This window comes from Vibrio mediterranei, assembly GCF_013364395.1.
Taxonomy (GTDB): Bacteria; Pseudomonadota; Gammaproteobacteria; order Enterobacterales; family Vibrionaceae; genus Vibrio; species Vibrio mediterranei.
In genome coordinates this window covers 749,728-1,211,100 of the sequence record NZ_JABXGK010000008.1, presented here as the reverse complement: position 1 = coordinate 1,211,100, position 461,373 = coordinate 749,728, and the positions used below count along the sequence as shown (strand labels likewise).

At 43.0% G+C, this 461,373-nt stretch carries 419 protein-coding genes, 5 tRNA genes and 5 pseudogenes (2 of these 429 cut by a window edge); 211 read left to right on the top strand and 218 right to left on the bottom strand.

Features of this window, described 5'->3' with window-relative positions; all coding sequences use genetic code 11:
* The 4 genes in view from xylF to xylB are tightly spaced (at most 57 nt apart) and all read left to right on the top strand, a layout consistent with a single transcriptional unit that may run on beyond the window.
* On the top strand, window positions 1-512 hold the 3' portion of the coding sequence (xylF, locus tag HOP38_RS22510) for a D-xylose ABC transporter substrate-binding protein (RefSeq protein ID WP_198559041.1). It extends 481 nt beyond the left edge of the window; the window shows 512 of its 993 coding nt (coding positions 482-993); its start codon lies beyond the left edge, outside the window; its stop codon occupies window positions 510-512.
* 57 nt (window positions 513-569) lie between these two features.
* The gene (locus HOP38_RS22505) at window positions 570-2,093 is read left to right on the top strand and encodes a xylose ABC transporter ATP-binding protein (protein WP_198559040.1); all 1,524 of its coding nucleotides are present in this window, start codon (window positions 570-572) and stop codon (window positions 2,091-2,093) included.
* Window positions 2,093-3,265 carry a sugar ABC transporter permease gene (locus HOP38_RS22500; protein ID WP_423250104.1) on the top strand — a complete coding sequence of 391 codons (1,173 nt, stop codon included), beginning with the start codon at window positions 2,093-2,095 and terminating at the stop codon, window positions 3,263-3,265. Before HOP38_RS22505 ends, HOP38_RS22500 begins: the two co-directional genes overlap by 1 nt.
* A 15-nt stretch (window positions 3,266-3,280) precedes the next feature.
* Entirely contained in the window at window positions 3,281-4,732 is a 1,452-nt protein-coding gene (gene xylB / locus HOP38_RS22495) for a xylulokinase (RefSeq protein ID WP_198559038.1), read from the top strand.
* A 223-nt stretch (window positions 4,733-4,955) separates the two neighbouring features.
* On the opposite strand, the pseudogene HOP38_RS26265 reads toward xylB, so the two are convergent.
* The 6 genes and pseudogenes from HOP38_RS26265 to HOP38_RS22475 form a co-directional block, all read right to left on the bottom strand.
* Window positions 4,956-5,039: pseudogene (locus HOP38_RS26265) on the bottom strand (IS200/IS605 family transposase); the annotation flags it as partial.
* A gap of 18 nt (window positions 5,040-5,057) precedes the next feature.
* Window positions 5,058-5,198, bottom strand: a complete 141-nt coding sequence (locus HOP38_RS26120; protein ID WP_242456590.1) for an SMI1/KNR4 family protein — start codon at window positions 5,196-5,198, stop codon at window positions 5,058-5,060.
* The gene (locus HOP38_RS22490; RefSeq protein ID WP_242456572.1) at window positions 5,165-5,416 is read right to left on the bottom strand and encodes an SMI1/KNR4 family protein; all 252 of its coding nucleotides are present in this window, start codon (window positions 5,414-5,416) and stop codon (window positions 5,165-5,167) included. The genes HOP38_RS26120 and HOP38_RS22490 overlap by 34 nt, the downstream gene beginning before the upstream one ends.
* Before the next feature lie 126 nt (window positions 5,417-5,542).
* A complete protein-coding gene (locus HOP38_RS22485) occupies window positions 5,543-5,986 on the bottom strand; it encodes a hypothetical protein (protein ID WP_198559037.1) in 444 nt (147 codons plus the stop codon).
* Window positions 5,983-6,834 (bottom strand): hypothetical protein, encoded by an 852-nt coding sequence (locus HOP38_RS22480; protein ID WP_198559036.1) that lies wholly within the window; start codon window positions 6,832-6,834, stop codon window positions 5,983-5,985. Before HOP38_RS22480 ends, HOP38_RS22485 begins: the two co-directional genes overlap by 4 nt.
* A gap of 627 nt (window positions 6,835-7,461) precedes the next feature.
* Window positions 7,462-7,941 (bottom strand): YehS family protein, encoded by a 480-nt coding sequence (locus HOP38_RS22475; protein ID WP_198559035.1) that lies wholly within the window; start codon window positions 7,939-7,941, stop codon window positions 7,462-7,464.
* Between the two features lie 562 nt (window positions 7,942-8,503).
* On the opposite strand from HOP38_RS22475, the gene HOP38_RS22470 reads away from it, so the two are divergent.
* A complete protein-coding gene (locus HOP38_RS22470) occupies window positions 8,504-8,773 on the top strand; it encodes a hypothetical protein (protein WP_006069509.1) in 270 nt (89 codons plus the stop codon).
* A gap of 84 nt (window positions 8,774-8,857) precedes the next feature.
* Here HOP38_RS22470 and HOP38_RS22465 read toward each other — a convergent pair whose 3' ends face one another.
* Window positions 8,858-10,639, bottom strand: coding sequence for an ABC transporter ATP-binding protein/permease (locus HOP38_RS22465; RefSeq protein ID WP_198559034.1), 1,782 nt, complete (start codon window positions 10,637-10,639; stop codon window positions 8,858-8,860).
* A 355-nt stretch (window positions 10,640-10,994) separates the two neighbouring features.
* Between HOP38_RS22465 and HOP38_RS22460 the strand changes: the two genes are divergently transcribed.
* The 6 genes from HOP38_RS22460 to HOP38_RS22435 all read left to right on the top strand — a co-directional run bounded on the left by HOP38_RS22460 (window position 10,995) and on the right by HOP38_RS22435 (window position 19,328).
* Entirely contained in the window at window positions 10,995-12,650 is a 1,656-nt protein-coding gene (locus HOP38_RS22460) for an ABC transporter substrate-binding protein (RefSeq protein ID WP_062461093.1), read from the top strand.
* A 116-nt stretch (window positions 12,651-12,766) separates the two neighbouring features.
* Window positions 12,767-13,756: an ABC transporter permease gene (locus HOP38_RS22455; RefSeq protein ID WP_063606824.1), complete on the top strand. Its 990-nt coding sequence runs from the start codon at window positions 12,767-12,769 to the stop codon at window positions 13,754-13,756.
* 13 nt (window positions 13,757-13,769) lie between these two features.
* Window positions 13,770-14,708, top strand: a complete 939-nt coding sequence (locus tag HOP38_RS22450) for an ABC transporter permease (RefSeq protein WP_198559033.1) — start codon at window positions 13,770-13,772, stop codon at window positions 14,706-14,708.
* Complete coding sequence (locus HOP38_RS22445; RefSeq protein ID WP_198559032.1) at window positions 14,701-15,708, top strand: ABC transporter ATP-binding protein; 1,008 nt, start codon at window positions 14,701-14,703, stop codon at window positions 15,706-15,708. Before HOP38_RS22450 ends, HOP38_RS22445 begins: the two co-directional genes overlap by 8 nt.
* A gap of 2 nt (window positions 15,709-15,710) precedes the next feature.
* Complete coding sequence (locus HOP38_RS22440; RefSeq protein ID WP_198559031.1) at window positions 15,711-16,739, top strand: ABC transporter ATP-binding protein; 1,029 nt, start codon at window positions 15,711-15,713, stop codon at window positions 16,737-16,739.
* 21 nt (window positions 16,740-16,760) lie between these two features.
* Window positions 16,761-19,328: a glycoside hydrolase family 3 protein gene (locus HOP38_RS22435; protein ID WP_198559030.1), complete on the top strand. Its 2,568-nt coding sequence runs from the start codon at window positions 16,761-16,763 to the stop codon at window positions 19,326-19,328.
* 65 nt (window positions 19,329-19,393) lie between these two features.
* Here the strand turns inward: HOP38_RS22435 and HOP38_RS22430 are convergent, their stop codons facing one another.
* Complete coding sequence (locus HOP38_RS22430) at window positions 19,394-20,293, bottom strand: LysR family transcriptional regulator (protein WP_198559029.1); 900 nt, start codon at window positions 20,291-20,293, stop codon at window positions 19,394-19,396.
* 142 nt (window positions 20,294-20,435) lie between these two features.
* On the opposite strand from HOP38_RS22430, the gene HOP38_RS22425 reads away from it, so the two are divergent.
* A complete protein-coding gene (locus HOP38_RS22425) occupies window positions 20,436-21,074 on the top strand; it encodes an NAD(P)-dependent oxidoreductase (protein WP_198559028.1) in 639 nt (212 codons plus the stop codon).
* A gap of 68 nt (window positions 21,075-21,142) precedes the next feature.
* Here HOP38_RS22425 and HOP38_RS22420 read toward each other — a convergent pair whose 3' ends face one another.
* A complete protein-coding gene (locus HOP38_RS22420; protein WP_006069520.1) occupies window positions 21,143-22,039 on the bottom strand; it encodes a LysR family transcriptional regulator in 897 nt (298 codons plus the stop codon).
* 135 nt (window positions 22,040-22,174) lie between these two features.
* Here HOP38_RS22420 and HOP38_RS22415 point away from each other — a divergent pair, with 135 nt between their 5' ends.
* The 6 genes from HOP38_RS22415 (at window position 22,175) to HOP38_RS22390 (ending at window position 29,523) form a co-directional block, all read left to right on the top strand.
* Entirely contained in the window at window positions 22,175-22,603 is a 429-nt protein-coding gene (locus HOP38_RS22415; protein ID WP_006069521.1) for a PACE efflux transporter, read from the top strand.
* A gap of 233 nt (window positions 22,604-22,836) precedes the next feature.
* Window positions 22,837-23,793 (top strand): sensor domain-containing diguanylate cyclase, encoded by a 957-nt coding sequence (locus HOP38_RS22410; protein WP_198559027.1) that lies wholly within the window; start codon window positions 22,837-22,839, stop codon window positions 23,791-23,793.
* A 197-nt stretch (window positions 23,794-23,990) separates the two neighbouring features.
* A complete protein-coding gene (locus HOP38_RS22405) occupies window positions 23,991-25,787 on the top strand; it encodes an extracellular solute-binding protein (RefSeq protein WP_231892912.1) in 1,797 nt (598 codons plus the stop codon).
* A 9-nt stretch (window positions 25,788-25,796) separates the two neighbouring features.
* Window positions 25,797-26,885 (top strand): microcin C ABC transporter permease YejB, encoded by a 1,089-nt coding sequence (locus HOP38_RS22400; RefSeq protein WP_006069524.1) that lies wholly within the window; start codon window positions 25,797-25,799, stop codon window positions 26,883-26,885.
* The gene (locus HOP38_RS22395; protein WP_006069525.1) at window positions 26,886-27,908 is read left to right on the top strand and encodes an ABC transporter permease; all 1,023 of its coding nucleotides are present in this window, start codon (window positions 26,886-26,888) and stop codon (window positions 27,906-27,908) included.
* 10 nt (window positions 27,909-27,918) lie between these two features.
* A complete protein-coding gene (locus tag HOP38_RS22390) occupies window positions 27,919-29,523 on the top strand; it encodes an ABC transporter ATP-binding protein (protein ID WP_198559026.1) in 1,605 nt (534 codons plus the stop codon).
* Window positions 29,524-29,595: 72 nt separating this feature from the next.
* Here HOP38_RS22390 and HOP38_RS22385 read toward each other — a convergent pair whose 3' ends face one another.
* Together HOP38_RS22385 and HOP38_RS22380 are read right to left on the bottom strand one after the other, a co-directional pair.
* Complete coding sequence (locus tag HOP38_RS22385; RefSeq protein ID WP_198559025.1) at window positions 29,596-30,135, bottom strand: hypothetical protein; 540 nt, start codon at window positions 30,133-30,135, stop codon at window positions 29,596-29,598.
* 363 nt (window positions 30,136-30,498) lie between these two features.
* The gene (locus HOP38_RS22380) at window positions 30,499-31,416 is read right to left on the bottom strand and encodes a LysR family transcriptional regulator (RefSeq protein ID WP_006069528.1); all 918 of its coding nucleotides are present in this window, start codon (window positions 31,414-31,416) and stop codon (window positions 30,499-30,501) included.
* Between the two features lie 157 nt (window positions 31,417-31,573).
* On the opposite strand from HOP38_RS22380, the gene HOP38_RS22375 reads away from it, so the two are divergent.
* Window positions 31,574-33,571, top strand: a complete 1,998-nt coding sequence (locus HOP38_RS22375) for a methyl-accepting chemotaxis protein (RefSeq protein WP_198559024.1) — start codon at window positions 31,574-31,576, stop codon at window positions 33,569-33,571.
* Between the two features lie 61 nt (window positions 33,572-33,632).
* Here HOP38_RS22375 and HOP38_RS22370 read toward each other — a convergent pair whose 3' ends face one another.
* Window positions 33,633-34,100 (bottom strand): YjiG family protein, encoded by a 468-nt coding sequence (locus tag HOP38_RS22370; RefSeq protein ID WP_006069530.1) that lies wholly within the window; start codon window positions 34,098-34,100, stop codon window positions 33,633-33,635.
* Entirely contained in the window at window positions 34,097-34,834 is a 738-nt protein-coding gene (locus HOP38_RS22365; protein WP_006069531.1) for a nucleoside recognition domain-containing protein, read from the bottom strand. Before HOP38_RS22365 ends, HOP38_RS22370 begins: the two co-directional genes overlap by 4 nt.
* 325 nt (window positions 34,835-35,159) lie before the next feature.
* Here HOP38_RS22365 and HOP38_RS22360 point away from each other — a divergent pair, with 325 nt between their 5' ends.
* Window positions 35,160-36,335: an MFS transporter gene (locus HOP38_RS22360; RefSeq protein WP_198559023.1), complete on the top strand. Its 1,176-nt coding sequence runs from the start codon at window positions 35,160-35,162 to the stop codon at window positions 36,333-36,335.
* A 49-nt stretch (window positions 36,336-36,384) separates the two neighbouring features.
* Here HOP38_RS22360 and HOP38_RS22355 read toward each other — a convergent pair whose 3' ends face one another.
* Window positions 36,385-37,530, bottom strand: coding sequence for a ribosomal protein uL16 3-hydroxylase (locus HOP38_RS22355; protein WP_198559022.1), 1,146 nt, complete (start codon window positions 37,528-37,530; stop codon window positions 36,385-36,387).
* A 158-nt stretch (window positions 37,531-37,688) separates the two neighbouring features.
* On the opposite strand from HOP38_RS22355, the gene HOP38_RS22350 reads away from it, so the two are divergent.
* Window positions 37,689-38,348 (top strand): DUF3313 family protein, encoded by a 660-nt coding sequence (locus HOP38_RS22350; protein WP_198559021.1) that lies wholly within the window; start codon window positions 37,689-37,691, stop codon window positions 38,346-38,348.
* A 49-nt stretch (window positions 38,349-38,397) separates the two neighbouring features.
* Here the strand turns inward: HOP38_RS22350 and pstB are convergent, their stop codons facing one another.
* From pstB to pstS, 4 genes are all read right to left on the bottom strand, one after another.
* A complete protein-coding gene (pstB, locus tag HOP38_RS22345; protein WP_327196417.1) occupies window positions 38,398-39,144 on the bottom strand; it encodes a phosphate ABC transporter ATP-binding protein PstB in 747 nt (248 codons plus the stop codon).
* A 116-nt stretch (window positions 39,145-39,260) separates the two neighbouring features.
* Window positions 39,261-40,097 (bottom strand): phosphate ABC transporter permease PstA, encoded by an 837-nt coding sequence (gene pstA / locus HOP38_RS22340; protein ID WP_198559020.1) that lies wholly within the window; start codon window positions 40,095-40,097, stop codon window positions 39,261-39,263.
* A complete protein-coding gene (pstC, locus tag HOP38_RS22335) occupies window positions 40,094-41,023 on the bottom strand; it encodes a phosphate ABC transporter permease subunit PstC (protein WP_198559019.1) in 930 nt (309 codons plus the stop codon). The genes pstA and pstC overlap by 4 nt, the downstream gene beginning before the upstream one ends.
* 53 nt (window positions 41,024-41,076) lie before the next feature.
* Complete coding sequence (gene pstS, locus HOP38_RS22330) at window positions 41,077-42,120, bottom strand: phosphate ABC transporter substrate-binding protein PstS (protein ID WP_198559018.1); 1,044 nt, start codon at window positions 42,118-42,120, stop codon at window positions 41,077-41,079.
* Between the two features lie 332 nt (window positions 42,121-42,452).
* Here pstS and HOP38_RS22325 point away from each other — a divergent pair, with 332 nt between their 5' ends.
* Complete coding sequence (locus HOP38_RS22325; protein ID WP_198559017.1) at window positions 42,453-43,832, top strand: sensor histidine kinase; 1,380 nt, start codon at window positions 42,453-42,455, stop codon at window positions 43,830-43,832.
* Window positions 43,829-44,461, top strand: coding sequence for a response regulator (locus HOP38_RS22320; protein ID WP_031496042.1), 633 nt, complete (start codon window positions 43,829-43,831; stop codon window positions 44,459-44,461). Before HOP38_RS22325 ends, HOP38_RS22320 begins: the two co-directional genes overlap by 4 nt.
* A 159-nt stretch (window positions 44,462-44,620) precedes the next feature.
* Here HOP38_RS22320 and HOP38_RS22315 read toward each other — a convergent pair whose 3' ends face one another.
* Both HOP38_RS22315 and HOP38_RS22310 read right to left on the bottom strand, forming a co-directional pair.
* Window positions 44,621-45,898: an NAD(P)/FAD-dependent oxidoreductase gene (locus HOP38_RS22315; protein WP_198559016.1), complete on the bottom strand. Its 1,278-nt coding sequence runs from the start codon at window positions 45,896-45,898 to the stop codon at window positions 44,621-44,623.
* A gap of 13 nt (window positions 45,899-45,911) precedes the next feature.
* The gene (locus tag HOP38_RS22310; RefSeq protein WP_031496044.1) at window positions 45,912-47,324 is read right to left on the bottom strand and encodes a glutamine synthetase family protein; all 1,413 of its coding nucleotides are present in this window, start codon (window positions 47,322-47,324) and stop codon (window positions 45,912-45,914) included.
* A gap of 236 nt (window positions 47,325-47,560) precedes the next feature.
* Here HOP38_RS22310 and HOP38_RS22305 point away from each other — a divergent pair, with 236 nt between their 5' ends.
* The 7 genes from HOP38_RS22305 to HOP38_RS22275 are packed head-to-tail and all read left to right on the top strand — an operon-like array spanning window position 47,561 to window position 55,029.
* Window positions 47,561-48,892: a glutamine synthetase family protein gene (locus tag HOP38_RS22305; RefSeq protein ID WP_006069543.1), complete on the top strand. Its 1,332-nt coding sequence runs from the start codon at window positions 47,561-47,563 to the stop codon at window positions 48,890-48,892.
* 60 nt (window positions 48,893-48,952) lie between these two features.
* A complete protein-coding gene (locus HOP38_RS22300) occupies window positions 48,953-50,317 on the top strand; it encodes an aspartate aminotransferase family protein (protein ID WP_198559015.1) in 1,365 nt (454 codons plus the stop codon).
* Between the two features lie 58 nt (window positions 50,318-50,375).
* Window positions 50,376-51,485: a polyamine ABC transporter substrate-binding protein gene (locus HOP38_RS22295; RefSeq protein WP_006069545.1), complete on the top strand. Its 1,110-nt coding sequence runs from the start codon at window positions 50,376-50,378 to the stop codon at window positions 51,483-51,485.
* A gap of 55 nt (window positions 51,486-51,540) precedes the next feature.
* Window positions 51,541-52,683 (top strand): putrescine ABC transporter ATP-binding subunit PotG, encoded by a 1,143-nt coding sequence (gene potG, locus HOP38_RS22290; RefSeq protein ID WP_031494535.1) that lies wholly within the window; start codon window positions 51,541-51,543, stop codon window positions 52,681-52,683.
* Complete coding sequence (gene potH / locus HOP38_RS22285; RefSeq protein ID WP_006069547.1) at window positions 52,680-53,597, top strand: putrescine ABC transporter permease PotH; 918 nt, start codon at window positions 52,680-52,682, stop codon at window positions 53,595-53,597. The genes potG and potH overlap by 4 nt, the downstream gene beginning before the upstream one ends.
* The gene (locus HOP38_RS22280) at window positions 53,594-54,436 is read left to right on the top strand and encodes an ABC transporter permease subunit (RefSeq protein ID WP_006069548.1); all 843 of its coding nucleotides are present in this window, start codon (window positions 53,594-53,596) and stop codon (window positions 54,434-54,436) included. Before potH ends, HOP38_RS22280 begins: the two co-directional genes overlap by 4 nt.
* A gap of 50 nt (window positions 54,437-54,486) precedes the next feature.
* The gene (locus HOP38_RS22275; protein WP_006069549.1) at window positions 54,487-55,029 is read left to right on the top strand and encodes a cupin domain-containing protein; all 543 of its coding nucleotides are present in this window, start codon (window positions 54,487-54,489) and stop codon (window positions 55,027-55,029) included.
* Between the two features lie 64 nt (window positions 55,030-55,093).
* On the opposite strand, the gene HOP38_RS22270 is transcribed toward HOP38_RS22275, so the two are convergent.
* Together HOP38_RS22270 and HOP38_RS22265 are read right to left on the bottom strand one after the other, a co-directional pair.
* The gene (locus tag HOP38_RS22270; RefSeq protein ID WP_198559014.1) at window positions 55,094-56,581 is read right to left on the bottom strand and encodes an aldehyde dehydrogenase; all 1,488 of its coding nucleotides are present in this window, start codon (window positions 56,579-56,581) and stop codon (window positions 55,094-55,096) included.
* A gap of 17 nt (window positions 56,582-56,598) precedes the next feature.
* Window positions 56,599-57,147 (bottom strand): cupin domain-containing protein, encoded by a 549-nt coding sequence (locus tag HOP38_RS22265; RefSeq protein WP_198559013.1) that lies wholly within the window; start codon window positions 57,145-57,147, stop codon window positions 56,599-56,601.
* A 237-nt stretch (window positions 57,148-57,384) separates the two neighbouring features.
* On the opposite strand from HOP38_RS22265, the gene aptA reads away from it, so the two are divergent.
* From aptA to HOP38_RS22250, 3 genes are read left to right on the top strand one after another with little or no spacing between them, the layout of a single operon-like run.
* Complete coding sequence (gene aptA / locus HOP38_RS22260; protein ID WP_006069552.1) at window positions 57,385-58,731, top strand: omega-aminotransferase AptA; 1,347 nt, start codon at window positions 57,385-57,387, stop codon at window positions 58,729-58,731.
* Between the two features lie 4 nt (window positions 58,732-58,735).
* Window positions 58,736-60,232 (top strand): CoA-acylating methylmalonate-semialdehyde dehydrogenase, encoded by a 1,497-nt coding sequence (locus HOP38_RS22255; protein WP_124942192.1) that lies wholly within the window; start codon window positions 58,736-58,738, stop codon window positions 60,230-60,232.
* 7 nt (window positions 60,233-60,239) lie between these two features.
* On the top strand, window positions 60,240-60,980 hold the full coding sequence (locus tag HOP38_RS22250; protein ID WP_038227038.1) for a type 1 glutamine amidotransferase: 741 nt from the start codon (window positions 60,240-60,242) through the stop codon (window positions 60,978-60,980).
* 194 nt (window positions 60,981-61,174) lie between these two features.
* Here the strand turns inward: HOP38_RS22250 and HOP38_RS22245 are convergent, their stop codons facing one another.
* Both HOP38_RS22245 and norR read right to left on the bottom strand, forming a co-directional pair.
* Window positions 61,175-61,534 (bottom strand): glutaredoxin family protein, encoded by a 360-nt coding sequence (locus HOP38_RS22245; RefSeq protein WP_088878657.1) that lies wholly within the window; start codon window positions 61,532-61,534, stop codon window positions 61,175-61,177.
* A 107-nt stretch (window positions 61,535-61,641) separates the two neighbouring features.
* Window positions 61,642-63,225, bottom strand: a complete 1,584-nt coding sequence (gene norR / locus HOP38_RS22240) for a nitric oxide reductase transcriptional regulator NorR (protein WP_006069556.1) — start codon at window positions 63,223-63,225, stop codon at window positions 61,642-61,644.
* A gap of 302 nt (window positions 63,226-63,527) precedes the next feature.
* Here norR and hmpA point away from each other — a divergent pair, with 302 nt between their 5' ends.
* Entirely contained in the window at window positions 63,528-64,727 is a 1,200-nt protein-coding gene (gene hmpA, locus HOP38_RS22235) for an NO-inducible flavohemoprotein (RefSeq protein ID WP_198559012.1), read from the top strand.
* Between the two features lie 27 nt (window positions 64,728-64,754).
* On the opposite strand, the gene HOP38_RS22230 is transcribed toward hmpA, so the two are convergent.
* From HOP38_RS22230 to HOP38_RS22215, 4 genes are all read right to left on the bottom strand, one after another.
* Entirely contained in the window at window positions 64,755-65,294 is a 540-nt protein-coding gene (locus HOP38_RS22230; protein WP_198559011.1) for a hypothetical protein, read from the bottom strand.
* Entirely contained in the window at window positions 65,291-65,827 is a 537-nt protein-coding gene (locus tag HOP38_RS22225; protein WP_006069559.1) for a YaeQ family protein, read from the bottom strand. Before HOP38_RS22225 ends, HOP38_RS22230 begins: the two co-directional genes overlap by 4 nt.
* A 144-nt stretch (window positions 65,828-65,971) precedes the next feature.
* The gene (locus HOP38_RS22220; protein ID WP_006069560.1) at window positions 65,972-66,181 is read right to left on the bottom strand and encodes a cold-shock protein; all 210 of its coding nucleotides are present in this window, start codon (window positions 66,179-66,181) and stop codon (window positions 65,972-65,974) included.
* A gap of 436 nt (window positions 66,182-66,617) precedes the next feature.
* Entirely contained in the window at window positions 66,618-67,781 is a 1,164-nt protein-coding gene (locus HOP38_RS22215) for a threonine/serine exporter family protein (RefSeq protein WP_198559010.1), read from the bottom strand.
* A 251-nt stretch (window positions 67,782-68,032) separates the two neighbouring features.
* Here HOP38_RS22215 and hpaC point away from each other — a divergent pair, with 251 nt between their 5' ends.
* Window positions 68,033-68,539: a 4-hydroxyphenylacetate 3-monooxygenase, reductase component gene (gene hpaC / locus HOP38_RS22210; protein ID WP_006069562.1), complete on the top strand. Its 507-nt coding sequence runs from the start codon at window positions 68,033-68,035 to the stop codon at window positions 68,537-68,539.
* A gap of 50 nt (window positions 68,540-68,589) precedes the next feature.
* Here hpaC and hpaR read toward each other — a convergent pair whose 3' ends face one another.
* The 4 genes from hpaR to HOP38_RS22190 all read right to left on the bottom strand — a co-directional run bounded on the left by hpaR (window position 68,590) and on the right by HOP38_RS22190 (window position 72,030).
* The gene (gene hpaR, locus HOP38_RS22205) at window positions 68,590-69,027 is read right to left on the bottom strand and encodes a homoprotocatechuate degradation operon regulator HpaR (protein WP_006069563.1); all 438 of its coding nucleotides are present in this window, start codon (window positions 69,025-69,027) and stop codon (window positions 68,590-68,592) included.
* 145 nt (window positions 69,028-69,172) lie between these two features.
* On the bottom strand, window positions 69,173-70,471 hold the full coding sequence (locus HOP38_RS22200) for a TRAP transporter large permease (protein ID WP_124942190.1): 1,299 nt from the start codon (window positions 70,469-70,471) through the stop codon (window positions 69,173-69,175).
* Window positions 70,472-70,999 carry a TRAP transporter small permease gene (locus HOP38_RS22195; protein ID WP_006069565.1) on the bottom strand — a complete coding sequence of 176 codons (528 nt, stop codon included), beginning with the start codon at window positions 70,997-70,999 and terminating at the stop codon, window positions 70,472-70,474. It abuts the gene before it with no gap.
* A 5-nt stretch (window positions 71,000-71,004) separates the two neighbouring features.
* Window positions 71,005-72,030 (bottom strand): TRAP transporter substrate-binding protein, encoded by a 1,026-nt coding sequence (locus tag HOP38_RS22190; RefSeq protein ID WP_006069566.1) that lies wholly within the window; start codon window positions 72,028-72,030, stop codon window positions 71,005-71,007.
* A gap of 500 nt (window positions 72,031-72,530) precedes the next feature.
* Here HOP38_RS22190 and hpaH point away from each other — a divergent pair, with 500 nt between their 5' ends.
* The 9 genes from hpaH to HOP38_RS22145 all read left to right on the top strand — a co-directional run bounded on the left by hpaH (window position 72,531) and on the right by HOP38_RS22145 (window position 80,997).
* Window positions 72,531-73,334 (top strand): 2-oxo-hept-4-ene-1,7-dioate hydratase, encoded by an 804-nt coding sequence (gene hpaH / locus HOP38_RS22185; protein ID WP_006069567.1) that lies wholly within the window; start codon window positions 72,531-72,533, stop codon window positions 73,332-73,334.
* Between the two features lie 11 nt (window positions 73,335-73,345).
* The gene (gene hpaI, locus HOP38_RS22180; protein ID WP_198559009.1) at window positions 73,346-74,146 is read left to right on the top strand and encodes a 4-hydroxy-2-oxoheptanedioate aldolase; all 801 of its coding nucleotides are present in this window, start codon (window positions 73,346-73,348) and stop codon (window positions 74,144-74,146) included.
* 12 nt (window positions 74,147-74,158) lie between these two features.
* The gene (locus HOP38_RS22175) at window positions 74,159-74,806 is read left to right on the top strand and encodes a fumarylacetoacetate hydrolase family protein (protein WP_198559008.1); all 648 of its coding nucleotides are present in this window, start codon (window positions 74,159-74,161) and stop codon (window positions 74,804-74,806) included.
* Entirely contained in the window at window positions 74,807-75,574 is a 768-nt protein-coding gene (locus tag HOP38_RS22170) for a fumarylacetoacetate hydrolase family protein (RefSeq protein ID WP_171390963.1), read from the top strand. It begins immediately after the preceding gene.
* Between the two features lie 26 nt (window positions 75,575-75,600).
* The gene (gene hpaE / locus HOP38_RS22165; protein WP_006069571.1) at window positions 75,601-77,124 is read left to right on the top strand and encodes a 5-carboxymethyl-2-hydroxymuconate semialdehyde dehydrogenase; all 1,524 of its coding nucleotides are present in this window, start codon (window positions 75,601-75,603) and stop codon (window positions 77,122-77,124) included.
* 91 nt (window positions 77,125-77,215) lie between these two features.
* On the top strand, window positions 77,216-77,611 hold the full coding sequence (locus HOP38_RS22160; RefSeq protein WP_198559007.1) for a 5-carboxymethyl-2-hydroxymuconate Delta-isomerase: 396 nt from the start codon (window positions 77,216-77,218) through the stop codon (window positions 77,609-77,611).
* 19 nt (window positions 77,612-77,630) lie between these two features.
* Window positions 77,631-78,599: an AEC family transporter gene (locus HOP38_RS22155; protein WP_006069573.1), complete on the top strand. Its 969-nt coding sequence runs from the start codon at window positions 77,631-77,633 to the stop codon at window positions 78,597-78,599.
* A 77-nt stretch (window positions 78,600-78,676) separates the two neighbouring features.
* Complete coding sequence (hpaD, locus tag HOP38_RS22150) at window positions 78,677-79,534, top strand: 3,4-dihydroxyphenylacetate 2,3-dioxygenase (protein WP_198559006.1); 858 nt, start codon at window positions 78,677-78,679, stop codon at window positions 79,532-79,534.
* Window positions 79,535-79,542: 8 nt separating this feature from the next.
* The gene (locus HOP38_RS22145) at window positions 79,543-80,997 is read left to right on the top strand and encodes an NAD-dependent succinate-semialdehyde dehydrogenase (RefSeq protein WP_198559005.1); all 1,455 of its coding nucleotides are present in this window, start codon (window positions 79,543-79,545) and stop codon (window positions 80,995-80,997) included.
* Between the two features lie 70 nt (window positions 80,998-81,067).
* Here HOP38_RS22145 and hpaA read toward each other — a convergent pair whose 3' ends face one another.
* The gene (gene hpaA / locus HOP38_RS22140; protein ID WP_198559004.1) at window positions 81,068-81,943 is read right to left on the bottom strand and encodes a 4-hydroxyphenylacetate catabolism regulatory protein HpaA; all 876 of its coding nucleotides are present in this window, start codon (window positions 81,941-81,943) and stop codon (window positions 81,068-81,070) included.
* 167 nt (window positions 81,944-82,110) lie between these two features.
* Here hpaA and HOP38_RS22135 point away from each other — a divergent pair, with 167 nt between their 5' ends.
* On the top strand, window positions 82,111-83,283 hold the full coding sequence (locus HOP38_RS22135; protein WP_198559003.1) for a p-hydroxyphenylacetate 3-hydroxylase oxygenase component: 1,173 nt from the start codon (window positions 82,111-82,113) through the stop codon (window positions 83,281-83,283).
* Window positions 83,284-83,485: 202 nt separating this feature from the next.
* Window positions 83,486-83,560, top strand: a tRNA-Gly gene (locus HOP38_RS22130).
* Window positions 83,561-83,774: 214 nt separating this feature from the next.
* On the opposite strand, the gene HOP38_RS22125 is transcribed toward HOP38_RS22130, so the two are convergent.
* Entirely contained in the window at window positions 83,775-84,206 is a 432-nt protein-coding gene (locus HOP38_RS22125) for a hypothetical protein (protein ID WP_006069578.1), read from the bottom strand.
* A 610-nt stretch (window positions 84,207-84,816) separates the two neighbouring features.
* Between HOP38_RS22125 and HOP38_RS22120 the strand changes: the two genes are divergently transcribed.
* Entirely contained in the window at window positions 84,817-85,284 is a 468-nt protein-coding gene (locus HOP38_RS22120) for an ATPase P (RefSeq protein ID WP_198559002.1), read from the top strand.
* A gap of 104 nt (window positions 85,285-85,388) precedes the next feature.
* Complete coding sequence (locus HOP38_RS22115; RefSeq protein ID WP_124942187.1) at window positions 85,389-85,610, top strand: hypothetical protein; 222 nt, start codon at window positions 85,389-85,391, stop codon at window positions 85,608-85,610.
* 43 nt (window positions 85,611-85,653) lie between these two features.
* Here the strand turns inward: HOP38_RS22115 and HOP38_RS22110 are convergent, their stop codons facing one another.
* The 3 genes from HOP38_RS22110 to HOP38_RS22100 form a co-directional block, all read right to left on the bottom strand.
* Entirely contained in the window at window positions 85,654-86,841 is a 1,188-nt protein-coding gene (locus HOP38_RS22110; protein WP_062461205.1) for a multidrug effflux MFS transporter, read from the bottom strand.
* Between the two features lie 157 nt (window positions 86,842-86,998).
* On the bottom strand, window positions 86,999-88,987 hold the full coding sequence (locus tag HOP38_RS22105) for a peptidase U32 family protein (RefSeq protein ID WP_198559001.1): 1,989 nt from the start codon (window positions 88,985-88,987) through the stop codon (window positions 86,999-87,001).
* 91 nt (window positions 88,988-89,078) lie between these two features.
* The gene (locus HOP38_RS22100) at window positions 89,079-89,237 is read right to left on the bottom strand and encodes a hypothetical protein (protein ID WP_156020610.1); all 159 of its coding nucleotides are present in this window, start codon (window positions 89,235-89,237) and stop codon (window positions 89,079-89,081) included.
* Between the two features lie 397 nt (window positions 89,238-89,634).
* On the opposite strand from HOP38_RS22100, the gene HOP38_RS22095 reads away from it, so the two are divergent.
* Window positions 89,635-90,279 carry a TetR/AcrR family transcriptional regulator gene (locus tag HOP38_RS22095; protein WP_198559000.1) on the top strand — a complete coding sequence of 215 codons (645 nt, stop codon included), beginning with the start codon at window positions 89,635-89,637 and terminating at the stop codon, window positions 90,277-90,279.
* Complete coding sequence (locus HOP38_RS22090) at window positions 90,280-90,594, top strand: DnaJ family domain-containing protein (RefSeq protein WP_198558999.1); 315 nt, start codon at window positions 90,280-90,282, stop codon at window positions 90,592-90,594.
* A 301-nt stretch (window positions 90,595-90,895) separates the two neighbouring features.
* On the opposite strand, the gene HOP38_RS22085 is transcribed toward HOP38_RS22090, so the two are convergent.
* A complete protein-coding gene (locus tag HOP38_RS22085; protein ID WP_198558998.1) occupies window positions 90,896-92,089 on the bottom strand; it encodes a C45 family autoproteolytic acyltransferase/hydrolase in 1,194 nt (397 codons plus the stop codon).
* Between the two features lie 131 nt (window positions 92,090-92,220).
* Between HOP38_RS22085 and HOP38_RS22080 the strand changes: the two genes are divergently transcribed.
* The 3 genes from HOP38_RS22080 (at window position 92,221) to HOP38_RS22070 (ending at window position 93,734) form a co-directional block, all read left to right on the top strand.
* Entirely contained in the window at window positions 92,221-92,631 is a 411-nt protein-coding gene (locus HOP38_RS22080; protein WP_006069607.1) for a helix-turn-helix domain-containing protein, read from the top strand.
* A gap of 153 nt (window positions 92,632-92,784) precedes the next feature.
* Entirely contained in the window at window positions 92,785-93,150 is a 366-nt protein-coding gene (locus tag HOP38_RS22075; protein ID WP_006069608.1) for a hypothetical protein, read from the top strand.
* Window positions 93,151-93,167: 17 nt separating this feature from the next.
* Window positions 93,168-93,734, top strand: coding sequence for a hypothetical protein (locus HOP38_RS22070; RefSeq protein WP_198558997.1), 567 nt, complete (start codon window positions 93,168-93,170; stop codon window positions 93,732-93,734).
* 39 nt (window positions 93,735-93,773) lie between these two features.
* Here HOP38_RS22070 and HOP38_RS22065 read toward each other — a convergent pair whose 3' ends face one another.
* Window positions 93,774-94,532 (bottom strand): DeoR/GlpR family DNA-binding transcription regulator, encoded by a 759-nt coding sequence (locus tag HOP38_RS22065; RefSeq protein ID WP_124942181.1) that lies wholly within the window; start codon window positions 94,530-94,532, stop codon window positions 93,774-93,776.
* Window positions 94,533-94,559: 27 nt separating this feature from the next.
* A complete protein-coding gene (locus HOP38_RS22060) occupies window positions 94,560-95,441 on the bottom strand; it encodes a sugar kinase (RefSeq protein ID WP_006069611.1) in 882 nt (293 codons plus the stop codon).
* 266 nt (window positions 95,442-95,707) lie between these two features.
* On the opposite strand from HOP38_RS22060, the gene yihU reads away from it, so the two are divergent.
* The 10 genes from yihU to dhaR all read left to right on the top strand — a co-directional run bounded on the left by yihU (window position 95,708) and on the right by dhaR (window position 107,959).
* Complete coding sequence (yihU, locus tag HOP38_RS22055) at window positions 95,708-96,601, top strand: sulfolactaldehyde 3-reductase (protein WP_006069612.1); 894 nt, start codon at window positions 95,708-95,710, stop codon at window positions 96,599-96,601.
* 17 nt (window positions 96,602-96,618) lie between these two features.
* On the top strand, window positions 96,619-97,659 hold the full coding sequence (locus tag HOP38_RS22050; RefSeq protein WP_198558996.1) for an aldose epimerase family protein: 1,041 nt from the start codon (window positions 96,619-96,621) through the stop codon (window positions 97,657-97,659).
* Between the two features lie 114 nt (window positions 97,660-97,773).
* Entirely contained in the window at window positions 97,774-99,024 is a 1,251-nt protein-coding gene (locus HOP38_RS22045) for an AGE family epimerase/isomerase (RefSeq protein ID WP_198558995.1), read from the top strand.
* A 246-nt stretch (window positions 99,025-99,270) separates the two neighbouring features.
* The gene (locus HOP38_RS22040) at window positions 99,271-100,131 is read left to right on the top strand and encodes a class II fructose-bisphosphate aldolase (RefSeq protein WP_006069615.1); all 861 of its coding nucleotides are present in this window, start codon (window positions 99,271-99,273) and stop codon (window positions 100,129-100,131) included.
* Between the two features lie 166 nt (window positions 100,132-100,297).
* Window positions 100,298-100,837: a TRAP transporter small permease gene (locus tag HOP38_RS22035; protein ID WP_006069616.1), complete on the top strand. Its 540-nt coding sequence runs from the start codon at window positions 100,298-100,300 to the stop codon at window positions 100,835-100,837.
* A gap of 10 nt (window positions 100,838-100,847) precedes the next feature.
* The gene (locus HOP38_RS22030) at window positions 100,848-102,137 is read left to right on the top strand and encodes a TRAP transporter large permease (protein ID WP_038221714.1); all 1,290 of its coding nucleotides are present in this window, start codon (window positions 100,848-100,850) and stop codon (window positions 102,135-102,137) included.
* A 56-nt stretch (window positions 102,138-102,193) separates the two neighbouring features.
* Window positions 102,194-103,243: a TRAP transporter substrate-binding protein gene (locus HOP38_RS22025; RefSeq protein WP_062461282.1), complete on the top strand. Its 1,050-nt coding sequence runs from the start codon at window positions 102,194-102,196 to the stop codon at window positions 103,241-103,243.
* A gap of 106 nt (window positions 103,244-103,349) precedes the next feature.
* Complete coding sequence (locus tag HOP38_RS22020; RefSeq protein WP_198558994.1) at window positions 103,350-105,368, top strand: alpha-glucosidase; 2,019 nt, start codon at window positions 103,350-103,352, stop codon at window positions 105,366-105,368.
* 186 nt (window positions 105,369-105,554) lie between these two features.
* Window positions 105,555-105,704, top strand: a complete 150-nt coding sequence (locus HOP38_RS22015; protein ID WP_038227019.1) for a hypothetical protein — start codon at window positions 105,555-105,557, stop codon at window positions 105,702-105,704.
* Between the two features lie 320 nt (window positions 105,705-106,024).
* Window positions 106,025-107,959 carry a dihydroxyacetone kinase operon transcriptional regulator DhaR gene (dhaR, locus tag HOP38_RS22010; protein ID WP_088878623.1) on the top strand — a complete coding sequence of 645 codons (1,935 nt, stop codon included), beginning with the start codon at window positions 106,025-106,027 and terminating at the stop codon, window positions 107,957-107,959.
* On the opposite strand, the gene HOP38_RS22005 is transcribed toward dhaR, so the two are convergent.
* Window positions 107,951-108,964: a GlxA family transcriptional regulator gene (locus HOP38_RS22005; protein WP_198558993.1), complete on the bottom strand. Its 1,014-nt coding sequence runs from the start codon at window positions 108,962-108,964 to the stop codon at window positions 107,951-107,953. The genes dhaR and HOP38_RS22005 overlap by 9 nt on opposite strands.
* Window positions 108,965-109,083: 119 nt before the next feature.
* Here HOP38_RS22005 and HOP38_RS22000 point away from each other — a divergent pair, with 119 nt between their 5' ends.
* Entirely contained in the window at window positions 109,084-109,692 is a 609-nt protein-coding gene (locus HOP38_RS22000; protein ID WP_198558992.1) for a LysE family translocator, read from the top strand.
* A gap of 8 nt (window positions 109,693-109,700) precedes the next feature.
* Here HOP38_RS22000 and HOP38_RS21995 read toward each other — a convergent pair whose 3' ends face one another.
* A complete protein-coding gene (locus HOP38_RS21995) occupies window positions 109,701-111,371 on the bottom strand; it encodes an amidohydrolase (RefSeq protein WP_198558991.1) in 1,671 nt (556 codons plus the stop codon).
* Window positions 111,372-111,507: 136 nt separating this feature from the next.
* Window positions 111,508-112,530 carry a Mal regulon transcriptional regulator MalI gene (malI, locus tag HOP38_RS21990; protein WP_006069625.1) on the bottom strand — a complete coding sequence of 341 codons (1,023 nt, stop codon included), beginning with the start codon at window positions 112,528-112,530 and terminating at the stop codon, window positions 111,508-111,510.
* A gap of 236 nt (window positions 112,531-112,766) precedes the next feature.
* Between malI and malX the strand changes: the two genes are divergently transcribed.
* Both malX and HOP38_RS21980 read left to right on the top strand, forming a co-directional pair.
* Complete coding sequence (gene malX / locus HOP38_RS21985) at window positions 112,767-114,341, top strand: maltose/glucose-specific PTS transporter subunit IIBC (protein WP_062461303.1); 1,575 nt, start codon at window positions 112,767-112,769, stop codon at window positions 114,339-114,341.
* Between the two features lie 68 nt (window positions 114,342-114,409).
* Window positions 114,410-115,594 (top strand): MalY/PatB family protein, encoded by a 1,185-nt coding sequence (locus HOP38_RS21980; RefSeq protein ID WP_198558990.1) that lies wholly within the window; start codon window positions 114,410-114,412, stop codon window positions 115,592-115,594.
* Window positions 115,595-115,689: 95 nt separating this feature from the next.
* On the opposite strand, the gene HOP38_RS21975 is transcribed toward HOP38_RS21980, so the two are convergent.
* The 5 genes from HOP38_RS21975 to HOP38_RS21955 all read right to left on the bottom strand — a co-directional run bounded on the left by HOP38_RS21975 (window position 115,690) and on the right by HOP38_RS21955 (window position 121,243).
* On the bottom strand, window positions 115,690-116,061 hold the full coding sequence (locus HOP38_RS21975; protein ID WP_006069628.1) for a hypothetical protein: 372 nt from the start codon (window positions 116,059-116,061) through the stop codon (window positions 115,690-115,692).
* Between the two features lie 327 nt (window positions 116,062-116,388).
* The gene (locus HOP38_RS21970; RefSeq protein ID WP_198558989.1) at window positions 116,389-117,018 is read right to left on the bottom strand and encodes a heme-binding beta-barrel domain-containing protein; all 630 of its coding nucleotides are present in this window, start codon (window positions 117,016-117,018) and stop codon (window positions 116,389-116,391) included.
* 254 nt (window positions 117,019-117,272) lie between these two features.
* Entirely contained in the window at window positions 117,273-119,237 is a 1,965-nt protein-coding gene (locus HOP38_RS21965) for an NHL repeat-containing protein (protein WP_242456570.1), read from the bottom strand.
* A gap of 233 nt (window positions 119,238-119,470) precedes the next feature.
* Complete coding sequence (locus HOP38_RS21960) at window positions 119,471-120,034, bottom strand: TetR/AcrR family transcriptional regulator (protein WP_198558987.1); 564 nt, start codon at window positions 120,032-120,034, stop codon at window positions 119,471-119,473.
* Between the two features lie 123 nt (window positions 120,035-120,157).
* Window positions 120,158-121,243 carry a glycerol dehydrogenase gene (locus HOP38_RS21955; RefSeq protein ID WP_063606919.1) on the bottom strand — a complete coding sequence of 362 codons (1,086 nt, stop codon included), beginning with the start codon at window positions 121,241-121,243 and terminating at the stop codon, window positions 120,158-120,160.
* A gap of 349 nt (window positions 121,244-121,592) precedes the next feature.
* Between HOP38_RS21955 and dhaK the strand changes: the two genes are divergently transcribed.
* The 3 genes from dhaK to ptsP are packed head-to-tail and all read left to right on the top strand — an operon-like array spanning window position 121,593 to window position 125,701.
* The gene (gene dhaK, locus HOP38_RS21950) at window positions 121,593-122,651 is read left to right on the top strand and encodes a dihydroxyacetone kinase subunit DhaK (protein ID WP_006069633.1); all 1,059 of its coding nucleotides are present in this window, start codon (window positions 121,593-121,595) and stop codon (window positions 122,649-122,651) included.
* A gap of 15 nt (window positions 122,652-122,666) precedes the next feature.
* Window positions 122,667-123,302, top strand: a complete 636-nt coding sequence (gene dhaL / locus HOP38_RS21945) for a dihydroxyacetone kinase subunit DhaL (RefSeq protein ID WP_006069634.1) — start codon at window positions 122,667-122,669, stop codon at window positions 123,300-123,302.
* Between the two features lie 2 nt (window positions 123,303-123,304).
* Complete coding sequence (gene ptsP, locus HOP38_RS21940; RefSeq protein ID WP_198558986.1) at window positions 123,305-125,701, top strand: phosphoenolpyruvate--protein phosphotransferase; 2,397 nt, start codon at window positions 123,305-123,307, stop codon at window positions 125,699-125,701.
* Window positions 125,702-125,772: 71 nt separating this feature from the next.
* On the opposite strand, the gene HOP38_RS21935 is transcribed toward ptsP, so the two are convergent.
* A complete protein-coding gene (locus tag HOP38_RS21935) occupies window positions 125,773-126,498 on the bottom strand; it encodes an HAD-IIB family hydrolase (RefSeq protein ID WP_062461329.1) in 726 nt (241 codons plus the stop codon).
* A 171-nt stretch (window positions 126,499-126,669) separates the two neighbouring features.
* Here HOP38_RS21935 and HOP38_RS21930 point away from each other — a divergent pair, with 171 nt between their 5' ends.
* From HOP38_RS21930 to HOP38_RS21915, 4 genes are all read left to right on the top strand, one after another.
* The gene (locus HOP38_RS21930) at window positions 126,670-127,239 is read left to right on the top strand and encodes a dioxygenase family protein (protein WP_198558985.1); all 570 of its coding nucleotides are present in this window, start codon (window positions 126,670-126,672) and stop codon (window positions 127,237-127,239) included.
* A gap of 332 nt (window positions 127,240-127,571) precedes the next feature.
* A complete protein-coding gene (locus tag HOP38_RS21925; RefSeq protein WP_198558984.1) occupies window positions 127,572-128,681 on the top strand; it encodes a TackOD1 domain-containing metal-binding protein in 1,110 nt (369 codons plus the stop codon).
* Window positions 128,674-129,990: a glycosyltransferase family 2 protein gene (locus HOP38_RS21920; RefSeq protein ID WP_198558983.1), complete on the top strand. Its 1,317-nt coding sequence runs from the start codon at window positions 128,674-128,676 to the stop codon at window positions 129,988-129,990. Before HOP38_RS21925 ends, HOP38_RS21920 begins: the two co-directional genes overlap by 8 nt.
* A 14-nt stretch (window positions 129,991-130,004) precedes the next feature.
* Complete coding sequence (locus tag HOP38_RS21915; RefSeq protein WP_198558982.1) at window positions 130,005-131,039, top strand: HlyD family secretion protein; 1,035 nt, start codon at window positions 130,005-130,007, stop codon at window positions 131,037-131,039.
* Here HOP38_RS21915 and HOP38_RS21910 read toward each other — a convergent pair.
* Window positions 131,036-131,644 carry a DUF6198 family protein gene (locus HOP38_RS21910; protein WP_198558981.1) on the bottom strand — a complete coding sequence of 203 codons (609 nt, stop codon included), beginning with the start codon at window positions 131,642-131,644 and terminating at the stop codon, window positions 131,036-131,038. The two genes, HOP38_RS21915 and HOP38_RS21910, sit on opposite strands and share 4 nt — an antisense overlap.
* A gap of 250 nt (window positions 131,645-131,894) precedes the next feature.
* Here HOP38_RS21910 and HOP38_RS21905 point away from each other — a divergent pair, with 250 nt between their 5' ends.
* Both HOP38_RS21905 and HOP38_RS21900 read left to right on the top strand, forming a co-directional pair.
* On the top strand, window positions 131,895-132,479 hold the full coding sequence (locus HOP38_RS21905; RefSeq protein ID WP_198558980.1) for an acyl carrier protein phosphodiesterase: 585 nt from the start codon (window positions 131,895-131,897) through the stop codon (window positions 132,477-132,479).
* A 94-nt stretch (window positions 132,480-132,573) separates the two neighbouring features.
* On the top strand, window positions 132,574-132,789 hold the full coding sequence (locus HOP38_RS21900) for a TIGR02450 family Trp-rich protein (protein ID WP_006069640.1): 216 nt from the start codon (window positions 132,574-132,576) through the stop codon (window positions 132,787-132,789).
* A 22-nt stretch (window positions 132,790-132,811) separates the two neighbouring features.
* On the opposite strand, the gene pncB is transcribed toward HOP38_RS21900, so the two are convergent.
* Window positions 132,812-134,047 carry a nicotinate phosphoribosyltransferase gene (pncB, locus tag HOP38_RS21895; RefSeq protein ID WP_198558979.1) on the bottom strand — a complete coding sequence of 412 codons (1,236 nt, stop codon included), beginning with the start codon at window positions 134,045-134,047 and terminating at the stop codon, window positions 132,812-132,814.
* 183 nt (window positions 134,048-134,230) lie between these two features.
* Here pncB and HOP38_RS21890 point away from each other — a divergent pair, with 183 nt between their 5' ends.
* The 4 genes from HOP38_RS21890 to HOP38_RS21875 all read left to right on the top strand — a co-directional run bounded on the left by HOP38_RS21890 (window position 134,231) and on the right by HOP38_RS21875 (window position 137,141).
* A complete protein-coding gene (locus tag HOP38_RS21890) occupies window positions 134,231-134,899 on the top strand; it encodes an isochorismatase family protein (RefSeq protein WP_198558978.1) in 669 nt (222 codons plus the stop codon).
* Entirely contained in the window at window positions 134,892-135,224 is a 333-nt protein-coding gene (locus HOP38_RS21885; RefSeq protein ID WP_038227010.1) for a YnfA family protein, read from the top strand. Before HOP38_RS21890 ends, HOP38_RS21885 begins: the two co-directional genes overlap by 8 nt.
* A 162-nt stretch (window positions 135,225-135,386) precedes the next feature.
* Window positions 135,387-136,679: a DEAD/DEAH box helicase gene (locus HOP38_RS21880; protein WP_242456569.1), complete on the top strand. Its 1,293-nt coding sequence runs from the start codon at window positions 135,387-135,389 to the stop codon at window positions 136,677-136,679.
* Window positions 136,680-136,793: 114 nt separating this feature from the next.
* Window positions 136,794-137,141, top strand: a complete 348-nt coding sequence (locus tag HOP38_RS21875) for a DOPA 4,5-dioxygenase family protein (protein WP_198558977.1) — start codon at window positions 136,794-136,796, stop codon at window positions 137,139-137,141.
* On the opposite strand, the gene hpfH is transcribed toward HOP38_RS21875, so the two are convergent.
* Both hpfH and hpfG read right to left on the bottom strand, forming a co-directional pair.
* Window positions 137,138-138,103, bottom strand: coding sequence for a (2S)-3-sulfopropanediol dehydratase activating enzyme (gene hpfH / locus HOP38_RS21870; RefSeq protein WP_124942160.1), 966 nt, complete (start codon window positions 138,101-138,103; stop codon window positions 137,138-137,140). The two genes, HOP38_RS21875 and hpfH, sit on opposite strands and share 4 nt — an antisense overlap.
* A 71-nt stretch (window positions 138,104-138,174) precedes the next feature.
* Window positions 138,175-140,706 carry a (2S)-3-sulfopropanediol dehydratase gene (gene hpfG, locus HOP38_RS21865; protein WP_198558976.1) on the bottom strand — a complete coding sequence of 844 codons (2,532 nt, stop codon included), beginning with the start codon at window positions 140,704-140,706 and terminating at the stop codon, window positions 138,175-138,177.
* A 381-nt stretch (window positions 140,707-141,087) separates the two neighbouring features.
* On the opposite strand from hpfG, the gene HOP38_RS21860 reads away from it, so the two are divergent.
* The gene (locus HOP38_RS21860; protein WP_006069648.1) at window positions 141,088-141,828 is read left to right on the top strand and encodes a sulfite exporter TauE/SafE family protein; all 741 of its coding nucleotides are present in this window, start codon (window positions 141,088-141,090) and stop codon (window positions 141,826-141,828) included.
* A gap of 75 nt (window positions 141,829-141,903) precedes the next feature.
* Here HOP38_RS21860 and HOP38_RS21855 read toward each other — a convergent pair whose 3' ends face one another.
* Together HOP38_RS21855 and HOP38_RS21850 are read right to left on the bottom strand one after the other, a co-directional pair.
* Window positions 141,904-142,335, bottom strand: coding sequence for a hypothetical protein (locus HOP38_RS21855; protein ID WP_124942158.1), 432 nt, complete (start codon window positions 142,333-142,335; stop codon window positions 141,904-141,906).
* Window positions 142,336-142,473: 138 nt separating this feature from the next.
* Complete coding sequence (locus HOP38_RS21850; RefSeq protein WP_006069649.1) at window positions 142,474-142,845, bottom strand: YybH family protein; 372 nt, start codon at window positions 142,843-142,845, stop codon at window positions 142,474-142,476.
* 118 nt (window positions 142,846-142,963) lie between these two features.
* Here HOP38_RS21850 and HOP38_RS21845 point away from each other — a divergent pair, with 118 nt between their 5' ends.
* Complete coding sequence (locus tag HOP38_RS21845; protein ID WP_198558975.1) at window positions 142,964-143,821, top strand: LysR family transcriptional regulator; 858 nt, start codon at window positions 142,964-142,966, stop codon at window positions 143,819-143,821.
* Here HOP38_RS21845 and HOP38_RS21840 read toward each other — a convergent pair.
* The 3 genes from HOP38_RS21840 to HOP38_RS21830 all read right to left on the bottom strand — a co-directional run bounded on the left by HOP38_RS21840 (window position 143,807) and on the right by HOP38_RS21830 (window position 145,806).
* The gene (locus tag HOP38_RS21840) at window positions 143,807-144,124 is read right to left on the bottom strand and encodes a c-type cytochrome (RefSeq protein WP_198558974.1); all 318 of its coding nucleotides are present in this window, start codon (window positions 144,122-144,124) and stop codon (window positions 143,807-143,809) included. The two genes, HOP38_RS21845 and HOP38_RS21840, sit on opposite strands and share 15 nt — an antisense overlap.
* Before the next feature lie 145 nt (window positions 144,125-144,269).
* Complete coding sequence (ltaE, locus tag HOP38_RS21835) at window positions 144,270-145,277, bottom strand: low-specificity L-threonine aldolase (RefSeq protein ID WP_198558973.1); 1,008 nt, start codon at window positions 145,275-145,277, stop codon at window positions 144,270-144,272.
* 10 nt (window positions 145,278-145,287) lie between these two features.
* Window positions 145,288-145,806, bottom strand: coding sequence for an NUDIX hydrolase (locus tag HOP38_RS21830; RefSeq protein WP_198558972.1), 519 nt, complete (start codon window positions 145,804-145,806; stop codon window positions 145,288-145,290).
* Window positions 145,807-146,028: 222 nt separating this feature from the next.
* On the opposite strand from HOP38_RS21830, the gene HOP38_RS21825 reads away from it, so the two are divergent.
* The 9 genes from HOP38_RS21825 (at window position 146,029) to pulA (ending at window position 156,815) form a co-directional block, all read left to right on the top strand.
* Window positions 146,029-147,522 (top strand): VWA domain-containing protein, encoded by a 1,494-nt coding sequence (locus HOP38_RS21825; protein WP_198558971.1) that lies wholly within the window; start codon window positions 146,029-146,031, stop codon window positions 147,520-147,522.
* 175 nt (window positions 147,523-147,697) lie between these two features.
* Complete coding sequence (locus HOP38_RS21820) at window positions 147,698-149,359, top strand: ATPase RavA domain-containing protein (protein WP_198558970.1); 1,662 nt, start codon at window positions 147,698-147,700, stop codon at window positions 149,357-149,359.
* Window positions 149,360-149,460: 101 nt separating this feature from the next.
* Window positions 149,461-150,906 (top strand): ATPase RavA stimulator ViaA, encoded by a 1,446-nt coding sequence (gene viaA / locus HOP38_RS21815; protein ID WP_198558969.1) that lies wholly within the window; start codon window positions 149,461-149,463, stop codon window positions 150,904-150,906.
* Between the two features lie 181 nt (window positions 150,907-151,087).
* Window positions 151,088-151,161 (top strand) — tRNA-Cys (locus tag HOP38_RS21810).
* Between the two features lie 204 nt (window positions 151,162-151,365).
* On the top strand, window positions 151,366-151,611 hold the full coding sequence (locus HOP38_RS21805; protein WP_006069657.1) for a hypothetical protein: 246 nt from the start codon (window positions 151,366-151,368) through the stop codon (window positions 151,609-151,611).
* Window positions 151,612-151,932: 321 nt separating this feature from the next.
* Window positions 151,933-152,019: transfer RNA gene (locus HOP38_RS21800), tRNA-Leu, on the top strand.
* Window positions 152,020-152,050: 31 nt separating this feature from the next.
* A tRNA-Cys gene (locus tag HOP38_RS21795) sits at window positions 152,051-152,124 on the top strand.
* Window positions 152,125-152,313: 189 nt separating this feature from the next.
* Window positions 152,314-152,757: a CopD family protein gene (locus tag HOP38_RS21790; RefSeq protein ID WP_031496996.1), complete on the top strand. Its 444-nt coding sequence runs from the start codon at window positions 152,314-152,316 to the stop codon at window positions 152,755-152,757.
* A gap of 425 nt (window positions 152,758-153,182) precedes the next feature.
* Window positions 153,183-156,815, top strand: a complete 3,633-nt coding sequence (pulA, locus tag HOP38_RS21785; protein ID WP_198559372.1) for a pullulanase-type alpha-1,6-glucosidase — start codon at window positions 153,183-153,185, stop codon at window positions 156,813-156,815.
* A 53-nt stretch (window positions 156,816-156,868) separates the two neighbouring features.
* Here pulA and HOP38_RS21780 read toward each other — a convergent pair whose 3' ends face one another.
* Together HOP38_RS21780 and HOP38_RS21775 are read right to left on the bottom strand one after the other, a co-directional pair.
* Window positions 156,869-157,189, bottom strand: a complete 321-nt coding sequence (locus HOP38_RS21780; RefSeq protein ID WP_006069660.1) for a heavy metal-binding domain-containing protein — start codon at window positions 157,187-157,189, stop codon at window positions 156,869-156,871.
* 164 nt (window positions 157,190-157,353) lie between these two features.
* Window positions 157,354-158,169 carry a phosphate ABC transporter substrate-binding protein gene (locus HOP38_RS21775; protein ID WP_198558968.1) on the bottom strand — a complete coding sequence of 272 codons (816 nt, stop codon included), beginning with the start codon at window positions 158,167-158,169 and terminating at the stop codon, window positions 157,354-157,356.
* A 184-nt stretch (window positions 158,170-158,353) separates the two neighbouring features.
* Here HOP38_RS21775 and HOP38_RS21770 point away from each other — a divergent pair, with 184 nt between their 5' ends.
* Complete coding sequence (locus HOP38_RS21770; protein WP_006069662.1) at window positions 158,354-158,701, top strand: DUF3024 domain-containing protein; 348 nt, start codon at window positions 158,354-158,356, stop codon at window positions 158,699-158,701.
* Between the two features lie 82 nt (window positions 158,702-158,783).
* Here the strand turns inward: HOP38_RS21770 and rnb are convergent, their stop codons facing one another.
* On the bottom strand, window positions 158,784-160,799 hold the full coding sequence (rnb, locus tag HOP38_RS21765; protein WP_198558967.1) for an exoribonuclease II: 2,016 nt from the start codon (window positions 160,797-160,799) through the stop codon (window positions 158,784-158,786).
* Window positions 160,800-161,162: 363 nt separating this feature from the next.
* On the opposite strand from rnb, the gene HOP38_RS21760 reads away from it, so the two are divergent.
* Window positions 161,163-163,067: a DEAD/DEAH box helicase gene (locus HOP38_RS21760; protein WP_006071603.1), complete on the top strand. Its 1,905-nt coding sequence runs from the start codon at window positions 161,163-161,165 to the stop codon at window positions 163,065-163,067.
* Window positions 163,068-163,342: 275 nt separating this feature from the next.
* A complete protein-coding gene (locus tag HOP38_RS21755; protein WP_198558966.1) occupies window positions 163,343-164,536 on the top strand; it encodes an acetate/propionate family kinase in 1,194 nt (397 codons plus the stop codon).
* Window positions 164,537-164,629: 93 nt separating this feature from the next.
* Here HOP38_RS21755 and HOP38_RS21750 read toward each other — a convergent pair whose 3' ends face one another.
* Window positions 164,630-165,472: a patatin-like phospholipase family protein gene (locus HOP38_RS21750; RefSeq protein ID WP_198558965.1), complete on the bottom strand. Its 843-nt coding sequence runs from the start codon at window positions 165,470-165,472 to the stop codon at window positions 164,630-164,632.
* Between the two features lie 272 nt (window positions 165,473-165,744).
* Between HOP38_RS21750 and HOP38_RS21745 the strand changes: the two genes are divergently transcribed.
* The gene (locus tag HOP38_RS21745; protein ID WP_006071694.1) at window positions 165,745-166,797 is read left to right on the top strand and encodes a cysteine synthase A; all 1,053 of its coding nucleotides are present in this window, start codon (window positions 165,745-165,747) and stop codon (window positions 166,795-166,797) included.
* 56 nt (window positions 166,798-166,853) lie between these two features.
* Here the strand turns inward: HOP38_RS21745 and HOP38_RS21740 are convergent, their stop codons facing one another.
* Together HOP38_RS21740 and HOP38_RS21735 are read right to left on the bottom strand one after the other, a co-directional pair.
* A complete protein-coding gene (locus tag HOP38_RS21740) occupies window positions 166,854-169,247 on the bottom strand; it encodes a VolA/Pla-1 family phospholipase (RefSeq protein WP_198558964.1) in 2,394 nt (797 codons plus the stop codon).
* 16 nt (window positions 169,248-169,263) lie between these two features.
* Complete coding sequence (locus HOP38_RS21735) at window positions 169,264-170,511, bottom strand: outer membrane protein transport protein (RefSeq protein ID WP_198558963.1); 1,248 nt, start codon at window positions 170,509-170,511, stop codon at window positions 169,264-169,266.
* A gap of 454 nt (window positions 170,512-170,965) precedes the next feature.
* On the opposite strand from HOP38_RS21735, the gene HOP38_RS21730 reads away from it, so the two are divergent.
* Both HOP38_RS21730 and HOP38_RS21725 read left to right on the top strand, forming a co-directional pair.
* Window positions 170,966-171,913 carry a hypothetical protein gene (locus tag HOP38_RS21730; protein ID WP_006071700.1) on the top strand — a complete coding sequence of 316 codons (948 nt, stop codon included), beginning with the start codon at window positions 170,966-170,968 and terminating at the stop codon, window positions 171,911-171,913.
* 496 nt (window positions 171,914-172,409) lie between these two features.
* Entirely contained in the window at window positions 172,410-172,625 is a 216-nt protein-coding gene (locus HOP38_RS21725; protein WP_198558962.1) for a hypothetical protein, read from the top strand.
* A 47-nt stretch (window positions 172,626-172,672) separates the two neighbouring features.
* Here HOP38_RS21725 and HOP38_RS21720 read toward each other — a convergent pair whose 3' ends face one another.
* Window positions 172,673-173,455 (bottom strand): M48 family metallopeptidase, encoded by a 783-nt coding sequence (locus HOP38_RS21720; protein ID WP_198558961.1) that lies wholly within the window; start codon window positions 173,453-173,455, stop codon window positions 172,673-172,675.
* 139 nt (window positions 173,456-173,594) lie between these two features.
* Between HOP38_RS21720 and HOP38_RS21715 the strand changes: the two genes are divergently transcribed.
* The 5 genes from HOP38_RS21715 to cutA all read left to right on the top strand — a co-directional run bounded on the left by HOP38_RS21715 (window position 173,595) and on the right by cutA (window position 176,632).
* Complete coding sequence (locus tag HOP38_RS21715) at window positions 173,595-174,029, top strand: hotdog fold thioesterase (RefSeq protein ID WP_006071705.1); 435 nt, start codon at window positions 173,595-173,597, stop codon at window positions 174,027-174,029.
* Window positions 174,026-174,259, top strand: a complete 234-nt coding sequence (locus HOP38_RS21710) for a DUF3389 domain-containing protein (RefSeq protein WP_198558960.1) — start codon at window positions 174,026-174,028, stop codon at window positions 174,257-174,259. The genes HOP38_RS21715 and HOP38_RS21710 overlap by 4 nt, the downstream gene beginning before the upstream one ends.
* Window positions 174,260-174,322: 63 nt before the next feature.
* A complete protein-coding gene (locus tag HOP38_RS21705) occupies window positions 174,323-176,044 on the top strand; it encodes an SgrR family transcriptional regulator (protein ID WP_124942145.1) in 1,722 nt (573 codons plus the stop codon).
* 4 nt (window positions 176,045-176,048) lie between these two features.
* The gene (locus HOP38_RS21700; protein WP_006071709.1) at window positions 176,049-176,300 is read left to right on the top strand and encodes a hypothetical protein; all 252 of its coding nucleotides are present in this window, start codon (window positions 176,049-176,051) and stop codon (window positions 176,298-176,300) included.
* A gap of 11 nt (window positions 176,301-176,311) precedes the next feature.
* Window positions 176,312-176,632 carry a divalent-cation tolerance protein CutA gene (gene cutA / locus HOP38_RS21695; protein WP_006071711.1) on the top strand — a complete coding sequence of 107 codons (321 nt, stop codon included), beginning with the start codon at window positions 176,312-176,314 and terminating at the stop codon, window positions 176,630-176,632.
* Here the strand turns inward: cutA and HOP38_RS21690 are convergent.
* Window positions 176,622-177,230 carry a DUF2238 domain-containing protein gene (locus HOP38_RS21690; RefSeq protein ID WP_038222427.1) on the bottom strand — a complete coding sequence of 203 codons (609 nt, stop codon included), beginning with the start codon at window positions 177,228-177,230 and terminating at the stop codon, window positions 176,622-176,624. The two genes, cutA and HOP38_RS21690, sit on opposite strands and share 11 nt — an antisense overlap.
* 199 nt (window positions 177,231-177,429) lie before the next feature.
* Here HOP38_RS21690 and HOP38_RS21685 point away from each other — a divergent pair, with 199 nt between their 5' ends.
* Entirely contained in the window at window positions 177,430-178,269 is an 840-nt protein-coding gene (locus HOP38_RS21685) for an isopenicillin N synthase family dioxygenase (RefSeq protein ID WP_006071715.1), read from the top strand.
* Window positions 178,270-178,371: 102 nt separating this feature from the next.
* Window positions 178,372-178,983: a DNA-J related domain-containing protein gene (locus HOP38_RS21680; protein WP_124942142.1), complete on the top strand. Its 612-nt coding sequence runs from the start codon at window positions 178,372-178,374 to the stop codon at window positions 178,981-178,983.
* Window positions 178,984-179,019: 36 nt separating this feature from the next.
* Here the strand turns inward: HOP38_RS21680 and HOP38_RS21675 are convergent, their stop codons facing one another.
* The 4 genes from HOP38_RS21675 to tesA all read right to left on the bottom strand — a co-directional run bounded on the left by HOP38_RS21675 (window position 179,020) and on the right by tesA (window position 184,779).
* Window positions 179,020-180,675 (bottom strand): ABC-ATPase domain-containing protein, encoded by a 1,656-nt coding sequence (locus tag HOP38_RS21675; RefSeq protein ID WP_006071719.1) that lies wholly within the window; start codon window positions 180,673-180,675, stop codon window positions 179,020-179,022.
* 87 nt (window positions 180,676-180,762) lie between these two features.
* Window positions 180,763-182,652, bottom strand: coding sequence for a putative bifunctional diguanylate cyclase/phosphodiesterase (locus HOP38_RS21670; RefSeq protein WP_006071721.1), 1,890 nt, complete (start codon window positions 182,650-182,652; stop codon window positions 180,763-180,765).
* 184 nt (window positions 182,653-182,836) lie between these two features.
* On the bottom strand, window positions 182,837-184,033 hold the full coding sequence (gene fabV, locus HOP38_RS21665; RefSeq protein WP_198558959.1) for an enoyl-ACP reductase FabV: 1,197 nt from the start codon (window positions 184,031-184,033) through the stop codon (window positions 182,837-182,839).
* Window positions 184,034-184,170: 137 nt separating this feature from the next.
* A complete protein-coding gene (gene tesA / locus HOP38_RS21660; RefSeq protein WP_006071723.1) occupies window positions 184,171-184,779 on the bottom strand; it encodes a multifunctional acyl-CoA thioesterase I/protease I/lysophospholipase L1 in 609 nt (202 codons plus the stop codon).
* On the opposite strand from tesA, the gene HOP38_RS21655 reads away from it, so the two are divergent.
* The 7 genes from HOP38_RS21655 to HOP38_RS21625 all read left to right on the top strand — a co-directional run bounded on the left by HOP38_RS21655 (window position 184,778) and on the right by HOP38_RS21625 (window position 193,532).
* Complete coding sequence (locus HOP38_RS21655; RefSeq protein WP_006071725.1) at window positions 184,778-185,452, top strand: ABC transporter ATP-binding protein; 675 nt, start codon at window positions 184,778-184,780, stop codon at window positions 185,450-185,452. The two genes, tesA and HOP38_RS21655, sit on opposite strands and share 2 nt — an antisense overlap.
* A gap of 3 nt (window positions 185,453-185,455) precedes the next feature.
* Complete coding sequence (locus tag HOP38_RS21650) at window positions 185,456-187,888, top strand: ABC transporter permease (protein ID WP_198558958.1); 2,433 nt, start codon at window positions 185,456-185,458, stop codon at window positions 187,886-187,888.
* A gap of 253 nt (window positions 187,889-188,141) precedes the next feature.
* Window positions 188,142-189,557, top strand: coding sequence for an FAD-dependent oxidoreductase (locus HOP38_RS21645; RefSeq protein ID WP_198558957.1), 1,416 nt, complete (start codon window positions 188,142-188,144; stop codon window positions 189,555-189,557).
* 101 nt (window positions 189,558-189,658) lie between these two features.
* A complete protein-coding gene (galE, locus tag HOP38_RS21640) occupies window positions 189,659-190,672 on the top strand; it encodes a UDP-glucose 4-epimerase GalE (protein ID WP_198558956.1) in 1,014 nt (337 codons plus the stop codon).
* 492 nt (window positions 190,673-191,164) lie between these two features.
* Window positions 191,165-192,070 (top strand): 30S ribosomal protein S6--L-glutamate ligase, encoded by a 906-nt coding sequence (rimK, locus tag HOP38_RS21635; protein ID WP_038226968.1) that lies wholly within the window; start codon window positions 191,165-191,167, stop codon window positions 192,068-192,070.
* Window positions 192,071-193,090: a succinylglutamate desuccinylase/aspartoacylase family protein gene (locus HOP38_RS21630; RefSeq protein ID WP_038226967.1), complete on the top strand. Its 1,020-nt coding sequence runs from the start codon at window positions 192,071-192,073 to the stop codon at window positions 193,088-193,090.
* A gap of 4 nt (window positions 193,091-193,094) precedes the next feature.
* The gene (locus HOP38_RS21625; RefSeq protein ID WP_031495458.1) at window positions 193,095-193,532 is read left to right on the top strand and encodes an ATP-dependent zinc protease family protein; all 438 of its coding nucleotides are present in this window, start codon (window positions 193,095-193,097) and stop codon (window positions 193,530-193,532) included.
* A gap of 120 nt (window positions 193,533-193,652) precedes the next feature.
* On the opposite strand, the gene HOP38_RS21620 is transcribed toward HOP38_RS21625, so the two are convergent.
* Window positions 193,653-194,021 (bottom strand): MaoP family protein, encoded by a 369-nt coding sequence (locus HOP38_RS21620; RefSeq protein ID WP_031495460.1) that lies wholly within the window; start codon window positions 194,019-194,021, stop codon window positions 193,653-193,655.
* 258 nt (window positions 194,022-194,279) lie between these two features.
* Between HOP38_RS21620 and HOP38_RS21615 the strand changes: the two genes are divergently transcribed.
* A complete protein-coding gene (locus HOP38_RS21615) occupies window positions 194,280-195,167 on the top strand; it encodes a LysR family transcriptional regulator (protein WP_124942137.1) in 888 nt (295 codons plus the stop codon).
* Window positions 195,168-195,247: 80 nt separating this feature from the next.
* Here the strand turns inward: HOP38_RS21615 and HOP38_RS21610 are convergent, their stop codons facing one another.
* Window positions 195,248-196,630 carry an MATE family efflux transporter gene (locus tag HOP38_RS21610; RefSeq protein ID WP_198558955.1) on the bottom strand — a complete coding sequence of 461 codons (1,383 nt, stop codon included), beginning with the start codon at window positions 196,628-196,630 and terminating at the stop codon, window positions 195,248-195,250.
* A gap of 72 nt (window positions 196,631-196,702) precedes the next feature.
* Between HOP38_RS21610 and HOP38_RS21605 the strand changes: the two genes are divergently transcribed.
* On the top strand, window positions 196,703-197,605 hold the full coding sequence (locus HOP38_RS21605) for a helix-turn-helix transcriptional regulator (RefSeq protein ID WP_198558954.1): 903 nt from the start codon (window positions 196,703-196,705) through the stop codon (window positions 197,603-197,605).
* A gap of 23 nt (window positions 197,606-197,628) precedes the next feature.
* On the opposite strand, the gene trxC is transcribed toward HOP38_RS21605, so the two are convergent.
* Entirely contained in the window at window positions 197,629-198,063 is a 435-nt protein-coding gene (gene trxC / locus HOP38_RS21600; protein ID WP_198558953.1) for a thioredoxin TrxC, read from the bottom strand.
* Window positions 198,064-198,243: 180 nt separating this feature from the next.
* Between trxC and HOP38_RS21595 the strand changes: the two genes are divergently transcribed.
* Window positions 198,244-199,332 carry a ketoacyl-ACP synthase III gene (locus HOP38_RS21595; RefSeq protein WP_198558952.1) on the top strand — a complete coding sequence of 363 codons (1,089 nt, stop codon included), beginning with the start codon at window positions 198,244-198,246 and terminating at the stop codon, window positions 199,330-199,332.
* An 87-nt stretch (window positions 199,333-199,419) separates the two neighbouring features.
* On the opposite strand, the gene HOP38_RS21590 is transcribed toward HOP38_RS21595, so the two are convergent.
* Complete coding sequence (locus HOP38_RS21590) at window positions 199,420-200,622, bottom strand: potassium/proton antiporter (protein ID WP_006073575.1); 1,203 nt, start codon at window positions 200,620-200,622, stop codon at window positions 199,420-199,422.
* A gap of 184 nt (window positions 200,623-200,806) precedes the next feature.
* Here HOP38_RS21590 and HOP38_RS21585 point away from each other — a divergent pair, with 184 nt between their 5' ends.
* Together HOP38_RS21585 and HOP38_RS21580 are read left to right on the top strand one after the other, a co-directional pair.
* The gene (locus HOP38_RS21585; protein ID WP_198558951.1) at window positions 200,807-201,148 is read left to right on the top strand and encodes a cupin domain-containing protein; all 342 of its coding nucleotides are present in this window, start codon (window positions 200,807-200,809) and stop codon (window positions 201,146-201,148) included.
* Between the two features lie 162 nt (window positions 201,149-201,310).
* The gene (locus tag HOP38_RS21580; protein WP_063603643.1) at window positions 201,311-201,526 is read left to right on the top strand and encodes a DUF3820 family protein; all 216 of its coding nucleotides are present in this window, start codon (window positions 201,311-201,313) and stop codon (window positions 201,524-201,526) included.
* A 38-nt stretch (window positions 201,527-201,564) separates the two neighbouring features.
* On the opposite strand, the gene HOP38_RS21575 is transcribed toward HOP38_RS21580, so the two are convergent.
* The gene (locus HOP38_RS21575) at window positions 201,565-202,212 is read right to left on the bottom strand and encodes a hypothetical protein (RefSeq protein ID WP_198558950.1); all 648 of its coding nucleotides are present in this window, start codon (window positions 202,210-202,212) and stop codon (window positions 201,565-201,567) included.
* Between the two features lie 262 nt (window positions 202,213-202,474).
* On the opposite strand from HOP38_RS21575, the gene HOP38_RS21570 reads away from it, so the two are divergent.
* Genes HOP38_RS21570 through HOP38_RS21545 form a run of 6 tightly spaced genes read left to right on the top strand, consistent with a single transcriptional unit; the run spans window position 202,475 to window position 218,098 of the window.
* A complete protein-coding gene (locus tag HOP38_RS21570) occupies window positions 202,475-211,750 on the top strand; it encodes a T1SS-143 repeat domain-containing protein (RefSeq protein ID WP_198558949.1) in 9,276 nt (3,091 codons plus the stop codon).
* A gap of 26 nt (window positions 211,751-211,776) precedes the next feature.
* Window positions 211,777-213,921, top strand: a complete 2,145-nt coding sequence (locus tag HOP38_RS21565; RefSeq protein WP_198558948.1) for a type I secretion system permease/ATPase — start codon at window positions 211,777-211,779, stop codon at window positions 213,919-213,921.
* Entirely contained in the window at window positions 213,911-215,239 is a 1,329-nt protein-coding gene (locus HOP38_RS21560) for an HlyD family type I secretion periplasmic adaptor subunit (protein ID WP_198558947.1), read from the top strand. Before HOP38_RS21565 ends, HOP38_RS21560 begins: the two co-directional genes overlap by 11 nt.
* 18 nt (window positions 215,240-215,257) lie before the next feature.
* The gene (locus tag HOP38_RS21555; protein ID WP_006073589.1) at window positions 215,258-216,577 is read left to right on the top strand and encodes a TolC family outer membrane protein; all 1,320 of its coding nucleotides are present in this window, start codon (window positions 215,258-215,260) and stop codon (window positions 216,575-216,577) included.
* Window positions 216,574-217,191, top strand: a complete 618-nt coding sequence (locus HOP38_RS21550; protein WP_198558946.1) for an OmpA family protein — start codon at window positions 216,574-216,576, stop codon at window positions 217,189-217,191. The genes HOP38_RS21555 and HOP38_RS21550 overlap by 4 nt, the downstream gene beginning before the upstream one ends.
* A complete protein-coding gene (locus HOP38_RS21545; RefSeq protein ID WP_198558945.1) occupies window positions 217,184-218,098 on the top strand; it encodes a PstS family phosphate ABC transporter substrate-binding protein in 915 nt (304 codons plus the stop codon). Before HOP38_RS21550 ends, HOP38_RS21545 begins: the two co-directional genes overlap by 8 nt.
* Window positions 218,099-218,147: 49 nt before the next feature.
* Here the strand turns inward: HOP38_RS21545 and HOP38_RS21540 are convergent, their stop codons facing one another.
* Window positions 218,148-220,202 (bottom strand): alpha-amylase, encoded by a 2,055-nt coding sequence (locus HOP38_RS21540; RefSeq protein WP_198558944.1) that lies wholly within the window; start codon window positions 220,200-220,202, stop codon window positions 218,148-218,150.
* A 170-nt stretch (window positions 220,203-220,372) separates the two neighbouring features.
* Here HOP38_RS21540 and HOP38_RS21535 point away from each other — a divergent pair, with 170 nt between their 5' ends.
* The 9 genes from HOP38_RS21535 (at window position 220,373) to HOP38_RS21495 (ending at window position 232,161) form a co-directional block, all read left to right on the top strand.
* Window positions 220,373-220,948 carry a hypothetical protein gene (locus HOP38_RS21535; RefSeq protein ID WP_031494935.1) on the top strand — a complete coding sequence of 192 codons (576 nt, stop codon included), beginning with the start codon at window positions 220,373-220,375 and terminating at the stop codon, window positions 220,946-220,948.
* A gap of 468 nt (window positions 220,949-221,416) precedes the next feature.
* On the top strand, window positions 221,417-222,370 hold the full coding sequence (locus HOP38_RS21530) for a TerC/Alx family metal homeostasis membrane protein (RefSeq protein ID WP_006073600.1): 954 nt from the start codon (window positions 221,417-221,419) through the stop codon (window positions 222,368-222,370).
* Between the two features lie 286 nt (window positions 222,371-222,656).
* Window positions 222,657-222,845, top strand: a complete 189-nt coding sequence (locus HOP38_RS21525) for a hypothetical protein (protein WP_198558943.1) — start codon at window positions 222,657-222,659, stop codon at window positions 222,843-222,845.
* Window positions 222,846-223,293: 448 nt separating this feature from the next.
* Complete coding sequence (gene pepT / locus HOP38_RS21520) at window positions 223,294-224,523, top strand: peptidase T (protein WP_198558942.1); 1,230 nt, start codon at window positions 223,294-223,296, stop codon at window positions 224,521-224,523.
* Window positions 224,524-224,551: 28 nt separating this feature from the next.
* Window positions 224,552-225,406 (top strand): mechanosensitive ion channel family protein, encoded by an 855-nt coding sequence (locus HOP38_RS21515; protein WP_006073609.1) that lies wholly within the window; start codon window positions 224,552-224,554, stop codon window positions 225,404-225,406.
* A gap of 124 nt (window positions 225,407-225,530) precedes the next feature.
* Entirely contained in the window at window positions 225,531-226,664 is a 1,134-nt protein-coding gene (locus tag HOP38_RS21510; protein ID WP_198558941.1) for an efflux RND transporter periplasmic adaptor subunit, read from the top strand.
* 3 nt (window positions 226,665-226,667) lie between these two features.
* On the top strand, window positions 226,668-229,823 hold the full coding sequence (locus HOP38_RS21505; protein WP_006073612.1) for an efflux RND transporter permease subunit: 3,156 nt from the start codon (window positions 226,668-226,670) through the stop codon (window positions 229,821-229,823).
* Between the two features lie 326 nt (window positions 229,824-230,149).
* The gene (locus tag HOP38_RS21500) at window positions 230,150-230,857 is read left to right on the top strand and encodes a response regulator (RefSeq protein WP_038222812.1); all 708 of its coding nucleotides are present in this window, start codon (window positions 230,150-230,152) and stop codon (window positions 230,855-230,857) included.
* Window positions 230,858-230,868: 11 nt separating this feature from the next.
* Entirely contained in the window at window positions 230,869-232,161 is a 1,293-nt protein-coding gene (locus tag HOP38_RS21495; RefSeq protein WP_198558940.1) for an ATP-binding protein, read from the top strand.
* Window positions 232,162-232,191: 30 nt separating this feature from the next.
* Here HOP38_RS21495 and HOP38_RS21490 read toward each other — a convergent pair whose 3' ends face one another.
* Entirely contained in the window at window positions 232,192-232,488 is a 297-nt protein-coding gene (locus tag HOP38_RS21490; RefSeq protein WP_006073617.1) for a hypothetical protein, read from the bottom strand.
* A gap of 442 nt (window positions 232,489-232,930) precedes the next feature.
* On the opposite strand from HOP38_RS21490, the gene HOP38_RS21485 reads away from it, so the two are divergent.
* The 4 genes and pseudogenes from HOP38_RS21485 to yqfB all read left to right on the top strand — a co-directional run bounded on the left by HOP38_RS21485 (window position 232,931) and on the right by yqfB (window position 237,445).
* Window positions 232,931-234,076, top strand: a complete 1,146-nt coding sequence (locus HOP38_RS21485; protein ID WP_198558939.1) for an exonuclease SbcCD subunit D — start codon at window positions 232,931-232,933, stop codon at window positions 234,074-234,076.
* 6 nt (window positions 234,077-234,082) lie between these two features.
* Window positions 234,083-234,752, top strand: a pseudogene (locus HOP38_RS26260) (AAA family ATPase); the annotation flags it as partial.
* Between the two features lie 779 nt (window positions 234,753-235,531).
* A pseudogene (locus HOP38_RS26275) lies at window positions 235,532-237,127 on the top strand (SbcC/MukB-like Walker B domain-containing protein); the annotation flags it as partial.
* Window positions 237,128-237,136: 9 nt separating this feature from the next.
* Window positions 237,137-237,445: a N(4)-acetylcytidine aminohydrolase gene (gene yqfB, locus HOP38_RS21475; RefSeq protein WP_038226938.1), complete on the top strand. Its 309-nt coding sequence runs from the start codon at window positions 237,137-237,139 to the stop codon at window positions 237,443-237,445.
* 34 nt (window positions 237,446-237,479) lie between these two features.
* Here the strand turns inward: yqfB and HOP38_RS21470 are convergent, their stop codons facing one another.
* Window positions 237,480-238,349: a patatin-like phospholipase family protein gene (locus tag HOP38_RS21470; protein WP_006073625.1), complete on the bottom strand. Its 870-nt coding sequence runs from the start codon at window positions 238,347-238,349 to the stop codon at window positions 237,480-237,482.
* A 234-nt stretch (window positions 238,350-238,583) separates the two neighbouring features.
* On the opposite strand from HOP38_RS21470, the gene HOP38_RS21465 reads away from it, so the two are divergent.
* Complete coding sequence (locus tag HOP38_RS21465) at window positions 238,584-239,852, top strand: O-acetylhomoserine aminocarboxypropyltransferase/cysteine synthase family protein (RefSeq protein WP_006073626.1); 1,269 nt, start codon at window positions 238,584-238,586, stop codon at window positions 239,850-239,852.
* Window positions 239,853-239,899: 47 nt separating this feature from the next.
* On the opposite strand, the gene HOP38_RS21460 is transcribed toward HOP38_RS21465, so the two are convergent.
* The 3 genes from HOP38_RS21460 to HOP38_RS21450 all read right to left on the bottom strand — a co-directional run bounded on the left by HOP38_RS21460 (window position 239,900) and on the right by HOP38_RS21450 (window position 242,370).
* The gene (locus HOP38_RS21460) at window positions 239,900-240,916 is read right to left on the bottom strand and encodes an OmpA family protein (protein WP_124942119.1); all 1,017 of its coding nucleotides are present in this window, start codon (window positions 240,914-240,916) and stop codon (window positions 239,900-239,902) included.
* A gap of 176 nt (window positions 240,917-241,092) precedes the next feature.
* Complete coding sequence (locus HOP38_RS21455; protein ID WP_198558937.1) at window positions 241,093-241,911, bottom strand: LysR family transcriptional regulator; 819 nt, start codon at window positions 241,909-241,911, stop codon at window positions 241,093-241,095.
* 66 nt (window positions 241,912-241,977) lie between these two features.
* Window positions 241,978-242,370: a glycine zipper family protein gene (locus tag HOP38_RS21450; protein WP_198558936.1), complete on the bottom strand. Its 393-nt coding sequence runs from the start codon at window positions 242,368-242,370 to the stop codon at window positions 241,978-241,980.
* A 494-nt stretch (window positions 242,371-242,864) separates the two neighbouring features.
* Between HOP38_RS21450 and HOP38_RS21445 the strand changes: the two genes are divergently transcribed.
* The 6 genes from HOP38_RS21445 (at window position 242,865) to HOP38_RS21420 (ending at window position 249,378) form a co-directional block, all read left to right on the top strand.
* Entirely contained in the window at window positions 242,865-243,851 is a 987-nt protein-coding gene (locus tag HOP38_RS21445; protein WP_198558935.1) for a cytochrome-c peroxidase, read from the top strand.
* Window positions 243,852-243,959: 108 nt separating this feature from the next.
* Window positions 243,960-244,856, top strand: a complete 897-nt coding sequence (locus HOP38_RS21440) for a DUF6279 family lipoprotein (protein ID WP_124942116.1) — start codon at window positions 243,960-243,962, stop codon at window positions 244,854-244,856.
* A 36-nt stretch (window positions 244,857-244,892) separates the two neighbouring features.
* Window positions 244,893-245,135 (top strand): hypothetical protein, encoded by a 243-nt coding sequence (locus HOP38_RS21435; protein ID WP_006073638.1) that lies wholly within the window; start codon window positions 244,893-244,895, stop codon window positions 245,133-245,135.
* A 138-nt stretch (window positions 245,136-245,273) separates the two neighbouring features.
* Window positions 245,274-246,806: an NAD(P)H-hydrate dehydratase gene (locus HOP38_RS21430; protein ID WP_198558934.1), complete on the top strand. Its 1,533-nt coding sequence runs from the start codon at window positions 245,274-245,276 to the stop codon at window positions 246,804-246,806.
* 525 nt (window positions 246,807-247,331) lie between these two features.
* Window positions 247,332-248,378, top strand: coding sequence for a GMP reductase (locus HOP38_RS21425; protein ID WP_006073644.1), 1,047 nt, complete (start codon window positions 247,332-247,334; stop codon window positions 248,376-248,378).
* A 208-nt stretch (window positions 248,379-248,586) separates the two neighbouring features.
* Complete coding sequence (locus HOP38_RS21420; protein ID WP_198558933.1) at window positions 248,587-249,378, top strand: EAL domain-containing protein; 792 nt, start codon at window positions 248,587-248,589, stop codon at window positions 249,376-249,378.
* Window positions 249,379-249,418: 40 nt separating this feature from the next.
* Here HOP38_RS21420 and HOP38_RS21415 read toward each other — a convergent pair whose 3' ends face one another.
* Window positions 249,419-251,026: a hypothetical protein gene (locus HOP38_RS21415; protein WP_242456568.1), complete on the bottom strand. Its 1,608-nt coding sequence runs from the start codon at window positions 251,024-251,026 to the stop codon at window positions 249,419-249,421.
* Window positions 251,027-251,470: 444 nt separating this feature from the next.
* On the opposite strand from HOP38_RS21415, the gene HOP38_RS21410 reads away from it, so the two are divergent.
* Window positions 251,471-252,163, top strand: coding sequence for a response regulator transcription factor (locus HOP38_RS21410; protein ID WP_198558932.1), 693 nt, complete (start codon window positions 251,471-251,473; stop codon window positions 252,161-252,163).
* An 11-nt stretch (window positions 252,164-252,174) separates the two neighbouring features.
* On the top strand, window positions 252,175-253,509 hold the full coding sequence (locus HOP38_RS21405) for a sensor histidine kinase (RefSeq protein ID WP_198558931.1): 1,335 nt from the start codon (window positions 252,175-252,177) through the stop codon (window positions 253,507-253,509).
* Window positions 253,510-253,573: 64 nt separating this feature from the next.
* On the opposite strand, the gene nfsA is transcribed toward HOP38_RS21405, so the two are convergent.
* The gene (gene nfsA, locus HOP38_RS21400) at window positions 253,574-254,296 is read right to left on the bottom strand and encodes an oxygen-insensitive NADPH nitroreductase (protein WP_198558930.1); all 723 of its coding nucleotides are present in this window, start codon (window positions 254,294-254,296) and stop codon (window positions 253,574-253,576) included.
* Window positions 254,297-254,428: 132 nt separating this feature from the next.
* A tRNA-Ser gene (locus tag HOP38_RS21395) sits at window positions 254,429-254,519 on the bottom strand.
* A gap of 332 nt (window positions 254,520-254,851) precedes the next feature.
* Between HOP38_RS21395 and HOP38_RS21390 the strand changes: the two genes are divergently transcribed.
* Window positions 254,852-255,532, top strand: coding sequence for a MaoC family dehydratase (locus tag HOP38_RS21390; protein WP_006075750.1), 681 nt, complete (start codon window positions 254,852-254,854; stop codon window positions 255,530-255,532).
* A 55-nt stretch (window positions 255,533-255,587) separates the two neighbouring features.
* Here the strand turns inward: HOP38_RS21390 and HOP38_RS21385 are convergent, their stop codons facing one another.
* Window positions 255,588-257,204: a VRR-NUC domain-containing protein gene (locus tag HOP38_RS21385; protein ID WP_198558929.1), complete on the bottom strand. Its 1,617-nt coding sequence runs from the start codon at window positions 257,202-257,204 to the stop codon at window positions 255,588-255,590.
* A 381-nt stretch (window positions 257,205-257,585) separates the two neighbouring features.
* Between HOP38_RS21385 and aroG the strand changes: the two genes are divergently transcribed.
* Entirely contained in the window at window positions 257,586-258,638 is a 1,053-nt protein-coding gene (gene aroG / locus HOP38_RS21380) for a 3-deoxy-7-phosphoheptulonate synthase AroG (protein ID WP_124942093.1), read from the top strand.
* Window positions 258,639-258,748: 110 nt separating this feature from the next.
* Complete coding sequence (locus tag HOP38_RS21375) at window positions 258,749-259,150, top strand: hypothetical protein (RefSeq protein ID WP_242456567.1); 402 nt, start codon at window positions 258,749-258,751, stop codon at window positions 259,148-259,150.
* 46 nt (window positions 259,151-259,196) lie between these two features.
* Here HOP38_RS21375 and HOP38_RS21370 read toward each other — a convergent pair whose 3' ends face one another.
* A complete protein-coding gene (locus HOP38_RS21370; RefSeq protein ID WP_420883084.1) occupies window positions 259,197-260,291 on the bottom strand; it encodes a mechanosensitive ion channel family protein in 1,095 nt (364 codons plus the stop codon).
* Window positions 260,292-260,550: 259 nt separating this feature from the next.
* Window positions 260,551-261,687: a peptide-methionine (R)-S-oxide reductase MsrB gene (gene msrB, locus HOP38_RS21365; RefSeq protein WP_198558928.1), complete on the bottom strand. Its 1,137-nt coding sequence runs from the start codon at window positions 261,685-261,687 to the stop codon at window positions 260,551-260,553.
* 126 nt (window positions 261,688-261,813) lie between these two features.
* Between msrB and HOP38_RS21360 the strand changes: the two genes are divergently transcribed.
* The 4 genes from HOP38_RS21360 (at window position 261,814) to HOP38_RS21345 (ending at window position 267,446) form a co-directional block, all read left to right on the top strand.
* On the top strand, window positions 261,814-262,212 hold the full coding sequence (locus HOP38_RS21360; protein ID WP_198558927.1) for an OsmC family protein: 399 nt from the start codon (window positions 261,814-261,816) through the stop codon (window positions 262,210-262,212).
* Between the two features lie 12 nt (window positions 262,213-262,224).
* Window positions 262,225-263,094, top strand: coding sequence for a YdcF family protein (locus HOP38_RS21355; protein WP_198558926.1), 870 nt, complete (start codon window positions 262,225-262,227; stop codon window positions 263,092-263,094).
* A gap of 100 nt (window positions 263,095-263,194) precedes the next feature.
* On the top strand, window positions 263,195-266,359 hold the full coding sequence (locus HOP38_RS21350) for a response regulator (protein WP_242456566.1): 3,165 nt from the start codon (window positions 263,195-263,197) through the stop codon (window positions 266,357-266,359).
* A gap of 172 nt (window positions 266,360-266,531) precedes the next feature.
* Window positions 266,532-267,446 (top strand): alpha/beta fold hydrolase, encoded by a 915-nt coding sequence (locus tag HOP38_RS21345; RefSeq protein ID WP_198558925.1) that lies wholly within the window; start codon window positions 266,532-266,534, stop codon window positions 267,444-267,446.
* 49 nt (window positions 267,447-267,495) lie between these two features.
* Here the strand turns inward: HOP38_RS21345 and HOP38_RS21340 are convergent, their stop codons facing one another.
* The gene (locus HOP38_RS21340; RefSeq protein WP_006074898.1) at window positions 267,496-267,951 is read right to left on the bottom strand and encodes a methylglyoxal synthase; all 456 of its coding nucleotides are present in this window, start codon (window positions 267,949-267,951) and stop codon (window positions 267,496-267,498) included.
* 145 nt (window positions 267,952-268,096) lie between these two features.
* Window positions 268,097-269,089, bottom strand: coding sequence for a TMAO reductase system periplasmic protein TorT (gene torT, locus HOP38_RS21335; RefSeq protein WP_198558924.1), 993 nt, complete (start codon window positions 269,087-269,089; stop codon window positions 268,097-268,099).
* Window positions 269,090-269,181: 92 nt separating this feature from the next.
* On the opposite strand from torT, the gene torS reads away from it, so the two are divergent.
* The 3 genes from torS (at window position 269,182) to HOP38_RS21320 (ending at window position 273,073) form a co-directional block, all read left to right on the top strand.
* A complete protein-coding gene (gene torS, locus HOP38_RS21330) occupies window positions 269,182-272,103 on the top strand; it encodes a TMAO reductase system sensor histidine kinase/response regulator TorS (protein WP_198558923.1) in 2,922 nt (973 codons plus the stop codon).
* 74 nt (window positions 272,104-272,177) lie between these two features.
* On the top strand, window positions 272,178-272,531 hold the full coding sequence (locus tag HOP38_RS21325) for a hypothetical protein (protein WP_062461522.1): 354 nt from the start codon (window positions 272,178-272,180) through the stop codon (window positions 272,529-272,531).
* 77 nt (window positions 272,532-272,608) lie between these two features.
* Window positions 272,609-273,073, top strand: a complete 465-nt coding sequence (locus tag HOP38_RS21320; protein WP_006074902.1) for an RES family NAD+ phosphorylase — start codon at window positions 272,609-272,611, stop codon at window positions 273,071-273,073.
* A gap of 51 nt (window positions 273,074-273,124) precedes the next feature.
* Here the strand turns inward: HOP38_RS21320 and HOP38_RS21315 are convergent, their stop codons facing one another.
* The 3 genes from HOP38_RS21315 to HOP38_RS21305 all read right to left on the bottom strand — a co-directional run bounded on the left by HOP38_RS21315 (window position 273,125) and on the right by HOP38_RS21305 (window position 277,079).
* A complete protein-coding gene (locus tag HOP38_RS21315) occupies window positions 273,125-273,310 on the bottom strand; it encodes a hypothetical protein (protein ID WP_006074903.1) in 186 nt (61 codons plus the stop codon).
* Window positions 273,311-273,340: 30 nt separating this feature from the next.
* On the bottom strand, window positions 273,341-275,695 hold the full coding sequence (locus HOP38_RS21310) for a fatty acid cis/trans isomerase (protein WP_198559368.1): 2,355 nt from the start codon (window positions 275,693-275,695) through the stop codon (window positions 273,341-273,343).
* A gap of 151 nt (window positions 275,696-275,846) precedes the next feature.
* Window positions 275,847-277,079 carry an L-lactate MFS transporter gene (locus HOP38_RS21305; protein WP_198558922.1) on the bottom strand — a complete coding sequence of 411 codons (1,233 nt, stop codon included), beginning with the start codon at window positions 277,077-277,079 and terminating at the stop codon, window positions 275,847-275,849.
* A 508-nt stretch (window positions 277,080-277,587) separates the two neighbouring features.
* Between HOP38_RS21305 and HOP38_RS21300 the strand changes: the two genes are divergently transcribed.
* The 3 genes from HOP38_RS21300 to HOP38_RS21290 all read left to right on the top strand — a co-directional run bounded on the left by HOP38_RS21300 (window position 277,588) and on the right by HOP38_RS21290 (window position 281,203).
* Entirely contained in the window at window positions 277,588-277,953 is a 366-nt protein-coding gene (locus tag HOP38_RS21300) for a hypothetical protein (RefSeq protein WP_006074906.1), read from the top strand.
* A gap of 212 nt (window positions 277,954-278,165) precedes the next feature.
* Window positions 278,166-280,199 (top strand): TonB-dependent hemoglobin/transferrin/lactoferrin family receptor, encoded by a 2,034-nt coding sequence (locus HOP38_RS21295; RefSeq protein ID WP_006074907.1) that lies wholly within the window; start codon window positions 278,166-278,168, stop codon window positions 280,197-280,199.
* A gap of 116 nt (window positions 280,200-280,315) precedes the next feature.
* Entirely contained in the window at window positions 280,316-281,203 is an 888-nt protein-coding gene (locus HOP38_RS21290; RefSeq protein ID WP_006074908.1) for a LysR family transcriptional regulator, read from the top strand.
* 9 nt (window positions 281,204-281,212) lie between these two features.
* On the opposite strand, the gene HOP38_RS21285 is transcribed toward HOP38_RS21290, so the two are convergent.
* The gene (locus HOP38_RS21285) at window positions 281,213-283,897 is read right to left on the bottom strand and encodes a bifunctional acetate--CoA ligase family protein/GNAT family N-acetyltransferase (RefSeq protein WP_198558921.1); all 2,685 of its coding nucleotides are present in this window, start codon (window positions 283,895-283,897) and stop codon (window positions 281,213-281,215) included.
* A gap of 244 nt (window positions 283,898-284,141) precedes the next feature.
* Here HOP38_RS21285 and HOP38_RS21280 point away from each other — a divergent pair, with 244 nt between their 5' ends.
* A complete protein-coding gene (locus HOP38_RS21280; RefSeq protein WP_031493192.1) occupies window positions 284,142-284,732 on the top strand; it encodes an SPOR domain-containing protein in 591 nt (196 codons plus the stop codon).
* A gap of 164 nt (window positions 284,733-284,896) precedes the next feature.
* Entirely contained in the window at window positions 284,897-285,892 is a 996-nt protein-coding gene (locus tag HOP38_RS21275) for a D-alanine--D-alanine ligase (RefSeq protein ID WP_124942084.1), read from the top strand.
* On the opposite strand, the gene HOP38_RS21270 is transcribed toward HOP38_RS21275, so the two are convergent.
* Window positions 285,889-286,848, bottom strand: coding sequence for a tyrosine-type recombinase/integrase (locus HOP38_RS21270; protein ID WP_198558920.1), 960 nt, complete (start codon window positions 286,846-286,848; stop codon window positions 285,889-285,891). The two genes, HOP38_RS21275 and HOP38_RS21270, sit on opposite strands and share 4 nt — an antisense overlap.
* 97 nt (window positions 286,849-286,945) lie before the next feature.
* On the opposite strand from HOP38_RS21270, the gene HOP38_RS21265 reads away from it, so the two are divergent.
* The 3 genes and pseudogenes from HOP38_RS21265 to HOP38_RS21255 all read left to right on the top strand — a co-directional run bounded on the left by HOP38_RS21265 (window position 286,946) and on the right by HOP38_RS21255 (window position 289,324).
* Window positions 286,946-287,320 carry a DUF3319 domain-containing protein gene (locus HOP38_RS21265; protein ID WP_124942082.1) on the top strand — a complete coding sequence of 125 codons (375 nt, stop codon included), beginning with the start codon at window positions 286,946-286,948 and terminating at the stop codon, window positions 287,318-287,320.
* A 1-nt stretch (window position 287,321) separates the two neighbouring features.
* The gene (yciH, locus tag HOP38_RS21260; RefSeq protein WP_038226864.1) at window positions 287,322-287,633 is read left to right on the top strand and encodes a stress response translation initiation inhibitor YciH; all 312 of its coding nucleotides are present in this window, start codon (window positions 287,322-287,324) and stop codon (window positions 287,631-287,633) included.
* Between the two features lie 337 nt (window positions 287,634-287,970).
* Window positions 287,971-289,324, top strand: a pseudogene (locus HOP38_RS21255) (ISNCY family transposase).
* A 1,141-nt stretch (window positions 289,325-290,465) separates the two neighbouring features.
* Here the strand turns inward: HOP38_RS21255 and HOP38_RS21250 are convergent.
* From HOP38_RS21250 to HOP38_RS21215, 8 genes are all read right to left on the bottom strand, one after another.
* Entirely contained in the window at window positions 290,466-290,627 is a 162-nt protein-coding gene (locus HOP38_RS21250; protein ID WP_006075648.1) for a YoaH family protein, read from the bottom strand.
* A gap of 78 nt (window positions 290,628-290,705) precedes the next feature.
* Window positions 290,706-291,824, bottom strand: a complete 1,119-nt coding sequence (locus HOP38_RS21245) for a conjugal transfer protein TraF (protein WP_198558919.1) — start codon at window positions 291,822-291,824, stop codon at window positions 290,706-290,708.
* Window positions 291,825-291,915: 91 nt separating this feature from the next.
* A complete protein-coding gene (locus HOP38_RS21240; RefSeq protein ID WP_198558918.1) occupies window positions 291,916-292,794 on the bottom strand; it encodes a DUF2861 family protein in 879 nt (292 codons plus the stop codon).
* On the bottom strand, window positions 292,794-293,453 hold the full coding sequence (gene vxrB / locus HOP38_RS21235) for a response regulator transcription factor VxrB (protein WP_198558917.1): 660 nt from the start codon (window positions 293,451-293,453) through the stop codon (window positions 292,794-292,796). The genes HOP38_RS21240 and vxrB overlap by 1 nt, the downstream gene beginning before the upstream one ends.
* Window positions 293,428-294,882 (bottom strand): sensor histidine kinase VxrA, encoded by a 1,455-nt coding sequence (gene vxrA / locus HOP38_RS21230; protein ID WP_006072731.1) that lies wholly within the window; start codon window positions 294,880-294,882, stop codon window positions 293,428-293,430. Before vxrA ends, vxrB begins: the two co-directional genes overlap by 26 nt.
* 620 nt (window positions 294,883-295,502) lie before the next feature.
* The gene (pntB, locus tag HOP38_RS21225; RefSeq protein ID WP_198558916.1) at window positions 295,503-296,906 is read right to left on the bottom strand and encodes a Re/Si-specific NAD(P)(+) transhydrogenase subunit beta; all 1,404 of its coding nucleotides are present in this window, start codon (window positions 296,904-296,906) and stop codon (window positions 295,503-295,505) included.
* Between the two features lie 8 nt (window positions 296,907-296,914).
* Complete coding sequence (pntA, locus tag HOP38_RS21220) at window positions 296,915-298,453, bottom strand: Re/Si-specific NAD(P)(+) transhydrogenase subunit alpha (protein ID WP_006072738.1); 1,539 nt, start codon at window positions 298,451-298,453, stop codon at window positions 296,915-296,917.
* A 344-nt stretch (window positions 298,454-298,797) separates the two neighbouring features.
* Complete coding sequence (locus tag HOP38_RS21215; RefSeq protein WP_006072740.1) at window positions 298,798-299,073, bottom strand: HlyU family transcriptional regulator; 276 nt, start codon at window positions 299,071-299,073, stop codon at window positions 298,798-298,800.
* A gap of 292 nt (window positions 299,074-299,365) precedes the next feature.
* On the opposite strand from HOP38_RS21215, the gene HOP38_RS21210 reads away from it, so the two are divergent.
* Window positions 299,366-300,604, top strand: coding sequence for a GGDEF domain-containing protein (locus HOP38_RS21210; protein ID WP_198558915.1), 1,239 nt, complete (start codon window positions 299,366-299,368; stop codon window positions 300,602-300,604).
* Window positions 300,605-300,620: 16 nt separating this feature from the next.
* Here the strand turns inward: HOP38_RS21210 and HOP38_RS21205 are convergent, their stop codons facing one another.
* Both HOP38_RS21205 and HOP38_RS21200 read right to left on the bottom strand, forming a co-directional pair.
* Entirely contained in the window at window positions 300,621-301,577 is a 957-nt protein-coding gene (locus tag HOP38_RS21205) for a Solitary outer membrane autotransporter beta-barrel domain (RefSeq protein ID WP_242456565.1), read from the bottom strand.
* A gap of 151 nt (window positions 301,578-301,728) precedes the next feature.
* Window positions 301,729-302,712 carry a GGDEF domain-containing protein gene (locus HOP38_RS21200; RefSeq protein WP_081411563.1) on the bottom strand — a complete coding sequence of 328 codons (984 nt, stop codon included), beginning with the start codon at window positions 302,710-302,712 and terminating at the stop codon, window positions 301,729-301,731.
* A gap of 213 nt (window positions 302,713-302,925) precedes the next feature.
* Between HOP38_RS21200 and HOP38_RS21195 the strand changes: the two genes are divergently transcribed.
* A complete protein-coding gene (locus HOP38_RS21195; protein WP_006072747.1) occupies window positions 302,926-303,363 on the top strand; it encodes a DUF3069 domain-containing protein in 438 nt (145 codons plus the stop codon).
* A gap of 44 nt (window positions 303,364-303,407) precedes the next feature.
* On the opposite strand, the gene modC is transcribed toward HOP38_RS21195, so the two are convergent.
* Genes modC through HOP38_RS21175 form a run of 4 tightly spaced genes read right to left on the bottom strand, consistent with a single transcriptional unit; the run spans window position 303,408 to window position 307,439 of the window.
* Complete coding sequence (gene modC, locus HOP38_RS21190) at window positions 303,408-304,520, bottom strand: molybdenum ABC transporter ATP-binding protein ModC (protein WP_198558914.1); 1,113 nt, start codon at window positions 304,518-304,520, stop codon at window positions 303,408-303,410.
* On the bottom strand, window positions 304,517-305,209 hold the full coding sequence (gene modB / locus HOP38_RS21185; RefSeq protein ID WP_124942076.1) for a molybdate ABC transporter permease subunit: 693 nt from the start codon (window positions 305,207-305,209) through the stop codon (window positions 304,517-304,519). The genes modC and modB overlap by 4 nt, the downstream gene beginning before the upstream one ends.
* A gap of 2 nt (window positions 305,210-305,211) precedes the next feature.
* On the bottom strand, window positions 305,212-305,970 hold the full coding sequence (gene modA, locus HOP38_RS21180) for a molybdate ABC transporter substrate-binding protein (RefSeq protein WP_198558913.1): 759 nt from the start codon (window positions 305,968-305,970) through the stop codon (window positions 305,212-305,214).
* Window positions 305,970-307,439 (bottom strand): cobyric acid synthase, encoded by a 1,470-nt coding sequence (locus HOP38_RS21175; protein WP_198558912.1) that lies wholly within the window; start codon window positions 307,437-307,439, stop codon window positions 305,970-305,972. The genes modA and HOP38_RS21175 overlap by 1 nt, the downstream gene beginning before the upstream one ends.
* A 179-nt stretch (window positions 307,440-307,618) precedes the next feature.
* On the opposite strand from HOP38_RS21175, the gene HOP38_RS21170 reads away from it, so the two are divergent.
* Together HOP38_RS21170 and HOP38_RS21165 are read left to right on the top strand one after the other, a co-directional pair.
* Window positions 307,619-307,996, top strand: coding sequence for a YgiW/YdeI family stress tolerance OB fold protein (locus tag HOP38_RS21170; RefSeq protein WP_198558911.1), 378 nt, complete (start codon window positions 307,619-307,621; stop codon window positions 307,994-307,996).
* 112 nt (window positions 307,997-308,108) lie between these two features.
* On the top strand, window positions 308,109-308,645 hold the full coding sequence (locus HOP38_RS21165) for a hypothetical protein (protein ID WP_006072758.1): 537 nt from the start codon (window positions 308,109-308,111) through the stop codon (window positions 308,643-308,645).
* Window positions 308,646-308,707: 62 nt separating this feature from the next.
* On the opposite strand, the gene HOP38_RS21160 is transcribed toward HOP38_RS21165, so the two are convergent.
* The 4 genes from HOP38_RS21160 to nrdD form a co-directional block, all read right to left on the bottom strand.
* A complete protein-coding gene (locus HOP38_RS21160) occupies window positions 308,708-309,424 on the bottom strand; it encodes an ATP-dependent zinc protease family protein (protein WP_124942073.1) in 717 nt (238 codons plus the stop codon).
* Between the two features lie 51 nt (window positions 309,425-309,475).
* Window positions 309,476-310,660: an amino acid aminotransferase gene (locus tag HOP38_RS21155; protein WP_171393370.1), complete on the bottom strand. Its 1,185-nt coding sequence runs from the start codon at window positions 310,658-310,660 to the stop codon at window positions 309,476-309,478.
* Between the two features lie 136 nt (window positions 310,661-310,796).
* The gene (gene nrdG, locus HOP38_RS21150) at window positions 310,797-311,267 is read right to left on the bottom strand and encodes an anaerobic ribonucleoside-triphosphate reductase-activating protein (RefSeq protein ID WP_198558910.1); all 471 of its coding nucleotides are present in this window, start codon (window positions 311,265-311,267) and stop codon (window positions 310,797-310,799) included.
* Between the two features lie 32 nt (window positions 311,268-311,299).
* Window positions 311,300-313,420 (bottom strand): anaerobic ribonucleoside-triphosphate reductase, encoded by a 2,121-nt coding sequence (gene nrdD / locus HOP38_RS21145; protein ID WP_038226824.1) that lies wholly within the window; start codon window positions 313,418-313,420, stop codon window positions 311,300-311,302.
* A gap of 296 nt (window positions 313,421-313,716) precedes the next feature.
* Between nrdD and HOP38_RS21140 the strand changes: the two genes are divergently transcribed.
* The gene (locus HOP38_RS21140) at window positions 313,717-314,610 is read left to right on the top strand and encodes an endonuclease/exonuclease/phosphatase family protein (RefSeq protein ID WP_242456564.1); all 894 of its coding nucleotides are present in this window, start codon (window positions 313,717-313,719) and stop codon (window positions 314,608-314,610) included.
* 140 nt (window positions 314,611-314,750) lie between these two features.
* On the opposite strand, the gene HOP38_RS21135 is transcribed toward HOP38_RS21140, so the two are convergent.
* The 3 genes from HOP38_RS21135 to HOP38_RS21125 form a co-directional block, all read right to left on the bottom strand.
* Entirely contained in the window at window positions 314,751-315,185 is a 435-nt protein-coding gene (locus HOP38_RS21135) for a YeeE/YedE family protein (RefSeq protein WP_006072768.1), read from the bottom strand.
* An 11-nt stretch (window positions 315,186-315,196) separates the two neighbouring features.
* Window positions 315,197-315,613 carry a YeeE/YedE family protein gene (locus HOP38_RS21130; protein WP_088878468.1) on the bottom strand — a complete coding sequence of 139 codons (417 nt, stop codon included), beginning with the start codon at window positions 315,611-315,613 and terminating at the stop codon, window positions 315,197-315,199.
* A gap of 91 nt (window positions 315,614-315,704) precedes the next feature.
* Window positions 315,705-316,040: an ArsR/SmtB family transcription factor gene (locus HOP38_RS21125; protein ID WP_006072772.1), complete on the bottom strand. Its 336-nt coding sequence runs from the start codon at window positions 316,038-316,040 to the stop codon at window positions 315,705-315,707.
* Between the two features lie 161 nt (window positions 316,041-316,201).
* Between HOP38_RS21125 and HOP38_RS21120 the strand changes: the two genes are divergently transcribed.
* Window positions 316,202-317,905 (top strand): FAD-dependent oxidoreductase, encoded by a 1,704-nt coding sequence (locus HOP38_RS21120; RefSeq protein WP_198558908.1) that lies wholly within the window; start codon window positions 316,202-316,204, stop codon window positions 317,903-317,905.
* A 73-nt stretch (window positions 317,906-317,978) separates the two neighbouring features.
* On the opposite strand, the gene HOP38_RS21115 is transcribed toward HOP38_RS21120, so the two are convergent.
* The 6 genes from HOP38_RS21115 to HOP38_RS21090 all read right to left on the bottom strand — a co-directional run bounded on the left by HOP38_RS21115 (window position 317,979) and on the right by HOP38_RS21090 (window position 323,621).
* Window positions 317,979-318,374 carry a cytochrome b562 gene (locus HOP38_RS21115; RefSeq protein WP_198558907.1) on the bottom strand — a complete coding sequence of 132 codons (396 nt, stop codon included), beginning with the start codon at window positions 318,372-318,374 and terminating at the stop codon, window positions 317,979-317,981.
* A gap of 118 nt (window positions 318,375-318,492) precedes the next feature.
* Entirely contained in the window at window positions 318,493-319,236 is a 744-nt protein-coding gene (locus HOP38_RS21110) for a phosphatase (RefSeq protein WP_006072778.1), read from the bottom strand.
* Between the two features lie 97 nt (window positions 319,237-319,333).
* Entirely contained in the window at window positions 319,334-319,810 is a 477-nt protein-coding gene (locus HOP38_RS21105; protein WP_006072779.1) for an RNA-binding S4 domain-containing protein, read from the bottom strand.
* Between the two features lie 104 nt (window positions 319,811-319,914).
* Entirely contained in the window at window positions 319,915-320,400 is a 486-nt protein-coding gene (locus HOP38_RS21100; protein WP_006072781.1) for a hypothetical protein, read from the bottom strand.
* A gap of 9 nt (window positions 320,401-320,409) precedes the next feature.
* Entirely contained in the window at window positions 320,410-322,560 is a 2,151-nt protein-coding gene (locus HOP38_RS21095) for an LruC domain-containing protein (RefSeq protein WP_240205349.1), read from the bottom strand.
* Window positions 322,561-322,685: 125 nt separating this feature from the next.
* Window positions 322,686-323,621, bottom strand: coding sequence for a DMT family transporter (locus HOP38_RS21090; protein WP_198558906.1), 936 nt, complete (start codon window positions 323,619-323,621; stop codon window positions 322,686-322,688).
* Window positions 323,622-323,733: 112 nt separating this feature from the next.
* Here HOP38_RS21090 and HOP38_RS21085 point away from each other — a divergent pair, with 112 nt between their 5' ends.
* From HOP38_RS21085 to HOP38_RS21065, 5 genes are all read left to right on the top strand, one after another.
* Window positions 323,734-324,633, top strand: coding sequence for a LysR substrate-binding domain-containing protein (locus tag HOP38_RS21085; protein ID WP_198558905.1), 900 nt, complete (start codon window positions 323,734-323,736; stop codon window positions 324,631-324,633).
* A 136-nt stretch (window positions 324,634-324,769) separates the two neighbouring features.
* Entirely contained in the window at window positions 324,770-325,708 is a 939-nt protein-coding gene (ylqF, locus tag HOP38_RS21080) for a ribosome biogenesis GTPase YlqF (RefSeq protein WP_006072791.1), read from the top strand.
* 119 nt (window positions 325,709-325,827) lie between these two features.
* Window positions 325,828-327,999 carry a YccS family putative transporter gene (yccS, locus tag HOP38_RS21075; protein WP_198558904.1) on the top strand — a complete coding sequence of 724 codons (2,172 nt, stop codon included), beginning with the start codon at window positions 325,828-325,830 and terminating at the stop codon, window positions 327,997-327,999.
* Window positions 328,000-328,208: 209 nt separating this feature from the next.
* The gene (locus tag HOP38_RS21070) at window positions 328,209-328,370 is read left to right on the top strand and encodes a hypothetical protein (protein ID WP_006072794.1); all 162 of its coding nucleotides are present in this window, start codon (window positions 328,209-328,211) and stop codon (window positions 328,368-328,370) included.
* 161 nt (window positions 328,371-328,531) lie between these two features.
* A complete protein-coding gene (locus HOP38_RS21065; protein WP_198558903.1) occupies window positions 328,532-329,791 on the top strand; it encodes a hydroxymethylglutaryl-CoA reductase in 1,260 nt (419 codons plus the stop codon).
* Window positions 329,792-329,842: 51 nt separating this feature from the next.
* Here the strand turns inward: HOP38_RS21065 and luxQ are convergent, their stop codons facing one another.
* From luxQ to HOP38_RS21040, 5 genes are all read right to left on the bottom strand, one after another.
* Window positions 329,843-332,437 (bottom strand): quorum-sensing autoinducer 2 sensor kinase/phosphatase LuxQ, encoded by a 2,595-nt coding sequence (gene luxQ / locus HOP38_RS21060; RefSeq protein WP_124942062.1) that lies wholly within the window; start codon window positions 332,435-332,437, stop codon window positions 329,843-329,845.
* The gene (locus HOP38_RS21055; protein WP_006072798.1) at window positions 332,437-333,540 is read right to left on the bottom strand and encodes an autoinducer 2-binding periplasmic protein LuxP; all 1,104 of its coding nucleotides are present in this window, start codon (window positions 333,538-333,540) and stop codon (window positions 332,437-332,439) included. Before HOP38_RS21055 ends, luxQ begins: the two co-directional genes overlap by 1 nt.
* A gap of 75 nt (window positions 333,541-333,615) precedes the next feature.
* Complete coding sequence (locus tag HOP38_RS21050) at window positions 333,616-333,900, bottom strand: GIY-YIG nuclease family protein (protein WP_031494328.1); 285 nt, start codon at window positions 333,898-333,900, stop codon at window positions 333,616-333,618.
* Between the two features lie 61 nt (window positions 333,901-333,961).
* Window positions 333,962-334,621 (bottom strand): YceH family protein, encoded by a 660-nt coding sequence (locus HOP38_RS21045; RefSeq protein ID WP_198558902.1) that lies wholly within the window; start codon window positions 334,619-334,621, stop codon window positions 333,962-333,964.
* Between the two features lie 50 nt (window positions 334,622-334,671).
* Complete coding sequence (locus tag HOP38_RS21040; protein ID WP_050798634.1) at window positions 334,672-334,887, bottom strand: hypothetical protein; 216 nt, start codon at window positions 334,885-334,887, stop codon at window positions 334,672-334,674.
* Between the two features lie 190 nt (window positions 334,888-335,077).
* Here HOP38_RS21040 and HOP38_RS21035 point away from each other — a divergent pair, with 190 nt between their 5' ends.
* Window positions 335,078-335,395 carry a DUF496 family protein gene (locus HOP38_RS21035; RefSeq protein ID WP_006072802.1) on the top strand — a complete coding sequence of 106 codons (318 nt, stop codon included), beginning with the start codon at window positions 335,078-335,080 and terminating at the stop codon, window positions 335,393-335,395.
* A 275-nt stretch (window positions 335,396-335,670) separates the two neighbouring features.
* A complete protein-coding gene (locus HOP38_RS21030; RefSeq protein WP_006072803.1) occupies window positions 335,671-335,916 on the top strand; it encodes a YgjV family protein in 246 nt (81 codons plus the stop codon).
* Window positions 335,917-336,186: 270 nt separating this feature from the next.
* Here the strand turns inward: HOP38_RS21030 and HOP38_RS21025 are convergent, their stop codons facing one another.
* Together HOP38_RS21025 and HOP38_RS21020 are read right to left on the bottom strand one after the other, a co-directional pair.
* A complete protein-coding gene (locus HOP38_RS21025; protein ID WP_006072805.1) occupies window positions 336,187-336,765 on the bottom strand; it encodes an SOS response-associated peptidase in 579 nt (192 codons plus the stop codon).
* 407 nt (window positions 336,766-337,172) lie between these two features.
* Window positions 337,173-338,882 (bottom strand): bifunctional metallophosphatase/5'-nucleotidase, encoded by a 1,710-nt coding sequence (locus HOP38_RS21020; RefSeq protein WP_198558901.1) that lies wholly within the window; start codon window positions 338,880-338,882, stop codon window positions 337,173-337,175.
* A 241-nt stretch (window positions 338,883-339,123) separates the two neighbouring features.
* Between HOP38_RS21020 and HOP38_RS21015 the strand changes: the two genes are divergently transcribed.
* Window positions 339,124-340,758 (top strand): ATP-dependent endonuclease, encoded by a 1,635-nt coding sequence (locus tag HOP38_RS21015; RefSeq protein WP_006072807.1) that lies wholly within the window; start codon window positions 339,124-339,126, stop codon window positions 340,756-340,758.
* 49 nt (window positions 340,759-340,807) lie between these two features.
* Here the strand turns inward: HOP38_RS21015 and HOP38_RS21010 are convergent, their stop codons facing one another.
* Both HOP38_RS21010 and HOP38_RS21005 read right to left on the bottom strand, forming a co-directional pair.
* Window positions 340,808-341,287, bottom strand: coding sequence for a DUF1097 domain-containing protein (locus HOP38_RS21010; protein ID WP_006072808.1), 480 nt, complete (start codon window positions 341,285-341,287; stop codon window positions 340,808-340,810).
* Window positions 341,288-341,413: 126 nt separating this feature from the next.
* A complete protein-coding gene (locus tag HOP38_RS21005; protein WP_006072809.1) occupies window positions 341,414-342,319 on the bottom strand; it encodes a LysR substrate-binding domain-containing protein in 906 nt (301 codons plus the stop codon).
* Window positions 342,320-342,693: 374 nt separating this feature from the next.
* Here HOP38_RS21005 and focA point away from each other — a divergent pair, with 374 nt between their 5' ends.
* Entirely contained in the window at window positions 342,694-344,142 is a 1,449-nt protein-coding gene (focA, locus tag HOP38_RS21000) for a formate transporter FocA (protein WP_198558900.1), read from the top strand.
* 99 nt (window positions 344,143-344,241) lie between these two features.
* Here the strand turns inward: focA and HOP38_RS20995 are convergent, their stop codons facing one another.
* The 4 genes from HOP38_RS20995 to HOP38_RS20980 all read right to left on the bottom strand — a co-directional run bounded on the left by HOP38_RS20995 (window position 344,242) and on the right by HOP38_RS20980 (window position 347,172).
* The gene (locus HOP38_RS20995) at window positions 344,242-345,297 is read right to left on the bottom strand and encodes a YadA C-terminal domain-containing protein (protein WP_198558899.1); all 1,056 of its coding nucleotides are present in this window, start codon (window positions 345,295-345,297) and stop codon (window positions 344,242-344,244) included.
* A gap of 369 nt (window positions 345,298-345,666) precedes the next feature.
* Complete coding sequence (locus HOP38_RS20990; protein WP_006072812.1) at window positions 345,667-346,236, bottom strand: YceI family protein; 570 nt, start codon at window positions 346,234-346,236, stop codon at window positions 345,667-345,669.
* Window positions 346,233-346,775 (bottom strand): cytochrome b, encoded by a 543-nt coding sequence (locus HOP38_RS20985; RefSeq protein ID WP_198558898.1) that lies wholly within the window; start codon window positions 346,773-346,775, stop codon window positions 346,233-346,235. Before HOP38_RS20985 ends, HOP38_RS20990 begins: the two co-directional genes overlap by 4 nt.
* Window positions 346,776-346,935: 160 nt before the next feature.
* Entirely contained in the window at window positions 346,936-347,172 is a 237-nt protein-coding gene (locus HOP38_RS20980) for a DUF2164 domain-containing protein (RefSeq protein ID WP_006072814.1), read from the bottom strand.
* Between the two features lie 193 nt (window positions 347,173-347,365).
* Between HOP38_RS20980 and HOP38_RS20975 the strand changes: the two genes are divergently transcribed.
* The 4 genes from HOP38_RS20975 to HOP38_RS20960 all read left to right on the top strand — a co-directional run bounded on the left by HOP38_RS20975 (window position 347,366) and on the right by HOP38_RS20960 (window position 350,657).
* Window positions 347,366-348,010: a helix-turn-helix domain-containing protein gene (locus tag HOP38_RS20975; protein ID WP_006072815.1), complete on the top strand. Its 645-nt coding sequence runs from the start codon at window positions 347,366-347,368 to the stop codon at window positions 348,008-348,010.
* A 34-nt stretch (window positions 348,011-348,044) separates the two neighbouring features.
* Entirely contained in the window at window positions 348,045-348,677 is a 633-nt protein-coding gene (locus HOP38_RS20970; protein WP_006072816.1) for a hypothetical protein, read from the top strand.
* Window positions 348,678-348,763: 86 nt separating this feature from the next.
* Window positions 348,764-349,552, top strand: coding sequence for a lipase family protein (locus tag HOP38_RS20965; protein ID WP_198558897.1), 789 nt, complete (start codon window positions 348,764-348,766; stop codon window positions 349,550-349,552).
* Window positions 349,553-349,865: 313 nt separating this feature from the next.
* A complete protein-coding gene (locus tag HOP38_RS20960) occupies window positions 349,866-350,657 on the top strand; it encodes an EAL domain-containing protein (protein WP_038222630.1) in 792 nt (263 codons plus the stop codon).
* Here the strand turns inward: HOP38_RS20960 and HOP38_RS20955 are convergent.
* Entirely contained in the window at window positions 350,654-351,436 is a 783-nt protein-coding gene (locus tag HOP38_RS20955; RefSeq protein WP_006072819.1) for a hypothetical protein, read from the bottom strand. The two genes, HOP38_RS20960 and HOP38_RS20955, sit on opposite strands and share 4 nt — an antisense overlap.
* Before the next feature lie 182 nt (window positions 351,437-351,618).
* Here HOP38_RS20955 and HOP38_RS20950 point away from each other — a divergent pair, with 182 nt between their 5' ends.
* Genes HOP38_RS20950 through HOP38_RS20940 form a run of 3 tightly spaced genes read left to right on the top strand, consistent with a single transcriptional unit; the run spans window position 351,619 to window position 353,105 of the window.
* Window positions 351,619-352,311: an AzlC family ABC transporter permease gene (locus HOP38_RS20950; protein WP_198558896.1), complete on the top strand. Its 693-nt coding sequence runs from the start codon at window positions 351,619-351,621 to the stop codon at window positions 352,309-352,311.
* Window positions 352,308-352,625: an AzlD domain-containing protein gene (locus HOP38_RS20945; RefSeq protein ID WP_006072821.1), complete on the top strand. Its 318-nt coding sequence runs from the start codon at window positions 352,308-352,310 to the stop codon at window positions 352,623-352,625. The genes HOP38_RS20950 and HOP38_RS20945 overlap by 4 nt, the downstream gene beginning before the upstream one ends.
* Window positions 352,626-352,640: 15 nt before the next feature.
* On the top strand, window positions 352,641-353,105 hold the full coding sequence (locus HOP38_RS20940; protein ID WP_198558895.1) for a DUF3429 domain-containing protein: 465 nt from the start codon (window positions 352,641-352,643) through the stop codon (window positions 353,103-353,105).
* Between the two features lie 22 nt (window positions 353,106-353,127).
* Here HOP38_RS20940 and HOP38_RS20935 read toward each other — a convergent pair whose 3' ends face one another.
* Window positions 353,128-353,502, bottom strand: a complete 375-nt coding sequence (locus HOP38_RS20935) for a nitrous oxide-stimulated promoter family protein (protein ID WP_198558894.1) — start codon at window positions 353,500-353,502, stop codon at window positions 353,128-353,130.
* Window position 353,503: 1 nt separating this feature from the next.
* Entirely contained in the window at window positions 353,504-353,983 is a 480-nt protein-coding gene (locus HOP38_RS20930) for a LabA-like NYN domain-containing protein (protein WP_031496709.1), read from the bottom strand.
* A 123-nt stretch (window positions 353,984-354,106) separates the two neighbouring features.
* Between HOP38_RS20930 and HOP38_RS20925 the strand changes: the two genes are divergently transcribed.
* Entirely contained in the window at window positions 354,107-354,568 is a 462-nt protein-coding gene (locus HOP38_RS20925) for a DUF4174 domain-containing protein (protein WP_124942051.1), read from the top strand.
* A gap of 3 nt (window positions 354,569-354,571) precedes the next feature.
* Here HOP38_RS20925 and HOP38_RS20920 read toward each other — a convergent pair whose 3' ends face one another.
* On the bottom strand, window positions 354,572-355,231 hold the full coding sequence (locus HOP38_RS20920) for a potassium channel family protein (RefSeq protein ID WP_006072826.1): 660 nt from the start codon (window positions 355,229-355,231) through the stop codon (window positions 354,572-354,574).
* 18 nt (window positions 355,232-355,249) lie between these two features.
* Complete coding sequence (locus HOP38_RS20915) at window positions 355,250-355,768, bottom strand: NUDIX hydrolase (protein ID WP_006072827.1); 519 nt, start codon at window positions 355,766-355,768, stop codon at window positions 355,250-355,252.
* A 188-nt stretch (window positions 355,769-355,956) separates the two neighbouring features.
* Between HOP38_RS20915 and HOP38_RS20910 the strand changes: the two genes are divergently transcribed.
* Window positions 355,957-357,441 (top strand): DUF3943 domain-containing protein, encoded by a 1,485-nt coding sequence (locus HOP38_RS20910; RefSeq protein WP_124942050.1) that lies wholly within the window; start codon window positions 355,957-355,959, stop codon window positions 357,439-357,441.
* A gap of 209 nt (window positions 357,442-357,650) precedes the next feature.
* A complete protein-coding gene (locus tag HOP38_RS20905) occupies window positions 357,651-357,908 on the top strand; it encodes a putative hemolysin (protein WP_006072829.1) in 258 nt (85 codons plus the stop codon).
* Between the two features lie 69 nt (window positions 357,909-357,977).
* Here the strand turns inward: HOP38_RS20905 and tdh are convergent, their stop codons facing one another.
* Window positions 357,978-359,009, bottom strand: a complete 1,032-nt coding sequence (gene tdh / locus HOP38_RS20900) for an L-threonine 3-dehydrogenase (RefSeq protein ID WP_006072830.1) — start codon at window positions 359,007-359,009, stop codon at window positions 357,978-357,980.
* A gap of 52 nt (window positions 359,010-359,061) precedes the next feature.
* Window positions 359,062-360,255 carry a glycine C-acetyltransferase gene (locus HOP38_RS20895; RefSeq protein WP_006072831.1) on the bottom strand — a complete coding sequence of 398 codons (1,194 nt, stop codon included), beginning with the start codon at window positions 360,253-360,255 and terminating at the stop codon, window positions 359,062-359,064.
* Window positions 360,256-360,420: 165 nt separating this feature from the next.
* Between HOP38_RS20895 and HOP38_RS20890 the strand changes: the two genes are divergently transcribed.
* From HOP38_RS20890 to HOP38_RS20870, 5 genes are all read left to right on the top strand, one after another.
* Window positions 360,421-361,344, top strand: coding sequence for a LysR family transcriptional regulator (locus tag HOP38_RS20890; RefSeq protein WP_198558893.1), 924 nt, complete (start codon window positions 360,421-360,423; stop codon window positions 361,342-361,344).
* A 22-nt stretch (window positions 361,345-361,366) separates the two neighbouring features.
* Window positions 361,367-361,753: an SMU1112c/YaeR family gloxylase I-like metalloprotein gene (gloA2, locus tag HOP38_RS20885; protein ID WP_198558892.1), complete on the top strand. Its 387-nt coding sequence runs from the start codon at window positions 361,367-361,369 to the stop codon at window positions 361,751-361,753.
* Window positions 361,754-362,116: 363 nt separating this feature from the next.
* Window positions 362,117-363,208 (top strand): pyruvate dehydrogenase (acetyl-transferring) E1 component subunit alpha, encoded by a 1,092-nt coding sequence (gene pdhA / locus HOP38_RS20880; protein WP_198558891.1) that lies wholly within the window; start codon window positions 362,117-362,119, stop codon window positions 363,206-363,208.
* Window positions 363,201-364,199, top strand: a complete 999-nt coding sequence (locus HOP38_RS20875) for an alpha-ketoacid dehydrogenase subunit beta (RefSeq protein ID WP_198558890.1) — start codon at window positions 363,201-363,203, stop codon at window positions 364,197-364,199. The genes pdhA and HOP38_RS20875 overlap by 8 nt, the downstream gene beginning before the upstream one ends.
* Window positions 364,196-365,344 carry a dihydrolipoamide acetyltransferase family protein gene (locus HOP38_RS20870; RefSeq protein ID WP_031493776.1) on the top strand — a complete coding sequence of 383 codons (1,149 nt, stop codon included), beginning with the start codon at window positions 364,196-364,198 and terminating at the stop codon, window positions 365,342-365,344. The genes HOP38_RS20875 and HOP38_RS20870 overlap by 4 nt, the downstream gene beginning before the upstream one ends.
* A gap of 17 nt (window positions 365,345-365,361) precedes the next feature.
* Here HOP38_RS20870 and HOP38_RS20865 read toward each other — a convergent pair whose 3' ends face one another.
* The 8 genes from HOP38_RS20865 to HOP38_RS20830 form a co-directional block, all read right to left on the bottom strand.
* Complete coding sequence (locus HOP38_RS20865) at window positions 365,362-365,730, bottom strand: MmcQ/YjbR family DNA-binding protein (RefSeq protein WP_031493777.1); 369 nt, start codon at window positions 365,728-365,730, stop codon at window positions 365,362-365,364.
* An 84-nt stretch (window positions 365,731-365,814) separates the two neighbouring features.
* Window positions 365,815-366,858 (bottom strand): NAD(P)H-dependent flavin oxidoreductase, encoded by a 1,044-nt coding sequence (locus HOP38_RS20860; protein WP_198558889.1) that lies wholly within the window; start codon window positions 366,856-366,858, stop codon window positions 365,815-365,817.
* Between the two features lie 34 nt (window positions 366,859-366,892).
* Window positions 366,893-367,546 carry a glutathione S-transferase family protein gene (locus tag HOP38_RS20855; protein ID WP_198559365.1) on the bottom strand — a complete coding sequence of 218 codons (654 nt, stop codon included), beginning with the start codon at window positions 367,544-367,546 and terminating at the stop codon, window positions 366,893-366,895.
* Window positions 367,547-367,573: 27 nt separating this feature from the next.
* Window positions 367,574-368,005 (bottom strand): NUDIX hydrolase, encoded by a 432-nt coding sequence (locus HOP38_RS20850; protein ID WP_031493779.1) that lies wholly within the window; start codon window positions 368,003-368,005, stop codon window positions 367,574-367,576.
* On the bottom strand, window positions 367,989-368,426 hold the full coding sequence (locus HOP38_RS20845; protein ID WP_198558888.1) for an ACT domain-containing protein: 438 nt from the start codon (window positions 368,424-368,426) through the stop codon (window positions 367,989-367,991). Before HOP38_RS20845 ends, HOP38_RS20850 begins: the two co-directional genes overlap by 17 nt.
* Before the next feature lie 149 nt (window positions 368,427-368,575).
* Window positions 368,576-369,319, bottom strand: coding sequence for a class I SAM-dependent DNA methyltransferase (locus HOP38_RS20840; RefSeq protein ID WP_198558887.1), 744 nt, complete (start codon window positions 369,317-369,319; stop codon window positions 368,576-368,578).
* Between the two features lie 238 nt (window positions 369,320-369,557).
* Entirely contained in the window at window positions 369,558-370,502 is a 945-nt protein-coding gene (locus tag HOP38_RS20835; RefSeq protein WP_198558886.1) for an electron transfer flavoprotein subunit alpha/FixB family protein, read from the bottom strand.
* A 27-nt stretch (window positions 370,503-370,529) separates the two neighbouring features.
* On the bottom strand, window positions 370,530-371,279 hold the full coding sequence (locus HOP38_RS20830; protein ID WP_198558885.1) for an electron transfer flavoprotein subunit beta/FixA family protein: 750 nt from the start codon (window positions 371,277-371,279) through the stop codon (window positions 370,530-370,532).
* A 135-nt stretch (window positions 371,280-371,414) separates the two neighbouring features.
* Between HOP38_RS20830 and HOP38_RS20825 the strand changes: the two genes are divergently transcribed.
* The gene (locus HOP38_RS20825) at window positions 371,415-373,082 is read left to right on the top strand and encodes an electron transfer flavoprotein-ubiquinone oxidoreductase (protein WP_198558884.1); all 1,668 of its coding nucleotides are present in this window, start codon (window positions 371,415-371,417) and stop codon (window positions 373,080-373,082) included.
* Between the two features lie 22 nt (window positions 373,083-373,104).
* On the opposite strand, the gene HOP38_RS20820 is transcribed toward HOP38_RS20825, so the two are convergent.
* The 7 genes from HOP38_RS20820 to HOP38_RS20790 are packed head-to-tail and all read right to left on the bottom strand — an operon-like array spanning window position 373,105 to window position 380,669.
* Window positions 373,105-373,863 carry an SDR family oxidoreductase gene (locus HOP38_RS20820; RefSeq protein WP_031493739.1) on the bottom strand — a complete coding sequence of 253 codons (759 nt, stop codon included), beginning with the start codon at window positions 373,861-373,863 and terminating at the stop codon, window positions 373,105-373,107.
* Complete coding sequence (gene mmsB, locus HOP38_RS20815) at window positions 373,864-374,787, bottom strand: 3-hydroxyisobutyrate dehydrogenase (RefSeq protein WP_198558883.1); 924 nt, start codon at window positions 374,785-374,787, stop codon at window positions 373,864-373,866.
* A gap of 11 nt (window positions 374,788-374,798) precedes the next feature.
* Window positions 374,799-375,929 carry an enoyl-CoA hydratase/isomerase family protein gene (locus HOP38_RS20810; RefSeq protein WP_198558882.1) on the bottom strand — a complete coding sequence of 377 codons (1,131 nt, stop codon included), beginning with the start codon at window positions 375,927-375,929 and terminating at the stop codon, window positions 374,799-374,801.
* 9 nt (window positions 375,930-375,938) lie between these two features.
* Window positions 375,939-376,721 (bottom strand): enoyl-CoA hydratase, encoded by a 783-nt coding sequence (locus tag HOP38_RS20805; RefSeq protein ID WP_198558881.1) that lies wholly within the window; start codon window positions 376,719-376,721, stop codon window positions 375,939-375,941.
* Between the two features lie 24 nt (window positions 376,722-376,745).
* Window positions 376,746-377,900, bottom strand: a complete 1,155-nt coding sequence (locus tag HOP38_RS20800) for an acyl-CoA dehydrogenase family protein (RefSeq protein WP_198558880.1) — start codon at window positions 377,898-377,900, stop codon at window positions 376,746-376,748.
* A 59-nt stretch (window positions 377,901-377,959) separates the two neighbouring features.
* On the bottom strand, window positions 377,960-379,453 hold the full coding sequence (locus tag HOP38_RS20795) for a CoA-acylating methylmalonate-semialdehyde dehydrogenase (RefSeq protein ID WP_198558879.1): 1,494 nt from the start codon (window positions 379,451-379,453) through the stop codon (window positions 377,960-377,962).
* Window positions 379,454-379,469: 16 nt separating this feature from the next.
* Window positions 379,470-380,669 (bottom strand): thiolase family protein, encoded by a 1,200-nt coding sequence (locus HOP38_RS20790; RefSeq protein WP_198558878.1) that lies wholly within the window; start codon window positions 380,667-380,669, stop codon window positions 379,470-379,472.
* 244 nt (window positions 380,670-380,913) lie between these two features.
* On the opposite strand from HOP38_RS20790, the gene HOP38_RS20785 reads away from it, so the two are divergent.
* The 5 genes from HOP38_RS20785 to HOP38_RS20765 all read left to right on the top strand — a co-directional run bounded on the left by HOP38_RS20785 (window position 380,914) and on the right by HOP38_RS20765 (window position 385,900).
* Complete coding sequence (locus HOP38_RS20785) at window positions 380,914-381,291, top strand: MerR family transcriptional regulator (RefSeq protein ID WP_198558877.1); 378 nt, start codon at window positions 380,914-380,916, stop codon at window positions 381,289-381,291.
* A gap of 71 nt (window positions 381,292-381,362) precedes the next feature.
* On the top strand, window positions 381,363-382,532 hold the full coding sequence (locus HOP38_RS20780) for an isovaleryl-CoA dehydrogenase (RefSeq protein ID WP_198558876.1): 1,170 nt from the start codon (window positions 381,363-381,365) through the stop codon (window positions 382,530-382,532).
* Between the two features lie 11 nt (window positions 382,533-382,543).
* Window positions 382,544-384,157, top strand: a complete 1,614-nt coding sequence (locus HOP38_RS20775; protein ID WP_198558875.1) for a carboxyl transferase domain-containing protein — start codon at window positions 382,544-382,546, stop codon at window positions 384,155-384,157.
* 12 nt (window positions 384,158-384,169) lie between these two features.
* The gene (locus HOP38_RS20770; RefSeq protein WP_031493625.1) at window positions 384,170-384,967 is read left to right on the top strand and encodes an enoyl-CoA hydratase-related protein; all 798 of its coding nucleotides are present in this window, start codon (window positions 384,170-384,172) and stop codon (window positions 384,965-384,967) included.
* A gap of 6 nt (window positions 384,968-384,973) precedes the next feature.
* Window positions 384,974-385,900, top strand: a complete 927-nt coding sequence (locus tag HOP38_RS20765) for a hydroxymethylglutaryl-CoA lyase (RefSeq protein ID WP_198558874.1) — start codon at window positions 384,974-384,976, stop codon at window positions 385,898-385,900.
* Here the strand turns inward: HOP38_RS20765 and HOP38_RS20760 are convergent, their stop codons facing one another.
* On the bottom strand, window positions 385,901-388,315 hold the full coding sequence (locus HOP38_RS20760; RefSeq protein WP_198558873.1) for a beta-mannosidase: 2,415 nt from the start codon (window positions 388,313-388,315) through the stop codon (window positions 385,901-385,903).
* A gap of 351 nt (window positions 388,316-388,666) precedes the next feature.
* Between HOP38_RS20760 and HOP38_RS20755 the strand changes: the two genes are divergently transcribed.
* Window positions 388,667-389,233 (top strand): PhnA domain-containing protein, encoded by a 567-nt coding sequence (locus tag HOP38_RS20755; protein ID WP_006074368.1) that lies wholly within the window; start codon window positions 388,667-388,669, stop codon window positions 389,231-389,233.
* A gap of 62 nt (window positions 389,234-389,295) precedes the next feature.
* Here the strand turns inward: HOP38_RS20755 and HOP38_RS20750 are convergent, their stop codons facing one another.
* Entirely contained in the window at window positions 389,296-390,237 is a 942-nt protein-coding gene (locus tag HOP38_RS20750; protein WP_198558872.1) for an endonuclease/exonuclease/phosphatase family protein, read from the bottom strand.
* 577 nt (window positions 390,238-390,814) lie between these two features.
* Here HOP38_RS20750 and HOP38_RS20745 point away from each other — a divergent pair.
* The 3 genes from HOP38_RS20745 (at window position 390,815) to HOP38_RS20735 (ending at window position 394,147) form a co-directional block, all read left to right on the top strand.
* Window positions 390,815-392,053, top strand: coding sequence for an aromatic amino acid transport family protein (locus HOP38_RS20745; RefSeq protein WP_124942029.1), 1,239 nt, complete (start codon window positions 390,815-390,817; stop codon window positions 392,051-392,053).
* A 144-nt stretch (window positions 392,054-392,197) separates the two neighbouring features.
* Window positions 392,198-393,634 carry a methyl-accepting chemotaxis protein gene (locus HOP38_RS20740; RefSeq protein ID WP_198558871.1) on the top strand — a complete coding sequence of 479 codons (1,437 nt, stop codon included), beginning with the start codon at window positions 392,198-392,200 and terminating at the stop codon, window positions 393,632-393,634.
* A gap of 300 nt (window positions 393,635-393,934) precedes the next feature.
* Window positions 393,935-394,147: a hypothetical protein gene (locus HOP38_RS20735; RefSeq protein ID WP_006074373.1), complete on the top strand. Its 213-nt coding sequence runs from the start codon at window positions 393,935-393,937 to the stop codon at window positions 394,145-394,147.
* On the opposite strand, the gene HOP38_RS20730 is transcribed toward HOP38_RS20735, so the two are convergent.
* Both HOP38_RS20730 and HOP38_RS20725 read right to left on the bottom strand, forming a co-directional pair.
* Window positions 394,122-394,781, bottom strand: coding sequence for an HAD-IA family hydrolase (locus tag HOP38_RS20730; protein ID WP_006074374.1), 660 nt, complete (start codon window positions 394,779-394,781; stop codon window positions 394,122-394,124). The two genes, HOP38_RS20735 and HOP38_RS20730, sit on opposite strands and share 26 nt — an antisense overlap.
* 124 nt (window positions 394,782-394,905) lie before the next feature.
* Window positions 394,906-395,406: a flavodoxin gene (locus HOP38_RS20725; protein ID WP_198558870.1), complete on the bottom strand. Its 501-nt coding sequence runs from the start codon at window positions 395,404-395,406 to the stop codon at window positions 394,906-394,908.
* 73 nt (window positions 395,407-395,479) lie between these two features.
* Here HOP38_RS20725 and HOP38_RS20720 point away from each other — a divergent pair, with 73 nt between their 5' ends.
* Window positions 395,480-395,956, top strand: a complete 477-nt coding sequence (locus HOP38_RS20720; RefSeq protein WP_006074376.1) for a CreA family protein — start codon at window positions 395,480-395,482, stop codon at window positions 395,954-395,956.
* A 52-nt stretch (window positions 395,957-396,008) separates the two neighbouring features.
* On the opposite strand, the gene HOP38_RS20715 is transcribed toward HOP38_RS20720, so the two are convergent.
* Window positions 396,009-396,956: a sensor domain-containing diguanylate cyclase gene (locus tag HOP38_RS20715; protein ID WP_198558869.1), complete on the bottom strand. Its 948-nt coding sequence runs from the start codon at window positions 396,954-396,956 to the stop codon at window positions 396,009-396,011.
* Window positions 396,957-397,169: 213 nt separating this feature from the next.
* Between HOP38_RS20715 and HOP38_RS20710 the strand changes: the two genes are divergently transcribed.
* Entirely contained in the window at window positions 397,170-398,474 is a 1,305-nt protein-coding gene (locus HOP38_RS20710) for an inosine/guanosine kinase (RefSeq protein WP_124942025.1), read from the top strand.
* Window positions 398,475-398,639: 165 nt separating this feature from the next.
* Window positions 398,640-400,388, top strand: a complete 1,749-nt coding sequence (locus HOP38_RS20705; protein ID WP_198558868.1) for a formate--tetrahydrofolate ligase — start codon at window positions 398,640-398,642, stop codon at window positions 400,386-400,388.
* Window positions 400,389-400,455: 67 nt separating this feature from the next.
* Here HOP38_RS20705 and HOP38_RS20700 read toward each other — a convergent pair whose 3' ends face one another.
* The gene (locus HOP38_RS20700; RefSeq protein WP_081836463.1) at window positions 400,456-401,082 is read right to left on the bottom strand and encodes an OmpA family protein; all 627 of its coding nucleotides are present in this window, start codon (window positions 401,080-401,082) and stop codon (window positions 400,456-400,458) included.
* 189 nt (window positions 401,083-401,271) lie between these two features.
* On the opposite strand from HOP38_RS20700, the gene HOP38_RS20695 reads away from it, so the two are divergent.
* Both HOP38_RS20695 and HOP38_RS20690 read left to right on the top strand, forming a co-directional pair.
* Window positions 401,272-401,898 carry a thioredoxin domain-containing protein gene (locus tag HOP38_RS20695; protein WP_006074752.1) on the top strand — a complete coding sequence of 209 codons (627 nt, stop codon included), beginning with the start codon at window positions 401,272-401,274 and terminating at the stop codon, window positions 401,896-401,898.
* Between the two features lie 15 nt (window positions 401,899-401,913).
* A complete protein-coding gene (locus tag HOP38_RS20690) occupies window positions 401,914-402,387 on the top strand; it encodes a BamJ family beta-barrel-assembly machinery protein (protein ID WP_006074753.1) in 474 nt (157 codons plus the stop codon).
* Window positions 402,388-402,452: 65 nt separating this feature from the next.
* Here the strand turns inward: HOP38_RS20690 and HOP38_RS20685 are convergent, their stop codons facing one another.
* Entirely contained in the window at window positions 402,453-403,049 is a 597-nt protein-coding gene (locus tag HOP38_RS20685) for a beta-phosphoglucomutase family hydrolase (RefSeq protein WP_256200716.1), read from the bottom strand.
* A gap of 269 nt (window positions 403,050-403,318) precedes the next feature.
* Between HOP38_RS20685 and HOP38_RS20680 the strand changes: the two genes are divergently transcribed.
* Complete coding sequence (locus HOP38_RS20680) at window positions 403,319-405,064, top strand: methyl-accepting chemotaxis protein (RefSeq protein ID WP_198558867.1); 1,746 nt, start codon at window positions 403,319-403,321, stop codon at window positions 405,062-405,064.
* A gap of 53 nt (window positions 405,065-405,117) precedes the next feature.
* On the opposite strand, the gene helD is transcribed toward HOP38_RS20680, so the two are convergent.
* Both helD and HOP38_RS20670 read right to left on the bottom strand, forming a co-directional pair.
* Window positions 405,118-407,187, bottom strand: a complete 2,070-nt coding sequence (gene helD, locus HOP38_RS20675) for a DNA helicase IV (RefSeq protein WP_198558866.1) — start codon at window positions 407,185-407,187, stop codon at window positions 405,118-405,120.
* A 207-nt stretch (window positions 407,188-407,394) separates the two neighbouring features.
* Window positions 407,395-408,969: an arylsulfatase gene (locus HOP38_RS20670; RefSeq protein WP_423250101.1), complete on the bottom strand. Its 1,575-nt coding sequence runs from the start codon at window positions 408,967-408,969 to the stop codon at window positions 407,395-407,397.
* 307 nt (window positions 408,970-409,276) lie between these two features.
* Between HOP38_RS20670 and HOP38_RS20665 the strand changes: the two genes are divergently transcribed.
* Entirely contained in the window at window positions 409,277-410,842 is a 1,566-nt protein-coding gene (locus HOP38_RS20665; RefSeq protein ID WP_006074758.1) for an arylsulfatase, read from the top strand.
* A 74-nt stretch (window positions 410,843-410,916) separates the two neighbouring features.
* Here HOP38_RS20665 and ssnA read toward each other — a convergent pair whose 3' ends face one another.
* The 8 genes and pseudogenes from ssnA to HOP38_RS20625 all read right to left on the bottom strand — a co-directional run bounded on the left by ssnA (window position 410,917) and on the right by HOP38_RS20625 (window position 423,839).
* Complete coding sequence (gene ssnA, locus HOP38_RS20660; RefSeq protein WP_198558864.1) at window positions 410,917-412,245, bottom strand: putative aminohydrolase SsnA; 1,329 nt, start codon at window positions 412,243-412,245, stop codon at window positions 410,917-410,919.
* A gap of 15 nt (window positions 412,246-412,260) precedes the next feature.
* Window positions 412,261-415,377 carry a putative selenate reductase subunit YgfK gene (gene ygfK / locus HOP38_RS20655; protein ID WP_198558863.1) on the bottom strand — a complete coding sequence of 1,039 codons (3,117 nt, stop codon included), beginning with the start codon at window positions 415,375-415,377 and terminating at the stop codon, window positions 412,261-412,263.
* Window positions 415,378-415,788: 411 nt separating this feature from the next.
* A pseudogene (locus HOP38_RS20650) lies at window positions 415,789-416,268 on the bottom strand (MarR family winged helix-turn-helix transcriptional regulator); the annotation flags it as partial.
* A 105-nt stretch (window positions 416,269-416,373) separates the two neighbouring features.
* Window positions 416,374-417,732, bottom strand: a complete 1,359-nt coding sequence (locus tag HOP38_RS20645; protein ID WP_038227720.1) for an NCS2 family permease — start codon at window positions 417,730-417,732, stop codon at window positions 416,374-416,376.
* Window positions 417,733-417,848: 116 nt separating this feature from the next.
* A complete protein-coding gene (gene guaD / locus HOP38_RS20640) occupies window positions 417,849-419,165 on the bottom strand; it encodes a guanine deaminase (protein ID WP_038223055.1) in 1,317 nt (438 codons plus the stop codon).
* Window positions 419,166-419,283: 118 nt separating this feature from the next.
* Window positions 419,284-422,154 (bottom strand): molybdopterin-dependent oxidoreductase Mo/Fe-S-binding subunit, encoded by a 2,871-nt coding sequence (locus HOP38_RS20635; protein ID WP_198558861.1) that lies wholly within the window; start codon window positions 422,152-422,154, stop codon window positions 419,284-419,286.
* Window positions 422,154-422,951: a molybdopterin-dependent oxidoreductase FAD-binding subunit gene (gene ygfM / locus HOP38_RS20630; RefSeq protein WP_198558860.1), complete on the bottom strand. Its 798-nt coding sequence runs from the start codon at window positions 422,949-422,951 to the stop codon at window positions 422,154-422,156. The genes HOP38_RS20635 and ygfM overlap by 1 nt, the downstream gene beginning before the upstream one ends.
* 294 nt (window positions 422,952-423,245) lie before the next feature.
* Window positions 423,246-423,839 (bottom strand): NTP transferase domain-containing protein, encoded by a 594-nt coding sequence (locus tag HOP38_RS20625; protein WP_062458980.1) that lies wholly within the window; start codon window positions 423,837-423,839, stop codon window positions 423,246-423,248.
* 57 nt (window positions 423,840-423,896) lie between these two features.
* Here HOP38_RS20625 and yqeC point away from each other — a divergent pair, with 57 nt between their 5' ends.
* Both yqeC and yqeB read left to right on the top strand, forming a co-directional pair.
* Window positions 423,897-424,700 (top strand): selenium cofactor biosynthesis protein YqeC, encoded by an 804-nt coding sequence (gene yqeC, locus HOP38_RS20620; RefSeq protein ID WP_198558859.1) that lies wholly within the window; start codon window positions 423,897-423,899, stop codon window positions 424,698-424,700.
* Between the two features lie 22 nt (window positions 424,701-424,722).
* Window positions 424,723-426,312 (top strand): selenium-dependent molybdenum cofactor biosynthesis protein YqeB, encoded by a 1,590-nt coding sequence (yqeB, locus tag HOP38_RS20615; protein ID WP_198558858.1) that lies wholly within the window; start codon window positions 424,723-424,725, stop codon window positions 426,310-426,312.
* 261 nt (window positions 426,313-426,573) lie between these two features.
* Here the strand turns inward: yqeB and ygjK are convergent, their stop codons facing one another.
* From ygjK to HOP38_RS20595, 4 genes are all read right to left on the bottom strand, one after another.
* Window positions 426,574-429,375, bottom strand: coding sequence for an alpha-glucosidase (gene ygjK, locus HOP38_RS20610; protein WP_198558857.1), 2,802 nt, complete (start codon window positions 429,373-429,375; stop codon window positions 426,574-426,576).
* Between the two features lie 416 nt (window positions 429,376-429,791).
* Window positions 429,792-430,274 carry a tetratricopeptide repeat protein gene (locus tag HOP38_RS20605; RefSeq protein ID WP_198558856.1) on the bottom strand — a complete coding sequence of 161 codons (483 nt, stop codon included), beginning with the start codon at window positions 430,272-430,274 and terminating at the stop codon, window positions 429,792-429,794.
* A 17-nt stretch (window positions 430,275-430,291) separates the two neighbouring features.
* Window positions 430,292-430,552 carry a hypothetical protein gene (locus tag HOP38_RS20600; RefSeq protein ID WP_006074772.1) on the bottom strand — a complete coding sequence of 87 codons (261 nt, stop codon included), beginning with the start codon at window positions 430,550-430,552 and terminating at the stop codon, window positions 430,292-430,294.
* A gap of 249 nt (window positions 430,553-430,801) precedes the next feature.
* On the bottom strand, window positions 430,802-431,050 hold the full coding sequence (locus tag HOP38_RS20595; RefSeq protein WP_006074773.1) for a DUF3297 family protein: 249 nt from the start codon (window positions 431,048-431,050) through the stop codon (window positions 430,802-430,804).
* Window positions 431,051-431,345: 295 nt separating this feature from the next.
* On the opposite strand from HOP38_RS20595, the gene HOP38_RS20590 reads away from it, so the two are divergent.
* A complete protein-coding gene (locus tag HOP38_RS20590) occupies window positions 431,346-431,576 on the top strand; it encodes a PAS factor family protein (protein ID WP_063603473.1) in 231 nt (76 codons plus the stop codon).
* A 77-nt stretch (window positions 431,577-431,653) separates the two neighbouring features.
* Here HOP38_RS20590 and HOP38_RS20585 read toward each other — a convergent pair whose 3' ends face one another.
* From HOP38_RS20585 to HOP38_RS20380, 41 genes are all read right to left on the bottom strand, one after another.
* Window positions 431,654-431,872: a DUF7661 family protein gene (locus HOP38_RS20585; protein WP_062458998.1), complete on the bottom strand. Its 219-nt coding sequence runs from the start codon at window positions 431,870-431,872 to the stop codon at window positions 431,654-431,656.
* 28 nt (window positions 431,873-431,900) lie between these two features.
* A complete protein-coding gene (locus tag HOP38_RS20580) occupies window positions 431,901-432,365 on the bottom strand; it encodes a GNAT family N-acetyltransferase (protein WP_198558855.1) in 465 nt (154 codons plus the stop codon).
* 47 nt (window positions 432,366-432,412) lie between these two features.
* Window positions 432,413-433,246 carry a DUF3626 domain-containing protein gene (locus HOP38_RS20575; protein ID WP_198559364.1) on the bottom strand — a complete coding sequence of 278 codons (834 nt, stop codon included), beginning with the start codon at window positions 433,244-433,246 and terminating at the stop codon, window positions 432,413-432,415.
* Window positions 433,239-433,754, bottom strand: a complete 516-nt coding sequence (locus HOP38_RS20570; protein WP_198558854.1) for a 2-thiouracil desulfurase family protein — start codon at window positions 433,752-433,754, stop codon at window positions 433,239-433,241. The genes HOP38_RS20575 and HOP38_RS20570 overlap by 8 nt, the downstream gene beginning before the upstream one ends.
* A gap of 245 nt (window positions 433,755-433,999) precedes the next feature.
* Entirely contained in the window at window positions 434,000-435,256 is a 1,257-nt protein-coding gene (locus HOP38_RS20565; RefSeq protein ID WP_277950908.1) for an Nramp family divalent metal transporter, read from the bottom strand.
* Between the two features lie 164 nt (window positions 435,257-435,420).
* A complete protein-coding gene (locus HOP38_RS20560; protein ID WP_198558853.1) occupies window positions 435,421-435,873 on the bottom strand; it encodes a GNAT family N-acetyltransferase in 453 nt (150 codons plus the stop codon).
* A 162-nt stretch (window positions 435,874-436,035) separates the two neighbouring features.
* Complete coding sequence (locus HOP38_RS20555; protein ID WP_198558852.1) at window positions 436,036-436,500, bottom strand: GNAT family N-acetyltransferase; 465 nt, start codon at window positions 436,498-436,500, stop codon at window positions 436,036-436,038.
* A 166-nt stretch (window positions 436,501-436,666) separates the two neighbouring features.
* A complete protein-coding gene (locus HOP38_RS20550; RefSeq protein ID WP_198558851.1) occupies window positions 436,667-437,176 on the bottom strand; it encodes a hypothetical protein in 510 nt (169 codons plus the stop codon).
* A gap of 61 nt (window positions 437,177-437,237) precedes the next feature.
* A complete protein-coding gene (locus HOP38_RS20545) occupies window positions 437,238-437,816 on the bottom strand; it encodes an O-methyltransferase (protein WP_198558850.1) in 579 nt (192 codons plus the stop codon).
* 77 nt (window positions 437,817-437,893) lie between these two features.
* A complete protein-coding gene (locus tag HOP38_RS20540; protein ID WP_006073470.1) occupies window positions 437,894-438,271 on the bottom strand; it encodes a DUF805 domain-containing protein in 378 nt (125 codons plus the stop codon).
* 43 nt (window positions 438,272-438,314) lie between these two features.
* Window positions 438,315-439,097, bottom strand: coding sequence for a carbon-nitrogen hydrolase family protein (locus HOP38_RS20535; protein ID WP_198558849.1), 783 nt, complete (start codon window positions 439,095-439,097; stop codon window positions 438,315-438,317).
* A gap of 112 nt (window positions 439,098-439,209) precedes the next feature.
* Complete coding sequence (locus HOP38_RS20530) at window positions 439,210-439,674, bottom strand: OsmC family protein (protein ID WP_198558848.1); 465 nt, start codon at window positions 439,672-439,674, stop codon at window positions 439,210-439,212.
* A gap of 33 nt (window positions 439,675-439,707) precedes the next feature.
* Entirely contained in the window at window positions 439,708-440,232 is a 525-nt protein-coding gene (locus HOP38_RS20525; RefSeq protein ID WP_198558847.1) for a GNAT family N-acetyltransferase, read from the bottom strand.
* Between the two features lie 92 nt (window positions 440,233-440,324).
* Window positions 440,325-441,011, bottom strand: a complete 687-nt coding sequence (locus tag HOP38_RS20520; protein WP_198558846.1) for a hypothetical protein — start codon at window positions 441,009-441,011, stop codon at window positions 440,325-440,327.
* Window positions 441,012-441,168: 157 nt separating this feature from the next.
* Window positions 441,169-441,765: a DJ-1/PfpI family protein gene (locus tag HOP38_RS20515; RefSeq protein ID WP_198558845.1), complete on the bottom strand. Its 597-nt coding sequence runs from the start codon at window positions 441,763-441,765 to the stop codon at window positions 441,169-441,171.
* A 30-nt stretch (window positions 441,766-441,795) separates the two neighbouring features.
* Window positions 441,796-442,326: a GNAT family N-acetyltransferase gene (locus HOP38_RS20510; RefSeq protein ID WP_198558844.1), complete on the bottom strand. Its 531-nt coding sequence runs from the start codon at window positions 442,324-442,326 to the stop codon at window positions 441,796-441,798.
* A gap of 38 nt (window positions 442,327-442,364) precedes the next feature.
* Window positions 442,365-442,601 (bottom strand): hypothetical protein, encoded by a 237-nt coding sequence (locus tag HOP38_RS20505; RefSeq protein WP_198558843.1) that lies wholly within the window; start codon window positions 442,599-442,601, stop codon window positions 442,365-442,367.
* Between the two features lie 8 nt (window positions 442,602-442,609).
* Window positions 442,610-443,110, bottom strand: coding sequence for an opioid growth factor receptor-related protein (locus HOP38_RS20500; RefSeq protein WP_198558842.1), 501 nt, complete (start codon window positions 443,108-443,110; stop codon window positions 442,610-442,612).
* A gap of 37 nt (window positions 443,111-443,147) precedes the next feature.
* On the bottom strand, window positions 443,148-443,924 hold the full coding sequence (locus HOP38_RS20495) for a carbon-nitrogen hydrolase family protein (RefSeq protein ID WP_198558841.1): 777 nt from the start codon (window positions 443,922-443,924) through the stop codon (window positions 443,148-443,150).
* A gap of 104 nt (window positions 443,925-444,028) precedes the next feature.
* Window positions 444,029-444,466 (bottom strand): GNAT family N-acetyltransferase, encoded by a 438-nt coding sequence (locus tag HOP38_RS20490; protein WP_006073486.1) that lies wholly within the window; start codon window positions 444,464-444,466, stop codon window positions 444,029-444,031.
* Window positions 444,467-444,612: 146 nt separating this feature from the next.
* Window positions 444,613-445,077, bottom strand: a complete 465-nt coding sequence (locus HOP38_RS20485) for an acyltransferase (RefSeq protein WP_198558840.1) — start codon at window positions 445,075-445,077, stop codon at window positions 444,613-444,615.
* 113 nt (window positions 445,078-445,190) lie between these two features.
* Window positions 445,191-445,676 carry a P-loop nucleotide/nucleoside kinase family protein gene (locus HOP38_RS20480; protein WP_198558839.1) on the bottom strand — a complete coding sequence of 162 codons (486 nt, stop codon included), beginning with the start codon at window positions 445,674-445,676 and terminating at the stop codon, window positions 445,191-445,193.
* 50 nt (window positions 445,677-445,726) lie between these two features.
* The gene (locus tag HOP38_RS20475) at window positions 445,727-445,993 is read right to left on the bottom strand and encodes a hypothetical protein (RefSeq protein WP_088878328.1); all 267 of its coding nucleotides are present in this window, start codon (window positions 445,991-445,993) and stop codon (window positions 445,727-445,729) included.
* Between the two features lie 145 nt (window positions 445,994-446,138).
* The gene (locus HOP38_RS20470; protein WP_198558838.1) at window positions 446,139-446,549 is read right to left on the bottom strand and encodes a GNAT family N-acetyltransferase; all 411 of its coding nucleotides are present in this window, start codon (window positions 446,547-446,549) and stop codon (window positions 446,139-446,141) included.
* A 142-nt stretch (window positions 446,550-446,691) separates the two neighbouring features.
* Complete coding sequence (locus HOP38_RS20465) at window positions 446,692-447,429, bottom strand: SDR family NAD(P)-dependent oxidoreductase (protein WP_198558837.1); 738 nt, start codon at window positions 447,427-447,429, stop codon at window positions 446,692-446,694.
* 86 nt (window positions 447,430-447,515) lie between these two features.
* Window positions 447,516-447,836 (bottom strand): DUF4144 family protein, encoded by a 321-nt coding sequence (locus HOP38_RS20460; RefSeq protein ID WP_124942000.1) that lies wholly within the window; start codon window positions 447,834-447,836, stop codon window positions 447,516-447,518.
* Window positions 447,837-447,916: 80 nt separating this feature from the next.
* Entirely contained in the window at window positions 447,917-448,333 is a 417-nt protein-coding gene (locus tag HOP38_RS20455) for a GFA family protein (RefSeq protein ID WP_063603453.1), read from the bottom strand.
* A gap of 126 nt (window positions 448,334-448,459) precedes the next feature.
* Window positions 448,460-448,864 (bottom strand): bleomycin resistance protein, encoded by a 405-nt coding sequence (locus HOP38_RS20450; RefSeq protein WP_198558836.1) that lies wholly within the window; start codon window positions 448,862-448,864, stop codon window positions 448,460-448,462.
* Window positions 448,865-448,949: 85 nt separating this feature from the next.
* Window positions 448,950-449,567, bottom strand: coding sequence for a nucleotidyltransferase domain-containing protein (locus HOP38_RS20445; protein ID WP_198558835.1), 618 nt, complete (start codon window positions 449,565-449,567; stop codon window positions 448,950-448,952).
* 137 nt (window positions 449,568-449,704) lie between these two features.
* Entirely contained in the window at window positions 449,705-450,886 is a 1,182-nt protein-coding gene (locus HOP38_RS20440) for a hypothetical protein (RefSeq protein ID WP_198558834.1), read from the bottom strand.
* Between the two features lie 143 nt (window positions 450,887-451,029).
* On the bottom strand, window positions 451,030-452,427 hold the full coding sequence (locus tag HOP38_RS20435) for a KAP family P-loop NTPase fold protein (RefSeq protein ID WP_198558833.1): 1,398 nt from the start codon (window positions 452,425-452,427) through the stop codon (window positions 451,030-451,032).
* Between the two features lie 139 nt (window positions 452,428-452,566).
* On the bottom strand, window positions 452,567-453,040 hold the full coding sequence (locus HOP38_RS20430) for a DUF2971 domain-containing protein (RefSeq protein WP_198558832.1): 474 nt from the start codon (window positions 453,038-453,040) through the stop codon (window positions 452,567-452,569).
* Window positions 452,997-453,239 carry a hypothetical protein gene (locus HOP38_RS20425; protein ID WP_198558831.1) on the bottom strand — a complete coding sequence of 81 codons (243 nt, stop codon included), beginning with the start codon at window positions 453,237-453,239 and terminating at the stop codon, window positions 452,997-452,999. Before HOP38_RS20425 ends, HOP38_RS20430 begins: the two co-directional genes overlap by 44 nt.
* A 132-nt stretch (window positions 453,240-453,371) precedes the next feature.
* Entirely contained in the window at window positions 453,372-454,073 is a 702-nt protein-coding gene (locus HOP38_RS20415) for a hypothetical protein (RefSeq protein WP_176679857.1), read from the bottom strand.
* Window positions 454,074-454,290: 217 nt separating this feature from the next.
* Window positions 454,291-454,521 (bottom strand): hypothetical protein, encoded by a 231-nt coding sequence (locus HOP38_RS20410; RefSeq protein ID WP_006073518.1) that lies wholly within the window; start codon window positions 454,519-454,521, stop codon window positions 454,291-454,293.
* Between the two features lie 169 nt (window positions 454,522-454,690).
* Window positions 454,691-454,954, bottom strand: coding sequence for a hypothetical protein (locus HOP38_RS20405; protein WP_006073519.1), 264 nt, complete (start codon window positions 454,952-454,954; stop codon window positions 454,691-454,693).
* A gap of 179 nt (window positions 454,955-455,133) precedes the next feature.
* Window positions 455,134-455,976: a histidinol-phosphatase gene (locus HOP38_RS20400; protein WP_198558830.1), complete on the bottom strand. Its 843-nt coding sequence runs from the start codon at window positions 455,974-455,976 to the stop codon at window positions 455,134-455,136.
* A gap of 188 nt (window positions 455,977-456,164) precedes the next feature.
* Window positions 456,165-456,809, bottom strand: coding sequence for a M91 family zinc metallopeptidase (locus HOP38_RS20395; protein ID WP_006073522.1), 645 nt, complete (start codon window positions 456,807-456,809; stop codon window positions 456,165-456,167).
* Between the two features lie 261 nt (window positions 456,810-457,070).
* Window positions 457,071-458,183, bottom strand: a complete 1,113-nt coding sequence (locus HOP38_RS20390; protein WP_198558829.1) for an NADH:flavin oxidoreductase — start codon at window positions 458,181-458,183, stop codon at window positions 457,071-457,073.
* Between the two features lie 210 nt (window positions 458,184-458,393).
* The gene (locus tag HOP38_RS20385) at window positions 458,394-460,892 is read right to left on the bottom strand and encodes a hybrid sensor histidine kinase/response regulator (RefSeq protein ID WP_198558828.1); all 2,499 of its coding nucleotides are present in this window, start codon (window positions 460,890-460,892) and stop codon (window positions 458,394-458,396) included.
* A 154-nt stretch (window positions 460,893-461,046) separates the two neighbouring features.
* Window positions 461,047-461,373, bottom strand: the 3' portion of a protein-coding gene (locus HOP38_RS20380) for an ASCH domain-containing protein (RefSeq protein ID WP_198558827.1). The gene runs 69 nt beyond the window's last position; 327 of the gene's 396 nt are visible here — the last part of the coding sequence; its start codon lies beyond the right edge, outside the window; its stop codon occupies window positions 461,047-461,049.

Below are 461,373 nucleotides of genomic sequence, written 5' to 3'. Positions count from 1 at the left end.
TATTCCGTCAGGGACAGATGAACATTCTTCAACCAAAAATTGACTCTGGTGCCGTAGAAGTTGTGGGTGACCAGTGGGTAGATTCATGGCTAGCTGAAAACGCACTAAAAATTATGGAAAACGCATTGACTGCTAACCACAATGACATTGACGTAGTAGTCGCATCAAATGATGCTACCGCAGGCGGTGCAATTCAAGCGTTAGATGCTCAAGGTCTAGCTGGTAAAGTTCTTATCTCTGGTCAAGATGCTGATTTAGCAGCTGTTCGCCGAATTGTTGATGGTACTCAGACAATGACGGTCTACAAGCCAATTACCGCGTTAGCAACACGGGCCGCAGAAATTGCAGTCGAACTAGGACAACAGAAAACACCTGCGAGTAATGCCAGCCTTAACAACGGTGTGAAAGATGTTCCTTCTTGGCTACTAGAGCCAGTTGCAGTGACTAGAACCAATCTGAAAACCACGGTTATTGCTGACAAATTCCATTCTGAACAAGAAGTTTACCGTTAATTTGAACAGGTGCTGGCGAGGCGGTCTTGCCAGTGCCAGCTCAACTGAGGAGTGACTATGTCCATACTACTGGAAATGCGCAGCATCGTTAAGAGATTCGGTGCAGTGAAGGCGTTGGACGGTGTGAGTATTCATCTAGAAGAGGGCGAAGTGCTGTCTCTTTGTGGAGAAAATGGTTCCGGAAAATCGACGCTGATGAAGGTTCTTTGCGGTATTTATCCTCATGGTGATTACGAAGGTGAAATCATCTATAAAGGTCAATCAATCAAGCCGACCAAAATCTCTGATACAGAGTCGCTAGGTATTGCGATTATTCACCAAGAGCTCACGCTGGTTAAAGAGCTCAGTATATTAGAGAACCTCTTTTTAGGCTCTGAGTTATGTACCCACGGCATCATGGACTATGAATTGATGCATTTGGAAGCGAAGAAACTACTTAAAAAAGTACGATTAGATGTTTCACCAGAAACGATCGTTGGTGATCTCGGCGTTGGTCAACAGCAGTTGGTAGAGATAGCGAAGGCGTTGTCCAAAGATGCACAACTACTTGTATTGGATGAACCAACGGCCCCGCTAACGGAATCAGAAACAGAGATTCTTCTCTCGCTGGTCAAAGAGCTTAGATCTAGTGGTGTGGCCTGTATTTATATCTCTCATAAATTGGGGGAAGTTAAGGAGATCTCTGATCATATCTGTGTGATTCGTGATGGACAGCATATTGGCACTCGTCTTGCGTCAGAAATGTCCACGGATGACATCATAACTATGATGGTTGGTCGAGAAATGAAACAACTTTTTCCTAGAGAAGAGCATGATATTGGTGAAGTTGTTCTGGAGGTTAAAAAGGTAAACGCATGGGATAAATCTAACTCATCTATCCCTAAAGTTAGAGACGCCAGCTTTAAATTGCGCAAAGGCGAGATACTAGGTGTTTCTGGACTGGTTGGCGCAGGCCGTACAGAGTTGATGGAATGCCTGTATGGGTGCTATCAGGGCAAATATCAAGGTGAGTATTTTCTGCATGGCGAACAACTACTTATTTCAAATAGCAGAGATGCCTTGAGCTGTGGTATCGCAATGGTACCTGAAGATAGGAAACGTAACGGTATTGTGCCAATCATGGGCGTGGGAGCCAATATATCTCTATCAGCGATCGATACCTTCACTCGTCAAGGCGTGATCAATGACACGCTAGAAGCGAATGCAATTGAGGATTCGATTAAACGCCTTACTGTTAAAACGCCGAATGCTGAATTAGCAATTAAAAACCTTTCTGGAGGAAATCAGCAAAAAGCAATTCTTGCACGTTTTCTCATGGTTAAACCGACAGTACTTATTCTTGACGAGCCAACACGTGGCATTGACGTCGGTGCCAAGTATGAAATCTACAAGTTGATGTTTAGCCTAGTAAAACAAGGCATCAGCATCATTATGGTTTCCTCTGAGCTTCCTGAAGTGCTTGGCATCAGTGATCGCGTATTAGTGATGCATGAAGGGGAAATCAAAGGCGACTTAGTTAACGAGAATCTTACACAAGAAATTATTTTGGACTGCGCTTTATCTGAAGGAGAGGTAGCATGATGGAACATTCAACATTACTCAATAAAAAACCAGAGGGTGGGTTAGTTCATCAACTCAAGCAGATGAACGTGCAGTTGCTGGTTATGGCTGCGGCAATACTGATTATTATGCTTTTTTTCAGTGTGATGACTGATTGGAGTTACCTCACTCCACGAAATATCTCCAACCTTTTCCGTCAAACTGCCATCACGGGTATTCTTGCTATCGGTATGGTTTTTGTCATCATCAGCGGTGAAATTGATCTCTCCGTTGGCTCTATGATGGGTTTACTTGGAGGTGTTGCGGCGATTCTCGATGTTTGGCTAGGGTTGCCCTTGGTCGTGACAATCATCTTTACCCTTGCTGCTGGCTTGCTGCTTGGCACATGGAGTGGTTGGTGGGTTGCCTATCGTAAAGTTCCTTCGTTTATCGTAACGCTCGCCGGTATGTTGGCTTTTAGAGGAATCTTAATAGGTATTACTGATGGTACTACGGTTGCACCAACTTCTGATGCGATGTCGATTATTGGTCAAAGCTATTTACCTAATATGGTTAGCTTGGCGATGGGTGTCGGCTGTTTGGCGATATACTTTGGTTGGCAGAAAAAACGCAACACTCAGCGAGTCAAGTACGATTTACCAGTTCCTGCCACACAAATTTCTTTAATGAAGAATACCATTTTGGGTATTGCAGTATTGAGCATCATTCTGCTGCTAAACGATTATCGTGGCGTGCCTACACCTGTTTTATTACTGACTGCTTTCCTTGTTGTAGGGTCGTTCATTGGTTTGAAAACCCGTTTTGGACGCCGTATCTATGCGATTGGTGGTAACATTGATGCATCACGCTTATCTGGTATTGATGTAGAGAAAACTAAACTAGCTGTCTTTGCAATGAACGGATTCTTGGTCGCGGTAGCTGCTCTAATCCTCAGTTCACGTTTAGGTGCAGGCTCTCCTTCGGCGGGTAATATCGCTGAACTAGATGCGATTGCTGCGTGTGTTATTGGCGGTGCGAGCTTGGCCGGTGGCGTTGGTACTGTTATTGGCGCAGTGATTGGTGCATTCATTATGGCATCGTTAGATAACGGTATGAGTATGATGGATGTACCCACGTTCTGGCAGTACATAGTGAAGGGTTCGATTCTATTGCTTGCGGTGTGGATGGATAGCGCTACTAAGCAGAAACGTTAGAGAGGTAGAGAACGTATGTACATTGGTATTGATTTAGGGACGTCTGGAGTAAAGGTCATCCTCCTAGACTGCCACGATAAAATCCTTGCATCTCAAACTCAACCCTTGACGGTTTCACGCCCTTATGAGTTGTGGTCTGAACAAGAGCCGAATCGCTGGTGGGATGCAACATGTGATGCGATGGATAAGCTGAGTGAACAAGTTGATTTATCCAAAGTTGAGGCCATCGGTTTATCAGGGCAAATGCATGGTGCCACTCTGCTTGATGGTCAAGGCGAAGTGCTTCGCCCAGCAATTTTATGGAATGACGGCCGCTGTTTTGCGGAGTGCGAACAACTTGAAAAACTTGTTCCAAATTCGCGCGAGATAACAGGCAATATCATGATGCCCGGATTCACTGCGCCAAAGGTGAAGTGGGTACAGAATCATGAACCTGATGTGTTCGCCAAAATTGCCAAGGTTCTGTTGCCTAAAGATTATTTGCGCTACAAGTTGTCTGGTGATTTCGCGTCGGATATGTCGGACTCGGCAGGTACTTTGTGGCTAGATGTCGCAACTCGAAGCTGGAATGATGAACTGTTGCACGCCACAGGTTTAAATCGAGAGCAGATGCCAACACTTTATGAAGGCAGTGAAGTGACGGGTAACCTGATAGCTGAATTTGCAAAACGATGGGGTATGAAATGTGTTCCTATAGTAGCAGGTGCGGGTGATAATGCGGCAGGTGCTGTTGGGGTGGGGATCACTGAACCAAAACAGGCGATGTTGTCTCTTGGCACTTCTGGCGTCTACTTTGCGGTGAGTGATGGCTTCTTAGCTAACCCTGACTCTGCATTGCATAGCTTCTGTCATGCTTTGCCGAAAACTTGGCACACTATGTCGGTAATCTTAAGTGCTGCATCGTGCTTAGATTGGGTAGCAAAACTGACAGGACAACCCGATGTAGGGACCATGCTCAATGACGTAGAAGTTAATGCGAATCCAGAGTCAAAAGTTATCTTCTTGCCTCATCTTTCTGGTGAACGCACGCCACATAACGACCCTAAAGCGAAAGGTGTCTTTTTTGGAATGACGCACGAAACCTCAAAGGCTGATATTGCCCAAGCGGTGCTGGAAGGCGTAGGTTTTGCGCTTGCCGATGGCTTAGATGCACTACATCAAACCGGATTAACTCCAGAAGAAGTTTCACTAATTGGCGGGGGCGCTCGAAGTGCATATTGGCGTCAGATGCTGACGGATATTTTTGACATGAAGCTTGTTTATCGCTCTGGCGGAGAAGTCGGCCCTGCATTGGGTGCTGCTAGACTGGCACGCCTTGGAACTGAACATGGCGCGACGATTTCGGACGTTTGTCCAGTACCTGAATTAGTGGCGGTGCATCAGCCTCAAGCGGAAAGAACCAAAGCGTTGTCGGTCAAACGCGATACTTATCGTCAACTCTATGAGAGGTTGAAAGATCTGTTCTAACTGGAATGTTTTGCTCTTGTTGTGCTGACGCCCCCCGTTTTAAGCACGAGGTATATTACGAGTTTATGGCGGCTTTCGAGTAAAGTCGCTTTTTTTGTTTAGAGATGACGAACGTGACAAGTTAAATGACCAACGGCAGAGCTGGATATTACTAGGTAACGTCTTCAAATAGCTTCATTGAGCGTTCAAGGCGATAGGTTTCAAGTTTTAATTGGTCACAGCGCTCACCTATAAAATTTCGCTGCCTACATCGGAACTTCTTAGCTATCGAGGTAGCGATTTTTCCTTTCAGATAGCCACCAACATTAGGCCTTTAGTTTTACGTTTACTCCTCAGACTCCGCGGTCACTTGCGCTCGCCAATCTGCTACATTTGCCCATTTCTCACCTGTTACTCCGTTGTGTGACCAAAACACTACTTCACCGCTGAGGTTTAAACAGTAATAGTCAGAGTTATCTTCGCATATGGGTAATAGTTCCTCTGGTAAATCGTAATACTCGCGAGCATTTTTAATGTCTCGAAAATGTTAGCAAAGCTGGGAGGATCCAATATGTCTAACGCTTCAATAGGCGCATCGCCTGGGTCATAACCAGATTTAATGAACTCTGTGTATTCATCTGGAAATTCAAAACCTAGGATTTCTTGAGCTTCATCTAGCTGGGCATCTGTAATTGTTTTAAACATAAACCTATCCGTTTTCACAACGCAAACAAGTACAACTAACGCCGTCTTAAGCTGTGAGTGAACGTGTGCCATGTTTGAGCTTCATCTAGTTCGGCACGCGTTTGCGAATCAGAATTAAAGGCTTTGTTAACCGTCAAAGTCGATGATGATAAGAACACTCTTTGCTGTGTCGTAAAGAACCATAAGTGAATATACAAAAACACCAATAATGGCAACATTTAGAAGTAGTTCAGCATTATCTATAGCAATAATGTGCTCTGAGCCTTTAATACTAAGTATGCTGATTGCTGTGACGACCAGTGCTATTTGTTCTTTTATTGAAAGTAACATTTGGTCGCGTGTACGTTTGAAACAACCAGCACTACCTTTAGAATCAACCATTTCACGCACTTTAGTCAAAACAATGCCCATCGTAGTAGCGTTAATTGCTAGCAAAGCAATGAGTATCGTAACTAGGTTTTGTGCTAAAAACGCATGTAAAAACTCAGACCCAAGCCATGAATTTGTCAGCTCAGTAATGAAGCCAACTCCCAAGGCAATGAATGTGGTTTTTACAACGTGTCCTATCATTTGAGCAACTCTTTTAAAACTTGGGCGATTTGTTCTGCATTACCCGTTAATTCCATTTCGCCTAACGTTATTTCCTTGACTGTGCGGGAAGTCTGATGATGTTTCTTAATGCCATCAATTTTAAGTGAAATATTACCTCCCCCCTCACTACTATAGTCAACCAAACCTCTCAACGCAGAGTTATCCTCTTCAAGATGCAGTGCTGAGTCAGGCTCAGATTCAATTTTTAAATTATTTCTTGTCGAGTTTGTACATTTGGCAAACAACTTAAGATCATCGGGTAATGTCCCAGAGATATTTGCCATATTTGGAGTTATTATTTCAAAATCAACTGACTTTACTTTGCCACGATATTTTCGCAATAAAGTCCAAAATTGTTGCTTTTCAAATAATGGTTCGTATATCGCTCGAAGTTGAAAATGAGTTAACTGCGGCTCTATTTTTTCTAGTATGAGTTTCGCTACGGTTTCACATTTTGCAAATGCGGTTGTTCTTTTTTGAACAGCTATGTACTGCTTATCAGGATGGTTCCAGATCGCGACGAGAATAGACGGCCAACTATCAATGGTTTCATCTTTGAAGTCACGGGTTTCTCTATGAAGAGTCTTATTGTGGGCAATTCGATACAAGTAAAAATCACCGTGATGAAGTAGCTGCTTGACCACAGTCTTATGCCGTTTATTTGAAAAGTCCGATTGACCTTGCAAAGCTTCAGCAAAAAACTTGTTTTTATGTTTGATTAATTCTTCAACATTATGAACTCCGTTAAAGAAGTCACCTTGAAAGTATCGGTCTACTGGAAGAATTTGATACCTAAACAACTCGAATGTGTTCGTTTTACTACTCATAATACACCGAAATTATCCCTTGACGGTTAACGCTTTATAAACGGACTTTTTCCGTCTTTGCATTCCGTCTATGTTGCTGCCATTTATTATGAAACTCAACTAGTATCAACCTGTTATGTGAATCGGCATCTAGTTGTGGGATTGAAATACGGAAAAATTCCGTACGAGAGATAAAAGTACGGATTAGATTAACTTGGTCTATTGGTGTACTGATCAGGTGTTCCGTTTGCAGGTTCTGAGAAGGTTTGGGGCAAATTCGTGTTACCAATGTCGTCAGTCGTGACCCATGCTCGCATGACCAAAAGTATGGAAAAACTCTATATACTTGGCCAGTTTTAGTGAATCACTACAAGGTGTCTGGAATAGCTTGATCAGAATATAGGCCCCTAACTGGCTTAAGGTTTTAGCTTGGGTTTAGCTTGGTAAGTTCATAGGGTGCTGTGTGTGTCTTGATTCTAAAAGCTGACCAGATTTCAGCGTGGTTTGATAGGTATCTACTGAAGAAAGACAAGGAGTAGACGTTATTGTGAAGCTCTAGTATTGGTCCTTAACATGATAAAAGCGAGTAGCCAAAATGAAATGGCTCTCGCTTTTTAATCAATTACCACGTTCGATTCGAGATAAAAATTATCCAGTAAACTCTTCAGAATCGGGACGATTGGTAAACTGCACACCATTTAAGAAGTCGCACAGCAATTGGTCTTCACACTGTTTGTAGTTTTTGTTGTTTGGCTTGCGGAAATACGCACCAATTTCGTATTTACTTAAACTAATACCAACCACTTCTAACACGTCCAACACATCTTCTGCTTTCATGTCTAGCGCAATGCGCAGCTTCATGAGAATCATGTTGTTGGTCAACGCGACTTCTGGCTTAGGTTGCTCGCCGTCTTTTTTTCCTCGCTTGAGGTTAATAAAGCCATTTAAGAATACCGCCAACTCTTGATCCTTCATCTTAACGCAAGATTTGTCGCTTTCATCTCTTAACCAGTTTGCCACTTTATCGTGAGCCACAGTGACTTCGGCCTGCCCGAAAGCTTTCATTATCTGTGCGTTTTTAAGGTTTAACGCGTGTTGGATACGACGTAAAATTTCGTTGTTAGTCACTAGGGATTCCTAAAATGAGTTCTAAGGGTGAATAAAAATCCATCAATTACATGCGATCTGTGGGTGTCTTTATTCAATAGCGTAGTTGACGGTGACTCTAACAGAGAACACGTTTCTTCGGTAGGTTAAAAAAGGGAAATAAGACGGCCTATTAGAACTAGTTGGCTAAGTTGGTAAGAGCCCATTTTCATAGACACTATGCTGATTAGAAGAAGTTGGTCAAACCACCTCACAGTGATTTGTGAGGTTGATGTTACTGGCAAGGAATAGGGTAATAATAAGCTAGCCTCGTCACTCAGTTTGCGAAGTGGACCATACGATTCAGTGGCGCTGTCAGTAGATTCCTGCCTTCGCAGGAATGACAGGGTTTGAGTTTGGGTATTTTTCTTTGGAAATTTGCCCATCCTGAAATGCGCAGGGGAGTCGAAGAGTTACAGTGACGGGTGTTGTAAATGTCAGCGTATTAATGAGTGATCACTCAAGATTTGACAGTTTGTGTTGGCGAAATGACCAGACTTGGCTAGCTTCATAGAGTGACTACACTAACGACAAGGAGAATGCGATGGATTGTAGCTCGCTTGCGGTTTGCATGAATATTAACGGAACGGATTTGACGTTAGCATGGGGACCTAACAAAACTAAACAGCAGTGTCTTGACGAATACCACAGTATAACGGCCGACCTTAATGCTAAAACCTATACGCTCAACCTGAAAGATCATGCTGGCTCAACGCTGGTTAAACCGATTTCACACCGAAAAGCCTCTGAGTTAATGGACGAGTGGGGTGATATACAAAACAACTTAAACCAAGATCTAGATATTCACTGGTAGCGGTTCGAATAGAAACTTCTATGCCCTTGTTTGGATTTGACCAAACAAGGGCTTTTACATTAATGATTTGTACAACTGCCGCTATTATCTCACGACGGGCTGTTTAAACTGTAGCTCCACCAAACGCTTATATAGTTCGCAATTTTCTAGCAACGAATGATGATCGCCAATATCGACCAAACGACCATGGTCTAACACCGCAATTTGGTCTGCGTGCTGAATGGTTGAAAGACGGTGCGCGATGATGATAGTGGTTCTTCCGACCATTAACTCTTCTAATGCTTGTTGTACATGATGTTCACTCTCGCTATCGAGGGCGCTTGTGGCTTCATCAAGCAGAAGGATTTTTGGATCTTTGAGGATAGCGCGCGCAATAGCGATGCGTTGGCGTTGCCCTCCAGAAAGTCGCACGCCCCTTTCTCCTAAGAAGCTGTGGTAGCCATCTGGCAACTGCATTATGAACTCATGGGCATGGGCTTTTTTCGCTGCTTCAATTACTTGCTCATCGGTCGCTTCTGGATTGCCGTAACGGATATTGTGAAAGACGTCGTGACTAAACAAAGCGGGTTGTTGTGGAACTAGGGCCATTTGCTTGCGAAGTTCGTGAGGGTCAAACTCTCGAATATCGACGTTACCTAACTTCACTTGTCCGGCTTGAGGATCGTAGAAACGCTGCAAAAGCTCAAATACCGTTGTTTTACCTGCTCCAGACGGCCCAACGAGTGCAAGTACTTTACCTTCGTCTGCTTTGAGGGTTAACCGTTCAGTGGCAGATTGAGAAGGTCGGGAAGGGTAATGGAAGGTTACATCGTCAAACGTAACTTCAGATCGCAGCGTATTGGTAGCATTGAAGATGCTATCAGGCGCCTTGATATGGCTGTCAACTTGCAGGATTTCTACCAAGCGCTCGGTTGCGCCAGCAGCGCGTTGCAGCTCACCTAAGACTTCTGAAATGGTCGCTAAAGAAGAAGCCACCATAATTGCGTAGAATACAAAAGCACCAAGGTCACCGGCTGACATGGTGCCGTGGATCACGTCGCTGCCCCCAACCCAAAGCATGCCAGCAATGGCAGTAAAAACAATGACGATAACGCCAGAAATCAAGATAGCGCGCTGCTTAACGCGCCTACGTCCAATGTCATAAGCTCGTTCTACTTCCTCAGCAAAAGCCGCACGCTCTTGCGCCTCAAAACTGTAACTTTGGACCGTTTTGATATGTTCAATCGCTTCGCCTGCGTAGCTGCCTACGTCCGCCATAGAGTCTTGGCTTTGACGTGAGAGTGCTCTTACACGACGCCCGTAGAACAAGATGGGAATCAAAATAAACGGAACTGATGCTAACACAATGAGCGTCAACTTAATGTTGGTGGCAAACAGCATGATAATCGCACCAATACACATAAGCGCACTGCGCATTGCCATAGAAAAAGAAGAACCAATGATACTTTGCAATAGCGTCGTATCCGTGGTGATTCGAGACATGATATCGCCGCTGCCGTTGGTCTCAAAATAACTCGGATGCAGGGTAATGATGTGATTGAATACCGCGAGGCGAATATCTGCGCTGACGCGTTCACCAACAGAAGAAACTAAATAGAATCTAAAAAAGGTGCCAATGGAAATGCACATGGTGACCAACATGATAAATTGAATCGCATTACCCAAGTCTTGCAGTGATTGCTGAGCAAAGCCTTGGTCAATTAAGATTCGAACCCCATGACCAACAGACAGAGTGAGGCCTGCGGTGAAGATGAGTGCTACCAGAGCGGCAAATACTTTGGCTTGGTAAGGGCGAATGAAGTTAACCAGTTCTAATAGAATACCTAAGTTTTTGCTCTTAGCTCTGGATTGATCTTGTTGTTGCATTGATGTGCCTAATCGTTCGCTTTATTACTTAAGGTTATGGGGGTGGATTAACAAATAGCAACACTATTGCCTATTTCTGATCCCAAAAGCGTGAGCTAGAATAGCCAGAGAATGAATTTTCATGAAATATTTCAACCTAATTCAATGATTAATATAAATTAAATTATGCAAATTATAGAAAAGTTTCATGAGTGAGAAGGTTTCTGTGCAACGCTTTTTAGTTTTAACAAATAGGCAACCCATTGCCGATCCAATGTGGTTTTAGTCACGTTTATAAACCGAATTCCTCGCTAGTATCCTTGAAAAACAACGATAACGAACTTCGCCTACACAGTTCATAAACAAGGATAGATAGATGAAAAAAACGCTGCTTCTTACTTCTGCAATTGCTGCATCAATGGTTATCCCCGCTCACGCTGAAGAATCGTCTTCCATGCCAAACTTGAAGATTCTCAATGAATTCTCAACTGGCTGGGTGCGTAACTTTAACCCTTGGTTTGGTGGTCGTTCAGACTTTGCTTATGAGTCGCTATACATCTTCGATATCTTAGACTCGAAAAACGTCCATCCTTGGCTAGCAACAGGCTATGAACTGAGCGATGATTTGACGGTACTGACTGTCGACCTTCGTGAGGGTGTTCTTTGGTCTGATGGGAAACCGTTCACGGCTGATGATGTTGTGTTTACTTACGAGTATCCGAAAGCACATCCAGAGATCGATACCGGCGGTGTCAGCGGTAAAGTCGACAAAGTCGAGAAGGTTAATGACCTGCAAGTTAAAATCTATCTAAAAGAACCGAATGCGTTTGCAGCGCGCGATGTTCTTGGTGAAACGGTTCGTATCGTCCCTAAACATATTTGGGAAGGTAATGATTCGCCAGCCCAAAGCACGAATGATAACCCAGTGGGCACGGGCCCATTCACAGAAATCCAGCGTTTTACACCACAAGTTTATGTTCAGTGTCGTAACCCAAATTACTGGAATAAAGACCTCAAAATCGACTGTTTAGAGTTCCCGCAATTCTCAAGTAACGATGCAGCGCTAGAGATGCTTTCAAAAGGAATCGTGGACTGGGCAGGTATCTTTATTCCTGATATCGAGCGTACGTTTGTTTCTAAACATCCAAATAACAAGTACTGGTTCCCATCAAACGATGGTGTTCGAATCACATTCAACTACAAAACAGAGAATGAAGGCGCAAATAAAGCCTTCCATGATGTGAACTTCCGTAAAGCGGTAAGCCTATCAATGGACCGTGAAGCCATGATGATGATTGGTTCTTATGGTTACGTTGTCGGTGGAAACCCAGCAACAAACTTACCAAAAGGTATGTGGAATTGGCGTGACGAACAAGCCGACAAAACTTGGGCTGAAGTGAACCAGTACGACATTAACAAAGCTAAGCAGTTATTAGCAGACGGCGGTTACAAAGATACTAATGGAGACGGCTTTGTTGAGAACCCAGATGGCAGCAAGTTAACCTTTAAGATCCAGGTACCAAGTGGTTGGAGTGATTGGGTAAACAACACTTCTATTGCGGTAGAAGGTCTGCGCATGGCAGGTATCGATGCAACGGTAATTACTCCAGAAGCTAATGCGTATGCGAAAAACTGGGAAACAGCGAACTTCGATGCCACATTCGGTGCTGGTTCGATGCAATCTTCAGTATGGAAGTTCTACGATTTCACTATGGGTTCTGAATACGTACAAAGTCCAGTGTGGTGGTCTACTACCGTTAGTAACTATGTTGACCCACAACTTGACCAGTGGATCTCAGAGCTAGGTTTGACTAAAGACGAAGATCAACAGAAGAAAATTGCGGCTAACGTAGAACGTTACTTTGCCGAAAATGTGATTCAAATTCCTCTTTACTACAACGGTATCTGGTACGCATATAACGACTCTCGCTTCGAAGGTTGGGCTAATGAAGATAATCAAATTGGTCACCCTGCACCTTGGAATGGCATGAGCCGTCTTGTTCACCTAATGAACCTAAAACCGAAAGGTTAATCCAGTTTAGCGTGGTCTCTTGAGCGAGGGAGGCTGCGCTTTTTTCTCTCACTTCTCTTACTTGTCGGCTCCCCATAAGGGGGAGCTGAGGGGAAAGTCTAATTGGAATTTAGGTTATGAGATATTTATTAAGCCGATTTGGCTTCTATTTGCTGGCCTTTGTCGCCGCAGTAACCATTAACTTTTTCTTGCCAAGATTGATGCCTGGTGACCCAATTCAATCATTTTTGGGGCGTCTTGCACAAAATGGTGGGCAAATTACACCAGAGACCATCGCTTCTCTTGAAGCTCTTTATGGTTATTCCACCAATACTCCACTGTTTCAACAGTTTTTAACTTACCTACAAAGCATCATGACGGGTGAGTGGGGAACATCGACACGTTTCTTCCAACCTGTATTTGATGTTCTTGGCCGTGGCATGTTGTGGACGTTGTTGTTGGTTGGTTCTTACCTTGTCGTGTCTTATACCATCACAACGTTGCTCGGTATTTGGGTGGCTTGGAAGCGAGGCACGTGGGTCGATTCTGTCATCACTGTGGGTTCGGTAGTGATATCGTCGATTCCTGCCGTAGTAATGGCTCTACTTATGTACTTTATCTTTGCATCAGATCTCGGCTGGTTTCCGACGAGTTATGCGTACGACCCATCGCTCGATCCGGCAATGAGTTTTGAATTTGTCAGCAGTGTGGCTTATCACTTAGCACTGCCATTGCTCAGCATGGTACTGCTTGGAATGGGCAACGTTATGGGCATGCGTTCCAACATGATCAACCAGCTTGGTGAAGACTTTATTGTCATGGGCTGGGCTAAAGGTGTGAAAGACAAAAAGGTGATGCTGCAATACGGTGCGCGCAACGCAGTGCTGCCAATGATCACTACATTTGCTATGTCGGTTGGCGCCATCTTCGCGGGCTCGCTGATTATCGAAATCATATTCAATTACCCGGGATTAGGACAGGTCATGTTCCAAGCCATGCTTGCGCGTGATTACCCGTTGATTCAAGGCTACCTGCTTATCATGACCATCATGGTATTGGGCGCTAACTTTATCGCAGATTTACTGCTGTTCGTGCTTGACCCACGTCTTCGCACTGAGTTGGGTTAAAGGAGTTAAGAGCATGAAATACTTTAAAATGGCTAAACAATTTTTCTTGGATAACCCCAAAGCTGCGGTTGGGATCTTCTTAGTCGCAACAGTGGTGTTGATGTGTGTTTTTGCACCGCTGCTTACCGATGTATTGCCGGGAGCTCGCGTTGGTCGACCACACCAAGCACCAAACCCAGACAATATTCTAGGTACGACGCGTATGGGGCGTGATGTCTGGTCTCAGCTTCTTTATGGTGGTCGCGTTTCGCTTATGGTTGGCTTCGTCGCTGGCACGTTTGTGATTGTAATGGCGATGGTGATAGGTATCGCTTCTGGTTACTTCGGCGGTGTGATTGATAACGTATTGTCATTCTTTACTAACTTAGTGATGGTTATTCCAAGCCTACCGTTAATGCTGGTATTGGCTGCGTTCTTGGACCAAGTGTCGCCTCTGGTTATCGCGATAATAATTGGTGCAACGTCATGGCCGTGGGGAGCTCGCGTACTACGTGCTCAGACCTTAGCGATTCGAAATAAGGACTTTGTCCACGCCGCTGAAGTGATGGGTGAAACCAAACCGAGAATGCTGTTTGCTGAAATTATGCCAAATATGATGTCGATTCTGGCGAGTAGTTTTATTGGTACGGTCATCTACGCCATTATGACGCAAGCGACCTTAGAGTTTATTGGGTTGGGTGACCCCCTTGCAGTGACGTGGGGCGGTATGTTGTACAACGCCGACCAAACTTCTGCGATACGTATTGGTGCGTGGTGGGAAATTATGGCCCCTTCTGTTGCGTTAGCGTCGGTCGCCATTGGTCTAGCGCTTATCAACTTCTCGATTGATGAAATATCAAACCCGAAACTGAAAGCTCAACGAATCATGGCCCGTTATCGTCGTGAAGAGAAGAAAGCAGCGAAACAAACTGCGAAGCAACAGCGCTTAGAAATGGAGAGTGCCAATGGTTAATTTCACACATACAGAAACGTCTAAGTTGGTGGATGTCCGAAATCTCTGCGTCGACTACGTGACTTTTGATGGCAAAGTTCGTGCAGTGAATAACGTCAGCTTTCACATTAACCGTGGCGAGATTTTAGGGCTAGCGGGCGAGTCAGGTTGCGGTAAGTCAACTATTGCTTACTCGCTAATGCGTTTGCACAGACCGCCTGCATTGATCTCTGAAGGTGAAATCCTATTCGAAGGTCAAGATGTACTGAAAATGGGCGACGATGAGTTAAGAAACTTCCGCTGGAAGGATACGTCGATGGTTTTCCAAAGCGCAATGAACTGTTTAAACCCAGTGAAAACCATTGAATATCAGTTCTTTGATATTTTCGATGCTCATGGTTTGGTATCTAGCCGAGAGGAATCCATTGAGAAAGCGAAAGAGTTGCTCCGTATTGTAGATATTCCAACAGAGCGTCTGTTTGACTACCCACACCAGTTTTCTGGTGGTATGCGACAACGTGTTGTCATTGCTATGGCGCTAGCTCTAAATCCAAAGCTACTTATTATGGATGAACCTACTACTGCACTTGATGTGGTGGTACAACGCGAAATCCTGCAAAAAGTGTATGAGCTTAAAGAGCGTTTTGGTTTCTCTATTTTGTTTATTACCCATGACCTCAGTTTGATGGTGGAGCTATGTGACCGTATTGGCATCATGTACTCAGGTCAACTGGTGGAGCTCGCACCATCGAAGATCATTTTGCAGCAACCAAACCATCCTTATGCACATGGCTTGGGTGACTCATTCCCGACGTTAAAAGGTGAGTTACAAGAGATGAAAGGAATTCCAGGTTCGCCTCTCGATCTAAAAAATGTGCCTTCAGGCTGTCGTTTTGCGCCTCGTTGTTTTAAAGCCACTGCACAGTGCCGAACACAAGAACCCAATTTGGTCAGCTTAGGAGAGTCGCGTTGGGTGGCTTGTCATACTCCACTACAACTTGAAGCCGAAGGAGTGGCGTAATTATGAATGCAAGAAGTCCTCATATTGACCAAGCGGCATTGGATGCAAAGCATCCGGTTATTTTGGAAGCCAAAGACCTTTGCATCGACTTTCGCAAAAAAGGTGACTCTATTTTTTCACCAAAGCAGTACTTACGTGCTGTTAATGGACTCAATTTCCAACTACGTGAAGCGCGTTGTGTAGCAGTGGTTGGGGAGTCTGGGTGTGGCAAAAGTACCAGTGCAAAAATAGCGACTAAGATTCACAAGGCCACAGAAGGTGGTATCTATTATCACGGCACCAACATCGATGAATTTACCTCTGGAGAAGAGCTAGATGCATATCGACGCGATGTACAGATGGTATTCCAAGACCCGTTCAGTTCGTTAAATCCGCTGCATACGATTCGCTATCACCTGATGCGTCCAATGCAGATTTACCACGGATTAAAACCGGGTAAAGAAATGGAATATCGCCTAATAAAAATCCTAACCCAAGTGGGTTTAATACCGCCGCAAGAAGTGTTGGATAAGTTTCCACATCAGTTGTCAGGCGGTCAACGTCAGCGTGTTTTCTTGGCAAAAACATTGGCTATAGGTGCGAAAGTGATTCTGGCGGATGAGCCAACGTCAATGTTGGATGTCTCGATTCGAATTGGTGTGCTTAACTTAATGAATCGCATGAAGCATGAGATGGGCAAGTCATTTATGTATATCACCCATGATATTGCTACGGCACGCTATTTTGCAGAAGACACCATAGTGTTGTACTGCGGTCATATGGTCGAGTGGGGAGACACAGAGCAAATCACGCAAAATCCACAACACCCGTATACCCAGTTATTGCTTGCGGCGGTGCCGGATCCGAGCCGCAGCATTCACGAGAAACTACCAACGCACCGCTCGATGGAAACACCAATGTGGTCACCTGAAAAGAAAGGTTGCCCGTACGCAGGGCGTTGCCCACAGGCGAAAGCGGAATGTTCGCAGTATTTGCCTGAACCGGTAGAAATTTCAGCTAATCACTTTACTCGTTGTCATTTATTCACATAGTTTTGTATTTAGGAATTCAAGATGTCTTATCAAACACCTTACTTTAAAGAATGGCCACAAATTAAATCTGCAATCGCTAAAGACGCTGCAATAGAAAACGAAGTCGCAAGCATTGTGGCTCAGATGACTACCGAAGAGAAACTGGGTCAGATGATTCAGCCGGATCTTCGCGGTGTAAGCCCAGAAGAGGCTAAGCAATACAAGCTAGGCTCAATATTGAATGGCGGCGGAGCATGGCCAAACGAGAATAAGCACTCTAGCGCTCAAGATTGGAGCGATAAAGCGGATGAGTTCTGGCATGCGATTGAAGAAGCCTATGCAGATAGGCCATTCCGTATTCCATTTATGTGGGCGACTGATGCAGTGCATGGTCACAACAATGTATTTAGCGCGACAGTCTTCCCGCACAACATTGGTTTAGGCGCAGCACGCGACCCTGAGTTGATTCAACGAATTGGCAAAATTACGGCGGTTGAAGTTGCAGCAACAGGATTAGACTGGACCTTTGCTCCAACAGTAGCAACGCCACGTGATTTACGTTGGGGACGTGTTTACGAGGGTTACTCTGAAGATCCTGAAATCACCTTCGCTTATGCCGCTAAAATGGTCACGGGCCTTCAAGGTACGGCGGATGATCTGAAAGGTGAGCATCATGTGATTTCTAACGTGAAACACTGGGTTGGAGATGGCGGTACGCTCACTGGGGTAGACAGAGGTAAAAATGGCTACTCAGAAGATCTACTCAGAAATATCCATGCAATGGGCTATTTCAGCGGTCTAGAGGCCGGTGCTCAAGTAGTCATGTCTTCATTTAATACATGGGAAAATGAAGCGAATTATGACCACAACCCCGAAGTGGGTGAGCGCTATAACTATAAGATTCATGGTAGTAAATATCTTCTAAATGATGTGCTCAAAGGCAAAATGGGCTTCGATGGTCTTATTGTCACGGATTGGCATGGGCATGCGGAAGTTAGCAAATGTACCGACGGCGATGCAACGTATGCGATTAATGCAGGCAACGATGTGTTAATGGTTCCGGTGCATGAGCACTGGATAGCGGTGTACCACAAAGCGCTAGAAGACATTAAGTCAGGTGTAATCCCAATGGAGCGTATCGACGATGCGGTTACTCGTATTCTCCGCGTCAAAATGCGTGCTGGTTTATGGGATAAGCCTTCACCGAAAAAGAGAGCGCTAGCAGGCAAGCAATCTTTATTGGGTGCGCCAGAGCATCGAGAAGTAGCACGAGAAGCGGTACGCAAATCTTTGGTGTTATTAAAAAACAAAGATCAGTTATTACCTCTGAATCCAAATCAAAAAGTATTGCTTACGGGTAGTGCTGCAGACGACCTACAAAAGCAGTCTGGTGGTTGGAACTTAACGTGGCAGGGTGATGAGAATACACTTGATGATTTCCCGGGAGCAACGACGTTCAAAATGGCTCTTGTCAATGAACTGGGTTGTGACAATGTCACTTACGATCCGCAACTAGAGTCGACTATTCAAGCAGGCGATGTTGCAATTGTAGTCATTGGTGAAGATCCTTACGCTGAAATGATGGGTGATATCAAGGCCTGGCAAACACTTGAGTTTGGCAAGCTTAAACGCAGCTACAAGGCTGATGTAGAGAAAATTCACAAGTTACACAAACTGGGTGCTAAAGTGATTACCGTATTCTACAGCGGTCGTCCTTTGTACTTGAATGAAGAGATAGCTAAGTCGAATGCCTTTGTCGCTGCTTGGCTTCCAGGAAGTGAAGGTGAGGGCATCACAGATGTGTTGATTGCTGACGCTCAAGGTAACGCTCGTTATGACTTCCAAGGTAAGCTGTCATACAGTTGGCCAAATAAAAAACGAAGTGCAACGGTCAGCCGTATTCCGCCACATATTCCAGATTATCAGGTGCCTGAGTTGGAGCAATCTCCATTGGGTGAGCACGCTCCGTTATTTGAATACGGCTACGGACTCAACTATTCAGATACGCTTCAACAGGCCGACCTTGACCAGATCGAGTTGGATGAGGCTGGTACTCAGGGCGAAGGTGTCGCCGATAGTGCGACAGAGATATACGGTATCAAATCGACAATTGGTGATTTCCAACTGAAAGTCGCCGATTTTGTTCATTGGATCGGCAGCGATGTATCGCGCAACAATCCTATGTCTCTGAGAACGATAGATACCAAACCGTATAACTATCAGCAGCAGCAAGATGCGGTAGAGTTGACGTTCAAAGGTGGGTTTGCGGCTGCGTACATCCAAACTGGTGATGGTGGTATTGAGAACTTGTCAGGTTATAACTCTGCCAAGGGAATGCTGAGTTTTGAGGTCAAGGTTTCTAAAGCACCTAAGCAGCCAGTTTATTTGTCTCTGCAAAAGTGGACGGAGAATAAGCTGCCGGATGACGTGGCAAAAATTGATATTGCCGATAAGCTGCAGTCCATTGACGAGTTTGTGACTATTGATATTCCGGTCTCACTTTTTGTTGCTCAAGATGTGGACCTCGCATTTTTGGATACGCCGTTCATGCTATTTAGTGAAGGACAGTTCAAAACGGTACTTGCTAATATCCGTTGGCATAATGACTAACAAGTGACGTTCAAATTGTTTAATCAAAGGCTCCTAAATAAGGAGCCTTTTTTGTTTTAAAAGCACTAGCGAGAGGTATCCGCTTTAATATCATTACTCCAAAAATCGGCAAGAAAATCTATAAACTGTCGAACGATAGGTAATTGGTAACTCCTTGAGAGATATACTGCCCAAAGTGTACTGGTTGGAATAGCGTAGTCTTTTAGAATTGGGGTAAGTGAACCCGATTCGATTAGCGGATTTGCCAAGTCACAAGGCAGTAAGACGATTCCCTTATCTCTTTGCGCTGCTTTTACTAATACGCCTAGATCATTTGCCTTTATGTTTCCACTAACGTTAACTGACACTGTCTCACCACCTTTGACTCCCTCCCAAGAAGTACGCTCCAAATGGAGAAAGCAGTTGTGATTGCTAAGATCATCAAACCGCGTTGGCTCGCCATGTTTTTCGATATAGTTTTTTGAGGCACATATCAGTGAGTCGATAGACATGAGTTTACGAGCAATAAGATTGTCTGCTGGTTTGTTGGTATAACGAAGTGCGATGTCGATACGCTCGTCAACTAATTCAGCAAAACTGTCCGAGGCAAAAAGCTGAATAACAACGTTGGGGTGCTGTTCTGTGAACTGCTCAACAGCATCCAGTAAGATGTTTTGTGTTAAGCCAATAGGCGCCGCAACACGAACCGTACCGGAGAGATAAGGGGTTTGTGGCTGAGATGAGAGTTCTAACTGTGACGTTTCGTGCAAAATGCTTTCACATCGCGTCAGTGCTTGTTTACCGGCTGTCGTTAGACTGACTTTGCGTGTGGTCCGGTGAAGCAACCGCTGCTCCAACCACTGTTCTACTTCGTTAACGTGACGAGAAACTTGTAAGCGACTTAAACCAAGGCGTTCGGCTGCCTTAGTGAAACTGGCGCAGTGAGCTACCTCGACAAAACTGCGCATCGCTGTAAGTCTATCCATCATCGGCTCCTGTTAGATATGAAGCTTATTAGTAACTCAACTAGATACAAACTGCATCAATTTTGTGAATTTATCTCGAAAAAAGGTTCTATTAGACTGTCAACGTCATCAAGAAAACACCAAACAAGACGGAGAGATAATTATGAAAGTAGCAGTAGTAGGCGCAACAGGTTGGATTGGTAGCCATATTTTAAACGAAGCTAAACAGCGTGGTCATGAAGTTGTAGCACTGGTTAGAGAAGTGAATCGAGTTGAAGATCCAGATATTGAAGCTAGAGCGTTTGACCTCACAGCGCCTATCGGCGAGATGGTCGACTCAATATCCGGTGTCGATGCCGTGATTGCTTCCATAGGCGGACGCGCGAAAGGTAACCACGACATTGTGAAACAGGCAGCTAAAAAGCTACTCACGTCGGTCTCGGAAGCGAAAATAGGGCTTTTGCTGTGGGTAGGTGGTGCTGGCTCTCTGGAAGTTGCACCGGGAGTGACTTTGATTTCAACTCCAGAGTTCCCTGAAGAATATAAAGCTGAAGCCATCGCACAAGGGGAAGCGCTTGATGTGTTCAAACAAGCTGCCAACGGCGTGAATTGGACATATGTATCTCCAGCTGCGGAGATTTTTCCGGGAGAAACGTTATCAAAATACCGTACTGGTAGTGAACAACTATTGCTTGATGAACAAGGCAACAGCCGAATTTCAGTAAGCGACTACGCTAAGGCTATGATTGATGAGTTAGAGTCTAATCAACACCCAAACCAGCGAATTGGTGTGGCTTATTAGTAATCTGATATTTATTAACAGGTGATTTGGCCAAAGATGACAAACCATCTTTGGCCCTGTTTTCAGTGCTACTGCCATTGATTATCAGCAAATTGATGTTGTTGTAATAGTTCAATAAGAGCGTTTAGTACCGGGCCATTAGTACGACTTCGTGACACAAGACAACCAACCGTCGTCACCCAGCCACTTTTTTCATGAGCCACAGGTAATGCAACCATTCTCCCTTCAGCCATAGGCTTCTTAACTAACATTTCAGGCAAGTTAGACCATCCCAATCCTTCTGAGACCATATCAACGAGCGTTTTGTGGTCGTTTGCGTACCAAATATTAGAGCTAATGCCGTAGGTAAACCATAGCTCCTGTTTTTCAACACTTCGGTGGACACATTGCCGAAAATACTTTAAGTCGGAGTCCTTGACCACTGGCAATCGTGTGAGTTCGTGGTTTGGAGCGACAACGGTTAAGAAACGAGCTTGACCGAGGATGAAAATATCCATGTCTACTTTTAACTCACCGTCGGCATAAACAATACCTATCTGTGCTTTGTCTTGCCGAATGAGTTCTTCGATATCAAACGTTGAAGCGCAAATAAGCTCGAAGTTAGTAATAGGGAACTGAGCTGCCAAAGGGGACAACAGCTTAATAAACTCTTGGTTCATCAAGCTATCGTCGACAGCGATGGTCAGTTCGTGTTCTGAGTCATTGGAAAGAGCTTCGATCTTTTGGTCGAAGTATTTTTGCTGATGCAATATAGAGCGAGCAATAGGAAGAAGTGCTTTGCCATTTTCGGTGAGCTCGGGTGTGTTTTTTTCTCGACTAAATAAGGTTTGATCAATGGCGATCTCCAAATTAGAAATGGCTTGGCTTACCCCTGATTGGGCTCTTTTAAGCTTACGCGCTGCGGCGGAAAATGAACCGTGCTCGCAAACCGCTACAAACACTTTAAGCTGCTCAAAACTGTACATTGTGATACCCCAAAAAGTCGAAATGCCAATTTAAGCTATCACGATGTGTGATGGTTGTTAACTTTCTATATTGCTGAGAATACCGATAATCACCGCATACGATGTCCCCAAACAAAAAATAGTGAGGAATTTATAATGGGAATAGTAGAGCGTGTCTTTCACTCAGTGCTTTTTGAAGCGTTGGCAGTGACGTTTTCAGTTATCGGATTAGCGTTGTTTACCAACCATGATGTTGCTGCATTATCAGGAACTATGATAGTTATTGCCACCATGGCGATGTGTTGGAATTATCTATTTAACATGATGTTTGACTCTTTTGTTCAAGGGGAAAAGACACTGCGTTCTTTGAAGACGAGGATAGTTCATGTTGTTCTTTTTGAAGCAGGTCTATTGCTGGTTACTATTCCTGCAATGGCTTACTTACTTAACGTTTCTTTACTAGAGGCGTTTGTGATGGATATTGGTGTCACGATTTTTATTACCATCTACGCTTTCTTGTTCAACCTGATCTATGACTATGCTCGTGTTTGGATAGTTACCAGCCGTATAGAAATGGCGAAATAACCTATGAAGACAAGACAGAGTGAACTTTAAAAACGCTCTGTCTGAAAACACGGATAGTCTGCACGAAAGTTGACCTGTGTAGCTCTAATCATGTGATGTTGGTTCAAAAATGTGGAGCGTCTACCAAATTTAAACTTTTGGCTTAAAAAAAGGGATATCGTCGAAGCAATATCGCTAACTAGGGTTTAGACTCTATTATTCGATATTCAACGTTATGCACTTTTTTACGATTTATGCTTGAACTTATATTGTCAGCACATCAAGGTTCCTCCGAAGAATTACTAGGCTTATCCGAAGTCTTTGATGCGGTGGATGCTTATATTTTCATTAAAGACAATAAAGGGAAGTACCAGTATGTTAATCGTAAAGTACTCGACAACTTTGATGTCACAATAAAAGGGATAAAAGGCAAAACGGATTGGCACCTGTTCAACTTCAGTGTTGCTAAAAAAATGCGTATCAATGACAAAAAGGTGATTGCAACTAAGAAGCCGACGCAGCAAAAAATCCCTTTCAATATCGATAATCAGGAGTTGTACCACTTAACGGTTTCGTCACCCATTATCAAGAACGGCAAAGTGCTTGGAGTTATTGGGTTTGCTGTTGATGTCTCAAAGGATATGGAAGAACGTCAGACCTTGCTAGAAGAAGCTAACACTGATGGCCTTACCGGATGTTTCAATCGACGTTACCTGCATTTAGCCTTAGAACAGCAAAAACAAAACTTCGCTCAGAGCCAAACGCCAAGTTCACTGCTTATTATTGATGTAGATCGCTTTAAACCAATTAATGATAAATATGGGCACTCTATAGGAGATAGAGTATTAATTGATGTCGTTAAGGTTATTAAACGCTTTACGCGTGAAGAAGATATGCTGTGCCGATATGGCGGTGATGAGTTTGTACTTTTGTTACCGGGCAGCAATATCGATCAAGCCTATGCATTAGCGGGACGTTTGTCCGAAAAAATAGACAAGCTAACCTTTAAGAGCAGTGGGGGTAAGTCGTTCAATGTTTCTTGCTCCATCGGGGTAGCGACTCATACGGTCGAAGACGCGAACATCATTGAGCTGGCTGATAAAGCTTTGTATGTCTCGAAGAAAGGCTGTTCAGAAAAAGTACATATGCATTGTCCTAAAACTCAACAAATCCTTCATTGTCACTATTGTGATGCAGAAGTGAGCGCCTAGCTCCAACTGTTGCAAAGATTAACCCTTTATTAGCACGCTAGAGCCTTCCTCCCCTTGAAAACCCCGTGAAATACAGCTATTTATATCAGTATAAATACGTTTAAGCATCACGATGATGATAAGAAGAGAAAGGACGTTTCAACTCGGCCTTTCTCTATTTTGGGGAGAAAGGAATGGCGCTATTGAAGAGAGCAGCAATGGCTGTGGGAGTTGGTTTATTCACGAGTAGCGTATGGGCTGCCAATGTAATAGAGACGACAACCTTGGTGGGTTTTGGAACCGCAAAATACCCCGCAGACTTTAAACACTTCGATTATGTCAATCCTGACGCACCCAAATACGGAAAAGTAACCTACGGCCAAAACGGCACGTTTGATAACTTCAACCGATACGCCTCTCGCGGACAACCTGCTGCCGCTACTGGTAACCTCTACGATACGCTTATGTTCTCTCCAAGCGATGAGATCGATGCATTTTATCCTCTGATTGCTGAGAAAGTGCGTTACTCAGACGATTACTCGTGGCTTGAAGTCGATATCAATCCCAAAGCGAAATTTAATGATGGTGTTCCTATTACCGCCAAAGACGTTGAGTTTACTTATGCCAAGTTTGTAAAAGAGGGGGTACCGCAATTTCGTGCGTACTATAAAGACGTTAAAAGCGTAAAAGCAATTTCTGATCTCACTGTGCGTATAGAAATGTCGGTTCCAAATAAGGAAAAGTTATTCAGTTTAGCGCAAAGTACTCGTGTACTGCCTGAACACTACTGGAAAGATAAGAACTTTTCTGAGCCGCTAAATGAACCGCCTGTTGGCAGTGGTGCTTATAAGATCGTCGATTATAAGATGGGACAATCTCTAACTTACCAACTCGATGAAAACTATTGGGCAAAAGATCTTCCGGTGAATGTCGGACGCAATAACTTCAAAACGATTCAGTACGATTACTATCGTGATGACACGGTTATGTTAGAAGCATTCAAAGCAGGGGAGTTTGATTTTAGAGAAGAGTCCAGTGCTAAGTTTTGGGCTAGTTCCTATAACGGTGTGAATTTTGATAAAGGATATATCAAGAAAGAAGAGATTGAGCACCACAAACCAATGGCTACTCAGGCATTTGTGTTTAACACGGAGCGTCCTGTATTTAGCGACCCCAAAGTACGCGAAGCTCTAAACTACGCCATGGATTTTGAGTGGATGAACAAAAATATGTTCTATAACCAGTACACTCGAACTCGTAGTTATTTCCAAAACACCGACTATGAAGCAAAGGGTCTACCATCTGAAGCAGAACTTGAGGTCTTAAATAAATATAAAGGTAAGATCCCAGAGCGCGTCTTCACCGATGAATATAATCCACCGGTCACAGACGGATCAGGTCGCATCAGACCACAAATGCGCAAGGCCTTTGCACTGCTAAAAGAAGCCGGCTGGCAGTTAAAGAATAAAGTCATGACTAACATGGAAACGGGTGAGCCGCTGAGCTTTGAACTATTGATTTATAGCCCAACTTCCGAACGATTCGCGATTCCGGTGCAAAAGAACATGCGTGCGATGGGTATCGATATGCGCATTCGTACTGTCGACACTACACAATACTTGAAACGTTGGCGTGATCGAGACTTTGACATGGTCTCATCTCGTTACACAGCACATCCATATCCAAGCTCTGACTTGAAGATTGTTTGGAACTCTAATTTCATCGATTCGACCTATAACCAAGCGGGCGTTAAGGATCCTGTTATTGATGATCTGACTGACTTGATTGAACAAAATCAGCAAAACCCTGAAAACTTATTAGCGTTGGGAAGGTCTTTAGATAGAGTACTTCAGTGGAACTTTTACATTATCCCTCAGTGGTATATCAAAAAATACCGTGTAGCCACTTGGGATAAATTTGAGCGCCCTGATGTCTTACCTACTTACGACTTAGGTGTCGATACTTGGTGGGTGTCTAAAGAGAAAGCTGAAAAGCTTCCTGCAAAACGTCGATAAGAGGGATAGATGGCGGCTTATATATTCCGGCGCTTGTTGCTGGTGATTCCAACACTTTGGGCAATTATAACCATTAACTTCTTCATTATTCAGATTGCACCTGGAGGGCCTGTAGAACAGGCTCTTGCTCAAATGCAAGGTCTGGAATCTGGAGTCATGGAGCGCTTTAGTGGCGGCGGGAGCGAGGTTGATCTTGATTCAGGCCCTAGTGATGAAGCAACGGGATACAAAGGTTCCCGTGGGCTAGATCCTGAAGTTGTAGAGGCAATTAAAAAGCAGTTTGGTTTCGATAAACCAATGCATGAACGCTATTTTGACATGCTCAAAAACTACGCGATGTTCAACTTTGGAGACAGTTTGTTTCGTGGTGGTAATGTCATAGACCTCATTAAAGAGCGGCTGCCAGTATCGATATCATTGGGGTTATGGAGTACCCTAATTATCTACTTGATATCGATACCATTAGGCATTCTTAAAGCGATACATCATGGATCTCGCTTCGATATTTGGTCGAGCGCAGTTGTTATTGTCGGTTATGCTATCCCAGGGTTTTTGTTCGCTATTATCCTCATCATCTTTTTTGCCAGCGGCAACTATTTCAGTTGGTTCCCATTAAGAGGATTGGTGTCGAGCAACTTTGATCAATTGACTTGGTATCAGCAAATCGTCGACTATTTTTGGCATTTAACCTTGCCGATTCTTGCTATGGTTATTGGCGGTTTTGCTACGCTCAGTATGCTGACCAAAAACTCTTTCCTAGATGAAATTAACAAGCAATATGTGGTGACAGCTAGAGCGAAAGGGCTTGATGAAAGCAGTATTCTCTACAAGCATGTATTCCGAAATGCAATGCTGATCATCATTGCCGGTTTCCCTAGTGCTTTTATCAGCATTTTCTTCACCGGTTCTATGTTGATAGAGGTAATGTTCTCGCTTGAGGGGATAGGGTTACTCGGTTTTGAATCTACTATTCAACGTGATTACCCCGTGGTATTCAGTTCTCTCTACATTATGACGTTACTAGGTCTGATCTTGAGTATTATTTCTGACTTAACTTATACGTGGGTTGACCCTCGTATCGACTTCGAGGCGCGATAAATGGCAATGAATCCTCTTACAAGAGCTCGTTGGCAGCGCTTTAAAGCCAATAAACGTGGGTACTGGTCAACATGGGTATTCTTCGTTCTTTTTTTCTTGAGTCTGTTTGCTGAGTTTATCGCCAACGATAAGCCGCTACTGGTGGAATACGACAACCAATGGTATTACCCAATTTTCACACAGTATGCAGAAACCAAGTTTGGTGGGGAGTTTGAAACAGAAGCTGATTATACTGACCCATATGTTATTGACCTTATTGAGGAAAAGGGCTTTATCATTTGGCCGTTAATCCGCTTTAGCTACGATACCATCAATTACGATATAGTGGCGTCAGTTCCGTCTGCACCGGATAACGTCAATTGGCTGGGTACAGATGATAAAGGTCGAGATGTGTTAGCTCGGATTATTTATGGCTTTCGAATATCTGTATTGTTCGGTTTTATCCTAACCATAGTATCCAGTGTGATTGGTGTTGCAGTGGGTGCGACACAAGGTTATTACGGCGGTTGGATAGATTTATTCGGTCAACGCTTTATTGAAGTGTGGTCTGGCATGCCGACTCTTTTCTTATTGATTATCTTATCGAGTTTTGTTGAACCAAACTTCTGGTGGCTACTGGGTATTATGGTGCTATTCAGTTGGATGAGTTTGGTTGGTGTCGTTCGGGCTGAATTTCTAAGATGCCGAAATTTCGATTACGTGAAAGCGGCTCACGCCATGGGTGTAGACGACAAGCGAATCATGCTCAGGCATATGTTACCCAACGCGATGGTGGCGTCACTGACGATGATGCCATTCATCCTCTCTGGCTCAGTGACCACGTTAACGTCGCTAGACTTCTTAGGATTTGGTTTACCCGCAGGCTCGCCGTCGCTAGGTGAATTGCTTGCGCAAGGTAAAGCTAATCTACAAGCGCCTTGGCTTGGTTTGTCGGCGTTTGCCGTTCTATCGATAATGTTAACGCTACTTGTATTTGCTGGTGAAGCGGTACGAGACGCATTTGACCCTCACCAGCAAGGTTAATAGGCAACGTATGACGAAAGATGATCCAAAACACGTACTTGCTATTGAGGACCTTTCCGTTGGGTTTGGTAGAGGTAAGCAAGTAGAACAAGTGACCTATGATGTTTCCCTAAAAATCCGCAAAGGGGAAACTTTAGCATTAGTAGGAGAGAGTGGTTCAGGTAAATCGGTAACAGCCAACGCGATCCTTAAGCTGCTGCCGAAAGGCTCTAGCCACTATCTAAACGGTCACATTACGTTTGATGATATTGATATGCTTAATTGCTCCGAGCGGCAACTTCGAGGTATTCGAGGTGGTCGCATCGGAATGATTTTCCAAGAGCCGATGGTGTCATTGAACCCGTTGCATAAAATAGGCAAACAGCTGGTAGAAACTTTAGCTATTCACCGAGGTATGAGAACCAGTAAAGCAGAGTCGCTGGCGATTTCATGGCTGAAGAAAGTTGGCATTCGATATCCAGAACAGAAGATCTTAGCCTATCCACATGAGCTTTCCGGTGGAGAGCGTCAACGTGTCATGATTGCCATGGCGCTGATTAACGAGCCTGAACTCCTAATCGCTGATGAACCTACCACAGCACTAGATGTGTCGGTCCAAGCACAGATTTTAGACCTTCTGAAAGATCTACAACAAGAACTCGGTATGGCGATGCTGTTTATTACTCATGATCTGAGTATTGTACGGCGTATTGCCGATAGAGTGGCGGTCATGCAACAAGGGCGTTTGGTTGAGGTTGGCGAGTGTCATCAAGTGTTTAATGCACCTGAACATCCTTATACACAAAAACTGATCAACTCCGACCCTAGAGGCTTACCCGTTGAGGTCTCTGCCTCCGCGAAACCACTGCTTGCTGTTGATGATTTGAAAGTTTGGTTTCCTATCACGGGTGGTTTGTTCAAACGCGTTGTCAGTCATGTCAAAGCAGTAACCAATATGCAGTTTGAACTTAAGCAGGGTTACTCGATTGGCCTAGTTGGAGAGAGCGGTTCAGGCAAATCAACGACGGGCATGGCGATTCTTAAGTTAGTTCAAAGTGAAGGTATCATTGAGTTTGATGGCCAAGACGTTCAGACGTTGGACCGCAAAGGTATGTTGCCTTTTAGAAGCCGAATGCAGGTTGTGTTTCAAGATCCTTTCTCAGCACTAAACCCAAGAATGTCTGTGGCACAGGTCATTGGAGAAGGATTAAGAGTTCATTTTGAGCACGACGAGGCGACTCTAGACAAGATGATTTGTGATGTGATGCAAGAGGTGGACTTAGACCCTGAAACAAGACACCGATATCCAAATGAGTTCTCTGGAGGACAAAGGCAGCGTATTGCGATTGCAAGGGCATTGATTCTCAAACCAGAATTTATCTTGCTAGATGAGCCTACGTCTTCTTTAGATAGAACGGTGCAAGCACAAGTTCTTGATTTGCTCAAAGAGCTACAAATAAAACATGGGCTGACTTATCTATTTATCAGCCACGATTTGAATGTTGTAAAGTCACTTTGCCATTACACCATCGTCATGAAAGATGGCGAAATTGTAGAGCAGGGCGATACACAAACGCTGTTCGCAACACCTCAAAAAGACTACACCAAAACCTTGGTTTCTTTATCGGCATTCTAGAATTGCTGCAAAAAATCCCCCTACCAAAACAGAGTGATAGGGGGTGAGCTACCGATGAAATTTGGTAAAAATCTAAAAGCTCCAGCCGATTCGTGTAATTAAGTGAGTGAGCTGCCCATTGTGAGAGTCCACCAAGCTGGTTTCAAAACCTCCTGACAGAGTTAAACCAAAATCGAAACTAGCAAGTACTCCGGTGCCGAGTGCAAGAGCTTTGTTGTCCTCATCTTTATAACGATAATCACCCACACCGCCTGAGAAATAGAACGCGACGTTATCAGTAAATCCGTAAGAAGCACCGAGCATATAGGTTTGAAGTGACGGCTTTTCTCCACGTATCTCAGAGTATTTTAAGTGTTGGTAACTCAATAGCGGCGCCCAGCCGTCCTTACTAGGCATTTTTCCAGTCATTGCACCGATATTGTGTTGTAGAGAGTTGCTCCACGTGTCACTCCAGGCAAAGCCAACGGACACGAAGAGTTTGTTTTTGTCGTCACTGTTAATAGTGTCTTCTTGCTTCGCTTCCGCAAATGAAAGCCCACCTAAGAAAAGGAATATCGTCGCAACTAATTTGGATACCCAAGACGGCTTAGCTTGCTCTAATTGCATATTCATATTGTCACTTCTATTGAAAGTTGAGGTTGAAACCAAGTTCGTAAGTACCTTCTATGATTTGAGACTCACTAAGACGAACACGGTGTTGCCCGTATCGATACTTCGCAAGTGTTCAAAGTATTTAGGTTCAAAAGTAAGAGTTAAGTCGACGTGATAGCTGCTAGGTTACAGTGAGGCATCCAACATAATTCGCTCGTTGCTTCATACATTCGAAGTTGACTCTGTTTAAGCCCACAATAGACCTCTCTTACAAGGAGGCGAGTTTACGCTGGATGCTAAGGTATTCTAATGAAAGGGGGGAATAAGGCTGATTACCCATAGTTATTAATAATCAAAGGTAGTGGAACTAATAGTTAAATGGAATTACTCCAGTAATATGTCGAGGAGTTTGTTGTGCAGCCAGCGAGTCGTGGCATTATTGCGGTTTTTATAATGATAGAAGGCATTAATGTCAGTATTGACGGTCTCACTAGCAAACAATATTTCTAGTGAACGAAGTCCGGGGTGGGCGTCAAGGTTTAGGTATCTTGAGCCAGGGAAAAGCACGTCACTATTTTTCACGATATCAATTATTGCTGATGGGAGCTCAGATCTAAAAACGATGTTGGCTTCAATTCCTCGTAGCTTCATCATTTTTTCAGAATTAGAAATATTTGAGTTCCAATCCGCCGCTATTAAAGTCGCGATTTCAAAATTACCACCCTCAAGCAGATCTACTTGGTTTCTATCAAACGGGTGCTCATTCCTTACGTAGGCACGAAAATCATCAGAAACCATAAATTTCTGAATGAGTTCTTTTGGTGCGTGCGAAATACTGTAGTTAAGTCCGATATGAATGTCATCATTAACAATATCTTGCAGAGTAGTCTTACTCCAGTTCAAAAACTGTATTTGTACTGATGGTGCCTCTCGACGCAATGAATGAAACAGCTTGGTAGCAATACCTGAAAGGAAAAATGGGGAAATAGCGATCTTAATTGTTCCTTCAAGTTTAGCCGGGTCAAACTTTGAGGAGTGGTTTAAGGCGTTCGCCAGTTCATCCATTAGAGGAGAAATAGATTCAGCCAACTGTGAAGCTTTTTCAGTAGCTCTAAGGCCATGATGCGTTTTCACAAATAGTTCATCATCGAAATGGTCACGAAGCCTTTGAAGTGCTTTACTAATGGCGGGTTGCGACACAAATAATCTTTCAGATGCCTTACGCATATTTCGTTCTTGATTAAGAATGATAAAGGTTCTTAAAAGATTTAAGTCGAGGTTGGCGAACAAGTCTTTTGCCATTAAAGGTCCCCACATACTGCCTAGCTTTTATTCAATACTAAGTACAAACACTTACCTTCGCAAAGAGTTGGTAACAAATCGTAAAACAAAACATTGAATTTTTGAGATAGATGCCGATATAGTGATGAATTAATCAGGATTTTATAGAGGTTTAAGGATGAAGCTCTCGATATCGGGTAAGCTCAGAACAAGTTTTCTGGCGCTTGGCGTACTTTTTATCGTCTCATCACTTTTTGTGTATCGCAGTGTAGAAAGCGTGCAAGCAGACACCCAGTCTTTGTTATTACATGACCTTCCAACGGTCGATGCCAGTCGGCAACTTGGTCAGTCTATTCAAGAAACGGTTTCAGAATTGCGAGGCTTTCTGCTCTTAGTGGGCTCTGAAGAGCAAGTCGAAAGCTATCGTGGAGAGGTTCTCTCAAAAATAGATCTAGTTGATATCCAGTTGATTAGCTTGGAATCATTGATTTCTTCTCAGCAATACCAAGTCATCAATGATGAATGGAGCACTATTAAAGCAACTTCAGCTGATATTTTAGCAATAAGCCATACCGATGAAAATTTACCGGCGCACTCTCTATTTATTAATGAAGCCGCTCCTATTGCCGAAGTGGCTCTCGATCAGTTGCAAGGACTGATCAATGATGAAGCCGGAAAAACGGAAGGTGGAGAGAGAAAGCGACTCTTTAAGCTTTATGCCGATGGTTATAATTCTCTCGCAAATGCATTAGCGGCGCTACGTGACTACTTGCAATATGGCGCGCAAGATTATCTAGATAAGTATGCGGACTTGATGAAATTCCACGACCAAGTCGTGACCCAAATTGGTTACAAGCAATCGTTCATGAGTGATAGTGACCAGAGCTTATGGTCTCTATTTAACGAAATGAAAGCGTTGTATGTTCCGCTAGCAAAGCAAGTTATTGAGATACGACAATCGGATGGTTGGAATCGCTCGAATAGTCTGATGTCTGACACTTTGCTGCCTGCGATTAAAGTGGTTCAAAATGAACTGAATGGTATCGTTAGTGCACAACAACAAAAAGCGTCATCGACAGAACAAAGTATCAGTAGTAGCGTGACCGCACTTATTACCGTGCTAGGCATCAGCTGTATTGCAGTACTTGTCGCAGCGTTTGTCATTTCTCATATTATGGGACGCCAAATAGGAGGGCGTATTTCCCTTATTGTCAAACGAGCTCAAATTATCGCGGAAGGTAACGTCTCCAGTGAACCACTGGCGGTGTCTGGCAGTGATGAGCTTGCTGATTTGACCAAATCTATTAACGCTATGAACCACGCGCTGGCAACATTAGTTGGTCAAGTTACCAATAGTGTAGAAGCTGTTGAACTGAGGATGGGCGATTTAACTCAAAACAGCCGTGAAAGTTTGACTAAAGTTGAACAGCAGTCACAACATGTCGATGAAATAGGTCACTCTTTGTCTGAGGTTGCGGTAGGGTCTGAACAAACGGCCAGTCAAGTACAGTTGTCGTCCTCGGCATTGGTTGATGCGAAACAAGAACTGATTTCTGGTGAGGATGTGTTGACCGAAAACCATACCAACATGACTTCGTTAGTCACGACCATTGAAACAACTCAGCAGTTAGTTGAACAATTAAGTAACGAGAGTCAAGCGATCGGTAAAGTGACTGAGGTCATCGAAGGGCTAGCAGAGCAAACCAACTTACTGGCACTGAACGCAGCGATAGAAGCAGCGAGGGCTGGAGAACAAGGGCGAGGCTTTGCCGTTGTTGCTGACGAGGTGCGAATGCTGGCTAGTAGAACGACGGAATCGACAACGGAAATCAACACTATCATTCAAGCTATTCGAACTTCCACAAGTAAAGTTGTAGAGCAAATCAATGTCGGCACCACCATAGCATCCGAAGCTATGGAACAAACTAGTGGCGCATTGAGTCGAATTCAATCATCCGGTGAACAGGTAGAGCTCGTAAATGACCAGATGGCAAGCTTGGCGGCAACCGCGGAGCAGCAGGCGGTGGCTACTCAGTCTATTTCGAAGCTTGTTAACGAGATTAATGAATCGCTTAAATTAGTAGCGGAACAATCTCGCACAACAAACCATGTGACGGAGCAAGTCACCAGCAACGTAGGGGAGTTGCACGCTCAAGTCGCTAAATTCAAGGTCTAGCAAACAAAAAATGCCCTTCATATGAAGGGCATTTTCTTTACATATTTTAAGCGCTGGCGAGTTAAACCAAAATGTTCATTAGGAACATAGCGCCAAACGCGTTCAAGACAGAAATTGCAATCATTACTGGGATATAACGACCCTCTGTACCGATTGGTCCCATGATACGTCCCATATATTGAATTTGAGAACCCATCAAATAGATAGCTGGAGCTAGGATGGCAATATGAGTGCCGTTTAGAATGCCTTGGTCGAATAAAGTGATTACCACACCTACGGCACCGCCCATAGACATCCAAGCACCGATAAGTACAGCGGCAGCTTCACCCGGTAGGCCAAATACAGCCATCACAGGAGAGAATAAAGCGCCCATTGCATCCAATGCACCCGTTATCTGTAGCGCTTTAATAATGACAAACGCCATTAGAACGTTAGGGACTGTAGATGTGGTTGCAATAACCCAACCTTTCTTAGCACCTTCAACAAAGATGTCCGTCACCATAGGTTTTTTCGCTTTTACTTCACTCATGATGTCGCCTCTTGTTTAGTCATAGTTTCGTCGTCTTTATTTGACTTGTCTTCTTTACCTTCAGTGATATTTAGGTAAACACGGAATAGATTGGCACCAACAAACTTAAATAAGAACATAACGGCTACCGCTAAACCGATTGAGGAAGAAACAGCTAGTGAGCCGTCCATCATCGTTAACGTAAACAGCACTGCGCCAGAAGAGAAGAAGTTAACAATTGCTGCGCCAGCAGTGAACTGGAACATAGTGAAGACATCCGTTTCGCGTTTGGTCAAATGACCTTCGTCTTTCAACTGTCGAGTCATCGCAGCACCCGCATCAGTACTTTGAAGTGAAGCGATAAGTGCCAAGCCAGAGTTTCCTGGGATACCCATTAAAGGACGGAGAAGAGGAGAAAGAAGTTTGCGAGCCGCATCAAGTGCTCCGTAGTGCTCTAAAACATTGATCATGCCCAGTGCAAACATAACGGTTGGAATTAGTGTTAGTGCAAAAATGAATCCGTCACGAGCACCGCTACCACCAACACCTCGAAACGAAGTGGTAGCAGCTTGTACGCCAGCTTCCGTTTCAGTTACGTTGTGGGCAACTTGTCCAAATGCGCCGTTGAGTGTTGTAAAGTCAAATACCCCATACCATTCGTTGGATTGGAGTAACCCAGAGAAAAACACAATAGCAAAAGCTAGCGCAATGTAGCTTCCTATCGTTACCTTACGTTCTTTAGTTGAATCAGTCATATGACAGCCTTGAGATAGTGGAACAGTGTGCATATTTTGAGGAGTTTGATGTGCTAGAGAGATGATCGCGGTCAATTAGAATATGTATTTATAAGAAGCGACTGTAACAAAATATATATCTGTGAATTAGCTTTGAAATTAGATATAGCTCTGCTAATCCCAAGGTTAAATTTTCTAATGAGAGGGCGGAATATGTATTCAATTTGGCTAAGGAACAGAGTGGGCACTAGTCATAGTATGTTACTTAACTATCCCGTGTTTTACTTATTTCGCAGCAGCATAATTGGGACACTTTGGGATACTTTTAGACATTAGGTTCCTAATTATGATGGAAAAACATGGTATTTCGTATTGGTACGCAGCAGCGTTTATGTTTGGTGCGGTGCAGTTGGTGGCGTTACCGATTTTGATTCCAAGTCATATATTTGAAGTAACAGGGTCGATGGCACATACTGGCGCGGCTCTAGCCTTTGTGGGGCTGAGTGGTTTTGTTGCGCCAATCATAGGCAGTGTGATAGATCGTTTGCGAGCTCATGCCTTAGCGCAGAAGCTCGCTTTGTTGAGTCACATTGTTGCGATGGTTATTTTTGCGTTTGTCCCTCAAACATTGGCAATGTATTTGGCGACGTTTCTTGTCGGCTTGGGCTCAATCACTTTAATGACGGTTAATCCTACATTTATCGTGGCTGCGGGTTACAACGACGAACAGCAAGCTCTGCGTCTTACTCGAATGAACCAAAGTATTTTTGTTGGTGCAGTGATGATGGGGGCAATACTCCCCCTGAGTATAAACCTGAGCTCTCAAGTAGCATTTCTTGTCGTCGCTATTACCGCGGCACTCTCATTAATGATCAGTGGAATTGACAGCAAGAAAGCGGCATCACGTTTGGTACTAGAAGAGACGACTGAGTCAGAAACAACGGAAAAAGGTCATTGGTATGCCACGTTCGTGACGTTTTTATTAGCGGTGTTCATCGCTATGATTGCGAGTTCCAATCAGGTGGCGCAAGGTCCTAATCTATTTGAAAGCTTATTCTCAATCGATAAGTCAGCAACTTCATTATTACTGGCATTCTCCTCTGTAATTAGTTTACTAACGTTGGATATCGCAGGTCGAGCGTTAACCAAATTTGGTGCAGGGAAGGTATGGATAGTCGGTTTAATCGGTTATGTTGTCGTCGGTTTGGTATTGTCTTTACTGGCGACAGGGCACGCGCGATTTTTCTACTTGCCGTTAGTCATGCATTTGTTGTTTATGCAATGCTTATCTATGGTCGACATGGTTAAACCGGCTATTGTCGCCAAAGTAACCACTCTGCCTCCGGCTTCTACACAAGGCTTGCTACTGTTTGCTATCGCGGGCGGTTATGCTGCTGGTACAACGATGGGTGGAATCACCGCAGAATGGTTTGGATTAGCGAGTATCTTTAGTTTAGTTACAGGCGCTTCAGCGATTGCTGGGCTGTTTGCTGTACTTACGTTATCAAGAATCAAATCTTAGAAGGAAAATTGGCGTGTTAACGGTAAACGCAGCCACGCCATTATGCTAGTTATTCAGCAAACCAATAGCCTTTATTGACTAGTTCAGTGATTAACGAAATCGCAGCGGAGTTTTGTGTTAACGATTCTCCGCTGTTTTCAAGACAAATAGTATCTTGGTTAGAGAGCAATTCTGCGAAGCTAGTTAACTCTTCAGGGATCTTGAACATTTCACCGTTTACATAAATCATGTTCGGCTCGGCTTCGTGTGAAAGTGTTCTTAATCCAGCGACTTTGAATATAGCGCCACCACTTTCTAGGTGCTGATACACATCCTCGCAACTCCACTTTGAACTAGGCTCAATAATATTAAGTTGGTGTCGAGATTGGCTCAGCATGCATCCCATGAAATCTTTGATAGTGTCTTCGTCATCCAGTTTCGCTTTTAGCATGCTGACAAGGGAATCTAAGTCGCTTGTTGAAATCTTACCAAAGTTATCTTGTGTGCGAAGATCGGGCTTGTGGAGATGCTCATCACCATAATCGTGAGCCAAAATGTAATCTGCGAAGTTACTAATAAGTTCTTGTTCTTTTGGAGAGCGGAATCCAACAGAATAGCTCATTGAAGGTTCAAGGGCGTATCCATCGTGTGGGAAACCAGGTGGAATGTAAAGAATGTCACCGGGTTCCAAAATGTCATCAATTTCTGCTTCGAAAGATTCGATTTGGCGTAGCGCTTCATGGCGCTGAGTCTCTTTATACTGTCCAACATCTTTTGCGCCAACTCGCCAATGACGTTTACCCATACCCTGAATAATGAATACATCATATTGGTCGATATGAGGACCAACACCACCACCCTCGACAGAGTAGCTAATCATTAGATCATCAAATAGCCATTGCGGCATAGTTTGAAAAGGTTTAACAAGTTGCGCTGCGCCGTCATGCCAATGGTTCGCCGCCTGAACGATAAAAGACCAATTACTCTCAGGCAGAGAGGCGAACTTATCTTCACCGAAAGGACCGTGTTCGGCTTGCCAATTATTATCAAGATTAGATACAAAACGTGAGTCGACCACTTCTTCCATCGTTAATCCTGCAAGTTCTTCGGGAGTGAGAGGATCTTGGAATTCAGCGAATCCCCCCTTGATGATTGTTGGCTGTTTTTGCCAATAATTGCGTAAGAACTCGTCGAGAGAGATGGTCAATTTATACATGGTTTTACCTAGTCTTCGTTTGATTGCGCAGGGATTCTAACAAAAACAGCTAGCAACACCCACGATAATCACGATGGCTCACGTTTTTCACTCTCGACACTGTTTATTAAGTGAGTGGCGCCTATGCTTGAAAGGTGACAATTGAGGAGGTCCGGAGCTTGAAAGTAAAAATCTTGGTGTTATCGATGATGTTAGCTGTGACGGGATGTACAAATACGCTTCCAACACAGTCAGACTATAAGCCGCAAGACAGTTATCGACACTTTGCGGTGGAAACCATAGGTACGTATGAAGGCGTTTCTTGGTATGAACAAGGCTTTAGTCTCAATAACTACGCTGCTCTAGAATTAGGAACCGTCACCGCGGAGCGTAAAGCAAACCAAGCGTATGTGTCACAGAGTGTCGTTGATACATTGCGCTCTGAACTTGAGCAATCGCTACGAAAGCGAATAGAAAATCACTCTGTGAAATCATCGATGAATAGCAAACAAACTCTGGAGGTGGCTGTTGATGTACAGAACATTGAAGGAGTTTCCGGTGCAGTGAAGCCAACGGATTTCATTCCTATTGGTGCGGTTATCGATTTAGCTAAGGTTGTTTCAGGCACACGTGATCGTAACCTGCGATTGATTGTGTCCGTCGAACTTGTTGAGAGCGAGAGCAAACAAGTAGTAGGAAAGAGATTATTCGTTATCACTGATAAAGGGGTATTGGAGAATCGAAACTCAGAAATAACAGTAAAGTTACTTGAGCCAGATGTTAAAGAAATCTCTGATAACGTTTCTGCTTTCATCGAATATTTGAGTCAGAGAAGTTAGCCCACTCGATAAGAGCGGGCCATGAAGATGAGTCGTTGGTTGCGTAATACTAACCAAAGTCCCCTGAAATATAGCGCCTTGTGCGCTCGTTTGCCGGGTTATGGAAGATGGTCTCAGTAAGGGAAAACTCTTCGAGTTCTCCCAAATACATAAAGCCTGTGTAGTCAGAGATACGCATTGCTTGTTGCATATTATGTGTGACGATAACGATCGTGTATTTCTCTCGTAACTCTGTGATTAAGGTTTCTATTGCGGCAGTCGCAATAGGATCAAGCGCCGAAGTCGGTTCATCCATCAAAATAACTTCAGGCTCAAGGGCAATCGTACGTGCAATACATAGCCGTTGCTGCTGCCCACCCGAAAGGCCATTCGCATCGTGATGCAACTTATCTTTTACTTCTTCCCATAGGTGCGCTCGTTTAAGTGCCGATTGAATACGAGCGTCAATCTCGGCTTTTGATAGCTCGCCTTGTATCTTTAACCCAAACGCCATGTTGTCGTAAATAGACATTGGGAATGGTGTGGGTTTTTGAAATACCATCCCGACTTTAGAACGTAGTTCATTTACATCTGTATTAGAAAATATGGATTCGCCATCAAGAAGAATCTCACCTTCTGCGTACTGGTTACCATAAAGATCATAAATGCGATTTAAGGTGCGCAGTAGCGTGGATTTTCCACAGCCCGACGGTCCAATTAGTGCCGTTACTCGGTTTTTATATATCGGCATCGACACATTCTTCAATGCAGGATTTAGCCCTTTAGCATAGAAAAAGTTAAGATTTTGAATATCCATACGGTGTGTCAGATTAGACACGTCGTTGGCGTTGTTTGTCTCACAATCAAGAGTAGAAATGCAGCTTCCAAGAATGGATTGTTCGCTATTTTGAATTATGTTTGCAGTAGCCATACTTATGCCTTTCTCGCTTTTAGAAGTTTCGGCAAAGCTGTTGCCGTGATATTTACAATCAAAATAAAGGTGGTAACGATGAGAGCGCCCGCCCATGCCAGTTCTTGCCAAGAGGCGAAAGGACTCATAGCAAATTGATATATGGTGACAGGCAAGTTAGCCATTGGTTTGCTCAAATCAGTCGTTAAGAAACTGCTGTTCAATGAAGTGAAAAGCAGAGGAGCCGTTTCGCCAGAAATACGTGCGACAGACAGTAATACGGCAGTCATAATTCCGGGTCCAGCGGCTCGATATCCAAGCTGGGTGATGACTCGCCACTTCGGAGCGCCTAGGCCACTTCCTGCTTCTTTCAATGTTGGTGGGACCAAGCGCAGCATCTCTTCTGTCGACGCTACGATCACAGGCAACGCCAATATTGCTAATGCAATTGCACCTGCCCAGCCTGAATAACCTCCGGTTGGAACCACGACAACCGCATAAACAAACAAGCCAACTAGGATTGAAGGCGCACTCATAAGCATACCGTTTAGGAAGCGAATTGATTCGGCAACTTTATTGCCAGGCTGAGCCTCTGCTAACCATGTTCCAGCAAGTACCCCGATAGGTGTAGCTATGAGGATACCGATAGTGGTGAGCATTAAGCTCCCTAATAGAGCATTTTTGAGTCCACCATGACTGCCAGGACCTGGAGTAATCTCAGTAAAGACTGCCCATGTGATGCCTTTGATTCCTTCACCCACTAAGGTATACAGTACGCAAGCCAATACAAACACACCACATGCTGCAGAGAAGGTACAGAATGCGAGAAACAGCTGATTCTTTAGCTTTCTTATTTTCATGATGCTCTCCCTACTAGACGACGAGCAAATCCCATCACGAAGAACGTAATAAAGAAAAGTACAACGCCAAGCGCAATCAGTGATGCAATATGCGTTGGGTCGGTGGCTTCATTAAACTGCTGAGCGATTGTCGATGAGATTGATGCAGCAGGCATAAAGAAAGAAGTTTCAATACGGTTTGCACCCCCAATCACAAATGCGACCGCCATGGTTTCGCCTAGTGCGCGACCCAAACCCAAGATACCAGCGCTCACGGTTGCATTTTTCACTTTAGGAATCAGTACCTTGATAATCACCTCAAAAGGTGTCGCTCCGGTACCATAAGCTGCTTCTCTCAACACATTGGGGATAGACTTTAGTGCATCTCGTGTAAGTGACGTCATGATTGGTAAAATCATGAAGGACAGAATAATGCCCGCAGTAAGAAGTCCGATGCCAATAGGCGGACCATTAAACCAAGGTCCGATGATGGGGATTTCAATAAGGTGTTGACCAGCCCAGGTTTGGAAGCCATTTGAGAACCAAGGAGAAAAGACAAAAAGACCCCACATACCATAAATAATGCTTGGAATAGCCGCTAGCAATTCGATCGCTTTACTTACCGGTACGCTGACCCATTTAGGCGCTAACTCGGCGAGAAATATTGCTGTACCTAAGGCAATAGGGACGGCAATAATAATGGCAATTAGTGATGTCACTAGAGTACCGTAGATGGCTGAAGCAGCGCCGAACTGACCTCGAATTGGATCCCATACGTTATGGAATACAAAGCCCGGTCCGAATTCTTTAAATGCGGGCCATCCTCCATCAATGAGTGACAGTAAGATTCCAGAAAGAGTAACAAGAATAAGTAGGGCACTAGTAAAGCTCAATCGTTCGAAAATTGAGTCGCCATTTACTTTGTTGGATAAAGTTAAAGTAGTCATAATACTGGGAATACGAGCCTGAACCTCGAGAGGCTAGGCTCGTTAATAGTGAATTATTTAATAATGGCTTGATTGTTGGTTTTTAGACTTTGTTTCCAAGTGTCATTAACCATGCTAACGACTTTCTTCGGCATTGGAATATAGTCGAGTTCTTCAGCAGCTTTGCCTTGGGTATAGCTCCATTCAAAGAACTTAATAATCTCTTGTGCTTTCTTGGCGTCAGGTTGGTCCTTATGCATTAAGATGAAAGTTGCGGCGGTCATCGGCCACGAATCAGCTCCCGGTTGGTTGTTAAGAAGTAAATGATATCCTGGAGCGTCTTCCCAATCGGCGTTTGCGGCAGCGGCTTGGAAGGTTTTCATGGTTGGCATTAGATATGCACCATCGCGAGCCTGCATTTGTGTGTACGCCAAATCATTTTGTTTAGCGAATGCATATTCTACGTAGCCGATAGCACCACGAGTGCGCGTAACGAAGTTGGCGACACCAGCGTTACCGTTTCCACCAATTGCCGTCGTTGCCGAGGGCAATGCGATGTCTTTGCTTGCACCGATTTTTTCGTGCCATTCTGGGCTAACTTGATCAAGATATTCAGTGAAATTGAATGTAGTACCTGACCCATCAGAGCGGTGGACAACATAAATAGGTTGGTTCGGGAGCGCTATATCTGGGTTAAGTCCCGTAATAGCTTTATCGTTCCAGTTCTTGATATTTCCTAAGTAGATATCAGCTAATACTTTGCCTGTCAGTTTTAATTGACCTGCCTTGATACCTGGGAGGTTGATTACAGGGACAATCGCGCCCATGACCATAGGAAATTGAATCATGTCTTCTTTGTTCAACTCTTCGATGGTAAGCGGTGCATCTGTCGCGCCAAAGTCTACCGTTTTTGCTGTGATCTGACGAATGCCACCACCAGAACCGATAGCTTGATAGTTGATCTGGATACCCGTTTCCTTTTGGTATTGCTCAGCCCACTTTGCATAAATTGGATGAGGGAAAGTCGCGCCCGCACCGTTAATAGTGGTCTTTGCTGCCAAGCCGAATGATGCAGTGACTAACAAAGAAGACAAGAGAGCTGATCTGATAAATTTCACAATATATCTCCGATATAATTCGTTTAGTGTGGGCCATTAAAAAGGAGTAATACTTTTTAATGGCCCGGTTTAGTTTTGTGTTCAAATAAAACTAAGGTGATTGAAACTACTCAATCCATTAATCGGTATGTACCAATCAACAAAGCGGAGATTAAGAACCAAATATTACAGTTATATTAATCGAGTACGTGACAGTGCTATTTAACGCAAAGGTTTATATAAAGTGACGCCTATCTGATAATAAAACTTCACAACATTTTACTTGGTTGTTTTAGCATGTAATACTTCTATTAATAGGTAACTTAACGATGTGAATTAAAATATTACAAAGTATGGATGAATTACTTACTTTTTCGGTTTATTTGGTTTATGGACTCGCTTTCTTTGCGATCTTTTTCGCTATATTGTTCCGAGACCTGAGTCAAAGTCGTATTTCAATGGCATCGGCACTACCGACGCTTGCTGCGTTCGGTTTATTACATGGTCTGCATGAGTGGTCTGAGCTTTATCTTGTTATTTACGCTGACGACCTAGAAAGTGTCACGGGCTTAGCAACCTTCAAGGTCGCCAAGTTGTGGCTGTCGTATATTGCATTGGGTGCTTTTGCGTGGCAGTTGCTTTCAGTAACCACTTGGCGGCAGATAAGATGGATAAAAGCATTAGGTTGCGCTGCGTTTATCTATTTCATGTTCAGTGTGGTTATCCAGTACTGGGCGTTAAGCTATAGCGAATACCTGCAACTGATTGCCAATCAAGTTCGCTTGATTTTTGGCTTTGGTGCTGCTTGTTCAGCAGGGTTAGTGATGTATGTTTACGCGAATGAGCTTGAACACGAAGGGCATGGTGCTTCAAAACCGTTTAAATTAACTGGACTCGCATTAGTTTTATATGGCATATCAGCAGGACTACTTACTGCCGAGTTTGGTATCTGGGTGATAATACTGCGAACGGTTAGCGCAATACTCATACTCATCTTCATTTGGAGAGCTTTGCGAGTCTTTGATCGTGAACGAGATATACAGTTAGAAACTCGGCTTCAGCAGTTACTGCATGACGTGAAACTTCGTGAATTGGGAGAGCTATCGTCAGCCGTTGCCCACGAAATCAAGACACCACTCTCAAGTGCAACGATGGGCTGTGATATTCTTGAGCGTCAGCTACCTGAAAACGATGTATATCAACGCCAGTTGACGCGAATTCGTACTGGGCTTGAACGAGCTGCAGATATCAGTCAAGAAGTCCTAAATTACGCACATAAAAAGCCCGTATTACGAGAACGAGTGAACGTACAAGACGTGATTTACAATACATTTGAGCTTAATCGATTTCGACTTGATGGCACTGACTGGCAAGTAGATTGTCAACATGATTTAGAGGTAGTTGGTGATGCTCAAGCTTTGCAAGATGTAATTTCTAACCTGATATCGAATGCTTGTGATGCTAGAAAAGATGGGTTAATTATAACCTTTAAGGCCTATCAAGAGCAGTTGAACGCAGTCCTAGTGTTTAAAGATAATGCTGGTGGTATGAGTAAAGAGATCATTGCGAATGCTTGTAAGCCATTTTTCACAACGAAACCAAAAGGTGAAGGGACAGGGATGGGGCTTGCTATAGTGAATCAATTGGTAATGCAGCACAATGGGTCGATGAACCTCTACAACGAAGGTTGTGGTTTGACCGTAGAAATAAAACTTCCGAGATATTTGAAATGACACTGAGATTGTTACTAGCAGAAGATGACAAAGAACTGCAAGAAGCACTGATTGAAGCACTTAGCCTCGAGTCATTTGATGTCGTTGCATTTGATAATGCCGAAGATGCCATTGAGGCTGCATTGGTACAACACTTTGATGTTGCGTTACTCGATGTGGTGATGCCTGGTATAACGGGCATAGAAGCGTTATCAAGTCTTCGTCGAATTCACCCGAACATTGGCATAGTGATTTCTACGGCATTTGCGACGGTAGATGTTGCTGTGGATGCGATGAAAAAGGGAGCGGATGAGTTTCTTACTAAACCTTTTAACCTCACTACGGTTTCGACAACCTTGAAACGAATTCATGCTCAGCGATCTCCTAAGTCCCCTAAGCTAGAGCGGGATGATGATTTAGTGTTTAGCGCTCTGTCGAATCCTATTCGACGACAAGTGCTTAAACAATTACGACTGCATCGTAAAATGAAGTTCATGGATCTATGTCGAGTAGTGGGGGTAGAAGATCACACCAAATTCAATTTTCATTTGCGTCAATTAGTTAAAGCCGGGCTGGTGTTTAAGGGTGAAGGGAAAATTTATTCTTTGACCCAAATGGGGCTGCAAGTCCATTCAGGGTTATTAAAATAATGATGGGGGATTTAATTGATATAACAATTAAATCCCTAAGAAAAGCGTTATACATTATCTATCAAACTATGACGTTAATATAACTCAATAGGTTGTTGGTTAATTTAATATTCAAAAATCTAAAAAAAGGAGCTACTATCAGCTCCTTTTTTATCTACTTTATAAAAGGTCTCGAACTCTAAAATAAGACATGGCTAGAACCAACGCTGGGGTTCTAAACATTCGACCACCCGGGAAGGGCATGTGTTTGATTTTATCAAATATAGAGAATCGCTCTGCATTGGTCGCAATACACTCCGCCATTAATGTACCCGCCATACCTGTCGCGGCGATACCATGGCCTGAAAAACCTTGCGCAAAATAGACGTTTGGTTTTAGCCGGCCAAAGTGGGGGGCTCGATTCATAGTGATGGCGACGTTTCCTCCCCAAGCGTATTCGATTTTTGTGTCTTTAAGCTGTGGGAATATATCAAGCATCCGCGCGCGCATGGCTTTTTCTAAGTTAAATGGTGCGACGCCTGAATAACTCACCCTTCCACCAAATAGCATACGGTGGTCACCGGAACATCGGTAGTAATCAAGAACGAAGTTGATATCGCAAGCTGAGATATGATCTTGCATCAGCGATCCTGTTACTTCCTCGCCTAATGGCTCGGTCGCGCAAATATAAGTACCAACCGGCATTACTTTATTTTCGAGTTTCGATTCCAACCCTTCCATATAGGCATTACAAGCAAGAATGACGTGATTTGCTTTTACTTTTCCATCTCTAGTAAACAGCGTTGCCGGATCACCATGTTCAATCTTGTTTACTGCGCTATCTTCATAAAATTCCGCCCCAGCGAGTTTGGCTGCATTAACCAAACCTAAGGTATAGTTGAGCGGGTGTAAGTGGCCACTGTTACTATCAAACATTCCAGAGGTATACTTGGTACTTGCGATACGACTGGCAACTTCATCTTTGTCCCACATTTCTAATGATTCATAACCATAGTTTTCAGTTAAATCGTCATACCATGATTTTAACTCTTTATCGTGGCGTGGTTTCATACCCACATGAACCATGCCATCACGCCAGTCGCAATCAATGTTGTATTTTTTGATGTTCGATTTCGTTAACGCCAGCGCTTCGACAGAGATGTCCCAAAGCTTTTTGGCATCGGATTTACCGACTAATTTCTCAAGTGTGTCCTGCTCTGATGCCCAACCGAAAATGGCTTGGCCTCCACTGCGACCTGATGCCCCCCAGCCCACGCGGTTAGCTTCTAACACAATGACTTTAAAGCCTTTGTTAGCCAGCTCTAATGCAGCGGTGGCTCCGGTGATTCCGGAGCCTATCACACAGACGTCGGCAACATGTTCTCCCATAAGTTTGGGGAAATCGAAATGCTGATTTCTTGATGCTGCATAGTAAGAGTCTGTGTGTTTGACTTTCATTTTGTATCCTTACTTATTTGTACCACTGGTATTCTAATGGAGAGACTTGTGCTGAAAAGCGCGCCTGTTCATGTTTTTTATTGGCAAGATAGACTTTACAAAACTCTTCACCAAAACTGCTTTTCATAAACTGACTGTTTTCAAACTCATGGAGAGACATATCCCATGAAATAGGAAGCATAGGCAGTTCTAGTAGGGTCGCATCCCCTTCAATTGGTGCTGGTGGAGTCAGTTTGTTCTCTATTCCGTCGATTATTGATGCTAGCAATACTGCTACGGTGAGGTAAGGGTTTACGTCCGCGCCGGAGAGTCGATGTTCAATTCTTTTGTCTTCGGTACCGCTCGCTGGAATTCTTACCGCTACAGTACGATTGTCCCACCCCCATGTAGCGTGAAGTGGTACAAACATATTGGGTTGAAGTCGACGATAGGAGTTTGCATTGGGCGCAAATATTGCCATGCTATCCTCTAAATGAGCGAGAACACCCGCGATGGCATTGAGTAGTAGTTCTTCATTTTCACCAAATACGTTGTTGCCGACGTCGTCTTGCAGGCTAATGTGGACATGGCAGCCGTTACCAGCATACTCGGTGTAGGGTTTGGCCATAAAGTTGGCGTAGAAGCCGTGTTTCTTTGCCACCGCTCGCACTACACGTTTTAGCAGCATAGCTTGGTCACAAGCCAGAAGTACGTCGCTCGTATGTTTGAGGTTGACCTCGAACTGTCCAGGTGCGTATTCGGCGGTGATATTGTCGGCAGGGATATTTTGAGCGTTGCAGGTCTCAATCACTTCATCTAGAAACGCTTTAAACTCATCGAGCTCTTCGAGTGAGTAGACTTGCGTTTGTGTCATCCTTTCACCGCTTATCGGCATCAATGGTGGTTGCGGGTTACCCGCTTCATCGGGCTCAAGGTCTTGTAAGTAAAACTCGAGCTCAACGGCTATACAAGGCTTAAAGCCTTTCGTAGCTAATTTGTCTAGCTGTACTTCTAGTACGTGGCGAGGGTCGGCAAAAAACGGTTGATTGGATGTGGGTTCAAACATAGTCACAATGGCTTGAGCACTGTTTTCCTGCCATGGTGTAGTAACCAAAGAACTTGTGACCATACGACAAATTCTGTCACCATCGCCTTTTTCGAAACCTAAACCAGTTTCTTCTACGGTTTCTCCACAAATATCTAAGGCAAATACAGAAGCCGGAAGACAGATACCTTGCTCTAGTACCTTATTTAGTTGTGATAAAGGAACGCGCTTACCTCTCACTACGCCGTTCATATCGAACAATATGAGATCCAACGTTGTCACGTCAGGGTGGTGTTCAATAAATCGTTCAATTGTTAGCTTATCGTGACTAACCTGTATTGGTTCTATGTTGTCAGCACTGTTTGAAAGTTGACTTGTTCCCACTGTGGCTCCTCCACTTATCTCCAACCTATCCATGTATAGCAAGCCTTTGTTTTGAATCTTGCGCCACTGGTTGCTTTTTAACCATAGACATAATGTTCAGTAAAAGACAACACAAATGTATATAAAATGTTAATCGGTATCTCAAAAGTTACAAAATAATTAACATATTTGTTTGACAATTGTACAGCTTGCTGCCAATCCTAAATGGAGCTTATTGATAAATTCGTTGAGCAATTTTTGAAAAAGAAGGATTTATGGAAACGATTAGGAAATGGATAGAAGAGAACCGTATTACTGAAGTTGAGTGCCTGATCCCCGATATTACAGGCAACGCGCGAGGCAAGATTATGCCTGCGAAAAAATTCCTTCGAGAAGGGGGCATGCGTCTTCCCGAAGTGGTTTTTTTCCAGACTGTAACCGGAGACTGGCCAGACGATGAAAGTATGATCGACCTGACAGAGAAGGATATGACTCTGGAGCCTGACCAAAATACCATTCGTTTTGTTCCATGGACAAAAGAGCCTACCGCTCAGGTTATCCATGATTGTTTTACCGTCGATGGAGACCCGGTAGATATCTCACCGAGAGCCGTGCTACGTCGAGTGCTAAACCTCTATGCAAAAGAGGGGTGGCAACCTGTTGTTGCCCCTGAACTTGAGTTCTTTCTGGTACAGAAGAATCTAGATTGGGACTATCCATTAGAGCCGCCAATTGGTCGAAATGGACGCCCTGAAACAGCTCGTCAGTCTTTTAGTATTGATGCAGTGAATGAGTTCGACCCTATTTTTGAAGACATGTACGACTACTGTGAAGCTCAAGAATTGGACGTCGATACTTTGGTGCATGAATCTGGCGCTGCACAAATGGAGCTGAACTTTGACCACGGTGAGCCTCTCGATAGAGCAGACCAAGTGTTCTTATTTAAACGCACTGTACGTGAAGCAGCTTTAAGACATGATGTGTATGCCACCTTTATGGCAAAGCCAATGGAAGATGAGCCTGGTAGTGCAATGCATATTCACCAGAGTTTGGTGGACAAAAACGGAAAAAACCTGTTTGCCAATGAAGATGGTACTAACAGTGACCTTTTCTTGAATTATATCGGCGGTATGCAGAAATACACGCCAGCGGCTATTGCGTTCTTCGCGCCTAACGTGAACTCCTATCGCCGTTTAGTATTTGGTGACTCTGCACCAACGAATGTGGCTTGGGGTGAAGATAATCGTACTGTTGGATTACGTGTGCCTATCTCTGATAAAGAGTCTCGCCGTCTTGAAAACCGCTACGCCGGCGCGGATGCAAACCCTTATCTCGCCATGGCATTGACGTTGGCATGTGGCTACTTAGGTATGAAAGAGAAGCTTACACCAACGGAAAAAAGCACAGGTGATATGACCACTGAGCCATACTCACTTCCTCATAACCTAGAAGACGCTTTGGTGTTGTTAGAAAACAGTGACGAGCTGAGAGAAATTTTAGGTGACCGATTCGTATCTGCTTACGTAGCCATCAAACGTAAGGAGTACAGAACGTATTTCCAAGTCATCAGTTCTTGGGAAAGAGAGTTCTTATTATTGAACGTTTAATACAGGCAACGCTATAGAGAAAAGCAAACCCGTTAATACAGCGAGAAATGGAATTAAGTTATGTCAAAACAAACTGGGTCTAAATGGATTGAACAAGATAGTGCACACTGCTTGCACCCATTTACCAACTTTAAAGCACTCAACGATAAAGGCTCACGCGTTATTACCCGAGCGGAAGGCATTTATATTTACGACGAAGATGACAACAAAATCCTAGATGGAATGGCTGGATTATGGTGCGTCAATATGGGCTATAACTGCCAGCCACTTATCGAGGCTGCGACGAATCAACTTCAAGAGTTGCCTTACTACAATTTGTTTTTCCAAACCACTCATCCGCCAGCTGTAGAGCTTTCAACTTTGCTTGCCGAAGTAGCGCCTGAAGGCATGAACCACGTGTTCTTTACCGGTTCAGGTTCAGAGTGCAACGACACCGTGGTTAGAATGGTGCGCCATTACTGGGCAAGCTTAGATAAGCCAAATAAACAAACCATTATTAGTCGTAAGAATGCATATCACGGCAGTACGATGGCAGGGGCAAGTCTAGGTGGTATGGCATTTATGCATGCCCAAGGTGGTCTACCACTACCGAATATCGTTCATATTGATCAACCTTATCATTTTGGTGAAGGACAAGGGATCGACGCGAATGAATTTGGTCTAGAACGTGCGCAGCAGCTTGAAGCCAAAATCCTAGAACTGGGTGAAGACAATGTCGCTGCGTTTATTGCGGAACCTATTCAAGGTGCAGGTGGCGTTATTATTCCGCCTGACAGTTACTGGCCTGAAATTCAACGTATCTGTGACAAGTATGAAGTCTTACTTATTGCTGATGAAGTCATTTGTGGCTTTGGGCGCACCGGTGAGTGGTTCGCAAGCCAAACATTCAACATCAAACCTGATCTGATGTGTATGGCGAAAGGCATTACTTCAGGGTATTTGCCACTTGGTGGTGTAATGGTTCGAGACCATGTCGCACAAGTGTTGACAGACGCAGATACTGAATTCGCTCATGGCTTTACCTATTCGGGTCACCCAGCGGCATGTGCAGTTGCTATCGCCAACATTAAAGAGATGCAAAAACACAATATTGTTAATCGTGTGCGTGAAGATATTGCTCCGTATTTTGCTTCTCGTTGGAATGAACTTCTTGAACACCCAATGGTGGCAGAAGCTAGAACGAAAGGACTGGTCGGGGCTATTGAATTAGTGAAAGACAAGACCACCAATGAGCGTTTTGACAAAGAACTCGATGTCGGTACTCGATGTCGCGAACACTGCTTCGCCGCGGGTGTCGTGTTGCGAGCCGTTGGCGACACCATGATCTGTTCACCACCGCTTATCATTACGCGTGCAGAAATTGATGAGTTTATCGAAAAGGCAAAAATCGCCTTAGACAACACACTCGCCGACGTTTCGCAGTAGCCGACGAGATTTATACCCAAAGGTATTAACCAAAGAGCAAACAGGAACGGAGATCCAAATGGAGAAAACAAAAGCATGCTTCGGTATCGCGTTAGGGATGACGATAGGACTTAGCTCAATGACATCCTATGCGGCTGAGGAAAAAGTGCTCAATATCTACAACTGGTCAGACTATATCGCGGAAGATACGATTAAAAAGTTTGAGGAAGAGACAGGCATCAAGGTGGTTTACGATGTGTTCGACTCAAATGAGGTATTAGAGGCGAAGATATTATCTGGTAATACAGGCTTTGATTTAGTCGTGCCAAGTAATGACTTTCTGGGCCGTCAAGCCAAAGCTGGCGCGTTCCAAAAGCTGGATAAGTCAAAGCTAACTAACTACAGCAACCTAGACCCTAAATTAATGGGAATTCTGGCGGACACTGTCGACCCCGACAACGCTTACTCTGTGCCATATCTTTGGGGCACAACGGGCATCGGTTACAACGTTGCTAAAGTGAAAGAGGTCTTGGGTGAAGACGCGCCAGTTGATAGCTGGGATTTAGTATTCAAACCAGAAAACATGGAGAAACTTTCTAAGTGTGGTGTTGGTTTCCTGAATGCACCGACAGAGATCATGGCAGCGGCGCTGAACTATATAGGCAAAGATCCAAACAGTACTGATCCTAACGCTTATAAAAAAGATGCGCTTGCACTGCTTAAGCAAGTTCGTCCTTATGTAACCTATTTCCATTCATCACAATACATCAATGACCTAGCTAACGGCGATGTATGTGTAGCAATTGGTTGGTCAGGCGATGTGCTGCAAGCGGCAGATCGTGCAGCTGAAGCAGATAATGGCGTAGAAGTGGCGTACTCGATTCCAAAAGAGGGAGCGCTTGCCTGGTTTGATTTAATGGCGATTCCAAAAGAAGCGAAGCACCCAGAAAACGCTCACTTGTTTATCAACTATCTACTTCGTCCAGAAGTGATTGCTGAAATCAGTAACTATGTTTGGTATGCGAATCCAAACCCACCATCACGAGAGTTTATTGACGCAGAAATCTTGGAAGATCCAGGAATCTACCCAACAGAAGAAGCGCAAGCGAAGTTATATAGCTCAAAGATGTTACCGCATAAGACATCACGTGCTATGACTCGCGCTTGGACGGATTTCATTAAGAACTGATCAAACCCTAATTTGGCGACTCGTTTTGAGTCGCCAATTTTGCTTGGAGACTACCATGACAGTGATGTCACTTGATACAGAACTCAATCACCAACATGTTTCGCCGGTGCCACCAAAACCATTATTAGAAATCCGAGGACTGACGAAGGACTTCGGCGGCCATCTTGCGGTAGATAACATCGATCTTACGATCAACCAAGGTGAACTGTTTGCGCTATTAGGCGCGTCGGGGTGCGGAAAATCAACCCTGCTACGAATGCTCGCTGGATTTGAACAACCAAGCGCAGGACAGATTATTCTTGATGGTGAAGATCTTGCCGATATCCCTCCATACAAACGACCTGTCAATATGATGTTTCAGTCCTATGCACTGTTTCCTCACATGACCGTAGAAAAGAACATTGCGTTTGGGTTAAAGCAAGACGGTATGCCAAGCCAAGAAATTGCTAGTACCGTTAAGCATATGCTTGAGCTGGTCAGAATGACAGATTTCGCGAAGCGTAAACCGCACCAATTATCTGGCGGTCAAAAACAACGTGTTGCACTCGCCAGAAGCCTAGCTAAAAAACCAAAGCTACTTTTGCTAGACGAGCCAATGGGTGCACTGGATAAAAACTTACGCGAAAAAATGCAGCTTGAGGTGGTCGACATACTGGAAAGTGTGGGTGTTACCTGTGTGATGGTCACGCATGACCAAGAAGAAGCGATGACCATGGCAACACGTATCGCCATTATGAACAAAGGCCAGTTTGTGCAAATTGGTTCTCCAGAAGCTATTTACGAGCATCCGAACTCGAAGTTTGCCGCGAAATTCATCGGCTCGGTCAATATTTTTGAGGGTGTTCTAGAAACCAATCTTAGCGATAAATCGACGGTTCGAACCCCAGACCTATCGAATGTGATTACTATTAATCATGGTATTTCAGGTGCTCCGGGTATCCCTTTGATGATAGCTGTTCGACCAGAAAAAATGACGCTATGTGACCATACCCATCACTCTAGTAATTCTTGTAGTGGGGTGGTGGAAGATATCGCCTATATGGGCAACCAATCCATTTACCATGTTCGTTTGGATTCCGGCAAGTTGGTCACTGCAACGCTACAAAACACGAGCCGTGTGAGAAAAGGTATGCCAACGTGGGAGCAAAGAGTCAATCTTTGCTGGGACATGGAAAGCTGCGTGGTACTGAAACTATGAAGAAACAAGCCAAACTCAATATTTGGCGTATTGTTCCCACGCCAAAGTGCTTATTGCTTGCTGTTCCCTACGGATGGTTACTGCTGTTCTTTCTATTGCCGTTTCTAATCGTATTCAAAATCAGTTTTGCTGAAGCTCAAATATCGATTCCACCTTATTCTGAATTGCTTAGTTATGCTGAGCAGCAGTTGCAGCTATTACTCAACGTCGGCAACTATCAATATCTGATAGAAGATGACTTATACGCGTCGTCGTATTTACAGTCGATTCGTATTGCACTTATCTCTACATTACTTTGCTTAGTGATTGGTTTTCCGATTGCCTGGGCTATTGTTCATTCGAAGCCGTCAACTCGAAATGTATTATTAATGCTGATCATATTGCCATCGTGGACCAGCTTTTTGATTCGTGTTTATGCTTGGATAGGAATACTTAAGAATAACGGCCTTCTGAACAATATGTTGATGACCTTTGGTGTTATTGAGGAACCGCTAAAGATATTGCACACAGATACTGCAGTTTATATTGGTATTATCTATACCTACTTACCCTTTATGGTTTTGCCTCTTTATACCGCATTGATGCGAGTGGATTACTCCTTACTGGAAGCGGCAAGTGATCTCGGGGCGAAACCAGTAACGACACTATTCACGGTTCTCGTACCATTGACACGTGCCGGTATTATCGCAGGGTCGATGTTAGTGTTCATCCCTGCTGTGGGTGAGTTTGTTATTCCGGAACTACTTGGCGGGCCTGATACAGTATTGATTGGTAAAGTCTTGTGGCAAGAGTTCTTTAACAACCGAGATTGGCCAGTCGCTTCGGCGGTAGCTATCGTAATGTTGCTTATTTTGATGTTGCCTATCTTATGGTTCCATCGTTATCAAAAACGTGAACTGGAGGCGCAAGCATGAACGACATTCCGGTCTATAACAGTAAACTGAAGTGGTGCATTTTGGCGGCGGGTTTTACCTTTCTTTATCTGCCAATTTTGATTCTGATTGTTTATTCATTTAACGAAAACCGATTGGTTACGGTATGGTCCGGTTTTTCGTTTAAATGGTATTTTGAGCTACTAGAAGATGATTTGCTCATGGGCGGTGTGAAGCTGAGTCTGATGATAGGCTTTTTATCAGCCAGCGCGGCTGTTGTTCTAGGTACTATTGCTGCATTTGTATTGAACCGCTTTGGGAAATTTAAAGGGGAAACTGGGTTTGCCTTTATGATCACGGCACCCTTGGTTATGCCAGAGGTTATTACAGGTCTTTCTCTACTATTGTTATTCATTGCGATGGGACAAGTGTTTGACCTGTTTAGCCAGCGAGGCATGATGACCATTTGGATTGCCCATGTAACTTTCTGTACGGCTTATGTCACGGTAGTAGTGAGTTCTCGACTTCAAGAAGTCGATCGCTCTATCGAAGAAGCTGCTATGGACTTGGGCGCACCACCTTGGAAAGTGTTCTTACAGATAACGCTGCCTTCGATTGCACCCGCTATTTTGGCGGGATGGTTATTAGCGTTTACCTTGTCATTAGATGACTTAGTGATTGCGAGCTTCGTATCTGGTCCAAGTGCGACAACATTACCTATGGTGGTATTCTCAAGTGTCCGTTTAGGTGTTAGCCCTAAAATCAATGCATTAGCAACACTGACCATATTAGCAGTGTCTTGTGCCACGTTTATTGCGTGGTGGTTGATGGCGAAGGCGGAAAAGCGTAGGCTGCTTGAAATGAAAATGAGTCAACAATAGTTCAGCAAGTGGTTGATGCTAAGTAATCGGTTCTAATTTGGGAGAAAGACATGGATGTAGGTAAGCAACTAAAAACAATTCGTACCATGCGTGGGATGTCACAGCGTGAACTTGCTAAACGAAGTGGTGTAACCAACTCCATGATCTCTCAAATAGAACAGAACTTAGTAAACCCGTCCGTTGGCTCTTTGAAAAAGATCCTCGATGCTATACCAATCTCAATGGGAGAGTTCTTCACCCTCGACGTTGAGCCTAAAGATGACATCTTCTTTAGTGCAGAACAGATGGCGGATTTAGGGGATGGACAGATAAAAATGTTGCTAGTTGGTGCAAAGCGAGAAGGTCGCCAATTAGCAGTCTTAAGAGAAATCTATCCGCCAGGCTCAGATACGGGGACTGACTTCATCGAGCATGATGGAGAAGAGGGCGGTGTCATTATTCGAGGAGAAATTGAGATTACGGTTGGCAGCCATACTAGAGTATTAAAGGCAGGTGACTCGTATTACTTTGAAACTCGCAAACCACATCGCTTTCGTAATAAAGGAAAGGTCGAATGTGAGCTTATTAGTGCGGCGACACCTCCAACTTTCTAAAGTCTTTGAATAAAAAAATAGCGAAGCATGAGCTTCGCTATTTTTCTTGTGTTGAAAGAGAACTCTAGTCTAATTCAATCCACGTCGATTTCACTTCAGTGTATTTATGCAGAGCATGCAGCGACTTATCACGACCGTTACCACTTTGCTTGTATCCACCAAACGGCATGGTCATGTCACCGCCATCCCAGTTGTTCACGAATACCGTTCCCGCTCTTAATGCACGAGAGCATTTAATGGCTGTTGACATGTCAGATGTCCAAATACCTGCCGCCAACCCGTATTCGCTATCGTTAGCAAGTTGGATCGCTTCATCAATCGAGTCAAAACTGGTAACACATAGAACGGGCCCAAAAATCTCTTCTTTATAGATGCGCATATTGGGTGTGACATCAGTAAACAAAGCGGGTTGAATAAAGAAACCATCGGTGTTGCTCATTGCGGGCTTACCACCGTAAGCTAGTGTTGCTCCTTCTGTCTGACCAATGTCGATGTAACTTAATACACGCTCATACTGTGCAGCATCAACTATCGCACCGACCCGTGTATCATTCTCAAGAGGATCGGCAGGCTGCCAATTCGCCATGTATTTCTTAACCAGTTCAATAAACTCATCTTTAATAGAGGAATGAACCAGAAGTCGTGAACCTGCTGTACACACTTCCCCTTGGTTGTAACAGATAGCAGAGGCGGCTGTTGCAGCAGCTTTTTCTATATCTTTAACGTCGTGATGTACAATGTGGGGGCTCTTGCCGCCACATTCCATAAATGCACGTTTTAGGTTGGATTCACCCGCGAAAGATAACAGCTTTTTACCTACGGCGGTTGAACCAGTAAAAGTGATACAATCGACATCGTTGTGAAGCGCTAATGCTTGTCCTGCCTCATGGCCAAAGCCAGGGAGCACTTGAAACACTCCGTCTGGAATACCTGCTTGTTTGGCCAAGTCGGCGAGCAAAATGGCGGTGAGAGGTGATTTCTCAGAAGGCTTCACAATAACTGAATTACCGGTTGCTAATGCGGGCCCAATCTTCCAAGCCGCCATAACAGTAGGGAAGTTCCAAGGTACGATTGCCGCAACGACACCTAGTGCTTCGTGAGTCACAAGTGCTAATGCTCCTTCTGTTACTGGGGCAACTTCATCATAGACTTTGTCTATGGCTTCTGCGTTCCATTGAATGCAGCGCGCGGTAGCCGGCGCGTCATATCCCATTGCATCTGATATCGGCTTACCCATATCGAGTGATTCGAGAAGGGCAAACTCTTCTTTATGTTCGTCAATGAGCTTAGCGTAGTTAAGTAGGATCGCTTTACGCTCTGCCGGTGGTAGACCACACCAGACACGGCTCTCAAACGCTTGACGAGCAGCATTTACTGCAAGCTCGACATCTTTATCTGTGCAGCGGGCGACATGCGCCAATAGGTGACCTGTTGCTGGGTTGATGATTTCAAACGTATCGCCGGAGACTGAATCAACAAAGTGTCCGTTGATAAAGGCCTGAGTACGAAAACTCAACGCTTCGGCTTTATCATGCCAAGTCATAGTGTCCATATTGTTTACCTTCTTCCTTAAAAACTGGCTGGTGAGTTTGCACTGACAATGATGCAATCAATATCAGAAGTATTTCTAAATCGGTGAGTACGTGTACTGTCGAAATAATAGCTGTCGCCTTCATGTAGAACGACGACTTCACTGTCGACCGTGAGCTCCAACTCGCCTTGGACAATAACACCGCACTCTTGTCCTTCGTGAACGAGCATCTCATCTCCAGTGTCTGCACCTGGAGCGAGTGTTTCTCTCAACATGCCAATTTGCCTGTCGTCGTGATAGTGACCTATCTGGCGATAGCTGATCTTTCCTCGGCCTATTTCTGGTTGTTGCTGTTTGCGTGAAAAAAACTGATCAGGCTTTGGTTCATCAACCGCAAAAAACTCCGCCATAGATGAAGGGATCTTGCTAAGTAGTTTACTCAGCGACGCGACAGACGGGCTTACGGCGTTACTTTCAATCTGAGAAATGAATCCATTGGTCACGCCGGCTCTTTTGGCTAACTCACGCTGTGATAAGCCTGCACGTTCTCTTAGTGCTTTAAACCTTGGTCCTATTTCTGTTTCCATTGGGCGAAATCTCCAACTCTTCCCTTTGTGATTAGTAAACTAAACACAATCCTAGCTCACTAAATAGAAAAAACCAGCAAATGTTTATAATTTAATCATTGAATAGGCAAATAAAACGTTCTATAGTCAATTTTGTTCATTATTTAATAACATTGCATTTACATACTGTGGTTCAAGTGTTTAGCGGTGTTTAGTAAAAGAAACAATGCTGTTCAGTATTTTTAGTTGGAGTGCACGATGCAAGGTATAAACAAGCAAGGTACAACTAGTTCAGGAAATATGGATGCTTTTTGGATGCCATTTACTGCTAACTCGCAGTTTAAATCAGCGCCACGCATGTTAGTTTCAGCTGAAGGGATGTACTACACGTCAGAAGATAAACGCAAGATACTCGACGGTACAGCAGGTCTATGGTGCTGTAATGCAGGACACGGGCGTCATGAAATCAGTGAAGCGGTGGCGAGTCAGATTCACAATCTGGACTTTGCGCCAACATTTCAAATGGGTCATCCATTGCCATTTGAATTTGCTGAGTCACTCTCAGAAATCGCTCCATCAGGTTTGAATCGCGTATTTTTCACTAACTCAGGTTCTGAATCTGTTGATACCGCACTAAAAATTGCGTTGGCTTATCAGAGATGCATCGGACAAGGGACTCGTACACGCCTAATTGGTCGAGAGCGTGGTTATCACGGTGTCGGGTTTGGTGGTATTTCGGTAGGCGGAATTGTTAATAACCGCAAGACATTTGGCAGTCTGTTAACTGGTGTCGACCACCTTCCGCATACATTGAGCATTGAAAATAGCGGCTTTAGCAAAGGGCTACCTGATTACGATCCCGGCTGGGCGGAAAGCCTAAACAATATCGTTACTCTGCATGATGCGAGCAACATTGCTGCGGTTATTGTTGAGCCGATTGCGGGATCTACAGGGGTAATTCTTCCTCCTAAAGGTTACCTGAAACGTCTTCGTGAAATCTGTACCCAACATGGCATTCTATTGATATTCGATGAGGTTATTACAGGATTTGGTCGCATCGGCAGTCCTTTTGCAGCGCAAGAATTCGACGTCAAGCCTGACATTATTACTACCGCTAAAGGCTTAACTAATGGTGCTATTCCTATGGGAGCCGTTTTTGTCAGCGACGAAATTTACCAAGCGATGGTGGCTCCAGATAGTCAAGCTATCGAGTTGTTCCATGGCTACACCTATTCCGGCCATCCAGTAGCCGCAGCGGCTGGTTTAGCGACACTAGATATTTATCGCAATGAGAATCTCTATACACGAGCGGCTGAGCTCTCAGATTATTGGGAGCAAGCGGTCCATAGCTTGAAAGGGCTACCTCACGTAAAAGACCTTCGCAATTATGGTTTGATTGCTGGTATTGAGTTAGAAGGAATTGCGGGTAAGCCAGGATCTAGAGCGTTCCAAGTCTTTACCAAATGTTTCGAGAAGGGCGCTCTGATTCGTGTCACTGGGGACATCATCGCGCTTTCTCCGCCGCTGATTATTGAGAAGCAGCATATCGACGATTTATTTACTCTGATTGCAGACGTTTTGCAGAATATTGATTACAAGGAATAAGACTATGTCAGTTTTGGTATCTAATTTTATCAACGGCCGAATGGTAGAGAGCCACAGCGGAAGAAACGCAGACTTGTTTAACCCAGCAAATGGTGAGTTGCGAGGGCAAGTTCAGCTATCAAGTGCTAGTGAAGCGCTAGAAGCTGTGGCTGTAGCGAAACAGGCGCAAGAAGCTTGGCAAGCAACACCACCACTGCAACGTGCTCGAGTCATGTTCAGATTCAAAGCTTTGCTTGAAGAGAACGCGGATGAGCTCGCTACGTTAATTTCTACCGAGCATGGCAAAGTACACAGTGATGCATTAGGAGAATTGACACGTGGATTAGAAGTGGTTGAGTTTTCTTGTGGTATCCCACATCTGCTAAAAGGTGAACATTCACTTAATGTTGGACGCGAGATAGACAGCTATTCTTTAATGCAGCCAGTTGGTGTCTGCGTTGGTATTACACCATTTAACTTCCCTGTGATGGTACCGCTATGGATGATCCCAGTAGCGCTTGCCTGCGGAAACAGCTTTATCCTTAAACCATCTGAAAAAGATCCGAGTGCATCTTTGAAGCTGGCTGAGTTATTGAAACAAGCAGGTCTTCCTGATGGCGTTTTTAATGTTGTCCAAGGTGATAAAGAAGTGGTTGATGCGCTTCTTGAGTCACCAGACGTTGCAGCCGTGAGTTTCGTAGGTTCAACGCCGATCGCCGAAGCTATCTACAGCAAAGGAAGTGCAAATGGCAAACGAGTTCAAGCGTTAGGCGGAGCTAAGAACCACTTAGTTGTTATGCCTGATGCAGACCTTGAAGGGGCGACAAATGCTATTATGGGAGCGGCATATGGTGCGGCGGGAGAGCGTTGTATGGCTATCTCCGTGGCGGTTGCTGTCGGTGATGAAACTGCCGATCGATTAGTGGCACAGCTGAAACAAAAAGTGGAAGCACTGCGCGTAGGCCCAGGGCTGGGAGTATCGCCTGAAAACGAAATGGGTCCATTGGTGAGCGAGCCTCACATGAACAAGGTAACGGAATACATTCAAAGTGGTGTTGATCAAGGCGCAACGCTTGTAGTGGACGGGCGTGGCATCAATACCTCTGCTCCTGGTTACTTTGTCGGCGGGACGTTATTTGACAATGTTACTCCAGACATGACCATTTATAACGAAGAGATTTTTGGTCCCGTTTTGTCGGTAGTACGTGCCAAAGATTATCAAGAAGCACTGCAACTTATTAATGAGCACGAATTCGGTAATGGTACTGCAATTTTCACTCGTGATGGTGATACCGCGCGCGACTTCTCAGAAAAAGTAGAAATCGGTATGGTAGGGGTGAACGTGCCAATTCCAGTGCCAATGGCATTTCATAGCTTTGGTGGTTGGAAGCGCTCAATCTTTGGACCTCTCAATGTTCATGGCAATGATGGCGTGCGCTTCTATACTCGTATGAAGACGGTTACTGCTCGCTGGCCTAAAGGGCAAAGAGAAAGTGAATTTGTAATGCCAACAATGAAGTAGGTGATAAATGAAGATAGGGATATTAACGTGCGGCCATGTGGACTCGCCACTATCAGATGACCATGGTCAATACGCAGACATGATTGAGGCCTCTCTCTATGAGGTCAACAATGAGTTCACTTTTCAGAACTACGATGCGACAAAAGGAGAGTTACCTCATCATGATGAATGCCATGGGTTTATAATCACAGGTAGTGTACACAATGCTTACGATAATCATCCCTGGATTCTCAAACTCATAGACTGGATAACGCGCTGTGAAGCTCGTCGACGTCCACTAGTAGGCATCTGTTTTGGACATCAGATTATTGCGAGAGCTCTCGGCGGCAAGGTGCAAAAATCGGAAAAAGGGTGGGGACTTGGCAGCTATGAAGTTCAAATTACCGCTCAGAAGAAATGGATGAATCTGTCTGTAGACTCTGCGCGACTATTAGTGAGTCATCAAGACCAAGTGATTATTGTTCCTGGCGGCGTGAAAGTTATTGCTACTAATGATTTTTGTCCTAACTTTATGCTTGTGAAAGATAATCATATATTCACAGTCCAAGGACATCCTGAGTTTAGCTCCAGCTTCACAGAAAAATTGGTGGAGAAGCGTAAGCATCTCCTAACGCCTCAGCATTATGACCAAGCGTTTATTGAAATAAACAAAGCACAAGACTCTGCGTTAATACTGCATTGGATTGATAATTTCTTTGTAATGGCGCAGCAAGGTAAATATGCTGAAAACTTGCAACAAGCCGTGTAGCGGCAATTAGGAAACAAAAAAAGAGCTCATAATGAGCTCTTTTTTAGGTAAGTTATAAAAAATAGTTTTAGACTCTGCCGCTGAAGCAACCGTCACCCCTTCGCAGGCGAGGAGCTACTTACCACTCGCTTCAAGTCCTGAACATTCTTACCTTAACTACTAAACGTACTGTGAAATAACGGTTTCCATAACGCCTAAGCAAACTCTTTTTGCAGATAAGAAACTATGTCGGAAGACTCATACATCCATTTCTCTTCACCACCTTGAGTGATCTTCAGACAAGGTACTTTTACTTTACCGCCACCCGCTAGCAGTTCGTCGCGCGCAACTGAGTCATTTTTAGCATCTTTCAATGCAATGTTGACTGATTGACGTTTCATTTCTCTACGTACTTTCACACAAAAGGGACACGCTTCAAATTGATAGAGCTGCATAGTTTGCGCTTTTTGATCGGCTTGTTGCTGTGCTTCAGGCGTGCGTTTAACGCCACGCGGAGAGAAAACGAAATTTAATAGCAGTATGATTTTACCAAGAATAATACGGATGAACTTCATAAATAACCTGTTGAGCAGTCTTGTTGTTTTTAGAAAATTATAATGACGGTATGCGAGACATACCGTCGAATATTAACATCTTATTTACGATTCTGGTACGGTTAACATTAACTGCGAGAAAGGGTATGGCTTTTGGTCACACTAATTCCCAACCGTTTCGATAAGCGAATCAAGTTAGCTCGATCAGTTTTAAGGACTCTGCTTGCTTTAGCCCAGTTATACTCGCATTCAATTAAGGCATTGGATATCAAGCTTCTTTGATATTCTTCGGTGGACTCTCGAATGCCTTTCGAGTGGTCAATCATTGGAGCGCTTGTTTTACTTTGCTTGGTCGGAGTGATGCGGCTTTCATCGTCAAAATGACCACAGTCGTCAATGCTTACGGTGACCACCTTCTTATCAAACAGCCTTGCTTTCGCCTTCAGAGCTGCTCGGTTAATAACATGTTCTAGCTCTCGAACATTACCGGGCCATGAATAGCGGTTCAAATGAGATACGACATTTGGACTTAGCTTGATTTGGTTAATGCCAAGCTTACGTCGAGCTTGCTCCAGAAAGAAGCCTGCCAGTAACTCTATATCGCCGTTTCTTTCACGCAATGGCGGTACAGAAATTGGGTAAACACTGAGTCGGTGATAAAGGTCTGCGCGGAACTTACCTTGTTCAACTTCTTCCTTGAGTTCACGGTTGGTTGCGGCGAGGACTCTAACATTGATCTTTTGAATTTCATCCTTACCAACGGGTTGTATTTCGTTATTCTGTAATGCTCGTAAAAGCTTACTCTGTGCTGCAAGTGGGAGCTCGCCAATTTCATCCAAAAATAGTGTCCCGCCATCGGCTAGCGCAAACTTACCCATGCGATTTTTATCTGCACCCGTGAACGCCCCTTTTACATGACCAAATAGCTCACTCTCGATGAGGTTTTCAGGAATTGCAGCACAGTTAACATAGACTAATGGATTCTGTCGGCGAGTTGATTGGTAATGTAGATTACGTGCCACCAACTCTTTACCAACACCGGTCTCACCATGAATTAAGATATTAAAATCTGATGGCGCGACAATTTCGATATCGGATTTCAACACGCGCATTAACTCGCTATCACCGATCATATCGCTGCCATCTCGTTCCCAAGCTTCGACGTTGAGTTCTTCAAGCAGCTGTTTGGATTGTTTGGCTTGGTATTCCAACTGAGAAAAAGTTAGTGCCATTTTTAATGTGGATGCAGCAATGGCAGACAATACTTCTAGGCTGCGCGTTGGAATGTGGTCAAAAGCATTAGTCCCTAGGCTATCGAGGGTGAGGGCTCCCAACATCTTGTCGCCAAAAATCAAAGGCAAACCCATACAAGAGTGCATTGGAAGATCGCCATGGTGGTCAATGAGCAAGCCGTCAAATGGGTCAGGCAACTCAGAATCGGCGTCAAAGATAACCGGAGATGTGGATGCGCAAATCTGAGCGAATCTTGGATGTTCACTAATAACGAACCTGCGCCCTAGAGTATCGCGGCCTAAGCCCTGCATCGCGAGAGGAACAAGCGTATCACCTTGAAGTGATAACAAGGCAACACAGTCACACATGATGGTTTTTCTGATGGTATTGATAAGCGAATCGAAGCGTTCTTGGTCGTTATTGCTGCTGGCTAGGCCAATAGTCAGCTCCATTAAGTTGGAAGGGGAAATGTCTTGCATAGGAGATTACAACTTATGGTAATGAGTATGCTAGGCATTATAGAGTCATATTGACCTAAATTAAAGCAGTCATTTTGACTGATATTTAATAGTTAACTCTTGAATAAGTGAGAGTTTTTAAGGATTTCAAAATTGGCACGCTCTGTGCTTTGTAGGTATTCGTTGAAAAACAAATAAGTGTGATTCTCAACTCGCACTATACCCGAGAGAAATATCTCAAGGGATACAACTAAAACTATAAAAAACAATATGAGACAGTCGAAGTTCGTACTGTAAAAGTCTAAGCCTTCTAGGGAGCGTATATGCTAAATAACAACCATATCGAAATCATCAAGAGCACAATTCCATTACTTGAGTCTGCAGGCCCTGCTTTAACTCAGCATTTCTATCAAAGAATGTTCTCTCACAACCCTGAGCTGAAGGACATCTTCAACATGACGCACCAAAAGACAGGGCGTCAAAGTGTTGCTCTATTCGAAGCTGTTGCTGCGTATGCTAAAAATATTGAAAACTTAGCGGCGCTTACTACAGCCGTTGAACGTATCGCGCACAAACATACTAGTTTTAATATCAAAGCAGAACACTATCAAATCGTTGGTCACCACCTCATTGAGACCTTAAGAGAGCTGGCGCCAGATGCGTTTACCAAAGAAGTTGAAGAAGCTTGGACTGAAGCTTACCTATTCTTAGCGCAAATCTTTATTGATCGTGAGGAAGAGCTATACCAGTTACGTGAAAAGGCGACCGGTGGATGGCGCGGTACTCGCCGATTTGTGGTAACTGATAAAAAGCCTGAATCTGAGTTGGTTATGAGTTTTGTCCTTACTCCAGAAGATGGCGGCAAAGTCCTTGATTATGAAGTAGGGCAGTACCTAGGTGTACAGGTCACACCTTCAAAAGGTGAGAATGTAGAAATTCGCCAGTATTCACTTTCCCAAGCTCCAAATGGTGAAAATTACCGAATTTCTGTCAAGAAGGAAGGTAATAACAGCGACCAGTTAGGTTTGGTATCTCACTATTTGCATGATGAAGTGGAAGTGGGTGCGGTGATCGAAATACTGCCTCCTGCAGGGGACTTCTTCTACAAAGAAGTTAATAAGCCGGTCGTTCTGATTTCTGCAGGTGTTGGCTGTACGCCAATGCAAGCAATGCTTCAACAGTTGGCAAAGGATGGCAAGTCCGATCCTGTTACCTATTTGCATGCCTGTGAAAACGAACAGCAACATTCTTTCATTGACGAGGTAGATACCATCGTATCAGCAAAAGGTTGGAACCATAGAGTGTGGTATCGTGAACCACTCAATGTAGAGGGTATCAATAATTCGAGCACAGGTTTAATGGATCTAGCACAAATCAAAGATTCTCTTCCAACGAACTTTGGGCACTTCTATACCTGCGGCCCAGTAGTCTTTATGGACCATGTTGTGAAGCAACTTGAATCGATTGGCGTTGAGCGAGACAGAATTCACTACGAGGTATTCGGACCTCACGCCAATCTTTAATCGCCACTAAAGAGCTGATTCAGCTCGCTAGTTGAACCATTTCTCAAACCACCGTTTCCATCCAGAAGACGGTGGTTTGTTTGCTTCAAATTCTCGAAAACCAAGATAATAGCTTTGGTTAAAGTCGGTACGTAGAGCATCAGCGCTTTGATCGAGCAATCCACTGATTGCGTTACTGGTTTGTGTTGCGTGGTCATTGGCCAAACTATAATCCATACCAAGATAGCCTTGAATATATAGCCATATATGCGTGACGAGTTGCAACTCTTCCAGCACCGGTAGCCGAAAAGCCTTCGCATGTTTCTCTTCAAGCTGTTGATCGAATATGGATTTCATTTCAGAGATTTGCTCTATATGAGATTTGACTGAGGAAAGAGCTTCAATGTTTAACTTAGTGAAAAGGCCAAGAAGCAGGTGAGTTGGGCTAGATTCTGGCTTGTTCTCTTGAGCTGTTGCATACAGCAAGTTTTCTCGTTCACACAAATTATCTAGTGCTTCAGACTGAACATTGACAATTTGAATTTGATTAACCTTAATACTGTTGAGCGCTTCCCTCAATTCGATCATTTGTCTTGCAACTCCTCAATCGTCACTTCTGCTGATCCAGTCTCTGCGTCAACAAATAATGAGGTTCCGGTAATCATGACTGAGAGATCCATTGTGCGAGTGACTAGCGAAGAGAGGGCTTCAATCGAGTCATTATTGAAACGATAAACACTGGCATCGAGGTAACCGAATTTACCTTGGTTTTGCTGCCACCATACGTCGCTTTTAGTGTTGAAGCTGTAAACTTTGGTCTTTTTAGCCAAACGTGTCGCTTTTTTGACGCGCTCAACGTCAGGCTCGCCGATATCAATCCACAGTAAGGTTTGATCGTCGAGAGATTTTTCCCAGATATCAGGCTCTTCAATCGTCGATAGTCCCTTTGTGAACTGCAGATCAGGAGAGGCATTGAGACAAAAAGCCATGAGCCTTGCCATCATTCGTTGATGGTTTTCAGAAGGGTGCAGTGCTACGGTCAGATTAAAAGAGTCATAATAATCTCGATTCATATCCGTCAACGCTACGCGAAACTTATATATGGTTGGTTTTAGTGCCATGGGAGTGTCTAATTCGTAGAATAGTGATGTCTATAGTACGCTTATGGGCGCAAAAGGGTATAAACAATAGAGAGAATGTGCTTCAAGTGATATAAAAATAGCCAGCTTAGCTGGCTATTTATCAAAGGTATTGCTTACTGGCAGTTATACCAAAGTAATCTCTTCAGCTTGAGGACCTTTTTGGCCTTGTGTCACTTTGAATGCCACTTTTTGACCTTCAGCTAGAGTACGGAAACCGTCCGCTTTGATGTTGCTGAAGTGAGCGAACACGTCAGGACCATTTTCTTGTTGAATGAAGCCAAAGCCTTTAGTTTCGTTGAACCACTTAACTGTACCAGTAACTGTGTTAGACATATCTATATCCTAAATTTTACTATCTTTTGTTTCTTGTTTGCCAAATCCGGCAGCTATAGCGTGGAAAAGTAAATTGCTATTGCGTACAACGCGTCGGGGGAATTCCGAGAATTCAACGAATGCCTTTTGTAAACAATGGAACTATTTTTCTAGCCAGTCATGAATATAAGGTAGTTCTTACTTAAGTCAAAGATAGTTACTTGGAAAGTTGCTGAATATTTGAAGTTCAGCTCGTTTTTAAGTGTCAATTACATGACATTTCAAACAAACGAGCTTATTTTTATGATCTAAGTCAATACAAGGGCTTCTGGTATAACTCTTTGATATAAAACATTATTTCGATTAGTGAATTAATAGTTTTGTAAAGATTTTGCAAACAATTCTATTATTATGAATCCCATTAGAGTTCTATAAAATAATCTTCTTATTAAGTATTTTATCGCTCAATCTTTGGTGAGTAGATCGAATATGCGGTTATTTGTCCGGCTACAATAGCAGAGAACATAAATAATGCGGATAAACCGATGTTTGGTATCGGAAGAATCGATTGTTCAAACACTGATTGACTTGCACTAACGAGAACGCGGCTACCAGGAACAAGAATAATAATGCCTTGAACAATATAAATTGAGCCTGTTAGATCCAAGCGTTTCGCTACCCATGTACCGTATAACGTTATCAATACAGTGGTGACCCAAGTACCGACGATCCAGCCGCTATCAAAGCCTAAATAAAATGGCCCCCACATACCTAATACAGCAACGGGAAGACCCAACAAAATATCCTTAGGTCTAGCGTTGAAAATCACACCGATTGAGGTAGAGATAAGGAGTAATCCAAAGCAATGAAGCCAGAGTGGTACCTCATTGGTATAAGAGAGTGATTCTGTTTGCCCCCATAAAGCTTCACCAATATTCAAGCCCATTATCACACCAATGAACAGTTTGATGAGGGTAAGGGCACTCTGTCCTAATAGGGCAGTACCTGAAACGAGATCATTGAACGCCAAACACTCCAAAGAGTTAGCAATGGATAGGCCAGGCACAAATAGTACCACCGATGCAATACATAGCGCCCAAATAGGAATGGTCGCACCTGTACTTGCAATGAAGGCAACCAACACGCCTGTCAATAACGCAGATACAAACTCAACAGCAATGGAGTTGCGACCTTTATAAATAAGTTGGCATATCCAAACCATCAAACCCAATAAGATGGAGAAGCCAATCGCTTCAAGCGTACTTCCTACCAGCATAAGATAGGCTGGTGGAATCCCCATATTGGCTAGGGCAACCACCCATTTAGGGTAACCAACGGGCTCAGGAAGCGCTTCGTTACTTGGTTGGTTGATACGGATAATAGTATTAGCGAGCAAACTGAGGTTAATGGATGCTGGCTTTAAACGCTTCATTACTACCGTATTGTTTTTGTCCGGAAACTGATAGTTGATAGCGGTAGGTGTTGCTTGAACCATTACATCAAGTCCGTGCTTTTGAGCATAGTATTGCGCGTACTTTTCCACTTTATATGGAGCACAACCACTTCGATGAAGTGTGTCGCCAATTTCTACGATTTTTCTGATGGTTTGTGGAGAAGGCATAGTTCCGTCTAATCAATTAAAAGCACTCGATTTAATGGCGTAAAGGTAACAGAGCTTAATAGAATTATCGAGAGTGAATATTCGAAATATTGTCAATTCTATGCAGTTTTATAATCACTGGACTGCGAAAAGTGCAAGCGATTGCGTGAACCGTCTATGTTCGGTACGAGCAAGGTGCTCCACAATGATGATACATAACAAGGAGTGCTAATAAATGCACCAATTTAAAGTCATCAAATAAGGAAGATACCATGTCTCTACAACAAGAATTTCGTAATGCTATGTCTAAGTTGGCTGCGGCGGTCAACATTGTCACTACCGGCGGTGAGGCTGGAACCGTTGGCATTACCGCGACAGCAGTTTGCTCGGTGACTGACTCACCGGCAACTGTATTGGTCTGCGTCAATCGCTCGAGTGCTTCAAATGAGATCTTCAAAGCAAATGGTCGTATGTGTGTGAATACATGTGCGAGTGAACACCAAGAAATGTCCATGCACTTCGCTGGGATGACTGGATTGGAAATGGAAGAGCGTTTTGCGTTAGAAGGGTGGAACCTAAATCAATATCAAGTTCCAGTGTTAAAAGGAGCATTAACGACACTGGAAGGGCGTATTAGTGATATGAAAGAAATGGGTACGCATACAGTGCTGTTCTTAGAGGTTGAAGCAATTACGACTCAGGATAAGGACGCACTCATGTACTTCGACCGCCAATTTAAACATCTGCAAGCTGACGTCAAAGTAGCGGAAGTGGCCTAATTGCCATAGTTAGAGTTCTAAACTTGAAAACACCCGCCTAAGCGGGTGTTTTAGTGCTTGCTATCAATAAGTTCGTTGAGCAAATTGGAAAGTTGTGAGTACTTCTCTTCACCCATCCGTTGTTTAAGTGATACATATTGCTCTTCGATGCGAGGTCGAAGCGTCTCAACCAGCGCAACGGCTTTATTGGTCAAATGGATGTATGATTTACGACCATCATGTTCGCATTTTTTCTTTTCAACGTAACCAAGCTTCTCTAGCCTATTAATGATGCCAGTCAGACTTGGGCTTAGAATACAAGATTCGCGGGAGAGTGTAGTAAAGTCAATTTCCCCTTTCGTATCCAATACACGCATGACACGCCATTGCTGTTCCGTTATGTCATTGCTGGCTAAAACTGGGCGAAAGTATTCCATTGCGATGTCTCTGGCCCGAATAAGTTGTAGCGGGAGAGAATCTTCGTATTTAGTCACTAAGTTAACCTTCATAATTTCCTTACTCGTAATAAACCATATATCAGAAACGAGGCGAAGTCATCCTATTGATATATGGTGAGTTATTTGTCAGCTAATACATGTAGATACATTGCTCTAAACGAAAAAGAGCTTTCCTCTACGGAAAGCTCTTTCATAGTTAATACAACATGTTCGGTAAAAACAGAACAATTGCCGGAACCAAAACAATAACTGCTAAGCGAACCATGTCGGCTACCCAAAACGGAAACACCCCTTTAAAGATGGTCCCGGTATTGATGTCCTTAATAATCCCAGACAGCACAAAAACATTTAGCCCGACTGGTGGTGTGATTAAGCTGATCTCTGTTACGACAACGACCACAATGCCAAACCAGATAGGGTCAAAACCAAGTTCTACCACTACAGGGAAGAAGATTGGTACGGTGAGTAGCATCATTGACATACTTTCAAATACGCAACCCAAGATAATGTATATCAATAGAATCAGCCCCAACGCCATCATCGGTGTAACGTTGGCTGCTTGAATCATTTCAACCAATGCGGTAGGTAAACCGGCTCGGTTGATGAAATTGGATAGAATCAGCGCACAGATGACCACGGCGAACAAAGAGGCAGAAGTTTTTGCTGTGTCGACAAGAATATCTCGCATGACCTGATAATTCAGTTTACGACGATACGCAGCAAGGGCAAACGCTCCAGTAGCACCTATACCAGCAGCTTCAGTTGGCGTGAACGCACCGACGTATATGCCTCCCATGACTAGTACAAAAAGAAGTAGTGTCGATAGAATCCCTTTTAAGGCAACAAATCGTCCTTTCCAGTTAACGCGTTCTCCGGGAGGCGCGCTGTCTGGCGATCGAAAGACTACCCATTGAACGGCTGCGAGATAAAGACCAATACCAAGTAGGCCTGGTAGGAAGCCTGCGGCAAATAACTCTCGTATACTGCTCTCGGTTAATAGACCGTAGATAACGAGCATGACGCTTGGAGGAATCAAAATTCCAAGTGTTCCGCCAGCAGCAATCGAGGCCGCGGCCAAACCGTCTGAATATCCATATTTTCTCATTGGCGGCATGGCGACTTTAGACATGGTGGCAGACGTCGCTAAGCTTGAGCCGCAAATCGCTGAAAACCCACCACAAGCCAAAATGGTCGACATGGATAAGCCACCTTTTTTGTGGCCGACAAACGCATTGCACGCTCGGTATAGTTCATTGGATAGCCCTGCTTTGGTGACAAAGTTACCCATCAAGATAAATAGTGGTATGACGGAAAGACTGTAATCTTGTCCGGTGTCGATAATGCGTCTTGCTGCCATCGACATTGCCGCGTTCCAGTTGTAATCGTTGATGTACCAAAAGCCAATAAAGCCAACAACTCCCATTGCAAAAGCAAGTGGCAAGCGAAGAAATACCATGATGATAAGGGCTGTAAAGCCAATAATGGACTCTATCATTTAAGCCTCCTTGCTCGTTGTGTTTATCGTATTTTTTGCTGGTTTACTATTAAATAGACCCTTGGCATAAAGCAATGCGTTAAGGCCTGTTAATGCTCCGCCTACAAAGCCAGTAATCGATATCAAATACGTGACGTATCCCAGTGGCATCTCGAGTATTTCTGTTACCTCTTCGTAATCCAACGAGCGACCGGCTAACTTCCAGTTCATCATGGCTACAAGTATTAAAGAACATGAGCAAATGAGGTTGATCACCACCTGTCTTAGGCCTATCCATTTTTCAGGAAAGTAGTTATCCAGAAGGTCGACACAAATATTCTCTTCATTCCAAGAGACAAGAGGAAACGCCATAAAAACCATAACTGCGAGCAATACTTCAATAAGCTCAGTCGAACCCATCACAGGAGCGTTAAAGAAATATCGACCAGTCACATCAACAAACGTAATCAACATCATGAGCAGTAAGCTGATGGCAGCGAGAGCTTCAAGCCCTCGCTGTATGGTCTTAGCAATACTAAAACCATTCATAATTACTACAATCCTTGTTCAAGTTGTTGATAGAAGTAGTCGTAAGCCGCGTGGCCATCAACTTTGCGTTTCTCCGCAACCTTGTACCAGTTGGAAACTAATGGCTCACTCGATTTCTTGAGTTCAGCGATCATTTCTGGGGAGGCTGGAGTGAAAGTATGGCCGCCTTCCAAAGCAGTGGTATAAGCGGAATTGTCCACGTCATCCCACATTTTGCCAAATAAGCGCGATAGCTTCTCACCCGATACATTCTTAATTGCTTCTTGGTCCTCTTTAGATAGGTCATGCAACGTGTCGAGATTCATGACGATTGCAAAACTACCGCGGTACAGACCACCAGGAATCACTAAAGTGTTATCTGCGACTTCTGCTAGTCGGAACGAGCTCAATGCTTCTACAGGTTGATAAGCGCCCTCGACGACACCTTGCGAGATCGACTCGTAGACTTTGGTGGTGGGAATAAAGACAGGTGTTACCTTCATATCTTTAGCAACGGATGAAATAACACCACCGCCGACACGAATCTTTTTGCCTTGGAGAGACTCTAGTGATTTGACTGGATTTTTGGTGATGAGTTGTCCAGGTCCATGTACGCTTAGCGCCATTACTTCAACGCCACGATGTTCACGACCTTTTTTCAGATACTTCTCGTATGTACGCCAATAAGCCTGAGACATTAACTCTGAGCTAGTACCTTCAGAAAAAGTTGGAATTTCAGGAAGTTGAGTTAACTGAAAACGACCTGCTTTATGTCCATGGAAGATCCAAGTTACATCACCGATACCATCAGTAACTACATCTATCTGTGTTTGAGGTGGTGCAAGATCATACTCGATTTTAATACCAACCCGACCATCTGTAGCTTCTTCGATCCATTGACCCCAAGTTGGCCAAACCACTTTGTTGATACCATGGTTTGGGGAGCCCCAAGTGCTTATTTTAATTATTTTTTCTGGTTCTGCGTGTACAGAGAAAGAACTTAATAAAAGTAGAGCAGTACTAGTAATGGTGGCGACTTTGTTTACTCGCATAACGTATTTCCTTTCGTTTCACGGTTTATTTATTGCTCTGTTCCTGCTTGAGCATTGCCCACTTAGTGAGTCGTTGTTTGAATACTTAATATATTAACTACTTTTATCAGAATGCGAATCTGTTGTGTTAATTAAATGTAGGCAAAATGCTTAATATGTTAACTAGATCAATGAATCAAAAATTAATCACAGGTTTATAAAAAGAACTAAGTGATAAAAACCTCATTTCACTTCTTCTGTTGGCACAATAGTGTGATGTTAATCAATTTTACAATGTAAATGGATTACAGTCTCATGGTCTATAAAACGAGAATATATCAAATAATATATAAATATCAGTGTCTTATGTGGTTCATTTGGGTTTCTGGACTTTATTTAATATATTAACTAAAGTACTTAACATGTTAATTAAATCGGCGAGTGTGTCGCTCGGTTTGCAAAGGCCAGTTGATAATTAAAAGGTCGAAATAGAAGTCAGTACTGAAACGAAAGGAAGTCGAATGTTAACAGAAGAGCAAATTCAAGTAGCTGCGGAACGCCTTTATAAAGCAGAGAAGAATAGAGAGCAAATTACCGCCCTTACGCTTGATTACCCAGAAATGTCGATGGAAGACGCATACAAAATTCAAAGTCGATGGGTAGATAGGAAGAAAAGAGAGGGTGCAAAAGTCAAAGGTTACAAAATTGGCCTTACGTCTCGAGCGATGCAAATGGCAGTCAGCATTGATCAACCGGATTATGGCGTACTGCTCGACGACATGTTTTTTTCAGACGGCTCACAGATACCTGTTGGCGACTTTCTCGATCCTCGTATTGAGGTTGAGCTTGCCTTCGTACTAAAAGAAAAACTAGAAGGTGACAATGTCACTATTTTTGATGTGCTTAATGCTACCGACTATGTGGTTCCAGCATTGGAGCTGATAGCTGCTCGTTGTCACCGAACTGATCCCGAAACTGGTTATACGCGAAAAGTTTACGACACAATCGCGGATAACGCGGCTAACGGAGGAATCATTATCGGTGGAAGGCCAATTAAACCTACAGAATTAGACCTTCGTTGGGCAGGCGCCATGCTTTACCTCAACGGACAAATTGAAGAAACCGGGTTGGCAGCTGGCGTATTAGGGCATCCTGCGAATGGTATATGTTGGGTATGCAAACGCTTTGCACCGCATGGTGTTTCATTAGAGCCTGGACAGGTCATTTTAGCGGGTTCTTTCACTCGTCCCGTAGCAGTGAAAGAGGGAGATACGATTCACGCGGACTTTGGTCCATTAGGCGGAATCTCGGTCAAATTTGTTTAAGGATAATTGAGATGCTTGAAAACAAATTTAAACAATCTTTAAAAGGCCATGATCCATTGTGGGGGTTATGGTTGGGGTTACCTGATACGAGTTGTGCAGAGATCTGTGGAAGCGCTGGGTTCGATTGGGTACTCATTGATGGTGAGCATGCTTCGTTTGATCTAACGGGTATTAAGCATCACCTACAAGCTCTGGCGGCTCACAGTGCTTCACCAATTGTCAGAGCTGAAGACAGTAATCCAACACTAATCAAAAGGTTGCTCGATATTGGCGCACAAACGGTTTTAGTACCGATGGTTAATGATGCAAACGAAGCCGAGCAAGTGGTTAAGTCAGCACTTTATCCGCCACTTGGTCACCGTGGTATTGGCAGTGCTCTAGCAAGAGCGTCCCAGTGGAATAGAGTTCCTCAATATCTACACCGAGCGAATGAGCAGATCTGTATTTTGGTGCAAGTCGAAACCAAGCAAGCTATTGACAATATTGAAGCAATTGCAGCGGTGGAAGGTATTGACGGCATATTTATCGGACCTTCGGACTTGTCGGGCTCAATGGGGCATATCGGTAACCCGTCTCACCCAGAAGTTGTTGCAGCAATTGACCACGCGATAGAGGTCATTCAACACGCCGGTAAAGCAACGGGGATACTGTCATTAAACCCTCAGCAAGCACGCGAATATGCAGCGAGAGGCGTTAAGTTCATAGGTGCTGGTGTTGATACGTTGTTGCTCCGACTTGGTGCGGAACAACTTGCTTACAAGCTTAACCATGTAGATGACATTGAAACGCCAGTCATTGATAACGTTTATTAAGCAGGAAATATGATGAAAACAAAACTACAAGGAAAAGTGGTGTGTGTGGCTCTCAATGACCAACAGCAATTGGATAAGATGACGATTGAGTTTGAACAAGCACCCTATAAGGCTCTACCCACTGAACCAGTATTGTACTTCAAACCCCACAATACTTGGAATAATGACAATAGTCCCATTGATTGGCCAAACCAAGATAAAGCGTTGGTTGTTGGAGCGAGTCTTGCGGTTATTATCGGGCAGCAATGCTGTCGAGTCGCCGTGCAAAATGCCGAAGAGTATATTGGCGGCTTCGCGTTGCTGCATGACTTTTCCCTCCCAGAGAAAAGCTACTACCGCCCAGATATTAAAGGAAAATGTTTAGACAATTCCACAACCTTGTCTGCGCCAGTATCAGCTTCTGACATACCGAACCTTAGAGAGCTTGAGCTGACGACGTCTGTGAATGGCTCTGTTAAACGTTACTTTCCAATAAGTCGTCAACACCGCTCGATTGAGACACTTATCAGCAAAATTTCCCACATCATGACCTTAGAAAAAGGAGACGTAATTGCTGTTGGATTTGCTGGTGAGCGCGTGGAGTTGCAACCTTATGACCAAGTGAGTTCAAGCTTAGGTGATGTACTTCGCCTTGAAAATATTGTTACAGGAGGTGAGTAAATGAGACGGGCAAGAATAGATTATCAAGGGCAAACGCTAAACGTAACGGTGAATGATGATTTATCTGTAACGAAGCAATCTGGCGAAAAAATAGCAAAGGATACGTTTAAGTGGCTGGTACCAATAGAGAATCCAGGAACCATTTTTGCGCTGGGTCTTAATTATGCCGATCACGCTTCAGAGCTTGCTTTTGAACCACCCAAAGAGCCACTGGTTTTCCTTAAAGGTCAAAATACATTAACAGCACACGGTCAACCTTCTTACCGCCCTGATGATATCGAGTTTATGCATTATGAATGTGAGCTTGTTGCTGTGATTGGCAAGGAAGCACGAAACGTGAAGCGTCAAGATGCTTTGCAATACGTCTCGGGTTTGACGGTATGTAACGACTACGCCATCCGTGACTATTTAGAGAATTACTACCGTCCAAATCTACGAGTAAAAAGCCGAGACTCTCTTTGTCCGATTGGACCTTGGATAGTGGATATTGATGATATTGGAGATATCAACAACCTGACGTTGGAAACTCGTGTTAATGGTGAAGTCACTCAGCAAGGTACGACGGCGGATATGATTTTCGACATTCCATTTCTTATTGAATATCTAAGCCAATTTATGACTCTTAAACCCGGAGACCTAATTGCGACGGGCACACCTAAAGGTCTGAAAGACATTCAACCGGGTGATGTAGTGACGTGCGAAATCGCAGAGGTGGGTACGCTTGAAAACCCAGTGTTATCTGAGCAGGCATTCTACGAACAACGATAAATTCAAAAGGATAAAGGAATTACATCATGGCTCAACAACTCGACTTAAATTTGACTAAAGCAGAACAATATCTCACTAAATACAGGGAACGCACTTTAGGTCACTATATTGGCGGTGAATGGACACTTGGAAGCGAAGGGGAAACATTTGAGAATCTCTCGCCAACGAACAACGAACCCTTGGGGTTGGTGGTTAAAGGCTCTGAAGAAGATGTAAATCAAGCGTGTTTAGCAGCACAGAAAGCGTTTACTGAGTGGGCCGATTTACCTGGTGCTCAACGTAAGAAGATACTTCATTGTTTAGCGGATAAAATAGAAGAGCGTGCTGAAGAAATTGCGCTTGTTGAATCTATGGATTGTGGGCAGCCATTACGATTTATGAAACAAGCTGCGATTCGTGGTGCTGCCAATTTCCGTTTCTTTGCTGACAAATCACCGGAAGCTAAAAACGGTCTATCACTTCATCAAGATGACCATACAAACTATACCGTTAGGACACCAATTGGGCCAGTGGGCGTGATTACGCCTTGGAATACTCCGTTTATGCTTTCTACTTGGAAGATTGCACCAGCGTTAGCCGCGGGCTGTACCGTTGTGCATAAGCCAGCCGAGTTTAGTCCTTTGACGGCAGCCATTCTTGCAGAGTGTGCCGAAGAAGCGGGGTTGCCGGCCGGAGTGTGGAACATGGTGAATGGTTTCGGTGAAGTTGCTGGCAAAGCGCTGACCGAGCACAAAGCCATAAAAGCAGTCGCGTTTGTTGGTGAGACAGTCACTGGTTCCATGATCCAAGCGCAAGGCGCGCCGACATTAAAACGAGTTCACTTTGAACTAGGCGGTAAAAACCCAGTGATCGTGTTTAATGATGCGGACTTTGAACGTGCACTGGATGCGGTGGTTTTCATGATATACAGCCTAAATGGGCAGCGCTGCACAAGTTCCAGTCGATTGCTAATTCAAAAAGGAATCAAACCTAAATTTATCGAAGCGTTAAAGGCACGTGTGGAAAATATTCAGGTAGGACATCCGTTAGACCCAGAAACAGAAGTAGGGCCGCTAGTTCATCAGTCGCACTACAACAAAGTGCTTAGCTATATGGATGCTGCAAAAGAGGATGGAGCGACGATAGCAGTTGGTGGTCGAGCTATCAAGGAGTTAGGTAACGGTAACTACCTTACGCCAACGTTGTTTACTGAAGCCGATAATACTATGCGTATTGCCAAAGAAGAGATTTTCGGTCCAGTGCTTACTTGCATCGAATTTGAATCCGAGGAACAGGCGATTGAGATAGCGAACGATACGGATTACGGGTTGTCGGGATACATTTGGACATCCAATACGGGTCGAGCCATGCGATTGGCGAGTAAGGTGGAAGCGGGCATGATTTGGGTGAATTCAGAAAACAACCGCAATCTACCATCGCCTTTTGGAGGAGTAAAAATGTCTGGGATTGGGCGAGACGGGGGAGATTGGAGCTTTGACTTCTACATGGAAACTAAAAATATCTGTATTGCTCATGATACACACAACGTTCCGACGTTAGGAAAACGCTAGGTCATTTGACCATTCAGTATTCGTTAAAAGTAATGGCAATTGCGCAGGCTCGTTTCAGCGATTGTAGCGAGCCTATTTTAAGGAGATGAAAATGCCGCATTTCATAATGGAGTTCTCACCAAACATAGAGAAGGATGTAGACATACCGGAATTAATGAAAGTTATCCATCGAGAAGCCATTGCTACGGGTGTTTTTCCTAAGGGTGGAATTCGAACCCGTGCGGTCAAAAGTGATTACTATCTTATCGCGGATGAGGACCCAGAAAATAGGTTTGTCCACCTAACGGCAAAAGTCGGTACGGGCAGAGACCTAGATGTTAGAAGAAAAGCTGCTGAACAAATTTTCGAGGTATTTTCAGCGTATTTAAAGCCAGTATTCGAACAGCAATACTTAAGTATTGGCTTTGAGATGATAGAACTGCATCCAGAGCTAAATTTTAAGAAAAATAATATTCATCAGAAGCTTACTAGTCAGTCTCAGACTTGAAAGTGGAAGGAGAAGACTCGTGATAGCTATCGAACATCTCCAATATGTAGTGATGACTATTCTCCCGGTATTTCTTGTTATTGGCCTGGGTTACCTTGCTTCTAAGAATAGAATCATACCGGAAAATGGTCATAAAGCGTTGGCAGCGTTTGTTTTTAACTTCGGATTGCCAGCCGCTATTTTCAGTGCATTAAGTACTAAGCCTCTGGAAGAGGTATGGAATGTGGCTTATGTAATGGTGTACACCGTTGGTTCGCTTTTAGCTTTTACGTTTGTTGCTGTTCTTTGTATTTTTGCGCTAAAAAAAACGGTCACAGAAAGTATTGTTTTGGGATTGGGAAGCAGCTTTTCCAACAGTTTGTTGATCGGTTTCCCTGTTATTTACTTCCTGTTCGGTACCTCTGCATTAGTACCATTTTCTCTGACCTTAGTTGTTGAGAATTTAATTATGTTGCCGCTTTTGTTAGCTCTTGCAGATATGTCTAACTCGAACAAATCTACTCGTTTTCTTAAGAAGCTATCAGATACAGGGAGAAGCCTTTTAAAGAATCCGATCGTATTGTCTATTTTGCTCGGGATGTTGGTCTCTGGACTGAACATCAATACACCAGAAATGGCTGAACGGATGGTCGAGATGCTCGCCAATACTGTTACAGGTGTTGCGCTGTTTACGATTGGCGGCGGCTTGGTTGGTGTGCGAGTCAATGGCATGAAAAAGGAGATAGGGACAGTAGTATTTGGAAAACTAGTCATTCATCCTCTGCTTCTGCTGGTGATGATTGTCCTTTGGTTCGATCTCGATCCTACGATGAGTGCAGTCGCTGTCATTTTGGCGAGTATGCCAATGTTTGGTGTCTATGCCGTAATTGGGCAGAGATACAACATGGGAGGGTTGTGTTCGGCGGTTCTACTACCTACCACCATTATAGCGATGGCAACGGTCAGTGTAGTGACGACCAGTGTCATTACGATCTTCAGTTTGTATTAGTTTTATATTCAATAACCTATCAACCAATAATGGAGCTTCTTGCCACAGAGCGAAGCCTTATTCAAAAGGAACCGAAAATGGGAAAATTATGTGTTGCCGCCAAAATTACTCACGTGCCTACCATGATCATGTCAGAGCAACCAGGCAGATTACATGGTTGTCGTAAATCAGCGATAGATGGGCATAAACAAATTGCTCAGATGGCTAAAGATCTTGATGTGGATACAGTGGTGGTTCTGGATACACACTGGCTGGTAAATGCTGGATATCATATTAACTCGCGAGATAGATTCTCGGGAAACTATACCAGTAACGAGTTCCCTCATTTTATCCAAAACCTAGAATACCAATATTACGGTAATACTGATTTAGGCGATAAAATCGCAGAGTGCGCGACTGAAAAAGGCGTGTTTACTTTGTCTCATCAAGTTGAATCATTAGACCTAGAGTACGGCACGCTAGTGCCAATGCGTTATATGAATGAAGACTGTCAGTTTAAAGTGGTCTCAATTGCTGCGTGGTGTACGGTGCATGATATTGAGTCTTCACGCAAACTCGGAGAAGCCATCCGTGAAGCGATAGAAGAAAGTAGCAGTCGAGTGATGTTACTAGCCTCTGGCTCGCTATCACACAGAATATGGAATAATGAGGAGTATGAAGCCAACAACGGCACGTTCACTATCTCAAAGGAGTTTAACCGCCAAGTAGACTTGCGCGTACTGGAACTCTGGGCTCAGCGTGATTACGGCACTTTCCTCGAGATGCTTCCTGATTATGCAAAGCTTTGTTCAGGTGAAGGGGGAATGCATGACACTGCTATGCTATTTGGCGCTCTGGGATGGGATAAGTATGAAGGTAGAAGTGAAGTAATAACAGAATACTTCCCTAGCTCTGGCACAGGGCAAGTTAACGTAGTATTTGAAGTGACTGACTAGGAGAGCACATGAAACTCAATAATCCTAAATTATTGATTCAGCAACGCTGTTTTATTGGCGGTGAATGGTTTAGTTCACCTAACGGCACTTATGATGTGGTTTATAACCCATCGAATCAACAAGAGATTGGTTCAGTGCCTCGACTGGGCAAAGCGGAAGCAGAGTTAAGTGTTGAGGTTGCACAATCTGCATTCCAATTGTGGAAGGACACCACTGCCGAGCATAAGTCCGTGGTATTGAGAAAATGGTATGATTTGATTGTTGAAAATACCGAAGATCTTGCCACAATTTTAACTTCAGAACAGGGCAAACCACATGCAGAAGCGAAAGGAGAGATTACCTACGCTGCAAGCTTTGTATTGTGGTATAGCGAAGAAGCGAAACGCGCTTATGGAGAAATGATCCCTAGTCATAAGACTGATGGAAAAATCGTTGTGACTAAGGAGCCTATTGGTGTGGTCGCAGCAATCACGCCTTGGAACTTTCCTGCAGCGATGATCACCAGAAAATGTGCACCTGCATTTGCAGCGGGCTGTTCAGTAGTGTTAAAACCAGCGCCTGATACGCCTTTTACTGCATTTGCTCTCGCTGAATTAGCACAACAGGCGGGTATTCCTAATGGACTGCTAAACGTGATTACCGGTGACGCAGTTGAAATCGGCAGCGTTGTTACTGCACACAAATGGGTGCGCAAAGTATCGTTCACTGGGTCAACTAACGTAGGTAAGATCCTAATGAATCAATCCGCCTCATCTATTAAAAAAATGGCGCTAGAGCTTGGAGGTAATGCTCCGTTCATTGTATTTGATGATGCTGATATAGATGCCGCTGTTGAAGGGGCGATGATTGCAAAGTTCAGAAATGCTGGACAAACCTGTGTATGCGCAAACCGTATTTTTGTTCAGGAGGCGGTTTATGATGAATTTGCTTCTAAGTTAACCAAGAAAGTCCAAGCGTTAAAAGTAGGCGACGGTTTTGAGCAAGGCGTGACCATAGGGCCTCTGATTAATGCTCAAGCCGTGGCAAAAGTACAATCGCACGTGGATGATGCCATTGTAAAAGGTGCTCAGATTCGGTGCGGTGGATTTGATGAGCGCAATCGTCAGTTTGTGACTCCTTTCGTATTGACAGGTGTCACCGATGATATGTTAGTAGCACATGAAGAAACCTTCGGGCCGTTGGCGCCATTATTTAAGTTCCAGTCAGTCGAAGAAGTGATTGCCAGAGCAAATAACACAGACTCAGGATTGGCTGCTTATTTCTATACTCAGTCGTTGGCGAAGGCGTGGACAGTTGGTGATGCGTTGGAAGTGGGTATGATTGGTATCAATGAAGGTCTCATTTCTACTGCTGCTGCACCATTTGGAGGAGTTAAAGAGTCGGGGCTAGGGCGTGAAGGTTCCCGACATGGAATGGAAGAGTTTATGGAGATGAAATACATGTTTATGGGTGGTTTAAAGTAATAAAAAGCGAGTGTCCACATTCACCATTCTTAACAGAATATTCAATACATCCTCATAGAGGAAGAGGCAGCTATTGCTGCTCTCTTTCTCTGAACTCTGTTGCCGTCTCACCAGCGTTTTTCTTAAAAAAACGAGCAAAGTAAGCGGGGTCTTGGTATCCCAATTCATATGCGACTTCTTGTACTGACATGGCCGTCAATAGTAATAGTCTTCTAGCCTCTTGCATTACTCTATCAGAGGCTAAACGTTTTGACGCTAAGCCACTAATACGTTTACAGATATCGTTTAACCGTGCTGTTGTTAATCCGAGTTTTTCTGCATACTGAGGAAGCGTCCAATGAGACTTGTAGTGTTGTTCAATAAGTTGGCTAAATTGATTAAAAATATGAACATCGCTACTACGATAAGTAGTATTGGTTGGTTGAGCATTTGCTAAGCGAATAACATCGATCAGTATAAGTTGTAAGATCGACTGGCAGGCGATGTCATTCATAAAATCTGATCCGCTTTGTTCCGCTATCAAATGCTCAAAAAGTGTCACTAAACGATGCCCACTTTCGAGCTCTGTGCAAAAAGGTTGCATGGCGGTAGAAGCAACATCATTTCTTCCAATTTCAATGTCTAATAACCTCCAAACAAGGGTTTGACTGGCTGTAATAACAAAGCCATTGGCGTGATCTTCTGTGACAAAGGAGTGAGGAACGGTCGGGGGAGTAAAGAACAGTGTGACACCGTTCCGCGAGTAGTGAGATTCATCGAGTAAAACGTGCGTGTTCCCTTCCAAAATACAGTGAATTTGATAGTAACGATCGTGATAATGAGTTGGCATGTTACGACCAAAGAACAAGGCTAGACTATCCAATTTTTCAACGTGAAAGTCATTATCCTGATAACGAGAGTCGTACACTTTACCAATATTCAGGTTAGGGATAGTGAGAGATTCCATATGCTTTATCTTCTCAATTTGAGTTAATAGTTAATATATTAGGTAACTCTGCGAAAAGTACAAGCAAACAAAGGTAACATCCATTTAACAACTTCGATTTTGTGAACATACTAGTCAGTAATTGCCCACCTGATAACGATTATAGGGCTAACCTTCAAAAGGAATCGATGATGAAAAAACCTAATCCGTTACTCGAAAAATTACACGTTATTTTGCCAACTATCGCTAATAACGCGATGCAAGCAGAACAAGACCGAACGCCACCCGAAGAAAACATCCGATTGCTAAGAGAGATTGGGTTCTTTAGGGCGTTTCAACCTAAGGCTTACGGTGGCCTTGAAATCTCTTTGCCAGAATTTACTGATTGTGTCGCTGCACTTGCTGGTGCATGTGGAGGTACAGCTTGGGGCGCAAGCTTGTTGGCGACTCACAGTCATCAAATGGCTATGTTTTCCAAAGAAGCGCAGGAAGAGTTCTGGGGAAGTGACCCTGAAGCCACAGCGAGCAGCAGTATCGCTCCGTTTGGTAAGATTGATGAAACAGAAGGCGGCGTCATCTTCAACGGTGATATGCGTTGGAGTAGTGGATGTGATCATGCAGATTGGGCCATTTTAGGATTCAATCGTTTCGATGAAGATGGCAATAAATCTTATTGTTTTGGTATCGTTCCTCGCCATCAGTACAAGATTGTCGATGACTGGTATGCTGCGGGTATGAAATCAAGTGGTACGAAAACACTAGAGCTTAGAGATGTTTTCATTCCGGAACACAGAATTGAAACCGCAAAAAGTATGATGGAAGGGGAGTCCGCTGGCTTTGACTTATACCCAGAGAGCGACATTTTCTACACACCTTATCGCCCTTACTTTGCATGTGGCTTTGCAGCTATTGGCTTGGGTATCGCTGAACGTATGTTGGATGTTTACAAAGAAAAGCAGAAGAACCGTGTACGAGCTTACACCGGCGCTAATGTTGGCGTAGCAACTCCTGCGTTGATGCGTCTTGCGGAATCAACACATCAGGTTGCGGCTGCTAGAGCCCTATTAGAGAAAACTTGGCAGGATCACAAGGAACATGGCGAGCGCAAGGAGTACCCTTCAGCAGAGACCCTAAGCTACTGGCGCACAAATCAAGCGTATGCTGTTAAGATTTGCATTGAAAGTGTTGACCGTCTTTTCGAAGCCTCTGGCGGTATGGCATGGTTTAGCGACAACGAAGCCCAGCGTTTATTCCGTGACTCTCATATGACAGGTGCACATGCCTATACTGATTACGATGTTTGTGCTCAGATCCTAGGACGAGCATTAATGGGGTTAGAACCAGATCCAACAATGGTATAGTCCGACATAGTCGATAAAGGGCTACTTGGTGTCGCCCTTTATCACATTTGTGCACCATATCACGGATTTTTCAAGGTAGGTGATTTGAAGCGGGTAAGAATTGTTCGTTAAGAATAAAAAATGTGCAAACAAACACTTAAGTCCTAATTAGTGCTTTTCTTTTGTCTCAGATATGGCATATTAACTCTTGTTCCGCGATGATGCGTGCATCGTATAATGGCTATTACCTCAGCCTTCCAAGCTGATGATGCGGGTTCGATTCCCGCTGCACGCTCCAATTTCTCCCCCATGTTATTTACTCTTCACATAACACCTGAAACAACTAAGTATTCTAGAATTACGTTCCTAAGCTTTCGCTCGCCATAAATGAACTACACCATTTAGATCAAAAGTTGTCTGCTTGGACATCTAGGGTCTTCAAAAATCGTGTCTGCTTATGTTGCAGTGATGATAGTACCGCCCGACTTGCATAGAGGCGGCACATCATAATATTAATAGAACGTTACCTTCGCGTTATATTCTACTTGGTCATCATCGCCCACAACATTCTTGTAGTAGTCAACAGTAAAGTAAATAGGTTTGTCCTTTTTGACTTTTTCAGCAATCTTCTTGTCTAAATTCTTAACAGACTGGAAGTCATATACATGGAAAGTGTAACCAGGTTTTAGGTTCATCTCTTTAGCTTGTTTGCTCGTAATGTAAGTTTCTCGATAGATGGGAGATAAGTAAGAATCAAACTGCTGTCTAACCTCATCGCCATCCGATACTTCATATCCAAAATCATTAACAACCAACGTGCCACTTTGTAATGATTCCATGGACGCATCCATGTTCTCTTTATCTGAGCTTTGTGTTGCAGTACAAGCGATGGTTAGTATAGAAAAAGATACGAGCATCATGAGTCTGAAAATAGATTTATACATATTTAACCTCATACTTCCTTTTAGTGTTAATTTAGTCATTAGCCAGAATATTACTGACAGCTATATTATAGGTAAGATTATGAGTAGTTCCATTGGTTGATTTTATCTATGGCAGTTATTTTACGAGTTGAAGGGTGACAAGGCGTTTTTTATAGAATGATATTGGGCAGTGCTAAGTTAAAAATGCATTAAATCAAAATGCTATTGTGTTTTTTATCTCTAGAATCCGTACTCTAATGAATACTCAAGTAGCTAAATAATTGGCTAACTCTAAATCTACTCATCAGAACAGTAATCTATTCAAACGTTAATTAGGTGTCCTTTATACGTGTAAAATTACTATCGTATTGATAATCATGGTTTTTATTGATTTAGTAATACTAAAATCTCTTTGAAGTGTAATTCAGTAGTTGTTGTGATAGCTTCGCATTAAACTTAAATCACGATATTTCAGCTAAGCATGAGATTACTTGGATTTACAATTAACACGAGTTAATCGTATTGTGATTAATTTGGTTTTGTTTGTTGAGATTTATAATTAACCTGTATTTTATTGAGGGTTTCTTCTCGATAATTGTTTAAATGAAAGAAACTTCTTCGAGGAATAGATATGAGTATTGAAATACCTATACCAAATTGGACTAAAACGATTAAAACGGTATATTTTGGATTTGATGGTACGTTAGCTGAGGATGGAAAGCTCATTGGGGGGGGCGAAAATAAGCTAAGAGAGCTTGCTTCATTAGTAGATATTTACGTGCTAACTGCGGATACATTTGGCACCGCCAAAGACGTTTTGTCGTCTCTACCCGTTAACGTAGTCACTTTAGACCACTGTAATACTCAAAGACAGAAAAGCGAGTCTATGTCTACACCATCCTCAAGCTCTGTTGCTATTGGTAGAGGTCTAAACGATGTACTTATGCTTGAAAAAGTGACGTTAGGCATTGTCGTTCAGACAGCGGAAGGCGTTCACCCAAAAGCACTTATGCGAGCAGATCTAATCTCTAACAGCATTCACGAAGCCATCGATTTACTTTTGAATCCGAAAAGATTGGTATCTGGTTGTCGTATATAAGTTCATTAGCAACATGTCCAACATAACTAATATGCGGAGCAATCCAGTGGAAAGGTAACTGCTAACCAGTTGAATACGAATTAATAACCACGTGAGAATGAGAAATGAAAAGAAAATTAGTACTAATGATATTAGTTGCACCACTAACTCTATTTGGTTGTGCAAACAACATACACCAAGCCCCTAAACCGGTGAAAACTGAGGTCCAGCATTATTGTGAGGCGAATGGCGGTAGCTTTATATCCGCTTCTAATGAGTGCAAACTCGAAGATGGCAATATTATGGATGCGACGGTTTATTTTCAAGATCATCAACCGGACTATTAATCATAATACTTGCTGATGTTATGTCTTTAGTGATTCCTTGGATTTAGGGAGATGAAGATGATTGCTCTGCATTAAATCCGTTGCGGATATTTGTGAATGTAATTGCTGCGAAGAGCGTTATTACCATTGATAAATGCCAAGGTTCACTCAAACCTATCCGAACCAATCCCATACTAACCAGGGATGATACAATCATCTGCCCACCTCCAGATAAAGCGGCGGCGACACCTGCTTGTTTTTTGTATGGAAGAAGGACCATTGCTTGAGAGCAAGGGAGTGCGATGCCGTTACCTAAAATCATCAAAAACTGACCTAACATTAAATAGATAGGTTCGAGGGGAGATAGAAATAACCAAAGTGCTGCAATTAAGTGTATGAGAGGCGTACAAAAGAGCATGTTTCTTGTACCGATGATAGGACGTATTCGATTACATAGTGTCGTACCTAAAATCATACCGAAAGCCGGGATAAGCGCCCATAATGCGTACTCATCAGAATTCATACCAATTTGATTCTGCATGATAAAAGGCATAACGGATACGGTAGTGATCATTAAACTGAAGTTCAGCCATCCGATACTGGCGAAGCTCATAAAGTAGGTCGAACGCATCAGTTCCCAGTATTGGCACAGCATTTTTCGTGGAGATGGTATTGAAGATTTTTGAGCTACTGTTTCTTTGAATTGGAAAGCAATGACTATCCATGCCAATGCAACATAACTAAACAAGGAAACGAAAACCATGCTCCAACCGAAATGGAAGTTGATGAAACCACCGAGGACTGGCGCAATGACAGGGGTTATGGAAGCGGCCATTGCGATGTAGGACATAGCAATTGGAAGATCAGCACCGTTAAACTGGTCTCTGGTTGATGCTCTAGCGAGTACGGCACAGCATCCCGTCCCTAAGCCTTGTAAAAATCGGCCTAATACCATCCCTTCAAACGTACTCTGAAAGACAATTATTGTTATTAGCCCCATTAAGGCGATGATGAGTCCCGATAACAGGACTTTTTTTCGTCCCACAGCATCTGAAATGGGACCATACAAGAATTGAGATGGTCCGAAACCCAATAAATAGATACCGACCAGAAGCTGTGCTTGGTCCAAAGAAATATCAAAATCCGCAGCAATCCAAGGCAGTGATGGGAATACTAAGCCCATACTCAACTGACCAACGCTAATAATTAGGCAGGCGAGTAGTATTACTTTGTAGCGAATTCCATTTGTCATTGGTGTTCCATCAAGAGACTCTAAGACTAAATAGAGGAGTTGGGAGTTGAATTTGTATTACATAATACTCTGTTTATTTCGATTATGCGCTAGGTTTGAATGTAAATCTTGGTAAAAAACCAACGGTAACAATGGGCTACCGTTGGTTAGCTAGGGCCTAAATACCCTTCGAATATTGGTGGTTTGTTGTTGGCGAGATGAGAGTCGCTATAGCAGCACCTGATGTATGCTCTGGCTCAGCCAGCCACTGCAAAAAACTGTTGATAATTAGCTGCTTATCGTCGTTGACCTTAGTTTCAGTTTGAATGTTGCGCATATCAATGAATACATCCGTAATTAGATCGTTGTGGTCATTGAGTACTTCTAGGTTTAGAACATTCAGCTCACTATAAAGGCTGTTAAACGAACCTTTTTGTTTATCGACCACATATGGGTTGTCTTTTAAGTTAATGATTGACGTTCGTTTACTGCAGCGCTTCAAACAGCCATTATTTACCTTAATCTTTTTACATCCTTCAGTTTGTTGGAATAAGCACTGTCGACTGGTAAGTAAAGTATTTGGATGATAAACACTGTAGAACGTTCGCATCGTAGTTGGACGACGGATGTACTTGAGCTGTTTTTTGCTCAGTTCATTCGATAAGAACGCGCCACTGGCTTGGTATTCGTCGTTTAAACATTTGAGCGAATAAGAGTTCGCAGTGTTCATCTGAGGGCCGGCGATCCAATTCAACCTAGTACTTTGTGCGTAAAAGCCGACACCTGAATTATCAGTTACCAGTGTCGATGGATTAATGGCATCTAACAGCTGTTTCGCCGCCTCAAAATCATCACCAATTAAAATGGCAGGGAACCATGGTTTGAGTCGAGGATTAGCTTCAAAGAGTGCAATGAGTGATGTTAACTCGGCTTTTAGACCCATCGGCAATTGATAATAGACATCGACATTATCGTTAAGCGTTAGACTGACGTCCTGTTCCGATGAAACAAGTATGGAAAGGCGCTTTTTACTACCAATTGTCGGGTTTTCAAGTAGAGGCGCTAGTTTAGGAGCTTCAATGGAGCCTTTTAAGCTGGTTACGGTATTCGTTGCGCCGAGGTCCATCGCCGAAACTTCAGACTCAACACGTTGAATAATTTTGTTTTTCTTATCGTAAAGACGACGTTTTACGGACTGAATTTCATCACTGGTAGTGCATTGATAGACCGTTGAGAAGTGCTTTACCGCGTGATCACGCGGGTTGTCGATATACATGTTTTTTCCAAACTCACCTTGCAGGAAGCCATTGGAAAAATCACGATTAAATACGGTGTAAAGATCGGTTGTATCATTGGAGAGTGCTTTGCCGTCGCACAGACGGTCAATTTGTTTTCTCCAGTTATCAACGACAGTATAGACGTAATGAGGCTTCTTAATACGGCCTTCTACTTTGAGAGAATAAACTCCAGCATCGGCTAACGATTGCAGGTCATTAAAAGCGGAATTGTCTTTTAAGTTTAATGGGTAATCGGAACCTACTTTTGTCGTCTCATACTGCTCACGACAGGGCTGGCTGCAACGTCCGCGGTTGCCTGACGCACCATTGCGAGCAGAGCTAATATAGCAAAGGCCAGAGAATCCAATGCAATATGAACCATGGACAAAGACTTCCATTAACACGTTGTGCTGGTGGCCGAATTTGGCTAAATGACCAATCTCTTTGATATTCAACTCGCGCGAAAGATTAACTCGACTTACCGTCATCTGCTTTAAGAACTCAATTTGCCCAGTATTGTGGGTATTGAGCTGAGTAGATGCGTGCACATCTAATTCAGGAAAATGGTGCTTGAGTAGGTAAGCGAGTCCTAGGTCTTGAACGATGACGCCGTCAATATCAGTTTGTGCTAGCTGAGCAAGCAGTCGCATGACTGCTGGAATCTCACTCTCCAGGATCAACACATTAAGCGTCAGGAAAATCTGGCAGTTGTTAGCGTGTGCGAGTGCCAAAACACCTGTTAAGTTTTCTAAGGTTAGGTTTGCTGCGCGGTTTCGAGCGTTAAAGCGGTCTAGTCCGCAATAAACGGCATCAGCGCCTGCCGCAATTGCTGCTTTAATAGATTCAACATCACCACCAGGTGCTAAAAGCTCAAACTGATCTCGTGTCACAACTTATACCCTACCAATAAAAACGAGGGCGTATTCTACGGGAACTTAAGCAGAATTTCTCACCTTATTAACTGTAAGGATAAGCAAGGTGTTAACGTTTGAGTGAAACCGCGACCGATTCATAGGTGAAAAGTGGATTAGAACCAAGCACCATAGATTCCCCGAGTACCGAATGAATATTGATGAGGTAGGTGGTTAATAACTCACGATAATCGGAACGTGCTGAATAGATCGCTTTGTGCACTACCATGTCGAGTTCACTTGGGGCATACAAACGGCGCCACTGTAGGCAGTGATGAATGTGTAAGCTTCTAACCTATGTACATCGACTTGTTAAAGACAGAATGACCGAATTATGGTCAATACTCCTTAAAAAGAGCGTTAATCGTTACGCTCTTTAATCGTTATAATATTAGTATCCCCTTAATTAATCTCTATTATTCGATTTAAGTTATCCAGCCATTCGCGCTGATTTATCTGTTGAATGAACGCTCAAATATCTGTCCTTTTAGAATGACAAATAACTTGGATTCTTCGTCTCTGGATCAAAAATCATCTTGACATAGTGGTAGGTTATTAATTAAGTTAATGACATAAACTTAATGGTGTTAACTTAATAGTGTTAACTTAATGAGAGTGACCAGGTAATGACAAACAAGAAAGGTAAAGGTCGCCCTGCGCAAATAACAAGATCTGAAGTGATTGAATGTGCACTACAAATAGGGTTGTCCAATGTGTCAATGCACACACTGGGTAAGCAACTTGGTGTGAGTGCGACTGCACTCTATCGTCACGTAAGTTCAAAGGAAGAGCTTATCGTTTGTTGCAGCGACTACGTAATTGAGAAAATCGAACTACCACAAGAGAAAGAGTGGGATAAGTATCTTTACGCGTTTGCAGAAAATTTCAGGTCGGTATTACTTTCGTATCCTAATTCCGTTGAGTTTGTTAGATACAACCAACAGTTTACTCCCGCAAGTAGCGTGCTCGCCAATGATGTATTAGGGGTTTTTCGGAAATCAGGCTTTGAGGCAGAAGTTGGATTTATGGCGTTCGCAAGTGTTTATACGCGTGTAACGGACATTGTTCAGCACCAAGAACAAGCGAAACTGCAACCTCAAACTGCATCTAATCAAGAGCCTTCTTCTTTGATTGACAACACGTTGCCGAATCTAGCGTGGTTACTGAAACAGACGAAACCCGTTGACTATGAAAAGTACTTTATTGACGGGATCAAAATTACTATCGAAGGGCTAAAAGTGGTGTATTCACAACGCAATAGTGAGGCTTAAATGTCGATTTTTATAGACAATGCAATAAGTGGATGGATTCGTAAAGCAGAGCAAACCGGGGAGTTAAAGGACAATCCCTACAAAGGAAAAAGTATTGATTTGGAAGATTATTTTAATACGCCAGCAGAGCACCGCATGGGTATGAAAATACTCAAAGATGCCAATTGCCTTCCTCCGGCAATTCAATTAATGAAAGAGATTGAAGTAAAGAAAGAGCAATTCCAACAAGAAGCTAACGAGTATTCAAAGGAGGCTCTAAGAAAAGAGATTATCTCTTTAGAGCTGAAAAGAAACCTGCTCCTGGAGAGCCAATAATGAAAGCTTGTCCATTTTGCGGAAGTAATATGTTACTAGTGGAATGGAGGACCTCAGCTTGGAATGAAAGATACTCAGATTGGCACGTGATTTGTCAAGATTGTGCTTGCTCCGCGCCGACTTATATTTGGAATAGAAGACACAACAGCTCAGGAACCGTAAAGCCTTTCAGTGAGATTGGAACAAGGAACGCGCTTGTCAATTGAGCTTAAAACACTTAAGTTAAAGTCTTGTGCAATCTATATGACCAATCAAGTGTCTAGAGTAGATTCTTTATTAGAGTCTACTCTAGAGTAACGAACTATTTGTTTAGACACACTTTCTGAAAGTCATTCCATTCACCCACCCCCGGAGCCACTTCTAAGCAGCCTTCTTTAGTGTCCATAACTGCGGTTAGCGTAGAGATAAAATCCGACCCATATGCTGCATGTTGAGCGATAGGTTTGGTATTAAGCACGTACTTTGCTGCGTCAACATTTCCCTCAGGGCTATTATCGATAAACTGTTGAGCAAACTCTGCGCGCCATTCTGTGTAGGCAGTAGCGATGGTGCGTTTTCTGCTTTTCTCGCCTAACCCTACTGATTCAGCAAAAGACTGCATCACGCCCGGACGTTCGGAATGGTTCGCATGACCGATACCTGCTGGACGTTTTATGACGTAATTATCGCCTTCTAGCATTTCTATACCAATGGTATCGCCATTTGCATCTGCAAAGTTAAAATGCGATGCAACAACCGTTCGGTGTTTCTCTAGAATTTTCTCTGCTTCTTCCACGCTTTTGGCATGACGAGCTAAGTAGTTTTGAAGAGCGCCAAGTTCGATTGCACTATTAGATTGAAGACCTACACCTTTTGAGTCAGTGCCCTGAAAGTTAATCACCACACCTATGTCTTTGCCAAGCGTTTGGCCAGAGCCATAAAAACCGGACGCCATGACTTGAACGTAATCGTCTGCTTGAAGAACCCAATAGTTGCCGCCAGATAAAGAAGGGGTATCGTTGACTTGTCCAACCACCCCTGTACCTGCAAAACTAATGGTTGTACAGCCACTTAATGATGATTGGGCTGCTGACGCTAACGCGGCGTCAAGTTGAGATAATGTGAACATCCTTTCTACAGAAATACCTCCGACTTCTGCCAATGCTTCTACTATTTCAAAGTACTCGGGATTGAGTTTTCTCGAGTTCTCCAATACTTTCATGGAGTCTTTTTCGAATTCGACAACATCAATTCCCGCCAGTTTGTAAACATACTCTGCCTCTTTAATGCCTCGTCTCACCTCATCGCCAATTTGCTTTTCAAAAACCGTGACATAGCTTTTAGAGTCAAGACCTCGAATATCCACAACTGGCAAGCTTTTCTGTTGTACAAATGTCTCTGGAGCGTAATAGGGTTGGTTAACATTCAAACCTTGCGCAGGCTCGAGAGATATTGCGTTTGCACCACTAGACAGCGTTAGTGCAGCGATGATTAAAGCTTGATGAGTAGTTTGCATAAAGGTGCCCTCAGTTAAAATATAAGGTTTGATAACTAGTGTTGTGTGTAACCTGGTATAAACTTATCATTTGATATATCCGCTATTCGGATAGGTTGGGTGTATAAATTCCACATAATGGACAAATCGAAATGGCAGAGATTGAAACAGAAGGTTTTGAGTTTTTTGGGGTCGAGGAACAGGTGTTCCGAAAAATGGTTATAGAGAGAATGGAAGCATTGATGGTTCAGACCCAGCTTTCCAAGAACTCACTGGCAAAAAAAGCAGGAATTGGTCGGTCTGCGCTTTATGAGAAAATGGATAGAGAAGGAAAGAGCCATTTTACTATTCTAGATTTTTTCCGTATTGCGAAAGCACTTGATGTTAGTCTTCTTCAGCTATTCCCCATGACCAGCTTAGAACGACTTCATGGCGGGCAATTACCGTTATCCGCAAGCACGTTGAAGTTTCTGGATCTAATGTTGGCAGCTCCGAAAGAAGATGTTGAGTACTTATCAGAATTCTACCGTACATTGAAAAAACGAGACGAGCAGAAAGCATAGCAATTATTTGTTCATCAGGTCGTAAGTAAAAACGACTTTCCATATTCCAGACAAAATAGGGCTATAGTTTCCATATAATGGACGCTGTCTTTGATACGATTTTTGTCGTTGGCACAGTTGGTGTGCCTGTCGAAATGTTATCGGAGACCTTGTATGAAAACCTTACTTAGAACTGTCCCACTGTCTTTATTATTGCTGTTACCGTTGACCGTAAGTCACGCTGCTTCATCTCCCGAACCTACTGCTCGTGAGTCCCAAACCGAACAATACGCTATGGTGATCGCATCCGGAAAACTCTTAAGTCTGACGAAATGGAAAGTTGAAGTCGACTTTGGGCAAGAACTGGAGATTGGCGTTAGGAACAAAGACCTATTACGCGACGAAAATGGCAAAACCATTGCGTTTAACTCGCCAATGGATGCTCTAAATTACATGAATAGTCAGGGGTGGGTGCTTGTTTCTACAGCCACTTCGGAGAGCAAGTTTACCGCTGTAATGAAGCGTACAGCGCATCAGTGAGTAGGTAGGTTGCGCGTATGATGAGCAAAGTAATAAACGTTTCGATGACTGACGTAGATAAGCAGGCTGAGCTGTGGCGGAATAGAACTGTAGCACCTCGACCCAAGGTACCTGCTTTGTGTGTGAATTCCGCGTTAACGTATGTTCGAAACCTATTTCTTCAAGAGTCGATTCTGCAAGAGCCGAGCCACGGCTGCGGTTGGTTAGGTGATCTTCTAAGCGGATGTTCTCGATATAGTGCTCTGCAATACAGTGAAATCTTAATCGTCAGCAGTTTGGTAATAAAGCACCGTTTGGAATTTGAAGACAATGGCTTATTAATTAAGCCAGCATTATACGGTGAGACGCTTGACGTTGAACCTATGTGGGGAGAGGGGGGAGATAAGCGCCAAACGCTCATTCATATCTTGTATTTGCTTAGTAATATGGTGAAGCGAACAGGCACGCCAAGTAGTTCGCTTATTACTAGTGCTTTCTTTAGTGCTATAGAGTGCTTCGATGCGATTGGATTAGAGTGCAGGTCATGTTACTTAATCAAGACATCTAGTGGGATGCTGCAAATAAAAACGGCCACCTTGTCTTAGACAAGTTGACCGTTTAATTTTCAGCTGCGCAAACGTAGATTAATCGCAAATCTCAATTGTTGTATCGCCTTTATTCACAATAGCCTCTAATTCTTTAGTCAGAGGCGCATCAGTGAATAAGCAACTTGCATCACTAATTGGACCTAATTCAATGGACCCCTTGGGGATAAACTTAGTTGAATCCAAAGCGACCAACACATGTCGAGCCGATTTCATTACTGTTTGAGTTATCAGAGTTTCGCTTAAGTCATATTCCAATAAGGTACCATCAACATCGATAGATGCTGCACTGGTAATAAGGAAATCAAAACGGAAGTTGGAAATAAAGTCCAATGCTTCAGTCCCGACAATACCACCGTTAAATGCCTTGACCTTGCCACTTGGTATCAGAACATCAAATGTCTTGTTACCGTGTAACACATTCGCAACACGTAAGCTGTTAGTAATAATCTGCAAGTTACTCTTGTTAAGCAGATGACTCGCAATAACTTCAGCGGTCGTACCAATAGTGATGAATACCGTTGAATTATCAGGAATCATATCCGCAATACGTTTAGCAATAGCGTTTTTTTGTTCGGTCTCTGACACCTTACGGACTTCGTAATCTAGGTTCGTTTTGGTAGCAGGAGAACTTGCTCCACCATGGTGACGTATTACAAGGCGCTCTTCACTGAGTTTCTTAATATCACGACGAATCGTTTGAGTCGAAACGTCGAGCATTTCTGCGAGTTCTTCGACGGTGTAGTAACCTTTGTCGTTAACGAACTGTAATAATTTATCTTGTCTTGGATTAGTCACGATAACCCTTCTTTTTTATTATTAGTTTTATATAGTGTCATCCACTTCTTTTCGGGTTGGAATACCTTCGCGGCCTCCAAGTTTCTTACATTTCAGCGCAGCTACGGTATTGGAAAAGATAATGGATTGACGCGTTTCCATACGCTCTGCAACAGCGACAGCAAGTGCTCCGTGGAAGACATCGCCTGCACCTGTGGTGTCAACAACATCTACTTTCAGACCTACTTGATGTGCGAGTTCGCCATTTTCAAGCCAATAACATCCTTTTGAACCGACTGTAACATAAACTCGTCCAGATGTCTTTTTTTGAGCGATTTTGAGACCTTCAACAGGATCGCTTGTTCCAGTGAATTTTTCGAGACCTGGCTCACTAAAAGCGACATGATCTGCTAATTCTACAAGTTCATCAATGGGTTCGGGAGTTATGTCTGCATCTAAAACCGAGGGAATACCCAGTTCTCTTGCTTGCTGTAGTGCATATTTTGCGCCATCTATCCAACGAACATCTGTAAGAATTGTGGAATATGTCGAAAAATCAACATTTTTAAGAGGGGTAGCATCGCGCAGCAGAGACTTGTCTTGATAGTTGACTATCATTCGTTCGCCTTCTTCATCGACGATGACGGCTGAAAATGCAGAGGATGCACCTTCGATTTTCACCATCTTGTCTACGCCAACACCATAGCTGGCCAATTCGGTCAACATGGTATCAGCAACGCTGTCACAACCAACACGACCTATGAAGTCAACGTCATGGCCTAACTTAGCCACTGCGACCGAAGCTGTAGCGGCTGGTCCACCACCAACTTCAAAGTAATCGTGCGCAACATATTTGCCGCCCTGAGTCGGGAGTTGGGAAACCAATTGCACTCGGTCTAATACTGTAATACCAACACAAGCTATCGCCATTTTATATCTCTTATCGTTTCAAACATCATTGGAAAAAAAGCGGTGAAACTATCGTTAGCTTTAAGGAAAAATCTCCGTCGAAAACCATCGAGTGTTTTCACAACTCATGGGCTCATTATAAGGACTAAATAGATTTGCGATGAGAGTATTCTCACAAAAAGATAATAAATGGACATAAAACAACAAAATGTGACAAATGTTGTGGTTATTAAATCTCGAATGATTATAGTAAGTAGCAATTCAATAACAGAACTAAGGACTTTTTCATGTCAACAGTAGGATTCATCGGTCTAGGTCAAATGGGCAGCCCAATGGCAGCAAACCTTATTAAAGGTGGCCACTCTTTACGCGTGTTTGATATCAGCGAAACTGCTGTCGCAAAGATGGTTGAGTTAGGTGCTACAGCCGCTACATCACCAGCAGACGCTGCATCTGACGCTGAATTTGTTATTACTATGCTGCCTAATGGCGCACTGGTCAAAAGCACACTCTTTGGTGACAGTGGCGTTACAGAAGGCTTAGATAAGCAGGCGTTACTTATCGACATGTCGACCATTCACCCGTTTGAAACTGATGCGCTTATTAACGAGATGTCGGAAAAAGGCTTCTCAATGATGGAAGCACCAGTAGGTCGAACATCTGACCATGCAATCAAAGGTGAGCTGTTGATTCTTGCTGGTGGTACTCCAGAGCAAATCGCCAAAGCGCAACCATTATTTGATTGCATGGGCTCTGAAACAATTGATGCTGGTGGCCCAGGTAAAGGTATTCGCGTAAAAATCATTAACAACTATATGAGCATTGCTCTTAACGCACTGTCTGCAGAAGCGGCGACACTTTCTGAAGCTATTGGTCTTGAGTTTGATGCAGCATTGAAAGTCATGAGTGGTACTCCAGCTGGTAAGGGTCACTTTACAACAACCTGGCCGGGCAAAGTATTAGCAGGCGACCTAAGCCCTGCATTTATGCTGGATTTAGCGCATAAAGATCTAGGAATTGCTTTGGATCTTGCTAACCAAGTGAATGTACCAATGCCTTGTGGTGCGGCATCTCGCGAGCTATATAGTGTTGCGCGTGCAGCAGGCCGAGGTCGTCAGGATTGGACTGCGGTATTTGAACAGCTACGCGTTACTTCAGGTCTTGAAGCAAAAATTAAATAACGGATAGAGGCAATCACGTGAAACTGACTCAAGAAAACTGGGGCCACATTGAGGGTCAAGAGGTACCGGTTAAGCTCTTTACGTTGGCGAATGAACACGGCATGACGATACGTGTAACAAATTACGGGTGTATTGTCTCTTCCATTGAAGTCCCAGACCGTAACGGCCAGATTGCTGATGTGGTTCTAGGTTATGAAAGCCTTGAAAAGTATGTTGCTGGCCACCCGTTTTTTGGAGCAGTAGCGGGGCGCTTTGCAAATCGAATCAGAGATGGCCGTTACCAATTAGATGGACAAGTCTTTCAGTTAGAAACGAATGGGCTTCCGACGGGGCAGCATTTGCACGGTGGCTCAAAAGGGTTCGACAAATACGTTTGGAATTACACGCTAGAAGAGCAAAGTGAAGCGATTTTTGTTCATTTCAGTCGAATCTCTCCGGACGGTGAGTCAGGGTTTGGTGGCAACTTAGTCGTGACACATTCAATCGGTCTGGATGAACAGAACCAAGTCCATTACAACTTTACTGCTCATACCGATCAGTCAACGGTCGTCAATTTGGTCAATCATAGTTACTACAATCTTGGTGGGCATGATTCAGGAACCGTTGATAATCATCAACTAACACTGCAGTCAGAGTTCTATACTCCAGTGGATGAAACCATGATTCCAACGGGAGAAATTTGTTCGGTAACGGGCAGTGATCTCGACTTTACCTCCCGCACAGAAGTAGGCAACAGAGAGTTTGACCACAACTTTATATTAAACGGCGATACAGACCGACAAGGTTATCGAATTGCTGCTGAACTGTATGAACCTAATAGTGGTAGAGCAATGACGGTCTTTACTACTCAACCTGCGGTGCAGTTCTATAACGGTTTCAAGTTGTCGAATAAGCCTTGGTATGGTCGCAATGGTCATAAGTATGAAAATCGTGAAGGACTATGTTTGGAAACGCAGCATTATCCGGATAGCCCTAACCAAGCGCATTTTCCATCCGTGCGTTTGAATCCTGGTGAATTGTTCGAAGAAAAAACTATTCACCGTTTTGAGGTGAAATAGACCTAAAAATCAGCGAACCGCTATTGCCGTTCGCTAGATAACAATAATGATACTGAATTCAATGCGATGGACTGATAGGGTCGGTCGCAACAAAAAATAACGAGGAAACACCCTATGAAATGGATTAATACCCGATCTCATAACACATGGTTAGATAACGAAACTGACCGCATTTTTGAGTTTGGCAGAAACTCTGTGGTACCAAACGGTTTTGGTTGGATTGGTAACAACGGCAATGTGCGCGAAGAGATGGGCACACGTCTTTGGATAACTGCGCGCATGCTCCATTGTTATTCCTTGGCTGCACTCATGGGACGCCCTGGCGCCTATGACCTTGTCGAGCACGGTATTAAAGCTCTAGAAGGCCCGTTGAAAGATCAGGCTCACGGCGGTTGGTTTGCGACAATTGATAACGAAGGCGAAGGTATTGTTGATGAGTCAAAACAAGGCTACCAACATGCGTTTGTGCTCCTTGGCGCAGCGAGTGCAGTCACTACAGGTCACCCTCGTGCGCAAGCACTTCTAGAAGAAGCCATTGCCGTATATGAAAAGCACTTCTGGGTCGAAGATCGTCAAATGTGCTTCGAGTCTTGGGACAGAGAATGGACTGAAACCGAGGATTACCGCGGCGGTAATATGGCGATGCACTCTGTAGAGGCTTTCTTGATTGTTTACGATGTGACAAAAGATAAGAAGTGGTTGCAGCGCGCACTTAACATCACCGAGTTTATGATCAACAAAACAGCGAAAGGGTTAAGCTACCGCGTTAATGAACACTTTGATTCTGAGTGGAGACCTCTTCCTGATTACAATAAAGAAACACCAGCAAGTCATTTCAGAGCATATGGTGGTACACCAGGCCACTGGATCGAATGGGGACGTTTGATTTGTCACTTACGTGCAACCTTGCTAGAAATTGGCGAAGATTGTCCAGAATGGTTGTTAGAAGACGCTATTGGACTATTTGATGCTACGGTGCGCGACGCATGGCATGTCGACGGTGCGCCGGGCTTTGTTTATTCGGTAGATTGGGATGGCAAGCCAGTAGTTCGTGAGCGTATCCGCTGGGCTCCTGTAGAAGCGATTGGTACTGCTTATGCTCTATTTACAGTAACGGGTGATAAGAAGTACGAAGATTACTATCGTACATGGTGGGATTATTGCCGTACCTATTTGATTGATTATGAGGGATGTTCTTGGTGGCAAGAGCTGGACGTAAATAACCAAGCTGGTACTAGCAAGGTATGGGATGGTAAACAAGATATTTACCACTTAATGCATTGTTTGGTGATTCCTAGATTGCCACTGACTCCAGGGTTAGCTCCTGCATTATCTCAAGGCTTGCTTGACCAAGATATGAGATAACATCCTAATATCATTGGATATTAATTTTAAGTCTTTCCGAAAGATGACGGTGTAGTGCCGTCATCTTTTTTTTGTTTTTAACATTTTGGTAGAGAAAATCAAAAAACAACATAAAGATGTGCTCTATAGCTCATTTTTGTCCTTAATTGAGCGTTTATGTCATAAAGTGATACATAACTAACAGAAGTGGACGTTTTGTACTGGTAAATTACTACAGTAACGAACAAATACAGAGGAACACTCACAATGCCTTATATGTCAGGTAAAACAATGATTCAAGAAGCGTGGAACAATGGCTATGCCATCGGCGCTTTTACTGCACACAACTTAGAAACAATTAAAGCAGTGCTTCTTGCCGCTGAGAAAGAGCAATCACCAATCATGCTTCAAATCGGCCAAAAAGCGATTAATGAAATGGGCATGAAACCGTTACGCGATGCTGTTGACTCTCTAATACAACATCACCAGATTTCAGTGCCAATCTGTATTCACCTTGATCATAGCCGCAAGTTCGAACAGTGCATGGAAGCAGCAACCCGTGATTTCCAATCGCTGATGTTTGACGGTTCGGCACTTCCTTTCGAAGAGAACATTCGCATTACTAAAGCTGTCGTCGACGTAGCTAATGCACTTGGCTTAGGTGCTGAAGGTGAGATTGGCAAAATTGGTGGTACGGAAGATGACATCACTGTTGATGAGAAAGATGCAATGATCACCACGGTTGAAGAAGCTCTGGACTTCTCTGAACGCACGGGTGTTGATTATTTGGCCGTTTCTATCGGTACCGCTCACGGTGTATATAAAACAACACCAGAGCTGAAATTTGACCGTTTAAGCGAAATCAAAGAAGCAGTGAAAAAACCTATTGTACTTCATGGTGGCTCAGGTGTACCTGATGACCAAGTGGTCGAAGCTGTGAAACGCGGTGTAGCGAAGATCAACGTTGATACTGAGCTTCGTCAAGGCTTTATCAAAGGTGTTCAAGCTCACTGGAAACAGAATGAAAATGATTTCATTTTGGCGGATGTCATGAACACAGGTATTGAATCAATGATGGAAGTTGTTCAACACAAAATCCGTCTATTTGGCTCAAACGGTAAAGCTTAAAACGACCAAATGTCCATAATGTGACATTAACCCTACAAAAAACGACATATTGTTGCTCAGTGTGAAAACACTCACGGTTAAAAATTACTAACTGGGTTATCAATATAAATAGAGTGGACAATATGTCGTTTAAATAACAAAAATTATTATTTTTTATGGTGGTTCTATGCTTAAAGCAATGGAAAACGCTTTAAATACGATTAATGCGCCAATAGCGCGCTGGACAGCAAATATAGCAGGTTTCTTCTTGTTAGTGATGACTGTCATCGTATTGATTCAAGTAGCCTTTCGCTACATTTTAAACACTCCTTTGGGGTGGACAGATGAATCATCTCGTTTCTTGATGATCTACATGACTTACCTTTGCCTACCAATCATCTACCTAGATGAGCGTAATATCGCGATGACATTCGTCACCGACAAATTAAAAGGGACGCGTATCTTCGAACTCTTGATGGTATTTGGCCATGTCGCTAGCTTGATCTTGTTTGCGGTCTGGATTTACTTCGGTTACGCATTTTACAAAACAGGGTCGGTAATGGCGGACAGTCTTCCTATTCCAATGTTTGTCGTGTATGCGATTCCACCGATTATGCTGGCGATTTCGTGTCTATTTGCTCTCCAAAAGTTACTTGGCGCATTACACAACCTGATTCATTTCGATCCTGCTGAACATAATTCATCAGCAGTAGAAGCGGCCGAGTAGAGGTAACGTTATGGTTTCCCCAATTTTCCTAGTTTATTTTCTAGCATTCCTATTAATGGGTGTGCCTGTGCTGATGGCATTAGGTTTGTCGCCAATCATCACATTTATTCAAAATGACCAAGTACTGTTCATCAACATGCTTTATCAACGCTTGTACTCTGGTCTTGATAACTTTCTTCTACTAGCGCTGCCATTCTTTATGTTGGCGGGTGAGTGTATGTCGAGCGGCGGTATCACGCCACGTATTATCTCTTTCGCTCAAACTCGAGTTCAGCACCTACGCGGTGGCTTAGGACACGTAGTTATTCTTGCCTCCACGCTGTTTGGTGCACTAACCGGATCGGCAGTGGCGGCGACATCGGCGATCGGCAACATGCTGATTCCAGAAATGTCCAAATACAAGTATGACAAGAGCTATTCAGCGGCGTTAACGGCGGCGGCGACGGTACTTGGTAATATCATTCCACCTTCTGGTCTGATGCTGTTGTATGCGTTTGTCATGAACACATCTGTCGCTGCTATGTTTATTGCTGGTATTGTCCCAGGCATCATCTTCTGTGTTGGCTTGATGCTGGTAAACCGAATGCAAATTCGTAAGTATCCTGAAGTACAAACTCTGCCTCGTGCTACTAAGCTAGAGCGCAGTCAAAGTTTGAAACTGGCGATTCTGCCGTTGTTGACACCAGTCATCATTCTCGGTGGTATCTATGGCGGTATCTTTACGCCAACGGAAGCGGCAGCAGTAGCAGTAGCTTATGCCATCTTCCTGTCGGTTTATGTCATCAAAGTGACCAATATTAAAGCTACCTATGCGTTGTTTGCAAAAGTAGCGGTGAACGCAGCAGCCGTACTTATCATTGTTGCAGCGGCAAGTGGCTTTGCGTCAGCGATCAGTTTCTCAGGTATTTCGAATACGGTTACAGAGTTCTTTAATAGCATTACTCGTGACCCACTGATGCTGTTCTTCATCATCAACATCTTCCTATTCATCGTAGGCATGTTCTTAGATGCTGGTCCAGCAATCCTAATCTTCGGTCCTATTATTGCGCCAATCATGATCAATGCGGGTGTCGACCCAGTGCACTTTGGTGTGGTGATGTGTGTCAACCTATCTATTGGTCTTGCGACACCACCTATGGGACTAGTTTTATTCGTTGCTTCGGGCGTATCCGGACAACCCCTACAGAAAATTTCGAAGGCGATCATTCCATTCTTGATTGTAGAGTTCTTGATCATCTTCCTCATCTCATTCTTCCCGGAATTAGTGATAGGCCTACCTAAGCTGTTGGGTGTGATGTAGAGCTGATTCAAAAGAATACGTGAAACAAAAATTTATAAAGATAAAAGGAACATAGAATGAAAAAAACACTACTAGCCGTCGCTGCCACAGCCATGCTTGCTTCTGGCGCCGCTTATTCAGCAGACTATAAACTGACGGTTCCACACGTGTCTAACCTAGATAGTTATAACCATCAATCGCTACTGGTTTTCAAAAACTTTGTAGAGTCTCGTTCTAACGGTGCGATTGAAGTAGACATCTATCCATCAGGTCAGCTATGTGGTACGGCGAAAGAGTGTATTGCTGGAGTTCAAGCAGGAATGTTTGATTATTTCCAAACGACAATTCCTGAGTTAGCGAACTTCTGGCAGCCTGTTGGCGCATTCGACTTACCTTACATGCTTCCAAATGACCGTGTTGCTGAGTGTGTATACGACAACGAAGAGTTCATTGGGGATGTACGTGGTGAGCTTCTTAAGAAAGCGCCTAACGTTCGTCTAATGATGGTATCGAACTCTGGTGGTTGGCGTAACATTGCTACGACTAAGAAGCAGGTGAAAACTCCTGACGACGTGAAAGGTTTGAAATTACGTACTGTACCTGCACGTATTCAACAAGAGCTTGTTAAAGAGCTAGGCGGTTCACCAACACCTATCGCATGGCCTGAAGTGTATACCGCTCTATCTACGGGTGTGGTAGATGGTACTAAGAACGGCATCGTTGATATCGTTCAAAACAAGTTCCACGAAAGCTTGGACTACATCATCCTTGATGGTCACGCGTACATGGGCGGTGCTTGGGTGTTCAACGACATGAAATTTAAGTCTATGCCTGATGAGTTGAAAGCAGTGCTCATTGACGGTGTTGCAGCACAAAACCAATACCTACGTGCTTATCCGAAGCACAAAGAGTTTGAAGCTTACGAAGAGTTCCGCAAAGCGAAAGGGACTATCTATAACCCGTCTGCAGAGGAACGTGCTGAGTTCCAAAAAGTGGCAGGTCCAGTGAAAGATTACTTCCTAAGTACTGCTGGTAAAGAAGGTGAGCAATGGCTACAGCGTTTTGAAAATGAGATCAAAACGTGTGAAGCGAAGATTGATGCTGAATACAAGGTTCAGTTCAAGTAATACGCCAGCTTTTGATTAACGATAGTAGGGCGCTAGGGCACAGACTTTAGCGCCTTCTTTAAATGATTTTTCGATTCAGATTTCTGAATTCTTTAGGGTTAATAAGATGAACTTAGTCGTTACAGAGCAAGGCTTTACCTTGCAACATAAAGGCCGCACGGTTGTCGAGCATAGCGTGTCTAAGCCTGCTCTTTATTTGGGTATTGGTGAAGGCAACTTCGACATGTATCGCGGTAATTTTGATATCACGGATTACGTGACTGAGCGCCTGCCACTACGTCAATTCAAAGTGGACAGTTTTACTCGTGAAGGCCAAGACTTTCATACCATTGGTTTCTATTTTGATGGTAAAGAAGTCATTAAAATGATTGTTGGTGAGACAGCTGAGTCTCGCTTAAAAGCGGAATTTGAGGCGATTGATAAGAGCTTCAACCGTTTCTGGATGCGCATCTCAGCAACTGCAGAAGAACGTGTTTTCGGTTGTGGTGAGCAGCTAACGTATCTAAATCTACGTGGCAAAAATTTCCCGCTTTGGTCATCAGAACCGGGTGTTGGCCGTAACAAGAACACTTATGTGACATGGCAAGCGGACGTGCTTGATAAAGCAGGGGGCGATTACTACAACACTAACTACCCGCAACCAACTTTCGTTTCAGACAAAAAGTACTTCTGCCATTTAGAGACTACGGCTTACGCAGATTTTGATTTTACCAATTCAGAGTTTCATGAGCTGCAAGCTTGGGATATCCCGCAATACATTCTGTTTGATGCAGAAGACAGCTACCCAGAACTCATGACCAATATTACAGGTGTCTTTGGTCGTCAGCCAGAAATGCCAGACTGGGTGCATGACGGTGTGATCTTGGGTATTCAAGGCGGTACTGAAATTACCATCGAGAAAGTAGAAGCTGCTAAGAAAGCGGGAATTCAGGTAGCAGGTGCATGGTGTCAGGATTGGCAAGGTATCAAGATGACGTCGTTTGGTAAACGACTTCAATGGGATTGGCAGTGGAACAAAGACCTATACCCAGAGCTAGATACTAAGATTCATGAACTGAAAGAGCAGGGCGTACGTTTCTTGGGTTACATCAACCCATATGTGCTTGAAGATTTTCCTCTGTATGACGAAGCACAACAAAAAGGCTACCTAGCTACAAAGGAAGATGGCTCTAAATACGTTGTCGACTTTGGCGAGTTTTATTGTGGCGTCGTTGATTTCACGAACCCAGAAGCTTGTGAATGGTACAAAGGTGTCATCAAAAGCAACATGATTGATTTCGGCCTTGACGGTTGGATGGGGGACTTTGGCGAATACCTCCCTACAGACTGCTCACTAAGCAATGGTGTAAGTGCGGAAATTGAACACAATAAATGGCCTTATCGTTGGGCGAAAGTGCAGCATGAAGCGATTGAAGAAGCGGGCAAAACCGATGATATTTTGTTCTTTATGCGCGCTGGCGGCACAGGCATTCAAGGATATTGTCACACCTTATGGGGTGGCGACCAATCAGTAGATTGGTGTCTTGATGATGGTTTGGCTTCTGTTATTCCAGCGGCTCTGTCTTCAGGCTTAATGGGTAACGGTATTCACCATAGCGACATCGGTGGTTACACTACGTTGCATGGTATGAAGCGTACTAAAGAGTTATTCCAACGCTGGGCAGAAATGGCTGCATTTACGCCAATTATGCGCAGTCATGAGGGTAACCGTCCTGGAGATAACCACCAATATGACTCTGATGCGGAAACCATGAGTCATTTGGCTAAGATGACTAAGATATTTGTCCACCTTAAGCCATACATTAAAGATGCAGTTGCACTTAATGCTAAGGAAGGTATGCCGGTTCAACGTCCATTGTTCATGCATTATGAGTCTGACGACGAATCCTACGACATTAAATATCAGTACTTATTCGGCCGCGATATCCTAGTTGCACCAGTATACAATCAAGGCGAAACCGTAAAACGTGTCTATCTCCCTAAAGATAAGTGGATTCATGCTTGGACTGGTGAGGTATTTGACGGTGGATGGATAGATGTGGAGGCGCCAATTGGAAAACCTGCGGTATTTTACCGCGAAGCATCGAGTTATCGTACTTTATTAGATGGCATTAAAAACGCGTAAATTCAGATAGTTATAGAACTAGCTAAAGCCCTGTGTTAACACAGGGCTTTTTGTTTTTGTTGTTTTCAACATAAATGGACAAATATTTACAAAATAGCATTGACGTGGTTCACAAAAGAGTGCAAAATTGCGACATAAATCACAAGGTGAGCTGGATTGCAGTTCGCTGCTTTAAAAGGAAAACACATGAACAACACAGCAACTATTGCTCTTGAACAACCAATTGAACTTATTGATTCAAAATCTAAAGTTATACTCCGTGAAGCGCTATCTTTAACAAAAATGGCTGCATCTATCGCAGTACCTCTTTTGCTACTTTCACTTGCTTGGATCTAATACGATTCGTTATGCACACATGGAAGTGCATTACTAACCTTATCCTCTAACTTTCATAACATATCCCAATACTTTCTACAGATTAGCCTATTGCCGATCAGGCAAGGCCTAATACCAAAGAGTCAATTTTCAGTTAATTCTAACCAATTCTGACTAAGATCAGTGTTATTCGAATTAGTCATTAATGTCCATTCGTGTTGTGAATACGATCACTCTCACTAATAGTGTAAGTCAGTAAAATACAGGGTCTGCACGATGTAGCAAGCCTACTCGTCAATTCGTATCCGTTTCGCTCAAAAGCGAACAACTCTGGTTTATCAATGCTGTCCATAGAAGATAACAAAAAGAAATGGGATTTTTTCCAAAAGCATCATTGGGTTTCCCCGGAATTCATGTTGTCACCAATTCTGGAATCGTGGGAGCGCTGCTCAAAGCAATCTAGCCCGTATAATTGGTCCAAGCCCCACATTGCCTCAGGTTACACCCTCAAATCACTCATCAAGCGTAATGAGCGAGTGATTACCTGTGCGACTACAGTTATTGAAGATACTTACGATTTGCTGCGTGATGAAGCTGTCATTCTATTTGTGACAGATGATAGTGGTTGTGTCTTATTTACCGTAGGGCATGATGATTTGCTGCGCGAAGTGAATGAACTTGGTTTAAAAAAAGGCTGCTTTTTTTCTGAGGGCAAAGTAGGCACTAATGCCATCAGTTTGACTTTGAATACCCATATGCCAGCGGAAGTATTTGCGGCTGAGCATTTTAATCGACATTTGCATCCTTATGCCACAACAGCGGCGCCTATTTTTGATACGTTCGGACGCTTGAGGGGCACTATTTCTTTGCTCAAACGCGCTAAGGAATACACTAAAGAAAACCATGTGATTATTTCGTCCTGTGCTAAGGAAATTGCGTTGCAAATCCATGTGCAAAACGAGCAAGAGAATATGAACCGATTGCTGAATGCGCACAATGCGACATTAGAGTGTATGGATGACGGTTTACTAGCATGGAATGATGAAAACCGTATCACGATGGCAAACCATCAGGCAGAACGATTACTTAAATTTAAGACGTTAGATGTTATTGAAAAGGATATCTTTTCTATTGTTCGTTTTGCGCCTTCTATCTTGAGAAGTATTGAAGAAAACAGCACGATCCGCCGTAAGCAAACCACGGTAGAGATTGGTGGTGAGTTTATTGAATCGATCATCACACTCAGACCATTAGTGGATGGTTCTAAACTGCTCTTTATCCATCCAATCGATAAAATTCGTGAGTTAGCACAGCAGCAAATTGGCGGTAGTGCAAAATACACTTTTGCTAATCTCAATGCGCAGTCAAAAGGCATGAAGCATGTTATTACTGTGGCGAAGCGAGCGATCAAATCCAAGGCACCAATCTTAATTACTGGCGAAGAAGGCGTGGGTAAGTCTGACTTAGCTATGGCGATACACAACGAAAGTGACTTCAAAGATGGACCGTTCATTAGTATCAATTGTCGCTCACTCACTTCAGAAGCAATGATTCGAGAAATGTTGGGTTACGACGATGAAGATGGTCATGGCTTGCCTTCTAAATTCGAATTGGCGCACAACGGTAGCTTGTATCTGGAAAAGATCGAGTATTTAAGCCCTGAACTACAAACTGTGATTTTGAAGTTACTCAAGACTGGCTTGGTGAGTCGTAGTGACAGTCAGCGCTTGATTCCAGTAGCATTTCAGCTTATTACCAGTACCACATCTGACATTAGTGAATATGTGGCGCAGCGCTCCTTTGGTCGTCAGCTCTATTACGAAATCTCGTCCAACGAACTCAATATCCCACCATTAAGAAAGCGCAAGGAAGATATCGAGCAATTAGTGATGATGATTATTACCAACTATGAAAAGCGTCATAATGTAGCGGTGTCGATTGAGCGCACAGTAATGGAAGCTCTGGTACAGTTTAGTTGGCAAGGTAACAATTCAGAGTTGAAAAGTCGTATGGAACGAATTCTACTCAACCGCAGTTCCAATATGATTTCGCTCGAAGATATCCCAGAAGAGATTAAACATAATTCTAATGACGCGATGGGAAAGAGTGGTAAGCAAATACTGACACTCGAAGAAGTAGAGAAGAAAGCCATTATCCAAGCTTGGAATATGTTTGATGGCAAGATGCAAGATATGGCAAAAGCGCTTAACATTGGTAGAACAACCTTGTGGCGCAAGATCCAAAAATATGGCTTGGATGATCAAACATTAAGCTGATGTACTAAGAGCATGTTTTGTACGGCGCAATTCTGCCGGATTAATACCGTAGTGGCGTTTGAATTGTTTGCAGAAATAACTGACATCACCGATGCCGATTTCTTCGGCAATTTGACCAAGTGGTAGGCTTGAGTTGTTTATTCGCCAATGTGCATGCCCAAGACGCATCTTTAACCAGTAGCCTTTTGCAGTGGTATCGTGTGCTTCCATGAACAAACGATCTAACTGGCGTCGGCTTATACCAATCTCGCTCGCGATAACATCGATAGTTTGTCTCTTCGATAGCATTTGACGCATTAACGCTATTGCACGTTTGGTTTGCGCAGGAGAAGCAGTATTGCCATCCTGCCCAAAAGAGAGGGATTTCACTCCATGCTGACTCTGCCTTGCCTCATCGACGAACATATCGGCGAGTCCTTTTAGTGCTTTTTGTCGGCCACAATGTCGACTGATTAACTCAACGGCTAACTCAATCGCAGCGGTGCCTCCAACACAAGTTATTCGATTTTTATCAACGTGATAGAGCTGATCAGAGAGCAATGGAATATCAGGAAATTCACTAGCAAACTCTTGTTCGTGACGCCAATGGACGACAACACTATGTCCATTCAGCAACCGACATGCTGCGAATAGGAAGCTAGCATTATCGATAGCAACTAAAGTTGCACCCCGTGTCACTGCTTTTTTTAATAGCGGCTTATATTCCGTCGCATTCTCCATACTTTGCGTAGCGCCTCGTGAGCCGAAAACAACAACATAATCGTAATGCTCAAATTGTGCGTCTTTTAACGCAAATTCAGTTTCAACCGCAACACCACTGCTTGAGGTGATCGTGCCATGTTTTAGAGAGGAGATGTTCCACTGACAATAGCGCTGCTGGCTGTAATCTTCTTCGTCGGCTGAAAAACGTAATTTATCCAAAAAACCGCCAAAAGGTAGCATGTTGAATTGGTCTAGGACGACTAAAAGAAAGCGAACATCCGTATGGTCAGGTGAGGCAGTCATGAGAGCTCCGTTGATGATGTAATGTCCAAATATTACCGTGTTAAGTCTATATATCACCCAGATAAAACGCTAGTGATTCGTATACTGACGTCATAAGTAATTCAATTTAATGGTTAACGATGACGTTTGATGTTTGGTTAGTGTATCTGTTTAGTGTGGTGTGTCTGTCTTTGGCTCCTGGTCCGAATGGCATGCTTGCATTGAGTCATGGGGTCGTCTACGGCAAGACAAAAGTGTTAGCGACGATTACCGGGGGCGTGATTGGTTTTGTGTTGTTGATTGCACTGGCGATGTTTGGTGTAGGTGCCGTCATGTTAGCGACTTCGGAAGCACTTACGATCTTAAAGTGGGTGGGTGGCGCTTATCTTATCTATTTGGGTTATAAGCTATGGAATAGCCCGAGTCCAGAACAGACAAGTGTCGAGAAAACTGTTAACGCCAGAAAACGTGGTTTGTTTATTCATGGCTTTTTGGCGGCGGTGTCTAATCCCAAAGTGTTGTTGTTCTTTGGTGCATTTCTACCTCAGTTTATGAATTCCACCACACCATTGATGCAGCAATTTGTGGTTATTGCTGTAACCTTTGCTGTAGTGGAATTTGCTGTTGAGTATCTTATTGCTCGTCTGGCAAATAGGTTGCGTCCTTGGTTGGCTCGGCATGGAAAGCGCTTCAACAAAGGATGCGGTTCTATATTTGTGATATTGGGGGGCAGCTTCATCGCCTCTTAAACAAAGTACTACGGCTGACTGTAGACGACTTCGCCTTGTAGCATGGTCATCATAAACTTTGCTGAAGGGATATCTTCTACTGCAACCTTCGTGATATCACGATCAAGAACAACAAAGTCAGCAGATTTTCCAACGCTAATGCTGCCAGTAATATCACTAATACCTAGACTCTTTGCGGCATTAATTGAATAGGCATCGATCGCCGTACTTACATTGGGAAGTCCTTTACTGCCCATGTGAATACTATTGGCTATGCCAACTAACGGGTTGATGTCATGCACATTCCAGTCACTACTTAAGGTTAAGTTTGCACCGCTAGTAAATATGGCGCGCAAGTTCATCAAAGCGTGAGCACGTCTTGCGCCAAGAAATACTTGTGCCCATTGATGGTCATTGTTGGCGACGTAGTCGGAACCAACTTGAAAGTCGGCGGTGACATTTAACTCGGCAAAACGAGGAATATCATCGTTGTCGATCAACTCCACATGAGTCAGGGTGTAGGGTTTAGTAGAACCATGGCGACGAACTTTTGCTATCGCGTTGAGTGACTCTCTGATTGCGCCATCACCGATAGCGTGGATGTGTGCACTGTAGCCAATTGCATCAAGTGCCGTCAGCCATTTCTCCATATCGCCAGGGGCGATGTAATTTAGGCCGTAAGGTTGGTCTGGAACATAAGTATCCAAGTAGGGTGCTAACGTTTTCGCAGTTCCGTTGATAAAGATGCCATCGCTGTACATTTTGACTTGGTCTACAATCAGTCGTTGTGAGGAGTCGCTTGTGTGTATTTTCTTCAGATAACCTAATTGGGGTTTCATAGTGTCAGTGGGGTAAATCCAAGGACGCAAAGATACACGAGCGGTTAAATCGCCGTTGCGCTCGGCTTCTTTCCACACATCAAACCAACCTCGCTTCCAATACAGGCGTCCATCACCAATCGTGGTAATACCATGACCCGCCGCTTCTTCTAGCCCAACCATTAAACCATCGTAACTTTGGTCGAACTGGTTATTCATGCTATTCCATGCCAACTCCATAACGATGTCGCCAGCGTTATCCAAAAGGATACCGTTGAGCTCTTCGCTCTCTTGATCTTTGAGGATTTTTCCGCCTTGAGGATCAGGCGTATTGTCAGAAATTGCTGCGAGCTCCAAAGCCACGGAGTTGACCCACATAGAGTGCGAAGTTTGCTCCATTAGGATAACTGGACGGTTAGGGAATATCTCGTCTAGAACTTGCAACGGGCTGTTCTCGTTGTCGTCACTTAAAATAGCCTCTAGCGAAAAACCGTATCCAATCAACCATGAGTTGTCAGAAGAGTATCGTGCACAGGCTTTTAAGTAAGGGATTTGCTGTTCCAACGTTGCATCCAATCCCAGCGCACAGTTTCCGCCAGCCTCTGAAGCTGCTTCAAATACGTGATTGTGATTATCAATAAAACCAGGCAAGACATAAGTTTCTTTAAGATCAATAATCTCAGTGTGCTTATCTTGGTAAGACTTAATATGTAAGAGGTCACCAATAGACTGGATTTTGCCATCTTGAATGGCAATGGCCGTTGCATTGTCGTAGCCGTATATTTTGGCATTAATCAACAGAGTATCAGCGCTACTGGTAGCATTGGCGTAACTACTAATAGTGAACCCAAAAGCAGCGAGTAGAGCGTAGGTGTTTTTCATGATCATTCCTTCTGTCCCTCACTCATTATGAAAGGGATTGTAGAAAATAACTACTACTCAAAGTGATTGATCTGTTGAAGAAATTGAAAATGGGCTCTGCGTACGGTAACTGTAATAATAGCCATAAAGTCGGCAGCTAAGCCGACTCACGAATGATCAGTTGAGGTGGTTGAATAAGACTATACGGTTGAGAATGTTCTTGTTCTAGTTGGCTAATAAGACGTTTCGCAGCCTGTCTACCCATTTCTCTTGCGTTGAAGTTGACGAAAGTAAGCGGAGGCTCGGTTAACTCTGCTTCTTCTACGTCATCAAAACCGATAAGTGATACTTGTTCACCAATAAACTGATCTTTGCCAATTTGTCGACCAGAACGATGAATGCCATACACAGCACCAAGCGCAGTGGAAGAGTGGTGGCAAAGAATTGCGGTTATTTGCGGGTGTTCAGACAGTAGCGTTTGTACTGCGTTAGCGGCCGCCTTTTGACCTTTTTCGCATTCCACAACCCATTCTGGTTTAAATGGCAAACCAAATTGCATGAGGGTGGAACAGTATCCACCGATTCGCTCGGCTCTGCACAACGAACTGCTTGCACCTCCAACGTATGCGATTCGGCGATGTCCTTGTTTTATTAGATGTTCGGTTGCAAGCTTCGCCGCATAGTTATTATCAGGGCCGACAAAATCTATTTGCTTGTCGAGCGATGCACGAGAGACGCAGACCAAAGGCAGGTTTTGTTCCTTCATTTTTTCGATATTAAATTGCTGGTTGTCAGCGATAGGGCAGAAAGCGATACCACCGACACCTTGCCGTGACATTGTCATCATGCACTTTTCAAATCGCTCCTGACTATCGCCACTTTGAGCCAGAATCAACATATACCCTTGGCGTTCAATCTCTTCGCTAATTCCAGATGCGACTTCGGAGTAATAAGGGTCACTAATGTCTTTAAGGATCAGACCGATTATTTCGCTCGAATTTGAGCGTAAGTTTGCTGCAGCGCGATTACGAATGTAGCCAAGCTCTTCAACAGCTTGGTTAACCTTGTCTATAGTGTCGGGAGAAATACGTCCTTTGTTTCCCAATACCATGGAAACAGTTGTGACGGAGACTCCCGCATATTTAGCGACTTCTGTAATGGTCACTTTTTTTGATGACATAGTTTCACTTAATGTAGGAAAAACGTTTTATCAAATTACTTTACCTTCATTGTGTTGTTTTTTAAAGCCTTACTTTGGTTATGGGATTTGTTGTTTAAGTGGATCACAGATTTACTGATAAAACGTTTTATCAGAAGTTTTATCAGCTTATATTTGCGTCATAAATACAAAATATCATGCCCATCAGCAGTGGTGAGTATGAGCCCTACAAGCTCTTAATCTTTTGGAGACGTACTATGTCTACACGCAATAACAAATCGACCATGTGGGAGTTTCTGCAAAGCCTCGGCAAGACTTTCATGTTGCCTGTCGCACTTCTTGCTTTCTCAGGTATCTTACTTGGGGTGGGGAGTTCACTGTCGAGCGCGGCAATTAAAGAAGCGATCCCTTTACTAGATAATACCTTGTTGCAATACCTATTCATGTGGATGACAAAAATAGGTCTTGTTGCGTTTATTTATCTTCCAGTAATGTTCGCTATCGCCATTCCTCTTGGTCTAGCTCGCGAAGAAAAGGGTGTGGCGGCCTTTGCGGGTTTTGTTGGTTATGCCGCGTTTAATCTCGCAATCAACTTCTTCCTAACCGTGGCTGGCGTGCTAGGTGATAGCGCCCAAGAAAAAGCGTATGGTGTAAAAAGTATTATCGGTATTGAGTCGATAGATACAGGCATCTTAGGCGCAGTCGTTGTGGGTATTATCGTCGCAAAACTGCACCAGCGCTATTACACCTTTAAAATGCCTGATGCATTAGCCTTCTTTGGTGGTGCGCGTTTTGTCCCGATTATATCTGCGATTGTGCTAGGTGTGGTTGGTGTATTTATCCCATTTGTTTGGCCATATTTCGCAGCGGGTATCAACGGTATTGGTCATGTTATCGAAGGTGCTGGCGAGTTTGGTCCGATGCTATTTGGTACCGGCGAGCGTTTGTTATTACCTATTGGTTTACACCACATCTTAGTTGCTCTGATTCGTTTCACTGAAGCAGGCGGTACAATGGAAGTGTGTGGTCAAACGGTTTCTGGTGCATTGAATATTTTTTACTCTGAGCTGTCTTGTCCTGATACTCAAGGATTCACACCTGAAGTTACCGCTTTCCTTTCTCAAGGTAAAATGCCGACTTTCCTAGGTGGTTTACCAGGTGCAGCATTGGCTATGTACCACTGTGCGCGTCCAGAAAATCGTTCAAAGATTAAAGCACTTTTGATCTCCGGTGTTGTAGCGTGCGTGGTAGGGGGTATTACTGAGCCTCTAGAGTTCTTGTTCTTATTCGTGGCACCAGTTTTGTATTTTGTTCACGCAATCCTGACTGGGCTTGGCTTCATGATCATGGGACTGTTAGACGTCACGATTGGTAACACCGACGGTAATATTATCGACTTCTTCGTCTTTGGTATTCTCCAAGGAACAGCGACCAAATGGTATTTGGTACCACTAGTCGCGGGTGTTTGGTTTATCGTCTACTACTCAGTGTTCAAATTTGCCATCACTCGTTTTAACTTGAAAACGCCGGGGCGTGACGTTGATACGGCTGAAGTCGATAGCCAACTTGAAGCAGCGTTTGTAAATGAATCTGGCAAAGGGGCTGCGGTGTTGGCTGCGTTAGGTGGAAAAGAGAATATCACCTCTCTCGATAACTGTATTACGCGCCTTCGCATGTCTGTTAATGACATGAGTTTAGTGGATGATGCGAAGCTAAAAGCCAACGGTGCTCTGGGTGTTATTAAGCTTGATGAACATAACTTACAGGTGGTCATTGGCACTCAAGTGCACTTAGTTAAAAACGAAATGCAGGCTTTAATGAGCGCAAGCTAGTCCAGTGTTTTGCTCTGCCTCAGTGTCGATTGTCTGACACTGAGGTTTATTCATTTTTGGAGACAGTAATGACTCAAGAGTTTGATTTTGACACCGTAATAGATCGAAAAGGCACTTATTGCACTCAGTGGGATTATGTTCAAGACAGGTTTGGGAAAGCAGGCTTGCTGCCATTTACGATTTCCGATATGGATTTTGCCTCTCCTCCAGCGATTCAAAGTGCGTTGAAAAGCCGAATTGAACACCCTGTTTTTGGTTATAGCCGATGGAATCATGATGATTTCAAAGCCTCGATATCTCACTGGTTTTCAAAAAGATTCCGTACAACGATCGACAAAGGTGACATTGTTTATGGACCATCCGTTATCTATATCATCTCTAAGCTCATTGAACGTTGGTCGAAAGTAGGAGAAGGGATAGTCTTTCACACACCGGCTTATGACGCGTTCGACAAAATGATTGAAGGGCAAGGTCGCGTTTGCGCAAGGAGTACACTGCTAAAAGTTGAGGGCCGCTATCAAATAGATTGGCAGAGCTTTGAATGTCTAATTGCTCAGCCTGAAAATACGATTTTACTACTTTGCAGCCCGCATAACCCTACAGGAAGAGTTTGGACTCATGAAGAACTGACCAAAATGGCTGAGCTCTGCGCCAAGCATGGTGTGCGAGTTATCTCGGATGAGATTCATATGGATGTCAGCTTTAGCACTCATTTCCCATTTACTGGATTTGATCAATCAATGGAATGGGCGTTAGTAACCTCAGCATCGAAGTCGTTCAATGTCCCTGCGTTAAACGGCGCGTATGCATTGATTCCTAATGCTCAAACGAGAGAAGATTACTTATTTAAATTGAAGCAAGTAGATGGATTGTCATCCCCTTCAATTCTTGGCGTTATTGCCACGATGGAAGCGTATAATCACTGTGAAGATTGGTTAGAAGCACTCAATAACTACGTTTACCAAAACCATAGTTATGTACGAGAATCGCTCAATGCTGCGTTTAAAGACCTTCAGTACGTTATACCAGAAGCAACCTATCTGGCGTGGATAGATCTTTCACCGTTAGCGCTAGATATGGATGTACTTAATAGGACATTAATTGATGATTATGGTGTAGCGATCATGTCGGGCGAGGTATATGGAGAGTCTGGGCTTGGTTATTTGAGACTGAACCTTGGTTGTTCACGCGAGAAAGTGAAGGCAGGGGTCCAGTCATTGATTCAAGCAATCCAATGCCAATTAAAGAGTTAACGGATTAATTCTATTAGCTAGAAGTAAAACAAAAGCGAGCATGTAAAAATGCTCGCTTTTAGGTTATTCAGGAAGTTAATTGTCGATTAGGACGATTAATTCTCTTTCATTGCCGATATTACCGACGGATCATTAAGCAAGTTAAATAATAAACTCTTAGCTGAAGAGCGCTGAGAATCAGAAAGCACTTTCTTAGGATTGTCTCTGGTTTGAGTAATAATGTTTTTGACGAAACGGCTGTTGGTACCAGAGAGTTCATATACATAGCTGAGTGTGCTGATTAACTCGTCTTGAGGAAGGCTATAAACAGCCATTTCACAGCTTAAACCATCCATTGCAAGAAAGTTGTTGACCACTTCTTTTCGCTCAGCATTGAACTTCTCTTTCGCTATAAAGCCATCAATCAATGCTTGTACTCTATCAGCGATAGCGACAGGTACTTCCATTGTTTTTGTTTCATGGGTCATTATTGAATCTCCTCTACATGGGATTAACCGCTGCTTGTACGTAGCTACTGATTATTTCAACCATTATATTCATTCTGTAAATAATGGAGGATCGAGCTTTCGTTGTTGTTTAATCATTCTGCCATACGCAGAGCATGCTTAATAGTCACGAACGCGCAATTTGGCTCTATTTGCTGTTGAATTGGTCAATCAATTACGGTGGATTAACTATTGGCTTGAAAGTCTAGCGGTTACTGCGGATTTAGTAAGGCGAGTGTGGTAGGAAAATAAAGAGAAACAGCTGAAGCGCGGGGCTTCAGCTGAGAAGAGTTATTTTTGCGTGTTGTATTAGTTCGTTACGCGTTCAAGTACGGACGAATCTGTGTGAGCAAATTCACCATCATAGATGCTCAGTATTGTCGACTGAGAATAAGTCAGCGTGTCACCGTCAACTTTGATATTCATTGTGAAACCGGTTGTGCTTGCTTTTTCTTTCATAAAGTTAGATTCAGCGACACCTCTTTCTGACATCACTAATGTCATGTCATTACCAGCAGCACCTTCTGCAGTGACACAAGTGGTTCTCGGTACGCAGAACGAGTTGTAAACGATTTGGTTCTCTTGATCATAGATAAAGTAACCGCGTTGGTCGTGGAACTTAGTATCGTCTGCTTTGCGGAAAACTTCTTGCTTGTAGTAAAGCGCAACAAGCGTTTGCTCACTGGCATTAACCGCATCTGCTGCGACTTCAAACGTCATGGTCTCGTAGAACGGGGTAATGGCAGGTGCACCTTTACCTTGTTCGGTACCTGCCTGAGCTGGAGAGATATCGACACCGCCGCTTTCTACTGATTTCCATGTTCCGACAAGTTGAGCTAGAGGACCGAAGTCCATACCGTCGGTTACCGTGTGATCTGCCATTGCTGGAATTGGAGCTAAAAGTATCGCCGATAAACTTAGTACTGCTGTTGATTTCATTACTGCTTCCTTATTGATATTAGAGTTATTTTTCACAAGAGATACTAAGTGCATATTGATGTGCAAAAATTAATCTAAATCATGTTTGCTTCCGCAAAATAAATTCAACTGATTCATAAGGTTAGTATCTGTTTCTAGATGTGAATTACGCTTATGAAGTTTCAATTCTGTGGGTTTGTTTGGGCAAAGAAACGACGAAAGGCCTACATAGTAGGCCTTTCTAAGTGTCAACTTATAAAGGTATTTTAATTACTCTATTTGTTTGTTCGTACTTGACCGATTAACGGATTTTTCACTGGTTGAGCTATACCGTAAACCACGACAATACCGTTTCCTCCTCCCATGGTTGATGTTCTGCGCTCAGGATTTTTATCAGTTAAAGCAGTAATAACGTTCCAGTTATTGGCTACCCATACGTTACCTGCGTCGTCCACCATTGTGTCGGTTGCTTCTTGCATAACACCACTTTTGTATGAGTGAATAAGGTCACCCGTTTTGGTATCCGCAGGGCAGCTAGAAGTATCTTCACCGCACACTTGAGCAAAACCTGTACCTAAGAAGTTACCCACAAAGACGTTGTCAGCACCGTCAATACTAACCCCCCATGCGGCATAGATTTCTTTATCAAGTAAGTTAGATTTTACCACTTCACCATCTGGAGAAATCATAGTTACGTTGCCTGTTTTTGGTATATCAGCTTGGTGCGCAAATATGTTCTCAATTGAGATACGGAATTCATCAATAATGCTTGTTCCTTTTGGAATGTTAGGTAACGGGTAACCTGGAGACAAGTTAGCGCCTACCCATACGTTGCCTTTTGAATCAATAGCGAGACCACGTGGAGCAATACCAGTTTTAATTTGTTTCGCATTAGCAGGGTTATCTGCCTCAAAACGTGTGACTGTCATTGAGCCGTTATTTGTTACCCAAACCACGTTATTGTTGTCTACAGCGACCGCAAATGGTCGTTTAAGTCCCGGTACATCAACGATCTCGCCTTTAGTGTAATCGCCTATAGGGAAACGTATCATATGATTGTACTGGTTATCACAAACCCACACATCGCCATTTGGAGCAGTTGCTAGACCCTGTAATTGGCCGTGCTGACCATTAATAGTTGCAGGGCCGAGTGCTTTACCTGTCAGATCGAATACACCAACTTTTGCATTGAATGTACTAATCCAAACCTTGTCTTTTGACACAGTAGTACCCCAGCCGCTGCCATCGAGTCCTTGACTGTTATACCCAACTAGAGGAGGGGACAGTGGCTTGCCACTCGGCGCCATTTTTACTACGCCACCGCCAATCGCTGTACTTAAGCCCGACTGAGAACCCGGCATCCAGTTTTGTCCGCTCCAAAGCTGACCTTCGTTATCAAACATCAGGCGACCCGGAGAATAAATACCGCCACCAGTGAAACGAACCATAAGTGCAAAATCATCTGGCCTGTAGCTCAAGTATGGTAAAAAGTCGGTATCTCGACGCTGCTCCCCCTTTGGATAGACATAGGCATTAGCAAACTGATCAAACAAAGCCTTAGTGTGTAAATAGGGCTGTTGGGCAATCTTGGATAGTGCTTCCAAAGTATCATCACTATTTGTGATCGCTAAGTATTGGTCACATAGGCCGCGTGCTTGCTCTGCACCACAAAGCGCAGTTAATGCTGCAAGCGTATTCATTCGAGCGACGGTCTCGGAGTCTGCTGAGTTAACTCCGTTGAGTACAGTGGAGCCAAACTGTCCTGTTTTTACATCAACTAAGTTTTGAACTTGCTCTGAGCCGATAAGTAATCCGTTTTTAGAGCCACTTAAACCATAGTTTTGAACGTATTGTTGGGCATTTGGCCAAAGTGAACCGATAGTAGAGAGTTCATTCAGTACAATGTCACCTTGCTGCTGGCTATTTAAAATTGCCAAGCTTCGGTATTTTTCGACGGACTTGCCTTGGATAGTGCCGCCTTTTGCCGTTAGGTAATAGACCCCGTCGTCTTGTCGTGTATTCTCAGAAAATGATACCTGGCCATCGTGTCCACTTTTACCTTCAGCCATAAGCACTGGTGATTGACCAGCTTGTGTAAACCACAATGATACTTGAGCATCGCTAATTTGTTGGTGGTCAGATTCTACCGTCACATCAAACGACAGTGTGTCACTTGCATGGACGCTAGCGGATAGCGCAAGAGCAGCAGGAAGAATAGTCGCGAGTTTAGAAGCTTTCATGGTAATCCTCATGTGTAAATTCAGTAAGTTGTTCTTAGACATAAAGAGAAGAAACTTCCTAATTTGCTGTCTCGCCTCAGTTGATGAGGTAATACTAACCATCCGGTCGGTCGTGAACAATCAACAGCATTAAGATGTGGATTAAGTTTGGTTCACTTAAAGTTAAACTCAGATAAATGTATGTTAGTTAACAACTAACACATGCACAGAGGTGAGGAAGGAAGCGAGTAGTGTTAGGTAACAGGGCAGTTTAGTAAACGTTTGAACACTAAAGTACTTCCATCAACAAACAATGCTTGTCGTTGATGCTCTTCGTAAACTAGGTTCTGCGCTGTAGACATAAACATTGAATAGACGGACTCAACTAGCACTTCTGTACTCTCATTTTGTAAACCATTACGGTGTTGGGCTTCCTGAATAAGACGGTGCAGTCCATCAAGTGATTGCTGTTTAGCTCGCTGACGAGCTTCTCTAGGAACAGAGCGAGATGTGTAATACATGCTCAAAAATGCTACTTTCTCTGGATTTACAATTGCCCAAGATAGGCTTTCTCGCCATAAAAGCTCTAATCGAGCATTGATATCTACGGTCTCATGGCCAGTAAAAAAGTCGTAATCTGTCTTGATCGATTCATAAATCGCATTTATGAGAGCCTGTTTAGATTTGAAATGATGGAATAGCGTTGCTTTTGCAACCTCTGCCTGTTTCGCTACCTCAATGGTGGATAAGGAATCGATGCCTGTCGTTGTTGCTAGCTCAAGAGCCACTTCTAAGATACGTTGCCTTTTGGCTGTCACTGTCCTAACTCTCTCTTTTTAAGAACCTTTTTGAGTATAGATAGTAAATTGGCAGCAGGGAACATCGACCAAAAAAAAGAGCCAGCTTAAAGCTGGCTCTTGATTCTCATAACGACAGGGAGATTACTTTTGACCAAGTTGGTGTGCAGTAAGGATCGCCGCGAACACACTGTCTGCAGTAACAGGGAATGGCATGTTGTGAATGGTCTCACCTTCAGCCGTTGCGCCTTCTGCTACTTCAAATAGCTTGTCTTTGTTGATTTCTTTTACGCCCATTTCAAACAGGTTAGTTGGTAGACCTACTTCGCGGCAGAAGTTGATTACAGTGTTAATCTCTTCCATTGGTGCGTTTTCTAGAACAAGTTGAACCAACGTACCAAATGCTACTTTTTCGCCGTGATACAGGTGGTGACATTCTTCAAGTTTCGTTAAGCCGTTGTGAATAGCGTGCGCAGCCGCCAAACCCGAGCTTTCAAAGCCGATACCGCTTAGGTATGTGTTTGCTTCGATGATGTTTTCAACAGCCGTAGTGCTGACGCCATTTTCAACGGCAACTTTTGCTTTTAGGCCATCTTCAAGCAGCGTTTCGTAGCAAAGTTTTGCCAGTGCTTGGGCAGAGCGTGTTGGTGCGCCACCAGCCATTGTTGCTTTGCCAGATGTCATATTGGCACGTGCTTCGAAGTAAGTAGATAGAGCATCACCCATACCAGCTACAAGAAGACGAACTGGTGCGCCAGCGATAACTTTGGTGTCCATAACAACCATATCTGGGTTTTTAGGGAATAGCAGATACTCAGCGAATTCACCTTCTGGTGTATAGATAACCGCTAGTGCACTTGTTGGCGCATCAGTTGAAGCGATAGTTGGTACTACAACAACTGGGATCTTAGTGTAAAACGCTACTGATTTAGCCGTATCTAGCGTTTTACCGCCACCGATACCGATGATGACATCGTTCTTTTGAGTTGCGCAGATGTCAGTAAGGCGGTCGATTTCGACACGTGAACATTCACCGTTAAATACGTCCATTGCCAACGGCATATCTTCTTTAGAGAAGCTTTCTTTAACTGTGTCGCCTACAAGGCCAGTTACAAATTCATCAGCAATAGCAAGTGGGTTAGCACCAAGTGCTTTTACATAGCTAGCGATAGAGCCTAATACGTTTTCACCTTGAACATACTTACTTGGGCTAATAATAATTTTGTCCATTTTTTCAGACCTTCTGTTAATGGTTATCTTTGTTTCAACGTTGGATTCATCATAGATATCAAGGCTGCGTTTACTAAGTCATTCTCCACTGCGCTTGTTGTTTTTATGACATGGCTAGCAAAGCCAGATTTGCGAAGAATGGAGAGTATGCTCATATCTTGGAGTAGATCACTAAAAGGACAAAATAGCGACGTTGGTGTTCCAAAATGAAACGATAAATAAACGGAAACGTTTCATTATGAAACGCAAATTCTTTTCGTTGTCGGGGGAGGATTTGTTCATATTATGGACCTAAACCTACACAAATCCAATTAAACGAACATTAAAAATTACAAAAGAGAAACAAGGTATGAAAAAGCTAATAAATAGTGTTGAAGACGTTGTAAAAGAGCAAATGGAAGGTCTTGCTGCCTCTCGCCCGCAATTAAAAGCTAACTACGAGCCACGTTATATGTGGCATGAAGAAACACCAGGACAAGTGGCGCTAGTCTCCGGTGGCGGTGCGGGTCACGAACCATTGCATGCGGGCTTCATTGGTAAGGGTATGTTGACGGGTGCTTGCCCAGGTGAAGTATTTACCTCACCAACACCCGACCAAATGTACGAGTGCGGTAACCAAGTGAATACGGGCGAAGGCGTTTTATTCTTCATCAAAAACTATACTGGTGATGTCTTGAACTTTGAGACAGCGGTGGAGCTTCTTCATTCTGACGGTATCAAGGTTGGCTCGGTGTTGATTGATGATGACGTAGCGGTAAAAGATAGTCTATATACCGCAGGCCGCCGTGGCGTTGCTGGTACAGTACTTGTCGAGAAAATCGTGGGTGCAGCAGCAGACAAAGGTTACTCATTAGAGCAGTGTGAAGAACTCGCTCGCCGTATTAATAATAACTGCCGCTCGTTCGGTGTTGCTTTAGATGCATGTGTAGTACCAGCAGCGGGCAAACCATCTTTCCAACTTGCAGATGACGAAGTTGAATTTGGTGTTGGTATCCACGGTGAACCGGGTATCGAGCGCATTAAATACACCAACGCTGACGAGTTGGTTGACAAGATGTTCCTTGAGCTAAAAGAAAACATCGCTTATAGCCGCACGCTGCGTATTTGGAATCGTGTTGAAGGTGAATGGGACGAAGTAGAGTCAACGATTGAGAACTTTGAAACAGATCATGACTATATCGCTATTGTGAACGGTCTTGGTGCAACACCAGAGTCGGAACTTTACGGTGTATACAACCGTTTGGCACATAACTGTGAGAAAGAAGGGTTCCGTCTTGCTCGTAACCTAGTGGGTAACTACTGTACGTCTCTGAATATGGAAGGTGTGTCTATCACGCTATTAAAAGCAGACACAGAGATGCTAGAGCTATTTGATGCTCCAGTAGATACAGCAGCGATGAAGTGGTAAGCCGAGGAATAACATATGCAAATTGAAAAACAACACATCATTAATTGGCTTGAGCTTTGTGCAGTATCGTATGAAGAAAACCAAGACTTTCTAACTGATCTTGACCGTGACATCGGTGATGCAGACCATGGTCTAAACATGAATCGTGGGTTCAAGAAAGTAAAAGAAACCTTGCCAAAAGTTGAGAAACAAAATATCTCAACCATTTTGAAGAATACTGGTATGACATTGCTGTCTAGCGTTGGTGGGGCGAGTGGTCCATTGTACGGCACGTTATTTATTCGTACAGCTGCGTCCGTAGGAAGCCGTGAATCTTTGACTTTCCAAGAGTTAATTGACGATCTTAAGAGTGGTGTTGATGGTGTTATCTCTCGCGGTAAAGCAGAGCAGGGCGACAAGACCATGTGTGATGTTTGGTTACCTGTACTAAACGAGATGAAAACGTCTCTAGAAGGCGGTACTAGTCCTGATCATTTACTTGATGAAATGGTGGAAGTTGCAGAGAAAAGTGCAACGTCAACGATTGAAATGCAAGCGAAGAAAGGCCGTGCAAGCTATTTAGGTGAGCGCAGCATCGGTCACCAAGATCCTGGTGCGACGTCATCACTTCTAATGATCAAAGCACTAAGACAGGCGATAGCAGGAAAGTAAGCATGGTAGGCATTGTAGTAGTATCGCATAGCCGCCTATTAGCAGAAGGAGTGGCCGAACTGGCCACTCAAATGACGCAAGGCAAAGCTAATATTGCGATCGCAGCGGGAGTTGACGATCCTGAGAACCCAATCGGCACGGATGCAATTGCCGTTATGGGGGCGATTGAAGAAGTATGTGACCAAGATGGTGCTGTAGTTTTAATGGACTTAGGTAGTGCGCTACTTAGTACTGAAATGGCATTAGAACTGTTAGATGATGAGACCCGTGACAAAGTCGCGTTGGTGTCTGCGCCAATAGTAGAAGGCACAATGGCAGCGTCAGTAGCGGCAGCGGCTGGCTTGCCTATTGAAGCAGTAATCGCTGAAGCATCCAGCGCTTTAGACGTAAAAAAAGAACATCTCGGTGAGGATCTTACTGTGCAGTCTCCTGACTTTGCGGGCGAGCCTGTCGACGATGCGAATGCGTTAAGCTTTCAATGGATGGTTAAAAACCCTCATGGTATTCACGCACGACCAGCTGCGGCAATCGTTGGTTGTCTAGCGCCGTTTTCTAGTGATGTGTATTTAGAAAAAGCAGGACAAAAAGTCAGTGCGAAGAGTCTAAATAGCATTGCTAAATTAGGGGTTCGTTGTGATGAACAGATTACGTTCTATGTCAGTGGTGGTGATGCCCAAAACGCATTAGATGCTTTTGTTAGCCTTGCCAATGAGCACTTTGGTGAAGCGGAACAAGTCGCTAAAGGTGAAGTAGTAGAAGAGGTATTGGAGCAAGCTCCCGAGCTTACTAACGATATTGAAGGCGCCTTGGCCGGTATTAGTGTCAATGGCGGTATCGTGACGGCTCCAGCAGTCATCTTTACCCAAGAAATGCCCAATGTTCCGATACGCACATTTACCAATGCAGAGCAAGAATTTGCGAAGCTTAAACACGCTATCGCAGAGGTTAAGCAACATTTAGAAGCTCAAGCAAAATTGCCTCATGGTGAAATCTTTGCTGCGCATGCGATGATGTTGGCTGACCCTGAAATTGCGACTCAAGCAGAAGCAAAAGTTGCAGCGGAGTTAATCGCTGAGCAAGCGTGGATGGACGTGATGATGGCGCTAGCGGCACAATATCAAGCTGCGGAAAGCCAATACATGCGTGAGCGTGAAGCAGACGTTTATGATATTTGTCGTCAAGTGATGCTGTCATTGACGGGTGAGAAACCGAAGGCGATAACCATCGAGCAGCCAAGCGTTTTACTCGCTCGTGACTTAATGCCTTCGGATGTGGCGGGTCTTGATAAATCAAAAGTGGTAGCTATTTGTCTAAGTGAAGGCGGTAAAACCTCTCACAGTGCTATCTTGGCAAGAGCTATGGGAATTCCTGCAATAGTAAAAGTTCAAGGTTGCCTTGAACAGGTTAAAGCAGGTGATAACATCACAGTAGATGGCTTCAGTGGATTATTGTGGTTTGCCCCAACTCAAGCGGTACAGGAAGAGCTAAATAGCAAGCGTCATGAATGGCTTACGGCTCAAGAGGTCGCGTTACAAAACGCTCAATCACAAGCAGTAACCCAAGATGGTACCTCGATTCACGCTTTGGCTAACATCGGAGGTCCTGAAGATGTAGAAGCGGCGTTAGCCAATGGCGCTGAAGGGGTTGGCCTGTTCCGTACCGAATTTTTGTTCCAAGAAAGCGCAGAACTACCAACAGAAGATGAACAATATACGGTCTACAAAGAGATTGCAGCTGCGTTTGGCAACAAGCCAATCACGATTCGTAGTCTTGATGTTGGTGGTGACAAGCCGCTTGCCGCATATCCGATGCCAGAAGAGGAAAACCCTTTCTTGGGTCAACGTGGCGTGCGTCTGTGCTTGAAGCATGAAGCACTTTTTGAAACGCAGTTACGTGCAGTTTTAAGAGCTTACGCAGAACAACCTAACATCCAATTGATGATTCCAATGATTGCAACGGTTGCTGAAGTGAAAGCAGTGAAAGCATTGATCGCTACACAGTGTGATAAGTTGGGGTTGCCTGAATCCACTCTGCCTGTTGGCATAATGATTGAAGTACCAGCTGCAGTATTCAACGCGGATGCCTTAGCGGCAGAGGTCGACTTCTTCTCGATTGGCACCAATGACCTAACACAATATGTTATGGCGGCTGATCGAGGAAACACTGAAGTTGCTGAGCTAGTAAATTACTTCGAACCAGCGGTTATTAAAGCTATCGAACTGACCATTCAATCTGCAAACAAAGCCGGTATTTCGGTTAGTATGTGTGGTGAAATGGCAGGGGATGTTAAAGCGACAGAGCTATTGATGAATCTAGGGCTGAGAAAATTCAGCGCGAGTTCTACACTGATTCCAGAACTTAAACAAAAAGTACGTTCCCTAGATTTTGCAAACGCATAATCATCTTTAAGATAGCTAAACATGGCCAGTAGTTAACACTACTGGCTTTTTTGTTGTTTGGATCTACACATTCATCGATTGTTTTGCCAGTGTTTTAACCCTTCGAGTACACCAAGCGCATGGGTATTTTTCGCCGTATAGACATGAGATAAAGAAGAAAGGTGCGCGACCTCTTGATAGTGATTCGCCACCAATATTGCGTTAATCCCTGCTATGGTCAGCATAGCGGTATCGTTGCCGGAGTCGCCTGCAACGACAACTTCTGAAGGACAGAGCTTATGCTTATTCATTAAGTGGTGGATGGCTGTTGCTTTATTTATACCTTTTGGTGTGATGTCTAAAAACCAATCGTGCGAGTAGGTGAGGTCGACATACAGCTCATTTTCTTGAAACAGAGCTTGTAGGTACTGTAATTGCTTACCGTCTAATCTCCCTTCATAAGTCAGCTTATAGCTGCCCTGATGTTCAGGTGTCTGTTTCCCCAAAAAGCCACAATCATGTAACGCGGCAGAAACTCGTCCTTCATCCCATAGACAATCCATTTTTGTGTGCCAGTCATAGTCAGGGGTTAGCGTACGTTTATGATGAATCTGAGTGCCGACGTCACTGACAATAGTGTTAGGTCTAGGTAACGTATGCTGAGCTAATCCATCGTTAATTGAATGAAAGGTTCTCCCCGTAGCGACGACGAACTGCATACCTGTTTGAGCTTCAACGTAGGAAGTAAACTCTGATAACTCATCGGTAGGCCCACCACTGATTGTTCCATCAAAATCGCATACCAACATCTTTATCATTGAATAAACTCCCTTTTTCTTGATTTAAGTGTATATCAACGGAGAAAGACAGAGTGATATTTCTACGAGATTTTTCCTTACTAGTGACAAGAAAAAACGCGACTAGCCCGAAAACTAGAAATACGTGGGATGTGAGCCACACTTGTTTTATGGATTGTGGAGGGAATTGAGATGCAAAGAAGGCAATTTATAACAGTCTGTTCAATATGGTTTGCTTGGCCTGTATTGGCTAAGACTCCACTCCCCAAAACACCATCACAAGCTGAAGGTCCGTTTTATCCAGTAACGAACATACCCATTCGTTCGAATCTTATCCTAGATTCAACAATGCTGATTGGTAAGCCCTTTCAACTGAGTGGTAAAGTGCAAAATTCAAAAGGTGAGCCTTTAGCTGGAATTCGAGTAGAGATTTGGCAGTGTGATGGTGATGGTTACTATGATCACCCCAAACAACCCAATGTCGAGCAGTTCAACCGAGCATTTGCCGGCTTTGGAGCTGTTGAATCCGATATTAACGGACGCTTTAACTTTTCCACTTTGTTCCCCGTCCCTTATGCGACTAGACCTCCCCATATTCACGTAAAGTTAAAAAAGGGAGACAGTGAGTTATTGACGACTCAATTATATCTGAGGAATCAAACAGGCAAAGAATGGTGGGGAGGAAGTGAACGAGATCAGCTTCAGTTAGATGTTACTTCGAATGGGGAACAGTTGGAAACCTATTTCCAATTTGTTGTTTAAATAGAAATAAGTGATATTCCTAAAGCGATTGTTAAAGGTATTAATATAGGAATCTTGTGCTAGCTTTAACAGTAGTTTGCCAGTTACTGATATGTGGATAAGATTCAATGACGATATGTGTACTAGGTAAAGTTCCCCAATTGCTCAGTAATAGTGCTCTAGAGCTAAAGAGTGTTTCTCTAAACGAAACATTGTTAGCGCAATCAGGCGTTGTTTGTGTGTTAAACCTGAACAATGAGGAACAAGATCGCATGTTAAGTCAAATACACCGTTCTAACTACGGTTGGAGCTGAAGAGTATTTACTTGTCAGCCCAGTTTCCTGAGTGATTATTTGTCTGATGGATTAGTGGATAGTGATTGGTTATCTAGTAAAGAAAAGCATTTGCCTTTTGAGAAGCTTAATCGAATCATCAATGAGCCGAGCGACAAATTATTAGCTTATTTATGGCTGGATGAAGCGAGAACACTATCTCCGATGAAAGTTATCAGTGAGACGGCCATCTACCGTTATCCCTTGTTGGATATTTATCATAACCAAGTTCGAACCCCTTTTCGCTACCTTCATAGGTTGGTTGATGCTGACTTAATAGAAGCTGACCAATGTGTCGACAGAGTGCGTTATTGTCACTCTTGTCAGTCTGGACACTTGAACTTTGTCGATACTTGCCCTTCGTGCCATTCAATTGATATCAAAACTTTTGACGCATTGCACTGTTTTACATGTGGCCATGTAGATGATGCCAAGCTGTTCTTATCAAGAAGAACAATGAGTTGCCCAAAGTGTCATACTGAGCTTAAACATATTGGAGTAGACTACGACCGACCATTAGAGCTGTATGATTGTAATAACTGTCATCAAGAGTTTGTAGAATCTGATGTGGTAGCAAAATGTATGACATGTGACCATACCAATTCGATCAATGAGCTAACATCACGAAGCTATTATCACTACTCAGTAGGGGAAAGTGCGCAACGCTATCTTTTAGATGATCAGCTTGAATCAAAGCGTAACATCATACTTTCTGGCTCTGTAACGACGTCGGTTTTTGAAGCAACTTTAGCTTGGAAGAATCAACTTTCCCTTCGACATAAACATCAAGATCTTTTAATTGGAATAAAAGTTCAAAACATAGATGACTATATTTTGAAGTTTGGGGATGTCGCTTATATCGAGTTTATCAGTGCGTTTTCAGAACAGTTAGAATCATTGTTCAGAACTACGGACTTGAGTTGCCAGTACACAGACGATGTATTCTTTATACTTCTCCCTCATTGTGAGTCGAGTTTTTTATCCGTTATTGAAACAAGAATTTCAGAGTTTGCTGGCAAAGTAGATTCAGAATTACTTTCTTTGATAGTCAAAAGTTGGTTATTGCCAAGCATAGAACTAAGTGTTGCTTCCGAATGGTTAAGTGAAAGGAAGTCAGAATTAAATGATTGAGGGCATAATCACAGTCGCAAAAACAACCTCTACTCAAGTATTCACTAATACAGAATTATTGATTACGTTTTTGCCTGTCATTCTGATGGTGGAGTTGCCTTTGATACTTTTAGTATTAATAGGCATTTTTAAATGGCATTGGAAAAATAAAGTGCCAGTTAACACGCACACACCCAATGTTAGCTTCATCATCACTTGTTACGGTGAAGGAAAGGGAATAGAGGTCACAGTGGATACGCTGGTGGAGCAAATATACCCAGGTAATATAGAGATACTCGCTGTTGTCGATGGAGCAGTTCAGAATGTAGAAACCTACCAAACGGCAATGAAGCTTCAAGAAAAATATGCTTCGCGTAAAGATAGAGTAGTTCGGGTTATTCCTAAATGGCAGAGAGGAGGCAGAGTCTCAACCTTAAATACCGGCTTATATAAAGCGAAACATGACATTGTGATCAACGTTGATGGTGACACCTCTTTTGATAATGATATGACGTTCAAAATGATGCGTCAGTTTACCGATTCTAATGTCATAGCAAGTGGTGGGGCATTGAGAGTTAGAAATTGGGACAAGAACGTGCTGACTAGGATGCAAGCCCTCGAGTATATGATGTCAATGCAAGGAGGAAAAACCGGCACCAGTCAATTTGGGTTATTAAATAATATCTCAGGAGCATTTGGTGCGTTTAGGAAGAAGCAGTTAAAACGTGTTGGTGGGTGGGACACTCATACTGCTGAAGATTTAGATTTGACCATGCGCCTCAAACAGTACAAACGTCGTTACCAACAGTCAAAGCTCGCTTTTACGCCTCATGCAGTTGGGCACACAGATGCTCCCGATACATTAAGGGACTTTGTACTGCAACGACTGCGTTGGGATGGTGACTTGTTATTTCTGTATCTTCGAAAACATATCAAGGGATTAACACCACGGTTACTGGGCTGGCCTGTATTTCTTTATACGATGGTTTATGGTGTTCTTCAAAACGTCCTGTTACCTATTTTCATCGTGCTATTCACAAGCTACATTTTTGCTAGCTACCCAATTTTATTTTTTGCGTCAGTATCCTTTATCGTGTACGGGATTTATCTAGGCTTTGTCGTAGTTAAATTTACGGTTTACCTATGCTTAATATCCGAGAGAAAAAAAAGTGATGTTAGCCTTGCTGGTTGGCTAGTCTTCTATCCGATATACGCTGTTTTTTCTCGATTTGTGACAGCTTTTTCAATTATCAACGAAACAGTGCGACGCTCTCACGAGGAGTCGAGTATGGCACCTTGGTGGGTACTAAAGAGAGGTAAAAGATTTTGAAAGTTACATTTCAAATGAATAAGCAAAAATCGCCACAAAAAGAACGTGGGATGAACGTTGCCTATGGAGAAGCTAAGCGAACGGGTTATAGGCTTCGCTGGTTTGCGTTGCTGGCGATAGTTATTTTCCCCGTTGCGGTGGCTCTGTATTATCTAGTGAAGCCGCAGGTTTTTACTATAGCTCAAGGTGTCGTGAGCTATGAGCCGGTTTCTATTAGCGCGCCGCAAGAGAGCGTAGTTGAGAGTCTATTCTTTGAAGTTGGTGATAGTTTTTCGCAGGGACAGTTTTTACTTCAGTTACAAAATAGAGTGTTGGACGATGAAATCAGTTTTTTACAAGGGCAGATTGATGAGTTAGAGAGCTATGCTCAACGCAGAGGAAAAGACCTTTCGAGTATGTATGCTTTATCAGAAATGGAAGCACAGAAAAACCTAAACGAAATTGAAAAAATAAAGAGTGAATTTCAGAAGTTTAATAATGAAGGATTAGTCAGTACCGGGGATTATGCTTCTGTTTTAAACAATTATTATTCAGCACAGTCACTTAAATCCAAAGCTTCGCTAGAACTGGCTCTCGCGAAGTTGGAGGAAGCTGACGAACAATATGTTGGTTCGATTACCAATATTATTCGTCAACTTAAACAAGAGTTAAATCGCAAACAGAGTCAAAAACGCGCTCTACTTATTTCTGCACCATTTGATGGACATGTGATAGACGTTATTGCAAAAAGAGGGGAGCGGTTTGAAGCGCATATGGAGTTAATCACGATTGCGCCAGATACTGATCAGGTTAAAGTCATCGCTTACTTAGATTCAAAACACATTGATAAGGCGAAGGTTTCGAGCAAAGTAACCGTTAAATTACCGAACGGAGAGAGACTTAATGCTCACGTATCTAGCCCTACAGAACTTGCCTCAAAACTACCGATTCAATTATCCAAGCCTTTTGAGGGCCAGCAAGCTCTGTTGGAAGTAGTATTGACCATCGATGAACCAGTTCCACCTAGAGAAGAACTGATTCAAGGTATGCCTGTAGAGGTTTACTTTTAAGAGTTGGCTGCGACAGGCTGATAACGCCCTGGCTTGTGATTCATCGCTAAAATTAGGTTAGTTGCAATGGCTCCGACAGCGGATAGAGCGATGAGGTAGAAATCGACGACAAACAGTGACAGAACCACAATAGTGCAGTCTAGTGCCATTTGAACTTTGCCTGCTCGTATGCCGAAGCGCTCTTGCAAGAACAGAGCGAGAATATTAAACCCACCTAAACTCATTTTATGACGGAAAATGACCAACATGCCCATTCCAATTAGTCCGCCACCAATCAACGCAGCATAGATTGGTTCAATGTGTGCGATCTGAATGACGTGGTGAAGATGGTCTACCGCGAATGAAACGATACTCACGGCAATAAAGGTATTGATGGTGAACTGCCATCCCATTCGGGTTACCGAAAGAATGTAGAACGGTAGGTTAAGCATAAAGAACACTTGACCAAAACTGAGAGCGGTCACTTTAGTGATAAACAGTGCGAGTCCCGCAGTGCCACCGGTCAGTAGCCCCACTTGGTTGAAAAAAATAACGCCAAGTGATACCAGTGCGCTGCCAAGAGTGAGAGCGAGTAGGTTCTCTCTAAGGCTATGATCTTTGTCCATAAAGACACTTCCTTTGAAAATAAAATTGATATCTACAGTGCAAACGATCCTTCGTGGAACTTCACAAATGTAAGAGGCGCGAGTTTAATTGTGACGGCAGGGTGGTGTCGAGTTGATGGCTGATATCAGATTTTTATTGAGTGTTTCGTCAGATTTACACTTGGCGCATACGATGCTATGAGTGAGTGTGGGATTTGACCGTTTGGATAACAGTCACCACAATGTAGCAAACGACTAGTAATGGAGAGATATGAATTTCTTAGCACACCTGCACATTGCGGATCACTGTCAGAGCAGTCTACTAGGCAACTTACTTGGAGACTTTGTTAAGGGGGACCCCTCAAAGCTCTATAATTCTGATGTTAGCCAAGGGATCAGGCTGCACCGTTTTGTCGACTCTTATACCGACAACCATGCCATCATCAAACTGTGTAAACAGCGTTTCGATCCAGACCTAAAACGATTTGCGCCTATCGCCATGGATATGTTTTGGGACCATTGTCTAGCTAAGCGATGGCATGATTACCACCATCAAACCCTGCAAGAATTTGTTGATAGTGCAGAAGCAAAGATTACGTCTACTGAAGAAGTATTACCAGAGCGTTTTATCAATATGACTTCTCATATGTGGCAAGGACGTTGGTTAGAGTCATACAGTGAACTAGAAAACATACAGTACGCCTTAGAGCGAATGTCACTTAGAAGTATGCGCATGACACCTCTTGCTGATTGTGGAGTGCAACTAGAACAGAATTATCAAGAGTTTTCAGACTTTTTCGCTGAACTCTATCCCGAGGTTCTTGAGCAAGCGATTAAGATCGGGAAGATTTTCTGACGATTTGGCGAACTATGTTTGTCTTGTTTGAACTTAATCTATACCTGACGCGTAGAAGAAATTCTAATGATAAACAGATGGTTATGGGTTTGAAATGAATCGTATTAATCCAGCGAAATTACGAAACAGCAAATGGACGGCGATTAAACCGCTTAATAGAGAAAAGCACTTTCTGGTGTCAGAAGTCGAGTTTGAAGAGGATGGGACAGTCATGTCGTGCAAGCTTGAAGCCGTGCTGTCTCGTAACGAATATCCGATTGATTGGACAGAGTTAAAAGACAGCGAAAAGTGGCTTCAAGGATGGAAATAGCGGTGTGGTTGAACGTTTGAGCTTACGCCGCATATTTGCTTTGTACACCGAAGCTTTTCTTTAATTCAGCTAAAAATTCTTCATCTTCGCACATAGCTTTTTCTGGCTCGTCACTGATTTTAGCAACAGGACGACCGTTGCATTCAGCCATTTTGACGACAATAGACAGGGGTTGGTATTGCACAGAATCTTGTTGCCAATTGCCCATGTCATTGGCCAGAAATGTACCTATACCAAAGCTGATATTCGCACGACCCGCGAAGTACTCACATATGTCGAGAGCGTCAGCAAAGTTTAGGCCGTCGGTGAAAATTAAGATTTTTGACATTGGATCGATACCAAGGGACTGGTAATGCGCGATCATCTTGTCTCCCCATTCAAAAGGATTGCCTGAATCATGACGTACGCCAGCGTAGTCATTGGCTCGCTCTACATTGAAGTCCTTTAGAAAGGCATCAATACCAATCGTATCAGTAAGCGCAATACCAAGTTTTCCATTAAACGTAGACTGCCAAAGGTCTAGAGCAACTTGTTGCGACTTCTCTGGTTCCACTAGTGCTTGATGCGCCATAAACCATTCATGTGCCACGGTACCAATTGGCGTAAGGTCTAGCTCTTTTGCTAATTGATAGTTGCTTGTGCCACTCATTAGTGCAGGAGCATGTTGCTTGAAGTAGCTCACCACCTCGTGTTGAACCGGCGCGCTAAATCGACGACGGCTACCCATTTCAGAAAACTGAAAATTTTCAATGGAACGTTTCTTCAGTTCGGATTTTATTGCATCGACTTTTTGTTCAAGCGTAGTCGTGAACTGAGAGTAAGGTATTGCGTTCCAACGTTGGCGACTGCGCAGCTCTGAGATAATGCTCATCACCAAGGTTTCGTAAAGAATGGTTTCGTGCCAAATGCCGGTAATGGAAACACTAAGCTGTTTATCAGTCTTAGATACCTTTACTTGGTGCTTAGGAGCAAATGCGAAGTCAGACAGATAGTTGAGGAAGTTATCGTTGAGATAAGGGGCTTGAGTTCTTAAGTAAGCAATATCGTTGGTCGTAAATCGACATTCAGAAAGAGCGTTTATCTCTTTTTCGATAAGGGGTTGGAGGTCTGATAAATCTTCATTCGATCGAACAATGAGTTCGTAACGCACGCGAGTCTGCGGGTAATGCGTGAATGCTGCAAACATCATATTGATTTTGTATACGTCTAGGTCGAGTGCGCTTTGAATAATACGACCGTTGAAAAGTGAGCCTGACATCCGGCATTCCTACTGTGTTACTAGGATTGATAAAGAAGTGGCACTCTAGATAAGGCTGAGAAAATTGTCAAATACCCTGTTGGGTGAAGACGCTATTCGTAAAGGACGTGTGTTATCTATTTACTTAAGTATGATAGAGAGTATTACCGATTAAACCCTAGACGAATCGTGAAGGAAGTCACCATGTCTTTGACCACTATACAACTCTTTAAATCCCAAACTGCGTCCATTGATGTGGACCCTCAAAAAGGATTTAGCGAGCTGTGTCCTGATGAATTGCCAGTGCAAGGCGCGTTAGAGATTGTTGCAGAGTTGGTAAACAATCATAGTAAAGCTGCGTTAAAACTGGTTTCTCGAGATATGCACCCTCCTGGTGCCGCTTGGGAGGCGGAAACGCCGGAGCGTATGCTGGAACCAGTTGGATTGCCTGAGGTCGACATCAAATGGAATCCTCACTGTGTGGTGGGAACGGAAGGCGTGGAGTTGCTGCCTGGACTGCCAGCGATTCGTGACTATGATTTTCAAATCAATAAAGGCATCGACCCAGATGCTCATCCTTATGGTGCATTTTATCACGACCAAGCTGATACATTATCAACGGGAGGGATTGAGTTTTTACAATCTAAACAGGTTAAGAATGTGATTGTTGGTGGCTTGGCTCTAGACTTCTGTGTGAAAAAGTCTGTTGAACAGCTCGTCGATGCAGGCTTTGACGTTATTCTGAATTTGGCTTCGACGCGTGCCGTATTTCCTGACAATGTGCAGGAAGTCATTGAGCATCTTGTTAGCCAGGGTGTAACAGTTGTGGAAGACGCTGCCTCCATCCAGTTATTGGATACTTTACATGCCTGAACTAAAAACAATGGGGCTGTTCTTCGTCACTGCAGTGGCGGAGATATTAGGTTGCTATCTGCCTTACTTGTGGTTAAAAGAAGGGAAGTCAATTTGGTTGCTTGTCCCTGCTGCGATTTGCCTTGGTTTGTTCGCCTGGCTTCTTTCCTTGCACCCTACAGCGGCTGGCAGGGTGTATGCCGCGTACGGTGGCGTTTATATTTTCGTTGCAATCTTGTGGCTTTGGCTTGTAGACGGCATTCGTCCAACTATGTGGGATATTGTCGGCGTATCAGTCGCATTACTTGGTATGGCAATTATCATGTTTGCCCCAAGAAACATTTAGTCTAAGTAGCAAGTTGAAAGTAAAGCATTGGTATATCTGCTCGGTAGTAGCAGTTGTACACCGTTCAAGTAATGATTGATGAACTAAGTTAATAATGGCGTTAACCAATGTCGTGTTATCTGATACACTCGCGACCCCTAAATAATACCTGTTGGCGAATTTATGACAGACAAGACTTTACTTGATGCTTCCGAAGGCGTGATTTCGTTTGATTCTTTTGCTTTTAGTAGCACAATTCATCAAAACCTAGCTGCGTTGAACTATGAGTCGCCAACACCTATTCAAGCACGTGCTATTCCACATGTTCTTGATGGCAAAGATATCTTAGCCGGAGCACAAACAGGCACGGGAAAAACTGCGGCGTTTGGGCTTCCTTTGATTCACAAAATTGCTCAAGAACCTAAGGTTCGAGAGTCTAACTCAAAAGTTATTCGCTCTTTAGTACTCACACCAACAAGAGAACTTGCACAACAGGTGTTTGATAGCTTAGTACCGTTAGCAAAAGACACTGGACTTAAAGTAGTTGTTGCTTACGGTGGCACAAGTATGGGCGTACAAACTAAAAACCTAGTTGGTGGTGCTGATATCTTGGTAGCAACACCAGGACGCCTTTTGGATCACCAACATAACCGCAATATCACTTTATCTGAATGCGAATATCTAATCTTGGACGAAGCTGACCGTATGTTAGATATGGGATTCATGCCAGACTTGAATCGTATTCTCAAGCGCTTACCAAAAGAGCGCCAAAATATGATGTTCTCAGCAACATTTGAACAGCGTATCAAAACGCTAGCGCATCGTATTATGAATGAGCCCATCGAAGTTCAAGTCACCCCAGCGAACTCGACGGCAGATACCGTAAAACAGATGGTTTATCCCGTCGACAAAAAACGTAAACACGAACTGCTGGCGTACTTAATTGGTTCCCGCAATTGGCAACAGGTATTGGTGTTTACCAAAACAAAACAGGGTAGTGATGCACTCGCAAAAGAACTTAAGCTCGATGGCATCAATGCGGTTTCGATCAATGGTGATAAGAGCCAAGGAGCGCGTCAAAAAGCGTTGGATGATTTTAAATCCGGAAAAGTACGAGCATTGATTGCAACGGATGTTGCGGCTCGTGGACTAGATATTCAGCAGCTGGAGCAAGTTGTGAACTTTGAGCTGCCGTATAAAGCGGAAGATTATATCCATCGTATTGGACGAACAGGTCGAGCGGGGCATGCGGGTTTTGCAGTATCGTTAATGAGTCACGATGAGCAGTATCTTCTAGAAGCAATAGAGCGTTTGCTAGATACGCGATTACCACAAGAGTGGTTGGCAGGCTTTGAACCAAGTCCGGCCTCTGAAGTCGAACCTGATCGTGCACCTCGCCGTAAAGGTCGAGGGGCGGATAAACGTAAGATGAAAGCCAAGCTTAAGATTCATGCCAATCGTGGTAAAAAGCGCTAATTTACTTCAAAGAAAATAAGGGTAAGAATTTAACTTCTTCCCTTATTTTTCAGATAGATATCAGTTACAATCCCGCCACTATTTCCTCTCGCAATTTTATCGCAAAGTAACCCCATGACATCACCTCAAACCCCCAAAAACCTTCACGATAAATACCATGCACACGTCTACTTTGATCAATCTTCTTTAGAAATGGCTACCGTGTTAAGTGAAACCATTACAGAAAAATTTGGTCTGCATGTCGGAAGAGTGCATCAAAAGCCTGTTGGGCCTCATACGAAATGGAGCTTCCAGATTTTGTTCTTTCGTGAAGACTTTGATGCACTTATCCCTTGGCTTGATAGTGTAAGAGGCGAACTCAGTGTTTTAGTACACGCCGACACTGGCGATGACCTTATTGATCACACCACTTATGCATATTGGCTAGGTAAAGAAGTGCCTCTTAATCTTGACGGATTCTAATTTGTGCATTTCAGGCTAGTGTTTTTGGTTCCAACCGTACAATGGATGCCTCGGCGATTAAAGTAGTCGGCAATTTGATTTACCCTTAGTTGAAAGCTGTCACGGTCAAAGGCTAGATCGGCCATCTTGTATGGCAACCCTAATGAGCGGTATTTCTCTTCCCCTAAGCGCATAAAGCTAAGTAACTGCAGCGTTTGTACGCGTCCGTTGAGCTCATTAATAATGAAATCGGCGGTCGCGGCAATATTCTCATCGTCATCGTTGATGGACGGGATAACTGGGATTCTCAATATGATGGGCTTTTCAGTTTTACTCAATGCTCTAAGATTATTGAGGATTTTGCGATTATCAACTCCGGTGTGCGCTTTGTGGCGCTGGCTATCTAGTAGCTTAATATCGGAGATAAATAGATCGGTATAGGGAAGGAGCTTCTCTATTCGGTTCCAGTTAGCAAAGAAACTCGATTCTAAACAAGTGTGGATGTTTTCTTGTTTGCATAACTTAAACAACTCCAATACAAAGTTGCTCTGTAAAAGGGGCTCTCCGCCAGACACAGTTACACCTCCACCTGAACGTTGATAGAAGCCTTTGTCTTTGCGGATAGCCGCCATGCACTCATCCAAAGTCATGAAACTGCCCCATTGTTTGATTGCTTCTGCAGGGCAGTCGTCAGAGCAAGCCATACAGGAAGAGCAAAGATCACGTTTGACTTCAAATAGACAATCATCGGAAAACGTCAACATATCGGGCGATGGACAAACATCTAAACACGTTCCGCAGTGCTCATTTGAGATGCACTGGTTATGGTAGACCCCGACTTCTATACTGCGATTAAAACTCTCCGGGTTTCCACACCAATCACATCGTAGAGGACATCCTTTAAGGAAGAATTCAGTTCGGATCCCTGGACCGTCGTGGAGTGTGAAACGCTGTACATTCAATACGGTGGCTTGGTTTGACACAAATAACCTCAATTAAGTTAGAAGCTGGGCGTTGAATGCCCAGCTTGACAGTAGTTGTATTAGGTTATTTGTTAGAACCTAAGCTCGGTGCGTTGAATTAAGTCGTCTTGCAAAGGTTTCCCAAGTTCCACGAAATACGCACTGTATCCTGCTACTCGCACTAACATGTCTCTGTATAGCTCAGGATTTTTCTGAGCGGCGCGCATTTTGTCCGAACTCATAATATTAAACTGCACGTGCATGCCTTGTTTGGAGATGTATTCGTCGATAAAACTGACAAGAATATCTCTTCCTTCAATACCTGAAACGGCGTCTTCTGGAAAACGTAAATTGAGTAGAGTGCCATTGGTTGCCAAGCTGTGGTCTACCTTAGTGACGGAGTTGACGATAGCGGTCGGGCCTTGCGTATCGTGCGAACCACCTGCGGTATGGACAGGTCCCATGTTATCAGAGATAGGTTCTTCATTTTTGCGACCATCTAACGACGCATTGGTGTATAAGCCCATACCAACATTCGCATTGACGGTGTATACGCCTGGACTAAACTTTCCGCCTCTAGGGTTGATGCGTCCTTTGATATGACGGCAATAGCATTCAAACATAAAAGTGAATAGCTCATCGGCTTCATCGTTGTCGTTGCCATAATGGGGGATCTTGGAGCTATTGACGAGCGCGTACAGCTTTTCATAACCAACCCAATTATTCTTCACAGCATCAAGCAGTTGTTTACCCGTGTACTTCTTGTCCTCAAATACTAACTTCTTAATGGTAGAGAGAGAATCGGCGCAAGTCGCTATTCCAGCAGCCTGCGGAGCGGTACCATTATATTTCACACCACCAAACGTCATATCACGTCCGGTTTCGATACAACCTTCAAAAAACGCTGAGATATAGGGAGTGGGTTTGACCATACGATGAATTTTGTCGGTGACATTTAAGCAGCTACATAATTGATCGCACCAGTACGCAAACTGCTTATCGACACTTTCGAGAACTTGTTCAAATGTTGCGTAAGTTTCTAAACTGCCAGTATCTGGCCCTAATTGCTGGCCGGCATTTGGTCCTGAAAGAATTCGTCCACCATTGATGACCATTTCCATCATTTTTGCGGTATTCACGTAGCCGGCGTCCAACCAACCATGCTCTTTGCCGGGGATTGTAGGTTCAACGCAGCCAACTACAGCGTAATTTCTCGCCTCAGCTAAAGACACCCCTTTACCTAACATGGCTTTTATCGCTGGGGTATCATTGAACAATTTAGGGTGACCGTAACCGGCTCTAATGCATTCAATCGTCTTAATCTTGAGCTCGTACGGTGTTTTCTCGTGCATTCGAACGCAGACCCAAGGGTTCATCATTCGAGTATGGGCTGATGCTTCCAACATTAACATTGTTAGGTCGTTGGTGGCGTCTTCACCTTCTGAGTCTACTCCACCTAGAGTTAAGCTTTCTCCACCAAAACCTCGACCATTGCGAACTTTTACTGTGCCTTTATCTTTGAGCTTAGTGGGGTTGTTCATTTTGACGTAAAGCACTTCAATGAGCTCTAGGATAAACGACTTTGATACGGCACGTTCATTGACATCTTTTTGGTAGAACGGAAGTAACCATTGGTCCATACGACCATAAGAGATAGAGTGACCATTTCCCTCAATTTGGGTCAAAGTGACGGCAAAATTGAATAACTGAATAGCTTGCCAGAAAGACTTTGGAGCACCACCTGCGATTTGTTGACAGTTGAGGGACATGGTGTGCAGTTCTTGTTTGCGTTTAGCGTCAGTTTCATGTTCCGCCATTTCAGACGTTAACTGCGCGTACCTCGCAATATAGTGCTTAGCCGCTTCTAAACACACAATGGTCGCTTTGTAATAATCTCGTTTATCGCTATAGTCGGGGTCTTGTTTCGACAAGTCCTTTAATGCGGAATTGGCCTGCAAGATAACCCCGTCATAACCAAGCGTCATGAGCTTAGTGAAGTCCATGGCAAAATGTCCGATGCCTGCAAAATGGTAATTATTGGTCTGAAAGACTTTTTCACCCATATGTGAGCCTTTCTTTTGGTCATCATCAAGGTGGGCCGTAATGATCTCATTGGCCGTTTTGCCTTTCCAGTATGCGCATAACTCCAAAATTTCGTTTTTATCCTGCTCATTGCGTATATAAAATTGGTCGTTACTTCGTTCTTCAAAAGGAGAGTGAAGGATTTCGTCAATGATCCAGTCAACGGAGAATTCAGGATAAATAGGTGAGGCTTTTGCTGGAGCAGCAATCTCCCCTAGGATTAGTTCGTCATCATAAACGTGCAGTGTGCAGTTATGGAGAATGTTCTGGAAAGCGAAAGCAGTCTGCAGGATACGTGGTAAGGTTTCATTCTCTCGATATGCTTCGGTAACAAGACGAAGACGCTCAACGTCGATGTCATACGACCTATCTAGGAAGGTTTGTCTTAATTGATTAACTCGCGGGAAAGGGGACCAATCGGCATGATCCACTTGGTATCCTAACCCATAAACCTTATCAAACTCTTCGATTCCCCTTGCTGACGTGTGCTGATGAGCCTGTGTTTCAAATAACTGCTCCGACTCTAACTGGAAGTGATCCATTGTTTACCTCATAAATTTAAATACGATGAATTCGTTAACAGTTTCAAATCGATACTTCTTTGAAGGCGTCCCTGTTGAAGGTCGATGATTGCTCGTGTTTATCCGCTACCACGGTTTATCTACAAGGATCTGAAGGGAAGGCTGATTCGGATGAGAGCCTCTTAAAAACACCTTCAGTCTTATAGACGCTTTTGAGTGAGCATTTTGTTCAAAACTGTATGGATATGGTCATTATAAGGAGATGGATGTCTTGTTCTGAGAAAATAGTCACACTAACGAATCTAAATGTACATAAAACAACAAAATGTGACACGAGTAATGGTTATTAAATTTCATGAGTCTATAGTGTGAAGAACTTTTAACGGCTGAATAACAGGACATATGGACACCACTTTAATACTCGTTTCGTTGATCATTGCATTAGCGGGTTTCACACAGGGGTTAACGGGATTCGGCTCAGCGTTAGTGTCGGTTCCGTTGCTTTCATTCATTGTTGGAGCTCAAACAGCAGTCCCAATTGCTGGTATTTTTGGCTGGTTAGTTACCTTGCCAATCGTTTGGAAAATGCGCCATTCAATACAACGCCAAACAGGATTGATTCTATTTGCCGGTTCGGTACCTGCGTCTTTTGTTGGTGCTAAGTTACTGGCAACGATGCCTTCCCAGTACATTCTTTTGACTATGGGAATTGTGTTAGTTGCTTCAAGTTTACATTCTCTACGCTCAACTAAGCCTCTGTTTAAAAAGACTTCTGTTCCGGTAACAGTAGGGGCAGGTTTCACTTCAGGTGTTTTAGGTGCTAGCGTAGGTGAATCGGGTCCTCCTGTGATTGCGTATACATCGATGCAGCCTTGGACGGCCGATCAAACCAAATCGACATTGGCTTTCTTCTTTATGTTGCAGATGATTGGTGCCAACGTGAGTTTTTGGAATGAAGGTTTGATAACTGAAGAAGTGTTGTCTTTGGTGATGTCGGCAATGCCAGCGTTTGTCATTGGTTTAACTGGCGGGATGATCGGCTATCATCTTTTACACAAATACAAAATTGACTATCACCGAATCGTACATATCTTTTTATTAGTCATTGGATGTATGCTAGTGGCGAAAAATGTCCACTTTTGATTAATATTGGTGTTTATTCAAATAGAACCTTCACATGGAAGGTTCTATTTTTCAATAGTTCAGTTTAGTGTGTCATTAGCAAATTTCTGTTTTATAACGTATTGCGTTGCTGATAACGTCACCAGCACCTGCTGTTGATATTTCGTCAACTTGATCATTGAGCTGAACCCTGAATCCTTGTTCGTTAGTAAAATATCTTGCAAATTGTGGTGGAATGGCGAAGCGAATAAGCTTTGTTACTCCGCGAACGCACTGATATTCTACAAACTCATTGAGCAAAATGGTTTGCTGATCTGCTAATAGATAAACGTTCAACAACTTCTCTTCATCGTTATCTAAAATATCTATTGAGAGGTGAATACATGGATCACTTGGTGTTTTGTGAATTGAAACTCGTTTGATAACACTAAGCTCACATTTCGCTTCTGCGACATGACCATAATGGAAATTATGTAGAGTCCAATAACCTGAAACCAGTGTTTTTCTGTCGTAGTGATTTACACCCATAATTTACCCCTCACAATAATAAAACTATGTCCATTATTTATGCGACGCTTAAAAGAGTTAAGTAAATTACGGTAGGTAACAAGTTAGTAGTTTATACTAGAGTTACAATAACAAAGACAGACCGATACCATCACATCATTAACGCTCACCAAGCACTTCAAACTCATCATAAGTTAACCGAGACGCACCATCGGTTTGAATTTCCCATAGTTCTTTATGAACAACTCCAAAGGCGTTATTCATTGTCCAGTCTGAGGTCAAAATGTATGACGTTTCTCCAGCCTTTTCCCATTTAGTATTGGTGTAATCAACGTCTTTAAATCCTTGATCTATAATGTTTTGCCAGAATGCCTGTATTGCCTCTCGACCTTCAAATGTACCAAAAGGTTTCGCTACCATTACAGCGTCTTCGGCGTATTGTGCCGCGCAGCCAGCGGCATCCTGATTGTTAAATGCAACTTGCCATGCGGAAATTCCAGTTTTTGAGCGTTCTAAAGCTGATTGAGTCATCGTCATACCTTTCAATTTGGGTTGTGTTTGAGTTAATCATAGAGATAGTATTGATGATGAAAAACAAACGTATTGGAAAGGTATGTTCTGTTAAAGAGAACAATTAAGAGAGCTTATTGTGAATAAACTGCGTTTAATGTCTATCTATGTACAAATCATTGAAAGTGGGTCAATAACCAAAGCGGCTGATAAACTCGGTGTGTCTAAATCTGTAGTTAGTTCAGCGCTAAAACAGTTAGAAAATGAGTTGAATACGAGCTTACTAAAACGCACGACGCGCAAGCAGATGCTGACTTCTACCGGAGAGCGTTTTTACCATCAATGCGCTCTCATGCAAGAGCATGCAGAATCTGCGTGGATTGAGGCATCAGAGTCGATGAACACGCCATCAGGAAGACTATCGGTGACAGCGCCACACGCGTTGATGCAGAGTATTGTCATACCTGCGCTCGCTGATACTTTTAATGATTTTTCTGATGTGACGCTGAACTTAGTAAGTGACGATGACCACGTGGACATAATTCAGCAGGATATTGATCTAGCGATTCGTGTAGGCGCATCTGGAGATTCCAATCTAAAACAAAGGAAACTTGGTCAGTTTTCTGACGTCCTATGCCAATCGAAAAACAATGAAGTAGATATAACATCGTGCCAATATGTGGCTCAACATTGGCAACCAGCGCAAATACATCATCGAGAATTAAATACGGAACAAGAGTTAACGTTTGTTCCAGCACACCGTGTCAACACGATCTACGATGCTATTCGCCTAATCGAGGGAGGGTTTGGTATAGGCTTGGTTCCTGAATTTCTACTTGGTGAAACCATGGCAATAAAACCAGTTGCTGAAATAGAGAAGACGAAACCTAATCCTATTTACTCCTTACACCCTTATCAAGCACATGTGCCTCTTACAGTGTCTATGGCTATAAGTGCGATTGAACAGAGGATAAATACTCTGCTAATCGATAGTTGAATAGAACGCAGCAATATCTTTCAAATCTTCTTCCGTTAAGTTTTGAAGCTGAGCCTTCATAAGTTCTGCCATCGCGCCTTGGCGCTCGTCATTTTGATACGCTTTCATAGCATTAAACAGATAAAGCGAGTTTTGCCCGTTGAGGTTTGGGTAGTTAGCTTGAGAGGGAGCTCCATTAGGGTTATGACAGAACACACAGCTTGGCGCTTTCATTTCACCTAGTTCTGGATTTCCGAATTCGTTAGCATCAGCAACCGATGAAATAGCCATCAAAGCTATCACGGTAAGTATATTGTTTTTCATAAGAATGTACTCTAGCTCCGTTTAGCAAAATCGTAATGCTTCACCTTAGGTTAACCTCAAGAAATTATTACTTCCCAAGCTGAATTTGTGACACAAAAAGGAGAACCTGACGTTCTCCTAACTAATGTTGGATGGGTCGAAACAATTATCCAACTAACTCTTTAACTTTCTGAAGCAATGTGTCAATGTCATCACTCGAAATATCCTTGTGAGTTACGAATCGAATCGGATTACCTGGGGTAATTGTAATGCCCTCTTTAGCTAACGATTCTGCAATAGCATCAATCTTTACCGATTCATCGAGCTTAGCAAAAACAATGTTCGTTTGGACAAAATCGGCGTTTACACTAAATCCAGAAATGTCATTTAGACCAAGTGCGAGTTTTTTGGCATTAGCGTGATCAAGTTTCAACTGATCGACTTGTTCTGTTAACGCAAGTTTTCCTGCAGCGGCTAAAATACCAGCTTGGCGCATACCACCGCCAACCATTTTACGCAGTCGTCTTGCACGTTCGATAAACGCTTTAGAACCAAGAAGTAAGGAACCAATAGGAGCCGCTAAGCCTTTTGAAAGACAGATTGTCATAGAATCAAAATGCTGAGCAATTTCTTTTACGTCCACATCTAATGCCACGGCCGCGTTGTATACTCGAGCGCCATCTAGGTGTAGGTTCAGACCATTTTCATCAACAAACTTCCTTGCTTCTGCCAAATATGACAATGGTAGAACTTTACCGTTGATAGTGTTTTCAAGGCTTAACAATTTGGTGCGCGCGAAGTGGCTATCGTCCGGTTTTATCGCGGCTTTCAACTTAGAAAAATCAAGTGTACCGTCTGGGTTATTCTCAATAGGCTGAGGCTGAATTGAGCCGAGTACTGCTGCACCGCCAGCCTCATATTTATAGTTGTGAGCCTGCTGGCCACACAGGTATTCATCGCCGCGTTGGCAATGTGCCATTAAACCAAGCAGGTTTGCCTGAGTACCAGATGTTGTGAACAGCGCCGCTTCGAAACCATGTCGCTCTGCTGCCCATTGTTCTAATTCGTTGACCGTTGGGTCATCCCCGTAAACATCGTCACCGACAGGTGCATTGGCCATAGCTTCACGCATAGCTGGGGTAGGTTGGGTCACTGTGTCTGAGCGAAAATCCATTGATACTCTCCTAAATGTATCCACATAGCATGGCTTTGCTTAAGCACGCTATTGTTTTGGCATCCGTGATGCCACCATCGATTATTTTTTGTTGTAATTCCGTTAGTGACATTGTCACTAACTCAATAACTTCATCATCATCGCATTCTAAGCTGCGATTCGGTTTGAGTGATTTTGCAATATACAGATGCTGTATCTCGTCGCAAAAGCCAGCGAGTGGTGTCACCTGTCCTAGAGAAATCATACTACCAGCTTCGAAGCCCGTTTCTTCAATCAGTTCTCTGTGTGCGCAATTTTCAGCATTTTCACCCAGTTCCATCGTCCCGGCAGGAAGCTCTAAAAGCCACTTCTTAAGTGAGGGCCGATATTGATTTAATAGCAGGATATCGCCGGACTCGGTAACAGGAAGGATGACCGCAGCTCCTGGGTGTTTAATTGTCGTGTGCGTAATGTTTTTCTGATTTGGTAATTCAATGTCTTCTTCTACGAGGGCAATGGATTTCCACTGATGAATTGTTCTTTGGGCCATAAAATCATCCGTTGATGGCTAGATATAAAGTACGTAGAAGGTTTACGTAATCAGGGGTCAATATGACCATAACGTGACATAAAAGTCGATGGATAATAAGGGGAACGTTTTATTAAATGGCGATCGAAAATGAAAACTAGGGTTTCTTACCTGTAATGCAATGAAAAATTTAGGTATATCAAGAGGTCTACACGGTTGTGAAGTTTATTTATAGGTAACGAAATGCTTGGTGCGGACAGTCTAAATTTGGCGATGATGGTAGCAGAGTCAGGAATTATTGATTCTGCGGTTAGAGACATCATGCAGCAAACAGACCTGTTGGCGATGGGAAGCGATGAGGGACTTAAGCAAAGCTTAACAGCATCAATGGCCAAATGGTCTAAATCTGTTAAACGCAAGCTTGTCAAAGGTCAAGATACCGAGTCTCTGCAATCTGAACTCGAACTTTATCAACGTGCAGTCTATCTAACGGAGCAAGAGTTTGATGATCAATTAAGTCAATTGATTGAGCAGCTCCCTGAAGATTCGCATTTCCTTCCTAAAGCTCGTCAGTTAGCGAGCGATATCGATGCTTATCCACAATCACTGTTTGCCCGTCAGTTTTGTAAGCAGTGGTATGAAAGCTTAAAACAGGCCGTTGAATCGAAACAACAACAAACGGTTGACCAGCAGAAGTCTAAATTCTTAAAACAGATGTATCAGAAAATCGATACGTTAAAAGATATGGAGAACCTGCAAAAAGGTGGCGAACAGGGCAAATTGGGAAGGCTTTGGGATTTGGCAGGAGCAGAACTAACAAAGCAGGATTGGCGACACATAGAACGTACGGCAGAGTACCTTGAGAATAATCAAGAGCTGAAACATATTGCCGACAAACTCGGACGTATGGCAGAAGAAGTGGACGCTCCAGAGATAAATAAAGCATTGAGCCACGATGAAGTGGTCGTTGAAGAGAGAGCGGACTTTGCGACAGATGATATTGTGGGCATTCACGAAAGTAACGACATCAACAATCTTCTTCCTAATGAGACCATGTACTTGGCCTACCCAGAATTAGAAACCATTTTCTATCAACACTTGGTGGAAAAACGACTGCTAACCTACAAATCAGAAGGTAAACAACGTACGGTTCGTCAATTACATTCACCTAAAACAGCGACGGGTGAAGCAGAAAAAGAGACAGGTCCTATGCTTATCGCGATAGACGTCTCAGGTTCAATGCAGGGTGCTCCGGAAAAATCAGCGAAAGCTATCGCTTATTCACTAATGAAAATGGCCGCACAACAACAACGCGAGTGCCACGTCATATTGTTCTCCTCCACGTTCATTAGTTATGACTTAACAGGGACGACTGGACTGAAAGAAGCGAGTGACTTTTTGTCTTATACCTTTAAAGGCGGAACCGATCTTGGAAAGGTCTTGAATCACGCTGTGGAACTGATGCAAGGTGAGCAATACAAAAATGCCGATTTGCTGGTGATCTCCGATTTCATCGCACCTAAGCAGGAACAGGAGATTGTCGAAAGAGTAGAGTCATTACGTGGCCGCTACAATCGGTTCCACTCTTTATGTCTCTCAAAATATGGTAACCCAGAAGTTTTAGGGCTATTCGATACACAATGGCGTTATCACCCCAGTCTCGTCGGACAGTTCATTAAAAAACCTACGTTCCAGTTTAATAGAGCAAAACAGGCGCTTTCTCATACTTTCGGCTAATGAGTTCTGGTGTTTGAAGCGACTCTTAGTGACAAAACTCTATAAAAATCAGCTTGATAATTTTAGGTTTGCGGTCATGCTTTAAATAAAGCATGAATGAAAAATCTTGTAACATAATAATAACAAATGTATAAAATCATTTATGCATTCCTGTTTTGTGCACAGAGGTATTGGCATGATAAAGCCCACAGTTGTTTCCCACGCTGATAAAGCGTTGCTATCTGAACGAATTAATAAACTCGCCTCAGCACTTTCCGATGGCGTTTACGAACGAGAAGAGACCATAAAGCTTTGCTTATTAGCCGCCCTTGCAGGAGAAAGTGTCTTTTTGCTTGGCCCGCCTGGAATAGCTAAGAGCCTAATTGCGAAGCGATTGATACAAGCATTTGATAACAGTAGTTATTTTGAATACTTGATGACACGTTTTTCTACCCCTGAAGAGGTGTTTGGCCCTCTTAGTATTCAAGAGCTCAAAGACAACGGACGTTATTTACGATTAACCGAAGGTTACTTACCTACCGCTCAAGTGGTTTTCTTAGATGAAATCTGGAAAGCAGGTCCTGCGATCTTAAACACATTACTAACCGTCGTGAATGAGAAAACATTTAAGAACGGTAGTGATATTGAAAGAGTGCCTATGCGCTTGCTGGTTTCCGCCTCAAATGAACTGCCCGATGAAGACAGCGGTTTGGAAGCTCTCTATGACCGTATGTTGGTACGCATATTTGTGAATCGTATTCAGAATAAACAGAACTTCAAATCAATGTTAACGGTTGGCACGAGTGAAGAAGCGAAGATCCCCGAAGGTTTGGCGATTACCGATCAGGAATATCATCAATGGCAACGTGAACTTGATAACGTCAAGTTGACTGATTCCGTCTTTGAAAAACTCTATCAACTTAAAACCTTGCTAGAGTCCGCAGCAGAAGAAAACCAAGGCAGACTCTCGGAGTCAGATCTTTATGTTTCCGACCGTCGTTGGAAGAAAGCGGTAAAACTCCTCAAGGCGAGTGCGTTCTTTAATGGTCGCGATAGTGTCAACCCGCTCGACTTACTACTACTACAAGACTGTTTGTGGAACAGTCCAGAATCACTAGAAATTGTTCGCGATGTTGTTCGTGACTTTGCGTTGAACTACGCCTTTGATCAACAGGAAGTGTTCCAACAGATCGAAGAAGGTAAGGAGCAATTGGCTGATATTCAAGATGAAATCGAAGCTGAGTTTGCGATGCCTCTTTCTATGGAATCCACGACGGGGCTACTTCGAAAAGATGTATACCAATACGATATTAGCAACGCTAAATCATACAAAGTTGGTCCGGCTACGGACCTAGTCAAATTGGTCTTGCTGCAAAGCAACATGTCAGTATCTGAGAGTGAAAAAGGCGATAGCCGTTGGGTCTATGTAGCAAAAGATGAGCTTAGCCGAGCCATCAAAGAAGGTGGCAGTGAGGTGTATGGTTATGTAAACCAAAATACGCATTTGTGCCGCTTGAAGCTTGATATTGACGCTGCCAATAACCTCGTTATTAAAGATATCGCTAATCGCTCTGTTCTAGCCACGCTTGTAACCACTTCTGGTATTGACTCCAATTTACTTCAAGAGTGGACGACAAGAGCTGATCAGGTATTAACGCAGCTTACTCATGCAGAATATCACCTTAGACAAGTACGCTCTAACTTCCATGGAGCTCTACCACACGGTTTTATTCAGCAAGAGATACCAACAGAGATGGAAGTGAGCTTACAAACAGTCACGCAAACACTTGAAACGACTAATGCCGAAGCTGAGAAAGCAGTCGCCAGAATCAAAGGATTAAATGACTTTTTTGCCTAGAAAGCTCGCTTAGGAACTTTGCTTAACTAGGAGCTTTGCTTAATTTGATGGCTAGCCAAATTGGTTGAGTGACATCGTAAGATAAAACACCGGAGGCATGGATGCTCGGAGCAGACGGATTAAACTTGGCGCTAATGATTGCTGATTCAGGTCTAATTGATTCGGCAGTTAATGATTTGATGGCTCGCTCTCAAGTTGTTGCGCTCACAGAAAAGCGCGGCGTTCGTTCTGCAGTCAAAGGCCATTTGTTGAAGTGGCGTGGCTCGGTAAAAAAACGTATGACTCGTGTTTGTGAGACTGAACGTTTCCAAAAGGAACTTGCACTCTATCAAGAGGTCATCCACTGGGATGAAGCGACATTTTTTGAACGCATTAATGATGTCGTCAAGCAACTTGAGTGGCATTCTGCGTTCTACATGCAGGCGAGGCGTCTGCTAGAAAAAAACAAGTCAGTCAATAATCCCATGTTTCCCCGTTTCTTTTGCGATCTTTGGTACAAGAGCCTAGCGGATGCGATTAAACAAGCCGAGGTCTCTGAGTTAGAAGCAAGTAAAGAGAAGTTTCTCGCCGATTTGTATCAACGAATGGAAACCATGCAAAACATGGATACCGTGACGGAGCAGGGTGATGAAGCTGCTATGGGCCGTTTGTGGGATATGGCCTCAGCGAAGCTCACCAAGACTGATCTAAAAGTGATGCACAACCATGCCGAGTTTCTCAAGAAGAATAAGGGACTACAAGAGATAGCAGAACAGCTTGGACGAATGGCAAATGATCAGGATGATCCCGAACTTAACAAAGCACAAGCTGATGATGTTGAGATGGTTGAAGAGCAAAGTGATGAGGCGACGGATGATATAGTAGGCATTCACGAGTCCGACGATCTGAATAAACTGCTTCCTAATGAAACCATGTTTCTCGCTTATCCCGAATTGGAAGTGGTGTTTTACAAACATCTCGCTGATAAACGCTTAATGAACTACAAAACTCAAGGAAAATCACGCACGCTCAAAAAAGTACGAACTAGTAAACCCGATAACAGTAAGGTGGAAATAGAGAAGGGCCCATTTATTGTTTGTATCGATGCATCTGGTTCGATGAGTGGATTTCCTGAGCAGTGTGCCAAAGCAATGGCTTACGCACTGATGCAAATTGCTTTAGCTGAAGATCGTGAATGCTATGTGATTCTGTTTTCTACTACACACATTACGTATGAACTGACTAAGCAAGATGGTTTGCGAGAAGCTGCTGATTTTCTTAGCTATTCTTTTCATGGTGGAACTGACTTAGAGCCAGTATTAGTTCAGTCTATCGATTTGATGGGGACTGATACTTATAAAAACGCAGACATGGTTGTGATTTCCGACTTCATCGCGCCGGAACAATCCGAAGAGGTGATACAAAAAGTCGACCAACTAAAAGAGCGTAAAAACCGCTTTCACGCCATCAACCTTTCTAAGTATGGCAACCCCGCACTGATGAGTATGTTTGATCATTGCTGGTCCTATCATCCAAACTTGGTGGGACGCTTGATGAAGAAGTGGTGAAACACACTAAGAGATGTGACTGTGAGAACGCTTAGTCCATTAGATCGCTGCTTGATTAAGCATATTGCCGTTAATCTGGACAAACGAAGAGATAATATCGTTTTTTGTTTGACTAATGTTGAGTAATCCGTAAAGTACGCCCCGAACACGACGGAGCAGCAGCTCAGTGTGTTAATAGAAAGGCGCCTTGGCAGAGTGGCTATGCAGCGGATTGCAAATCCGTGGACCTCGGTTCGACTCCGGGAGGCGCCTCCATTATTCAGAAACCTCGACAATCGTCGGGGTTTCGTTCTTTCTGGCTCTAAGAATTCTCCCTCACTGTACTCACTAACGTTTTGGACAGCTAATTCACCTTGTCTGAGACCTAAGCCTCGAAATCCATTTTCAGCATTGTTAACAGTTTGCGTTTAAGTTAGTCGACGACTATGGTGAGTTATCACTATATTCGTGGAGGTGCTTATGTCTGAAGTCTTGGTTGTTCTCATCATTTTTGGCGCTATTTTTGGTCGAGGTATGCTGCGAACATTTTTCGCTCATCGCGAAAAAATGAGGGCGATTGAACTAGAGAAAGCCATGGAAGGGGCGGAAGGTTTAAATAGCGAGTTGGTACAACAAATAAAAAGCTTATCTGAGCGCGTTGAAGTACTTGAGAAAATCATTACAGACGAAAAATATCAATTGGATCGCAAGATCGCTAACTTGTAAGTGGTGCTGAATTAGTCGATTTGTATGGCCTTCATACTGCTTGGCTCGATATTTAGTCAGTTGATTCATAAAGTTAAAATTTACTGTTGACGCAAAAACTTAATCCGTTAAAGTACACCTCGTTCTCACGGGAAACCCCGATGAAAACGTATGCGAGACTAGCGAGACTGTTATAGGCAACCTTGCCAAGATTAACGTCACACCAAGACCGTTGAAGAACGGAAACCTAGTGAGTCGCTCAAAATTAAAGTCTTACTGCAACTGCGGTAAGAAACAGATGGTGTTTTACTGTTCAGTAATCGGCATCGCAAGAAATTGCGTGCCCTGGTGGTGGAATTGGTAGACACAAGGGATTTAAAATCCCTCGGCGTTCGCGCTGTGCCGGTTCAAGTCCGGCCCGGGGCACCATCTATTCGCTAATTATTAGCACCCAAATTAAGGCGCCTTGGCAGAGTGGCTATGCAGCGGATTGCAAATCCGTGGACCTCGGTTCGACTCCGGGAGGCGCCTCCACTCCCTCTAATCTATCTCTGCGTAGTCATAAATTACGCACAGTTCTTTAGCTCTATTAAGTGCCTTACCTCTAATACTCAAATAAACGATAATAAATATCATTACAATTGTATGATCCTCGTCATATCTTTATTGTTCAATATGTTAATAATTAAGATTAATTTAACAGAACAAGAAATGGGAAGGCACATGTTTGCTTGGCTTTTAGTGCTGCATATTTTAGGTGCGTCAATCTGGACGGGTGGTCATCTAATTTTGAGTGTTGTAGTCCTACCTAAAGTATTGAAATACAAGTCACCTGAAATGCTACTTGAGTTCGAGCAGAACTATGAAAAGATCGGAATGCCAGCGTTAGTTATTCAAGTGACTACGGGATTGATGATGTCTTATCAGCTCCTTCCTGATGTTAGTTTATGGTTCGATATGTCAATTCCACTAGCTCATGGTATTGCGGCGAAATTGGTTTTGCTTGCTCTAACGGTTACTTTGGCTCTCGATGCGCGTTTTCGAGTAATCCCAAAGCTATCCAAGGACAACCTTGTAGACATGGCACTTCATATTATTCCAGTAACCATAATTTCTGTTGTATTTGTCTTCGTAGGTGTGTCATTTAGAGTGGGGTGGCTGTCGTAGCTGATACATCTGTCAATCAACAATAAATTACTTTCCCATATTGCCTGCGAACTTCATTATTGGTTGATGTTTCCAAAACAACGCCGCTTGTAGCAGCTTAATATTTTTGAGTTGAAAATAAGGTCATAACAAAATCTGATCCAAGTCGCCAATTGCAGGTTGAGTTATCATCCTCAAACTCTACGCCCCAGTATCTAAGCCTTTAAAATCTGTAAGATCAAAGTGAGCACTGTGTTGCATAATGTGGTGCTAAGACTTCCCAGTATGTGATAGTGCTTCAAACGCTCTGTTATTTTATCCGATACAAAAACTTAACATGCATTGTTCACATTTTGTTGAGCATCACTTTTCATAGCATAGAGGGTGAACTAACCGATTTACCCTCAATAATAAAAGGTTGAAAAGTGGACGATAATAAACCGAAGATGACAGTGGTAGCTAAAACGCTTATACCACTGATTTCAATTGTATTACTCGCAGGATGCAATACGAATAGTGAGTCTGGAACAGAGGCTGGTGGCAATAGTGGCGATGTGGATGGCTTGTATAAGGCTGGCGAGAATGAAGTCGTCATCTATTACAAACGTGACTCAGCGGCTCAATCTGGTGACCCGTACGGTGGTTGGGGGTTACACCTATGGAACGGCGAAGGCTGTGAAAGTACTGACCTAGAAGCAATGAATATTGGTGATAGTGGCACGAGCTGGGATGCTCCATATGGTTATACAGGGGTCAGCTCTACTTATGGCGCTTATTATGTTTTGAAAGTGGACCCAGATGCATCAGACCCTCATGAATGTATGAACTTTTTACTTCACAAAGGAGATGAGAAAGCCTTTGGGAGTGGAAATCACAAGGTTCAACTACGTCAACTTGATGACAGCAAGGGATTATTTGGTTTCCATGGCAGTAGCCAAATTTATTACGTCCCTACTGTAGAGAGACCTGTTGCGATCGATGGGCGCGCCGCTCATTGGTTAGATGGCACCACAATTGGTTGGGAGGCTGCCTCGACAGCAGATAAAGTGGTTTTGGTCTACAGCGAAGACGGCAGCATCACAATGAATGATGATAGGTCTATTCGTGGACAAGATGGACACGTTGAACTCACCATTTCTGGTGAGCTGCCTGAGGAACTCAAAGCTCGTTATAAGCACCTAGCGAGCTTGACTGCCCTCAACATTGATGTGAATGCGGAGACACGACATACACTTTTAAAAAAACAACTTGTGATAGTCGCATATAACAAGAGCAATGAAATTATTACCGCCACTGAGCTTCAAACAGCCGGGGTTCTTGACTCTGTGTTTGCCTCAAAAGATGGAGGTAATGCAATAGCTCAAACACTCGGTGCTATTGTTGAAGGAAACGATGTGACGTTTAAACTCTGGGCACCAACAGCAATGTCAGTGTCGGTAGAAGTTTATAATGAAGATAAGACCCTAGATAGTGTATATCCAATGACCGAAGATGCAGATACTGGCATATGGTCCTCGGATGGCGTAAGTGGAGCGCTTAACCAGTTCTATCGTTACGACGTTAAGGTGTACCATCCTACGACGGGTAAAGTGGAGCAGCGATTGGTAACCGACCCATATTCACTTAGCGTGTCTGCAAATTCTCTATATTCTCAAGTTGTAGATCTCGATGATACGTTATTAATACCTGAAGGTTGGAATGACGAAGCCTATTCTCGTCCTCAATTATCTAAAGCTGAGGATCATGTCCTTTACGAATCTCACATACGTGATTTTAGCTTCAGTGATTCTAGAGGGACGGAAGCATTGAATGGTAAGTATTTAGCACTAACCGAAGATACTCGAGAGTCAGTAACACATCTGAAGTCATTGCAACAAGCGGGCTTAACAACGTTGCATGTATTACCTGTGTTTGATATTGCTACGGTTGATGAGGTCAAGAGAGTTGATATTACCGATACGGTCGGTGAACTATGTGCTCTTAATGCTAAAGCTGTGGTTTGTTCTACAGCAGATAGTGGGCAGGTCATTGAAGATTTATTGCAAAACTATGACCCGGCGAGCGCGAATGCGCAGTCTTTGATGAATGACCTACGAATGTATGACAGTTTTAACTGGGGCTATGATCCATTCCATTACACAGTTCCTGAAGGTAGTTACGCTACTGATGCTGAAGGTTCACTAAGAATCAAAGAGTTCCGCCAAATGGTAAAAGCGACTCATGATATGGGACTTAAGTTCGTCATGGATGTCGTATATAACCACACCAATGCCTCTGGCGTAAATGATAAGTCAGTGTTGGATAAAATTGTTCCTGGGTATTATCACAGGCTCAATGCCAATTCCGGAGGCGTAGAAAACTCGACCTGTTGTGACAATACTGCGACGGAAAACTTGATGATGGGTAAGCTAATGGTTGATTCACTATTAGTTTGGGCTGATGACTACAAAGTCGATGGTTTCCGTTTTGACCTTATGGGGCACCAACCAAAAGACTTGATGGTTTATGCGTTAGAGAAAGTGAAAGCGATTGATCCCGATACCATTTTCTATGGTGAAGGTTGGGATTTCGGTGAAGTTTCTAATCATGCTCGATTCGAGCAAGCCACACAGCTAGCTATGGCTGGTACTGAAATTGGTACGTTTTCTGATCGATTGCGTGACGCAGTACGTGGTGGTAGTCCTTTTGATGGCGGCGTTAACAGCGATGGCCGCCATGCACTAAGGTTTAATCAAGGGTTTGGTAATGCGGCTTATCCTAATGAAGAGGTAATCGAATCAGTTGAAACAACAAACGATAGACTTCACAACCAAGATATCGTCCGTTTAGGTATGGCGGGCAATTTAGCTGACTATGTTCTCTTGGATTACACTGGTGAGACTAAACGCGGCAAAGATGTGGATTATAATGGCGCCCCGGCAGGCTATACTAAGTTCCCATCGGAGAATATCTCTTACGTATCGAAGCATGATAACCAAACACTTTGGGACAACAACGCCTACAAGATTGCGACAGGGATAGATTCGGCGAAGCGAGCTAGAATGCAGACTGTATCGCTTTCAACCGTAATGTTGGGGCAGGGTATTCCATTTATTCACATGGGCTCAGAGCTATTGCGGTCTAAGTCGATGCAGCGAGATTCCTACGACTCAGGAGATTGGTATAATCGCGTTCGCTTCGATGGTTCAGACAATAACTGGAATGTTGGTTTACCTCGAGAAGACAAAGATGGTGCTAACTGGGATTTGATCAGAAAAATCATAGCCGATCCTAGTGTCAAACCGTCTCAAACGGACATTGAACTAACCAAACAACAATTCTTAGAGTTACTTAAAATTAGAAGTAGTAGTGAGCTGTTCCGCTTAGATAGTGCTGAGGAGGTCATGAAACGAGTCGATTTCCGCAACGTTGGTCAGGGTCAAATACAAGGTTTAATTGTCATGACGATTGATGATGGAACCAGTGCGGGTGCTGATCTTGATTCTGCATATGATGCGGTGGTGGTTGTGGTTAACTCTACGGCAGTTACTAAGGAGTTCAAGATTGAAGGAGCTAGCGGTTTTGAACTACATCCGGTTCAAAAATCGTCTTATGATAGTGAAGTGAAAACAGCCTCATTTAGTAATGAAATCTTCTCTGTACCAGCATTGACAACCGCTGTCTTTGTACTTCCTCAAGGTGAGAGCCAGGGTGTAGGCTTGCCGATAGACAACAGTAATAAAGATGTATCTAGTATCGCACCATTCGGAAGTACTGAACTCTACTTACGTGGATCGATCACGACATGGGATGCCCCTGCGGAAAATTCCAATGCCAAGTTTAGCTATATTGCCAATAATATTTACCAGTTAGATATAGAAGTGCAAACGGGAAGTTTTAATATGAAGGTCGCCGATGCATCTTGGAACGCAGAGACAAACTTTGGTGGCGAAGTGAGTGTTACTTTGGGTGAGGCAAGCACTCTTACTGCAGGTAGCAATGGTAATGTCACTATAAATATTGCTGAAGAGGGAAACTATCGTTTCAAGTTGGATGCAACAAATAAAGCCAATCCAACGCTGACTGTAACCAAACTTTGATATTTTTTAGAGTGATCAAATAAGGCAGCATTCGCTGCCTTATCTATTCGTCTTTAATCAACAACAACTGCAGTGCCGCTCGCCGACACCATTAACATGCCATTGCCAGTCCCTAGTACTTCATAGTCAAGGTCGACACCCACAACAGCGTTCGCGCCAGCATCAGCGGCTTTTTGTTCTAATTCTTTTAGTGCGATTTCACGCGCACGTTGTAGCTCTCTCTCATAGGTGCCCGAGCGTCCGCCTACAATATCTCGCAGGCCAGCAAACATGTCTTTAAAGACATTGGCACCTAAGATCGCTTCGCCGGCGATCACGCCTTTGTAAGCAACTATACGCTTTCCTTCAACGGTTTGAGTAGTGGTGACAATCATGAATAGACTCCTATTGGGGATAAACCATTTCTGATTAACAACATAGCAGGTTGCGATAACATGGGAAATGACAGAAGTGTCGTAATTATGTATTCAACGATTCCAATCTTGGTAGAGACGAAAAAGGGAAAGCAAATGCTTTCCCTAATGTAGCGATGACTTTACTACTTTTTAATAGGCGTGTAGCCATATTCTTGGATGAGGGATTGTCCCTCATTAGATAGCACGAAAGAAATGAATTTATCCGCGTCATCATCAATGTCATCTTTCTTGTGTAGCAAAAGGAAAGGACGTGCGAGCTTGTATTTCCCTTCGGAGATATTCTTGGTGGTTGCTTCCACACCTTCAAACTTAATAGCCTTAACTGAACGGTCGACAGAACCTTCAGAAATGTAACCTACGGCGTGTGGGTTGTTGTTAACAATGGTCTTTACCATACTGTTGCTATTTACAACGAGGTTCGTTGGATTGATATCAGAGACTAGTCTGTCATTGATGATTTGGGTCAAGCCCAACAGACTTTCGAAACTTGAACGCGTGCCTGAAGAGGCCTCACGTGTCACAACTGCAATCTTCTGATCTGGGCCACCAACTTGCTTCCAGTTATTAATTTTTCCTTTATAGATGTCAAACAACTGTTCTCGAGAGAGGTCTTGAACCGGGTTTGCCAGGTTGACCACAATAGCTAGACCATCGTAGGCAATAGGAAAAACGTCTAGACTTTCACTGCTTTCACGTTCTGTAAGATAACGGCTGCTCATACCGATATCCGCCGCCCCTTTTTCTACTAGGGTGATACCTGCTGTACTACCGATTCCTTGAACGGCTATGAACGTGTCGCTGTGTGACGTGTTGTATTGTTCTGCCAAGACATCCATAACACGAGCAACAGATGTAGAACCAGAAATATTGACTTCTTGTGCTGCTACAGTGTTTACAGCGGAGAAGGAGAGTAGAGCGGCTAAAGCGACGCGAAGCATAGAGAAACTCCAATTAAAGTGAGAATTTGCCACATCATATTTCGTTTGTGTGACACTTTTGTGAAGTGGAGTTGCATAGCCAATAAATTAGAGGATAAAAATGGTTACTGTGTGGCGTCGAACGCTAACAAATTATCCAAAAAGCAGTTATATTAAACACATAGTCAGCCAAAAGGTGGGGTATATGACACTTATCGAAATGTCACAATGTCGCCTAGAAAGATGTGCCGAAATTGTTTGCAGCAACCGTAACAAGAGCATGCCTGTTGAATTGGGTAAATCCTTGTTTGAAATGGTTGAGCATGGCGTCTTGTTTTCTAAAGCTCATTATCTATTGGACTCAAGCTCTTCCAGTTACACCAGTGTCGTCGTTAAAGTCCTATTCGATTCCAATACCAGAGAATGGTCGATTTTCGTTCCCGATGAAGATGAAGGGGACAACTGGATGCCGTATCCATTTCTGGGTAAAAGTACGGACCTTACCGCGGTGATGAGGGAGATTGAGAAAGATCCTAAAGCGTACTTTTGGTGACGCATGAACGACAAAACATCATTAATATTAAAAAGGGAGCCCGATGGCTCCCTTTTTGTGTTATCTAGCGAGATGCTATTGGCTATTTAGCCGTTTCATCGCTTTGCTCTGTTGATGCATCTTTAGGTGCATCAGCAAATACTTCAACAGGCTTAGCGATTAGGCTACGTGTTTCTTGATTCACATCGTTCAGTGTTACTTTAAACGTGTCCCCTAGACGATATACGACTTCTTTATCAATAGAAACCGTGCCGTTCTCGTTGTTTCCTTCAATGCGCTCTTTGTTGTCAACGATGAGTGGGTTTGGAATAAACACAGAAGCGCCATTTTCTAGCAAACGGGCACGGATACCGGCGCGATTGATATCAAAGATTTCTGCGGTGAACTGTGTTTGTTTCTTAGGTTCGTCAGCAAGTGTACGAGCATATAACCAATCACCTACAGTACGCTCAGCAATCTTATGGTGTTTACGATGTAGAGCAAGCTCTTCACCTAAAGCATCATCTGGCTGTTGTGATGGTTCAGAGCCAAGAATGTAGGCTTTCAACAGACGATGGTTGACCATATCGCCATATTTACGAATAGGAGATGTCCACGTCGCGTACACGTCCAAGCCCATTGCATAATGAGCATCTGGCTGGTTGCTGATTTCACTGTACGCTTGGTACTTGCGAATCCGGTTATCTAGGTAGCTTGAATCTAAACCACCAAGATTACGGCGGAGTTGAGCAAATCCCTCAAGAGTTGACAGGCTTTCTTCAGTATAAAGGTTGTCTTCTTTACCTTGGTTGACCAGCTCTACAACATCTTTCAGCTTGTCCGCTTTAAAGCCAAGATGAGTATTGAAAACGCCATAGCCGTACGCTTTACTCAGAACACGGCCAGCACAAATGTTGGCGGTAATCATGGACTCTTCTACCAAGCGGTTGGCTACACGGCGCATATCTGCGTGGATAGCCACGACGTCATTGTCTTCACTAAGCTCAAAGCGATAGTCTGGACGGTCAGGGAACACAACGGCGTGTGTCTCGCGCCATTGCGCGCGAGCATTGGCAAACTCATTTAGTTCAGTAACTACTTGAGCGATCTCTTCACTTGGTTGCCATTTGTCACATGTTCCGGTTTCTAACCAATCAGACACATTGTCGTAAGCCAGACGTGCATGAGATTTTATGTTGGCAGCAAAGAATTGAATATCATCTTGAATTACGCCGTCAGCACTTACTGTGACTTTGCAACAAATCGCTGGACGTACTTCATTCTCAATTAACGAACAGAGATCGTCCGCTAAATCGCGAGGTAGCATTGGGATATTACGTCCCGGAAGGTAGATAGTGAAGCCGCGCTCTCTGGCGACTTTATCCATATCGTCTTCTGGTGTGATATAAGCGGTTGGATCAGCAATAGCAATGGTGAGTTCAAAACTGCCATTGTCATTTTTCTTTGCATAAAGTGCATCGTCCATGTCTTTTGTTGATTCGCCATCGATAGTGACAAATGGAACGTCTGTTAGGTCGATACGCTCTAAATCGGAATGATCGTTAATTTCCCAGTTTTCAAGGCCGGCTGGTTCAGTCTTTGGTAAATCGTTTTGAGCTAATGTTACCCACCAAGGTGCGATTTTGTCATTGGTGTCTGTGATCTTTTCCGTGATTTCAACAAAGAAACCGCCATCATCTTTTAATGGGTGACGAATTATGTATGCTACGACCCAGTCACCGTCATTTAGATCATCTGACTTAATGCCTTTCTTAGTTTTGGCTTTAAGTGTGAGCTTTTTAAGAGTAGGGCTATCAGGAACAACGTTAAGTTTTCCTTTGATAAGTTTGACTCGGCCAATGAATCGTGTGACAGCCTGTTCGATAAGTTCTTGTGGTTCCGCTACTTCTCGGTCTTTTTCAGTACGGATAATTGCAACAACTTTATCTCCATGCATACATTTCTTCATGTATGGAGGTGGAATAAAGAAACTGTTTTTCGCGTCAACTTCTAGGAAGCCAAACCCTTTCTCAGTTGCTTTAATCGTCCCTTCTTTTTTGGGAAGGGTTTCTTGGATTTGTTGCTTAAGTTGTGCAAGTAACGGATTGTCTTGGAACATGTATCTACTTCTTAACGATGAAAGTGCCGACACTATACCCAAATGCCCGGAATATGCCTAGCCGAAATAAGTCAGGAAAGGCTAGGTTTTAAGCGTATTAGATGTAAATTTGATGACGCTTTATACAGAATTTTGTCATCGAGAAGAAAATTGTGATGTATTTCAATTTTTTCTGGCTTTTTTTGTGCTTTTAGGGAATAATCCGCCTCCTTGTTTACGTCCCTAGCGGCTTGATGCGATTTGCTACTTATCCGCATCTGAATGGAATCAGCTCTTTAAGGTTTGCTTTAGAAGCAATCTGGATCAGTTTGGAATTGGTAGAGCTCGTGGGACCTTAGTTAATAATTGATAAATGGGATCCCAATGCAAGATTCTTCAATTCAGTTTAGCGATTTAGCGCTGAACGACTCAATCCTTTCTGCTCTTGACGGAATGGGTTTCGTATCTCCAACTCCTATCCAAGCTGCGGCAATTCCGCACTTGCTAGCAGGCAAAGATGCGCTAGGTAAAGCTCAAACTGGTACTGGTAAAACAGCTGCATTCTCTCTTCCACTGCTTAACAAGCTAAATCTTGACCAACGTAAACCACAAGCTGTGGTTCTTGCGCCGACTCGTGAACTTGCTATCCAAGTTGCAGCGGAAATGAAAAACCTTGGTCAAAACATCAATGGTTTAAAAGTTTTAGAGATCTACGGTGGTGCATCTATCGTTGATCAAATGCGTGCACTTAAAAACGGTGCTCACATTGTTGTTGGTACTCCTGGTCGTGTTCAAGACCTAATCAACCGTGACCGTTTACACCTAGACGAAGTACACACGTTCGTTCTTGATGAAGCAGACGAAATGCTTAACATGGGCTTTGTTGATGATGTAACAGAGATCATGGAGCACGCACCAGAAACAGCACAGCGCGTATTATTCTCTGCGACTATGCCTCCAATGCTTAAGAAGATCGTTGATCGTTTCTTGCGTGAGCCAGAGTACGTTGACGTAGCTGGTAAAAACCACACGGTAGACAAAGTAGAGCAGCAGTTCTGGGTTGTTAAAGGTGTAGAGAAAGACGAAGCAATGGCACGTCTTCTTGAAACTGAAGAAACAGACGCGTCAATCGTATTCGTACGTACTCGCCAAGATACTGAGCGTCTAGCTGACTGGCTATCTGCACGTGGCTTTAAAGCGGCAGCATTACACGGTGATATTCCTCAATCTTTGCGTGAGCGCACTGTTGACCACATCAAACAAGGTGTTATCGACATCCTAGTAGCGACTGACGTTGTTGCACGTGGCCTTGACGTACCGCGTATTACACACGTATTTAACTACGACATCCCGTTTGATGTTGAGTCATACATCCACCGTATCGGTCGTACTGGTCGTGCTGGACGTAAAGGTAAGGCGATTCTTCTAGTTCGCACTAACCAAATCCGTATGCTTCGTACTATCGAGCGAGTGACTAAGTCATCAATGGAAGAAATCCAACTTCCTCTACGTGACAAAGTTGCAGAAGCTCGTCTAGTTAAACTAGGTGCAGAGCTTGAGCAAGAGAAAGAGCATAAGTCTCTAGACAAATTCGCTGAGCTTGTAGAGAAACTACAAGAAAGCCTAGAAATCGATGCAGCAACATTGGCAGCGATTCTACTTAAGCGTCAACAAGGCAAACGCCCTCTATTCTACATTGGTGAAGATCCAATGATCGCGGCTATCGAGCGTGATAAGCAACGTCGTAAAGAGCGCCGTGAGGGTGGTCGTGACGGAGGCCGTGATGGTCGTCGTAGCTTCAACACTGCCGATTGGGATACATACCAACTGCAAGTAGGTCGTGAGCAAGGCGTTCAAGTTAAAGACATCGTAGGTGCACTTGCGAATGAGCTTGGCCTAACTAAAGGTTCTATTGGTGCAATTAAGCTAGATCGTGAGTCAACTTACGTTCAGCTTCCAAAGCAAATGACCTCTGATGTTGCTGGTAAACTTCGTAAACTACGTATTCGCCAAAAAGAAGCGGGTGCGGTAGTGGTAGACTTCACTGATTTCCGTGAGCCTCGTGGTCGTCGTGATGGTGGTCGTCGTGACGGTAACCGTGATGGCAACCGTGGTGGTTACCGTGGCAACCGTGAGGGTGGTGGTTATCGTGGTAACCGCGATGGCAACCGTGAAGGTGGTCGTGGTCGTGATGGCGAGCGTCGTTTTGACCGTAACCGTGGTGGTGACCATCGTGGCAGTCACCGTGGCGAGCGCAGTTTCTCACGCAATCGTCGTGATGAAGCATAATATCGCTTCTATTCAAAAATAGTTGAAAGCCGGGCTCATGCCCGGCTTTTTTGTATGACGAATATGCAACTGATGCAAAACTGCCCTATAATCAAGGGATATAACCGATTAAATTCAAGATGTGAATTAAATCTGACCTTGATCATTATCAATAAATATCATTTTGATATAGTTGTTTGTATAAAAGAAAGTTGAAAGATTCAAAAAATATTGAATAATACAAACAAATATTAGGAAGTCGTCTTCCATCAATGCTCAAAACAGGATATCCCCCCATGTCTAATTCGTTTGTTCTCGTGATTAACTCTGGTAGTTCATCTCTGAAATTCGCTGTAATCGACTCAGCAAGTGGTGAAGCAGTTCTGTCTGGTCTTGGAGAGTGCTTTGGCCTTCCTGAATCTCGTATGAGCTGGAAATTTAATGGTGAAAAAACTGAAATCGCTATCGAAGGTGACGACAGTCACCACAAAATTGCAATCAGCAAGCTTGTGGGTTTAACAGATGAACTTGGCCTACAAGAGAACATCGTTGCTGTAGGTCACCGTATTGTTCACGGTGGTGAGAAATTCACTAAGACTGTACGCATCAACGAAGAAGTAACAGCGGAAATTGAAAAGCTTGCGGATCTTGCTCCACTACATAACCCAGCAGGCGCTATCGGTATCCGAGCAGCGATGGAAGCATTTCCTTCTCTTCCTCAGTTTGCAGTATTTGACACAGCGTTCCACCAAACAATGCCTGAGCGTGCATACACTGGTGCTATTGCTAATGAACTATACACCGACTACGGCATCCGTCGTTACGGCTTCCACGGTACTAGCCACTATTTTGTAAGCCGCGAAGCAGCGAAGATGATCAATAAACCTATTGAAGAGTCTAGCTTCATTTCAGTCCACCTTGGTAACGGTGCTTCTGTATGTGCTATCAACAATGGTGATTCAGTCGATACTTCAATGGGTTTCACGCCATTATCAGGGCTAATGATGGGTACTCGTTGTGGCGACCTAGACCCAGGGATTATTGAATACCTTTTGAAAAAGGGTTGGCCACAGGACAAAGTATTTAACGCACTTAACAAGGAGTCGGGCTTCCTAGGGGTTTCTGGACTAACGAGCGATGCACGTGGCATCTTAGAAGCGATGGAAGAAGGTCATGAAGGCGCTAAACTAGCATTCCAAGTGTTTACTTACCGCGTCTCAAAATACATTGCATCTTACCTAGCAGCTTTAGATTCGTTTGATGGCATCATCTTCACAGGTGGTATTGGTGAAAACTCTATGCCAATCCGTAGCGAGATTTTAAACAACCTAAAACTTCTTGGCTTTAAAGAAGATGTGAAAGGCAACGAAGATGCTCGCTTCGGAAACGCTGGCATCATCGGTAAATCTGAGATGCTAGGTGCTGTAGCAATGGTTATTCCGACGAATGAAGAGTTTGTGATTGCACAGCAGTCGGTAGAACTGCTGTAACCAGAATAGAAAATGAATAGTTCAAAGCGAGCCTAGTGCTCGCTTTTTTAGTTCTAGCTATTCGTAAAATGGTGAGCGCAAAGACAACACACTTTATGTATCTTGCTGTACCGCTTTGTCTGCTGCTCTTAACCCCATCTGATATCCCGCTTCAAGCTTGTCTTTATTCGTTGTTAGCCGTCCCACAGAAAAACTATCTTCGGGAGTAATAACGTGAATATTGCAGTCGGGTGGAGGGTTGTTAATAAACTCCATCGTTTGGTTATATTGATCTGCGCGGTTGATCATAGCTTCTGCCAGTAGAGGAGTGTTTTTCATAAATCGACGCAGTAGCCAAGGTGCTTTAGGTGGTCGTTTGACATAGCCTTGCTTTTGCGACAGAACCACTGTGATGACCTTAGCGCCTCTTTTGTACGCCTCAATCACGGGAATTGAATCACCAACTCCTCCATCAATCATCTTTCTTCCATCGATATCTATAGGCGTTCGGTAGGCGACAGGCACTGAGCATGATGCCTTTAGAATCATTTCTAAATTACTTTGTGATCCTAATGTGTATACAGGAGCTCCTGTGTTAATGTCGGTTGTAACAATATGGAAAGGAATAGGCTGCTCGTTAAATGCTTGCATATCATAGGGATAATGTATCGCGATATGATCCCATAACCAGTCGAGATCTAACCAGTGACCACCCTTAGCAAAGTTATGGAAGTTAATAAATTCTGGACGACACGAGTAGTCAGCAATGATGGTGTAGGTTCGTCCTCGTTGATTGGATAACCACGAGGCTATATTAGTCGCCCCTGCAGAAACTCCAATACAAAAATCAAAAGGATTATAATTATGGTCGATAAAGCCATCTAAAACCCCAGCGGCAAAGATGCCTCGCATAGCGCCGCCTTCGACGACTAAGGCATGTTTCGTTTTCTGTAACATGAAAAATTGATTCCTTTAGAGTTTTACAGGCGTTTCCATTTGACCCGTTGACCTTGCTATTACGGCGTTAAACACTGAATGTACGAGTGGTCTGATGTGTAATTGGTTTAAGATAAAATACCAAACTCCGTCGAGCTTCTCTATACGAAAGCGCTTTATAAATACCATCTTCCTTTGCGCTTATCTTGACTAAGCAATCCACCTAACTACGCTTATGATAATTAACAATAAAGATACACGCTAAATAAATCAGATAGATAAGTGGAGCCATTATGTCAATTGCCTCTATTGCAAACAATGTCAGTGAACTCATCGGTGACACCGATCTGGTCAGAATTAATAGCCTTTCAGAGATATCAGGTTGTAACATCCTTCTCAAGTGCGAACAACAGAACCCTGGTGGTTCAATAAAAGATAGAGCCGCGCTTCAGTTGGTGACCGATGCCATTGACGCGGGAAAACTAAAACCCGGTATGACTATAGTAGAAGGGACCGCAGGAAATACCGGCATCGGGCTCGCACTAGTGGCTAAGGCACTTGGTTACAAGATGTTGGTCGTGATGCCAAAAGGGCAGGCGAAAGAAAAAGAACGAATGATTTCCCTCTATGGCGCAGAACTGTTACTAGTCGACCCTTGCCCATTTGCAAACCCTGAACACTTTTACCACACTGCCAAGAGGATAGGTGAGGAGCATGAAGATTACTGGTGGGCTGATCAGTTTGAGAACCTAAGCAATTACCGAGCGCACTATTTAAACACGGGCCCCGAAATCTGGCGACAAACCGAAGGCAATATAGACGCATTAGTGTCTGTAGTAGGGACAGGTGGTACAATTGCCGGAAACTCTCACTACCTCTCGCAGCAACAGCCAAATCTGAAAACGTGGCTGGTCGACCCTGATGGCTCAGGTATTCATTCTTTTCTGCAAAACGGAGAATACCAATCTACAGGGAGTTCGTTTACCGAAGGGATAGGCATTATGAGAACGGTAGATAACTTCAGGCAGGCGAAAATCAACCACGCAATCACTTTGCCTGATCAGGATTTAGTAGCTATCTCTCGTTTGGTAGCGGAACATGACGGTATTGTTCTTGGCAGCAGTTCTTCACTGAACGTTGCGGGAGCGCTGTACACTGCTGCGAGAATGGGCAAAGGAAAAACAATAGTTACTTTTAGCTGTGACTTGGCGGATCGTTCCTACTCAAAGTTGTACAACGAGGATTTTCTAAAAGAGAGAGGGATAAGTCTCAAGACTGAAACTCTTGAGGAGATATGGGCACGTTACCAAGCTGATGATGATAGCAGAGTTGTTGATGTCTCTTGATGTATTAAAATGAAAAAAGCGAGTCTACGACTCGCTTTATATCTCTTAATTAACTTCTATTCTAACACTGAATTAGCGTCAGAAATTGCACTACTTCCGGTGGCTAAAAAGCTAACAACTTCCGATTGCATCTCTGCGTGATACGCTAAATCACTCAGGTTATCGGTGTCTTGGACCGAAATGAAGGTAGAGTGTTTACCAATATCACGAAAACGTACAAATGGAGAAGTACTACTACCACTCCCTTTCGAACTATCGAACACTTCTAATCTAAATTTTGTAGCAAGAGGTTCAGTACCAGCCATTGGTGATGACGTGACATATTTGGCACTGAGAACGTTATTAGGCACTGTGCCATCATCCTTCACTTGCGCCATATAAACAGGTGTTCCTTCTGCAATCAACGTGTCTGCGTTGGTATAAGGGTCAGCGGCATCTACTACGGTTTGAGTTGCGTAGATAAACTGTAAGTTTTCTGCCAGTAGAGCAGGTAAGTTACTGCTTGATGTACTCTCAAAGTCTGTTAAACATTGCGCTTCTGATATTCCGCTACAATTAGCACTCGCATAAGAACCGTAACCGGTACTACCTTCAAGTGCAATATTGTGTGTGATGTACGGGCCGTAGAATCCAGAGCCAAAGAGTAAATTCGCAATTTGGCCTCCTGAGTTGACGAAAGCTGCTCTGGAAAAACCAAACATAGAATCGGCAGTGTTACCCATTTTGGCGTTAGCTTGCGCTACGGCTGGGACTCCCAAAACACCACCTAATGAGTGTCCTAAGAAACTAGGTTGTGTTGTAGTGGTGTTTGGCAAAGTAGCTAAGGGAGTTGATGCCAATGCACCAGCTGCTTGATTTGCTGAGATAGCATATCGTAATGTCATCAAGTCCAACATGGACTGACGAATATTATCTCTGGCGACTGGTAAGACACTCAGATTCATATACGCTAACACGCTTACGTTGGCTGAACGTTGGGCGTCAAGACTACGCTCACCATGTATGGGAGCATCAATGGCAATTAACGCTAAACCTGCATCAGTAAAGTTCTTGGCAAAAGCATAAGCGTTCTCTTTAGCCGAAGTAATACCGTGTTGGTAAATCACTAAACCAGAAATACTACCTGATGTCGGAGTGAACAGTAAAAAGTTGACGTCCGGTAACGACTTTACAGCTGGGACTGGTGCGTAACGAGTGATAATACGCTCTTCGTCATACCGTGAACCATCCAACTTAGTAAAAGTAGTGCCCATTAGTTTGGGTAGTTGCGATGCTGGATCGGATTCAAAAGCACTAGGATCAATCCCCTTGGCAACTAACTGTGTCACAAAGTTAGCCTTTTCATCGTCGTCACTAATGATACTGTTAATCACGGCTAAACTGGGTGAGCCTGATTCAAACGGTTGGCTGTTCCAGTTCGCATCTGTTTCTAGGTAGTAAGGCAGTTTGACAGACCCCTTTGTGACGGTAACAGTGCCCGCATTAGCATAAACACCAATGAGCTTGTTACGTGCATCTTCGGTATTGATGTAACTGATAAAATTGCTATCACTGGCGAGAGCTTGTGCATAGTCTTCTGGCACTCCAAACGTCATTTGACCCAAACTATCAATCGCTACATTGTTGGGGTTCGCCACTCCTTTCCAAATATCACTTGGCGAGTACTCAGGCAGCAGAGTAGCCGCGATCATAGACTTAGTCGCAAACAAAGTTTGTCCAACAGATTGAGTAGAAAACCAAGTGGAATAGACAATATTAGTGGTGTTTACTGTGTTTGAAGTACCGGCAGCTATGAGTTGTTCAGTCCCTTGAACCACTTTTTGTGCACTTGCTAATGTGCCTTCGGTGTAGGTTTTTGAGCTTGATTTCAAGGCAGCATAACCTTGAGATGTACCGACCGCTTCACCATTAATATCAAGGAGCTTATCGTTTACTGCGATGATATATTCACTCGATGGCTCTAGGGCTTTGAGTAAAGCAATGACGAGGCTATTACCTGTAGTGCTTAGAACAAAGTCTGTACCATAAGTTAGTACGCTTTCCGGCGCTGGTGATGCGGATGTCAAACCTTCAGTTAGCTTAATGATAGTTACAGACGAAGGATCTGGTGATAGCGTTAGTGGGGCACCAAATTTAACAGAAATAGGCGAAGTAGTAGACCATCCATCCATCTGGCCCATCGCTGCTATCGGGTTTGATAGTGAATCATCTCCGCCGGTTGGTAATTCTAATGTTCCATCAGTTTGGTTCATTAACGCAAATGTAGGAAACGGCACGTCTGCATTGCTGCCTTGTAATGTAAAGGCTAATTTGGTTGGTTGTGCAAGTGACTGTTGAATGTAAGGCTCATAGTTTGGTGTCGTTGGAGTACCAACTAGTTCACCTTCATCTCCGCAAGCAGAGATGAGTAGTGAAGCTGAAATGGTTAGCGCTAGTGGTAGCTTTTTCATCGTTATTCTCCCGGCATTAATCGAACTGATAGTTAAACTGAATCGCGCTTATATAAGCGGCGGATTTACCAGTGAATACGAGTTCTTCATCTAGCTTATTCTTTTCAGTAAATGACCCGGATTTAGCATCGATGTAGGTAAAACCTGCATCCAATGTCATCTTGTCATTGATACGATAAGTCAAACCAGCTGAGTACCAGTAACGGTCTGAGTCCGGAATACTCAACGTCGCTTTTCCGGCCTGTTCGTCGTAAGCAAAACCAGCGCGTAGAGTCCAATTTGAATTTAAGAAGTGAGTAAACCCGAGTGAATAGCGGTTACTGTCTTTGTAGTCTTCTTCTTTATAAAAACACACTCCAGGGGGAGTACCCCCAGTGCATGTTGATGATGTGGCTTTAAGTTCTGTAAAGTCACTCCATTCAGTGCGTTGAATGCCATAATGAACTGCCCAGCGGCTAGCGAACTTGTGATAGCCGGAGATTTCCCAAATGGCAGGAAGTGTGACATCTAAGTCGGCTTTGGTCGCTGCTGGGGTAGAGATCCCCGTGTCATAGCTGGAGAAGCCACCATCTTTAAATGCTAGGTCAATCGCGCTTCGATAAGAAAAACCAAATCGGTTGTTTTCATTAATTTCGTACAGAGCACCGAGGTTCCAACCAAATGCATAAGTGGTACCTTCCATGGAGATAAGTTTATCACTTGGAGAACCACCGAAGACCGCATCCGCTAAGATCCCTTTGTGACGATTCAACTTGGCGTGGGCGTAGACGGCATTTACCCCAGCTCCAATGGAGAACGAATCGTTGATACGATAGGCGACATTAGGATTCAATGATACTGAGACTAAAGATGTGTCGCCAGCAAGGTCGCCTGAATAACTCGCATCTGGATAATCTGTTGCCACCCCGTAGGTACTAAACAGTCCGATTCCCCATGCCCACTGGTCATTAATAGGAGAAATATAATAAGCACCGGGAACGACTTGCATCGGTGCGACATCTTTCATTTCCTGGTTGTTAGTCGTATCGGTGATGTTAATATCAGGGTCGACGACGGAAATGGCGCCAGAAAATTGTGCCGTACTAAACAAGGTCATAGCTGCGGGGTTACGAGCAAGTACCGACGCATTGTCAGCAACTGCACCTTCTCCAGAAAATGCTCGGCCCAAGCCTGAAGCAGAGTGTTCGTTTACCTGAAATCCTGCGGCTAAGACAGCAGGTGTTATTCCCCAGACAAGAGGGATTAGGAGAGCTTTTTGTTTCATATCTTTGTGTCCTTTCGGAAAAGCTAGAAAATCCATTTTTATAGTTGTATTTGTATATAAGTCTCATCAGACCAGTTGTTAACTATATGTAAATCAAGTGTTAAATCAAGTGAAATTTGATTAACTTGTGTACAAGGTTGGATCGTTATAGTTAGATGAGCGTGTTAAGAAGGGGGAAGACGAAAGAGGATGGTAGAGGAGCTGTATCAACTCATTGATGAACATCTTCTCGATAGAACCACGATGATTCAGATTGTTCCTTAGGCTTTCGTTTATTGTAGATTTAAAGATGTAGACAATTAACATTCATGATTCTAATTTATCACCTGAATAAAATATGCCCATGATCTCACCTTTGAAATAAATGTCAGAACAATGTTAGCGTTTGCTTGTTTCTATCTATCGCCAAAGATATGATTGAAACTAAGTAAACTAACAATTAACGTCAAATATTATGAAGAACATAACAAAGCCAGTATTGCTTCTCTCTGTTTTGCTCCCTTCTGTTTCATTTGCTCAACTGCAACTGTCGCCAGAGGAGTTGGCTAAGAAGAAAGAGATCTATACAAAATTCGATACCCAAAGTGTCAATATAAAACTCAAACAGTTTTACGATGAAGTTGATATACTGCGATATAATAATGATGCAGTGATTAATGAAATTGGTAACAAGCAAGAAGATATAGAGTCCACATATAATTCGTTAGTGAATCTTACGAGTGAAAAAAAAGAAATTAACGAGTATCTTATTAATCGACTGCAAAATAATATTGCTATTTATAATGAAAGCGTTGCTAAGCTAAATAGTGATACTAATAAAGAAGCTCAACTTGTTAAGAAGATAAAAAATAATGAAGACGAAAAGCAAGCCATAGAAAAGAGCAAAGAGCTAGAACTTGCCAAACTAAAAAAAGATATTGAGACGAGGCTCAAACAAGATGCTGATAAGGAGAAAAAAGTCTTCTTTGATGGAAAGGTTATTTGCTCAAGTTCAATGACCTTAAGTGATTGTTTTAATAAAAATAAAGCAAACATTGTTAGCCAAGCCATGAAGTCAACGGTTGGTGAGTACAGGGTTCATGCAACAAAGGTTGAAGATGCTAACCTAAACATTAATGGTACGTTGTCTTATAGCGTTGCAATCACGTATACACAACCTTTTTCTTTACTTACTATAAAAGAGATAAATAAAGAACTTGGAATAAGTACTAAAGACATTAAACTGTCCTCAAATAAAGAAGCTACATACTACATTAATGGCAAAAAAGTGGGTGAAGGCAAAGAGGTCTTATTTAGAAATTCATATAACTCAAAAGTGATTGTAAAGGCTGTCTACGATAAAAAGTCACAGTCTTCAATTGAAGAATTAGGTCCAGAAAATGACTTATATTATCCATTTTAATATTGGATAATGCCATTTTATGGTTTTGGTTAGTTATACTAAATAACTTTTATAGATCTATTGATTATAACCCAATGTGTTGAGCACGTTTGTGCTCAACCACTGCATTTTATAAACTGAAATCATAAATATGGCACTTGGTTCATAGCTGTCAAAAAAATGTCAGTGACAAAAAAATAACGCTTAGTGCTTATTTTATATTCTATGTTAAAGGCTCAAGATGAAACATTTTACCGACTCAGTGAGGAAATCACTAAAAAGAGAAGATTGGTATGCTGCCTTATTAACTGCACTCACGTTGCCCGATATATGTGGCAGGCTAGAAAACCCTCAGAAGCAACCTAGGGCGAGGTATCAAAAGTGGTATCAAATATGGGTTTCTTCGCAGTTAGCGGAAAAAACTAATAAACAAACTCGTACCATCTTGCAGCTCCGTGGAGAGGAGTTATATGCGCTCAGATGTGCTTTCTTTCATGAGACAGGTAGTAGCCTAGAGATGAGTAAGTCTCTAAAGATGGTCAAGAAATATAGATTCGTCACTCCTGAAGCATATCGAACGCTGGATGAAAGCAGCATTAAGGAACAAATGGCAATCCCTATCGACACCATTTGTCTTGCTTTAGCGACAGCGACTGATTCTTGGTTTGATAACGTAAGGGATGACCCGGTCGTCATAGAGAGATTAGGCGGCATTCTAAAGGTGCATGGTTAATCAAGCCACCTCTGAAGTATCTTTTACTTAGAGGTGGCGTAACTGAACTATTTACAGCTAGGTTTAATCGTATCGTAATTCGGTAACGTCGCCGCTTTTGCTCTTAAGTCTGAAATACGAGTATCGTGAGATGGGTGAGTGGACAGAAGTTCTGGTGGTTGACTCCCTCCAGATGCTTTTGCCATGTTCTTCCATAACTCAACACTCTGATTGGGATCAAATCCGCTTTTCGCCATTAATTCTAACCCAACGATATCCGCTTCCGACTCTTGAGTTCGACCGTAAGGTAATATCACGCCATATTGAACCCCAACTCCCAAAGCGGCCATCGTTACATCGTGATATTGAGATCCCCCGAGAGCGACATTTGTAATTTGAAGTCCCGTATTGGCTAGTTGTGATTGTGATAAGCGTTCGTTACTGTGGTCAGCCAAAACGTGAGCCACTTCATGGCCTATGACTGTAGCGAGTTGGTCTGGGGTGACTGCTACATTCAACAGCCCGGTGTAGACCCCAATTTTCCCCCCAGGTAGTGCGAAGGCATTAACTTGATCGGAATCGAATACGACCACTTCCCATTCGCTGAACTCAGGCTGGGGTGGAACGTGGTCTGTGATGGTTTCTGCCACACATTGAACATAAGCATTCACTTCTTTATCTGTGCTTACTTTTTGTTCTTTCTTCATCTGCTCGAAAGATTGAGCACCTAATTGACTCATTTGCGCGTCTGAGAACAGAATTAGTTGGTTCCGTCCGGTTGGAGACGATGAACATGCTGCAATAACAGAGGAGATCGCTGCTAAGCAGTAAGCCTTTGTCCAAGTCTTCATATCTAAGACTCCCTTAAATGTTATCCGTCCCCTAGGCTGGAACAAGGGGAAACGTGTTACCTACATTTTGATATTTGCCATTCGCGTTAACGACAGGCATCATTCTTATAATTAGTTCACCTAAGTATAGGATTTATAGATGAGTATTTGGAAGAAGAATATCTCATTAGAGGCGTTAAATCGCACTTCTAAGAACACTTTAATTGAGCACCTACAAATTGAATATACGGCGTTCACCGATGACACGTTAAGCGCGACGATGCCTGTAAGTAGCATCACCCATCAACCGTTAGGGATGCTTCACGGCGGCGCATCTGTCGTGTTAGCAGAGACTCTAGGTTCGCTTGCTGCGAATTATTGTGTTGATAATGACCATTACTGTGTCGGATTAGACATCAACGCTAACCACGTACGAGCAATGCGTTCTGGCTTCGTAATAGGCACAGCACGGCCTTTGCACCTCGGGGTTTCTACTCAAGTTTGGCAAATTGATATTACCGATGAGAAGCAGAGATTGGTGTGTACAAGCCGTTTAACGATTGCGGTGAAAAAGAACAAAAAGGCTAGCCGATGATCGTCGATTTTTCTCAAGGTAAGGTGATTGTTACGCCACATGAAATGGTAGTGCGGCTAGCGGTGGGCAATGTGACTTTGCAGGCCCAAGTAGATGCGTTACAACTTATCATTCCAGCATGCGTTATTTCCGCTAATGGTGCGGAGTGTAAATGGTCCGTCAAATTAGACAGTGAGGAACAACTTCGTGCTATTTCCGATGAGACTGGCATAGCGATTTTGACACTGTAACTTGCTAAATAAGTTAATAAAGAGGAAACTTATTTCCAAGTCAACGAATGGTATTTCCTCTTTATGAGCAGTCCCCGCCTAAGAAAGCAATTTGAGATTTTATTTGAGCACTTTTCAGGTCAAGATGCTGAAACACAACTCGAAGATGTGACCGGTATTTTGTTCTGTACGAGGCGAAATGCCCGTATTGTGCTTAATAAACTCGAGGAAGAGGGGTGGATTGAGTGGCACCCAGCGGCAGGCCGCGGGAAGCTCTCTCAGCTTATTTTCAAACAGAATAGAAATGACGTAAGCGAAACGTTGGCAAGGCGTTATCTGGAAGAGGGGCGTATTGGTCACGCATTAAATGTGCTCGACAAAGACGCAAGTCGACTATCTAATGTCATTCAAAGCTACCTAGGAGTAACTCAGTCAGACGGTAAACAGGTTATTCGACTTCCATACTACCGAGCGTTGTCGATGCTTAATCCAACTAAGCCAATGCGCCGTTCTGAAATTCATATAGCACGCCAAGTATTCAGTGGGTTAACTAAATTTGACGAGAATGATGTCCTACAACCGGATATTGCTCACCATTGGCAACAGATCTCTGAAACGCAATGGCGTTTCTACATACGACCTGGTATTCGCTTCCATAACGGTGAACTGCTCAAAATTGACCACATAATTCAAAGTATTGAAACGTTAAAAGGCGCTAACCTTTATAAGCATTTGGACAAAGTGATCTCGCCATCAGCATGGGTCATTGATGTCTACTTTACACAACCCGATTTTCAAGCTCCGATGCTTTTTGCCGAGAATATGGCCAAGGTATTGCCACCTGAAAATATGCGAGGTGATGACTTCGATCGATATCCTATTGGTACTGGCCCTTATTGTGTGACGACCAATAATGATAAGAGACTAATTTTATCCGCGTTCGATGGCTACTTTGGTTATCGTCCCTTGTTGGATACGGTGGAAGTATGGGTTATAGACGAAACGCATTCTACATTGGTTTTCCCTACATTGGCGGATCCGATTGCCGGAGCCCGCTCTGAAGTTCAAGACGACATCGAACTCGACCCTGGCTGCACCTATTTGTTGTTAAATCGCGTCTCTGGCATTGCTAAGGACGATCAGTGGGCTCGTTATCTGAGCAAAAAAATTAATTCGTTAGCGATTTTCCGTAAGCTACCGGAAAAGACCATTGAAGAACTTGGAATGATTCCCGCGCATGGGCTTAAGCCAGGCTGGTATCATCATCCGACTTCTGAGGTACAAGAGCTGCAGAAGGCCGAGTATGAACATATCGCAGATAAAGAAATTAGAATTGCCTATTACGCAGAGCATCCAACGTTCCCAGAGATTGCAAAGGGCATTGAAGAATTACTAAAACAAGATGGAATTCGAACTAAGCTGGTGCGCTATGGTTTGGATTCTCCGGAATTCGATGATATCGACATATGGATTCGCCCTATGGGTATTGCTAGCAAACGCGAGGAAGCATTAGCAGGCTGGTTACTCGGCCACAGTGATATCGAACATATGTCTAAGCCTGAAGACTTTTACCAATGGTCTAAGATCGTCGAAGATTGGCGTGGAAAAGCGAATGAAAAGTTCCCAGCTCAAGAATTGGGTAAAAAGCTGATTCAAAGTTATCAAATCATTCCTATGTTTCATTGTTGGCTGGGTATCAGCAAAGACCATTGTGGTAGTTTGCAAAATGCCAAATGCAATGCGCTAGGTTGGTTTGACTTCAGTAAAGTGTGGGTCAAACCAGACGACCTTGAGATAAACAGTTAGTACAATGGCAAAACCTAATAAAAAAGGTCCAGTGAAGACCGTCGACATTTTCTGTTCCAAATGCGGCGCTAAGCTATTTCGATATCGTAAAGGTGGAAAGGGCGCGCTGGTCAAGTGTTTTAAGGAACGGATAGCCGAAGATTTCACAGAGGAGCTCGGTGTTTGTCCTCAGTGCGCGAGTGTTTTCGGCAGAGATACATTAATTCGTGGTACGCCAGCGATCAAAATGGTTGGTGGAAAAGTTCGTATGAAATAGGGAAATAGTTGATGAAATCCAATGCCATAACGGTACTTACTACCGTATCAAATGAAAGACAAGCTGATGACTTAATTAAGGTATTATTGGAGAGTCGTCTCGCAGCATGCATTCAGACGCAAAACATCGGTAGCCACTATGTATGGGAAGGGAAAGTCTGTCATGATAAAGAAGTGTTGTTGATCATCAAATCGACTAATGAGGCCTACTCACGTCTAGAACGAACTATTATTGCCAACCACGAGTATGAAGTCCCACAGATTGTTGCCTTACCCATTGAGGCAGGATTTAGACCTTACCTCAATTGGTTAAAACAAAATGTTAAGCCTTAGCTGGCGTCTTTAGAGCAAAAAGTGTCAATGCCGTGATAGCACCTAGCGTGTCACATAGCATGTCCTTTTGCGCATCCCAAATGTCGCCTTGTGAGCCCAAAAAGGCGATCCCCTCATCTCCGCCAGCAATGGCAGCGTACCACCATTCTATGATTTCATAAGCTGCCGCTAGACTCATTATGGCGAATAACGCAAACATGATCGCTGGAATTTTGCTCATTACTTTATTGCGATAGACATATTCCGCAATAGGAAAGGCGTAAAGGCCAATGGAAAAGTGGGCAACTCTATCAAAGTTGTTTCGTTCAGAGCCAATTAACTGATTGAACCAATCAAAAGGGACTTCGGCGAACGTGTACTTCGCCCCTATAGTGTGAAGGGCAAGCCAGATGAACATCAAAACGTAAGCGGGTTTGGAAAACTGGAATTTAGCAGATACTAGCCAAATGAGTAACAAGATGGCCACTGCAGGAACAATCTCTGCCACCCATACTGCTCGCGAGCTTGGCGCAATCGCTGAAAAGACAAAAACGAGACAATATAAACCGGTAAGAAAGGTGAGAATAGGGCAGTAACGCCTCGAGGTTCTGTAATTCATAATATTCGCTATCTAATATCTTTTTTTGTAAGCGTAGTATAACTTTAATAAAACACCGTTCAATTAAGTTGTAACCGTTTTTGGTGACGAATAGCACAAAACACGCAAGCGTTTACACAGCTATACAATAGATTCTTTGAAAAAACGCCAACTTTTTTCTAACATCTGCGTCAAATCATAACGACAAGAAAGCAAAGTCATGAAATTAGAAACGGTTGATTATTTAGCACCAGATGCAGCGGAGCAGTTTGTACGTTCATTAAGAGAAACGGGATTTGGGGTTCTTAAAAACCATCCAATTCCTCAAGAACTTGTAGAATCGATTTATCTGAACTGGCACGCGTTCTTTAGCACAGAAAGGAAGAATGAGTTTCACTTTAATGTAGAGACCCAAGACGGTTATTTCCCACCTAGTGTGTCTGAAGTTGCTAAAGGGCACTCAGTTAAGGACATTAAAGAGTACTTTCATGTCTATCCTTGGGGACAGATCCCAGAAGAGCTCAAAGAGCAAATTTTGGATTACTATCGAAGAGCGAATGAATTCGCTGCTGAGCTTCTTGGCTGGGTAGAAGAGTATGCTCCGAAAGAAGTAAGTGACAAGTTTTCGATTGAACTGTCTGAGATGATCAAGAACAGCGAAAAGACATTACTACGTGTACTGCATTATCCACCAATGACTGGTAACGAAGAGCCGGGCGCGATTCGTGCTGCTGCCCATGAAGATATTAACCTACTGACGGTTTTGCCTGCGGCGAATGAACCGGGCCTTCAAGTCATGACAAAGGATGATGAGTGGCTGGATGTTCCATGTGACTTTGGAAACTTAATCATCAACATCGGTGATATGCTGCAAGAAGCAAGTGGCGGATACTTCCCTTCGACAACTCACCGTGTTATCAATCCAACTGGTGAGAAGCAAGAGAAGTCTCGTATTTCATTACCACTATTCTTGCACCCAAATCCCGAGGTTGTACTGTCAGATAAATACACAGCTGATAGCTATCTAATGGAACGATTGAGAGAGTTAGGTGTTATCTAACGGATAGAATCAAGGTCAGCTTTATGCTGGCCTTTTTTTGTGTACTCAAGGGATGGAAGTGCTAATCTCTAAATGAAAGCACAGTGTAATAGGAGAGGATGATTGACAGGGTCTACAGATTGCGAAGTCAAATCTCATCGACAAGCAGATAACCCATTGCTTTGGTCGGTATTACATTTAATTGAGAACAATGTGGATGGTTTGAAAATTCATACCTTAGCTTCTCAACTCGCCGACGCAAGCTTGATACCTTCATTGGATGAATCTCCAGAAAAAGATCTTTTTAAACGAAACTTCTTACTAATGAATGCCCTTTATCAGCTACAAGAGTTACTGATACCCGAGAAGTGGTTGCAAGTCGAAGCTATGAACATTCAACTTTTGTCTTACCGTTCCACGGAGCACGCCATAGATAAAAATAACCCATTGAGAGAATATTATCTTGATTGGTCACACTATGAGGCTGATACAGGAGAGGTCAAACGTTTGTTAGAGGACTTTTGGCAACGGTATAAACATTTTGTTGGTGTTTCATCTGTTACAATGTCACGAAGTGTTGCGCTTAAGTGTTTTGAATTAAATGAGTGGGCAACACAAAGAGAGATAAGACAAGCTTGGCGTAAACTCGCCCTTAAGTGGCATCCGGATCGTGAAGGTGGGGATGCTGAGAAGTTTAGACGTTACTGCGAAGCGTGGTCACTATTGAAGGAGTAGTGAGTCTGATGACTCACTACATTTGGCATAACCCAATTAACGCGGCTGACGCATTTTCGCGCCTCTGAGGCGGTTTAAGGTCGCTAGCGTATCAACCAATCTTGGCTTTGCAAGATCACCTGAATTTGGCATAGTCGCACTCCAATCACCTTGAAGCAGTTCGGATAGCGCTTTTGGTGGATGTGTTGACCAACCAGGCTGTTGTGCTAGTTGGAACAATAGCCAACCTATAGCGTTGAGCTCAGAATTTGATTCAAGCTGCTCCAGTGCTTGGACATCAATAAACTCTTTTCCAAATCGTAAACTGTTTGCGCCTTTGCCAGATACTCGGAATTTTCCATCGATCAATAGCTGCTGTAGGTGTGCGCAATCAACATGACGAGGTGGAATCAGTTCCAGAGGTTTCTCACATTCATTCTGCCTCTCAGTTGGATGAAGCGCGATGACTTGTTGTGCTTTCTCTGTGACATCAATTGCCTGATAGTCATGCATTTGAATCACAGTATCCGCAACATCTAGGTAGTCGCCAGAACCACCCATAACAATGATAGTTGAAATGTCTAGCTCATCTCTTAACTGCCCAACACGGTCAACAAATGGTGTAATAGGCTCATCACCTTTAGATACTAGTGCTTGCATACGCTCATCACGAATCATGAAGTTCGTCGCTGAGGTATCTTCATCAATCATGATAGCGCTGGCACCTGCTTCAATGGATTCTTGTAGCCATGCTGCTTGAGACGTAGAACCTGAAGCATCTTGGGTACTGAAATCAGAGGTTTGTTTACCAAACGGCAGATGATTAATGTAATTACTCAAGTTTAAATTGTGAATTGAGCGTCCGTCTTCCGCTTTAATTTTGCATGAATCTGCATCGGTGACGATCCCTTCGCGACCATCACCAGGGATATGATCGTAAATGGAGCGTTCAAGTGCGTTAAGCAAAGTCGATTTACCATGGAAGCCGCCACCAACAATTAATGTGACACCTTTGGTGATACCCATGCCTTTGATGTAACCTTGATTGGGACGATGTAACGTTACTTCGAGTGATTCTGGTGACGTGAATGGAATGGCGTCTTTCATTGGTAAATCACAGTTACCTGCGATTCGAGGTAATACGCTTCCATTGGCAACGAAGGCAATTAAGTTATTCGCAGCAAGCTGCTCTCGTAGTGCTACCTGATCTTCTACTGCTTCGCAGTGCTTCTTAAGTTCTTGAATGTTTAATTCGCGCTCTAATGTCGCTTTACGAATATATTTTGGTAGATGGAACGTCAGCATATTAATGGCTTTCTTCGCTAAGATGCTGCGACCTTCCGCTGGCAAATTAACGCGAAAACGAAGCTCAATCCCTTCGTCGGTAAAAATAACGGCTGTTGAGTCCATCACCGTTTGACCAGTTAATGAAATGGAGACATTGTTCTCTTGCTTTGCAAAAGCAGCAAATTGGCGAGCAATATAGTCTCGCGCGGCAATTTGATAAGCTGGTGACTGATCTTTTAACCATTCAAGACCGCTTGGTGCCCATTGTCTGAATGCTCGTACGCGAGATGCCGCTGCGTAAGGGTCAGATTGAACATGATCTATATGAAAATCAAAGTCAGAGAAATCGTAACTACCTTTGATTTGCTGGTAAGCACGATAATTTTGCTTCTCGATTTTTTTTAGTTTGGCGATTAATAGATCCATGTCGAATGTCTCGAATTTCTTAAGGTTGGTGCGGGATTATAGGAGCCTCTCAGCTGCGGGTAAAGCACTATGCTGTAAAATAAAAGCTTATCGGATTATGAATTGCTTGGGCGGCGGGTACTGTTTTTCGAGATGGGCCTCAAATATATCTCTAGGCATTGGTTTAGCGTAGTAATATCCTTGTGCGACGTCGCAACTCTCGGTTGCTACGAATCGGTGTTGCTCTGATGTTTCTACACCTTCGACGACGACTTGCTTGTTTAGCTTTTTAGCTATATTGATTATTGAACGAAGTATCGCTTTATCCTGAGCATTGTGAAGTATGTTAGAGAGGAATTCTTTGTCTATTTTTATGCAATCGAATGGAAGTTTTCGAAGATAGCTAAACGAAGCATACCCAGTACCAAAATCATCAAGAGCAAATCGAACGCCATGTCCCTTAAGGCGAACTATATTTTGATAAGCCACTTCGAAGTTAGAAACAAGACAACTTTCAGTGAGTTCTAGTTCTAAATTGGTTGATGGTAACTCATTGTTTTCTAAAATCTCGAGAACTCTGTCAGCAAAACGGGCTGAACAGATCTGTTTTGCAGATACGTTCACAGACAGAGTGAAATCAGGTGCGATTTCAATCCATTCAGAGGCTTTATCAATCGCGCTCCTTAGCACGAAATAACCTACTTCAACAATAAGCCCATTTTGTTCGGCCATATGAATTAGAGCTTCATTGGAGATGTCACCCAAAACAGGATGCTTCCAACGCAGCAGTACCTCCGCACCTATCCATTTATCATTCTTTAAGTCGATCTTTGGTTGAAAATAAAGAATGAGATCGTCATTTCTCACGGCCTGAAGTAAATAGTGTTCAAGCTGGTTAAACTCTTTCTGCTCATCTTGGTCTGCTTGGGTGAATGTACTTACAGTTGCCCCTGACTCTTTACATGATACTGCAGCGTGAAATGCGTTATTGATCAGGTCTGTAGAGTTATCGGTATGGTACGAGTTTGCCACGCCCATAAAGACATGTAGATGCACTTCTTGATCGCGATAAAACATGCCTTGCCGTGCTACTTCGGACAGTTGTCGACAAAGGTTGGGTAAAAAGTGCTCGTCGAAAGAGGGAACAATGGTTGTTAATGCAAGTTCAGTCGTTGAAATACGAGCGTAGTAATGGATGTGTGGCGTGTTTTTGCTAATCTTCTGTTCCAATAACGATAGCAACGTATCAAAGCCATCGCAGCCAATCCTGGCTTGAATTCGTTCTCCGTTAGTGATTTGGATAAAAATGACAGAAAGATACGCATTACCGTCAATGATAGCCCGACTGTTGAATGAGGCTTCTAGAGCATTTTCCAACCCCTGTCTGTTTAACATGTTAGTGGCCGAATCATGATTTTTCTGATACTGCATCTGCCTTTCTAGAAGGGAATTTTTCGATTTTAGGTTTTGAAGATTTTGTTCAAGCAAAGCAATCTGGTGGTCACGTTCTTTAAGTGACGTTTTAAAGCTTAATTCCATGTCCAAAATCGTTTGTGAGAGTTTTTTTTGTGCAGCAATGGATTGAATCTGATCGACTAGTAGGCGTAGCGTGTTTTTTGCATCCTTATCAAATTGATGAATGATAAACGCTAAACCTAACGGCTTGTCGCTGGCGTTGAAGATTTCGAGATAATCGACAGTATATTGGGACATATCCATGTTTAGTTTGTCTAAAAGCTTTTCAAAATACTTGGCGATTGATTCATGGTTACAAGGGAATCGAAAGGGGGCAGAGGATTCATCTCCCTTTTGAAATAGTGACGTTGCGCTCTTATGGTCAATGTATTGTAAAGCTATCGATTGGTTTTGCAGTGTACAATATCCCCATACAGGTTCATTCATACGGTCACTTTCGTGTAATGTAAGTACGCCTCTTATCTTTCGAATATCCGAATCAGAAAGAAAGCCTAAAGGTTCTAACGCTTGATAATTACGCATAGATAGTTCCACATCCTGTGGTTTGTAATGATCACTGATTATTGATTCAACCGAACTTTATTATTCTTTAAGTATAAGTAGTCTATTAGCGGCGAGCGATGCACGGAGGCTTTACAGGTAGGTAGATAGGGATAAGAATAACCACAGTCTCAAAAGTGAGACTGTGGTTAAAAGATGCAATAAACTATGGTTTTAATCGATAAAGACTATCTACATCAACTTCTTTAGAATAGTCGACCCCATCTAGGGCAAATCCATTCAGATTCAAGAATGTTCGCTGGAAACCTTCAAAATCACCAACGGCTTTGAAATTGTCTGCGTCCATTTGGTCGAGTAGCTTACCTACTTGATTTTGAATATCTGGATCCAGTTCCCAATCGTCCATTCGAATCAAACGCTCACCGTCCACTGGAATTTTGCTTTGGCCGTAGAGCTTGGTTGAAAACAAACGTTGCATCTGCTCAATACACTCCTCGTGCTTACCTTGTGCTTTCATGGTCTTGTACAAAGCAAGTAGGTAAGGGCTCAAACCCGGGATAAACACACTCGCTTTTGTGACCAGTGCTTTGCAAACTGCAGCGTAAGCGTTGCCATTGAAATTAGACAATTCCAAGTTTAAGGCATGGCTAGTTTGGTGTAAGTCTACTTTCGCTCGGCCAAGAGTTCCGTCTAAATAAATAGGGTGTGTTACTGCTGGGCCGATATACGAGAATGCAATAGTTTTGAATCCATCTGCTACAGAGTCAGAATTAACCAGAGTATCAATCCAGCTTTCCCAATCTTCGCCGCCCATGACTTTGAGAGTGCCTTCAATTTCTTCATCGTTGGCCGGCTCTAAAGTGGTGTCTTCCCATTGTTCAGTTTCTAGGTTGATAGTTGCACCGGAAACAGACTCTCCAATAGGTTTAATTGCAGAACGCCAGAAGGCACCTTCGCTATTCGGTCTTACTCCAGTAGCAAGGCTATAGATAACCAGATCCACTTCTCCTTCAAAGTAAGTCTCAATAGCCTCTATAACTTGTTCTCTTACGTCCGTTGAAAATGCGTCTCCAACTATGTTAATAGCGCGTCTACCGGCTTGCTCTGCACGTTTCTTGAAGTAAATGTTGTTGTACCATCCGGCAGACCCGACCCCTTTCTCAGAAGGCCCTCGCTCGAAGGAAACACCAATGGTATCTGCCTCAGCTCCACCAAATGTAAGAGCAATTCTCGCTGCTAATCCAAAACCAGAAGATGCACCAATAATGAGTACTCGTTTAGGTCCGTTCTTGATCGGATCGGCAGACTTTACGTAATCAATTTGGTTATCGACCGCCTTTTTACAGCCCTCTGGGTGGGCTGACCGTGCGACGACACCGCTGATAATCGGTTCAATTATCATTTATACAACCTATCTAAGACGATGATAAAGGAACAGAATAACGTAAAGTGTTGTAAATTATATTGAGCTAGGGCATCAAAAAGGTGAATCTGATGCCCTTAAAGTGAGGAAACTTTAAAAAAGTTTCAATGGGAGAGTCAAAGGTGGGGTTGCATACTTTCTGCTACGAACTGGGCGATGAAAGGTTGTGCTTCTGGTTTTGGGTGTAATCCGTCTTCCATCATCCATTCTGGTTTGATAATGACTTGCTCCAAGAAGAAGGGTAACAAAGGTACTCCAGACTCTTGGGCAAGGGCAGGATAGATACCCTCAAACATCGACGCATAACGTTTTCCATAGTTTGGTGGAATACGAATTTGCATTAGCAGAACTTTTGAACCAGCCTGTTGACTCATCTCAATCAACGACGCCAAGTTGTTCTTGATTATGCTAGGCTGGAATCCTCTTAAGCCGTCGTTAGCACCTAATTCTATTAGGACGTAATCTGGCGAGTGTTGTTTAAGAAGGCCAGGGAGCTTGGCGAGGCCATTGCTCGTAGTATCGCCAGAAACACTGCCGTTGATGACCTTCATCGGTTCATCACCTGATGATAACTCGTCAGATAACATCGTTGGCCAGCTCTGTTCTGCGCGCATGTTGTAACCTGCGCTTAAGCTGTCCCCGAGAATGAGTAACGTTGCCGCTTTTGCATGAAAAGAGGCCAAGGAAATAACAATTAAAACGAAATAGGAAAGTTGCCGAATCATGAGTTCTTCCATAATCAAAGCTGAATCAGTGACCAAAGTAGTGTCTACGAAAACGGAGCATTTAACAATCCTAGAGAATGTAAATCTGTCTATTCAAGAGGGTGAAAGCATCGCAATCGTGGGAACATCGGGTGCAGGTAAGTCAACCCTGATGACTTTGTTGGCTGGACTAGATGTACCTTCAAATGGGACGATTCAGCTGCTCGAACAAAACATATCCAGTCTTGATGATGAGGCTCGAGCCAAGATACGCAGTGACCATTTGGGTTTCGTTTTCCAAAGCTTTTTGTTGATTCCGAGTCTATCTGCTTTGGGTAATGTGACATTACCTTGCCTGTTGAAGGGAGAAGATGAGGATACTGAGAAAGCTAAAGCACTTTTAGAGTCGGTTGGTCTTGGTCATCGTATCGATCACTTGCCATCGCAATTGTCAGGGGGAGAACAACAACGTGTTGCTATTGCTAGAGCATTCATGACCAGTCCCAAAATCCTTTTCGCCGATGAGCCAACTGGAAACTTAGACCAAAATACAGCGCATAAGATCGTTGAGTTACTTTTTAATCTTAACAAAGAACATGGCACGACATTAGTGTTAGTTACCCATGATTTAACGCTAGCAAAACGTTGTGATCGCGTGTTCCACATGAATGCTGGAAAGTTGGAAGAGGAATAAGCGATGGCACAAGGAGGACTTAACAAAAGGCTAGTTAGTTGGAGCATTGATGAAATTAAGCAAGGGCAACTTTGGCCGATTGCTATCTCACTCACTCTAATCATTGCCTGTATCTTTGGCTTAGCAGCACTTGCAGAGCGGATGGAGCAAGTCATTGTCAAGCAGGGCAAAGATGCACTTACCGCTGATACGGTGTACATCACTGCGAACCCAATAACGCCAACCAATCAACAATATATTGAGTCCTCTGGACTCAACGTTTCTTTTTATACTCGCTTTGCCACGATGTCTTTTAGTGATAATGGCATGCAGCTTATTACCGTTAAGGCAGTTGACGATAGATTTCCTTTGAGAGGAACGTTAACGCTTGCAACCGATACGGGTACTCAGCATCGCGTGAAACCTGGAGAATTATGGCTGGACAGTCGGATCGCTGAGCAGCTTGGTGTTAGTCAGGGTGACGTTGTCACTGTTGGTGACGCAGATTTAACGGTGAGTGGCGTCATCTTGGAGGAGCCCGGTATTAGCTTTAATCCGTTCCAGCAGATGCCTACTGCATATATTCACCAAGATTCAGTAGATGCCACGGGTGCGGTACAATTGGGCAGTCGTGTTCAATTCAGGGCTTATTTAACGGGTGACGATGCCGCGATTGCAACATTAAAAGACCAAATAGAGCTAACACCAAGTGACCGATGGCGAGATCAAAGCTCGGGTAGTCGTACTAATGAAATATTCGATCGAACCACTCAGTACTTGTCTCTTACGGTCGCTATCATCATTATTATGGCGGCAACAACGTTAGTTCTGACTTGTCAAAATTACGTCCAGAGCAGAAGACAAACTGTCGCTATGTTAAAAAGCTTAGGAGCAAGCAAAGCATGGTTGGTTCGCTGGCTTAGTATTCAAACTTTGTTGCTGGTGGTGTTAGCGATCTTTGCAGGTTTGGTATTGGGTACGCTTCTCGAAACGTTACTTCGATTGCCACTTACTGACCTGCTACCCGATCCACTTCCAAGTTATGGCATGACGCCAGCATTCATCGCTGTCGTTTCTAGCTTGTGTATCGGTGTACCAGCTCTGGGTATACCACTGTATAAACTTATCTCAGTCTCTTCTGTAGAGGTGTTACAAAGTGCAGATGAGAAGCGTGGCGGATTCATCTACCTATTGATTCTAGTTCCCCTTATTCCTTTGCTTATTGCGTATCGTGACAACAACTTAGTGTGGATAGTTCTCGCGGGCATCGTTGGGTTGTTTCTAGTTTTAGGGGCGATTAGCGTTGTTTTCACCTTACTTCTTTCAAAAGTGTCGCTGCCTGTCTCTATGAAACTGGCGGTCAGTCGCATCAACCGTAGCAAGCGGCATACTGGACTTCAATATGGTGCGTTAGGACTGTCATTAATGTTGTTGACGACAATCTGGTTAGTCCGAAGTGACTTATTAAGTGATTGGCAGCGAACACTGCCAGTAGACGCTCCTAATGCGTTTGCGCTTAATATAGGCGAACATGAGAAGCAAACATACCTAGATGCACTCGACGGCAACAATATCCAGCGTTCAGAGGCGTTTCCTATATCTAGAGGCAGATTAACTGAGATTAATGGGGAAGACGCTCAATCTCGACAAAAGCAAGGGCTAGAACAAGAAGATGCCCTAAGTAGGGAGCTTAACTTTACTTATGCTGCAACTCTTCCGACTTATAATGAGGTACTTGAGGGAGAATGGACTGAAACTAACGGTGTTTCAGTAGAGAAAGAGGTCGCTGAAAACCTGAATCTCAAACTTGGGGATGAACTTGGATTCACGATCAATGGGCAAAAGGTAACGGCAAAAATCAACTCCATTCGCTTTGTTGAGTGGCGTGATATGAAACCAAACTTCTACTTCATATTTACCCCTGATGTGCTGGCTGATATCCCAAGCGCGTGGTTAGTGAGCTTTCGACTCGAAGACAAAGATAATGCTTTAATTGGAGAATTATCACGAAATCACCCAACGGTGAGTTTAATGGATATTCGTTTGATGGGGGAGAAGATTCAAGGGTTACTTAGCCAAATAGTCTGGTCAATTACCGTATTAGCTGCATTGGGCGTTTTATCTGGAGTGTTACTCATCTTTACTTTACTCCGTTTGAGCTTATCTCAAAGACAGGCAGAGATTCGTCTGTACCGTACACTTGGCGCCAGTCGAAAACGAATTGTTCGGACGATATGGGCCGAGTACGGGATTATGGCGATAACAGCTGGCCTTGTCGCTACACTTGGCGCAGAAGTCGTAGTTGGCTCGATCATGAAATTCGGCTTTGAGTTGCCGTGGAGTTGGCATTTATCCACGTGGGTAATGGTACCAGTAATCGCATTCGTTACATTAGCACTGGTGTTATTTTCATTGATACGACAAATGCTTACTACAAGTCAGAAGCAGTTTGCTTAATACTTAGCCACCGATTTTGATGAGTTATCCACAAAATCGGTGGATAAAGTCTTGGATAACTCGATAGTAAAATTACTGGCATAAAACTGTAACCATTGATTTATCGGTAATGGAAAGGAATTTCAATCAAAATCTACATTGGTTTGAGTTATGCACTGAATTACTGTCAAGAAAAACATCACAAAAATAGTGATTTTTTTTAATAAATTAAAAGGCTAAAATTGACCTCCTTTATAACGCCGATAACTAAGCGATGAACAGAGATTTAGCGGTGGCAACCAGCGGTAAAAGAGTTGCAATCATTGGTGGAGGTGTGGCTGGTTCTACAGTGGCACTTTATCTAGCAAAACAAGGGCTAAGCGTTTCGCTGTTTGAAAAAAACGACAATCTAGTTAGCGGCCCACCAATCTGTCATCTACATGCTGGCGGCAATCTGTATCGTGAGCTTTCCCAGCAGCAATGTCTCGATTTGCTAGTACAGTCGATAGACTTCGTGAAGTTCTTTCCCGCTACCGTCAATAAGCGTCCCACCGTTATAGCCGTCCCGAAGAATGATGATGGCACACCGGAGTCCTTGTTACCTCGTTTAGAACTGCTCCGAGAAAGCTATCTACAATTAGTTAAAGCGAATCCAGCTAACCAAGTGTTGGGTAGTCCCGAAGACTATTTTCATGAGTTTAGCTTTGCACAATTGAAAGCATTGGCATCACTTAAAGCTCCAACAAATCCTTCCACGATCGATGAGTGGTTAATACCTTTCGCAAAGCATGCTGATTTGAGCAAGCTTAAGTATCCGGTTTACGTAGTGCAGGAATACGGCCTAAGCCTATTTCGCGTGGCGGCATCAGTTGAGCTCTCTTCTAATAACTTAACAAACCTGGACATTCAAACGGGTCGGTGCATTCAGTGTGTTTCTCAATTGGGTGATGGGTATAGACTACAATTTGAAAATGGCCATGAAGCTCATTTTGATTTTGTCATCAATGCCTGCGGCTTTAGAACAGGTATAATTGATGATCAACTGAAATTATCACGAAAACGTCTTGTCGAGTTTAAAGCCGCCTATGTCACTCAATGGCAAAGTCATAAGAACGAAAAATGGCCAGAAATTATCTTTCATGGCAAGCGTGGTACGCCACAAGGCATGGCTCAGTTGACACCTTATCCCGGCGGTTACTTTCAGCTTCACGGTATGACTAAGAACATTACTTTATTTAATGAAGGGCTTGTTCAGTCGACCTCAGAGAGTGCGCAGCCTCAATTACCGAAAAACCTAATTAACAAAGTCGACAAAGGCTGGTCTTTGGAAGTTCAAACACAGCGAGCTTGCAACGCGATACAACACCTTAGTCAATATATTCCTTGCTTTGAGACAGCTCAGCCAGCTGGAACACCTTTGTACGGTGCGCAGCAAATTCCGGGCAACGACCCAAGCCTTCGAGCTGCAGATGTAAGCTTCGAAGGAGAACGTTACGCTCGACTAGAAATTGTGAAAGCTTCTTCTGCGCTACTTGCCGGTAAGAAGATCGCTGAAAAATGGTTTGGTATCCCAGCCGCTACAGGCAATGACGTGGACTCAATAATTGAGGACGTTGACGCTATTGAAGATCGGGCGAAACAAATCGCGATGAGTAGAGGGTACCCTGAAGAGTTGGCAATCGCCTATTAATCAATCAACTAAAGAAAAAATTGAGTAATTCTCACCATTGATAGTCGTAATTCAGTTTTGATTGCATATAATCCTTTGTAGATTAGACATGGAGTTGGCACATGAATGTTTTGGTTACTGGCGGCGCTGGTTACATAGGTAGCCACACCTGTATACAGTTAATAAATGCAGGTATGACGCCTGTCATTTTCGATAACTTATACAATGCAAAAGCAGCTGTGTTAGACAGAATAGAAAAAGTGTCTGGTACACGACCTGCATTTATCCAAGGTGACGTACGCGATAAATCATCGCTATTGGAAGTTCTGAAAGCGCACAATATCAATTCAGTTATTCATTTTGCTGGATTAAAAGCGGTTGGTGAATCTGTTGAAAAGCCACTTGAGTATTACGACAACAACGTTAACGGAACGTTAGTTTTAGTAGACGCGATGAGAGAAGCCGGAGTTAAACACTTAGTGTTCAGTTCATCTGCAACGGTTTATGGTGATCCAGCTTCTGTTCCTATTACAGAGAGTTTCCCAACAAGTGCTACTAACCCTTACGGCCGAAGTAAGTTAATGGTTGAAGAATGTTTAACAGACTTTCAGCAAGCCAACCCAGACTGGACGATAACTTTACTACGTTATTTCAACCCAGTAGGGGCACATCCAACCGGAGAAATGGGTGAAGATCCTCAAGGGATCCCTAACAATTTAATGCCATTCGTCTCGCAGGTTGCTGTTGGACGTCGTGAATTTCTTTCGGTATTCGGCAATGACTACCCGACGCCAGATGGTACCGGTGTTCGTGACTACATTCATGTTATGGATTTAGCCGATGGCCATATTGCGGCTCTCAAGACGCTGAATAATCAAAAAGGCTTGCACGTCTATAACCTTGGGACGGGTAATGGTTCGAGTGTTTTAGATATGGTTAAGGCGTTTGAGTTAGCTTCAGGAAAACAAGTTCCTTACAAGATTGTAGAGCGTCGCCCGGGTGATATTGCGGAGTGCTGGGCAGACCCAAGTAAGGCTAATAAAGATTTAGGTTGGGTGGCTACACGATCATTGCAAGATATGACAACTGACGGTTGGAAATGGCAATCGCAAAACCCAGAAGGGTATCCGGAATAATGTTTTATTAACATTGAATTACCATTGATAACAACTGAGCGCATAATGCGCTCTTTTTTGATCTAGATCTCCTTAAGCAGTGAATAAAAAGTATGAAATTGTTGTAATTTTGATAAAATGGTATCAGCACTTAATTTTATGTATGAAATAACTTTTTAATCTAAGGGGAACTCAATGGAGTTAGCACTCATCATTACTTTCGTAGTAGCAGCAGTAGTAATGGTTAAGAAAGAAATGGCTAATAAGTAATATTCATTCTAACACTTTGATTACATACCTTTTATCTGAATGAATTTATTAACAAAAACCGGCGAAAGCCGGTTTTTTTATGCCCAAAATTTGCGTAACTAACGATAAAAATAAATTGTCGTAACGGTCAAAAACAATCGTTGTATTTTTATCGACTAAACTCTTAAGGTGCACGCTCTTTCCGGTCGTCCGATACCGGGGTTTCACACTCATAAAACTAAACATCTATAAGAGGATACTGCCATGCGCATTGCGATTCTATCTCGCAACGAAAACTTGTACTCAACTCGCCGCCTAAAAGAAGCAGGGGAAGCGAGGGGACATCAAGTGGATATCATTGATACCCTGCATTGCTATATGGATATTACTAGTAGTAACTCTAAAGTCCGTTATATGGGTGAGGAGTTACCTCAATACGATGCAGTCATTCCACGAATTGGGTCATCTATTACGTTCTATGGAACAGCAGTAGTACGTCAGTTTGAGATGATGGGTACATTTTGTGTAAACGAGTCGGTTGCGATAAGCCGTTCACGTGACAAGCTGCGCTCATTGCAACTGCTATCACGCAAAGGTATCGGTCTGCCAAGAACTGGTTTCGCTAGTAAGCCAGATGATATTCCAGATCTTATCAAGAATGTTGGTGGCGCACCGCTTGTCATTAAGCTGTTAGAGGGTACTCAAGGTATCGGTGTGGTGCTTGCAGAAACTCACAAAGCTGCTGAGAGTGTTATCGAAGCGTTCATGGGTCTTAAAGCTAACATCTTGGTACAAGAGTTCATTGAAGAAGCTAATGGCGCTGATATTCGTTGTTTTGTCGTCGGTGGCAAAGTGATTGCGGCGATGAAACGTCAAGCGGCAGAAGGTGAGTTTCGTTCAAATCTACATCGCGGTGGTAGTGCTCAGCTTATTAAGCTTTCTAAAGAAGAACGCGCGACTGCTGTAGCTGCGGCTAAAGCGATGGGACTGAACCTGTGTGGTGTTGATATTCTGCAATCGAAAAATGGCCCAGTAGTGATGGAAGTTAACTCATCACCAGGCCTAGAGGGAATTGAAAACGCGACAGGTAAAGATGTGGCGGGCTTAATTTACGAGTTTATCGAGAAAAATGCCAAGCCTAACAACAACAAAACAAAAGGACGTGGTTAAATGGCAAAAGAGCTTGTCATTGCGGGCGTAGAAATACGCCCGGGAGAGCGTAAAGAAATAGATATACCAGTAGCTAAGCTGTATACCGATGCAGAAGTATCAATACCAGTACAGGTCATTCGTTCTAAAAAAGAAGGCCCAGTGGTGTTTGTCAGTGCAGCGGTACATGGTGACGAGTTGAATGGTATTGAAATCATCAGTCGTCTTATCGCAGAGAACCTAAAACTCCAAAATGGTACGTTAATTTATGTACCTATGGTGAATGTCTACGGCGTATTAAACCAAAGCCGTTACATGCCAGATCGCAGAGACCTCAATCGCTGTTTTCCTGGCTCGAAGAAAGGTTCTCTTGCTGGTCGACTAGCTCATACTTTCTTAGAAAGCATTGTCGCACATTGTGATTATGGTATTGACTTACACACAGGCGCGATTCATCGATCTAATTTGCCACAAATTCGTGCCAACCTTGAAGATGAAGAAACTAAGCGTCTCGCGGAAGCATTTGCAGTACCAGTATTGTTGAATGCAAACATCCGTGATGGCTCTCTACGCGAAGCTGCTGTAAATCATGGTGCTCGAGTGTTGCTTTATGAAGCTGGTGAAGCGTTACGTTTTGACGAACTATCGATTCAGACTGGCGTTAAAGGCGTTTTGAGAGTGCTCAAAGCACTTGGCATGATTCGTAAGCGTGTTTCTAAAGCGAAAACTGAGCCGTTTATCGCTAACCGCAGTGATTGGACTCGTGCAGACGCGAGTGGATTTGTTAAAGAGTACGTACAACTTGGCTCTATGGTTGAGAAAGGCGAAACATTGGCAGATATCAATGGCCCGCTAGGAAATAATATCAGCCAAGTAAAATCAAACCGTACGGGTATCATCATTGGTAAGCAGAACATTCCTTTAGTACAGGAAGGTGAGGCTATGTATCACATTGCGTATTTTGGAGATAGCGCAGAAGAGGTATTTGAACATATCGAAATCATGCAAGAGTCGATTGTTCCTGTAGAACCGAGCATGTAACACTATGCCAAACACATATAATGACAGAATGATAATTGGTAACTTGGAAGTGTGCAGTCTTCCTGAGTTGGGAATCTTCGATCTCGAAGTTCGTATTGATACTGGAGCTAAAACCTCATCTCTTCATGTGGACAACCTTGAACGCTTCAAACGTGACGGGCGCATGTACGTTCAATACGATCTTCATCCAGATATCTATCATTTGGAAGAAATCGTACACTGTGAGTCACTTATCCACGACTCAAGGCGCATCAAATCATCCAACGGTGACTCAGAGCAACGTTGTGTGATTCAAACGCTATTCCGATTGGGGGATAGAGAGTGGCCAATTGAAATTACATTAAGTAATCGTCAGGATATGTCGTATATGATGTTATTAGGACGTGAAGCGATGGCCGACAAAGTCTATGTAGACCCAAGCAGAGCGTTTCTGATTGACTAATTAAACCGCCTTCGGGCGGTTTTTTGTGATTCGGTTAGGAAGAATATACGAGCTTTTTCTGGGCAAAAAAAAGTAGAGCACTTGGCTCTACTTTGCGTTTAGGAGGAAAGATCACAATACTTATGCTGGCTCTAGAACGTCATCGTTATCCATATCATAATCATAGTCTTTCGAAGCTTCGTGATACTTCGATTTACTATTTAAAGTGTGGAACGCTCGTCTTCCGCGTGCTAAGCGAACGTATTTAAGCCAAGTATGTTCCAGTTTAGATTTCGCCTTACTCGGGTTAACGATCACTTTAGTGAAGTGTTTCTCTTCAGCGTTCTCTGGTGAAATATCACCGCGCTCAAGCGCAAGCATAGTTTCACCATAAGTTACTAAGATGTCCTCTTCCAAAAGTGTAAAATCTCCCGATTTAGCGAATCCGCGTGGAAACTTTACTGCATCATAAAAACGTTTCTTGCCGTGGCGAAATTGAGTTTCAGTCATAGAGACCTCAAAGCAAATAGGTAGTAAAGCAAGGTAATTCAGGTGGCTCCGCAACAATCCAAAGAAAAGTCGACTAAACCGTTGAATCCCGTGTTGGTTCGATGCTGAAAATAGTGTGAAAACGGAAAGAAAGGAAACGAATTGTTTTTGTCGAAATCACAAAATTTCTTTATGCTTAATACAGCATAACTGTGTAAGAATACTGAGCTAACTTTTTCGTTAGCTCAACTACTTAGAATCTGTTTAAGAGTCATTTTTATGGACGTAAAAGTATTTCAAACTTTCCTCGAAGTCGCGAAGGAAAAGCACTTTGGCCGCGCATCAGAAAATCTCTATATAACTCAGGCCGCTGTGAGTGCTCGCATTAAACAACTAGAGGAATACTTTGATACTCGACTGTTTACAAGACACAGAAACAACATCCAACTAACGTCGGCTGGCCAAAGGCTAATAGGGTACGCAGAAGTAATGGTATCGACGCTCAAGCAAGCGACGTTTGACTTATCACTAGAGAGCAACAAAGCGTTGCAATTGACGATTGGTGGTACACCTAACATTTGGGATGCCTATCTGCAAAACTGTTTAAGTGTCGTCACTGACTCATTAACCGGCTATGGTTTTGTTGCTGAGTCTCTGGGTCGTGAGCAGCTAAATAGGAAACTACTTGAGCGCACATTAGATCTTGCGTTCTCTTTCGACCCATTTAAAGTCGAGGAATTTAAAAGCCATCAGATTGCTGAATTGACACTAGTACTGGTTTCAACAGAGCAACGTGTGCTTGATGATGCTTTTAAAGATAAATATGTATACGTGGATTGGGGTACACAATTTGCTTTTGAGCATGCGGACAGACACCCAAATATTCCAGCACCATATCTACGCACTTCAACAGGTCGAATTGCGTTGGACTTTATTCTTGAGAAGGGTGGTTGTGCGTATTTGCCATCTTCACTTGTTGAGCCTTTCTTAGACTCTGGACAGCTCTATCAAGTCGACGGGTCTGAGGTTTGGTCTCGTCCTTTATTTATCAGTTACCGCAAAAACAGCACGTCTATAGAGGCGATACTCCAAGTAGAGAAACTGATTAATACTATTGAACCAACGACAAGTTATTTGATGCAGCAGGCTGGGGAAAATACGGATTAAGTAACAACTTTACGTACTCTAGTAACATATAGCAAAAGGCTTCACCTAAACAAGTGAAGCCTTTTTGATTTTGCAGATTACTATGCATTAACCACGGTTAAATTATTCATCCAATAACGTTTTAAATAGCGATGGAAACACAAAGCAAACTTAACTACTTCTTCAAAAAGCATACAAGCATAGACAACCTGAAATTCAAGTCCGAATACAAACGCTGCGGTTGCGGTTAGCGGAAGTCCCACAGTCCACATTGCGATGAAGTCCATTCTTAAACAGAACTTATTATCTCCTCCGGCTCGTAGAATACCGTTGATAATAATAAGGTTCAGCATGCGTAGCCATATTGCACAACACAGAATAAACATAGCGGGTGCAGCAAGCGGATAAAGTTCATCGGTGGTTAAGTTCAGCCACTCAAGGATGACTTCACGACCAAGTAGTAGAATCGCTCCTGTCACGATGCCAAACAAGAATACCGCTTTAATAAAGAATTTAGACATACTGAATGCCTGTTCAAATTCGTCTCTGCCTAAGGATTGACCAAGTAGCACAGAGCAGGCTACCGAAATACCAAAAAACAGCGAATAACACAGCGACTCAAATGGTCCCATCATGCTGAAAACAGCGAGTTCGGTAGTACCCATATGACCAAATATCACTTGGTACATAAGTGTACCCATTGCCCATAAAATAGCGTTAAGCGTGGTCGGCACCGCGAGTTTTTTATAAGAACCCCAGAGTCGTTCGGTATTCTCAAGTTTCGCTTCTGTAAGAAGCCAATGGTTACGATAGTTGAGATATACCCAGATAAAAACCACTTGAAGTAATCTTGATATGGTTGTAGCTAATGCAGCGCCCGCTACGCCCATTGGAGGGACACCCATACCGCCTTTAATTAACCAGAAGTTGAGGGCAATGTTGATAAAGATTGTCATAGCCCCGAGAATTAAAGGTGTGACAGCGTCACCGGATGAGCGCATTGCTGATTCCGCTACAATCACTACGTGAGTCAATATAAGTACCGGAAACGCATACCATAAATAGGTAGCACCAAGCTCAATAACGGTAGCGTCGTTGGTTTGCAGCATCATAATAAAACTGGAGAAGAGCGTGATACCTAATGTCACGGGTACTAACAGCTTTGCACCGAACTCCATTGAAAGCTGGGTGATAGTTTTGGCGCTACGTTTGTCGTTACGTCCCCAATACTGAGCAACGAGTACACCGTTGGCTGAAGCCATTCCGGCCATGATCATAATAGCGACAAAGTGCCATTTAGAGGCAATGCCCACTGCAGCAGTTGCTTCCTTACCAAAATCACTAACCATCAGTACGTCCGCCAGTGCCAAAATTGCAACAAGTGCACTTTGAATTGCGACGGGGAAACCAAGCTTTACCACAGAAGAGAGAAGATGGTTTTGAGAAGCCTTGTTAGATGACTTAAGATAGGTTTTAGTTGTCATAGCTGCCCTCCTGAAAGTGTGATTTGAATCATATAAACGGTGGTAATATAAGAAAATTGGGACATCAAAACCATGTTCAAAAATAGACAAAACCTGTGCGAATCCGTCATTGATGAATTTAACATCAAGTCTGAGTGGATAGATGAAGTCTTTTTATCGGAGGCATGTGAAGAACGCTTTCTTTCGTCTAATGATATCCCCGAGTTCATTCCTGAAGATATCTTCATGGCTGGAATGGCAAACTTGATTGAAGGCTACCATGTGGAGCGTAAGGGCATTGATGTACACACAGTCTTATTTACAATCGAAGGTGGTGGCGTGTTGATGACGGAGGATTTTGTTGCTCCTATCGAGCCGTACTCGATAGTCGTATTACCTGCACACACACCATATCGATTTGAGATCAACCCTCAATATAAACATTGGCGCATGATCTGGTTTCTACCTAAAGACCGACCACGTTGGCAAGCGTTATCTGATTTAGGACAGAAAGTACTGCCATTTCATGGTTGTGAACGGATTTGGGCCTTAATGACACTCCTGTATTTGGAAATTGGTGGCAGAGCAAGTTATCGAAAACTGCTAGTAGGGGAAGTGTGCCGTATTATTACTGGATTTGAGTCGCAACCTACTGACTCGACCGTTCGAGTACAAGCTTTGTTCAGTCAAATTGAAGGTCAGCTTCATCTACCATGGACTGTTAAGACGATGGCGAATAGAACATTTTTAAGCGAAGAGCAGCTCGCACGAATATGTAAGCGGCTTTACAACGTGTCACCACGAGCAAGACTCATTAATCTACGTATGGAAAAAGCGTGTGATTTGCTAAGAAATAACGATTGGTCAATTGCCATGATTGCGGAGCGATTAGGATATCGTGATCCGTTCAATTTTACCCATAGGTTCACAAAACATATGGGTAGTTCGCCAAGTGCATATCGTAAACAAGTGATGCAATTGAATGAAGAAAGATAGAGCGCTCCTGCGCTCTATGGTGGTTATTTTGCAATAGCTTGCTCTAACCATTGGTCGAATTGACCTTTTGGCAGGGCACCATTGATCACATCTACGCGCTGACCATTTTTAAACACCATAATGGTCGGAATACTTCTGATTTGAAATTGAGCTGCCAGTTGTTGCTGTTGCTCTGTATCAATTTTCACGAATCGTACTTGTCCTTTGCGTTCTTCGGCGGTTTGTTGGAAGACGGGCGCAAAACCAACACAAGGATTGCACCACGTGGCCCAAAAATCGACAACAACAGGTTGGTTACTGTTCAAAAGTGCAGAGAAGTTGTCTACCGTCCCTTCAACTGGTTGGCCATCAAGAAGCGGTTCTTTACAACGACCACAATTAGGTGACTCGGTGATTCTTTCTGCGGGTAAACGATTAAGTCCATTGCATGATGGGCAACGGGTATTGATAGTCGACATGGTCTCTCCCAACCGTGAATTGAATTTATGAAATTAGGCTTCTGTGAGCCTTAGATTATGAGTATACTCGAAGCTCTTAGAGTCGGGATAGACAAGTTATTATTGAAACTTATCACAGTGAGCTGATTGATATTATTTGTCTATCTCGATTGACGAAAACTATAAAAAAATAGGTACAGAATGACAACATTTTACGCCGAAATTACTGGTTGGGGTAAGTGCCTTCCACCAGCGATCTTATCTAACCACGATCTTAGCACTGTAATGGAAACATCCGATGAGTGGATTAGAACCCGTACTGGTATAGAAAATCGTCGCATCAGCCATGTGAACACCTCTGAAATGGCAACCGTTGCTGCTAAACATGCAATGGCATGTGCTGGAATCACGGCAGATGATGTTGATTTGATTATCGTTGCTACGTGTTCTCCAGATTCTTTGATTCCCAATACAGCATCACGAGTTCAGCAAAACTTAGGTGTTCCAGCAGCCGCTGCGTTTGATCTAAATGCGGCTTGTACAGGTTTCGTTTATGGGCTCGAAACGGCCACAAAACTGATTCAATCAGGCAATTATCGTAACGCCATCGTTATTGGTGCTGAGCGACTTTCGTTCTTTATTGACTGGAGTGAGCGTGATACCGCCGTACTATTTGGTGACGGGGCAGGTGCTGCAGTGCTCTCTCGTACTGAAAGTAAAGTCGGTCTTCAAGATGCGCAAATTGGTTGTGATGCAAAAGGTCGCGATATTCTCGCTGTGCCAAAATTTGGCACTTCAATGGAGAGATTCGCAGCAGATAACGGTTACTTTGAGTTCAATTTCATTGGCAAAGAGATCTTCAAACGAGCGGTAAAAGGAATGGGGGCGGCAGCGAATACCGTTTTGACTCGTTCTAACCTTACTAAAGAAGATATTGATGTTGTGATTCCGCATCAGGCTAATATCCGTATCATTCAAACCTTGTGTGATTTGTCTGGAATCGACCAAGATAAAGCATTCGTCAATATTCAAAAATATGGCAACACTTCCGCTGCGACTGTGCCAATCGCACTTTGTGAAGCAATGGAGCAAGGAAGAATTAAGCCAGGAGATAACTTGTTGCTAGCCGCATTTGGTGCGGGTCTGACGTGGGGCGCTAGCTACATCAAATGGGGCGAAAGAGTCGAGCCAATTGGCAGTAGCGATGCTGCATTGCCACCATGTGACAAGTCTGCGCTAGAGTTGATGAAAACGGCGATTGAGCATTGTCACAATAAACCCGCTAAATAAGGTTTGTGTGAACTAAAAGAGCCAGAGTTTCTCTGGCTCTTTTGTTTTATTCACTCTTAAACAATCGAGTGTATATAGAATAAGTGTTTAGTCCTCTGGTGTATTAACTTCTTTAAGGTTGAGTTTGTTTGCCAATACTTCAATCGCTCCACCTTGCACGAACACAGAAATGACAACAATAAAGAACACCATATGAACCATAGTAACCGCGTTTTCAACTCCTGCAGCTGCAGGAATTAGTGCAAATACAATAGGTGTTGCTCCTTTCAATCCGATAGAAGATATGAATAAACGCTTTTGCCAACTGGCTTTTCTGAAAGGTAGGTAACATAACTGTACTGCTATCGGTCTTGCTACAAGAATCAACAAGAAAGCAGGCAGCAAGGATTGCCAGAACACCTTGAAGAGTTCTTGAGGGAAGATCTGTAACCCTAAAGCAACAAACAGTATGGCTTGAGCTAACCACGAAAGACTATTAAAAAAGTGGCGACTGACTTCCATACCACGTTTTACGCCGTTGCCAATGACCACTCCAACGACATAGGAAGCGAGTAGAATATTGCCACCGAGCAAATCACTTCCATACATTGCTAGTACTGCGGAAGCTAAAATGAAAACCGGGATTAGCCCATATTCTTCAAGTTTGATGCTGTTTAACAGGTGAGTACATAGCTTACCGATAGAAATGGCTATAGCTAGCGCGACAAAGATCTGCAGTAATAACTCGATTCCGATACTTGTAACTGAAGGAACCGTATCGGGAGTAAGGGCAAGACTGGTCAGCAATACGACTAGTATCAAAGCGACAGGGTCATTAGTTGCTGATTCGAATTCTAAGATAGTGTCGGTGTCTTCTTTGAGTTTTAGTTTCTTGGATTCAAGGATAGAGAAGACCGCAGCTGCATCTGTTGAGGAAACTATTGCCCCAAATAGTAAACAATGCACCGGCGGGAGGCCAAAGAGAACATAGATAATACCAGCGAAGACAACAGTGGAAAATACAACTCCAAGAGAGGAAAGTACGCCACCTTCTTTGTAAGCAACTTTGATGCTTTGTGTCGAAGTACTCAAACCTCCGACAAAGACAATAATATTTAATGCAATCGCCCCGATTGCAGAAGTAAGTGTAAAGTTGTCATAGACGAAACCAAATTCACCGTTACCTATGACCAGACCTACCGCCATAAAGATCAAAAGAGAAGGTAAGCCAAGAGTACGAGAAGGGTGATGTAACAGAATGCCTACGCAAATTAACGCCGCAAAACCTACGAGTCCAAACTCAAAGTTCATGTATGTCCTATTATCGTTGTTGTTCCAAATGACATAAATCAGAAACCAAAATGGAAAATGATTCGTAAACTCTATGTTTCTATTTGTTTAGATTATAGTATCTTATTAACGATAGAGCTTTAACTTACAAGCAAAAATTTTGTAAGTATTTTAGTTGGTTACATAACTAGAGTGAAATAGATAAATGGGATTGAAGAGAGGAAATATCTTTGGTGAAATTCCAAAAGATTTAACCAATGAAGTATTTGAAGACATCATTGCTTCTGAGGGAGTGAGAATTGAACGTATCGTTTCAGATGGCCACTTTACACCAATTGGTGATTGGTATGATCAAACCGAAAATGAATGGGTGACTGTTTTGAAAGGAGAAGGTGTTATTGAGTACTATGACGGTACTTTTGTGACCTTAGGTGTTGGTGATTACATTGATATACCAGCACACGTCAAGCATCGAGTGAAGTCCACCTCAGAGGCCTCATTGACAATTTGGTTGGCTGTGTTCTATCCGAAAGATGAGAGTGAGTAGAAATTCCGAACTTAAACCCTAGAGAAGTGTTTGACCTTGAGGTCTGCGATTCGCTGCTTAGTTTTTAACTATTGTCTTCTTCCTCTTTGTTTATATTGCTATTTGGTTGAACATCTTTAAGATTACTCACCATAAAAGAACCTGATTAGTCCCAAGAATAAAATGTTAGATAAAGAAAATTTAGTAAAGCTCGCTAGGGTTCAAATGCCGTTCGGTAAGTATGCGGGCAGGGTATTGATCGATTTACCTGAAGAGTACTTATTGTGGTTTGACAAAAAAGGTTGGCCTAATGGTGAGTTGGGGGAGTTACTTAAGCTGTGCTTGGCACTGAAAATTGAAGGGCTAGATAGTGTCGTCAAGCCATTAAAGCGAATGTAGTAAAAAGCGACGCTATGTGCGTCGCTTAGTTGTATTCGTTAACCTGATAGAGACTCCCATTGAGTGGGGTTAAGAGCCTGAGGTTTTATCTGTACCCGGCCATCTCTAGCCCTGCAAATACCCTGATTTACATCCCATGCTCCTTCGCGAATGTACTTGTGTACGCCTTGCGTACCTTGTTTATAGTACGAATCAAGTTTTCCTCTGTATCCGTAATAGGTACATTTGTCATAACCCCATCCATACATGTAATCTGCCAGTGCTTGTGCAAAGCTTCGTTTGCCGTTAAGCCATGAGCCACTATTGCAGTTATAGCACTTTATCTTTCCTCTAAAAGATTTGGGCAAACCGTTTTCTCTAAGTCTATCAACAACAAATCGGTGGCCTAGTTCCTTACCACCTTTCGAGGTTTTTATATACTCGCTACCAGGTTCGCCGTGTCCTCTAATATAGATTTGGTCATCGTTAGAAATGGTTTTTAATTCGTTTATAACGGTTTTTGGTTCATACCAAATTTGGATCGCTTCTTTATTCTTGGTGTTTAGCAGGTATTCAATCCATTGATGGTTTTTTCGGTGACCAGCGAATGTAGATAAACCGCCGCTATCGGTGGGCTGATCACCATATTCTATGTATGACAATAAGTCTGTTGTTGGTGTTGGCATATACAATATTATTTTCGCCATGAAAATTCCTTTTTATCCATTTAAAACATGTGGTTAAAAGGTGATTTGACCACAAACATATCCTAGTAAATGACAGCAAATGTTCTGATCTTAGATTAAGAAATGCGATCTTGTACCCAAATCCTGATGTCAATATTGCAACGAATAAGCACTAATGCTGTTTAAAAACTGAGAACTGAATGCATTTTTAGCAACATTTCAAGCAGCGGTCTCAAGAAATACTAATCTTAATGAATAAGTTAGTGTGGTTTGGGGTTTGAGTATGGTACCAGTTCTTTACATGCAGCTAGGCGATGTTGTGTGGAAAGTATTTGCCGATGGATCGTGGGAACGCGTATCGAATGACGAAGTATTGTTAAAAGGGGTCCAGTTTGTAAAGCAAGAAGTTCAAGAACTCGGCGAAGATATTCAATTGTCTGAGACACAAATTGCTGATACGGAGCGCGTGTTATCTCAGACGATAAATAACCTATCTAATAACATTACAAATGCAAATGGGACTGTTGATGAGACCAATTCAGGCTCTAGCGACAGTGCAGGGTTTGTCATTGCCTTAAAAGCAACTTTGGATGAAACGATCGCTGAAGCAGGATTTGATACCAGGCCAGGAATATTTGACTCTCAAGAAACTCGACCAGAGTTACTAGCACTCGATATCCTCTCAGAGCAAGCTCAAATCACGGTAGATATTTTAGATGGTGGGGATGGTTACGAGAACCAGTTCGAGGTACCAAATGTCACAATTGTCGGAACAACAACCGACGTTCGTGACGGCCGAATAGTTCAGATAACGATTTCCGATCAACAAGGTAATATTGTAGAAGCTCAAGCAATCACTCAGGACAATGCATACTCTGTCACTGGAGTTGTTCTAACAGAACTAAAGGAAGGACCGTTGAGTGTTAATGCCGCTGTTTCTGACGACTTTGGTAATAGCATTTCTGCTAATGACGAAACGATAAAAGATACACTGGCGAACATTACCGTTGAAGCAGATGGTTTTGGTGACGACTACCTTAATGCCATAGAGGTTAGTACAAGTGCTTATTTGGGTAGCGTCGCAAATGTTGAATCTGGACAGCCTATCAATTGGGTAATTACCGATGAACAAGGTAACTCGATTACAGGCTCATCTACGGTTGATGAAGTCGGAGTGTGGAATGTCAACACTCTGGATGTAACGACTCTAGAAGATGGAGTCTTGACCATTGAAGCTTCCACCATCGATATTGCAGGTAATCCTGCAAACTCCACCGATACCATTATTAAAGATACTCAAGCCCTTATTACGGTATCGATCGATGACATGGATGGGGTCATCAATGAAAACGAGATAACTAACTCAACGATCTCAGGAACTGTGACTGATGTTGAAGACGGTCAGATCGTTGAGATTGTTATTACAGGCCAAAACGGATCGCCGCTTAATCTAAGTGCAACGGTAACGAATAGTGCTTGGAGCGTATCTGGTGTTGATCTATCTTCGTTTAATAATGGACCACTAAATGTGGTTGCTTCCACCGTTGACGTAGCCGGAAACCCAGCGTCAGCGGCTGATACGTCTACGATTGATGTCGTAAAGCCAACTATTGATATTGATACTCTGCAAGGGTTCAATATCCTTTCGTTTCGTGCTGGCAACCTGACTACTCTGCAAGGAACGACAGGACTCGTAGAAGAAGGGTTACCTGTTACAGTCATTGTGAGTGATGGCGTAACGACATTGGAGTTTCAGGGTAATGTCGATAACTCTGGCAACTGGATGGTCAATGGTATAGACATTGGTTTACTCGATAAGGGTGTTGAGTGGACACTAGACGCAAAAGTTTCAAACGCGGTCGGGAACACTGCTATCGACGACATGCCGACCATTATTTTACCAGAATCGCTGGCATTTTCTGACACCGTAGTGGGGATCTTTGGTTCCCAAGATAAAGAATCGGATATACGCATTCAAAATGCAGACTTTAAATTTTATGAAGAACAAGACTTAATTGATCAGCTCACATCCAATGGTTTGAGCATAACGGTAACGGTGACAAACCGAGTCATAACTGGCGTTCGTAGTGACGGTGAAACGGTATTTATTGCTACATTAGCCGGTGATTCGGTGAACATCGCTTTTAAAGAAGTGATCGATCAAGATGCGCCATTAAACTCCATTCAAACGGCTCTTTTAGTACAAGGAACTCAAACTGACGCAGACGGCACCACGGAAGTGGTTATTGGGCATTTACCAATAAACATCGTTGATATCGCTCCGGTATTGTTTAATGATTTCTCTTTTGTTACCGAGGGAGAGGTTCGATCAGGTAACGTTCTGAATAATGATATCGATCTCGATGGCGCATTAACCATAAACAAAATAATCGTTGATAATGTGGAGTACGCGGTCAGCGGCAGTACTCCAACGGTGGTAACTTTATCTGAAGGGCAGCTCAGTGTGTTTGCCAACGGACACTACAACTTCGCTTCGAACCGAAATCAAGACGCTTCGACTAATCCTAAAATTCAATTCGATTATTTTGCTAGTGACCAAGAAAATGATTTTGGTCAGGCTACTGCGACCATCTTTATTCGTGACGGTGATGCCGGTGAGGTGTTAGAAGGTTCTACGTCTTTTATTGAAGCTGACGCCGATTTGCGTCCCCAGACCATCAATGCCCAGTTCTCAGTTGCTCCAGGATCAGATAATCCAGATCCGAATAGTCTGTTTTTTGAAGCTTCGACTATCAACTTGCTAGATAACCTTGCCCTGACCAGTGGTGCCAATCTAATGGCCCTGAGTTATAGCCTAAATAACGATTCGACGGTCATTACTGCCACGTCGGGCAGTCAAACAGTCTTTACCATTACCTTATCAGGCGCAGTATCTTCCGGTGACTCTACGTATGTAACGGGTAATGTGAAGATAATCCTTGAGCGCCCTTTAAACCATCCGAATAAAAACGATCTGCTGAAACTACCTTTGCTTATAGGAGGGAAAGACACAGATGGCACCGATTTAGAATCTGGTGAGTTTACTTTGTTAATTGAGGATGGTTCGGATCCGGTCTTAACTTCAAAGAGTGATGCTTCCGTATCAGAAAGCGATGTTAGTACTGATTCTGCGTTGGGGGCTGGTCAATTTGATGTTGCACTCGGTGCTGATGATCTTGATACAAACATCTCCAATAATGCCTCAGTATACTTTGAGATTGGCGAACAGCCCTTAGTGTATAGTAATGGAGAAGAAGTGCTTTACACCTTAAGCCCCACAGGTTCAATTTTGACAGGGTACATTGGTGATATTTCAAATGTGGTTTTTATTATTTCCTTTACTTCACCGGATACAAGTACAGGAGGTTTGGTTGATTACACGTTCGAGCTAAAACAGCAAATAGATAATACCTCTGATCCGATGCAGCTTCCCTTTATTGTTACCGCAAGAGATTCTGACAAAGATGTCACCAAATTAACGTTGAATGTTACCGTTAATGATTCAGGCGAAGCATCTTTAGGTACAACTGCGCTTGACGTCACTGAATTACCAAAAGGCACAGCGCCTGATGAAATAACAACGAGCGATAGCAGCGCAATATTTATTACCGCCTCGGAAGACAATATTGTCGAAGTGGATCTGGGTATTACAAGCGGTAATGCGGTTGTTGATTCGTTAGGAAACCCAATTACCACTAATGGGCTAAACATTGTTTGGCGCGACAACGGTGACAAAACGTTTGATGGTGTTGATGAAAACGGGGTAGTTGTGTTTCGAGTGGGCTTGCCAAATGATTACGAGGTCGAATCTGGACTCACATCGAGTTTCCAATTGTCGTTTCGAGTATTTAAAGAGGTAGACCATGGCAATGATGGTAGTTTAAATGAGTTATCTATTAACTTACCCGTAGTGGCAAGAGATGTTGACGGGACTGAAACAACGGCAGTATCGACAGTAAAAATCTATGATGGTGGTGACCCCTCTTTAGTTACTCATGACCTTGCGATTGATGAAGCGCTTCTCGCTGATTCTCCTGAAGTGGATATTGTTCTATCAAATGCGCTTGAATTTGTGCGAGGTTCCGATGCGATAGTGGCAATAGATATCGACTTATCGACCTTTAACGCTGCTGGTTATTCCAGTGGCGGCGACAATATCATGCTCACAGCGAGTAACATTGATGATTGGTATATTGCTAGTCAGGCGATATCTGGTGAAGAGGTTTTTCGAATTCGATTGAACCTTGATGGATCTGCAGAGTTTGTTCTTACAAAGCCGCTCGATCACCCTCTAGGTAATGGAACCAATACATTGGATATCGATTTCCCTGTTTATGCGACGGATGCTGATGGGGACATATCGGTAGTAACAAACCTGACGGTAGTCGTAACAGACGATGTGCCCTCAGTGACTAGTGAAACTCTAGAATTGACAGAAGGTGAAACCTTTTCAGGCAACTTACTCAGTACATCTGCTATGGGCGTAGATGGCGCCACGATTACATCGTTTAAATACGAGTCAACAGAATATGATTTCTTAACGAATGACCCTGAAGTCATTACGCTTACTAACCAAAATAATGCTAACTCGAGTTATGGCACACTTACATTGCATTCTGATGGTAGATATACCATTGCAACTGATACAAATGTAGATGCAAGCCCAGCGTTGGTTGACGATATCGAATTCACCGTCACTGACTTTGATGGCGATACGGTGACGAGTACCGCTTCATTGATTCTAGATGACTCAACAGGAGTCATACGAGTTACCAACACTGAGATTCGAGAGGATGAAACGGCCACATTAGATATCAAAGTCTATGTGGGTGATTTCGACCAAAATGAAAATGTCAGTGCAATAACGTTGAGTAACCTTCAAGGCGGGACGCTTTATCTTGATAGTGTGGCTTTAGTTCCCGATGGAAGCGGTGTCGTTACCTTGACTGATGCACAGATCTCTAAAGGTGCAGGAGACTATTTTGTTCCTGATGGTGTGTTGACTTATGTCCCTAAGCAGAATGAATCGAATACCACCCTCACTGGGAATGTCGTTGCTTTAGTTATTGGGGCAACGATAACTAGGACTGGTGTGGCGGACGAAGATGTTAATAGTGAAAATCTAGATATTTCTGTGTTGCCAGTGGCAGACGCTCCTGACTGGGCAAGCTCGCAGTTTGAATATGCCTTGACGGAAGATATCGACAGAACATTCCCACTAAATATTGATGCCCAGTTAGCCGACACTGATACCTCAGAAAAACTCTCCTATCAGATCTCTAATATTCCTAACGGTATAACGATTAAGCTTGATGGCAGTAAGATCGTCGAAGGTAAAAGCTATACTCAGAGTCAGTTGGACCAGATGACGATCACGGTAAATAAAGATCTAGCAGGTGAGTTTAGTTTCGATATCAAAGCTATCGCGACAGAAAAAGGCAACAGTTTTTCGAGCCCTGACGATAAGACTGAAGAAATAGCCAATGTCGTGGTGATTAAAGTCTCTCCCGATGCAGATCAGCCTGAGCTTACGGTTAAAGATATCAGAGGGCTAGAAGATCAAACGATAGACCTAAAAGCAGCCATTTTCGGTAATTTAACGGACACTGACGGTTCAGAGACTCTTAAATATGACATTGTAGTTCAAGATGGTTGGTCATTTACAGGTAGTGGTTATCAATTAATTTCAGCAAATACGTATCGTGTGGACTCTGAGGCGATATTGAACTCACAAGCGTTACTAGTCCCAAAACAGGATATCAGCTCGGTAACTGAATCCCTATCGATTCAAGTGACTGCGGTAGCAATCGAGTCGACCATCGACGGTTTAGCACCGGTGAATGATGAAGCCTACAGTGATTCAAAGACTATCAATATTCATCTTAAAGGTGTTGTAGATCCGCCCATCGCACAAGATGGAGGTAATGGTAATTGGGACTTCGATAGCAATACCAATACAATTCAATCGATAGGGAGCTTTCTTGAAGATGGCCTCGTGCCATTAGACTTCGAGTTCATCACAAGTGATGATGATGTGTCTGAAACGCTGAATATTTTGATCACTAATATACCGGATGATATTTCTTTGGTAGATAGCGCTGGTAATCCAGTAGCACTTACCATCGCAGAAATTGACCCTATTACAGGTAATATCTACCAGGTCAGTAATAGTGAGCTTGCTGCTCTTTATATAAAACCGCTCGAAGATTTCAGTGGACGAATGACCTTTGATGCAACGGTCGTGTCGACAGAGCCAGACGGCGATTCAGGTTCCTTTGACTATACAGTACAGATCGATTTGTTACCGGTCGTTGACCAGAGCGATGGGTTATCTGTAGTGACCACAGGTGTAGAAGATGCACAGATATCATTGAACCTAGAGCCAAGAATTAGTGGTGACAACGATAAAAGTGAAACTTTGACAGGTTATATTATCGATTCAGTGCCTTCGGATCTTACGCTCTACTTTGATGGTACAGTTATCAGCGTTCCGTCTTCAGGTTTGGATTTGGAAACACTACTCGACGCTACAACACCGACATTAGATAGCTTGCTAAATAGTGGGCGTCTTAGCGTCGTACCTAAGGAAGATCTCAGTGATACGTTTAGCATACCAATCCGTTATGAAGTAACTGATACGTCTGGATTAGGAGATACGAGTGAAAAAACGATAATTGGTGAACTGACTATTGCTGTCGCTGCTAAAGTTGAAATAGATACTCGTTTAGAAACATCCATTGATTTGTTTGTTAGCGATGACGGCTCGCCTGTTGATGTCTCTTCAGCGGTTAAGTTTATCGATGAGGACATAGATGGCTCAGAGTATCTTGATTATATCATTTTAGAGATTCCCACTGGTTATGAACTTTTTGTGACTAGCACAGGCAATGAGCCTCAGCAAACACCAGATGGTAATTGGTTGATATCAGCGCAAGGATTAACGAGTGACTCGATCCAAGAGTTGGGTAAATTGATTCTCGATGGCATTTCAATTGAGAGTAAAACAGACACGCCTATTTTAGATATTGTTGTAAAAGCGCGAGTCGTTGACGGAGATGACGCTCGTTATATTGATGGTGTCTTTCAAATTCAAGTAACGGGACACAGTGGTGGAGGTCAACCCTGTGATCCGATCGGACCGCCAGAGCCTATCGAAACTGGCGATGATATAGAATTCGATGAAGGGACAGAGGTCCTAGACTTATCAGGGTTGCTTGATCCTGATATTGCCAGTGATCCAGACAATGAGATTTCGTTTTATGTTCCTACCTCGTCTCTACCGGACGGTGTAGAGCTTCAAGGGAATGGCGTGATTCCTGTTTACGATAATGATGGCGAACTCATTGGGTATTCGATCAGTCAAACAGGACTGAGTAATTTGCAGATTACAGGGTTAGATGAAGACTTCGCTGGCTGCTTATCTTTTTCAATAGAAACGACGGAAACTTCAAGCTGTGATGGCTCTTCACTGACGACAACCCAAACCATTAACATTGACATTAAACCCGTGGTAGATGAGATCATTTTATCGACAGCGTTTACCGATATCGATGAAGACGTCACTACTGATCTAGACCTAACGTTAGTGTTGGGTGATTCAATTGAATTAGGACAAACCGTCATCGGCGAAGGTGACTCTGCAACCGGAAAGGAAACGGTCAATTCCTTCACTATCGCAGTTTCTGGTGGTGCTCAGCTCTCTGCAGATGGGGATCCTAGCTGGTTAGTTGATAATGGTGACGGTTCTTGGACATTAACTGATGTGACTAAACTACCGGAAGTAAAACTCGTCCCTCCAGAGAATTTCAGTGGTGATTTATCGTTAACAGCAACCGTTTCAATTACCGATAAGACAGATTGTCTTGCTGAGACAGATACTCAAATTAAAACCGTCACCAAAATCGTCACTATTAATCCTATCGTTGACCCTGCAGATCTAGTAACAACTGATATTTTGGGCGATGAGGATAGCTACATTTCACTTGCGACGCTAAGTGCGGACCTGATCGATAAAGATGGCTCTGAAAATATGTCTCTCAGTCTGTCAGGGGTTCCCGAAGGTGCGGTCGTTGTGATTAAGTCGGGGTCTAGTTATCAATTAGTACCTAATAATGGCCCAGATGGCGGGACGTTTAATGGTTCACCTACCTATGAATGGCAGTTGGATGTCGCCACGCTGAATGACACCTTTATTCTGCCACCTCTGGACTTCAGTGGTGATATTCCACTTGAGTTAAGAGCCATTACCCAAGAACTTGCCACAGGTGATACTCGAATTACTGAATCCAACTTTACTCTTGGGGTAAAACCTATCGGTGATGACATCGAGTTTTTTGGATTGCCAGATTCGGTATCGGGGGATGAAGATGCAGTGATTGATATCCCCGTTGAGATTACCAGTTTAGAAACGAATAGCGATGAGTCTCTAACGATAGTCGTCACGGTTAAAGGAACTGACGACCCTAATGCTATTGATGGTATAGAAAGTATTAGGATCGACGGCAAAACAGCGAAATTTGTTCAAGTGGGTAATATTGCAACCGCCACTCTTATTTTGAGCACTAGTTCGATTAATAGTATTGAACTGTTCGCAGGTAATGCGTTTGGTGAAATAGATATGACTATCACTGCCGATACTCTGGATCAGAATACAGTGCTTGGCAATCGAGTTTATGATGTAGGTCCATTCAAACAAGATACGGTTCACCTTTCAATAACGCCGGAGCCAGACGAGCCAATTCTTACCCTTGAATATGATGCCATATACTCGATTGCAGAAGGAAATATACCGTTAGGGCTCGAACTGTCATTAGTGAATCCTGCGGATAGCGAGACGGGAAAGCTGACCATTATTGGATTGCCATCAGATATCACGTTATCCAAAGGACAAGCAAGTGGGAGCGATTGGGTTGTGGACTTAGCTGATGTTGCCGATCTGGCTATAACAGGATATCCAGTCATCCCTGGTGATAGTCCACTGGAATTTACTTTAACCTTAGAACCAAGTGCTGAACTCAATGGCAATAGCGCCGATGGGCTCAGCACTGAGCTTCAAATAACGCTCTACGATACGGATACCGCGATTGATGACAGTGCAACTTCGGCATTCGAAGACGACCGCTTTTTGGGTACCAGTAAATCCGATACATTTGACGGTAGAGGTGGTGATGATTTTATCGATGGTGGTAACGGCAGTGACACTTTAACTGGAGGGGCTGGGGCTGACACGTTTTATTTTGGTGCTGATGAGCTAGGGCTTATCACTCATACCGACACCATCAGTGATTACGATACGGGTGCTAACACTGACTCTATTGATTTGAGTGGCATCCTAGCGGGCGTGTCGACGGCTGCTGAGGCAGATCAACAAATGGATCTGGTCCAAGAAGGATCGAACGTCAGGATTGACCTTAAACCTGATGGAACAACGGTTAAGCATCACATAGTTTTAGAAAACACAACACTGGAACAGTTATACGGAGGGAACAGCACCAGTGGAGTGGCTGAAGTTGACATTATTCAAAAAATGATCGACGACCAAAACCTAATTTTGTCTTAAACCAATCTAAGTAGTAGGGAAACGCAGTGGATAAAACAGACAAGGATTATTGGTTACAGGCTATACAGTGGTTATGTAGGCACTTTGAAGTGCGTTGTCATCCAGTCAAAATAAAATCTGGACTTCCTTTAGATGAAGGAAAACTGTCCGAGGGGATATTTTCTAGAGCTTTGGAACGGCTTGGTATCGATATTATGGAGTTGTCGATTGCAGATATCACGAAAGCAGCATTACCATTGGTCGTTGTTGAGTCGGTGACACGTAATCCATTGATTGTGATAGGAGTGGATGGACAACAGATTACATACCTTAATGTTGAACAAGAGTTTAAACAAAGTACGGTCGATATTTCTGAATTTAGAGCACAAATAGACCCCGCGTTATGGCAAATCAATGCCAACAGCATAATAGATGAGAGAGTCGATGACCTAAAACAGCATACTCCAGCGCATTGGCTATTAATGGCAATCAAGGAAGTACGCCCTTGGTACCGTGACTTGCTGGTGGCCTCGTTTGTAATAAACGTGCTCGCACTCGTTGTCCCTTTATTTACTATGAATGTTTATGACCGAGTGGTGCCCAATCAAGCCTTTAACACACTGTGGGTTCTGTCGATTGGTGTGGCTATAGTGATTGTATTTGACTGGATACTCAAAGAGTCACGAAGTTCGGTTACGGATATGGCCAGCCGCTACGTTGACAACAAACTCTCATCACAGCTGTTTAGTAAAACAATGGGGATGAGGTTAGAAAACCGACCTCAATCTGTTGGTGCATTTTCAAGACAGCTGCAAGACTTCGATTCGGTCAAAGAGTTTTTGACATCTGTAACGTTAGTCACACTTGTGGATCTGCCTTTTACGTTTCTATTTTTGGTGTTAATAGGCTGGTTAGGTGGGGCGATGATGCTAATTCCTATGGGCGTCATGCTACTTCTAGTAGTCATCAGTGTTGCTATGAAAAGGAAAGTAGAAGGGACGTTAGAGGAAACCTCCCGTCTTTCTACTCAACGCCAGGCGCAGCTCATTGAAAGCCTCAACGCACTGTCTGAAATCAAACAGAACAATGCTCAAGGTTTACTACAAAAACGTTGGGAACAGGTCGTCTCATCTCTTTCTACGTGGCAAAGCCGTTCACGAACCTACACAAATATTGTTTCGCATTGCATTCAATCTAGCCAACAGATAGTGACGGTGTCACTCATTGTCTTCGGCGTTTATCAGATCTCAGAAGGTCTGCTCACTATGGGAGGCTTAATAGCGATAGTGATGCTAAGTGGACGTGCTGGAAGCTCGATTAATCAGCTGTCGATGCTAATGCTGAGATACCAACAATCAAAAACAGCAATGGAAGGCTTAAATCAAATCATGAGCTTGCCTCAAGAAGATACCAGCCATCAGGTGTTGGAACGAGGTAGCTTTAATGGTCATATCAAACTCGATAATGTAGGTTTTGTCTATCCCGAGATGCACGCTGAAGTGTTATCAGGAATCGATATCGAGATTAAAGCAGGCGAAAGGATTGGCATTGTAGGGGCCGCTGGAGCCGGTAAGTCTACGTTAATGTCTTTGCTGTTGAAGCAATATGAGCCAAGCAGTGGTCAAGTCTACTTTGAAGGCTTGGACTCAAAATTATGGCCTCATAGCGTGTTGCGTGAAAACACGGGTTGGGTTGCTCAGCATAGTGTGCTGTTTTTCGGTTCTGTTTTCGAAAATATTACCTTTGGTGATACTCAGTTTGATGAACAAAGATTGGGGTACGCAATTCAATACTCTGGGTTGAACGATTATATGCCTCGGCTAGTCAATGGATTAGAAACTCAAGTTGGAGAAGGTGGGCGAAATTTATCTGGAGGGCAACGACAAGCTGTGGCGTTAGCGCGAGCGTTGTATCGTCAACCAAAGCTACTTGCATTAGATGAGCCAACCAGTGCTTTAGATAGTCAAGCTGAACAGCGTTTCTATCAGGCTCTATTAAGAATGCCTAAAAATATCACCATGGTCATTAGTTCTCATAGGCAGTCATTCCTAGCTTTATGCGACCGTGTAATAGTCCTTGAACGGGGGAAAATTGCGCTAGAAGGATCGCCCAAGGATATTTTCGAACGTCGATCTAGTAAACACAAAGTCAAAAATATCTCCGTCATAAAAGGAGGTAGCCATGAGCACTAGTCACATCGAATGGAACAATCGTCAATTGGCTTATCGCTCCAGAAAGCTAATTTGGATTATTGCAGCTTTAGTCACGGTTATTATTGGTTGGGCATCATGGGCAACGCTTGATGAAGTTGTCGTCGGAGAGGGGGCAGTCGTTCCAAGTCAGTCTGTGCAAACCATTCAGTCTCTAGAGGGCGGGTTGATAGAGAACATACTAGTGAGACAAGGTGACTCGGTCATAAAAGGGCAGCCATTAGCGATTTTGGATGACACACGATTTAGAGCGTCATTCCAAGAGTCGGGTAAGCAGTTTGATAGCCTTGCCGCACAAAGAATCCGCTTAGAGGCGGAGCTGGCATCAGTTAAAGTCGACAACCAACAAAGTGATTGGCAAAAACAGGTAACAGTGACGCCTTTCGATATTGTTACCAACGATACCTCTAGTGCGGCGCTATTTAATGCAAAGGCTAACTATTATGAACGGCTAGAGCAAGTCATCTCAGAGCTAGAAGAATCAAAACTTAGAATCGAGCAACAAGCACAAGCGGTTAGTGATACTCAATCTAGCATTCGTACTCTGCAAAGTAGTTTAGCGATAGTTAAGAAAGAACGTGATTTACTCAAATCTGTCGTTGAAAGTGGTGCGGTGGCTGAAGTGGAGTTACTTAAACTGAATCGCGATGTCATCAGACTGGAAGGCGATTTATCGAGTGCAAAGGTTTCTGCTCAAAAACAGCGAGCCGCTTACGCTGAAGCAATAGCTGATCACAGAGGTATTGCGCTCAATTATCGAACTAAGGCTCAAGGTCAACTCAATGAAATCTCCGCGACGATAGCGCAATTGAAAGAGAGCCGACAAGCCATTGCCGACCAACTACGCCGAACTCAGATTGAGTCACCAGTAGACGCCACCGTTAAAGAAGTGTTCGTTCGAACCATTGGCGGTGTCGTTCGACCTGGTGAACCGATTATGGAGTTGGTACCCAAAAATTCGGGTTTGATCGTAGAAGCCAAGATTGCTCCCAAAGATATTGCTTTTATTTCAGTAGGTTTGGAGGCAACAGTCAAATTTTCGGCCTATGATTTTGTTATATATGGTGGACAAAAAGGCAAGGTGACGTATGTCAGTGCCGATGCGTTGCAAACTGAGGATGGTGCGGCTTACTATCGAGCTCACATTGAACTGGATCAGCAAGCACTCGAAGAAAAATCCTTTACAGTCATTCCTGGAATGCAGGCAGCAGTGGACATCTTAACTGGGGAAAAAACAGTTTTGAGTTATTGGTTAAAACCAATACTGAGAGCGAAACAGAACTCTTTACGAGAACGATAATAACGACAAGGAAAAAGTATGCGTTGTTCAAAGCTCATGCTGTCTATGTGTGTGGCGTTTGCATCTCAAGCTCACGCGATCTCACTAGAAGAGTCAGTAGCATTTGCAATCGATTATAGTCCAGAAGTACTTGCGCAGTATTCTAGATATCAATCGGTGGTTAGAGATGGTGATGCCGCAGGTGGTTATCGCTTACCGCAAGTAAATTTGTATGCTGCGGCAGGCGTAGAAGAAACTCGCTATAACAACGGCAATTATATTGACCCTGATGATAGACGATTAAACCGAACCGAATTAGGCGTTCGTGTATCACAGCTCTTATTTGATGGATTCGGTACTAGTGCGAATGTAAAACGCCTAGGTTACGAAGCAGAAGCTGAGCGTTTAACCCTGATTTCAAGGGCAGAAAATGTATCGCTTGATGTTGTCAGAATATATTTAGAGCTATTAGAAGCAGAAACGTTACTGCAATTGGCCAATAGGAATGTGCTCGAGCACCAAGAAATCTATCAAGACGTTTTAGACAAAAAACAGAAAGGGTTGGCAAGTAACTCCGATCTAGCACAGATCTCAGCACGTGTTGCGACCGCTCAGTCATCTCAAATATCGGCCCAAAACAACCTCTATGATTTGAAAACACAGTTTTTGCGCTTAGTAGGCAAGCCTGGCAGCGAATTGGTCTTTCCAAAATTCGACAGCGGCTTGCTCCCGAGTACCCTTGATACGGCAGTTCAACAAGCGGTTGATAACCATCCTGAGATTCAAGCTGCAATGATTGATATGGACGCCGCAAGGCAAGAGATTAGACGTGAAAAAGGCGATTATTATCCGGAAGTTAAATTGGAGTTGCACGCAAACAAAAATCGTAACGTAGGTAACGTAGTGGGCCCAGACGAAGATATGCGCGCCATGGTGACGCTGGATTACGATATTTTCAGTGGCTTTTCAACCAATGCACGAGTGGAGTCTTCGGCGTGGCGTTTGGAGGAGGCACGTGCCATAAGAGTACGAACTGAACGTGAAGTAAGAGAGGGTACTGAACTTGCGTGGAATGCGTACTCAATGTTGGAACAACAAATTCGCTTGCTTCAACAAAATGTCGATGCCGCAAAAATCGCTGAACTTGGTTACATCCAGCAATTCAATGTAGGACGACGCAGTCTGCTTGATGTCTTGGATGCCAAAGTTGAGGTCTTTCTTGCTAGACAAAACTATATCCGAAGTAAATACGACCGTACCTTCGCTGCATATCGACTGCTAAACGCGATGGGCGTGCTGACGTATGCATTACGCGTTGAACATCCAGACGAGTGGCAAAAAGAAGGAGAGTCGTCATGAAGCGATTATTTATCATGGGGCTCCTTCCTTTTGTACTTCTTGGCTGCGCTGAATCTCCTAACGTTAAAACCAATAGACATCAAATTGATGATTTACGTGATCAAGACCAAGATGGTGTTATTAATCAAAGAGATCGATGCCTTGATACCCCCAAGCATGTTGCGGTCGACAATACTGGCTGCGCAGATTGGCAAATTTCTGACAAACCAGTGGTTGTAAGTATTGATTTTGATTTCGATAAATCAAAATTACGTTCCGACCAAACGTCTAAAGTAAAGCGACTTGTCGATATGTTGGAGCAATACCCCAACTCAAATGTGGTTCTAATAGGGGACACTAGCTCAGAAGGAACCGACACTTACAACAAAGCGCTGGCTAAGCGCCGCACTGGTGCAATCCGTAATGAGCTTGAGCGAATGGGTATTGAGTCAGAACGCATTTCGGAGCAGGAGTTCACGCAAACAACGTATTACACAGAACAGCTTCATAAACGTAAGCGTCGAACGATAGCGGTTTTTTATCGGCCTGAAATGAAAGTAACCGAGGAGTGGGATATCTTTACTTCGGAAAAAAACTTAAGCAGTGCGACTAAGGTGGAGGCTCCCAGTGAATAAACTGAGTACGGTAATTATCGGTAGCATGGCAGTTTCTCCGCTCGCCCTAGCAGACCAGCATATGACACCGCCTTCTATTGTTGCGGTTGAGCACAACTTAGTCCCGTTAATGCAGGCATTGGTTGATGCAAAGCAATTAGATATCACTGTTAAAGGCAGTACTGATGTTCCTTATAGCATCACTAACAACAAACTTGCCATGGGAATTAGCTCTCGTAAATGGAAAGACAGGGAAGTGGCAAAATTTGTTCAAGTACATGGTTATAAGCCAACGGAGTTGTTCTTTACGGCTGATGTGATAGCAATTGTCGCCAATAAAAGCAATCAAACCCAATCTATTTCTGTGGCGGAGCTAAAACGAGTCTTTGGCTGCCATTCACAACCAGATGTGGTGAGGTGGGCGGACGGTAATGGACAGAGCACTATTCCTATGGTTCCTTTTGCTATCGACAATCAATTAGTAATGCACAAGGAGTTTTCAAGTTGGGTTACATGTAAAGATGACGAATACGCTGCGACGCACTTTGTGTCTGACAAACCAACATTTTTAAATGAAATTTCCGGTGAGGAAGGGGCGCTCGGTTATACCGTGTATAGTGATGAGCTGAAAGATACCAATATTTTAAAAGTCACCAACCGTTTTGGTGAGTCTTATGATGTGAATAAAGAAACGATATTGTCTGGACGTTATCCTCTGGCTAGCGTTTACTACATGTATCTAAATCTACCTCCGAATCGAGAGTATTTTAATGAGCAAGAAGAGTTCTTTATTGGCTTAACGTTGTCAGAAGAGCAGAAACCAGTGCTCAATCGATATGGATTCATCAGTTTGCCGCCAGAGGCTATTCAACGTAATCGAATTAGACTAAAGCTAGATGAACCCATGATAGAAGGGGGATATAAATGAGTTCTTAAGCATTCTAGCCTAAGAACTCTTGATTGAATGGCTCTAGCTGTTAGTTTCCAAAATAGGCGATGACGACTTTGTCGTCGCCTAATTGTCTTGAAAATACGTAAGCGTTATCATTCGGCAATACCGTATGTTTTCCTGCACCGATGGCTGGGTGTCGATCTCTAAATTGTCCAACTGTTTCCCAGTGCTTCAACAGCTTTTGCTTATCATTTGAAAGCTCCCAAATCATGTCCGAGCGAGTACCTTGATGGAAGTCATCTGCATAAGGACCGATGTTTCTTCCCACCTCATCGCCGTAGTAGACTTGAATCGCACCAGGGCTTAATAGCAGGGCGTTGGCCGCATTTCGTTGCATGTCATAGTCTTTAAAGCGGCTAAAAAACAGTTCTGTGTCATGAGAAGACATGTAGCTTACGGGATTAAAATCAGGTGAACCTTGAATGGTGTCAGCGTAATGCTGATAAGTGTCTGCCATTTGGCTAAAGCATGCAGCGCCTTTGTCGAGCTTCTTTTGCATATCAAAGTTAATTAAAGCATCAAACCCATCATCAAAGTAGGGGCTTCTGTAGGCGCTGTGCCCCCAAACTTCACCCATCATCCAGAAAGGCTGTCCTTCAACGTTATTTTCTGAACGCCACAACTCAAGACTAGACGTCGCTTCAGCTTTGAGTCTTTTCCAGACCTCGCCTTCAACGTGCTTGACGGTATCAACTCGATATCCATCTATACCAAAGCGTTTAACCCAATCAGTTTGCCATTCGATTAAGTAGTCGGCCACGGTATAATTGTCTCTTGCGACTACTCGTGTGCCTGGGTTATTTAGTAGAAACTCTGGTGGTTGAACGGTTTTATTTGATTCTGTTTTGAAATCTGGCAGACCTGCAAGGGACAAAGTTGTATCACTAGAGCCTGGCTTATCATAGCTAGGTAGCCCAGTTCTTACCCAATCAGGTCCCCACCAATCAGCCCAATTGTGTGAGTTGTAATTTATATTGATGTGATAACTGTGCCAATTTTCACCTTTCTTAGGTGCCCAGTGTGCCCAGGTCTTTGGAAGTATATTGGTAGTTTTGGCAACATCAATGTGGTCGAATTGTAGGTCGGCAAGTGTTGAATAGCCTGGATGATTAATGACTGCGTCCAACAAGACCTTTATCCCTCGCTTATGGGCTTCAGAAACAAGCTGCATCAAATCTTTGTCATTACCAAAGCTCTGGTCAATTTTGGTGAAGTCACGAGCCCAGTAACCATGATAGGCATAAAATGGAAACGATCCACTATCGCCACCCCCAACAAAACCATGTACCTGCTCTACGATGGGAGAAAGCCAGATCACGTTGGTACCAAGCGCTTTAATATAATCTAGCTTCTCTGTGACGCCTTTTAAGTCGCCACCATGAAATGTCCCGACCTCATCTTTACCATCTTTTTGACGTCCGTAAGGTTGTATTGCCTCCGGGTTAGAATCTTTAAAACGATCGACCATGACGAAATAGATGTTGGCGTTTCTATAGTCGAACTTGGTGTTCGATTGGACTGATTTAACTGGCTCTAACAAGGTTAGACCGCCACTCGATGCGTTTGGTTGTAGTGAGACTTGACCATTATGAACAGTGACTACTGAACCTGAAAACACATCTTTCAACTGTGTCCCATCGGGGTAAGAGCTTCCTAGATCAATAGTCTGGAGCTGGTTAGGGAGCCTTTCGCACTTAACATCTGGTATTGGACGTTTAAACTCAGTTTTAGCCACTTTTTTAGGCTGTCGTTTAAAGGTTAATGTGTGAAGTTTTTCATCGTAGCTAAAGGCGTAGTCTCCGGTGAACCTAATATTCAAAGGCAAAGTAGATGTTTTACCGCACAGGAGAGGAACTGGAGTGTTGAACTTGACCTTATTGGGCAACTCATTATTGCAGAGCGTATCTGTAGCGCTGATCTCGAGCTGATACTTATCTTTATTAAGAGTGACGACTAATGGCGTTGTAGGGTCGAGTGGATAGTCTCTGCTCGTTGTAGAGGTAGAGATGGTTAAGTAGGGTGATGCAAATAGCGATGGCGAAGCCAACAGCATATAAGCAAGTAGGGTCTTATGTTTCATGCTCATTCCGTTGTTCTAATAATCCGAGGTTACTATAAGTTGCCTCAAACGGTCTCACATCATTCTCATGCTCTACGCCTCAAAGTCAGAGTAAGCTCACATAACAGATTCTTAAGGATGAGTTAGAGGGGGATGAGTTCGTAGAAAGAAATAAAAGGTACTATAGAGAGATGAAATTAAGAATACTGTTGCTATCACTTCTGATTCCCTCTATCTCCTTTGCTATGACTACATGGCCATCTCGTTATGTTATGGGAGAGTTGCCGTTAAGTACCTTAAATCAGGTTAGGTCTCTGTCTGATGTATATGACTGTGGTGAAATAGAACATCAGCGTTTTTGTGGTTTTGATACAAAATACCGTGGCATTCCAATGGTGGCTGAGATCGATGTTGTGAATCAGTCAGTAGCGCGAGTGTCTTTTTTCATACCAATGACGGTTACAAATTACACAAGGCTTCAGACGTTACTGCGTTCTGACGGCTATCAATTAAAAAGCGTTAAAATAGCGGGTAAGGAATTGATTGTTGAAGATTTAATCAATCAGGATTTACCTCATATAGCCGATAAGAAACTCATAGAATTTTTGAACTTATATCCCATTTCTGAGTCCAAACTATTTACCTGGATCCGTAAAAATGAGATTCAGAATACGTTAGCAACAGAAACGCTTTTAATGACAAGTGACAAAGAGCAAATCATGCTCACTTGGGACTTTCCCCAGCTTTCTAACACTGTCACACAATAGTCTTACGACTGTCATTTCAATGTTACATTCAAAAAGTAACTTGAATTGCGTAAAGTATAGAAGGAGTTAACCATGAAAAAGATGAGACGTGCACAGCTTCATCGTTGTCGTATTCAATACTGGAAAGAAACAAACCAGAAAACAACGGATAAAGTAAAAGCGTAATCAAGCTTTACAAACCAAGACGTGAAACCAGCATAAAAAGAAAGTGCTGGTTTTTTCGTTTTTAGCTCACAAAAAAGATAGACAACCTCAAATTTGAGGCATACAATCCGCTCGTTTTGGGGAGTAGTCACCCGTTTATTTGTCGTCATCTCGTTAAGTCTAGAGCTTATCCGGCAAATAAGAGCGCAGACAGCGCTTTGACGAGACCAACGCAATCAAATGCTCAGTATTTTGTTACTGAGTGAAGTATTTGTTTGTGGAAGGTCGACACCCATACTCTTCGTCCTTCCGCCTGGAGGACTTATGAGCCCATCTATTTATGTTTCTTTCTTTGTACTAACGCTAGCTCTGGTTGCGTTGGACATATATCAAACTCGCGGTGGTCAAATCTCTATTCGCAAAGCAGCGATATGGAGTGTATTTTGGTTTCTACTAGCGTTTGCTTTTTCTGCAACGATTTACTTATTCTGGGACTTTTACGCTCCAGCAAGTGATTACACTGCGGAAAAGGCGACGGTGTCTTTCTTAACAGGGTACCTATTAGAGAAATCGCTGAGCGTGGATAACTTGTTTGTGTTTGCAATTATCTTCCACCAGTACGCAGTACCTGAACATTTGCGACCAAGAGCTCTGCTTTGGGGTGTTATAGGTGCATTGGTTTTAAGAGCAATAATGATCAGTGTTGGAGCTCAGTTACTTGCTGAGTTCCATTGGGTAATGTACTTGTTCGCGGCGTTCTTGATCTGGACAGGTATTAAGCTTGCTAAAGACTCAGGTGAGGATGAAGTAAACCCATTACCTGAACGTGTAATTAGAAAGCTAGTGCCCGTTACAGATGATTTTCATGGTAACAAGTTATCTATTATCGAAAACGGCAAACGTGTATTTACGCCAATGTTGGTCGTAATCGGTGTGATTGCGTTTATGGATATTATGTTTGCTCTAGACTCAATTCCTGCGATTTTTGCAGTTACTAGAGAACCGTTCTTAGTACTAGCGGCTAACGTATTTGCTTTGCTTGGTTTACGTTCTTTGTACTTTGTACTAGAGGGGATGATGAATCGTTTTGTTTACTTAAAACCAGCGTTGTCATTCATTATGATTTTCATCGGTGTGAAAATGGCATTAGTAGGTTCAGCTTGGGAAATTCCAACCTGGGTGTCGTTAAGTGTGATTCTTGTGACTATGACCGTAGCAACGGTTGCATCGCTCTATCGAGAAAAGCGCGAACCTCACATGGTGGATAAGAATAGCTAACGACAAATAGCAAAAAACCTCTTAATTATAAGAGGTTTTTTGTTTAACAATAATACAACAACTATATTGTTGTTACGTATATGGTTTGCTATTTATGCATTTATTTAAGCATATTGTGATTATTTAGTCACCATTTTGGGATAACATTAACTGGCTGTTGTTAATGTCTTGTTTTATTAGAATAACTAATGCGAATGCCTAAATTTTGTCATTTTTTAAACAGCGTTTTTTTGCCTAATATTGTCACCAACAACAACGAGTTACCCAGTTTTTAAGAGAGGCAATCATGGCACAAGCAATGAACATCGAAACTATCGCTGTACCCTCTATGGATAAGAAAACCTACGCGGTTAACTTCAAAGGATTGATTGCACATTTACTAGACATTATGTTCGGTAAAGGCGAAGTAGAGAACACTTACTACGCAAACGAATTATCTGGTCACATGCAGCGTGATATCGGTATAAACCGATAAACACAAAGAATTTGAAAAAGAGCACCTAGTTATCTAGGTGCTCTTTTTTTTGCTCGTTTTAATAATCTTAACCCTATCAGTGTTCTTCAAAACCACCTTTTCTCTGTAACGTTTTTACTAACTCAACTCTTTCTGATTCTCGAGATGTGTTTTCTGTAACTACTTCAGTAGCCTCACTAAGATCCTCTGGAGAAAACACGTAATGTTTATTGACCGTCATAAGATAAGCCCACATTTAGATTGGTAAACGTAATTTATAAACTCATTATTTATCCAATGTCTCTAATCGTCATCAGCCCAAACTATCAAATTTAGGGCGTAGGGTAATAGGCGTATATTAATTGGCGTTTTTCCCACTCAATCTATATAAAACTGATTCATCGCAATTTACTGACAATGAGTTTACGTATGATGAGTACCAATATTCATAAGAACGTAAGGTGAAAAAATGACAAGTCTTATCGACCGGTTTCTCAATTATGTCACGTTTGACACGCAATCAGACCCGTCACAAGGTTGTTGTCCAAGTTCAAAAGGTCAAACGACATTCGCTGCGTTTCTCAGAGACGAACTTCTATCACTAGGTCTGCATGAAGTTGTTCTAGATGACAACGGATATGTAATGGCAACACTTCGTTCCAATGTTGACTACAACGTTCCAGCCATCGGTTTTGTTGCACATATGGACACAGCCCCTGATGCTTCAGGAGCTAACGTAAAACCTCAACTAGTAGAAAATTATCAAGGTGGTGATATTGCTTTGGGTAAGGGCGAGGAAGTCTTGTCTCCGATACAGTATCCAGATCTTCATGAGTTACATGGGCATGACATCATAACCACCGATGGCACGACGCTATTAGGTGCAGATAATAAAGCAGGTATTGCAGAGATCATTTCTGCAGTAGAGCATCTGATCAAAAATGCAGATATCCCTCACGGCGACATCAAAATTGCCTTCACCCCAGATGAAGAGATAGGACGTGGCGCAGACCTGTTTAATGTTGAGAGGTTCGGGGCACAGTGGGCCTACACGATAGATGGTGGACCTGTCGGAGAGCTTGAGTACGAGAACTTTAATGCAGCCGCGGCAATGGTGACGTTTCATGGTAACAATGTTCACCCTGGCACTGCGAAAGGCAAGATGGTGAACTCCATGACTTTCGCATCGCGATTCCAAGCAGAAATGCCTTCAGAAGAGACGCCTGAAATGACAGAAGGCTATGAAGGCTTCTTCCACCTGACAACTGCAGAAATGTCAGTACCGAAATCTACGCTACATTATATTTTGCGAGACTTTGAGCAAGAAGGTCTGGAGAGACGAAAAGCTTACCTGGAGGATAAGGTCGCGACATTTAACCAAGGTAGCAAACAGAAACTCGTCACTTTAACGATCACTGATAACTACTCTAATATGAAGGAAATGGTTGAACCACATCCACATATTATCGATATTGCTAAACAAGCGATGATAGCTTGCGATGTTAAGCCAAACATCAAACCGATTCGTGGTGGTACGGATGGAGCACGATTATCGTTTATGGGCCTACCATGTCCAAACATCTTCACTGGTGGTTATAATTTCCACGGTATTCATGAATTTATTACCGTTCAAGGAATGGAATTAGCATTAAACGTGATTGTGCAAATTGCGAAAGACACTGCAATTCGTTATCGTTAGGGAAAACAAAGTTATGCAGTAGGCGACCATGGAAGATTTTCAAAAAGTAATAGCGTTCTTATTAGAAAACAAACTGTTATTAAGCTTTCTGGTCGTCCTTGTTATCTTAGTCATTCGCCGAGTGACTCTTTCTGGTATCCGAGGGGATGTCGCTTTCTTATCTGAAGATCAGCGTAAATGGATGTCGAGAACTAAAAATGGTTCTTTTGCTATTATCGTTATCACGTTGTTTTTGGTTTGGAAGTCTGAAATCAGTGAGTTTGCACTGTCGGTTACGGCTATTGCCGTCGCTATTGTCGTTGCCTCCAAAGAAATTATCCTGTGCTTTACTGGTTCTATCCAAAGAGCGAGCTCTCGTTCATTTAGAATCGGAGATTGGATTGAGGTTGGCAAAACGAGTGGTGAGGTAATAGAGCACAACTTAATGGCGACTGTTATTCAAGAGATAGACTTGTATCACGGCCAATATCACTTCACTGGCAAAACGATCACTTTGCCAAACAGCATGTTCTTCACTTACGCGGTAAAAAACCTAAACTTTATGAAAAGGTATGTCTACCATAGCTTTTCTATTATTGTTCCTGGGTTTGACAACCTATTCCCGTTATTACCTGAACTTACGAGTAAAATTGAACACCATAGTGAGAGCTTTATCGATGTTGCGCGGCGCTATAACAGTGTTATAGAGAAACATGCCGGCGTCGATCTCCCTGGTTCAGAGCCACATATCCACATTTCTAGTGGCGCTACGGGGGAACAAATTCTACATGTAATGATATTTTGCCCAACAGAATTAGCGACACATCTAGAGCAAGAAATTCGCGCTGATTTTATGAATATCTACCACCATGCATTTCCAAGAGATATAGAAAAAACTACGTAAAAACAGTTCGTTATATTTTGAAACACTTTCAATATAACTATTAATACTTCTCGGACATTCAGCTGACTTGTAATTTGCTAGTCTGCCAAAGCTTGTTCCAATTAGAAGATAAAATGGTGTTTCAATGCCTAAAAAACTACTCGTTGCTAGCCTAGTCTCTGCTGTTCTTTTAGCAGGGTGCGGTGAAACAACTAATACCCAACAAAACGCGCCAGCGCCTCTAGTACAAACCCAAGCGGTGGAGCTGGTTCCTCATCAACAAAGTAAAATTTACATCGGACGCATGGATGCGGTAGAAGACACGGCTATTACAGCTCAAGTCTCAGGCTACTTACTGGAACGTCATTTCCAAGAAGGGCAAATTGTAGAAAAAGGACAGTTGCTCTATACCATCGAGCCTTCAACGTTTGAAGCTCAAGTAGCGAGCGCAAAAGCTATGGTTTCAGAAGCCCGCTCCTCGTTAAAGAAAGCAGAACTGGACTTCGAGCGTGGTAAGAACCTAGTTAAATCAAACAATATTTCTCAGGCCGAATTTGATGCGTTAACTGCTTCACTAATGAGCGCTCGCGCGCAATTAGAGGCTGGAATTGCACAAGAGAAAGTTGCTGAAGTAAACCTATCGCATACTACGATCAGAGCACCATTCACGGGTCGAATCTCTGACAGTAAAGTGAGTACGGGTGACTTGTTATCTCCGTCTTCAGGTGTGCTTACTACTCTAGTGAGTATGGACCCTATCTATGCCTCATTCAGCATATCAGAGCGAGAACGACTTGCCTTAGGCATGGACCAAATCGAAGGTGATGGTTCTGATGAGTCCAATGGCGTAGCAGTCAACGTTATCCTAGAAGATGGTCGTGTCTATGATCAACAAGGGAAAATCGACTTTTTAGGCAACCGAATTAATCTTAATACTGGCACATTAGCGATGCGTGCCGTGGTTGAAAACCCAAGTCAAAGGCTGTTACCAGGTCAACATGTTCGCGTTGAGCTTATGGAAAAAGAGGCGAGCGACGTAGTTACTGTGCCAAGACGAGCAGTACAAACTGACCTAGAAGGTGACTTTGTCATGATCGTTTCTGAAGGAAATGTGGCGGAGCGCCGCAATGTTGCGCTAGGACCTCAGGTGGAAACGGGTGTTGTGATTCGCTCTGGTCTTAAAACTACTGATGTTGTTATCACTCAAGGTCTACAACGTGTAAGAAATGGAATCCCTGTACGTATTCAAGAGCCTAAGTCACAAGAACAGGGTGCCTAATACATGTTAAGTCGTTTCTTTATTCAAAGACCAAAGTTCGCTTTGGTTATTTCGATAATACTCACACTCGCCGGTGCTATTTCTTTGATGGTTCTACCGGTTGCTGAGTATCCTAAAATCAGTCCGCCATCGGTAAGTGTTACCGCTTATTATACAGGTGCAAGTGCGGAAGTCGTTGAAGAAGCTGTCGCCGACCCAATAGAGACGTCGGTGAATGGTGTAGAGAACATGATTTACATGTCCTCAAAGAGTGCTAACGATGGTTCATATAACCTAAACGTAACCTTCGACATCGGTACTGATCCGGACATGGCTCAGGTTAACGTTCAAAACCGCGTATCGCAGATAGAATCAAAACTTCCGCAAGAAGTTCGTATGGTCGGGGTAACAGTTAAAAAACGCTCGCCTGATCTGTTGATGGTTCTAAACTTCTATTCTCCAGATGGTCGTTACGATGACCAGTTCTTGATTAACTACATTAATCTCAACGTTAAAGATCAGCTGGCTCGTGTTAAAGGCATTAGTGAAGTTAACGTTATTGGTGGCGGTGAATACGCGATGCGCGTATGGTTAGACCCCGATAAGCTAGCGAATCTAAAAATGACTACCAGCGATGTCTATGCGGCGTTAGCAGAACAGAATGTTCAAGTTGCTGCGGGTAGGGTCGGTGCTGCGCCTTATGCTGATCCACAAGAGGTACAATTTAACCTAGTAACTAAAGGTCGTCTTGAGTCAGTCAGCGAGTTTGAAAACGTCGTTCTTCGAGCAAACTCTGATGGTTCAACGGTCTACTTAAAAGATGTTGCTCGTGTTGAATTGGGTAAGAAGTTCTATGACGGTAGTGGTCAATTCCGTGGTGAGGACGCATCAATCGTTGCGCTAAACCTACAATCTGATGCTAATGCATTAGAAAGTGGACAGGCAGTGATGGATTTACTTGAGCGTCTAAGTGTCAATTTCCCTGAGGGAATGGCATATGAAACCAGTTATGACACGACGGTGTTCGTTGCAGAATCGATCAAGGGCGTAGTTAAAACACTGGTGGAAGCTATTTTACTAGTAATCGCAGTAACGTATCTGTTTTTAGGTAGTGCGCGAGCAACATTAATTCCAGTTGTTGCTATCCCGGTATCTCTAATTGGTACGTTTGCCGTGATGAACATGACCGGCTTTACGATCAATACAGTAACGTTATTCGGGATCATTCTTGCAATTGGTATCGTAGTGGATGACGCCATCTTGGTTATCGAGAATGTGGATACCATCATGAAACGCAATCCTCATATCTCGCCAAGAAAAGCAACCTTGATGGCGATGAAAGAGGTAACAGGGCCGATTATTACCTCGACGCTGGTTCTATTGGCTGTATTCATTCCTGTGACGTTGCTCCCAGGGATCACAGGAATCATGTACCGCCAGTTTGCGCTGACTATTTGTATCTCGGTAATCATCTCGTCGATAAACGCGTTAACACTATCACCAGCACTCTGTTCATTAGTATTGAAACAGGGCGGAGGAAACACAGCTCGTTGGTTCCAAACGTTTAACGGACTGTTAGAACGTATCACGATGCGATATGGCCAAGTTGCAGGATTTTTGGTTAAAAAAGCCTTGCTGCTAATGACATTCTTTATTATTGCGGTAGGCGCAGTAACTTTCCTTTCGAAAAATACGTCAACAGCGTTTGTTCCTCAAGAAGATAAAGGCATTCTACTGGTAAACGTCCAACTTCCTGATTCAGCCTCGTTATCTCGTACTACTGAAACCACTGAAAAATTGGTGAATCTAGTGCAGCAGGAACCGGGAATCGATGGAATCACGGTTGCTAACGGATATGCGTTTATGACCGGAGCCGCGGCTTCCAATGGTGCTTCACTGTTTATCAAACTGAAAGACTGGAGTGAGCGAAACGGATTTGAAGGTGATCATTCTGCAAACGCGATTGCAGCACGAGTTAATGGAATGGCGGCTCAGCAGATTCCAGGAGCAGTTGTGTTTGCAATGGGGCCGCCAGCGGTTCCGGGTATGGGAGCAGCTTCGGGTTTCGAGTTTGTTCTAGAAGATACCTTAGGACGAAGCCGAACTGACCTTGCTCTAGTAATGCAAGATGTGATTCAGACGGCTAATCAACAACCGGAAATAGCCTATACGTTCAGTACTTTCCGAGCAAATGTTCCACATTACTATGTCGATATCGACCGTGAGAAAGCTCAACAGTTAGGGATCCCTCTCTCATCGATATTTCAAACGCTACAGGGTAACTTAGGTTCATTGTACGTGAATGACTTCACGATGTTTGGTAAGAACTTCCGTGTGACGGTACAAGCTGATGCCCAGTATCGAAGTGGAATGGAAGATTTACAATTGTTCCACGTGCGCTCTTCAAACGGTGAGATGATTCCATTAAGCACATTGGTTTCTTACGAACAAGTGTTTGAACCAGACGTCGCGTGGCGATACAACATGTACCGAAGTGCTGTTATCCAAGGACAACCAGCTCCTGGTTATTCGAGTGGTGATGCGATTGCTGCGATGGAAAGGGTAGCTGCTGAGGTACTCCCAATGGGTTACCAGTATGAATGGACAGGCATGGCCTACCAAGAAGTACTAGCGGGTAACCAAGCGATTTACGCGTTTGCGTTAGCGTTAATATTTATTTATCTGTTCATGGTGGCTCAATATGAGAGTTGGACGATTCCTTTAGCCATCATACTCGTTGTTCCGGTCGCGACATTGGGGTCGTTTATAGCTCTGAATCTGACTGGTACGCCTCTTAACCTCTATGCGCAAATAGGTCTCGTCTTGCTCATAGCGTTGGCGGCGAAGAATGCGATATTGATAGTAGAATTCGCCAAACTAGAGCGTGAAGATAAAGATGTGGCTATCGATGATGCAGCTGTTAGAGGAGGGATGCTGAGATTCCGAGCGGTGAATATGACATCTTGGTCGTTTATCTTAGGTATATTCCCTTTGATTTTTGCATCTGGTGCCGGTCACGTAAGTCAAAATTCGTTAGGTATTTCATTAGTTGGTGGATTGTTATGTGTGTTGCTAGCCGGTACGTTCTTGATTCCGGGCTTTTACGCCATGATTCAACATCGACGTGAGAAAATACGTGGTGGAAGTACTAAGTTAGTACCTCTAGAAGACGACGAATAATCTAAAAAAAAGCTAAATTCTAATCTAAAGCCCCTCTATACAGAGGGGCTTTTTTATAAAATGTAATGTTCTGTCTCATGGATTCTGACAAATCCATACAGTAGGATCTAAAAAAGAGACTAGGGCTGTATTTTGTACGGCGTTCAATTAACGCGGACTAAGATGGTGGTATAAGTTATTGTATTATAGAGTTAATTTGTATAAATATAGTTATATGCACCAACAGGCGTGCTAGGAATAATCTGACGCACCTGTAAACAGGTCTGATTGTAGTATTATGTAAATTTATGTATTGTTGCGATCAATATAGAGAAGAGTTGGACTCAATCATGGTAAATCAAAAATTGTTAATTGTAGAAGATGACACGAAGCTCAACGTGATGTTAGGCGATTACTTTAAAGCTCAGGGTTTTGAGGTAAAGACAGTTTTCGAAGGCAATGAAGCAGCTGAGCTAATTACCGAGTTCAATCCTGACATTACAATTTTAGACCTTATGCTTCCGGGCCAAGACGGATTATCTATATGTAGAGAGGTTCGCGATAGTTATCAGGGAAAAATATTAATGCTCACGGCCAGTGATGACGATTTTGATCATGTTGCTGCCTTAGAAACAGGGGCTGATGATTTTGTATCTAAACCGATTAAGCCTCGTGTATTACTAGCTCGTGTCCGTAATTTATTGAGACGTCCTACTGACGACCACGTACAAATAGACGGAAATTCCATGTCCTTTGGCAGTTTAGTTATCTGCCAAAAAAGCAGAAGCTGTAAGTATGACAATGTTGATGTCGCACTAACTGATAGTGAGTTTGACCTATTGTGGTTACTTGGAAAATCAGCCGGGGAGGTTCTTTCAAGAGACTACCTTACTCGCCAATTACGCGGTATAGACTATGATGGTATAGATCGTACTATCGACAACCGAATAGTGACATTACGTAAAAAGCTTTCTGATGACGCGACAAATCCTAAAGGTATTATCACTGTGCGTGGAAAAGGCTATCTATTCGTTGCCGATGGTTGGAAACACTAAGGTAGCTTATTGTGTGGCGTATATTTGTAGAGTCTCTAGTAGGTTTGATCTTACTATTCGCAGCCAGTATCTATGGTTATGAATACCTAATTTACGGAAAGACGGACCCTGATTTAGTTGACGCCAACCTTCGTGTGGAAGCGTTTCGCGACATCATGAATCATGTGTCGACCAATGAAAGTGATGAGCAAGCCATTGAACTTATGGAGCTTTTCGCAAATAAAACGCACCGTCTGCTAGAGCAGTATCCGCAAGATAAGCTTCCAGAGCCAATTAGTGAGTATTTTAAAGAAAACCAAGATACGCATTTTTTGTTAAATGATGACAGTCATTTATGGTTGAAGTTTGATAATAACCCTAATTACTTCGAGCTCTCTGATGACCCAGACTCTGAACTGATTAAAGCTATTGAGTTTGGGAATCAAGTGGTGTGGCTGTTTTTCTTAGCAAGCTTTGTTGCATTCAGCTTTGTACTCATTTGGTTCTTGAGCCGTCGTCTCCGAGTTTTGGAGAAAACAGCAATGGAATTTGCCAGTGGTAATTTTGCAGCGAGAGCCTCAGAACGTCATTGGGTGAGGTTAGGTAAGTTGAATCGGACCTTTAACAGAATGGCGACCAAGATTGCTGATCTTATGATCAGCAATAAAGCGTTAACTAATGCTGTTGCTCATGAGTTGCGAACGCCAATATTTAGGATTCAATGGCAAAGCGAAATACTGTTAGAGCAAATACAAGACCCAGAAGCGAAAAAGCAGCTAACCAGCATCATCGAAGATACTGAAGACATGGAAAAGTTAGTTGATGAGTTGCTCTATTATGCTCGAGTAGAACGACCAGATGCTGCAATTAACCTAGAGAGTGTAAACCTAGTAGAGTGGCTTAAGGAGAATCATGTTAAGTGGGAACATCACATAGGGCAAAAGTTTCTTCTGCAAACCTATCAGACTGAGCTACCAGCACAGATAGATGGTTTTCTTCTATGCAGAGCACTAGTGAACTTGATTGGTAATGCCAAACGTTATGCAAAAGATGCCATTGTTGTAAAAGTGGTTCCTGATTCTGATCATATCGCGATCGAAGTTCATGATGATGGCATCGGTATAGAGCCAGAACACTGGAGTATGCTGTTTGAGCCGTTTTATCGTGTAGATAAAGCGAGGGACAGGGCGTCTGGCGGTTATGGGCTCGGTCTTGCTATCGTAAAACACATTATGCTTCGTCATGGTGGAAACGTGGAAGTCAGTCACAGTGAGTTGGGCGGAGCATGTTTTAGTTTGATTCTACCAATAAGAAAGGAGCCGTAAGGCTCCTTTCTTATTAATGGTTATTGAAGGTCAGTGCACAAAGGTGCGACTTCGATAAGTAACACGGGAACCCACTTTTTTATATTCTACTTTACCTTGGTCTTGTAACTTTCTCATAATGACGCTAAACACCCAGCTTTTGGGCGTGTCGTTTGAGCATCCAATGGGATTACAATGGTGCTTTAACCCAAGCTGCTTTTGAATTGTCACGGAAGAAACCCAGCCATCGGAAGTTGAACGTCCGCATTCGTGAAGGTAGGCATGCACTTCTTTAGCGACCCCTTGTAGAAGATCTTCAATTCTATCTTTTCGCTGTGGAGCTTTCATTTTCGTCTCCTTTATTATTGTTCTAGACATTGTTTGTCTGACGTATCGTTGAGTGGATTAAAAGTGCGGCCAGCCATCCATGAGCAGACCGCGATAAGAGAAATTCAACCAATTGTAATATCAGCTAAGTTACAAAACGCAGAGCCGATAACGTGATCATGGAATGCTGAAACACACATGACCAACAACGCGAGTAATTACAGTTAAATCAACTGTGGTTGACTCTCATAAACCCTTTTACCCGTTTTTATTTTTGTCGGGTAGTAGTGGTATTTATAACTAAACTGATATCAAAATTCATAAAACCCCCATTTTTTGGCGGTTATTGCTAAGAATATGGCAATTAAGGCTAAGTGATCTGAACGAGAAGTTTTTCGCAGGAATCTGAAGCGCTGATGATATACTTTGCTAAAAGGAAATTATCGATAACAAATTGAACCGCATGAAATTTATCCATACCTCTGATTGGCATTTAGGGAGACAGTTTCACAATGTCTCTTTGCTTGAAGATCAAAAGCAAGTCTTGAACCAAATCACTCGATACGTTACTGAAAATCATATTGATGCACTAATCATTGCTGGTGACATCTATGATCGTTCAGTACCACCAACCGCAGCTATTGAAGTTCTCGACGGTTTTTTGAATCATATAGTTCAAGATTTGAACGTGCCGGTAGTTATGATTTCTGGTAACCACGACGGGGCAAAGAGGTTGGGGTTCGGGTCAAAGCAATTCGATAAAGCAGGCCTGCACATCATTAGTTCACTTGAACAACTCTGTACTCCGGTCGAGATTGTGTCCGCTCAGGATAGCGTAGTCCATTTTTATGGTATGCCATATAGCGACCCTGAAACGGTAAGGCACTATTATGATATTCAAATCAATAATCATGATGACGCACATGCTTACCTTGCCTCCCAGATCGGTAATGTCTTAGATAAAGATGTACATAATGTAGTTATTAGCCATTGTTTTATTGATGGTGCTGAGACTTGTGAATCAGAGAGAACATTATCAATAGGGGGAGCCGATCGTGTCAGCTATGAACATTTTAAGTCGTTTGATTACGTCGCGTTAGGGCACCTTCATCAAGCTCAAAAACGAGGACTAGAAACCATTCGCTATTCCGGCTCGATCATGAAGTATTCATTTTCAGAACAGCATCATAGAAAAAGTGTGACGTTAGTGGAAATCTGTGATGAGAGTGGCGAGATAACCACAAGAGCTTTGCCTTTAAACGCTCCGCACGATATGCGAGTGCTTGAAGGAGAGTTAGAGAACTTACTTGAACTAGGTCGAAGCGATGCAAATTTTGATGATTATCTATTGGTAAGACTGACGGATAAGCACGCGATTCTCGATCCAATGGCGAAGTTAAGAGAGGTCTACCCAAACGTACTTCATTTAGAAAAGCCTGGAATGTTGGTCGGTGTGGATAAAGAAATATCACAAGCCCGTTTAGGTCGTTCTGAAGTGGATATGTTCAGGGACTTTTTCCTGGAAGTCCAAGGTGACGAAATGACAGACAATCAAAAGGACATGTTATCAGAAGTTGTGATGTCGTTGAAAAAGCAGTCTGAGGAGTAATCAATAGTGAAACCTTTAAAACTGACTCTGCAGGCGTTTGGTCCATTCTCTAGTAAAGAGAGTATTGATTTTTCTCAGCTAGGTGATTGTCCGCTTTTTCTTATCAATGGCCCCACGGGGTCTGGAAAAAGCTCAATACTGGATGCGATTTGCTACGCGCTTTATGGCGAGACCACTGGAAGCGAGCGTACTGGCGATCAAATGCGTTGTGATTATGCTGATAGTAAAACGCTGACCACCTTGGTATTTGAATTTGAACTGTCGGGTGAGAAGTATGAGGTTACTCGTAGTCCCGATCAGGAAGTTCCAAAACAGCGTGGAGAAGGTACAACAAAACGAAGCCATAGTGCTACATTACTTAAGCTTAGCGACAACACGCTTATTGCTAATAAACCTAAACAAGTAGGTGTCGCGATACAAGAACTGCTAGGACTTGACGTTAAGCAGTTTCGACAAGTGATGGTGATTCCTCAAGGAAAGTTTAGAGAGTTGCTAACCGCAAGTTCTAAAGAGAGGGAATCTATCTTTGGTCAGTTATTTCAAACACAAGTCTATGCGGCGATAGAACGTACTCTTTTTGATAAAGCAGCAGGTATTCGCAAAGCGAAAGAGGAATTTGATAACCAAATTAAAGGCGCATTAGATGTAGCTTCTCTTGAATCTTTACAGCAGCTCAATGACTCTTTAGATGTGTTATCTCCCAATGTTGAGCGCGCAAAGCAAGAATTACAGGTCGTTGAAAAGAGAAAAAACCAAGCTCAGCAAATATATGATCAAGCGCAGTCACTAGAAAAGAGATTCCAAGCTAAGAGCAACGTAGAGGCTGAGGCGAAAACGCTAAACGACAAACGCGGAGAAATTGCACTAAACAAGCAAATTATGACGAGTCACAAGCAGGCAATAAAGATTAAACCTACTTTTGATGAAACCATAAAGCTTGAACAAAACATGTCAACTTTATCGGAACGTATTGATATTGGACGTGGAAAAATACAACAAGCGGAGAAGGAACGAGATGCGTCTATTACTGCTTTGGAACAACAAAAACTGGTTCATAAAAGGAGTGAAGCACTCAATGAAGAAAGCTACTCCTTAAAGCAGTTAGAAAAAACTCTGAACCAACTTGATGATAAAAGGCGAGAAGCTCAACATGCTGACAGTCAATTCAACACATATGTAGAGCAGCATAAACAAGTATCCGATGAAGTCGAACGACTTCAGGCGCAGACTCTAACGTTTGAAAAATCTTTGAGTGACGCAAGGAAAGAGAAGCAGAAACTTGGTGAAGTGACAATGTCACTCAGTGGGCGGCGGAAACAATGGCAAGGTATTGAAACACTTAAAACAATAGCCGCGAATATTGTAGCGTTGCAGAAACAGCTAAATGACACTCAATCTACGGTTAAAAACTTGTCGGCTTCGGCTCAAGCCGCTACTCGCAAGCGTACAGAAAGTGAAATAGCCTGGCATTCTAGTCAAGCCTCGATACTGGCCGCGACTCTTGAAGAAGGTACCGCTTGTCCAGTTTGTGGTAGTGTTGAACACCCTAAACTAGCGGCACCATCACAGGAAACCGTTAGCTTACAACAATTGAATGACTTTAGAGCCAATGAAACGAGCGTAAATGCAGAGCTAAACCAGCAGCAACAAGAGCTAGTAAGGCTAAATAGTGTTCTAGACAGTGCCGTATTACAGCGAAGCGACCTTATAAATTCATTAGAGTTGGATGAGGCGAAGTTAGATCAATCTGCTATTGAAACGCAAAATCAAATAACGATGCTTGAAAACAAAATCACTGAGCTCAACAAGATTGATTTAAGCGCCATGGAATCGCGCCTTAACAAACACGTTAGCGAAACATCAGCCAAGCAAGAGTTATTAAACACGTTAACGAATTCAGTTAATAAAGCGGCAATTTCAAAAGAGCAACTGCGAGCAGTGGTTGTACAGTTGGAATCGAACAACAAGACTGGATACGCTAATGCCCAATTAGTCCTTCAGCGTCAAGCCTCAATCTCTGATGAACTAATGCAGCTTTCTCAGGCGCTTGAAGCAGCACAGCGCTATGCTAATCAGACAGCAGAAACCTTGGTTAAATATCAGTCTCATTTGGACACATTAACTAAGCAATTGAAGGACTTATCAAACGAACATGCGTCTTCAGTAGAGAGGTGGAAGACACTACTGTTGAGTAGTCATTTTTCTGACGAGGAAGCTTTCTTGTCCTCGATAGTAGACGAGCCACGTATCGCTGCACTTGAGCTTGAGCTTGAGACGTTTGTTCGAGATGAGGTTAGAGTAAGCGAGCAGCTGAAGCTGTTGACTGAAGAGTTGAAAGGTGTAGAGCACCCGAACGTCCAGGAACTGCTTGTTGCCAAAAATGAAACTGATGCATCGTATCAACATATGTTAGGTCAGTTCCAACAACAGCAATCTAAACTGGATAGCCTAAATAATGTATTAACTCGAGTGAACTCGTTGGTGTCGCAAAATGCAGAGCTTGATAAGCAATATCAAGTGGTTGGGACATTAAGTGACGTGGCTAATGGTAAAACGGGTAATAAAATTAGTCTTCATCGTTTTGTATTAGGCGTATTGCTTGACGACGTACTCATCCAAGCATCACAAAGATTGAGATTGATGAGTAAAGGTCGATATGACCTAAAACGAAAAGAAACACGAAGTAAAGGTAATGCAGGGTCTGGCTTGGATTTGATAGTAGAGGATGCATATACAGGAAAATGGCGTGATGTGGCGACGCTCTCGGGTGGTGAGTCATTTATGGCAGCGCTTTCCTTAGCACTAGGGTTGTCAGATGTTGTTCAATCCTATAGTGGCGGCATTCGATTGGATACGCTGTTTATCGATGAAGGATTCGGTAGTTTAGATCCGGAGTCACTCGACCTTGCAGTTCAGACTCTAGTTGAGCTTCAACAAAGCGGACGAACAATTGGGATTATTTCCCATGTCTCCGAATTAAAAGAACAAATGCCACTTCGTCTAGATGTCCATGCATCGCGAATTGGTAGTACAGTAAGTTTGGTTAATTAAGGGTATTGTATGCTAGACCAAATCACGTTTTTCGAAAGGTTTGAAACTGATATTTTGTCAGGTAAGAAAACAATTACGATTCGCGACAAAACAGAAATTGATTTTGAATTAGGACGAGTTATTCCTGTTGCAACGTTTGAAACTGGTAGAAAGTTTGGAAATTTAAACATTGTTTCTATTGAGGCGATCCAATACGACGACATTAATGAGGCTCACGCTCATCAAGAGAACATGACTTTGCCTCAGCTAAAAGAGGTCATCCGTGACATCTATCCTAGTGAGAACGAATTGTATGTAATTACGTTTGAGCTAGCATAATCGCTTGTAAGGTCTGTTCCCAAAACACCGGTTGTTAGCAAAAAGGGCACTCTTCTTGTTGATAGACATGTTCACCTCTAAGGTGGTGAACATGCTTTCTTCCTTCGTCTCGTCCCATATCGTAACCTACATCCAGCAACTCTTTTTTCATTGTTAAACGTCGCACCGGGAAATGCTCTGGTGGAGAGATGACACGAATGACGCAGTCAAGTGGCGGGTTCTTGATAAAATCCAAAGACTCATTGTAGTTTTGAGCGCGTTTAGTGAGTGCTCGGCCTACATTTGGGTGTTTGACAAACATCTTTTTCATCAGCCAACCTGATTTAGGTTTGGGCATTTCGTAGCTTAACGGATGAGACAGGATAACCGTTATGTCTCTGGCTCCTCGACGATAAGCCTCACGTACGGGAATAGAATCTGCTACGCCACCATCGGTATAACACCCACCATCAAAGCAAGGTGTTTCTTTATAGGCGAGAGGTAATGAAGCGGTTGCCTCTAATGCTTTAGCGATATTGGAACGAGTGACTTCATAGTAATCCGGTAGACCTGTTGAAACATTTGTAGCTGCGGCAATAAAAGGTACGGAATTGAATACCGTGTCTTGATCGAGTGGAAACTGTCTATTGGATTCTTCATATAGCCATTTAACATCTACGAGATGTCCACCAGCTACAAACCGTCGAGGGTTGTAAAACTGCTTGCTAGTCGCGAGCTCTTTAATAACTTGGTAGCTTCGACCAGGAGCATTCCCTAAATATCCCAGTAGGTTTGATGCTCCGGCAGAAACGCCGATAACGAAGTGGTATGGCTTGTACGACTGTTCTAAAAATGCGTCCAACACACCTGCTGCAAATATGCCTCGCATTGCGCCACCTTCGACGATCAGTGCTTTATCGGTCATATGGATTTCTCTTCTCTTGGGTTATGTCGCAACAATACTAGGATTGTTGAAGCACGTATAACTGGCTCTACTTATTTCATTAATTGGTAAAACCGATAAAACATCAGGTTAAAAAGCAAAAACTCATGTTGGTTTTTTGGTCTGATTCAAAGAATTCTCGATTTAGTAATGAAATACTGGAAGGCTGACGCTTAAAAACGTCCAGAAAGATAGGACTTTGTAAAAGGAAGGACAATGAAAGACGAAACACTATCGATTCATCACGGATATGAAACGGACCCTACGACAAAATCAGTCGCGACACCTATTTACCAAACGGTAGCATACGAATTTGATAGCGCACAGCACGGAGCGGATCTATTCAATTTGGAAGTACCAGGCAATATTTATACTCGCATTATGAACCCAACGAATGATGTACTCGAACAGCGCATGGCCGCTTTAGAAGGAGGAATTGCTGGGTTGGTGGTAAGTGCAGGTAGTGCCGCGATTAACTATGCAATTCTGACTCTAGCGGAAGCCGGAGATAACATTGTCTCGACGCCTCAACTTTATGGCGGAACATACACATTATTTGCTCACATGTTGCCCAAGCAAGGGATTCAAGTAAAGTTTGCTAAAGATGACAAGCCAGAATCGATTGCCGAGCTAATTGACGAAAATACCAAAGCAGTTTACTGCGAATCGATTGGTAACCCCGCAGGAAATATCGTTGATCTAGAAGGTATTTCTTCGTTGGCACATCAGCAAGGTGTTCCTGTCATTGTCGACAATACTGTTGCGACTCCGATACTTTGTAAACCCATCGAGCATGGTGCGGACATAGTGGTGCATTCTTTGACAAAGTATGTTGGCGGACATGGGACATCGCTCGGCGGTGTGATTATCGATTCTGGGAAGTTTCCATGGGACCAGCATAAAGAGCGATTCCCAGTTTTCAATCAACCAGAGCCATCTTATCATGGTGTGGTTTATACCGAGGCATTTGGTCCAGCAGCATTCATAGGTCGAGCTAGAACCGTACCTTTGCGCAATACAGGATCCGCACTGTCTCCAATGAACGCTTTTATGTTGCTACAAGGTCTAGAAACTCTCCCTTTACGTATGGAACGTCATACTGAAAATGCCCTCAAAGTGGCGCAATATTTACAACAACACGAGAAAGTGAGTTGGGTGTCTTATGCCGGTTTAGAAGATTCGGCTCACTATGAATTGGCGTGTAAATATATGGATGGGAAACCATCCGCCATTCTGTCTTTTGGCTTGAAAGACGGTTATGAAGCTGGTGTGCGTTTTTATGACGCGTTACAGATATTTAAGAGGTTAGTGAACATTGGCGATGCGAAATCATTAGCGTGTCATCCTGCTTCTACAACTCATAGACAAATGAGTGAGTCTGAACAGTTAGAAGCGGGAGTGCGTCCTGAGATGATTAGGCTTTCAGTTGGTATTGAGCATATAGATGACATTCTGGCTGACTTGGAACAAGCACTTAAAGCATAGAAAAAGAAACCGAGCCAAGCTCGGTTTCTTTTTGTTCTTAATCATTACTATTGGGCTTTTTCTACCATTTCTTCTGTGGTGTATTCGAACTCAGGAACAGTAATTTCAACACGACGGTTTTGTGCACGACCTTCTTTCGTTGAGTTGTCGGCAATTGGGTTAGCTTCGCCCATGCCACTAACCGTCATTCTAGAGCGGTCTATGCCTTGAGATTCTAAGTAAGCGGCGATGGATTCAGCACGCTCTTCAGAAATTCGTTGATTGACCTCTTCAGGACCAGATGAATCAGTATAACCAGTGATGGTTACGGTTGAATCTGGATGATCTTGCATTAGAGCGATAAGTGGATCGTAATCAGACTTAGTATTCTCGTTCAACTTAGTGCTATTAAACTCGAAGTTTTCTTGACCAGAAACTTGTTCAAATGTTTTGGTCATAACTACCGCTTCTGCAACAGGTGGTTCTTCGGCTGAGGCCTCCTGAGTTGAACTAGCTGCAGCAGCGGTTGCAGCAGCCTCAGATGCACTACCAAATGAGTATGAAATACCGAGCCAGAAAGTATCGACATCAGTGTTGAACCAATCATCTTTAGCGTCGTTGATTCGCTGATATTCGAGTCGACCTGACCAAGCTGTTGCAAAGTCATACTCTAAACCGACTCCGCCCATCAGAGCTGTTGATTTACGGTCATCATACATTGTATATGCGGCGCCAACTTTGCCGAATATTGCCCATTCATCGTTAAATGGGTAAGAGAACTTAGGAGCAAGTGTAAGAGCACTCAAATTTGCATCTCTTCTATACTCAGCTCCATCAACAAACGAAGTTTCATAGCTGCCTAGCCAATCGTAAGCAAATTCGAGTGCAATGTAGTCATTCCAATCGTAACCAGTATAAACGCCGGCACTGAAACCACTGTCTGTACAAGGTGCTGCTGAGACATTACACGCATCGGATAGTTGAGAACCACCCAATCGACCACCCAGATAAAAACCATCGTCGGCGACAACTGGCAATGCCATCATCGTTCCAATAATTGATGCTGCTACCACTGTTTTTCTCATAATGACATCCTTTCTATCGTTAACTGTACGATGTATTACATCACTGCTAAAAATAGGTGAGGAGCTCTTTTTTATCAAAGGAATAAAACGGGTTTAATATCAAAAGAACAGCCTATTGCTCATTTATAAGAAATAACGGACGAAGATTTCCTATATATGTGAACTATGTCTTTGTATCAGTTGGGTGTGTTGCTGTAGGAAAGAGGGGTATAACGTCGCAGAATTGGTTCAACGATTTCTATGAGCCATTTTACCTTTTCTTCATTTTTACGCGACGCCTTGGTTGAGATAGCCATGTCTAAATGTAAGGGAGCTTTTTCTGGTGTTTCGGACGTGATATACCGCAATGTGTAACATTGTTCCATTAACTGTGTCATCAAGGCATGATTATCGACGAAAATGGTTGCTTGAGCGTCACTATCAAGAAGCTTGTACCAATCAATATGTTCATTTAGATCGGCAACCATATACTTAACGTATTCTCCGTCCGTATTGCCATATAACACACCAGTACCAGTATGAATATATTTCTGATAAATAGATTGCGGTTTGTCAGTCAAAGCATGGACAGCAAGATCGACTTCTTCCGTGAGAAGCAACGATTCTGAGCTTTTGTTCCATTGCCTGATTTCAATTGGCGTTGATGTATGCGAGCGAATGGCATCGATAATTTCTTTGCCACAACCGATTAAGTAAGGCTCGATGATGTGTAAAGTGATTTTATCCACAGACTTCGGATTGAAGGTATCCGGCTTTAAAGCATCGGTAATATCTGCGAGGGCACTTCTTAGTTTAGGCTCAATGTTTTGAGCATAACTAGTCGGAGATAAGCCTTCTGCACTGCGTACAAACAGCGGGTCCGCTAAGTCGATCCTTAATTGAGCCAGCGTTTTAGAGACGTAGGACTGAGAACGACCTAATGCTTTGGCTGTTTTTAACGTAGATTGCGTTTGCATCAAGGTTAAGAATACGCGTAGCGCATTGAGATCGTTCATCGGCAAGTCGATACCATTTAGCTAATGTAGGGCAACTATAATTGTTGGGTAAGAACTTAGCAATTATTAGTTCAGTACCACGTAACCACGGTTAGTCATACAGTTTTTAACTACTGTCTGCTTGTCTTGTTTATATTGTTCTGAGTTTTCACGATTAGCGCGGTTACGGCCAAGAACACCAGCCGCCATTCCCACTGCAGCACCTTTTTTCGCACCTTCAGTACCCGATCCACCAGCGATTGCTACGCCAGCTGAACCTAAAGCAGCCCCTTTAGCAGCGCCGCTTATTGCTCCACCTGATGATTGTTGTTTCTGTACTTGTCCAGACATCTCTTCGCACTTGTGTAGATCGTAGATGTAGTCTTTTTCATCCACACCTTGCATATCAACGATGATGTTTGCGTAGCTAGGCAAGGTAAATGTAGAGGCTAACAGTAAAGAAAATAAAGGTTTTTTCATAGGGGATACTCCGGTTGATTTGGAAGCATGTTAACGAAATCGGTGTGTCAATTTGGAATATCGGTTATTACGTATAGCGTTAGGTGAAATGCATATGGTGGACTTTTGGGAATTCACTAGAGAAATGCGATGAAGAAACAAATAGAGCTGGTGTATCGTTTCTTTTCTAATGATAAATTTCCTGGTTGATTTAAATCAATAAAGTGTGTAAACAAAATGTAGAGTTAATGTAATGACTAATTTCTCATTATTTTTCAAATCCCCATAAATAAAGGCCGATAGCAGCTTGTTAAACTTTACATTCCTTTTTTTCATAATCTTAATCTAAAATTTGCATTGTAAAAGCGATTAATATTTCCTTACTGTTTTATTGCGACGAACAAATAAGCCATAAGTTCGTTGAATTTAATAATAATTATAACCTAACGAGACGATATATTTCGTCGGTATTCGCTTGTATTTAATATTTACATGTTTGCGCAAAGGAATAAGCAATGAGAAATGTAATAGTAACAGCGATAGCAGTAGGTATCGCATTTAACGTTAATGCGAAAAGGCAAGATCAAGAGCCGATCAAGGTGATTGAACCCGTTGTTGGCTTGGACCAACAAAAGGTCGATTTGGGTAAAGCCCTTTGGTTTGAACCAAGGTTATCTGCATCCAATACGATCTCGTGTAATTCTTGCCACAATGTGGCGAAAGGTGGCGTTGATAACCTTCCGAGCTCTATTGGTCATAAGTGGGCGATTGGACCTATCAATTCACCGACGGTTCTTAACTCAGATTTAAACTTCGTACAGTTCTGGAACGGACGTGCGAAAGACCTTCAAGAGCAAGCCGCAGGGCCTATTGAAAACCCGATAGAAATGGCGTTTTCACATGAACTCGCTATTGGGACTTTACAATCTATCCCTCAATACCAACAGTGGTTTGAAAGTGCATATGGTTCAAAGAACTTTACCATTAATGAAGTAACAGATGCCATTGCAACGTTTGAAAAAACGCTTCGCACCCCCAACGCGGCGTTCGATAAGTGGCTAAAGGGTGATGATTCAGCGTTGACTGCTGAACAGGTTGAAGGTTACGCACTGTTTAAGCAAAAAGGCTGTACCGCTTGCCATAGTGGACCACTTGCGGGAGGCCAGATGTATCAAAAAATGGGCTTGGTCAAAGCATTTAAAACAGATAATCCAGACATCGGTAGAGCTGCCGTAACAGGAAAGGATTTCGATAAATATGTGTTTAAAGTGCCTACACTCCGTAACATCGAACTTACCTACCCATACTTCCATGACGGCTCTGTATGGGATCTGCAAGAAGCAGTGGAAGTAATGGCAGATATTCAGTTAGGACAAAGCTTAACTAAAGATGAATCGAAGAAAATCACTGCATTCTTAAGATCGCTTACAGGTGAGCAGCCTGAGATCACTTTACCTCACCTTCCACCGTCAACACGCTCAACGGCAAGACCACAAATTTAAACAAGTTAAAAAGCGCTCAAAGTTGGGCGCTTTAGTCATTTTCAATCTAATCTTATCTTAAACTTCGTATAAGTCCGGATGAACGTACATTAAGGAAGAAGTATTTAAATGAAAAAGGTTGGTTGGGTTAAGAGTTTTGGTTTATTTGTCAGCTTGTTAATTGTAACAGGGTGTACAACCAAGTTTTTATATAGCAATTTGGATTGGTTCATTGTTGATTATATTGATGACTATGTAACGCTTGAAGACGGCCAGGAGGAAATATTAACTGAGCGTATTCTTGTTCTTGGTGATTGGCATAAGTCCAATGAATTGCCTCGTTACCTACAACAGTTGACGGACATACGAAATAAGGACCCAAAAACTGTAGATGCAGAATATGTTTCTTTGCAGATGGAACAGGTGAGGCAACATACTAAACGATTAGTCGCTCAGATTACCCCTGATCTGTATGCATTGACACAACAGATGACAGATAAACAAGTGAAAGAGTTACTTGATAATTTAGAGCAGAAAGACGAGAAGTTCATTAAAAAGTATCAAGGCCTCCAAGACGAAGATGTTCGACTTATTTACCAACAGCGAATTGAAGAGAATTTGGAGCGTTGGTTCGGACCTCTGACGGAGCAGCAAAAAACACTTGCGAGTCGTTGGGCAAATGAAATGGATGTTACTGTATTTGATTGGCAAGCCCATCGTCAGCAGATGCAACACTTTATGCGTCAGTTGCTTAACCGGCGCTCGGACTTAGGCTACTTTCAACCAGAATTTCAACGTTTGTTAAATGACAGTGACAGTTTTTATAGCGAGAAACTAAAACTTAAAATCGCTAACAATCGACTAGTCGCAGAAAAATACATAGCTCTTGCGCTCAACAGTGTGACAGAAAAACAACATCAACATCTAATAGAAGAAATTGACGGTTGGCGAGACATCGCTTCAGACTTAATGACAAGTGCGCTATTAGACTATAGTTCTACAGAAAAGTACGCCTTTCCATCATAAACTAGTTACGAACCAGTTTAAGGAGTGAGTTGGGTTATGATAGAGCAAGGTGTTTTTTGGACAGAGAAACTTCTGTTACTTGCCGGTGTATTGTTCATTATCACAGGTATCGTGCAATATGGTCGTCGTAGTCAAGATTGGAAGGGCGTCGTCACGATGTTCTATAAACGCGTTCCCATGAGCGTTGATGAATACAAGCGTTATCGATTAGGTGTAGCTTTGATCATTTTCGCCATTGTCTTGAGGTTTGCGCTGCATATTTTCTGGCCTCAGTTTTAACTTGTAATCTCATTCACACCTTTGTAGTGCCCCGTTTGCTAACATTTGGATAAATACCAATAAAGCGAATAGCTAAAGCTTTGTCGCCCCTCACTTGTTGCCCAACAAGCTGACACTAGGGTTAAACGGGAGCACACAATGATCTCTTCGAACCAAAATATAACATCCTTGCCTGAATCGCTCTTCACTTCGCAACAAGTTCGCGAAGGAGAGAAGATCGTAGCTCAACAATTGGGTATAGAAATGTATACCTTAATGCAGCAGGCTGGTGCGTCAGTATTTGAACTTATACAAACTTACTATTCAGAGACTCGAAAACTGCTAGTTTGCTGCGGTAAGGGTAACAATGGCGGCGATGGGTATATCGTCGCTAAACTAAGTCTTTGTGCAGGTTATGACGTTACGGTTTGGCAAATCGGCGATTCAAGCGCACTTAAAGGTGACGCATTGCGAGCTAGAGATGAATTTCTAGCCGCTGGTGGCGTTATTGATTCGCCGGAAAATGTGGTTGCGGATGACATTGACGTTATTATTGATGCTTTATTAGGGACAGGTATTTCAGGTGAAGTACGTCCTTTCTATTCTCATGTGTTTGATCGTTTAAACCAGTCTTCTAAGCCAATCATCTCGATAGATACTCCTTCTGGACTTGATACTGATACCGGTGTTGTTTTGGGAAACGCGATCAAAGCTGATAGAACCGTGACTTTTATCGGCGTCAAACAAGGGTTAGTTACGGGTCGAGCTAGAGCATTTACAGGACACCTGCATTTTGCTGGATTAGAGGTAGATAGGGAGTTTGCTCAACAGAATAAAGCAAACGTCGTATTAACCAACAATCATTGGATGAGTTATCTTCCGCAAAGAGCAAAAGATTCTCACAAAGGAACGCATGGAAAGTTGCTAGTGGTTGGTGCAAACAATGGAATGAGTGGGGCGGCTTATCTGGCTTCTGCGGCTTGTTTGAGAGCAGGAGGTGGGCTTTGCGCCGTCTTAACCCACGAAGCGAGTGTCACACCAATAAGAACGTTGCTACCAGAGGCGATGATTGATGCGTGCACCACCCAATCATTGACTGAGCGCGTAAATTGGAGCTCCGCCATCGCAATTGGAGTGGGGTTAGGACGAACAGCTTGGTCCGCTAGAGTTTTTGACCAAACACTGAAGTTGGCGATGTCGTTGGATCTTCCAGTCGTCATTGATGCAGATGGCCTATATTGGCTTAACCAGATACAAAGCGACACAGCTGTCTTGAAGAACCATATCATCACACCTCATCCAGGTGAGGCCGCACAATTATTAAACTGTCGTATAAGTGATATAGAGAAGGACCGTTTTCAGGCAATTAGAGCATTACAAAAAACTTACGGTGGAGTAGTGGTACTGAAAGGTGCAGGAACACTGATTTATGATGGTCAGTCAATGGTTGTCTGTCATGCAGGAAACCCAGGGATGTCCAGTGGTGGAATGGGTGATTTATTGACTGGAACAATCTTAGCTCTATTAGGACAGGGAAAAAACAACATGCAGTCTGCAACTCTTGGCACTTTGATTCATAGCCTTGCGGCTGACCAGGAGTCAAAGGAACATGGAGAAGTAGGCATGCTAGCTTCTGATTTACTCCCACAAATTCGATTAGTTCGAAATCATGACAATTATGTTTCATCTTAAGCGTTTGAAGTATTCGTGATGGCGATAAGAACAATGACTTTTGATTTGAACAGTTCAGAGGTTATATAAAATAGCGTTTTTTTCCGAATCAATCAGTAAAAATGAGCTAATAGATAACAAGAATAACCACAAAAATTGGTTAATAAATGCACATTCAGGTGTTGAGAGCTCGATATTTGCACAGTGCAAAAACGTTTGCGTCGAGTGCTATAGTAAACTTGTTTATGTAAATAACGTGGGTTTTTTCTGTTATATCAGAGGGTTGGAGAGAATTTATTTCGTTAAGATAGGATTGATAATCAGCGGATTTGCAACTTGTCGGAATAGTAACACAAAAAAAATTAAAATATCAGTCTTGCGAGATTATTTTCGCGACCTATAATGCTGAAAACCGGAGCGTCTGCCAACGCTCCGGTTTTTTTGTGTCCGAAGAAAGGTAAACCGTCTGCCAACGGAGAGCCAACGCACTATGCTTAGTCATATGCCCACTGGAACATGTACTATATAAATCAAGGAATTTACACAATGCGTATCGAACAAGAACTTAAGTTAGGCTTTAAAGATGTACTGTTTCGCCCTAAGCGTTCAACACTGAAAAGTCGTTCTCAAGTAAATTTAACCCGCGATTTTACATTCAAGCACAGTGGTCGTCAATGGTCTGGTACACCAGTAATTGCAGCTAACATGGATTCTGTTGGTAGTTTTGAAATGGCTACAGCGCTAGCACAACACGGTGTAATGACAGCGATGCATAAGCATTACACAGTAGAGCAGTGGGCTGAGTTTGTTGCTGGTGCAACAAAAGAAACATTGAACAAAGTATTCGTATCAACGGGCACGTCTGAGCGTGATTTCGAGAAAACAAAAGAAATCTTAGCATTAAGCGAAGATCTAGAATTCATTTGTATCGATATTGCGAATGGGTATTCAGAGCACCTAGTTGAGTTTGTACAAAAAGTACGAGCTGAATTCCCAACGAAAACGATTTCAGCAGGTAACGTAGTAACTGGCGATATGTGTGAAGAGCTGATTCTAGCTGGCGCGGATATCGTTAAAGTAGGTATCGGTCCTGGTTCAGTATGTACTACACGTGTTAAGACAGGTGTTGGTTACCCACAGCTTTCTGCAATCATCGAGTGTGCTGACGCTGCACACGGCCTAGGTGGCATGATCATTGGTGATGGTGGTTGTGCGTGTGCGGGTGATGTTGCTAAAGCTTTCGGTGGCGGCGCAGACTTCGTAATGCTAGGTGGTATGTTAGCTGGTCATGAGCAATCTGGTGGCGAAATCATCGAGCAAGATGGTAAGCAATTTATGAAGTTCTACGGTATGTCTTCTCAGTCTGCTATGGACAAACACTCTGGTGGTGTTGCTAACTACCGTGCAGCTGAAGGTAAGACGGTTCTTCTGCCTTACCGTGGTGACGTAAACAACACAATCCAAGACATTCTTGGTGGCGTTCGTTCAACTTGTACATACGTAGGCGCAGCGAAACTGAAAGAGCTAACTAAGCGTACCACGTTCATCCGTGTACAAGAGCAAGAGAACAACGTATTTGGTAAAGAAGGTTAATTAACTTTTAATCCAAATTCTGATAGAAGAGTCGCCTAGGCGGCTCTTTTTTGATCTTATCTTTCTGCATTGTTTTGCCTCAATTCCAATACGCGGCTCAAACAAAGTTCTTTGCTTACAAGGTATTACGTATCTCCTCACAGGGGTTTGGTACTATTGCGCCGATAATTCGTGCTGCAACCCGCAAAGAAAGGACTGCTTGCGTAATATGGACATTGGCAATATATATTCTAATCAATATGACACGGTGCAAAAGCTGCTAAAAATACAACCAGATGGCTCTGCCACTGGTGTGTATCAAGGCATTAAATTTACTAGTGCGTTCCAACCGATTTTCAACCAACAATTAGAACTTGTTGCACTTGAGGGGCTAGCTCGGATAAAGCACATCTCTGGTCAGAAACTTGAACCGGCACGTTACTTTGCTGATTTAGAGCGACAAGTAGAGATAAATGTTGTCTGTACTATTCTATGTTGTAAGTTACACCTGCATAACTTTTCTTGTTCTCGTTTTAGAAGACGGAAGTTATTCCTAAACGTCTCTCCGTGTGTGTTCGAGTTGCTTGCAAATGAACCTCTTGCCATTGAACGTTTTATGACACGGATAGGTGAATTTGGTGCAATGCCATCACAAATAGTATTTGAAATTACCGAGTTTAAAGAATCTGACATTCGCGCTATTGTCGTGGGAAAGGGCAAACTCGCGAAATTTGGTGTGCAGACGGCACTTGATGACTATGGGACAGACTATTCCACTAAAGACCGCGCACTAGAAATTAAAGCTGACTACTTAAAACTTGATAGAAGTGTCTTATTGTGTGATGAAAAAATTTCAGAAGCGGTAACTACTGCTAATAAAATAGGAGCAACTACTGTAGCAGAGGGCATTGAAAATCAAGACGGATTAACGCGCTGTCAATTGCATGGAGTGTCATTGTTTCAAGGGTTCGGTTTAGCAAAACCCAATGCTATGAAAATACTGGAAAGTAACTTAGATTGATAGGAAGCAAACCAATAGGGTTGCTTCCTAGAGCAGGAATTTATTGCACGAGGGAGTATGTGCGATCTTTAAACTGAATAGCCTCGAAATTCGCTAGGGTATCTGTTCCCGTGTTTGAGCATTGCACTTCAACTGCATATTTCTGCTCGGTGATAACGCAGTTAGCAAAGTCCTCATCAATGATATAGACGTCATCGCCACCCTTACCATCAACCACATTGTCTTTTTTATTACCTTCAATATGATTGTTCTGGTCATTGGCACTAAGGTTAATCGTTGCATCACCTATGATTTTTACGTTAACTAGCCAGCGAGACTTAAAGGTATAGGACTCAAGAGGTGGATGCGTACTTTTCGACATATTGAACGTCGGAGTTAAGCCCCCTTGTGGAAATCGGTGGTTGTAATACGTCTTGACACCGTTGGAATCGATATTTGCGGTGTATTGCAAGTAGTCGTGGAACATGTTTTCTATCCAAAAGGCTGACTCGGTATCAATAGAACGCATTTGAGAGCGAGTCACTGCTTGATAGTTATCTAAACCTTTGCTCTTGTGCTCCCACATCCCCATGTAAGCTTCGAACGCAGCCGCAAAGTACTCATGAGAATAGCTTGGTCCGATAGCTGGATCTATGTCGTCATTTTTCCAATCTTGCCAACTACTGTTGGTTGGTTGCCATGGTGAATAGTGGCCGTTTTCGTGATCGGTATAGAGTGAGAGCGCTCGTTGTTGAATCTGTTGTTGAAACGCATAAAACGTCGGATTAGGAGCGATACCTTGTGCTTGAAACAAGTGAAGTATTTCCTCAAACCCTGCGTCTCTGTCTGCATGTTTACCTAAGTTTTCGCAATAGTTTGCGAAGTTACTCATATAGTGGCAGTCACCTTCAAGGGTTAACTCTCTGAACATTAATGATTGGCTGTTGATGAGCCACTTGGGGCTATTGGGACTTTGCTGTACACCGGTTAAGATCGAAGTAATAATATTATCGAAGAGATCCTCATCAGACGACGCTAGCGGGATTAGAGAGTTTAAGAAATTAAATTCTGATGTAGTATCAAGGATACTTGACGCAGAAGGAACTTTTGATACCCAATCATCTATTTTGTTTTGACGAAACGCTTCGCCGACAAATAATTTGGTGAGCATCATTTGGTTTTGCTCATCGTTTTCCGTCAGTATCAATGTCGCTTCTCGTTGCGCCATGAGTGCAGCGATTGACGATTTATTCTCTCCATACTGTGAGTTCGGGACGTTGGACATCAGGTGTTGAAGAATCTTGGTGGCTCGTTCGATTTTGTAGTTGACGATTGTTCTATGCCTCTCCTTTTCTATTGTATCTGGATATTTTGATTCATCGAAATACGCGATGACATGTATAGCACCATCATTTGACGCTCTCAATTGCCTCGTCGCTGTACCTGAAGGAGTTACTGAAACGTAGAGGTTAAAACCAGCATTGCTTGCGATGTTAAGCTCTTGTGGAAGTGTCTTACTTACTTGACTAATTGATATGTTGTTCACGGTCTTCGAGGCTGGAACTGTTGGAGGGGGTGAAGTTGGATGACTTGAATCGCTGTCTGACTTACAACCTGAAGCAATAGCTAGTGTTATTGCGCTAAAGCTTAGCAACTTAATCAAATGCATTTTATTTCCTAATGATTTCTAACGGTAACCTTTACAAGCTCAACATTATTTGAAATACGTTAATGCCTATAAACGAAGTGGGGCAGTTATAAAACGTGAGTCTACCCTCTGAATTGTGCGCGATAGTAATAAATGCAGAGCAGAAATCTAGGTGTACAAATGGAGTTACAGTGCTCAATTAAGGTATTTGTAAGTATGAGTGCAATAATTATTTAGTCACATTTAGTCATTAAATGTAATTTCTCGGTTCCATGAGTAATGTGATACCACTAAAGTATTAATTTTAATGGTGTTGCGTACTGTATATTTGGGCGAAGTAAGCTAATGTAAGCAAGAATGTTGTAAAATCCGTGATACTAAACTTTTTTATGTTTTTTTATATTGGCATTGAGAAATGCTCAACTTTCAATATACTCCGGCGCGTTTACGTTTTAAGGAGGAGTTATGGATTGCAATATTTTGCTTATCGAAGATGACATGCATATTGGAAATTTGACCAAAATGTTCTTGGAGGCAGAAGGTTATACAGTCAACTGGATTGAAGACGGATCAATAGCTCTGAATAAAATCGATTCTCTTAAACCCGATCTAGTGATATTAGATTTAATGTTACCAGGAAAGTCAGGGGTGGATATTTGTCGAGAAGCGCGCGCATTTTATTCTGGAATGATTATGGTAGTTACGGCAGCAGAAGATGAAATGAGTGAGGTATCGTTATTCAAGTTAGGGGCTGACGACTATATAACAAAACCAGTGAGAGGCCATATTCTTGTTGCTCGTATTGAAGCGTTAATGCGCCGTTATAAATCTGTCCAACAAGCTGAAAAGTCTTTATATATATCAGATGCTTATGGAATTGTCGTTAATAGTGAGAACCAGACCGCATACTATGAACAGAAACCTTTAAATCTCACCAACTCTGAGTTTGAAATTCTTCAGTTACTTATTGAAAACAAGGGAAAAACAGTTTCTAGAGAGCATTGTTGTCGAGTTGTCAGAGGGATTGAGTACAGTTCCTACAACCGTTCGATCGATATGCGAATTTCAGGCTTAAGGAAAAAGCTGATTCAAGCTGAAATATATGACGCAATTATCAAAACAGTTCGAAACCAAGGATACAGACTGGTTAAGGCCTAACGATGAAAATAATGTCTCAGCCGAAAAACATGTTTACCTGTTTGTACATAGAAAGTCTAATAGGGTTAGTATTAACCTTCTTCGTCTTTATCAATGTTACGAATGTTTTATTAAGACACGAGGATATTGGCTCTTTTATCGACAATGGTAACTCTTACGTTCAAGATTATATCGATAGTCAACATGAGAGGCACGGATTTCATCATAAGCTCAACAGCATGTCCTCTTTGCAGTATTACGACTACAAATTAATGCTATCGGACAGTACTACTTCCATTACAGACGTCTGTTCAGATTGTGAACTATTCAAACGAAGAGACGGCATTGATGTTTATATCAAAAACAACCAGTTATTTGTAGCCGCTTTCCCAATACCACGTGCCAACAAGCAACTATTTTTTATAGAAACCGAAGACCCGTTTAGTGCTGACGCTAAATGGTATGAAGACAGCGATAACCAGTTCTTTTTTGCCTTATTCGTGACATTGAGCATCGCTTTAGCAGGATTAATTTACTTGCCGTTGCACAGAGTTAACAAGCGCATTAACAAACTATTAGCTGTGCAGACAAAATTTGGACAAGGTGACCTTAGTGTTCGCTCTGAGGTGTTCCATATTTCACCGATAAAAGAACTCGCTCATAGTTTTAACGATATGGCTGATGATATCGAACTAAGAGTAAAAGAGTCGCTGGTGTTTTCTCAGGCTATTCCTCATGAAATCCGAACGCCCCTAACTAGAATTCAAATGGCCAGTGATTTAATCAGAAGAGAGGATACAAAGGACAAACAAACACTCTTTAACGACATAGACAGTTATATTGAAGACATTTCCCATTTAACCAGTGATATTCTTAAGTTATCGAGGCTTACTAACGGTCGGTGCGGTGAACTACCAATCGCTCGCGAGGCATTTTCCGTTTCTGAACTAGTTGAAAAACGTATCGATGTTATCGCTGATACTAAGCAAATTCAGTTTATCAAAGATTCAAACATCCTAGATGATAGGTATTTGGCTTCTAAGTGCTTGTCCAAATTGGTCATTGATAACTTACTTAAAAATGCATTTCGTTACGGTGGCGGGGTAGTCAATGTCACCTTGAGAGAGTACCACTCATGTTGGACTTTGGACGTAGAAGATAATGGCCCTGGCATCCCTATTGAAAAGCGAGAGGAAGTATTTATAGCCTTCTCGCGCTTGGACTCTTCGCGAAATCATAACAATGGCGGATTCGGTCTAGGGTTAGCTATTGTCGCTCAGGCAAGCAGAAACTTAGGATGGAGTGTATCTGTAGATGAAAGCCACATTGGTGGCGCCCGTTTTACAGTAGTGATCCCGAAAGAGTGAATTGCTTTGTACGAAAGAACTCATGACTAGAAAGAGATTAAGTCATGAGTTCTTACTGTAGAAATTAGCGTTTGAACAAACCTTTACTGTTTAGGTAACCGAGCATATGAGGTCGAGATTCACCTTCTAGCTTACTAGTAACTTGTGAAGACCACGTACTGCTTTTTTGGTTTGTTGATCGATGTGCGTAATAGGAAAGCATCACATCATCGTATTGTGCAACCGCATTTTTATCTAGCTGATGGTATTCATTTTCATGCACAATGACGTCAAGAGGCAAGCGTGGTTTTACCTCTGGGATTTGGTCTGGATATCCTAAACACATCCCAAAAAGAACCGCAGAGTGCGGGGGCAAACCTAACAACTCATCAACTTCAGCCGCTTTATTTCTCAGGCCTCCGATATAGACGCCGCCTAACTCTAGTGACTCGGCCGCCACTAAACAGTTCTGTGCCATTATTCCGGCATCAATAGCACCGATTAAACCTAACTCTGTGTAGTCAACTTTCACGTTTGGGTTTAACTCTTGGTGTCGCTGATAGTCTATACAGAAAACGAGAAATTCAGCGGCTTGAGCCACATAGGGTTGATTGCCAGAAAGTTCCACTAGTTTGTTGCGCTTATCTTTCTCTGTGACCCTGATAATAGAGACGACTTGCAATAGGCTAGATGATGATGCGGCAATTCCAGCTTTAAGAATAGTGTCTAGAATATCCTTATCGATAGGTTGCTGCTTAAATTTTCGAATAGAACGGTGGTTGAGTATTGTTTCTAGAGTAGAGTTCACGTTCCTTTTGTCCCTATGGCTAATATAACTTACTGAACCTTAGTTTCTTTTCATAGGAGATTGCAAGTTTGAATTGCATAGGGGATTGTAGAATAAAGAAAAAAGCCTCGCGTTAAGCGAGGCTTTAGAATGTGGCGGAGAGATAGGGATTTGAACCCTAGATACGCTATTAACGTATGCCGGTTTTCAAGACCGGTGCTTTCAACCACTCAGCCATCTCTCCGTTTTGTGGCGCTAATAATAGAATCATAGGAGAGGGCTGTAAAGAAGAAAATTCCCTTTGGAGCACTGACTGCGTTAAATGTAGTCAAAGTGATGTCGATTTACTCATGATGCTCGTTATGTGTGTGATTCCAAGAAGATTGTTTTACTAAAAGAGGATATTCAGCGAGTTTTACTGCTAAATAAAATAATGTTTTTTATTGCTAAAGTATTGAAAAACAACAATAAAACAGCGTTCAGAATACGCGTGTTCGCTCGAAAAAGTTTGCGTGATGAAGGGACATGCTTCAAAATAGTAGGGTTAGTTCTTATGAACTGAGATTTGAGGTCAAGATGAAAGTTGTAAAATTGTTTAAACAAAGAGCTGATTCGGTTAAGCATCAGTCTGAGCTTATGCAATGGATGTCGCCCACTATTCGCGAATATTGGACTGAGTTTGTCGACAAGACAAACCATAGCAATTTTTTAGCATGGGTCAGAGACTATCACAAGCCTGCAGTAAATGAACCACATGTAGTACAGGTCGAACCAGAAATTGTGCTCAAGCCCGCAGCACAGGCACTATTTGACGAACTGCAAGACAAAATTGGCACTGTGATTCATGAAGGTAACTGGATTCACGTAGGTCAAGAACGAATCAATCAATTTGGATCAATTACTGAAGATAACCAGTGGATCCACACTGATCCAGAAAGAGCAGAACAAGAATCACCATTTAAGACCACTATCGCACATGGTTTCTTAACTCTGTCTTTGTTGCCAGCACTAACAGATAGTGTTGACCCAGATAAACCTCTATTTCCGACTGCGAAGATGATGGTAAATATCGGGTTGAACCAAGTAAGGTTCCCATATCCAGTTAAGGTAGGTAGTAACCTTCGTGCTAAGAGTACCTTGGTCAAAGTTACACCGATCAAGAAAGGTCTTGAGATAGAGCGTGAAATACGCGTAGAAATAGAAGGAATCCGTCGCCCAGCGTGCATTGCGACATCTGTGATTCACTTACACTTCTAAGTCGAATTTCAAAAAAACCAGCATCATTGCTGGTTTTTTTTTGCTTGCCACTAACTCAGTCATGATTGACGTAACACACTTCATAATTAATATTTAATCTCTCCATCTGTTTAAACCAACGTTTTTGATTGTTCTGAAGTTTGTCACCAGGTCCCTTTACCTCGCACCATAACCATTCGTTGCCTTTAAACGCGACTAGATCAGGCATACCATTGCGGTATGCTCTTAGGTCTGAGAGAAGAACAGCGAACAAATCTGCTAATTGCTCATAGTCAATGGATGTCATTGCCAACTCTAACCATTCGGTATCCACTAGGTCCCAAACAATGAATGGGTTCTGAATATCTCTTTTGGTTTCTAGAATGCTTAGGTACGGTTTAATGCCAGTTCGTTTAACTTCGGATAGTCTTTGCTCGATTGCGCCTTTTCGCCTTTCAGTAAATGACGGATGATATAAATCGAGCGGTTGGCGTTGGTATGGATTGATAAAAGCGCCTTCAACAGGGGCAAAAATAATGTCCCAAAATACCAAGCCAAACATAGTGTTGAGAAACTGATTCTCTAAATAGAAAACCTCCCATCCTAGATCAGATAACTTATTGCAAACAACTAACTCAACACGCTCATGAGATAAGTCAAGATTGAACCTACGTTCTGGAAAACTAGGTTTGACCGTCTTCTCAAGAGTTGTCTTTAATTTCCTGTCGAGTTTAGCTTTTAGTCGTTCTCCGACTTCTTGCTCATCAATGCTTAGAGGGTTTTTAATCATTGTTAGTGCAAGTTTAATGGCTGCCTCGAATCTTTCTTGATGAATAAGTATACGAACTTGTCGCTCCCTCGAGGGCGGAAGTCGGGAGGACTCGAACAAGCTCAAAGCGAGGTCGAGGTCGCCCTGTCGTTCGAGATCTCTTGCGATTAAATTAGTGAGTTTGTCTAATTGTCTAGTGGCGTACTTTCCGTTTGCAGATGGGAGCAAGTCAGCAAATTGCCTTATGAGCTTAGAACAAGGCTTTGTGAGTTCTGTGTACGCTATCCTTAGATCTGTAATTTCAAGAGTTGAGTCGATTTCCGCTCTATTATTGAACAACCTAGTTGCCTTAGACACTTCATAATTCTCGAACTTATGAATTCCTAAGTTCTCTAAAACGAATTGTGCAAACTCTTGGTGCCGATTTCCAAAGAATAGTAAACAAAGAAGGGGTAACACCTCATCGTCCAACAGTCTGACGACAGTGAACGGAAGTTTCGGAACATGATTAGGCTGTTGGTGATGCAACTGTTCTATCAGTTCGTTCTTTTTAGCGGTACGTTTTAGACCTGAATAAAAAGTGAGAATCTCAGGTTTTGATAACAACGTGGATGCGAGTTCAAATGAACTTGTCGGTGGGTCTGTACTTATAAAGCCATACTCTATGAGTTCTAATATAGGTGAATCGAGACAGCCGATCTCGGGATAGTTCAGTTTATCGTCTCTAAACCAAATCCCCTTGCGAGTCATTAACCGAATAACAAGGCATTGTGCGTTTTCACTAAGAGTGTGAAACGATTCAATCCTATGTCGTTCACTCTGTTTCAATAAATCAGAGTAGATAGACTCAACATGCAACAACAAACGTATGAAGTTATCTCGATAATACTTAGGTGGCAGAGTAGGTGGTGAAAAAACAGGCACTAGGAACGACGCTTCTTGTTTAGGTGAATTCCGTTTTATTAAATATTAGTTGAGTAATTTGAGCTATAAAAAATATCACATTACCAAAAACAGAGCGTTTGTTGAGTCTTAGATTAGTGATGTAGATCTATCAGCCAAATGGATGTTTTTCTGACAATACTAATTAACTGTATGATTATTATTCAAAAATAACTGTATCAATATGTTTACACTGTGTCTAATTTTAAAAACGAGCAATTAATTTGCCTTTTTATTTAAATAGTGATTGAACTTATTGTTCGAAGCAGATAAGTTACAAGGAAAGAGCACGACATAAGTCACAAAATGGAATGCGGTCGTGTATCAAAGATGTAGATTTAAAAGAATAGGAAGAAGTAAGCAATGTTTCAAACTGATGATGTACGAATTAATAAAGTAAAAGAACTATTACCACCAGTTGCTGTTTTAGAGAAGTTTCCAGCGACAGAAGTTGCTTCTTCAACAACGTTTAACGCACGTAAAGCAATCCACAATATCCTTCAAGGCGACGATGACCGTCTGCTAGTTATCGTCGGTCCATGTTCTATTCATGACACTGAAGCGGCGATTGAGTACGGCAAACGACTAAAAGTACTGCGTGACGAACTTGGTGACAGACTAGAAATCGTAATGCGCGTTTACTTTGAGAAGCCACGCACAACAGTAGGTTGGAAAGGCCTCATTAATGACCCTTACTTAAACGACACATTCAAGATTAACGATGGTTTGCGTATGGGTCGTAAGCTACTCCTAGACTTGACTGATATGGGCATGCCAACGGCGAGTGAATTCCTTGATATGATCAGCCCGCAATATGTTGCTGACCTTATTAGCTGGGGTGCGATTGGTGCGCGTACAACTGAGTCTCAAGTTCACCGCGAACTGTCTTCTGGTATTTCTTGCCCTGTAGGATTTAAAAACGGTACTGACGGTAACATCAAGATTGCGTCTGATGCGATTCGCTCTGCTAGCGCTTCTCACCACTTCTTGTCTGTAACCAAATACGGTCATTCGGCGATTATTGAAACCGCTGGTAACCCTGACTGTCACATTATTTTGCGCGGTGGTAAAGAGCCAAACTATAGTGCTGAGCATGTAAAAGCGATCAAAGATGAGCTGACAGCGAATGGCCTACCTGCAAAAGTTATGATTGACTTTAGTCATGCGAATAGCTCAAAGCAATTCCAACGTCAAAAAGTCGTTGCTAGCGATGTAGCTCAGCAGATGGCTAACGGTGAAGACGCTATCTTTGGTGTAATGATTGAGTCTCACCTAGTTGAAGGCCGCCAAGATTTAGTAGATGGAGTTGCGCCAACTTATGGTCAGTCGATTACTGATGCGTGTATCGGTTGGGAAGATACTGAAAATGTACTTCGTGAACTGGCAGACGCTGTTGAAGCACGTCGTAAAGCATAAGCATTTTTGATAGATGTTTAAGCCCTTGGCTAACCGAGGGCTTTTTTATTGAATTATACAGTATGGCATACTATTATGTGTGGCCTTATCATATTTTTAGGTTAAATATAATGAAGCTGTCTATCCATCATATCCTCATCGTCTGCTTTAGCGTTCTTCTTCCTACTACCGTAAGTGCAACCACATTGAGCAATGAACAACTCTGTACGGCAGGTCTAGCGCTTGCCATTGATAAACAACCACGTGGAATCAATACAAAAGGGCTAGCCGGAAAACAAATACTTCTGGCGTTAAAAGATGGTAACAACGACTGGGATTATCGTTGTCACGTGAATCGTTCTTCGAAAACAATAAAACTCGAGGCGAGAGAGTCTAGACTAAATGATGCTTACCTGAAGCAGGCTACCCGTTACGATGTTTCCAACAAGGCTAGATCCGTAGAGGTAAAGATGAAACGAAGAAATGGCGGATTCAAATCAGAAAAGTATCAAGCCAGACAACTCAAAAGCTAATGCGTTTTATGACGGAAAAGGGAGCATTAAATGCTCCCTTTTAAAGTCACTCGACAATGATGTCTTTCACAGTGGGGTGTTCATGAATCGAGACAGGATCAAGTTTCAAAGTTTGCGTAGGGTAGGCAATATCAGCGTCATTTTTCTTAATAATGTCCATTACTTGTAATAAGACATCTTGCTTTACTTCATGATAGCGAGCCCAGTTTACTGTTTTGGTAAAGGTATAGATAAAAAAGTTAAGCGAAGAAGGACCAAATTTATCGAAATTCACCATCAGTGTCTGTTTGGTGTCGATATCTTTATGATTTTCTAGCATGGTTTTCACTTCATCAACAATCTGACTGACTTTGTCTCCATCGTCATAACGAAGACCAATCGTTTCATAGATTCTGCGATTAAGCATACGTGAGGGATTCTCAACGACAATGTTGCTGAAAACAGAGTTTGGAACATAGAGTGGTCTTTTATCAAAGGTACGAATAATGGTCATTCTCCAACCAATACGTTCCACTGTTCCTTCTATTGCGCGGTCTGGAGAGCGTATCCAGTCACCGACCTTAAATGGGCGGTCAAAATAAATCATCATGCCGCCAAAGAAATTAGACAGTAGGTCTTTAGCCGCAAGACCAACAATTAAGCCACCGACGCCACCAAAGGTAAGTAAGCCTGATAGACTGAGGCCTAGCGCCTGCATTACCGTCAATATGCCTATGGAGATAAAAAACAAGCGCGCTACTTTTGCTATGGCCTGAACGGTCGTCTCATCGCGTTTTTTCTGAGCCAAGACATGCTCTTCAACGTTTTGAATAAGTCGAAGAAAAATCCAGATAAAGGTTGATATAACAAGCAGTAAGTCGACCTTATTTAACCAACTCGTATCTGATTCTGTATGAGAGGTCAGAACTAATCCAATAGATACGGTTGCAGGCCAGAGCCAAATGAGGACACTAATAGGAGACTTAACCGCTTTGATGAGTAGATCATCCCATACAAGACTGGTTCTTTGTGTCAGTGCTTCAAGTCGCCCATAGAATATTCGCCAAACAACCCAAAGAAGGAAACTACTGCCAGTGATAAGTAGTAGATTACTTAATAGATCGTAACCAAAAGATTGAATATAGTTTTGTAGCGTATCCATAGAACTGTTCATCGCCGTTAGAAACCTTTCTATTAACTCAATGTATTTGTTCAGATCAAACAATGAGTAAATGAATCGTAATTACCGGATATTACTCAGATTAATAAGGATAGTACATGCAGAAAGTGATTTTTGTTTTATGGCAACAAACCATTTTTTCAATACAAAAAGAAACGCGATACCGAGAGTAGACTGGTATCGCGTGCGTTCAACCTTTGAAAAATGAGCAACACTTGCAGCATAGGTTTATGCTGCCCATTTATTGGTCAAACAAAGCTAAGTATTGTTCATAACCTTGCTGTGCAAGCTTTGATTTTGGAATAAAACGCATTGCCGCTGAGTTCATGCAGTAACGCAGTCCTGTAGGTGCGGGGCCATCTTTAAACACATGCCCAAGATGAGAATCTGCAAATCTGCTTCTTACTTCAGTTCTTGGAAAAATCATCTTGTAGTCAGTGTTTGTGACAATGTAACCCTCGTCTATGGGCTTAGTGAAGCTAGGCCAGCCGGTTCCCGACTTGTACTTGTCAGTGGAAGAAAATAGAGGCTCTCCGCTAACAACATCTACGTAGATACCATCCTCTTTGTTATCCCAATATTCATTGTTGAATGGCTTTTCTGTACCATCTTCTTGAGTAACATAGAACTGTAAGTCAGTAAGGGTCTGTTTGATTTCATTGTTATCTGGCCTGGTATAACGCTTTACCGAAGTCTTATTCATTTGGTTATCTATCATTTGGCGAAGGGTCATTGGGTTATCTTTTCTGTCTTCACCGAAAATCTCATCTAAGTATTGGTCGCGACCAGAATTGTATCGATAGTATTTGTATTTCAAGCTACTTTTTTTATAAAAATCCTGATGGTATTCCTCCGCAGGCCAGAAAGTATCAAAAGCAATCAACTCGGTAGCGAGAGGTTTTTGAAACACACCGAGTGTGTCTATCTCGGACATAAATCGCTCCGCAATCTGCTTTTGCTCGGTGTTATGGTAGAAAATAGCAGGGCGATATTGCGGCCCTCGGTCTACGAATGAGCCTTTATCATCAGTTGGATCAATATGACGGAAGAAGTGGTCAAGAACTTGCTCGTACGAGACTTCGTCAGCATCATAGCTTACTTGAACAACTTCAATATGACCTGATTTGCCACTCGCGACTTGTCGGTATGTCGGGTGTTGCTGTTGACCACCCGCATAACCAGATACAACTTCTGTCACGCCAGGTAATTGTTCTAAATCTGATTCAGTACACCAGAAACAGCCACCCGCTAAAGTCGCGACCTCTTGATTCGCTCCTTTTGTTTTGGTTGAGTCAGCCATCCCCTTGCTCGGTACCATAAGCCAAAAAACTGGAACGGCCGCTACTAACGCAACAAGTAGTTTGGTGAAGTTCGTCATTTAAGCTCCAAATTAAGTAGTGTTTGTTATTTCTAGTAGACAGAGTGGCATGGGGAAAAATTTCAAATTGCCGTTTTATCGGTTACTATCTCAGTCCTTACAATCAGTCGGACTGCAGAGGTTTATATGCAAGCGGAAGTGAAATGGATCGAAGGATTCAAGTTTTTAGGACAATCTCAATCTGGTCATTCCATCGTGATGGATGGCAGTGGGGGGGATACCGCACCAAGTCCGATGGAAATGGTTTTAATGGCAGCAGGTGGTTGTAGCTCAGTTGATGTGGTAGACGGATTAAAGTCAGAAAACCAAGCCGTAACATCGGTAAATGCGAAGCTAACGACAGAACGACGTGAAACAGCACCAAGAATCTTTACCGCGATTAACATTCATTTCGAAGTCAGTGGTGACAATCTTGACGAAGCCTTAGTGGCTAAGGTAACCAAAGATTCATTAGAGAAATATTGCTCGGTATGTCTCATGCTTGGTGCTGATGTTGAAATGACTCACTCTTGGGAAATTATTTAAAGGACGACATCGGTGAAAGAAAAGGAATTCGATCAACTTATCGTTGTTCTAGGAAAGCGCCTCAACAACAATGCACTCACTCTGGAAGGAATGTCTAGAGTTGAAGAAATCTTGCGTCATGTTGGCAGCAGTGACTGTAGCTCATCGATTATTGCCTTTTGTGGTGGCGTGACGAATGGACAGTCAGTTTCTGAGGCTCGATTAATGTTTGAAGCGTTTGAAGCTGGTCTTTCATCGATGGATAATTCCAACATTGGCGCTGTTTTGCTCGAAGAGGAATCAACAAGTACGGTGGAAAACATCATTCACTTGTCAGAAGTACTCTTAGAGAGTGAATTGCTACAAAATGGTGCGAAAATTGAAGTGAAGTTTGTTTCGAATGACTACCACTTGGAAAGGATGTTTACCATCCAGTCCTTACTCGATGAGCAAGGTTTGCTACGCTACCTAAAATCCGAATGCCAGCGTGCAGGGTTGAATTTAACTATCTCATCTGACATAAAGTCACATTTCCCAGTACCTTATCCTCATCACTGTATAAATGGACAGTTGTTTCTCTTACTCGATGAACTGACAACTTACCGTGTGTATTTGGAGGGGGTTAGGGATAAGGTGTTTAGACGTCCTTTATCTGAAGTAATCGTAATACCGTTATCCATTGCCCATCGTGCATTAGCGCAGTTAGAAGATCTCGTTTCGCCTACATCTCATGCTGTGTTGTATGACCAACTGCCGGCCTTGAAGGCAGCAGTTGAAAGAACATCATCAACAGAGAACACCAGTGACATAGAGAACGATCTTTCTTTATTCGACACTGTATTAAACTACCTAAATCGATGTTTGGATCCTGAGCGGGACGAGAGTATTAAGTGGTGGCGATAACAGACTTCTGGTGAAAATTATCATTAAATTAGTCGATTAGTTCGACCTGTCTCCATGATGTCCTACACTCAAAGTATCTAAACTTTAGTTGGGCAAGGGAATGAGGCAACTTAACTTTTGGAATAACTTGTCGGTTCAACGCAAAATGGTTTTACTTGTGTTGTTACCGATAGTGCTGATTATTTTCTTGGCATCTCGTCAGATTTCTACCCTAAATCTCCAACTAAACAACCTTGAAAAAGTAGAAGCGTTAGTACGCTTTTCTGAAATTCTTTCCGATACACAATCACAGTCAAATTCTACGCGACTTGAAAAGGCGACTGTTGAGCTTTCCCCTGTGCTTGATTCTCTCCAACAATATGCGGCAAAAATATACGGTGTAGAAGATTTAAAGCGGATTGATAACCTTCTTGTTGATTATTTTGAAACGCTTGAATCGATTAGAGATAGCCAAGATATAACGGAGACCCATGAGCTAGTTGATTGGCAAAATGAGAGTTACAAGCAATTACTGTTGTTCGTAGAGAAAACTCCATTAACGGCTGTTATTCCACAAGTCGATGGGCACTTGGTATCTCTCGCACAGTTAGAGTGGCTAATGTTCTGGGCTGGAGAAGAAATCTGGCAGATCAATGCGTTAGTAAATGGCAATCAACTAAACAGTGAAGCTATGCTATCAGCAAGAGAGTCGATAATTAACTTAGTGCAGAGCCAGCAACTTTTTGTAGAAAGGTTTATCGCGATAAATGCGGATGAAACTCAAGTTAGTTTGCTATTGAAAGCCTTTTCTAACGCTGCTTTTGAGCAGAGCAGTGTTTTTAGAGAGCAGCTTTTAAATACCAAGAGTGCAAACGCTTTATCTGTAGCTGATATTAAGCTTGGAATGGAAGCGCTAGACTTGAGGCTCAATCTAATTCAGGGCGTGTCTCAGTCTATTGAGGTACAACTTAGAAGTGAAATTAGAGAACTTGTCTCTGGCTTTGAAAAACAAAGACTGCTGTTTTTAACACTAGTTGGCGTTCTAACCATCTTAGTGGTCGGTATTGGGATAAGTCTTGCTCATCGTGTAACTCGTAATTTGAGTTTGGTTCTATCTTACTTGGAGAATGAAAAAAGTACTGGAGACATACCGCTTACGGCTCGAATTGGCGGTAAAGACGAATTGAGCCGCTTTGCACGTGAGGTCGAAAGGTTGACGAACGAACAGCAAGAGAGTCAACGTAAGCTGCTTGAAGCTAAAAACGCAGCCGAGCATGCGAAAGAAAATGCCATCGAAGCAAGTAAAGCAAAGAGTAGTTTTTTAGCAAACATGTCACATGAAATTCGTACCCCTCTAAACGGTGTTATTGGTATTTCTGAAGTCTTGTCTGATACAGACTTGACTGCTACTCAAAAAGATTACGTTGATACGATTGAGACCTCATCCCAGCTGCTATTAAGCCTAATCAATGACATCCTAGACTTTTCGAAGATTGAATCAGGGATGCTTCAAATCAACCCACACTCCACTTCTATACGGGAAACGATTTATGACATCGCATCGATCGTGGCACCAAAAGTCAAAGAGAAAGGCATAGAGCTAAACGTTGATATCGACCAGAACGTTCCGTTTCGTGTTCTTGCTGATGATCATCGCATGCGTCAAGTGTTAATGAACTTTATGTCTAATGCCGTTAAATTCACTGATAAAGGTAGTGTTACCATAGGAGTACACTATCAAGGCGAGTCTAATAACATGGCGTCGTTGATGTTTGAAGTTCAGGATTCGGGTATTGGCATCGACAAAGAAAGGCAATCCAAAATCTTTGAAGCGTTTGCTCAAGAAGATGACTCTACAACGCGACAGTTTGGAGGTACGGGTCTTGGATTAGCGATCAGCACTCAATTGATTGAATTAATGGGAGGGGAAATCCGACTTGATTCAGTGAAGGGAGTAGGGAGTCGCTTTTACTTCACACTAGATTTAGCCATTGATGAAAAAGAGTATCAGCACCGCAGTCCATTACTCTTCGATGAGCTCGTTATTGTTTGTGATGCGCCGGCCTATGAACGCCGTTTACGTACTGAGCTCGACTTTTATCAGCTGAACATCGCTCGGGTTTGCCGTTCAATTCAAGAGGCTGACTTGCTCAATCCACAGAAGAAAACTTTATTAATTTATGTTGAAGGTGGAGATGTCAGTTCTGATAAGGATGAAACACGCTTTGCAGAGATCCAAGCTAACCGAACGGCAATATGTTTAATCAGACAGTTTGAAAGCTCGAATAAGGACTTTGGCAATAACATTTGCGCACTCATTACTTACCCTTTACTGGGTAATCGACTTTTGAAATCGCTCGAGGCGTGCTGTCGGACGTTAGATAAAGGGCTAGCTACTCCAAACATCGACACTTATGCTACTAAACGAGTCAAAGTCTTATTAGTTGAAGATAATATCGTGAATCAAAAAGTAGCTAGCCTGCACCTTAATAAAATGGGGCTTGAATATGATGTTGCGAACAACGGTGTAGAAGCTATTGAGCATTATAAGAAAGATACGAGCTACGCGTTTATTTTGATGGACTGTATGATGCCTATTATGGACGGATTCGAAGCGACAGAAAAAATACGCAGTTACGAATCTGATAATCATCTACCTCGTACTCCGATTATTGCTTTGACAGCTAGTGTAGTCGATGATGACATTCAGAAGTGTTTTGATTCGGGTATGGATGATTATGTTCCTAAGCCCTTCAAAGCCGAAATACTCAAAGAAAAGATCGTGTCGGCGATTGAGCTTAAAGGCGCGGTTGATAGTCCCATCGTACTCGATAACAAGATATCGATTGAACAGACACCTAAATCTAATCCAGCACCGGCAGAAGCTCAGTCAGTGTCTGATTCTCACTCTTCTGGAAGAGTTCTGTTGGTGGAAGATAATTTAGTTAATCAGAAGGTTGCATCACTACATCTCAAAAAAGCTGGGTTTGATTACGTGATAGCGGCTGATGGCCAAGAAGCATTGGAGCTATTTATCAGTCAAGGTAAGTTCGATGTCATTTTGATGGACTGTATGATGCCAATAAAGGATGGCTTTCATGCAACACAGGATATACGCTCGTACGAGAAAGAGAATGGATTGAACCCAACGCCAATAATCGCGTTAACAGCCAGTGTGGTCGATGATGATATTCAGAAGTGTTTTGATGCAGGAATGGATGCTTATGTGCCAAAGCCTGTTCGTAGAGAAAAACTCCTACATGAAATGAACAACTATCTGTCTTAGTTTTTCTAGACCTAGTCTTTTTAACAATGGCATTGCGGGGACACATATAACGTCACGAAAGATAGCAATGCCATTGTACTATTAAATAAAGGCATACTTTGTTCGCTTTATTAGGTGAACCATCACAACGAAACACCTACTATGAGTAAACCTAAATTACGCGAGTGTTTCGATGCTACTTATCTCTATTTCAATTCTTATATTTGCTGCTTTATTGTTACCCATTATTCGTAATACAGAGAAGGGTTCCCTCGACCAATATAGTCGAGCTCTGGTGCCTGGGAGAGTGATTAAACTGTCAGAGGGTTATGTTCATTATGAATTACAAGGTGACGAATGTGGCGAGGTAGTGGTTCTGGTTCATGGTTTTTCCGCACCCTCATATATGTGGGAGAAAAACATATCTTCGCTTGTTAGTGCAGGCTACAGAGTGCTTACGTTTGATTTGTATGGACGCGGTTTCAGTGATCGACCTAATACAACCTATGATTGCCAACTATTTGTTAACCAGATAGAACAGTTAACACAGGCAGTTGTGCCGAAGGATAAATTTCACTTGATTGGTTTGTCTATGGGAGGCGCAATAGTGTCGGGCTACACTTCAACATTCCCACACAAAGTACTGAGTGTGGGTTACATTGCACCGTTTAATCAGCCTATTGACCTTGGTCCATTGACATTACCTGTCATTGGCAAATGGCTTGGATATAGTTTCTTTATTCCGAAGCTTGCCGCCAATCAACTTAATGATTTAGTCTATCCGGAAAAACAGCCAAATTGGGAAAAGAGGTTTGCAGAGCAAATGCAATACAGAGGTTTCAGAAGAGCCATTATCGATACGGCTATTAACCTAATTTCCAAAGACCCTAGCGAAGATTATAAAGTAGTCGGGCGAAGTGGCATAAACAAATTGGTTATTTGGGGTGATCAAGACAAAGTAATACCAGTTAAAGATGCTAGCAGGGTAGTTGACATGTTGGGTGAAAAAACAACATTAGTGTTATTGAAGAATGCTGGTCACGTATTACAGTTTGAGGCGGCTGAGCAAGTGAATGTTGCACTGTTGGAACATTTAGCTCGGAGTTAAAGTAGCAAATTGACAGCGCCAGTAAGTTACTGGCGCTTTGTTTGAATGCCTAGACTCGCTCAGCTAAATACGCATCGTAATCTGGAACTTCGATTTCAACTTCTTGCTCTAGAAGGTTGGACTCAAACAAGAAGTTGGCCGTTGCACGGTTTGTGGCGACAGGGATATTCCAAACGCTAGCGATACGCAGTAGGGCTTTAACATCAGGATCATGCGGCACCGCGTTTAGTGGGTCCCAGAAGAAAATCAGCATGTCTAATTTACCTTCAGAGATCAACGCACCGATTTGTTGGTCGCCACCCATTGGGCCACTAATCATACTTTTGATTGCTAAGCCGGTCTCTTTACTTAACATGTGGCCAGTGGTGCCAGTGGCGTACAAAAAGTGACCTTGTAACTTTTCTTTGTTCTCTTGTACCCAACGCAGCAATTCTGGTTTGTAATGGTCATGTGCGACCAATGCAATGTGTTTATGTGCTGGCATGGTACGAATGGTTTTTTGCATTTGACTCAATTCCTAAGTGTTTATCTTCCAATTCCAATAACCGAGTATTGTCACATTGATTATTGGAATTGAAAGGTATTCAGATACTTTGATGTTAATAGTTGTATTACTCAGTATCAATGAAGATAACTGATATCTGTGACAGTTAATCTCCTTGGACTGAGAAGACAGGTCGGTAGCCTGTAGGAGATAGTGATTTTTCAATCGCTAGACTCGATAAGTGTGTCGGTGAAAGTACTTCAATACTCGGTGCTTGGTCTTTTTGAAATGGAATACCTCTCAAGTAAAAAGTGGCTTGGAGCAATGAGAGGCGACCTTGTTCAACCATTTTGTCTGTTGGAGCTAGTTGAACTTTATCTCGCAGTAACCCACGGTAAACACCGTGACTGAGGTAGATGGACAAAAGCTCAATACTATCTTCTTTCCCAGAACTTCGTAGTTCACTGATTGCTGCTTCAATCGCAACAGCGCTCCCAACAATATAGGCCAGACTATCGTGGTCCTCTATAACCTTTTGAACCAAGTTACGCTGTAACTCTTTGTCATTGTCAGCCCATAGAGTTTCTACTACATTGATGTCGCTATCTTTGATAGCTTCGAGAAACCCAAGAATGACGGGCTTCGTGCCACCACTAGAGCGAGGACCAGGTAGCAATGCTACAGGGGTGTTTCCTGAGCCCTTGGGGTGTTTCTTGGCAAGATAATCTCCAACTCTGTAACCCATCCAATACCAATCAACGCCAACCACGCCTTTCACGTGTTTAGATTGTTGTTTGTCGACGACAAGGTGATTAACGGTTGCAAAAACTGGTACATCACCTGTATAGACCGATAAATCGTGTGTGAATGCGGTAGGCGAGACGGTGCCCAGTATAATGGCATCCGCGTTCCATTGACGACAAGCACTTAACTGAGCCCTTTGTTTATCAATATTAGGGTAGCCACCAGACTCTAACACTTTCAACTCTACTTTTTGCTCTTTGGCTTCTTGAACCATGCCGTAGTTAACGGATAGCCAATAGGAATCTTTGAGGTGAGGATAAATTGCACAGATCTTTTCTTGAGACGCGATGGCTTGCGAGCTAGAAATGAGCAAGGCAGCAGAGAAAATGGAATGGAATATGTTTTTTTTTGACATTGGTTAATCGTTTAGTGGCATCTCTATCTTCAACACTGCAAAATATAGCGTACTATCAAAGAGTAAAGAAGTGGATTCTGCCGGAGTGGTTAATGTTACTCGCTAAAGCCAGTATTGGCCGTAAATTATTATTCTCGTTTCTTGTTATGGCGATGTTGGTTCTGTTATCAACGGCTATTGGTGTATCAGGGTTCTCTTTTGTTGCTAAAACAGAGCGCAATGTAGTCGATACCGCTATTCCTTCAATGCTCGAAGCGCGTGAAGTATCAGAGTTGAGTACTCGTATCATCGCTTCTGTCCAAACCTTGTCTAATGCGAAAACCAAAGAACAACACCAAGAAGCCGGCAAGGTGTTATTTTCACGCTTAGAAGCGCTCCTCACTCATATAAAAACGTTAGGTTCAGACTCATTTGATTCGCAATTGCTCAACGAGCTTGAGAACTATGTCCAATCAATTATTGATAGTCTTGTCGAGCTTGGAGTTGCTGTGGAGCAATCTATTACATTGGATCAGTCTATTGATGATGAAGTCGAGCTTCTAAGAGTAAAAGCAGAAGAACTCGAGCAGCTAACGCGCACTCAGGTTCTTAACACCAGTACTATCGCCGTTGCGAACGTCACTCACATATATCGCTTACTGGAGCAAGAAAATAAAGCCGATGCCCTAGATGCGCTAGACAGTTTGGTAGAAGTCGACCTTGACTTGTCGGAACGATTACATGAGTTGCACTTATTGGCTTTTAAGACTCTAAATCAAATTGAGGAGAGTCGTACCGTTTCAGATCTCGGCCGAATTGAAGAACTGCAGAAGGACTACCAAAACAACATCAGTATTATGACAAGACGAGTCAAAGGGGTTGAAGACCCAGCTCGTTCTAAGCAAATGAGTGAGCTTTTGGCTGAACTATCTCAAGGAAAGCGCGTTTTCTCATTACTTACTCAGAAACACAATGTTAGACAACGCTCTAAGACGTTGATGCAAGAGACCCTAGAACAGTTTACGTCGTTAAACTCCACGGTGTCTAAGTTGGTCGATCAATCAAATGCGGCGACCACGAAAGCAGTGGCTGAGCTATCTTCGACATTAAGTTTTGCGCAATGGACGTTAACTCTTTTATCTATTGCAGGTTTTGTCGTTGTTGTTTTGATTGTATGGCGAGTGGTTTATGTGTCCGTAGTGAAACGTCTAGGTGAATACTCATCAGCACTACTTTCCATTGCTAAAGGCCAGTTAAAGGTGGATGTCACCGTCAAGGGTAATGATGAACTTGCTCATATGGGACAAGCCATCATCACCGCTCGCAATACTGCTCAGGCACTTAAAGTGGTTGCTGAGGCCGAAGCAGCGGCAAAAAGAGAGCTTCAAGAGCACAAAGAACATCTTGAAGAGATTGTGGCGGATCGAACGCTACAACTTCAGAAGAGTAATGAACGATTAAATCAAGAAGTTCTTAACCACGCTAAAGCGAGAAATGCTGCGGAACAGGCCAACCGCGCTAAATCAGCATTCTTGGCGACAATGAGTCACGAAATACGCACTCCTATGAATGGAGTTCTAGGTACAGCGGCTTTAATGGAAGAGACACCACTAAACAACCAGCAACAGAAGTTTCTGGATGTCATTAATCGAAGTGGTCAGAACCTGCTTGCGATTCTCAATGATGTGCTCGATTACTCTAAAATAGAAGCAGGGCATTTAGAAATCAGAAATAAGCCGTTTGATCTTTATCGTATGATCCAAGACTGCTATCAACTTATGTTAGGCAAAGCTTTAGAGAAAGGTCTCGACTTTAAATTTCATATCGAAAGTGACGTGTCTGATGTCTATTGTGGCGATGTAACTCGATTAAGCCAAGTGCTTAATAATCTCGTTGGTAATGCTATTAAGTTTACACCTTCCGGCCAAGTAGATATATACGTCTCACTCGATCCAGATGACGAAACGTGTGTCATGATTGAGGTCTCAGATACAGGAGTTGGTATCAGCCCTGAGGATCAGCTCAATCTATTTGACGCATTTACTCAAGCTGAAAATGGGTATTCGACTGCAGGCGGCACTGGGCTTGGCTTAGCGATCAGCCAAAAATTGGTCAAAGCGATGAATGGGGCAATTTACGTTGACTCCTACTTAGAAGAAGGTAGCCGCTTTTGGTTTGTTGTTCCACTGGAGCAATGCACTATAGATAAACAAGAAATAATCCAACCGCTTGGTATCACTAAAACGGTAAATGGCCGCATCCTGTTGATTGAAGATAATGCGGTTAACGCAATGGTGGCTGAAGGCTTTTTAATGAATATGGGACACCATGTCATTTGCGCTGAAAGTGGCCATGATGCAAAACATATTTTTTCTCATAACGACTTTGATATCGTCCTAGTTGATATCAACCTTCCTGACTGCAATGGCGTTGACCTAATGCATCAACTCCGTGAAATCGAAGATTCTCAAGCACAAAAACATCATGCGCCTATGATCGCCGTTTCTGCTCACGTATTTAGTGAGGAAGTTGAGAGCTACTTAGAAGCAGGTTTTGATGGCTACCTTCCGAAACCCGTAGATAGGGAAGCGTTAAAAGAGATGATACAAACGAAGTTAAAAGGCTGCGATTTCGAAATGAAAAATGAAGAACATGTAATTTCTACTCATGAAGAACCTGCTATTGAACAAACGGGTATTATCGATCCTAGTGTTATTGAGGCAGACATCAAAGTGCTAGGAATCGAAAGAATGGCCAAGATTGTAGACGCATTTACTCGTACAAGTGAGCAGACATTACACGAGTTAGAACAAGCCGCACAAATTGATAATGCTAAAGATATTAAGGAGTTAGCCCACAAAATGAAGGGCTCTGCAGGCTCTCTTGGCTTAAGTAGACTTTTTGAAATCTGTTTATCCATCGAATCTTCAGAAGATCAACTTGGACGATATTTAGAACTGCTGGAACCTTTGGTTGCGGCTCAGAGAATGTCCGTAGACTCACTGATAGTAGTACTGGATAAATACACAGGTTGAACCAAAAGGTGACTACTTGCTGATATTGACTTATAATTGACGTAATATCATGTCATTAATTTGTCGAGGTGCCAATGTTGAGTTTACAACGTGAAGGGTTAGAAGATCCCAAACTATGGGCCAACGCGTTTTACACGACAGTTGATCATATCGCTTTATTTGTGGACTTACCTGTTCAGTCATTAAAACGAGTGGACCGCATAAAGCAAGCGAGAATTCAAACCCGTCTTTTAGAGGTCCATGCACTTTTAAGAAGGGTTCAACCTTGGTTTTCGAGTGAGCAAGCGGCTTGGTCATGGTTTATTGGAGAACCGATCGCCTCGTTTGGTAGATTGACGCCTTCAGAGATCATTAAGCAGTATAAAGCTGACGGTGTAGTCGCACTGAACGATTATATTACAGCAAAAGAAATGGGTTCTTTTGAGTGATTTTGAGTCAAACCAACCCATTGATATCCAGCCTGCTTTCTGCACCTTTAACTAGGTATCAAGGCGTTTGTTATCGAATGCACAACCCCGTTTGGGCATGGTCTCCACTAAGTACTGAAGGGGCTGCGCGCGTGGGTGGGCGATTCAATCCTAAGGGATCACCAGCACTTTACTTGAGTTTGAAGCCGGAAACGTGTATTGCCGAGGTAGCTGGTGGTGCATCAACACGTTTGCTCGATCCGATGACGCTATGCTCATACCATATCGACATAAATGGAGTACTCGATTTACGTTTATATTATCAAGAGTTCTCACCTGGTTGGCGACTTGAGCTGTTGAAGAAAAAACAGCCTTTGGGCTGGGCTCTATATCAAGCACTTCAACAACGTCCTGAGGTTAAAGCTTTATTAGTACCTAGCTATCAAATGGTAGGCGAGTATAACTTGGTCGCGTTTCGTTGGGAGGATGGTGAAATCACCTTATATGATCCGGATGGGCGTCTCGCTGCGGTGTATGGTGATCAGCTCACTATTAAATCATGAAACAGAAAAAGGGCTCAAATGAGCCCTTTGCATTAGATTGTCCTTGATGGTTTACCGTTCGTCTTCATAAAAGGTGCGATGTTCAATCGCATAAGGGTCTTCATCAAGTCCTCTGTTTGAGAGTCCTCTCAAATGTTCAAGTTGGTGTTCCAACATATTTACGGCCTCGTAGTCGCCGTCTGAACAGGCAACATATATCTGTTGCTCGATGGCTTCAATGCTATCTTTAATGCTCATCATACACCTCCTAAGAGTTCCGGAGAGCACCTATCTGTTCTCAAATCGATTATAGTCCAAAAGACCAAATTCGATAGGCTGGGTGCGTTGGTAAAACTCATGAACGCGGTCGCTAAAACCCCAGAATTCATTGCTACTACGTCTAACTGCATAATTGTCTAGCAGTTTTATGTAACTCTGTTCATCCTGAATATTTTTAAGTTCGTTAACGAAATTTCTGATTTCGCGCTCTTTGAGAGTTAGGTACGCAGCAGGGTAGCTGCCGATCACTCCACGCACAAATGTGAGACTGTCATTCTTGTAATCGCGGTTTGCTTCTTCTGAAAATAAGCTCGAAATATTAATGTGAGCATTATTGTGCAGTAGCGTAAATAACTGTTCATTACCTGACTCGGTTTCTATCATAACCATAATGATCTGTGGTACGGATTTAAGTCCTTCACCTGTGATGCTATCGATCTGCTGAAGCAAGGCTTCATTTTCTGCAGAAAGACCTGTGTTGACGATTTTAAATCGGTCATGCAGCACTGGCTCAAGTTTGGCTTCAATCTTGTCAAATAGCTCAGATTTGTAATCTGTGGTTAAGTAAAGCTCTTGAGTCGGTTGACTAAATGGTTTGATGTTTCGTTGTAAGAAAGCACTAAATTGCGGACTTTGGTCTTGATACCAACTGCTGAATTCTTCATGTCTAACTGTATTTGGTAACAGAGCCAAAAAGTTACTTTCTCCTTCCATACGCAAGAAGTCCATAAACATACGAGTGATAAGTTGATGGCCAAAGTTCCCATAAACATCAAAGCCTGCGACGAGTAGGTAATGAATACGCTCAAGCAGCGCATAGTCTAAGATCCATGCCGTTTTGGGTTTAGTACCAACTAGGCCTTGAACAACCGATGCACTGTCGAAATGCCTAAAGACGGTTAGCGCAGCATTTGGGTTCTCGCCATCCCCGGTCCAAAGTACATCAGTTGTCAGATGCTTTCCGCCCTTAAACCACGTGTTCATAAACTCAGATTTAGCCTCAAGGTATCGAGCCTGTTGATTCGAATACTTGACCCAGTTAGTGATTGGGACGGTATTGCTTTCTAGCTCACTAGGGAGCTTTAAGTTGTCAGCTTGATCTTGATAAAATTGGCTTACCGCAGGTATATCGGATTTCTCTGGATCTAAAAAGAACACCCAGAAACGATCGTTAATTACATTAAGCGCTAGCTGTCCGCGACAAACAGGCCCTTTGATATACGCCATAATAGTGTTTTGTGCGTTGTCTAACATAAAGCTAAAACGCGCTTTCACAGGTATGTCCTGGAAGGCCGTCATAGGGTTAGCTGCTATATTGATGTCGTAGCTTGGCAAGGCCTGAACGACATAATCCGGTTCAATAAACCATTCATACCATTGTTCCAATTTCTGATCGTTAAGTGCAAACGGCATATGGGTTTTATCAACAATTGTGCTTCGAACGGGAACAAGACGATAGTAGACACGGTCCACGCCCGGTGCGTCATAAGGCCTTCTGGTGACGATACGTTTTAATGGTTCTCCTGGAGGAGTTGATGAACGAACAATGGTGAAAAATCGACGTTGAGACTCAATCTCTGAAAAATACAAGTGAGACAAATACAAATGTTCATATATATAGCGAGCGGCAAGTTGGTTTTTGCGAGCACTTTTGTTTAATAATACTTCATACTTGTCGACCATCATTTGTTCTTCTGCATTCAGCGGGATAGGCGCGTTCATTTTTGCTCCCGCACTCAACCAAGCAATCAGCGTTTGATACTCCGATGGTTCCAAATTAGGCATGCCAAAAGGCATTCCCCAGAGCGGATAATCTGATTCATAAGCGTCATATTCTTCAATGGTCGGGCAAACTTGAGTGCGATCAATAGAGAAATCAAAACCTTCAAGTTGTGCCGTTTCTGGAAGAGGATGTCTGGCTTTTTGAGTGATCATTCGAGAGACCAGTCCAGCGTCCAAGTTACCAGCTAATGTTTGCTGACGTTCGTTCAAAACAGGAAAGAAACCGATTTCTCGCCACTCAGAGGTATTTTGTGCGTCTTCAAACAATCGCGTTGGTTGAGATGCCGTTAAGCGAGTACCTTGATATACCATTTCTTTACTAGCACCTCGGTCGATTCCATCAACAGAGGATAATTTTAGCTGACAAGGTGCGTCATAGCATGCATGACATACAACACAGCGGTTATCGATGATTGGTTTTACTTCAGTAAGAAAGTAATCCGCAGTGGGCGAGGTTGGGGTAACAGTTCTTTCTCGGACTTCTGGTTTCCCAAATAGCTGGTCATAGTTTAAGCCGGCGTAAGTGGCGCAACCAGAAAACACCAGTACAAGTAAATAAAGGACAATACTTTTCGTTTTCATCATTAGCTCTCAATGCTACGCAAATTGCGTTCAAATTCCTTGTTATGCATAGTGCTAATTTTTGTTAATAAATCAATATTTTTCCAACGTTTAACAAAAAAAAGGCTCAACGGAACGTTGAGCCTTGATGAAACAATATTAGATAGAGCTGTTAAGCCGCTGAAAGTTGCGCCGCTTTTTGCTCTGAAATTGGTTTAGTGATGAAAGACAGAACCACACAAACGCCCATCATTGCAGCTGAAATTGTGTAGGCCAGGTTATAACCGCCGCCGTGAGTCATTGAGTAACCAACGATTGCTGCACCGATTGCACCGCCAATACCCCAAGAGGTGTAAAGTACGCCGTAATTAGTACCGTAGTTCTTAAGACCGTAATATTCCGCAGTTAGAGAAGGGAATACAGCTAGAAGCGTACCGTAACCAACTGCAGCAACAGCGGTACCGATAATTAGCATGAATTCGCTAGTGAAAGTCGAAAACATCACCATGTTTACGCCTTGTAAGATAAACGCAAGCATCAGCGTACGAACGCCACCAATTTTATCCGATAGGATACCCGCTGCAATACGACCACCAGAGTTGAAAATAGCCAGTAATGAAGCTAGGTAAACAGCATTTGGTAAGTTAGCTTGAACACTCGCGATATTTGTGATGTTACCAATGATCATCAAACCGGCTGCCGCTGCAAATGCATACATGATCCAAAGCGAGTAAAATTGAGGTGTTTTAAGCATCGCTTTCCAACCAATATCGGTCGCCTTTTTCACCTGAACTGGTGCTTTGCCTGCTTTTACTTTTGGTTCTTCAGGAATGTAATCTGCTGGTGGGTTATTGATAGTAGCAGCAAGTGGAACCGCAATGATTAAGACACCAACACCTAGAACCATAAACGCAGAACTGATCCCCATTTGTCCAATCAGAGATGAAGTCAAAGGTGCCAGGTAAACCGCAGCTAAACCGAACCCAGCGGCGATTAAGCCATTAACCATACCTTTTTTGGAAGGGTGGAACCACTTCATCGCAGATGGAGAAAGACAAGCGTAGCCAAAACCGATACCTGCGCCAGTGATAACACCAAAGGTAATATTTAGCATTAAAACTGATTGAGCAAAGCTTGACGCGATCATGCCTAAGCCAGTTAGTGCTGCACCTAAAATTAGAATGTTACGTGGACCCATACGGTCTTGAAGAATACCCGCAACTAAAAGACAGATAGAGAAGGTGATGGTTGCAATAGCATAAGGTGAGGATGCATCAGCGGCACTCCAGCCCCATTCGCTAACTAACGCTTTATTGAAGACACTCCAAGCATATAGGATGCCAAGACAAAGGTTGATACAGAATCCAGCAATTAGGATTCGCATAGCTTTATCAATCTTGCTCATTTTGGTTCTCTGATATTTCGAACAACGTTCGGGGGTTAAAAATTCAAATTAAGTTTGCGTTTATCAACATATGTCGCAAATGAGCGCGGATTATAACCAATAAAACTGTGATTGGAATCGATTTCTTTGAATTAGTTCAAATAAACTCACTCATGTAAAATAAGTTACGCTTTCAGGTTAATATTTTGTTTCATCGAAAGTATTCCCGGTGCTGTTCACAGAAATCTAAATTAATCCGAATTCTCTTGCATGTAATTTATTTGTTAATTTGGTTGCAGTTAACGTAGGTAAAATACGTAACATACTGTAAATAAAGGAGAGCAAAGGTAAGTTATGTTAGCTACTTGTTACAACAAAAATGGTGTCGATTTAAACTGGTAAATTGCGTAAAAAACGTGCTTGAATTTCGATAAAATAACACAGACAATACATGTAAAATGAGTTTGCATATTTGAAAAATGGATATTTCAAACACTATTTTTCTATTTTGTTGAGGTAACTTATGTTCATGACTAAGATTTTAATGTTGCTTGGTGTTTCACTTGGAGCAGGTTATGCGGCAGCTGATCACCTTCACTCATACCTTTTAGGCTTATCTATTGCATCACTAGCAGTAGGGGCATGTTACATGATTGCTTTTGCAAGTACTCGATTCCCTCAATTTGCAATGGGCTTGTTGTTGTTAGGTACGATGGCCAAATTGACCGTTACTGTAGTTGGTGTTGGCCTCAGTATCTCAAACGATCTGATCACATCGCCTATTGTTTTTGCGCTTTCATATCTGTTCTACATTATTGCAGTAAGTTATCTGTGGTTTAGCTATAGAGATAGCATTACGCCTACACCTAAAGTAATGAAGTCATCGTTGGCTTAAAGATATCATTCAAAGTTATCTAAAAAAGGAAGGTTTACCTTCCTTTTTTTGTGCCTAAAATCCCATATAAAACAGAATGCACACTGTAGTGTAAATCAATGTAAAGATGAAAATAATTGCCACTAACGCAAGTGGAAATGATAGTAATTCGTATTTATATTTGTAATAATCAACGTCCTTGATGTGATTCGAACAGATATAAAGAAGGAACTATGAAACTTAAACTGTCGATTATCGCTAGCTCAGTGGTGCTAGCACTTTCTTCAAACGCTTTCGCGGAGAATGATGTTTCCTCATTGAATGAGGTCGTAGTGACAGGCTCTCGTGCTGAGAAAACTGATCAAGACAAAACGCGTTCTGTAGCTAAAGTGGACTTAGAAAAACTCGATGAAATCCAACCTAATTCCGTCGCCGAAGCTATAAAGTATGAACCTAACGTGTCCGTAGTAGGTGCAAATGTACCTGGTAATCAATCTATCAATATCCGAGGGTTGAGTGGTAACAAAGTCTTGCAAGTAATTGATGGCAACCGTCAAAACATGCAGTACGGCCATCGACCTACTTACTTTTTAGATCCATCTCTTTTAGGTAGTGTTGAAGTTGTAAAAGGCCCAATCAGTTCGTTATACGGGTCTGGTGCTATAGGTGGCGTAGTAGTACAGAATACCCTGAGCGCTGACGATATCGTTGAAGAAAACGGTTTAGGTGGTCGCGTAAAAGTTGGTTACCAAGACAATGGTGATGTTTGGACAAATACCGCGGCTTTAGCCAACAAAAACGACAACATTGATTGGATTCTCGCTGGTAGCTACAAAGACAGTGGTTACATGAAACAAGGTGATGGTTCTACACTTTACGGTACTGAGGCTACTAACAAAACGGGCCTTGCTAAGTTTAACTGGCAAATCAACGAAGCACACAAACTTGGATTTAACCTCCGTTATGCTGATTTAGATGGTCGCCCACCTGTAGTAGGTGACTCTAGTGGTCAACTTAATGATCCTGATGGCTTGATTAGTCGCCGCACTAAAGATCAATCCTATGGCGTCAACTACGCATTTAACCCTAATAATCCTTGGGTTAACCTAGAAGCCTCCCTATATAGAAATGATACTAAGATCACCGAAAACGACCCCTCTATAGCTGGTGAAGATATATCTCAAGTAAACACCACAGGGTTCAATCTAACGAACCAATCTGAATCAGGGAAATTGAAGTTATTTACCGGTGTCGATGGTTATTTAGATGAGCTAGATGCAACGCGAGCAGCATCAGTTTCGGGAAGACCTGAATTACCTAAAGATGCACAAACTTCAGTAATTGGAGCGTTTGGCTACATCAATTACCAAATTGTGGAATCATTAGTCGCTGACTTGGGCGTCAGATACGATTCTTTCACATCTAAAGCTCAAGGCTATGACGATAATAACCAGTCGGCATGGTCACCATCTGTAGGTTTGTTGTGGCAAGCTAAGCAGTGGATGGCTTGGTCGATTAGATATGACGAAGCGTTCCGAGCGCCTGATACATCAGAGCTTTATATGAGTGGAACACACTTTGCCTTTGGACCTGGTGGTCCTAGCAACATCTTTGTTCCAAACCCAGAACTGAACCCAGAGAAATCTCACAACATCGAGCTTAAGGGACAATTTAACTTTGAAAATGTATTTGCTGATGACTCTTTAGACATAACAGCAGCTGCATTCCAAAACAAAGTTAAAGACTTTATCAACTTAGATGTAGACATGACACCTTCTAGCTCGTGTGGTATTGGTGGTTCGCTTGAGGGGTGTGCAGGTACAAGTAGATCGAGCAATATCGATAATGCAGAACTTACCGGTTATGAAGTAGCAGCGGACTATCGTTGGCAGCAACTATTGGTCGGTTTATCTTATGGTCAAACTCGTGGTAAAGATACCGATACTGATGAATGGATTACTAACATTCCGGCGGATAAATGGGTTGCACATTTACAATATGGTTTTTGGAATATCGACACCAAAATCGGTACTAGGGCTACTTTCGTAAGTGCACAGGATCGAGTTCCAACAGGCTACACCGAGGGGCCATTTGACTCTTACCAACTTGTTGACTTTTATGCATCTTGGGAACCTACAAGCAACCTCGAAGGGCTAAAGGTTGATTTATCTTTAATTAATGCCTTTGATGAAAATTACAGAACAGCATGGACGCAAGTATATCAACCAGGTCGTTCTGTTCGCTTAAATGCTCAATATACATTTTAATATGCTCAGATTTTAAAATGCTATAACGTAGAAAAGCGGCTTCTAAATGAAGTCGCTTTTTTTATTCGCGCTAGGTTGTATTATATATTTATCTGTTTCATTGATAAGGAAGTTAAGTGCATAACCCCATAACACTAGAAGCCCTTCATATTCTTGACGCTATAGAAAGAAGAGGGTCGTTTGCTGCAGCTGCATCAGAACTCGATAAAGCAACGTCATCCCTGAGCTATCAGATTCAAAAACTTGAGCAAGATTTGGATATTATGATCTTTGACCGTTCGGGCCACAAAGCATCTTTAACGGATGCAGGAAAGCTGATTCTAGAGAGAGGACGAGTTATACTCCAAGCTACAGAGAATATGGTCAATGAGGCTCGTTTGCTTGCAAATGGTTGGGAGCTTGACCTTACGATTGCATACGACAGCATTATTCCTGTTGGCAATTTTTTTGATTTAGTTGATAAACTTGGCATGGTGAGCAAAACCAGAATCAAACTAGAGGAAGAGGTATTAGCTGGCTGTTGGGAGTCATTAAATGAAGACCGTTGCGCTTTGTTGGTGTGTCCTCAACCTGAAGTTGTGCCTCAAGGGGTGAAAACACAAATACTCGGCCCTATGTCAATGACTTGGGTCGCTGCAACTGATCATTATGTACATAAACGCAGTGGTGTTTTTGACAGTAGTGCTCGAGAAAAATATCGAGTCATTGCTATCGCTGATACTGCGAGAGAGCAACCTGCATTAAGTGTAAATATTCTAGAGAAGCAACCTCGTCTTACCGTATCAAACTTAGTGACTAAAATAGATGCATTGGTTAAAGGGCTTGGGATTGGGACCTTACCAACACAAGTAGCTGATACTTTGATCAAAGAAGGTAAGCTCAAACGAATCAAAGACACCGATGAAGCGACCATAGATATCGTTATGGCTTGGAAAAGAAACAATATTGGAGAGGCCAAGTCCTGGTGTATACGCCATTTAGCCAACACTTGGGATCTACAATAATTGCTCAAATCATCGATTTAATACTAAAACCATATCTGCCACACCATCTTCGAATTGTACGTCTAGCTCAAAACCCAATTTTTGGGCTAGCGTCAGCATCCCACGGTTTGTTGGCATGGTCATTCCAGAGATCTGTCCGGTGTTCTTGCTTTTACAATAATCAATAATTTTATTCATTAATACACGCCCAAGCCCTTTGCCTTTCAAATCAGAACGTATCAAGATGGCGAACTCGGCGTCAGAATTATCGGGGGTAACTAAAACTCGAGAGACTCCTATGATGTGTGGATTAGCGTAACTAAGGTCGACAGCAACAAATGCCATTTCACGGTCGTAATCGATTTGAGTTAAGTTTGCTAACGCCTCATGGTTAAACTCACCGACATCTGAGAAAAAACGCTTATAAAGGTCTTCTTTGGTGACGTTATTAATGAAATCTGCATGAAAGGGTTCATCCTCAGGTCGAATAGGGCGCAACGAAATTTTTGAGCCATCTTTCAAAGTTATGAGCTCCTCCATCTCGGTAGGATACGGCCTGATTGCAAGCCGAGCTTGAGGTTCTCCTTCGTAGCCTTTTATTACCACTGAAGCATCTAATATAGTGATGTCATCACCATTCAAAAGGAGTGGGTGGATATCTAATTCGTGTATCTCAGGGCAAGCAACAATGATTTGTGAAATTTTCACCAAAAATTGCGCTAAGTTTCCAAGATTTACCGGATTAGGAGATTGCTGGAATCTTAACGTTCCTTTGTTAATTGCATTAATAATTAAGTAACGAGCTAGAGCCATATTGACTGGTGGCAATGCGGTGACCGCCTCTTTTTCAATTTTCCAGTCTGAACCACCTTGGCCTAGAAAGATTGCTGGCCCGAACGTAGCATCAGTGATCACTTTGACGCGAATCTCTTGACCACCTGCAATCTTAGCCATTTGTTGTACCGTCAATCCTTCAATCCTTGCTTCGGGATAGGAGAGCTTGGTGCGGTCGAGTATTGACTGTGCCGCGCTACTGACTTCATTGGCATCTCTCAAGTTTAACATGACGCCATGTATATCAGACTTGTGAGCAATATCAGGAGAACGAAGCTTCACTGTGACAGGGTAACCTATATTTTCTGCTAGATGTATCGCCTCTGTTGGGTCATGAGCCAACCAAGTGGGAAGAGTAGGAAGCTCAAATAAATCAAATAGTTGTTCGCAGATATGAGATTCAAGTTGCGTGAATTCTTTATCTTCGGATATGGATTCAACATGGGATGCGAGCCATTCGTGAGCTTTAGAAAGCTGCTCTGTGGTATACGAGTCTGTCGTTGTTGGTGTTTCCATTAACTGCCATTGATTTCGTCGGTATTCGACCAAATGCATGAAGGCCGTGACTGCGCTCTCAGGCGTTCTGTATGTTGGTATACCATGATTGGTAAATAGAAGGCGGGCGTCTTTAGCTGTCGCCTCCCCAGACCAGTTCGTCAAAACATTAAATCGTTTAGATTTGGGGTGTTTTTGGATCGTTTCAATGAGCTCCGCAGCCGTTTGCTGCGAATCTGCTGTGGCAGATGGGCTATGCATGATTAGAATAGCATCCACATCATCACTGTCTAAGACTATGCTCAGTGCGTCACAGTACCTTTTCGCGGTTGCATCACCGACAAGGTCGATAGGGTTCCCATTGGACCAAGTATCAGGTAGAACCTTAGACAGTCTAGATATTGTGTCATCAGAAAGTTGGGCGATACTGCCGCCTCGATCGGTTAACGTATCCAAAGCCATGTTTGCTGGGCCAATTCCGTTGGTTATTACAGCCAGTCTTTCTCCACGGAGTGGGACGGAATGTGTTAACGTTTCTACTGCTGCGAATAGTTCGTGTGTGTTATTTACCCTAAGCATACCGGCGCGCTGAATCGCCGAGTCGTAAACGATATCAAATGAGTTGGATTCATTGCCTTTGACTAAATTAGTCAGATTGTTTCTACCTGCCTTTAAGACCAGAATCCGACGGTTACGCGATGCCGCACGCGCTGCCGACATAAAACGGCGAGCATCGCGAATAGAGTCTACATACAAAAGAATGGATTCGGTCTTACTGTCTCGAGCTAGGTAATCAAGTAACTCATCGAAATCCACATCCAATCCAGAACCAATGGATAAGAATGCTGAAAAACCTATGCTCTTATCATTGGCCCAGTCAAGTATAGTAGTACAAACCGCTGATGATTGAGATATGAACGCTAGTTTACCTGGCTTACAGTTAACAGGAGAAAATGAGGCATTGAAGTTTTGCCAAGGTAAAAGGATGCCGAGGCTATTTGGACCTAATATACGCATGCCAGACTGCTGCGCTATCTGAAGGCATTTTTGTTCTATCGTTGTCGCATCATCAAACGGACGACTCATATCTGATGCCATTACGATAACGGTTTTAACGCCAGAAATCGCAAGATCATTGAATAAATCTACGTTTCGCTCGCCTTTAGTGCACAAGATAGCTACGTCTGGTTTTAGCGGAAGTTCACTCACTGCGCGATAGCAGAGTATGCCGTTAACAGATTTATATCGAGGATGAACGGGCAAAATCGTACCTTGATAACCTCCCAAGAGAAGGTTTTTAATCACTACGCTACCTGCTCGATGAGGCTTTATCGATGCGCCGATAACAGCAATAGAAGATGGCTTGAAAAGAGTGTCTAACGACATGGTTTACCTCTACAACAGTAAAAGACGACAGTGACCTACAAATGATCCTTATGAGACGTAACTATAGTAGTCTAGGAAGGCATCACTTAGACACTGTTGGCTCCTAAAATTAGACATAACATATTGCTGTACCTCAATTATTGTGTAACATGTCACAGGAAGAAAGGACAGGTGCTGTGAATCTTTGATTCAAGAGAGTTCTGTCTGCATGATTTAGGGAATTATTAACTCAGGCAGTAATAAAATGAAAAAAGTCGTTATTTTAAGTTTAGTTTCATTATTAGCAGCGTGTTCTTCTAGTGAGTATACAACCGAGGTGAAATCTGAAAGTTATCGCGAGGATTACGCACCCGTAGAAACAACGACAGTTGCTCCTGTTGCTGTAGCGGCTACACAAACAGAAGATGTTAAGAAAGAGCCAGCGGCACAGAAAGCCCCCGTGCAAGAGCAAAAAGTGGCTGCAACTACCACGACAACGACCCAAACACAGCCTGCTAAAAATGATGTAGTAAAAATCGTACCACCATCAAAAAAACAAGCTGAGCAAGATTTCCGTTTTGGCTACACAATTCAAGTAGTTGCCGTTGGCAGCCAAGCCAAAGTTGCAACTTTTTCGGATAAACTACCAAAGAACGGCCAGCCAATTTGGCAAAACTACAAGGTAGTAAACGGAACGAAATGGTATTCAATCCTCTTCGGTGACTATGCAACGAAGCAACAAGCGAAGGAAGCTATCGCGACACTGCCAAATGAGTTTAAAAACCTTAAGCCGTTCGTACGTAGCATCGACCAAATCAAGAAGTCGGAATATCCGACATTGAGCAAGCTGAACTAATTGATACTCATACTGTTATAACGCGTTCAATCCAAAATTGAGCGCGTTTTTGTATGTATTATGTGCAGACAGTAACTATGGTGGCAGATTTAACAGATTTAGAACTGAATGTTGTTTCTCGATCGTTTATCATTTAGTGAAAGCAATTTAAGGACAAGCTTAAGATGTCAGAACTCAATATTCTTCTTCTATGTGGTGGTGGCTCTGCTGAGCACGAGGTGTCTCTCGTTTCAGCAAACTTTCTTGAAAGCCAACTCAAACTCAATCCTAGATTCAATGTTACGCGGGTTGAAATAACTCAAGAGGGCTGGAAGTGCAGTGATGGTCATTTAGTTGTCTTAGACCTTAATCAAAAAGCCCTTGTTAATGATCAGCAAACTCTGCACATCGATTACGTTGTTCCTTGTATTCACGGTTTCCCTGGTGAAACCGGCGATATTCAATCTCTTTTTGAGATGGCAGGTATTCCGTATTTGGGCTGTGGCCCTGAAGCTAGCAGCAATAGCTTTAACAAAATCACATCGAAGTTGTGGTATGATACATTAGATATACCTAATACACCTTATCTATTCCTTACCGACAACGATAAAGAAGCTCATGCGAGAGCTACTCAAGCTTTTGAAAAATGGGGAAAAGTATTTGTAAAAGCCGCAAAGCAGGGGTCTTCTGTGGGATGTTACAGTGTAACTAAAATCGAACAGTTGGAGGCCAGTATTGATGCAGCTTTTGGTTATTCGGATCAAGTTGTTATAGAGCAGTCAGTAAAACCAAGAGAGCTGGAGGTCGCGGCTTACGAGTACAAAGGGAAATTGCACATTACCAAGCCTGGTGAAATTATCGCTCCTGATGGTGCGTTTTATACTTATGATGAAAAGTACAGTTCAGACAGTCATTCAACTACAACAGTAGAAGCGAGTGACCTAACAGACGAGCAGTTAAACATTATTCATACCAGTGCAGTCAAAGTATTCACGCAAATGAAGCTCAGACACCTATCAAGAATTGATTTCTTTTTGACCGAAGACAACAAGATTTACCTAAACGAAGTTAACACCTTTCCAGGTATGACACCGATTTCTATGTTTCCGAAGATGGTTGAGCATTCTGGCCTTGAGTTCTCAGAGTTTTTGTCCGACTGCATTGAATCTTCATTCCGTTAATCATAGTTATTGTCGTCTTTAAACTTTGCTTTTTCCTTTTCGGATAGTGTCCGCTTGCCGCTATATTGTAGTGGCATAGCGGGGCTAGCCCATCGACCAAATTCTTGAATTTCTTTTATTTTAAGACCGTCCTGAGCCAACTTTTTAACAGCACCTACACGACACGATTGGGAAGAAAATTTAACTTCAAACGGTAGTTCTAGTATGTCGCAGGCCTGACGTAAGATTCGAAAAATCGAAGAATCATTCAGTTCGTTGTCCTTAATGTTGCCGTGTCGGTCAATACCGGTAAATATAGTAGTGCAGGGTGTTAGTTCGAGCCATCGTAATAAAATGGTGCTTGATTCATTGCTTAATTTGTAAACTGCGCTATCAATCTCCACGAGACACTCATCGTATTCGTTAAGCTTTACATCCATTCGAGATAGTTGACGTAAATCTCGCCGTTTTAATGCGCATTCAAACATCACGCTATATATAGCCAAGTCTCTAATATCTTTTGGAGATTGACTACGTTCAAGTTTTAACCTCAACTGTTTGAGGTGTTCCTGTGTTAATGCTTGAGTTTCTGAGACAGAATCAATGCCTAAAACTCTTATATTTTCAATAATTAAGCCAATTTCTCTCGATTTGACAGGATCTTTAAAATCGAATAAATAGTGTATTAATGATACCGTTACGACGTAACGTTTTATTGTTGAATACTTTCTTGTTCGTCGTTCACGCTCGATAAACGCTTTTAAAGTGGCGACGGAAGCTGGAAGCGATGGGTAGTGAGAACTGAGACAAAAGTCATTGAACAAATTCCAATCTTTGGTCATCGCGATGACGGAATTTTTAGAATAGCGATAGGAAGTTAGTTCATCAAAGGTACTTGTATCTATAGAACCTCTAAGTTTCGCTAAGTATCTGTCAATTTGTTTTGTTTCTGTGATTCTGGGTATGTCTTTTTTCATACTAATGCACTATAACTCGATTGATTGGTTTAGAATAACTGATACCATGTGAAACACAATGTAAAGCATCAACGTACACAATAAGAGATAGATCTTTATGGCTCTAGCGAGTTATCGTGGGTTTACCCTCAAATCCATTGGTACAACAAACCAAGTTTGGAAAGTAACCATTAAAAACAGAGAGTTACAAGGCTCTTTACCTGCGGTTAAAAAAAGCATTGATTGGTGGTGTGATACAGCGTCTATCATAGATCCATCACAGCTGACGCAAGCTGCAACTGAACGCGCGAGCGGGTCTGCCGGCACACAAGAAAATTTTCATGGGTTTACTATAAAGAATGATACAGGTGCAAATAATGCCTGGTACTGTATGTTTAATGGTAAACTTATCAAAGGTGGTAAGCTTGCAATTCAACGACACATTGAAGCTTATCTAATCGCAAAGAAGAAAGCAGAACAAACTAAGAACTAACATGACTCTTGTATATTCAACAGAAACTGGACGCATTAAAGAAGAAAAGCAAAAACCGGAACGTCCAAAAGGCGATGGTATCGTTAGAATTCAAAAACAGACTAAAGGACGCAAAGGTAAAGGTGTTTCAATTGTCACTGGCTTGGACTTAGAGGATGCTGCGCTAAAACTCATTGCAGCGGAATTGAAAAAAGTTTGTGGTTGTGGTGGTTCTGTCAAAGACGGCAACATCGAAATACAAGGTGATGCAAGAGACAAAATAAAAGCCGCATTAGAGAAAAAAGGATATACCGTCAAACTTGCGGGCGGTTAATCCAACAGCGTACAAGCCAGCATAATAATGCTGGCTTTTTTGAGCCTAATAGACACAGAGTTAAACGTAGATTAACTCATGTGATTATTAGGTATTTTATGGTAAATGTCGATTATGGTTAAATCGGGACTAAAACAAGGTAGTAGAGCGGTTCAAGGTAAGGATTTTAAACTCATGCATCTTGTATTTAACATAAGATAGATAATGCGCACTCATCATGTAGGCGCAAAGTTGTAATGTCACTTTTTAGCAAAGTTAAAATGTCTCTTTTTTAGGTTCAACCGCTAACTTCATTCTTATGTGAACTTATTTAAGGAACATTGGGATGTTGGTAACTATGAGTGACAAAGACCTTTCACGATACAAAGTGATCAATGACGTTTGTGAGCGTCGCTTACGACGTTCGGATGCTGCCCAGATCTTAAACTTGAGTGAACGCCAAGTGCAGCGTTTAATGAACCGCTTGCGAGAATCCGGTGCGGCCAGTTTGGTGCACAGTGCTCGTGGCAAGCCCAGTAATAATCGTATATCGAGTGATTATCGTCAGACTATCTTAACGCTTGTTCGTAAACACTATTCGGATTTCGCCCCAACGTTAGCAAGAGAAAAACTTATTGAGATCCATAACTTACCCATTTCTAATGAAACGTTACGTCAATGGATGATTGCTGATGATCTCTGGGTGCCACATGCTCAGCGTCAACCTCGAGTGTACCAACCTCGTCATCGCAGAGACTGCCTAGGAGAACTGGTTCAGATCGATGGTTCTCACCATGATTGGTTCGAAGGTCGAAGTCCAAAATGCTGTCTGCTGGTTTTCATCGACGATGCAACTGGACGATTAATGAACCTGCGGTTTAGTGAAACGGAATCAGCCATTGACTATATGGTAACAACCCGAGAGTACTTAGAGGCACACGGCAAGCCGCTTGCATTCTACAGTGATAGGCACGCTGTGTTTCATAACAGTAATAAGAATGCGGTTGAAGCTAAAAATCCTACGCAATATGGACGCATACTAAAAGAGCTTGGCATCGACTTAATCTGTGCGAACAGCTCACAAGCAAAAGGCCGAGTAGAACGAGCGAACCTAACACTTCAAGACCGCCTCATTAAAGAGATGCGACTACAAGGCATTAACACCATCAAAGAGGCCAATGCCTGGCTTCCCTACTTCATTACGGACTTCAATCAACGCTTTGCTAAACCCGCCAATTACCCAAAAGACATGCACCGTCCTATTAGGGAAACATCCGCAGATTTGGACGATATTTTTGCATGGCAGGTCGTTCGAAAACTATCAAAGTCCTTAACCTTTCAGTACGACCAGATTGTTTATTTGGTTGAAAATATTGAAGAAAAATTCCCGTTTGGTTCATGAAAACGTATTGATTTTAGAGTACCCAAACGGCGACATTAGTGTGAGATACGGACATCGAGCATTGAGATATAAAGTGTTTGATAAACTGACCAAACTTGACCAAGGCCGAGTGGTTGAAAACAAAAGACTGGGACAAGTGTTACGTTTTGCTCAGGATAAACAGGATGAGTTTGAGGTTTCACAAAAACGTAAACGGAACAATAAAACGGCAAGCAGAACGGCGCAAAGACAAGCAATGAATGAGCAGTTACGCGCATTAAATCCTGTTTTAGAGAAGCCCGAACAATTCAAAGCAAGTCATACCAAGTAACCCACTACCCTTAATTCTTTTCTCCCAAAGGTGACATTTCTACTTGGGAGAAAAGAGGACATTTTAAACTGGGATTGACACATCATGAGGTATATACAACGACGTATTAAGGCCTTTGACAACTACCTAAAAACTATCTTCTATGATTCTAGAGATTCTAGAGATTCTAGAGATTCAATTAACACTCTAGTTATCTAAGACCTGACAACGAGTTTGTATAAATCCTTAGGAACATGTTCCTTTCTTAAAAACGAAACCTCACGTTATAGAAACATAATGACGATAAAAAAAGCCACTTGAATGTTGGGGAGTTCAAGTGGCATCCAAAAACACCAGACGGCGTATGTGCAAATATTTTTTATTAATGTTCCCAACTAAAAGCAGCATCACTTTGAAGGAACCTAGATAACCTACCTTAAACTTCTCTCCTTACATAATAACGTTTTAACACGAAACCACATTTATGTTTTGTTACGCACCGTACTGGTTGTTGTCCTAGTTTAGTCTTTTTGGATCGTTGACTTTAACCTTGGAGCAACCTTTATGGTTAACAAATGGAATCAATTAGTCGAGTATTTTTATTATGGGTATGTGTCATCACAACGGTTCAGATGTTCAAAACACACGTCCGATATGGCGTGTGCTTCTAATAGTCGCAACTCTAGTCTTAGTTCTGGTGATCTTATTTGGCTAACTAGAGATTATCATAAACGTGACACTGTCATGTTTTATTTGGTTTTGACTAATCAAAGTCACCTATCAGTCTTTGTAATCGAAGGCATGCCTCTTTATTGTTACAAGCCTCACTCACCTAAAAATGATCAAATTATGATCGTGACTACTTACTATTCTTTAACCACCTAACTTCATTGAGCAGCATAATTCACTGCAACATATACACTGCTCGAACGGTTAAGTAATTTTATTACAAGCTCATATATTTAAATGAAGCTGACAGTAGATTATGCTTCTATAAATAATTGATATATATGGAATATGTTATTTACAATCACCAAGCGCTCATGAATCACGAGCGTTTTAGCTCTATTCTGTAGCATGTATTTGATATTCGAATGGATTGAATTTGGGCACAAAAAAAGCCCTTTAAAAGGGCTTTATAGATAAACTTGAATAACAGAAATCAACTTTGTTCGTCAGAACTGTCTTTCGATTTTTCTTCTCGGATCTCTTGAGCTATGATTTTGATCGCTTGAGCAGTACTAATCCCCTGCTTCATCAGTTCTTGGATTCGTTCTACAGCAGCTTGCTGCTCTTCATGACTAAGGGATAAATCGTCAAACATAAAGTCCTCCCAATAACACGGACGTTAATTAATGACAGGACTATAGACTATTTAGATTTACTAGCAAGGGAATTAAACCTAATAGGTTGCAATAAAGTTGATTGAAGCCCCCATAGCCTTAGGTGATGTGTAACTTGCAGCAATGTCCATTTCAATAATATTTAGAGGACGTAAACCGATACCTGCTGTAATTGTTCCATCTGAATCTCGAGCCATGTTCTTCATATACCCTCCCCTTAACTGAATTTGTCGCGCTAAGTCGACTTCTACACCCGCTCTTAGCATTCTTACGTCATCATCGAACTGAGTGAATTTCTTTTCGGTGTTCAGGTCGTAGTCTACGGAAAACTGAAAGTAATCAGCGATAAAACCTGCACCAACGGTATATAGGGGCGACAATTGGTATTCGTAGCCATAGTGTATGTCTTTTCCCCCAATATTCTTAGAACCGTTCGCGGTTTCAATATTTCGCGACAACATGTTTTTGGCTGAAAACCCTACTCTAAACGGACCATGGAACCATAACGCTCCGGCGTCAATGTTAAATGCGGTATCGCCCTGAGAGTTTTCTCTTATGTTGTTTAAATTAAAATCATTTAATGAACTTACTGAAGCGTACGTATAGGTTCTTTGGATTTTCGGAGAAACGCCGAATGAAAAATGTTGACCAAATAAAGTTTGGTACTTGGCCAAGGATATTCCTATTTCGGTAACGGCTACTGAAGCGGTTTTTACTGCCGATCTAGCCGCTTTTTCCGCATCATTACTACCTGTTTGATCAATATCTGGTGTAGCTACGTTTTCCACATATGCCTTGCCGAATATATTTGCCGCGATGAAACGGTTAGGAAGCCCAAATGCTACAGCACCACCAAAATCGACTTTGGCCTGTGTACCATTCAGCTCATTAAGCGCTGCCGCACTCGGGTTATTTACGACGTTATCAACTTTATCCAGCATTTTGTCTTCGTCGTTGTAGTTAAGTCCTAAGCTAGGTAACAACATTCCTGCATCATCGTTTCGTCGATAGATGGCAACTAGTGCTGGATTATAGAATGGAGCAGTAAGATAAGAAGCAGAGACAACCCCCGTTCCGCCCATCGCATCGCCACGAGCATCGATTGCTAACGTCGAAGCGCCTGCCGACATAGAAGTAGTAATAATAAGGGCTGCTAGTGTTTTTAATTGGGTTTTCATCTAAAAATAACGCCGTTAATCCTTTGTGCATTTATTAACGGCGTCGATTAGAGATTCTTTAGCGTTTTCAGAGCGAAATCTTACTTATGAGTTATTCATCGGCGGAAACGTCGAACGTTTTACTAATTATTTGAGAACGCTCGAAAAGTATTGGGCCTTGCCAACGGCTTTGCTTCATTGAAACTGCAAGCACATATCGATCAGGTGTGATGTTGTTAGCCTCTAGACTCGTTGGATAATCAGACTCGTACTCTTTGCCCCATACTTGAGTATATTTGCCACCAATGTAATCGTATAAACCAACTTCGAGTTTTGGTAGCGGGCAATAAGGGTTTAGAAGCGCATTTTTCTCGATACGCCATTCATCTTTTGCTGACCAACGAACAGTCTGTTTCAATGACTGATCGGTAAAGATCAACCACTGACTCCAAGTTTCGCCGTCAAGTAAGCGCACGTCAAGTCTATAAAGACCGACATCTAAGGGCGATGTTAAGTTGTAACGGATCCCATAAGCTGCTTCTTCCGTTACGGCGTCACCAACTGGATTCACGTAGAATTCGCTGTCGTTAGAAACTCTTCTATCAACCCATTTTTTTAGGCTTATTTCTGAAATGACTCGTTTCGATTCAATTTCTATCGCGGATAAATAGGTGTCTCTTCCTGGGCTTTGAATCGATTGTTGCCTTACTACCACAGAATTAATCCATTCAGGTAGAGGTTGAGAGGAGTAACCTTTACCGCAATCCACTTCTAAAGATTGTAAAAACAACCTATTTATGTGGTTCTTGATACTCTTAGTCGGTTGTTGTTGCCACTCTTCCACTAGCGATTGGAACATAGATTCCAAATCACGATTAAGTAAATGACGATGCGCTTGTGTAATGGTTGTATTATTTTCAAACCAATCGGCACCAACTGACGTTGATGCCGTAAGGATTGCTAGCGCTAAAAATTTTGATGCTCTAGACATTAGCCTTTCATTTTGTAGCCAACACCACGAAGTGTTTCGATCTCTAGCCCAGGAAGCTTCTGTCTAAGTTGTAACACGTGAGTGTCAACAGTTCGTGTTGTTGGGAAGTGATTGTAACCCCAAACATGGTCAAGCAGTTCATCACGAGTAAACACACGTCCCAAGTTACTTGCTAGGAAAAGCAATAGATCAAACTCTGTACGCGTTAACGTAATCAGCTCACCTTTATAGTTCACTTCACGAGTCGCTTTATCGATCACCAAACTCTCTGTCACAACCTTAGTTGCATCCTCAGTGTCTGCTTCTGGTGCGCGAAGCTGTGCACGAATACGAGCAAAAAGCTCAGCTTCCGCGAAAGGTTTGGTTAAATAATCATTTGCGCCTGCATCTAAGCCGGTTACTTTGTCTTTTACTGTGACTAACGCAGTGAGCAATATCACTGGAACATCTTTGATTTTCTTCCAACCAGCAAGGTGCTCTACTGAGTCACCATCCGGAAGTTGTCGGTCGAGAATTACCAAGTCTGCTTCTTCCCAGTATTGCTCGACCTGAGAGATGAATTCAGCGTGAAGGCAGTTATAACCAGCCAACTCTAAACTCACCAAAAGGCCGTCAGCTAGATTCTTGTCGTCTTCAACAAGTAGCAGTGTCTGTTTCACAAGGTATCTCCAAAATAAATGTTGTTGGTGGCCCGACTAGGTACATCTTACCGCCCATTCGACCAACCATAGATTCTACTATAGTAAGACCAAGCCCAAGGCCTGCCTTACTTACAAATGGCTTTCTAAGCTCACGCCAGTCCTTTGAAGTTAATTGTCCGTTGTCGATGACTTCAATTTTGATAGAGTTTGAAGAAGTCACAACATTCAAACTCACTGGTGCAACGCCGTACTTAATCGCGTTACGTATTAGGTTATCAATACAAGTTCCTAACCAATATATGTTAATTTTAGCTGCTACGTCTTGATTAATAGTCAAATTCACGTCAGCTTCAAATTCTTCCTCTGCTTTGAAACTTAACCAATCTTGTACAGATGGTAGCCATTCTGTCGATAAAGGTTTGTTATCAGATTGTAGGTAGTCTTTACTGGCCTCAGCTAACTGACGCAGTCTACGTGTATCTTCACATAGTCTTCTAAACTCATCATATACAGTTTCTGGTAAGTGCTCAAATTCACGTCTGAACCCTTCAACTGTCAGAGATAAACTGGCGATGGGTGTTCTCAATTCGTGTGTAAGAATTTGTAACACTAACATCCGGCTTTTCATCTCTTGACGTTTTGTATTCCAGCGATAGATTGCCCAACCAATTACTAACAGTATGTTAGCGATGATCAAGCTGATCATGCTGATACGAAGTACATCAGAATGATCTTCGACTTCCCAACATAAGTTCCCTCTTTGCACGAAACACGTATTGGTTTGAGAAGCTAGTTTAAAGTTGAGGCCAGCCTCTTTTGCTTTCGAGATCCAAATGTTCGAAGGGAATAAATAGTAAATATCGCCTCTTCTCAACCACAGTTCCTCGTTTTCAACGAACATTGAGGAGCCTCGGATTAAGGATATAACAGTTTGCTCATCCATCACTTGCAGCCTACCCAAGAGAGAACCTGGTGCTGCCAGTTCTCTTTCTTTGATGTGCATAAACTTTTGAAGTTCTTGTTTTTTATCTGGGTATTTGGTGATGTACCTAGCTGCGTAAGTACCACCACCGGGATGAATCAGTCCACTGCGCGCAAACCATTTCGTCGATAACTTACGACCACCACACATTGCTCTAGTAAAAACTAAAGGTTCTGTGATTAAAGGGCTTAGTGGTAACGTGCCACTGCACTTTTCAGCCAACCGATAGAGTTGTTGTACTTCTTTCAAGGGGTATTTACTTGTTTGAGGAAGCATAGATATAGGTGTAAGAAGCTGTGTCGGGTAATCAGCCTGAATAACCCTTACATCGTATGAGGCGGTCGCTTGTTCGAAATCAAAAAAACTGACGAAATTATCTATACGTTCAGGTAGCGACTCAGCAAAAGCCAGAGGAGCAAGAACAATAGATATAATGGTAAGCAAAGGGCGCGCTAGTTTCTTCAAACGAATTATCTTGTCTGGTCAATAATATAAAAACACTAATTTACATATTATCGGCAAGATTCGCGCCAAGTGCACGCAATTATTTTGTCAATTGTTGGAAAACACGACTTGAGGTTCTATTTACCATGCTGACTTAAAGGTAGCCCGTGTTATGACGTCAAGATCTTTCCAACTCGACCTTTTAGCTTCGCTAAACGCAGTTCAGCTATGCGTTTTTGACGCAAGATGCTCTTTGCAGTTCCACGATCCGGATCTATACAAGCTTGGTACTTTAGCTGTGAGTAAGAGGTTGTTGAACAACTAAAATACTGTGTACAGGCTTCTTGTCGTTTGTCGAGCGTCGAGGTGATATCGGCGAGATGATTTTTATGAACTAGATAATAAGATTTTGAGTCCTTTGCATAGTTCACTATTCCAACTGACATAATCGCGGCAAAGATTGTAAAGCAAACAAAAGATTTTAGCATCGAAGTCCCTTAATTGAAGTGTTGTTCTCACTGAGTGATTAGGCTTAAATCAATACAAACACTACAAGCTAACGGCGTTTCTATTGGTTATAGTAGTTATAACCGGACACAAAAAAAGCCAGCATATGCTGGCTTAATCATTTTTAGTGAGCTTTAAAGCGCCTTGGAAATAGCGTCCACACTCTCTTTAGCATCACCGAAGAGCATCGAGGTGTTCTCTTTAAAGAACAGTGGATTTTGTACACCCGCATAACCCGTATTCATCGAGCGCTTAAATACAATAACATTTTGCGCGTTCCAAACCTCTAGAACTGGCATACCGGCAATAGGACTATTTGGATCTTCAAGAGCCGCAGGGTTAACCGTGTCGTTTGCACCAATAACTAGAACCGTGTCAGTTTCGCTAAAGTCATCGTTGATTTCGTCCATTTCCAGAACGATATCATAAGGTACTTTCGCTTCTGCCAATAGAACGTTCATGTGACCAGGTAAACGACCCGCGACGGGGTGAATACCAAAACGCACTTCCACGCCTTGAGCACGCAATTTTTCAGTGATTTCATGCACTGGATACTGAGCCTGAGCCACTGCCATACCGTATCCAGGAGTAATAATAATTGACTTGCTATTTTTAAGCATATCGGCAACATCTTCAGCCGATGTCTCGCGATGTTCACCTTGCTCTTCATCGCTTGAAATAACCACTTCTTGACCAAATCCGCCGGCAATAACACTAACGAACGAACGGTTCATCGCTTTACACATGATGTAAGAAAGGATGGCACCTGACGAGCCGACCAATGCACCTGTAACGATGAGCAGGTCGTTTGCTAACATGAAACCAGCTGCCGCTGCTGCCCAACCAGAATATGAGTTAAGCATTGAAACGACTACTGGCATATCCGCACCACCAATGGAGGCAACCAAGTGATAACCGAATGCGAAAGCAATTAGTGTCATCACAATTAGAGCAAACATGCTGCCGTCTGCTTTCACGAAGTAGATCATCAGCAAGGTTGAGACAACAATCGCAGCAAGGTTGAGTTTGTGTTTGTGCGGAATATTAAGTGGAGATGATGAAATAACCCCCCGTAATTTACCGAATGCTACAATAGAACCTGTAAAGGTTACTGCACCGATAAACACGCCTAAAAAGACTTCTACCATGTGAATTACATGATGAGCATGAACTTCGGCTTCAGAAAGCATTTCAACGTTAGCGATTGCCGGTGGATCAATATAACTATTGTAACCAACAAGAACAGCCGCTAAACCTACGAAGCTGTGAAGAATTGCTACTAGCTCGGGCATTTCAGTCATTTCTACTTTACGTGCATAGAAAATACCAATCGCCCCACCGATTACCATTGCTACAATAACCCAGCCGAAGCCTTGCGCATCAGGACTGAAAATAGTCGCAATTAACGCGATTGCCATACCAGCGATGCCGTAATAGTTACCAGCACGTGCTGAGGTCTGTTTAGACAGACCCGCTAAACTCATAATGAAAAATAATGCAGCAACAATGTATGCTGCTTGTACTAATCCTGCAGACATGTTGCCTCCTATTTATCTTTACGGAACATTTCAAGCATGCGCTTGGTTACGGTAAAGCCACCAAAAATGTTGATGCTTGCTATTAATACCGCGATAAAGGATAAAAACGTGACAACGCCACTTCCTTGTCCAATTTGAAGAAGTGCACCTACAACGATAATCCCTGAAATCGCGTTAGTTACCGACATGAGTGGTGTATGAAGTGCATGTGTGACGTTCCATACCACGTAATAACCTACTACACACGCCAATACGAAGACTGTAAAGTGAGATAAAAACGCGGCCGGCGCAACAGAAGCAACCCAGCCAAATACACCAACGGCAGCAGCAAGACCCAGCAGCTTTTTCACTGGTGACGTTGGCTCTTCTACTTTTTCCGCAGGTTTAGCTACTTCTACTTTTGCCGGAGCTGGTTGAGCAGAGACTTGAATTGGCGGTGCTGGCCATGTGACCTCACCTTCTTTAACTACGGTTACACCGCGAAGTACAACGTCTTCAAAATCGATGTCAATATTGCCATCTTTCTCTTTACAAAGAAGTTTTAGAAGATTGACTAGGTTAGTCGCATAGAGCTGAGAAGATTGAGTTGGAAGGCGGCCTACCATGTCTGTATAACCGATAACTTTAACACCGTTCTCTGTTGTTACCACTTGGTCAGCAACAGTGTATTCGCAGTTACCACCATTCGCTGCAGCTAAATCAACGATAACGCTGCCAGGCTTCATTGCATCAACCATTTCCTTTGTTACCAGCTTTGGAGCTGGTCGACCAGGAATCAATGCCGTGGTAATAATGATATCAACATCTTTAGCTTGCTCCATGTAGAGTTCAGCTGCTTTTTTGTTGAATTCATCTGACATTTCTTTCGCGTAGCCATCACCTGAGCCCGAGTTCTCTTGGTAATCAACTTCCAAGAACTCTGCACCCATCGACTCTACTTGCTCTTTTACTTCTGGACGCACGTCGAATGAACGAACGATTGCGCCAAGACTGCCTGCAGCACCTATCGCAGCTAAGCCAGCAACTCCAGCCCCAGCTACCAGCACTTTAGCGGGTGGCACTTTACCAGCAGCGGTAATTTGACCAGTAAAGAAGCGTCCAAATTCATGTGCAGCTTCAACGACGGCTCTATAACCAGCAATATTGGCCATGGAGCTTAATGCATCTAAAGCCTGTGCACGAGAGATTCGCGGTACCGAATCCATAGCCATCACGTTAATGTTCTTACTTGAAAGCTTTTCCATTAACTCTGGATTCTGGGCCGGCCATATAAAGCTCACTAAACTCGCTCCATCTTTAAGGAAAGTAATTTCCTCATCAGTAGGCGCATTTACTTTTAGCACTAAATCCGACTCCCATACTTCCTTTGAAGAAGTGATGGTAGCTCCAGCGGCTTCATAAGCTGAATCGTCAAAACTCGCAAGCAGACCCGCTTGTGATTCTATTGAGACATCAAACCCCAATTTTAGTAACTGCTCAACCGACTTGGGCGTCGCAGCGACTCGCGTTTCTCCCGCGAGAATTTCTTTTGGCACACCAATTTGCATAGCTATTCCTTAACTATTGGCAGAAGTATTGTTCTTTTTTAACCAACCAAGTGCACAACATCAAGCTATTTGTAATAAAAAAACAATATTTCATTACATATAACTGAACGTAATGACTTTTAAACAGGCATCTTTAGTAAAAAAACCACACGAAACCCTCAATATAGAGGTCTTACCAGTGTTATAATACGCTTTCGCAGAGGAATTTCGTGTAGGTAGGTCATATTATGACAATAAATGCTGCAAGCAGATGACCAACATCAATTAAATCAAACAACTAATACTGGTCTTGCCAGAATAAATCTTCATCAATCGACATCAATATATTGGTGGTGGGATTGATTTTAGAAAATACTGTCTCCCATTTGGTCGATGAACATTTGTGCTTTTTTTAACATTAGCTCATTCGCATCAGACTCAGACCCAACCACGTCAGAGCGAATAAAGCGATGCTCTTTTATTTCATCACCAAATTGCTTTGTAATCCTGCCCGCAATCCTATACTGGCCACCTTCAGCTAACGCTTCCTGGTAGATTAAAAAACCTTTGTACTCAACTGGCTCAACGATTTTTGGCTCGGCAGCCTTAGAGCTACCAAATAACTTAGAGAAGAATCCCACTTTTTTTCCTCTTTCTATATGGATTGATTCATGTTGTAGGGTTTATAGCGCTTGGTCAACCATTAGCGTTTGGAAAGTGAATCTTGTTTACAATTTGCGTTACTTCTAGCTTCGCTATATAGACGTTAGGTTTATGAAACTCATTAAACTAATGAAGTGATTTTTCTTGAGTTTGAGAATATGGCGTGAGTTTTGAGCCTTCCATTAACAAATTACTTGGCAAAACATCAAATTACCGTATCCTAAGGTGTTGAACTATAATCTACTGTTAAGTCTCTGAGTCATATCGTTAATGTCGACCTCTTTTGCTAGCTCAAATCTGTTCCGGCTATTTATTCCCCTTATCATGATTGCGGGTATACTCGTAGGCTTAAACCATATCATTGCAGCAACTCAAGCCAACTCCGGCTTTGTTACAAACCTGCCCTATATTTTGTTTGGTACTGCTTTCGCACTAAGCCATAGCTTCAAACAATCGCGTATTGCTATGGTGGCACTTTCAATGTTGTTAGCGTACGGCGTAATTCAATTAAGATTACAAAGTCCTTTATCGACAGGAACGACTCTTCTAGAACTCTCCTTGTTAAGCCTTTTACTACCTGTTGCTTGTTGTCTTGCGTTTCTGTTTCCAGATACCGGTGTATTGAGCAAGGGAATGTACCTTTTCTCTGCTATTGTCATAAGCTTTTTACTATGGAGCTATTTGATATTGAGCCACTTTGCTACTGGTGGCTTTAACCATTTTGACAGTGATCTGCTCTTGGCCATTCCTGAAATTTCGCGTTTACCTTTGGTTTTAGTTTTGTATAGCCTTGCTATAACCGGTGCAACGGGTATTTTCTTATTAAATTACAATCGACCGATTGATGCTGTTGTTTATACCAGTATCTTGCTTGCGAGCAGCACATTCATTTTCTTTCATGTACCGCATATGTCGAGCACTCTGTTTTCTTTAGCGGGTGTTTTAGTCATTATTTATGTTATTTCCGCCAGCCATCAAATGGCGTTTAACGATCGACTAACAAACATTCCTGGTCGTCGTGCTTTAGAAATGGACATGAAGCATTTGGGCAGAAAGTTCACTGTTGCGATGCTGGATGTCGATCACTTTAAAAAATTTAATGATACCTACGGTCACGATACAGGTGATGATGTATTGAGACTGGTTGCTTCACGAATGTTATCTGTTGGCGGGAACGCACGAGTCTATCGATATGGTGGCGAAGAATTTACGATTCTGTTTAAGGGTAAAACAGCCAAGGACAGTAAAGTCTATCTTGATGAATTGAGAGAGAAGATAGCGGATTATGAAATGGTGATTAGAAATAACGCCGAACGCCCGAATGACAACAAAAAAGGCGCAAAACAACGTAGTGCGAGCATCAAAGGTTCAACAGTAAGTATCACTGTAAGTATTGGTGCAGCAGACAGCAAAAGCACAAAAAAACCAGAAGAAGTTTTAAAGAAAGCAGATAAAGCGTTATATAGCGCCAAAGAAAAGGGACGCAACCAAGTTCAGTGCGCCCGCTGATACTGTCCTACGTGAATTAATCTTGGTTGAAAAACAGGACTATGCTACCCCCTTTGAGGTCACTTCCATAGTTAATACTTAATCCAATCCCGATATTATCAACAAACTCAATCTTAAACGGAGGTGTCATTAGCCAACCGACCGTACCTTCGTAGTAATGAGGAGTTCCAAGCATACCGACAGTATCCCCTCCAATATCGACTCGCCTAAGACTTGTGTAAATAGTCTGAACTGAACGCCCCCAATCAGTTACATCATAAAATAATTTGGCTTCATTGGACCAATACCAGCCTTCAGGCGTTCCCACATCCCCATCATTTGCTTTTCCCCAACCTACCCCTGAGAAATAGTTGAAGGTTGAATTAAACTTCACTTCCCCCCACGGTTTGTATTTGTGGTAATTGAAGCCGACTTTAGGTTGCAAACTAGCTGCCCACGCAGACGTATTGACGACTTTGCCATCTAGGAACGGCTGAAGTAATTTTGAATAAGGAGATTGAAAATCATAATCACTGTGCAGATATTGAAGGTGTACTCCTATGCCTGTCTCAAACGTCCAGTGTTTAGAGAACTGTATTTCTTGTTCATAGCCTGTAAACGCACCTAAAACATATTTGGTATGGCTATCTGGTGCATCTACGATTTGGTCTTGAATTCTGAGCGCTGAAAACCTAAGTGTTAGCCTCTGTTGGAAACTGTCATCATCATTTAACGAAAAGGTAAGCGGTAACGCAGAGACAGCAATGTTTTTGCGTCGATCAAGCGCCTCTTGCGAGCCAATTTCGTCGTTATCAATATTGAGTACTGAGCTTGGATCAAAGTCTTTGAACCCTAATGTAAGAGCATCACTGTCTGTGAGAATGATAGCTGCTGCGAAATCTTCTTCAAACAAATCACGGAATTCAGGCTCAGCTGCGCTGTGAGAAGATAAAGTTGTAAAACACATCAAAGAAACGAAACGAGCCTTGGACACAGCTTTCTACCCATTGTGGAAATATCTTAATAATAGCCCCACTTTGAATAATTGTGGGTAACAGTATGTAATTTAGGAAGTTATCTAGTGGAACAACATAAAAAAGCTCCTCATAAAATGAGGAGCTCATAACGTAAATTTTACGCCAGACTCACGAGGTTGTACTAATGATATCGCCTTCAATTTGGGAAACGTACCTGTTTCGACCGGTTCGTTTTGCTTGATAAAGCAGTTTGTCAGCACTTTCATACAGCTCGTTGATGGTCTCAGTCCCAGTTGGAACCAAACTAAATACACCAAGTGACAATGTCACTCTGTCCGTGGTGTGAGAGAACTGGTGGGGAATGTTTAACTGAGAGATCCCTTCTCTGACTCTAGCTGCGTTCTCTTCTGCTTCACGAATATCACATTTACTAAGTAAAATAACAAATTCTTCGCCGCCATATCGGCCGACATATTCACCACTACGAATAAACATCACATCGAGAAATTGAGCAATGTTGATTAAACATTGATCACCTTCAGTATGGCCATAATTATCGTTGAACGCCTTAAAGTGATCGACGTCCATCAAAATAACCGAGAGCGGCATCTGATGACGACCGTGCCATTGAATAAGTTCTGTGAGTTTTTCGTCCATATAACGGCGGTTAAATAGTTTAGTCAGCCCATCTTCATTTGCTTGGTGTTGCAGTGCCCTGTTAGCTTCTTGTAGTTGTGCACTTGCTTGTTTAAGTTCACGACGCATATGAGCTATACGTTGCATAGCAACAAGTTTGGATTGTAGCACTATCTTATTAACTGGCTTAACTAAGTAATCATCACCACCCGCTCTGATAGCTTTTGCAATCATTTCAGGTTCATCATGACTACTCAGAAAAATAATCGGAATCCAGTCTGCTTGATAGCGTTCACGTATTTCCGCAGCCACTTGAAAACCATCCATTTCAGGCATTGATATATCTAGTAGTACAAGCTCTGGATCGAACGATGGGTATAAGGCTAACGCCTCTCTTCCGCTCGCGGCGACTTCTACTACATGACCAAGTTGTTTAAGTCGAATTTGAAGCTGCATCCGTTCTAGTTGCGCATCATCTACGAGAAGAATTCTCATTGAAGAATCCATGGGTGTCATAAGCCTTCCTGTAATTGCACGCCAACCCTAATGAGTCAGATATAACACATATTAGGACAATATTCATCCAGTCCCACTTTAATCAGAGTTTTAACGTATTGATAAGGTTGATTTGTCCAATATCGGGAGGATTTTTACTGAGACTTCGATTATTATTGACTTTTACATCGCTTCTCCTAGGATAGGCGCAATTTTACACACTGAGATAGTAGTATGTCTGAGACACAAAATAACGAAGCAACCAAAGTTGACTTAGAGTTGGTATCCCCAGAATTACGTCAAGTAATCACGTTTGATGACGTGCCTGAAGAATTGCATAACATGGTGGTTTCCATTCACGAGGTGACTGAAGAAGCTGTGCGTGAAGCTTGGGACACATTACCTGCCAGTGCACAAAATATCCTTGATAACTTTGAGCAGTTCCATGCTTTAATTTCAGTTAGTCAAGCATTTGCGGGCGTCAGCACAATGGAAGAATTCACAACGATGGATTTCCCTGCCGACATGACTGACGAAGAGAAAGAAGACTATCGAGCTCAACTGCTGGATAAAGTCTTAAGCAACTGTATTCGTGATATGGTTAAGCAGATTAAGAAAGCGCGTCGTGATGCTATTCTGAAGCGTGATTTTAAAGAAGTATTTGAGAAATAAAGTACTTTGTTCTCGTTTAAAAGGTCGCGAATTCGCGACCTTTTCTATATTTGCGGTTCGATCGCCACATCTCTTTGAGAGACACTGACACCTTTTATCTGAGCATACACTTTCTGGCCAACTTCTAGCGCAAGGTCATCAATAGCCCACTGAGTAACTGTTGCTATCAATTTTTGTTGATTTGTCAGTGAGAGAATGACTTCCACACTCTGCCTTGATGTGCCTTTGCCTCCCAGATGAATAGCTTCTACCGTACAAGATAAAATATTACGGATCGATGTTTTACTTGGGCGTTCCAGCGCAATGGATACATCACTTGCTCTTACTCTCAATCGAACATGTTCACCTATCACGCCTTCTGTGTGTTGAACCCATAAATAATGCTGTTCAGTTAGCGCTACTTTCGTAAGCCCGTAATAACTGTTTTGCTCCAGAATCTCTCCCTTAAACAAGGAACTTCTATCTGAAAATGATTGCCACGACTGCATAATCGGTGAACTCCAAACGTTCTCAATGGTATCACTCTCCACAACTTTGCCATCTTCGATGACTACTAGATGCTGAGCAAGACGAAGGATTTCATTCAAACTATGAGTGACATAGAGAATTGGAATATCAATAGAGTGCGATAGTTTCTCTAAAAACGGCATTAGTTCACGTTTACGTGAAATATCCAATGACGCTAATGGCTCATCCATTAACAAAATTTGTGGTTTACTTAGGAGTGCTCTTCCGATTGCAACACGCTGTTTCTCTCCTCCTGACAGGCTGCTTGGATAACGATTTAGTAAATCCCCAATAGCTAAAAGCCCAACAATTTCATTGAAATACGCTGGGTCGCAACCCGTGACGCCGTAACGCAAATTGCGACTGACAGTCATATGGGGAAATAATCTTGCGTCTTGGAACACGTAACCCACTTGCCTACTTTCAATCGCTACATCAAGTTTTAAGCTAGAGTCGAACAAAACGCGATCTGCGACTTCAATTAGCCCAGAATCTGGTGTTACCAAGCCGCTGACCAAATTAATCAACGTCGTTTTTCCTGCTCCAGAGCGTCCAAATATGGCCGTAATACCTTTCGCTGGTAGCTGTGTTTTTAAGTGAAAGCTTCTATCAGAGAAGTTCTTTTTTACGTCGAGACTTATTCTATTCATTTCGCTACACCCAATCGTTTACTCATCCAACGATTTAGTCCTTCTGCAAAATAGAGGGATGCAAGAGAAATAACAATCGAGATAATACATAGCCTCATCGCCGCATCTTCCGCACCAGGGGTCTCTAAGAAGTTGTACATAGCGAGTGGAATAGTTTGTGTTTCACCAGGAATATTCGACACAAAACTTATCGTAGCCCCAAACTCTCCCAAACTTCGGGCAAATGAGAGCATAGTTCCGCTAATCACTCCTGGAATAACGAGAGGCAAAGTGATGGTAAAGAAAACCTTTAATTGCGTAGCACCAAGCGTACGCGCAGCTTGCTCTAGTTTTTGATCGACGCTATCCATTGAGAGGCGAATAGAGCGAACCATTAGTGGGAGCGATACAATGATGCAAGCTACAACCGCTCCCCGCCAACTAAAGCTGAAACTAATGCCTGTAAGGTCATAAATGAACTTTCCTATAACGCCCTGTCTGCCCATAGAAATCAGTAATAGATAGCCAATAACCACGGGAGGAAGTACGAGAGGAAGATGAATCAAACTATCGAGAATACTCTTGCCGTAAAACTCTTTCTTACTTAGGATCCACGCTAATAAAACACCTATCGGTATAAGCCAAACTATAGCTACACCAGCTACCTTCAGGCTTAACTGTAATGCTTGAATTTCGTAGTCTGTTAACATGCTTATTGGTTACCATCCAATGGCGAAAATCCGTATTTGGCCAAGATTTGCTGGCCTGATTGAGACTGAATAAACTCTACAAACTCTTGGGTCTCGTGGCGAGAATTCAATTTAACTAGCGGGTAAATAATAGGATCATGGGTCGTGTCAGGAAAAGCGCCGATTACATCAACAGAATCGCTTGCCATCGCATCAGTTTTATAGACGATCCCCAATGGAGCCTCATTTCTCTCAACCAAAGCTAATACTTGTCTAACATTATTAACTGGCGCTAAATGAGAACGTACAGACGCCCAAACATTTAAAGATTCGAGCGATTGTTTGGCATAGATACCAGCGGGTACAGAGGACACAGTCCCTATCGCCAAACGTTCACCATTTAACCATTGGTCCCAACTCTTCGCAGAATCGAACACAAACGCACTTTTATGTGATACGGCGTTATTTTTGATTAACACCAGCCGATTTTGTGCAATGTTGGATACATTTTCTGCTTCGACTGTCCCTTTCTTTATTAAATAGTCCACCCATTTAACGTTAGCAGAAATGAAAAGATCCGCTGGAGCGCCCTGATAAATCTGACGTGCTATAGAAGAAGAACCACCATAAACCTTTACTACATCAACATTTGATTGCTGATTAAACTCACTGGCTAATTCATCAACGGCATTCGTCATAGAAGACGCAGCGTATATATTAAGCGTTGCCGCCAATGTTGCTGGTGACAGTGTAACTAAAAGTAAAATTAATAACTTTTTCATCAGTTTGTGAAACCCAAGTCTGGCCAGAGTTGTTGAAGGTCTAGGTGGTTTTCGAGAGCATCCGCTATCGTATCCAGCGCTTGTTCCTTTTCATCGTTAATCGAATAACTAGAAACAGACTCTCCGTTTACCCAGCGCACCAATAAAGATACAAATTCGGAAGAGTCCAGTATGCCATGAAGGTAGGTTCCAATTACTTGATTATCCTCACTAATAGCACCATCTTTCGTGCCAATACTGAGTTCAATAAGTGGCTGGCTTGAAACCTTGCTTTGTCCCGCATGTATTTCATAACCAGAAACGCTTACGCTTGTACCTTCAAGAGATAACACACCAGTGACGTTGGTCAGCTGTTTCTCTGGGAGTAGTTCAGTGTCAACATCAAGTAAGGCTAAACCATCACTAGTTCCGATTTTTCCTTCGATACCGAGTGAATCGGTAATGTGCTTGCCTAATATTTGAAATCCACCACAGATTCCCATCACCTTTCCGCCAAATCGTAGATGTCGATAGATATCCTTATCCCACCCCTGCTCTCTCAGATAGCTAAGGTCATCTCTAACAGATTTCGTGCCCGGAAGAATAATCAAATCAGCATTATCGATTCGCTCTCCCTTACCAACGTATCGAAAGTCTATTTCAGGATGTAATCGGAGAGCGTCAAAATCGGTGTGATTACTAATACGAGTAAGTATGGGAACCACGACCCTTAGTTTAGTTGTTTCGGCGGTCACGTACTCCGCAGTGATGGCGTCTTCTGCTTCGATATTAAGGCCGTGTATAAAAGGGATTACGCCAATTACTGGCTTCCCTGTTTTTTGTTCTAACCATTCAAGCCCTGGCTCTAGCAATGAAATGTCACCCCGAAAGCGATTAATAACAAAACCAACGACTCGATTCTGTTCACTCTCAGATAGCAATGCTAATGTACCGTATAAATGAGCGAATACTCCTCCACGGTCGATGTCTGCCACAATAATAACAGGAACATCGGCTTCTTCAGCAAAACCCATATTGGCAATATCGTTTTGTCTAAGATTGATCTCTGCTGGGCTTCCTGCACCTTCGATCATGATGGCGTCGAAATGATTGGCTAGTTTAGAAAAAGAATCAAGAACATAAGGCATAGCCACTTTTTTGTAGTCGTGGAAGCCAACTGCATCCATATTAGCAAAAGCTTTGCCTTGAATGATAATTTGAGCACCAGTATCGGAATTGGGTTTAATCAGAACCGGATTCATGTCCACTGTCGCGTCAACACGAGCTGCTTGCGCTTGAACAGCTTGCGCACGGCCTATTTCGCCGCCATCTTTCGTGACGGCACTGTTCAATGCCATGTTTTGAGGCTTGAATGGGGCAACACTGATCCCTTTCCGCGCTAAGACCCGGCATAATCCTGCCACTAAGACGCTTTTACCTGCGTCTGAAGTTGTTCCTTGAACCATTAGAGCTTGTGAAGTGCGACGCATATATTCTCAAATTGCTATGAAGTCTTTGGTAAGTTTACCTTTTTTACTCCTCAGACCCAACCGACAGCCTAAAAAACCTCAGTGAATGGAAAATGAATGCCACACTCAGCAATGGTTAAGCTTAACTACGTTTTAATAGTAATCGACAACTAAAGAGACACTCTAAAAGGAACCAAGTTATGAAAAAAACGGTATTGAGTCTAGCAGCGGCACTAATTCTTACTCCAACTCTTGTGTTAGCAAAAGACGGTGGGCACCATGATTCTAAATCGCCTAGCGTCGTATATACAGGGCCGGTTGAAACGATTTCTGTAACCGAGCTATTAACTGATACCAGTATGTTTACTGAGAAAAACGTTATTGTTGATGGCTATTTAGTTCGTCAAGTTCGGGACGATAAGTTTATTTTCAGTGACGGTGATGCTGAAATTCAAGTAGATATGGACGATGCGCGATTAACTACACCTATTAATAATGAAACTAAAGTAAGAATTTTCGGAGAGTACGAAGGTGGAAATACACCAGAAATTGAGGTTGACCACATTCAAATAATGTAAAGAAAAGTTCGACTTAGTCAAAAATGGTCTGTATTTTGCAGACCATTTTTCTATATACTGGACAAACTCATTTTTAGAGACTATGTCGACATCAATTCATCACGGAGTTCTCATGCTAGGTAAAGCAAGCCGTACTGCCCTATTATCATTGGCAGTCGCCGCCCCTTCGTTGGTTTACGCTAACAACTTCAACTACAATGCTTTTCAAGTTCGCTTAGGCGCCGATCCTGGTACTGTTGGAGCTGAATTTACAACGTTTTTCACAGAAAACACCCACTTTATACTTCGTGGCGACAGTCGATTTGAAGGTGATTGGGACGTGGCTGGCGGTATTGGTTTTAACGGACCAGCTGGTCAATTCGCAGATGTGTATGGACAATTACTAGTGCATAACATAAAAACAAAGAGCCACGACAAGTGGAATACAGACTTCGCATCTGAGTTTAATATCGGCTCCCGTATTTGGTTCCTTCAAAATGTGGAAGGTGATGCTCGAATTGGTATGCTTAACGGGCATGATGACACTAAATTCATTTGGAAAGTGGGCGCACGTTTCCATTCAACAGACGTGCTTTCACTCGGTGCCGCCATATTTGACAACGGAACCTACGGAAACCAAGTCGAAATGTCTGTTGCATTTAACTTCTAGCTTCTAATATAAAAAAATGGCTTTCCGATTGGAAAGCCATTTTTTATTACCGGTTACTTGGATTATTTATTGCTTGGTTTAGGTTGGACGTATTTACGACTCACATCCACAAGAGCAATATCTCTAAAGAAACTACGACCTAATAACACTGGGTATTTGAGATGCGTACGGTCAGCCAAAGTAAACTCAGTCTTGCTAGTCATATCACCAATCTTAATGACGGATACAATAACTGGGCGTTTATCGCTTTCTTCGGAACTAGACTGTTTTACTTTCACCCAACGTTCAACTGGCATACTCATCTCTTTAGACTCTACACCACTATGCTTTACCTTGAACTTAACCCACTCTTTACCATCACGTTCAAATGGAACGATATCGACGGCACTCAGTGACGATGTGGTAGCCCCAGTGTCTATTCGAGCTTTAGTCGTAACTTTCATATCAACTAAACGAACATATTCTTGCTCACCTAGTATCAGTTTACCCTCTTCATTTTTCACTGGCGCAGGCTTAGCGACTGGCTTTTCTGGTTTAGCCTCAGGTTTCTCTGCGGGTTTTGTCTCTTTCTCTGGTTGTACTTTCTGAGTATCACTTTCTGTTTTTGTGCTCTCAGTTTCAGTTGCACTTTTTTCGGTTTCTTTTTCTGATTTTGCAGCTTCAGTGTCTTGCTTAGGCTGTTCAACTTGTGGTGGAGTCACTGGCTCAGTTGGTGTAGTAGAACAAGCTACTAAGCCACCACTTAACATCAGTGGTAAAATCACTTTCCACGGTTTCATTCATTCACCTTTATTAATTCTATTTCTGTGACGTGCAAAAATGCTCATCGATTATTGACTGACAGCAATCAGCGCATTGGCTACGTAGGGCAGTTGCGACTCAGATAAGCCAGCGATGTTAATTCGCCCATCGTCTACACCGTAGATAGCAAAGTCATTACGCAAACGCTGCATTTGCTCTGGTGTAAATCCTAGCACAGTAAACATGCCTTTGTGAGACATGATAAAGTCAAATTGATCAGATGAATGAGTATTTTTCAATTCTTTACAAAGGCCATCACGCAATGCAACTAATCGTTGTTGCATTTCAGTCAGTTCCGTTGACCACATGTTGGTTAAGTATTCATCGGCCAAGATGGTTTTGACCAATGCTGCACCATGGTCAGGTGGCATTGTGTACGTCGCTCGAGCTAGTGTAAGCAGTTTACCTTTCGCGTTCGCAGCCTCAGTCGCATTTTTACCAATGACGATCGCTGCTCCAGTGCGTTCACGATATAGCCCGAAGTTCTTAGAACATGAAGTAGTAAGGAGCATTTCTTCAACATTTTCAGCCATATATCGAAGACCATATGCATCTTGCTCTAAGCCGTCACCGAAGCCTTGATAAGCGACATCAACAAATGGTACAAAACCATTTTTCACGCTTAGCTCTGTGATGGTTTTCCAATCTTCTAACGATATATCAGCGCCAGTTGGATTGTGACAACATCCATGAAGCAATACGACGTCGCCTTGTCCTGCTTGAGCAATATCAGATAGCATTAAATCACGGTCAACCTGTTTAGTTGCTGGGTCAAAGTAGCGATAATACTTAACCTGTAGACCCGCTGCTTCCATTACTGGTTTATGGTTGACATAGCTTGGGTTTGAAAGCCAAACCGTTGTCCCTGGCTGAGCAACATTTAGTAAATCTCCCAACATACGCAAGCCACCACTCGCGCCCGGAGTTTGAATGACGGACATACGGTCATAAATAGGTGTTTCACCAAACACGACTTTAGCAATACTTTGGTTAAACTCTTCACACCCAGCAAGACCAACATAAGCTTTAGTCTGTTGTTCCGTAGTGACAATGCGCTGAGCTTCAGCAATGGCTTTCATTATTGGAGTTTGCCCGTCACTGTTACGATAAACGCCAATGCCTAAATCAACTTTGTCGGCACGTTCATCATTTCTAAAAGCAACGGATAAGGAAAGAATAGGATCGAGCACAGGCTCGGGTAATTGAGAGAACATGAAAGTCACAACCCTTTGAAATTCAAGTAGTGGCATCACGTTAGCATTAGATTAAAAATATTGAAATAGTTTTGTTCTAAACAGGATTAATTCGGAGTGTACATAGTAAAGGGAGCATTGCGCTCCCTCTTTTATATTAAAACTGTTTGAATCGATGAATCACTTGATTCGAACTGCCCCGCCATTCTAACTCTGGGTCAGCCAACTCTTTCTCGAATTTGCCATCGACAAGCACGTCTACTAGGTCAATCACTTGTTGTTGCTCAGGTGACAGCTCCTGTAACAAATAACCGCTCCAAAGCCAGATATCTTTATCGGGACATTCACGCCTTACTCGTTCCACCAGCCGTAGTATGCGGCTTACATTAGAGGGGTGTAACGGGTCTCCTCCAGATAACGATAAACCTCTCTTCTTAATACGAGTATCGTTTAGATCCGCAATGATCCGATCTTCCATCTCATCGGTAAAGCTATGTCCTGAATGCAAAGACCATGTCGCTTGGTTATAGCAGCCTCGACATTGGTGAACACAACCCGAAACAAAGAGAGTACAACGCGTACCAGGTCCATTGACTACGTCGATAGGATGATACTGATGATAATTCATATATTGACTCTCTTGATTCTTAGTAATTGATATTAAAGGTGTTTAACGCGACGTTTAACTTCTTCTTGTTTACCAAAGTTAAATGGGCGCGCATCTGGACTACCTAAATAACCGCATACACGACGCGTTACAGATACTCGAGTAGAGTCGTGGTTACCACATTTAGGGCAAGTGAAGCCTTTGCTAGTGCAGTCAAACTCTCCCATGTAGCCACATTCATAACACTCGTCAATCGGTGTGTTCGTACCATAGTAAGGAACGCGCGTGTAACTGTAGTCCCATACATTCTCTAATGCTTCAATGTTACGCTGCATATTTGGGAATTCGCCGTAACAAATGAAACCACCAGAGGAGATTTCTGGGTAAGGCATTTCAAAGTCAATCTTGTCGTATGGATTAACTTTCTTTTGCACGTCCAAGTGGAAGCTATTGGTGTAGTAGCCTTTGTCTGTCACCCCTTCGATGATCCCAAACTCTTTAGTATCAATTTGGCAGAAACGACTACATAGGTTTTCACTTGGCGTACCGTACAAGCTAAATGCGTAGCCGGTTTCTTCAGCCCATTGGTTTACCACTTGCTTCATGTGCTTAATAACATCAAGCGCCATGTCGCGCATAGTATTGTCATCGTACATATGAACGTCATTACCAAAAAGAGCCGTAACCATCTCATGAATACCAATGTAACCAAGAGAAATTGAAGCACGACCATTCTTAAAAATTGGTGCGATAGAGTCGTCTGCTTTTAGACGTACACCACATGCGCCTTCCATATAAAGGATTGGGGCAACACGAGCCTTAACTTTCTCTAGACGACTAATACGTGTTTCAAGAGCTTTACGCGCCAGCACTAAACGGTCGTTTAATAACTCATAAAACTTCTCAACACTACCATTGGCTTTGATAGCAATGCGAGGAAGGTTCAAGCTCACAACACCAAGGTTATTGCGCCCTTCATGTTGAAGTTCACCGTTTTCTTCGTATGTACCAAGGAAACTACGACAACCCATTGGCGTTTTAAATGACCCCGTTACTTCAACCACTTTATCGTAGTTTAAAATATCTGGGTACATACGCTTAGACGCACACTCTAACGCTAGCTGTTTAACATCGTAGTTTGGATCTTCAGACTTATGATTTAAGCCATCTTTGATTGCAAACACCAATTTAGGGAATACTGCTGTTTTGCTGTTTTTGCCAAGACCAGCGATTCGATTCTTCAGAATCGACTGTTGGATAAGTTTTGACTCCCAACTCGTACCAAGTCCAAAGCCGAAAGTAACAAATGGTGTTTGACCATTGGCAGTGTGCAAGGTGTTGACTTCGTACTCTAATGATTGGAATGCGTCATAACATTCTTTCTCCGTACGAGCTTGAGCAAATGCTTCTGGCTGGTGAATGTCCCACTCTTGAGCAATTTGAAGATGTTTGTCATAGCTTGCTTTTACGTAAGGCGCTAAGACTTCATCAATACGGTTAATCGTTGTGCCACCATAAATATGACTTGCCACTTGAGCAATAATCTGTGCGGTTACAGCTGTAGCAGTTGAAATTGATTTAGGAGTATCAATCTCAGCATTACCCATCTTAAAGCCATGCGTTAACATGCCTTTTAAATCAATGAGCATACAGTTAAACATCGGGAAGAAAGGCGCGTAATCAAGATCGTGATAATGGATGTCGCCTTCGTCGTGTGCTTGCACAACGTCCCTAGGAAGAATTCGAGTCTTCGCATAGTGTTTAGCGACGATACCCGCCAACAAATCACGCTGCGTCGGGATAACCTTGCCATCTTTATTAGCGTTCTCATTAAGAAGATCGGCGTTGCTTTCTTCAATCAGACCTTCGATCTCTTTAGTCAGAGCGCTTTTCTTTTCACGAGCAATATCACGGTCATGACGATATTCAATGTACGAACGAGCAAGTCCTTTATATGGACCTTGCATTAGTTCATTCTCTACCGCTGTTTGAATTTCTTGAATGTCTACATGTTCGCAATCCTGCAGTTTGAGCTCTACCGCTAAAGCCACATTTTTAGCGTAGATTTCGAGCTCTTTATCTGCATGTTCCGCCGCACTTACCACAGCAGCTTCAATACGATCCTTTGTAAACGGAGCACGAGAGCCGTCTCTCTTGATTACGATTGTTTTCACCCTTTCTCCTTACCCAAAGTATACTCACAGAGTTATCCACAAATACACTATATAGGGTTGTTACATTTTATTCTGACACAATATATTGTGGTGTATTTAACGAAAAGCACCAAACCAAAGTATTGATTCAGATCAATAAAAATTGGCTACTGAGCAAGAAGAATTCGATCTAGATGAAGTAGATCTCATATGAAGGAAAAACAAAATTTTTCACGAAATTTAACGCATTTTTGGTTGCAATTTTAGTAACGCTTGCGGCACATTGGCTGTGAGGGAATTTTAAAATGGCAAGTGCGATGAAAAGAACATTAAGTTATTACAAGTGGTTATTTTCTTTAGTAATTGGAATATCACTTTTTCCTACATTGGTGTCAGCAACAACGTTTACTACATGGAATATTGAATGGTTAACGCTTAATCCATCATCAAAGTTCGAAGCAAGTCAAAGGGGCAAGGACGACTTTCTCGCTTTAGCACGTCAATTTGAAGTCCTTTCGCCCTCCGTTTTGGCGTTTCAAGAAGTAGATAGTCAGGAAGCCATCCGTAAAATAGTTGGCAACGATTACGACATTTATTTGTCGGATCGTGCACTACTATCTAATAAACAACATCAATTCTCCGCGATTAACCAATACACTGGCTTCGCTGTGAAAAAGGGTTTGTCCATCAAAGACGCAGCGGACTTCCCTCTTAGTACAGGTAGTAAACTAAGATTTGCTTCTGCAATCAAACTTAACGTGGACAACAAAACAATAAACCTGTTGTCAGTGCACTTAAAAGCCGGTTGCTCGGGAAAATTCGTCAATCAAAACTCATGTCATACTTTAAAAAAACAAGGAAAAGTCATAAATAGTTGGCTAAAGCAGGTCGAACAACAAAACGAGTTATACATTTTGTTGGGTGATTTCAATCACAACCTAGCGTATAACGGCGATTGGTTATGGAAGACAATCACCAATGGTCTAGATACTGCGCCGCGTTTAACCTCTCAGCAAACTAAAGCCACGTGTAAAGTAAAATCTCGCAAGAATAACGACAGAATACACCAATTTCGCTCTCTCATCGATCACATCATCGTCAGTCCAGAGTTAAGAACAAGTCCTGCTGTTCAAAGTCTCATGCCAGTCGAGGACGTGCTAAAGCACCAAATGAGTGATCACTGCCCTTTATCGATAGAGTTGTATGATTAACTAGAGATGACATTTCCAATTTTGATGTTTACAGTATTTTGGTTATTACTTAACCCAACCTTCAAGAGTGATCTTCTTGGTGGGCATAACGCTGTAATGTCACTTTAGTTGAGGAGTAATCCAATAAATACGGTAAGCCACTACGCTGCTTGTTTTCCGTTTTCTTTCCTTGAGATATTATCGCCAATGAACATACCAACCAACATAGTGACAACAAAACCCAATACGCTATAACTGCCGTTTGCCATCGATGCAATTGCGGGTCCCGGGCAGATACCTGCAATCCCCCAACCTAACCCAAACAGAGCGGCACCGCTTAGTAGCTGACTATCAATTTTCTTGTTGTCGGACAAGCAGAATGAATCTGCACATACTGGTTCCTTTCTCTTGCGGATGATTAGCCAATAGCTTGGTGCAAATACCAATAATGCTCCACCCATTACAAACGCCAAATCAGGTGACCAATGGCCAGTAACGTCGAGAAAAGCAATGACATTCTTCGGGTCACTCATGCCTGAGATGATCATACCTGCGCCAAATAGCAAACCTGCAACGATAGATATCAACCTTTGCATATTCAAAACTCCTAAAGCACGTGTGTCATAACAAATGTGGTCAACATGGCCACCACCATAAAGGTTACAGTCGCCATTACTGATCGAACAGATAGTCGACCCATTCCGCAAATACCATGGCCACTTGTACAGCCATTGCCTAATTTAGTACCCATACCCACGAGTAAACCTGAGATAAGAACTAATGGTGTTGACACGACCATAGCAACAGGGGCTAATCCAAACCATTTTGCGGTTGCTACTCCGCCGACAACCATTCCCAATACGAACAATACACGCCAGCTTGTATCGCCGGCTCTTCCTTTATAGATTTTGCTCACTATGCCGCTAATACCAGCTACTTTGCCGTTGAACAATAGTAAAATAGTCGCGGAAAGCCCTAGCATCATGCCGCCTAATAACGATGCCCACGGAATTGAAAACTCCATTGTTACCTCACTAAGAGTTAAATCTAAAAATAATGTTAGTGGCAAAACTTAACGAAAATTTCGCAAATTGAACCCACTACAGAAAGCCCTATCAATGGCAATATAAACTATGTAATTGGCTTATAAGCCCTGCAACTCTCTGATCTTTTAAAGAGTAATAGACATGTTGAGCTTCTTTTCTTATCCCTACTAGCCCTGCTTTCTTCAATACTGACAGATGTTGGGAGAAAGCAGACTGGCTTAGGTTTGAGTTGGACTGAAGCTGGCCTGCACCTTGTTCGCCATCTACAAGCTGGCATAAAACAAATAGCCTATCAGGGTGTGATAATGTTTTGAGTACATCCGCTACATCGATGACTCGGCTTTTCATTTCCATTAAGTCCACAACGGCAGTCTCCACGATTTGATCATTTTGCATAGCGCGCATTATCTATCCAATTCATTACATTAGTCAATACTTAATTAGCTTTTTAATATTTAGATAATTTTACATTAGACATTTCTAATTTTATTGATATAGTAACGACAAATGAACATTGAATGCACGTTTAGAACATCGCACCTAAACGACACTGACAGAGGTAAAGTATGACTAAGATTTTAATCGTAGGCGGAGTTGCAGGTGGCGCATCTGCAGCAGCAAGAGCTCGACGTTTGAGTGAAGAAGCCGAAATTATTATGTTTGAGCGCGGACCTTTCGTTTCATTTGCAAATTGTGGTCTTCCCTATCACATAGGTGGAGATATCACCGACCGTTCAAAGTTATTACTTCAAACTCCAGAGAGTTTCCTCGCTCGTTTTAATGTTGACGTTCGTGTTATGAACGAAGTCATTTCCATCGATAAACAGAACAAATTTGTTACTGTTCGCAACTTCGTTGATGGTAGTGAATATTCTGAAAGTTATGACTTTCTATTACTAAGTCCTGGCGCGGCTCCATTTGTACCGACCATACCAGGCATTGATAACCCATTGACTCATACCCTTCGCAATATCCCCGATATGGATCGAATCATAAAGACGATTCAAATGAATAAGCCTGAGCATGCAACAGTCGTTGGCGGTGGCTTTATCGGATTAGAAATGATGGAAGCTTTCCACCAGCTAGGAATCAGTACCACCTTAATAGAAATGGCCGATCAGGTGATGACGCCCGTTGATAAAGAAATGGCAGGTTTTGCACATGCAGAGATTAAACAAAGAGGCATTGATCTCAGATTGAGTGCAGCACTTGAATCTGTTGAGTATATTCCGAATGAACATATTGCCGGTCAAAATGCTGGAGAGACAAACGAACATCAACATTTACAAGGCAAGTTACGTTTAACATTAAACAATGGCGATGCGTTAAATACTGATATGCTTATCTTGTCTATTGGTGTCAGACCGGAAAATACCCTAGCCCAAAACGCAGACCTCGAACTTGGCGCGTTTGGTGGTATCTCGGTCAACGAACACCTACAAACCAGCGACCCGTATATTTATGCAGTAGGCGATGCTGTTGAAGATCCTGATTTCATCACAGGAAAACCTAGCTTCGTTCCGTTAGCTGGGCCTGCTAATCGTCAAGGTCGGATGGCTGCTGACAACATGTTAGGCCGTAAAGAGAGTTATCAAGGCACACAAGGTACTGCGATTGTTAAGATCTTCGATCTTGCTGTAGCGTCCGTGGGTAAAAACGAAAAGTTGCTTAAACGTGATAATATCGCGTACGAGAAAGTATACGTACATACCGCTAGTCATGCCGGTTATTACCCTGGTTCGGAAATAGTCTCGTTAAAGCTATTGTTTAGCCCCGAAACTGGCAAAATTCTTGGTGCGCAAGCAGCAGGAAAAGACGGCATTGATAAACGTATCGATGTTTTAGCTGTGGCTCAACGTGCAGGAATGACCGTAGAGCAGCTACAACATCTTGAACTAACTTACGCTCCCCCTTATGGCAGCGCCAAAGATGTCATCAACCAAGCAGCCTTCGTTGCCAATAATATTTTAAAAGGTGATGCAACACCGATACATTTCGATGAAATAGATAATTTGAGCGACAACCAGTTGTTGCTGGATGTACGTAATCCAGGTGAGTTAGAAAACGTTGGTTTCATTGACGGCGCAATTAATATACCCGTAGATCAGCTGCGCCAACGTATGGATGAGCTTCCTAAAGATAAAGAGATCATTATTTACTGCCAAGTGGGGTTACGCGGTAATGTTGCATATCGTCAATTAGTGAATAATGGCTATAAAGCCAAGAACTTAATTGGGGGCTACCGAACCTTTAAGTTTGCACAGGCATAGCGCTACCTATTTAATCTAAATCAAAAGGAGCACTCAAAGAGTGCTCCTTTTTAATGTCCGAATTCGATATCAGTTAACCAAACAGACGCTTCCAAATACTTGGATTACGCTTGTCATGGTACTCCAATCTCAAGCTGTCCACTTCACGTAATGATTGCTTGGCCGCTTCAAGGTCACCCTGATCCAGTTCCGCATTGACTTCACTTACCGCGCCTGACAGCTTTTTGAAACCTTCCAAATACAATTCTGTTTTCTCTGGTGGATAATCACCTTGCTTTGAGTCGGCAATTAGATTTTCCAAATCAAGTACTGGTTTGCGCATTTCGTCAATGGACTGAGCTTCTGCTGCTTGTTTAAATGCTAACTTCATGGCTTGCATGTTCTTCTTGAGGTCCACCCCCTCTGCTAGAGCACTAGTAGAAAATAAAAGAACTGATGTAAGCAGGCTAGCCGTAGTTATTTTTATCATTATTATTCCTTTTGAAGATCAATTAGACCCCAGTTTCCTGAGGTCTGAATACCGAGTTTACTAAATCTCGTTACTACAACGTTAATGAAATTGTTTCTAAACGTTATTTACGCAAATCTTAGAATTCGGCAAACTCTTCTATCGGTGCGCGTCCTCTCAGCTCTAGGAAATCCAAGAATTGACGAGCGTTGTAAGTAATAATCTTATCCGTCGGCATTTCAACCGTAGTCAGCAATTCACTGGTCAGTTCGAATAAACCAATGGTATCGCAAAAATGTGAGTCACTGCCTGTAGTGATGTACCCACCCGCGCGCTTTACTGCTCGAGCGATGTCATAGCAGCGGTCCACACTTCCGACTCGGCTGTGCCCTCTCAGCGTTGAGTTATTGATCTCTATTGCGACATGATTGGCTGCCGCACAGTCCGCTACGCTTTGAAAATCAAAGTCAAAGTTCGGATTTCCCAAATGTCCAAGCGCATCCACATTGCCACTTTCAATTGTATTGATGAGAGCTCGAGTGTGGTCCTCCTTAGTAGAAGGTTTAAACACAGGCTCATGAAAGCTGCCAATAATCCAATCAAGTGCTTTGTATGACGTAGGATGTACATCAATGTCCCCATTCACATTAAGAATATTTGCCTCTACACCGCGAATAATAGCAACGTCAGATAGAAACCTTGGGATAACACGTTGGTTGGAGAAAAACCAAAAGTGAGGGGCACCAGGCATTGAATCAGCATGATCTGTAGTACACAGGACTTTTAATCCATGTTCTTTTGCCGCTTTAGCATTTTCAATAATGGTGCTGTAGGCATGCCCACTTGCATAAGTATGAGTATGCGTATCTACCTCAAATTTCATTGTTATCTCCTCTATTGCTATTAAGCCTCTATTATCAGCGGAAACTGTGGCACTTTAACGACAGCGAATATCGATTGCTCGCATAACGTAAATCGTCTTAGAAAAAATCGATACCGCCACGTCCGCTATTAGGGTCTTTTGATTTAGAGCGCGCTTTATTCGGCTCAGTAGATTTCTTTTTCTGTTTAGCCGATTGCTCTTTCGTCTTTTTTTGCTGCTTGTTCTGCTTTTTTTGTTTTGACGAAGGCGCTGCTACCTCTGGCTGTTTAGGTTGCAGTTGTTTTCTTTCCTCAGGTTCAACAGGCGGTTTGTCACATACAACGACATAATATTCTTGGTTAAACTCAAAGAAGTCACCATCATACATTTTGCGTCGTTTTCGCGTTTCTAGCTCGCCATTCACCGCTACATAGCCTTCCGCTATAAAGTGCTTAGCTTCACCGCCGCCTCCAACAAGGTTTGCTACCTTAAATAGTTTGTATAGCTCGATTGGATGGCTTGAAACTTCGATACCAATAGCTTCAATCTCAATGGCATCGTCGTCATAGTGTTCGTCGTTGTATTCTTGGCTCATAATGTGATTTGAATCGAATATTTCCCCGCATTGTACTGTGTTGTTGACTAGCAAGCCATTAAAAAGCCCCGTAAAACGGGGCAATTCGTATTTTCCTCTTTTTCTCACCAAGCGAGGTTGTTACTACTCGCTGACACGAGTTTCTGAGCTGGTGGGTTACCATCATACGTCCAGATTTCAACTAAGAACGCATCAACGTGTTCTGCAGCTGAGAAATCGATTTGAGCACTCCCATTGTTCAGTGACGTAGAGGCGATTTTACTGTCGTACACTGGAGTGAGTACACCAGAGCCGTCGTCCTCATATTCTGTATAAACCGAGGCAAACGCTCTACCAGTTACGTCGTTACTTGCGTCAATGTCCAATGAGTAGTCTTCGATTGGCTTATAATCCAACGTATCCGGTATAGACAGATCACCCATTGTTCTTGATACTGACACTGTAACCGGAGCTGGAACCGGCTCAGGAGCGGCCTCGGTGGTATTCCCCGTAGAGCCCCCACCTGAAGAATCGCCGCCACCACCGCCACCGCCTCCACAAGCAGTGAGTGTTCCGAAGGCAATTAGTAAGGTTATATATTTGGTATTCATAATCATCTCCTAAGGAACGTAACATTTGCCGGGCGTAGCATATTGCGATTCAAACCAGTTTTGAGCATTCTCTCCAGATGACTCTGCGTAAGTAGCAAATTGAGGATACGCAACCACCAAATCGATATACTCTAGTGGCCACTCCCACTCGTCATTTATTAATAGCGCCCAAGGCAGATTCTCTGCTGTCTTAAAGTACACGCCAGTATTTGAGTTGCTTACATCGACGCCTAAGCCAGCGAACATATCTGCATCAAATTGCTCAGTTGGTTCGTAGTTAGGTAGGTGCACTTCCCATTTACGCCCTGGTTCAGTAAACCCATCTCCATGATACGTATTGTCTGTAGCGAAAATGAAAGGGTCGTACGGCATAGCCATTAACCCAGTAGTAGTGCCGCTATTGTAGTTAACGTGAACCGTAAAGTTGAGTTGTACATCCTCTTGCTCAGCACATGAAGACAAAGTCCTATGGAAATCGCAACCGTCTACTTTAAATGTCGACGTATCGTTAGTGATGATAATAATCGCTTCATTAGAAATCAGTTCTAATCCACTTGAAGCCAATGTCTCGCCGTTTTGGATTTGACGAGTGGTAGCGCTATCAATATCGTCACGATTGACACCTTTGAGTCGGATAGCAAAGCCATTATGGTAAGATGCACCCACTGCCCCTAAGTAACCATCAATCTTAGATTTAACTACTTGGTCGTTTTTGAGAATTTCCGTGACGCGGTAACGCACAACGACATCGTTCATGTCATAGTCGGCGGTATAAGGCCAGTTATCCTCAAACGCAACAGTGGCGTAACCGGTGGCATTGGGATAATAGCGAACGGTGATGCCATCTCCTGTAACCGTAAGAGCATGATCCTCGACTTCACCACTGGTTGAACCACCAAAATAATTTAACCCTGTTTGTTGACTAAAGCGGAAACGACTCCAAGTTGTACCCACTGTTGCATCAATATCAGCTGTAAAAACTAGATCGTTGTTTCCCGCAGATAGCGATTCGTCGGTAAAAATCTGCTCCCCCGCATCCGCAAAGTCACCATCTTGGTTCCAATCTATCCATGCAGACAGATACCCAGAGGTGGAAGCATTAACCCTAACAATACTATCAAGCCCAGGTTCGACCGCAGTAACAAATCCCACACCGTTTTCATCATCAGTGCCTACTTCATCATCCGCTAAATTGTTGTAACGTCCATCTTGTTCACCATCTGGTTCCCCACTTCCCAACCATGTACTACCGTCGAGCTCATGTCGTGGGCCATTGTCAGCAAGTTTTGTTGAGTAACTTTCCGGAGCATCTCCAAAATCAATGTTAGAGTCCTCATCTATCACTGGTGCATTCGCACATCGAGCGCCATCGTTTTGGTTCGAATTTGGACCATCGGCAAATTTGACAGCCGGAACTATGCCCGCAGCAATGTTTGCGGCATTACCCGGTGAAAGGTCAATGCGATAGATCTGACCATCTTGATTTCTCGACACATAATAGTAGCCATCTACATCGAAGTACCCTGCACCAAACGTACCCGTTTCGCCAGTATCACCAATATAAGTTTCCTGACCTGTGCTAGCGTTAAACGAATATAAAGCACCCGAGCCGTTATCTACGCCATAGAGCTTGCCGTCGCTTGGATGGAAAGCGAAGTCAGTGAGACTTACTACCGCACGCGTCGTCACTCGATTAACCGGTAAAACCGCACTACTATCACTCGCGAGCGGTGAAAGATCGATAGTAAACAGTCCTTTTCCTGTTCTATAAAGGTAATAAACACTTTCGTAGACATCACCGACATAAAAAGTGTGGTCAGTTGGTAAACCCGATGTATTCACGACTTCCGCTTGGAAGTCGCTCCCTAAACGAACGATTCGCTTATTGCTAGTGTCATATCCATAGATATAACGGTTGTCAAAGTCGAAACCGACACCGTTAATGTTCACATTCATACCAGTATCACTTTGCAATAGACTAGTCGAGCCCGTAACAAGGTTGACACCATAAACTTGAACTGGATTAGATTGGAAAAGATAAGCTTTGCTTGGGCACGTATCAAACGGCGCGGCGTTGCTAGACGTACTAAACAATAGTCCGCTCAGGGCTAAGGAAGCCACCAGTCGTTTTGTGCCTTGTGGTAACATCTGTTTTTTCATCTGCTGTTCCCTGCTTATGAATACTCAATCAGATGTCTACAAAACTCATGCCATATATTTATTTATTATATTTCAAATGGTTACACTTTCCATTAGATCTATTTTCAATCTGCAATTCAATTTAGCTAACCTGCGACGGAAGACTTTTCTTTATGAGAAATAATGACCTTTCGAGGCGGAAATACCGTTGTTAGAACACTGGTAATTACAATGAGCATTAAACCAAGTAACTGTGTGTGACTGAAATCAACATCAAACACAAGGAATTGCCATAACGCTGTGAAAGCCAGATTGCTATAGATTAAAGGTGCTAATTGGGAATTGCTATCAGCAGTTGAATAGGCTTTGTGTCGCGAAACCTGCGTATTGATAATCAATAGTGCCATAATCGCTAAAGCCAAAAGAACCCCAGTATTTACAGCATTGTCGCTGAAAATACTCACAGGAGAAGTCCAGTGAGAAAACGTCACAATCGGTAGTAGAATTAAACTCGCAATACCAAATGTCCAAGCATTAGTTTCTAAACCTGACATTTCCGTTTTTGACGCTTTATATAGGCTGAGTTGAGAGCCAGCATTAAAGAAACCCGCCAGAAGACCGACTAAAAGTTCAGGTTTGACAACAAACCCACTACCATCACAGGCCAACGTTACCACTCCTATAAACGTCATAAACAATGCTACGATAGTCGACCAATGGAGCTTAATATTGAAGAGTATCTTTTCCAAAACTGCGATAAAGACAGGCCCTGTTCCAAATAGCACTGCACTTTCCACCAGTGAGAGTTTGTTCAATGCATAAATAAAGCACAGTTGACAGGCTCCAATACACAATGCTCTTACGACGAGTAACTTGGCCATGGCCAAATTAGGTGTTCTTATCTTAGTGAAAATCAGTATCGAAAATATGAACAAAGCAGGAAGCGCAAATCGTAAGAACGCCAATGTGGTCACATCAAGGCTTTCAGACAAGAATTTAGTTAATAACCCAGTGACAGATAAGCTAAGTGTCGACGATAACATATAGAAAACAGGAGTATGGGTTAGTGAAATTTTAATCATGTATCGTGCTCGCGAAATGTGTCTTTTGGGCTAAATTATAGTGATCGCGATCACTGAAAAATACTGAGTAATTATTAATGATTATGTAAGTTTTACTTACATAGAGTGATAAATGAAAAAATACCTTGCACTCAAATCCATCTATACATTCGTAGCCGTAGCCGAAACAGGAAGCATGTCCGAAGCGGCACAAAAGCTATTTGTAAGTCACTCAGCTGTAAGTCAGTCAATTAAATCATTAGAAGAACGACTCGATACTAAGCTGTTTCTTCGAATTGGACGGCGCATAGAGTTAAATCAACAAGGCCGCCTTTACTATAAAAAAGTTGCGCCTGCTCTAGAGAAAATTGTTGAAGCTAATGAAGCATTGCTTAACAAAACCGTGACAAATAGGCTTACTGTAAACATGGTTAACTCATTGGCTCTTCACTGGTGGATCCCGAGAGTAACCAATCTCCAACATTTTGCTCCAAATCTGGATATCCGTATTTCAAACTTAATTGGCAGTTTTAACCTTGAGAGAGAAGGCGTCGATATCGCCTTGATTCACGGTAAAACAGACGAATGGCAAGATTATTATTGTGAAAAACTGGGTGACGATGAATTGGTGTTAGTGTGTAGCCCTAACCTACTCGATAAACACGCAGCTATATCACTCGACGCTGTGCTAGGGGATTATCCTAGCATTTTGGTTACTAACGATAGACGGAAATATGATTGGGATACATGGTGTAATGCCAACGCTTTAACACTCCCTAGATACCATAATCACCTGATTTTTAATGCTTCTGTACAAGCTATACATGCCACCATCAGAGGCTTAGGCATACTTGTCACTCACCGTTTGTTTATCAAAGATGAAGTGGAACAAGGACTGCTAGTTGAACTTGGTTCCCCCATCCCAAATCCTTATCAAGCGTTCTACTTTGCGTGTTCTCCAAAGAGTTTGAAATACGAAAGTGTTATTACGCTAAGACAATGGCTGCGTACCGAGTTCGGCCAAAAAGAGTAGTCGATATAAGCGCTTGCTCCACCTATTATTCAAGTATTTTGCGACAAAAACTTCGCTCGGCACTTGTATGCAGGGCTTTACTATCTCGTTGAACCTCCTACAATGTGCACAAATTTCAAAATATAGGTTTTCACTCATGTCTATCCAATGGTTTCCAGGCCACATGCACAAGGCTCGCAAAGAAATCGAAGAAGTCATCCCACAAATAGATGTCATTATTGAAGTGCTTGACGCACGTATTCCATTTAGTAGTGAAAACCCTATGATTTCTCAGCTCCGTGGCGACAAACCTGTCGTCAAGGTGTTGAACAAACGTGATTTGGCGGATCCAGAAAAGACGGAACTTTGGATCGAGCACCTAGAGAAAGAGCAAGGTGTTAAGGCAATGGCCATCACCACATCTAATTCTCAAGAAGTGCATAAAATTCTTGAACTTTGTCGAAAGCTCGCGCCACACCGCGAAGAGATTGGTAAAAACATTCGCACGATGATCATGGGAATCCCAAATGTTGGTAAGTCAACTATCATCAACACTCTTGCAGGTAGAACCATCGCTGTGACCGGCAACCAACCAGCGGTTACTCGTCGTCAACAAAGAATCAACTTGCAAAACGGTATCGTGCTTTCTGATACTCCGGGGATTTTATGGCCAAAAGTCGAAAACCCCCATAGTGGTTTTAGATTGGCGGCTACTGGCGCAGTAAAAGATACCGCTATTGAATACGATGAAGTGGCGTTCTACACCGTGGAATATATGGCGGCTCAGTATCCAGAACGTCTGAAAGAACGTTATCAGATCGACGAAGAACTTCCTGAATCTGATTTGGAACTTATGGAGCTAATTGGTCGTAAACGCGGTGCTTTACAATCTGGTGGTCGTGTTAACCTTCACAAAGCTTCCGAGATTCTACTTCACGAATTGCGAAACGGTACTTTAGGTCAAGTCACTCTTGAATTACCTGAAATGATTACTGAAGAGCTCGTTCAAGTGGAAATCGAAGCTACACGTAAAGCAGAAGAGAAAGCTAAACGTAAAGAAGAACGCCGTAAACGTTACCTAAAGAACAAGCGTTAATTCCTCACCTTTTGCTATTAGGAAGAGCGAATGTTACTCGTTCTTCCTAGAAAACAGTCATTTATAAGCCACAGTAGTTTCTGCTAGAATAACGGTTTTATCAGATACAGCATTCTATTGTGAGCATTCTTGGTCAACTTCGCCTTCAATGGGCCAATAAAACGTTTAACTACAGTGTGTTAATGCTCATAGCGCTATTAGGCGTTGTGATTCCAGCTTGGTATTTCGAGCAACACACATGGGTTACGCCATTAATTCTCGGCGTCATCGCTGCTGCGCTTGCCGAAACTGACGACAATTTCTTCGGGCGCATTAAAGCCATCACCCTTACCCTCATTTGCTTTGCCATTGCCGCATTTTCTATAGAGATTCTATTTAACATACCTTGGTTGTTCGCGATTGGGCTTTTTTGTTCAACGTTCCTGTTTATTATTCTCGGAGCCATCGGCCCTCGTTACTCTAGTATCGCATTCGGCTCATTGTTACTCGCCATCTATACTATGCTCGGAGCGCATGAAAGCACGAACATTTGGTTCCAGCCTTTGTTACTACTAGGTGGTGCGAGTTGGTATTACTTAGTTTCTATTATTTGGAATAGTTTCTGGCCAATGCAACCTGTTCAGCAAAGTCTCTCTAATGTGTTTAATGAATTGAGTTTGTATCTAGATGCTAAAAGAAACTTATTCCACCCTACGTTAAACCTGATTCCACAACCGCATCGCTTAAAAGAAGCTAGCCTTAATGCATGTACCGTCTTCGCGCTCAATGCTTGCAAATCGACGTTATTGAACCGCTCTCGACGTGGTCACGTCGATGGACCAAGTGATCGCTTTTTACAGGTTTACTTTATCGCGCAAGACATTCATGAGCGCGTACGCTCAAGTCACTATCGCTATCAAGAGTTGGCGACCCAATTTTCGCATTCTGATGTCCTGTTTCGTTTCAAGCATGTATTGGAAATGCAAGCTAAAGCCTGTAAAGAGATCGCCTTTGCACTTAAGTTGGGGAAAAAATACTCTCACAGCAACGACTCGATTAAAGCGTTAGTCGAATTACAAGATTCAATTGAGTATCTGGAGCAACAAAATAATCCTGAATGGTCGCCTTTATTAGTTCAGCTAAATTATCTGTTTAATAACTTGGCTACTGTAGAAAAGCTACTTAGTAACGTCAGTAATCCGGATAGTAACGTTTTAGAAGACGGGATACTGGACGACACCAACCCACATACGTTCACAGCGATGTGGAATCGAATCAAAGCAAGTATGTCGAAAGAGTCGATACTGTTTCGACATGCCGTTCGCCTATCAATAGCGCTGACTATTGGCTATGGCATTATTCAAGGCTTCAATCTCGATCGAGGCTATTGGATCTTGCTGACGACACTCTTTGTGTGCCAGCCAAACTACAGCGCAACACGTCAAAAGCTCTCAGCGCGAATTGCAGGTACACTTGTTGGGTTATTTGTCGGCGTCCCTTTACTTACTCTGTTCCCTTCTCCTGAGAGCCAACTGTTCCTGATTGTCCTGTCTGGCGTGATGTTCTTTGCATTTAGAATCAACAATTACGGATACGCTACCGGCTTTATCACAGTTCTTGTGCTGCTTTGTTTTCATCAGCTTGGTGAAGGTTACGCCGTGGTATTGCCACGTCTGATGGATACACTTATTGGCTGTGCTCTAGCAGTAAGTGCCGTCTACTTTATTCTCCCGGATTGGGAGTCGAAACGTATGCACAAGATTATGGCGAATTCGCTGAGGACAAATCGAAGATATCTAATGCAGATTATCGGTCAATATCGTCTGGGTAAAAAAGATGACCTGAATTATCGTATCGCCAGACGCGATGCTCATAATGCCGATGCTAATCTTTCGACTGCGATTTCAAATATGTTGGCGGAACCAGGACGTTATCAAGTGGACACCGATAAGAGCTTTCGCTTCTTAACGCTAAGTCATGCGCTTCTCAGTTATGTATCGGCTTTGGGCGCGCATAGGCAACGACTCGAAGACGAGTCAATCCACCTTCTCGTCTTGGAGGCACATAGGACCATAAACCATCATATCGAATTACTAGAAAATCAACTTGAAGGTATGGGGAATGAAAATAACGTAACTACCGTTGATCAGTTTGATATACACCGACGATTAATAGAATGGCGTGATGAAGATGATCGTTCGGCTCGTATGGTCTTGCAACAATTACACTTAATTTATCGAATGTTGCCCGAATTCCACGTGTTAACTGACGCCCTGACACAACCACATAATGAGGGCACCAAACAGGTTTAGGCCTCGCTGGCCCCCGCCATTCAGGTTGCTTCTATTTATTGTAAGTGAAAGCAACCTGACTATTCTTACAGTTCAATTAACTGTTCCTTACAATACTCGGACAAATTCTCATCAGTTCAACGATAGATTAAGCATCAGCACCATATTACGATGTGAAGATGAACGGAACTCAGACTGCTTTACTCAACAATTTAAATAAAGGTCATAGAATGTCGACGCAACAGTTTGAACAGTTAAGAGAACAACTCAAATTGCTATCTCCTCAGCAATTAAAAGCGTTACAAGGTGAAATTTCCAACCAACTTTCCCCAAGTGCTGCGAGTCTACTTAGTGACGAAGAAGTCAGCGCTCTGACACAACTATTCCAGTAAATACCAACCGTTGTATTGTTTCAAAGTATTGCATTTTCTTTCAGTAACCCATTGGATTCACGTGGCAAAGTAATAAGATGTCACATAACCGCACTGGAACTCCTTGTATCTGAGTGTTAGGTGGGTAGAATCCCCTTCCAAACTGTTTTACTAAGATCCGCATGCCAAAAGTTAACCTTCATAAACGTGATTACCTCACTAGTATTGATAAAGATCTCACTTTGACTGAGTTCGATGCTAAGTTATCGCCTAAGCAACACACACCTTCTCAAAAAGTGAATCGTAGCCCTTATCTAACTGCTCGTAATGTTGACTACCGCTGGGGAATTCTTGATAACTCTGAAGCCAAGTCACAATTACTCGATGCTCATACCGAATCCCAAATGGATGCCTATGCCAAAAATATCGAGTTTTTTATAGGCACTCTAAAAATGCCTGTTGGTACAGCAGGTCCTCTACGGGTCAATGGGTTATTTGCACAGGGCGACTATCAAGTCCCGTTGGCAACAACAGAAGCCGCTCTTGTCGCTTCTTACAACCGAGGTGCTAATCTTATTACTGCTTGCGGCGGTGCTAGCGCTATGTTGCTTAATGAGGGCGTAACGCGCACCCCTGGTTTCGCCTTCAAGTCGTTAATTGAAGCCGGAAAGTTTGTGGCTTGGTTAGTAACACAGTTTGACCACTTTAAACAATTAGCTGAATCTACAACATCACACGGAAAGTTAAGCGATATCAACGTCAATATTGAAGGTAATCATGTTTATCTGGTATTCGAGTATTTGACAGGAGACGCTTCAGGTCAAAACATGGTGACCATAGCAACCAACGTTGTATTTGATTACATCATGATGCATACCCCTATTGAGCCTGATTATGCGTTTCTCGACGGTAACTTATCCGGTGATAAAAAAGCCAACTCTCAAACCCTACGTAGCGTTAGAGGCAAGAAAGTCACCGCTGAAGTTCTTATTCCAGCAAGCTTAGTCGAAAAATACCTTCACACTACCCCAACAAAAATGGCGCAGTTTGGTCAGATGACCACGGTTGGCGGAGCCCTCAGTGGTACTATCGGTATCAACGCACATTACGCCAATGCGTTAGCAGCACTCTATATCGCTTGTGGGCAAGATGCCGCATGCGTTGCAGAGTCTGCTATTGGCATGACGCGTATGGAAGTGACTGATGCGGGCGAGTTGTATGCTAGCGTAACCTTACCAAACCTAATGGTTGGTACGGTTGGGGGCGGCACAGGCTTACCAAGTCAAAAAGCCTGCTTAGATTTACTAGGTTTGCATGGATCCGGTAACTCCCAAGCCTTGGCGGAAGTTGCAGCAAGCCTTTGTTTGGCTGGTGAGCTGTCGATTGTTGGTGCATTTTGTGCTGGCCACTTCTCCAATGCCCATCACAAGCTCGCTCGTTAGTCCATACCGACGACTAAAAACAGGGAAGCGAATTGCGCTTCCCTGCCTTAATTACTTCTCTACCGCCTGGTTTGCTCCTAGGTGATAATGATATTGTTTGAAGTGTCGTAATGCTTCGTACAGAGATTTCTCTTTAATCGGTTTCACAATGACAAAATCTGCGCCAGCAGCAAAGAAGGCTTGTCGGGTTGAATCTAAATTGTCTGCGGTACAAGCGTAGATAGGAACTTTTTGATTAATCGTATTCCGAATTCGTTTAGTCACTTCAATACCTGATACGGAAGGTAATTGGTTGTCCATTAAGATCAACTCAAACGACATCGTACTCAGAATCTCTAGCGCTTCCTGCCCGTCTTTAGCCCAAATCACATTCATACCGTACTTTTCACAGAAGGCTTTGGCAATAAAGGCGTTGGTATGGTTGTCTTCTACCAGCAGCACATTTACTACTTCAGAAAACAAATTGAAATCGATAACCGTTTCTTCAACACTTTGTTCAGCTTGCCCGATTGCTGTTTCTACGGGTAACCTAACTTCGAATCGAGTCCCGCGACCTACCTCACTACTTACATTGATTTGACCATCAAAAATAGTCACTAAGTTTTTAACAATGGCTAACCCAAGACCACTACCACCATACTCACGTGTCAACGTCGCTTCCGACTGAACAAATGGGTCAAAAACCTGTTGAATTTGATTACTAAGGATACCAATACCGGTGTCTTCGACATGAATAGTTAACCAATTGGTTTTACTCGAATCTGTGGTTTTAAGCGCAAAACTTACCTTAACGTGGCCTTTGTGGGTGAACTTTATCGCGTTACTAACTAGATTGAACAAAATCTGATTGAGGCGAACCTGATCTGTATTTAAGGCTGTATTTTCATTTAAACCATTTTGGATAACGAGCTCAATATTTTTATGATCGCAAAGAGGCTTATATATACCCTCAATCGCAGTAATCACTTCTTTGAACTTGAAGTTATGTTTTTCAAGCTTAAAGCTACCATTCTCAATTTTGGAGAAATCTAAAATATCGTTCAACACTGCCAGTAGGTGTTCACCACTGTTACAAAGCACTTCAATTTGTTCTTGATATTTACCATCATCACCTCCTTGCTTAAGGAGCTGTGAAATACCTAAGATTCCATTTAATGGTGTACGAATTTCATGACTCATTTTCGCTAAAAAGTCAGTTCTAGCTTTAGCTGACCATTCGGCTTCTTTACGAGCTTTAATACTTTGCTTTTCTGCCTCGACCAATTTAGTAATGTCTTGGCCCTGTGATAGCACCAACGTACTGTCATCCCTAGTCTGAATCGCGGATAAACTCCACCTAAAAACTTTTTCTCCAATAGGGACATCAATACCTGTTAACGTCGCTCCCATACTCGCCTTCATAACAAGTGGCGTCATCTCGTTTACAAATAGAACAAAGCTCTCGCTGTTTGACTGATTTAATTCTTCAAACAGCTCTAATGATTTTTTCGCTGCCGGGTTAATTTGGAGAATAGTGGCTTTCTCAGTCCAGACAATGATTGGGGAAAGAGAAAAATTGAATAGATCTTGGAACAGTTTTTCTTGCTCTGACAAGCGTTCAAAAGTATTGCTTAACGTGTTACCAATATGATTGAACTCATGGATACTTGAACCAGCAAACCTCTGAACCCGCTCTTTATTTACAGCGACTTTGGTGTAAACCATCAGCTCAGACAACTCTTGAGTTACTTTTCTATTTAGCCAGCGCCTAGTTAAAAAAGATATGGTGGTTATGACGACAAGCGAAAGAAAAATCCAAAATAAATAGCTATTACGTAGTGCAAGAACACTAGGGTTTCGCTGTACTGAAAAGATAGTCAAGACATCTTGTTTCGTCCCGACAGTTAAGTTTGTTTCAGTGATCAATAAACGATTTAAATCTGTTTCTCCGCTATAAATCAAATCAGAAATTGATTTAAGCGTATAGTTATCATCAGGTGAAATGGTCGACGCAATAAATTTATTACCAAAACGCAGAATAACATCATCACTATTGCTGCCACGCAACAAGCTAGCTAACAAACCTGCATTGTCATCTAGAACAACGCCAACAAATAGGAACCCAAGGACTTCCCCCGACTCGCTTTGGATAATTGGCGTACGTCGAATCAAAGTGTGCTTAAGTCCTAACTGAGAGTCAGTAACCAGTGCATTCCAATTACTGTGGATGTCTACTTTGTGAAACAGCTCATTTAAACTAGAAGACTCCAAACCATAGAAAAGAGCATTGCCATCATCCCAAATCACATCACTTAAATGACTGATAAATCGAAAGTCTGGAGAATGGATTGGCTCAAGGTTGTCTTCTCGGAGAAAAAAATAGTCTAACGAGCGAGAATCATGATTGTTGAAAAAACTCTCAACCGTATCACTTTTGGCATTACTGTCTTGCAAAATTTGTAACGAAGCGAGGCGATATTCGAAGAAGTTATGTATTAAACTACTCGTTTGGCGCGAGGTTCGTTGCACTTCTTCTTGCACGATATCTCGGCTTAAATGCCAACTTTGAATCAACACCCCTACAGTAAAGATCGTCACTACCCATACAACCGTACGAGTAATAAGCGTCGCGAGTGTTTTATGTTTATTGAAGTTCGTTAGTGGCATCAGCTTTTATCAGAATATCTAAATGCTTTCTTTTTCAATTCATCGATCCTTGATTGCGAATCTTTACTGGTAACTAGTTCAAAATCACCGGAATAAACCGTTGGTACGGGCTTTCCTTCAAGGTCCCACTTAATAGCTTCAGCCATTGCAACACCAGTGTCGTCATTCATTCTCATAACGGTTACATCAAGCTTATTATTAGCGATCGCATCAAGTTCAGCAGACCCTCCTCCCCAACCATTAATAACGATATCATTGCGTTTAAGCTGCTCTAGAGCATCAACTGCGCCTAGAGCTACATCCGTTGAGCAAGCATAAATAAAGCTAATGTCTGGGTTCTGTTGCAAGCTACTCAATGCCGCCTTGTAGCCACTCTCTTTGTTCGCTTTTGTGTAATAGGATGAAGCGAGTTGATAGTTACCCGAGTCTTCCATGTCTTGGATAAATGTACCGCCACGTGCATCGCTAACGTAACCTTCTGAAAAATACAAGACAGAATAGGAATGGTTATTTTCAAAGCGCTGTTTAAAGTAATCTGAGAGTAGATGACTGCCAATCACGTGGTCAAAACCAACATAAAGAAACGGAGGGTTTTCATCCCATGCTCTCACTGGAGTCGTGATATTCTGCAAGATGAGCTTGGTGTCAGTTGAATGAATTACGTGTTCAATGAACTTACGATGACGTGTCGTATCTAGTGTAAAAATCAAATAACCGGACTTGTTTTTTACCGCTTCCATCAGCGAAACACTTTGCTGTCGCAAATCAATATTAGGTCGAGTAAAAACTTGGTTAAGCTCGTAGTTAATACCAAGTTCTTCCATACGTGTCTCGAAGGCTTTGATGTTCCTAACCCAATAATCAGACACCTGTTGACCGGGGTAAACCACCGATATTGTCACTGGTTTATTCTGCTCGACAGAGAGTGGTGTTGGCTGTCGCCTAACAACCTCGGAAAGTTCATTGGTAAGCTGTTCTTGAACAGGATGGGCACGGAGATATTCTTGGTAATCCCAATAGCCCGGCAATATTTCACTCGCTGCCGACTGAGTGGCGAATGGAATGATTATGGAAGCTAGCAAAGTTGAATAGATTCTGTTCATGTGTTGCTTATCATTATTCTGTTATAGAACAAGTGTATACAACATCTATGTGTTCAGCCAGTCATCTTACTACAGTTATTTTCGCTCGAAACGGACAGCCTGCTTTACTAGATGTTCTTTCTGCGCTTTCCTGAGCTTCTTGATAGCTATTTCTGTTTTCAGAGCTTCACTTTTGTTTATTTCGGATTGACTCCACACAAGCTGTAAAGGCCCTTTACCACGCAGCGCTTTGGCTCCTTTACCTTCTTGGTGTTGTTTAAAGCGCCGCTGTAAATCATTAGTAATACCGCAATACAACGCCGAATGAGACGTTCTAACAAGGTAAACAAACCAAGATGGCTCTTCGTTTTCAACTTCCATGACTTAATTTCAAAATACGCCAAAAAAACAAGGGTAGCGATGATTGCTACCCTTTCTCGCATTACATAAGTGAATTGACCAGCGCTTTGAGCTCACTAAGCTCAGACTTTAAAGATTCAACTTCTTGCTCTAGAGCTTCAATACGCTCGGTCGTCGGAGTGGAGACGGAAATAGGACCAGCAGATTGCTGTGCAAACTCCTCAATGTCGATTTCGCCACTAAATAGGTGCATGTATCGAGACTCGCGTTTACCCGCCTCTCTTGGGAGTTTAACGACAAGAGCGCCGCCTTCACGACTGCTCATCGCATCTAAAACAGCTTCTACCTCTTTAACATCCGTGAACTCACATAGACGGTTAGTTCTGGTACGTAATTCGCCTGGAGTTTGAGCGCCTCTCAACAACAAGCAACATACAATACCTTTTTCCTGAGCGCTCAGTTTTAAGTCACCAAATTCCGTGTTGCAGAACCTATGTTGAAATTTCGATACACGGCTATTAAAGCCACTTTCATCACTCACTAAACGGCGAGAAATCAATGCTTGAGCTGCATCTTGAACTTCGGCTTCTGACAAAGATAACACTGGGTCACGATTGCTTTTTTGATTACATGCTGTTGTTAGACTATTCAACGTAAGGGGATAGTGATCGGGCGTTGTCACTTCTTTTTCGATAAGGCATCCGATAACACGAGCCTCGACCAAGGAAAGTTCTATATTCATTGTTATATCCTTTTATTCGCTTTAAACCTTACAGAAGTAAGCATACGTACCTAGTGTTCAGAAAGAAACGGAACCCTAATAAAATTGCCATTTTGGTCGACCATCACAACCTTACTACGGTTGAGCTCAACTTCCGTCACTTCCAGTCGAGAGCGCTCGTTGATATAAGCCCCCTTCAGTTTCTTTGACGGCGAAACTTGAGGTTCCTCTTGATTGATCACTATGTCACTTTTGAATTCAGGAAGTGTTTTTGAGTGAGGTAACATGGTTTTCTTAACATTGACAAACATTGGGTTCGGAAATCATAGCGCTAAGTGAGCTATTAACTCAATTGTTTCTTTCTTGAGTGATGACATTATGAGCAATAGACCGTCAGTATTGATCTAAGGGCTGTTATAACGAGTTTTGTTATGCTTTAATCAAGCTAGATTTTGACAATAATTTAGGAAAGGACTTATGAGTAGCGTATTCGAGATCGTTGCACAAGCACGTCGTAAGAACAAACTAAAACGCGAGCTTCTAGATAACGAGAAAAAAGTTCGTGATAACCGTAAACGTGTAGACTTGCTAGAAAACTTGATGGACTACATCAAGCCTGAAATGACTCACGATGAAATCGTCACCATCATCAAAAACATGAAAGCAGACTACGAAGACCGTGTTGATGATCACATCATCAAGAGCGCTGAGATTTCAAAAGCTCGTCGTGATATCAGCCGTCGCATTCGTGAACTGACTGAAGAAGACAAGCAAATGGTTCAAGGTAAGAAGTAATCGCCTAACCCGATTTATAAGCCCGCTTTTAAAGCGGGCTTTTTTTTAACATTTTACTCAACAAAAACCGTTCTTCGTAACTAAGGTCAGGAGAAAAAACGTTTGCGTAATCGCTAACCCTCTCCGAACACAAAAGTGAGGCTTCCATCACAGAACTCTGGCTGATATAGTGCACCCGAATTAGCAACACCGTTCGAGGCAAGGAGCTTCCTCGTAAATCTCATGATGAGAAGAATAGGTACCAGACTCACTGGCAAGATTTAGAGGAGCACATTATGGACATTAATATGGTTGAGTTATTGGGTTATGCAGCATCAATTATGGTGGCTATCTCATTAACGATGAAGGATATCGTAAAGCTACGAGTGTTGAACTTTATCGGCTGTGCATTATTTACAGCTTATGGACTGGCTATTGATTCTATGCCAGTTGTTATCACCAACGGCTTTATAGCTTGCGTCAACGTTTACTTCCTAATCAAGATGCAACAAGAAAAGCGTGTTGTAAGCTCTAACGCTTAGTACAAACAGAATTCGAAAAAAGCCTCACTAGATGAGGCTTTTTTATACGTAATAGTTTCTTGCTTAAAGTCCAAACCAACGGCTGAACCACGTTATTTCACCGTAAGCGACCAGATCAAAAATTGTCAAAAACACAGCAGTAATAATCGCTAATTTCACCAGTTTATAAGCGATGAGCATCATACCAAGTTTACCCTTTGTATTTGAAAGTCTGAAAGATTTTACTTCCTTCTCGATGAATCACAAGTGATGTTGTTTTCACTTAGCTTTTTATGCGGGCCGGCAAGTCCAAGCATTACGTATTAATCCACTTTTCAACAAAGCCTCCGCTTCTAGAGCATTGCAATTAAGCCAATCTGAAACCGATTCAGCCGCAAGCAGCGCTGGCATACGGTGATGATAGCGTAGATACTCCTGTGTCGGTGCAGTTGTGAGTGTGATAACCCGCGTCGACTCCGGATAACCAATAGCTGCCATATACAAAGGCGACTTATCTGCTGCATAAAACAAATACTTGGTTTTGTTTTCAGTGGACGAGGTTTCTTGACTCCATTCATACCAACCAAAGCATGGTACAACGACCCTATGTAAAGCAAAAGCTTGTTGAAAAGTCGGTTTAATAGATACCGTTTCAGCTTGAGCATTAATAATCAACTTACTACTCCAGCTTGTTCGGAGCCCCCAACCAAGTGGAAACTGAAATAATTCTTGTTCGGGAGACGCAACAATGCATTGAAGCCGTTCGCTCGGCCGAATGTCTAGATTGGGCGCGGCATAAAAAGCAACGCCAAGTTGACGTGATACAAATTGGCTAAATGGATCATCGATAATGTTAAGTCGACCGCACATAGTAAAACTAAACCAGTTTTTTTCGATAATTATAGAGGATCACGTGCGATTTCTCTTGACGACGCAAGCCTTGGCTCTTAGTTTTGTTTACGGAACGCCTTTGCTTGCGCGTCTGGAACGGCCGAGATTAAGCGGTTCTCGGCCAACCCCTTTCTTATCATCATCTAAGATAAAAAATATCATAAAAAAGAAGCCAGCTCGTTTGAGCTGGCTAAAGTGCAGTGTGGGCTAAATTGCCCCTCCTGGTATAAAGTAGACTAGTAGCGACCATGCGCCTATCCAACTCAGTACCACAAGCGTATCAATCCAATCTCTGTTCCACATGGTTCCTCCAGTGAATGTGGCGCAATCTGTTTCGATAGACTGCAACCGTCAAGATCAGTTCAATAAAAGCAATTTACGTTCCATTATTTTGGAACCGAGTCTTTGTTTTCTCGGTTTATTCTATTCACTACATACGGTCTATCCGATAAAAGCTTTATAAAACAATCAGCCATAGACCAATTTGTAACGGTACCTGTCCCTTCCATATTTAATATGGCGTCGTAGCCCTCTTTTCCTTTCATGGTGTAAGCGCTTGAACTGCCAGTATATATTTTGTTCAACTCGATTGGCTGGTTAGCAATCTTAATATCTGTAACTCGAGCCCCTTTAGGTTTGTCTTTGTCATAATGAAACTCAAGTTGCGACGTATATGGATAACTGCCTGAACCCGTTCCTATAACACCATTACCTATTGCGTTGTCGATTGCGCCTTCGATGATACGTGGAATGTACTTCCCTTTTATCTTATAGATGCCTATCGGCACGGCAAAAGGCAATAATTTTCCGGCAATGTCCGCCACCGAAATAGCGCCGCGATTAAGGGAATTGCGTACGCCACCCGCATTGTGAATAGCAAAGTCAACCTGATGACCAAGCGCTTTCATGGTGTGCAAAAATGACGCAGCAACGAGAGGAGCAATCTCACTACCGCCCTGTTCATCTGGGAGCCTAATATGTCGAAGAGTATGATTCAGAGTCGTCACTTTTTGCTCTTGTAATGCCTTTACTCTAGGACGGTACTTATCATTCATTATCTGTTTGATTGACGGATGTTTGCGACAAACCTGGACGTTCGGATGCGATTGAACTCTATCTCGAATCGCTTCATAAGGAATGGATGATACCTCACCGTCTACATCCATAAACACTCGGCGTCCGACTAACAGTTCGTTTTTGCCGTAAAAGCTCACCACTGAACCATCACTATCAAACTCAATTTCACAATGGCCCATCATCATCGCATGGTAACCCGCTTGAACCACATATGTGCCATTCACATTAACGCCATAGTGATCTTTGGAAGCCAATCCTAGTTGAGAAAAGTCACCCTGTAACACATGGCTATGTCCGCCGATAATAAGCCCAACACCTTCCAATTGGCCCGCTATTTCAAGGTCGGTCTCATAGCCCATATGGCTTAAGATAATGATTTTATTGATACCACGTTGTTTAATGGCGACGATAGTCGCTCGCGCAACCTCTAGCGAAGACTCAAAGCTTGTATCACAGTCCGGGTTCGCGATGTCAGCCATTTTGTCGATAGACAAACCAAAGATGGCCACTTGTTCGTTCCCAACACTCTTCACTATCCATTGTGCAGTTTTTTGCTCCACATCATATTGGTATAGATTCGGATGCCCATTTAGCGGAAACTCTTTGTCCCCCTCTCTAGAGAGGTTCCAGTTACCCGCCAATAACGGAAACTCTATTTCTCTAATGAACTTCCCGACAGGTTCATTACCCATATCAAGTTCATGATTACCCAGTGCCATCGCATCTGGTCTAAGTTCATTGAGTAATTCAGCGTTTGCTTCGCCCTTAAATAAAGAGAAGTACAGCGTCCCTTGAAAACAATCACCTGCATGTAACAGCAAGAATGCCTCATCATCCGCCTGTGCTCTCAGCTGTTCAACTCGAGTTGCAATGCGTGCAAAGCCGCCAGCGCTAACAAATGGTTGATATACAGTTTCGTTATGGACGATGGTTAATGGAAGAGACGTTGGTTCAAAGTATGAGTGAGTATCATTGATATGAGCAATCGTTAGTTTGAGAGGTTTATTGTTTTTCTTCATAGCGTTTCTCTGTTATCTCCCCTCTGATGTTAGACCGCTTTATGTGACATTCCAATGAAGTTCTTGAAATGCAGAGCACATTATACAGGTCTGTGTTTGATATACATCACATAAATTCTCTAGGGATATTTGAAATTAATATGAGCTTGATTACAGCTCATTCTCGAAAACCCTCTTATAATTGATTGAGATAGTTAGTATTTTCGATTCTACGTACTAACTACAACTTAAGGAGAATTGGATGAAGTTAGAACGCATTGATATATCCGGTTTTCGCGGTATTAAGCGCCTCTCTCTCGCGCTCAATGACCTAACCACGTTGATTGGTGAAAATACATGGGGTAAATCTTCTTTACTTGATGCCTTGTGTGTTGTACTTCCTGCTGACGGCGAACTGTATCAGTTCGAAATGAAAGATTTCCACGTCGATTACGCCGCCTCACATCCCCAAACGAGGCACCTACAGATTATTCTCTCCTTTGTAGCCACTGAAAGAAACGAAACTCACTCAGGCCGTTATCGCAAGCTCAAACCTATCTGGCAGCAAGACAGTAATGGAGTAGAACGTTTCTATTATCGAATCAGCGCTACATTAGAAGGCTATGATGTCACTCAGCACTATGCCTTTCTTGATGTAAATGGTTCTCCGCTACGGTTACACCATTCAGAGAAATTAGCGCAAGAGTTGATGACACTTCACCCTGTTATACGACTTAGAGACTCGCGTAGATTCTACCACCATGAGATTGCTACTAATGGTCATAACTCACGCTCTGAAAAGCGAATTAATAACACAGTGCGTCGATTAATGGCGATACCTGGCCATGTGAATAAAGGAGAAATGAAAAGTAGCCTCAACTCGATGAAGGTGTTGGTAGAGCACTATTTTTCATTTAAAAGCCACTCACGAGGACTTTCCAAAAATGGCAATCGCGATGGGGTATTCTTCTCGCGGCCTTCAAATGAGCAAAATCTCTCCCAAGTGATCGATGAAACGAAGAACCATCAAACGCGGTTGCTGCTATTGGGGTTGCTCAATGCTTATCTACAGGCAAAAGGTCCAACTGAACTCAGACGTTGCGCACGTCCAATACTCATCATTGAAGATCCTGAAGGTCGTTTACACCCAACTCACCTCTCCCGCGCGTGGAGCTTATTGCAAATGCTTCCTATGCAAAAGATCCTCACAACGAACAGTAGTGACTTACTCGGCGCAGTCCCACTGGAATCTATCCGCCGACTCGTCAGACAGTCTGATAAAACTGTTACGACAAGTATTTCTCCTAACAACCTAACTAAAGATGACTTGCGACGGGTTGGTTTTCATATCCGATTTCATCGTTCCCGCGCACTTTTTGCCCGTTGTTGGTTGCTGGTTGAAGGCGAGACTGAGGTATGGCTGTTCAATGAGCTCGCTAATCTTTCGGGCTATAACCTATCCGCTGAAGGCGTTCAAATCATTGAATTTGCACAATCAGGTCTTAAGTCTTTGATCAAAGTCGCTCAAGCATTTGGTATTGACTGGCATGTTGTTACGGACGGTGATGCTGCCGGGAAGAAATACGCAACTACTGTTATTCATCAATTACATGGCGACCATCCGCGCCATCATTTAACCGAATTACCCGATAGAGATATTGAGCACTATCTATATACACATGGTTTTGAAGATTTCTTTAGGGATCTCATCAAAATTCCTCATGACCACCCAATACCACCAAAAAAGGTGGTCACCCGTGTACTCAAAAAGTTTGCAAAACCCGACCTCGCACTGGCGATTGTGGCAGAATGTGAAGAAAGAGGACCAGACAGCATCCCTCTATTGATAAGGTGGATCTTGAAACGAGTTGTGACTATGGCGAACGGTAATACTTAATGAAAAGCCTGATATCAATTGTTTTGATACCAGGCTTTAATTTTGAAATTCAGTCTTTTACTAACTCTTGAGTCGTTTTGACGGAAAGCTGTTGATGTAACCAAAGTCCACTGGCTTTCATTGAATAGCCAAACAGTCCACCAAGCACTAAAGACGGTACAACGATTTGCCAGTCACCATTGGCTGCAAAAGTTGCGCAAGCACCAATAAACGTACCTGGAATGTAACCTAACCAATCACGTTTTGCTTGAAAACACATAAAGAATGAAACTAAAGCTGTCATTAAATAGCCAACGATCTCTAGGTTGACCAGTGAAGAGCCATGAATGATCACTAAAGCCCAAACGACACCAGACATATTGGTTAGTAAGCTTTGTGCTAAACCTTTTACACCATCTTTCGGTGATGCAAAGTAACTTGTACACCCTAGGAACCCGGCCCACGATAACAAACCTAACGACATCGCTGTCCATCCCCAGATGCCAGAGAGAATACCTGTGGTAATTGAAATAGCGATTAGTGGACTCATAAAAGGTTAACCTAGCAAAATGATTGATTATGCTAGGTTAACAAATACACTGAACATTGACGTGATTACGATCACGTTAAGATTATTTACATTACATTGCGTACATTAGTTATGTGATACTCGTCACTACAAAACTGAAGGGCGACCTTTCATCATTCGTAGCCCCTCTCTCTTTGCACATTCAGCTAAAGGGTTCTCGGCCATATCAGCACGCCAGATGAATGACAGTGTGCGTTCCATTTCTAGTTCGGGAACGTTCAACGCAACCAACTGACCAGCTTCAATAAAGCGCTCTACATCAAGATATGGTAAGCAAGTTAGGTATTGGCTATTTGCGACCATGCTACGAAGCACGGGTACGTGCTCGTATTCGCGCCAGACATCTAAGTCTGCAATGAGATGGTGGATGGAGCTATCAAAGATTTTACGAGTACCGGAACCATGTTCGCGCAATACCCAGCGCGCTTGCTCCAGTTGAGCGAGACTCACTCTATCTCTTTTTGCAAAAGGGTGATGGGCAGATGCCACCACTGTCAAGTGGTCTCGACACCAAACTTCTTGGTGAACTCGATTATCGTCGCAACGACCTTCAATAATGCCAAGGTCGTATTTGTAATCCAAAACACCTTCGATAACTGAGTCTGTACTCTGCACTCCCAACGTAATTCTCATTTCTGGGAAGTCGTTGTCGATTGCACTAATAAGATCAGGGACTAAGTGTTCTGCTGGTGTTTGACTCGCACCAAGCTTTAATTCGCCACTCAATAGATGCTGTTCGTAAAACCCCATCTCAATTTGCTGGGCGTCTTGTAACAAGCGTTTCGCTTTTGGACGCAGCCAGACTCCCCAATGGGACAACGCCATCTGCTTCCCCTGACGTTCAAATAAAGGGCGGCCAAGCATTTTCTCTAATTGCGCTAACGACATGCTAGTGGCTGATTGGGTTAAAGACAGCTTTTCAGCAGCTTGACTGACACTTCCTGTATCGGCTACTGCATCAAATACTGCTAACTGCTTTAATGAATATCGCATCTGCTTTCCTTCCACTACTAAATCCAAATTGAATGCCGCAATCAATTCTCAGGCGTCGACCGGACATCATCAGTTTCCCTTATGCTGCCCGTCAGGTGGATTTTTTGTGATTATTATTTCACCACCAAGAATCTCATTAACCTGTCAATCTCTCACTTAAAAACAGTACGTTATGGACAACAGCCCTTATTCTACCTTGTGCAGATTAGTTATCAATATTTCTGATTTAGATTTTAAAAATTATCAATTTTACCACTAGGTACTCTACCCCTTAATCTAGATTCGAACACGGCAAGGGGCCTTGTTCTCGCACTTTGATTAAGGAGTTATGAAATGCGCGAAACATCCAATACGACAAGAGTAAGGAGTCATTAATGGCATCAGCTAGCTCCGACAATCATCTGCTCTTTTCGCCACTTGAAATGATGGCAGAAGCTGAAAAGTTTGCCTTAAGTAAAGCGAAGAAAACCAGTGGGATGACGATGAGTCTGGCCATCATGGCCGGGGCCTTCATTGGGCTTGCATTCCTTTTCTACATCACAGTTACGACTGGAAGTGCAGATGCAGGATGGGGACTAAGCCGATTAGCGGGTGGACTCGCATTCAGTATGGGTCTGATTTTAATTGTTATTTGCGGCGGTGAGTTATTCACCAGCTCTGTTCTCTCAAGCATCTCGTGGGCAAATAAGCAAATCAGTTTCAGAAAAATGCTGTCAATTTGGGGGAAGGTCTATGTCGGCAACTTTATCGGCGCAATGTTCTTGCTGTTGATTGTGTCAGCAGCCGGGCTTTACCAAATGGACAACGGTCAGTGGGGCCTTAACGCACTGAATATCGCTCAACATAAGCTTCATCATACGTGGGTACAAGCTTTTGCATTAGGTGTGCTTTGTAACCTACTTGTTTGCTTAGCGATATGGCTAACCTTTAGTTCAGCGAACGCTATGACGAAAGCTGCAATGACCGTCTTACCTGTCGCTATGTTCGTTAGCAGCGGTTTTGAACACTGCGTAGCAAACATGTTTATGGTGCCACTTGGAATCGTTATTCAGAACTTTGCGGGCAGCGAGTTTTGGGCGGCAACGGGTACAACCGCTGCACAGTTTAGCGACCTAACCCCAATGCACTTTCTCACTAATAACCTAATACCAGTCACGCTAGGTAACATCATCGGTGGCGCGGTTTTGGTAGGACTTGCCAATTGGAGCATCTACCGAAGACCACAACTAAAAGCAGCAAATGTCACTGCAATCACAACAACTACTGCGCTAACGTCAGTAAAGGAGACGCAAATGAACAACAACATCATCGTAAAAGACATCATGAACACTCAACCGGTAACGCTTAGTGTTGAAATGCCTACTGCTGTTGCACTTGATACGCTTCTAGACCACAACTTAACAAGTGCACCAGTCACCGATATTGAAGGACGTTTGGTTGGTTTCTTATCTGTCCACGACGTAATGGTCGACCTTTGGTGTCAAGACTACATTCCGGAGCAAGGTCAGAAAGTAGTGGACTTAATGAGCCGTGATGTCGTCGCCATCAATGCTACCGAAAAATTGGTTGATGTGGCTGAGTTTCTTTGTATCGACAAAGAGCAGCTATACCCGGTGAGCTCTATGGGCATCGCTACGAGTTTCTCTACTCTATCACTTGAAGAACGCGCTAAAGCGATGAAGGTTAGTAAGCCACATGTGCTACCGGTTCTTGAGAATGGCGTCTTAGTAGGTGTGCTGTCGAGAGCAGAAGTTATGAAAGCAGTTCGCCCAATCTATGGTGAGCGCCTGAATATTGTTGAACGTGAGCTTGAAACTGCATAGTTCGACACAAAAGTTTTTGGCTAGGAAATAAGTCGTTTGGCCGAAAAAAGCCCCGGTGTAAAAACCGGGGCAATCTTATTCGTAAAGACTTAGTTATTATTATTTAAAACGGTACTGAACACCTGCGCCAGCAGATACTTGAGAATTAGAACGCTTACCTGCTGTTTCGTAGTTCACAGTCACTGATGACGACCAGTTTGCGTTAAATTGATATGCACCACCAAGAGCAAGAGCTTGTTTAGAACCCGCAGCACCAATACCTACACCCATCGCAAACTCACCTGCATCTTGAACCATTGGACGTGCGTTAGTAACTGCATGAGACGTTGCGACAACACCATCCATGCGGTCTTCTAGGTCTAACATTTTGTTGCCCATTGCTTTCATGTCTTGCTCTAGGTTGTCGATTCGTGCGGTGTTGTTGTTAATCTTCTCATCAAGAGAGCCGTATGCGATCGTAGCCTGTTCAATTGCTTTCTTCTCAGATACCGAAATTCTGCGATTTACTTCATCTGAAATTTCTTTATTACGAGAGTCCTCTTCTATCACTTTGTTAGATTCATTATTATGTATCTTGTCGTCTTCAAGAGTAACTTCTTTTACATTGGCGAGATACTTTTTGGAAAACTCGAGCTTCTCTCTATCAGTCATATTAGCTAGCGCATTAGCTACATCACGAAGGTCTTGACCAGCATACTCAACGTCGTCAATCACTACTTTCTGGTTGCTATTGATAGCTACATCCAAGCCATCGCGAACCTTGTCTACAACTTCGACGGCACGAACAGTATCTTGCATTACGTCATTAGAGCCATGGTCATCGTTAGCAACAATAATCGTGCCTCTATGTTGATCACCACCTTTTTCTGTTACAAGAACACTAACATTTTCGTGCTTGTCTAGTGCTAACTGAATTTCCTCTCCGTTTTTTCCTTCTAAAACAGCCTTTCCTGTTTTGGGATCAAAATCTTGTGTAATTTTGCCCATTGGATTTCCGTCAACGAATAAGTAGTCGTCGCCATCTGTGCTTGTCATAACCGTAAATTGACGTTCATCAATAACTACATTTCCATGATCAGTGCTTGTATTACCACTTGCAGCTACACATGTCGAAAAAATAGATGTTAGAGTTAACGCCATTAGTGTCTTTTTCATAATTAAATTTCTTCGTATCAATAAGGAAAATAGGATTTATTATTTGGCGACTATCCCTTCGCCCTATCGAAACATCAGCCACTCACCGTAGACCAATCATTTCGCCAATTACCGAGCCGTTCCGTTGGTAACTGGTGTGCTCATTGCTGAGAACGAGGCGAATGTTAGATACAAAGATTTTTCTAATGTAGTTGAAGAAAATTAGTTATTTATAGAAAGCAGTTAACGAAATATTAGTAAATGATTCGCAACTTAAGAGAAAAGGAAATCTGACGATAGTTATCAGTATTTTTGATTTAGTTTGGTTCACAAAAAAGCCCCTTTAAAAAGGGGCTTGAAAAATCAAATTAGTATGCTGATAAGAAATGGTTATTTCTTCACGCCTTCTACGTGAAGTTCCATGTCAACATAGCTTGAATCGCCCATGACTGGAATCTTGAAGTCAGCCAATTCTAAACGGGTAGTACCATTAAAGCCTGCACGCTCGCCACCCCAAGGGTCTTGTCCTGCTCCGATAAACTCTGCTTCAATCGTGATTGGTTGTGTCACACCGTGAAGTGTTAGGTCGCCCATCACGTCAAGTTTGCCGTCACCCTTGTCTTTTACACCAGTACTTTTGAACGTTGCTTCAGAGAACTTGCTTGCATCGATGAAGTCTGAACTACGGATGTGTTTGTCACGCTCAGCATGGTTTGAATCTAAGCTTGTAGTATCAACAACGACTTCTACCGCTGATGCGTCAATGTTTGCTGGATCATAGCTGAACTCGCCTGAAAAGTTGTTGAATCGACCTTTAATAAAACTATAACCAAGGTGACTCACTTTAAAGTTAATAGAGGCGTGTGCACCCTTCGTATCAATTACATAGTCTGCAGCATTTGCACCTAGCGGCAACATCATTGCCACTGCCATTCCTGTAGCGATTAGTGTCTTTTTCATTTCGAAACTCCTAACATTTTTCGAAGAGTATTATCTTTGTTAATAAAGTGATGTTTTAACGCGGCTAGTGCATGTCCAGCGGCGGCAATAATAACGAACCAAGCAGCATAAAAGTGAACTTCGCCCGCTATGTCAGATTGGTTAGCAAACAACTCACCTGCACCAGGTACAGTGAACCAATCAAATACTTCTATGCCCCTACCATCTGAGGTAGAGATTAAATAGCCACTGACGAATATAACGACCAGAGCTAGATACATCAGTAAGTGGCCAACTTTTGCACCTAATTGTTCAATAGCGTGGCCTTCAATTTTTGGCGTGGCAGTGACACTTTTCCAAAGAAGACGAAAAACCGTCAAACCAGCTAAGAGAATACCTATCGACTTATGCCAATGAGGAGCTGTTTTGTACCACTCGCTGTAGTAGGTTAAGTCAACCATCCATAACCCAACGGCAAACATTCCTATAATCACAATCGCAGAAAGCCAATGCAGTGCTCTCGCCATAGGGTTATAGTTTTTTACTTCGTTTCCAGTCATTACCAATTCCGTTATTTGATATTGCATCTCATTTAGTATCTTAACAACCATACAACCTTTGAGATACAGTATTTACCTAAATTGACACTTTAACGATAATCACTCTTTGATAATGTTCTTCAGTTTTTTCGAACAAGATATTTATTTATCAATTAGTCACTTAGCTATCTTCTGGCATTTCTATCTCATATAACTCATCACTAATGTCCATAATTTTCCGTTCAAGTACTTGTTTGGCATCATCTAACCCCTTGTTATAGAAGGCGGGACCTAGTTTTTTGATTAGGAAATCTAGTAAAAACTCACCATCGAACTGCCCTAAGTCATAGTCAAGTTCATCACTAAAATAGGTTTGTAAATCACTAATGAGCTCTGCTCTTTTTTTGCTATCGAACATGTTATTCCTAATTATTTGTTACAATTAAAGGGTTAACTATAACACTGCTTAAGTTAAGGCAAGTATTCCGCAGTGGATCTCAATCCCGCTTTCACAATTTTCCACGCAAGTCTCATAATCTTTGATTATTTTCCTTATAAGTTTCATTTTTGAAACCCATAAACTATCATAAAGACAATTTTATGGAGGAAGCATGACCGACGGATATCAAGAACGCATTTCTACACTGCTAAAAGAGAAAAATATTACCAATAACGAGTTGGCCGAAGCGATCGGAAAAGGTAAAGCCACAATAGGACGTTACCTCACGAAAGGCCCAACACGTACTTATCCGTCTATTGAAGATCTTTCATTAATCGCTGATTATTTTAAAGTGCAAGCGCATTGGCTTTGCTTTGGTGTAGGCGACAAACATACAGACGCTGAAGATATTACCCATGCAGCAAACCAAAGTGCGATCACTGTAGCTGTTTATAATCGTACAGAGGTCAATGCACTGTTAAGCGGCGACATGCCACCTTCAGTCGGATCTATACCTGTTCCTCCTGAATACAAAGAATGTTTTGGCGTAATGTACCCAGTTACTGGGTCCGTCTCCTATAAATGGGATTGTATCGCGCTCGTTAATCCAAATAAGCCTTGGGTTAACGATGACATCGTACTAGCAAGACTTCCGGGTAACCCCTATCCGGATTTTTTTACTCTTGTTAAAGTTGGTACCATCATCCACGTCTGGTATGGCGACGACACAACCAAGAATGCGATCCATCAAGTCAGTGATAATGATATTGATGTGTTGGGTGTCGTGCGTTGGGGCACTTGGGAAAAACGAATCTAATAAAGATTCCGTTTCAAGGAAGAGGGATTTTTCATTGTTGCAAGATATCGTAGTTCATAGTATTCGCAACTTTCAAGCAGACTGCCAAAAACTCTGCCACCAGCACTACCCTGCCGTCCATAATGGTGGAATGACCGAACATCACCTCGGACTCGCATTTGCAAGACGAGTTTCCGCAAGCTTTATAAGCTTGGGCCATAAGGCAACACTTGCACCTTTAGATTCGAAAGGCGATTCGGCAAGCTCATGTAATTATCGGGTCAGTTCTTCTTTGGGGACTATTTGGATAATCACTCATCATTTCATTAATGCTAACTCTGCAAGTAAAGAGCGCCTATTTACTCACCTTCAACAATGGCAAGCAGAGAATCATTACGCCATTCAATCTAAGGATATTTTGGTGATTGTTGCCGACCACTGGATCAATCGGTGTGCTCAGAGCAGAGCAATTATCCATTGGTGGCAAAATACACTGCCACCCGATCTCGACTGTTATGCCCGCCAAGGAGTTAAATTGCTTGAGGCCGATAGTTCACTTAGCGGCTCACTTCGAAATCGACTTGCGATGACACCTAGCTTCATTAATTTCACTCATCCGTTAAAACGAACGGCTAATCAAGACCCAGTATTAAAGTACGTTCAGCTTTTCGCCATTATTTATCCATAACCCCCTTTGTTTTTCATGGTAGTTGTCATCAAACTTTAACTACAATTTCTCATAGTGGTTCCGTTACTAACCAAACCAGAGTTGAAGTGAAAAGTCTCAAACGATACCAATATGAAAAATACGCTGTGTTGTGTAACTTGGCATACCCTCGAGTATTCAAACAAACACGCTACGGTTTCGATCCTAACGGACAACGAATTGTCGCCAATAGATCTGGAAAAACCGTCGTTCGTATTCTGTGGAGCCAAAACAAAGAAGAAGCGGTCATCGTAATTAAAGGCTCTCACAGTCCTACTGATTGGTTATTAAACTTCGCTATGTGGCAAAGAAGCTGTCGACACTTTGGGCTCAACTACTCCATCCACGCAGGCTTTCACTTTATTCTTAACCAAGAAAGCCAACCCACACACAAAAAAGACCAGCTAGGTCTTTCTGTATTCGAACGCACGATGAGCATCGCTTCTGAGTTGATTGAGAATGGTAAACGTATCGCGATTACAGGTCATTCCTCTGGTGGCGCGATCGGATGTATTATTGCTGATGCACTTGAACAAAAATACCCTAAGTCGATAAAACGCATTGTTACGTTTGGCCAACCTGCTATTGGGGGTTATGGATTTAAAAAGCGTTTTAAATTAGCCCATAAAACTTACAGAATATGTTGTGACCTCGACGTCGTCACGTTTTTACCGCCCATTCCATTCACGTACTGGCACGTGGGAAAAATGTTATGGCTCTACAACGGGCGCATTTATGAAAACACACCTTCATTAGTGAGGTTTGGGCGTTCATTAGTATCCTGGTTAGCCCGGCCTTTTTCCTATCATTTAATGAGCAAATACATAAGGAACAAGGATTTCTTTGATGAACGTTAAAATGAGATGTGTTTCAAAAAAAACATACAAATCTATAAAAAGTTAATCGATTACATTAATCAATACTATTGCTATCGCAAATATGAGACAGATCAACGTAGTTAAGATTTTTGGCCGAGTTTTGTCTGCTTTTTATACAAGATTTCATCAAATTATAAACACTGAGACAAATTCACTTTCAAAAAACGTTAATGGTTCACCTTAGCTCAGCCAATAATAGTGATATTTATCACAGATATCATTCAGTTACTGAATTTGACATCCGCGATCAGCGTGCCATGATAGTTTGAATTTCATTTATAAAACGCTGTAAATGCTGCTAACCGATAAACATCAATTTTCCCAACGAATAAGACTCGATCGTTCAGGGTGCTGTATTGCAACCTATAAACACTTGACCTTAAAAAGTGTGTTCCAGCCTATATTCAATATAAGAAATGAAATAATCGGTATGGAAGCATTGGTTCGCTTATTTGACCAAAATGACGAGCCAATTCCACCCAATCTATTTTTCCAGAATGACGAAATTTCATTAGCCGATCAACTCAATGTGGACAGATTAAGCCGCGCCATTCATCTGCGTAATTTCAGTATGTCCTTGTACAACAATCGACTTATATTTCTTAATTTCCTTCCGATCTCTAGTGAAAGGCTGGCGGCAGAAGGATTGAAATCATCACTGTTAATGTCTCGACTTAAAGCTTTGCAAATCGATAATAAAAGAGTCGTTGTTGAGCTTGTGGAGTTAACGGCCTTTAGTGCGAGAACATTGGCTTCAGCTGCACGCCAGCTAAGTAACGAAGATTTTCTAATTGCTATCGACGATTTTGGATGTAAAGAATCAAGTCCAGAAAGGGTTAAGCAAGTTAGACCTAATATACTAAAGTTGGACCGTCAGTTGCTTACTGAGTATATGAGTGGAAATCAACGACCGTTACTAACGGGTTTAAAACTTGCTAAACAATCGGGTGCGAAGACCGTAATAGAAGGTGTAGAGACAGAAGAACAACATGTTGCGATGAAAGCGCTGAAGATCGACTTCTATCAAGGATATCACTTGGCTATGCCAACTGCTTTGCTTCCTAGATTGCAACAAGTGGTTTAAAATCGTTTACCTAACATAAACGTCACGCCTTCCCTCGTCTTACCACTCTGCGCCATTAACGAGGCTTCCCAGTTATCACTGAACTCTTTTTGCATTCCAACCATTGTCGACCATCTACTTGAAGTTTGTTTGGCACTAAACCGGATGTCTGCAAACTGTCCTTTAAGTTGCCTTTGATAATCTTGGTACTGTCCACCGACTACAACTTTCCAGCCGCTGTCCCCGATATTAAACCCTACTAGCGGAGTCACCACCAAAGCATCCAAATCAACACCTACACCGGAGACAGCTGTAGAGACATATTGTGCATCTATGGTCGTAAAAAACTGTTTATGCCCATACGCTAAGGTTGTGCCTATCGATGTAATGGTCGACGTCGTTGCCATTCCATTAAGTTCTAGCTTTGCAATGTTGTCGTTAATTAAATCATTAACACCAATTGATATGTCCGATGTAGTGATCGCTTTGCCTATCATGGCGTTAAAACCCCAAAAAGGCAGCAACCAAACATCACCTCTCACCGCAATAATACTCGTTGTATTTACCGTTTGACTTGCTCCGTCCGGCAATAAGTCCCCTACCGCCTCACCGTCAACTTTAAAGTCGCTCAAGTTCATTAAGTCTTCTTGCTGATGAGTAAACAAAGATATCCCGATAGGTTTGGGCAGCCTAATTCCAACGCTACGTACTCGATCTCCAAAGAAAGGCAGAGTACGACCAAAATCTTCGTCCTTTACTTTTAAATGAGACGAAACGGCTGATTCATTGGCTAATGCCATGGTGCTTATCAATGTCAAACAGAAAACAACGTTACGCATGAAACTAGATAGAGCTCTAATAATATTAAGGGGAGCAAGATATTATCAGGTCGTCAAATACAAAAATAATTTTGATTTCATATATCTACACACTTGAAAATTGACATTACAAATACAATCTCTTGCTTACAAAGGAGTGTTATATGGAAAGTTCTAAAACCAAATTCAAGAGGCTCACCCGAGGAACTATAGCGATGATGCCGCTTAGTCTAGCGGTAGTACCATGGGGTTTTCTAGCCGGTTCATTTGCGATCGATTCTGGTTTATCACCACTAGAAGGACAAGCGATGAGCGCAATTCTTTTTGCAGGAGCGGCTCAACTTGTTGCTATGGGTATGATTAAGTCTGGCGCAACCTTGTTGGCTATGGTCATCACCATTTTCTTTATTACCTCTCGACATTTTTTATATGGACTCTCAATGAGAAACCATATTTCTGTCTTACCGTTACGTTGGCGAGTCGCGCTCGGTTTCTTGCTCACTGATGAACTTTTCGCTCTTTGCGGCCACCACGATCCTAAAAAGTTTGACCGTTGGTACGCACTCGGAGCGGGGCTATCATTTTATTTGATATGGAATATCGCTACCTTCGTCGGTATCGTCATAGGATCCCAAATACCAGATTTACAGCAATACGGTTTAGAGTTCGCGGTAGCGGCAACGTTCATTGCTATTGTAGTGCCAAACATAAAAACGACGCCAATTTTCCTAGCAGCATTGTCAGCTCTTTTGGCATCTGTCGCGTTTGCCGCGCTTAATATTGGTATGGGTTTAGTGTTGGCAAGCCTAATTGGAATGACAGTGGGTTATGTGAGTGAAGAGAGACTCAAACGATGACGTATTTAGTTATTTTAGTGTTGACCGCCGTAGTATTTATAAGTCGTTATTTGTTCTTAGAACCCAAAGTACCGTTGCGGTTGAGTAGTTCTGCTCAGCGATTTTTAAGTTACGCGAGTCCTGCTGTTCTAACCGCTATTTGGGGACCTATAGTATTTCTACCTCATGGAGAATTGTCACTTGCAGATAACTTACCTTATATGCTCGCCGCAACGTTTGCTGTTGCTATGGCATGGGTAACCAAAAATGTTTTATTAACGACAATAGTTAGCATCTTAGTATTTCTCGTCTTAAACTTGTTGATATTCAAGTAATAATAGGAAGCCACTATGATTGCTAAGGAGCGACTCCAACTTGTAAAGATGATGAACTGGTTGGGCTATCTCGGATTAATCCCCTTTGCGCTTTGTATCGCTAGTTTTAATGCCAATGCAGAACTTTTCGGCATAAATACCAGAATAGTCTTCATCGCGTACAGTGGGATTATATTGAGCTTTTTGTGTGGCATTCTGTGGTCACATGCCTTGTCTGGCGAAAACAAACCACTGTCGCTGCCTATGCTTTTACTCAGCAATCTGATTTGTTTGATGGCTTGGCTGGTTATTTTGATTGCTCCACAACAGTTTCAGCTAGCATTAGTAGTATCAATGGTGGGGTATATCTGTGTTTGGGCCGTAGAAAAAGTCAAGTTATCTACGGCAAGTTCATCCTTCCCTTCAACCTACTCGACTCTACGCAATCATTTAACATTGGGTGTCCTTGTTTCACACGTTATTGCGCTCGCAGGCTCATAATTCCATTAGCTATCAAACGCGCTTACTTAACTTTACGCTTCGCTCGATTAGACTGCCCCGCCTCGGGCTTCTTAGGAACCTCTCTTCTCTCGTGTAAAAGGTGTCGAATTGATAAGATCGGGTGTGGCAGTAACATTCTTGGTCCAGAATAAACCATGACTTCTTTCATCTGAGCTTTAGGTTCTGGTTTATAACAGTGTATCGGACACTTGTTACACGTAGGCTTGGACTCACCATATGGGCAACGATCCAGTTTTGTCTCAGCGTAGACCAGCAATGATTTGCAATCTTCACACAACTCATCGCTTCCATGATGCTGTTTGCAATAAATGCGCATCATCGCAGAAACTGTCTTAAATTCTGTGGCTAGTGCGCCTTTGAGAAGGTTGCTTTTCATTCTATTGACCTATCAACAAATCAGAATCAATTTCAATATAGTCGTCAGCTGCTTGGATTAGGTTATTGGCCGTCAACGATCTCACACCTGCTACCGTAACTTTGGTGTTAAACCTCTGCTGAATACGTTCCACCAAAACTTGAAAATCACCATCTCCAGATATCAAGACGATTCTATCTACACTATTTGCGGTTTCGTACACATCCAAAGCCAACCCTACATCCCAATCTCCTTTTGCGCTGCCATCTAAACGCTGAATAAAGGGCTTTAGCTGAACATTAAAACCAATACCTCTTAGAATGTGATGAAATTGCCTCTGCTTAGGGTCAGTTGACGAAATAGCGTAGGCTCTTGCAATGTCAATTCGATAACTTTGGCTCAGCTTAGCCCAAAGCGCATTGTAGTCAAATCGGCGACCGAACGCCTGACGGGTGGTGTAGTAGACATTTTGTACATCTACAAATATCGCTATTGATTCCATAATAAACATCTTTATCAATTTGCCGTCCATGATACCAGAATTCATGTTTGATTGTTTTAGCAATAGAAAACTCAATTGCTAAACTTAACGTATAACCGTTTGAGATAGCTTTAGGAGGTAACGATGAAAAATGTTGGACTAATCGCTCTGTTGACATTGTTGAGCGGCACCGCCTGTGGTTATCCAGAATATGGGTCTAGGCACTCTGAAGAGGTTCATTACGATATGTCGCATCGAAGCGTGATGTACTTTGCACCTAGCAACGACGACAAAGTGAAAGAGTTTTTGTTGGGTACACTTACTAATGAATGCTCGTTAGATGAAAGAGATGTTGTCACTCTGGTTATTACCGAGGACGGGTTCTCCTCCCCTGCGTGGGTAAAAGAGACTTTTGATTACGCAACACTTATCAAAATGTATGGAATTAATAAGGGTGAGCATGCAGCTGTTCTAATTGGTAAAGATGGCTCGGAAAAACTGCGCTGGGGAGCAAAAACAGATTGGGCCTTAGTAAAGGAAACTATTGATGCAATGCCAATGAGACAGGCTGAAATGAAAAGAGCAGCCAGTCGCTGCTCTATCTAAGTACTAGTGGATTTCTTTTTGGGAAAGATGGCTGCTCACTAAACTGGCGACCATTATCGCTAAATAGAAGCTGCCTGTAATCGATTCTAGAAAAACGAAAAACTTGGGAATAGCAAGTGCCGGTGAGATGTCACCGTAGCCAACCGTCGTTAGTGTGATAAAACTAAAATAGATGACTTCGAAAAGGTTATCCAGCCATGGTTTTGCTTCCAAGCCGTTAAAGGGTTCAACAAACAGTTCAAGCTGTATCAGGTATATAAACGCAAACGACAAGCCAAAGAGCAAGTAAACGCATATAGAGCCCACAATCTGATTCAGTGTGACTTTTTTAGGTGTCATCACCTGCTTCAAAGCGGAAAAGGTTTGCGCTAAAACGAAGAACAACATCGCAAACATAGTGACTAATGAAAGGTCATAGTCTTCAAAAATAGAGATACTACCTGAAATCACGACCACGGTTATCATTACAGCGTACCAAGATCGATAAAAGGTCTGTTTTCTATGTACGCCGACAATCGACGTACTCATACAAAGAATGAGTAGTGCGAGAACATAGTCTTGCGCATCATCTTTGAACTGATGAACGACAGCACTTAAGAAAAACAATACCAGTAGAGAACCAAGCAAGAAAAAGAAATTGTCGTCTTTAGTCATCAATTTCATTGTGTAATCCCTTAAACTCTATAGCATTTCTTTTGCGATCAAGTGTAGCAAGTAGGTTTCCCTTTCGATGCTCATCCCTTTTTTATCGCTTTCTGCCATGGTCTTTTCATTAAAGGCGATTGCCTCGTGGATGTTTATCCAAACCGCTTTCATACCATTCTTTACTTCATAATCTTCGTAAGCAGTCGCGCCAAGCTCTCGGTCGACTTTGCATGAATAACAGTAAGAAATCATATGCATTACATCTGCATCATCTTTATACCATGGACGAAATTCTTCATATATTCCAAACGGCTTAATTGAATGGATATTTTGAGCACCCGTTTCTTCTTCTAGCTCTCTCACCATACCTGCGATAACGTCCTCACCTTCATCTAATCCACCTCCTGGAAGAGAATAGTCATGATAACGCTCCGTAAACAGCAGCAAAATGTTTTCACCGTCAATCGCAATTGCGCGAGTTGCATTACGTTTGATGATTTTTTTATCATCGAGATGTTCTATATCAGGATGAATAGCCGTGGTAATTTGTCTCACTTGTAACCTGCTAACCTATGAAATATTGCGAGAAGTCTATCACAAAAACATTCTTTTACACTTAGACACAGTTTTGCCCTGACTAAATAAGCGACTAACATAAATGAACGCTGTATTATTGCTCCCTCGCTTAAAGGGACCTTAAGCAACTAATATTATAAATTCGTTTGCCAAGTTCCTCTTACAATATGAAACTTCAAAAATCGCTAATCGCATTATCTATCTTAGTCGGCGTTCCAACGACTTTCGCTCAAGATGACACATTGTCCTCTGATAATCATAGTCCTGCTATTTCTCAGCAAGATTTTGTTCAACAAGCCATCGCTGAAGATCAGAAATTATCTGACTCAGAGTTTAACTCAACTCAGTCTTCACAACTGAATAGCCTTGGATACCGTTCCATATCTACTAACAGCAGTTTTGAAGAACTACGTATAGCAAATGAGTCAGACAACCCAACAAACTTTTATGATTCTCCATATCGTGTGTCTCTCTTTAACCCTCAGAATGGCGAAGACAGTGAAAGACTTTGGTCTCAAACTAAATCTATTTTTGCGTATGGCGTTGGTGTAGCTGGTGTTTTAGCACTGATGCCCGAATCTATTACTAACTGGGAAAAAGATGATGTCCAGTTAATGAATAAGTGGTGGGATAACGTGCGATCGGGTCCTGTATGGGATCGCGATGACCACATTATCAACTACATCGGACACCCTTATTTTGGTGGTGTTTATTACCAAGCTGCTCGGAAATCTGGTTATAGACAGTGGGATGCGTTTATGTATTCCACACTTATGTCCACCTTTTATTGGGAATATGGTATCGAAGCCTTTGCAGAGATCCCATCAATTCAAGATTTGGTTGTTACCCCTACCCTTGGCTGGGTATATGGTGAATGGGCATTCAACAAAGAAAAAGAAATTCGCTTACGAGGTGGAACTGTTTGGGGTTCTGATGCCCTAGGTTCAACAGCTTTGTTCTTCCTAGACCCTGTCGATAGTCTGGGGCGAGGCGTAAACAACATTGCAGGACGCGAAGTAATTAAAGCTGGTACTGGTTTCGTCGGCGTTCATTCCAATGTCATGCGCAATGGTGAAGTAGAGACTAAGTACCAAATGCAAGTTAACTATGCCTTTGGTGCAGGTGAAACGGATGACAGCCTTAAACGTAGACAGAAAAAGAACTATCACCAGTACACAGACGACCCCGTTACCTACGGTATCGTTGGTGTGAGTGCCGGCTTTGCGTATCCGCAATTGGATAAAGAACGTAACCTGAAAAACGACTTTGCTCCTGCCTTTACATTGGGCTTGTACTTCACAGAGCAGTTTTCTACTCGCTTAGGCTATATGCAAGGAAATTATGACTCGACGGTAAGCAACGAAAAGCACATCTATGAGAACTATAGCTTAGATGTTCAGTACTACTTTATGCCCGGCAGCGCATTTAAACCTTATTTAAATGCTGGCGTAGGTGAAGCCATGTTGGATAAAGACCGCGATACTAAAAAGCTACAATGGAACATTGGCACTGGTGTTCACTATTCCCTCAATGCCAATTGGTCTCTGCAGGCTGACTGGAAATACGCTTACCATCGTAATTCTGGTGCTCGAGACCAACTATGGGGAACTCGACTTATCTACCGTTTTGGTGAAGGTAACAAGTATATTTAGCGCTTCGAAGCGACTAAACGGTGAGTTTCATACTCACCGTTTTTGTTCTTATTTAATCAATGAAGCACCGTTTGTAGGAATTTTGGGAACGAAACGACAATTGACCGGTCATTCTCATAAAATATTGAATAATTTGACTCAATCAAAACACTTTTCCTTTGAAATCTCCTACACTTAACTCAAAGCGTGAATTCCAACTAGGAGAAAGAATGAAAAAGTTACAATGGGTGATTGGCGCATTAGCGGTGGGAGTTATGGCTGGTTGTGCGAGCGAGCCAGATAAATATGATGTAGACGAAATAACGGTTGAAAGTGACCCTGCTTATGTTTACTGCGTTGAGCAAGGACATAAATTAGAAAGATTCTCAGAAGAAGGTAAACGTGTACCTTATTGCGTTATCTCTGACGACGAACGTTACACCGTTTGGGACTACTACGAAAATAGAGATAAAGAGCAAAACAATTAGTCGCTATTTATTAAATAAAAGAGCCAGAGAATTATCTCTGGCTCTTTTATTTCACAATATGCCTTAAAGTTATTCCCAATCGAGAATAACTTTTCCAGACTGCCCGCTGCGCATGACGTCGAAGCCTTCTTGGAAATCATCAATCTTATAATGGTGAGTGATAATTGGCGTCAGATCTAAGCCAGATTGAATCAAGCTTGCCATCTTATACCATGTTTCGAACATTTCACGGCCGTAGATACCTTTGATCACCAGACCTTTGAAGATCACTTGGTTCCAATCGATACCCATGTCTGATGGTGGAATACCTAGTAGTGCGATACGACCACCGTGGTTCATGGTTTCAAGCATTGAACTAAATGCCGCTTGAACACCAGACATTTCAAGACCTACATCGAAGCCTTCAGTCATGCCTAGTTCTGCCATCACATCTTTTAGGTTTTCTTTCGCAACGTTTACGGCACGTGTTACACCCATCTGTCTTGCAAGATCTAAACGGTATTCGTTAACGTCAGTAATAACTACGTGGCGCGCACCTACATGCTTGGCAACCGCAGCAGCCATAATACCGATAGGGCCAGCGCCTGTAATCAGTACATCTTCACCAACTAGGTCAAAAGACAGCGCAGTGTGAACTGCGTTTCCGAACGGGTCAAAAATAGATGCTAGATCGTCAGAGATACCTTCAGGGATCTTAAACGCATTGAACGCTGGAATAACCAAGTATTCAGAGAACGCACCAGTGCGGTTTACACCAACACCAACTGTGTTGCGGCATAGGTGAGTACGACCGCCACGGCAGTTACGGCAGTGTCCGCAAGTAATGTGGCCCTCGCCAGATACGCGGTCGCCAATTTCGAAACCACGAACTTCTTGGCCAATACCAACTACTTCACCTACATATTCGTGACCGACAACCATAGGAACCGGAATCGTGTTTTGTGACCACTCATCCCAGTTATAGATGTGTACATCAGTACCACAAATTGCCGTTTTCTTAATACGAATTAGAATGTCGTTGTGACCAAGTTCAGGCTTGTCCACTTCGGTCATCCAAATGCCTTGCTCAGGCTTTAGCTTAGATAGCGCTTTAATTTTCATAATGTAACCTTAAAGACAGGTTTCAGGTTCTTAACCTGAAACCCTAAAAACCTTAGATAAGACCCATATCCTTGCCAACTTCGATGAATGCATCGATAGCGCGGTCAAGTTGCTCACGAGAATGAGCCGCAGACATTTGAGTACGAATACGAGCTTGGCCCTTAGGTACTACTGGGAAAGAGAAACCAATAACGTAGATACCTTTCGCTAACGCACGCTCAGCAAACTCTGCAGCCACTTTTGCGTCGCCTAGCATGATTGGAATGATTGCATGATCGGCACCACCCATAGTGAAACCAGCACCTTCCATACGAGTACGGAAATGAGCGGCGTTCTCCCATAGGCGTTCACGTAGGTCACCACTCTCTTGTAGCAAATCTAGAACACGGATAGAGGCATTTACGATAGCTGGTGCTACAGAGTTAGAGAACAGGTATGGACGTGAACGCTGACGTAACCAGTCAATCACTTCTTTCTTACCAGAAGTATAGCCGCCTGACGCACCACCCATCGCTTTACCTAGCGTACCAGTGATAATGTCGATACGGTCTACAACGTCGTGGAACTCATGTGTACCCGCGCCGTTCTTACCCATAAAGCCAACTGCGTGAGAGTCATCAACCATCACTAGTGCATCGTACTTATCTGCCAAATCGCAGATTGCAGGAAGGTTTGCAACCACACCGTCCATCGAGAATACACCGTCAGTTACGATTAGCTTATGGCGAGCACCTGCTTCGTTAGCAGCGATCAGTTGCTGCTCAAGCTCTTCCATATTGTTATTAGAGTAACGGTAACGCATTGCTTTACACAAACGGACACCATCAATGATAGAAGCGTGGTTTAGCGCATCAGAAATGATGGCATCTTCTTTACCCAAGATAGTTTCGAACAAACCTGTGTTTGCATCGAAGCATGATGTGTAAAGGATAGTGTCTTCTTTACCTAGGAATGTAGACAGTTTCTGCTCAAGTTCTTTGTGAATGTCTTGAGTACCACAGATAAAACGAACTGAAGCCATACCAAAGCCGTTTTTATCCATGCCCGCTTTACCAGCGTCGATAAGTGCAGGATGGTTTGCAAGGCCAAGATAGTTGTTCGCGCAGAAGTTTAGTACTTCTTCACCTGTTGAGATTTCAACAGCCGCTTGTTGTTGAGAAGTGATGATGCGCTCAGACTTATAAAGTCCTTCAGCTTTTACTTCTTCAATTTGCTCTTGGATTTGCTTATAAAACGCAGAAGACATAGTGGATTCCTTTTTCTATCCTATTTATCAATAGGTTATGTAGGGAGGTGATATTTACAGCGTATTGATTCGCCTTATATCTAGATTGGAATCATTTTAGTTCATTGTGGTGCAAACGATTATCCCTTAAGATGGAAAACCATTAGTGAATCTGAGGCAACAATAATGTTCAGCCATAAGCTATTAAGTTTATTACCTGACCTCGCATCTTTTATTTTGGTAGTAAACGAAGGCAGTTTTACCGCCGCCGCAAAAAAGCTGGGGGTCACGCCGTCTGCGCTATCTAAAACCATTACTCGTCTTGAAAGTGCGCTATCGGCAAAGTTGTTTGAGCGCACTACGCGCAAGTTGGTTATCACTCAGGCTGGGCAAAAGGTTTACGACCAAAGTGTGTTAATGGTGAACGCGGCACAACAGGCCATTGACGTCTCTCAATCCGACCATACTGAGCCAAGCGGGTCTATTACTGTCGCCGCACCGGAAGCGTTTCTTAACTCGGTATTACAACCTTTTATTACTCCCTTCCTAGTGCGATATCCGGAAATTCAATTGAAAGTTCGCGCCGTTGATGGCGAAATCGACCTGTTGCGCATGGGCATCGACGTTGCATTCAAACTTACTGACAAACCAGACGAAAACCTGGTTATGAAAGAGTTAGGACCAACTAACCTCGTACTGTGTGCCAGTCCCGATTACATTGCTAAGCGCGGACTGCCCCATACACCAAGTGATCTTGAAAAACATGACTGCCTCTACCTTGCTGAAACGGAACGCGACAACATTTGGGATTTTCTCAAAGACGATGAGTTTCATACTGTGAAAGTAGCGGGACGCTATGCCATCAACCACTCTCAGATGCGCCTCCATGGCGTTAAACAAGGTCTCGGCATCGGAATATTTCATGATTTTGTTATCTCTGAAGCCATAGAAGATGGCAGTGTTGTGCCCGTCCTCTCGGATTGGACCATCAAGAGTAACTACCATGGAGCTGTTGCACTCCAATACGCACAAACCAAATACATGCCGGCCCGCTTGCGTGTGTTTATTGACTATGTCGTCAAGGAACTACCTTCGAAGCTAACCAATTAACCAATCAAAGACGGAAGACAAAATGCTTAATGGGATCCATCACACCGCCATAATTTGTTCCGACTACGAAAAGTCGAAACACTTTTATGTCAACATACTAAAGCTGGAAATCATCGACGAGAACTACCGCGAACATCGAGACTCTTACAAACTAGATCTCGCCTTACCTGATGGCACGCAACTTGAGCTATTCACTTTCCCTGGAGCTCCTGAACGTCCTAGTTTTCCAGAAGCTAAGGGTTTAAGACATTTAGCGTTTAATGTCACCAAACTCGAGCAAATCGTCGATTATCTAAAAGCAAATGATATTGACGTAGAACCAATACGAATTGACGAATACACTGGTAAGCGTTTTACGTTTTTCCAAGATCCTGACGGTCTACCACTCGAACTATGTGAAGAGATTTAGAGCTCAAGACCCACATATGGCAGAAAACCTGTTGTAGTTGCCCAACCTCTACATGAAATTACAACAGGTAATACCAGTGACATATATCACACCAAACAATCGCGCTCGTTCAAAACCAGTCGATATCCCCAGATTTGATTTTCAATTCCATATATTAATTCACATAAGTACCCCTGTAAGGTTAATTTTACTAGTATCAGTGCATCTAAATGCGGCACTTTTTAACAATTTGATTACACTTATAGTATCAATGATTCTTTTGTCTTCAGACGATTACCATCATGTCTGAAAACAAAAATCAAGGTTGTACCCTGGGATTTTCTAGCACTAGCTCTTATCAGAGCGTGCGAAAAGGAGTTCGAGATGAACGTACAAGCATTACCCATGCATCGTTTTATCGACTACCAAGGTAATCTCGTTAAGCCGTTGCCCCACTGGGCAGATGAGAACACCTTACTTCAGTTCTATCGCGACATGGTAGTTGCGAGAACATACGATGCAAAAGCCGTTGCTCTTCAGCGAACCGGCAAACTTGGTACCTACCCTTCCCATCTTGGCGCAGAAGCCATCGGTATCGCCATCGGTCACGCTCTCACAAGATCAGACGTCTTTGTTCCTTATTACCGTGATATGCCCGCTCTCTGGGTTCGTGGTATCGCTATAGAGAAAAACCTCCAATACTGGGGAGGCGATGAGCGAGGCAGTGATTTCGAATTTGATGATGGCTCACCATGCACCGATCTTCCCTTCTGCGTTCCTATCGCCACACAATGCACTCATGCCGTAGGAGTGGCGTCCGCATTAAAAATTAAGGGAAACCACGATGTCGCTTTGGTAACTTGTGGAGATGGAGCCACGTCTAAAGGCGACTTCTTGGAATCGCTTAACTGTGCTGGTGCATGGAACATTCCTTTGATTTTTGTCGTCAACAATAACCAATGGGCGATTTCGGTTCCTCGCTCGCTACAATGTGGCGCAGAATTTTTGGCAGACAAAGCGGTTGGAGCTGGATTACCCGGTCTCACAGTGGACGGCAATGATGTTATAGCGATGTATGACACCATTTTGCAAGCGGTCGATCGAGCGAGAAAGGGCAAAGGAGCCACTTTGATTGAAGCTATCAGCTATCGACTAAGTGACCACACTACCGCTGATGATGCTAGTCGTTACCGTAGTGATTCAGAGCTACAACAAGCGTGGGTCTATGAACCAATAAAACGTCTGAAATCCTATCTAATCGCGCGCAGCCTTTGGTCTGATGAACAGGAACAGTTACTGGTTCAAGAAGCCAAAACCATCGTTGAAGAGGCTGTTACTCGCTATTTAGCCACCCCACCTCAACCACCAGAGTCGGCATTCGATTATCTCTACGAAGCCCCGCCAAGCGAGCTAGCACCGCAAAGAGATACGCTGATTAATAAGACGTTGCGAATGCAGGGAGGCAAACATGATTAATCAACAAACTCCCGAAATCACGCTCATTGAAGCGGTTAACTTGGCACTTCATTATGAAATGGAGCACGACAACAACGTCGTGCTACTAGGCGAAGACGTTGGAGACAACGGCGGTGTGTTTCGCGCTACTGTCGGTTTAAAAGAGAAATTTGGATTAAGAAGAGTGATTGATACTCCTCTTGCCGAAGCCCTAATAGGAGGTGTTGCAGTTGGCATGGCAACACAAGGGTTAAGACCTATTGCGGAATTTCAATTTCAGGGCTTTGTCTTTCCTGCGATAGAACACCTCATCTGTCATGCTGCAAGAATGAGAAACCGCACTAGAGGTCGGTTAACCTGCCCTGCGGTATTTCGGGCACCGTTTGGTGGCGGCATACACGCCCCTGAGCATCATTCTGAAAGCATCGAAACCCTGTTTGCTCATATTCCTGGATTAAAGGTCGTTATTCCCTCCTCTCCTCAACGAGCATACGGACTTCTGCTAGCTGCAATTCGTAGTAACGACCCTGTAATGTTTTTCGAGCCAAAGCGAATCTATCGAACAGTCAAATCCCCCGTAGTAAACGATGGACAAGCTCTGCCTCTTGATACCTGCTACACACTAAGAAAAGGACGGGATCTCACGGTCGTCACCTGGGGAGCTTGTGTAGTTGAAACCCTGCAAGCCGCCCAATCGCTTTCGGAACAAGGAATTGAAGCAGAAGTCATCGATCTCGCGAGTATAAAGCCTCTCGATATGGACACCATTATTAAATCACTGGAAAAAACAGGACGTTTACTTGTCGTCCATGAAGCAAGCCAAAGCTGTGGTGTCGGAGCGGAGATCATTACTCGAGTTTCCGAACATTCTATGTGTCTTCTCAAAGCCCCACCTAGGCGTGTTACTGGGCTCGACACCGTTATGCCATATTACAAAAACGAAGACTATTTCTTAATTCAAGAACAAGACATCACACTTGCCGCACGCGAACTTGTGGAGGGCTGGAAATGAAGTCATTTTTATTACCAGATTTAGGGGAAGGACTCGCTGAGTCTGAAATTGTTCAATGGCACGTTAACGTTGGTGAACATGTAGACGTTGATCAGGTGATCTTAACCGTCGAAACCGCGAAAGCCGTTGTAGAAGTGCCAGCACCTTACAGTGGCAAAATCGTCAGCCGTCATGGGGAGGAAGGTGACGTCATCAACATCGGCAGTTTGCTGATTGAGATTGAAGAAGTGGTCACGGAAGCGTCTGCCACCCACTCTAAAGCCACATCAAGCGATGCAGCAACTGTTGTTGGCAATGTGTCAAATCACACACACCACGTTGAAGTTGATGACTTTTGGGTTGGGCCTGCTCATCATTCAAACTCAGAACAAACAGTCACGGCGATGCCGTCTGCTCGGCTTCTCGCTAAGAAGCTCGGTGTTGACCTATTAAAGGTGAAAGGAAGCGGACATGACGGTGTTATCACTGACACAGATATTTACAACGAACTCGACCGACAGACTCCCGGAACGGAAGTGCTTAAAGGTGCAAGACGCACCATGGTCGGCACTATGGCGGAGTCACATCACAACGTTGCTTCTGTGACGATCACTGAAGAAGCGTTGTTGTCCAATTGGTCACAAAAAGAGGATATCTCCGGCCGTTTAATTAAAGCTGTTGTGTTTGCTTGCCAAAAAGAACCGGCTTTAAACGCATGGTTTGATGCCGATACAATGACACGTTGTGTTCATAGCAAAGTGAATATCGGAATCGCGGTAGATAGTAGCCATGGATTGTATGTCCCAGTACTCAGAAACGCCGACAGCTTTGACCAACAAGGAATTCGCCATTGGTTAAATGACACTGTAGAGGGAATTCGAGCCAGGCGAATAGGCAGAGAACAACTACAACACGCGACGATAACACTGTCGAACTTTGGTGCCATTGCCGGAATTTTCGCGACTCCTGTCGTCTCACCGCCTCAAGTCGCTATCGTAGGAGCTGGTCGAATTATCGAGAAACTAGTTTTACAAGACGGCCAGCCAATAGTCATCAAAGCGCTACCTTTGTCGATCACATTCGATCATAGAGCCTGTACTGGTGGCGAAGCGGCGCGATTCGTCAAAGTACTGGTTGAACACTTGCAGCAGCCAACTATTGACTAAACGTTAAACGGGGTGAGTTAGTCGTCAATCACGATACCTAGCTCACCACGTTTTTTCTTACTTAGACCTAACGCCACCAACCGATATGATTCTTTAAGGTAATATTGTAATTCTTCGTCAAGTCGACCAGATGTCTCCACCTGCTGTATCCACTTCATTCCACGACTCGCAAAGTATGGCGCAGGCCGATAGCCTTCACTGTCACTAAGAAACTCAAAATTCAAATCCGACGTTTTGAAAGTAAACGCTGCCCCGCTCTCTTTGTTCCAGCCCCCAATAGCGAAGACTTTGCCACCGACCTTCCAGACATGAGCATCACCCCATTGAATAACATGACTGGTCGCTGGGAAAGCGCCGCAAAATTCGTTGAATTGGTCGTAATCCATTGTGGTTTCTCTATAGTAATTCGGGTTTATTAATAGCCATGGTTTATGAATAAATAAGGTTTATCGCAATATTACGTTAATTACTCAGACTCTAGCGAGATCTCTGAGTATCTTTTCTGCCGATACTTCTTTACAACCGTCAGTGCTTTCTCCACACCAAAGCGGTGAGAAGTCTGCGCTACCTTGCTGCTCTGCCTGTCCTCTGAGCTGCGTGATATCGATAGACGCATAGGGAAATTGCGGTGCTTCCTGTGTTACAAAACCAAGCTCCCTCATTGCACGATTGACTATTCCTCGTGCCGGTCGCCCCGAGTATACATTGGTAATTGCAGTATGCTGAGACTGAGTGCTTTTGATAGCATCACGATGTAACGCCGATGTCGTGGCCTCATCGCACAATAGAAATGCGGTCCCCACCTGAACTACCTCAGCACCTATGTTAAACGCGTGTTCAACCTTGTCAGCAGTGCTGATGCCTCCAGCCGCCACGACGGGTACAGTAACATTATCAACAATTTCCTTGATAAGATCTTCGACCGGTAATTGAGTATCAAGATCATCCGTTAGGAACATTCCCCTATGACCGCCCGCTTCCACTCCTTGAGCAATAATCACATCCGCCCCGTTTGTCTCTAACCAAACCGCCTCTTCGACGGTAGTCGCCGAAGACAAAATACATGTCCCCCAGCTTTTTACTCGTTCTAAAAGAGCCTTGTTCGGCAACCCAAAATGGAAACTGATGTAAGGAGGTTTAAATGCTTCAATAGCATCAGCGATATCCTCGCTAAATGGCATGCGCGTTGCCATGCTAGGTTGAATGGCAATATCGAGTTTCAACTCTTCAAAATAGGGTGCAAGTCGATTACGCCACTGAGCTTGGCGTTCTTGATCAAAGTTAGGCATTAAGTGGCAGAAAAAATTAAGATTGTATGGTTTATCGGTCGCTGATGTAATGGACTCTAACTCTTCTACAATACGCTCTTTAGAAAGCATGCCACAAGGTATGGAGCCTAAACCACCAGCTTCGCTTACTGCTATCGCAAGCTTACTGTCTTGCACTCCGGCCATAGGCGCTTGAATGATTGGCAGTTCAGTATGCAGCCATGATGAAAACGTCCTTTGTTTCATGTGTAATTCCTTATTAGTCTATCCGGCTATCCCGTTATTTGTAATATCCTTTGATAAATGGAGAAAGGTCTATTTCTTCTATTTCACTGACTGCTTTAATCGTTGGGTTAGTAGACAATCTTTGTAGATAATCCGCCAAATGAGCATACGTCATTGGATTTCTTTCTACAGGGAGTGACCACTCTGCCAGCATAAATAAGAAATAATCACAGGCAGAAATGTTTGCACCTAATAGGTATTCGTTACCCTCAAGCTGATCATTAATAATGCCCAGCGCCTCTGCAATACGCTCGTCTTGGGCCGACAAGAGATTGGGAATGGTCGAATCATCATTGGTATGACGATGTGGATAGTAACGCACCATCAATTCGGCTTGCAGTGTATTGTTTAAATAGGTTAACCACTGAAAAAATAGCGGACGCAACGGACTCCCAATCGCCGGAATCAACTTGTGTTCGGGGTGACTTTCACATAGGTGAATACAAATCGCTGGACTTTCAAAAATAGCCTGACCGTTCGCTACAAGAGTAGGAATTCGTCCCGCAGGATTCAGCTTTAAATAATCTGCAGACTTTTGAACCTTCTCCTTTTTGTCCACCAAGAGCAGTTCATAGGGAAGCTTCATATGATGAAGCAAAAGATGCGGCGCCAAGCTCGCATTGTTAGGGTAATAATATAATTGATACAAAACAGCGTCCTTTCTTCTTTTCATTCCTTACGTTGGTAACATCTCTGAGATACCTTCTGGATAAATCGGTATCTTTCCTGCCAGTAGCTCGCTTTCTTCAACCCATTTAACGACAAATTCCACTCCATTAGTTTCAATCCCATCGATATGCGTCTTTTGATAGTAACCTTGATCAACAAATCGCCCCTGATAGACAAACACAATCTCATGTCCAGAGCGTCCATCGAAGGTAAAGAGGTTCTCACTAACGCCAAGAAGTTCAAGGGACGTTACATCTGCGCCGATTTCTTCTTTTACTTCTCGTTCAGCGGCCTCTCGCGACGTTTCGCCAAACTCAATGCCACCACCAACGGGGATCAGGTAGTGCTGGTCTTTTGCAGGGTCGTAACCTTCTGCAAGTAACACCTTTCCGTTATGTCGAAAAAGGCAAACGGCTTTAGCTCTAATGGCAGCGGTCATTAGATGCTCCATCCTTGCTGGATTTGTCGTCACTAAACTCTTGTAAAGCTAGTAAAGCTTTTTGAGCTTCTAGTGATGGCACGAAAATATGGTCGTGATAGTAGGCAGCGATGACGTTGGCACTAATGCCTCTGTCCGCCAATTTTGATGCGACGGCTGCGGTTAGACCTACAGCTTCAAGGCTAGAATGAACATTAAGCGTAATTTGTTGAAATACTGACTCAAAACTCAACTTCGCTTTTACCGCTTCGGCTTTAGGTAGGACAAGTGTGAGGCCTTCCGTTTCTATGAAGGTAGCAATCAACTCAAGTTTTGTATATTCCTTAAGCGCCCCTTTCACATGACAGAATACGACTTCGTCTTCGAGAAGACATGGACTCATAGAGCTCAATAACTGCTCTAGTTCGGTAATACCAGCCATCAAACATTCCTTAGTGACTTAAAACAGAGTGCATTATCCTGCAAGCGAAGTGCACTCGCTTCAAGTTAAGGGTGTTCAATATGATAGCTAGGTTGCATATTTAACGAGCTTTGATTTATTTACTCTCGATGCAACCTAGCACGAGGCTGCTACTTCTTAATGCAAACCGCTAGAACATTGCCCGATTGCTGATCCCAAGGCGTGATTTTTTCATAATCATGTTCAAACAGGTGCACCTCGAATAGCGGTTCTATTAGTGCTTTTAGTTCTTGGATAGTGAAAGCCACCATCGGGTGTTCATCAAACCAACTTTGTGTTTCGTCACCTGTGGTTTTTTCAATGTTAAGCTTAAGCGCCTGACGCTCACCTTGGCCTTCATAATACCAACCTGAACGAAACGTAAATTTACTGCCTTCGCTCTCTGCGGAATGCTGAACGAAAGAATGGTTATTAATTTTTAGCCTATCAACCGCATTGAAGCAAAACACGCCACCGACGGACAGAGCATTGAATACACTATTGATGCACTGTTTAAGCCTTTCTATCCCGTCACAGTAGTGAATCGAATAGAGAAAACAGGTAATCAAATCAAGTGGCTGTGTAACCGTAAATTCGCTCATATTTTGCAGCGAAAACTGAGCTTCCGGACATCTAACCGACGCGAAATCCAACATAGGTTGATTGATATCCAAACCACTACTTTGATAACCATAATCAATAAAGTGACGAACATGAGGGCCAGTGCCACATGCTAAATCAAGATGAGTATTTCCTTGGTTTCCAAACAATTGATGCAATCGTTTTACGTTATGACTCTGCGCTTGGTAATCAATATCGACACACATTAGGTCGTAGTAACCAGAAAGATCAGTATAGAGAGAATTGGCGGACATGTATGCCTAGTCGTTGCCGACGAAAAACTGCGGGTGGCGCATCCTATACGAAATCGACGATATTCATAACAAAAAGTTAGCGCCCGAAAACAACTTCTCTACCAATTCATTTTTAAGAGCAAAATAGTCTTTACTATTCAATATATTAGAAATACATTATCGAGTAACAACCAACCTCATACGCGCTGTAGGAATTGTCCTAACAGCAAAGTAGCGACTTTGTTTTTAACCTAAGCTCTTAAGGTACTTTGTCGATAAGCTCCGGCATAATGTCAAACAAATCCCCTACTAATCCATAGTCCGCAACTTGGAAAATGGGTGCTTCAGGATCACTGTTTATCGCGACGATCACTTTAGAGTCTTTCATCCCTGCCATATGTTGGATTGCACCTGAAATACCGATAGCAATGTACAAATCTGGCGCGACTATTTTACCCGTCTGGCCGACTTGCAGGTCGTTAGAAACAAATCCCGCATCAACCGCAGCTCGCGACGCACCAATAGCACCACCGAGTTTATCAGCGAGCTGCTCCACCAAAGTAAAGTTGTCTTTACTGCCTACGCCACGCCCACCTGAAATAACAACACGAGCAGCCGCCAATTCAGGGCGCTCACTTTCATTTTGTTGCTGAGAGACAAATGCAGAAAGACCATTCTCAACATCATGACCACCGACCATTATCACTGTCGCTTGATTCGCGGGGTCATGCCCCACTGCTTCAAACGCCGAACCGCGTATCGTCATGAGTATTTTTTCCTCTGTCGACTTCACTTTCGCTAGCGCGTTACCTGCATAGATTGGACGGATAACCGTATCTGTCGTCACAATTTCCACGACATCAGATAGCTGGCCGACGTCGAGCAGCGCAGCAATACGTGGTAGCAGATTTTTCCCAAATGTCGTCGCTGGAGCCAAAATATGTGTAAAGTCTTTGGCAAGCTGCACCGCTATTGGCGCTCCGTTCTCAGCAAGTAAATGACTAAATTGTTCATTGTCTGCGACGATCACCTGCTTGACGATATCGCATTGGCCAATACACTCTATTACCTCCTGACATTGATACCCCATGACAAGCACCGAAATGTCTTCACCTATTTGCGCTGCTGCGGATAGCGTTTTAAAGGTATCAAGCGCTACGCTGTGGTTATCGTGCTCTGCAATAACAAGAATTTGCGTATTCATAATCCTTTCTCCTTGATACTCACCGGCTTAAAGTACTTTTGCTTCATTCGTTAACTTATCGATCAGCTCATCCACAGTTGCGACTTTCACGCCTGCTGGACGCGCTTTGGGTGCCAAGACTTCTATCACCTGATGTTTTGGCATCAAATCCACGCCTAATGAATCAACATCGATAACATCGAGTGGCTTGCGTTTAGCTTTCATGATGTTGGGTAAGGACGCATAACGAGGTTCGTTCAACCTCAAATCAGTGCTGATGATGGCTGGCAATGTCAGTTTCAAGGTCTCCAGTCCCCCGTCTGTCTCTCTAGTGACTTCAACATGCTCACCCGACAGTATGACTTGCGAGGCAAACGTTCCTTGGGGTCTACTCGTCAGAGCCGCTAGCATTTGCGCAACTTGATTGTTGTCCGTATCGATCGATTGTTTGCCTAGTAGAACCAGTGTTGGCTGTTCTTGCTCAACCATCGCTTTCAAGATTTTTGCTACTGCTAGAGGCTCAGGTGATGCTGCCGCTTCTATGTGGATCGCTCTGTCAGCTCCTAAAGCAAGGGCATTGCGCAACGTTTCTTGCACTGCCTTATCACCAATACTCACCACAATCACTTCGTTTACAGAACCTGATTCTTTGAGTCTTATGGCTTCTTCCACAGCAATCTCACAGAAAGGGTTCATCGACATTTTTACGTTAGCGGTTTCAACGCCACTACCATCTTTAAGGACACGAACTTTCACATAGGGATCAACGACACGCTTTACAGCAACTAACACCTTCATACCGACTCCTTGAATAGAACGAACAAGCCTAATGGTTATTATTTGAGCTTAGTAAAGTTTACGTTTACGTCAACTGCACTATAGTTATACGTAGAGTTCCGAAATGGGCCCATTTGGTAAAATTAGGTGGTGAACATGGAAAGAGAGTGCATGGAATTTGACGTGGTTATTGTTGGAGCTGGCCCAGCGGGTCTTGCTTGTGCCATTCATCTTAAACAGCTAGCCTCACAAAACGACGCTGAATTATCAGTGTGTATCATTGAGAAAGGTGCCGAAGTTGGGGCTCATATTCTCTCTGGTGCTGTGTTTGAAACCAGAGCGCTTGATGAGCTTATTCCTGACTGGCAATCGCTAAACGCACCTGTGAACAATCCTGTGCAGCAAGATGACTTCATCTATCTAACTACCCAGTACAATCATCTAAACATACCGCCATTTCTGACGCCAGCCACCCTACACAACAACGAAGAGAATCACATCATCAGTCTTGGCTTGTTGTGTCAATGGCTTGCAGAGCAGGCAGAACGCCTTGGCGTTGAAATCTTTCCTGGCTTTGCAGCGCAGAACGTTCTTTATTCAGATACAGGCGCAGTAGTTGGTGTTTGTACTTCAGATATGGGATTAGATAAGCAAGGAAAACAAAAAAGCACGTTTGAAGCAGGAATAGAATTAAAAGGTAAGTACACCATTTTCGCTGAAGGTGCGCGTGGCCATTTAGGCAAGGAACTTATTCATAGATTTAAGCTCGATCAGGGCAAGCAGCCACAGCATTACGCTCTTGGATTCAAAGAAGTTTGGCAACTACCCTATGAGCAGGCCCACTACGCCAAAGGCAAAGTCATTCATGGCGTCGGTTGGCCCTTGCACGACTCTAAAACCACAGGAGGCACCTTTGTCTACCACTTGGACAATCATCAAATCGCTGTAGGTCTTATTGTCGACCTTAATTACACCAACCCTCACCTAAGTCCCTTTGACGAATTTCAACGCTTCAAACACCACCCAGCCATTGCGAAATACCTTCATGATGGAGAACGTATCTCGTTTGGTGCAAGAGCCATCGCTAAAGGTGGTCTTCGTTCGCTCCCCAAACAGCAACTCCCTGGAGGGCTGCTCATTGGTTGTGACGCTGGCACACTGAACATGGGCAAAATAAAAGGCACTCATACTGCAATGAAGTCCGGCATGTTATCTGCCGAGGCGGTTTATCAGCAACTCGCGAAGGGATGCGCGCATAATGAAGCGGATTATCAAACCTTGTTTGAAGCATCTTGGCTCCATCAAGAACTCAGCGACACACAAAACTTTGGCGCTAACTTGCATCGTTTTGGCGAACCTCTAGGGGGCATGCTCAATGTGCTCGAGCAAAATGTGTGGACCCGTCTATTCAAACGTCCGATTCCTTGGACAGTCACTGATGCTAATGACGATCATTCACAGTTCGCACATAAAGGCAGCGTTTCTAGCATTAGCTACCCAAAGCCCGATGGCGTATTGAGTTTTGACAAACCCTCTTCGGTTTATTTGTCTGGTACCCAGCATAAAGAGAATCAACCGTGTCATCTGCATCTTCTCGATGTCAATGTGGTCACCGATAGCCATATTCCACAGTTTGACGAGCCTAGTCAGCGCTATTGTCCTGCTGGTGTGTATGAGATTATTGAGGTGGAAGGTCGCAAACAGCTGCAAATCAACGCCAGTAACTGTCTGCACTGCAAGACTTGCGATATTAAAGACCCATCAGCCAATATAAAATGGACCCCACCAGAAGGCGGTGGCGGTCCAAATTATCAAGCTATGTAATCGTCAATGAGAACAAAGGCGGTTAAATCACTAAGCCGCCATCCACTTCGATGACACGACCGTTCACGTATTCATTTTCAAGTATAAAACGCACCGTATGAGCGATCTCTGACGGATCGGCCATTCGCCTTACGGGAACCATATGCTCAAGTCTTTCACGAGCTTCTGGCTTCATTTGCGCGGTCATTGATGTCTCAACGACACCCGGAGCAATGGCAGCAGCGCGAATGCCATATCGCGCAAGTTCTTTCCCCCAAACAGAAGCCATGGTCGCCACCGCCGCTTTAGAAGCGGCATAGTTGGTTTGCCCCATGTTTCCCGCCCTCGACACGCTTGAGATGTTGATAATCACACCTCTTGAGTCCGTTTCGATCATTTTTACTGCGGCTTCACGGCCACATAAAAACGTACCGGTGAGATTGACGTTAATGACCGAGTTGAACTGGTCTAAAGACATCTTAGATATCTCACCATCTCTCGCTTTAACTAGCATGCCATCACGAAGAATACCGGCATTATTGATTAAACCATTTAGCGCACCAAAATCAGTGACAATGTCACTAAATACAGATTCCACCTGTTCTTCATTGGTCACGTCAACTTGGTAGATCTGTGCTTTAACCCCTAAATCCTCACACAACTGTTTGGTCTGTGCCAACGCTTCAAGGTTCACATCCATTAATGCGAGATGCGCTCCTTGTTGTGCGAGACTTGTCGCCATTGTTTGACCTAATCCTTGGCCAGCACCAGTAATGGCGATAACGCTCTGTTTCAGTTCCATCTACTTCTCCCTTTCACTACGAAAATACTCAAACAGACTGGAGAAATCTAACTCTGCATTGCCATTATTGTTATGAAATGCATAGAGATTACGCGCTAATGCGCCCATAGGAACAGCCGATTGGCTATTAGCCGCTGCCTGCATCCCTAACCCCAAGTCTTTTGACATCAACTTACTCATAAAGCCCGGAGCGTACTGATTGCTCGCTGGAGCGGATTCCATTACTCCCGGACAAGGGTTATATAGTTCTAAAACCCAGTTTCTTCCAGAGCTTTGTTGCATAATATTTGAGAGTACCTCAGGGTTGAGACCGTTATCGATACCAAGGCTTAAGGCTTCGCAGGTGCCGGACATTACAATACCCAATAACAAGTTATTACAAATTTTAGCCATTTGGCCATCGCCAGCTTGTCCGGCATGAAATATGTTCTTACCCATATGAGCCAAGATTTGTTTGGAGGTTTCAAACGCTTGATCAGTTCCACCAACAATAAATGTAAGCGTTCCAGCCTTGGCACCAGCTACGCCACCAGAGACAGGCGCATCAACAAAACTCAATCCATTTTTGGTCGCCTCTTTAGCAACTAACTTTGCGGAATCCGGCTCGATTGTCGAAGAATCTATAAGGAATGTACCCGGTTTTACCAGTTTGAGTAGCCCTTCTCCTCCATGGTGGTCACCTAAATACACCGCTCGCACATGCTCTCCTGCAGGAAGCATGGTTATTACAGCATCAACATTTTCAACCGCAGCTTCTAGGCTGATAAATGCCTTCGCACCGACAGCCTCAAGCTGCTTAGCAAGCTCAGGGACAAGGTCAAAGACATTGACGGAAAAACCCGCTTTTAACAGGTTTTCCACCATAGGGCTGCCCATGTTACCAAGCCCAACAAACGCAATGGTATTACATTCTGACTGATTCATAGCGCTTCTCCTTAAACCCGACCAAGCTGAAATAGCGGATGTTCTTGCTCTCGCCACAATGAGGTAAACAACTCGTCAATTACGGCTTTATTAACTGAGTTAATGTTTGGATACTTCCAATGCGGTGCGCCGTCTTTGTCAACTAGACGTGAACGCACCCCCTCTTCAAACTCCCCCAATGTCGCACTCCTAACACCAAGAATCAGTTCGAGTCGAAAGCAATCTGCAAGTGTTAAATGACTATAATCGTTGATTTGTCGAAAGCAGATGTGAGCTGTGATAGGGCTGCCTTGTGACAGGTTATGCTTTGCCGCCACCAACCACTTATCGTTACCCGGTAACGCCATAATGTTGGCAAACGCACTACCAATGTCAGTGGCGTTACACGCTGCACAGATTTCATCCAAACGTGGTTTCAACTGTGATGCTGGTAAACTAGTGTCATCTTTTTCGGCCAATTTCTCCAAGCACTCAGAGAGAAATTCGTAACTGTCGTCAACGCAGCTCCAATCGGTTTCCTGCAATTGATTAATCAGTTTCTCTTTTGCATCTGGGGCAACTAGGTGATCTGCCATATGAATGTCCATCGCATCCGTGGCATTAAACATGACGCCTGTCAGTCCTAAAAACAGGCCCAAGCGGTCTTCAAGTTGATTAAGAAAGTAGGTAGCGCCAACATCGGGGAACAGACCGATGCTGATTTCTGGCATGGCTAAGCGTGATGTAGGCGTGACAACCTTATGGCTAGTTCCCATAAAAAGCCCCATTCCTCCGCCCATTACAATGCCGTCCCCCCAACCAATGATAGGCTTACAGTAGCTATGAATGAGGTAGTCGCATTCATATTCCACGCTAAAAAACTGCTCGCAATACGCTTTGGCCACATCCGCGGGTTGTGTCTTCATCATAGTGTGCATGGCTCTGACATCGCCACCAGCGCAAAATGCCTTTTCTCCCGCACCATCCAACACGACACACACAACTCGCTCATCCTGATGCCATTGTTCAAGTTGTTGTTTTAGTAACACAATCATATTGTGAGTAAGTGCATTCAATGAGGCGCTATTGTCTAGAGTGGCAACTGCGATAACATAACCACCTTCACCACAAGGAATTTCTTGAAAGTTAACCGTATCTGACATTTTGCTCTCCTAGCTGTTCTTCCATTCGGGTGGCCTTTTTTCTAGAAAAGCATTCACCCCTTCTCGCTGATCTTCAGTATCAAACAATCGGATGAACAGTTCTCGTTCTTTGACTAAACCATGAGAAATAAAATCGTGGCGATTTGACTGAATCAATGCCTTACATGCCGTTACCGAGCTCGGTGATTGATGAGCAACTTGCTCTGCCAATGCTACCGCAACAGACAACGCCTTACCCCTTTCGACAAGCTCTTCAACCAATCGTATATCCAGTGCTTTTTGTGCCGACACTTGCTCTCCACACAAAATGATTCGTTTTGCCCAACCTTCACCTACTAGAGCCGTAAGATTTTGCGTTCCCCCCGCACAAGGTAGTAAACCAACTTTAGCTTCCGGAAGTGCTAAAACGGCCTGTTGCTCTGCAATTCGAATATCACAAGCGAGCGCTACCTCTAAACCGCCTCCCATTGCGTAGCCGTTAATAGCGGCAATTGATACGCCGCGAAAACGGGCCAACGCCTCAAACGCTTCTCCGAACACTCTTGACATGGTGCAGGCACTTTCTTTATCCCCTTGAGCAAAAACCTTCAAATCAGCACCGGCGGAAAAGAATTTGTCTCCGTTGCCGGTGATAACCAGCGCATAAACATCTTTGTTATCGTTTAGCTCAAATATCAGCTGTTTAAGACGAACTAAGCTTTCACACGTCCACGTATTGGCAGGTGGATTGTGCATGGTTAACACAGCCACGTGATTATCAATGGTATAAGGAATCGAACTGACCTCTGACATTTTGTCTTCTCCGTGTTGAATGCGTTACTCAATAGCGAATGCGTCGCTTAGGACTCGTCTTGCGATGATCATACGCATGATCTCGTTGGTCCCTTCTAAGATTTGATGCACTCTGACGTCTCTGAAATGACGCTCAAGCGAATATTCTTTGATGTATCCGTAACCGCCAAAGAGTTGCAACACACCATCGCACACGTTAAATCCAACGTCGGTAGCAAATCGTTTCGCCATCGCGCAATAAGTTGTCGCATCTGGATGTTGGTTATCGAGTTTAAATGCCGCCAAACGTACCATCTGTCTCGCCGCAACCAGCTCCGTTGCTAAGTCTGCCAACTTAAACTGTAAGGCTTGAAACTGACTCAAACTCCTTCCAAACTGCTTTCGTTCATGGAGATACTGAGCAGCTTGGTTTAACGCATGCTGTGCCGTTCCTACGGAACAAGTCGCGATATTGATTCGCCCGCCATCCAAACCTTTCATAGCAAAGGTGAAGCCTTGCCCCTCTTCACCCAAGCGATATGTCGCAGGGACAACAACGTTATCGAATGTGATGGCTCGCGTTGGTTGACTATTCCAGCCCATCTTAGGCTCTTTGCGCCCATAACTGATCCCATCACAATGTGCAGGTACAACAAATGCCGAAATACCTTTAGCACCGGTTTCCCCCGTTCTTGCCATTACCACTAGTACATCGGTCTCTCCACCTCCTGAGATAAAGGCTTTTGAACCGTTAATGATGTAACTGTCGTCCTGTCTCGTAGCAGTTGTCAGCAGAGAAGCCGCGTCTGAGCCCGCCGTTGCCTCCGTTAGGCAGTAAGACCCCAGCCAGTCTCCACTAATTAAACTAGGACAAAACGCCTGCTTAGCCTCTTCCGTACCAAAACTGGCTACCATCCATGTCACCATATTGTGGATGGTCATAAAAGCCGTGGTGGAGGTACAACCCATGCTTAGCTTTTCAAACACAATAGACGAGTCAAGGCGGCTTAATCCTAAGCCACCTTCTTGCTCTGGTGTATACAATGCCAAAAAGCCCAATTCACCTGCTTGCTTTAACACGTCTTTAGGGAAGATACATTCTTCGTCCCATTGTGCTGCATTAGGCATTAAGTGCTCATTGGCAAACTGAAAAGCCGTCTCCGAAAACGCTCGTTGGTCTTCATTCAGTTCAAAATCCATAGCATTACCTCACCATCCACTGTCATGACTTAATCACTCTGCGATTTTCCGCAGTGAAACTACTTAAGTTGAATCGTCAAATTAGGCCCATCAGGAATATCATCGTCAAACCAACGCGAGGTGACTGTTTTGGTTTCCGTGTAGAACCTTACGGCTTGCTTACCGTAAGCATGCAGATCACCATAAAAACTCCCACGCCAACCGGTGAAAGAGAAAAATGGTAGTGGCACGGGAATAGGAACATTGATCCCTACCTGACCGACAAGCACTTCGTGTTGATATTTCCTTGCGGCAGCACCACTAGCAGTGAAAATTGACGTACCGTTACCGTAGGGATTTCGATTTACTAGCTCAAGCGCCTGTTCGAGCGTATCCACTTCAACGCACACTAAAACCGGACCAAAAATTTCTTGTTGGTAGATAGACATGTCAGTCGTAACACCGCTAAATAAGGTGGGGCCAACCCAATTGCCATTGGGATAGCCATCTACTCTACAGTGACTACCATCGAGTTCGCATATTGCTCCAGATTGCTTACCTTCCTCAATAAATGACAAAACTCGCTGCTTAGCCTGTTGGCTGATTAATGGACCGTAAGCAGCTTCAGGATCCTCTTTGGGTCCAGGTTTAATCTTCGCCATTTCAACTTTCAGTTCGGCTATCCATTGCTTAGAGGAACCAACAAATACCGCGACTGAAATCGCCATACATCGCTGCCCCGCCGCGCCGACGGATGCTCCTACAAGGTTATTTATTACCTGAGCTTTATTTGCATCCGGCATAACCACCATATGATTTTTAGCCCCTGCAAATGCTTGAACCCGTTTGTGGTATTGAGTGCCTACTTGATAGATGTATTGAGCGGTCGGTACCGAGCCTACAAATGATATGGCTTTGATATCCGGATGTTTCAGCAAATAATCCACTTGAGGCTTAGTACCGTGAATCACTTGAAGAACTCCGCTAGGTGCACCCGCCTGCTGAAATAACTCGGCGAGCATTATGGATGTTAGCGGCACCTGTTCAGAGGGTTTGAGGATAAAGCTGTTTCCGGCCGCAATCGCAATAGGAAACATCCAAAGCGGAATCATGGCTGGAAAGTTAAAAGGCGTAATGCCACAGCAAACGCCAAGAGGCTGAACAATAGAATAGCCATCTATGTCTGTCGCTACATTCTCGACGGTCTCTCCCATCATATTGCTGGCAATATTGGCGGCTTGCTCGACGACCTCAATGCCACGCCAAACATCTCCCTTGGCATCCGCCAATGTTTTGCCTGTCTCTTTTGAAAGCAATTCAGCGATATCATCATGATGTTCCTTGAGTAAATGCTGATAACGAAGCATCACTCGCGCGCGTTCAGAAACAGGTACGTCTTTCCAATCCTTTTGCGCTTGTAAGGCACTTTCAATAGCACGCTGCATCTCAATGTCTAGCGTGACTGGTACCGAGCCAATGATTTCATTGGTCGCTGGATTGGTGACGTCTAGCCATTCAGATGCTAATGATTGACGGCATTCACCGTCGATAAACAAAGGCACTTTCTCACTCATGATCTCCCTCTCCGTATTAACGTGGAATTTCCACAGCTATTGCGGTCGCTTCCCCACCACCAATACACAATGCAGCTACACCTTTGAGCGAGCTTTTCTCGCTCTCTGAATCCGCTAGTTTTGCTATCAAACTATGAATTAGAGTAACCAATATTCGTGCGCCACTTGCACCAAGAGGATGACCTAACGCACAGGCTCCTCCATTCACATTCACTTTGTCGCTATCCAATTTAAAATGATTCACCGCTATTTGCGTGACGACAGCAAACGCCTCATTGATCTCCCATCCATCCACGTCATCCACGCGCCATTCGAGTCTAGTAAGTAACTGTTTGATAGCTCCAACGGGGGCCAGGGTAAATTCACTAGGCTTTCTGGCAAACGATGCATGTCCTTTAATAATGGCTAAAGGTTTGAGCTGCTGAGCCATAGCCTGCTCTTTTTCCATCAGTAGAAGCGCAGCCGCTCCGTCAGAGATAGCACTTGAGTTCGCTGCGGTAATAGTGCCATGTTGACTAAAGGCGGGTTTGAGCGTTGGAATTTTGTCGAGTTTGATGGTTTTTGGAAGTTCGTCATCATTAATGGGCCCATATCGCTTGTTATCGAGTGGCGCTATTTCGCTGCGAAATAAACCTTGTTGCTGGGCATTGAGCGCACGCTCTGCAGACATGGTCGCCCAACGGTCCATTTGCTCACGAGAGAAACCAAGCTCATCCGCGACAGCTTGTCCGTAAACGCCCATTAGCTTGCCTTCATAGGCATCCTCTAAACCATCGGTAAACATATGGTCGTAGGCAGACTTGTGCCCGATTCGCATCCCTTGTCTTGCATTGGGCAACAAGTAAGGCGCGTTGGTCATGCTTTCCATACCACCAGCGACCACACAGTTTGCCTCGCCAAATTGAATCAACGAATGGGCAAGCATTACCGTTTTCATGCCAGAGCCGCATACCTTATTAATCGTGGTACAAGGAACCGACTCCGCTATTCCAGCGCCTAGAGCAGCCTGTCTCGCTGGCGCTTGACCACACCCAGCAGACAACACACATCCCATCAAGAGTTCATCAACGGAAGATCGGTCTAAAGCAACATTATTCAACACCGCCTTTATCGCAGCACTTCCCAACTGTGGAGCAGTGAATGACGACAGTTCACCTTGAAACCGTCCCATCGGTGTTCGTTTTGCAGCGACAATCCAGACTTCTCGTTGATGCATTACTCTCTCCTTGTGCCCTTGTGACGACGTTGGTCTTTAAACTGCATTCTCGACTATTTCCTTGACGTATGAGTAAGCATAGCACTAACATTTACGTAAACGTAAAGAAACAACTTAATAACGTATCATTTTTTCATTACGCCAATGTCGGACATCACTACATCAAACGACTGGGTAATGACTTTTAAAATTAATGCAGTGGTCGCGAAGCCTGACCAAAACATAGTTCGGAGAGCAGTAACCGATGGAAACTTATAAGATCAGCGAGCTCGCAAAAGAATTTGATGTAACAACTCGCAGCATTCGTTTTTACGAAGATGAAGGATTAATACAACCTGACCGTAAAGGCACGATGCGAATCTATCAACGAAGAGACAAGATTCGCTTGAAGTTAATACTGCGCGGTAAAAGACTTGGGTTCTCTCTTGCGGAGATACGCGAGTTATTTGAGCTTTATGATACACATCAGGGAGAGCATCAGCTCACGCAAATGCTAAACATCATTGATGAAAAAGAAGCGGTTTTACAACGCCAACTTGAAGACATTAATGCACTACTGGAAGACTTATCTGTGGCAAAGAAACGTTGTATAGAAGCCTTAGGAAAGCAGAAAACAAGCTAATTGCTTCTGACGCTGTGATTCATTGCCAAAGTAACAGGATGTAGAGTCTCTTCCAGATAAAGGGAGGTTCTATGATTAGTCAGTACAGCCCACTGAACTTTGGGCTTGATGAATCCATCAACTTACTGCGCGAGCATGTCAGTGTTTTTGCTCGCGAACGCATCGCCCCTATCGCTGCACGAGTAGATGCGGATAACGCATTTCCAAACCACCTCTGGCAAGAGCTTGGTGAGATGGGTCTACTCGGCGTAACCGTTGACGAGCAATATGGTGGTGCTGCCATGGGGTATCTTGCTCATGTTATCGCTCTAGAAGAAGTCAGCCGCGCTTCTGCTTCCATTGCCCTCAGCTATGGCGCTCACTCCAACCTTTGCGTTAATCAAATCTTTCGAAATGGTAATGATGCCCAGCGGGCAAAATACCTCCCAAAACTCGTTGATGGTACTCACATTGGTGCATTAGCGATGAGTGAAGCAAATGCAGGCTCAGATGTCATAAGCATGCAGCTTCGCGCAGAAAGACACGGTGACCACTTTGTGCTTAATGGCTGCAAGATGTGGATTACCAATGGCCCAGATGCGGATGTGGTTGTGGTTTATGCCAAGACTGAACCTTCAGCGGCTCAACACGGCATTACTGCTTTCATTATTGAAAAACAATTCGAAGGATTCAGCCACGCACAAAAACTCGACAAACTTGGCATGAGAGGCTCCAACACCTGCGAACTTGTGTTTCAAAACTGCAAAGTACCCTTAGAAAATGTTCTAGGGGAAATCAATCACGGTGTTGAAGTACTGATGAGCGGGCTTGACTACGAGCGTGTCGTGCTAGCAGCGGGTCCGCTAGGCATCATGCAGGCCTGCCTTGATTTGGTTGTCCCCTACGTTCACGAACGAAAGCAGTTCGGCCGCTCTATTGGTGAGTTTCAATTGGTCCAAGCAAAACTCGCTGATATGTATACACGCTGCAATGCTGCACGTGCCTATTTGTATGCGGTCGCCAGCGCTTGCGATAGAGGCGAAATTACTCGAAAAGATTCTGCTGGTGTCATTCTCTACAACGCTGAGCTTGCAACACAAATGGCGTTAGATGCGATCCAATTGTTAGGCGGGAATGGCTATATCAATGAATATGCAGCAGGACGTTTGTTGCGTGACGCTAAGCTATATGAAATCGGTGCCGGCACATCAGAAATCCGCCGCATGCTTATCGGCCGAGAGCTATTCCAAGAGTCTCAATAGCGGAGGGATTTATGACTAAAATTGTCAGTAAAGTGAAACCCAATTCAGAGCTTTATCTAAAAAACCAAAAAGCAATGAATGCGCTTGTGGCACAGCTTGAAACCGACCTTTCAACCATCGCGGAAGGCGGTGGCGAAAAAGCCATTCAACGTCAACGTGCAAAAGGAAAGCTTCCGGTTCGCGAACGTATTGATGCCCTGCTCGATCAGCATTCTGATTTCCTTGAAATTGGTCAATTTGCAGCATGGGAGGTATACGAGGACAAAGTACCTTGTGCAGGAGTCGTCGCTGGAATTGGTACGGTTTGCAACACTCAATGTATGATCATTGCTAACGATCCCGCCGTTAAAGGCGGAACCTACTACCCGCTGACCGTCAAAAAGCACCTTCGAGCCCAAGAAATAGCGGCGCGATGCCACCTTCCCTGTATCTATCTTGTTGACTCTGGGGGAGCAAATTTGCCTCACCAAGCCGAAGTATTTCCAGACAAGGATCATTTCGGACGCATTTTCTTTAATCAAGCTCGAATGTCGGCAAAAGGCATACCGCAAATCGCTGTGGTTCTCGGCCTATGTACCGCTGGCGGCGCGTATGTTCCCGCTATGGCTGACGTATCTATTATGGTCAAAAATCAAAGTACGATTTTCCTCGCAGGCCCCCCTCTTGTAAAAGCAGCGACCGGAGAAGAAGTGACCGATGAAGAACTTGGTGGTGCAGACGTACACTGTAAAAAGTCCGGTGTCGCTGACTATTATGCCCACAACGAACAACATGCTTTGGAGTTAGCACGACAAGCCGTTTCAAGCACTAACACAAACAATACGTTGCCAGCAGATCACACCGCGACAAAGACCGGGTCACCTAGTTATGACCCAACCGAGATATACGGAATTGTAAACAGTGACTTAAGACTGTCTTTCGATGTTCGTGAAGTGATAGCTCGAATCGTCGATGACTCTGAATTTGACGAGTTCAAAGCACTTTACGGAGCAACCTTAGTCTGTGGTTTTGCTCGAATTGATGGACGACTCATTGGAATTGTTGCCAACAACGGCATCTTATTTTCCGAGTCAGCCCAAAAAGGCGCGCATTTTGTTGAACTGTGTGCCAAACGTAAAATCCCGCTGCTGTTTCTTCAGAATATCACCGGTTTTATGGTCGGCAAGCAATATGAAGAAGGCGGTATAGCAAAACATGGCGCGAAACTGGTCATGGCGGTCTCATGTGCCGATGTGCCCAAGTTCACTATCATCATTGGGGGTTCATATGGCGCAGGCAATTACGGCATGTGTGGCCGAGCCTACGACCCAACAATGATGTGGATGTGGCCAAATGCGCGTATCTCAGTGATGGGGGGATTACAAGCGGCCAACGTACTCACTCAAGTAAAACGTGAAGTGAAGAAACGTCAGAATCAACAATGGCCTGAACAGGAAGAGCTAAGCTACAAACAAAATATCGTCGACCGCTACAACAATGAAGGCCATCCCTATTACGCCAGTGCTAGGCTTTGGGACGATGGCATTATCGATCCCAAAGACACACGCCGTATTTTGACACTTGCATTGCATGCTACTGATAACGCTCCTATCCTCGATAGTGAATTTGGCATTTTTCGAATGTAACGGGCGGCGGCTATGACTGAACTTAATGCTATTCAATTTACCGTCGACACCAAGGGAGTCGCTCATCTGACGTTAGATCGTCAACATAAAAGCAATGCCTTTGATGACGCGATGGTTGCCGATCTGCTCGATGCACTGCATCGCGTTGGGAACGACAAGAATATCCGCTGCTTAGTGTTACGTGGTAACGGAAAGCACTTCTCCGCAGGGGCTGATTTAGCCTGGATGAAATCCATGGCTAACAAAAGTCAAAACGAAAACTTGGAAGATGCCCAAAAACTTGCCGAACTAATGAAGCGTCTAGACACGCTGACGATTCCAACCGTAGCCGTCGTTCAAGGTTCGGCATTTGGCGGGGCTTTAGGGTTGCTGTGCTGCTGCGATGTAGTGGTTGCCCATGCCGACTGTCGATTCTGTCTTAGCGAAGTGAAACTTGGACTTGTACCTGCGACCATTGGACCTTACGTCATTCGTACCATAGGTGCCCGTTATGCTCGACGTTATATGCTGAGTGCTGAAGTCATGGGCGCCCCTCAAGCTCTGGAGCTTGGAATTGTTCACGAGGTGCTACTAGGTAGTAAGATAGATCCCTTCGTGGATGCACTGGTCGACAAATTCGTTGCCAATAGTCCAAACGCAATAGCAAACACTAAGGCTTTGATTCAGCACTGCCACAATCATCCAATCGATCCTCAATTGATTGATTTCACAAGCCAAGTTATTGCCGAGGCCCGTACCTCTTCTCAAGGTCAGAAAGGTCTGCAAGCCTTCTTCGACAAAGTGCCGCCTATTTGGAAAGAAGAGGAGTAAATTCTAATGGCTACCCTTACTAATCCTGTCCTTCCTAGTCACGTTAATATTGTTGAAGTGGGTCCGCGAGATGGATTACAGAACGAAAACAACGTAGACACGTCACACAAAGTGAACCTAATCAATCAACTGACAGCCGCTGGACTAACACATATTGAGTCAGGAGCGTTTGTGGCGGCAAAACGTATTCCTCAAATGGCGGACTCATCTAACGTTTTTCAACTAATAACTAAGCAAAATAAAGTCACCTACTCTGCCCTAACGCCTAATTTACAAGGCTTCGAAGCGGCTCTCACGGCAGGTGCTGACGAAGTGGCCGTATTTACTTCCTGCTCTGAGTCTTTTACTCAACGAAACATCCATTGCTCAATTAGAGAAAGCATTCGACGGTTCATTCCCGTCATTGAAGCTGCTCATCAACACAATTTAAGAGTTCGTGGCTACCTCTCGTGCATCGTTGATTGCCCCTATGAAGGTAAAACCACGCCTGAGCAAGTGGCAGCGATCAGTGACACCCTAATAGAGTTAGGTTGTTATCAGGTGTCACTAGGCGACACCATCGGTACAGGAACACCACTGAGAATAGCTAGGGTGTTAGAAGCTGTCTTGGAGAATGTCCCCACATCGCAATTGGCCGTTCATTTTCACGATACGTACGGGCAGTCGCTTGCCAATCTTTATCAAGCGCTACTAATGGGTATTCAAACCATAGACAGCAGCGTCGCCGGACTTGGGGGATGCCCTTACGCCGATGGAGCGTCTGGAAATGTGGCAACTGAGGACGTGCTCTATCTCTGCCATGAGTTGGGAATCGCAACAGGTGTAGACCTTGAGTCTGTCGCCCAAGCTGGTTGGACAATCTGTAACGCACTGAACAAAGAGCCAGCATCAAAAGTGTCACTGGCTCTAAGGGCGAAGCAAAGTCAACGTTAATTAGTAGCTTTTGCTTAAGTCATAAACACGTAGCGTCGATAGCAGTGTCTCTAACTCCTCACCAATATAGTTAACCTGATAAGGCTCATTAGGCAACAAAGTAAAACTGGAATCACTAAATCGCCCAGAACCGTCGTGCTCCAAATGAACGAAAAACGCTGGTTTATCGGAGGTTAATATTATCGTACTTCCGTCGATCTCCACTTGGATTTTCGCTTTGTTAATGGCCAACTGTTTCACTTCCGGTTTGGCAAACCATGTATTCTGACTCCACTCACCTTGAGATTCGAAGCGGACAAAGAAGAAACCCTGGTCAGCTCTCGTCTGCCACTGCGATTTGTTCAACGACCAAACTTCTTGGTTTTCATCCGGTGCGATATCAAGGTTCAAATTCCAGTTGCCAAGTGATTCACCATTCCAACTCATCCACACCACTTCACCAGTGACCTTCTCTTGAGTTCTTCGGTTGTTAACCAGCCTCAATGTCAAGGCATCATCAGTCTCAACAAACGGCACATAGGTAGGAGCAAATACACGTTTGGCATGATAATGAAGTTGTTTCCAACGACCGCTGTATTCAATACTCGACCAAGAGCTTACTGGCCAGTTATCATTTAACTGCCAGTACAACATGCCTCGGCAAATCGGTGATATAGAGCGCCAGTACTCACAACCGGTTTTAATCGCAATGGATTGCTGTACTTGGCTTAAATACAGCATCTGCTCAAAGCTAGCTGGAAAGCGAAAATATCTGGTAAACATCTCGGTAATAATGCTATTACCAGAGGCATTCTTTTGGTGTCCTTCAAATGTAGGTGAGGTTACGTTCCAATCTTCTTGCGGTACAAAGGTTTTTACTTCTGATAATGAAGGCCACGACTGAAAGCCAAACTCCGAACAAAATCGGGGTTTAATATTATGGTAAGCATTAAACGACGCACCAGAATGCCACACTTCCCAAAAGTGCATATCACCTCGAGCGTCATCGTGCCATGAATCGCCATAATCGAGCTCTCCGTTACAAGGAGACGAAGACCAAAACTTTCGTGATGGGTCTTCTTGAGCGACGAAATTCGCTAGCTTACGGTTTAATCGGTCATAGTTCACCACGTAGCGGTCTCTGCTGTTTCTCGATTCTTCATACCAATTCAACGCGCCTATTACTTCATTATCACCACACCACAAGGCAATACAGGCGTGGTCTTTTAACCGCTGAACTTGATAGCGTACTTCGGGTTCTACATCGTCAATGAATGTCTGAGTGGATGGATAAAGCGAACAGGCAAACATGAGGTCTTGCCAGACTAGCAAACCTAATTCATCACATGTTTGATAGAAGATATCGGCTTCATACTGGCCGCCACCCCAAACTCGAATCATATTCATGTTAGCGGCGACCGCATCACCCAATAAGGACTCATAACGAGTTTTGCTTTCTCGCGCAGGCATGGCATCCATAGGAATCCAGTTCGCACCGCGCGCTGTAATAGGAAAATCGTTAATACGAAATTCCATCGCAGAGCCAATGTCATCTTCTGCATTGTTAAGCTCTAGCTTACGCAAACCAAGGCGTTTCTTTATTGTTTGACCGTCCATTGTGACGTTTAAATCATACAGTGGCTGCTCACCATATCCGGCAGGCCACCAAAGTTTGGGAGTCTCAACGGTAAAACTCACTGACGTCACTTCACCGTCTGTGCTTGTAATTCGCTTTTCAACTTCATCAAAGCCAATCGATATCTCTACGCCAGAAACCGCTTGGTGGTATATCTGCACCACAACGTCAACTGAGCCGTCCTCTTTCCAGATTTGCTCCGTTGATACGCGATCTAAGCTAACTTCGTTAACCACGCTGATGAAGACATCGTCATAGATGCCGGAAACAACTAGGCAAATTCCCCAATCCCAACCCGAGTGGCACTGGGTTTTACGGAGCAAGTTCATATGAGGAATTTGGTTATTGCTTCCCATCGAAGACGGTATTGGGAAAGGTAATGATATCGATCTATTTTTAGCTTCAAGATGGGCTGGCGTAAAAGTGATACAAATGGTGTTAACGCCAAGCTGAACATATGGCTTAATATCTATCCTACGCGAGACAAACATATTGGAAAAAGTGTCGACTTCTGTTCCGTTGATGACAAGCTTCGCTACCGTATCTAGGCGAGACAAGCACAAGAGTAACTGCTCAGAGGATAACTGCTGCTGACTCAATTCAAAGGCGCGACTAATTTGCCACTCACAATCCCGAACCCACTGAACCTCTTGCTCGTTACAACCCCAATATGGGTCGTTAATCACACCGGCTTTAAGTAGAGCAGAGTAATTATCGCCTGGTACTTGCATTGTTACTTCAACTTCCGGTTTTTGTTTACTTGTTAACAGCCAATCACCGTTCAGATTTATTCTCGTCATACACTTTCCCTAATATGCTTCAGACTTAAAATAACTATATAGTTTTATATTTACTCTTAAACTATATAGTTATCTAGTGAAACAAATGGGTTATGTGAACTGTTTATTTGTGGAGTAACAAAAGTTTGAACTCATACCCAAACCTTGCCTTGATGCCCATTTCAATCTCACTCAGTGAGAATATTCTTACAGCCCAAAAAGTCTATCGTGCGGTTTTAGTCGCTCCCGATCACACTTTTGGCTAAAACCATGTATAATGCGCGGCTATCAAACCGGTGATACTCAAAGTAAGTACCACATAACTATTCGGACGGAGGCTTAGGCCCGTCTCACCAAATAAAAGGTATAAGTATGTCTATTGAAGCAACTATGCTTGAACGCTGCGAAAACAAATGTGAACTATGTGGTGCTGAAACAGCACTTAAGCCTTTCGCGGTGGCTCCACATACCCAAATCACGGTTGATCACGCGATTATGCTTTGTGACACTTGCACAGGCCAAATTGAAAACCCAGAAACAATGGATGTTAACCACTGGCGCTGCCTAAACGACAGCATGTGGAGTCAAGTTGCTCCTGTTCAAGTTATGGCTTGGCGTCAACTCAAACGTCTTTCTGCTGAAGGCTGGGCTCAAGATCTTGTTGATATGATGTATCTAGAAGAAGAAGTAGCCAAATGGGCAGAACTTGGCCTAGATGAAAACATTGAAAAGCCACGTGATGTAAACGGCGTAGAACTTAAAAAAGGTGACGACGTAACGGTCATTAAAGACCTGCCAATCAAAGGTTCTTCTCAAGTTATCAAACAAGGTACTGTAATTCGTGGCATTAGCGTTAACGCAGACGACCCTAAACACGTTCAAGGCAAAGCAAACGGCCAAGCCATGTATGTGATTGCAGAATACTGCCGCAAGAAATAAAGATGTTCAATTTATAATGAACGGAAGAAGAGCGACCTTAGGGTCGCTTTTTTGTTGCTCCCCTATAACTTAAAACGTGTTTCGACCGGAACATGGTCCGACCCTTGAATCTGCTTTAAACTCTCTCGAAAGCAAATAGTATTTTGCGAGCCACCAACACGCCGAATCCAAAAATGATCTATTGCCACTACAGGCACAAAAGGTATCGACCAACGTTTAATGAATTTAGGCCAACTGGCAACGGGTTGCTTATCAAAGCTTGGTAGTATTTTATTGAATCGCTTTGTCGTACTCGCCAAATTAAAGTCCCCGACCACAATAGTCACATCTAACGGCGACGCTTGCGCCATATCAACAACATCTTCAATCACCTCATTTCTTTCACGCCAGAGTAGTTCCGATCGCGGTGATGGCGGATGGGCAGCTATCAAAAACAAATCTCGTTCGTTGGATGCTCGCCAAACCACTTGAATAATGTTGTGCCCCGATATCGAGGTGGTGGTATTCATACCATACAACGGTGCGCGGCTAAGTATCATTTGACCACTTGGATAACCGACTCGCCTCTGCCCACCATATTGATAAGGATAAAGGTCTTTCAACAGTTTAAGCTGTTCCCCATGTTGCGGGGACACTTCTTGTAATACCAAAATATCTGGGCGTCGCTCACGAACAAAATCAATAAAGTTCCCAAGCTGTTGATTGTCATAATAGGTGTTGTATTGCATCACACTGACGTAATTCTCATCACAACCATCAGAAGTAATAAACTGTGGCGTCGTTCCGAATAGAACCAATGAGATAACCGACAACACCGCAGCCATCATTGCTGCTGACGTCTGTTTAATAATAATCAGAACAATCGTGAAGATAAGATAACACGCGGGAATGAAGACAATAAATGCGGCCAGATTTTCCAGCTGCCAGTTCAGGTCAAAATAGTAGAGATAACACCCCGAAAGTATGGGGAATAGAATAATGCAGAGTAGTAGTAATCGTTGCAAACCATCTCATCTCCAACCGAATTCATATATTCAGTGTAGCGGCTTTAAGTCTATGTGCTCACACAGTTAATTGGTACGAGCTGGTTTGCATGTAGTAATGTTGATTAGTCTTCCGTTTGCGACAATTCTTCGCAGTCAGGTAATTCGAAGCCGATCTCCATAGCATCAAGCCATTCGAGTGCTTCTTCGTTTGTTTGTGTTTCCATAATGTCATCCTGTTTTAGAACAAGCGCCTTTGTATTCATAGCCCTAAACACCAGACCGCTAACTACAAATCGCTTGAACACTCGTCATAGAGTTTTATCTAACGTATATGACAAAAGTAAGAAACCCAAGAGAAATCGACATTTATTTTGATACAACTCATTGTTAAACGATTGCGGAGCCAATAAATCTCCTACCCCAACACTTACTGTAAACATACTTTTACACTAGATAAATTTATGTTTACATTATGCTTGTTATTTGGATTATTACACTGCATACTCTTCGAAAATTCAGCATTAATGACTCAAATTTGAGTGTTCGTTAAAACGATAATGCAAAGTAACCTACAAGTTGTAAAGTAGACTGTACAATGAAATCAAAAGTTCTCGGAAGCACACTTATTATTGCCGGTACAACCATTGGTGCTGGTATGCTCGCCCTTCCAATAGCCTCTGCTGGTATTGGTTTTGGTACTTCTTTAGTACTCATGTTCGCCTTATGGGCCTTAATGGCTTATACCGCTCTGTTGATGGTAGAACTTCACCAGTACGCCGATCATTCCGCGACATTACACACACTAGCTAAGCAAGTACTTGGGAAAAAAGGTAAATACATCGCGAGTTTTGCCATGCTGTTTTTGTTCTATGCACTTTGTGCGGCCTATATCGCGGGTGGCGGTGGCCAGTTCGCTGACCGTTTAGATATGCTTTTTGGTATTCGTTTGCCAGGAACCGTGGCCACTCTTCTTTTTACCGTTTTAGTCGCGTTAACAGTTACCATTGGTACTCATGCGGTAGATAAACTCAATCGAGTACTCTTTACGCTGAAACTGATCGCAATGGGCAGTGTTCTATTTCTACTAGCTCCTAATGTCACCCAAGGCTACCTGATGAGTATGCCTGTTCAGCAAGGTCTCATTGTCGCTTCTATCCCAGTCATTTTTACTTCTTTTGGTTTCCACGGCAGCATTCCTGCGATTGTGAACTACCTCGAAGGCGACACAAAAGCGCTGAAAAAAGCAATTGTTATTGGCTCTAGCTTACCCCTTGTTATTTATATTTTCTGGCAAATTGTTACCTTAGGCGTGGTACAACAAAGTACACTGATTGAAAACTCTGGTTTGTCTAACCTAATTGGCTTATTGGCGGAAGCAGTCCATGTCGAGAAGCTCGCTACTATTATCGGTGTATTCGCTGATCTAGCCTTAGTAACATCATTCTTAGGTGTGAGCTTAGGTCTTTTTGAATACTTAAGAGATTTGGGCAGCAAGTTCACTTCAAAACAAAATGGCACCAAGCAAACAGAAGGCCTGTCATTCTCTCAACGCGCAATTGCTGCGCTAGTGACATTCCTTCCACCGCTATGTTTTGCTTTGTTCTATCCACAAGGTTTCATCATGGCACTAGGTTATGCAGCGATCGCACTTGCTGTACTGGCTATCTTCCTACCAACCATCATGGTGGCGAAAACACGTAAACAGTTTACAAGTGAAACGGGCTACCAAGTCGCTGGAGGGCACATTGCACTTTATTCCTCGATGTTGGTTGGTGTAATTATTGTGGGTTCTCAGTTACTTGTAACATTTAAGATCCTCCCTACACTTGGCTAGTTAAGTGATCGTTATCACATTTAAAATGAATACCGCTAAATGTATTTCATAAAATGTCGATATCATACCAAGATTGAAGGTCCTCAATGAGGGCCTTTAATTTTATCAGTCTATTCAAATAACAATATCACTCCCGGAGTTATCATGAGAGAAGTGAAATTTAGAAAGATCGACGCCTTGTTCATCAAGATGTCGATTAATGACAAGATGTGGGTACTATTTGCCCTATTTTTCGCCGCACTTACCTTTTCTGCGGTCAGTCGTTATCAAGACAGCGTCTCAAATGCAGAGCAACAAGCAATCGCTAGTGCTGAAGCCAAGCTATCTAGTTATTTAGAAGTAAGTTCAGCAACGGGTAACTCAAGCATTTTGAAAAATTTCAACGTCATAGAATCCACAAGCCAAGCATCTTCGATCAATAGCGGTCAGGTAACAGCAACAGCTCGCGGGTTGGATGGCAAAAATTACAGCCTAACCACTTCAGCTTCTATACAAATAGACAACGCCAAGTCTCAAGCACTTACCTCTCTTGCTCTCACTTATCTCTGGCTACTGCCTTTTTCTATCTTCAGCTATTGGTTGGCCACTTTCCTCGGTGGTGCACTATTTACTCTTTACTCCACCACTCAGAAAATTGCCGACGGCGACCTAACCTCTCGTCTTAATTTTGTCGCTGGCCGCGATGAGTTTGGAACCATAGGTGTGGCATTGGACCGCGCTATGGACACTTTAACTGAGCTAGTCACCACCGTTAAGTCATCTGCAACCAGCCTGGAAGAAACAGCCTCTTCTTTTCAAGAGGAAATGGCGAAAAGTAACAACCAAATCAACAATCAATATGCGTCACTTGACTCAGTTGCTACCGCTATGGAACAGATGACGGCTTCCGCTCAAGAAGTGTCGAACATTTCTCGTCAGTCAAATGAACAGGCAGAAGAAGATACTAAGCAAGTTGAGCTCAGCTATCAACGCGTTCAACAAGCTATTGGTGATATCAATCAATTGTCTGCGTTTATCGAAGAAGCTTCACATTCTGTAGCGGCTTTGACGGATAATACGACCCAAATTAATGAAGTAATTACCACCATCAATGCAATCTCTGAACAGACTAACCTATTAGCGTTAAACGCAGCTATTGAAGCTGCAAGAGCGGGTGAACAAGGCCGAGGTTTCGCAGTCGTCGCAGATGAGGTTCGCACGTTAGCTGGTCGTACTCAGACAGCCACGGTCGAGATTCAAGCTATGATTGAAAAGCTTCAATCTGAAAGCCAAAATATTGCCGCCATTACTCAACAAACGGTAGAACAAGCCGAATCCAGTAGCGCACTGATTTCGGAGATTGGACATGACGTCAATTCTATCGCCGACTCATCTCGCGCAGTAATGGACATGAGTACTCAAATTTCTACATCAGCGGCGGAACAAAGCGCGGTGGCTGCTGAAATCGCAGCAGAGCTCAGTGATATTCGAGTTCAGTCCGGTACCATTCGCGAAGTAGCGGAACAAAGCGAGGTGGGCGTATCAAACCTGACTAAAGCGACGATTACACTGGGAGAAGTACTGACTCGTTACCGCACTTAACGTGCTCTGCTCGTAAAACAGTATTTCAAATTAGAAAGCCAGCATAGCTGGCTTTTTTGTTGGCTTATTTTCAATATACAAAGAAACACCAAATACAAACCTAGATGCATATTAAATTATACATCAACACGCATATTCATTCGTTGAACCAATATCTCATCTGTACAAATAGCGACCAATAATGACTGTTAGTGACATAAGTCGCATTAGCGCGTGAAATCGAACAGTTTTCCACACTAGATATTTGAGCTCGTATTACTATTAGGAGGGTCAAGGTAACTTCGAGTAGTTAGGAGAGATATGTCACATAGCAAATCACAAGAACCATATACAGGACTATGTCCCGAGTGCGGAGCAGATGAAGGCCTGTTGTCTGAAGATAACGAAACGTTCTTGTGTGCGGAATGTGGCTACTACACCACAGAATTGACGAAGCAAACAACTCGTAGCTACCAACAAAAGTTCAATGCCACGTCAATCAAACCTTTTACGCTAAACTGTTCTGTTCATTAATGTGTTCAATGACCTGTTTCATTGATGTCAAACAGGTTGCATTTTTCTGTTCGTAGTCACAGCTGGTAGCAAAGTGTACGGTTCTAATACCCGCTGCTATGCCCATTTTGACGCCTTTCGATGTGTCGTCAATATAAACGCACTCATCCGGTAGAAAACCCATCATGGTTACTGAGTATTGAAGCAAATCGGGTTCAGGCTTCCAACTGTTGGCATCAAAAGCAGAAATGACTTTACCTCTGAATTTATCACTCAAGCCAACAATAGAGAGCATCTTTTGGGCTTTAGAAAGTGGACTGTTGGTAACAACACAATATTCAATGCCTTGTTGATCCAAGTGAGAGAGCAGCTCCAATGCTCCTTCCATAGGTCTAAGCTTCTGCTCAAACAAGCGTTGAGTTTCATTACGATAAATAGGTTCTAGTAAATCCAGCGAAACATGACTTTGTGCCAACGATTGAGCGGAAGATAGAACGTCCGCTATCTTGCCGCCCGAAAAGTTATCCGATACCGCTTCTATACTTAGCGTTACCCCTACCTGCTCAAACGTGGCAACTATCGCCTCACAACACAATCTTTCACTATCGACCAGTGTTCCATCACAATCAAACAACACACATTTTACTTTTGACATCAAACACCAAGCCTTACAACACTTATTTTTCGTAAAATATTAATATACTTCCCTGATCAATATGTGGGGCTAGGCGTGAGTTTTTATATATTGTTTTACTTGATGATCGAAACTTCCAAGCAGATCACCGTTTTTCAATCCAAAGGTCAGATTCTTTTGCAATATCTAAGGTTTGTATTAGAGACGCTATAATGGGCTCCGGGCTTAAATCCTGTGCGCTATGACAGGTAACTAAGTCCGAGAAAAGAATAACGGTGTCTTCTTTACTCACCAACACCGCGGCACAAGCTTCGCCACCCTCAAAGCCCAGATATAGGTCATGCGACTGGTCCAAAATAATTTGTGCGAAAAATTCCACTATCGCATTCTGATGGTGTTCAACCGCCCACCTTTTCGCCTGCAATAGAGCAAACATGACTGTTAATCTATGAAAATCAACCTTGTGCCACTCGATGTTCAATTCGCTTTCAGAATCCACCTTAAGCGACTCTAAGTAGTTGCTCGACAACGACTCCTGATACAATTCCCTTCCCTGTACGCTTTCAGGTGTTGGGAAATCAACGTCTATCTGGCTCGCTAGCCATTGATTTTTGTTGGTATAAAGTCGTTCTGCGACATCTTTCATAATAATCCTGTTCGATTTTTCGAGTAACCTTGGTTATGGTATACAAAAGCGTTGATAAAAAGGAATGCTCTCTATGTTTAAAAAGCTCTTGCTGGTCCCTGCTCTGACACTAGCCTTGTATGGTTGTGGTGATAAAGAGGTAGGTGATGTATCGCTGGGTATGTTCACATTAAAAGATATCAAACTCAATACTCTAACCGATCCTATTGTTACCGGTGTTACTTGCCATATTGCCAGCATTGAAGCTGACTTAAGCCTATCTGATCCAAGTGACAGCTCTATCTCATGTCGACAAACTGGTGAGATAACACCAGAAATGATCGCGCAAATCGATAAGTCGAAGTCAGGTGAAGTGGTCTTCAAGAAATCTAAGAGTATTTTCTTTAAGAGCATGAAAGTACGTCGCATCTATGACAAAGATAACCAAACGCTTATGTATCTTTCATACTCTACCAAAGAAACGTCAGGTAGCTTTAAGCACAGTCTCTCAACTGTTCCACTATGGAATACTGCTGCCTATGTTGAGCCGGCCACTGAAGTAGCCCAATAAAACATAAGCGGGTACTTTAATAATTAGAAGTACCCGCTTCCGCCAATAGTCATTATTTACATTGACCCGCTTGTATACAACCATTACAGCTTGTGACGGACTCTAAATGGTCACAAAACACGTAACTGGTATTCTTCCCTTTAGCGTTGAGCTTTACTTCCATTAAGGCTTTATCTGCCAATGCCAACAGTTGATCTTCCAATCCTTTTTGAAGAGATGCGACCCCAAGGCTTATCTTGATCTTGAACGGATGACCAGTGCTCGAATAGAGGGTTTTACTTGCTACTGATTCACGTACTCTTTCAGCCAATCTATAAGCGTCGGGCAGCGAGGTTTTTGGAAGTAAAATAGTGAACTCATCTCCACCAAACCGAAAACAAAAATCCTCTTCTCGCACCGTCCCTAACAGGGTCTTCCCTATCGACTGGAGAACGTAATCTCCAATACTATGCCCAAATCGGTCGTTAATGGATTTAAATCCATCCACATCCAACATTAAACAGGACATGTCATGGCCATGTCGTTTAAACGATGCGATCTCATGCTTTAATTGGAGTTCAAGAAATCGACGATTATACAAGCCGGTTAGTACATCCCGAATAGCGAGGAACTCAAGTTCATTGTGGCGCGCCACGGTCTTTGAAATATCAATCGCTAACCCAAATATGCCGACCACCTCATTATGGCTGTTGAAAATGGGTGACTTCATATTTTGGTAGTGCTTAACCTCGCCCGATTTCAACGTGTTCACTTCAACGTTTGAAACCGTTTTTCCATTCAGAACCGACACATCATTTTTGATAAGGTCACTTGCCTGCTCTATCGAGAAAAACTGATTGTCATCAGCACCGATAATCTCTTCTCTAGCACGAGCAAACAATTGACATACCGCTTCATTGACGTAGGTGTAACATCCGTTTTTGTCTTTGATAAAGAAATAACAATCCATGCGATCAAGCACTTCTTGAATTTTCTCTGGGCTTAGGCTCGAAATATTCAATATGCAATCCGTGTCATTTTAACTATTCTTAGGTTAGTCGGCTGATAAACCATGTCAAGACTATGGTTATGCATTGGTTAACAGTCTGATTAAAGATTGGATTTCACCCCTTTCTGCATATGGTCAAAATCACACAAACGCTGCAATTTTATGAAACATTATTGAAGTCATTGTGATATCATGCCGCCAAATTTCGTTCCATCAGCGTTTACTATGAGATTCCCTGGACAACGTAAGTCAAAACACTATTTCCCAACTAGCAAGAAAGATCTGTCTGTTAGCCAAGCTCAGTCAGCTCCAAAGCTATTCCGACCGACTATTATTGGTGTTGGTCAAACGATCGTTGATATCGAAGCACGAGTTGACGATGCTTTTCTTGCTAAATACGACCTAAGTAAAGGTCACTCTCTGGTACTTGAAGAAAGTAAAGCAGACGCGCTTTATGAAGAACTGGTTGCTGAAGGACTAATTACTCACCAATTCCCAGGTGACACTATTGGTAACACGCTACACAACTATTCAGTTTTGGCAGATAGCAAATCTGTTTTACTGGGCGTTATGTCAAAGAACATTGAAGTAGGTTCGTACGGTTACCGTTATCTATGCCGAACGTCTTCACGCATGAACCTGAACCATTTACAAACTGTTGATGGTCCAATTGGCCGTTGCTACACGCTAATCACCGACGATGGTGAACGAACATTTGCGATCAACGAAGGTGAAATGAACCAACTTAAGCCAGAGAGTATTCCAGAGTCTGTGTTTAACAAGGCTTCAGCTTTGGTAGTTTCTTCTTATCTAATGCGTGGTAAGCCAGAAGATCCGATGCCTAAAGCGGTTGCACGTGCAATTGAGATCGCAAAATCTAAATCGGTACCCGTGGTGTTAACGTTAGGAACTAAGTGGGTTATCGAAGGCAACGAAAAGTTCTGGCAGGATTACATTAAAGACAATGTCACTATCGTTGCTATGAATGAAGAAGAAGGTGAAGCACTCACTGGATTCTCCGACCCACTACTTGCCGCCGACAAAGCGTTAGACTGGGTTGATTTGGTATTGTGTACAGCTGGTCCTGACGGCCTATATATGGCCGGTTATTGCGACAATGTTGCACTCCGTGAAACGACGCACGATATTCTTGAAGGCGAAATCGATGAGTTCAACAAATTTGAATTTAGCCGAGCAATGCGTAAAGCGGATTGTGCAGACCCGCAGAAAGTCTACTCTCATATTGGCCCATATTTAGGTGGCCCACTGGAAATTAAGAACACCAACGGCGCAGGTGATGGTGCTCTTTCGGCTCTACTTCACGACATGACAGCCAATGACTTTCATTGCCAGAATGTTCCAGAGTCAGATAAACATGTTGCACCTTGCTTAACCTACTCTTCTCTTTCACAAATTTGTAAGTATGCGAACCGAGTGAGTTACGAAGTCCTAACACAGCACTCGCCACGACTCACCCGCTCTTTACCAGAGCGAGAAGACAGCTTGGAAGAAGCATACTGGGATCGATAAAAAAGAGGCTTCGGCCTCTTTTTGTTTTCAAAACAATCAACTAAATAAAGAGTGATTAAAAATAGAACAGGTTGCTGAATATTTAACTTTACAAAGGATTTTTAACCAGTATTATCCTGACGCAAACGTTTTCCTCAATAATTTTGTGGCTTTTAAGGACCGTTAATGCTATCTGATATTGATATCTGTCGTACGACGTCTCTTTCCCCTATTTCTGAGATTGCTAAGCAATCTGGACTACTCGACTCTGAGTTTCATCCTCAAGGTTTTCACAAGGCAAAAGTATCCTTAAACGCGGTAAACCGACTCAAAGACAATATTGATGGCAAGCTTGTTGTCGTCACTGCCATCACTCCTACACCACTAGGTGAAGGCAAAACCGTGACAACAATTGGTTTATCACAAGGTCTGAAAAAGCTTGGTCAATCGGTCATGGCGTGTATTCGTCAGCCGTCAATGGGTCCAATTTTCGGTGTGAAAGGTGGCGCTGCAGGTGGTGGCTACTCTCAAGTTGCACCGATGGAAGAATTGAACCTTCACCTGACGGGCGATATTCACGCGGTTACCGCCGCTCACAACCTTGCTGCTGCCGCAATTGACGCTCGTATTTACCACGAACAACGCCAAGGTTATGAAGCTTTTGAATCTCGTACCGGGCTTAACGCGTTAAAAATTGATATCAAGAATGTCGTCTGGAAACGTGTAGTTGACCACAATGACCGAGCACTTCGCATGGTGACAGTTGGCCAAAACGAGGTGAACAAAACCATTAATGGTTATGAGCGTGAAGACGGATTTGATATCTCCGCAGCCTCAGAGCTGATGGCGATTTTAGCACTATCGAAAGACTTAAAAGATCTGCGTTCACGTATCGGCCGCATTGTCGTGGCTTACTCTTTAGATGGTGAGCCAATTACCACCGAAGATCTTCAGGTTGCAGGTGCTATGGCTGTTAGTATGAAAGAAGCCATTGAGCCAACCTTAATGCAAACTCTTGAAGGTGTTCCAACGCTTATCCATGCGGGTCCTTTTGCCAATATCGCTCATGGTAACTCATCCATTATCGCCGATAGCATTGCGACAAAGTTGAGCCGCTATACGATCACTGAAGGTGGTTTTGGTTCTGATATGGGTTTTGAAAAAGCGTGTAATATCAAAGCCTCTGCAACAGATAAAAAACCTGACTGTGCTGTGATCGTGGCGACACTTCGTGGCTTAAAAGCGAACTCTGGACTCTATGACCTCAAACCAGGTACGCCTATTCCAGACTCTATCTACGGTAACGACTCGAACGCCCTGAAAGCTGGGTTCGAGAACTTGAAATGGCATATCAACAACGTAGCTAAATATGGTGTACCAGCGGTCGTCGCTATTAACCGCTTCCCTCAAGATAGTGACGAGGAACTTAACCTTCTAAAATCTTGGATTGAAGCGCTTGAACAAGATTGCCGAGTAGCAATTAGTGAAGGATTCGCAAAAGGTGGCGAAGGCACTAAAGAACTCGCACAGCAGGTTATAGCGGCCTGTGAGAACGAAGCGAACTTCAAACCACTTTACACACTCGATCAATCCATTGAATCTAAACTAATGGCCGTATGTGAAGGTGGTTACGGTGCCGCTCGAGTCACTCTGTCTTATCAAGCGCAAAAGCAGCTTGAACTATATGAAAAACATGGCTTCAATCACCTCGCCGTATGTCTTGCTAAGACCCCTCTGTCTATCACCACCGATGGCAGTATCAAGGGCGCACCAAAAGACTTTGATGTTGTAATACGTGAACTGCGTTTGTGTGCTGGTGCTGGTTTTATCTATGCACTTTGCGGCAATGTAATGACGATGCCAGGCTTACCAGACAAACCAGCCTTTATGTCTCTTGATCTTGATGACGAAGGCAACATCATTGGACTAAGTTAATCTATTTATCTGATTTAACTATAAAAAAGCGACGTTACAACGTCGCTTTTTTTAATCTATTAACTATCTACTGCGCTACTATCAAGGTCAATTCGACTCGCCTATTACAAGCCTTCCCATATTGTGTTTGGTTCGTGCACTCTGGAACATTTTCGCCATAACCACGCGTATAGATCATCTGCCTAGGCACTCGTTGACTGATCAAGGTTTGGCGAACGGACTCAGCACGTTTGTCAGATAGCTTATCGTTGATTGCCACAGTTCCGGTATTATCTGTATGTCCCCCGATTACAACATCAATCCCTTGCTGGCCAGATAAGAAGCTCGCCAGTTGTTGAAGCCATTGTGCAGAGGTGCTAGCTACATGTGCAGAGCCAGTATTAAAGTGGATTTTTTGCTTTAAACGGATCATGACATAGTCACCAGGAACTAACTCATAGTCGAGACCATTGTTGACCAAGTAGCGCTCAAGAACATTCCAAGACTCGGTGCGCATTTGCCCATAAGGTCCTTGAACGCTGGTTGAGGCGATTTTTGGCGCATCCGCCCATTCTGGATGCATCACATCAAACTCTGACTTCGGAGCCGTTTGCAGCATGTCTGGAAATAGTTTACTTGTTGTCGATGACACGGCACTACATCCCGCTAGTAAGGAGGCAGCCAATACCATCCCTGCTTGTTTCAACGTAAACATGTCACTCTCCAATTATTCCTTTATACGCTGTTAACTATCGGCGATTAATACAGAAACTTTATAGCGAAACATAAAAAAACTGACGGAATTTAGGTTTCGCTTTGTAACGATTTGACGAGCTGAATTGCTTGTAAGCAGACTTAAATAAACGTTAAACTCTGTGAGTTATTTTCATATAGAAGCTCAAACATGTTTAAAACTCTTACTAAAACTTTATCCGTGATGGCCTTGGCTCTTGTTGTTTCGGCTTGTAGTGACTCTGATACAACACCCGTTGAGGGCAAGCAATATCGCACACTTGATGCCAACCTGAGCACACTGCGCTTACCTCAAGTTACCGAAGTATTCTCTCTAGGCTGTGGTCACTGTCGTAACCTTGAACCAATGCTCCCTGAGTTAGAGTCATTGACTGACAGTAAACTTGGTAAAGTCCATGTGATGTTTAATGAAAGCGCACAAATCGCTGGTATGTTGTTCTACTCTGCCGTCATGCAATCAGAAAACAACGTCGTTCCTGCTGACATGAAAGACGAGCTATTTGCACTCGTTCAAAACCCAGATATGGATGGCAGCGCAAAGAAAGTTGAATTGGATCGAATCTTTGAATCTCGTGGAATGGTTAGCCCATACAACCTGAGCGAAGCGCAGCAAAAAGAGCTGTTTAATTACATTCAAACCGCAGAAACCGTATCGACTAAAGCGCAAATTAATGCAGTTCCAACGTTTATCGTTAATGGTAAATACGAGGTGATGCTAGCGGGTCACCAAGACATTAATGAAATCGCTGAAACCATCAACTACCTAAAAACAAAATAACAATAAGGAATTACTGTGTCTAAAGTCTTAATCCCTCTCATTGTTCTGCTATTAGCGGCATTCATGATCTATCGAACTTGGACCAACAGCAAAGCTGGTGAGGAGAACTTTCAGCAAGGCCAAGCATTCCTTCTAGAAAACGCTAAGAAAGAAGGCATTATTACTACCGAGAGCGGCTTACAATATGAAGTGCTTGAAACTAGTGGCAATACTGAAAAACCAGGTCCTAAAAGCAAAGTTAAAGTGCATTATCACGGCACGCTTATCGACGGTACTGTGTTTGATAGTTCAGTTGACCGTGGTACACCAATTAGCTTCGGGCTGAACCAAGTTATCAAAGGATGGCAAGAAGGTCTTCAACACATGTCTGAAGGTGACAAATATCGCTTGTACATCCCAAGTACATTGGGTTATGGCAAGAAAGGTACTGGCCCTATCCCTCCGTCGGCAGTATTGATTTTTGATGTTGAATTGATTGAAATTCAATAATCAAAACTATAAACAAAAAGAGCACCTATAAGGTGCTCTTTTTGTTTCGTTCTCTATCGAAAAGGTCACTGTACCGGATGAAATTCAAAGCCTGACTCAGTAACCAAATAACAGTCCATTCCACCAGCATGCGCAGCTTGAAGGCCTAATTGAGTGTCTTCAAAAACTACACACTTCTTAGCGTCTACACCCATATTCTTAGCCGCTAACAAGAACGTTTCTGGATTAGGTTTGTGACTCTCAACATCGGTTGCCGACACTACACAGTCTAAGTCATTCAAAACTCCAGCGTGCGTCAATAACTTCAAAGCAGAGTCACGTTGGCTCCCTGTACCTATCGACATGGGTTTGGTGCCTTTATATTGCTGAAACACTTCATAAGTGTGTGCTATTGGCTTACCTGTTAGTGGCAATTGTGCAAAAGCATTCATCTTAAATATCGACACTTGTTTCGGATCCAATTCGATACCATAACGCTTTGACACCTCACCCGCGATCTTGACACTTGGCATACCTCCCAGAGAATGCAGCCAATGGCGATCAAATGGAAAATCGAATTTCGTTGCCGTCATTTCCCACGCTAAGACATGGTTTGGCATGGTATCCAACAACGTGCCATCCATATCGAAGATAATTCCATCATACAACTCTAAATCTAACAACTGGTTAACCTCTTGTGGTTCATTAAGGGCATTAACATTACAAATTTATTACTAAAGAACGGCGTACGCTTACCGATACAATAGTAAATAATAAAAAAACGGCTTAGTTTTGTGTAGTCTTTCCATTTTTGAGTTTAGAAAAACTTTTATAAGTGACTAGAAATCAACAAGTTGATACATTCCGCGCTCAGAAATATTTAAGCACACATATTCATATTGCCAATCCAATTACTGGCAATATCTTTCTCGCGAATATGAAAAGGTTGATAATGAAGATCAAGCACCAACTTCTACTTTTAGGGTCAATATCCGTATTGGCTATCGCCTCAATGTTAATGTCTAGTAGCTACTTTGCGAAGACTACAGATAACCTTACCAATGCTCTCACTAAACTGAGTCAACTTGAAGTCACTTTGTTGAATCTTCGTAGAAATGAAAAAGATTTTTTATTACGTAAAGACGAAAAGTACCTAGCAAAGTTCAGAGTCAACGCTGAACATTTCCGTAGTCAACAGAATGAACTTCAACTCACCCTTGCCAACGCAGGTGTCTCTCTTCCAAATCAACTATCAGCGGAGCTTGCAGCGTACGAACAAGCCTTCACAAAACTGGTAAATGGTTACGTTGTACTTGGTCTAAACCTTTCACAGGGTCTGTCTAAGCAATTTCTTGAAGTATTCCATCAAGAGCTTGAGCGAGACATCACTCATGAATTATTGCAGTACCACGATGACGTTATGTTTGGCAATGTTGCGACCGTGAAACCAACCAACAACCCATCACTTAATACTGTTGGTCAAAATGTCCTTATGCAACGTGAAGTCATTGGCTTTGCCTACGACCAAGGTTTGCTTGGGCTAACTCGCAGCAATTCTCATAAGATTGAAACAGATTTTGAGGATTTTAATGCTCAATTAAACCGTGTACTTGATGACAAGATCCAAACCATCATGACCGCAAAATGGACCATTTCTGTTCTATTACTTGTTGTCATTGCCGCTCTCATCACTTACATAGTCAGAGCGATCAACCTTAATGTAAACCGCTTGCAGTCTACTATCTCGGATATTGCTGAACACAATGACCTAACCAAAAGAGTGTTAGTTAAAGGCAACGATGAGATAGCCTCAATTGGTAAAGCCGTCAATTCATTGCTGGATAACTTTGCTTCATTAGTTGGCAACACACAGAAGCAGTCTTCAGAGCTTAGAAGCAGCAGTACCAATATGGAAGATGAATTGGAGAATGTGATTCATCAATTCCATAGTCAAAGTGACCACACTAACTCAATGGCAACGGCGGTTCAGCAAATGGTAACCACCATTGACGAAATTGCACAAACTACTCACAACGCCGCTGATGTGGTAAACAAAGCAGCGGACAACTCTCAGAACAGCCGCGCATTTGTTGAAAACACTGTCGGCAATATCGAGTCCCTTTCTTCCGTACTAGCGGAAAGTAACAATGAAATCCGTTCCTTGAATGAGCATGTTGGCAAAATTGGCGGAGCGGTTCATATTATCCAAGATATCGCGGAGCAAACTAATTTATTAGCACTAAACGCAGCGATTGAAGCAGCTCGAGCTGGCGAACAAGGACGTGGATTCGCAGTGGTCGCAGACGAAGTTCGTGCCTTGGCTAGCCGAACACATCAATCAACGGAAGAGATCACTAACCTCGTTAGTGCAATTCAGGCTCAAATGACAACGGTGGTTACCGACATAGAGCAATGCAACGCTCAAGGAGCAGAAACATTGTCTGCGTCTGCGAAGCTTGATAGCGCACTACAGCAAATCTCTGAGGACATGGCTGAGATTCAGACCAACTCCGATCAAATTGCTGCGGCGATTGAAGAGCAAGGCATAGTAATGGGTCAGGTAGGCGAATCCATCACAGAGCTTAATGAAATTTCTAATGACAACATGTCGAATGCACGTAACTGCTTAGATGAAGTGAAAAACGTGTCTAGCCAAACCACCAAAATGGACAGTGCCATTTCAATCTTTAAGATTTAGGGAACGGTAACTAAGACAAAGGCCACGTCAAAATGTGGCCTTTTTGTATTCCATTACTTTTTAACAAGCACTTGTTCGTGCTCCATAAGTTCACGTACAAATATCGATGGTGAGGATTGATACGTCACCCACACTTTGTTTTTTGCTCTTGTTAATGCAACATAGAACAAGCGCCGCTCTTCAGCGTGTTCATAAGTATCTGTGCCTATGGTCAGGGCATTATTTAGGTGAACGAACTTCCTTTTCGCTGGGAATTGTCCCTCATCAGCGCCTACTACAATAACGTAATCCGCCTCTTTGCCTTTACTAGAGTGACAGGTCATAAACTCCAACGACAAGTTTGCAAACTGCTTACACCAATCACCAAACAATTCCGGTTTATGATAGTGGTTACGTCCTAACAGCAACACTGATTTACCTTGTTTGGACTTGCTATTAAGTTCCTCAAGAATTTTCTCTACACGGCTGCCCTGCTCCACAATCACTACCTTTTGCTTAGCGGATTTGTGGCTCTTAATATCTTTAGTCAGTTGTGTAGGATTGGCTTGAATGAAGTCAGACGCCACTTCCAACAACTTGTCATTAAAACGATAAGTCGTATCTAACAAGTGGATAGAGGCGTTAGGGAATCGCTGCTCAAAGCCTGTCGTCAAATCCACATCAGATCCAGTAAACTGATAGATGGACTGCCAGTCATCACCCACTGCATAGAGCGTTGCATTGGTACCATCATGAAGCTTTTGTTCACAAAGGGCTTGAACCAACTCTAAACGATCAGGGGAAATATCCTGATACTCGTCGACCATGACAAACTTCCAGTTCGATTTGAAGCGCGAAGCAGAAACATGTTTAGTCGCTTTAGTAATCATCGAGGTAAAGTCAATTTGCTCATTCTCTTTGAGCATTTTTTGCCACGCTTGATAACAAGGCCAACATAGCGCCAACTCACTATTAAGCCGCGCATACTCTTCTTCGTCTATGATCTTTTCTTGAATCGCTTTCTTCGATAATCCAGCAGAAATCAATTGGTCTAGTTGCTGTTCTAGCCACGCGATGAGCTTAGGGTTTTCACTTTGACTGCCAAGCTCCTCATCTCCTTTTAAGTAGGCAATAGGCCATTTAGATAAGTGCTTTTGCCAACGTTTGAAGTTGGTTGGTGTCATCCAATGCTTCTTCAGCCAGTCAATGCACCAGGCAGTTTTTTGTGTTTGCTCAGTCGCTAATGGCGTTAATTGAGGTGGTTGATTCTCAGTTTCTTTGAGTATCTTCAGTCCTAATTGATGGAAGGTCAGCACCGAAATAGCGTCAGCCGTTTGCCCCAGCTTTTTCTCAAGACGTTGCTTCATTTCATTAGCAGCGTCCCGACCAAACGCCACCAATAGTATCTGGTCAGCCTGTGCGAGATGACTTTGCAGCAGATAGGACACACGCGCCATCAGCACACTCGTTTTACCTGAACCTGCTCCAGCAAGGATCAAATTTTGATCATTGTTATGCAGGACCGCCATTTGTTGTGAGTAATTAAGTGGAGATGACTCAGATTGCGAGAATAATACTTGCCAATTCTCACGCTCATTTTCCAACCATGTTTGGTTTCGTTCTGCTAGCACTGTCGCTGTATCATCCAACCATGGAATGAGGTTGTTGATTCGCTTTGGCATTGTGCGCATCGCTTCAGAAAGTGACATGTTGATTTCAAGAAACTCGGAGTTTACTTCATCCGCCCATGACACCATTTGTGATTGAGGCAAAAATTGTGGCAGAGAACGCAAGCGTCGTAACTCATCTTCCCATTTCGGTAGATAGGTATTCAGCAAACCGCATTGTTTATGGTGCCATTGCTGATAACAACTCACAGCATGTTTGGCAAAGTCCTGCGCTTCTCTCCAAGGTACCCCCTGAACCACCCAGCACACCTGTTTGCCATTCTCTTCGTGCGCAAACACCGACACGGATGACCATACTAACCCTCGCTTAACACTTAATTTTCCCGACCATTCACTAAACGGAATTCGAACCTCGGCGCGCACCGAGTGCAGCACAAGGCTATCGCCATTAAGTTCAAGAGAGCGAAATTCGTGTTGAGTAAATAACTCAGCGGTTGGGGAGGCAGTTAGCAGCATGTTGTTCTAAGGGTTCTAATCAGCAAATCTCTCACTAGTCTACTGTATCAGCCAATGATTTCCAGATAACTTTATGTAAAATCTGCGAAAAGGAATCCAAACTCGAATTACGATTTCCTATTATTCTCTAACAGACAGAGTGCTTTTCATTACGAACATGCACAAAAAAGCGCCCAATACTTAGGGCGCTTTCCGGACACAGATTAACTACTTATTCGTCGGGGTCTGAAGTTTATCCATAACCTCATCCAAGTTAAAGCTTGCTGCTTTTTGCCTTGGCGGGAATTCTTTAAAGGTCTCTAAGAACTTCCCTACATAGACTTGAGCCGGAACTAACAAGTAAACACGATCCAACATCCAGTCATAGTAGGTATTGGAGGTAACATCAGCGACCTCATAAGGGTCCATTCTCAAGTTAAAGATTTTTGGCACGCGGAGTGTCACGAAAGGTTCTGCCCATATTTGCAACGTCCCCTCTACCCTCTGCTCCATAAATACGACTTTCCAGTTGTTATAACGCAGTGCGGTTAAATCACCATCGTCTGAGAAGTAGAAAATCTCCGCACGCGGTGACTCTTCAGTTTCACCTGTTAAGTAAGGAAGGAAGTTGTAACCATCAAGGTGAACTTTAAAGGTCTTGTCACCGGCTTTGTGCCCCTTAAGAAGTTTCTCTTTTACATCAGGCTCACCAGCCGCTGCTAACAACGTAGGCAACCAATCCATGTGATGCATAATATTGTTGGAGACCGAGCCCGCTTCGATTTTACCCGGCCATTTCACCATCGCAGGGACACGATACGCTCCTTCCCAGTTAGTGTTTTTCTCACCTCGGAAAGGAGTGAGACCCGCATCTGGCCACGTATTCATGTGCGGACCGTTATCCGTTGAGTAAAAGACAATTGTGTTGTCTTCGATTCCCAACTCATCGACTTTTTTAAGGAGTTCGCCTACTTGGTTGTCGTGCTCAATCATCCCGTCAGCATAAAAACTAATGCCTGATTTACCGAGGTTTTCATCTTTCACATGAGTACGGAAGTGCATGCGTGTCGCATTCCACCATACGAAGAAAGGTTTCTTGGCCGCTACCGCGCGATCCATAAAGTCTAGAGCCGCAGAAAGAGTCTCCTCATCTACGGTTTCCATACGCTTACGAGTTAAAGGGCCAGTATCTTCAATTTTGCCGTCGGCATAGGATTTGATAACCCCTCGAGGTCCAAATTGTTTACGGAATTCGGGATCTTTCGGATAGTCGATATTTTCAGGTTCTTCCTCAGCATTTAGGTGGTAAAGGTTACCAAAGAACTCGTCAAAGCCGTGATTGGTAGGTAAAAACTCATCTTTGTCGCCAAGGTGGTTTTTTCCAAATTGCCCTGTCATATAACCATGAGGCTTTAGAAGCTCCGCAATGGTTGCATCTTCCGCTTGTAACCCAAGGTCAGCCCCCGGTAGACCCACTTTGCTTAAACCTGTGCGCAATACACTTTGACCGGTTATAAATGTCGAACGTCCTGCCGTACAAGATTGCTCGCCGTAGTAGTCGGTGAACATCATGCCTTCTTTCGCAATGGAATCAATATTAGGCGTTTTATACCCCATAAGACCAAATGTATATGCACTAACATTGGACTGACCAATGTCATCCCCCCATATCACCAAGATGTTGGGCTTATCTTCTGCATATGCACTGGCTGATATACCAAATAACGCGGTAGCCAAAACTGCTAAGCTCCGCTTAAACCTTCTGTGTGTTGTCATGTAAACCTCTACGTTAGTTGGTCGCATCCTGCCCATTAACGTATAGTCGCAAACACTCATAAGCGCCAAAAATCTAAGGCAATTTTCACTATTAATAGATTAATAAACATTAGCCAGATTTTTTGATTAATCTCACATAGCACTAAAGTTGTAAGTGACCACCCCATTGGAACTCAACCTTATGATTTAGATAAGAATATTTACCAGTTATAACTTTTTTTTATAGTGTTTATAAGACGACACCATCTCTGACCTCAAATAGAGTGCGAGGCAAATAAGCACCTCACTGGGTGTTTACTGCAAAATCAATGAGTAAAAGACGATGGAGTCTAGAATGGCAAACCACTTAAGTAAGATTGCAATGGGCGTTGGGCTTATTGCTACATCTTCAGTTGCAGTTGCAGCAGATAAACCGAACATCCTTGCGATTTTCGGCGACGATGTTGGTTATTGGAACATTAGCGCGTATAACCAAGGCATGATGGGGTATGAAACTCCAAATATCGACCGTATCGCTAACGAAGGTGCACTTTTCACTGACCATTATGGTCAGCAATCTTGTACAGCAGGTCGCGCAGCCTTCATTACTGGTCAAGAACCTTTCCGTACTGGTCTATTAACAATTGGTATGCCAGGTTCAACACACGGTATTCCAGACTGGGCTCCAACCACTGCTGATCTACTCAAAGAGCAAGGCTACATGACGGCACAGTTTGGTAAAAACCACTTAGGTGACCAAGACCAACACTTGCCAACTAATCATGGTTTCGATGAGTTCTTTGGTAACCTTTACCACCTAAATGCTGAAGAAGAACCAGAAACTTACTACTACCCTAAAGATCCAGAGTTCCGTAAGAACTATGGCCCTCGTGGTGTAATCAAGTCTTTTGCTGATGGCAAAATCGAAGATACTGGTCCTATGACGCGTAAGCGTATGGAACATGCTGATGAAGAGTTCCTAGAAACGTCTCTCGCGTTTATGGAAAAGGCAGTAAAAGCTGATAAACCATTCTTCATCTGGCACAACACCACACGTATGCACGTTTGGACTCGTCTGCAAGAGAAGTATCAAGGTAAATCTGGTATCTCTATTTATGCCGACGGCATGCTAGAGCACGATGACCAAGTTGGTATCCTGCTAGACAAACTGGACGAGCTAAACATCGCTGACAACACGATTGTTATCTACTCTACTGATAACGGTGCTGAAACAGTTAGCTGGCCTGATGGCGGTGCGACACCATTCCACGGTGAAAAAGGCACAACTTGGGAAGGCGGTATGCGCGTTCCTCAACTTGTCCGTTGGCCTGGCGTAATTGAACCAGGTACTAAGATCAACGAGATGATGGCTCACCAAGACTGGCTACCAACGCTTCTTGCTGCAGCAGGTGTTCCTGATGTGAAAGAAAAGTTAGCTAAAGGCTACAAAGCAAACGGTAAAGACTGGCGCGTACATATTGATGGCTACAACTTCAAGCCATTCTTTGAAGGTAAAACTGACAAGGCACCACGTGAGTCTCTACTTTACTTCACAGCAAACGGCGAATTGAATGCGGTTCGTTGGAATGACTGGAAACTACACTTCGCAACGTTAGAAGGTAACATCACTGACGCGGTACGTTTCTCTCCTAACTGGCCGAAGATCATTCACCTACGTGCTGACCCATTTGAGAAAGCACCACACGAATCTGGCATGTACCTACGTTGGATGGCAGACAACATGTGGCTATTCGTTCCAATTCAAGACGTACTTGGCGAATTCTTCCAAACTCTGCCTAACTACCCAATGCAGCAAGGCCAGATGATGAACCCTGCTTCGATTGACTACCAGTCTCTAGGTCTTCAAGGCAAAATGAAGCAACTTGACCAGCTTCAAAAACAAGTACAACAAATGAAGTAATCACCTCAGATTCTCTTCATAAAAAAGACCAGCTTATGCTGGTCTTTTTATTATTGGTCAATCAAACGAAAGGGTTAATCAAGATTGTCCATGTCTTTCCATAAACGAGCTGCGACTTCCCTCGCCTCTTTATAGATAGGCTCAACGTCGAATGGGAACTCACGGTTTAGATAAGAGAACTTACCTTCCACCATCACACTGTTTACGTTGCTCGCATTGAGTGCGAATGCAAAGTGACCCGGCAAGTTATCAGCAACCAAAGGTGTTGGTGAGGTGTAATCAAGAATCGTTAGATCCGCTTTATATCCTGCTTCCAAACGACCAAACTTAGCACCAAAGTTACGACCAAGAATCTCGTTGCCGTTCCATAGATGGCGCATAAAGCTATCAGGCCACATTTGACCACCAGCATCACGATGCTTGAAGAACGCAAATTTAAGCTCTTCGAACATATCCGCACCAATGCCATCGGTACCAATCGCGACATTTTTGAACTGACGTAACTGATGGTTATAACCTACATTGTTGTTCATATTCGAACGTGCATTATGAACCAAGAAACCGTCGTGTTTGTTCAAGATATTAATGTCCTTCTCGGACAAGAATAAACCATGAGCAAGCAGTGTTTTGCTATCGATTAAGCCAAAGCTATCGAGGCGCTCAACAATATCTTGGTCGTAATGATGATGACTATGAGTCACATCGTAACGGTCTTCTGCAACGTGAATATGTAAGCCACGCCCAGTCGCTTTCACCGCTTCCGACAGCATTGCCATACCTTCATTCGACACGGTAAACGGAGCATGAGCGCCGATATGAGCTTCAACCAGATAAGGCTCAACACCTCTTTCTTTTTCGGCATCCACAAGTTGTGCGAAGCGAATATTCTCTTCTACACCTGCCGCCATTTCTTCAACGCCGCCGTTACGGTCAGTGGTCTCAAAACAAGTCATACCGCGAAGGCCCGCTTTTAAGAAGCCTTTACGAAGCGTCGCCAGTGACCCTTCAATGTAGTTCGGAGAAGCATGATGGTCGATAACCGATGTACAGCCATGACGAATGGCTTCTAATGAACAAATCAAACCGCTGTAGTACAAAGCTTCTTCATCCAACGCACGATCCATTCGCCACCATAGGTTCTTCAGGATGGAGATAAAATCTGGACTTGGTTTAATGTCCGCCATGATGCCGCGAGCCAATCCAGAATAGAAATGGTTGTGAGAACAGACAATGCCCGGCATTACTAACTTACCAGTAAACTCCTTCACTTCAGCATTTGGATACTTGGCACTAAGAGACTCACCGACTTCTATGATAAGGTCGTTTTCAATCGCAATATCAATCCCTTCCTTAATAAAGGCAGGTTCCATCTGTACTGCTGTTGCGTTCTTAATTATCAACATAATTCTATTCTCCTTTTACACTTCTACAGCGCCAAGCAAGTATTTGTGGTTCGATAGAACGTACTGAATAATGGTGGCTTCATCAGCTAACGTTTCTGGCAACTTGATTTGACCATTTTGACTAATTGGATACGTCGCAACTTCCCCTTTAGCTCTTAGCAACAACTCATCACCTTGAACCAAGAAACCTGGGTTAGTGCTTGAGTCAAAGTCTTCTTTCAAACTGAACAACGTAAATTTGTCTTTGTATGGTTTGCTGTCCCAAGGGCAGAACTGAGCGCAGTTGCCACACTCGTTACAGTAAGCATCAAGGTGGAGCGTTTGATACTGGTCTTTGAAGCCAGGAATCGGCAGTGACATGTTGGCTCGGTTCGGACAAACATCCACACACTTACTGCACACGTAAGAACACTCTAAGCAGCGCTCTGCTTCTTGCTTAACAAACTCATTGCGGTCGTTTTCTTCTAGCTTGTTCGCTTCAAGCAGTGCAACTTTGATTTCGCCCTTCTTACGATACACTTCCGCGGCCGTTACTGAAGACTCAACTTGAGCTAACGTTTCAGATTGAAGTTCACGTTCGATAATTGCCGACGCCGCTTTACGACCACCTGAAATTGCCGAAACAATCGATGATGGACCGGTTTGCGCATCACCTAACAAGAACACGTTTTCGACCTGGGTCTCGCAAGTGTCATTGTTGACTGCTGGCCAACCGTCGTCACCCATTGGTACACCGATACGCGTTAACACATCACGGTTCGCTTGCTCACCTACCGCTGTAATGACTGCGCTGGCCTTGAGTGAAATAGTTTCATCGGTTGCGACTGGACGTCTACGGCCTTTCTCATCAGGCTCACCTAATGTCATGACGCGCGCTACGATAGTGCCATCTTGATGGAACTCTTCTGGGTTGGTTAAGAACTTGAAGTTCACGCCATCTTCAACCGCTTCGTCATACTCTTCTTTGTATGCTGGCATTTCAGCTTCAGTACGGCGATAAAGTACCGTTACTTTCTCAACACCTTTGACTTTAAGCGCGGCACGCGCACTATCCATCGCGGTATTACCTGCCCCAACTACAACCACATGGTCACCAAGCGCTAACGCTTCGCCATCGTTGTAGCGACGTAAGAAGTCTAGAGACTTGTAGATGTTGTTATTGTCACCCGCTAACTTGATAGGGTTACCTTTATCTGCACCGATACCCAAGCAGATGTATTGATAGCCCTGCTCTTTCAGTTGGTCGATAGTGATATCTGGATTCGCGCCATATTCAAATTCCACACCATGAGCTTCAACAAACTCAATGTCATGTCTAATGGCTTTCTCAGGAATTCTGAACTGAGGAATAATGTGTTTCACCACACCACCTGCGCTCTCTTCTTTCTCGAAGATTTTCACAGGGTGACCAGCTCGAGCAATGAAGTACGCCGCTGATAGACCTGCAGGACCAGCACCAATAACCGCGACTGGCTGTTTGGTTGTATCCAGATTTGGATGATGCCATTTAGACTGGTAGCCATCCCAACCTTTGTCCAGCGCAATTTTTTTCATTTCACGAATGTTCAATGCACCTTCGTAATCGCGACGAGTACAGTTGTATTGGCATTGGTGATCACAAATATGACCTGTGATGGAAGGCAGAGCGTTTCGAGCGTAAATGACTTCCAACGCTTCGGTATACTTGTGCTGACCCATTAGGCGTAGGTATTCAGGGATATCTTGGCTGATAGGACACGCGGTTACACAAGGTGCGACATAACAATCCGTTAGTGGCACTGGTTGCTCGACAGTAATTTCTTCAGGACCACGCCACTCTTTCTGTGTGTATTCAGCGCACAAAGACTTCTCTGCCAGTTTTTCCAAACGCTCTAGGTTAACACCACGCATTGCCCAATCAGTGCTCACTTCAAGCTCTTTGGCACAGTCAGCAAGGCGTAAGTAGCCGCCTGGTTTGAGCAGGTCTGTCGCCATAGTGATTGGGCGAATACCAGTTTCAAAGATCTCTCTGATGTTAAACTTGCTTGCACCACCAGAATAAGAGATTGGTAACGTGCCATTAAATTCGCGAGACAGTTCCAACGCCACATTGATTGATAGCGGGAACAATGCGCGGCCAGACATGTACATTTCTTTGTCAGGAAGACGGCCTTTATTGTTCAATGTACCAAGAGTGTTGGTCAGTTTGACCCCAAAGCCGATGTTCTTGTCTTTACCAAGCTTAACTAGACGATGAAGCATGGCCTTGGCATCTTGCAGTTGCAAGTCGTGAGAGAACGCTTCTTTGCTAAGGGAGATGTAATCAAAACCCGTTTGATCAAGAATGCTGCGAACACGGTCATAACCTAGCAGCGTTGGGTTCAATTTAACGAAGGTATTGATGCCCTTGTCTTCCAACATATAACGACAAATCGCTTCGATTTCGTTTGGTGGGCAACCGTGCATGGTTGATAGTGTTACCCCTTCAGTCAAACTGACTGGGATATCATCTACCATTTCGAATAATTGTTGCAGTTCAGTTTCTGATGTTCTGCTATTCAACAGTTTATTATTAGCAATAAAGTCTTTTAACTCTGTTGAATATTGTGCAAATTTTGGATGCTTTGAAGAATCGAGCATATTATCAATATACTCTTGCATTGGCTCGGTCAAAATACCATCTAAATCATAGCCAACACTCATGTTAAAAATAAATGATTTCGCTTGCTTCGCTGCTTTACTATCAAATACTGATTCAAGTAGATGCAGTGCAAACCATGCTTTCAAATATTCGTCATACGCTTTGTGTAACGTAAACTCAGTTGACCACTCCGTATTAAAACACTCATCTTCTGCATCAATACATGGTTTAGCAATTTCAAGACGGTCTAACTTCTGAACAGTCTTAAGCTCCATGAAGCGACCACCAGCAAGCCAAGACGTAACAATGTTCTGAGCTAATTGAGTATGAGGTCCGGCGGCAGGCCCTACAGGGGTTTCGCAGTTTTCACCCCATACCGCAAGGTGTTGGTTTGTCTGTTTTTTATAGAACTGCTTTTCTGGGATGCCGAAAATCGATTTGCTTTGATGATACTCACCAAACATGCGTTCAAGCAGCTCGGTGAATGGAATTGGGCGCATGATATCTCCCATGGTAACACTCCTTTATTAATTCGCTTGTACTTCTGTGTAAATGAATTAATGAGATAAGAGCAATCACTAAGCCAAGGTTGTCTAATTACTTAACATGAAGACATTTTAACTGCTATTTCGTGACAGAGGTCTGATAATAAAGGCTATTGAGAATAGTTATTAATTTGATTAAAGTGTATTCTTATTTAATACGGTTTTTTATGATAGTCAGCTCGAGTGTTTTATTAATTACATCTATCATAACAATAAAAAAGCTATCATATTGATAGCTTATTATTCTCACATTAATTGTCAGCTAAATGTTTAGCTTTCTAATACGACTTCTGGCTGGTTAGGTATATCGATCGCTTTCGCTTTGCGCTGCCGTTGAAGTACATTCTCGTCCTGTTGAGGTTCCGTATAACCGCCCTTTTCTACGTGCTTCAACCAAACTTTCAATTGCGCGGTGGTTTGTTGTCGTTGTTCCAAAGAAAGACCGGACACCAACTGTTTTTGTTTATCAACGTGGGCATCAATCAGAGCGTTAGCGATGTCATATCCAGTCTGCGTAAGTTGAACCACAACACAACGTCTATCGCAGTTCGAATGGTATCTGGCAATCAGCTTTTTACTCTCCAAACGGTCAAGGCGATGAGTCATTGCGCCTGATGTCAGCATTAAAGACTGCGTAAGTTCACTGGGAGTTAAACGATAAGGTGCAGAAGAGCGCAGCAGTGAAGCCAATACATCAAACTCTCCAGTTTTCAAACTGTATTGGCGGCATAAACTCGCGAGTTCTTGTTCCACACATTTACTCACTCGCATTAATCGCCCAATAAGAACCATTGGCTCTGTATCTAGCTCCGGTCGCTCGTGTTTCCACAGTTCAGCAATACAATCCATCAGGTCCATATTAATCCCCTTCCAACCAACAATAAGGGCACCAAGAAAGTGATTCGAGGTGCCCTTGCTTTTATATACTAATAATCACGTTCATCGAGCTTATCGACATGCGTCTTAAATCGCCCAACCGCCCGCGTAGAACACCACCAATACGATAGTAATCAGCACAGTACCAATGTTAAGTCTCTTCCACTCGCCTGATACCACACGGCCACATACTAGTGTTAGGAAGCCAAGCATGATACCTGTAACGATGTTACCTGTTAGTACGATGAACACCGCACAAACAAGACCTGATAACGCATCAACAGAATCATCGAGATTAAGCTTGCTGACGTTACTCATCATCAATAGACCCACATACATCAGTGCAGGTGCAGTGGCGTAAGCAGGAACAAGGTAGCTTAGTGGAGCAAGAAACAGTAGCAATAGGAATAAGCCACCTACCACAACGGCAGTCAGACCTGTTTTACCACCCGCAGCAGTACCTGCCGCAGATTCGATATAAACCGCTGCTGGCGCACCACCAACAAAACCAGAGAAAATACTACTAACTGAGTCAGACGTCAGTGCTTTACCACCGTTGATGATGTTGCCATCTTTATCGAGTAGATTAGCTTGTCCCGCTACCGCACGAATCGTACCAGTCGCATCAAAAATCGCTGTCATAACCAAGGCCAATACACTTGGTAGAACAAGTGGACTTAATGCCCCCATAATGTCCATTGAACCAAGAAGTGAGCTTTCACCTGAACCAAACGATGGCATGGCGAATACACCTTGGAATTTAACGCTTGGGTCAAACATCAGACCTAGCACAGAAATCGCAACAATAACCAGTAAGATACCGCCAGGAACACGACGCTTCTCTAAACCGAAAATCGCGGCTAAGCCAAGTACTGACATGATTACTGGGAACGATGTAAACTCACCCAAGCTAACAGGTAGACCTTCCACTGGGTTTTTCACCACAAGTCCAACACCATTCGCTGCGATAAGTAACAAGAACAAACCGATACCAATACCCGTGCCGTGCGCAATACCAAAAGGTAGGTTTGTTAGGATCCACTGCCTTACCCCTGTAACGGTAATCGCAGTAAAGACCACACCCATTAAAAAGACCGCTCCCAGCGCAACAGGTATAGATATTCCTTGCCCGAGCACCAAGCTGAAAGCGGTAAAGGCGGTTAGGGATATCGCACAACCAATAGCCATCGGCAAGTTAGCCCAAAAGCCCATGAGCAGTGAACCAAATGCCGCAACCAAACAGGTGGCGATAAAGACGGAGCCTTGATCGAACCCAGCAACACCAAGCATGCTTGGTACAACGATCACTGAGTAAACCATGGCTAAGAAGGTAGTAAGTCCGGCAATTAACTCTTGCCTAAAGTTACTACCACGTTGTGAGATTAAGAAGTAATTGTCGACCCAACTATTGTTGGTTGACGTGGGTTTATCTTCAGCAATCTCCATCGTACTTTGCTGATTTGAGATATTTTCGGACATGTTATATTCCTTTTCATTAAGTCTTGGTCATCCCTTGTATTGAGACCAATGCATCTGCTGTATTTGCTATATTTGCCATAAAATCAGCTGCGCTCATAAACCAAACACCCGTCAACGTAGGTACGATAAATACTTCTATCGTCACCGAGGGTCATGAGCACAAACAGTTTTTCAATAAGTTCAGAAGAGTTGTCGTATCGAAGTTGCTGGAGCGGTGTCGCACAAGGATCAATCACAACAAAGTCAGCTTCTTTGCCAACCTCAAAGTTGCCCAATAGGTGGTCTAGAGAGAGTGCTTTCGCTCCACCTAATGTCGCCAAATATAATGCCTCAAACGCCGAGAGCTTCTGTTGCTGCAATTGAGCAACTTTGTATGCCTCGTTTAACGTTTGCATCATATTAAAAGTGGTTCCTGCGCCGATATCCGTCCCGATACCTACTTTCACGTTTCGTTTCCACGCCTCCTGCATTTTGAATAGGCCACTGCCTAAATACAGGTTCGAAGTTGGACAAAACGCGATAGCTGAATCCGTTTCTTGTATGCAGTCCCACTCTTGGTCCTCTAGATGAACACAATGTGCGAATACACTCTTTGATCCAGTCAGGCCATAATGGTGATAAACATCTAAATAACCGTCTTGTTCAGGGAAAAGTTCTTTAACCCAAGCAATTTCGTTCGTGTTTTCTGACAAATGCGTATGAATATACGTATCTGGGTATTCCTCTCTTAACTTATGCGCCATTTCCAACTGTTCCGGTGTGGAAGTGGGTGCAAATCTTGGGGTAATCGCGTAAAGCAGACGGTCCTTTTTATGCCATTTCTCAATCAGTGTTTTTGTTTGGTTGTAACTTGTCTCCGGTGTGTCTAGTAAGTAATCTGGCGCGTTGCGGTCCATCATGACCTTACCCGCGACGATTCTCATATTGAGTTTGTTTGCTTCAGAGAACAGTGCATCTACGGACTCTGGATGAACCGTTCCGAATACCATGCCTGTTGTCGTACCATTTCGAAGCAACTGCTTAATAAAGAACTTAGACATCTCCTTGGAGTAGTCTCTGTCTTTATAGCGCGCTTCTGTTGGGAACGTATAGTTGTTCAGCCATTCAAGTAGCTGTTCACCATACGCGCCAACCATTTCTGCTTGTGGGTAATGAATATGGGTATCAATAAATCCTGGCATGACAATTTTGCCTGGATAAAAACGAATACGTACTGAGTCCGGGACCTTATCTTTGCCTTCTTCCCACTCGCCGACCCACTCGATACGACCTTGGTCAACAAGAAGAAGTCCATCTTCAATAAAACGTACGTGCTGTTCGATATCTTCAGGCTTATCAACTACTTTTGTGATATCAAGTATTGAAGCCCTAATAGCCTTAATTGATTGGGTATATTGCATAATTACCTCGACCTTAACGCCCCTATTCACTACTTTGCTCACTAACAGAGGCATTGCTTCCCGTTATTTGGAATAAATGTGCGGCAGCGTTTTTTGGTCTCCGCTGCCGCACTGTTTGTTATAATTTATTGAGACCTTTGAGGATTTTCTCTGGTGTAAAGTGCCACTCACGTAGCCATACGCCACAAGCGTCATGAATTGCTGTTGCAATGGCAGGCGCTGCACCGTTTACACCAATTTCAGAGATAGATTTCGCACCGTATGGTCCAACTGGATCATCACTTGGCACCAACACTGCTTTGAAATCTTTTGGAATGTCACCAATCTTCGGTGCACCATAGCTCTTTAGATCGGTATTGATTGGCACACCGTTGTCGTCGTAAATAAGCTCTTCAAATAAGCTGTGACCGATAGCGCGCATACTCGCACCGTAGATTTGACCAAGTGCCAAATCAGGGTTCACTGGAGTACCGCAATCGAGCAATGCATGGAACTTATCAAGTCGGATTTCACCGGTTCTAGTGTTGACGGCAACTTCTGCAAAGTTTGCCCCGTAAGGGAAAGCGAACTCAGCAGTGGTGAAGCATCCTGAAGCCAGCAGTTGTCCCCAACCCGTTCCGCTTTCTGCTTTATGAGCGATGTCGAAGAATGTCACTTCACCATTAGGCCCTTTTACCAAGCCAGGTGCGACGATTTGTACATTTTCAACCGACTCTTCAAGCATTTCCGCACCGTACTTCAAGATTTTCTCGCGCATCGCTTCTGCAGCTCGTTTTGCTGCATTACCTGAGAAGCAAGTACCAGAAGAGGCATACGCGCCTTTATCGAAAGGTGCATGGTCAGTGTCACCAGAATGAATCGTAATATCTTCCAGTGGACACTTAAGAACTTCAGCAGTTAACTTGGCGATCACTGTATCAAGACCTGTACCGATGTCTGCACCACCTGAATGAACGATGAAAGTACCATCAGAAGCCATCTTGATGCTGCAGTTCGCTTGGTCGATATCAGGAATCCCTGATTTCTGTTGAATGATCGCTACACCGCGACCCACTTTCCAATCACCTTGATGATCTTTTGGTGAATCCCATTCGATGAGCTTGCGACCTTCACGAAGAATCGCTTCTAACGCACAACTGTGTACCTTAGGAGTGGTGGTAGGCATTTTACCTTCGCCGATAGCACCAAGAATCTTAAGTTCTTGGCCTTCAACGACTCGGTTTTTCTCAATCATATCGAGATGGTCAATACCTAACTCTTCCGCAAGTTCCGCCATCGCCATCGTCAATGCATAGTTACCTTTCGGCGCACCATAACCTTGATAAGCACCTGTTGGACAGATATTTGAATAGTACGTAGTAACTCGGAAATCGACGTTATCACAAGGGTAAAGCGGTAGTGACAAGGCAGGACCATTTGATGGTACCGTTAATGCGTGGTTACCATAAGGGCCAGTATTCGCAAGGAATTCCATATCAATAGCGGTAAGCTTACCGTCTTTGGTTGCCCCAAGTTTCACGGTCACTTTCGCTACGTGACGAGTGGAGTTACAAATAAACTCTTCTTCGCGAGTATGGTGGAAATATACTGGACGACCCGTGGTATAGGTTGCCCAAGCACAAACGTCTTCAAGAAGGATGTCTTGTTTTGAGCCGTAGCCACCACCAACACGCTCTTTGACGATGTGAACTTTGTTCTGTTTCACATTAAGGATCTTGGCGACTTGGCGACGTACGTGCCAAGGCACTTGTGTAGAGTCGTGCATGATGACGCGATCGCCATCCATGTAGCTGTAACAGATATGCGTTTCGACTGGCAGTTGCTGTACCTGCTTCGACTCATAAGTACGCTCTAAAATAACGTCTGCTTCTGCAAAACCTTTGTCTAGATCACCAATGTGTCCACGAACGCCCGCTGCGATGTTCTTTCTTGGCTCACAGCCAATTGGGAAATTCACAATCAGTTTGCCTTCGCGAGGATCAGCGTTCGCATTTTGTTGCTCTAGATCGTCTGGTGCCCCTACTCCATATTCAATTGGCTCGTTATGAACAATTGGTGCATCTGGAGCGCGCGCTTCGTCGATACTCATGACAGGCTTGAGTACTTCGTACTCAACATCGATCAGTTTCAGCGCTTCGTTAGCTATGTCTACAGACTCGGCAACAACAGCAGCAACGCGGTCACCAACGTGACGCATTTTTTGGCCGAACATACGTCGATCAAGCGGTGAAGGCTCTGGCGCACTTTGACCACCCGGCGTATAAGGAATATCAGGACAGTTAAGGTGAGTGATGACACTTACTACACCTGGTAAGGCTTCTGCTTTAGAAACATCTAGATGCGTGATCCAAGCATGAGCATGTGGGCTGCGCAGCATTTTGATGACACAAGCATTTGCAGGAATTCTATCTTCTACATAACAAGGCTTAGCCTGAACCATTTTCGCAGAGTCGAGTTTTGGACAGTTCTTACCAACTACATCCAAGTCATCTCTAAACTCTGGCGCAAACATCTCGGTGTATTGAGGATCAGCTTGGCGTTTCACCGCCAATTCAACAACTTCATAGAATTGTTGGTAACCAGCGTCACGACTAAACAAACCAGATAGAGCATCGTCTATTTCTTCGCGTGTAGGTTGTTGAATACGCTCTAGTAAATCAGTCAACAGCAATGCCAATGCAGGGTCGTTATATCCCGATTGAACAACACCAACATCGATCATCGCTTGTTGAACTAAACTGAGTTGATTCCAAGAGGACAGTGCTTCGGCCGTTTTTACTTCGCCACCTTCTAACTGAGCTGCGATAAGCAGTGATGCGTTGACAAGTTTGCCGTTGAACAACACAACATCTGAGCCCGCGAAACCCCAACCATCATCACTATTTCGGACCGAATGCAGTCCCATAGAATGCAATAGTGTTTGAACGTTGGTTTCTGGTGCGCAATGAGCCGTTTCAGGTCGGCCATTAAGATTAAATTGAATAGACATTACGCTACCCCCTTCGCCATTTCACGGCATTCAATTAGTAGGTCAGAGATCACGATGGCACTTAGGTAAGTTTTGTACTCAGCGCTACCACAAATATCCTCCACGGCGTGAATTGAATTCTTAATGGCTTGCTCTAGCTCATCACCACTAAATGTCAGACCTTCAACATCGCGCAGTCTTACTGGCTTAGCGATTTCGTCAAAACGAGTCGCGACCCCTTCCATAGCAACAATCTGTTTGCCTTGCTTATCTACAGACACCGACGCATTAATAACGCGTAGGCCATCAGCGCTTCTTGCTACTCGTTTGCTTAGTGCAGCAAGCGTGATGTCAGGAATAACGACCTCTTTAATAAGCTCATCACTTGGTTGCTGAATGTAAGCTTCCAATTCAACCTGCTTATCATCCGCGAAGCGAACTAAAGCATTGAGAGCCATCAGGACAGGAACTAGCGGAGCTTCACACTGATGCGCAGCTATTTCACCACCAATCGTTGATTGATTTCTTAGATGTCTTGAATAGATGAAGCCCGCAGCTTGTTTAATGTTGCTTGGGACTAACTCACTATCGACAAGATCTTGAATTCGGCTCATAGCGCCCAAAGTGAGGGTGTTGCCATCTAGTTTGATATAGTCCAAACCAAGTTTGTCGATTGCGACAAAAACACCTGCATCACTGCGAGTCGGTGCTGCGTTTAACTTAGATCCTCCGGCAAACCACACCGCTTGACTTCCATGGTTAGCTTTAAGCTCCAACGCTGCACTCACTGTGTCCGGCGTGAGGTATTTAATATTCATATTCTTCGCCTTTTAGCATTGATTAGATTGAATTACAGAAAAACTGTTACTAGGTAAAAGGCAACATTTGAGCCAATGCTTACTTTGTTATTTAGTATTCGTGAGCTCGGTCTAATATTGAAAGAATTTGCGATATAGATCGTGATTTTCAATATCAAATTAAACTACACAGACTAGCCAAGTGTTATTTATTGTCATTGATTTTAACCATCAATTAACAAATTAATTATTCATTATTAGGTGATAGATGAATATCAAATTGATACTTTCGATACTATTTTATCAAGTTGATAGTTAATACTTTGATTGCGTTAACTTAAGCAGTTTTTGGTAGGCTTCGGGAGTATCTACATCTAAATGAATAGTTGGGTCGCAAAGTCTAAGGTATGCCATCTCTCCTAACTTGAGAATCGACTTCATCGAATCAAAGTTTCCTTGGTCTCGTTGAGCCTTAAAGCTTGCCGTATGTATCAACACAGGGTGGCCTGTTGCGTGTGGTTCACCCGGGAACAACGTGCCAGTAACCTTATGTTCCCAAAGAGTTTTATAAATTTCTTTTTCGATACAAGGCATATCACCATGGCTGATATAGAAGAACTCTGTGTCGACCTCATTAATGCCTAATTGAAGTGAAGAATACATGCCTGAGCGGTAATGTTGGTTTCGTACAATGGTGACCTTTGTGTTGTCTTGAAACCGCTCAATCAACTCGTCTTCTCTATGCCCAACCACTAAGATCACACGAGTACAGAATGACAACGCATTTGTGATACTTTGCTCTAAGATCGTATTGTCTTTATAAGGTAGAGTTAATTTCCAGCATCCCATTCGAGACGATAATCCGGCTGCTGGAATGACACAGTCAATATTATTTTTATTTTTTATCATACGAAATTCGAATTGAGTTTTTTGTATTTTAATCTATTGAATTGGGTAAATATGCCAATGTCGTCAAATAATTCTTTTTCCGAGTTTGCACATTCATTAATTTCAACAACCATCAGTGTCCGTGAACCAATAACTATTTCCTTAGTGGGTGGCGGAGGAAAGACACAACTCTTGTATCGGCTTGCTAATGAATACCAGCAACTTGGCCACAAAGTATGTGTCACGACAACCACCAAGATGTACTTTCCTAATGCGCCAGAGCTGAATCAAGTCACGGACTTTGCCTCACATTCACCATTACCATCAACGGGTATTGCTTTTGTTTATAGTGAACGTTTATCTCCAAGCGACAACGATGAAAAAGTGAAAGTTCGTGGCCTATCTAACGAGCAGATTGAATCCCTAAAACATCAGCAACTTTACTCTGTTTTTATCATCGAAGCAGATGGTTCACACCGACTTCCTCTTAAGGCACCTGCTAGGCACGAGCCTTGCATTCCTAACCATAGTGATGTGGTAATTGGTGTCACTGGTGCAGATCCGATACTTAACCCGGCTAATCCTGAAGCCATTCATCGTTGGAATGAATTCAGTATGTTAACGAAATGCAACGAAGGGTCAGTCATCGGGAAAAATCAAATTCAAGCACTAGTGCATAGCGACCAAGGTCTGTTTAAAGGATGCAGTGAGCAACAAAAAAAAATATGGGTCATCAATAGATTCGATTTAGCCAGCGATAAAGCACAACTGACTGAATTGGCCAAGCAGATATTTGATGAAGAACCTCAGCTCGCTCAACTCGCGATAACACAAATGACGACAGATAACCCAATCCACCACATTTTCAATCGGACTCTATAGCATTTACACAGAGGTAGTTTGGATGAACATTTTCGCCAAGGCAGCACATTTAGAGCAAACCAATACACCATTTGCGTTTGCCAATATCATTGAAACAAAAGGCTCTTCTCCTCGTCATACTGGAACCATGCTCGTAGAACAAAGCGGACAAATTCATGGCACTATTGGTGGTGGGATGATAGAACGCTACGTTATTGAGCAAGCCATTGAAGCAATAAAAGAAAACAAACCTCGCGTCGTTACTGGACGAATGACGCGTACCGGCCCTGAAGCGATGGGTATGGATTGTGGCGGTGCAATGACGCTTTCAATTGATGTCTATGGCTCTCGCCCTCGCCTTTACTTAATTGGGGCTGGTCATGTAAACAGAGCCGTTGCCCAAGCCGCCGCTCCATTAGGATTCGATATTACTGTTGTCGATGCTTATGAGGGCAGCTTAGCAGAGGAGCATTTCCCCCAAGGCACTCATCGAGTACTAGGCAACACTATGCTCAGTGCCATTGACTCTCTTGATATCACACCAGATAGCTACGTGATTATCGCCACCAACCACCAAGATCAAGACGCTATCAACGCAATCGCCCAGAAAAAGACCACGTATACGGGTTTAATGGCCAGCCGCAGAAAAGTACAAACGCTATTCCAAGGCTTACGCGAATTAGGCACCAGTCAAGAAGAAATCGATCATATCCACTCTCCTATCGGCTTTGATATTGGCGCTGAAACACCAGAAGAAATCGCCATCAGTATTTTGGCTGAAGTACTTAACGCGAAAAATGGCGCTTCAGGGGCCAAATTGAAAGAAAGCGTTGGTAGCTTTAATCAAAAACTGGTGCTAGTACGCGGTGCGGGTGATATCGCAACCGGAGTCGCTGCGAGATTGCACAATTCCGGCTTTAAAGTAGTCATGAGTGATATTGAGAAGCCAACAATGATTCGCTGCTCGGTTTCATTCGGCCAATGCCTCTACGGCAAACCTGTCACGGTAGAAGGCATTACGGCAGAAAAAGTTCAGTCTTTTGATAAAGCCTGCCGATTGTTAGAAAAAGGCAAGATTCCTGTGTTTGTCGACGAAACAGGAAAACTCGCCGAGGCCATCAAGCCTGATTTTGTCGTTGATGCCATTCTTGCGAAAAAGAACCTTGGCACACACAAAGGAATGGCACCAGTCACCATCGCTTTAGGCCCTGGTTTTACCGCTGGTGAAGACTGTCACGCAGCAATAGAAACCAATCGTGGACATCAACTCGGTCGAGTAATTTACGACGGTCCATGTCAGCCTAATTCAGGTATACCAGGTAGCATTCTAGGTTATACAGAGCAACGGGTGATTAGAGCGCCTGGCGTAGGTATCTTCACTGCGGAAGTGAAACTTGGCGATTTGGTTGAAGAAGGGCAACCTATTGCGAAAGTCGATGACATGGTTGTTTATGCACCGTTAAGCGGTAAAGTCAGAGGCTTGCTAAATAACGGATTGAGCGTTCATCAAGGCTTTAAGGTAGGCGATGTCGATCCGCGTGGTGAAAGTGTTGACCACTGCACGATTTCTGATAAAGCGCGCGCTGTTGCAGGCGGTGTTCTTGAGGCGATGTTATGTTTAAGTGGTCGATAGTGGGTATTAATAACCCATCACCCACATAACGACGCCTTGCTGGCTTACGTCCGTCATCCTCATGAAAATGAGGACCTTCTACAACGCGTAGAAAACCAAACGTGGTGAGCACGTTAAGTAAATTGAGTTAGCGATGCGCTAGCGGAGGTTTCCTTTTTCAAGGAAATGACGAAGGTTTTTGATATCACTACATTTCAACAAACAACGCCTGATGGTCTCATCAGGCGTTTCCTTTTATTAGAACTTACAGAGCTAACTCACCTACTTTCCGTAGAAGTTACGGTACATCATGTAAGTGTGGGCTGCTGACCAACTGAAGTTGCTGGCACCTTGAACCGCACCTGTTTCTGGGTTGTAGTTTTCACGAATTGCGCCGTCGCTACCAAAGCCTTCACCGTTTTGGAACAGGTCTTCAGCGATACGTACCGCATCATTATGGCGTCCATACTTCTCAAGAGCTTGAAGGCCGAAATAGAATTGATCCAACCATACACGCCCACGCCAATAGATATCAGCTCCGTAAGCTGGGTTATCACGACTTGCCGTCCCTAATGACACCCCTTCACCTTGATATTCTGTAGAACTATCAAACTTACTCGCATCAAGCATGACATCCATGACTTTGTCCGCGTTCGCTTGAGTCGCCGCACCGTTAAACAATGGCGACCAGCCGTCTGGAGCCTGACCGCGTTCAGTTAGTACGACACCCGCACAGTAAACATTTTTGCCTTGATAAGGTGTATCCACTCGCTTCAAATCAGCGCCAGGTACTGGATTTCCTGATGAATCTAAGAAACTCTTACCATCTTTGTCAACAAGTCGAATGTCGTAGTAGAACGAGGTAGCAGAATCAAACATACAAGTGTTGATGTAGTCTTTAATATACTCTGCATGCTCCACAAATTCTTGTCCACGGTCTTTCCCTTCAACGCCATCAGAGACTAAGCCAGCCATTTCAGATAAATACTTGTTGTCACTGTACATGTAAGAGGCTTGGTCTACCGATTCTTGCAGCATAGAGAAGCCAACTAGGTTGCTGCCACTATCGTGGTTCTCACCAAAACGCACTTGCCAGTCTTTGCGTGCATCACGCAGTTTTGCCATGTTTGCATCAGAAACGTCACTGTAGGCCCAGTTTTCTGACGAGCCCGTAATCGTGTTATCGAAGTTATAGTGCTGTTGAGCATAGCGACCTAACTGATCGTATTCCGTTGCTGCAGATACTGTCGTGATCCAATCGCGAGAGTTGGTTTTCGCTAAATCATAGATAAAGCCAAAACGAGCGGCATCATCCATACCCGATTCCCATGACGTCGCTGTTTGTGAACCATTGCTGTAACCAGTAATAGCCAGCTCTTCGTAGTTATCCAGAACTAAGTTATACGAGTCCACACCGATAACTTGATACTGCTTCGACGTGCCATTGCTATCAATCTCTTTCACCTTATCAGCACCTACCAGAGCTTTTAGATCGTCACCTAACTCTGTCCACACTTTAATGTACATATGCCCATCATCAGTGTTGTGCGAAGGATCAACGGCTGCACCGTACTCTGGGACGCCGTTCGAGTTGTGGTCGCGATTTGATAACCACCAATCATGATACGCCACCAACTTTGGATACATTTCATCAATCCACGCTTGAGCATCATTAGCACGGCCAAATTCGTTGATAAGAGAATGGTAGATTTCCATTACAGCCCAAGCCGCTAACGAAGGCTTTGTATTACGCTCATTCCAGTTCATTGACGCATCGTTTTGTGCCGCAGAAGGAATGTCATATTTGTCGTCGTAATAACCAGAATCAATTCGATCTTGTGGTAGCGAGTAGTTAACAACATCCAACAAATAGCCTGCGTCTTGCGGTCTTATTGGGTCGTCATTTTTGACTTGAAACTGGAACACAGTACGGATATTTTCCATCGCCACATCTGGATTAAAATGAGCCATCGCATACGCGTGTTTCCATGTATCCCAAGGCCAGGTATTGTTACCTGAGAACCAGATAGCCGTTACCGATGGCGTAACAGTACCGTGTTGAACAATACCCGCCGGTGAGCGCCAGTTTCCGTTAAGGGTCATCATGGCTTTCACTGCAACATTACTTTCGGCTTTAGTCGCAGAGTCGTTAGCTAATCCATGCTTTAAATAGTCATTCCAGCGAGCCTTAGCGGTGCTCATTGCTGTTGCGCCTTGCTGCAACAACGTGCTCACCGCACTTGCTTCGCTAATAGCTTCTGTTGGGTTGTGTACATAAGAGTACGCGTTATAGAAAGTAGTATTGCCATTCGCGTTAATAGTGACCGAACCTTCAGAACGATAGTTATAGTCGGTCACTGCAGTAGTTGCATTACCGATAGAGCGAGTCACAAAAAACTCAGCTCCCTCTTCACTCTTTAAGCCCGACCAAGACGCTGCTTTTTTAAACGTCAGCTCAACACCACCGTTTTCGCCAGTAAGCGCCTTATAAACCGTATTAGCGGCGACATCATCCCCTACCGTACTAAAGTCTCTTAAGAAACCACCCGTCCAAACAAGTTTAAGATTACGCACTTGATCTGACTTGTTGCTGATTTTGGTTTCAATAATAGATGAACGATTAGTACCAAAACGTGTCGTCATTTCTATCTTAAATTCATTATTTTCGATAACTTGATGTAACGCGTCTGGTGTAGAAAAAGCCTTAACTTCCGCAGATAACAAATTTATTTCTTGATTGTTATCTGCGTCAATTAGAGTAAGTTTGTCAAAGTTTTCATTAGCGATATAACTAGAGTACTCCTGGTCAACAATCATAATACCACCAGCAGAACCTATCGCAGAATCATCGCTTGGTAATAAATGACCATGCCACGCGCCTAAGTCTGTAAAAGCGTTATAACTTAAGTTACTTTGCGCATCACGGTCTTTCATTCGATCCGGATTACCTACTCTATCTAATACGTTAACAAAATTGCTTACGTCTGTTGAAGGTAGTGTTTCTGTCGAATCTGAACTCGAACTGTTGCAACCAGAGAGGGAAATAACCGAACCTACAAAAATAGCCAAGATAGTCTTTTTCATCTTTCAATCCATTTATTGTGATATTTATCACTATTATTAATTGAGATTTGCAGAACAAATCTCTACGCATGGGATGTGGGATGAATAGTACGTACTAGCGTTATTCACTCAATAAATGTCGAAGGAAAATTTGTGGTTATGGGGAAAGATTACTTTCGTTGCACTACATTACTTGACAATTTAAATAGTATTATTCGCCAAATGAATATAAAGCAAACCAATATTTATATAAATACCGAAATAATGTTAAGTTATTTACGAATAATATGATAGTTTATATTTTCAGGCTAACAAATATACTAAACAAACGCCATTTACTAATAATAGAATGGTAAATGACGCTCGTTAAATTTGGAATAAATATCATATTCCTTTTCACAGCTTCGATTGAGGCTTTCAATCTATTACGCTTGTTTTTACCAAGTTCTGTCGAGATCATCTGAATACAAAGAGATTGCTCGTTTATATTCCTTTATAGCTTCGCTATTGGTTGACGATAATAAGAGATTCAATAACAACTGCACGGCCTCTTTGTGCCGTCCTAAGTTGTACAAGCACATTGCATAAAATGGCTGGACTTCTTCTGCTTTTGGGTATTCAGACATGGTCTGTTCAAAGTAATGCAACGCCTCAACATATTCTCCTAAGCTTCTGTAGGTACAAGCTAAGCCAAACAATGTGTCAAAACGCTCTTGATTCGCTAACTTACCAAGTAATGCCGATTTATAATGTGGAATCGCGGATTTTTCTTTGCCTTCATTATCGTATGACCATGCAATCTGCAAATGTGCAGAAGCAGCGTACAGTGGATCAACAAGTAAAGTTTCGAGGAGTTGACGAGAGTCTTGATGCTTTCCGGCTTTGCGAAGCGCTATGGCTTCTGAAATGACGGTGTTCATAGGGGAATAACGAGTCCTTATCTTTTATGTACTTCAGCCTTACCGCATCGGTCGCATCGATACAGTTGCTCATCATCAGGATAGTCGACTATTTCGATTTCGCGACTCGAAAACAGGCTGATAAGTAACCCAAACAACGTGTTACGTGTCGAATCACTGGCAGCTTTTCGCTGAAGTTTTAACTCTGAGTTTGGGCTATAGATCAACAAATGTGGCGTTAGTTGATTACAATGGCGGCAGAGAAATGGGCGCGTCTGATAGTCGCTATAGAGCTCCATGACCTAACCTTCCTTGAGATCTCATTAGAACATTTCAATTTAACGTAATGTAGATAAGATAAATTAACATATCTTAATCTGAGTGATCGTAAGGAACTGTCAAAGTAGACAAGGAGTAATGCAGAACGTGATGTGGAGTGGAAAGTGGAAAGTGGAAAGTGGAAAGTGGAAAGTGGAAAGTGGAATATCAACACATAAAGACATCGGGCGATACCTCTATGTGCTGAACAAGCAACTGTGGTTAACGAATTAAACGTAGTACGCTTCCACAGTGCCTTTTAATTTGATTAGTATAGGTTGACCGCGACGATCCAGTGCCTTTGGTGAAGGGATTTTTACCCAACCTTCGCTGATGCAGTATTCTTCAACATCAGTACGCTCTTTACCGTTTAGGCGAATACCAATCTGGTGCTCAAAACACTCAGCTACGTGGTGTGGGCTGCGTGGGTTACCTGAAAGATGATCTGGTAAAGCTGGCTTTGCGTTGTTGTCGCTCATGATTATGACCTAATGTATTTAAGAAGTGGCTTATTGTAGTCAATACCGTACCAGCGCTCAAGAAAAGTCATGGCATAGCGAATCTCGACTGCTCTAATAATGCGCAAACCAGCAACACCAATCTATGGCTCTTCGAACTATACAACTTAATGGAAGGAAAAGCGTCCCCACTCTGGTGCGCAACCAAGCACATATTTTTACATTTCAATTACAACATCGATCTACATCACAGAGATTCTGCTACAAAAAAGGATAAACTTGGGGTCCCCCGAAGCTACACACAAAATAATGAACCATGGATACTACTAAAACTCTTATTTACGATACTTTAATTCGTCTTGCTGATCATGCCCCGGAACAACATGCACAAATCCGTCAAGATTTGTATGAGCAACTAGAACTGCCCTTTAGCAAGCAGGTTGCTCTCTATACCAACGTACTTGCTCCAGCCAGCCTAGGACGACTTGACGACAAAGAACGTCTCGACAATGCCGTTAATCTTGCCGATTCAATCTTGAACTCATAAAAAGTAAGCGTTGATTCTCAAAATGTTAGAATCAACGCTCTGTTTGTAGTCATACTCCATCACCCACTTTTTATTGTTCACAGCTTCAACACTCTTGGAAATTTAACGCTGGCCATCTCATGGTAAATATCATCTAAATAGGTGACTAAATCCTCTTCCTTTAAGTCAGAAGGTATCACGACATCATAGATCTTTGCTCTAATACCCACTTGTGATTCTCGATACAAAACCCAAGTATCGTGCTCTCGTGTCACTGACATGATTTGACCAAACACATTAAACTTTAATCGCGTCATCGAATCACCCTGTTATTCCCCGGTTAATTTACACGTGGCCAAAACACTGCCTTGTAACCAAACCCCACTTGTGGTCTTGATACTTATCTTCCACATAGTTTTGTGAGGTGTACTCACCAACGACATCACGCCAGAAACTCACTGCGTGATCGGCTCCGGCGACTTGTTTGATTTCCCACGTACCTTGGAGTTGCATAAATAATTGAGTAATAAACTGCTTACCGACTTTATTCTTACGAAAACAAGGAAGTACATAGAAATCACAGATTTCATAACATTTTGGCGTTTTTTCTTCAATCGCAGCTAATGCCGCGAGTACTCCATCCAAATAAAGTAAATAGCCTGATACCTTGCCCTCGATTTTTGGATAGATTTCGAACAGTCCACTAGCATCTGGTTTGTCATCAATGATTCTTGAAAATTCGGCCGCATAACCCTGATATAAATTTGCGTATATCTGCATATTTGAGCTATCAACTTTTACAATCTTCATAGCGTGCTCTCAACAATAGCCAATCACATTTTGATCGCCTTTATGGCTTATGCTCGATATCCAAACCTCGCTAAGTAGTGCCAGATTTTCTTAATATCTTGCTCGTCAAAGTGCTGCTCCGTTACCGCCAAACCAAGTAACTTTGCATCGATCATTCCATCTCGCGCTAGTTCTCTCGCTAATTCGATAAACTGCACACCTCGATAATCGGGGTATTGATTCATTGTTTCAATAGACAGTTGATAGCCGTTATGCCACTGGATGGGAATACCCAATTCAAGCGCATATTGTTCAATCATAGTGGCTTGGAAAACAGGATCTAAGACTAAGCACTCAACGTCATCTTTTAACGATACTATCCCGTGAATGTGTGCTTCAATGTAGTCATCAAGTAAGTCTGCAGAAGAAGACGTTGCTATATTGATCAAGTTATTCAGTGTTTCTGAAACAGCAAAATCTTCTGGTTCAAAAAAACTGTCTGGGTAACAATACGTCGCTCGTTCGAGCACATGCGGTTTTAACTCAAAAAACGCCGACCCAAACCTAGGTGACGCTCCGTTCGCATAGTTTCGGAAGTTAACCGCGCCGTACTTCGGCCTCAAATTCATAGGTGCACGGTCATAAGCACCATCAAATACCCGTTGTTCCCATAACCAACGGTCGCCACCTTCAAAAGCCGTCAAGCCGCCGTTACTCGTATTGGTTTCAAACTGGGATTTCAGCTCACCATCTTTGGCGATGGCGAGCAAAAGAGGCTGCCCTTCAGGCGTGTATCTATCAGGATGAAAGTTGATCGTAATGCGGCTAGTATTCGTGGATGGCTTACCCTTCGATTTAGCTCGTATATTATCCAGTGCTGTACTTATGATGTCTTTATCCATGAACTTCCATCCGCTCATGCAACTCCAACGTTTCCAACTCATGTTTGAGATTGGAGAGAGTATGTTGACTATACACCTTGATGCCTTCCCTAATTAACATGGCGGCAGTCACTCCTTGCCCGGGAATTTTTACGCCTGTGAATGTGCCATCATAAATCTGTACGCTGCCACATGACGGACTACCCTCTGCTAGTATGGCGTAACGAATACCCTGTTCACGACACTTCTTAAGTGCAAGCTCTGCACCGTGCAAAAATTCAGCGGTCACCTCATGACCGTCATCCCCAACAACAGAAGCTTTGCGATCAATAACATCGGCACCTTGTCCTAAAACAATTTCTGCTGGCGGTCTCGGCGTAGGAAGACCTGCCGAGACTTCGGGACACATAACTATTAATTCGACATTCAGCTTGAGCCAAACTAAATCTTGCTCAGAAATAGATAACCCACTCGCATTGTAACGAACCTTGTTACCTAGCAAGCATGAACTAATCAAGACTTTTTCCAACGTTTTCTCCTTGATAGGTTGTAAAGCAAGGTGATAATCAATTGAATGACGTGTACTAAGCATAATCGATAATTGGAGTTAGATATTCAATCAGTAAATCAAGATCTTGTCGAACTTCTAACAATTGTGTGTTTAAGGGTTTCAAGTTTTTATAAGATAAAGAAAAGACGCTTTGAAAAGCGAATAGTCTAAAAGCAAAAAAACGGAAGCCGCTCGGCTTCCGTTATATTGAGAAATAATCACACTTAGACGATTAATGTGAACATCAAGTAGGCGTTCAAAGCGAGCACTAAACTTACAATCACCATACCCGCATAAGAAACCCATTTGTTATTTCTGAACTCTCCCATTAAACGTTTACTGTTGGTAAAAATAAGCAATGGGATAATGGCGAGAGCGATCCCAAAGCTCAATACAACTTGGCTCATCACTAGGATATCAGTAGTGTTCATCCCCATACCTATAACGACAAACGATGGCGCCATAGTAATAAAGCGACGTAACCACATCGGAATAGAAAAGCGAACAAACCCTTGCATCACGACTTGACCCGCCATAGTACCAACGACAGTAGAAGATAAACCCGAAGCAATTAGTGACACACCAAATAAAACCGACGCTGCTTTACCGACTAATGGTGTTAGTGTCATATAAGCCGTTTCAATTTCAGCAACGTGTTGGTTGCCAGAGTAATGAAAGACCGCTGCTGCCATCGCCACAATGGCGATATTGACGAATCCTGCAATAACCATCGCGATCAACACATCAAATCGAGTACTGCGAAGGCGAGTCTCAGTACTTTCCCCAAAGCTGTTCTTAAACAAAGCAGAATGAAGGTAGATAACATGAGGCATCACCGTCGCCCCCAGAATCCCTGCGGCAAGATAGATTTGACGAGAATCAGTAAAGCTAGGTGTAAGCAAGCCTGTCATCATCTCACCACCTGCTGGGTGAGCGAAGAAGAGTTCGGCAATATAAATAACCGCAACAAGCATGAGTAAAGACCCTATCACTACTTCTAAAGGCTTTTGTCCTTTTTGATGCAGCATTAGGATCATAACTGTCACAACGGCGGTTATCAGAGCCCCTTCCATTAAGCTTATGCCAAATACTAATTGGAAACCGACTGCGGCGCCGATAAACTCGGCTAGATCAGTGGCAATGGCAATGATCTCTGCTTGAGTCCAGTAAAATCTAACCGCCCACTTATTCGGTAGATGATCACGTAAATGTTCGGCTAAGTTTTTACCTGTAACAATACCTAGCTTGGCAGACAAGTACTGAATCAACATCGCCATTAAGTTCGCCCAAAGCACTACCCAAAGTAGTTGGTAACCAAATGAAGATCCTGATTCAATATTTGTTGCGAAGTTACCTGGGTCGATGTAGCCAATCGCTGCAATAAACGCTGGGCCTAACATCAGTAACTTACGTTTTATTTTGGCAAATGATGATGCTTTTTGTGCCGCATTAGCATCTACGTATATGGATGCGCCGTTCATAAGTATCATTCCTCTTTCGTCTATAAGAGAAATGATACCCGCACGCAAATGATAATCAATCGCATCTTTGTGCGTAAAAGTGATAACTAAGTTTTCACCACTTAATTATCAACAATTAATACATATTACCTATCAAAAATCAGATGCAACTTTAACCATCACGATCAGTAAACGATGCTTGCTGCTATATCTCCCCAATCGAATCGTCCGTATTCTTTAAACCCAAGTTTTTGATAGAATTGTTGGGCTACCTTATTCTCATCACAGTAGCCTATGTGTATCGCTTTAGGTTTAAGTTCTTCAATTTCTTTGATAAGTGCCTCCATCATCAACCGGCCATACCCCTTTCCTTGATACGACTTATCCGTCATCACACGAAAAATATAGTACTCACCAAGTTTGTCACCCGTTGCCCATGGCGCATTCTTCCATTCGCTATACATGACAAATCCTATGACTTCACCATCAACCATAGCAACTCTCGGTTGATAATCCGGATTCACCGCAGCTTGAGCCATTGAGACAACATTTTCTGAGACGAAATCGCGTTGTGCTTCATCCAATTGCAACGCCAATACCGCATTTAAATTGTTATTCGTTACTTTCTCTAATTGCATGCTTTGATCGTTCCTATTAAAGATATTTTGCTATTAACACGGCATTCCTCGTGAACCACGTTAAGCCTTTCTTTGAAGTAGATTAACCACTCATAATGTCGCGAAGCTTGTGAGCCAGAAAACATGAATTGATAATCACTTCCTCCGTGCGAACACACTTCACTAATCAGCATTAGTGAAGTTCGAATCCAAAGAAAACACCAACTCAATCTCTCGCCCTTCCACTAAGGTGCCAGTCTCGACAAAACCACAGCTTAGGTAAAAGTGCCTAGGCCCTTTTTCATCACGAACGACACTCGTAAACAAATCTATTGTTCCAAACTCTTGTCTCAACTCCTGATAAAGCAAAGTGATAGCTTGTCTACCGAAGCCTTGCTTTTGATAGTTTTTATCTAACATAAATCGCCACAGTGAAAGTCTATTGGATTGTGAGTCGACGTTAACCAGAATAAAGCCAATGGGTTGTTCTTTGGCATAGATAGCTCTATACCACGGAGACGCCATAAAATTTGCTTCCGCTAGAGAGATAGCATTGCTATCAATATGTGAAGTTTGATGAGGGGCGACTTCAAGCTGACAAATTGCGTAGAAGTTGTCACCCGTGATGGTTCTTAACGCTATGTTCATGTTTCAGTTTCTAAAAAGGAACTCGGATGGAATGAAAATATCATGGTAAATAGAGCTTAAACATAGTTAATTTCAACATTTAGATTTTTAATACCTAGAAAACAAAAAAGGTTCAAAACCCATGTTCCGAACCCTTATTGATATATCAAGCTCTCCAAATCAAAGCTCAATTCATGGCTATATGATTGTACCTAAGCCCTGCTTCTTGAAGAATTTTCTCTAGTGCCTCCTGAATCATCAGATCAGGATCTTTTCTAGCTAATGACGTACGGTAAGATTCACCCGTAATCAATAGTTGCCTACTTGCTGCTTTTCTAAAATCAATCTTTATTTTTATCATGTAGTTTGTAATGTCCCACTGCCAGTTATCAACATATGTAATTACAATGTCCGCATCATCAGGGATGTTATCGCTATTAAGTGGTGTAGCAGGATAACCCAACAAAGTTAACTTATCGGCAATTACATAATTCAAGTGTCTTTTGTCTGGCGAGAAATGCTGGACATATACATTCCCCAACTCACTTAATGACTGTCCCGGAGCAACCGTGGCTTCCAGCCTAGTCGCACATCCCGTTAATAACGCAAAGACACCTAATGACAGCAGTAATTTTATTATTTTCACATTCATTCTCATATTGTTATGTTTTTGGGAAACAAATACTAAACCAAGCACTTATGAAACTGAATGACCTTGAGCAATTTTTTCAAAACAACCTTATGATTTTATGACGATTCTATCTTTTCAAGACCAGCAACTCCCCCTTCCCAACAGGAACCAACGACGTAGTTAAGTTACTCTGGCTCTTTACCCAAGCGACAAACCCTTCTAGCTCTGAAGCATGAGATATGGCATTGTCACACACAAGCAATCCACCTGGTTTTAGGCGTGAGAACAGAGGCTCAGCAATGGACAAATAATCGCTTCTGTCTGCATCGAGAAAAATGAAATCGACCTGTTCGGGTGTCTGCTTTAGAACCTCACAAACATCGCCTGACCATTGGGTAATATTCTGCAAAACTTGAGCTTTTTCGAAGTTGTCACGGGCCTCTTCTATCTTGAGAGGGTTGACTTCAATGGTGTGCACCATTCCGGTGTTCGGGATTGATGCGGCTAACCAAATCGTTGAGTATCCATTTGAGGTGCCAATTTCTAAGATACGCTGAGCATTCGTGGCTTTAACCAGCACTGAGAGAAACTCACCGGTATCTTTTGTAATGTTGAGGTACTTTTTCGCTCGCTCTGACTGCAGACGATCGTTGTCATTGCCTAATCGCTCCAATCGTTCTAAAACCTGTTGCGTCTTAGTATTCATATTTCAGCTTCCTTGTAATGTGGCGCTAATTAAACAAGACCAGTTCAGATCTGAACTCCAGATCTGAGCAAAAACGATTATCCATTAATCTCGTATGCCTTCGGGTTACTACCATACTGATTGGACTCTGGTTTGCTGTCCAACACCAAGAAGTACAGTAGTATTAAAAAACCGATTATTGGAATGATATACAGCAACATCCACCAGCCGGAGCGACCGGTATCGTGTAAACGACGTGCGGTGACAGCTAAGCTCGGTAACAAAATTAACAGCGTGAACACCCCGCTCAAAATCCCGACTTCTTCGGCAGAGTTGTACCAGCCAAGTGCATTATCTATCACTGACAAAATGATCGTTAATATCAAACTGTATAAAAAGAAATACCAATACTCTTTCCGCCTGGCGCGACCTTTAAAATCAACAGGCCGTTTTAATACACTTAGAAACCAATTCATAGACCACTTACCTTTTGTTTGTTATCTCATTAAAGAACAGACTTTACTTAAGCTTCTTTTCTATCTGCCCTATCTCACTTATCAGATCCACACCAATCACTTTCTTGGTCTCGATCTTACTCAGTTCGATAGTTTCAACAGCAGCTACTGATTTCAGCTGCGCCAAAATTTCACCACTGGGCGATATCAATTGGCTATTACCACAATATTCGCCAACGATACTCTGGGTTTTATCTATGCCGACTCGATTACAAGTCGCTACATAACAGTGGTTTTCAATCGCTTTGGTGCGAGAGAGAAGTAGGCTCTGTTCGCCACCAAAGTTTGCTGGATGCAACAAAACATCGACATTGGATATTGCGTATTCGCGAGTAATTTCCGGAAACCACAAGTCAAAACAAATCGCGACTCCGAAAACATAACCTTGGTATTCAAACGTCAGCAATGAATCACCGCGAGAGAAGTACTGCTTGTCGATATTGGTTTGGCTGATTTTTCTATAGCGGTGCTGTAGGCCAGTTCTATCTATAACGGCAACGCTATTGTAGAAACGCCCTTCATGATGCTCTGCAATGCCAGCAACGATGACTGATTGATAAGTCGCAGCCAGTTGCTGTAACGTTTCAATGGTGGGACTGTGTTGATACTCCTCACACAGCTCATGGATATCCTGAGGCGAGTCAAAAATATAGCCAGTAGAAAACAATTCAGGCAGCAAAATGACATCCCCAACCTCTTGAGTTTCCGAGAGAAGTTGAGCGACTTGAAGTAGATTCTGATGTTTGTCTTTATAGACCACATCGGTTTGAACAATAGAGATCTTCATCACTGAATAGCCTTGTCCTTGTTAAACTTGATCTAACATACGATAGCTATTCAATGGATTGTATAGTGGTTTTGTCGGGTATTGTCAGAACTCGATCGGACGACACTAATCCTTAACTAATTTCGGTCACAATTTCAGTCTTTACAGAATTGGCGATAAAGCAGTTTTCATGCGACAAATGGTGCATTTTTTCAAGCTGTTCTCGGGTAGGTACGCGCTCTCCAGAGAACACCACATCCGGGCGCAAAATGACTTTGGTGACTGCCATTCTTCCCGCTTCATTCTCTGCAAGTATTCCAACAGCTTTATCGATGTAGCTGTCGATAACATATTTTCGTTTTGCAGCAATCGATAAGAAAACCAGCATATGGCAGCTTGATAAAGCAGCAATATATGCTTCCTCTGGATCAATGTTTTCTTCTATAGAGAGAGGCAATGGCACCACATGAGGTGAAGGTGATGCAGGGACCGTCAAACCGCCATCAAATTCCCATACATGACCACGGCTATAGTTATTATCACTAAATACTTCGTCCTGTTTTCGCTTCCAACTTATCTGTGCGTAATGCTCTGACATTTCATCCTCCTGATAGCAATGGCGATAATTAAACTAACCTTGAATGCATTCAACCCAATATCTCGCAATTGGATTAGGAAACACCTCCCCCATGACGATATTTTCTAACTCACCGCCATTGGATTCAATAACGCGTCTGGAAGCGACGTTATCTTCATCTGCGGTCACCAAGGCTCGTTCTATGCCTAAGGCATTCGCTTTAGGTAAAACAAGTTTGAGCATATGCTTTCCATAGCCTGCCCCTCGATATGAAGGGGCAATGTCGTAACCAATATGACCACCTTCTGATGACAGAAATTCATTATTAATATGATGACGGACACGAATCGCACCTAGAATTCTCTGTTCAGAATCTAGCAACCAAAAATGACTGCAAGGCACATAGCCTTGGCGTAAATTGACGCCCTTTTCTTCATCGATTAAACGCTGGACATATTTCGGAAAATCACCGATGCCTTCGCGGTAATACTCCGCATTATCCACATCGTGGAGCTCAAAATCTTGGTAGAAAACCGCAAAGGCTTGCATCCGTTCTAATGAAGGAGTAACGAGTTCCATGTTATTGATTCCTTTATCTTTGCAAACTGTTAGCTCTTTATGCCAACAACCATAGCAGACATAATACCTTCGCTTCTAGACAGCTGAGTCGATTACTTCAAAAACTCCGTGACTTTTTGAAGATTGAATCTCAGTAACCGTTTATCAAAATTGCTGGCACTTTCGCTATCCACCACACCATTTTTGAATTCATAGCGAGAGCCAACTTTTTCGACGTATTTATTAAAGTCGACCGTTTGCTCGTACTCCGTGAATATCTGTTGCAGTTTCACATCGTTTATCACTACGTCGTTGATTGTCCATTTCCAATGATCACGCCCCATCACAAACAACCCATCGATGTAGTGTTCATCTGGCTTTTCGACAAATGGCAACCAATCAAAAGAGAACCAGTTATTCTCGTCTTCTTTTTGCAACCTAATGCTCACGCCAACTTCATCCGAAAACAGAAAAGGTATCCAAAAACTATTGCGCTTAATCTTGAGCGTATACGCACTGCCATCCATTAAATCGAAACGCTTCAACAAACTAATGTAGAGTAAAAAGTTTTGGTTGTTACAAGTCTTAAACTCGTCGATATTCACCAAATGCGAATCAACGGAAATAGGAAAACAAGGCGCAGAAAAATCTTCGGCCTTAAACCTCTTAAAGCGCTCACTGAGTACTTCATTGATTCTATGATTCTCTCCCATCAAACTCGCTCCCGCGAATATAGTAAGAAACACAACAATCAATGAGAATGTCAGAGATAAAGGAATGGTTCGTTTAGATTTGCCCATCAAACACTGCCTACATGAATATGCTTTATCGGTGCTGGCCGATAATATTTTTATCCATTAAGAATAACACCCATAAAGAGCGTGATATGTATGGAAAGGTCGTCTTGTGTCTACGTAGGAACTAACAATGAATGACGTTGGTTGTAAAGTCGTTTTGCTATAAATATGCCCCAACCACTGATAAGCAATGCTCGACCGATTTTTCTTTCTCACCTACAGGGGCGACGTAATGAATCGCGGACTCCGCTTGTTCTCTATCGGCTAACTTAGCGATCACCCAAGCCGCTAAGTACTGCGAAGACATACAACCACCGGATGTAGCCACATTACCGTGTGCATGTAGAGGTTGTTCCAACACCTCGATTCCTAGGTCTTGGACCCAAGGTTTCGTGGTGAGGTCGGTACAAACGGATACTCCATTCAGTAAATCCAACGCTGCCAGAAGCAGCGTACCGGAACACTGTGCTCCAATGATTTGCCTGTTAGGGTCAAGAGAAAGCCGTGACAGAATGGTTTGGTCCGTCGCAATTTGTCGCGTCAACATACCGCTGCCAAACAACACGGCATCGGCTTGATTTGCAAACTCTAACGGCTGCTGCGCAACCACCTCTACACCATTCATTGATGTCACCACATCCGTCGGACACGTTATCTGAACATTCCATCCGTGCGGTTTCATTCGATTCAAAATTGCCGAGGCAATAAAAGAGTCCAGTTCGTTAAATCCATCAAACGTTAGTATTGCTATATCCATATAACCCTGCTACTAAACAACCATCGCTTTCTATAAACTGATTTTTGAGTAAATCACCGTGTTACATAGCTCACCGTTTGGCAATCGACGTTCATTGAGCGCAATACCCTCTAAGTGATAGCCGCAACGCTCAGCAACTGAACGACTTTTTGCGTTCGTTTCAGCAGCTCTGATAATCACCCGGTTCGCCTTTAATGATTCAAAGGCATACTGCTCCACAAGCTTTACCGCCTCAGTTACATAACCGGAGCCTACGCTTGATGTATTCAGCCAATAACCAATTTCGAAAAATGGCACCGCCTTATCACGAATGATCAATCCTACAGCGCCTACCAACGTATCGGTCTCTTTATCAATGATTGAAAAGCGCAGTTCATTTTCGAAGTTTTCAAAATCTGCCATCGCTTGTTTGGTGGTCTCCACCGATTCTTCTTGAGTCAAAGCATATGGTACCCAAGGAAGATATTCTCCAAGCTCCGCTTTACTCGCTTGGATTGCCGCCAACATTTGTGGCTGGTACTCCAATGAAGGAGGAACGAGTTTTATTCTGTCTGATTCCATAGGCATTACTCCTTAACTTCATCACGCAATAGCGCCAATTAATCTAAATGGTCAGGGGTATGAAGGTAGGTTCCACAGATCTGACATTTATAATCCCCTGTCGCCTCTCCATCCATCAACGACGTTAATATCGCTGCGAATAACCCGGAGAAAAAGCCCGTAGCTTCGTTCTTTGGGTGTTTACCCTCTGCTCCAAACGAGGTGTATTTATGTTGTGTTAACGCCTTGCAATTACAACAGAACGCCGTCATCTTCTCCGTACTGTACTGGCTCATTAGTTGTTCTAGCCCTCCAAGGCATTACGCCAATATTGGATCGTTTTATCCGACACAGTGCCGTCTTCATTAGCTGCAGTAACGAGAAACTCAGATAGGTTTATTGCAACCTGTTCATTGCCCAGCAAATACAGACTGCGAATCGCTCGTGTTAGTCTCAATTGATTATGATCGTGGCTTTTTAACCAAACGTGATTCTTCCCACTCAGCGGCAAGACAGAGGTGATTTCAAATCCATTTCTCTGCATTCCCCAAAAATCCAACATGACATCAAGTATCTTCAAATGAGCAACTCGAAGTGCTTCTGAATTGGCAAACACGTCTCTATCTTTCTGTGTTACTAAAGGAGCATGCTGATTAAACTTGGTTCCCTCGTCGATTGGAAAAAACACCTGAATATACTTATGGTCATGCTCCAACCAAAAGTGGTTATACGCCAACAGCTCATCAATATAACGACCAAATTTATCTGGACTTTCTCCAGTTATAAAACGAGCAATCTCACTCATTTATTCACCCTGACAATAGTTATTGTTGTATTTTTAGCTATAAACCTAATAGCTTATTTGAGTATGTGACACAGCCTTTGGCACCAAAGCCATGTTCCTTCTTTTCATAGTCGAAATAGGTGATAGATTTCTTGTTTCGCTCTGCTTCAACAACAAGATTACCCTGTTTATCGATAACTGCCGTCGGAGCGGTTTGCTCAAAGGTTGTCGAGTTAACCGATATCACTGTAAACACATTTTCAATCGCCCGAGTCACAAGATGCGATTTAATAATTGAATAACGATTGGCATCAAACTCTTGTTGGACATCACATAAGCTCACGATAGCGACATCGACCTGTTCTCTATAGAGTTCTCTAAAGTACTCAGGGAATCGAATTTCATAACAGATTCGAACACCAACCTTAATACCCTGAATATCGACAACGCCATTGAAGTCATTCCCTACTTCAAAATTCTCCGCATCCCAACCCCACAGAGCTCTTTTGTCGTAGTAATACACCTCACCTGAGGGTTTGATGATCGCAACCGAGTTCGCCGCTTTATCTCCAAACTTGCGAATAAGCCCCAAGAAAACAGTGATCTGCGTGTGTTTAACCAAGTCTACAATCTGATTAAACTCAGCGTCTTGAAGTTCAAAATCAATATCGGCAACAGCACCAATTTCAATAGGTGGATAACCAGACAAGGCGCATTCTTGAGTAACTAACACATCTGCACCATCGCGCTTGGCTTCGAAGATAGCACGCTTGATTTGTTCATGGTTTTTGGTTGATTGAGCACTAATTGGGAACTGTAATAATGCAAACTTCACAGTGTCTACTCCTTGAAATCGTCTTCGGTGCTTAACAAAGAGGCCGCGTCAGCACTCATTTTATTAATCTAATCCATCTACGTTCTGCTATGTAAAATGCACAACTAAACAGCAGGTTCCACTTCGTACTTCATTTCAATAAGCTGATGCTCACCAACAATCTCAACTTCTCTGATATATTCAAATCCAAAGTTCTCGTAGTACTTTCTTAAATAAGCGTGGGCGTGGATATCGATACATCTCACTCCGATATTACTGGCATGTTTTATTAGGGCACGGACGATTTTTGATGCAACGCCATCACCACGATATTCCTCAGAAACCGCCACTCGCGCCATAGTCGACGAGCCGTCTTGATTCACCGTCAAACGAGCGGTCGCGACAGGCTTACCGCCATCCCAGACTAGAGCGTGAAATGAGTCATTATCCAACCCATCCAAGTCCAACTCTGTTGGGATATTTTGTTCAAGCGTAAATACTTGATAGCGTATAGCTTGACCCATTGAGATCAGTTCAAGACTCTTGCCAATAGTAACGTCCATGGTCATTCCTTTGTTTTACTGTATGGTTGGTGTGGCGTTTTCAATACCACTTGCCACTCTATGCTATGTCGTTCACCAACTTACTCAGTCAAACAAAATACTATAAAAAATGGCACTAACACCTTGTTTATAATTACTTTTCTAACTTAAGGCAAGCTTCGTGGTTTTTTAGCCGGATTCCCTGCGTAAATACCTTTCTCGGTAATGTCCTTTGTCACGACACTTCCGGCACCGATAACAACCCCTTCACAGATATTGACCGACAGAACGGTAGCGTTTGACCCTATCGTCACGTTGTCGGCAATAACAGTACGTCCCCAACTCTCTGGGTTTGGATCAGGTTGACCGCTCTTAAAAAGGTCATTGGCAAACATAACCCCGTGGCCTACAAAGCAATCCTCACCGATAGTCACATATTCACAAATAAAGCTGTGCGATTGGATTTTTGTCCGAGCACCGATAACTGAGTTCCTCTGTATCTCAACAAATGGGCCAACAAATACTTCATCTTTTAACTCACAGCCATAGACATTCGCAGGTTCGATAATCGTGACGTTTTCACCACAAACAATGTTGGTGATTTGAGACTTTAATAGTCTTGGGCTCGCCATTAATACTCCAGAATATTTGGTTTTAAAAGATAGATAGGTGTCAAACGGATGGGTCGGATTTAGAAGGGTTAACGGCTCGGTCCACGCAAGCCAATCAAGTTACCAAACGGGTCTTATACCTTCACTATGTTCAAACCTTCATCATCCGTCGGTTCTTCAAAGTACTGCGTCACGTGATGAAACACATCCTCAGTGTCAAAATTTGCCCTTTCTGGCTGCTCAACCCGACGCTTGCCAATTTGAACCAAACAAACCTCATCCGGCACATCGAGATAGTAAAGCTCATGAGCACATTGCACTTCAGAACATAGAGATGAAAACCACGAACGCTGTCTAACTGTATTGGCAGGAAAGTCCATGACCACATCAACACCCACCGTTAATAAGCTCTGAACATGTGACTTAATAAAAGGTTTAATAAGAGTAGAGAACTTGACGTAGTCCTCAAACGAGTGGATTTGACTGGGATAGTGTGCGGCTAACCACTCATCCTCAGAAATGAGTACCGCCCTTTGCTTGGCCGCAATTAGCTTAGATTGTGTTGTCTTGCCCGCGCCCATTTTTCCGCAAAAGAAGACTAACTTCCCTGTACTTTCCATAAGTTTTCCTACTCTAAGAGGCTGAGTTCAAAAGGAACTGACAGCAACCTCTACAACTTAATATCTACGTTATTTCGAACATAAGTAGGAGTCGACAACTCCTCGTCTAAATCCTTGAACTTCGGTTGCTTTGGCATTGACTCAATAATCGAATTCAATTCCTGATAACTGATACCTACCACACGGCAGGCCGTCATGATTCCATCGATAAAACACTTTTTATCGCGCTTTTGCTGATGCTCACTGGCAGGTATAGACGTGTATAGCTCACACTCTTTAACTAATAAGGCTAGAAGTTCTTCTTTCGGTGCTTCCATATAACCACTCACTCTCGACATATCTAATTGTTAATATCAGCAATTTCGCCATTGAAGTGCAAACCAGAACATCTTGAGTCGAGTCATGATGACAAGCATCAACGCTTATACATCAACGAATAGAAGCTACCCACATGTTTTACGGCTATGCTCTTGGCTTAAATTTCTTGGTCATGCCTTGGCTAGATGGTGAAACCAACCTATACCCTAACTTTTCATAGAATTCAGGCTCGTCAGCAATCATGGAAACATACGAGCCATCCATAGCAACGTTGGCTAGGTAGTCATCAATGTATTCCATCACTTTTCGTCCTAAACCTTGCCCCTGATAACTAGGATCCACCGCCACGTCTACCACTTCAAAGTTACATGCTCCATCGCCTACCACGCGACCCATTGCAATCAGTTTTGCCCCATCTCTTACAGAAATACCATACAAACTGTTTGGCAGTGCTATCGTTGCCGCTTCTAATGATTTAGGTGATAACCCTGCGGTCACGCGCATTTCACAAAACTCTTTCGGACTTGGGACTGTCTGCTCGTATTGTAATGTCATTGTGTACTACTCCTTTCATATTAAACGGAGAATACACAACAATACTGTATAAATAAACAGTTGAGCTAATTTTGGTGGTTAAAGCCATGTCTGGTTAAATCAACGGCAACCACAACAGATCCAGCTAAAACTCATCCACTGCCTAGGTCAACGAAAGCCCACCATCGACCACCAGCGTATGGCCAACAACATAACTGGCTTTATCTGACAGTAAAAACTCTATCGCATTCACTATCTCGTCAATGTTCCCAAATCGTTTGATAGGCACTACCTCAGAAACATCAGCACGCACATTAGGAGACTCTATTTGTCTCTCTTCCCAGCGAGGCGTCCACGTAACACCTGGCGCAACAGCGTTAATCCGAATACCAGCACCAATGTTCTCCAGCGCTACGGATCGGGTTAACCCTTCTAAAGCATGTTTTGAAGCGCTGTACATAGATGCATTCGGAGTAGGTCTAAGACCGTTGATGGAGCTGACGTTTACAATCGAAGCACCAGTCTTCATTAGTTGCAGTTCAGCACGTAGGCATAGAGCTTGACTGAAAAAGTCCACCTGAAGCGTTTCTTTAAGTAGCGGTGTATCAACCTCAGACAGCTGCCCGCGCGAGACCAGTGCTGGAGAAGCGTTATTTACCGCAACGTCAAGCTTACCGTACTTGTTAGAGATATAATTGAACAGTTGATTTAATTGTTGTTCGTCAGAAATATCTACCGAGTGATAATCTACACTACTTAACCCTGGATACTCAGCAAGCGCGCTACTCCAAGCCTCTTTTGAGCGAGAACAGGTAACAACTTTATATCCTTGGTTTACAAGTCTCAAAACCACGTGCAAACCAATTCCTTTTGAACCTCCAGTAACCAATGCAACTTTCACCGTCAAACTCCTTTCAATCTGAATCTCTAGACCGTAGCAACGTTAAAAACTCCCATGTCGCTATCAACTCGAATCCTCTGCTCCATTTACTTCTCAAACGACAGCGATTGAATAGCCTGCTCCACCGACGCAAACTGTATTTTTGTCAAACACACTTCAGCCTTAGAAAACTCGTGCTCTTGAATAAGTTGAGTAATTTCAGATAACGACAAGACAGAGTCGTTCAGTTCGAATGTATAACGTCCGCTCGCTTGGCAAATTGTGAAGCTGTGACCATCACTATCGATCAAGCGATCAGAACTACTCCAAATCAAAGACTCTAATTCACTCGCTAACGCTGACTCAGAGCCAAAATACATAAGCTCCGGGTCGCCCTCTAGTTTGAAAATACACGGCCATCTAACCATTGTTGTTCCTATACACCTATGCCATAAGCACTAACGATAACAAGTGAGACACGCCATTGTAGCGTTCGCTCAATAGTGCTCTAAACCTCGTCAGCAAAATACGCCATGATCTCCTCAGTGGTCATTTCCTTGGTCTCATTCGCAAAGCAATAATACCCAGGGCGCATATCACTAAAATACTGCATATCCATTTCCAATCCTTCTACGTTAGGAAACAGACCTAATGACATATTGTAATCACCGGTTGCTTTAAATTTGTAGAAAAGATGAGTGCCACATTCTGTGCAAAAACCACGAGAGGCCCAAGACGATGATTGATACATTTTAACTTTATCACCACCTTCAATCTTCACTTGAGTGCCACACTTCACCGCAAAATATGGAGCACCGCCCCACTTCCTGCAGGATTGGCAATGGCACACAGTAAACTTGGGATTAACATTTTCGGCTTTGATTGTCACCGCGCCGCAAAGGCAACTTGCTTCTGTATAAGACATTGAACTACTCCTAATTTAATGAAATAGACTGTGATTTTTTCGAGTGACTGGCTCACTTAAATGGATGTTTGCTAACTGAAAAGTGGCTTTGAGGGCAAGTAACTAAAATAATGTACTCAGCACTTGTCATTGATGTTCATCTTCGCAGAATCGGAATAGGTAGCCATCAGGACTTTCGACAATAAACTGAGCTTGTGTGACCGTTTTACCGTCAACTGAATAAGGTTTGCTTTCCATGGGAAGAAAGATCGAACTGGGTGCTTTAGACTGCACTGTTGAATATAACGCGTTGATATCACTTACATCCCATTGGAAGTTAACACCTCGACCAAATGGATGCTCTAAGTTGCCAGTTAACCATTTTCGGGAGTCGCCACCTACTCCTTCAAGCATCAAGTCAACTCCCTCACGCGTTAAATAAACAAACTCCTCTTCTTCTCGTTGGTACTTGATAGCAAAGCCAAGGATGTCGACAAAGAACGTGATGTTGTCCTTGATGCTTTGACAATAGAGTTCTGGGACGACTCTCATGTTGAGGTTTCCTTTGTTTGGTGGATGCCTGAGATGATATTAATGTGGAAGATGATGAGCGTGATAACTACATATGAATTGTTTGCTATATGCGAACCACTTTACTAGCTAACTTGTCCAGAAGATCTATATTTAACGGATTTTCGTAAACTTGCTCAAAAAGACTATAAATAGCATTGTCGTTTTGCTTCATGTATTGAAAGCTTTTCTTTGAACCCAAATACCACTTACCACGAATGTCAAAATACATCTTCAAAAGATCATGTTGGAGCCAAGTTCGACGATAGTTACCGTCTAGATCTCCATCGCGCGCTCTTTCGAGCATTTTCACAACCCATTCCTGAATGTGCAGTCTATCTACTTCAGACATTGGTTCTTTACCTTTGGCAAGTTTCTGCTTCACTCGCGCTATATAATCTGCTCCTATATCGCGAGTCTCATACACTACTTTTCCATCAGCAAATCGCAGAGCTTCTTCTGGAACCGAATCAAGAAATGATGTTGGATATACCCACACATCAAGAAATGTTCCATGAAAAAGTCGAGCATCTTTATGCTCCTCTGAACGATCCCAAAAACAAGCGATATCTATATCGCTCGTCTCTGTAGCTTCATTTCTTGCGTGAGAACCATAAAGGATGACTGTATGAGGAGCATATAACTTAATGACTTCCTCTATTGCTAAATCTAAGATACTTTCCATTTTGTTTTCCATGCACACAACGCCCGCGTAAGTGGTGAACAACGCAATGTTTCTGCAAACCACCTAAATCACTAAAGTTACCGCAAACCAACAATGCCACACGTTGCGAATCCGCCTTAACGCGTTTGTTAGAAAATTTATTCCTCGTTAAGAAATGGTTTTACGTGCTTGTTTACAAAATGGTTAGGCTTCCAACCGATAGCTAGTTTGTCAGTAATTAGTGTGTCTGCTAGTGATAGAGCCGAGCCAATAAATGGCTCAAAAGCAGATATCGTTGAGCCCAAAGCATACCTTATTGTTTTTCCGGGTGTTCTTTCCAACCAGTGTTGCCCACCCAACTCATTTAGGTATTCAGAAACCACACCAACATCAGGATTAACTCCAACTGTCCATTTCTTAAACCTGTCAGATTTTTCCAATAATTTTAAGAATTCTGAAAATGATCGTCTATCAGAGTCTATTACTTCCTTCACTGAAGGAAAGTCATTTAAAATCACATGTTTGAAAGAAGCTAGTTCACTTTTGTTTAACTCAGTTCTCTTAGTTGCCTGAGAGAATTTTATATTAATCAATTGGGATGAAACTGATGAGCTAAAAAAGTCGCCTCCATAATGTGATGAAAGCAATAGATCTGCATGAGATTCCAAAATTTGGTTCAATAAGGTAGCTTGGTTGAAGTCACCACCATTCGGATTAAGGCGCTTCGATCTAAAAGTAATAAAATCAAAATCGATATTGCTGTGTATCTTAAATTTTTCTGTGTTATCAAGGAAATCGATATTTAAGAACAAACGACTATCAATCTCTTCTTTACCTAGTTGATTGGCAACAACCTTTTGAGCACATTGATTAACATACTCTTGGTCTTGAAGTTGTATTCTAGCACTGAGCGTAATGCCATTTTTCACAAAATGGTCACTTGATAGATCATGTTTTGATACTAGCTTTAAAAAACGTTCTGCGTATTTCAAAGATTTCTTTCTATCAAAACCTATTTTTTCAATTTGGTACTGAAGCCTTTTCTTTCGACTGTGTAACTCCCCTCGCTCTTGATCCCCAACAAACTTTATTGCAGCATACAAAAACTCATTATTGTCATTGTACGTTGACAGGATTTCTTCCGTATACACCGCAGTTACACATGGTAAAGCAAGTAACCTCAAGAATAGATCCATGCCTAGTTGAGTTACAAGACCATGAAAACTTGCGTAGTCAATAATGATGTGAATATTTTGATAAAATAATAACGCCTCAGCGATCTCCCCTTTGGTTACGGGAATACCGCCCTCTGAGCGTCTAAGTACAACTTTTTCAAACACCAGAATTCTCCAAATTTTCTAACGCCTGCCATAATACGCCACAACGCATTACGATGAAGTTGATAAACCACCGAAAACACCCCAGCCAATTCAGACCTAGAATGCCGAGCGTTGGTGGTCGTATTGATGGCTTTGTTAGCAATTTATGAACTGAAACGTGAAGCTATTTCTATCTTTTTGACTAAATAACTTAGGCTACCTATGCCACCATTCCAATCAAACCTATCAATAATTTCAATCACTCGATTTGCTCTATGTTTTTCAACATCTGATGCTTCACTTGAATCACGTATAGCTTGGTATTTTGACATTATTGCATTATCAACGTAACCGTTAGACTTACTTGATACAATGTAAGCCTCCAAAGCTATACCATAATTGCTGCTTAACAATTCATCTTTTGTATCTACTGACTTTAAATGAGCCAATAAACCATCAGTAGTTAATTCATCACAGACGAACCTTTTATATAAATCAGGTTCTTTTATTTTAATTACGATCAAAAGGCATAAAAACAGAGGAAATAACGAGTGGTTTGTTGGTGTTGTTCGAATAGACAAACTTAATAAAGAGCAACAATGTTCTTGTTCACGTAATGTTAATTGATAAAGCTCAAATAACTCTGTGAACATTTTTAATGCTTGCTCACCCTCATAGCGAGTTTGCTCACCATTCTTTGCTGAAAAATACTCTTTAAATGAATATTTATTGAATTGTGCTTTAACAAATAAACCTTTCTCTGGTGGTGGTAGTAAATAGTCAAAATCAATAAAACGCCTCAAATAACCATTTACATTAAGCTCACTACCATAAACTGCTTTGATTGAGTGTCCAAGTTGAACTTTATCAGCTCCAAGAACGAAGATAATATTCTCGACGTTAAAGAAATGCTTTGCTTTCTCAAGTATCTCTATCGAAAAATTAGGACGACACCTATCGAGTTCATCTATGATGAATACTAGTGGCTTATTCTTTTCGGCTGAAATACTGCTAGCTAGTTTGGTTAACTCCTCTCTAAATGAACGAAGTGTTTTCTTTGCACTTTCATATTTTTCTATTTGGTCTTTCGCTATTGACTCTGCAAAAGAACTAAGTGCTTGCTCCGTAATTTTATCCAAATCCAGAGCACCAGCAGTTGCCACTTTCGCTGCAACTGGTACAGTTCTCTTTACAAGACCTAACCCTAGATTTTTTGCTTTTTGATAGTATTCTTTAACCTTATCTTCATTACCATAGTTTGAAATTTCATCAATTGATGCCCCTATTTCCCCTATGAGTGAAACAAAGGCATCATCTGTAAAATCATTTTCCCAAGCATTAAAGTATATTGTAGGAATCTCATTATCTTTAAGGTGTTGCTCCCACATTCTTAAAAATGTTGTTTTCCCTTGCCCCCAAGGAGCATCAAGGCAAACAACTAATGGATCTTTCGATGAAAGTACAAACTCAGTTAATACATCCGCACTTTCTTTTCTATTTAATTTGTCATTTAAAAAAGGATTACCTTCTACAACATCTACTTCACGACTTTTCAATATCACTGAATTTTCCTTTAAATTACTAACGCCGCATTAAGGTGTGAGCAACGCTACCACGAAACTTAACCATACCACCGTAAACACAAAACCCAACTATGGAACGAAAAATGCCAAGCGTTGGGAATCACTCTTAAATGCTTTGTTATATTTTTATGAACTCCAAAGCATATTTTTTCTTTGATTTAACCGCTTGATACATTTCTACATGACTCCACTCTTCAGTTGATAGAAGCTGCCTTACTGTATCTTTGTCCCGCTCGAGCATTCGTAAACCAAACACCATTTCTTTAACAGCACTAGCTTCAAAATTTACGGCTCCAAACACGTGTCTAAGTAAACGCCTTTCTTTCTCGTATGCCCAATGAGTATATTTAGTCCCAAGAACAGAGTACATAATGTCCCCTGCTATTGAATCTTTGTTATTCATTCCCGGCATTGATTGGAAATATTTGAACCTATCAATTATGTCTTGATATGGATAATCTGCTTGGTATGTAACTTCAATAGGATAAAGATGCGGGTTTGCCTCAATTAACTTTGACTCATCAAAGCCAATACAAATGCCCTTGTGTTCATTTGCATAATGAGCAAATTCCTGTTTTAGATAATTGCTCATCTAAAATACGCTTATAAGCATCTTGTTGATCTTGAGGGAATGGATATTCTTCCCAAACCGCTGCCAATACACTTTCGTAAGACGATTCTGCTTCGAAAGGGTCATTCAAAGTTGCAGGACTCGCGAACCACAACTGTTTATTGATCAATAACTCAAGACTACCTTTGTTAAAGTCTCGAAATTTATATAAATTCGCCATGTTTCCTCAAAAATATAACGCCCTGTTAAGGTGTGAGCAACGCAATACCGAAGCCGCCGCATACCACCTTAAACACTAAAACCAACGCATAGTAAAAATGCCACGCGTTGCGAATCACTCTTAAACAGTTTGTTATGTTGTTATTGCCAACCAGAGGTTTTGAATTGTTGCGGTATCCAGCTTTATCAAAGTAAGAACTATAGCTGTAGAACCTAGAAAATAAGGTCCCCAAAGATCAAGGTTTTCTCTATATTTCAATAATGCTTCCAAACGGTACCTCAATTCATAAGAATAAAGCACTAGAAAGTCCCATCGAGTCCACTTTTCATTGTATCGGTTTAATGAAACGTCCTCATCTAACAACTCGCTACCTTCTTCGTTATGGTATTCCTTTTGGTAGACAATTTTACGTCTCAAAAAGCCGTCAGTTTCGTACTTAGCGTCTTGTAGACCCGGTTCATCACCACCAAAAAGATCAATACCGTCTCCAAGCAACCCCGATATCTCCTCGGTGTGGTGGTTAAATCTAAATATTTTATAGTCAGACATCATTCTTTCAGCCATGAGTTTGAATAGCTCTTGATGATATTCATGTGCATAGCTGTAATAACGAATCATCAAAATGACGACAGCCAAGAGCAAAAATATGCTTAGCCCACCTTGGTTGGTAAACTCAATTTTAAAGATAAATGTATTAGCTTCTTTAAAGACAGCACCAGTAAATTGTATCGCAAGAAGTAACAACGACAGTGTGACCAGTATTCGACGCTTGGAAACTAATCCAGTATTACTATCTAGCCTTTCTCGAAATGCTTGTAATGATTCATTATTCATTGTTTTCTCTGTACTTCATTTAACAACATAACGCTTATTAGACGGATTTAATCCACCTAACTTCCCCACACAATGCAAAACTTACCCCTAACTTTCAATCACCTACAACGAAAAATGCAAATACAGTTGCATATTAAACAGAAAAAGCGGAATTATTCCGCCTAATGTAGGTAAATACGGATTTCTAGTCCTGCGAAGTACGCGTGAATGGTTATCGTCAGTCTTCGATTGTCTTAGTCCCGCACTGTTCGCAAATACAATGACGTGAGAAATCGTCCATTGAGGCCAGAAATGCGCCAAAAGCCCAGCCTTTTAAAAAGCCAGTCAAAAACTCTTTGCGTTTACGCTTTTTGTCTTCTTTGAATGGGCTTTCTTTGCGTACCAATACGACGACATGGTCAGTGTTTTTCCCGCAAACACTGCAATAACGGTTTTCTCTTTTTTCCATCACGGCTACCGCACTCTTTTTAGCAAGAGCAAGCTGTTGATTTTGTTAAAGTCTGTTAATGAGCGTTACTTTATGAAATTGTGGCGAAGGATACTGTTAACTTGGTTGCATAATTGATATGCAACCAATGTCGATTATTCGTACATAGGTGAGATGGGACTGATTTTAGCTAACGCTTTTCACAGTCTTTTTTGTTTTTGATGAGATTAGTGAGTGCGGTGGCTTCGGTGCGTTCAGCGTCTTGGTAGGCTTCGAAAACGTCGCCGTTGTGGTAGCCCATAATGTGTAACGTGACTTGAATGATAAAAGTGAAGAAGCCGATAATCAGAGTCAGGAAAGGAACTACGCCAAATTGTTCAAACCACAATAACGCAGCGGAAATCATAACGACAACCAATGCCGTTATGGCTTTGTTTTTACTAGACAGAGTCATACAACCACCACTCTACTTTTCATCTGAGTTCATCCTAACGCCAATGCGTTGCACATAATTGGGGTGAGTTCACGAAGCCGAAATACAGAGTACGGAATAGGAATAACTGTGAGCTAAGCCGCTTTACAACATACTTTACAATTGAGGCTTTAAAGTTAGGTTTAAAAGCGGCGCTGCTATTAGAGAATGGACACATCCTGCCATTTGCCATCAAGTAAGATACGCTGCTGTTGATACCCCGCTTCTAATAGGATTTCTCGACACTTCTCGTGATGCACACCTAAGTGATGAGGCGCGTGAGCGTCGGCGTTAATCTGTACTGGGATATTCTTTGCTTTAGCATGCTTAAGTAGCCAAGGGGATGGATAAACATCGTCGGTCGCGCCGCGCAGCATACCGCCATAATTGACCTCCAATATCACGCCAGCCTTTGCAACTGCATCTAGTGTGGCAATGGCGATCTCTTGGTACCAGCTATCTTGTTCGTCAAAGAAAGCGAGCGCTTTATTGTGCTTTTTGACCAAGTCGTAATGACCTAAAATATCAAACCCACCAGCTTCGCATAACTCTCGAACGCGCTGGTAATAGACTTCAATCATCGAGCGCGCGCTGCCGTTGTGCACTTCGTCCAACAACACTTTAAATTCATCGTGTGGGCCATCGACACTAAGCATAGAATAACGCTCGTTTGGTGCGTCTAATGTATGAACCGACCCAATCTTATAGTCGAGGGGATACGCGTCCCACTTCGTATCGCTTGGCGCAGTCAAACCGACTATAAAGTCGATTTCTAATCCTAAATACACGTCAATGTCAGAACGATCTTTTTGCTGTTTAATGTCGGCAACGTAGGACTCTAGGTTTTCCGCTAACATGCAGAAATCGTTGTCGAAAGGCAAAGGAGCGTGGGAGCTAAAGCCTACTGATTTAAAACCAAGGGATACGGCTTTATCCACCATATCTTTTGGTGTTCCTTTCCCATCACAATAATGACAATGCATATGGTAATTGCTTAGTAACATGGTTGACTCTCCAAACCCGTTAATCCTTATTTTAGCTATGGATATAGTAACCCTGGTTGTCATCCAAGCAAGCGATAACTGCCTTGGTTTAGCGTTGATTTTGTAAAGGGGTATGATGAGCCAGCGCGCAAAAGTAAAGCCGCAGTGTAAACACCGCGGCTCTTATCTCACTGATTAACAATAAAGGATTAGAAGTACTGAGTACGCTCCGCTAAGCCAAATTGACGGCGGAAGCAGTTTTCACTCATTGGATTGTTGGAATATTTTCCTAACCCGGTTGTCCAGAGTTCTTCATCTTTCCCATCCATCTTTGTGCCTTGAAGGCAATGGAGCGAGTGAATGAGCTCGTGAGCAAGCACGACATAAGGTTCCGCTTTTTCACCTTTGCGCGTCATCACCTGCACGTTAGTGAAATGCATATAACACACTGAGCCAGTGGCGTTAGTGGCTGCGGTTTGATTAACGGCGGAGTTATGGCTACCACCAGCCATCCAGAACGGACAACCTTGAGGAGCAAACCTTGCTTGATTACTCGCAGTCATGCCCGTCACGTTTGCTTGACCATCGCTGTCATAGAGCACATCACGCTTAAAGCCACTTTGAGTGAAGTTCAGGTGTGTTGGCACACAAATGACGTTGATGTTGTTAGGGAATGAGCCTCGCGCCGCAGGCTTAGCCGCTTGAATTTCAGAGAGCAGCGATTTGCCCGCTGACACTTGTTTAAGTTTTCTTAGGTTCTCTTCCATGATTGGTCGAAAAAAGGGATTTTTGCTTGGATCGTACTGAACAGCGAATCCGGGAAAGTTATTAAGTACTTGCGTAATTAATGCCATAGCTTACCTCTATTTGAATACTCGACTACTCACTCAATGTTCATCCTGAACCGATCATTGCGATGATCGTATTGAGTTAATACTTAGTGTAGTCACTATTCAGAGGTTGTAGGCATAAAATGGAATTTTTCGTGCTAGATCATGAAGATTGGTATATCGACAAGAGCCAGTGGCATTCTGGCTCCTATACACTAATTCTGTTTGGGGCTAAGTTTACACAGCGACTTGGTTAGCAAATAGCGACGTTACGTAGCGGTAAGATTACATAGCGGCAAGCGCAACTTTTCTTTCCTTATTCACCACACAGAAGTTACCGCGCTTAGTACGACATTTTGAGCAGCGCTCACACTCTACTGGCGCTCGATCACCCTGTTTCCAACGCTTAACCAACTTAGGCTCTGACAACAATGGGCGTGAAAGTGCGAAGTACTCAATACCAGTATTTTCTGCAATGGATTCAATCGCAGCAATATCCGTCAAACCACCAACCGTAATCACAGGAATGTTCACTTCTTGGCTGATCGCATGACCGTATTCATGAAAGTAGCCTTCCTCTTGAATGGTATAACCATCGTGAGTCTCGCCAACCATAGTGTTAGCTTTGCCGTGGATATTGCCCGAGATAACCAGCGCATCAACGCCCATCGCTTCAAGCGTTTTACATACCACTCGCGTTTCGCCGAACGTTAAACCGCCTTCAAAAAACTCAGTGGCTGTCAGTTTCACCAAAATCGGGAAGTCATCACCAACTTGCTCGCGGCAAGCTTGATAGATTTCAACTAAGAATCGCATGCGGTTTTCTAAGCTACCACCATACTCATCATCGCGACGGTTATAGTACGGGCTCAAGAACTGGTTAATCAGATAGGTATGCGCGGCATGCAGTTCTACCCCATCAAAGCCTGACTGTTTCGCTCTTAACGTTGCTTTAGCAAAGGCATCTACAATGTAGTCAATCTCTGCTTGGGTCATGGCTTTGCCTTGTGTTTGCGTACCCATTTCAGGGATATCACTCGGCGCAAAGATCACCCTTTCACCAACGTTAAACGTGGTTTTCGTGCCGCCGTAAGCCAACTGCATTACAATCTTCGAATCATGCTGATGAACCAAATCGGTCAGCTTCTGGTACTCGTCGATAAAAGAGTCATCGTACATCCCCATCATGCCAGCATTGGGTTTTTCTTCTTTTACGATGTTGGCATAGCCAGTCACAATTAGACCAACCTCACCTTGGGCAAGTTCTTCATAGATGGCGTAAAGCTTGTCAGTCATATGACCGTCTTCTGTCGCCATATTTTCCCAAGTTGCACTTCTCATGAAGCGGTTTTTCAGCACCAAATTGCCGATGCGACTCTCTGTGAACAAGTGGCTCAACTCCAATCTCCTCAATGTATTGTTATGCTTATTATTGGTATCAAAAGCGAGGCGCGATAATACAGAGAATGGACGAGGTAAAACTTAATCTAGATTAATATATTGGCGTGCAATCAATGGAATGTTTGATTACTTCATTGGAATAGAAACTAAAAAGTCAGTCAGCCATAAACAACGACCTGACTGACTCTTTTTTGTGACACTGTCACTCTAAGCGCTAGTGCGATTTTCTGATTTGGAATCATCGTCGTTTATCTGACAATGAGATATCCAACGTTCCAGCGACTCACCAAGTGCTTTTGCGTTAATAGGTTTAGAAATATAGTCATCCATCCCTGCTTCTAAGCATTTTTCGCGGTCGCCTTGCAGTGCGTTTGCCGTCATTGCAACAACAGGAATCGAATGGTTGATGTTGATATTTTTAGTATTTCTTATCTCTCTCGTTGCTTCATAGCCATCCATTTCTGGCATTTGGCAATCCATATAGACAAGGTCGTAGTTGGCAGGTGTTCTAAGAGCAGCTAGTGCCTCAAGTCCATTCTTAGCTTTATCGACTTTGATACCAAATTTCGACAGCAGCGATTGCAGCACGACTTGGTTAGTGGTGACATCATCCACAATAAGAATGCGCGCGTTGTATTGGGCTTTCTTCGCCGGCGTATGTCGTGTCACAAACGCTTCGCTTCTATCACTTCCCGACAATCCCGATACTTTTTCTAACACACTCAACAGGTCGGCTTGCTGCATCGGTTTGGTGAGGTAACCGCTAAAGCCTGCCTTCTGCATTTTCTTCGCATCGCCACGCTGCACTACCGATGAGAACATCACCAAGCGAGTATCATTGTAATCAGGGTTATCTTGGATTTGTTTGGCTAGCTCGACCCCGTCCATATTCGGCATTTGATAATCGAGAATCGCAATGGTGAAGGATTGTTGTTGTTTGTGGTTATCAGCTAAAACCCTCAACGCCTCTTCACCACTATTAGCTACCTGATATGGAATCTCCCAACGGGTGAAGATCTGCTCGAGTAAATTGCAGTTGGTATCGTTGTCATCCACCACTAAGATACGTTGTTTTTTCAGGTCTCCAGTAGGCAAATAGACCACGGACTGTTTAGATGAGTTTTCCAGACAAACTGTAAACCAAAATGTCGATCCTTTGCCCGTTTCACTGGTGACACCGATCTCGCCACCCATAATTTCCGTTAAGCGTTTGCTGATGGAAAGCCCCAAACCCGTCCCACCATATTTTCGAGTGGTTGAACTGTCTGCTTGCGAGAAACGCGAGAACAGCTTTTGTTGCTGCTCTTCACTAATGCCAATACCGGTATCGCGTATTTCGAATCTCAGTATACTGTCGGTGAGTCGTTTTTCTTCCACGGTCACGTACACCGCGACTTCTCCGTCTTCAGTAAACTTAATCGCATTACTGACCAAATTGTTGAGCACCTGGCGAATACGACCAGGGTCCCCTCGGTAACAAAGATCCATCACAGGTGTAGCCGGACATACCAGCTGAATCCCCTTCTGTTCTGCCGCAAAATAGAGCATAGCCCCGACATCCTCGACCACTTCACCCAAGTCAAAATCAATCAACTCTAAGTCAATCTTACCTGCTTCTATTTTCGAGAAATCGAGTATGTCGTTAATAATAGAAAGCAATGATTCAGCGCTATTTTTGGTGGTTTCAGTCATTCGTATTTGCTGCTCGTCGAGCTTGGTATCAAGTAGCAAGTTAGTCATGCCTATAACACCATTCATTGGCGTTCTAATTTCATGACTCATGGTTGATAAGAACTCACTCTTCGCTTTGGCTGCAGCTTCTGCGCGGTCGCTTTCATCACGAAGCTTCTGGTTGTACTCCTTCATTTTTTGATCATTTTTCAATAAGTTGAACGCCATATCTCTAAAGCTCGATGTGAGCATAGCGAACTCGTCTCTTCCTTTTAAATGGCGGCTACGGTTGAGTGTTTCTAATCCATTTTGAAGTTGTCCTTTAGCAACGAGTTGGGTTGCACTCAGTAATGTATCCATACGTTGCTTAACACGTTTAGAGCTCCATGCCGCCACAAAAAGTGAGATCAGTGCTGCAAACAAGGTTCCAAAAAACAACACAAAGGAGGTTTGACTCGCGGACTTTGACGACGCCATACTGCGAATGGTGATAAGCTCTTGCTCTATTTGAATAAACGTTGCAAATTCCCCACGTATTTCATCAATAATACGTTTACCTTCTTTCTGTTGTGAAAGGTCTTCGATGCTGTCTTGCTTTGCTAGTCCGTTCTCCAACAGACGTCTTTGAATAATGGCTTTATCTGCAATGTCTCTGAGCCAAGTATTATGCAAAGTATTGATTCTGGTGAGTCGTTCGACTTGAACGGGGTTATCACTCACCTGTTTAGACAAGGTAGTGATTTTTTTATCCCACACCTCTAACGATAAATGAAAAGGTTCAAGAAACACTTCGTCACCGGTGAGCAAAAAGCCTCGTTTACCCGTCTCCATATCCACCGTGAGGCTCAGCAGTTCCTGCGCGCGACCAATAGCTTTGTGTGTGTGCTCAACCCAACGAGCGTCCTCCTCCATAGATTGAGTGTTTTGAAACACGGCTACAGAAACGGCAAGCATCAACAAAACAGGCACAGAAAAGCTGAGTAATAGCTTCTTGGTAATTGAGATGTCATCGAACCATCGATTGAGACTCGGCATAATCAACCTATCGCTACTGAGGTAATTATCTTTAGTCTAGGATAGGAAAATTGGATTGTTAGAAAATCGAAAGGACTGTAATAACTAATAATCTGAATTAGCAAAAGAAAACTGAGTCTCGCTACTCAGTTTTCTTGTTCTCTATCAGCAGGGTTTACTCGTCTTCAACGATACGAATCTCGATAGCAAAGATGCCATGCTGAGGTATCATTTCTTTATATTCATGGAAGCTGTATAACATTTCTATCCCTTCTTCAATGGTATTGCACAGCTTGGAGAGGACTTGCATACCTTCACTCGTCAATAGTGCTCTTGGATCGGGATATTGACGTACTTCGACTACTTCTACGATTAACGCATTTGGCTTAATGACATCCAAACCAACAAAAGGAGGGCCGGAAATCACCTGAAATGCGATCCTGTCTCCCGGCATTAGTTTGTCGTATTCAATCGCTTCATAGCTATTATTGGTTCGAATCTC

Excerpts from the sequence above, each read along its gene's own strand:
- HOP38_RS22505 (WP_198559040.1), top strand. The coding sequence starts at position 570 with ATGTCCATACTACTGGAAATGCGCAGCATCGTTAAGAGATTCGGTGCA.
- HOP38_RS22500 (WP_423250104.1), top strand. The coding sequence starts at position 2,093 with ATGGAACATTCAACATTACTCAATAAAAAACCAGAGGGTGGGTTAGTT.
- xylB (WP_198559038.1), top strand. The coding sequence starts at position 3,281 with ATGTACATTGGTATTGATTTAGGGACGTCTGGAGTAAAGGTCATCCTC.
- HOP38_RS22490 (WP_242456572.1), bottom strand. The coding sequence starts at position 5,416 with ATGTTTAAAACAATTACAGATGCCCAGCTAGATGAAGCTCAAGAAATC.
- HOP38_RS22485 (WP_198559037.1), bottom strand. The coding sequence starts at position 5,986 with ATGATAGGACACGTTGTAAAAACCACATTCATTGCCTTGGGAGTTGGC.
- HOP38_RS22480 (WP_198559036.1), bottom strand. The coding sequence starts at position 6,834 with ATGAGTAGTAAAACGAACACATTCGAGTTGTTTAGGTATCAAATTCTT.
- HOP38_RS22470 (WP_006069509.1), top strand. The coding sequence starts at position 8,504 with ATGGATTGTAGCTCGCTTGCGGTTTGCATGAATATTAACGGAACGGAT.
- HOP38_RS22465 (WP_198559034.1), bottom strand. The coding sequence starts at position 10,639 with ATGCAACAACAAGATCAATCCAGAGCTAAGAGCAAAAACTTAGGTATT.
- HOP38_RS22460 (WP_062461093.1), top strand. The coding sequence starts at position 10,995 with ATGAAAAAAACGCTGCTTCTTACTTCTGCAATTGCTGCATCAATGGTT.
- HOP38_RS22455 (WP_063606824.1), top strand. The coding sequence starts at position 12,767 with ATGAGATATTTATTAAGCCGATTTGGCTTCTATTTGCTGGCCTTTGTC.
- HOP38_RS22450 (WP_198559033.1), top strand. The coding sequence starts at position 13,770 with ATGAAATACTTTAAAATGGCTAAACAATTTTTCTTGGATAACCCCAAA.
- HOP38_RS22445 (WP_198559032.1), top strand. The coding sequence starts at position 14,701 with ATGGTTAATTTCACACATACAGAAACGTCTAAGTTGGTGGATGTCCGA.
- HOP38_RS22440 (WP_198559031.1), top strand. The coding sequence starts at position 15,711 with ATGAATGCAAGAAGTCCTCATATTGACCAAGCGGCATTGGATGCAAAG.
- HOP38_RS22435 (WP_198559030.1), top strand. The coding sequence starts at position 16,761 with ATGTCTTATCAAACACCTTACTTTAAAGAATGGCCACAAATTAAATCT.
- HOP38_RS22430 (WP_198559029.1), bottom strand. The coding sequence starts at position 20,293 with ATGGATAGACTTACAGCGATGCGCAGTTTTGTCGAGGTAGCTCACTGC.
- HOP38_RS22425 (WP_198559028.1), top strand. The coding sequence starts at position 20,436 with ATGAAAGTAGCAGTAGTAGGCGCAACAGGTTGGATTGGTAGCCATATT.
- HOP38_RS22420 (WP_006069520.1), bottom strand. The coding sequence starts at position 22,039 with ATGTACAGTTTTGAGCAGCTTAAAGTGTTTGTAGCGGTTTGCGAGCAC.
- HOP38_RS22415 (WP_006069521.1), top strand. The coding sequence starts at position 22,175 with ATGGGAATAGTAGAGCGTGTCTTTCACTCAGTGCTTTTTGAAGCGTTG.
- HOP38_RS22410 (WP_198559027.1), top strand. The coding sequence starts at position 22,837 with ATGCTTGAACTTATATTGTCAGCACATCAAGGTTCCTCCGAAGAATTA.
- HOP38_RS22405 (WP_231892912.1), top strand. The coding sequence starts at position 23,991 with ATGGCTGTGGGAGTTGGTTTATTCACGAGTAGCGTATGGGCTGCCAAT.
- HOP38_RS22400 (WP_006069524.1), top strand. The coding sequence starts at position 25,797 with ATGGCGGCTTATATATTCCGGCGCTTGTTGCTGGTGATTCCAACACTT.
- HOP38_RS22395 (WP_006069525.1), top strand. The coding sequence starts at position 26,886 with ATGGCAATGAATCCTCTTACAAGAGCTCGTTGGCAGCGCTTTAAAGCC.
- HOP38_RS22390 (WP_198559026.1), top strand. The coding sequence starts at position 27,919 with ATGACGAAAGATGATCCAAAACACGTACTTGCTATTGAGGACCTTTCC.
- HOP38_RS22385 (WP_198559025.1), bottom strand. The coding sequence starts at position 30,135 with ATGAATATGCAATTAGAGCAAGCTAAGCCGTCTTGGGTATCCAAATTA.
- HOP38_RS22380 (WP_006069528.1), bottom strand. The coding sequence starts at position 31,416 with ATGGCAAAAGACTTGTTCGCCAACCTCGACTTAAATCTTTTAAGAACC.
- HOP38_RS22375 (WP_198559024.1), top strand. The coding sequence starts at position 31,574 with ATGAAGCTCTCGATATCGGGTAAGCTCAGAACAAGTTTTCTGGCGCTT.
- HOP38_RS22370 (WP_006069530.1), bottom strand. The coding sequence starts at position 34,100 with ATGAGTGAAGTAAAAGCGAAAAAACCTATGGTGACGGACATCTTTGTT.
- HOP38_RS22365 (WP_006069531.1), bottom strand. The coding sequence starts at position 34,834 with ATGACTGATTCAACTAAAGAACGTAAGGTAACGATAGGAAGCTACATT.
- HOP38_RS22360 (WP_198559023.1), top strand. The coding sequence starts at position 35,160 with ATGATGGAAAAACATGGTATTTCGTATTGGTACGCAGCAGCGTTTATG.
- HOP38_RS22355 (WP_198559022.1), bottom strand. The coding sequence starts at position 37,530 with ATGTATAAATTGACCATCTCTCTCGACGAGTTCTTACGCAATTATTGG.
- pstB (WP_327196417.1), bottom strand. The coding sequence starts at position 39,144 with ATGGATATTCAAAATCTTAACTTTTTCTATGCTAAAGGGCTAAATCCT.
- pstA (WP_198559020.1), bottom strand. The coding sequence starts at position 40,097 with ATGAAAATAAGAAAGCTAAAGAATCAGCTGTTTCTCGCATTCTGTACC.
- pstC (WP_198559019.1), bottom strand. The coding sequence starts at position 41,023 with ATGACTACTTTAACTTTATCCAACAAAGTAAATGGCGACTCAATTTTC.
- HOP38_RS22325 (WP_198559017.1), top strand. The coding sequence starts at position 42,453 with ATGGATGAATTACTTACTTTTTCGGTTTATTTGGTTTATGGACTCGCT.
- HOP38_RS22320 (WP_031496042.1), top strand. The coding sequence starts at position 43,829 with ATGACACTGAGATTGTTACTAGCAGAAGATGACAAAGAACTGCAAGAA.
- HOP38_RS22315 (WP_198559016.1), bottom strand. The coding sequence starts at position 45,898 with ATGAAAGTCAAACACACAGACTCTTACTATGCAGCATCAAGAAATCAG.
- HOP38_RS22305 (WP_006069543.1), top strand. The coding sequence starts at position 47,561 with ATGGAAACGATTAGGAAATGGATAGAAGAGAACCGTATTACTGAAGTT.
- HOP38_RS22300 (WP_198559015.1), top strand. The coding sequence starts at position 48,953 with ATGTCAAAACAAACTGGGTCTAAATGGATTGAACAAGATAGTGCACAC.
- HOP38_RS22295 (WP_006069545.1), top strand. The coding sequence starts at position 50,376 with ATGGAGAAAACAAAAGCATGCTTCGGTATCGCGTTAGGGATGACGATA.
- potG (WP_031494535.1), top strand. The coding sequence starts at position 51,541 with ATGACAGTGATGTCACTTGATACAGAACTCAATCACCAACATGTTTCG.
- potH (WP_006069547.1), top strand. The coding sequence starts at position 52,680 with ATGAAGAAACAAGCCAAACTCAATATTTGGCGTATTGTTCCCACGCCA.
- HOP38_RS22280 (WP_006069548.1), top strand. The coding sequence starts at position 53,594 with ATGAACGACATTCCGGTCTATAACAGTAAACTGAAGTGGTGCATTTTG.
- HOP38_RS22275 (WP_006069549.1), top strand. The coding sequence starts at position 54,487 with ATGGATGTAGGTAAGCAACTAAAAACAATTCGTACCATGCGTGGGATG.
- HOP38_RS22270 (WP_198559014.1), bottom strand. The coding sequence starts at position 56,581 with ATGGACACTATGACTTGGCATGATAAAGCCGAAGCGTTGAGTTTTCGT.
- HOP38_RS22265 (WP_198559013.1), bottom strand. The coding sequence starts at position 57,147 with ATGGAAACAGAAATAGGACCAAGGTTTAAAGCACTAAGAGAACGTGCA.
- aptA (WP_006069552.1), top strand. The coding sequence starts at position 57,385 with ATGCAAGGTATAAACAAGCAAGGTACAACTAGTTCAGGAAATATGGAT.
- HOP38_RS22255 (WP_124942192.1), top strand. The coding sequence starts at position 58,736 with ATGTCAGTTTTGGTATCTAATTTTATCAACGGCCGAATGGTAGAGAGC.
- HOP38_RS22250 (WP_038227038.1), top strand. The coding sequence starts at position 60,240 with ATGAAGATAGGGATATTAACGTGCGGCCATGTGGACTCGCCACTATCA.
- HOP38_RS22245 (WP_088878657.1), bottom strand. The coding sequence starts at position 61,534 with ATGAAGTTCATCCGTATTATTCTTGGTAAAATCATACTGCTATTAAAT.
- norR (WP_006069556.1), bottom strand. The coding sequence starts at position 63,225 with ATGCAAGACATTTCCCCTTCCAACTTAATGGAGCTGACTATTGGCCTA.
- hmpA (WP_198559012.1), top strand. The coding sequence starts at position 63,528 with ATGCTAAATAACAACCATATCGAAATCATCAAGAGCACAATTCCATTA.
- HOP38_RS22230 (WP_198559011.1), bottom strand. The coding sequence starts at position 65,294 with ATGATCGAATTGAGGGAAGCGCTCAACAGTATTAAGGTTAATCAAATT.
- HOP38_RS22225 (WP_006069559.1), bottom strand. The coding sequence starts at position 65,827 with ATGGCACTAAAACCAACCATATATAAGTTTCGCGTAGCGTTGACGGAT.
- HOP38_RS22220 (WP_006069560.1), bottom strand. The coding sequence starts at position 66,181 with ATGTCTAACACAGTTACTGGTACAGTTAAGTGGTTCAACGAAACTAAA.
- HOP38_RS22215 (WP_198559010.1), bottom strand. The coding sequence starts at position 67,781 with ATGCCTTCTCCACAAACCATCAGAAAAATCGTAGAAATTGGCGACACA.
- hpaC (WP_006069562.1), top strand. The coding sequence starts at position 68,033 with ATGTCTCTACAACAAGAATTTCGTAATGCTATGTCTAAGTTGGCTGCG.
- hpaR (WP_006069563.1), bottom strand. The coding sequence starts at position 69,027 with ATGAAGGTTAACTTAGTGACTAAATACGAAGATTCTCTCCCGCTACAA.
- HOP38_RS22200 (WP_124942190.1), bottom strand. The coding sequence starts at position 70,471 with ATGATAGAGTCCATTATTGGCTTTACAGCCCTTATCATCATGGTATTT.
- HOP38_RS22195 (WP_006069565.1), bottom strand. The coding sequence starts at position 70,999 with ATGAATGGTTTTAGTATTGCTAAGACCATACAGCGAGGGCTTGAAGCT.
- HOP38_RS22190 (WP_006069566.1), bottom strand. The coding sequence starts at position 72,030 with ATGCGAGTAAACAAAGTCGCCACCATTACTAGTACTGCTCTACTTTTA.
- hpaH (WP_006069567.1), top strand. The coding sequence starts at position 72,531 with ATGTTAACAGAAGAGCAAATTCAAGTAGCTGCGGAACGCCTTTATAAA.
- hpaI (WP_198559009.1), top strand. The coding sequence starts at position 73,346 with ATGCTTGAAAACAAATTTAAACAATCTTTAAAAGGCCATGATCCATTG.
- HOP38_RS22175 (WP_198559008.1), top strand. The coding sequence starts at position 74,159 with ATGAAAACAAAACTACAAGGAAAAGTGGTGTGTGTGGCTCTCAATGAC.
- HOP38_RS22170 (WP_171390963.1), top strand. The coding sequence starts at position 74,807 with ATGAGACGGGCAAGAATAGATTATCAAGGGCAAACGCTAAACGTAACG.
- hpaE (WP_006069571.1), top strand. The coding sequence starts at position 75,601 with ATGGCTCAACAACTCGACTTAAATTTGACTAAAGCAGAACAATATCTC.
- HOP38_RS22160 (WP_198559007.1), top strand. The coding sequence starts at position 77,216 with ATGCCGCATTTCATAATGGAGTTCTCACCAAACATAGAGAAGGATGTA.
- hpaD (WP_198559006.1), top strand. The coding sequence starts at position 78,677 with ATGGGAAAATTATGTGTTGCCGCCAAAATTACTCACGTGCCTACCATG.
- HOP38_RS22145 (WP_198559005.1), top strand. The coding sequence starts at position 79,543 with ATGAAACTCAATAATCCTAAATTATTGATTCAGCAACGCTGTTTTATT.
- hpaA (WP_198559004.1), bottom strand. The coding sequence starts at position 81,943 with ATGGAATCTCTCACTATCCCTAACCTGAATATTGGTAAAGTGTACGAC.
- HOP38_RS22135 (WP_198559003.1), top strand. The coding sequence starts at position 82,111 with ATGATGAAAAAACCTAATCCGTTACTCGAAAAATTACACGTTATTTTG.
- HOP38_RS22125 (WP_006069578.1), bottom strand. The coding sequence starts at position 84,206 with ATGTATAAATCTATTTTCAGACTCATGATGCTCGTATCTTTTTCTATA.
- HOP38_RS22120 (WP_198559002.1), top strand. The coding sequence starts at position 84,817 with ATGAGTATTGAAATACCTATACCAAATTGGACTAAAACGATTAAAACG.
- HOP38_RS22115 (WP_124942187.1), top strand. The coding sequence starts at position 85,389 with ATGAAAAGAAAATTAGTACTAATGATATTAGTTGCACCACTAACTCTA.
- HOP38_RS22110 (WP_062461205.1), bottom strand. The coding sequence starts at position 86,841 with ATGACAAATGGAATTCGCTACAAAGTAATACTACTCGCCTGCCTAATT.
- HOP38_RS22100 (WP_156020610.1), bottom strand. The coding sequence starts at position 89,237 with ATGGTAGTGCACAAAGCGATCTATTCAGCACGTTCCGATTATCGTGAG.
- HOP38_RS22095 (WP_198559000.1), top strand. The coding sequence starts at position 89,635 with ATGACAAACAAGAAAGGTAAAGGTCGCCCTGCGCAAATAACAAGATCT.
- HOP38_RS22090 (WP_198558999.1), top strand. The coding sequence starts at position 90,280 with ATGTCGATTTTTATAGACAATGCAATAAGTGGATGGATTCGTAAAGCA.
- HOP38_RS22085 (WP_198558998.1), bottom strand. The coding sequence starts at position 92,089 with ATGCAAACTACTCATCAAGCTTTAATCATCGCTGCACTAACGCTGTCT.
- HOP38_RS22080 (WP_006069607.1), top strand. The coding sequence starts at position 92,221 with ATGGCAGAGATTGAAACAGAAGGTTTTGAGTTTTTTGGGGTCGAGGAA.
- HOP38_RS22075 (WP_006069608.1), top strand. The coding sequence starts at position 92,785 with ATGAAAACCTTACTTAGAACTGTCCCACTGTCTTTATTATTGCTGTTA.
- HOP38_RS22070 (WP_198558997.1), top strand. The coding sequence starts at position 93,168 with ATGATGAGCAAAGTAATAAACGTTTCGATGACTGACGTAGATAAGCAG.
- HOP38_RS22060 (WP_006069611.1), bottom strand. The coding sequence starts at position 95,441 with ATGGCGATAGCTTGTGTTGGTATTACAGTATTAGACCGAGTGCAATTG.
- yihU (WP_006069612.1), top strand. The coding sequence starts at position 95,708 with ATGTCAACAGTAGGATTCATCGGTCTAGGTCAAATGGGCAGCCCAATG.
- HOP38_RS22045 (WP_198558995.1), top strand. The coding sequence starts at position 97,774 with ATGAAATGGATTAATACCCGATCTCATAACACATGGTTAGATAACGAA.
- HOP38_RS22040 (WP_006069615.1), top strand. The coding sequence starts at position 99,271 with ATGCCTTATATGTCAGGTAAAACAATGATTCAAGAAGCGTGGAACAAT.
- HOP38_RS22035 (WP_006069616.1), top strand. The coding sequence starts at position 100,298 with ATGCTTAAAGCAATGGAAAACGCTTTAAATACGATTAATGCGCCAATA.
- HOP38_RS22030 (WP_038221714.1), top strand. The coding sequence starts at position 100,848 with ATGGTTTCCCCAATTTTCCTAGTTTATTTTCTAGCATTCCTATTAATG.
- HOP38_RS22025 (WP_062461282.1), top strand. The coding sequence starts at position 102,194 with ATGAAAAAAACACTACTAGCCGTCGCTGCCACAGCCATGCTTGCTTCT.
- HOP38_RS22020 (WP_198558994.1), top strand. The coding sequence starts at position 103,350 with ATGAACTTAGTCGTTACAGAGCAAGGCTTTACCTTGCAACATAAAGGC.
- HOP38_RS22015 (WP_038227019.1), top strand. The coding sequence starts at position 105,555 with ATGAACAACACAGCAACTATTGCTCTTGAACAACCAATTGAACTTATT.
- dhaR (WP_088878623.1), top strand. The coding sequence starts at position 106,025 with ATGCTGTCCATAGAAGATAACAAAAAGAAATGGGATTTTTTCCAAAAG.
- HOP38_RS22005 (WP_198558993.1), bottom strand. The coding sequence starts at position 108,964 with ATGACTGCCTCACCTGACCATACGGATGTTCGCTTTCTTTTAGTCGTC.
- HOP38_RS22000 (WP_198558992.1), top strand. The coding sequence starts at position 109,084 with ATGACGTTTGATGTTTGGTTAGTGTATCTGTTTAGTGTGGTGTGTCTG.
- HOP38_RS21995 (WP_198558991.1), bottom strand. The coding sequence starts at position 111,371 with ATGAAAAACACCTACGCTCTACTCGCTGCTTTTGGGTTCACTATTAGT.
- malI (WP_006069625.1), bottom strand. The coding sequence starts at position 112,530 with ATGTCATCAAAAAAAGTGACCATTACAGAAGTCGCTAAATATGCGGGA.
- malX (WP_062461303.1), top strand. The coding sequence starts at position 112,767 with ATGTCTACACGCAATAACAAATCGACCATGTGGGAGTTTCTGCAAAGC.
- HOP38_RS21980 (WP_198558990.1), top strand. The coding sequence starts at position 114,410 with ATGACTCAAGAGTTTGATTTTGACACCGTAATAGATCGAAAAGGCACT.
- HOP38_RS21975 (WP_006069628.1), bottom strand. The coding sequence starts at position 116,061 with ATGACCCATGAAACAAAAACAATGGAAGTACCTGTCGCTATCGCTGAT.
- HOP38_RS21970 (WP_198558989.1), bottom strand. The coding sequence starts at position 117,018 with ATGAAATCAACAGCAGTACTAAGTTTATCGGCGATACTTTTAGCTCCA.
- HOP38_RS21965 (WP_242456570.1), bottom strand. The coding sequence starts at position 119,237 with ATGAAAGCTTCTAAACTCGCGACTATTCTTCCTGCTGCTCTTGCGCTA.
- HOP38_RS21955 (WP_063606919.1), bottom strand. The coding sequence starts at position 121,243 with ATGGACAAAATTATTATTAGCCCAAGTAAGTATGTTCAAGGTGAAAAC.
- dhaK (WP_006069633.1), top strand. The coding sequence starts at position 121,593 with ATGAAAAAGCTAATAAATAGTGTTGAAGACGTTGTAAAAGAGCAAATG.
- dhaL (WP_006069634.1), top strand. The coding sequence starts at position 122,667 with ATGCAAATTGAAAAACAACACATCATTAATTGGCTTGAGCTTTGTGCA.
- ptsP (WP_198558986.1), top strand. The coding sequence starts at position 123,305 with ATGGTAGGCATTGTAGTAGTATCGCATAGCCGCCTATTAGCAGAAGGA.
- HOP38_RS21935 (WP_062461329.1), bottom strand. The coding sequence starts at position 126,498 with ATGATAAAGATGTTGGTATGCGATTTTGATGGAACAATCAGTGGTGGG.
- HOP38_RS21930 (WP_198558985.1), top strand. The coding sequence starts at position 126,670 with ATGCAAAGAAGGCAATTTATAACAGTCTGTTCAATATGGTTTGCTTGG.
- HOP38_RS21920 (WP_198558983.1), top strand. The coding sequence starts at position 128,674 with ATGATTGAGGGCATAATCACAGTCGCAAAAACAACCTCTACTCAAGTA.
- HOP38_RS21915 (WP_198558982.1), top strand. The coding sequence starts at position 130,005 with ATGAATAAGCAAAAATCGCCACAAAAAGAACGTGGGATGAACGTTGCC.
- HOP38_RS21910 (WP_198558981.1), bottom strand. The coding sequence starts at position 131,644 with ATGGACAAAGATCATAGCCTTAGAGAGAACCTACTCGCTCTCACTCTT.
- HOP38_RS21905 (WP_198558980.1), top strand. The coding sequence starts at position 131,895 with ATGAATTTCTTAGCACACCTGCACATTGCGGATCACTGTCAGAGCAGT.
- HOP38_RS21900 (WP_006069640.1), top strand. The coding sequence starts at position 132,574 with ATGAATCGTATTAATCCAGCGAAATTACGAAACAGCAAATGGACGGCG.
- pncB (WP_198558979.1), bottom strand. The coding sequence starts at position 134,047 with ATGTCAGGCTCACTTTTCAACGGTCGTATTATTCAAAGCGCACTCGAC.
- HOP38_RS21890 (WP_198558978.1), top strand. The coding sequence starts at position 134,231 with ATGTCTTTGACCACTATACAACTCTTTAAATCCCAAACTGCGTCCATT.
- HOP38_RS21885 (WP_038227010.1), top strand. The coding sequence starts at position 134,892 with ATGCCTGAACTAAAAACAATGGGGCTGTTCTTCGTCACTGCAGTGGCG.
- HOP38_RS21880 (WP_242456569.1), top strand. The coding sequence starts at position 135,387 with ATGACAGACAAGACTTTACTTGATGCTTCCGAAGGCGTGATTTCGTTT.
- HOP38_RS21875 (WP_198558977.1), top strand. The coding sequence starts at position 136,794 with ATGACATCACCTCAAACCCCCAAAAACCTTCACGATAAATACCATGCA.
- hpfG (WP_198558976.1), bottom strand. The coding sequence starts at position 140,706 with ATGGATCACTTCCAGTTAGAGTCGGAGCAGTTATTTGAAACACAGGCT.
- HOP38_RS21860 (WP_006069648.1), top strand. The coding sequence starts at position 141,088 with ATGGACACCACTTTAATACTCGTTTCGTTGATCATTGCATTAGCGGGT.
- HOP38_RS21855 (WP_124942158.1), bottom strand. The coding sequence starts at position 142,335 with ATGGGTGTAAATCACTACGACAGAAAAACACTGGTTTCAGGTTATTGG.
- HOP38_RS21850 (WP_006069649.1), bottom strand. The coding sequence starts at position 142,845 with ATGACTCAATCAGCTTTAGAACGCTCAAAAACTGGAATTTCCGCATGG.
- HOP38_RS21840 (WP_198558974.1), bottom strand. The coding sequence starts at position 144,124 with ATGAAAAACAATATACTTACCGTGATAGCTTTGATGGCTATTTCATCG.
- ltaE (WP_198558973.1), bottom strand. The coding sequence starts at position 145,277 with ATGGATTTTCGCTCAGACACAGTGACCCAACCTACCCCAGCTATGCGT.
- HOP38_RS21830 (WP_198558972.1), bottom strand. The coding sequence starts at position 145,806 with ATGGCCCAAAGAACAATTCATCAGTGGAAATCCATTGCCCTCGTAGAA.
- HOP38_RS21825 (WP_198558971.1), top strand. The coding sequence starts at position 146,029 with ATGCTTGGTGCGGACAGTCTAAATTTGGCGATGATGGTAGCAGAGTCA.
- HOP38_RS21820 (WP_198558970.1), top strand. The coding sequence starts at position 147,698 with ATGATAAAGCCCACAGTTGTTTCCCACGCTGATAAAGCGTTGCTATCT.
- viaA (WP_198558969.1), top strand. The coding sequence starts at position 149,461 with ATGCTCGGAGCAGACGGATTAAACTTGGCGCTAATGATTGCTGATTCA.
- HOP38_RS21805 (WP_006069657.1), top strand. The coding sequence starts at position 151,366 with ATGTCTGAAGTCTTGGTTGTTCTCATCATTTTTGGCGCTATTTTTGGT.
- HOP38_RS21790 (WP_031496996.1), top strand. The coding sequence starts at position 152,314 with ATGTTTGCTTGGCTTTTAGTGCTGCATATTTTAGGTGCGTCAATCTGG.
- pulA (WP_198559372.1), top strand. The coding sequence starts at position 153,183 with ATGACAGTGGTAGCTAAAACGCTTATACCACTGATTTCAATTGTATTA.
- HOP38_RS21780 (WP_006069660.1), bottom strand. The coding sequence starts at position 157,189 with ATGATTGTCACCACTACTCAAACCGTTGAAGGAAAGCGTATAGTTGCT.
- HOP38_RS21775 (WP_198558968.1), bottom strand. The coding sequence starts at position 158,169 with ATGCTTCGCGTCGCTTTAGCCGCTCTACTCTCCTTCTCCGCTGTAAAC.
- HOP38_RS21770 (WP_006069662.1), top strand. The coding sequence starts at position 158,354 with ATGACACTTATCGAAATGTCACAATGTCGCCTAGAAAGATGTGCCGAA.
- rnb (WP_198558967.1), bottom strand. The coding sequence starts at position 160,799 with ATGTTCCAAGACAATCCGTTACTTGCACAACTTAAGCAACAAATCCAA.
- HOP38_RS21760 (WP_006071603.1), top strand. The coding sequence starts at position 161,163 with ATGCAAGATTCTTCAATTCAGTTTAGCGATTTAGCGCTGAACGACTCA.
- HOP38_RS21755 (WP_198558966.1), top strand. The coding sequence starts at position 163,343 with ATGTCTAATTCGTTTGTTCTCGTGATTAACTCTGGTAGTTCATCTCTG.
- HOP38_RS21750 (WP_198558965.1), bottom strand. The coding sequence starts at position 165,472 with ATGTTACAGAAAACGAAACATGCCTTAGTCGTCGAAGGCGGCGCTATG.
- HOP38_RS21745 (WP_006071694.1), top strand. The coding sequence starts at position 165,745 with ATGTCAATTGCCTCTATTGCAAACAATGTCAGTGAACTCATCGGTGAC.
- HOP38_RS21740 (WP_198558964.1), bottom strand. The coding sequence starts at position 169,247 with ATGAAAAAGCTACCACTAGCGCTAACCATTTCAGCTTCACTACTCATC.
- HOP38_RS21735 (WP_198558963.1), bottom strand. The coding sequence starts at position 170,511 with ATGAAACAAAAAGCTCTCCTAATCCCTCTTGTCTGGGGAATAACACCT.
- HOP38_RS21730 (WP_006071700.1), top strand. The coding sequence starts at position 170,966 with ATGAAGAACATAACAAAGCCAGTATTGCTTCTCTCTGTTTTGCTCCCT.
- HOP38_RS21725 (WP_198558962.1), top strand. The coding sequence starts at position 172,410 with ATGAGTAAGTCTCTAAAGATGGTCAAGAAATATAGATTCGTCACTCCT.
- HOP38_RS21720 (WP_198558961.1), bottom strand. The coding sequence starts at position 173,455 with ATGAAGACTTGGACAAAGGCTTACTGCTTAGCAGCGATCTCCTCTGTT.
- HOP38_RS21715 (WP_006071705.1), top strand. The coding sequence starts at position 173,595 with ATGAGTATTTGGAAGAAGAATATCTCATTAGAGGCGTTAAATCGCACT.
- HOP38_RS21710 (WP_198558960.1), top strand. The coding sequence starts at position 174,026 with ATGATCGTCGATTTTTCTCAAGGTAAGGTGATTGTTACGCCACATGAA.
- HOP38_RS21705 (WP_124942145.1), top strand. The coding sequence starts at position 174,323 with ATGAGCAGTCCCCGCCTAAGAAAGCAATTTGAGATTTTATTTGAGCAC.
- HOP38_RS21700 (WP_006071709.1), top strand. The coding sequence starts at position 176,049 with ATGGCAAAACCTAATAAAAAAGGTCCAGTGAAGACCGTCGACATTTTC.
- cutA (WP_006071711.1), top strand. The coding sequence starts at position 176,312 with ATGAAATCCAATGCCATAACGGTACTTACTACCGTATCAAATGAAAGA.
- HOP38_RS21690 (WP_038222427.1), bottom strand. The coding sequence starts at position 177,230 with ATGAATTACAGAACCTCGAGGCGTTACTGCCCTATTCTCACCTTTCTT.
- HOP38_RS21685 (WP_006071715.1), top strand. The coding sequence starts at position 177,430 with ATGAAATTAGAAACGGTTGATTATTTAGCACCAGATGCAGCGGAGCAG.
- HOP38_RS21675 (WP_006071719.1), bottom strand. The coding sequence starts at position 180,675 with ATGGATCTATTAATCGCCAAACTAAAAAAAATCGAGAAGCAAAATTAT.
- HOP38_RS21670 (WP_006071721.1), bottom strand. The coding sequence starts at position 182,652 with ATGCGTAATTATCAAGCGTTAGAACCTTTAGGCTTTCTTTCTGATTCG.
- fabV (WP_198558959.1), bottom strand. The coding sequence starts at position 184,033 with ATGATAATTGAACCGATTATCAGCGGTGTCGTCGCACGGTCAGCCCAC.
- HOP38_RS21655 (WP_006071725.1), top strand. The coding sequence starts at position 184,778 with ATGAGTTCTTCCATAATCAAAGCTGAATCAGTGACCAAAGTAGTGTCT.
- tesA (WP_006071723.1), bottom strand. The coding sequence starts at position 184,779 with ATGATTCGGCAACTTTCCTATTTCGTTTTAATTGTTATTTCCTTGGCC.
- HOP38_RS21650 (WP_198558958.1), top strand. The coding sequence starts at position 185,456 with ATGGCACAAGGAGGACTTAACAAAAGGCTAGTTAGTTGGAGCATTGAT.
- HOP38_RS21645 (WP_198558957.1), top strand. The coding sequence starts at position 188,142 with ATGAACAGAGATTTAGCGGTGGCAACCAGCGGTAAAAGAGTTGCAATC.
- galE (WP_198558956.1), top strand. The coding sequence starts at position 189,659 with ATGAATGTTTTGGTTACTGGCGGCGCTGGTTACATAGGTAGCCACACC.
- rimK (WP_038226968.1), top strand. The coding sequence starts at position 191,165 with ATGCGCATTGCGATTCTATCTCGCAACGAAAACTTGTACTCAACTCGC.
- HOP38_RS21630 (WP_038226967.1), top strand. The coding sequence starts at position 192,071 with ATGGCAAAAGAGCTTGTCATTGCGGGCGTAGAAATACGCCCGGGAGAG.
- HOP38_RS21625 (WP_031495458.1), top strand. The coding sequence starts at position 193,095 with ATGCCAAACACATATAATGACAGAATGATAATTGGTAACTTGGAAGTG.
- HOP38_RS21620 (WP_031495460.1), bottom strand. The coding sequence starts at position 194,021 with ATGACTGAAACTCAATTTCGCCACGGCAAGAAACGTTTTTATGATGCA.
- HOP38_RS21615 (WP_124942137.1), top strand. The coding sequence starts at position 194,280 with ATGGACGTAAAAGTATTTCAAACTTTCCTCGAAGTCGCGAAGGAAAAG.
- HOP38_RS21610 (WP_198558955.1), bottom strand. The coding sequence starts at position 196,630 with ATGACAACTAAAACCTATCTTAAGTCATCTAACAAGGCTTCTCAAAAC.
- HOP38_RS21605 (WP_198558954.1), top strand. The coding sequence starts at position 196,703 with ATGTTCAAAAATAGACAAAACCTGTGCGAATCCGTCATTGATGAATTT.
- trxC (WP_198558953.1), bottom strand. The coding sequence starts at position 198,063 with ATGTCGACTATCAATACCCGTTGCCCATCATGCAATGGACTTAATCGT.
- HOP38_RS21595 (WP_198558952.1), top strand. The coding sequence starts at position 198,244 with ATGACAACATTTTACGCCGAAATTACTGGTTGGGGTAAGTGCCTTCCA.
- HOP38_RS21590 (WP_006073575.1), bottom strand. The coding sequence starts at position 200,622 with ATGAACTTTGAGTTTGGACTCGTAGGTTTTGCGGCGTTAATTTGCGTA.
- HOP38_RS21585 (WP_198558951.1), top strand. The coding sequence starts at position 200,807 with ATGGGATTGAAGAGAGGAAATATCTTTGGTGAAATTCCAAAAGATTTA.
- HOP38_RS21580 (WP_063603643.1), top strand. The coding sequence starts at position 201,311 with ATGTTAGATAAAGAAAATTTAGTAAAGCTCGCTAGGGTTCAAATGCCG.
- HOP38_RS21575 (WP_198558950.1), bottom strand. The coding sequence starts at position 202,212 with ATGGCGAAAATAATATTGTATATGCCAACACCAACAACAGACTTATTG.
- HOP38_RS21570 (WP_198558949.1), top strand. The coding sequence starts at position 202,475 with ATGGTACCAGTTCTTTACATGCAGCTAGGCGATGTTGTGTGGAAAGTA.
- HOP38_RS21560 (WP_198558947.1), top strand. The coding sequence starts at position 213,911 with ATGAGCACTAGTCACATCGAATGGAACAATCGTCAATTGGCTTATCGC.
- HOP38_RS21555 (WP_006073589.1), top strand. The coding sequence starts at position 215,258 with ATGCGTTGTTCAAAGCTCATGCTGTCTATGTGTGTGGCGTTTGCATCT.
- HOP38_RS21550 (WP_198558946.1), top strand. The coding sequence starts at position 216,574 with ATGAAGCGATTATTTATCATGGGGCTCCTTCCTTTTGTACTTCTTGGC.
- HOP38_RS21540 (WP_198558944.1), bottom strand. The coding sequence starts at position 220,202 with ATGAAACATAAGACCCTACTTGCTTATATGCTGTTGGCTTCGCCATCG.
- HOP38_RS21535 (WP_031494935.1), top strand. The coding sequence starts at position 220,373 with ATGAAATTAAGAATACTGTTGCTATCACTTCTGATTCCCTCTATCTCC.
- HOP38_RS21530 (WP_006073600.1), top strand. The coding sequence starts at position 221,417 with ATGAGCCCATCTATTTATGTTTCTTTCTTTGTACTAACGCTAGCTCTG.
- HOP38_RS21525 (WP_198558943.1), top strand. The coding sequence starts at position 222,657 with ATGGCACAAGCAATGAACATCGAAACTATCGCTGTACCCTCTATGGAT.
- pepT (WP_198558942.1), top strand. The coding sequence starts at position 223,294 with ATGACAAGTCTTATCGACCGGTTTCTCAATTATGTCACGTTTGACACG.
- HOP38_RS21515 (WP_006073609.1), top strand. The coding sequence starts at position 224,552 with ATGGAAGATTTTCAAAAAGTAATAGCGTTCTTATTAGAAAACAAACTG.
- HOP38_RS21510 (WP_198558941.1), top strand. The coding sequence starts at position 225,531 with ATGCCTAAAAAACTACTCGTTGCTAGCCTAGTCTCTGCTGTTCTTTTA.
- HOP38_RS21505 (WP_006073612.1), top strand. The coding sequence starts at position 226,668 with ATGTTAAGTCGTTTCTTTATTCAAAGACCAAAGTTCGCTTTGGTTATT.
- HOP38_RS21490 (WP_006073617.1), bottom strand. The coding sequence starts at position 232,488 with ATGAAAGCTCCACAGCGAAAAGATAGAATTGAAGATCTTCTACAAGGG.
- HOP38_RS21485 (WP_198558939.1), top strand. The coding sequence starts at position 232,931 with ATGAAATTTATCCATACCTCTGATTGGCATTTAGGGAGACAGTTTCAC.
- yqfB (WP_038226938.1), top strand. The coding sequence starts at position 237,137 with ATGCTAGACCAAATCACGTTTTTCGAAAGGTTTGAAACTGATATTTTG.
- HOP38_RS21470 (WP_006073625.1), bottom strand. The coding sequence starts at position 238,349 with ATGACCGATAAAGCACTGATCGTCGAAGGTGGCGCAATGCGAGGCATA.
- HOP38_RS21465 (WP_006073626.1), top strand. The coding sequence starts at position 238,584 with ATGAAAGACGAAACACTATCGATTCATCACGGATATGAAACGGACCCT.
- HOP38_RS21460 (WP_124942119.1), bottom strand. The coding sequence starts at position 240,916 with ATGAGAAAAACAGTGGTAGCAGCATCAATTATTGGAACGATGATGGCA.
- HOP38_RS21455 (WP_198558937.1), bottom strand. The coding sequence starts at position 241,911 with ATGAACGATCTCAATGCGCTACGCGTATTCTTAACCTTGATGCAAACG.
- HOP38_RS21450 (WP_198558936.1), bottom strand. The coding sequence starts at position 242,370 with ATGAAAAAACCTTTATTTTCTTTACTGTTAGCCTCTACATTTACCTTG.
- HOP38_RS21445 (WP_198558935.1), top strand. The coding sequence starts at position 242,865 with ATGAGAAATGTAATAGTAACAGCGATAGCAGTAGGTATCGCATTTAAC.
- HOP38_RS21440 (WP_124942116.1), top strand. The coding sequence starts at position 243,960 with ATGAAAAAGGTTGGTTGGGTTAAGAGTTTTGGTTTATTTGTCAGCTTG.
- HOP38_RS21435 (WP_006073638.1), top strand. The coding sequence starts at position 244,893 with ATGATAGAGCAAGGTGTTTTTTGGACAGAGAAACTTCTGTTACTTGCC.
- HOP38_RS21430 (WP_198558934.1), top strand. The coding sequence starts at position 245,274 with ATGATCTCTTCGAACCAAAATATAACATCCTTGCCTGAATCGCTCTTC.
- HOP38_RS21425 (WP_006073644.1), top strand. The coding sequence starts at position 247,332 with ATGCGTATCGAACAAGAACTTAAGTTAGGCTTTAAAGATGTACTGTTT.
- HOP38_RS21420 (WP_198558933.1), top strand. The coding sequence starts at position 248,587 with ATGGACATTGGCAATATATATTCTAATCAATATGACACGGTGCAAAAG.
- HOP38_RS21415 (WP_242456568.1), bottom strand. The coding sequence starts at position 251,026 with ATGCATTTGATTAAGTTGCTAAGCTTTAGCGCAATAACACTAGCTATT.
- HOP38_RS21410 (WP_198558932.1), top strand. The coding sequence starts at position 251,471 with ATGGATTGCAATATTTTGCTTATCGAAGATGACATGCATATTGGAAAT.
- HOP38_RS21405 (WP_198558931.1), top strand. The coding sequence starts at position 252,175 with ATGTCTCAGCCGAAAAACATGTTTACCTGTTTGTACATAGAAAGTCTA.
- HOP38_RS21390 (WP_006075750.1), top strand. The coding sequence starts at position 254,852 with ATGAAAGTTGTAAAATTGTTTAAACAAAGAGCTGATTCGGTTAAGCAT.
- aroG (WP_124942093.1), top strand. The coding sequence starts at position 257,586 with ATGTTTCAAACTGATGATGTACGAATTAATAAAGTAAAAGAACTATTA.
- HOP38_RS21375 (WP_242456567.1), top strand. The coding sequence starts at position 258,749 with ATGAAGCTGTCTATCCATCATATCCTCATCGTCTGCTTTAGCGTTCTT.
- HOP38_RS21370 (WP_420883084.1), bottom strand. The coding sequence starts at position 260,291 with ATGGATACGCTACAAAACTATATTCAATCTTTTGGTTACGATCTATTA.
- msrB (WP_198558928.1), bottom strand. The coding sequence starts at position 261,687 with ATGACGAACTTCACCAAACTACTTGTTGCGTTAGTAGCGGCCGTTCCA.
- HOP38_RS21360 (WP_198558927.1), top strand. The coding sequence starts at position 261,814 with ATGCAAGCGGAAGTGAAATGGATCGAAGGATTCAAGTTTTTAGGACAA.
- HOP38_RS21350 (WP_242456566.1), top strand. The coding sequence starts at position 263,195 with ATGAGGCAACTTAACTTTTGGAATAACTTGTCGGTTCAACGCAAAATG.
- HOP38_RS21345 (WP_198558925.1), top strand. The coding sequence starts at position 266,532 with ATGCTACTTATCTCTATTTCAATTCTTATATTTGCTGCTTTATTGTTA.
- HOP38_RS21340 (WP_006074898.1), bottom strand. The coding sequence starts at position 267,951 with ATGCAAAAAACCATTCGTACCATGCCAGCACATAAACACATTGCATTG.
- torT (WP_198558924.1), bottom strand. The coding sequence starts at position 269,089 with ATGTCAAAAAAAAACATATTCCATTCCATTTTCTCTGCTGCCTTGCTC.
- torS (WP_198558923.1), top strand. The coding sequence starts at position 269,182 with ATGTTACTCGCTAAAGCCAGTATTGGCCGTAAATTATTATTCTCGTTT.
- HOP38_RS21325 (WP_062461522.1), top strand. The coding sequence starts at position 272,178 with ATGTTGAGTTTACAACGTGAAGGGTTAGAAGATCCCAAACTATGGGCC.
- HOP38_RS21320 (WP_006074902.1), top strand. The coding sequence starts at position 272,609 with ATGCACAACCCCGTTTGGGCATGGTCTCCACTAAGTACTGAAGGGGCT.
- HOP38_RS21315 (WP_006074903.1), bottom strand. The coding sequence starts at position 273,310 with ATGAGCATTAAAGATAGCATTGAAGCCATCGAGCAACAGATATATGTT.
- HOP38_RS21310 (WP_198559368.1), bottom strand. The coding sequence starts at position 275,695 with ATGAAAACGAAAAGTATTGTCCTTTATTTACTTGTACTGGTGTTTTCT.
- HOP38_RS21305 (WP_198558922.1), bottom strand. The coding sequence starts at position 277,079 with ATGAGCAAGATTGATAAAGCTATGCGAATCCTAATTGCTGGATTCTGT.
- HOP38_RS21300 (WP_006074906.1), top strand. The coding sequence starts at position 277,588 with ATGACTAAGATTTTAATGTTGCTTGGTGTTTCACTTGGAGCAGGTTAT.
- HOP38_RS21295 (WP_006074907.1), top strand. The coding sequence starts at position 278,166 with ATGAAACTTAAACTGTCGATTATCGCTAGCTCAGTGGTGCTAGCACTT.
- HOP38_RS21285 (WP_198558921.1), bottom strand. The coding sequence starts at position 283,897 with ATGTCGTTAGACACTCTTTTCAAGCCATCTTCTATTGCTGTTATCGGC.
- HOP38_RS21280 (WP_031493192.1), top strand. The coding sequence starts at position 284,142 with ATGAAAAAAGTCGTTATTTTAAGTTTAGTTTCATTATTAGCAGCGTGT.
- HOP38_RS21275 (WP_124942084.1), top strand. The coding sequence starts at position 284,897 with ATGTCAGAACTCAATATTCTTCTTCTATGTGGTGGTGGCTCTGCTGAG.
- HOP38_RS21270 (WP_198558920.1), bottom strand. The coding sequence starts at position 286,848 with ATGAAAAAAGACATACCCAGAATCACAGAAACAAAACAAATTGACAGA.
- HOP38_RS21265 (WP_124942082.1), top strand. The coding sequence starts at position 286,946 with ATGGCTCTAGCGAGTTATCGTGGGTTTACCCTCAAATCCATTGGTACA.
- yciH (WP_038226864.1), top strand. The coding sequence starts at position 287,322 with ATGACTCTTGTATATTCAACAGAAACTGGACGCATTAAAGAAGAAAAG.
- HOP38_RS21250 (WP_006075648.1), bottom strand. The coding sequence starts at position 290,627 with ATGTTTGACGATTTATCCCTTAGTCATGAAGAGCAGCAAGCTGCTGTA.
- HOP38_RS21245 (WP_198558919.1), bottom strand. The coding sequence starts at position 291,824 with ATGAAAACCCAATTAAAAACACTAGCAGCCCTTATTATTACTACTTCT.
- HOP38_RS21240 (WP_198558918.1), bottom strand. The coding sequence starts at position 292,794 with ATGTCTAGAGCATCAAAATTTTTAGCGCTAGCAATCCTTACGGCATCA.
- pntB (WP_198558916.1), bottom strand. The coding sequence starts at position 296,906 with ATGTCTGCAGGATTAGTACAAGCAGCATACATTGTTGCTGCATTATTT.
- pntA (WP_006072738.1), bottom strand. The coding sequence starts at position 298,453 with ATGCAAATTGGTGTGCCAAAAGAAATTCTCGCGGGAGAAACGCGAGTC.
- HOP38_RS21210 (WP_198558915.1), top strand. The coding sequence starts at position 299,366 with ATGTCGACCTCTTTTGCTAGCTCAAATCTGTTCCGGCTATTTATTCCC.
- HOP38_RS21200 (WP_081411563.1), bottom strand. The coding sequence starts at position 302,712 with ATGACACCCATGGATTCTTCAATGAGAATTCTTCTCGTAGATGATGCG.
- HOP38_RS21195 (WP_006072747.1), top strand. The coding sequence starts at position 302,926 with ATGTCTGAGACACAAAATAACGAAGCAACCAAAGTTGACTTAGAGTTG.
- modC (WP_198558914.1), bottom strand. The coding sequence starts at position 304,520 with ATGAATAGAATAAGTCTCGACGTAAAAAAGAACTTCTCTGATAGAAGC.
- modB (WP_124942076.1), bottom strand. The coding sequence starts at position 305,209 with ATGTTAACAGACTACGAAATTCAAGCATTACAGTTAAGCCTGAAGGTA.
- modA (WP_198558913.1), bottom strand. The coding sequence starts at position 305,970 with ATGAAAAAGTTATTAATTTTACTTTTAGTTACACTGTCACCAGCAACA.
- HOP38_RS21175 (WP_198558912.1), bottom strand. The coding sequence starts at position 307,439 with ATGCGTCGCACTTCACAAGCTCTAATGGTTCAAGGAACAACTTCAGAC.
- HOP38_RS21170 (WP_198558911.1), top strand. The coding sequence starts at position 307,619 with ATGAAAAAAACGGTATTGAGTCTAGCAGCGGCACTAATTCTTACTCCA.
- HOP38_RS21165 (WP_006072758.1), top strand. The coding sequence starts at position 308,109 with ATGCTAGGTAAAGCAAGCCGTACTGCCCTATTATCATTGGCAGTCGCC.
- HOP38_RS21160 (WP_124942073.1), bottom strand. The coding sequence starts at position 309,424 with ATGAAACCGTGGAAAGTGATTTTACCACTGATGTTAAGTGGTGGCTTA.
- HOP38_RS21155 (WP_171393370.1), bottom strand. The coding sequence starts at position 310,660 with ATGTTCTCTCAATTACCCGAGCCTGTGCTCGATCCTATTCTTTCCTTA.
- nrdG (WP_198558910.1), bottom strand. The coding sequence starts at position 311,267 with ATGAATTATCATCAGTATCATCCTATCGACGTAGTCAATGGACCTGGT.
- HOP38_RS21140 (WP_242456564.1), top strand. The coding sequence starts at position 313,717 with ATGAAAAGAACATTAAGTTATTACAAGTGGTTATTTTCTTTAGTAATT.
- HOP38_RS21135 (WP_006072768.1), bottom strand. The coding sequence starts at position 315,185 with ATGCAAAGGTTGATATCTATCGTTGCAGGTTTGCTATTTGGCGCAGGT.
- HOP38_RS21130 (WP_088878468.1), bottom strand. The coding sequence starts at position 315,613 with ATGGAGTTTTCAATTCCGTGGGCATCGTTATTAGGCGGCATGATGCTA.
- HOP38_RS21125 (WP_006072772.1), bottom strand. The coding sequence starts at position 316,040 with ATGCGCGCTATGCAAAATGATCAAATCGTGGAGACTGCCGTTGTGGAC.
- HOP38_RS21120 (WP_198558908.1), top strand. The coding sequence starts at position 316,202 with ATGACTAAGATTTTAATCGTAGGCGGAGTTGCAGGTGGCGCATCTGCA.
- HOP38_RS21115 (WP_198558907.1), bottom strand. The coding sequence starts at position 318,374 with ATGATAAAAATAACTACGGCTAGCCTGCTTACATCAGTTCTTTTATTT.
- HOP38_RS21110 (WP_006072778.1), bottom strand. The coding sequence starts at position 319,236 with ATGAAATTTGAGGTAGATACGCATACTCATACTTATGCAAGTGGGCAT.
- HOP38_RS21105 (WP_006072779.1), bottom strand. The coding sequence starts at position 319,810 with ATGAGCCAAGAATACAACGACGAACACTATGACGACGATGCCATTGAG.
- HOP38_RS21100 (WP_006072781.1), bottom strand. The coding sequence starts at position 320,400 with ATGAATACCAAATATATAACCTTACTAATTGCCTTCGGAACACTCACT.
- HOP38_RS21095 (WP_240205349.1), bottom strand. The coding sequence starts at position 322,560 with ATGAAAAAACAGATGTTACCACAAGGCACAAAACGACTGGTGGCTTCC.
- HOP38_RS21090 (WP_198558906.1), bottom strand. The coding sequence starts at position 323,621 with ATGATTAAAATTTCACTAACCCATACTCCTGTTTTCTATATGTTATCG.
- HOP38_RS21085 (WP_198558905.1), top strand. The coding sequence starts at position 323,734 with ATGAAAAAATACCTTGCACTCAAATCCATCTATACATTCGTAGCCGTA.
- ylqF (WP_006072791.1), top strand. The coding sequence starts at position 324,770 with ATGTCTATCCAATGGTTTCCAGGCCACATGCACAAGGCTCGCAAAGAA.
- HOP38_RS21070 (WP_006072794.1), top strand. The coding sequence starts at position 328,209 with ATGTCGACGCAACAGTTTGAACAGTTAAGAGAACAACTCAAATTGCTA.
- HOP38_RS21065 (WP_198558903.1), top strand. The coding sequence starts at position 328,532 with ATGCCAAAAGTTAACCTTCATAAACGTGATTACCTCACTAGTATTGAT.
- luxQ (WP_124942062.1), bottom strand. The coding sequence starts at position 332,437 with ATGCCACTAACGAACTTCAATAAACATAAAACACTCGCGACGCTTATT.
- HOP38_RS21055 (WP_006072798.1), bottom strand. The coding sequence starts at position 333,540 with ATGAACAGAATCTATTCAACTTTGCTAGCTTCCATAATCATTCCATTC.
- HOP38_RS21050 (WP_031494328.1), bottom strand. The coding sequence starts at position 333,900 with ATGGAAGTTGAAAACGAAGAGCCATCTTGGTTTGTTTACCTTGTTAGA.
- HOP38_RS21045 (WP_198558902.1), bottom strand. The coding sequence starts at position 334,621 with ATGAATATAGAACTTTCCTTGGTCGAGGCTCGTGTTATCGGATGCCTT.
- HOP38_RS21040 (WP_050798634.1), bottom strand. The coding sequence starts at position 334,887 with ATGTTACCTCACTCAAAAACACTTCCTGAATTCAAAAGTGACATAGTG.
- HOP38_RS21035 (WP_006072802.1), top strand. The coding sequence starts at position 335,078 with ATGAGTAGCGTATTCGAGATCGTTGCACAAGCACGTCGTAAGAACAAA.
- HOP38_RS21030 (WP_006072803.1), top strand. The coding sequence starts at position 335,671 with ATGGACATTAATATGGTTGAGTTATTGGGTTATGCAGCATCAATTATG.
- HOP38_RS21025 (WP_006072805.1), bottom strand. The coding sequence starts at position 336,765 with ATGTGCGGTCGACTTAACATTATCGATGATCCATTTAGCCAATTTGTA.
- HOP38_RS21020 (WP_198558901.1), bottom strand. The coding sequence starts at position 338,882 with ATGAAGAAAAACAATAAACCTCTCAAACTAACGATTGCTCATATCAAT.
- HOP38_RS21015 (WP_006072807.1), top strand. The coding sequence starts at position 339,124 with ATGAAGTTAGAACGCATTGATATATCCGGTTTTCGCGGTATTAAGCGC.
- HOP38_RS21010 (WP_006072808.1), bottom strand. The coding sequence starts at position 341,287 with ATGAGTCCACTAATCGCTATTTCAATTACCACAGGTATTCTCTCTGGC.
- HOP38_RS21005 (WP_006072809.1), bottom strand. The coding sequence starts at position 342,319 with ATGCGATATTCATTAAAGCAGTTAGCAGTATTTGATGCAGTAGCCGAT.
- focA (WP_198558900.1), top strand. The coding sequence starts at position 342,694 with ATGGCATCAGCTAGCTCCGACAATCATCTGCTCTTTTCGCCACTTGAA.
- HOP38_RS20995 (WP_198558899.1), bottom strand. The coding sequence starts at position 345,297 with ATGAAAAAGACACTAATGGCGTTAACTCTAACATCTATTTTTTCGACA.
- HOP38_RS20990 (WP_006072812.1), bottom strand. The coding sequence starts at position 346,236 with ATGAAAAAGACACTAATCGCTACAGGAATGGCAGTGGCAATGATGTTG.
- HOP38_RS20985 (WP_198558898.1), bottom strand. The coding sequence starts at position 346,775 with ATGACTGGAAACGAAGTAAAAAACTATAACCCTATGGCGAGAGCACTG.
- HOP38_RS20980 (WP_006072814.1), bottom strand. The coding sequence starts at position 347,172 with ATGTTCGATAGCAAAAAAAGAGCAGAGCTCATTAGTGATTTACAAACC.
- HOP38_RS20975 (WP_006072815.1), top strand. The coding sequence starts at position 347,366 with ATGACCGACGGATATCAAGAACGCATTTCTACACTGCTAAAAGAGAAA.
- HOP38_RS20960 (WP_038222630.1), top strand. The coding sequence starts at position 349,866 with ATGCTGCTAACCGATAAACATCAATTTTCCCAACGAATAAGACTCGAT.
- HOP38_RS20955 (WP_006072819.1), bottom strand. The coding sequence starts at position 351,436 with ATGGCATTAGCCAATGAATCAGCCGTTTCGTCTCATTTAAAAGTAAAG.
- HOP38_RS20950 (WP_198558896.1), top strand. The coding sequence starts at position 351,619 with ATGGAAAGTTCTAAAACCAAATTCAAGAGGCTCACCCGAGGAACTATA.
- HOP38_RS20945 (WP_006072821.1), top strand. The coding sequence starts at position 352,308 with ATGACGTATTTAGTTATTTTAGTGTTGACCGCCGTAGTATTTATAAGT.
- HOP38_RS20940 (WP_198558895.1), top strand. The coding sequence starts at position 352,641 with ATGATTGCTAAGGAGCGACTCCAACTTGTAAAGATGATGAACTGGTTG.
- HOP38_RS20935 (WP_198558894.1), bottom strand. The coding sequence starts at position 353,502 with ATGAAAAGCAACCTTCTCAAAGGCGCACTAGCCACAGAATTTAAGACA.
- HOP38_RS20930 (WP_031496709.1), bottom strand. The coding sequence starts at position 353,983 with ATGGAATCAATAGCGATATTTGTAGATGTACAAAATGTCTACTACACC.
- HOP38_RS20925 (WP_124942051.1), top strand. The coding sequence starts at position 354,107 with ATGAAAAATGTTGGACTAATCGCTCTGTTGACATTGTTGAGCGGCACC.
- HOP38_RS20920 (WP_006072826.1), bottom strand. The coding sequence starts at position 355,231 with ATGAAATTGATGACTAAAGACGACAATTTCTTTTTCTTGCTTGGTTCT.
- HOP38_RS20910 (WP_124942050.1), top strand. The coding sequence starts at position 355,957 with ATGAAACTTCAAAAATCGCTAATCGCATTATCTATCTTAGTCGGCGTT.
- HOP38_RS20905 (WP_006072829.1), top strand. The coding sequence starts at position 357,651 with ATGAAAAAGTTACAATGGGTGATTGGCGCATTAGCGGTGGGAGTTATG.
- tdh (WP_006072830.1), bottom strand. The coding sequence starts at position 359,009 with ATGAAAATTAAAGCGCTATCTAAGCTAAAGCCTGAGCAAGGCATTTGG.
- HOP38_RS20895 (WP_006072831.1), bottom strand. The coding sequence starts at position 360,255 with ATGTCTTCTGCGTTTTATAAGCAAATCCAAGAGCAAATTGAAGAAGTA.
- HOP38_RS20890 (WP_198558893.1), top strand. The coding sequence starts at position 360,421 with ATGTTCAGCCATAAGCTATTAAGTTTATTACCTGACCTCGCATCTTTT.
- gloA2 (WP_198558892.1), top strand. The coding sequence starts at position 361,367 with ATGCTTAATGGGATCCATCACACCGCCATAATTTGTTCCGACTACGAA.
- pdhA (WP_198558891.1), top strand. The coding sequence starts at position 362,117 with ATGAACGTACAAGCATTACCCATGCATCGTTTTATCGACTACCAAGGT.
- HOP38_RS20875 (WP_198558890.1), top strand. The coding sequence starts at position 363,201 with ATGATTAATCAACAAACTCCCGAAATCACGCTCATTGAAGCGGTTAAC.
- HOP38_RS20870 (WP_031493776.1), top strand. The coding sequence starts at position 364,196 with ATGAAGTCATTTTTATTACCAGATTTAGGGGAAGGACTCGCTGAGTCT.
- HOP38_RS20865 (WP_031493777.1), bottom strand. The coding sequence starts at position 365,730 with ATGGATTACGACCAATTCAACGAATTTTGCGGCGCTTTCCCAGCGACC.
- HOP38_RS20860 (WP_198558889.1), bottom strand. The coding sequence starts at position 366,858 with ATGAAACAAAGGACGTTTTCATCATGGCTGCATACTGAACTGCCAATC.
- HOP38_RS20850 (WP_031493779.1), bottom strand. The coding sequence starts at position 368,005 with ATGACCGCTGCCATTAGAGCTAAAGCCGTTTGCCTTTTTCGACATAAC.
- HOP38_RS20845 (WP_198558888.1), bottom strand. The coding sequence starts at position 368,426 with ATGGCTGGTATTACCGAACTAGAGCAGTTATTGAGCTCTATGAGTCCA.
- HOP38_RS20840 (WP_198558887.1), bottom strand. The coding sequence starts at position 369,319 with ATGTCCGCCAATTCTCTCTATACTGATCTTTCTGGTTACTACGACCTA.
- HOP38_RS20835 (WP_198558886.1), bottom strand. The coding sequence starts at position 370,502 with ATGAATACGCAAATTCTTGTTATTGCAGAGCACGATAACCACAGCGTA.
- HOP38_RS20830 (WP_198558885.1), bottom strand. The coding sequence starts at position 371,279 with ATGAAGGTGTTAGTTGCTGTAAAGCGTGTCGTTGATCCCTATGTGAAA.
- HOP38_RS20825 (WP_198558884.1), top strand. The coding sequence starts at position 371,415 with ATGGAAAGAGAGTGCATGGAATTTGACGTGGTTATTGTTGGAGCTGGC.
- HOP38_RS20820 (WP_031493739.1), bottom strand. The coding sequence starts at position 373,863 with ATGGAACTGAAACAGAGCGTTATCGCCATTACTGGTGCTGGCCAAGGA.
- mmsB (WP_198558883.1), bottom strand. The coding sequence starts at position 374,787 with ATGAATCAGTCAGAATGTAATACCATTGCGTTTGTTGGGCTTGGTAAC.
- HOP38_RS20810 (WP_198558882.1), bottom strand. The coding sequence starts at position 375,929 with ATGTCAGATACGGTTAACTTTCAAGAAATTCCTTGTGGTGAAGGTGGT.
- HOP38_RS20805 (WP_198558881.1), bottom strand. The coding sequence starts at position 376,721 with ATGTCAGAGGTCAGTTCGATTCCTTATACCATTGATAATCACGTGGCT.
- HOP38_RS20800 (WP_198558880.1), bottom strand. The coding sequence starts at position 377,900 with ATGGATTTTGAACTGAATGAAGACCAACGAGCGTTTTCGGAGACGGCT.
- HOP38_RS20795 (WP_198558879.1), bottom strand. The coding sequence starts at position 379,453 with ATGAGTGAGAAAGTGCCTTTGTTTATCGACGGTGAATGCCGTCAATCA.
- HOP38_RS20790 (WP_198558878.1), bottom strand. The coding sequence starts at position 380,669 with ATGCATCAACGAGAAGTCTGGATTGTCGCTGCAAAACGAACACCGATG.
- HOP38_RS20785 (WP_198558877.1), top strand. The coding sequence starts at position 380,914 with ATGGAAACTTATAAGATCAGCGAGCTCGCAAAAGAATTTGATGTAACA.
- HOP38_RS20780 (WP_198558876.1), top strand. The coding sequence starts at position 381,363 with ATGATTAGTCAGTACAGCCCACTGAACTTTGGGCTTGATGAATCCATC.
- HOP38_RS20775 (WP_198558875.1), top strand. The coding sequence starts at position 382,544 with ATGACTAAAATTGTCAGTAAAGTGAAACCCAATTCAGAGCTTTATCTA.
- HOP38_RS20770 (WP_031493625.1), top strand. The coding sequence starts at position 384,170 with ATGACTGAACTTAATGCTATTCAATTTACCGTCGACACCAAGGGAGTC.
- HOP38_RS20765 (WP_198558874.1), top strand. The coding sequence starts at position 384,974 with ATGGCTACCCTTACTAATCCTGTCCTTCCTAGTCACGTTAATATTGTT.
- HOP38_RS20760 (WP_198558873.1), bottom strand. The coding sequence starts at position 388,315 with ATGACGAGAATAAATCTGAACGGTGATTGGCTGTTAACAAGTAAACAA.
- HOP38_RS20755 (WP_006074368.1), top strand. The coding sequence starts at position 388,667 with ATGTCTATTGAAGCAACTATGCTTGAACGCTGCGAAAACAAATGTGAA.
- HOP38_RS20745 (WP_124942029.1), top strand. The coding sequence starts at position 390,815 with ATGAAATCAAAAGTTCTCGGAAGCACACTTATTATTGCCGGTACAACC.
- HOP38_RS20740 (WP_198558871.1), top strand. The coding sequence starts at position 392,198 with ATGAGAGAAGTGAAATTTAGAAAGATCGACGCCTTGTTCATCAAGATG.
- HOP38_RS20735 (WP_006074373.1), top strand. The coding sequence starts at position 393,935 with ATGTCACATAGCAAATCACAAGAACCATATACAGGACTATGTCCCGAG.
- HOP38_RS20730 (WP_006074374.1), bottom strand. The coding sequence starts at position 394,781 with ATGTCAAAAGTAAAATGTGTGTTGTTTGATTGTGATGGAACACTGGTC.
- HOP38_RS20725 (WP_198558870.1), bottom strand. The coding sequence starts at position 395,406 with ATGAAAGATGTCGCAGAACGACTTTATACCAACAAAAATCAATGGCTA.
- HOP38_RS20720 (WP_006074376.1), top strand. The coding sequence starts at position 395,480 with ATGTTTAAAAAGCTCTTGCTGGTCCCTGCTCTGACACTAGCCTTGTAT.
- HOP38_RS20710 (WP_124942025.1), top strand. The coding sequence starts at position 397,170 with ATGAGATTCCCTGGACAACGTAAGTCAAAACACTATTTCCCAACTAGC.
- HOP38_RS20705 (WP_198558868.1), top strand. The coding sequence starts at position 398,640 with ATGCTATCTGATATTGATATCTGTCGTACGACGTCTCTTTCCCCTATT.
- HOP38_RS20700 (WP_081836463.1), bottom strand. The coding sequence starts at position 401,082 with ATGTTTACGTTGAAACAAGCAGGGATGGTATTGGCTGCCTCCTTACTA.
- HOP38_RS20695 (WP_006074752.1), top strand. The coding sequence starts at position 401,272 with ATGTTTAAAACTCTTACTAAAACTTTATCCGTGATGGCCTTGGCTCTT.
- HOP38_RS20680 (WP_198558867.1), top strand. The coding sequence starts at position 403,319 with ATGAAGATCAAGCACCAACTTCTACTTTTAGGGTCAATATCCGTATTG.
- helD (WP_198558866.1), bottom strand. The coding sequence starts at position 407,187 with ATGCTGCTAACTGCCTCCCCAACCGCTGAGTTATTTACTCAACACGAA.
- HOP38_RS20670 (WP_423250101.1), bottom strand. The coding sequence starts at position 408,969 with ATGCGACCAACTAACGTAGAGGTTTACATGACAACACACAGAAGGTTT.
- HOP38_RS20665 (WP_006074758.1), top strand. The coding sequence starts at position 409,277 with ATGGCAAACCACTTAAGTAAGATTGCAATGGGCGTTGGGCTTATTGCT.
- ssnA (WP_198558864.1), bottom strand. The coding sequence starts at position 412,245 with ATGTTGATAATTAAGAACGCAACAGCAGTACAGATGGAACCTGCCTTT.
- ygfK (WP_198558863.1), bottom strand. The coding sequence starts at position 415,377 with ATGGGAGATATCATGCGCCCAATTCCATTCACCGAGCTGCTTGAACGC.
- HOP38_RS20645 (WP_038227720.1), bottom strand. The coding sequence starts at position 417,732 with ATGGAGATTGCTGAAGATAAACCCACGTCAACCAACAATAGTTGGGTC.
- guaD (WP_038223055.1), bottom strand. The coding sequence starts at position 419,165 with ATGCAATATACCCAATCAATTAAGGCTATTAGGGCTTCAATACTTGAT.
- HOP38_RS20635 (WP_198558861.1), bottom strand. The coding sequence starts at position 422,154 with ATGTCTATTCAATTTAATCTTAATGGCCGACCTGAAACGGCTCATTGC.
- ygfM (WP_198558860.1), bottom strand. The coding sequence starts at position 422,951 with ATGAATATTAAATACCTCACGCCGGACACAGTGAGTGCAGCGTTGGAG.
- HOP38_RS20625 (WP_062458980.1), bottom strand. The coding sequence starts at position 423,839 with ATGATAAAAAATAAAAATAATATTGACTGTGTCATTCCAGCAGCCGGA.
- yqeC (WP_198558859.1), top strand. The coding sequence starts at position 423,897 with ATGTCGTCAAATAATTCTTTTTCCGAGTTTGCACATTCATTAATTTCA.
- yqeB (WP_198558858.1), top strand. The coding sequence starts at position 424,723 with ATGAACATTTTCGCCAAGGCAGCACATTTAGAGCAAACCAATACACCA.
- ygjK (WP_198558857.1), bottom strand. The coding sequence starts at position 429,375 with ATGAAAAAGACTATCTTGGCTATTTTTGTAGGTTCGGTTATTTCCCTC.
- HOP38_RS20605 (WP_198558856.1), bottom strand. The coding sequence starts at position 430,274 with ATGAACACCGTCATTTCAGAAGCCATAGCGCTTCGCAAAGCCGGAAAG.
- HOP38_RS20600 (WP_006074772.1), bottom strand. The coding sequence starts at position 430,552 with ATGGAGCTCTATAGCGACTATCAGACGCGCCCATTTCTCTGCCGCCAT.
- HOP38_RS20595 (WP_006074773.1), bottom strand. The coding sequence starts at position 431,050 with ATGAGCGACAACAACGCAAAGCCAGCTTTACCAGATCATCTTTCAGGT.
- HOP38_RS20590 (WP_063603473.1), top strand. The coding sequence starts at position 431,346 with ATGGATACTACTAAAACTCTTATTTACGATACTTTAATTCGTCTTGCT.
- HOP38_RS20585 (WP_062458998.1), bottom strand. The coding sequence starts at position 431,872 with ATGACGCGATTAAAGTTTAATGTGTTTGGTCAAATCATGTCAGTGACA.
- HOP38_RS20580 (WP_198558855.1), bottom strand. The coding sequence starts at position 432,365 with ATGAAGATTGTAAAAGTTGATAGCTCAAATATGCAGATATACGCAAAT.
- HOP38_RS20575 (WP_198559364.1), bottom strand. The coding sequence starts at position 433,246 with ATGGATAAAGACATCATAAGTACAGCACTGGATAATATACGAGCTAAA.
- HOP38_RS20565 (WP_277950908.1), bottom strand. The coding sequence starts at position 435,256 with ATGAACGGCGCATCCATATACGTAGATGCTAATGCGGCACAAAAAGCA.
- HOP38_RS20560 (WP_198558853.1), bottom strand. The coding sequence starts at position 435,873 with ATGCAATTAGAGAAAGTAACGAATAACAATTTAAATGCGGTATTGGCG.
- HOP38_RS20555 (WP_198558852.1), bottom strand. The coding sequence starts at position 436,500 with ATGAACATAGCGTTAAGAACCATCACGGGTGACAACTTCTACGCAATT.
- HOP38_RS20545 (WP_198558850.1), bottom strand. The coding sequence starts at position 437,816 with ATGAATACTAAGACGCAACAGGTTTTAGAACGATTGGAGCGATTAGGC.
- HOP38_RS20540 (WP_006073470.1), bottom strand. The coding sequence starts at position 438,271 with ATGAATTGGTTTCTAAGTGTATTAAAACGGCCTGTTGATTTTAAAGGT.
- HOP38_RS20535 (WP_198558849.1), bottom strand. The coding sequence starts at position 439,097 with ATGAAGATCTCTATTGTTCAAACCGATGTGGTCTATAAAGACAAACAT.
- HOP38_RS20530 (WP_198558848.1), bottom strand. The coding sequence starts at position 439,674 with ATGTCAGAGCATTACGCACAGATAAGTTGGAAGCGAAAACAGGACGAA.
- HOP38_RS20525 (WP_198558847.1), bottom strand. The coding sequence starts at position 440,232 with ATGGAACTCGTTACTCCTTCATTAGAACGGATGCAAGCCTTTGCGGTT.
- HOP38_RS20520 (WP_198558846.1), bottom strand. The coding sequence starts at position 441,011 with ATGGGCAAATCTAAACGAACCATTCCTTTATCTCTGACATTCTCATTG.
- HOP38_RS20515 (WP_198558845.1), bottom strand. The coding sequence starts at position 441,765 with ATGGATATAGCAATACTAACGTTTGATGGATTTAACGAACTGGACTCT.
- HOP38_RS20510 (WP_198558844.1), bottom strand. The coding sequence starts at position 442,326 with ATGGAATCAGACAGAATAAAACTCGTTCCTCCTTCATTGGAGTACCAG.
- HOP38_RS20505 (WP_198558843.1), bottom strand. The coding sequence starts at position 442,601 with ATGAGCCAGTACAGTACGGAGAAGATGACGGCGTTCTGTTGTAATTGC.
- HOP38_RS20500 (WP_198558842.1), bottom strand. The coding sequence starts at position 443,110 with ATGAGTGAGATTGCTCGTTTTATAACTGGAGAAAGTCCAGATAAATTT.
- HOP38_RS20490 (WP_006073486.1), bottom strand. The coding sequence starts at position 444,466 with ATGGACGTTACTATTGGCAAGAGTCTTGAACTGATCTCAATGGGTCAA.
- HOP38_RS20485 (WP_198558840.1), bottom strand. The coding sequence starts at position 445,077 with ATGGCGAGCCCAAGACTATTAAAGTCTCAAATCACCAACATTGTTTGT.
- HOP38_RS20480 (WP_198558839.1), bottom strand. The coding sequence starts at position 445,676 with ATGGAAAGTACAGGGAAGTTAGTCTTCTTTTGCGGAAAAATGGGCGCG.
- HOP38_RS20475 (WP_088878328.1), bottom strand. The coding sequence starts at position 445,993 with ATGGAAGCACCGAAAGAAGAACTTCTAGCCTTATTAGTTAAAGAGTGT.
- HOP38_RS20470 (WP_198558838.1), bottom strand. The coding sequence starts at position 446,549 with ATGACATTACAATACGAGCAGACAGTCCCAAGTCCGAAAGAGTTTTGT.
- HOP38_RS20460 (WP_124942000.1), bottom strand. The coding sequence starts at position 447,836 with ATGGTTAGATGGCCGTGTATTTTCAAACTAGAGGGCGACCCGGAGCTT.
- HOP38_RS20455 (WP_063603453.1), bottom strand. The coding sequence starts at position 448,333 with ATGTCTTATACAGAAGCAAGTTGCCTTTGCGGCGCGGTGACAATCAAA.
- HOP38_RS20450 (WP_198558836.1), bottom strand. The coding sequence starts at position 448,864 with ATGAGAGTCGTCCCAGAACTCTATTGTCAAAGCATCAAGGACAACATC.
- HOP38_RS20445 (WP_198558835.1), bottom strand. The coding sequence starts at position 449,567 with ATGGAAAGTATCTTAGATTTAGCAATAGAGGAAGTCATTAAGTTATAT.
- HOP38_RS20430 (WP_198558832.1), bottom strand. The coding sequence starts at position 453,040 with ATGAGCAATTATCTAAAACAGGAATTTGCTCATTATGCAAATGAACAC.
- HOP38_RS20425 (WP_198558831.1), bottom strand. The coding sequence starts at position 453,239 with ATGGCGAATTTATATAAATTTCGAGACTTTAACAAAGGTAGTCTTGAG.
- HOP38_RS20415 (WP_176679857.1), bottom strand. The coding sequence starts at position 454,073 with ATGAATAATGAATCATTACAAGCATTTCGAGAAAGGCTAGATAGTAAT.
- HOP38_RS20410 (WP_006073518.1), bottom strand. The coding sequence starts at position 454,521 with ATGGAAAAAAGAGAAAACCGTTATTGCAGTGTTTGCGGGAAAAACACT.
- HOP38_RS20405 (WP_006073519.1), bottom strand. The coding sequence starts at position 454,954 with ATGACTCTGTCTAGTAAAAACAAAGCCATAACGGCATTGGTTGTCGTT.
- HOP38_RS20400 (WP_198558830.1), bottom strand. The coding sequence starts at position 455,976 with ATGTTACTAAGCAATTACCATATGCATTGTCATTATTGTGATGGGAAA.
- HOP38_RS20395 (WP_006073522.1), bottom strand. The coding sequence starts at position 456,809 with ATGGCATTAATTACGCAAGTACTTAATAACTTTCCCGGATTCGCTGTT.
- HOP38_RS20385 (WP_198558828.1), bottom strand. The coding sequence starts at position 460,892 with ATGCCGAGTCTCAATCGATGGTTCGATGACATCTCAATTACCAAGAAG.